Raw genomic sequence first — 443000 nt, forward strand, 5'->3', positions numbered from 1 at the left:
GCATCGAGCGGACGGCCTCGAACTCCCGGACCTCCTGGCGGCAGTCCTGGCACGCGGCGAGGTGCCGCTCCACCCGCGCCGCGTCGGCGTCCTCGAGCAACCCCAGGCTGTACGCCCCGAGGTCGGTCCGGTCGTACCGGGCCATGGATCGCGTCTCCGTTTCCGCGTCCCGCAAGGGAACGCCCGCACTACCGGACGTCTCCAGAGTCCTGGCCCGTACGCGGCACCGGCGACCTTCTCCTGTTTTCCACCCGATCGGCCGACAACTTGCGGCGGCGAACAGCCCATGTGAGTGAAAGCGGGCCGTCACGATACTCACCGGTCCGGACACGGAAAGCTTTTCTGCGACGAATTTCCGGGTTTCCGCGTCATGGCCCCGGGGCGGGCTCGTCGGTTCTGCGTCGGACCGGAATTTTCCGGCTTCGACCTGGGCAAAGGCGATCCGGAACGAGGAGAGCGAGAGCGATGACCGTACGGAGCCACCGGGCGGACGACGTCGTCAACGAGGTCGGGGTGTGGCTGGCCGGGGAGTTCGCGGGGCGGCTTCCCGCCGGGGAGATCGACCGCGTCGTCAAACTGACGCGGCTCGACCTCGAAAGCAGCATCGCGTCGGAGGAGCTGGGGGAGATGCTCCACCGGCTGGGGCGGGCCCGCCTGCAGCGGATCCTGGAGCTGGCTCCGGCCAGCCGGGTGCGGATCCCGCAGGCGCGCTGACCGGCGAACTGCCACGTCAGCGCGACGCGGCCGCCTTGATGGTGCGCAGGACCGGCGCCGTCTCCAGCGTGTGGACCGCGTCCAGGGCACCCAGCCTGCGGGTCAGGTAGTGGTGCAGCCCGGCCGCGTCCGGGCAGAGCGCGTGCGCGACCAGGTTGGCCGGCCCGGTCGTCGCCGCGACGAGCGCCAGTTCCGGGTGCGTGGCCAGCTCCCGGGCGACGGCGTCGAGGTGCGCGGGCGCGACCGACATCCAGAGCAGCGCGTGGGTGGTCGCGCCGAGCGCGGCGGTGTCGACCTCCAGGTCGAAGAACACCGTGCCGCCCGCTTGGAGGTCGGCCAGCCGGCGCGCGACGGTCGCCGCGGACCAGCCGGTGGCCGCCGCCAGCTCGGCCAGGCTCGCCCGGCCGTCGCGCTGCAGGGCTGCCATCAGCACGTCGTCGTCGCCGGTCAGCGGCTTGCCCTCGCCCGACACGACCGGGGTCAACGCGGCGATCTGCGCGGCGTCGAGGGCGTTCGCGCGCCCGAGCCAAGCGGTCGGGCCGCCGAAGTAGCGGTGCAGCAGCTGGTGCGCCGACACCGCCGTGATGCTCGCGGAGCGCGGGACGTCCCGCAGCAGCAGCGAGTGGTCGCTCGCGGCCGGCGTGTGCACGTTCACGCAGATCTCCGTGCCGCCCGAGACGAGCTTGACCCACGCCGTGTCGGCACGCCGCGCCAGCGCCACCGCGACGTCCCGTGCGGTGTTCGGCGTCGCGGTCAGCCGGACCATCCACTCGGCCTGACCGGCGCGTTGCGGGTCCGGCAGTCCGACGACGCGAAGCGACGCTTCGGCGCGTAGCCGGCGATAGCGACGCGCCACAGTCTGCGTCGATACGCCGAGGACTTCGCCGATCTTCGTGAACGGCGCGCGGCCGTCGAGGTGCAACGCGTGGATGAGCGCGCGGTCGACGTCGTCCAGAGCCGTGGTCATATCCCTCATCAAACCGCACTGCGTGGAACAAATCAGCAAGAAGATCGTCAAGAGTGGAAGCTCGGACCGGCGGAAGGAGAAGGTCCACCGCATGACGACCACCACTCGCCACCGCCACCGCTGGGCCGCGCTCACCGTGCTGCTCACGGCCGAAGCCATGAACTTGCTGGACTCGACGATCGTCCAGGTCGCCGGCCCGGTGATCCACGCCGGCCTGCCGGGACCGGCCGCCGACATCCCGTGGTTCAGCGCGGCGTACACGCTGCCGTTCGCGGCCTTCCTGATCACCGGCGGCCGGCTCGGCGACGTCTTCGGCCGGGCGAAGGCGTTCAAAATCGGCGTCACGGCCTTCGTGCTCGCGTCGCTGGCCTGCGCGGTCGCGCCGGACGCGGGCCTGCTGATCGGCGCCCGCGCGGTGCAGGGCGCGGCGGCCGCGCTCGTCATCCCGCAGACCATCGGCCTCATCCGCGCGCTGTTCGACGGCGACGAGCTCGCCAAGGCGCTGGGCAGCATCGGCCCGGTGATGGGCCTGTCCGCGGTCACCGGGCCGCTGCTCGGCGGCCTGCTGACGCAAGCGCTTTCGTGGCGGGCGGTGTTCCTGGTGAACGTTCCGCTCGGTCTCGCGGTCCTGCTCGCCGCGCGGTTCTTGCGCGAGGACCGAGCCGGCACGCGCCCGAAGCTCGACCTCGTCGGCACCGGGCTCGTCGTGGCCGGCGCCGGGCTGCTCGTCTACCCGCTGATCAGCCCGGGCGCGACGGCGTGGCCGCTGCTCGCGGCGGGGGCGGCGCTGCTCGTCGTGTTCGGCTTCCAGCAGCGCCGTACGTCCGCGCCGCTGGTCGAGCCGAGCCTGTTCGCCAACCGGGGGTTCCCGTCGGCGCTCGCCGGGTCGCTGCTGTTCTTCGCGGTGATGACCGGGCTGATGCAGGTCGTCCCGATGCAGCTGCAGCTCGGCGAAGGGGCCGACGTCCGCACCGCCGGCCTGACGCTCTTGCCGCTCTCGGCCGGGCTCGCGGTGGCGTCGTGGTTCGCGGGCAGCCGGCTGGTGCCGAAGTTCGGCGCGCGCGTGATGTTCGCCGGACTGGCCCTGCTGCTCGCCGGGATCCTCGGCGCCGCGGGTGGCGTTCCCGGCGCGCTCGCGGTGTGCGGTCTCGGCATGGGGACGTTCACGGTCCCGTTCTTCACCGCCGCGCTGGACCGCGTCCGGCCGCCCGAGACGGGCTCGGCCGCCGGGCTGCTCAACGCCGTGCAGCAGCTGGGCGGCACCGTCGGCGTGGCCCTCCTCGGCGGGCTCTACCTCGGCAGCGGCACGGCGGCCACGGCGTACGGCGTCGCTGCCGTGCTCACCGTGGCCGCCGCCATCGCGGTCATCCCCCTCAGTAGTCGTCGCGGCCGGTGAACTGCTGCTCCAGCAGCTCCGCAGCGCCCGCCACCAGCTCCAGGGGGTCGATGAACTCGTTGATGTCGAGGTTGATCAGCGGCAGCGAGTGGCGCAGCACGAGGTGGTCGCCCATCACCGCCAGCCCGCCCACGACGGTCGAGTTGCCCACCTCGGTCAGCACGTCGAGGAGGTCGACCTCGTCGTGGCGGGCGAACGGCGTCGCGATCTGGACCCAGTCCTCGCGCTGGTCGAGGATCTCGCGGGCGATCACCATGATCTGGGCGCGCTGCTCGGTGTCGGGCTCGTCGCCGAAGATCAGCCGGATGCGGATCTCGTCCGGGACGTCGCGCACCACCCGATACTCCTGCCTGATGTACGCGACCAGGTCGCCCCACTCGGCCATCAGGCGGCCCCGATCCGGTCGAGGTCGGCCAGGACGTCCGCCGGCAGTTCGAGCGAAGCCGCGGCGAGGTTCTCGCGCAGGTGCTCGAGCGACGACGTCCCGGGGATGAGCAGCATCGACGGCGACCGCTGCAGCAGCCACGCGAGCGCGACCTGCATCGGCGTCGCGTCGAGACGGGCGGCGCAGTCGTCGAGGATCCCGGACTGCAGCGGGCTGAACCCGCCGAGCGGGAAGTACGGCACGAAGGCGATGCCCTCGGCTGCGCACTTGTCGACGAGATCGTCGTTCTCGCGGTGCGCCAGGTTGTACTGGTTCTGCACGCAGACGACGGGCGCGATCGCCTTGGCCTCGTCGAGCTGCGCCGCGGTGACGTGGCTGACGCCGAGGTGCTTGATCAGGCCCTGCTGCCGCAGCTCGGCGAGCACGCCGAACGGCTCGGCGAGCGACATCGGCACGGGGTAGTCGCCGGCCGCGTTGCTCAGCCGCAGGTTCACCACGTCGATCGTGTCGACGCCGAGGTTGCGCAGGTTGTCGTGCACGGCCTGGGTCAGCTCGTCGGCCGACAGCGCGGGCGGCCACGCCTTGTCGGGCGTCCGCCGCGCGCCGACCTTCGTCACGATCGTCAGTGACTCCGGGTACGGGTGGAGAGCCTCTTTGATCACCGCGTTCACGGTGTGCGGCCCGTAGTAGTCGCTGGTGTCGATGTGGGTGACGCCGCTTTCGACGGCTTCGCGCAGCACGGCGACCGCGGTGTCGTGGTCGCGCGGCGGTCCCCAGACACCGGGGCCGGCCAGCTGCATGGCCCCGTACCCCATCCGGGTCACGGGGACTTCCCCGCCGAGGCTGAAAGTGCCGCCCAGGTTTGCCATTCCGCTCCTCAGGTAGGTGGCGTTCCGCCGAGGAGTCTAGGGAGGATCAGCCGCAGGCGCCCTTGCTTCGCAGCGCCCGCGTCACCGACTCCTGCACGCGTGCCGCGGGCAGTTCTCCGGACTGGACGGCCTTGACCAGCCGGTCCAGCACCTCGTTCACGCGGCCGCCGGACGACCACAGCGCCTCGTCCGCGCCGGCCTGCAGCGCCTTCAGCACGGCGTCCGGCAGCGGGTACTGGGCCGTGATCGCCTTCATCGCGCCGAGGTCGTCGGTCAGGACGAGTCCGGTGAAGCCGAATTCGGTGCGCAGCAGCTGGTACGCCGCCGGCGAGATCGACGCCGGGACGCCGCCGGTCAGGTCGGGCACGTCGAGGTGGCCGACCATGACCGCGACCGGCCCGTAGTCCGCGAGACCGCGGTAGGGCACCAGGTCGACGGCCCGCAGCTGCGCGAGCGGCGGGGTCACGACCGTGCCCTTGTGCGAGTCGCCCGAGCCGTGGCCGTGGCCGGGGAAGTGCTTGAGCACCGGCTGGACCCCGCCGTCACGCAGGCCCGCCGCGAACGCCGCCGCGTACGTCTTCACGCGGTTCGGGTCGGGGCTGAAGGAGCGGTCGCCGATGACGTCGTCGTCCGGGGCGTCGGTGACGTCGGTGTCCGGCGCGAAGTCGACCGTCACGCCGCGGGCACGCAGCTGGCGGCCGCGGTCGGCGGCCAGCGCGCGGACTTCGGCCGGCGACTTCGTCGCGGCCAGCTGCCGGGCGGACGGGATGTCGCCGTCGAGGTCGTCGATGCGCTGGACGCGGCCGCCCTCTTCGTCGACCGACACCGCCACCGGGAGCTGGGCCGCGGCCTGCACGGCATCCAGCGAACGATCTTTCAACAACGCTGTTGCGTTACCGCCGATGAAGATCCCGCCGACCTGGTTGTCGCGGACCATCGACACCGCGGCGCCCGGGTTGTCGCCGGACACCCCCACGACGACCAGCTGCGCCACCTGACGGCGCAAGTCCAGGCTCTTCACCAGCGACGCGCAGTCACCGGGCCGGGCCAGGCTCGACGTGGGCGCCGGGGCGGTCCGTGAAGGCGGTGAAGAGGGTGAAGAGGGTGAAGAGGGTGGTGGCGGAACCGGCGACCGCGGGATCGCCAACCCGGCCACGGTCTCCGATCCGCACCCGGTGACCAGGGAAATCAAGGACAACGCCACCCCCACGGCGGCCAAACTCCGGCGGTTCATCGGTCCCTTCAGACGTCTGCGTGCCCCACGACCGTAGTCGACGCCCCGGCTTCACGATGTGAAGAAGGGGGTCAGGAAGGTTAGAGAATTCGTGAAGGCGGCCTCAGCAGACTGGCACCGCAAGGACACGGACAGTGGGGAGGGGTTCGATGGACCAGGTGCGGGTGGCGGCGTGGGCGTCGGATCCGATCGCGCTCACGGGGCTGATCAACCACCTGAAGTCCCGGCCGGAGCTAATGGTCGTGCCGCGCGCCCGCCGGGGTGAGGCGGCCGTGCTGGTGTTCGCCGTCGGGCAGGTCGACCGCGAGGCGATCGCCGCGCTGCGGGCCGCGGCCGCCGAGTCGCCCGCCGCGATCGTGCTGGTCGCCGGCCACGTCGACCCCGGGCACCTGAGCCTGCTGGCCGACTGCCACGTCTCCGCCGTGCTGCCGCGGACCGCGCTCGACCGGCTCACCGCGAGCGTCCTCGCCGCGGCGCGGGGCCGCACGACGCCGTTGCGCGACCAGGTCGAGGCCCTCGCCAACGAAGGTTCCGGGGCGGCGCTGACGCCGCGCGAGGTGGATGTGCTTCGCCTGATGGCCGAAGGCTGGGACACTGCGGAGATCGCGGGCAAGCTCTGCTACTCCGAGCGGACCGTGAAGAACGTCATCTACGCCATGACCAACCGGCTCAACCTGCGCAACCGGCCGCACGCGGTCGCCTACGCCGTGCGGGCCGGTGTGATCTGAGGAAGGCCGTTGCGCACGATCGTCCGCCGGGCCGCCGTCGCGGTCGCCGCGTTGCTGAGCCGATCATTACCAATCCGACCACAGTCACGGCCGAATGACTTCGTAGCAACGGTTACGTGCCGCGTCGGGGTCGGCCTACTTTTGGCCGGATTGGTAATCCCGCTCGCCGCCTGCAGCACGGGTGACACGGGCGGCCCGACCAAGCTCACCATCGCCACCTTCGGCGAATTCGGCTACGCGCCCCTGATCGCCGAGTACCAGAAGCTGCACCCGGACATCACGGTCCAGAACCGCGTCACCGACTTCGACACCCACCACAAGGGCCTCGCGACGCAGCTCGCCACCGGCCGTGGCGCGGCCGACGTCGTCGCGATCGAGGAGCAGTACATCCCGCAGTACCGCAAAGCGAAGGACAAGTTCGTCGACCTCGCCTCCTTCGGCGCGCGGGAGCTGGAAAAGCAGTGGGCGCCGTGGAAGTGGGCGCAGGGCACCGACGGCGCGTTCGTCCTCGGCCTCGGGACCGACATGGGCAGCCTCGCCCTCTGCTACCGGCGGGACCTGTTCCAGGCCGCCGGCCTGCCCACCGACCGCGACGAGGTCGCGAAGCTGATGCCCGACTGGGACGCCTACGCGGCCACCGCCCAGCGGTTCACGGAGAAGACGCCGAACGTGAAGTTCGCCGACTCCGCCGGGACCGTCTACACGGCGATGCTCAACCAGTCGCCGGAAAACTACTTCTCCGCGGCCGACGACTCCTTCATCGGCGACCGCAATCCCAGCGTCCGCACCGCTTTCTACCTCTCCGGCGACATCGCCGCGAAGGGCCAGACGGCGGCCGCGACGACGTTCACGCAGGCCTGGAACGTCGCGATCAAGCAGGGTTCCTTCGCGACCGTCGCCTGCCCGGCGTGGATGCTCAGCCAGATCAAGGAAGCCGGCGGCGACGCGGGCAAGGGCAAGTGGGACGTCACGACCGTGCCGGGCAAGAGCGGCAACCAGGGCGGCTCGTTCCTCACCGTGCCGAAGCAGAGCGCGCACCCGAAGGAGGCGTACGAGCTCGCGAAGTGGCTGACCGCGCCGGAGCAGCAGAAGAAGCTCTTCCTCGCCGAGGGGATCCTGCCGAGCGAGCCGTCGGTGTACACGGACCCGCAGGTCGTCGCGCACACCGACCCGTACTTCGGGGACGCGCCGATCGGGCGCATCTTCGCCGCGTCGGCCGACCAGCTGCGGCCCAACTACCGCGGCCTGCGCGACGCCGACGTCCGGCCGGAGTTCGGCCGCGCGCTCGGGCGGATCGAAGACAAGACCGACGGCGTCGACCAAGCTTGGGCGGAAGCCGTGCAGCAAGCACAAGCCGCCCTGAAGTAGCGCGCGTGCTCGCTCGTTTCGACCGCAAGGCCACGCCGCTGCTGCTCGTCGCGCCCTTCTTCGTCCTGTTCCTGGTCTTCGGCGCGTTCCCGCTGCTCTACACGGCGTGGGTGTCGCTGCACGACTGGAACCTCCTGGAGGGCGACCAGGGCTACCGCGGCCTGGCGAACTACGGCGAGCTGCTCGCGGATCCCAACTTCTACAACGCGCTGGCCAACACCGTCGGCATCTTCCTGCTCGCCGCCGTCCCGGAGTTCCTGCTGGCCCTGGGCATCGCGGCGCTGCTCGACCGCCCGCTGCGCGGCGCGACCTGGTGGCGCACCGGGATCCTGCTGCCGAACGTCGTGTCCGTCGTGGCGATCGGGCTCGTGTTCGGGCAGCTGTTCAGCCGCGACTACGGCGTCGTCAACGAAGTGCTCGGCTGGTTCGGCGTCGCGCCGGTCAACTGGCAGGCGACGCGGTGGACGTCGCACCTAGCGGTGGCGTCGATGGTCCTCTGGCGCTGGACCGGCTACAACGCGCTGATCTACCTGGCCGCGATGCAGGCCGTGCCCGGCGATCTCTACGAAGCCGCGGCGCTGGACGGCGCTTCGCGGTGGCGGACGTTCTGGTCGATCACCGTGCCGGGCATCCGGCCCGCGATCGCCTTCACCGCGATCGCCGGCACGGTCAGCGGCCTGCAGCTGTTCGCCGAGCCGCAGCTGTTCGACGCCGGTGGGTCGGGCGGGACCGGCGGCAACGACCGTCAGTTCCAGACGCTGGCGATGTACCTGTACGAGAAGGGCTTCACGCACTTCGACGCCGGGTACGCGGCCGCGCTGACGTGGGTGCTGTTCGTCGTCTGCGCCGGCTTCGCGCTGGTCAACTACCGGCTGGTGCGCCGGTTCGTGAGGGCGGCGTGAGGCGCCCCGGCGGCTGGGTCTACGCCGTGCTGATCGGGGTGCTCGGCGCGTCGATCTTCCCGCTGTACTGGTCGTTCGTGGTGTCCACGAGGGACAACGCGGCGATCGGCGAGACGTCGCCCTTGCTGTTGCCCGGCGGGCACCTCTTCGAGAACGTGCGGCGCGTCTTCGACACCGTCGACTTCTGGCTGGCGCTGGGCAACTCGCTGATCGTCGCGGGCACGGTGATGGTGTCCAACGTCGTGCTCGCGAGCCTGGCCGGGTTCGCCTTCGCGCGGCTGCGGTTCCCGGGTCGCAACACGCTGTTCCTGCTGGTCGTCGGCTCGGCGATGGTGCCGGCGCAGCTCGGCGTCATCCCGCTGTACCTGGTGGTCGGCGAGCTCGGCTGGTACGGGCGGCTCGAGGCGGTGATCGTGCCGGGGCTGCTCAGCGCGTTCAGCGTGTTTTGGATGCGGCAGGCGTGCGAGAACGCGATCGACCCGGAACTGGTCGACGCGGCGACCGTCGACGGCTGCTCGATCCTGCGCACGTACTGGCACGTGGCCGTCCCGTCGCTGCGCCCGGCGGCCGCGGTGCTCGGGATGCTCACGTTCCTGGCGACGTGGAACGACTACTTCTGGCCGCTGGTCGTCCTCGACCCGAACGAGACACCAACCGTGCAGGTCGCGCTTTCCCAGCTCGCGAGTGGGTACTACACCGACTACGCGCTCATGCTGACGGGTGCGACCGTGGGCGTCCTGCCCGTGATCGCGCTGTTCCTGCTGCTGGGCCGCCACATCGTGCGGGGGATTCTGAGAGGGGCGCCGGTATGACCTTCCCGACGGGCTTCCTGTGGGGCGCGGCGACCGCGTCCTACCAGGTCGAAGGCGCGGTTCTCGAAGGCGGGCGAGGACCGTCCATCTGGGACACGTTCTCGGCTCGCCCGGGCGCGGTCGCCGACGGCGCGTCCGGCGAGGTCGCCTGCGACCACTACCACCGCTTTCCCGAGGACATCGGGCTGCTGGCGGACCTCGGCCTGAACGCGTACCGGTTTTCGGTGGCGTGGCCGCGCGTGATGCCGGACGGCCGGACGCCGTCGAAGGACGGGCTCGCCTTCTACGACCGGCTGGTGGACGAGCTGCTCCGCCGGGACGTCACGCCGGTTCTCACGCTGTACCACTGGGACCTACCACAGGTTTTGGAGGACGCGGGCGGCTGGCCCGTGCGCGATACGGCGTATCGGTTCGCGGACTACGCCTCCGTCGTGCACGACGCGCTCGGCGACCGCGTCAACCAGTGGACGACGATCAACGAGCCGTTCTGCGCGGCGTTCCTGGGGTACGGCAGCGGGGTGCACGCGCCGGGCGTCCAGGACTACGACACGGCGCTGGTGGCGGCGCACCACCTCCTGCTGGCGCACGGGCTGGCGACGCGGGCTTTGACGGCCCAGGCCCGGCCGGGCCACGAGTTCTCGCTGGCGCTGAACTTCGCGCCGGCGCTGGCGGACGGGACGTCGCCGGCGCACGTCGAGGCGGCGCGGAAGTTCGACGGGATCCACAACCGGTTCTTCCTGGACCCGGTGCTGGGCCGCGGATACCCGCCGGACGTGGTGGCCGACGTCGAGTACCACGGTGGCCGGTTCGCGGCGTCGGTGCGCGACGGCGACCCGGACATCATCGCGGCGGCGATCGACTGGCTGGGCGTGAACTACTACGCGCCGGCGCGGGTGACGCCGTTGGCCGATCCGTTGTCGCCGGGCAACTGCCCATTGCCGGGGTTGCGCGGATTGGACGTGTTGCCGGCTCGTCCACCGTTGACGGCGTTCGGCTGGGAGCAGGCACCGGCGGTGCTGACCGACTTGCTGGGCCGGCTGTCGTCGCGGTCCGGGTTGCCGTTGGTGGTGGCGGAGAACGGAGCGTCCTTTGTGGACCAGGTGGTCGGCGGCCGCGTGTTCGACGCGGCGCGGGTGAACTACTTCATGGAGCACTTGGGGGCGGTCCACGCGGCCATGCGGGCCGGCGCGGACGTGCGCGGGTACTTCGCGTGGTCGCTGCTGGACAATTTCGAGTGGGCGATGGGGTATTCGCAGCGGTTCGGCTTGGTGCACGTGGACTTCGAGACGCAGGTCCGGACAGTGAAGGACTCGGGCCGGTTCCTGGGCCGGGTCGCCAAGGCGAACGCGCTCCCGGAGTGACGTAGTGAATGACTCATTCATGTCGCCAGGCGCCATGAATGAGTCATTCACTACGTCGGACCGGCCGCCGTCGACGAACCGCGCGACCTAGGGCCGCTGCTGCCGGAAGGCGTCGGCGACGCCCGAGCGCGACGGGGTCTCCAGCTTTCCCAGCAGCCGGGCCACGTGCGCCTGCACCGTGCGGCGCGGCAACGACAGCTCCGCCGCGATGTCCGGATTGGACTTCCCGTCCGCGACCAGGCTCGCGATCCGGACCTCGATCGGCGTCAACGACTCCCAGCCGTGACCCGGCCGGATCGGGGAGAACAGCGCCCCGCGGCGTACGCCCAACCGGCGCAAGCGCGTCTCCGCCCGGCGCAAGTCCCAGCGGGCGCCCAGCGCCGTGTACAGCTCCGCCGCCTCCTCGAACGCCGCGTGCGCCGCGTCGAGCCGGCCGGCGCGGGCCAGCAGCACCGCCGCGTCCTCCAGCACCGTGGCCAGCTCCGGGCGGCGGCCGACCGCCCGGAAGTGCTCCGCCGTCGCCAGGACCGCCGCCGGGTCCTCCTCGATCAGCCCGCGGCACCACGACGCCGCCGCGTGCGCGCGGGCCGGGCGGCGCTCCTTGGCCGCCTCCTCCTCGCACACCGCCAGCGCCCGGCGCGCCCGGTCGACTTCGTCCTGCTCCATCGCCAGCCGCACGTACGCCGGGAGCCATTGGTGGCGCAGCATCATCTGCGCGTACGTCGGGTTCAGGATCGGCTCGAGGACCGCCATCGCGCGGACCCGGTCGCCGCGCTGTTCCGCCGCCAGTGCGTCCGCCACCAGCAGGAAGTCGAAGCTCTCGCGCTCGGCGCCGGTCGCCGGGGCGTACTCCTCCGCCGCGTCGAGGTGGGCCGCCGCCTGGGCCTGGTCGTCGCGGCGGCCCGCGATCAGCGCCGCGACGCCGTGCAGCAGCAGCGCGGCCGGGCCCGGCTCGCGCAGGCCGTAGAACGTGATCGCCGGGCCGTCCTCGGTGACCGTGTCCAGCTCGACCAGCGCCTCGTCCCACCGGCCCTCCCAGTACCGGTGCACCGCGACCGACACCTGCAGCCCGACCGGCATCGCGTGCCGCGCCGCGACGTCGCCCGCCGCGCGCAGGGCCGCGTCCGCCTCGGCGAGCCGGTCGAGGTTCTGCAATGTGAAGACGCGGTTGTCGAGCAGGTCGAGGTGCAGGTCGGCCAGCTCGTGCTCGTCGCCGACGGCCTCGATCGCCGCGTCGACGTGCGCCAGCGCGGAATCGTGCTCGCGGCGCACGGAATCGACCAGCCACAACGACTGCAGCGCGTGCGCCGTCAGGTACCGGTCGCCGTCGGCGAACGACTTCGTCTCGTACGCCGCCTTTTCCGCGGTGTCCAAATCGGACAGGTCGCCGCGCCGGAAGTTCGCCAGCAGCTGCCGGTGCTTGACCCGCCACAGCTCCGGCACGGCCGGGTCGTCGACCGACGCGGCGAGCGTCGCGACCGCGCCTTCGGTGTCGCCACGGCGGTGCCGCAGTGCTGCCAGGACGTGCCGCATCTCCTCGACCGCGTCGGGCTCGGTGGCGACGTCGAGTGCTTGCTGCGCCAGCGTTTCCGGGTTGCGCTCCAGCCGGAACAGCACCTTGACCAGCGCCACGAGCAGGACTTCGCGACGGTCTCCGGCACCCGCGGCCAGCGCGCGTTCCAGCAGCTCGACGGCGATCAGCGGCGCCCGGTTGGACACGGCCGCGTGGTGCGCGGCGAGCCAGTCCAGCACCCATTCGTCCACTGTGGCCGGTGCGGCGACGAGCTGCTCGGCGACGCGCTTGACCGGCGCGCCGATCCCGGCGAGCGCTTCCGCGGCCTGCCGGTGCAGTGCGGCCCGCGTCCCGGCCAGCAACCGGTCGTAAAGCGCTTGGCGCAACAGGGGATGCCGGAACGCGAGCTGCGTCCCGGTGTCGATCAGGACGTTCGCGGCGACGGCCTCTTCGAGCGGCTCCAGCAGGTCCGACGGCCGCGTGCCGAGCACCGCGGCGATGTCCCCGACGGCGAACTCCATGCCCAGCAACGCGCCCCAGCGCAGGACTTCCTGGGTCCGCGCGGGCAGGAAGTCGAGCCGCCGGTCGACCGCGGCGACCAGCGAACTCGGCGTCTCGAACTCGGCCGGGTCGTCGACGTCGGCCGCGCCGCCGCTCACCTCGACCGCGCCGGCGCGCAGCAGGACGTCGACCATTTCCTTGACGTACAACGGGTTCCCGGCGCCACGAGCGGCCAGCTCGCGCAGCCCGGGCCCGGGCGCCGCCCCGATCTGGTCCTCGATCAGCCGTCCGACGTCGGCGCCGCTCAGCGGGGCGAGGTCGAGCACGACGCCGTCGCGGGCCTGGACGCCGCGTCGCAGCTGGGCGAGCTCGGCGCGGTCCGGCGCCGGCCGGGTCGCGGCCACCAGCAGCAGCGGCAGCTGCCGGGTCGCCGCGCACAGGCGGTGCCAGACCAGCACGGACGCTTCGTCGGCCCACTGCAGGTCGTCGACGACCAGTACCTGCGGCGAGTCCGCGCACAGCTCGTCGACGAGCGCCAGCAGCCGGTCGACGGCGCCGAGCACCGGGTCGGCGGGTCCCCAGCTGCGCCGCACCGGGTCGCCCGAGAGTTCTTTCGCGAGACGCGCGCGCCGCGGGTCGGCCGAATGCGCGTCGATTTCGAGGCACTCCAGCATCACCTGGAGCGGAAAGCGGGTGCTCAGCTCGTCCGCGGCGGCCCAGAGCCGCCGGAAGCCGGGGCCGTCCGGCAGGGTGCTGGTGAGCAGCTCGGACTTGCCGATCCCGGCTTCGCCCTCGATCCACACGGCCCGGCCGCGCCCGGCCCGGACGTCGGCGACGAGCTCGGCGAGCCGCGCCGTCTCGGCTTCCCGGCCGAAGAGCCGGTGCCCGGTGACCTCGACCGGTGCCGCGGGGGCGTCGAGGGCGGGGTCCTGGGCGAGGATCCGCTGGTGGAGCCGTTGCAGCGCGGGTCCGGGTTCGACGCCGAGCTCGTCGACGAGGGTGGCGCGGGCGTCGCGGAAGACGTCGAGGGCGTCGGCGTGGCGGCCGCTGCGGTAGAGGGCGAGCATGAGCGACTCCCGCAGCGACTCCCGCAGCGGGTGCTCACCGGCGAGCACGGCCAGTTCGGGCGCGAGGTCGAGGTGGCCGCCGAGGGCGAGCAGGGCCTGGGCGCGCCGTTCGAGGGTGTCCAGCCGCAGTTCGGCGAGGTATTCGCGGTGCCGCTCGGCGAACCCGCCGGGCACGCCGGAGAGCGCTTCCCCCTGCCAGAGCGCGAGGGCGGCGTCGAGTTCGGTGACGGCGGCTCGCGGATCGCCGTGGTCGAGGTGCTGTTGAGCCTGTTCGCGGTGCCGTTCGAAGACGGCGGCGTCGAGCGCGTCTTGGTCGAGCAGGAGCGAGTACCCGGCGGGGTCCGAGACGAGGACGCTGGCCGCCGACCAGCGCGACCGGTCGGGTTCGAGGGCGCGCCGCAGCCCGGAGACGTAGGTGTGGACGCTGCCTTCGACGCTCGCGGGCGCGGAGTCGCCCCAGACACCGGCGATCAGTTCGGCGCGCGGAACGGGCCGGCCGGCGTTGACCGCGAGCACGGCGAAGATCGCGCGCTGACGAGCGGGGCCGAGGCCGATCTCGGCCGCCCCGCGCCAGGCCCGCAGGGGTCCCAGCATGCCCACTCGCAGACCGGTGTCCGCTTCCCCTCGCATGTCCTGCCGTTCCCTCGGGGGACGAACCCGCCGGGGGCGGGCCCCCAGGACCCCGGCGGACGTTTTCGTGCCGAGCTTACTGACGTGGCAAGCCCCGGACGGGTTGCCTGGTGGCGGGATTCGGTGGGGGTGGGTATCGATCATTTGACCGGTATGCCGGTGGCGCCGGAGGTCTTGAATGACTCATTCAGGGCTTGGGAGGTCTTGAATGACTCATTCAAGACCTTCGGGGGCGCGGGCCGGAGCCGGAGCAGGGGGCCTTACTCGCCGGCGACCGCGCGGCTCCGCACCGCTCCCGCCCGCCGGATCCCGAACGGCTGCATCCGGCTCTCCGCGCGCCGCACGTCCCACACCGCGCCCATCCCCGTGTACGCCGTCAACGCCGTCCGGAACGCCGCCCGCGCGTCGTCCAGCCGGCCCGACTCCGCCAGCAATATCGCCGCGTCCTCGGTCGCCTTCGCCTGCTTCAGCACCCGGCCCGCCGCGCGGTAGTGCGACACCGCCGTCAACACCGGTTCCGGGTCGCCCGTGACCAGTCCGCGGCAATGCGCGGCCGCCGCCGCGTGGGCGGGTGGGATCTCGCCCTCCCCGGACAGCAACCGCACCGCCTCCTGCGCGCGCTCGGGCACGCCCAGCCGGAGCGCCAGCCGGACCACGTCCGGCAACCACTGGTGACGCGCCGCCGGCGGGTAGTTCTCCTCCAGCAGCGGCAGCAACGCCGCCAGCGCCGCTTCGGGGCGATCGTCCTGCTCGGCCAGCAGCGCCCGGGCCGCGAGCAGGAAGTCGCCGCCGTCGGGCTCGAGTCCCGGGGGCCACTGCCGGCGGCCCGCCGCGTCCAGGTGCGTCCTGGCCAGCGCCACCTCGCCGCGGTGGCCGGCGATCAGCGCGCCGACGCCGTGCACCAGCAACGCCGACCCCGGGCTGCGCAGGACGTACGACGCCGTTTCCGCGCCGTCGCGGATCACCGCGTCCAGCTCGCCGAGGGCCTCGGGCCAGCGGCCCAGCCAGTAGTAGTGGACCGCGCCCGCCAGGTGCATCTCGCCCGGCACCGCGCGGGTCGCGGCGATCCGCCGGGCGGCCTGCAACGGCTCCGCGGCCTCGTCGAGGCTGTCGAGCGTCGGCACGGACAGCGCCGCGTCGTCCAGCGGGTGCAGCCCGGCCGGTGCCAGGACCGTCTCGTCGCCGAGCCGCTCCAGCGTCGCCAACAGCGATTCGTGCCGGCCGCGCCACATCTCCGGGACGTCGGCGTCGTCGAGCGTCCGCTTCAGCTCGGCCGTCGCCTCGGCGAAGTCGCCGCGGCGGTAGTAGACGTACGCGAGGATCCAGCGCATCTCGGCCGCGCGCCTGCTGTCGGACGTCCGCGCGACGACGGAGCGCGCCTCGGCTTCGGGCTCCCGGCCGAGCCAGAACAGCAGCCGCGCGAGCGTCGCGGTCAGCGTCTCCCGCGCGTCCGGCGGCAGTGCGCCCTGCGTGACGGCGTGGCGCAGCAGGTCGACGGCGACGCGCGGGGTCTCGGTGGCGACCGCGCCGATGTTGTCCAGCAGCCACGTCGTCACCCACGGGTCGACCTGCGCGGGCGCCGCGGCGAGCTGCTCGGCGACGCGGGCGGCGGGGGCGCGCGCGGCCGCGAACGCCTCGGCCAGCTGCCGGTGCAGCGCCACCCGCATCGCCGCGGGCGTCTTTTCGTAGAGCACGCGCCGCAGCAACGGGTGCCGGAACGCCAGCCGGTCGCCCGACTCGACGAGCACCCCGGACGTGATCGCCTCGTCGACCGCGCCGACCAGCGCCGTCGGCGGCCGCTCGGTGGCGACGGCGATGTCCGCCAGCGAGAACTCGCCGCCCAGCAGCGCGGCCCAGCGCAGCGTGTCCCGGGTGCCGCTGGAGAGGAAGCTCAGGTACAGCGTGATCCGCGACCCCAGCGGCGCCGGGATGGTCTGAGACGAGTTGCCGTCCAGGTGCGCGTGGACGCCGTCGAGCACGATCATCGACTGCGCCAGCAGCGTGTCGACGATTTCCCTGGTGTAGCGCGGGTTTCCGGACCCGTAGGACACCAGCGTCCGCAGCCCGGGCCCGGGTGGCGCGCCGACCAGCCGGGTGGCCAGCTCGAGGGTGTCCGCCTCGGGCAGCGGGGTCAGCGTGAGCACGGATGTGACATCGTTGTCGAATTCGGCTCGCAGCTCGTCGAGCGCGGCGGGCCGCGGTACCGGCCGGCACGCGCCCACCAGCAGCAACGGCAGCTCCCGCGTCTCGCGGCTCAGGTACCGCCAGACGCGCAGGGTGGTGTCGTCGGCCCAGTGCAGGTCGTCGACGACGAGCACCAGCGGCGCGTCCGCGCACAGCTCGCGGACCAGCCCGAGCAGGCTGTCGACGGGGTCCTCGCCGGACCGCTCGCCGAGCCGGGCGGCCAGGTTCGCGCGCCGCTCGTCGGTGGCCCGCGGGTGCACGCCGAGTGCGTCCAGCAGCGGCCGCAGCGCGAACCGCTGGTCGAGCGCGTCCGCCGCGGCGAAGGCGGGCTTGAGGTCCTGGGCCATGGCGAGCAGTTCGGCGAGCAGCGCCGTCCGGCCGCTGCCCGGTTCGCCTTCCAGCCACAGCGAATGCCCGGTGCCCGCGGCGACGTCCGCGACGGCTTCGCGCAGCCGGGCCAGCTCCGCCTCCCGGCCGATGAAACCGTCGGCACGCTCGGGCATCGCCGTGACCGGCGACCGCGGCACGCGCACGGGCGGCGGCGGTTTCGGCGCCGGCTTGTCCCGCAGCTCGTCGTGCAGCCGCCGCAGCGCGGGCCCCGGCTCGGTGCCCGAGGACTCGACGAGCCGGTCGCGGACGTCGGTGTAGACGGCGATCGCCTCGGTCCGCCGGTCGGACCGGGCCAGCGCGCGCATGAGCAGGCCGCGCAACGTCTCGCGGAACGGGTGCTCGCGGGTCAGCGCGGTCAGTTCGGCGATGAGCTCGGCGTGGCCGCCGGACTCGAGGACGATCTCGGCGCGCCGCTCGATCGTCGCGAGCCGCACTTCGGCCAGCCGCGCGCGCTGGGCGGCGGCGAACGGCCCGGGCAGGCCCGAGAGCGGGACGCCGTGCCAGAGGTCGAGGGCCTCGTCGAGGACCTCGCGCGCTCCTCGCAGATCACCGGCCGACTGCTTGCGCTGGGCCAGTTCCCGCAGGGCTTCGAAGCGGTGGACGTCGATCGCGCCGGCGTCCAGGCGCAGCGAGTAGCCGGACCCGATCGACGCGAGCAGCTGCGGGCCTTCGCCCTTGGCGCGGCCGGGTTCGAGGGCGCGCCGCAGCCCGGAGACGTAGGTGTAGATGGAACCCTGGGCGCTCTGCGGCGGCGCCTCGCCCCAGACGGCGTCGATCAGCTCCTCGCGCGAAACCGTGCGGTTCGGGTTCATCGCGAGGACCGCGAGAACCGTCCGACGGTGCGCGGAGCCGAGGTCGAGCTCCGTTTCACCCCGCCACGCCTTGACCGGGCCGAGCATTCGGAGTCTCGGTGCGGAGCCGCCCGCAGCCGACATCGGTCTCCCTTCGTGCGCTGACGAACCGTCACGCGCCGGATGCCTGACGTGAGCATACGCGGCCGCCGTGAACCGGCAGGCAAGGATGGCGGACATTCGGGCAACGGCGCACGGGCGGGGTTCCGCCGGGCCGCGGCGTGCGCGACGCTCGGGGGCGCCGAGACCTCGAGGAGCCCGAAATGGCCACAGCCGAGCCGACGGAGGACATGAAGCGGGCGGCCGCTCGCTTCGCCTGCGCCGTCGACGCAGCCGGCTCCCACCTCCGTGACGTCGCCAGCGAGATGGCGCTGGTGCAGGCGTCCTGGCGCGGCGAGGCGTCCGTGCGGTTCGGCCAGGCGATGAGCGACTGGGAGCAGGAGTTCGACGTGATCCTCTCGCGGCTGGCACAGCTGCTCGAGACGACCGGCGGCCGGGTGCCGCTGCCGCGGCGGCCATGAGCCGGCCCGAACTGGACGTCCGCTTCGCCGATCTGGTGCTCGACCGGATGGGCGCCATCACCGGTGAGCTGGGCGACCTGCTCGCCGAGCTGGAGTCCACTGTGGAGCCGGAACTGGCCGGCTGGACCGGCGAAGCGCGCGAGGAGTACCTGCGCGCGAAGCGCGAGTGGGGGCGGGCGGCCGAGCGGATGCCGGGGTGCCTGGAGCGGGCGCGGGAGGCGTTCGGCGAGCTGGCGGGCTCCGTCTTCACGGGCGTGAAGACGGAATAGGGACGGCGTGAAGACGGGCCGTCCACACTGCGACCATGAAGCCCGTCGAAGTGACCGTCCTCGCCTCGGACCCGATCACGCACGCCGGCGCGGTGAGCCTCCTGGAAAGCCATCCGGACGTCCGGATCACCGATCTGGTGCCCGACGTGCTGCTGGTGATGGAGGAGCACGTCACCGAGGCGGTGCTGGGCGAGATCCGGGCGGCGAAGGCGTCGCACGTCGTGCTGGTCGTCGAGCACTTCCGCGAGAGCGACCTGATGTCGGTGCTGGAGAGCGGCGTCGTGGCGATCCTGCCGCGCCGCGAGACGGGCGGCGCCGAGCTGGTGACGGCGGTGCTCGCCGCGGGCGACGGCACGGCGAACCTGCCGCCGCGGCTGCAGGGGGCGCTGCTTTCGCAGGTCCAGCGGATGCGCAAGGACGTGCTGGAGCCGAACGGGCTCACGTTGTCCGGGCTCGCGGCGCGTGAGTGCGACGTGCTGAGGCTGGTCGCCGAGGGCTTCGGGACCGAGGAGATCGCGGCGAAGCTGTGTTACTCCGAGCGGACGGTGAAGAACGTCCTCTACGGCTTGATGACGCGGTGCGGCCTCAACAACCGCGCCCACGCCGTCGCCTACGCGTTGCGAGCGGGCGCTATCTGAGACGTTTTCTTTGCCACTGTCACTTTTTCGTGGGCTAGGGTCGCGATCATGGTGTCGACCGCCGTGGAGATCGCGGCTTCCGTGCGGGCCGGGCAGCTCGACCCGGTCCAGGTGACCAAGGAGGCCCTCGACCGGATCGCGGCGGCGGACGGCGTGGTCGGCGCCTTCCGCCGGGTGCGCTCGGCCGAGGCGCTCGAGGAAGCCGCGTCGGTGGCCACTCGGCCCGATCTGGCGTCGCTGCCGCTGGCCGGGGTGCCCGTCGCGGTCAAGGACGTCACGGAGATCGCGGGCGAGTACGCGTCGCACGGCTCGCTGGCGGGGCCGTCGTCGCTCTTCGAGGCGGACGGCGTGATCGCGGCCCGGCTGCGGGCGGCGGGCGCGGTGCTCGTCGGGCTGACGCGGGTGCCGGAGCTGTGCGTCTGGCCGATGAGCGACACCCCGGACGGCATCGCGCGCAACCCGTGGGACCCGACGTACGCGTCGGGCGGCTCGTCGGGCGGCAGCGCGGCGGCGGTGGCGGCGGGGCTGGTCCCGCTGGCCCACGGCACGGACGGGATGGGCTCGGTCCGCCTCCCGGCGGCGATGTGCGGGCTGGTCGGCTTGAAGCCGGGCGCGGGCGAGCTGTCGGAGGGCGGCTGGTTCGGCATGTCGGTGCACGGCCCGCTGGCCACGACCGTCGAGGACGCGGCGCTGTTGTACTCGGTGCTGGCCGGGGATCCTTCGCTGGCTTCGGTGCCTTCGCCGGCTGCAGTGCGCATCGGGATGTCGACGACGGTGCCGCTGCTGCACACCCCGGTGCCCCGCGAGCTGGTGGCGGCGGTTTCGCAGGCGGCGGGGCTGCTGGCGTCGGCGGGGCACGCGGTGACGCCGTCGGCGCCCCGCTACCCGGCGACGATGGTCCTGGGCATGACGGCCCGCTGGCTGGCGGGCCCGGCCGTCCAGGCCGAGGACTTCGACTTCGGCCGGCTCCAGCGCCGGACCCGCATGCACGTCCGGACCGGCCGGCTGCTGTCCCGAGCGGGGTTGATCCGCACGCGCACGCGGGACCGGTGGGTCGCGCGGGCGGCGGAGTACTTCGAGTCGCACGACGTCCTGATGACGCCGACGCTGTCGCACTGGCCGGTGAAGGCGGGCCGCTGGCACGAGAAGCGGTGGCTGACGAACGTGCTGCCGTCGACGCGGCTGGCGGGGTTCACGGGGCAGTGGAACTTCGCGGGCTACCCGGCGATCACGGTCCCGGTGGGGCGCTCGGTGCGGTCGGGGCTGCCGACGTCGGTCCAGCTGGTGGGGCGGCCGGGTGCGGAGTCGCTGCTGCTGGGCTTGGCGGCCCAGCTGGAGGCCGCGAACCCCTGGCCTCGCACCGCCCGCTCCTGAAGCGCCCCAATGTGGCCTTCGGTGCGTCAGACGCACCCAAGGCGGCCTTCGGTGCGTCTGACGCAACCAAGGCCACATTGGGGCGCTTGACCCAGCCTGTGGACAACTCGCACCGGAGCGCCGGAACTGTCGGTGCCCGCCGGTAGCGTGGAAAACGGGGGCTGCTCAGCCCGGACACGCTGAAGGCCGCCCCGAGAAGTTCGAGGCGGCCTTCAGCGGGTGAACCTCAGGAACCCGGCTTGCTCGCCGTCGGGGACAGCGGCTTGGCGCCGTTGCCGTTCCCGTTCGCCGGCTTGGTCGCCGGGCCGTTCGAGTTGGCCGGTTTCGGCGCCGGCTTGGGTGCCTGCGCGGCCGGCTTCGAGGCCGCCGGCTTGGGAGCCGAGACCGGGATCGACGGCTGGACCACCGGCACCACCGGGGCCGACGGCGTCGTCACGGAGTCCGAGTCGCCGCCCACCAGCTTCGACGCCTGCGGGATCACCGCCTCCTCCGGCAGCGTCGCCAGCTGCGTCTCGCTGCGGTTGAGGATGTCCTCCGCCATCGCCAGGCTCTTGCGCGCCTGCTCGCGGATCTCCGCCAGGCGCTCGACCTTGCGGTTCGCCACCGTCGTGCGCTGGGCCGCCTGGGTCGTCGCCTCGTCGAGGCGGCGGCGGGCCTCCGCCGTGGCCTCGTCGAGCCGCCGCTTGGCCTCCGCCGTCGCCTCCGCGAGCCGGCGCTCGGCCTGGTTCTTGCTCGCCGTGCGCTGGTCGGCGACGTGCTTCTCCAGCGCCGCCTTCTGGGCCGCCAGCGACGCCTCGAACTCGCGCTCGAGCTTCCGCCGCTTCCGCTCGGCCTCGTTGTCCAGCAGCTCGCGCCGCTGGGCCGCCTCGACGGTCAGCCGCTGCACCTCGGCGCGCGTCTCGGCGAGCGCGTTCTCGTGCTCCGAGTGCAGCAGGTCGGCCTGCTTGTCCAGCTCCGCGACCAGCTTCGAGTACCGCTCACGCAGCTTCGTCGACGCCTCGGTCGAGCCCGCCCACGTCTTCTCCGCGGCGGCCTCGGCGCGCTTGATGATCTCGTCCGCGCGGGCCTGCGCGAGCGTGACCGTCCGCTGCATCCGCTCGTCGAGGTCCTCGAGCCGCTCCGGCGGCTTCTTCAGCTCCTCGATGCGCGCTTCGAGCGCCGCCACCTGCGACCGGACCGTCTCGGCCTCGCGGGTCGCGGCGGCGGCCTGCGCCACGGCGGCGTCGCGGTCGCTGAGCACGCGGCGCAGCTGTGCTTCGACGTGGTCCAGGTACTGCCGGACCTCGTTGCGGTCGAAGCCGTGCCAAGCCTGTGTGTACTCGCGGCGAAGGGGGAGGAGGCCGTTGAGGGCGGTTGCGGCGGGGTCGCGCTCAGGAACCATGGGCCCGACCGTACCCGGGGACCGTCCGCTTCCGCCGTCCGGCTTAACGAATCACCAACACGTGTCGCCGTGTCGCCGGAACGGCCGCACCCGAAAAACGCTGAGTCACCAGTGGAACCCGCGGGAAAGCCGCGCCAGCGCCATCGCCGCGCGCGAGAGGTGTTTCTCGCCACGGCCGATCTTCAGCTCGCCCGAACCGCCCGCCGCGGTCGAATCCGGGAAGATCCGGAAACCCTGGTACGCGACGGCGTCGGTGAGGCCCGGCGTGAGCGTGTAGGCCAGCCCGATCGCCTGCCCGGCCGGGGTGCCGATGTGCTTGGGCCGCTCGACGAGCGCCTTCATCACCATGTCCGCGGCCTGCTCCGGCGACTTCGTCGGGAACGCGTCGTAGATCTTCGTCGGGCGGATCATCGGCGTCCGCACCAGCGGCATGTGGATCGTGGTGAACGTGATCCCGTCGCCGTGCGTCTCGGTCGCCGCGATCCGCGAGAAGTAGTCCAGCGCCGCCTTCGACGCCGCGTACGCCGAGAAGCGCGGCGCGATGCCCTGGACGCCGATCGACGACACGTTCACGATGTGCCCGAACTTCCGCTCCGACATGTGCGGCAGCACCGCGAGGATCAGGCGCACGGCGCCGAAGTAGTTGATCGCCATCGCGCGCTCGTAGTCGTGCATCCGGTCGTACGACAGCTTGATCGACCGGCGGATCGACCGGCCGGCGTTGTTGACCAGCATGTCGATCCGGCCGTGCTCGGCCAGCATCGCGTCGACGGCCTTGTGCACCGAGTCCTCGTCGGTGAGGTCGGCCGGGTAGACCGACGCGGTGCCGCCGGCGGCGACGATCTCGTCGCGGACCTCTTCCAGCTCGTGCTGGCGGCGCGCGACGAGCAGCGGGACCCCGCCCGCGGCGGCGACCTTGAGCGCGGTCGCCCGGCCGATGCCCGAGGACGCGCCGGTGATGATCACGCGGCGGCCGTCCAGCTCGCCGCGCGGGCCGTGCTTGCGCGCGCGGAACGGGTCGAGGTGCTCGCGCCAGTAGCGCCACAGCGTCGGCGCGTACTCCTCCAGCCGCGGCACCTCGACGGTGCCGGCGAGGGCCTTGCGCGTCTCGGCCGAGGAGAACACCGACGGGAACGCCATGGTCTCCAGCAGCACCGGCGGGATGCCGAACCGCTCCATGACGGCGTCGCGGGCGATGGTGACGCCGGGGATGTGCTCGGTCAGCTTGACCAGCCCGACGATCCGCTTCGAGAGGCCTTCGCCGAGCTGCGCGGTGATCGTCGGCGCACCCGCGGCTTTCGCGAAGGCGTTGTAGACCGAGACGACCGGCTGCGGCTCGGGGTTGACCAGGTGGAACGCGTGGCCGTCGAGCCCCGGCTTGACGACCAGCTCCAGCAGCGCCTTGGCGACGTAGTCGACCGGCACGATGTTGGTGTCGCCGAGGTCCGGCCCGACGAGCGGCAGCACGTCCGGCAGCCCGGCGAGCCGGTTGATCGCGGGGAAGAGGTAGTACGGGCCGTCGATCTTGTCCATTTCGCCGGTCTCGGAGTGCCCGACGACGACGGCGGGCCGGTACACGCGCCACGCCACCTTGTCCTGCTCACGGACGATCTTCTCGGCCTCGAACTTGGTCCGGTGGTACGGCGTGACGAGCCGCTGCCCGGCGTCGAACATCTCCTCCGTGAAAACGCCTTCGTGGTCGCCCGCGACGGCCACCGAGGAAACGTGGTGCAGGCAGCCGGCGCGCAGGTCGGCGGCGAGGTCGACGACGGCGCGCGTCCCGTCCACATTGGCCTTGACGCTGGCTTCGTCGTCGGCGGTCAGGTCGTAGAGCGCGGCCAGGTGGACGACGTGGTCGACGGTGCCACGCAGCTCTTCGCGGTCCGCTTCGGACACGCCGAGCAGCGGCTCGCCGAGGTCGCCGGTGACGAGCGTGACGCGGTCGGAGTGCGGCCACTGGTCGACCAGCGCGGCCAGCTTGGCCTTGCTCGACGCGCGGACCAGCAGCGCGACGCGGTCGTCGTCGGGGCGGGAGAGCAGCAGCCGGGTGAACTGGCGCCCGATCAGTCCGGTCGCCCCGGTCACCAAGAACGTCGCCATCGTCTTCACACCTCTCACCGCCGTCGCCTGACCCTGGGCATTCTGCTGCATGGCGACGTCACTGACCACCGTGCCGAAACGTGATGTTACCCACGAGTAACTTATTCGGGGTCCGCGACGACGACGCGGTTCTCCTCGTAGCCGTCCGACCCGCCGACCCAGCGGCCCCCGCACGTCACGAGCACGACGCGGTGCGGGCCGGATTGGCCGAACAGGTCGTCGGCGCGCGCGGGCAGGTCGTCCTTGTGCACGGTGACCAGCTGGGAGATCCGGTAGCGCCAGGTCTTGCCCGCACTGTCCACAATGGTCACTTCGCCGCCGATGCGCGCGGACCACAGCTCGGCGAACGGCCCGGTGGCACCCCGCCAGTTGACGTGCCCGGCGAAGACGCTCGCCCCGCCGGCGGCGTCGAGTTCGGCACCCCACCAGGTCGCTTGGCGCAGGTCGGTGGGCACGGGGAGTTCGCCGCCGGGGCCGAGGTCCTTGCGGACGAGGGAGGCCGTGCCGCCGGCGGGGAGCCGGACGGTGCCGGGTTGCTGCGGGGGTCGTGAAGTGGAGGTTTGCGCGGCCGGGGCCGCGGGAGCGGCACTGGTGGTCGCCGGCGCCGGGGGTGGCGGCGGTGCGGGAGTTGCGGGGCGCGCCGCGGGGGCGGCGGCCCCGGCGGCGGGCAGCGCGGTACCGGCCACGACGACCGCGGGCGCCGAGGTGACGACGGAGCTGCCGAATTGGACGGCGAGGACGGTGGCCGCGCCGAGCGCGAAGCCGAGGAGCAACCGCCCGCGCTTCGGCTTTCGGGGTGCCCATTCGCCGATTGGCTCGGCTTCGCCCCAGCCGGCCCAGGTGTCGTCAGCGGACCAGCCGGGAGCCGCCGCGGGCTGTCCGGCGGCTGTCCGGCTGCCAGTGTGGCCGCTCGCTGCCCGGCCGGGGTCCGCCGCGGCCGGGCCGGTGGTGCCCGCGACGGCCCGGCCGCTGATGTGGTCGCCGCCGGCCCAGGTCGCTGCGGCCTGGCCGCCGGCCGTGGCTGCGAGCGGTTCAGCTCGGCCGTCGCCGGTCGGCCGGGCCGGGCTCGGCTCGAACCATCCGCCCGCCCTGCCCGAGGCCGCGCTCGGCCGGTACAGCGTCCCGTCGTCGTCCGCCGACCAGCCCTCTCCCTTGGTGCGTGCCATCTCGCTTACCTGCGCGAGGCCCGCCGCGCGGCGAAGGCGGCCAGTCCGGCGCCCACCAGCACCAGCAGGCCGAGCCCGGTCAAGCCCAGCGCCGAGTAGCTCGTCTCGACCGCGCCCCGCGCCTGCGCGACCGGGGCGTCACCCGCCGGGATCGCGCGCGGCACCTCGTTCGGCTTGTTCACCACCGTCAGCACCAGCGTCTCGCCCGGCTTGACCGTGCCGCAGGCCGACGGCGGGTTCTTCGGGTCGTACGCGTTCGTGTAACCCGGCGGCGGGCTCGCTTCGACGACGCAGATCTCCTGCGGCGCGCGCAGACCGTCGACCGTCACGCCACCCGTCGCCCCGTCCGTCGTGACCACCACCGGCTTGCCGTCGGCGCCGGTGAGCGGCTTGCCGTCCTGGCCGAGCGCCGCCGTCGCCTTGTCCTTGCCCGTGATCCGCAGGACCGCGCCGCCGACGCCCTTGCCCGTGTTCGCGTCCGTCTTGGCCACCTGGACCTTGCCCGGCTTCGCGACGCTGACCACGCCCTGCGCCGTCAGCTCCTTCTCGCCGCCGGTCGAGACGACGCGCTGCTTCTCCGTGTCGACCGGCACCCGCACGTACGGCCGGTCGGCCGGCGCGGCCAGCGACGCCACCAGCTTCGGCTGCTCGCCGGTCGGGGTCAGCTTCACCTTCACAGTCCCGTCCGCGCCCGTGTCGAGCGTGACGTCCTTCGCGGCGGCCTGCGGGCTCGCGTTCCCCGCGGCCGGTTCCCCGCCCAGGGTCGCGGCGGACGCCACCAGCTTCACCGGGACGCCGGGAACGCCCTTGCCCTTGGCGTTCTTCACCGTGACCGTCCACTCGGCGGGCTCACCGGGGTACTGCGGGTCCTTCGGCGTGGTCACCGACGCCGTCCACGGGCCGCGGTTGGCCGACGCCTCGGCCGTCAGCGCTTCGACGGCCGCCTGGGCGCCGGCCGGCAGCTTCCCCAGGTGGTACGGCGCGTCGTAGCCGAGCTTCGCGGCGGGCAGTGACGGGTCGAGGTCGGCGGGGGTGCGCGGCGCCGACGTCCACGAGTGCAGCAGGTGCGCCAGGGCGGCGGCCTCGTCCGGCTTCTTCGTGTCGCCGTAGCGCAGCAGCAGGTACGAGATGTTCGCCGCCTGGTCGGCCGGGAGCTTCGTGCCCCACTTCGTCAGCAGCTCGTCGCCGGGCTTGTAGACCTCGCCGGTGTCCGGCGCCTTCAGCTGGAAGCTCACGCAGAACACCTGCTGCCCGCCGACGACGTAGGACCCCAGCCAGTTCCGCGGGCCGGTGCCGTCCTGGCCGGGCTGGACCGCGTACCCGATGCCCTCCTGCTTCGCGGCTTGGGCCGCCGGCGCCCCGACCGTCACGGAGAGCGTGCCCAGCAGGGCCGCGGCGACCAGGCCGGTGAGTGCGCGGACGCCCGCGCGGGGACGTGTCGACCACCTCATGGTGTGCAGGCTCCTTCGTCGGACGCGGTGGCGGTGCCGCCGCGTCTCCGCAGGTCACGTGATTGATCAAGTCCCCGACGCGCGCACGGTGAGCAACCGGGCACGCCAGGTGAGGGTCACTCGTCAGGGGTTGGGGTGTCTACCGCTCTTCGGGTGGCTGTCGCCGAACGGTCGTGATCTCCGTCGCATACGGTGTCCATCGAGGCCAGGGGCCCGCCGTCGAGTAAAGTCGTCTTTACTCGACGGGAACCGCTCGCTCCCGGCGGTCGTTGAACCCGATGCAGCGTCGATCCACGAAGCAGCAGATCCAGGAGGATCAGGTGCGTTCCAGTAGCAACCCGGCGTTCCGCAACCTGCCGCACGGCGGAACGCAGACTTACGGCCAGTACGGGCCCCCGGTGGGCTTCAACCAGCCCCAGGGCGGCGTGCCCGGGTACGGCCCGGGGCAGACCCGTTCCGGTGAGGGCGACCGCCCGATGACGGTCGACGACGTCGTCGTCAAGACCGGCATGAGCCTCGGCGTCGCGCTGCTCGCCGGCATCGTCACCGGCATCTGGGCCCAGAACCAGCTCGCCGAGACCGGCAGGCTGTCCGGCGCCCTGATCGGCGCCATGCTCGGCGGCCTCGTCGTCGGGCTCGTCATCTCGCTGGTGATCATCTTCCGGCAGAAGCCGAGCGGCCCGCTGACGCTGGTCTACTCCGCGGCCGAAGGGCTCTTCCTCGGCGCGCTCAGCGGCGTGTTCGAGGTCGTCTACCCGGGCATCGCGCTGCAGGCGATCATCGGCACCGCCGGTGTGTTCATCGGCATGCTGGTCGTCTACAAGACCGGCGCGGTCAAGGTGACGCCGAAGCTGACGAAGTGGATCGTCGGTGCCGTCGTCGGCGTCGCGGTCCTGATGCTGTTCAACCTGATCAGCTCGCTGATCTTCGGCTTCAACCCGCTGCGTGACGGCGGTCCGCTGGCCATCATCTTCAGCATCGTCTGCATCGGCATCGCGGCGTTCAGCTTCCTGCTCGACTTCGACCAGGCCGACCGGATGATCCGCGAGGGCATGCCGTCGAAGTGGGCCTGGTACACCGCGTTCGGCCTGATGACGACGCTGGTGTGGCTGTACCTGGAGATCCTGCGGCTGCTGTCGTACCTCCGCGAGTAATCTGGCTCACCGTTTCGCAGTGAAGGCGCTCCGTAATCGGCGGGGCGCCTTTTCTGTGGGTAATTCGTGCATTTGGGGACCCCGCTGCGGGCCGCGCTCACCCTGCGTGTTGGATGTGCCGGTCGGTTCTTCATTTCACATGTGTGAGGTGCACAGTGAGCGTTCCCCCTCCGGCCCCCGGGGGCCAGCAGCCGGTGGGTCAGCCTGATCCCTACGGGCCGCCTCCGGGCGGTCAGCCGCAGCAGTACGGCCAGCAGGGCCAGTTCGGCGCCGCGCCGGGCACCCCGCCGCAGGGCGGCCAGTACGGCCCGCCGCCGGGGCAGTACCCGCCGCCGCCCGGCCAGTTCCAGGGCGGCCAGTTCCCGCCCGCGCCGCCGGTGCCGAAGAAGTCGAAGACCGGCACGATCATCAAGTTCGGCGTCATCGCCGTCGTCGTGATCGTCGCCGGGATCGTGGCGTTCGTGTCGTTCAAGAGCTCGCCGGCCAGCTCCAACGTCGGTGACTGCCTGTCGATCACCGAGTTCACCCGGGGCGGCGACGACCCGGCGAAGGCCGACTGCGGCGACCCGAAGGCCAACGTCAAGATCGCCGCGAAGCTCGACAGCGCGAGCGACGACTGCCCCGGCGGCTCCGACGCCGGCTACGACACCTACTCGGTCAGCGGCCGCAGCTCCTACAAGCTGTGCCTGATGATCAACGCGAAGCAGGGCGACTGCCTGGCGAACTTCTCGTCGCAGACCAAGGGCTACCAGAAGGTCGCGTGCACCGACCCGACCAAGGACGCCGAGCTCGTGAAGGTCGTCGAAGGCCAGGCGAGCGAGAGCGTCTGCGAGGGCACCGAAGCCACCCGCGTCGCGATCTACCCGCAGCCGGCGACGACGATGTGCGTCAAGACGAACTAGCTGCCAGCTTCGAAGAAGGCCTTCTCGCGTGCTTCGCGAGGAGGTCTTCTTCGCGTTCAGGGGTACCCGGATTGCTCCGTTCGTCCCACAGTGTGCGACGGGCTGCGACGAAGCGATCACCGGACCTAACGTTGATCGTCCTGCTCCCCCACCCGAGCCTGGAGTACTGGTGGCGACGACCGAATCCCCTGCCGGTGAAAAGAAGTTCCTCGAATTCCCCACGTCCTGCGCCGCGCCCGTCCCGCAGCCGGAGGAACCGGTCCGCGTGGTCCCGCTGGCCGTCGCGGGCGTCCTCGCGGCCGGCCTGACCTGGTACGTCTGGGCGAGCCAAGGCGCCAAGTTCGGCGTCCTGCTGCTGCTCGGCCTGGGCCTCGGGCTCGCGCTGTTCCACTCGCGGTTCGGCTTCACGTCGGCGTGGCGCCAGCTGATCGCCGTCGGCAACGGCCAGGGCCTGCGTGCCCACACGCTCCTGCTCGGCACCGCCGCGACGCTGATCGCGCTCATCGCGGGCACCGGCGCCGGCCTGTTCGGCAGCAAGCCGGTGCCGACGGCCAGCCCGCTCGGCCTCGCCCTCTTCGTCGGCGCGACGCTCTTCGCGATCGGCATGCAGCTCGGCGGCGCGTGCGCGTCCGGCACGCTGTTCGCGGTCGGGTCCGGGCAGTCGACGATCGTCCTGACGCTCGGCGGGTTCATCACCGGGTCCGTGCTCTACACGTGGGCGTACCCGCTGCTCAACGGCTGGCCGGCCTTCCCCGGCGTGCTGCTGGCCGACCACGTCGGCTGGTTCGGCTCGTGGGCGATCACGATCGCCGTGCTGGCCGGGATCGTGCTGGTCACCCGCGTGGTGCAACGCCGCCGCACGCCGCCGCCGGTGGACGTCGTGCCGACCGCGCACGGCTTCGCGCGGGTCTTCCGCGGCTCGTGGCCGATCCTCGTCGGCGCGGTCGTGCTGGGCGTGCTGGCCGGCGCGGTGTTCCTGGTGTCCGGCGGGATCTGGGGCGTCACGAGCGCGTTCTCCTTGTGGGGCGCCAAGATCCTGCAGGTGTTCGGGCTGCACCCGGAGTCGTGGGAGTTCTGGCGGCAGAAGGCCAACGCGACGTCGCTGGCCGGCCCGATCTGGCGGGACAAGAACAGCCTCACCGACATCGGGATCATGATCGGCGCGGCGGTGGCCGCCGCGGCCGCGGGCGCGTGGAAGATCCACAGCTCGATCCCGTGGCGCACCGCGGTGGCCGCGATCCTCGGCGGCGTCCTGATGGGGGTCGGCGCGCGGATGGCGGGCGGCTGCAACATCGGCGCGTACCTCGGCGGGATCTCGACCGGCAGCCTGCACGGCTGGCTGTGGGGCGTGTTCGCGCTCGGCGGCACGTGGGTGGGGCTGAAGCTGCGGCCGCTGTTCGGGTTGGCGAACCCGGCGCCGACCGACAGCATCTGCTGAGGCGCGTTTTGTCGGAGGCCCCCGGTATCGTCGCGGACGAATCGACGAAACTGGGGGAATTCTCCTTATGGCTACGCAAAGAACCGGCTCGGCGCCGAACGGTGACGCGCTCGACGCCGGCGTCCTGAAAGTCGCGTCCGTGGTGGTGCTCGGCGCCATCATGGCGATCCTGGACACCACGGTCGTCAACGTCGCGCTGCAGAAGCTGACGATCGAGTTCTCGACGTCGTTCGACGTCATCCAGTGGGTCGCGACCGGCTACCTGCTGGCGCTCGCGACCGTCATCCCGGTCACCGGCTGGGCGTCCGACCGCTTCGGCACCAAGCGGCTGTACATGCTCGCGATCGTGCTGTTCCTGGCGGGCTCGATGCTCGCGGGCGCGGCGTGGAACATCGAAACGCTGATCGTCTTCCGCGTCCTGCAGGGCTTCGGCGGCGGCATGCTGATGCCGTGCGGCATGACGATCCTGACCCGCACGGCGGGCCCGCAGCGGCTCGGCCGGGTGATGGCGGTGCTGGGCGTGCCGATGCTGCTCGGCCCGATCGGCGGCCCGATCCTCGGCGGCTGGCTGGTCGACGCGGTGAGCTGGCGCTGGATCTTCTTCATCAACGTCCCGATCGGCGTCATCACGCTGCTGCTCGCGTGGCGGCTGCTGCCGAAGGACGAGCCCGAGACGGCGTCGCGGTTCGACTTCCTGGGCATGCTGATGGTGTCGCCGGGGCTGGCGGCGCTGATCTTCGGCGTCTCGAAGATCCCGTCGGCGGGCGGGGTCGGCGCGGTCGAGGTGTGGCTGCCTGCGCTGGCCGGGCTGGCGTTGCTGGTGGCGTTCGTGCTGCGCGCGCTGCGCGTGCCGAACCCCCTGGTGGACCTGCGGCTGTTCAAGAACCGGTCGTTCACGGTGGCGATGGTGACGATGTCGCTGTTCTTCGTCGCGTTCCTCGGCGGGATGATGCTGCTGCCGACGTACTTCCTGCTGGTGCGCGGCGAAACGACGTTGAACGCGGGGCTGCTGCTGGCCCCGCAGGGCATCGGCGCGATGATCACGATGCCGATCACGGGCCGGCTCGCGGACAAGGTCGGCGCGCGCAAGATCGTGCTGCCGGGCATGGTGCTGATCGTCGGCGCGATGGCGGTGCTGACCCAGGTCACGGCGACGACGCCGTACTGGGCGCTGCTGTCGGCGCTGTTCGTGATGGGCCTGGGCATGGGCTGCACGATGATGCCGATCACGACGTCGGCGCTGCAGACGCTGCAGCCGAAGGACATGGCCCGAGCCTCGACGGCGACGAACATCGTCCAGCAGACGGCGGGCGCGATCGGCTCGGCGGTGATGGCGACGATCTTGGCGGCCCTGCTGGCGGGCAAGTTCGGCGTCCCGACGGCCCAGGGCCAGCTGGCGGCGACGGCGGCGATCCTGAACCCGGCCACGCACTCGGCGGCGACGGGGCTGGCATCGGAGGCGTTCTCGACGACGTTCGTGTGGTCGCTGGTGCTGGTGGTGCTGTGCGTGATCCCGGCGCTGCTGCTGCCGAAGACCAAGCCGGCAGTAGCGACCCCGGCTTCGCAAGACGGCGACGAGGTGACCCCGCCGGTGATGGTCCACTAGCCGGCCGGTCGTGAGTGAGAAACAGTGTTCCAACCCTGTTTCTCACTCACGACCGGGTGGTCAGGAGAGGCGCTCGATGATCAGCGCCATGCCCTGGCCGCCGCCCACGCACATCGTCTCCAGGCCGAACTGCTTGTCGTGGTGCTGGAGCGAGTTGATCAGCGTCGACGTGATGCGCGCGCCCGTCATGCCGAACGGGTGGCCCACCGCGATCGCGCCGCCGTTGACGTTCAGGCGGTCCAGGTCGATGCCCAGGTCGCGGTACGACGGGATCACCTGCGCGGCGAACGCCTCGTTGATCTCGACCAGGTCGATGTCGCCGATCGACAGGCCCGCCCGGGACAGCGCCTGCTTCGACGCCTCCACCGGCCCGTAGCCCATGATCTCCGGCGACAGCCCCGTCACGCCCGTCGACACGATCCGGGCCAGCGGCGTCAGGCCCAGCTCGCGCGCCTTCGTGTCGGACATGATCACCAGCGCGGCCGCGCCGTCGTTGAGCGCGCAGCAGTTGCCCGCGGTCACGCGGCCGTCCGGGCGGAACACCGGCTTGAGGCCCGAGACGCCCTCGAGGGTCACGCCCGCGCGCGGGCCGTCGTCCTTCGAGACGACCGTGCCGTCCGGGAGCGTCACCGGGGTGATGTCCTTGGCCCAGAAGCCGTCCGCGATGGCCTTCTCGGCCAGGTTCTGCGAGCGGACGCCGAACTCGTCCATGTCCTCGCGCGTGACGCCCTTCAGCCGCGCCAGGTTCTCCGCGGTCTGGCCCATCGCGATGTAGACGTCGGGAACGTCGCCGGAAGTGCGCGGGTCGGTCCAGCTGTCGGTGCCCGACTCGGCGGTCGCGGCGGTGCGCTTCTCGGCGTCGGCGAACAGCGGGTTGTGCGTGTCCGGCCACGAGTCCGAGCTGCCCTTGGCGAACCGCGAGACGGTCTCGACGCCGGCCGAGATGAAGACGTCGCCCTCGCCGGCCTTGATCGCGTGGAACGCCATCCGGGTGGTCTGCAGGCTGGACGAGCAGTAGCGCGTGATGGTGCAGCCGGGCAGGTGGTCGTAGCCGAGCTCGACGGCGACCGCGCGGCCCATGTTGAACCCGGACTCGCCGCCCGGCAGGCCGCAGCCGAGCATCAGGTCGTCGATGTCGGCGGGGTCGAGCTCCGGCACCTTGGCCAGCGCGGCCTGGACCATCTGCACGGTCAGGTCGTCGGGCCGCATGCCGACCAGCGAGCCCTTCCCGGCACGGCCGATCGGCGAACGAGCGGTGGAGACGATGACGGCTTCAGGCATGACGTGACACATCCTCGTATCGCGAGCTAAGCGGTTGCTCACTAGTGTGCCGTGAACCACGCCGCGGGCAAAGCCGAACGCGACCAACGCAACAGCGGGCTGGCAGGATCACCCGGGTGGGGACCGAGACGCGGGTGCTGCGGACGAGGACGATCCTGCTCTGGGGCGCCGGGCTCCTGGTGGTCGCCGCGGGCGCCGCCACGCTGCTGCTCACCCTCCTCGGCGGTGGCCGTCCCGAAGACTCCGCGCGCCTCGACGCCCTCCGGACCGCCGCCAACATCGTCGTCGGCACCGGGGGTGCCGCCGCGCTGCTGCTCGCCGCGCGGAAGCAGCGGTCGGCCGAGCTCGACCTCGCGCAGAAGGACCACGACGCCACCGAACGGCGGATCACCGAGATCTACGGCAAGGCCGCCGACCAGCTCGGCAGCGACAAGGCGCCGGTCCGCCTCGCCGGGCTGTACTCGCTCGAACGGCTCGCCGGCGGGTACCCCGAGCACCGGCAGACGATCGTCAACGTCCTCTGCGCCTACCTCCGGATGCCGGTCGAGGGCACCGACGAGGAGGAAGCGCAGGTCCGCAAGACCGTGCAGCGCATCCTCCTGCTGCACCTGCGCCCCGGGCCGCCCGAACAACCGAGCGAAAGCTTCTGGCCGGACGTCGACCTCGACTTCTCCGGGGCGCGGCTGGTCGGGCTGAACCTCACGCACTGCTCGATCCGTTCGATCACCTGCTACGAAACCACGTTCTCCGAACTGACCTCGTTCCGCGGCACCCGATTCCGCAGCAAAGCGGACTTCAACAAGGCGACCTTCGCGAATCGGGCCGATTTCCGCGGGGTCGAATTCGCCGACGGGTGCGAGACGTTCAACGGCGCCGTTTTCGCAGGTCCGGCCGATTTCGGGACGAAGTCCACCGCCCGGCTCGCCGGGGCCGAGGCCGAACCGGGGTTCCCCCGCACCTGGCCGGCCGGCTGGGAGGAACGCGACGGCACGGGCCGGTCACAATTGACGCGAAAGGACGATCCGGGGCAACCGGCACGCCGCTAGAATCGTCGCACCAATAGCAAGGTCGCCATTTCGGCACGGGAGGTGAACTGGCGATGATGACCGGACGGGCCGCCTACTGGGCGTCCCTGGCTCTTCGGATGGGGTGCCGCACCACGATCGACGCCGGGCGGGACCTCCGGGACGGGATGACGGCTCAGCGTGCAGCGGCCCTCGGGCCGAAACCGGCGTAGACGAGCGGCTTGGTGGCCGCCGACGGTCCTCGCCGCACGGTCCGACCTCGCTGACGCGGACCCGGCGCGCCCGACGCGCACCCGGAGACCGCCGGCGCACGAGTGGACAACGCCACCGGTGCGCCGTTTAGGCTGGCGCTCGTGGAGTACGCAGAGCACATCGCAGACCTCGTGGGCAACACCCCGCTGGTCAAGCTGAACTCGTTGACCAAGGGGCTCAAGCCGCTCGTGCTGGCCAAGGTCGAGTACCTGAACCCGGGTGGCTCGGTCAAGGACCGCATCGCGCTGCGCATGATCGAAGCGGCGGAGCGCTCCGGCGAGCTGCGCCCCGGCGGCACGATCGTGGAACCGACGTCCGGCAACACCGGCGTCGGCCTGGCCATGGTCGCGCAGCGCAAGGGTTACCAGTGCGTGTTCGTCTGCCCGGACAAGGTCAGCGAGGACAAGCGCAACGTGCTCAAGGCGTACGGCGCCCGCGTCGTGGTGTGCCCGACGGCGGTCGCGCCCGAGCACCCGGACTCCTACTACAACGTCTCCGACCGCCTGGTCCGCGAGATCGACGGCGCCTGGAAGCCCAACCAGTACGCCAACCCGCAGAACCCGGAGAGCCACTACCTCTCCACCGGCCCGGAGCTGTGGACGCAGACCGAAGGCAAGATCACGCACTTCGTCGCGGGTGTCGGCACCGGCGGCACGATCTCCGGCACCGGCAAGTACCTCAAGGAGGTCAGCGACGGCCGGGTGCAGGTGGTCGGCGCCGACCCGGAGGGCTCGGTCTACTCCGGCGGCAGCGGGCGGCCGTACCTGGTCGAAGGCGTCGGCGAGGACTTCTGGCCGGACACCTACGACCGGAACATCGCCGACGAGATCATCCCGGTCTCCGACGCCGACTCGTTCCAGGTCACCCGCCGGCTCGCCCTGGAAGAGGGCCTGCTGGTCGGCGGCTCCTGCGGGATGGCCGTCGCCGCCGCGCTGAAGCTCGCCGAGCGGCTGACGGAGGACGACGTCGTCGTCGTGCTGCTGCCCGACGGCGGCCGCGGCTACATGACGAAGGTGTTCAACGACACCTGGATGTCCTCCTACGGCTTCCTGCCGCCCGACTCGTCCGGCGCGACGGTCGCCGACGTGCTCACCAAGAAGAGCGGGCACCTGCCCGCCCTGGTGCACTCGCACCCGAACGAGACCGTCGCCGAGGCCATCGCGATCCTCTCGGAGTTCGACGTCAGCCAGATGCCCGTGGTCAGCGCGGAGCCGCCGGTGATGGCCGCCGAGGTCGTCGGCGCGGTCAACGAGCGCGACCTGCTCGACGCGCTGTTCACCGGCAAGGCCCAGCTGGCCGACCGGCTCGAGCGGCACATGTCGCCGCCGCTGCCGACGATCGGCGGCAGCGAGCAGGTCGGGGCCGCGATGACGGCGCTCGAGGGCGCTGACGGGGCGCTCGTGCTCATCGACGGCAAGCCCGCCGGCGTCGTCACCCGGCACGACCTCCTGGGCTTCCTGGCCGGGCGCTGAACAGCAGCTGAAAAGGGTATTGATCGGTGAACCCGGCAGGGGCGTTACGAGCGCCCCGCCGGGTGATCCGATAGCGTGAGCGCGAGTACAAAACTTTCGCGTCCTCGTCAAGGGGGTTCAAGACCCACATGAGTGCACCGCAGCCACCGAACCAGCCGTGGGGTGGCGGCCAGCCACCTCAAGGCCCGCCGAGTGGCCCCCAGCCGCAGCAGGACCCGTTCGGCAGCCCGGAACCCACCCAGGTCGTCCAGCCCGCCCAGCCCCAGAGCGGTTCCCCGTTCGGGGAGACGCCGGAGCCGACCCAGGTCGTCCAGCCTGCCCAGCCGGGTGACGGCGGGGCAGGCGCGACCCAGGCGATGCCGCCGGTCGACGCGAACGCGACCCAGATGGTGAACCCGGTCGGCGGCGGCGACGCCCCGGTCGCGGACTCCACGCAGCTGGTGCCCCCGGGCTCCCAGCCGCCGGCGATCCCGTACACCCCGCCGCCGAGCGCGGCCGACAACCCGGCCGCGGCGTTCGGCCAGCAGCCGGGCGGCTTCGGGCAGCCCGGTCAGCCGGGCGGGTTCGGGCAGCAGCCGGGCTTCGGCCAGCCGGGGCAGCCCGGTCAGCCAGGTCAGCCGCCGCAGGGCTTCGGCGGTCCCGGGTTCGGTGGCCCCCAGCAGCCCGGCTTCGGCGGTCAGCCGCCGCAGTTCGGCGGGCCGGCGGCCGGCGGCAACGGCCTCTTCGGCTACATCGCCGGTGGCGTCGTCGCCCTGCTGGGCCTGATCGCGCTCATCATCTCGTTCAGCTACATGGGTGACGCGAGCGACTACTCGAAGATCTTCGACCTCGCTCCGGACCAGGCGGCGATCGACAAGGTGCTCGACGCGGCCGGCATCGTCGGCCCGGGCACGGTCTGGTTCTACGTGATCATGATCCTGCTGGGGTCGCTGATCTCCCTCGCCGGCGGGGTCGGGCTGGCGCTCGTGGGCAAGCTCGGCGGGATCAAGAAGTTCGTCCCGATCGCGATCGTCGCGGGTGGCGCGCTGCTCACGCTCTTCGCGCTCCTGCTCAAGATCGGCATGACGCCGAACTCCGAAACGCTCGCGCAGGCGTCCGCGTCGGAGAAGGACACCTTCGGCCTCGGGCTGCCGCCGCTGATCATCGGCATCCTGATCCTCATCGTGGGCGTGCTCGGGCTCATCCCGGCGACGCAGCAGTTCGTCGGCCTCGGTGACGGCGGTGCCGCGCCGGGCGGGCCGCAGGGCTTCGGCGGACCCCAGGGCTTCGGCGGACCGCAGCAGCAGGGTGGGTTCGGCCAGCCGGGTCAGCCGGGCGGGTTCGGGCAGCAGCAGGGCGGCTACGGCCAGCCCGGTCAGCCGCCGCAGGGCTACGGCCAGCCCCCGGGCTACGGCCAGCCGGGCGGGCCCAACCCGTCCAGCGGCGGGTTCCCGCAGCCGTCGAGCGGGGGCTTCCCGCAGCCGGGCCAGCCGCCGCAGCAGGGCGGGTACGGCCAGCCGGGCCAGCCGCCGCACGGCTACCCGCAGCAGCCGGGTCAGCCGCCGCAGGGCTGGGGCCAGCCGCCGGGGCAGCAGGGCCCGCCGAGCGGCGGGTTCGGCCAGCCGGGCCAGCCCGGTCAGCCACCGCAGCAGTGGTGAACTAGTACACCTCATCGTGCCCCGGAGCCGTTTCGGCTCCGGGGCACGCTGCATTTATAGCCGAATTCGCAATTGTCCGAAGAGGACGAATATGCGGTGCGCCAACTGTCGGTGATCACGTGACAGCAATTCTGCTACTACCGCAGGAAAATGATCTTGGGTTCCGCCGTCCGGCCGAATTCCGTTCTCTTTCGGAGTCTTTTCCCCATTTCCCCGTTAGGGTGAACGCCGTAGTCTCGCGCTGAAGCCTGATGGGGGAGTTGTGACCGGTCCGCACGGATACCCGGTGGCACAATCACGTTCGCATTCGTCGACTAGGCCGTCCGGCGTAACGGCGGTTCTCGCCGGCTTGCTCGGATTGGCCGCCGCCGTCGCCGCCGGATACGTGCCGGTCAAGATCTACCTCGACATGCCCGCCGAATTCAGCCTCGGCGCCCTGCCGGTCTGGGTGCTGATCGACCTGGCCGGCTACCTCGGCGCCGGGCTGGTGCTCCTGCTGGGCGCGCTGGTGACGTTCTTCCGCGCGACGGCGGGCGCGGTCCTGCTCGGCGCCGGCGCCCTGCTTGCCATCGGGGCGCTGCTGACCGAGCCGTTCTCGGTGGGCGTCCCGCTGGCCCGCTTCGCCGACGCGATGTTCACCCACGGCGGCTTCGCGATGGTCGACCGGGTGGGCCTGGCCGCGCTGGCCGTGCTGGTGCTGGTCCTGGCGTTCTTGCCGCCGACGTTGCGCTACCTGCGCTATCGCACCCCGACGCTGGGGATGTGGACGGGCCAGGAGGCCTACTCGACCCGGAGCTGGTGACCCCGGCCGGTCACCTTCGGTGATCGGCCGTATCCTCGGCGCCGTGACCGGAACCGAAGGCCGGACGGCGCTCACCGCCGCCGTGCTCGCCCTGCTCGGTGGCGCGGTCTACCTGCTCGGGCTCGTCCTGGACGCCGTCTCGCTGCTCCGCTTCCCCGAGGACGCCGGGCGCGTGGCCATCCACGCCGCCGTGAACGCGGTGCTCGCGTCGGCGCTGCTACCCGGCGGGGTGCTGCTGCTGCGGCGCCAGGACGCCGGGCGGATCGGCTGCATCGCCGGGAGCACGGCCGCGTTGCTCGCGACGCTGACGTCGGCGGGCCTGGCGGCGGCCGGGGTCACCTTCGGTGGCCCCGGCGACCTGGCGATGGGCGGCCTGACCGCGCTGGCCTTGGTGGTGCCGCCCGCGCTGGCCACGCTGCTGCTCGCCGTGTCGGCCCCGGCCGCCCGGTGGTGCACCCCTGAGATCCATCCCACCTGACGGGAATGTCCGGCCCCCGCCGTACGCTCTATCCATGGTGGACGACTACTCCGTACTGGGATTCGAGACTCGTGCGATTCACGCCGGTCAGAAGCCCGACCCCCGCACCGGCGCCGTGATCGTGCCGATCTACCAGACCTCGACCTACGCGCAGGACGGCGTGGGCGGGACCCGCGAGGGCGACTACGAGTACTCGCGCACCGCGAACCCGACCCGGTCGGCGCTGGAAGAGGCGCTGGCCTCGCTGGAAGGCGGCCGGCACGCGCTGGCCTTCGCGTCCGGCATGGCCGCGTCCGACGTGGTGCTGCGCAGTACCCTGCGCCCCGGTGACCACCTCGTGCTCGGCAACGACGCGTACGGCGGCACGTTCCGGCTGATCGACAAGGTGCTCAGCCTGTGGGGCGTCGAGCACACCGTCGCCGACCTGGCGAACCTCGACGAGGTGCGCGCGGCGATCCGGCCCGAGACCAAGCTGATCTGGTGCGAGTCGCCGACCAACCCGATGCTCGGCATCGCCGACATCGCGGCGCTGGCCGGGGTCGCGCACGACGCCGGCGCCCGCCTGGTGGTCGACAACACCTTCGCGACGCCGTACCTGCAGAACCCGCTGTCGCTGGGCGCGGACATCGTCCTGCACTCGACGACGAAGTACCTCGGCGGCCACTCCGACGTGGTCGGCGGCGCGATCATCACGAACGAGGACGAGCTGCGCGAGCAGTTCTTCTACCTGCGCAACGCCGCGGGCGCGGTGCCGGGCCCGTTCGACGCGTGGCTGACGCTGCGCGGCATCAAGACGCTGGCCCTGCGCATGGAGCGGCACAGCGACAACGCCGAGCTGATCGTCCAGGCGCTGGTGAAGCACCCGAAGGTGGCGAAGGTCTACTACCCGGGCCTGCCGGAGCACCCGGGCCACGAGACGGCGGCCAAGCAGATGCGCCGCTTCGGCGGGATGGTGTCGTTCAGCCACACCGGCGGCGAGGCGGCGGCGCTGGAGGTGGCGTCCCGCACGAAGCTGTTCATCCTGGCCGAGTCCCTGGGCGGCATCGAGTCGCTGATCGAGCACCCGGGCAAGATGACCCACGCGAGCACGGCGGGCTCGACGCTCCAGGTCCCGGCGGACCTGCTGCGCCTGTCGGTCGGCATCGAGGACGGCCGCGACCTGGTGGCCGACCTGCTGGCCGCCCTAGGCTGATCAGCCGAGGTCGAGACCGCCGCCGTAGAGGCGCTCCACCCGGAGCGTGATCACGACGCGGCGGTCTTCGACCATGTTCCGCAGGAACACGGCTTCGTCCCCGGGATCGGTGAAGGGCGCCTGCATCGCGAGCAGCGCCCGCCCGGTCTCGTCTCCCGGCACCGCGCTCACGGGCGACACCTCGGCCACGCCTTCCGCGACGGCGAAGGCCAGGTGGTCGTCGCTGCCGACATACAGCGACGCGTGCGGGTCACGGGCCAGCTGGCGAACCTTCGCGCGGCCCGCCGTGGACCCGATCCGCACCACGCGCTCGTCCGGATCCCACGCGTACGCGACGGTAGACAGGTGCGGGAAACCGGCGCGGTTGACCGTGGCCAGTGCGCCGAAACTGTGGTCGCCGAGCAGCTTGCTCAGCGCGTCCTCGGTGGGCTTGGCGGGTCCCGGGCCGCGGCCCGGTTCGTAAACGGTGGTCACCCGATGATCATCGGGGACGCGGGAACCCCGCGGAAGAAGGCACTTTCGTGTTCCCCGGGCACACCGGGGTAACGCAGCAGGTCAGGGGTTGTAGTTCCCGTGCACCACGCCGCCCGACTTGGGGGTGCCCGCGGCCGGGAGGTTGGCGCCGTCAACGCAGCCGCCCACCAGCTCCACGTGGCTGTCGTGGCGGATGTACTGGGCCGGGGACGCGCACGACGCGCTGTCCACCGTGATGTACGCCGCTCCGGTGAGCGCGGCGGCCGACGCCAGGCCGATCACGAGCGGGACCAGTCCGGCGGACCGGGTGGCGCGGGCCCGTCGAGCGTCGTTCCCCCGTGCCATGGTTGCTCCCTGTTTACCGTGCGTTGACACCGCCCAGGGTACCCGGCTCCCCGCCCTGTCAACCTGTGGAGTTCCTGAGTGGCATAGTCCGGGCCATGGAACTCGTCACCATCGAGCGGATCCAGGCCGCCCGGGAACTCCTAAAAGGAGTGACCAGGGTGACGCCGATGGAGCACGCGCGCGACCTGCGCAAGCTCCACGGCGGTCCGGTGCACCTGAAGTGCGAAAACCTGCAGCGCACGGGCTCGTTCAAGATCCGCGGCGCCTACACCCGCATCCACGGCCTCAGCGCCGCCGAGCGCGAACGCGGCGTCGTCGCGGCCAGTGCCGGCAACCACGCGCAGGGCGTCGCCCTCGCGTCGTCGCTGCTCGGGGCCAAGTCCACCGTCTTCATGCCGCTGCGGGCGCCGCTGCCGAAGCTCGCCGCGACCCGCGGCTACGGCGCCGACGTCCACCTCCACGGCGCGCTGCTGGAGGAGACCCTCGCCGCGGCGATCGAGTTCGGCGAGCGGACCGGCGCGGTGTTCATCCACCCCTTCGACCACGCCGACGTCATCGCCGGCCAGGGGACCGTCGGCCTCGAGATCCTCGAGCAGGTGCCGGGCGTGAAGACGATCCTGGTCGCCACCGGCGGCGGCGGGCTGGTCGGCGGGGTCGCGTCGGCGGTGAAGGCGGTGCGGCCGGACGTCCGCGTCGTCGGCGTCCAGGCCGAGGAGGCTGCCGCGTACCCGCCGTCGCTCGCCAAGGGTGTGCCCGTCCGGCTGGGTTCGACTTCGACGATGGCCGACGGTATCGCGGTCGGCGAACCGGGCCCGGTCAGCTTCGCGCACGTCGCGTCGCTGGTGGACGACGTCGTGACGGTGTCCGAGCAGTCCCTTTCCCGGGCCGTGCTGCTCTGCCTGGAACGCCGGAAGCTGGTGGTCGAGCCGGCCGGCGCGGCGACCGTCGCGGCGCTGCTGCAGCACCCCGGGATCTTCGAGCCGCCGGTGGTGGCGGTCCTCTCGGGCGGCAACGTCGACCCGGTGCTGCTCCTGCAGATCATCCAGCACGGCATGACGGCGGGTGGGCGCTACCTGCGTCTCCACCTGCGCGTCCCGGACCGGCCGGGCTCGCTCGTCGGCGTGCTGTCCCGCGTGAGCGAGCTGGGCGCGAACGTCCTCGACGTCGAGCACTCGCGGATCTCGGGCAGCCTCGACCTCGGCGAGGCCGACATCGTGCTGGCGCTGGAAACCCGCGGTCCCGAGCACTGCAAGGACCTCGAGATCGCGCTCACGGACGCCGGTTACACCGTCGTCTGACCGGTCTTTCGGGGGTTCCGGGTGGCGGAGCCCCCGGCCCGGGGCGAAGGCCCGGATGTCACAGCTGTTCGCCGGTGATCGCCGCCAACGCCAAGTCCTTGGCAGGCTCGGGCACGTCCGCCGGCGCGGTGAAGCGGCGGGCCCGGATGTGGGCGACCAGGTCCGGGTCCGGCGGCACGCCGTGCTCACGCAGGTAGTACGCGACCGCGCCGGGCCACGCCCAGGCCCCGTCGGTGCGGAAGTTCATCGGCACGGCGTCCGCGCGGTCGGGCGCGAACGCGTCCGGGCCGTTGCTGCGCGAGGCCAGGATGACCGGCGCCGCGTCGAGGTACGCGAGCACCCGCTCGGCCTCCGCCGGGACCAGCTGCGGACGGCGGATGAGCGGACGGCCCGACGCGTCGACGCCGTCGTAGATCCGCGGCGTGCGCACCTCGCCGTCGGCGGCCGGCGGGGTCAGCCCGGCGCGCTCGCGCAGCCAGCCCGGGATGTGCTCGTCGGCGCGGGGGAAGAACCGCAGCTCGTCCTGGAACCCGATCGGCGGCGGCTGCTGCCGGAACGGCGGTTCGAGGTCGGGCCGCACGAAGTCGACGTCGGGCGGCTGCGCCGGCTCGAACACCAGGATCGCGCCCAGCCAGGTGCCGAAGCCGGGCTGGTACATGCCCGAGCGCAGCACCCCGAGCAGCCGCACCGCTTCCGGGTGCGGCTGTCCGGGCCGGGGCAAGCCGTCCGGCCCGGTCACCAGCAGGTCGGTCTCGACGTGCCGCCCGGCGGCGCGGTACTCCACGCGCAGCTGCCGCCACCCAGGCGGCACCTGCGACGTCAGCACCGCCCCGATCTGGCGGACGATCTCCTGCTGCTGGTCCGGGCGCAGCGGCCCCGGTGGCTGGCTCATGGCGTCTCCGGCTCAGATGGTGATCTCGCCGACGCGGGTTCCCGCGAGCAGGTGGTACGGCAGGTAGTCCGACTCGACGTCGAACGCCATCCCGGCGTCGCGCGCGAGGCAGGCCATGGCGAGCGGCGCCAGCGCGACGATGCTCGTGCTGTCCCGCGGCCGTTCGGGATCGGCCGTCCAGTACCGCTTGTGCAGCTCCAGCGCGGTGACGAGCGAGTCGGCGAACTTGCCGTCCTCCCGCTGGGTGTAGAGGTAGAACAGCTCGATCGGCGGGAAGGACAGCTGCAGCACCGCCTCCGGGACGGACGCCCGCAGCGCCTCCGGCTCGGTGCCGCGCATCGCGGCCAGCACGGCCTCGATCAGGTCGCCGTCCCCGCGGATGTGGATCTGCAGCGCCCGCACCCAGTCGAAGGTGAACTCGTCGTACTGCGGGCCCGACGTGCGCAGCAGGTCGATCGGGACGGCCGCCAGCAGGTCGAGCCGCGCCTGGTCGCGCGCGATGATCGCCAGGTAGGTCGCCTTGAGCCAGTTCAGCGCGTCGCTGTCGCGCGTCGGCCCGGTCGCCGGGCGGCGGATCACGTCCTCACCGAACCGGAACTCGACCTCTTCGCCCTCGGGCCGGTTCGCGGTCACGAACAACGCGTGGCCCGCCTGCAGGGCCCGGGCGAACGCCAGCCACGTTTCGTTTTCCGCGGCTCGCGGGTCGGCGCCGCAACGGTAGGCGAACTCGTTGTACGACCGTTCCAGCGCGAAACTGGGGCCGAGGGTGTCGGTTTCGATGTCCTCGCGCGCCTCGTGCCGGCGCGCGGTGAGCCGTTTCACCGCGCGTTCGGCATTCGGCGCGTCGAAGTCGTGCCTTTCGACGGTGCGCACGCTCGCGTCACTCCCCACGATTCTTCGGTGGCCGGTCCGCCAGATCGAAGTGCTTCAGGTTGTAGCCACCGTACACGGGACGTTTCTTGAACTCGCCCGGGTTCTCGGGGTCCGGAACCTTGGCGCCGGCCGGATCGAGTTCGAACTCGTCGCGCACCCGCGCCTTGGCGACGTAATAGTCGAGATTTCCCTTCTTCATGGCGCGGCGCATGTCTTCGGCGAGGTTCTGTTCCGCTTCCGTCCCGTTCCGCTCCATGTTCTGGATGATGCTTTCCACGTACTTCGGGTGACCCTGTTCGTAGCGCAGCTGGTCGCCGGCCGGACCCTGCCGGGTGCCGAGCCCGGCGTTCGGCCCCTTCGCCTCGACGACGACGATCTTCGGCTTGCCGTCCGGGCCGGTGACCTCGTAGATCTGGTCGAACCGCCCCGATCCCGGCTTGTCGCCGACCCGCGTGTTGTCGCCGTGGATTTCGGGGTCGGGCAGTTCCTTGATCTGGTGCGGCGGCGACGGGAACTGGTCCGCGACGGCGTCCCGCGCGGCGTGCTCGCCGAGGTCTTCGCCGAGGTTGGTCCGGTCCCGGTGCGCCTCGGTGCGCTCGCGCTCGATCTCCTTGTCGACGGTGCCGCTTTCCTCGGCCTTTTTGTAGTCCGCCTCGGCGTCCCGCGCGCGCTCGTTCGCTTTGTGCCGCCGATCGATCAGGTCCTGCGCTTCGTCCTTTTGCTGCTGGGTCGCGGCGTGTTCCCGTTCGTGCTGCTTGTGGTAAGTCGCTTCTTCGAAGTCGTCGGACTTCGGTTCGAACTGCTCCCCGGCGGGCTTGGTCTTGTCTTCCTTGATCTTCGGGATGCGTTCGTCGGTCGCGTCGGTCTGGTCGGCGTTCTTCCGCGAGTACTCGCCGTTCTTGTTCGGGCCGTCGTAGTACTTCTCGCGGTAGGCGTCGTCGTTGATCTTCTCCTTCATCGACGCCTTCGGCTCCCGGTCCGGGCGCTCGATGTCGACCGGCTCGTCGTCGATGTAGCGCTCGCCGCGGTGCTGCGCGCTGTCCGCGTCGACGTCGTGCTGGCTGCCGTGGTGGGTGTCGGGCGCGAAGCCGTCGTCGCCCGCCCGGTGCGTCGAACCGTCCGGGTGGTGGGTGTTCCACTCGCCGTCCGGCGGGATGCGGGGCCGCATGCGGCCGTCCGGGCCGATTTCGTAGTCGGAGGAGAAGACGCGGCCGTGCGAGTCGGTCCAGGCCGGCTTCGTCGGGGCCATGACCTCGGTGTCGAGCTCGCGCGAAAGCCGGTGCGCGAAGTCGTTCGAGCCGGCGTCGCAGCCGATGAGGCGGATCGGGCGGCCGTCGTAGTCGCCGTTGCGGCGCAGGACGTCCGCGAACTCCTCCGGCGTGTAGAGCCGGTCGCCGATGCGGGCGTGGCCGTCCGGGGTGACGTGCACGTCGACGGTGTAGCGGCCGTCCGGGTCGGGCTGCACGCGGTGCGGCAGGTCGCCCATGTCGGGGTCGCCGGCGTGGTACGAGCTGCCCGACGGCGTGCTTTCGGAGTGCCGCGCGTTGACCTCGTCGGGGGACAGCGGCTCGTCGTGGTGCGGGGTGCCGCCGTCCGGGTCGTGGTGGCCGGGGCCGTCGTGGGGACCGTTTTCGTGCGGCCGGGTGCTCGGCGCGTGGGTGTCGGGGGCGTGCGTGCCGGGGCCGTTGGTACCGGGGCCGTTCGTGCCGGGACCGAAGCCGCGGGCCGCGGGTGCGTCCGGGGTGCGCGGACGGCCGCCGCCGGGCAGATCGCCGCCGGTGCGGGGCCGGCCGGGCGCGTCGACGTGCGGGCTGTGCGCGCCCGGGCTGCCGGGAGTGCCGGTCCAGCCGCCACCGCCGGTGCGCGGGGAGCCACCGCCGAGGCCGCCACCACCGGGTCCGCCCCCGGGCGGCATGCCGCCGCCGCCGCCCATCATCGGCGAGCCACCCTGCGGCGGGACGGAGGCGCCGTCGCCACCGCGTGGAGAGGGGACCGTGCCGGGGTCACCGGTGCGCGGAGCGGCGGGAGCGGTCCCGCTGGCGGAGGTGGTGCCATCGGCCCGCGGCGGCGCGGCGCTGCTGGGCGTTTCGGTACCGGGGTGCGAGCCGCTGTCCCCGGTGTGCGAGGGCGTGCTGTCGGTGCCCCGCGCAGGCGAAGGGCTGGTGTCGCCGGTGTGTGACGGGGTGCTGTCGCTGCCTCGCGTGGGTGAGGGGCTGGTGTGTGACGGGGTGCTGTCGGTGCCGCGGGTGGGTGAGGGGCTGGTGTCGCCGGTGTGTGAGGGCGTGCTGTCGGTGCCTCGCGTGGGTGAGGGGCTGGTGTCGCCGGTGTGCGACGGAGTGCTGTCGCTGCCCCGGGTCGGCGAGGGGCTGCTGTCGCCGGCCCGCGACGGTGTGTTGTCTCCGGCGTGCGAAGGAGTGCTGTCCGCGCCACGAGCCGGCGAAGGGCTGGTGTCGCCGGTGTGCGAGGGCGTGCTGTCGCTGCCCCGCGTGGGCGAGGGGCTGCTGTCACCGGTGTGCGACGGAGTGCTGTCGCCGCCTCGAGTCGGCGAAGGACTGCTGTCGCCCGAAGGCGAGCGAGTCGGCGAAGGACTGCTGTCGCCCGAAGGCGAGCGAGTCGGCGAAGGGCTCGAATCGCCCGCGCGCGAAGGAGAACCGTCCCCGGTACGCGAGGGAGAACCGTCCCCGGTGTGGGATGGCGAGCCGTCGTCCGACCGCGCCGCCGACGGCGATCCATCCCCGTCGCCGGTGTGCGAGGGAGAACTGTCTCCGTCCGGCGAACCGGATCCCTCCCGGCTCGAACTCCGGCGGGAACCCGGATCCGTGTTCATCGGGTCGGAACTCGGCGAATCCCCGTCGGCGTGGCTGGGATCGCCCGAGTTTTCCCCGCTGTGCGAGGAATCCCCGTCGCCGGAATGCGAGCCGTCACCGTCGGCGCCGTCCCCACCGTGGGCTCGGGTGTGGACCCCGCCGCCCTCCTTGGGGATCTTGTGGACGAACCCGCCTTCCTTGACCTTCAGCCCGTCCAGCCCGCTGACCTTGCCCAGCACCTTGCCGAAGACCTTCGCGATCTTCTCGAAGACGTCGACCAGCTTCGACAGCAGCGGCGACACCTTGCGGATCGTGTCGGTCAGCTTCTTGAGCAGCTCGCCGATCTTCTTGCCCCACTTGGCGATCGCCGCCGTCGCCTGCGCCACCACCACCGGCGTGCCGAAGCCGAGGGAGAAGACCTCCTCCATCACCCACGCGATCAGCTTGCCGACGAGGTCCGCGATCAGCTGCCGCACGGTCTCGCGCACGAACGACACGACCTGGCCCATGATCATCGTGACCGTGCTGATCGCGCCGGCGACCGTCGCCGCGCCCGACAACGCTTCGCTGTGCTCGGCCGCGAACTTGCGGTAGGCGTCCGCACCCGCGCCGGTCCAGCCCGTCGTGCCGTTCTTGACCGCGTTGTCGAAGTCGGTCTTGCGCTCGCCGAGCGCCTTGGAGACGTTGCCCCACGTGTCGGCGTAGGACTGGATCACCGGCGGGTTGCCCGCGACGGAGTCCAGCATGTCCTTCAGCGGCTGCACGTGCTCCATCAGGAACGACGCCACCGACGACATCAGGTAGCCGAACGGGTCGATCGCCGCCCCGGCGATTTCCCCGGCCAGCGACAGCATGCCGAGGCCGCCGGAAACCCAGTCGCCGTCCTTGATCCCGTTGAACGCGTCCATCGACGACTCGGCGATGCCGATGCCGCCGGCCCAGCCGTAGTCGCCGTTGCCCGCGGTGAACGCGCCCGGCCCGTCCGGGTCCTTCTTGGCGTCGACGACGAGCGGGTTCCCCTCGGGCATCACGCACCGCCCGCGGACTTGTTGAGGTCGTCAGCGACACCGGATTCGTACTTGTGGTACGCCGCAGCGGCTTCGCGGACCTTGCCCGACACCGCCGTCATCGCCTGCACGGCGTCCTTCAACGCGTCGATCCCGTACTGCTCCACCGGGTCGAGCAGCATCCGGAACGGCTGGCAGAGGATGCCGTACGCGTCGGTCGGCATGCTGACCTGGTTCGCCGCGTCGACGGCCTGCTGCAGCCCGTCCCCGATGGCGTCGAGCTGGTGGGCGTGCGCCGTCAGGTCGGTGCTGAGTTCCACATCCGTCATCGGTTCCCCCTCAGGAAAGGATCGGTCCGCCGAAGTCGTCGTCATCGTCGGTGTCGGCCGGACGCCGGCGCCGCGGCGGCTGCGGCGCGGGTGGCTGCGGCGGGGTGCGCGGCGGCTGCTCGTCGTTGTCCTCCGGCAGGAACCGGCGGACGCGGTCCGGCTCCGGGAACGCGGGCTCGGGCTCCGGCGGCGGCTGCGGGAACGTGCTCTGCGCCTCGCGGACGATCTCCGCCGCGGCCTGGTCGCCGGTGCCGGTGGTCTCGCTCATCGCCTGCTGCAGCAGTTCGGGGATCCGGGCCTGCGCGCGCTGCACCAGCTGCATCACCTGGGCCGACACCTCGGCCATCCGCTTGCTCGTGGCGGTCTCGGCGATGACGAGGTTCTTCAGCAGCCCGCGCGAATCCACGGTCACCTGGACCGTGCCGTCCTTCGACCGCTCGGTGACCGACTGGCCCTGCACGCGATCGGCCAGCGCCTGGTACCGGGCGGCGTTCTCCTCGAGCCGCTTGGTCCAGTTGTCGATCATCGCGTCGCTGGCGTCGATGCTGTCCGGCATCACGGCCCCTTCTCTCTGCTTCTCCACACTGACGGTTCCGGAAAGCCATCGGTTCCGAGAAACGTCAAAGGCCACCTTATGGAGAGAGGGCACGTGCTGACCTGGTGGTTTGCCCGGCAAGCTTCTCACCTGGTCTTTTTGAGTGTCAACCGGGTCTCCCGAAGTCGCACCAGGTCGTCCGAAGTCGCTATTTTTCGACCCTCTTCCCACGTTCGTTCCCACGTTGGTGCTACTCTGATGGCCTTCCCCGCGCGAGCAGGGATGGCCCGAAAGGGAAGCGGAGACTCCCCGGAGTCCCGAGGATCGCAACGCGCAAGAGCGCTTGTCCCCCGCCTCAGCGGGGCTGAGAACAACGAAGGCCCCCGGCATCACGCCGGGGGCCTTCCTCGTGCTCGGGGTCACTTCGTCGCGTCCCGCTCCGCCCACGCGGCGAGCTGTGCCGGCGAAGGCGGCTCCAGGATCGTGGTCGTCCAGAACGTGGGGGCTACCGGTCCCTGTGGCCGCCCCAACCGCTTCACCGGGCGCGTCACCGCCTCCGTGAACGTCACGATCTTCTCCGCGAGCACAGCGGTCTCATCGTCCAGCGGCGTGACCTGGATGCGCCACGGGGCGGCCGGACCGCCACGCTCGCGGAACCAGGTCGTCAACAGGTCCTCCAGGTCGACACCGGCCGGCGGACCTCCGATCAGGCAGCCTTGCGGTGACCAGGCGTCGCCGTTCGGCTGGAAGCTGATCGTCCAGTAGTACCGGGGCTGCCCCTCGACGCTCGGCGGGCACCAGCCCGAAGTGGTCCACGTCGCGCTCATGCGAGCAGTCGAACATGTGTTCGGGATCTGCGCAAGAGGGCAACTACTGGACTGGCCGCTGCTTGCCCTCTATCTCCCGTCCACACGCGCTGCACAGGGCGTATGGCCAGTTCATCCACGCTTCGACGGCGTCCTCACCGTCTTCGGTGCGCTGGACGGGTAGGTACGCCCCAGCCGGGTTCTTCGCAACCAGGCTTTTCCTCGGTCGAGCGATCGACCGGAGTGCCTCCTCGCCGCACCCGGGGCAGGCGATCCCGTCGTAGACCCCGGGTGGCCCCCAAAGCGTCGCAACGGGCTCTGAGAACTGCCCCTTGAGCTGCTCCATCAACGCGGAGTGCCCCGCCTTCGCTTCGCCACTCGTGGCCCAGGCGTAGCTCACGGGAGCCATGTCGGCCAAGGTAGGGGCGTCGTGGCTAACCCGGTTCGTGTCGGTCCTGTAGATCCGAGGTGGGACTTCGCCGGGGACCGGCGCCATGCCCCACCAGCCGGTGGTCACGAAGATCGTCCATGTCGGATCTGAGCGGTCGGTGAGCGAGTGTCGCTCGACGATCATCTTCTTGCCCAGCTCGTCCCGCAGGTTGGCCCACTGCTGAGCCGTGATCGGCTTGCCGTCCGGGTCGAAGTACAGCTCCGGCTCGCTCATGTGATCTCCGATAACGTGTAGCGAACAAGGGAGGCCCCGGCGCGGTGTCTGCGTCGGGACCTCCCTTGATCTTGGAACGGGTCAGGCGGCGAACGCTGCGGCGTCGAACTCGCGAGCCTTGACGCCGGTCATGAACTTCTCCACCTCGGTCGCCGTGAAGGCGAGCGCGGCCGGCTCTCCGGCACGCCGGAAGTAGGTCGTGGTGCCCTCGGTGGTGATCTCCAGGCAGGTGCCGTGAGCCGCGCCGGTGGTGCGCAGCGCGGCAAGGGCTTCGTCGAACTCCGCGTCGGTGAAGACGAGCCGGATGTCTTCGGGACTGCCGAACTCGGTCTTGTCGTCGCGCAGCTCGACATACGAGCCCTTTCGGGCCACGCGCACGCAGTCCTTGTCCGGCTGGCTGGCGAAGGCTTTGCGGAAGTCCTGCTCACGGAAGGACGGGCGGATGGCTGCTGTCATTGCGTTTTCTTCTCCTAGTGGGGTGGAACTTCCCGTCAACCCGAGAAATCTCGGGCGACGTCTTTGAGGAAATCTCGTGTTTCCCCAAACTTGAGGGCGGCGTTGGTCAGGCGGCCCCATGCCTCTTCATGCACTCGGATCGGCTTCGGTTCGAACAGGTACCGGATCTCTGATTCGCCTTCGACGTAGGCCATCATCAGCGACCCCGCCATGCCGGTCGTCGGAACCCGCAGGAGCGTGAACGGGGCAGATATGCCCTTCTTGCCCTGCCGCTCCTTGCTGCGCGACTTCGGCGGACGGAACGGCATCACCTGAATTCGCACGTTCGGCCGCTCGGACAGTTCGACCATCCACATGATCTGTTCGTACATGATCTCGTCGTCGTCGGGCTCGCCCCACGTACGGCGCACGCACGATTCCGACATCACGTAGTGGATGAGCGGAGGGTTGGGCTTGTCCATGATCTTCTGCCGGGCCAGGCGCGCCAAGATCCGATCGTCGAGCGTGACCCCTGCGTTGTTCGGCTCGTCCTCGTGCTGGGACCTCATGTACCGCTCGGTCTGGAGCAGGCCGGGGATCGCCTCCACCTCGACGCCACGGATCTCGTCGGCCATCTCGTCGAGGCTGATGCGGAGCCGGATCTCTTCGGAGTAGGCGCGGTTGTGACCGGTCGTCCAGTGCCCTCGCTTGTGGTTCTCGCGGCGCAAGTCGCGCAGGGTCTCCAGATAACCCGGGTCGGTGAACCCGAGCCCCTTGGCGAGCATCTCCAGGTCACCCGGCGAGATGCTGCTGCCGCCGCTGATCAGGCTCGCGATACGCGGCTGACTGGACTCGATGATCCTGGCGGCCTCTGCCTGGGTCGAGCCCGCCGTCTTGATCATGTGTTCGATCTCGCGGCCCAGGAGGAGCTTCTTACCGGTCTTCACCGTGGCGGCCATGCGCGGACCTCTCCGTCGACGGAAGTAGCGGGCGGCGGCCCTTCGGATCGGTCGATGCCTCCCTTCATGCCAGAGGGTATCGCCCGATCCCACTCGAATGGACGGCCGCCACTTGCTTGATTATCAAGCTTCCAGCCATCAGACTGGCTATCACTCAGTTAGCGGTATGGCAGGTAGAAGGTAACAAGGCTAGCGTATGCAGGGTTCGAGTATGGCCAAGGCGGAAGGCAAGCCGCCTACTGCTTTGACCAGGCACTTTGCCCCCTGCGTGCGCCACACAGAGATCCACGGCGACCCTGCGGGGCGACGTGCTGAGGGGTTGATCGGAATGTGGACACAGGCGATGTGGACCACCGTCTGGGTGGTCTTGCTCGCGATCGGCGTCCCCGCTGCGGCGGGCGGCGGGCTATGGGCGCTCAAGCGCCACGACAAGCGGCGGCTTGCGCGCGCGGCCGAGACGGCGACCCGCAACGGGCACGTCACCGTCGCCGAGCTTCAGCGCCGGGAGATCCTTCGGCAAATCGACGCGGCGAATCGCGCCGAGACCGTGCGCCTCTCGCAACGAGACGCCGCACGGCGCGAGCGAGAGGCATACGCCCTAGCGGCGGAGTACACGCAGCCCCTCCCGGGGGTCAGGCCGGCCCCCGGCGCGGAGGTTCCGCATCAGCGTCCCGCCGTCAGGTCTCGTCCCTATATCGAGCAGCGCGCCGCCGTGGGCAGAGGTGGCGAGCGATGAGCACGTTCGTCTTCGGCCCTCGCGAGCACGGGCCGCTATGCCGTCAGCGGGCCGGTAGGCCGCCAGTCCTCTGCGGGTGCCGCACGCACCCCGTCGTGTCGCCCCCCGAAGGCGAGCGCGTCTCCGCAGACATCCCACACACGCGCGTCATCCGCGCCTTCCTCGACCTTCTCCACCCGATCGACAGGAACGCAGCATGAACCCCGAGCCCTGGCCGAAGTGGCTCACGTCGGAGCAGAAGGCGCGCCTGGTGGGCCTCGCCATCCAGTTCACGTGGCTCGTCACGCAGGAGCCGACCGAGATCAGCAGGTCGGTGTGGGGCCTCTGGGCTCCCGCCGAGGGCCCCGAGATCAACGTTGCCCTCCGGGCGGACGAGCCTTCGTTCGTCGGGATCTACCGATGCGGGGAAGGCTTCTGGGCTGCGGGCGTACCCGCCTTCGCCACGGCCCAGGAGTCGTTCACGGGCACGTTCGACGACGTCCTCACCCGGGCGGTCGAGTGGCGCACTGAGCGGACGGCGAAGAGATGACCCGACTGCCTCGCCGGACCCGCCCTGATCGCCGCCTGAGGCTCGTTTCGAGCAACGAGCCAGCCGCAAGCCCGGACCTCGACAGGAACGGCATCTCCATCACGTTCGGCGGCCAGATGGCCGTGGACCTGTTTCGCCACTTCCTTGGCGCGAACGGAGCCCATGCCGACGCGTCGGACGTCGCCAGGGCCGTCGCGTTCACCATCAGCGGCTTGGAGGAGAGCGCGAGTGGCCCCCTGGACGTGCTCTACGCCAGGTCGGGAATCCCGGGCTACCCGGCGATCACGGTCGGCCTGGCGGAGCCGCCGGAGGTGCCGGAGGAGCCGGAACCTCCCCCGCCTCGGTGCGGCTGAGCGCGCGTCCTCCAAACCCCCTCCGCGCTCGCCGGCACCTCCATGCCTGTCCCGGTCCGGCACACCCCAGGCCCCCGGGCCGGGACAGGCCCCAATCCCCGGCTCCGCCCCTCCTCCCTCGGGGCGGGGCCGGGCCGCAGCCACACGACAGGACGGAACCCATGCCCACTCCCATCTACCGAGAGACAGACGCGGTCGAATGCGCGCAAGCCCTCCTCGCCGGCCGGGCCGCCCTGTGCCCATGGGAGTGGCTGGGTGACGACTTCTCGCCGCAGGACTGGGCGAACATGATGACGAACTTCGCCCTGCTGCTGGGCTTCCGCATCGGCATCAAGCACATCAAGCCGTACCGCATGACCCTCGCCATCAACGCGATGAGCCCGCCGCCCGAACCAGAAATCGGCCTGGCTCTTGCGGAGTTCGAGAACTACCGAGACCACGATGACCGGCCGCCGTCGAGGCAGGCGCTGTTGCTCAACGCCCAGCACGTCCCTCGGCTCGTAACCGCGCGGCGAGTCCCCAGGCTGGCGCTCTAAGTCACGCGGACGAGCGCCATAGGCGCGAGCCTCGGGCGAGCGACATCGTCCGAGGCTCGCGCGCAACATCCCGTCCCCCACCGAATCAAGAAGGTAGAGGCATGTCTGTCAGACGTTGGAAAATGTTGTGCTGCATAGCTTCCCTGGCCGCACTCGGCCTCAGTGGATGCTCCGCCCTCGGGGGCTCCAGCGACGAGCCGGCCAAGCCCGGCGCGGGCGGGCTGGAGAAGACCTCCTTGAAGGTCGCTATCCAGCCATCCGTGGATGCCGCGCCGTACTGGCTGGCGCAAGAGGGCGAGTACTTCAAGCGCGAGGGCCTCGAAGTGCAGACCACCCTCGCCGAGAACCCGGCCGCCTCCCTGCAAAAGCTGGTGTCCGGAGAGGCTGATCTGGCGGAGCTGACGTACCCGACGTTCTTCGTTGCCGCGAAGAAAGGGGAGGACATCCGGCTCGTGGCCGATGGCACGGCGGCGACCCCCAAGAGCAACGTGTTGGTCACCGTCCCGACCTCGCCGGTGAAGTCGGTCAACGATCTGCCGGGCAAGCGGATCGCCATCACCTCGAAGAACTCGACGTCCGAACTGCTGACCCGATCCGTGATGAAGGATCACGGGCTCGACCCCAGCACCGTCAAATGGGTCTACCTACCACTGCCCAACATGGCGCAAGCGCTGAAGGACAACCAGGTCGATGCCGCCTACCAGCCGGAGCCGTTCGCCAGCGCGGCGGCTCGGACGGTCGGCGCTACGCCATTCATCGACGTGGCCGGCCCCAGTTCGAGCACCCAGGACTTCCCGATCCTCGGCTACGACGCGAAGCGGGAGTGGACCGAGAAGTACCCCAACACCATGGCCGCGTTCCAGCGCGCCATGCTGAAGGCCACGCGCGACGCCAACGCCGCCCGCTCGAACTGGGAGCCATTGGTGATCAAGAACGCCAAGGCAGAGGACCAGGACGTGAAGCTCATGACCCCGCCGGGCTTCAGGTCGACCCTCGACGCGCGACGCATCAGGCGCGTGGTCGACCTCATGAGCCAGCTCGGCGTCATCACCGGCGACCTCAACGTCGATGGCCTGATCGTGAAGCAGGTCTCCCCCTAGCGGTGGAACCGTCGTCGCTTCGCGACTCGAATTTGTAGCTATATGACATCAGGCCGGGGTCTTTCTCCCCATGAGGCAATGTCCCTGCGTCTAGCGCTCGGCATATCAACCTGGAGCGAGCGAAGAGGAAACATAGTCATATAGCGAAAACTCCGGGGAGCGTGCAAGCCCGGAGCGATGCCCCGTAGTGTAATTGGATCGCACGGCAGGTCCCCGACGCCTGTCAGTCTGGGTTCGAGTCCCGGCGGGGCAGCGAACATTTATCAAGGTCCACTCGCATTTAGGGCTAATGTACGGAAATAAATCGAAGGGGAGGACATGCGACGGCCAAATACGCCGTTCAGGCTTCGTGTTGTGACCGCCAACCTGAAGAGGGCGGGCTACGACTACAAGACCCGACGACACAGTCACGATCTGCTCGCCCAGATGCTGTCCACTTTGGAGGAAGCACCGCACGTGCTGTGCCTCTCCGAGTGCTCGTTCTACGACACGCGCGAGTATCTGTCAGCGCCGCTCTTCGAGGCAATGGACGTCCTGGACTCCCTGTGGGGCACCACCGAGGACGCGGATGGCCGCCAGTTCTCGACCGCTCAGTACACGCCGTTTCTCTCCAAGGTGGCGGGCTCGGTCAACGCGCCGGGCCTGTTCGTCGATCGGCGCTATGTCCGGCCGGTCTCGTGGTACCCGCACGACTGGCGCACGGTGCTCTCCAACTCGCTCGTCGCGAGCGTCAACGGCCACGACCTCCTGTTCAAGTGCGTGCACTGGAGCGGGTCGAAGGGGCCGACCGGCTTCGACGAGCAGGCCGCGTTGGACGCCCAGTTGGCGCCGTACCGGGCGATCCTGGCCGGAGACTTCAACACCACCACCTCAGACCCCCGAGAGCACATCCCCGACGACTGGGGCAAGCTATGCGACGACCAGGGGAACCCGCACAAGAAGTGGCAGAAAGGTTACCTGGGCGAGGACGGCGTCTGGCGCGTCTACACGAAGGCGCTGGACGGATTCTTCGCACACGGCTGGAAGGACGCGGGGGCGCAGGCGGACGACTTCACAACCACCGTCTACCCGGCGATCGACGGCGGGTCGGGCCTGCGGATCGACCGCATCGTCTACAGCAACACTGCACCCATCACCCTCGTCCCGGGAAGCTACAAAGTCCATGCGCACGAGCGCGGCGCCCGGGTGTCCGACCACATGATGGTGGAGGCACACTTCGACGTCGCCCCGGCTGGAGGTGCCGCGTGATCACGCTCGGGTCGGCCAACCTCTGGAACTACGACGGCAACAACGACGAGCTGACTGCCCTGCTGGCCAGGCAGAACGCGCACGTCCTGATGGTGCAGGAACTCGTCTCCTCCCCTCGCGGCGTGGATCTCGACGAGCCGGCGGAGCGGCGACGCGCCGCCGCCCGCGTGCTGCGCAAGCTCGCCGACGACCTGAACATGAACTGCCTGGATACCGTCGAGGCAGTCGGGACAAGCCTCACGCGACACCACACCGGACTGTTGTGGCACAACGACCTCCACGCGATTCCGGGCAGCCTCATGCGCTACGACAGCCACATCTACCGCAACTCCCACGGCATGGTGACCATCGTTCTCGACGTGGGCGGCAAGAAACTCCGCGTCGCCTCAGCGCACCTCAGTCCGACCGACCCGGGCATGTCGGCCGGCTACCTCGACGCCGGGCTGATCCATCGTGCCCTCCATCGGGAGGACGGCATTCCGGGTCTCGTGGGCGGTGACTGGCAGGGCATCGGTTCCGACGTCAAGCACGACCCGCACCCCTACCTTGGGGTGGAGTGGAATCCCGCCATTGCCTACCACTACGACAACAACGGCCGTGTCGACCGAGACGCCGCCTACCGCCTTGAGCAGAACTTCCGCTTCAAGGACTGCCAGATCTTCACCGGTACGCGATGGGCACAGACCACCGGGCACCACCGCACGGATCGGCAGCCGCCGCGCCGGATCGATCGCATCTACGCCACGCATGACTTTCCTGACGATGCCCTCGTGGCGCTCCGGACACTAAGCCCCGCCGAAGTCGGCCAGTGCTCGGACCACTGCCCTGTCCTCGTCGACATCGACGAGACGGAGCTGTGAACGGAATGTCGGCTACGCGGAAGCCATTGCCTCCCAACCCTGGCCCCCTGATCGCCAGACTGTACGCCCAGAAAGGGTTGACATACCGGCAGATCGTGGACAGGTACCGGGTCAGCCACAGAACGATTCATCGGCTGCTACGGGAACAAGGCGTAACGAGCCGAGCGAACTACCCGACCCCGCGCGAGCAGGCTGGAGACGCCGCCAGCGAGCAGACGGGCGCCGCTTCGTCCCGGGAAGAGGTGGTGCGCTGATGGCAGGTGAACGACTGCGGCTGTGCGGTCACGTTTGGTTCTTCGTGGGCCTCGCCGCGCTCGTCTGCGGCCTGGCGTGGCTTGTCGCATCCCTCGTGCGCGAGGTCCGAAACGGAGTCGCGTAAGAGGATGAGCGCGTGGGCCGATATGAAGGCAAACCTCGAAGCTTCGGCTGCCGTCTATGACACGCTCGCCGGCAACCTGGAGACCCTCCACAGCCAGGCGGAGGGCGGGCAACTCCTCTGGTCGAGGATCACTCCAACTGCCAGCAACGTGAAGGAAGTCAGCGAGGCGGCGGGTTGGGTCCTGGAAACGAACGAGGCGATCATGACCGTTGCCAGAGGTTGCAAGCAGACGGCAGCGGCGATCCGAGCCGCGTCGGCGAGCTACCCGTAAACGCGGAAAAGGCCCCCGCCGCTCAACCCGGGTGACGACGACACCGGGGAGCGGCGGGGGCCTCTTGGTGGACCGGCGGAAGGGATGCGCCGGTCCGTCTCAATAGGTAGGCGGCGGAGGGTTGGGCCAGGGTGACGCTCAGCGGGATTGACCCCGTGCTCAGGAGGAGCAGCCAGCAAGTGAAGCGCTGGCTCGCCTATGGACTTCCCTGCGGTGTATGCGGCTACCCCGTGCACTCCTGGGCACTCGGTATGCCGACCAGCCCTTTGGACTGCCGGTGCACACGCCTCACACGCCACTGGGAGACGGTGAAGGAGGTGATCGAGATGACGATCGGGCCGAAGAAGGATGGCGAGATCATCGGCGACCTAGGCGACGACTGGGTCACGACGCAAGGCGGATAGGGCAGCCCGCGCCCGGAGAGGGCCCGCCAGCGCCGCTCAGGCGGCCGCTGGCGGGTTTTCTGCTGTGTTCCGGACCGCGTACACCAGGATGGCCCCCGCGAACGCCGTGAGGAGCTGCCACCAGTTCGTGTCCGAGGTGCCTTCCGCGCCGACGAGGTTCACCACGGCGGTCAGGCCGGTCATGATCACGGCCAGGACGAACTTCGTCACGCGCGCGCCGGGGACGTTCGGCGCGGTGAACACGCTGGCGGCCGTGGCCACGGCGATCAGGATGTTCACCCACTCTAGGACGCTGATGGTCTGGTCGCCGGTGAGCGCGGCGAGCACGGCGGAGGCCGCGGCTGCCAGGACGGCGGCGGCGGCCTTCGCGTACGTCACTTCTTGCTCCCGTAGATCATCAGCGACGAAGACGGGCCCTGGCACAGGTAGTCGAAGGAAATGCTGTCGCACCCCTCGGGGACCTTCCACTGGTAGGGCTGGTCCTTGGTGATCTTGTCCATGTGGATGGGAGCCTGGAACTTGTTGAAGTAGAGGTTGAGGTCGGTGATGTCGTGATAGCCGGCCGACAGCTCGAACCAGGTCCCACCCATGATGACGGCGCTGTCCACCGAGGTCTGGATGGCGCGGTGATGGAACTGCCGGTCGTTGCTCGCCGGGTACTCGTGATCGATGAAGTGGCCGGCCATTTCTTCCTCCTGTGGCGAAGACGACGGGGTGGGCGACGAGGTGGTCAGGGTTGCGAGGACCGCAGCGCACTTGGCTTCCGACGCGACGATCTCGAAGTGCATGGGGTCGGTGCGGCCGGTGTAGTCGCCGCCCCAGCGCACGCATCCCTTGGTGGCGTTGACGATGGCGCGGATCGTGGCGACCTGCGCGACGCTGAACGTCGCCAGCGCGGCGGTTCCGAGCGGGTGCCGCGTGGCGTTCAGGTCGATGGCCGTGCCGCTGGCATGGTTGCTCGTCTGGGTGCCACCCCGGATGGCTCGCTCCGCGTATCCCCAGTCATCGAGCTGGCCGGGGTCGATGTCCTCGACGCGGGCATCGAACTGGCTGGCGACCCACAGGAGCAGGTCGCCGGCGGGACCGTTGCGGACGCGCACCTTTCGGGAAGTTCCGGGGATCTGGCGGCTGCTGGTGAGGTTGATGTTGTTGGCTGTGTAGCCGTTTTGTGAGACTGCCATGGATCACTTCCCGATCTTCGAGCAGTCGCGGTCCGCGTAGGCGGACTGCATGTACGTGCGGAACTCGGCGATCTGCTGCTGTCGTTCTGGCGTCTGGTTTTGCGGGGTCTTCTCGACCGTGTCCAGGACGTAGTTCCAGAGGTTTCGACTGGCCTGCCGGGTCTGGTTGCTGGCGGTGCACGTGTCGATCTGGTTTTGTCGGTTCGCATCCGCCAGCGCGCCGGCGTTGTTTGCCGTGACAGCGGCGATGATCACGCCGATGGTCAGGAGCACGTCGAGGGCGAGCGAGATGGCGAGTCCGATGATGAGGTGGCGGTTGCGACGGCCGTAGGTGCGGAGGCCGCCGATCTCTTGCCTGAGATCCACAACGGACTCTTGGAGGCTGATGGCGGCGGCGATGGCGCGATTCTGTGGGTCAGTCATCCTTGATCCCGTAGGCACTCTTGAGCATCTGACTTAGCTGCTGCACGACCACGTCCAGTTCCTCGACGATCAGGTCCGCCCGCGCGGTCAGCCGGGCTACTTCGGCGTCGTAGGAGGCGGGACGGCTTGGCGCGACGTCTTCCTTGGCCACGCGCTTCCTCCACCTCATTGGGGTTCAACTCCTAGGACGCGGAGGCGGTCAGCCATTTCCTCCATGACCTGGTGTAGTTCGTCGAGCAGTTCGGCCGCCTTCGACGTGAGGGCCTCCACTTCCTCGGCCTGGTACTCACGAGGTCCGCTTGCGGCGTCGCGGTTCCTTGGGGTCACTGGAAACCTCGCTGACTCGGATCAGCTCCTGAAGGATCGGGATCATCTGTTGGAGCGCCTGGATCTGTTGCAACACAGGCATTAGCGCTCGTGTGGTGTTAATGAAGTCGCCGACGACCGGTAGGAGTCGTTCTTGAAGGACTTGCGCCATCGCGTCGCGTTGCGCGTCGGACTTCTCGCGTTCCTTGATGGCTCTGTCACGTTCTTCGACGAGCTTGTCCACGGAGGGCTTCGCCCAGATCCAACCGGTCATGACTCCGAGGAAAACCAGGCCCAGGACGCCGAAGTTGATCCACGTCGTGACGTCGGTGAGGGTGCCGCCTTCGGCGGCGAGCACGGTCATCGCGAGGAGATGAACTGAACCGTCATCTCGGTGGGGATCGCGAAACTGGTCGCCTGGAGCGTTCCACCGGCCGCCGAGCAGTAGTTCGACCAGTACAGCTTGTCCCCGGCGTTCATGAAGACCCGCGCGCGGAACGCTGTCTGCACACAGCCTTCCGACGTGCCGGAGGAGATCACGAGATCCGAGGCGAGCGCGTTGGCCACGTTTGCGGCGTTCAAGGTGACCTTGCTGGCGGCGACGGCGCCGGACGCGAGGCCGGTGGTTGTGCTGTGGTAGCTCAGCATGTAATAGCCCGCGAGGCCGACCGTGATGTAGCTCGGCGCGGCGGAGGTGAACCAGCCGAATTGGTCCTCGCGGACGTTCCAACTTCCGGGCGCGAAGCTGTCGCCAGCGCCGATGCCGATGGCGGCGTTGAGGACCACTCGGCAGGTTGGGAAGGCGGGTCCGCGCCGGCTGAGTTCGGCGACCTGGCGGCGCAGGTCGTTGAGCTGGTCGAGCAGCGATCCTGTTCCTGGCGGCTGGGTCATCAGTTCACCGCCAATGTCTCCTGGAGTTCGAGCGCCACCGTGCTTTCCGTGTCACTGCTGAAGCCGAGAATCCGGCGGCGGTACTGGCCGTCCTTGATCCATGGGTGGCCGCTGACACCGAAGATCGGAGCGTCGCCGAGTGACCAGCCGGAGAGCTTCGGTGACACGAGCACGCCGTTGCTGGCCAGGCCGTCCACACGAACGCTGCACTTCCACGTCTCCGTGGGCGCGCTGAACTTCGCGAGGTCTGCCGTCGCGTAGGCGTCCAACGTGGCCTTGACGACCACTGAGGTGTGGTCGTTGTCTACGTAGTCCGTGGGTGGGTAGCCGGCGGTGATGAGGGCGTCGTTGGAGGCGTAGCCGGCGAGCATGGTCCGCTCCGTGCCGCTGCCCTTGACCCATGCCTTCGTGCACGGCGAGGCGGAGCCGTTGACGTCCACGTCGATCTGGCCGAGCGCCCCGCCGTAGTCCCACACTCCCGTGGAGTTCAGGTTGCCCAGCTTCGGACTACCGACCATCAGTTCCCAGCGGATCTGATTGCCTGCCGACGTGATGTAGGGGCGGAAGTCGATCTCCGGCCCGCTGTCCACCTTCGATAGTTCGTCGAGGCGATCCCAGACGTTGGCGAGGTCGTAGCCGAAGTAGGTCCGGGTGTTGGTGCCCACTTCGGTAAAAGGGACGTCGATGGGCAGCCCGTAGCCGGTCTGTGTGAGGTTCGCGTTCACGATCTCGCGCGCGATGCCGCGAAGCGTGAAGTTGTTCAACGTGAGGTCGTTGTTGACGTGGACGATGTTGCTCGCGGTGCCGGTCGGGTTGCGCAGGACCCGGCGGTCGAACAGGCCCTGAATGCCGGTGCCGGAGACCGCCAAGTTCCGCGTGTTCTCATCGAACTGGTATGTGAAGGTCGGGCCGGCCTGCGTCACGTAGTCGTCGCACAGCACGATCCACGAGTAGCGGCCGGCGGCGACGTACGTGTGGAAGTCCACGGCGGCGTTGGCCGAGTCCTCGGGCATGACGTTGACCGTCCACGTGCCCTTGTCGGTGATCTTGCGCGAGAACGAAGGGGTGTCGCGCGGCGTCGCGTCGGCGAGGATGATGCCGGTGACCGTGTCGGCGATCAGGACGCGCCACGTGGCCATCTACACCGCCGGCGGCTGGTCGGTGGTCGGGAAGACGAGGCAGCTGATGGCGTTGTGGCCGATGTCGTTGCCGCTGTACCCGAACCCGCTGTACTGGGTGTCCGAGATCCGCATCCCGCAGGACAGCACGATGTCCGTGGTTGCCGTGAACGGTCCATAGTGGAATGGCGCGATGTTCGGGACATGGTCGGTGTCCGTCGTGGCTCCGAAGCTGTGGAAGCGCGTCCAGTTGATGTCATTTCCGTTGAGGGAGCCGACGTTGATCCGGAGGTCCGCAGCACTCTTCGCGGAGAGCGTGATCTTCGCCCGCGCGGTGGGGTACACGAAGAACGGCACGCCTGGGTACGGGATGGTGACGCGGCAGATCTCGCGCGCGACGCCGAATCCGGAGACGAACGTGAAGCCGCCCGCCGGTGCGGATGCGTAGTAGCGCAGGCAGTTCATGACACCGCGCCAGCCCTGCTGGACTCCGTAGTAGACCTGGTGCTGGAACCCGGGGGCATGGACCCAGCGCTGGTCCCCGGGGTACGACCCGGCTTCGGTGAAGGCCGCGCTGGTGGTCTTCGCGTCGTCGGCGTAGAGCGCGCGCATTCCACCCCGAGCAACGAGCCCCGGCCCGCGAAGGTCTTGGATGTTCGCCGCTGTCAGGGAATTGGCGGTCTTGTTGACCGTCACGGCGGCCAGTGGGGTCCACCCGTTGGCCGGCGTCGGGGTCGGGACGGTCGGGGTCCCGGAGGAGTAGTCCCCCTGCCACACCTCGACCGTGAACTTCCGCGTCCCGGACGGGCTGGCGATGGAGGTGTTGAGGTCGTCGTACACGCGCGCGACGATTAGATCGATGCGGTTCTGCGTCGAGCTGGCTGCCGCGAGCGTGAGCGTCTTCTGAGAGTCGAGCGCGCACATATACGCGCCCTGGCCCGGCGAGTTGATGACGCAGTTGCCCATCTCGACGGTGACGTTGAGCGTGTTGGCGACTGGGGCGACGCGCATGGCCATGTGCGTCGGGGTGCCGGTCGCGCCGATGTCGCCGGAGGCCATGACGCCCGACCGGTAGTCGATGTAGGACAGGTTGGGTCGCGGCATGAGCACGCTGTCCAGAGCCAGCCGTGCGTCTGCCAGTCCGACGCGGGACTGAACGGCCCAGGGGTCGTACGCGCTCTGGACCACCGCTCCCTGGGAGACCATGAATTACGCTCCTGCCGTGGGAAAGTTGTCGGTTACCGGCCGGAACTGGCTCGCGCGAAGGACTTCGTCGGTCATCGGGTTGACGCCGTTGTAGAGCCAGTCCCCAAAGTTGAGCTGGTAGTAGCCGAACCATCGGATCGTCTGGCCGTCGAGGCGCGCGTCCGTTCCGCCACCGAAGGCGTAGTTGATGCGGTCGATGAACCACTGCGCCTGAGCGACGTCGGTGTACTGGACGCAGTCGTGCGTATCGACGACCTGGTAGTAGGACGGCGGATCGGGTTCGTTGGAGTAGACACCCACGGTGAAGTTCCCTTCTTGGTTGAGTTTTGGACTAGAACCAATAGGCGCGGTACGTCGCGGTGGCGTACCCGCCCGTCGTTGTGGCACCCGAGTGCGCGAGCCCGACGGTCAACGTCCCGGAAGTCGACCCGTTGGCCGGTGGGATGTTGAACGCCTCGAAGTTGGCCGGGTACAACAGCTCTCGCCGCGACGTGGCTCCGTTGAGGACCACCGATGGCGCTGCCGTGTCGATCGCAAGGAAGTCGCTTGCGGTCAGCGTTCCGTTGTAGCGCATGGAATAGCCAGTGCTCGTCGTGAGCACCGGGTTGGTCAGCGGTCCGTAGAGCGTGTAGACCGGCGAGGCCGGAGCGGTTCCGGGGTTCGTGAGCGTCATGAAGCCGGACCCGTTGAAGGTGCCGAACGCCAGCCCTGATGTCGCTGTCGGCAGGCCGAAGTACAAGCCCGGGTTGCTGTCGGGCGCGACGACCTGACTGAAGTCCAGCCCATCTCCGGAGTCCTGGGGCAGGCCCACGGTCTGGGTCTGGAGTTCCGGGGAGTATTTGCGCGGGTCAGGGGCGACGAGCTGAACAGAGAACTCGATGCCCGGTTCGGAGACGATGTCCAGCGGGGTGCAGAGGATGGCGTCGTCGAGGTACACGTCCAGGCACAGCACGCCGATTTCGCTGTAGCACGTGAGTTTGCCGGGCGTGCGCGGGTCCGACAGCAGGCCGAGAACGTAGCTCTCGGCCTGCCGTAGGACTTCGTAGTTGGAGTGGTAGCACCGCCCGGTGAGGGTGACGATGCGCTCCTTTTTCCAGCCGGGCGAGCGGAACATCCCGTGCTTGTTCAGGCGTGGGGACAGCGTTGCGTTCGTTGCCGGGCTGCCCCAGAAGCCTTCCTCCTTGGTGAGAATCCATTGCACGCCAGCGGTGTCGCGGACGTTGTAGGAGTGGTGGAAGGTGATGTTCTCCAGCGTCCACACTTGACCGCCGAGCATTCCGCCTCCTAGAGCCGTGCCCCGATGGACAGGTGTCGATCGATGACGTGGGCGATGTGCTCGGGGCTGGCGTCGGTGCGGGCGTTGACGGTGACGTTGCGTCCGCCGCCGCTGCCGCGCTGGAGGCCGGCCATGGAGGTGAGGGCGTTCCACTGGTCTTGCGTGAGGATGGCTTCCGGCTTGCCGGTGTGGTTGGCGACCGACGTGTAGCCGGGCGGGAGCCATCCGCCGTCGTCGTACCAATGTGGGCTGCGGGAGAGCCACTTGGCGTACGCGGCGGAGGGGCTGCCGTAGTCGGGCCGGTTTTTGATGTACCCGAGCCCCCAGAGGATCTGGGTCGCCGGGTTGGTTCGCCAGTCCGGCCCCTGGGAGGCCATCTTCTCGCCCGGGAGTGCCTGCGGGATGCCGTATGCGCCGCTGGACTTGTTGGCGATGCGGTAGTTCCACCCGGATTCCCCGGTCCACAGGGCGTCCAGGGCGGGGAACTGGTCCTGGCCCCACCCGAACCGCGCGAGCGCCGTGCGCGCGAAGCTCTTGGCCGCCTGGACCTCCGGGCCGCCACCGACGCTGTTGATCGACAGGTTGTCGACGGCGATCTTCTGGAGTGCGTTGCTGGCGTAGCCCGATTCGCCGGCCCCCGTGCTCGCGGCGATGTTGCCCGGGTACTTGTTCCGCAGAGCCGTGATCATCGCCGCCGTGTCGGTGAAGGCCGACGCGACGAGTTGAGCCGGGTCGAAGTTCGCGCCACCGCCGGAGACGAACTTGCCGCCGACGACGGGAAGCGATGACTGGACCCGGAACTGAGGGTCGTCTGCGCCGTGGGCGTCGCCGCCGAAGCGAACGTGATTGCCGGTGCTCTCGGCGTTAACGCCGCCGAGAGTTCCGGCCGTGTGCACCGCGCTGGCGCCGAGCGCCCACGCGGAGCTGAGCCCGCGCACGAAGCCCGGCCACGGCTCGGACGCCGCGACGCCCAGTCGCACGTACGGGTTCTGCCTGCCCATGAGCACGTTCGTGATCGCGCTGGCGAGTCCCGAGCAGTCGTAGCCGGTCGGGCCGACGCCACCCCAGATGTAGGGCTTGCCGCGTTGCGCGGCGGCGAACGCCTGTGCGCGGGCCACGGCTGCGTTGAGCTGAGAGCCGGTGTCGGCCACCAGGCCGCCGCTGGCGTAGCCGGCTGCCTGGAGAGCCTCGGCCTGCCCCGACCGCAGGGCTTCGAGGAACGGGAAGATTCGCTTGGTCAGGGCGGCCGGGATCACATACTCCCCGTTGGACAGCCGCGTCAGGATGGAGTCCGAAGTCCCCGTGCCCGGCCCGCGCACCGGTCCGCCTTCGGCGAAGTTGATCGGCAGCGGGTTGAGGTGGTGGTTGAGGGAGAAACTGCTGTCCAGGTAGTTCCAGGCGTTGACGAGGCCGGCGTTGATCGGGCCCGCGATGGTGTCGGCCACTGGTCCGCGCGTGTAGCCCCGGATCGCCGACCAGGTGGTGTTGACCCACCCGGAGGTGTTCTGGAACGCCTGGCCGGTGACCTGGAGTGCGGTGCGCAGGTTCGCCAGGTAGGTGCTGATCTGGCTAACGGCGTTAGCGGTGGCGCTGGTCATGCCCGCCGTCGAGCTGGCGACGACGGACGCGGTGGCGTTGAATCCCGCCTGGGTCGGCGGGAGCCGGGCCATGAGCGTGTCCAACGCCGGGTTGACCGCGCCGTTGACCTGCGTGACCAGCGGCACGAGGCCGGCCGTGGTGAACGAGCTGGTGGCCGCCTGGAGCGCGGCGAGGGCGGCGGCGAGGGCCTCGGCCGCGTCCGTGCTGCCGCCCATGGCGGCTGTGAGCGCCACGAGCTGGTCCCCGGTGGGCGCTGCCGCCGGCGACGCCGCTCCGCCCGCCTGCGCGGCTCCTGGAGCCCCGGAGGGGGTGGCGACCGCGCCGGCCGCGAACCGCATGACGCCCCCGAGGGCCATCTGAGCGATCGGGGCCAGGAGGAAGCCCATCCGGCGGGCGGTCTCGCGGAGGATGTCCACCGAGCGGGGGCTGTCGTTCACGGGGATGAACGCCTCATCGCCCTGAGCCCGGTCGCCCACGACGCGCCAGGTGTTGGCGGGCACCATGCGCGCGACGTTTGCGGACATCCGGGTGAGCTTCTGTCGGAAGCCGCCGGCGGCGTAGAACTCGAACAGGTTGCCCAGGGCGCTGCCGCTGTCGCCGAGCGGGAGCGGCGGCGAGTCAGCCGGTCGCGTCCTCGGCGTGACGGTGAGGTTGAGGTGCGAGAGGAACTCCTGCGCCCACTTTCCGTACTCCGTCAGCTTGTCCATGGCTGGCTGGGTGTTCGCGTCGAGCGTCGCCCAGCCCTTGGTGTGGTCGGCGGCGTCCTTCCAGACCTTGACCTTGCCGTCCGCCGGGTCGGTGAAGGCGTCCAGGTTCGTGAGGCCGGTCTGTCCGTTGGCGAACGTCTGCCAGATCTGGACCTTGCCCGTGGCCGGGTCGATCTTCGCGTCGAGCTTGGCTTCCCCGATGGTGCCGTCCGCCTCGCGCTGCCAGAACTTCGTCTCGCCGGTCGCGGGGTCGGTGTCTGCGAACAGCGTCACACTGGCCGTCTGGCCGTTGCCGTACGCGACGACTGCATCGATCTTCGTGCGGGCTCGCTTGGGGTCCGCGTCGATGTTGATCTCTGTGCCATCGGGGAGCTTGACGATCGCCTTGCCGAAGTCGTCGATCGTCGTGATGAAGCCGGCGGCCTTCGCCTGGGTGAGGTCCATCCCCTTGATGGAGTCCTTGATGGCGTCGGGCAAAGGGCCCTTGTAGGTCTTGACCAGGTCGGCAAGGGCCTTGTTCCGCGCCTCGGTGGCCTTCGCCTCGCGCTCGGCCGACGGGAGCGAGCTGTTGCGGGCCTCGGCCTCGCGCTGGGCAGCGTCCAAAAGGGACAGGATGGCGTGCTCTTCGGACCGCTTCGCGTCCGCCAGGCGGTCCGCTGCGTCCTCTGCTGCCTTCGCGTCCTTTCCGCCGGCGACCTTGTTGTACTCCTCCTGGGCCGTGACGATGTTCTTCTGCGCCTCGTGAAGATCCGCCTGGGCGTCCCGGAGGGACAAGCTGGCTTCCGCCAACTGCTTGGTGACGTCGCGCTGCTTCTGCTGCGCCTCCCAAAGCTCAATGGTGGTCGTCGTGACCTTGCTCGCGGCGGCTTCCAAGAGCAGGTAGGAATCGTGCGCGTCCCGGTTCTTTTTGATCTGCTCCCCAACGGCACCAACGCCGTTCAAGATCGCGTTGACCTGGTCCGTCTGCTTGTCCGTCAGGCCGGCGATCACGGTGCCGTAGTCGTCGAACGTGGCCGTCGCGCTGAGCACGTCGTTGTGCAGCTCGTCGTAGTTCTTGCCCGTGTTCAGGGCTTCGCGGCCGACGCCGACGAGCGCGTCCGTCTGCTCGCGCGTCAGCCCGGCGCTTTCGCCGATGGAACGCAGGGCCTTGTCCGACGCCTCCGTCACCTGGTTGAGGGCGGTCGCGTTGCCATTGGCGGCAGCCGCATACACCTCGAAGGACGACCCCGCCGCACGCGCGTTCTGTGCGGCGTTCTTGTCGGCGAGGGCCTTGTTGTTGGTGTCGATGATGGAGTTGTCGAGTGCGCCGCCGGACTGCTTGTACGCCTCTGTAAGGGAATCGACGTCCTTCTTGTAGTCCGCGGCCTTCTGCGCGGCCTCCTGCTGCTTGTTGATGAAGTACGTCAGGAGGAGGGTTGCGCCCGTAACCGCGAGCCCCCAGGGGCCACCGAAGACGCCGGCGATGCCGGAAACGGCGCTACCAAGACCCTTGGTGATCGCGTTGGCGGCTCCGCCCGCCGCGCCGGAGATCCGGACGAGCCCGCCTTCGAAGGCGTCGGCCGCCCGCGACACGCCGCCGACGATGGCGTCATGCGTCGTGCTAACGGCGTTAGACAGTCCCGACTTGATCCGCGCGCCAAGCCCATCGGTGGCACTGGCAACGGTCGAAGCCGCTGAGGCGAAGCCGTCCTTGACTCGCGTTCCGAGACCCGTGGCCGTCTCGCCGGCGGTCGTGAGGACTGTGGACAGTCGCGTGCGGACTGTCTCGCCCATCCGCTCTGCTGCCTGGATGCCGGTGGCCATCCCGGTGGCCAAGTGGTCCATGCCACTGCGCAGTACCTCGCTCGGGTTTCGTGCGGCTTCGATCCCGTTGGCGAGCTTGACCCCGAAGGCGTTGCCGGCCCGGACTGCCGCCGCGCCGATGTCGTCCAGCTTTCCAGACAGGGCAATCGAGCCGGAGGCGAAGGACTGGGCGAGCTTGCCGGGGGCTTCCCCGAGCTTCGTCGCGAGCGAGCTGGCGGCCGAAGTCGCGGCGCTGGTGACGTTCGAGGCCATCGTCTGGGCGGCGCTGGAGACCTTCGTGGCGAGAGCCGTGCCGGCGCGGGCCGCCGCCGCGCCGATGTCGTCCACCTTCTCCGCGAGGCCGATCGCGCCTCGGGCGAGCGACTGACCGATTCCCGCTCCGGCTGCGGGGCGCGTGCCCTGTGCCTGAGCCTGGGTGGTCATGTAGTCGCGCGTCGCGCGCGCGCCGTCGCGGTACGCGTCGGCGAGGCTCTTGACCGCGCCACGCAGCCGGCCGACCGGGTGGACGGCTGCGTCGGCGAGACCGCTCCATCGGCCGGTCCCGTCGGCGGCTCCCTCGAAGCGGTCCCTGAGGCCCTTCAGGTTGATGCCGAGCGTCTTGTAGCCCTCGATGCCGGACTTCACGGCGCCGAAGGCTCCGTTGACCGCGCGGCCGAACAGCAGGAGCGCTGTGGCGGCGAGGCCGGCCCCGGCGATGATGTTCGTCAGGAGTGGGTGCGCGTCGGTGAACGAGCTGATCAGCTTCGCGAAGTAGTCGACGATCTTGACCAGTGCGCCACCGAGCGGGGCCAGAGCGGTCGCGAGGTCGAAGACGGCCTTGCCCAGATCCACGGCGAAGCGCAAGACGTCCTTGAGCTTGTCTCCGGCCTCGCGCATGAAGGCGGTCAGCTCGCCGGTGGCGCGCTTGCCCTGGATGAACTGGTCGAAGGTCTCGGCGCCGTGGGCGGCGAGCTGCGCGAAGTCGCGCATGACGGGGCCGACCGCGATGAGCAGTGACCGGAAGGAATCCGAGATCGACAGACCAGCGTCTCCCAGGTCGTACATGACCTGGTTGTTGGTCTTCATGATCTCGGCGAAGTCCCGCCGCCACGGGCCGGACGTCACCATCCGGGAACCCTTGAGCGCGAGTTCGCCGATCACGTTGGCCGTGTCGGTGAGGCCGGCGGTGACCTCCGGCGACAGGTCGAGGAGGTCCCGGAACGCCACGGTCAGCTTCGGCAGAAGAGCGGCCTGGACGGCGTTGCCCATGTCGGAAAGCGCCGGCTTGGCCTCCTTCTGGAGGAACTCCACGAAGGACCGGCCCGCCGGCGTCAGCTTCGACATGGCCAACTGGAACTTGTCCATGGCGGCGGTGCCGTCTGCGCCGGCCTGCTGGGTGGCCGTCGCGAGGTTGCGCTGCGCGTCGGCCACGGCCTTCGTCGCGGCCTCGTTCGCCCAGGATGCGTGTTCCTGCGCCTGAGAGGCGGCTACGGCCGCCTGCGCGGCCTGGGCCTGCGCCTGTGCGACCTGGCGCGCCCCGTCCGTCCTGGCCTGCGTCAGAGCCCGTTCCGCGTCCTGGACGCGGGTGGTGGCGTCGTTGGCGGCCTTGTGGGCGGCGATGACCGCCTTGTCGCCCTCGACGCCGGTCTTCGCGGCGTACGCGGACTGCTGCTGGAGGTCGGAATACCGGTCGCGTACCTCGTCGAGGGTCTGGGCCGCCTGGCGGGCGGCGAGGTCCGCTTCCCGATACTCCAATGTGCTCGGGCCGACGCCCGCGTCCTTGAGGGCTTGAAGCCGCTGCTGCGCCTTCTCCAGGGCGAGGGACGCCGACTCCTCGTCGAGCGCCGCGCCCTTGAGCGACAACTTCAGGTCTTCGATGCGCTCCTTGGCGTCCTCTCGCGCCTGGTTCAACGCCTCCTGGGCCGAACGGGCGTTCGCCTGCGCGGACGCCAACGTGCGTTCCGCGTCCTGGACGCGGCGAAGGGCTGTCTCCTGTGCCTGGGCGAGGGACTCTTGCGCGCGTGCGGCGGCCTGGCGTGCCGACGCGACTTGCTCGGCTCCGGTGATCGCCGTGTGCGTCGCGTTGGTCTCTGCGGACGCGAGCGCGCTTTGCGCAGAGGCCATCGAGTTCGCGGCCGACACGCGGGCCTTTGCGTTGCTGGTGGCCTTGGCGGCGGTTTCGTCGTCGGCGGCCTGGTATGCCTTGAGCGCGGTCCCAATGCCATTGAAGGCAAGGACGATCGCGCTGACGCCCTGGGCGGCGCCGGTGATCGCGGCCGGGATGGCGGAGATCGCGGCGGCGGCGGCCGGGGCGGCGTAGCCGGCGGCGGCGATGCCGGCCGTCAGCAAGGCCATGATGCCGACCGCGCGGGAGGCGGTGGAGGACTCGACGTTGACCTGTGCGGTCCTGCCGTCGAGCCGGTCCATCTCCTCGTCGATGGCTGCTAGCTCGGTGCTGGCCTTGCTCGCCTCGACATCGATTTGCGCCTGGATGCGGATTCGCCGAGCCTCAAGGGCGGCAATCTGCGCTTCGAGTTCGCGCTTCCTGAGGTCGAAGTCGACGCCGATCTTCGGGTCGGAGTTCTCCAGCTCCGCGAGCTTGGCGCGGACGGCCTCGATGTTGAGGTCCACGCGGGCCAGGAGTGCGATGCGCTTGGCTTCAAGCTCGTGCACCTTCGCGTCGAAGAGCTTGGAGTCCAGGTCCGGCACGGCCTTGACGTGGATCTCCGTGCCCTTGATGGCGTCGGAGACTTGCTTGCCCACCTTCGACGTGTCCACGGTCGGCTGACCGAGGTCGATCTTGGTGTTTCGGGCCGCTTCCTGTGCCGCGCGCTTCAGCTCGTTGCCGAAGCCCTTCGGGTCGACCTCGGCCGGGATCTGGATCGGTCGCATCCGCGACACGAAGGAGTTGACCAGCCGCTGGGTGTTGTCGAAGCTCGGGACCACTTCGAGGAACGCCCGGCCGATCTGAAAACCGGTGCCTGGAGCCACGGCGGTCACCTCCCGCCGGTCATCCGATTCACGATGTCGTCAAGTCGTTGGGCACGTTGGCGCGATTCCAGGCGCTGGCTGGCGGTTTGAGGACGGGGTGCGCGGTTGGGCCGTTGGAAGCTGCTCTTGGTGTTGCTGTGTACCGCCACGAGCGTTTCGTTGACCGCGTTCATGGCGTCGAACAGGTTGTCCAGGCGGGCGGCGATCTCGCTGTACCCGGCGAGCGGGACGCGGGGCTCGCGCTGTACGTCGTTGAGCGTGGACAGTGCGGCGGCGATCTCCGCGAACTCGTCGTCGTCGTCGATGGCGGCCTTGTAGTGGGAGTGCCGTGGAAGTCTGGACAGGAGCCGGTCCAGTTGCCCCCACGGCCTCTTCCCCCTGAAGAAATCGAGTAGGTCCCATCCGCGCTCGAACAGGTCGAACTCGATCTCCCCTCCGAAACGGTCGAGGAGGTCTATGCGGCGCTTGAGTTCGCGCGCGGCGTCGAACGCTTCCGCGTGGTGCGCTGAACGGGTGCCGCCCCCTCTTTTCCCGTCGCCGCCTCGGTTTCCTCTTCGGGCAGGAACCCGAACTTGCGCATGACGTCCATGAGGAAGGCGTCAAGGACGTGGTGGGAGTGCCCGCGAGACAGCTCCGCCACGCGGCGGCCGGCCTCTTCGCCGAGCAGGGCGACGCACAGCGCGTCGGCGTCACCGTCCTTCTCGGCGGCCTCGATCGCCTTCCCCTGCTCGCGCGTGGGGTAACGGATGATGTAGACCTCGTCATCCGTCAGCGGGAGTTCGATCGAGCGGTCTTCGTCGGTCGCCTCGGTTTCGGCGACGTAGGCATCCCAGCCCTTGAGCTTCTTCATGTGATTCCTTGGGGTGGTGTCGGGAGTGCGTGGATCAGGCGTCCGGCGTCTCGGCCGGCTTCGCCTTTGGGGTCGCCGCGCGGGAGGTTCCCTCGCTGCGGCGCGTGGTCTTCTGCTCTGGCTCCGGCTCGGCGGTTGGCTCGGGCGTCGGCTCCACGGCGGGCCGGTAGCCCTGGCCGTAACGGAGGTCGTTGTACTCGGCCGGCGAGCGTGCGGTGAACTCGCGGCCGTCCGGAGCGATGAGCTTCTCTGCGTAGTCGTTCATGGTTCTCCTGGGGGGAAGTAGGGCGGTTGGGGTGCCGGGACACCACCCGTGACACCGGCACCCCAACCGGGTTCACTAGGCGACGCCGACCGCCGGCGAGCTGCCTCCGGTCAGACCAGAGCCGTTCGCCGTGATAGTGGGCGCGGCGCCGGCGGTGGTGACCGTCCACGGGCCACCAGCGTTGCCGGTGACGGTGACGTCTCCCGGGTCCACGTTGGACAGGGCTTCGAGGGCCGACTGAACGGCCGCCGCCGTGGCGTCGAACGCGATGCCGGCGGTGGTCTGGCCGTTGTAGGTCAGCGTGAAAGTGCCGCCGGTGGGTGCGCCGGTGACGGTGACCGTGGCGGAGGTGCCGGAGAAGCCCATGTCCGTCAGCAGGTCCGCAATGCCGGGGCCACCCCACATCTCCCGCATGGCGTAGCCCAGGTCATCGTCCACATAGGCGGTGAAGGTGAGCGGGTAGCGCAGCTCGTCACCCTTGGTCCAGGGCTGCTCCGCATAGTCGGTGATGCTGGCGCGCGGGCAGAAGCGAGCGAAGTAGATCGTGTCCGCCCCCTGGCCGTCGCTGGCGACGGCGAGCAGTCGCCAGTACCGAGTGGACGGAGTTCGGGAGCGGTTGAAGGCGATCTCGTTGGTCGTCGCGTCAGGCGTGACGCCGGAAAGGTCGACGTTGTGGAACATCTCCAGCGAGAGCATCTTGGTTTCCTGCGCCAGGACAACAAGCCCGGTGACGTCGGAGCTGATGTCCCGCCGCGTCGGCTCGCTGGAGCCGTGCGACCGGACGTCGTCCGAGTTGACGTCGCGGGTCCAGTTGATGCCGTCGCTTTCGGTGTGGTGGCCAAGGGAACGCCACGCGGCCGGCAGGGCGATGAGGTCCCCCGACGCGCCGTTGGTGATGGCCGAGATGGCGGCAGCCGACTCGTCGGCGGCGAAGATGGCCGCGTCCTGGGCCTTGCGGATGAGCTTCTGCTGACGCGCCGCGATGGTCGCGATGGACATAGAGAGCCCCCTTCGTACTTGGGCTGGAGTGCAGCCCCGTCAGGGGCTGGGAATGGCTTGTGGCGGAACGAAGTCAGCGGGTCCGGCGCAGTGCGAGGCGATAGGTCGCTACGTAGCGCTGGCTCGCCGGATCGCCGTACGGCAGGTACGTGGGTGCCGACTCGGTCCAGGACTGATCGATGCTGACGTGGTCGAAACCCGTTGCGGGGGAGGCGAGAACGAGCTGCCTGCACTGCTCGGCCATGTCCGCCGCCTGGCGGCGGTTGGCTCCGTAGCAGTCGACCTGAATCCGTGGGATGTCGGTGATCATGTCGTCGGACCCGCCGGTGCGGCGGATGACGACCAGCGGGGGCCTGATCACCTCGGGCGTGGCGAGGGCTGTGGGTCCCACGGGTTCCAACAGCCGCAGCCCGAAATCTTCGATGTCGGGGAACGCGCTGAGCAGTTCCATGCCTTACCCCCGGTGCTTCCGGGCCTGCCCGGTGTCGGCGTCCTCGATGCGGTCGAGGAGCTTGGTCAGCGGGCGGGGCGGGACGAGGATGTCCGGCGAGCCGGTTTCCAGGACCGTCGCGTACGGGGTGTTCGCGGCGATGATCACGGCGGCGCGGGGCAGGCCGTTGATCTCAACCACCGTGGCCTCGACGGTGATGGACCTGATGTACTCCCCGGTGTTGCGCTCGAACAGCGTCGGCGCGAGGGCACGTAGTTCGTCGGCCCAGTACTGGCCGACGACGTTCGTCATGTGCCGGGAGACGCGGCGGCTGGTCGCCAGCTTGGTGAAGCCGGCGGAGTCCGGCTCGTAGCGGGCCACGGCCTCACCCCGTCTTCCTCTTGAGGCTCACGACGTCGGGCGGAGCCCAGTTGCTCCAGGGCGACTCCCAGCGCTCTGGCTGGCCGTTGACCTGGTAGGCGGTGCCGTCCTCGAACTCGACTTCGTCCGACGCCTCGATACCTGCGTAGGCGGGGACGTACAGCTCTGCGTCTGCCTCGACGGTCGTGGACCGGTCGTTGTCCTCGGAGGTGCTCCGAGGGGCGAAGATGCAGCCGCCAACCTGGAAGGTCGCCAGGAGCTGGCGATCCCCGAAGCGGTCGAGCTGGTACCGGCGGACGGTGACGACGTGTCGGTTCACAGCCACGGCTTATCGACCGTCCCAATGGGAAACAGCTCGCAGCCGAACTGATCTTCGACGTAGAGGGTGCTGTCCGCGTCTTCCCCGCGCGTGGTGCCCTGGGTCCACAGTCCGGTGGTTTCCCTGCGGTAACGGCGGACGATGGCGAGTTCTGCGGGGGTGAGGTAGACCCCGACGTCGGCCGCCTTCAGCGTCCGGCTGAAGGGGCCGACCGTCTGACTGATCTCGCTATCCGGGTTCCGGTATGTCCGTAGTGACGCCCCAAGAACTACCCGGACGAGAGGAGCAGGCGCGGTGATCTCCGTGGTGACGGGGTCTACCCAGTCCTGGCGGGTTTCCTCGCGGACGAGGGCGGAGGCGTCGTCCAATGCGGCCTGCGCCCGCGCCAGGTCCGGGCCGGCGAGCGCGCCCGCGTCGAGTCCGAGGCGGGCTTCGAGGTCGGCAACGTCGGCGAGCGCGGGAAGCATCGCGGCCTCCTTACGCGGCGGTGATCTTGACCGCGCGGACGAAGTCCGGGTTGGAGTCGGCGTCGGCACCGTCCGGGCCGTCCGCGATGATGTTCGTTCCGGCGTAAGTGTCGACCAGGCAACGGTCCTGGACGTTCCGGAAATCGTAATCGCGGAGCATTCGCATAGCCAGCCCCGAATACGCCTGGCTGCTGCCGTAGCTCGCGCCGTCCGGGATGGCGGGGGCGCGCATGGACAGCACGTACGCGGTCTTGTGGAAGCAGAAGCCGACGTTGGGCGGGAGGGCGTTGCTGACGTAGATGTTGCCGAAGCCGGCCACGCGGCCGATGACCGCGTCGCGCAGCGCGCTGTCCGAGCCGGACTTGTCGGCCATGCTGATGTGGTCGGACTTGAGGAAGTAGCCCTCAAGGTCGGCACCCACGACGCACGCGCGTTCGCTCATCGGAACGTTGCTCTTGTTCATCGCCACCCGAGCGTCCACAAGGGTCTTGTACGGGTCGGCGGTGTCGAGGGTCAGTTCCGTGGCGTAGGTGGCGCCGGTCATCTCGGCGGCGAGCTTGTTCTCCAGGCCCTCCGCGACGGCGCGCACCTGCGGGGCGAGGATCTGCTGCCCGAACGAGGTGATGTCCAGGGTCAGTTCCTCGTCCGTGATCGGGACGGCAGAGTAGATGTCCTCGTCGAGCGTGACGTCAACCTTGGTCTCGGTCAGCTCGTCCATGGTGATGATGCCGTTGCCCTCGGATGCGGTCGGGCGCGCACCGCGCAGGGTGCGGGTTCGCGCTGTGGTGCGGGCCGGGACGCGGATGGAGATGGTGTCCCCGGCGGCCTGGGCGAAGTCGCCGGCCGCGTCGCGCCATACGAGCGCGGGCAACACAATCTCCCGCTGGAGAAGGCCGAGCGCCGCAGCGGCGATCTTGTTGGCCTTCAGAAACGTGTTAGCCACGTTGACCTCCTAAAGGGTCGGTAGACCGCCAGCGGCCTTCGCGGCTTGCCGTGCGGTGGAAGAGATCAGTGGCGGCCGATGGCTTCCGCGAGCTTGCTCGGGTCCATCTCGTCCGGCTCGTCGTCCGGTTCGCCGCCGCCGGAGAGCCGTTCCTTCGGCTTGCCGGGCGGTTCCTTCTTGGTGGTGCTGGTCGTGTTTTCCTTTTGCGGCACGAAGAGCGCGAAAAGCTCGTCACAGTCGGCTTCCAGCTCTTCTTCGCTGTCACCGGAGATGCGCTTGGCCACGGCCTTGATGTGGGCGAGGCTTGCGCCCTCTGGCGCGCGTTCGAGAGCCATCTGGAGCTTCTGGGCGTTGGTCTCGGCCTTTGCGGCGCGAGTCTTCGCTTCCTCGGCGGCCTCCTGGAGGCGCTGCCCCTCGGTCTTGTCCTTGTCCTCGAACGCCTTGACCTTGGCGAGGAGTTCGGCGACCTGCTTCTTGGCCGCGTTCTTCTCGCGCTTCATCGCGTCGAGCGCGCGCTTCCCGGCGTCGCCGAGCTTGCTTTCGTCGCCGTCCTCGTCGGGCTTGGTGTCGTCCTTCGTGGTGTCCGGCTTGTCGTCGGGCTTGTCGTCCGGCTTCTCGTCGGGCTTGTCGGCGTCTTCCTCGGCCATGCGGGGATTTCCTTCCCATTGCGGGATGGCCGCGCGTCGTTGCGACGGGCAGCCGGGTGGATGGGGTGTCAGCGCGTGGTGCGCTGGGCGGGGATCTCGACGGAGCCCCGGGCTTCAAACAGGGTCCGGAATACGTTGATCGTCTTCCGTCCGCTGGCGTCCTTTTTCGCCTCGCTCCACAGGTCGGCGAGGTCGCGGATGTGCTCGGGCCAGTCGTCGCGCTTCAGGTGGCGAAATACCGGCTCGGCCTGACACATGCAGTGGTCGTGGTATTCCTTGCCGGCGCGCTTGCTGCGTTCCGTGGCGCGGAGGGCTACGTCCTCGGAGCGGTAGACCGGTCCGCGCGACGCGAGCATCGCGCACCAGTAGCACGGGCGCGGTCCCAGGACGCGGGCGTATCCTACGGCCCGTCGGTCCGCGTGAACGGCTTCGTCGATCGCATCCCGACCGCCGTTCAGCACGAGGCGTGATGCTGCGCCGGACACCTCAACCATGGCGTTGCGGGCGATCGTGTCCATGTTGTGGTCGCCGGCGATCGTGTCGTGCTTGATCTTCGCCGGGCCCGTGGCGATGAGCACCGCGCGGATCTGGTCGAGATTCGGGACGACAACGTCGCGCAGGTGACTCGTGTGGAACACGGCGGAGTCGGTCTCCGCCTTGCGGAACGCTTCGTAGTACGCCAGGGACACCGTGACCGAGCGGCTCCAGAATCCGGTGATGAGGTCGATCATCAGGTCGAGCCACGCCCTGGCGGTGGCATCGAGTCGAAACGGGTCGAGCAGTGGCCAGGCTTTGTGGAGCTGCTGGAGGAACTCGGCTCGAAGGGCGAGCTGCTGGTTGCGGTAGCGCTGGGTCAGCCGGAGGCCGGCGGTTGTCTCGGCCATCGTCCTACTCCGCCGGGTCTGCCTGCCGGGCGAGGGTGTTCGTCATCCTGGCCACGGGGTCGGCCTTCTCGGCGAGCTGCTCCCACTCGTCCACGTCGGACTTCTCCACGCCGGGCAGGCGCTGCCAGAGGGCCTGTACGGGGACCTGGAGCATGGTGGCGGCCTTGCCCCAGGCATCCACGGCCTGGGAGATGGAGCGGACCTCCATGTCCTGCCACGTGACGCGTCCGAGCACGTCGTTGGCGTCGTCCTCGTGGCCTTCGAGCAGAGCCCCGAGGCGCAGCGTCTGTACGTGGCTGCGCCCGAACGACTTCTGACGCTCGGCAACCTTCTGAGTGAGGCCGGCGCGGGCCGCGGCAAGAGCTTCGGCAGAGAGGTTGATCAGTTGGCCGGTGAGACTGTGGGTCGGTGTCTGCGTGACGGCGGCCAGGGCCTCGACGTCCGAGCGCCACGCCTCGATGAAGCCAGGCAACGGAGTTTCGTCGAGGACGCCGAACTTCGTGTCGGGGTCTTCGGCGACGAGAAGGTCTTCCTGTCGAAGCTGGAGCTTCTTGCGATTGGACTCCTCTTCGGTGTCCGGCTGTGCCATGCCGGAGACGGTGCGGACCTTCCACGAGCTGAAGTGCTGCGTGACCATCCGGTCGAAGGCCGTCTTGTTCACGCGGGCGGCGGCCGGGATGAACGGCTCTACTTCGCCGGGGCTTCGGCCTTCGAGGTCGAGCATGTTGGCGTACCGCACGAAGGGCGTGACGCCGGCCCCGTGCGTCTCCGCAGAGATCCACGTCGGCTTTGAGGTGGAGCTGTCCATGCTGACGTAGTGGACGTCTTCCTCGTCGTAGATCGACAGGAGGTAACCGCCCTTGTCGGCCTTGGCCACCTGCATGACGTACATCGGCCAGTCGTCTTCGGCGGGGTCGGAGTAGAGCGCGTAGCACTTGCGCGGCGACACGCCCCGCATGACCGATCGCTTGCCCTCGTGGTCTTCGCCGGGCAGGACGCGCACGAACGCGTACCCGTAGGCGAGCGCCGCGCGGTGTACGGCGATCTGCCGCTGATCGAAGGCGTTGGCGTGCCAGGTCTTCCACGGCGGTGAGACCTCGCCGTCGAGCCGCGCGGCGTCGAGCGGGGACCGGTATCCGTCCACGTACATGCACTGGCTGACCGACGTCACTACCAGGCCGAGCCAAGGGACCTTGCTCATCTTGGCGAGCGCGCGCAGTTCTGGAGTGGCGCGACGCGGAAGCTTGATGTCGTCCTGCTTCCACCGGTACCACGCGTCGATCTCGTCCAGGCGCTCCCGCTCTTCAAGGTAGGCGGGGAAGAGCGAGTCCTTCACGAGGTCAACGACGGTGTTGCGGCCGAGCATCGCTTCCCCCTTCGTCGCTGTCGTCCTGTTTGGACTCGGTTCGTGCGGCTTGCCAGGCGGACCAGTGCGCGGCGATGTTGGCCCAGATGCTCATCAGGGCGACCCAGAGGACGGAGTCCTTCCACCAGATGAGCGTGGGGACGATCAGGACGACCCACGCGGTGACGGCGGCTGCGTGGAAGTGCCGGAGGACTCGCGGGTCTCGGAAGAGCTTCACTCGTCACCAGACTTTCCCGGTGCGGCGTCGCTTTCGGCTGGGGTTGTTCAGGACGAGGCGGCGAACCATGCGCGCGCCGACCATGCATACGGCGAGGTCGATCTTCTTCTTGGACTCGCGGTGTCCCTTCCACAGGGATACGCCGTACCGATTGGGGTAGCGCTTGGCGTTGCGGGCGTGCGCGCGGAGCCTGCCGTCTCCCTCGTGGAGAAGGGTGTGCTCCTCGATCTCGACCACGCAGCGCTCTGCGGCGGCGGTAAACTGTGCGGTCCTCTGTGGACTGGTCATGTCCCACATCACCGAGTGGCCGTGACGCTGTCCGCCCTCGGCCCAGAGTTCGAGCTGCGACCCGTACCGGCGGTGCCACTCGTCGAAGGTGGCGTCCCAGTAGCGCTCCTGCGTCTCGTCGTCGAGGGTGTGACTCGGGTCCCCGAAGAACGCCACAACCCGGTACGTGTCGAACGCTGTAGCGACGGTCTGATCGACGGCTTCGCGCGGGGCGAGCCATCCTTCACCGCGCGACCCCGGCGGGCGCTGCCACATCCCGACGACGCCGACGAATCCATCGATCAGCCGGCAGGCCACAACTCCGGTCGCGTCGTCCGACTTGGACATGTCGGCGAAGAGCACGACTTCGTCCCCGGGGGCGAGGGGTGGGACGTCGTCGCCGGCCTGGCACTGGTCGAAGTCTTTGAGGTCGATCCAGGCGTCCTCTGCGGCGACGATCTGGTTGAACCAGAATCGCCGTGACCGGCTGGGTGGGTTTCGTCGGTCGGCGATGGCCGCGACGATGCGTTCCGTGGATAGCCAATGGGAATCGCCTCGTACGGCTTCGATCACGGCCGGGGCAGCCTCGATCGTCAGTGGCGCCTCGGGAGGCGCCTCCAACGAGTCGTACATGATTCCGTGAGGGAACCCGAGCGCTTCGGCCTCTTCGTAGGCTTCCCGGGCGCGCTGGGCAACGCTGTCCTCGCTGGGCTCATAGGCGTTGGTGATTGCGATGGGCCGCGTGCTGCCGTCGTTGGACTTCGTGGCGTTGCGATCGATGACGCTGTCCATCTCGTGGCCCTCGTTGCTGAGAAGCCAGTGGTGCGTCTCGTTCTTGACGATGCTTGTCGGCCGGCCACCTTCGAGAGCGCGCGGCGACGAGGTGACCGCCTCGATGCGCGCGCGGCCGTGATCGGCGTAGATGATCTCCTTGCCGAGATCGATCCGGTACCGCTGAAGTGCCCGCTTGGTGAAGATCTGCGGGAACAGCGTCATCGTGTTGCGGGTCTGGTCCTTGCTGACCGCAGCGATCTGCACCCACGCTTCGGGATGGTGCTTCGCGACCGGATCGCCGTCGTCGTCGAAGTGCGAGAATCGGCATGGCCCAACGAACTCCACCGCCGACCACGTTGCCAGCAAAGGGTCTTTGCCCCAGCCCTTCAACCTCTGAACGACGCCATCTCGGTATATAAATCGTCCACTGTGGTCGATGGCGTACCACCAGAGCGTGAGACGGGCCTGCTCGTTGGTGTACCGCCACGGCCGGCCGTCGCCGTGCTGTAGCCAGTCGGCCGTCCACCCCAAGATCTGCCAGCCGAGTGTCAGTTCCGGGAGCACGAATCGGCCATCCGGTCCGGTGCGCCAGCTCGGGCCGATCTTGACCGGCGTGTAGACCGGGACCTCCGTCGTGGTCACCGAGCGTCACCCCGCATCCACTACTTGACGCGCGAGTAGGAAACGGGAAACACCCGAATGACCAGCAGAGATGCTGCTAGGTTCGATTACCCCTACACAGGAGGAGACGAAGTGTCTGATCAGCGAGTTTCGTTCGTCCAGGAGGACCTTCACGCGGCTGCCGCGAAGATCCACGCCGCGTTGATGGCCGCCGGCCGGGGTGAGGAGCCTCGGGTGATCGACGACGAGCGACTTCGGGTGACGACCGATCACCTCTTCTGGGTGAAGTGCGGCCACCGAGTCGAGCGGCACGACCTGCCGGACGGGATGCGCGAGCAGGTGAAGGCGGCCGACGAGATCATCCCGTTCCGGCACGACGCGAAGCCTCTGCTCGTCGATATCGAACGCGAGCTGGCTGCGCGGGTGTACTGGCGCGAGCGACTGGCGGACTAGTCCAGGAACACGGCCTTCGTCGCGCCTCCATGGCCGTGGATCGCAAGGGCGTCGTCGAGGTGCTGCCAGACGGCGATGCTGGAGTGCTCGCCTCGCCAGCACAGGGTCACCATGTCGTTGGGCCAGACGACGCCGTCCGCGACGGTGCCGGTGCCGGAGAGGCCGGAGACATCCTCGGTGCGTTCAAGGACGAATCGGCGGGTGCCGGTCATTCGGCTTCCTCGGTGATGCCGAAGTCGTAGACGGTGCCGATCTCGAACAGGTCGGCGACTTCGCCCTTGACGGTGATGGTCAGTGAGGCGGCAGGGATCTCGGCGTACGTCGGATCCTCGGCGCCCTCGGGGTGGGCGATGGTGAAGACGAGGGCGACGAACCGGCGGTCGTCCTCGCCGCCGTTCTCCAGCTTCTGCGTGCAGGCGAGCTGCGCGGCGATCATCGACGGACCGGCCATGCGAAGCGGCCTTCGCCCTCGCCGACGCTGACCGAGGTCTTCCAGAGGACGTCGTTGCCGTCTAGGAAAACCTGGCCGTTGACGGCGGAGTCCTCCTGTTCGCCCCAGACGCGCACGATGAGCATCGGGAAAGTCTGGCCGGCCTCGGCGATATTGCCCTGAAGGACTGCGTCGCGCGTGTGGGTGCGGATGTGGTTGATCTTATCCGCATCCTGGGCGGTGAGGGTGTACAGCACAAAGCGGTTCAGGGTGGGGATGTTGGTCATCCAGTGATCCTCTTCTTGTACTCGTTGATGGCGGTGACTCCAGCGTTGACCTCTTGCGTGGGCTGAGCGCGCTGGAGTTCCAGCCGCAGTCGGCGGCGTGATCCCTCGGTCGACAGGAGTTCCGAGGCGGCGGACATGACGGCGGCGAACATCTGCGCTCCCATGCTCGCGCCGCGCTGGAGGTGCTGGTGCATGGCTTCGGCGACGTACCGCGCGGTTGCCCAGTCGGACGGCTCGAAGAACTGGCTCTGCCCGGACTGTCCGAGGCTTTCGAACCACTCGTAGGCAATCGGGTGCCATGCCGGGTCCGGGTCGGGCACGGGGACCTGTTCGGCCGCGACGACGACCTGTTCGCGCTCGGCGAGTTCGGCCTTCGTCTTGTGGCCCATGAGTTCCCCGCTGCGCTTGCCGATCGGCCCTCGCTGGCCCATTGCGGTGCCCCTTCCGTTGCCGCGCAACGGTTGCCGTCGCGCTAGATGAATGCATATGTGCCGCTGTCCGTACCGACTGGAGTCGCGGCGGCTGCGGCGATGGCCGTCACGTCAAGGACTTCGTCGTAGATGGCGATGTCGTCGATGACGTTGCTCTCCGTGTAGCCGTAGAGCTGGAGGACGGCATCCGACCGAAGTGGACCAGTGAGGGCGCTCGTGGCCTTGAGGACGCCGTCGAGGTACAGGCGGACGTTCGCGCCGTCATAGGTCCCGGCAATGTGGTGCCACGTCGTGCTGATGTCGGCTGGCCGGGCGGTCGAGGCCCGCGCCAGGGTGGTCGCGTTCCGGGCCTGGATGTGGATGCTTCCGGAGATGTTGAGGATGCCCCAGCACCCGGAATCGATGGTTGAGACGTACCACTGAATGAGCCAGCCGGGCGTGGTGTTTGGCCCCTTGGCCCAGAGCATGACCGTGCGGTTAGCGGTCTGGCCGATGTTCGGTGGATACGCGGGGTTGGCGTTGCCGGTGTTCGACAGGCCGTAGCCCGTGTGCCCAGCCGCGCGCGTGACCCCGCTGTTGGTCAGCGTGAAGTCGTTGCGGTTGCCGGCCCGGTCCACGACGGTCGCATCCGAGACGCCCTCATCGACGTTGTACGCGGCGAGCAGGCTCATGACGTCACCCGGAACGCGAGCGCCGTCCAGCGGGCTCGTGAGGCGCTGTAGATGGCGGCCAGGAAGGCGACCTTGCCGGACGGAATGGCGTTCGCGGCCGACAGGCCGGCGGTCAGCTCGAACGCCCCCGCCGAGCCGGTGGTGAGCGTGATCGTGCGCTGTGCGCCGGACGCGGTCAGCTCCCAGAGCGCGCGCTGTGCGTCGGTGGGGTTCGTGGGCGCGGCTAGGGTGCGGTCGCCGGCGAGCGTCGCGCGGAAGTGCCTGCCGGTCGCGGCGTCCGTGGTGATCGTGGCCGCGTCGGTGAGCGTGACCGGCGTGATCGGGAGGACTGCGTCGTTGAGCGCCTTCCGGCCGGGCATTAGGCGAACTTCCTCATTGCGGCGACGAACTCGCCGTTGGCGAGGGCGATGTCCGGGGTGATGCTGATGGCGTTGACGGTGTCGTGGGTGATGTAGGCGTCGATCTCGTCGTACGGCGAAGTGGCGCGGTAGACGACGATGCCGACGCCGCGCGTGTTGAATCCGTGGTTGATCGTCCACGTGGTGCCGGCGGTGACGGCGGGGCACGTCGCCGTGATGCCGGCGTCACCCACGGCCGCACCGGGGTTGATGAACACGAATGTCGGCGTGGTCACGCCCAGCGTGAACGTGTCGTTGGACAGGATGGCCAACTGGTTGTCGTAGGTACCCTGCTGGACGACCCAGATGCTTCCAGGCACGGCCTCCGCCGTGGTGTCCCAGTTGGCCGGCCGGGTCATCGCGGCTCCTGCGCCGTTCCAGACCCACGCGCCGCCTTCGCTGCCCGTCGTTTGCGCGGTCAGCAGGACAACGTCTCCGTTGGTCGGGGCGACGCCATCCACGGTGGCGGGCGCGGCGGCGACGGAGACGTTCGCGGACGAGGCGACGCGCGCGGCACCCTTGAAGGCGAGGCCGCCGCTAATCGCCCCCAGGGAGCTGTCTACGTACGCCTTCGTGGCCGCATCCTGGGCGGCGGTCGGATTGGTGACGTTGACGAGCTTGTGGTTGGCGATGGAGAGGTCGCCGGTCGGCGCGGCGAGCTGGTCGAGGGCATTCAGCCGGACCGCCGTGGCCAGATCGGAGATCGTGGCGGCGAGCTGCGTGCCAGTGTGGTTGGCGCGGGAGCGGTCGGTGGTCGAGTTCGCGTCAAGCTGCTGCTTGGTCACGGCGTCGGTGGCGGCGGTTCCGTCTCCGAGGTTGACGACCTTCTGGCCGTTCATGTCACGGGCGGAGACGGCCTTCCTGGCGGTCATGGACTCCCCTTACGAGACAAGGGCCTTACCGGCGATGGCGACGTCGGCCGTGATGTACAGGAGGTTGCTGGTGACGTGCTGGACGGCGAACCCGTCCCACTGCGTCGAGAAGTCCGCGCTGAACGCGGAGACGGCGGCCGGGTAACGGCCTAGGTTGTGCTGGACAATCCAAACCGTGGCAGGGGTGTCCTGGACGTGAGTGTGGGACGTGATCGCCCCTCCGCTCGGGACAACGGCCGCCGGGCTTCCGACACTTATCCCCAGGAGTTCGATGGGCGCGCCGGCCGTGATGCTCACCGCGTCACCTCCGGCGAGACGTACACCGCCCCTTCGGCGATGCGGTACACCGTCCCGTCTGGGCTGATGAGTTCGACGTCGTAGACGCCGCGCTTCCAGGTCCAGGCGGTGGAGCTGGCCGGGTTGAGCAAGAGCGTGACGGCGGACCCCTCGGTCGTGGCATTGCCGGCCTCCGTGGACCACTCGTGCAGGACCGTGGGACTCGTTGGAGTGGAACGAATCTGCGCCTTCACTGTCCATGCGTCGATCGCCGCGGCCTCGCCGTTTTCAGTGACGGGCCACGAGATACCCCATGAGGTCCCCTGCGGAATGGTCAGTGGTGTCCTCATCAGATCTCCCCGGGGTCAGCGCCAGGCGAGGCCGACGACGGTGGCGGTGCCGGCGAGAGTTACGGCAACGAGGGCCTTCACCGTGACCGTGCAGCCGGTGGCGGTGACGTTCGAGAACGTGATCTGCACCGAGCCGACCAACGACGGGTCAACCCAGGAGCGCACCTCCGGCACGCCGGCGAACGGGTTGGCCCACGTGATCGTGTAGGCGCGCGTGGCTCCGAGCGCGAGGAGAGGGATGGAGACCTTGGTGCCTTCGAGCCGCATCGTGCGGTTGCCGATGGCGGTCACGGAGGCCGACAGCGTGGTGACGGCCGTACTTGCGGCGGTCGCGGTGTTGTTGGCGGTTGTGGCGGTGGATGCGGCGGCGTTCGCGGTACTAACGGCGTTAGCTGCCGCTGTGGTTGCGGCCTGGGCGGCGGTGTTCGCGGCGTTCGCCGTGGAGACGGCGTTATTGGCCGTCGTGGTCGCCGTGCTCGCCGAGCTGGCGGCGGAGTTGGCCGTGGCGACGGCCCCGTTCGCGGTTGCCGCCGCGTTGCTCGCTGCCGTGGACGCTGAGGCGGCGGTCGTGGCTGCCGCGTCGGCTTGGGCCTTCGCGCCGCCTGCGGTCGTCTGAGCGGCACTGGCTGCGGTCTGGGCAGCGGCGGCCGTGCTCTTCGCTGCGTCGGCGGCAGTGACCGCGCCGGCGGCGGTGGCGTTCGCGGACTGGGCCGTGGCCTTGGCCGCGTCGGCGTAGGTCTTGGCGGTGATGGCGAGGTCGCTGGCCCCCACGGCGTTCACGGCGGCCGTGGCGGCATCAACCTTCGCGGCGTCGGCCACCGACTGAGCGTTGACCGCGTCGGCGCTTGCCGTGGTCGCGGTGTCGTAGGCGTCGGCGGCCTTGGCGGCGACCTCCGCGAGGGCCTGGGCGTGGTCCTCCCGCGTGGCGACGAGCGCCGCGTCCTGCTCGGCCTGCGAGGTCTCCAGGCCGGCGATGCGTCGGGTCAGGTCGTCGAGCTGCTGCTGAAGGTGGTCGTGGACGCCCTTGCTGCCCTGCTGAAGGGCGGTGAACTGCTGGGCGACGGTCTGGAGGGCGGTGATGCGGCCGTCTATCTCGCGGTCCCGCTCATCCTGGGCGGTTTTCTGCGCGGCGAGCTGGTTGGCGACGTCCTCAAGATCGGCGTACGCCGCCTCCGCCATGGTCTTCACCATGTTCTCGGTCCACGGGTCCGGCAGCCGGGGCACGAAGCCGGTTCGCTGGATAGCCATCAGGCCCTCGCCACGCTGATCGTCGGCGTGCCGGGAGAGATCAGGGAGACGCTCGTGGGGTTGGAGGTCGTGGGGTCGTACTGGATGGACGCGATGCTCGCCGGGATCATCCGCGTGTGCTGGCCGGCGACGGTCGCGGCGGCAGCGTTGACGGTGAAGTAGACCGGCGCCGCGCCATCCATGTTGAAGATTTCGATGGTGCCGACATCATCGGCGAAGTTCACGATCTCCTCGGTGTTGGCCACGAGCGTGATCGCGTAGACGCCGACCTGCGACCTGGAAACGGTGTGCGTGGGCACGGGTTCCCTCCGGGGGCGGTAGATGCGTGTTGGATGACCTGCCGCCACCCGAAGGACTTTCGAAGAAACCGATATTCAGTTATGTGCCTGGCAGGCTCAGCAGATCGTGAGCACCAGAGCCAGGTTCAGGAGGACGTGGACCACGGGTTCACCCCCTCACGCCTTATCGCCGGGGGCGTGACCCGGCGGGGCACCGGTCGCCATCCGGTGGAGGACGTTGCACATCCCCTCGGGGTCGGTCACGTACTTGCCCAGGTGATGGACGCATCGTTCAAAGTCGCCGGGTGAGTTCCAGCGGATCTTGGCTGCGCCCTTGCCGTAGGCCCAATACTCCTTGAGGTGCTCGCCGTCGCCGGGGTGATGCTCAACCACGAGGCCCCCTCAAATACAACTCGGCCACACTCGACTTAATGTCGGTAGCGATTTGTCGCGGATCTGTGGACCGGAGTCGCTCTGTGTCGTAATGTCGCAGCGTGCCCCAGAAAATGATCAGCGGGACTGAGACGTCCTATGTCGAGGAATTCCACGCCACGGCAACGCTTTCGGGTTACAGCCCGATCGGCGGTGCCTACGGATCAGTGGACATCGATTTCGTTCCTGACCACGTTTCGGCCCGGTGGAAGAGGGTTGACGCCAAGTGGCGCAGGACCACCTTCGTCATCACCGGCTACCGAGTGCTGAAGTACGGCCTTTCGGAGACTCAGCGCGGTGAGTGGTGCCCACCGGAAGCGTCGATCCCTCCCGAGTTCGCCGCGTGGCTTCGAACGGTTACGCCGGACTGGTAGCCAGCGGAACCCATCGGCCATCCTCGCGGCCCTCGATGCGGAAGTTCTCGGTCTTATCCATCTCGCGGGCAACCTCGGCTTCGGCCCGGCCGATGCCGTAGAGCCGCCGCCGGATGTAGGTCTGGAACGCGTTGGTCTCGACCATGCGCGTGAACGCGGCGCGCTTGTTCTGGAGCTGGGATCGGTGCTCGCGGCTCTCGCCGCGCGCGCCGCTGTCGTGGTGAATCACCCGGACACCGCTGGAGGTCTTGTTCTGGTGCTGGCCACCCTTGCCGCCGGAACGGAAGGTCTGCACTTCGCAATCGGCGAGGGTGACGCTGAACGCCAGCTCGCTATCCGCCATGGCCTACTCCTGGCTCCACTGGTCCCGCAGTGCCGCGCCGGCCTCGGTGAGCACGACGGCGAACAGGTCATCCGGCCCGTTCTGGTCGCCCTGCTGAAGGTCGCCATCGTTGCTGAGGTCGTCGGCCGCGTCGGCGATCGGCGGCTGAGCGGGCTTGACGGAGTCCGCCAGCTCGGAGCCGACGAAGTAGTCCGCCTGGTCGGTGAACAGGCGACCCTCGGCCGCGAGCGTCAGCGCGTCCATGCGGGCCTGGGTCTTGTCGAGAGGCAAGGCGAGTCCTTCGGTTCGGGGGTTGATGGCGGGCCACGGTGTACGACGTCGTGACCGAGCTGGTGGACGAAGAGGGGCGGCCCGGCAGCGCGAGCGCTTGGACCCGCCGGGCCGCCCCGTACCGGCCGCCGGACAGGTGACGGCGGCCGAGCTGGTGTTCGCCGGCGAGAGGGCGAGGCGCTGACCTGCAAAAAGTCACCTTCGCCCACCGGCGGGAGAGTCAACCCAGGTTGACGCCTAGTCGAGGCGTTCCCATGGCGCGCCGCGTTCGTGATCAGCCAGCGCGAGCGGGACAATGAGCGCCAGGACGACGACGAGGAACAGCATGACGAACCCTTCTGACCTGGGCGAACATACGTTCGCGGACCCGCGACGCGGCATTCCTGGTGACGTCGAATACGCGTACCGGGTGGTCGAGGTGCTCGCGGTGGATGACGACGGCCGGGTGACCTCCGGCAAGGTCCGGCGCTTCAGCACGCCTGACGGCGCTGAGCGCTGCCGTTCCCGATTGCTCCGGGCCGGCAAGTCCGTCGTGCTCCAGGTTGGCGTAACCCACTGGTCGACGCCGGACGAAAAGGAATCAGATGACGCCGTTTAGGGATGTCGGCCGGCTCCGTGGCGTGCTCCACGAGCGGGTGACCGAACACAGGTGGGCGACCGACAGCCGGGGCCTCGACGTCGCGCGCGAAGAGCTGGACGTGGCGGTGGACGAGCTGGTGGACACCGACCCCGAGACGGCGAAGCGTCTGCTGTTCGCGGCCCTGGACCTGCTCGCCGAGCTGGACTAGGCCGGCAGGGGCAAGTAAGGGCACCCTCCGTTAATCGGAAACCCGGGAAGAGCCGGAGATGCATTGCCGACCGGTCCGCGTTTCCGCAGGTAGGGGGGGACCCCCCACCCATTTGCGCAGGTCAGAGCGTTGTCTGTTGTGGACTGTCGCGTGTGGACGGAAAGATCTGTGGGTGATTCACCGGGGATCTTTCTGTCGTGTCTGGACAGTGGCGGATGATCACTCGGCCTGGTGGTCAGCGATGCGTGCGGCTAGCTGTGCCTTAGTGCCGTAGGTGGGCAGGCCGAGGGAGTCAGCGTGTGCCCGCAGTTCGGCGAGAGTGGCCGTGTCCGCGCCCGGGGTGTCATCGGGCGTGGTGTCCTCTGCCGGTGGCTCTGTGGCCGTCTCAGAGCGCGTATCGGTGGCCGTTGCGTGTCCGCGCTCGATAAGCCAGCGCGCTTCCGTGTCGGACAGGTCCCGTGTGGTGCCCTTGCGGTTCTGGCCTAGGCGGTGGGTGTAGGTGACGCGCATGGCGCTATCCCTTCCGGTCGAGTGGGTGAGGTTCGGCCGGGCGCGTGCGTGCCTGCCGTAGGGCCGTGCGTGCCTCGACCCCTTCCTGTGCGGACTTGGCCCGGTGGCAGTAAGGCGGGGTGTCCTGGTGGATAGGGGCGAGGTTCTCTAGGCGGTGGTCGTCGCCCGGTCGGATGTGGTCGACCGCATCGGCCCCGGGCCGGTGGCACACGTGGCAGATACGGCCATGGGTGCGCATGACATGGGGGACGATTCGGGATTCCCAGCCGGCGGGGAGTCGGGTGCGCCGGTCCGACGTGTTCCAGGGCATGGCCGTGACCTGGGCTTTCCGTTTTTAAGGTCAACGTTTGATAACGAGCCGTGCTATTTTGTAGCGACGCACGGCAGCGATGCGACATAGTCCGTGTCAGACAAGTTCAGAGCGGGCCGAGCGGCCACCCCGACCGGTTGACGGAAGTCGACCCCGGCAAGGCCAGGACCCCCGCAGAGCGCGTCTCACGCACGTTGAACCTTGAGAACTCAATGGGTAGAGCGGGATCACCCGAACGATCCGCAGTGACCTAGCACTGACATCCGTCACCGACCGATGACGAGTCGACGTCTAGCCCGATTGGTTGCCGACAAACGGTTTCCGGGGTCGAGGCTCATCCTCCCCCGCCGTGAGCACACGGGCGCCCGACACGAGTCGAGGGGTGCGCTAGGGACAACGGAGAGCGCGCAAGTTGTTGTGCGCGTTCGCAATGGTTGACGGTGGGGTACGGGTTAGCCCGTACCCACGCCGTGTCCGTTGTGGACATTTGAAGGGAGCAAGACAGTGGCAGTGGAAAACAACGGGTTCGTGACCATCGCGGGTATCGACCCGGCAGCCAAGGACGGGAGTGACGTCTTCCCGGCCTACATCGTTCCGGACCAGGACTGGAACGGGTTCGCCATCCCCGGATTCGACCGCGAGACGGCCGAGCGCGTGGTGGAGTGGTCCAACCGTGCGAACGAAGACGCAACCTGCGGGGAGCGCGCGACGTGGGACGGTGACACCGTCGTGTTGACCGCGTTCGACGACTACGCGCCCGGTGAAGACCTGGGCACCACGCGGCACGCACCGGACGCGGACGGTCGGTACTGGATCGGCGGTCACGCGTGGTGCTGGGAGTACGCCGAGGACCCGGCGAAGAGTTGAGCCCAACGAACAACGGTGCGGCACGGGCGGACGCCCGTGCGGTGCCGTGTCCGTTGTGGACATACGAAGGGATACGAGAATGGACACGAAGACCTACACGGTTGCCCACAACGTGACGGTGACCATCACTCCGGGCGACACTTTCACCCCGGAAGACATGCTCACCTCACGCCACCCGGGCGCGTGGGACAGGCGTCAGTGGTCCTACACGGTGACCGAAGACGGAAAGACCATCATCTCCGGCGACGACATTACGGGACCTGTGAGCCTCACGGCGGATGCCGCGTTCCACACGCTCGCCGCGTTCATCGGTGCCGAAGCGGAGAAGTACACGGGCAGCGGGCGCATGGGGCAGGCGACGCCGGAAGACGGTTGGTACTTCGGTGGCGGCTACCCGTCGGAATTCTGCTACCTGTACGCGGATGAGTTCGCATGTGCCGCGATGGAATACGAAGACGCGTGAGTGGGGGCTAGCGCTTTCGGTGGCGCGCAAGGGGTTTGCGCGTACGCCGTGACCGCTAGGTCAACCGAGAGACAGGAGAGTTGGACATGCCGGAATACGACACCACAAAGCTTTCCGTGTGCGTGGACTGTATCCAGTTGCTCGCGAACGGGGAGATCAACGACGGCGAGGACACCGCCGAACGCTGCGCAGAGGGACAGGTGCGCGAGTGGGGCGACAACGTCATGCACATGACGTACTCCGGCGAAGAGCTGGGGTTCTCGTGGACGTCGTGCGACGGGTGCGGTAGCTCCCTCGGGGGCGACCGGTACCGCGCATACATGATGATTCCCCTTCCGGCGGCGGGCAAGTGACGCGCCCGGCCGAGCGTGCGGAACGGCTCGCGCTCGCCGTCATCATGGGTGACGTCGACATCGCGGACGCACGCGAGGAACTGGGAATGGCCTTGCGTGAGCGTGATTCGGCCGCAGACGTCGCGGCGCTCACCGACTACCGGAACGGTGCGCCGGTGTGGGCGTGGCCCCGTTCGGCCCCGTGGGCGGGGTTCTAGAGCGTGCGCCATCGGTGGGGAACGTCCCGAGTGGACGTTCCGACGCCGTGACCGCACGGTCAACGAAACGAAGGGAAACAGCATGACCACGAAACCGAGACCCGCGCGCGGCAAGCGGCGGCCGGTGTCCGTCAACCTGGTGGTGTGGGGATCGTTCGCGGTCGGCATCCTCGGGTCGCTCGGGTTCAACATCGCGAGCACGATCCTGACCAACGGGTTCAGCCCGTCCATCGCGGTCGCGATGTTGTGGCCGCTGCTCAACCTGGGCGCGGTGGAGATGATGATCCGCGTTCCGTGGCCGCGTGGTCTGGCGTGGACGGTGGCGCGGTACGGACCGACCGGACTCGTGGCCGTGATCAGCTTCGTGATCAGCTACACCCACATTCACCACGTCATGTCAGCCATGGGTGAGGCCGACATCTCAACGATGTCAGGCCCGTTCGCGATCGATTTTCTGATGTTGCTTGCCGGGGTCGCGCTGGTCGCGCTCCACACTCCCAAACCCCCCGCGCGGCGCCGCAAGCCTGCCGCCCGTAAGCCCCGGCCCCGTGTGGCGGTGCAGAGTGCCTAGCCCGGAGACAGTGACGACGTGGGCGGACGGATACGGCCGGTGGTACGCCCGGGTGAACTTCCCGGGCGGCTACGGGCCGTCCCACCTGAACGGCGAGGTTGACCGCATCCGCGCGAAAGCGCGCCGGGCCATCCGCAGGGAACTCGCGGAACGGGGCGCACTCGGCCCCGGGTGGCAATGCCGCGTGGTGCTTGTCGAAAGCGCGCTCGACCACATGAACGTGACGCACTCGCTCACCTACCGCGAGCGCTGAACGTGCGCCATCCGTGGGGAACGTCTACTCCGGACGTTCCCTCGCGGTCACCGCACGGTCAAACGAAAGGGATCGAAATGGGACGGGACGAACTGTACGCCCGGGTACTGATGACGTCGTTCGACGGCGGCGACCGGGTCATCATCACGCGGGACGGCGTCGACACGCGCGCCACCGTGACCGCGCGCCTGTACGTCGTGTACGCGGACAACCCGCTGAAGCTCACGGGCGACGACGGCCAGGCGATCGAGGTCACCACGGCGGACATCGCGGAGAAGAGAGTTCGGGTGCGGATCGAGCCCGTGCATGTCGACAAGCAGGACCGGCCGATGCCCGGTGACGCCGTGCGGCTCGCGACGCCGTGGGCATGGGGCCGCGAGGTCAAGGTTGGTTCGCTCGCCGTCATCAACGGCATGATCGGCCAGTACCCGGAGGACGGGCACGCGTCCATCACGTTCAACGCCAGCACGCACCGCACGGCAACGGTGGTGTCGTGCTCCGGCGGCCCGGCGACCATCGCGACGGACTTGAGCGCGCTCACGCCCACCGACGACCGGGTGACGCTCACGGTGTGGAAGTTCCGTGGCGGTATCGCGCAGCGGGACAACGGCAAGAACTACACGGTGAGCGTGCCCGTGTGGGAGTGGAGCCCGGAGGACTAAGCGTGCGTGACAGCGGTGAGGCACGGCCCGGCCGGGGCGTGCCTACGCCGTGACCGCACGGTCAGCAGAGAAGGGATAGGACACCCGATATGAGCATCTTCACCCACTACACCGTGACGTACACGCTCGACGACGACCCGACGCGGCGCGAGGAACCGTGCATGACGGTCGAGGGCGAGACCACAACGGACGACTTCGCCAAGATGATCGGCGCGAAGCTGTTCGGTCGCGCCGAGGAAGGCGATCAGCGCATCGCCGTGATCGAGTTCAAGGAGACGGGCAAGGCGTAGCCCGCGCGTCACATCGGTGCGGCACGGTCCATCCCGGACGGTGCCGACGCCGTGGCCGCACGGTCACTCAAGAAAGCCGCGGACCTGCTTGCCCAGGTGGTGGGCGTACGCCGGCGGGATGCACTCCCGTATCCCGTCACGGTTCATCCAGTGCACGCCCAGATCCTCGCGGGCGGCCTGGACACCGGAGAAGTTCCCGACGTACTGCCGAAGTTCCCCATCCTGAAACGGGCGGCCCATCTTCGTCTTGCCCTCCGGGTGGACGGGGTGGGGCGGAGCAGCAAGCGGCATGTTGGACTCAAAGAGCCGGTGACGGTCGGTCCGTAGACCGAAGCTGACGCCGCACAACAGGATGGGGTCGCGTAGCTCGGGCCGGGCCTCTTCCACGTTCTCGATCACGTACGGCTTGCCCGTCGCGGACAGCGCCGCGCGGAACTTGCCGATCAGGTCCGGATGCTCGCGCTTCTGGATTCGCTGGGCCTTCGAGTAACGCTGACAGGGTGGGCCACCCGCGATGAAATCGAACTCGTGGCCGTGACGCTCGACGAACTCGATTGCGTCGCCCTGGTGGAACTCGAACGGGAACCGTGGCTGCGGGTTGATGTCCACGCCCACGATGTCGAAACCGGCTTGGTGGTAACCCATTGCTTCCCCGCCCTGGCAGCAGAAGCAGACCAGGACGCGAGGAGTCATGCGGAGTCACCACCCCGCACGACACAGGCGACCGTGCGGGCATGGCCGCGCGGTCGGATCGATAGATAAAGGAGAAAGTGGTGTCTAGAGCATTTCCGTACAAGATCAACCAGGCCGTCTCCGGCATGCTCCCCGGAGGAAACGGGGGCGTGACGCTCGCGAACGGCACCGTTACCCGCATCGGCGCATCCGACGCGCACGGCTACCGCAAGGTGCACGTGTCGTTCGGGTTCGGAGGCGACGAGCGCGACTATTCGGTCAGCCGGTCCGGCGCGTGTGACTACCTCTCACCGACGCCGTTGCGTCCGACCGTCAACGACGACCGGGTGACGCCGAACACGGCGTACACGGTCGAGCCCGACGCCGGGCGATTCGTCGCCAAGTTCGAGGGCGAGCCGATCGTCACGTGTGACACCGAAGCGGCAGGGTGGGACGCCGCGCTCCGTCACGACGGCGAGGCCCGCGAGGCTGCCCGGCGGGCGAAGCTGGACCCCACGGCCGTCGTGACGGGCTGCCTGTGGCACGAACACCTGTCGGGCGCATGGCGCGCGGCCGAGCGCGGACGTGACGCTCTGGAGGAGTTCGCGCGGAAGACGCTCACCGACCCCCCGCACCACGCCGGGTACGTGACTCAGAGCGCGGCGCGAGACCTGCGGGCCCTCGGTTTCGACGGGGTCGACTGGGCCAAGGTCTACGAACGGTTCGAGCACAAGTCCGTGTGACCGCTCTCGCGCCCGTCTTCGGGGAGACGGGCGCGGGCGTGGCTACACGGCCAACACGAAGGGAGGGCCACCGTGCCCGGAATGTACGTTCGCCGCCTCGCCGACACCGGCGTGTGCACCGACTCGCGCAGCGCCGAGGAAATGGAGCGGATGATCCGCGAGGGGCTGCCGCAACCGTGGTCCGAACAGGTCTACCGAATCGACGACCGGACGATCGGCATCGGGCGGCGCGATGGCGGCAAGGGTGACCCCGCTGACGTGTTCCGATGGGAAGACCCCAGCGAGAGCCCGTCCGCCGTGGTGTTCGGCAAGGCGCGCACCGCGAGCGTGCACATGGCCTACGCCGGAACCGGCAGACTCCTGTGCCGCAGCTCCAACAGCGTCGAGACGGTGATCTGTGGGCCGTGCGGGATGTACCCGGCGCCGGCCGACGACGGGTTGCCCGGCACGATCGCCGCACTTCTTCAGGCGGACGTGTCACCGTCGCGGCTCTGCCGCGCGTGCTTCTACCCCAAGACCGTGGCGATCTACGCCGCCGCCTACCGGGAGCAGGCCGAGAGCGAGGCGTGACTACCGCGTCGCCATGGTGGCGGCCGTCCCGCTGGGGACGGCCGAACGCCACGGCAACACGGCCGACACAGAAGGAGGGACGCAGGATGAACGACACGACCGGCAGCCGCAGCGCCATCGACGACCCGGCGGAGCTGGCACGACTGGCCGCCGCTGGAACGCTGCCGGACGCCGAGCAGGACGGCCGCTACGCGGACTTTGTCGACATGGTGGAAGACCTGTGGGGCGCCGAGGGCACCGTCTCCGTACTCGCCCGCTTTGGGGTGCCGCTGCCGCTGCTGGAGACGCTGACCAGGCGGTACCGTGCAGAGCGCCCCGGCCCGCTGGCGAACCCCTGGGCGGGGTTGGTCACGGACACCTGGAACGCGAACCGCTGAGAGTCGGAGGGAAAGAACGATGGCAAGCCGCAAGACGGGCGAGCAAGACGAGGTGCTGACGACCGCCGAGCAGAACGCCGCGACGAGCGATGTTGCGTTCCGTCGATTCGTGATGGGCGAAATTCGCCGTCACACGCTCCTGCTCACGGAGATTCGGGACCACTTCGCGTCCTGGGCTCCAGAGGAGCCATGAGTGTTCCGGTTCCGGCGCGCACCCCATTGGGGTGCGGGTCCGGTGTCGGCGCAGTCACCGACCGAGTGAGGGAGATTTCTGTTGGCAAGCAAAGGGTTCCGTGTCGCCGAGAACGTACTGACGTTCATCGCCGGCAACGTGCGAGCGGCGGACTCGGAGGAGCCTGCCGGGCCGCCGGAAGAGGAGCCGCGCGCGGCGTTGCTCCGCCACATCCTGGACCTGCCGCGACGGGGCGACGGCTCCGTGTGGGTCGCCGGCCTCACGGCCGATGAACTCGACTTGCTCGCGGACGAAGCGAACCTACTGGTCAAGGCGGTGAACGACACCTCGGCCAAAACGCCGACGTCGCGCGGTCAGTTGCTCGCGGCCCGCGCGGTCATGCGCGCCTGCGGGTCGCTTCGCGACGAGGCGCCCACCGTCTCGATCATCGGAGCGCCGGAGCCCGAACCCGAGCCGATCGAGGTAGATCCGCTGGTCGAACAGATTCAGGAGGCAGAGAAGACCTACGCCGAGACGCTCGCGGATCACAAGGCCGCCGCGCGGAAACGGCGAGACCTTCTCCGCGAGCGCAACGCCAAGATCGTCGCGACCGCCAAGGCGAACCCTCGGTTGACCAATGACCAGCTCGGCGAGCGATTCGGCCTCGACGGAACGCAGGTCAGCCGGATTGTCACGGCGCAGTCCGAACGAAAGGACTGACGGACAGCCGTCAACCTCCGGATGGGGTAGCCCACGCTAGGCCGACGCTCAGGCCAGGGAAAACACAGAACGTGATCTCTGAAGATCACCTCAATGGAGCAGTGTTCTGGGTAGAAATTTCCCTGAACACGTTCTACGGTCGCTTGCATGTTGCAACGTGGTGCGACTGGCTGCGACGGGCGCAGCTTTGGTTTTGCGGGGGCCGAGTCCGGGGGCGTGACTCGAAATTGTTGCGCCACAACGGGAACACGAAGATGAGGGAGTGCACATGACGGCAGCCGCCGTGGATACGCGCAAGGTGACCGACGAGCGAATCCGCTTCATGGGTCAGCACTTGTCCCAGCGAATCAAGGCGTTGGGACTCAAGCTCCAGGACTTGGCCGACGACTGGGAAGTCAGCTACGGGACGGTCCGCAACACGATCTACTGGCCGACGAGCACGCCGCCGAAGCCGGAGCGGATCGCGGCTCTGGAGAAGGCTGCCGAGCTGCCGGCGGGCACGCTGCTGGAGCAGTACTACGCCAAGCGTCCCGATCCGTCGTACTGGGTCCTGCCCGCCGACGACGCGCCGAGCGAGCCGGAGCCGGCCCCCGCGAAGGCCCCCACCAGGCGAACCACGGCCGCGTTGGCGGTCAAGACGCCGAAGGCGGCGGCCGGTCCGCTCGTGGAGGTCGACGACTCACCGGAAAGGGTCGTTGATGGGCCCCTTCGGGCGCGCATCGTGCGCCTCGAACGCGCCGTCGTTGCTCTCGTCCCGCTGGTCGCGGGAAGCGCCAAGGTTGACGCGGACCGCCTCCTGGCGGATCTGCGTCTCGGCTCCTAGGGAGTTGCCGTGAGAGGCTTGCTCGCCTTCCTGGCTCTCGGGGGGCTCGTCGTGGGCATCGTGTGCGCTGTGGTTCAGCCGGACACGGTGACGATGTCCGGGCGCGTGGTCGCGTCGTGCGCGACGCTGGGCCGGTACTCGGGGCCAACCGTGTCCGACGAGGACGGGCGGGCCCTCGGGGGTTCTGCGCAGATGACGACGAGCGCAACGGCTGACGGCGGGTGCCTCGGAAGGTTCGAGGTCTCCGGCCTGCCGGAGCGCGTGCGGTACGTCGCCGCGATGGGGTCCATGTCGACCCCGGTGCCGCGCGGCTCGGTCGCGCTGGTGGTCCTGTCGGACCGGTAGTTCAGTCGGGGTCCTCGCTGGGGAGGTCCACCGACCACGACGGACGCGGCGGGCGGAAGCCCAGCTCGAATTGGCCTCCGCTCGCCGGTCCCGTCTCCTCGTCCACGTCGGACGCCGAGCCGCACAGTTCGATGGAGAACAGCTCGGTTCCCAGGACGACGACGGACAGCCTCATGCGCTGTCGCCTCGCTTTCCCTACGCAGTACGGAGGTCCAGGTTCAATGACGAACGCAGCGCAGGACTCGGACGAGTACCTGCAAGGCTTGTCGGACGAGTGGCTGTTCTGCCGTGGCTGGGGCCACGACATGAATCGGCCGAGCGTCCGGCGGCAGAAGGTGGGGCCGAAGACCTTCGAGGAGATCTTCGACCACGCCGAGGCCAACTTCGGTACGCGGATCTGGTGCCAGAACGGTTGCGGCTACCACACGCTCTATCCGGTGTACGTCAGCCCGACCGGCAAGAAGATCGTGGAGTTCCCCGGGGAAAATCGCTACGAGAACAGCGAGTATTGCGTAACAGGGTTCCGAGTATCCCGGGAGGATGCGCGCGCAGAGTGGACCCGTCGTCAGGTCGCGCGTCGACAGGCCGACAGGCGCGCCGGCGAGAGAGCCGGTGTCCTTGAGGCGGCGATCTAGTGGCGACGTTCGGCGGGTACTCGGACAAGCGGCGTTCGCGCTCGAACAGAATTGCGGCGGCGCTGAGGCTCGCGGGGCTTAGCGCCAAGGTGGATACTCCGGCGCGGTCGGACGCGAGTGTCACGCTGGTGAAGGACTTCGACGCGGAGCGCGCCGGTCAGCTCGCGGAGACGATCCGCGAGCGCCTGGGCGATGGGGCGGCTGAAGTGGAGTTACTGGTCACGGTGACCTGGAAGTAGAGCGAGGGGCGAGCCGGGCGGTTTTGCGCAGGGAGCACCTGGGCGAGAACGTACCATCGTGCACACCGAAACGCACCGCCCGGCCCCCGATTTTCCTGCTACGGAAGCAGTTTCCGTCTTACCTAGTCGCATTTTGTTGCATTCCAATACGTGGGGAGCGCTGTCATGCCCGAACGTCCTGCGGATGATCCGCTGAAGCACACTCAGGCGCGGGTGCGGCTGATGTGCTCGGTCGCCCGCGATGAGGTGCACTGCATGGCGTTGCCGACCGATCGCGGCACGCGATGGTTTCCAGCGGGGAAGCTCCTGGCTGCCAAAGCGGACAACTGGCTGAACCTGGAGGTCGTGCGCGAGCTGTGGACGTCCCGGCAAGCCCTCTTCCGCGCGGACGTCGGCACGGCTTACCTGATGAGGCTGACGGATAAGGGGCTCCAGTGGCTCAGGGACGCCCCGCCGTCGATGCTCGATCGCCCCATCGACCGCCGGGTGTCCTGACGCACCCGGCTTCCGAGGTGACGCCCGGTACCCGCAGGGGGGCACCGGGCGTCACCTCCCTACCTGAACGGAACGATCATGAACTTGGACGACCTGGCTCCGGGCCTCGTCGTGATGGCGGGCGACTGGCACCGACACATGCGGTGGGCTGTCGGAATCGCGAATCGGCTGCCGGATCTCGTACCCGACGAGATGCCGCGCGTGGTGGTCCACGCGGGCGACTTCGGCGTGTCCAGCGGACAGAGCGGGCAGGAGTTCCTCTCCGCGCTATCGCGCGCGCTGCGCGAGGTCGACGGCTACGTGTTCTTCGCGGACGGCAACCACGATGAACATCCGCTCTTGCGGAAGTTTGGCGTTGGCACCCCGGAGGGCGAGCCCGTGGAGATCACGAAACGAATCTGGTGGTTGCCGCGTGGCCTGCGCTGGTCCTGGTGGGGAAACTCGTGGCTTGCCCTTGGGGGCGCGGTGTCCGTGGACAGGGTGTTCCGCAAGGTCGGTGTGGACTGGTGGCCGGAAGAGGAGATCAGCGACGCCGACGCCGCCGCAGCGGCGCACGGAGGCACCGCCGACGTGATGGTGTGCCACGACCGGCCGGCCTGCGCACCGCTTGCGCTGCCCCCTCCGCCGCGCTCCTGGCGGCAAGGAGACCTACTTCGCTCGGACCTGCACCGGCAGCGTCTTCAGGCCGTCGTGGACCACGTAAAGCCGCGTCTACTGATTCACGGGCATTACCACTACGAGGACGACACCGTGGTCCGAGTGCCGTGGGGCGAGCTGCGCGTCACGGGCCTGGATTGCGACGGTGGGCGCGGCGCGAACGTGCGCGTGTTGAACACGCGCACGCTGGCGTGGGTACGCCCCGGGAAGGCGGCGGCATGACCGACGACATGGTCCGGCCGGACATGAAAGGCGTACCGCACCTGATGGAGATCTTGCGGACGTGCTGGGCTTCCTGGGCGGCAGTGCAGGACGCGCATGGGTCGGAGGTGGCCGGCGATCCGTTTCGGGACATGGCCACGGCGGTGGTGTTGGCGGGCTACAAGCGGGTGACGGAGTGACTGGCGAGCTGGTGACGCGCGCGGAGTCGCTCCGCCGGTTGTGCGAGACGCTGGGGCTGCCCGACTGGTTGCCCGCGCGCACAATCCTTCACGGTGAGGACCGGTGGCCGGGCTACTGGGAGGAGCTGGTGGACGCCGAGACGGGCGTCCGGCCGGTCGGGATGCTGAGGTGGGTCGGGCGGAACGAGGACAAGCCGCACCGCTGCCCCGAGTGCCACCGGGTGGTGACCTGGGAGCGCAAGCGGTACGGGCCACGGAGCCGGCTGACGTGCCCGCCGTGTGGTGTCCAGTGGCGGTCTGGGACTCGGGTCTACCCGAGGCGCTTGCGGGCGCGGTGACGGCGCTGGGCGGCCAGGAACTCGTGTAGGTCGGCGACGCGGTAGCGGGGGCCGTCAGGCGTTTCGACGACGGGCAGCCCCTTCTCGCGCCATGCGTAAATGGTCCGCCGGGCAACGCGCATCTCTTCGGCCGCCAGATCCGCGGTGAGCAGGTCCAGGGACTCGTGGGGGCTCACGACCGGAAGGGCCCACGTTTGGCCGACAGCGGCCATCTGGGCATCCAAGCGTGCGCACTCCTCGGGGGCGGCCTTCTCCAGGGCCTGGCGGTATGCCTGGGCGACGCGGCGCGCGCGGTCGAGCGTGGTGTCTGCGGGCCAGGGCCACGCACCCGGCCGGCTGTCGATCATTGTCCCCCCTCGTAGGCCGCGACGAGGACGTGAGCGATCCGGCCAGGCGCGATCTCGATTTCCGTTCCTTTGCCGTCGTGCATGACGATGACCGGGCCGTGGCCGGCGGCGCTGCGGCGAAAGAGCCAGCGCACGAGCCAGCGGGGATACGGGGCGTGGCCGATGATGCGGCGGCCGTCTTCGAGGTCGAGGCACACGCGGACGCGGCTCTTCACGCTGCGCTCCCTTCGGTGAATCGGATCGTGGGGATGCCGGAGTGCTCAGCCATCGCGGCGCACCCGGATGCGCCGGGCGAGGCGTCCCGGATGAACGCGATGCAGAGTTCGGCACCGAGGGCGACCATGTGGGCGTTGCGGACGTGGCCGGCGCGGCGGCCGTGCTTGCGCCAGTTCGCCGGGTGGCGCTCGGTGCGGATGCCGTGGGCGCGCGCGTATCGGTCGGCGATGTCGTCCGCGCCGCGCGGACACGCGCCGTGCACGATCATCAGGTCGGGGTACTTGAGGTCGAGGTAGTCGAGCTTCTCGCCGATCACGCGCCAGTCCGTCCAGGCGCGGGAGCCGGTGAGTAGGACGCGGGTGGTCACTCGCGCTCCTGGCGGGCCTGGCGGCGCCCTTCTCGGCGCTCCCGCCGGTTGCCCTGACGCTTGATCCTCCGCACGGCCCCGGCCTTCTGGGTCCAGCAGAACCGGCGGCGCCAGCGGCTGTGTATGTCGGACTCGCGGGGTCCGAGGGATCGGCGGGTCATCCGTTTACCCCCGCGCCCGCCCATTCACTCGGTGCCAGCGGGGGGCCGTAGACGTCGAGGACGACAGGTGGCGTCACGTAGATCCCGCAGAAGTCCCGGACCGCGTCGGCCGCGCTGGCGGCCGTCATGGCGAAGTAGTGCGGCGTGACGTGCCGCGTCGTCGGCAGATACTTGATCAGGTAAACGGTCACGCGACGTTCAACTTTCGGTCGGTGAGGGCGAGACAGAGGGCTTCGTACTCGGCCCACGTGTAGCGGCGAGCGCAGTCGCGGCACTCGATCAGCTCGGAGCCGTCTTCGCGTTCGAGCGCCATGGCCTCGCATCGAGGGCAGGGAACGGGGAGCTTGTGCACGAGCCGGGTCTGTCCGAGGTAGACACGCGCCTTGTGACGGAGCCGAAGCATCTCCAGTGCGCCATCAAGCCCGTCCCGGCAAACGAGGACACGGCAGCCGTACTCCCACCGGACATGCTTCTCGTCGCGCAGCGCCAAGAACGCGGACGGCGCGGCGGCCAGGAGCTTGCACGCGCGGTCGAGGAACCAGCCGGGCCGGACGCGGCCGACGACGCGCCATTCGGTATTCAGGACGGCCGCGACGCTGCCGGCCCACAAGCCGGTCTCGGTGACCATCTCGCGTTGCAAGGCTTCGACGTGGGGCCTGAGCGGAATCGGCAGCTCCCGCGTCATGCGGACCGGCTCCCCGCCGACCGTGGAACCCTTCCCGAGGATGAGGTTCAGGGCCGTGTAGTCGGCGGGGAGTTCAGCGACAGCACGTTCGACGTGGCGCGCGCAGGTGTCGCACAGTCCGGACGCCGCGTTGATCCGCTTGCCGACGCGGCGGCCATCAGCTTTCTCGTGGTCAGCGCAGTATTCCGCGCGGTAGCACCGATGTTCCATTTCGCCCTTCTCCGGTCGTCGGGTAACGTCGAACCGGACGGACGTCGTATGGCTGCACTTCTGTCGAGAGGCCCCCCGGCTACCACGGGGGGCCTCTTCTATTTTGGGCTATTCTCGGTCGCGATTAGTCGCCTTCGGTCGCGTCCAGAGCAGAATCATGACGATGAAGCCAAGCACGGCCCAGAACACCTCATGGTTGATGGTCCACGCGAACAGTCCGATCATGAATGCGACGAACCCAATCGGCAAGGCGCACCCGAATTCATGCCTAGACATCTGTGTCCAGGATGCCGTATCCGGCCCGCAAGAGCAGCGGGACGAGGTGCTGGAGCTGGAGCCGGACGGGGATGATGACGGCGCTGCGGCGGAGCGGGCTGCCGAGGTCGCGGGTAGCGAGCTGGCCGAGGTCACCGATCGGGAGCCAGGCCCACCAGCGGCCCGGGTCGGCCTTACCGGGCCGGCGCTGAACCAGGACGCCGTAGTCGGCCCCGGCCGCCACGGCCTGGGTCTCGGTGTCCAGAAGTGCGGCCTCGATCTCGGTGTCGCTCATATCTGCGACGGCCTTGCACTGCCACACCAGACCTGGGGTGCCCCGGATGTCGCCTCGGTCCTCGAAGGCGCGCTTGGCAGTCTTCCACCCGGTCACGACCGCGCGTTCCGCGTCGGGCCACCAGACCCGCAGGAAACGGGCGAGATCGCGTTCTGCCTGCGCGCCCTTGTCGCGGCTGTACTTGCCCGCTTCAGCCGCTGTCCTCGTCGACATTCGTCCCCTCCTTCGCGTCTTCCAGAACGTCCACTACGGTCCGCGCCCATTTGTCGCGGGCGCGGTTGCTCTCCTTCAGCATTTCGTAGATGCCGAGGAGGGCGCGGGACGTGGTGTAAAGCTCGCTGCTGATCGCTTTTAGGTGCCGCTCTATTCGCTCTAGTACCTTTTTGGTCTCGTTCATCGCAATGCCCTACGCAGGAGCGCCGACGCGGTCATGTTGAAGGCGCACGCCAGAACGTGGAGGTCGTCCACGTCGATCTTGCGCGTGCCGCGTTCGATGCACCCCACGGTCTGCGTCTTCAGCGGACGTCCGAACCTGGACGTCTGCTCGGAGAGTTCTGCCTGTGACCACCCGTGCGCCACGCGCAAGCTGGAGATCTGTTGTGCCAGCCTGAATCCCACGGGTCCGGGTCGGCTCTGGTTTTGTCCCAACGGGATACTCCGATCAGAACGGCGGCGGCTCGGCTGTCGTGGTCCAGGTGTCGTCTCGCTCGGTCGAGCGCGCGGCCTTCTGCACCTTGGCCGTGGCGTACCGCAACGACGGGCCGACCTCGTCCACCTGGAGTTCGTAGGCGGTCCGCTTCTCGCCGTCCTTGTCGTACGAACGCTGCCGGAGCTTGCCCCGCACGATGACGCGGGCACCCTTCGGCAGACACTCCGCGACGTTCTCCGCCTGGGCGTTCCAGATCGAGCAGCGGAGGAACAGCGGGTCGCCGTCCTTCCACTTGCCGGACTCGCGGTCCATCACGCGCGGCGTGGACGCCACGGTGAAGTTCGCGACGGCGGAGCCTGACGGCGTGAACCGCAGCTCGGGTTCAGCGGTGAGATTGCCGACCACGGTCACTTCCGTCTCCCCAGCCACTTACTTCGCCGCCTTCTTGTTCTTGACCTCCGACAGCGCGTCGTGTTCGGCGGCGAAGGTGTCGAACGTTTCGCGCATGGCGCGCAGCGCACCGATGCCGATCGCGATGCCGAAGAGGATTGCGTTCAACAGCTTGATGATCTCGGTGGCCTTCTTGACGGTCTTCACGACTGTCCTTCCTGGACGGACCGGGTCAGTTCGACCCGGGACGGATGAGGGTTGGTGATCTCGACCCATTGGCCACGGCGGTGCCCGCGCGCGAGCTGGCGCGCACAGCGGCGGCCGATGGCTGCGTGGCAGTAGGGGCAGGAGAACGCCAGCGCGGCGGCCTCCTGCGGCGACGCGCGCCGGGTGGACCAGCCCAGCCGGGACGCGAGGTCACGGATGATCTCGCGAATTCGGTCCGGGCTGGCCGGGTTGGTCGGCGCGGCCGGGAGCGCTGCGCGTGGCGGCGGATGGCTACGCGACTCCCGGATTGCGGTCGTGACGTGGCCGGGCATCAGGTACTCCGTCGAGGTGGCGAAGTGCTGGAGGATCGCCTCGCGCGCCTCGTCGAATGTCCAGCGCCCCCGGCGGGCCGCCTCGACCCACGCCATGACGGTGGAGTCGCCGGGCTTGCGGTGGTCGTAGGCCATGGCGATGGCGAGGAGCTGGCGAATCTCGCCCTCAGTGGGCGCGTGCGGGCTCACGACGCTTCTCCTGGGGGAAGCTCCGCCCGGGGCGGCTGCGGCCGTCCTGGGCCGCCTGAGCCGCGAAGGAACTGGGCTATGCGTTCGTCGTTCTCGGACACGGTGATCTCCCGCCGCCTGCGTTGCGGCTCGTCCTCCCAGCAACCTTGGTTGAGCCAGGTCGCCGGCTGCTTCGTGTACTTCGGGTCCTCGTTCTCGCGCTCGTCGGCGTAACGCTTCGCGCCCGCGATGATCACGGCCGCGTCTGCGCCGTCCTTCATCGCCTTCGTCCAGGCGGCTTCTGCCGCCTTGCGGGCCACTCGCTTCGGGTACGCGCTGTAGAACGCCTCGAAGTCGGGGTTGCCGCGCGGGGAGGGAGATGACGACCGAAGGGAGTTATCTCCCTTCGGGACGGGACGGGACGGGGCAGCGTTAGTGACGGCGTCAGCAACGGCGTTAGTTTTGGTGCCTAACGGCGTTGCTGACGCGTTAGTAACGGCGTTAGGTGTTTCGGGCTTGCGCTGGTCGCGGTCCTTCTTGCGGGCCGCGAACTTCCGTTGCCTCTGCGCGTTCTTCTTGCGGTCTTCCTCGATCCGCGCCTTGCTGGGTTGGTAGTCGAGGTAGTCGTGGATCGTCCATCCGTCGGCGGCTGAGGACCACACACCCCGTCTCACGAGTTCGGGGACGAACCTGTCGGGACGCTTCATCGTTCGCGGGGCTGCCGCCGCGAGATCTGCTTCGGACACGAAACCGTCCGTTGTGTTGCGTGCGCACCAGCAGATCGCCGAGACGTGCAGTCGGAACGCTGGGTCCGAAAGGCTGTCCACCTTCCTGTGGATCGGGAACTGGTCGTCCAGGCGCACCCACGACATGGAGTTGCATCACCTTTCCGCGTCGCGGCCGGGCAGAGAGCGAGGGCGAGGACCGGTCAGTCGTCGGCGGCGACGAGCCGCCAATCCGGAATGCGCTTGGTCTTCCGGCCCTTGTTGACCATGCTCACGATGACCTCCGCCATGGCGTCGCCGACGCGGCACGAGCGCAGCTTGCGGAGCTGGCGAGCGTCGCCGATGACCCCGATCGGGCCGCCTTCGTGCCGGCCGAGTTCGACGGTCAGCTTGCGGAGATCCAGGGTGTCGCCGTACTGGAGGATGACCAGGCCGATGCCCTCGATCAGCTCGGCGCGGACGGCGTCGGCGTTGTGTCCCCACGCACTGGTGAGGACGTCGATCAGGGTTTCGCACGCGGCGGCGTTGCCGCCGTCGAACCGCGTTCCGCCGTTGTAGATCTTCTCCAGCGCACCGACCGCGAGGAAGAACCCCTTGCCGGACGCGCCGGTCACGCGCCAGCCGTGGTCTTCGAGGATGGAGTTCAGCAGGACGGCGGTCTCGTCGCCTTCGATGACGCGGATCACGAACTTGATGACGGGCCGGACTTGTCGCGTGTCGTTGTAGAGGCGGAAGAGCGCGGCTTCCTCCGCGAGGGTGAGGCCGGAGAAGACCTTGCAGTCCATCACCTCGTTGCCGAAGCCGAGTTGCTTCATGGCTTCGGCGCGGTGCTGACCGTCCACGACGTGGTACGTGCCGTCGTCGCGAGCAGACACGATGATCGTGCCGAGGGCATCGAGATTGAGGTTGTCGGCGATCTTGCGGACCCGGCTCGGGTCGACGGTGCGCTGAACCTGCGGGTCGACGCCGAGGTGATCGACGCGGAGTTGCTTGTTCACGGGGGACTTTGACTTGGCGGGCATGGCTGCTTTCCTTTAGCTGTCGAGGTTTGCCTGAATGAGCTTGCGAACTCGGGTGAGGGCGCGGATTCCCTTCGTGAAGGAGCGCACCCAGGCGGCGCACTCGTCGGGCGTGGCGTTGGGGTCGATGGCCGTGACCTGCTTGAGGGCGAGGTCGATCCCGGCCATGTCCATGGCGATCTGGTCCAGCGCGTCAGCGGACATGACGCTGGTGTCCTTGGGGCGGGGCCGGCGCTTGGTCGGCGCGGACGGCGCGGGTGGGTCGACCGGCGGCGTCTTGGTGGGGACGGCCATGGTTGGCGAGATCCCTCGGTCGACGCGCTGGACGAACGTCTCCTGTTCCTCCGCCGGGAGGTCGGCGACGCGCACCGCCGTGTATAGCGGAACCTTTCCCTCCTCGGTCAACCTGTTGAGGTCATCGCTGCCCTTGGCCTGGACGCGGCGGGCGCGCTGGACGGCGACGGAGGAGACCTGAAGCAGGTCCGCCGCGTCCTTGCGCGTCGGGGAGGCGTCGGTAATGGCGTCATATGACGCCTTTTCCGAGGGGCGTCCTGGCAGGCGGGCGGCGAGCCTGCCCGCAACCATGGCGCGCTGCGTGTCGGTGAGGTGTCGGCGGTGCAGGTTCAGGGAGATGACGTAGCGCCAGGGGTCGCCCTTGTACGTCACGTACACCGGTTCGACGCCTGCCTCTGCGCACGCGAGGTACCGGTTGCGGCCGTCGAGCAGAGCGCCGTTCTGGTCGGTCTTGAGCGGTTCCAGAAGGCCGTTCGTCTTGATGTCCTCGACGAGTTCGGCAAAGGCATCCTTGGTCAGCATCGGGAACAGCTCGGCCGCCGGGTGCACCTTCACGTAGTCGGGCAAGGCGTTGGCGAGGACGGAGGTCATGCCGTGGTGCCCCTTTCGTAGATGACTTCTGCCTTCAGTGCTCCGAAGATCAGCTCCGCCATCTCCACTGGGCTCGTCGTGCCGTCGTCGTGGAGCCACACGTAAATCCGGCCGTACTCCGTCATGAGCCATGCGGGCATCTCGGCCGGCGTCCGGGGTTGGCGGACGCTCCAGCCGTTGGCGTAGGCGGCCTCGGGGTTCTGGTGGATGGCGCCGTGACACCCGTCTGTGTTGCCGTGTCCGCAGACGTGGATCAGGTTGGACAGGTCCCAGGTGCCGCCCTGGGATCGGTTCTTGCGGTGTTGCGCCTCGCGGGCCGGGCGAAGGCCGCAGATCTCGCACCGCCCGCCGGAGCGGACGGCGAGGAGCTTGCGCGCGAGGGTGGGCGTCATTCGCAGGCGGCTTCGGCGTCCGCCGTGTCCGGAGTGGACGCGGTGTGCTGGTCGTGGAGCAGTTCCCGCAGGACGTTGTGTGCCCGCCGTGCGGTGCCCACGGCGCGGAACGCGTTAGCCTGTAGCTTGGCGATCTGCCCGCGCGCCTTCTCCAGCTCCGCCTTCAGGTCCCGGTTCTCCTGGAGCAGGTGAACGATCTCGGTTCGGAACTGGTTCTGGCCGTTGTGGTCGACGATGATCTGGTTCGCGATGGTCTTGTTCATGGCGGTGAAGATCGGCTCGTCGTCGCCGGGGCCGGGGTTCTCGGCGTAGCCGTGGATGCCGTAGTGCGTGCCGATACGCCAATGGCGGATGTCGATCATGTGAAGTCCTTGCTGTGTGTCAGATGCTCGCGTCGTCGCTGGCGTGCAAGCGGTCGATCTCGCGCGCGTTGACGACCATGGTTCGGCCGTTGGCGACCTGTTCTCTGAGCTGCCGAAGCTGCTCTTTGTGTGCGTCGGCGAGGGCGGCGGCGACGAGACGATCGGTCAGCAGGCGGCCGATCTCGTTGTCGGCGTCAGCGATGGTCTCGGCCCGGTTGTGGGACAAGTTCTCGCCGTCTGCCTGTGCGCGGAGGATCGCTTTCGCCTTGGCCGACTTGTGGGCGGCTTCGGCTTTCGCTGCCGCCACCGCGATTTCTCGGAACTCGGCGGCCTTGATCGCGTAGGTTCGGGAGACGCTTCCGAGGTGCTCCAACGGGTCCGTCATGACGTCTCCGGACGCTCCAGGATCACCAGCCCGCGTGGCCGGGCGAAGTCGCGTCGGAGGTAGCCGAGGTCTTCCAGCACTTTGAGTTGGTGGTGCACCGAGGACGAGGACCGCAGGCGCACGCCATCGGCTACCTCACGGATGGTGGGCGGGTATCCGATTTCCTTGATGTAGCCCCGGAGAAAGTGCAGGATGTTTCGCTGCGTCGGCGTGAGCGCGTCCGTCATTCCGCCGCCTCTTCCTGGCGGAGGCCGTTGCGCTTGAGGTCGTCGAGGTATGCGCGCAGGAACTCCTCCGGCGCAGCCTGGATCTCCTCGCCGGTTCGGGCCTGGAAGTCGGCCATGACGGCGTACAGATCGAAGCCTTGCTCGGTGGCGTAGTTGCGGATCTGGTCGAGCAGCGTGTCAGGCTTGCCCTGGTCTCCGCGCTCGTAGGTGTCGTGGTCTGGGTCGGGTTCGTTGGTGGGCAGGCAGAGCGCCTGGAGCAGGGCCGTCCGGTAGGCCACGGACATGGCCTTGGGTGTGCCCTTGTCGCCGATGTCCATGGCCTCGCCGGCGACCTGGGTATCGATGTGGTCCCCGGCCGGGCCGTAGATGCGATAGGTGACCAGGACGGTGCACTCGCGCATCGGCGTCTGCTTCGCCGACAGGACGTCGCGGTAGCGCGCTTCGGTGTGCAGTGGTGCGACGATGACGCGGTGTCGGCGAAGGACGGGGCCAACCGCGTTGACCACGGCGTCGATTCCTCGGAAGCTGAAACCCTGCTGCTTGTTGTAGTCGCCTTTGCCCACGGCTCGAACGTCTGCCATGACGTCGTTGAGGGCCTCGTAGACGCTCTTCGTGTCGGTCACCGGCGACCGTCCAGGAGTGACGGTCCGGCGATCTCGTGCCAGCGCTCGGCGATGGTCTCGACGGCTCCGCGCTCGGCGCGATAGGTGATGTAGGGATTCCCGGCGATGAGGCCGACGCCGGGGACTTCCTCGCCCGTGTTCGGGTCGATGGCCTCGTTGTACTTCTTGGTCGCCTCAAGGATCTTGTGCTCGAACGCAGGCCGGACGACGGTCATGACCTCGTCCGGGTAGTTCTGCTTAACCCAGGCGAGAAACTCCGGTTCGCTGTAGACGGCTGCGGTCACTCGTCCGTGGGCCTTGGTGACCTTGCCCAGCCGCGTGCCGTCGTCGAGTGTCGCCGCCTTGGAGTCCCCGGTGTCCAGCGTCGCGAGGAACTCTTCCTGGATCTCCATCTCCAGGTCGCGGATGCGGGACTTCAGCGCCTTGAGGACGCCGTACTTGACCGCCAGCGTTCGGGCTGACTCTTGCTGCTGCGTTACTGATCCCTGCCTGCGGGTTGCGATGGGCCGGCGTGCACCGGCAGTTGGTCGGAGTTGCTTGTGCGCCTAGAACCCAGTACCGGGCCGGGAATCCACATATGCCACAGGGGATTCCGTAGGCGAGCCAACGTCTCATGCGGGTTCCTCGAACGGTAACGCGACCTCTCCGGTCCGGCTTTCGCGTTGCTGCTCAAGGAGTCCGCGCGCCACGTCCCATCCTGGCGTGTCGATCGGGTATGCCTCGATGTCGTCGATGGTCAGTGCGAAAGTGACCTTGCCGCCGGAATGGGTGGTGGTCTTGCTCAGCGACACGGCGGCGATGACCATGTGCCCGGCCTCGTCTCCGCGCAGGAGCGCGCCCGTGAGGTCGCCGATTCCGTTGCGCTTGCCGGCAGGTAGCGCACCGGACAGGGTGATCGTGGTGGACATCGTCGCCTTCTCGCGTTGATACGTTGGTTGGAGGCGGGGCGCGCCGGGCGTCGGGGTTCCACCGCGCCCCGCCTCCGGTCTAGCCGACCTTCATCATGGCGGCGGCGTGTGCGGCCGGGACCTTGATGACGTCGGGCGTCAGGCGCTTCGTCGTGTCGAACTCCACCGGCACATCCCAATCCCGTAGGAGGTTGTACGCCTCGACCGCGTGGAGCTGGGACCACGCCTTCATCGCCTCACCGCACGCCAGGTACACAGTGGACACGCGGACGAACGCGGTGCCTTCCTGGAACTCGACGTTGGTGCCGAACCGCTCGGCAACCTTCACCACGTCGGCAAGGCTGCGATAGTGCAGGCTGATGCCGATCGCGGATTCGGGGCGGATTTCCGCGCAGATCGGGTCCGGCAATCCGGGGAAGTCGATGAACGTCTGCCGGTAGGCGGCGGCACGCTCGGCCTGGTTGGTCATGCGGCCACGGACTCCTTCTCCAGCCGAATGATGCCCGGAGCAGTCGCGCGGACTGCGTTGCGCGTCCACATGTCGATCGCCTCGTGCGCGCGGGCGAGCTTGGTCTTCCGGCTGTCGATCTCAGCGACGAAGTGGGCCCCCGCGATGTGCATGATGTCGCGCGGCGGACGCACGTAGTGCATCTCGGGCAGGTAGTGCGCACCGGGCGTCACTCCGGGCGGGAAGGGCGAGGGCTTGACCTTCATCTTGGCCACGAGCTGCATCATCACGTCGTGGGCTGACGGCGGCATGAAGGTGACCAGCTCCTCACCGAGGCCGGCCGGGACCCACGTTTCGACGGGCCGGACGTGGGCGTTGCGGGGGCGCATCGCGCGTTCGCTGGCGACGATCGACCGCGCGACCTCGGTCATCCCGGCTCCGACAGCCATGCGTGGGGCGGGCGTCGGGCAGTCGGGCGTCTGGCCCGCCGAGCGCGCCTCAGCTACGCGCAGAGCCTGACTGAGGATCTCGACCTGCGCGGGGACGTACGCGTCGCGCAGGTCGGCCTTCAGCATGTCGGCGATCCAGCCCCAACCGCCGGCCTGCGACGGAGACGGGAGATGGACGGTGCGGTGCGCGAGGTTGAGCATCTTCATCGAACAGGACGCGCACAGCACGCTGACCTTGCGTTCGGTGTCCGGGTCGAGTTCCTGCGTGATGTGGCGGCAATAGGTGTCGTTGACCATCTGGACCATGCGAGCCAGTGGCCGGGGGGTGCAGGCCGGGAAGTCGGTGATCTCCCGGTCGCCGTTCTCCCAGGAGATCACGTTCATGGCGCACAGGTACGTGGTGCTTCCGGGGTGGCTGCCCACGGCCAGACGGGGCGGCGCGGTGAAGGTGGACATGGTGGGTGGTGTCCTCTCTATCGCTTTTCCCTCTGTGACAGAGGGTTCGTGTCGTACCAGCACTGGGCGTCGAACATCGCGACGGCATGAGCCGTGGTCTTTCGATGGTGGTTCTGCCGAATGGCAGTGCGGAGATGTTCGGGGAGCCTGTACCAGCACGCTCGGCAGGCGTAGTGATGTCGCGGAACTGGGTTCCCACACCCGCCTGGGCACGTGTGGGTGCTCACGGGCTACTCCTGGTTGCCCGGAGCGGTTTCGGGAGCCGGGTCCGGCGTCGGCGCGTCCTCGGGCTCAGGTGCGTTGTCGGGCGCGGTCTCTGGCGCAGGGTCGTCGGCTGGGGTCTCCGGCTCGACGGTGGTCATGACGGGCCACTTGGTCCGCTTCAGCTTGGTGACCGAGACCGGCCGGTCCTTGATGCGGAGTATCGCGTTGAACACGGGAGTATCCGTGTCGTGGCGGAGGATCTCGGCCAAGGGTCGTTCGGTGACGCCACTGAGGTCAATGGGCGGGAATGCTGTAGCCGTAGGCATTGCGTCCCTCTCAGGTGAAGACGATGACGATTGCGGTGATGATCGCGAGGACGATCACCGTGGCGCAGATGGCGACAACGATCAGGTCGAGGTCGCCGCCGGGGCGGGGTGCCTGCGTCATAGGAGAAGACTCGCCCCCAGCCAGGCCAGGTTGACGACCAGGACGAAGAGCGCCAGGCCGAACATGACGAGCGAGTACTGACCTATCTCGGTGAAGCTGGCTTCGATGAACAGGGTTCGGGCTCGGTCTGCGGCGCGTAGCCGGCGGGCTGCCCACGCCCTGAGCCGATCCGTCTTCCCCGGCGGAACGGCCGTCGCGCGCTGGTCGTCCTGTGTGGTCACAGGTAGACCCGCCTACGTTGAGGGCGCAACGCGTGCCGTGGCGTGTAGTTCCGAAGGCCGAGGTTCTCGATGGACCACGGTTCGACGCCGGGGTGCTCGCGCTGCCAGATGTACTCCACGCACCGGGCCAAGATCTCGCCGGGTAGGCGTCGGTGACGTCGGGGACGCCTGAAACACTGGATCTGGGTCATCACAACGGTTCCTTGTGCTGATCAAGTGCGGCCGGGCGGCGGGGGGTCGTCGTCCGGCCGTGCGGACTTACCGGCGGGGACGGACGGTTCGCTTCTTTTGGATGCGCTCCGCCTCCTGGCGCGCCGCGTCGATCTGCTTGTCGCGGCATTTCACGACCTCGTCCACCGGCACGTAGGTGCGCCGGAGGAACTTCACTCGGGGAAGCTCGCCCTCGTTCATCAGGCGGAAAACCGTGGCCCGGTTGACCTTCAGGACCGTGGTCGCCTGCGGGACGGTCATGAGCTTGTCCCAGATCTCCGCCGACCACTGCTGAAGCTTCTGGGCTTCGTCGTCATCGGTGTGGACGCCGCTGTCGTCGGCTGTCGCCAACACGGGGCCTCCTCTGCAATCGCGTCTGTCGGGGTGGTCGCTCGGAGTCGCAAGTGGACAGTCCGTGGTGACCGCGCGTGCGCTGTGGCGGTGGTTCCGTCGCAACTTGCGCTTCGGGCCGAGCAAGATCGACCTTGCATCGCGACACGCCGAAGAACAAGGCTTAGGGCAAAATTTCCCCAAAGTGCGATAGGGGGCGACCTTGACGCGCCGAGTTGCGACTTCATCGGCACTCTCGTAAGCGCTCGGTGACGAGTCGATACACTCGAACGAGAGGTATCGGAGGGGTTCGATACGGAGCGATGCTTATGGCGTCGGTCGCGCCACGACCTGCAACGTAGATCGACATGTAGTACCTGTTTAGCGGTACCTGTGCGCCCGTGGAGTCGCTAACTTGCTCCGCCGTTCACCCCAGGGAGGGACCTCGATGACGAACATCAGTTCGATGTGGTCGGCGGATGTCGCCGACTGGGTGACGAACACGGGGCCCGGCGCCGGCAACGGCCTCCCGCACGTGCGCGCGCTGTTCAGGATCGTCCATCCGGTCTGGAAGAGGGGCACCCTGGCCCGCCTGGCGACAGTGCACCAGGTCAAGCCGGACATCCTTCGGCATTTGTTCAAGACCAACACGTGGACCTCGATCCCCGCCGACCCCGTCATCGAGAGCCTGGCTACCGTGCTGGACCTGCCGGAGACCGTGGTCCTGTTCGCCTTCCTGGCCGACCTGCACCCGAAGGCGGTCGACGACGACATGTACCGCGTGTTGCACGAAGTGGGACAAATGAACCCAACCGAGCTAGTGCAGATGCGTCACGCTGCCAATCAGATCACTTCGCGTCGCTAACTACGGCGGAGCGTGTCCACTTGTGTGATAGTCGGTTCGATTGTGTCCATTTCGGAGGCTGCCGGTTGCATGTCGCTGCTGCGGGTAGCCACCTCGTGGGGCCCGCTCATCACACGTGGGCGGGTTTGAAGGAGTGACTCATGTGGCGATTTATCTGCGGTTAGGAGCCCCTGACCAGCGAGGTTGGATCAACGCCGGCCACCGGACAGCCGATGGTCGGACTGAGTACCTGATCAAGCCTGGAACGACGCTCACGGCCGAACAGCTCGACGTGCTCAACGAGCTGATGTTCACGGAGAGTGAGACTTCCTCTGGAGAAGGTTCGCCCATCGCTGGGACGGGGTAGGGGCGGCGGGGGGCCGCTTGCCGGAGGCTGCTGGGCAGGTCCGCGTCTGCTCGGCAGGGGGAGGCATGAACGCTCCAAGAACGAAGGGCCGGTGTCCTTGGCTGACACCGGCCCTTCGTCGCGTCTACGCGGCCACCAGGCTCGCGTCCGGGCTGAACTTCTCCATGCCGGGCAACTGCGAGGCCATCTTCATGAACGTCTCGATCACGGCCCACTGCTCCGCCGACACGAGCACGCCGTCTTCGGTTGCGACGGGCTGAGCGGGCTTCGTCGCTTCCGCCAGCTCCTGACGCCGCCGGCGGGCGCGGTCCACCTTGGCCTGGTGCATCTGGTCAACCATGCTCATGGCTTCGTCCTGAGCCTCCAGGGAGGCCGCCTTGATGTACTGAAGCGTGACGTCGAAGGTCTTGTGGCGCATCCGCTGCATGATGATGTCGGCCTTGACGCCCGCGCGTGCGAGGTTCGTGGCGCAGGAGTGGCGAAGGCTGTGGAACGTCGGCCGGTCGCCGGTGAGGCCGCTGGCCTCCCACGCCTTCTTCATGATCCCAGAGGGCCGCTCCGGCGAGAAGAAGCCGCCGCGCGCGTTCGGGAACACCGGGTCATCCGGCTTCGCATCCGGCGTCGCCTCCCGAAGGCGCTTCAGTGCCTCGACCGAGCGCGGCGTGAGGGTGATCCATTCGCCGCCGTTGCTGTTGCCGCCGCCCTTGGTGTGCTCGCGCAGGCGCTTGGACCCGCCCTTGACGGCCTTCTCCACGACGTCCTGAACCAGCACCTTCGGCTGTTCACTGTCGAGGTCGAGACGCTTCCAGCGGAGTCCCGCGACCTCTCCGGCGCGAAGGCCCTCGTCGTAGCCCAGGATCATCGCGGCGACGAACCGCCACGGAACGAAGTTCAGGAGGAAGAGGAAGTCCTGATCATCGAGGACCCGAGGGTCCTTCACCCGATGCACCTTCGGCAGCGGGATGTCCTCGACGGGGCTTTCGTCGATGTACTTCTGCTTGCGGGCGAACACCATGATCTGGCGCATCGTGATCAGCGACATCTCGGCCGTGGCCGGGGCCATGTTCGCGTCCTCGCACTCCCGCATGTACGTCAGGTAGTCCTCTTCCTGGATGACCGCGATGTCCATGTCGCCGAACCGGCGCATCAGTCGGTTGCAGTTGGTCCGGCGCGTCTCCTTGCTGGAGCGGGTGCCGCCCTGGAGGGGAAGAAACTCGGCCACCACGTCGGCGAAGTTGTGGCGGTGCCGCTGGCGGACCAGAGGCGAGCCGGACGCCTTGTACAGCTCCTCAAGCTGACCCGCGAGGGCGCGCTGTGCGGCGCGGCACTCGGAGGAAGTGGCGAAGGTCTTCGTGCCGTCCCGGTTCTCGGCCCAGACCTTCTCCTGAAGGTCGGCGTCCCAGACGTAGCCACGGAACCGGCCGGACTTCAGCTCCTCCGGCTTCGCCATCTCGGCCTTGCCGTCCCGGCGGGCCGGGCGACGGCGAGACTTGCGGGCCGGGCCTGTGGCGGCCTCGCTCTGGGGCGGGCGGCTCGCCGGGGCGTCGGCGGGGGTGGTGGGGGCGGTGTCGAGCGTTGTCGTCATGCGCGGGCTGCCTGTCTCGTGTGCGCACGCGCGGGCTGTCCCGGGGGACGACGCTAGCCGGACGACGCGGGGAGCGGCAAACCCGCGTGGGAAATGTTCCCCGGGCGGGAGCCGCAGGCAGGCGATCGGACCGAAGTTCCAAGCCCCTGACCTGCGGCTATGCTGCTTCCCACGGGGGCCGGTTCACGACCCCTCCATAAGCCACCATAGGGGACCTGGCGGTTCCCGATGGTGGCCTTCGCCGAGATGTGTCAGAGGTTGCCGCGACGCTCCTGCTCACGCTCGATCGCCTCGAACAGGGCCTTGAAGTTGCCCTTGCCGAAGCCGAGCGAACCGTGGCGCTCGATCAGCTCGTAGAAGACAGTCGGGCGGTCGCCGATCGGCTTCGTGAAGATCTGCAGCAGGTAGCCGTCCTCGTCGCGGTCGACCAGGATGCTGTGCTCCTTGAGCGTCTCGATCGGCACGCGGACGTTGCCGATGCGGGCGCGCAGCTCCGGGTCGTCGTAGTAGGAGTCCGGGGTGTCGAGGAACTCGACGCCGGCGGCGCGCATCGCGGTGACCGTCGCGATGATGTCGTTGGTGGCCAGCGCGATGTGCTGGCAGCCCGCGCCGTCGTAGAACTCGAGGTACTCGTCGATCTGCGACTTCTTCTTCGCCACGGCGGGCTCGTTCAGCGGGAACTTGACCCGGTGGTTGCCGTTCGAGACGACCTTGCTCATCAGCGCCGAGTACTCGGTCGCGATGTCGTCGCCGACGAACTCCGCCATGTTCACGAAGCCCATCACGCGGTGGTACCAGTCGACCCAGTAGTCCATCTTGCCGAGCTCGACGTTGCCGACGCAGTGGTCGACGGCCTGGAACAGCCGCTTCGGCGCGCCTTCCGGCCGCTTGATCGTGCTCTCGCGCGGCTCGTAGCCGGGCAGGTAGACACCGTTGTAGCGCGACCGGTCGACCAGCGAGTGGCGGGTCTCGCCGTAGGTGGCGATCGCGGCGACGCGCACGGTGCCGTGCTCGTCGGAGACGTCGTGCGGCTCCTCGAGGATGGTCGCGCCCTGCGCGCGGGCGTGCTCGACGCACTTGTCGACGTCGGTGGTCTCCAGCGCCAGGTCGATGACGCCGTCGCCGTGCTTGCGGTGGTGGTCCAGCAGCGGCGAGTCCGGCTTCACGCCGCCGGTGATGACGAACCGGGCCGAGCCGGACTTCAGCACGTAGGACTTGCGCTCGAAGACGCCGGTCTCCGGGCCGGAGTACGCGACGAGCTGCATCCCGAACGCGATCTGGTAGTACCAGGCGGTCTGGGTGGCGTTGCCGGCGATGAACACCACCGCGTCCATGGCCTTGACCGGGAACGGGTCGGTCGAGGCGTCGTGGTCCACGAGCCCGACGAGCTGACGCAGCTGGTCGTAGCTGACGTCGTCGAGCGCACCCTGGGGTTCGGCAGTCTGGGTCATACCCCGAAGGATCATCCCTTCGAGGCAAGATGCGCAATGGTCTCTATTTTCACTGGACAATCTGACCGGTGACTGCCCGGTATCGGCGGTCATCGTGGACAATCTGTGCATGCCGGAGAACCTGGATGCGCTGGATGCGCGACTGCTGCTGTTGCTCACCGACTCGCCGCGGCTGGGCGTGCTGGAGTGCGCGCGCCGGCTGGGCGTCGCCCGCGGCACGGTCCAGGCGCGCCTCGACCGCCTCACCGAACGCGGCATCCTCGGCGGCTTCCCACCGGAGCTCGACCTGGCGGCGATGGGCTACGGCCTGACGGCGTTCGCGTGGCTGGAGATCGCCCAGGGCCGCCGCGCGGAGGTCACGGAAGCGCTTTCGGCGATCGACGAAGTGTGCGAGGTCCACGCGACGACCGGCCAGGGCGACCTGTTCGTCCGGATGGTGGCGCGGGGCAACGACGACCTGCAGCGCGTGATCGACGAGGTGGTCGGGGTGCCGGACGTGCTGCGGACGTCGACGTCGATCGCGTTGTCGACCCCGGTGCCCCCACGGGTCCGCCCCCTGCTGGAGCGGACCGCGCGGGGCTGAGGCTCAGCCGACCTGGGCCAGGTAGCGCTTGGCCGAGCGCTGGACGACCTCGAAGCCGTCGGTCCGCACGATCGCGTCCCACCAGGCCCCGTAGATGGCCTCGAACCGGTACCCGGCCAGCAGCTCAGCCGCCCGGCGGACCACCTCCGGCCGTTCCGGGATCAGGTTCGGATAGCTGTACATGAACCCCACGTGCGTCCGGTCGGGGATGACCTGCACGATGTCGCCGGACAGCAGCGCGCCCTGGCCGTTCTCGCCGTCCGGCCAGTGCAGAACCGTGCCGCCGGTGAAGTGCACGCCCAGGTTGATCAGGCGCAGGTCGTCGGCGACGTCCAGCGTGGTGCCCGACCACAGCTTGACCGCCGGGTCCGGCCGGCCGATCCACTGCTGGTCGCCTTCGTGCAGGTGGATCGGCACGTCGAACGCGTGCGCCCACTCGACCATCGTCGTGTAGTAGTGCGGGTGGCTGATCGCGATGCCGGTGATGCCGCCCAGGTCGCGGACCTGCTGGACCAGGGTGTCGTCGAGGTAGGCCGCGCAGTCCCAGAGGAAGTTCCCCGACCGCGCCTGGACGAGCAGCGCTCGTTCGCCGATCGCGAACCCCGGGTTCGAGCCGACGCCGATGATGCCCGGGCCCTGCTCTTCGATCCGCGGCGAGTAGGTGCCGCTTTCGCGGAGCGCGGAAAGGTTCGTCCACTGCTGCCCGGACTGCGGGACGTACTGGCGTTCGTCCTCGCAGATCGGGCAGTCGTCGCGGGCCGCGGCGTACTGCATGCCGCACGCCTGGCAGATCGGTTCGGTGCTCACGGCGATGTCCTCCCAGAATGTGGATCCTGGGAGGACACGCTAGCCGTGTCTACTTGGCGTCGGTGTACGGAACCGCCTTGACGAGGGTGACCTTCTGCAGCTTCCCGTTGGGCAGCTCGTACTCGCGGGACTCGCCCTCCTTGGCGCCGAGCAGGGCCTTGCCCAGCGGCGACTCCGGGGAGTACACGTCGAGCTCGCCTTCGGCGCCCTCTTCACGGGTCGCGAGGAGGAACTTCTCGTCCTCGTCGTCGCCCTCGTAGCGGACGGTGAGCACCTTGCCCGGGCCGGCGGTGCCGTCGTTCGCGGGCGCCTCGCCGACCTTGGCCGAGCGCAGCAGCTCCTGCAGGTGCCGGATGCGCGCCTCGGCCTGGCCCTGTTCTTCACGGGCGGCGTGGTAGCCGCCGTTCTCCTTGAGGTCGCCCTCTTCGCGGCTGTCGTTGATGCGCGCGGCGATGACCGGACGATTCTCGATCATTTCGTCGAGCTCGTGCTTGAGCCGGTCGTAGGCATCCTGGGTCAGCCAGGTCACCTTGGTGTCGCTCACGGTCACCATCTCCTCGTCGGGCCTGCCAGGCTTGCGTGTTCAAGCCGGCCCACGCGGGCGTAGGTGCCCGCGTGGCTGAGATAAAGGAAAAACACGGCCCGTCGCGGGCCGTGCTGAAGGGTCAGAGTATCACGGCGCGACAGGCCGACGCCCGTTAAATCCGCACGCCGTGGGCGTTGGGCGCGCGGTTCACCCCGTTGGCCGCTATGGGGTTGACAAATACTGTGGTACCTCGTACGAGCAGCCGTAGACGTCGGCGGTCACCGGTTCCCCGATGCTCTTGATCGTCGTGCTCATCCTGCTGTACTTCGCGCCGGCGGGGATCAAGAGCTCTTTGCGGCCGCTCTCCGCGCCGGTCTTGTCGCGGACGCGCACGATGCACACGCCCGGCCTGCTGTCGTCGTCCCGCGTCACGTTGATGGTGATTTCCATCGCGTTGCCCGGTTTGCCGCTGAAGGCGACGCGCTCGGCGTCGATCGGCGCGGACCCGAGGTTGACGTACGCGACCCACGCGATCACGCCGCTGACCAGCAGGGCGATCGCCAGGAAGAGCCACCGGCGCCAGCGCCGGGGCGCCTTCGCGCGGCTGGTGCCGTACCGGCCCTCGGGCAGCACGGGGGCTGCCGTTTCCGCCGGTCCGCCTGCCAACGCGGGGCCTCCTGCTCGTTCTTGTCGTACCCGTGAGGACAATGGTGGGGCGGGTACGGCTTCGAGTATCCGCCCGCTGGGTGGGCGGCCCGCAGGTGGGTCGCGGAATACGGGTAGAGAAGGAGTCGTTCGCAGCATGGTGGACCAGCTGACGAAGCCGCGCTTGCGCATGATGGCCGTGCACGCGCACCCGGACGACGAATCGAGCAAGGGCGCCGCCACGATGGCGCGTTACGCCGCCGAAGGGCACGAGGTGCTCGTCGTCACCTGCACCGGGGGCGAGGCCGGCAGCATCCTGAACCCGGCGATGGACCGGCCCGAGGTGCTGGCGAACATGTCCGAGATCCGCCGGGAGGAGATGGCCCGCGCGGCCAAGATCCTCGGCGTGAGCCAGCGCTGGCTGGGCTTCGTGGACTCCGGCCTGCCGGAGGGCGACCCGCTGCCGCCGGTGCCCGAGGGCTCGTTCGCCGTCGTGCCGCTCGAGGAGTCGGCCGAGGCGCTGGTGCGCGTCATCCGCGAGTTCCGCCCGCACGTCATCACGACGTACGACGAGAACGGCGGCTACCCGCACCCCGACCACATCCGCACCCACGAGGTGACGATGGCGGCGTGGGACGCGGCGCCGGACCCGGACCGCTTCCCCGACGCCGGCGAGCCGTGGCAGCCGCTGAAGCTGTACTACATGCACGGCTTCTCGAAGGCCCGGATGGTGGCCTTCGACGCCGCGCTGAAGGAGGCCGGGCTCGAGTCGCCGTACACCGAGTGGCTCGAGAAGTGGGACCCCGACCGCGCCGATGTGATGGAGCGGGTGACGACCCGCGTCGAGTGCGGTGAATACTTCGAGGTGCGGGACGAGGCGCTGAAGGCGCACGCGACGCAGATCGACCCGAACAGCCGCTGGTTCTTCGTCCCGTTGGAGATCCAGCGCGAGACTTGGCCGACCGAGGAGTACGAGCTGGTCAAGTCCCAGGTCGACAGCACGTTGCCGGAGGACGACCTGTTCGCCGGCATCGGCATCGAGGAGAAGGTGAACACATGAGTCTGACGCTGCCGGCCGGCGTGGCGCTTCCGGTGACCGCGTCGGCCCTGGTGCTGGCGCAGCAGCCGGGTGACGGCGACAACGGCGGGCAGGGCGAGGACTTCGGCAAGTCCTCGCCGGTCGGCTTCCTGGTGCTGATCCTGTTCCTCATCGCGGTGGCGTTCCTGGTCCGCTCGATGACTAAGCACCTGAAGCGGGTTCCGGCCAGCTTCGACGACCCGCCGGCCGAGGAGCAGGCTGAGGCCACCGTCGAGAAGCCCGCGGAACCGGAGCCGGCCGAGAAGCCTGAGAAGAAGCAGCCGAACGGTGCCTCGTCGGCCAGCGCCGACTGAGATCTTCCCTGGTTGCGGCAACCCCGAAGCCCGATTGTGACTACGGCCGGCGGCACCGCGTCAAGGCGGGAAAGATGCCTTGACCCGGTGCCGCCGGCCGTGTTCTGGCTTCGGATCGGGGTTGCGGGGGGTCTGGGTTCAGAGTCGTGGGTCCACCGGGTCCGACTCCAGGGCGAGCACCGCGAACACGCACTCGTGGACGCGCCACAGCGGCTCGCCCCTCGCGACACGCTCCAAAGCCTCCAGGCCCAGCGCGTACTCGCGCAGCGCCAGCATCCGCTTCCGGTTCAGTCCCCGCTTCCGCAGCCGCTCCAGGTTCTCCGGCAGCGTGTAGTCCGGGCCGTAGATGATCCGCAGGTACTCGCGCCCGCGGACCTTCACCCCCGGCTGGACCAGCCCGCGCGTGCCCCGGGTCAGGTTCGCCGACGGCTTGACGACCATGCCCTCGCCGCCCGCCTCCGTCAGCTCCTCCCACCATGCGACGCCCCGGTTGACCGAGGCGTCGTCCAGCACGTCCACCGTGAGCGTCCGGGTCCGCTGGAACCGCGGGCCGGTGAGCCGGTCCAGCACCGAGAGGTGCCACGAGTGCGGCCGGTCGTGGTACGCCGTCCCCTCCGACGCCAGCAGCTGGAACGGTGCCAGCCGGACGCCCTCCAGGCCCGACGTCGGCCAGCAGTACCGCCGGTACGCCGCCCGGTACGCGTCCACTGTGGACTCGCGGAGGGACGTGCGCCGCAACAGGTCCGAGACGTCGATGCCGCGCGCGGCCGCCGTAGACAGGGCCGAGACCGCCGCCGGCAGCACCGCCTGGGCCGCCGCGCCGACCGACGCGTACTGGTCCGCGATCAGCCCGCCCGCCTTCGCGCTCCACGGCAGCAGCTCGGCGTCGAGCAGCAGCCAGTCCGACTTCAGCTCGTCGAAGAGCCCGCCGGCCGCCGCCCGTACGTCGTCCAGGAGCAGAGCGTTCTGCGCCGCCGAGAAGAACGGCCGCCCGGTGCGCGTGTACACCGCGCCGCCGCCGTCGATGCCGAACCGCCGGACACCGGCTGCGTCGTCCCGGCACACGAGCACCACGGCCCGCGAGCCCATGTGCTTCTCCTCGCACACCACCGACTGCACGCCGGCCGCCCGGTACTCGGCGAACGCCTCCTCCGGGTGCTCCAGGTAGTCGGCGTGCGACGACGTCGAACACGGCGCCATCGTCGGCGGCAGGTAGGCCAGCCAGCGCGGGTCGACCGCGAACCGGCTCATCACCTCCAGCGCCGCCGCCGACTGCTCCGCCGAGACGCCGACGCGGCCGTGGTGCGCGGTCTGCACGATCCGCTTGCCGGTGACGTCGGCCAGCTCGAGCACCGCGGGCTCGCGCCCGCCCAGCGGCCGCGAAGCATCCAGCGGCTTGGCGGGCTCGTACCAGACCTTGTGCGCCTTCACCGAGACGACCTCGCGCTCCGGGTAGCGCAGCGCGGTCAGCTTCCCGCCGAACACGCACCCGGTGTCGAGGCACATCGTGTTGTTGACCCACTCCGGCTCCAGGGTCGGCGTGTGCCCGTAGAGGACCATCGCGGACCCGCGGTAGTCACGCGCCCACGGCAGCCGCACCGGCAGGCCGTACTCGTCGGTCTCGCCGGTCGTGTCGCCGTAGAGCGCCATGCTCCGGACCCGCCCGGACGCGCGCCCGTGGTAGCGCTCGGGCAGCCCCGCGTGCGCGACGACCAGGTTGCCGCCGTCGAGGACGTAGTGTGCGATCAGCCCGTCGCAGAACTCGTGCGCCGCCCGGCGGAACTCCTCGCTCTCCGCGCCGAGCTGCGCCAGCGACTCCGCGAGCCCGTGGGCGGCGTTGACCTTCCGCCCGTGCAGCGCGCGCACCAGCTTCTGCTCGTGGTTCCCGCAGACGACCAGCGCGCTCCCGGCCGCGGCCATCCCCATCACGCGCCGCAGCACACCAGGCGTGTCCGGGCCGCGGTCGACGAGGTCGCCGACGAACACCGCCGTCCGGCCGTCCGGGTGGACGCCGTCGGCGTACCCCAGCTCGGCCAGCAGCTCCTCGAGCTCGGCCGCGCAGCCGTGGACGTCGCCGATCACGTCGAACGGCCCGGTCAGGTCGCGCTTGTCGTTGCGCAGCGGCTCGACGACGATCTCCGCGTCGGCGACCTCGGCCTCGCCGCGCAGCACGTGCACGCGCCGGAAACCCTCGCGCTCCAACGACTTCAGCGAGCGCTGCAGCTCGCCGCGCTGCCGCCGGACCACGTGGTCGCCGAAGTCGCGGTCGGGCCGGCCGGCGTTGCGCGCGACGCACACGGACAGCGGCAGGTCGAGCACGATCGCCGTCGGGAGCACGTCGTGCTCCTTCGCGAGCTTCACCAGGCTCGCCCGCGAAGCGCGCTGGACGTTCGTCGCGTCGATCACGGTCATCCGGCCGGCCGCGAGCCGCTTCCCCGCGACGTAGTGCAGCGCGTCGAAGGCCTCGGCCGACGCGGACTGGTCGTTTTCGTCGTCGGCGACGAGCCCGCGGAAGAAGTCGCTGGATAGCACCTGTGTCGGCGCGAAGTGCGTGCGCGCGAAGGTCGACTTGCCGGAGCCGGAAGCGCCGACGAGCACGACGAGCGCCATGTCGGGGACGGTCAGCTTCACGCGGCCACCTCCTCACTGGTCGAAAAGACCGCCATCTGGGTCGGCGGTCCCGATTCCTGGTCCACCGGTCCGATCGGCACGTACCGGACCTCGTAGCCACGCCGGGTCGCGACGCCGTCCGCCCAGGCGCGGAACTCGGCTCGGGTCCATTCGAACCGGTGGTCGGCGTGCCGGAAATGCCCCATCGGCAGGAACTCGAACAGCCGGTTGTACTCCGCGTTCGGCGTCGTGACGAGCACCGTGCGCGGCGCCGCGACCCCGAACACCGCGTGCTCCAGGGCCGGCAGCCGCTCCGGGTCGACGTGTTCGACGACCTCCATCAGCACCGCGGCGTCGTAGCCGGCCAGCGCCGGGTCGGCGTAGGTGAGCGCGGACTGCCGGAGCGTGACGCGGGAGTGCTCCTTCAGCCGCTTCTCGGCGACGTCGAGGGCGCTCGCGGAGACGTCGACGCCGACGATCTCGGTGAACGACCGGTCCTTCTCGAGGACGCGCAGCAGCGCGCCGCTCCCGCAGCCGAGGTCGAGCACGCGCCGCGCGCCGGCCGCCCGCAACGCGGCGAGCACGCTGCCGTGGCGCTGCGTCGCCAGCGGCTCCGGGCGGTCCGGGACCTCGGTGACGAGCGCCTCGGCGTCGGCCGGGACGTCGTCGGCCTCGGCCAGCCGCGAAAGCGCGTAGCGCACGACCGGCCGCCGCCGGTCGAGGTAGCGGTTGGTGATGAGCGTCCGCTCGGGGTGCTCGGCGAGCCAGCCGTCGCCGGCGCGCAGCAGCTTGTCGGCCTCGTCCTGGCCGACCCAGTAGTGCTTGCCGCCGTCGAGCGCGGGCAGCAGCACGTAGAGGTGCCGGAGCGCGTCGACGACCCGGTGGGTGCCGGCGAGCGACAGGTCGGCATAACGGCTCTCGCCCCACTCCGGGAATTCCGGGTCGAGCGGGATCGGCGCGGTCGAGACGCGCCAGCCGAGCGGCTCGAACAACTTGTGCACGACCTCGGCTCCGCCGCGCGCGGACAGCGACGGCACGCGGATCTCCAAGTCGAAAGGCTCGTCGACGAGTTCCGGACGCGCCGAGCAGCGCCCCGCGAGCGCGGTGGTGAACGCGGCCCGCAGCGCGACCGCGAGGTACGAGCCGCCCGCGTACGGCCGGTCGTTGACGTACTGGGTCAGCGAAGTCCCGCCGCCGCGGACGAGCCCGACCGGGTCGATCTCGACGAACAACGCGGCGGTACAACGGTTTTCGGCCGCTTCCGGGTAGAAGACGTGCGCGGTCCCGGCCGAGAGCGCGACCTGCTGGGCCTTCTCCGGATGCTTGTGGAGGAGAAAACCCAAGTCGGTGGCGGGGTTCCGGGTCGTCGTGATCGTCAGCAGCACCTGCCCAGTGTGGACGACGGCCGGTCCCGGCGCGCCCGGTTTTTGGCAGAAACGGACAGTTGACGATCCTTCGGACGTCGGGCAAGCTGGCGTCAGCACTGGGGGAGCGGCCGGGGGGCCAATGTGACGATTCTCGAAGAAGTCGCTGCGCTGCTTGAGGAATTGGGGCTGGGGAGCTACGAACCGGGCGGCGCGGGCGGCGACATCTTCCTGCTCGCGATGCCGGCCACTCCGGACGCGGCTCTCGCGCTGAGCCGGCTTCCCGGCGTCGAGTCCGACGCGCGGCTCCCCTACGACGAACCCGTGGTCCAGATCCGCGTGCGCGGCACCCCGAAGAACGCCGTCGCGGCCGAGGCGAAGGCCCAGGCCGTCTACGACGCCGTGCACGGGCTGGGAAACCGGCGGCTGCCCGGGAACACGTGGCTCGTCTCCAGCGTCGGCACGCAGGCCGGCCCGGTCTACGTCGGCCGGGACGCGGGCGACCGCGACGAATGGTCCGTCGCGCTGCGGATGGAGCTGCACCGGCCCGTCGGCAACCGCGCCTGAGACACGCTTTTCCGCACCGCACAAGCAGTACCGAGGAGGGGAGCGCCGATGCCCACTGTCAAGATCAACGCCCGCGACATCATCATCCAGGTCGCCGAGACGAACGGCACCACCTGGACGCCGATCGGGGGCCTCAACTCCGCCGTGCCCAACGCCGGCGAGAACGAAGAGGTCGTCGACACCACGACGTTCGACTCGGCGGGCAACTACGAGCAGGAGGTCATCCAGCGCGGCGCGACGCTCGCCCTGGAGGGGTTCCTGCTGAAGGACCCCGCGAACGGCGCGCAGGACCCGGGGCAGGCCCGCGTCGAAGCGCTGGCCACGCAGGTCGGGTTCGCCAGCGTCGGCAAGATCCGCTTCCGGCACCCGGTGGACACGCAGTGGAAGGTCTGGAACGCGACCTTCAGCCTCGGCGAGCACGGCGGCGGCAACAACGACAAGTACGCCTGGGTCGCCACGGTCACCCGGTCCGGCCCGTCGACCACCGTCGCCGTCAGCGCGAGCGTGGCGGAGGACGGCGAATGACCGAGCCGACCGGCATCGCCGACGACCAGCTCACCGTCGACTACGACTTCGACGAAGCCTGGCGCGAGCGCAAGGCGGCCCGCGTGGCGCCGCGCATCCGCATCCTCGGCAAGGTCTACACGCTGCCGCATTCGTTGCCCGCCAAGCTGATCCTGTTCGCGGTGTCCGCGCGCAAGAACGGCCGGTCCGCCACCGACGAGGTCAGCGCCGAAGAGGCGTTCGACATGCTGTCGGCGCTGCTGGGCGAGCAGAACCTGGTCGACATCCTCAACCGCGGCCTGGAGATCGACGACCTGCCCGACGTCCTGGGCACGTGCCAGCAGCTCTACCAGAACCGCCAGCAGGCCCCGGGAAACGGGCAGGCCCCCGCGGCGAGCGTGGCGGGGGCGACGGCGAACACGCCATCCGCCTGATCCTGCGCCACTGGCGGCTGCTCTACGCGGACTGGCGGCGCGAGTACGGCCGCGACCTGATGGCCGACCTCGACGCCGGCCTGTCCTGGTGGGAGTTCGCCGCGCTCGTTTCCGGGCTGTCGCCGGAAAGCGTGTGGCGCCAGGTGACCAAGGACGAGCCGGTCGAGGTCGACGGGGAGACGGCCCGCTCGGTGATCGGCAACCTGTAGGGAGGGGGTGTGCGATGGCGTTGACGGTCGGGGACTTCACCGCGAACCTGAGCATCAACGACGAGCAGTTCAAGGCCGTGCTCGGCGAGATGCAGAAGAAGTTCGACGAAGCCAAGAACAACATGCTCAAGAGCGCCGACGAATGGGGCGCGGGGGTATCGGATCGGCTGAGCAAATCGCACGGACCGGTGGTCGGCACCGCCGCGAGCATCGGGATCCAGGCCGCGACGGCACTGGGCGGCGGCTTGCTGTCCATCCTCAGCGGACCCGTGATCGCGTTGCTGGGCCAGGGAATCCAAGCCGGGCTGAACGCGGCGCTCGGCTTCATCTCCCAGAACTTCCAGCCCGCGCTCGCCGCGGTGTCGGGGTTCATCACGGGCACGGTCGTCCCGGCCTTCCAGAGCCTCGGCAACTGGATAGCCGCGAACAAGACACCGATCATGATCATCGGCGGCACGCTCCTCACGTTCTTCTTGCCCGCGCTGGTCCAAGTCGGGATCCAGGCCGCGATAGCCGCGGCCGGGATGGTCGCTTCGTTCGCCACGATGGCAGCCGGGGCGGTGGCCTCGGGAGCCACCGCCGTCGGGGCGTGGATAGCCATGTCCGCGCAGGCGACGTGGAGCGCCGCGAAGTCCGTGGCCGCGGGGGTCGCCGCGGCCTTCCAGTGGGGCGTGATGGGCTGGGCCGCGCTCGCGTCCGCCGCCCAGACGGTCGCCGCCTGGGTGATGATGACCGTCGCGGGCGAGACGCAGACCGCGCAGTTCCTCACGCAGGTGGCGACGAAGATCGCGGGCTGGGTGTCGATGGGCGTGACCGCGTTGGCCAGCGCGGCGCAGGTCGTCGCCGCCTGGGTGATGACGGGGGTGCAAGCGGTCGTCACGGTCGCGCAGTTCGTCGCGCAGGTCGCGGTGACCGTCGCCCAGTGGGCGCTGATGGGGCTCAGCGCGCTGGCCAGCGCCGCCCAGGTCGTCGCCGCGTGGGTGATGATGGGTGTCGAGTCACTGATCGCCGCCGCCAAGATGGCCGCGGCCTGGCTCCTCGCCATGGGGCCGATCCCGATCATCATCGCCGCCGTCGTCGGGCTCGTCGCGTTGATCATCGCCAACTGGGACACCATCGTCGCCTGGACCAAGGCCGCCTTCCAGGCCATCTGGGACTTCCTCAAGATGGTGTGGAACGCGATCGTCTCGGCGATCCAGGTCGCGATCAACGGCGTAATGGCCGCGATCGGCTGGCTCGGCCAGCTGCCCGGCATGGTCATGGGCTGGTTCGGCTCGATCTTCAATGGCGCCGTCGGCAAGCTCGGCGAGCTGGTGTCCTGGCTCGGTGGCCTGCCCGGGATGATCCTGCGCGCGCTGGGCAACCTCGGCAACCTGCTGCTCGACGTCGGCGCGTCGATCCTCGAAGGGCTCTGGAACGGCCTCAAGAACGCGGCGAACTGGATCAAGGACAAGATCATCGGGCTGATCAAGGACATCATCCCCGGCCCGATCAAGTCGATCCTCGGCATCAACTCGCCGTCGAAGGTGGCGGCCGAGCTCGGCCGCTGGGTGCCGCTCGGGCTCGCGCAGGGCATCGAGCAGACCAGTGGCGCGGTGGCGAGGGCGTCCACCCAGCTGGCCGGCCTGGTGGCGAGCCGGCTCGACGACCTCGCGGCCCCGCGGGTCCCGGCCCTCGCCGGCGCCGGCTTCGCGGCGGACGCGACCCGGCCGGAGCGGGCCGTGGTGCACATCGAGAACTTCCACGCCACGCCCAGCCAGACCCCGGCCGACATCGCGGGCGACCTGGACTGGATGTCCCGAGGGGGTGGCTGAGTGAGCGCGGGGGACCTGATCACCGCCGACGGCCAGCTGGAGTGGCGGGGCACGCTGCTCGGCTCGGGCAGCCCGTTCCGGATGACGAAGCTGGAGGGCTGGCTCGACCTGCCGGAGATGCGCGCCGACAACCCCGACCGGCCCGGCCGCCACGGCGGGTTCCAGGGCAACCAGCTGGCCGGGCAGCGCACGGTCACGTTGTCGTACCTGGTCAAGGGCGTGCCGGTGGCGGACTTCGGCGCGGTCGTCACGACGCTGCGGACGATCACCGCGCCGGCGGAACGGCCGCTGGAGGAGCCGCTCGTCGTCCGGCTCGACGGCGAGAGCTGGCTTTCCAACGCCCGGTGCGTCCGGCGGACGATCAACGTCGAGAAGTACTACGCGCTCGGCTACACGACCGGCGCGATCCAGTGGCAGGCCACGGATCCGCGGCTGTACTCGGTCGCCGAGCAGCGCGACGTCACCGCGCTGCCGTCGCCCCCGGCCGACGGGCTGCCGTTCCCGCTGACCTTCCCGCTGGTGTTCGGGCAGGGCAAGCAGGGCGGCCGGCTGCGCGCGGTCAACTCCGGCGGCGCGGCCAGCTGGCCGGTGTGGGAGATCCGCGGCCCGGTCACCGGCCCGGTGATCGCCAACCGCGACACCGGCGAACGGCTGGTGTTCGACAACACCTTCACCGTCGGGGACGAGCAGGTGCTGACCATCGACACCGACGCGCGGACGGTGCTGCTCAACGGCGTCAACCGGAGCGACAAGCTGCTCACCCGCGGCTGGTTCCCGATCCCCGCGAACGCCGCGGTCCAGGTCGACTTCACCGCCGCGTCCTACGACCCGAAGGCGTCGCTCACCGGGCGCTGGCGGCACGCCATCATCTGACTCGAGGGGGAAAACCATGGCCGAGCGCAACTCGTGGGCCGTGTCCGACTCGCCGAACGGCGTCATCACCACCGAAGACGCGCGGCTGGCGGTGAGCGCGGCCGTGCAGTCCGGCCCGAGCCCGGTGCTGTCCCGCAACGGCATCCGGCCGGCGAACGGCGATCCCGGCAAGGTAGCGGCGGCGTCGCCGACGCCGGACGCGACGGTGACCGTGCAGCCGTTCCAGATGTTCATGCGCGCGAGCCGCGGGGTCGGCAGCTACGTGCAGACGCTGGACGCCGTGAAGACGCTGGACCTGCTCAAGGACAACCCGGCGCACTCGTCCAACGCGCGGATCGACCTGATCGTCGCGCAGCAGACGGACAAGTTCTACGGCGACACGACCAACGGGTTCGTGGTCAAGCAGATCGTCGGCGACCCGACGACGTCGCAGGAGCCGACCCCCACCGGCGACTACATGCTGCTGGCGAGCGTGCGGATCCCGGCCGGCGCCAAGTCGATCGCCCCGGAGCAGATCCAGGACCGCCGGCCCGGCTGGGTGGTCGGGCTCGGCGGGGTCATGCCGAGTAAGGGCGTCGATGACCGCAACGGCACCCACAGCTACAACGGCCTCACCACCTACCGGCAGGACCGCCGCTGGCTGGAGATCAACGACGGCGAGAAGTGGCGGGTGCCGAGCATCCCCGTGTGCACGTCGCTGGCCGACATCCGCGCGATGGTCACCGACCCGCTGCCCGGCCAGCTCGTGTTCAGCACGCAGGACAACCTGGTCTACCGGTGGAACGGCGCGGACTGGATCGGCTCGGTCGCGACGGGCGGCGGCGCGATCGGCACCACTCCGACGGCCACCCGGCACGAGGCCCGTTACGAGGTCCGCGGCAACGTGCAGACCTTCCCGGTGCAGGCGAACACCCGGAGCCGGTTCCCGACCATGGTCTACGGGTCGCCGGACGTCACGACCTCGGCGAGCAACGACGTGTTCACGCTCAACCGGGCCGGGATCTGGACCATCACCGCCAGCTTCCGCACGACCGCCCCGCTGGGCTCCGGCGAGTACCACACCTACATGGCGATCACCGACGGTGCCAACGTCGAGATCCGGTACGCGAACACGATGTCGCGCTGGTTCGCCACCTCGCCGGGCACGATGAGCACCGCCACGACGAACTTCTTCAACGCCGGGGCGACGGTGAGCGTGGTCTTCTGGAGCGACAGCGCGAACCGGACCCACGACACGGGCTGGGCCAACGTCAACCACGTCTCGCTGACCTGGCTGCGGGCCTGAGATGGACCCCGTCCACACCTACCTGATCGCCGACCTCATGACGAACCGGACGCTGGCCGAGGTGCCGCTCACCGGCGTCAAGTACTCGAAGAAGCTCGGCGCGTCCGGGACGCTGTCGGCGACGCTGAGCCTGGGCGACGCGCGGATCAGCGCGATCGACCCGTACGACCTGAGCACGCCGGGCCGCCGCGTGGTCTACGTGCTGCGCGACAGCCGCCCGGTGTGGGGCGGGCTGGTGTGGACGCGGAAGTTCGACTCGGGCTCGCAGCAGATCTCCCTGGGGTGCGGGGACTTCTGGTCGTACTTCGAGCACCGCAAGGTGCTGCCGGTGCTCCCGGCTGCCGCGTTCGACGACCCGCACTTCGTGGCCCGGCAGAAGGTCGAGTGGAAGAACACCGACCAGAACACGATCGCGCGCAACCTGGTCACGCTGGCCCAGTCCCACCCCGGCGGCGACATCGGCGTCACGTTCCCCGACCGCGAGCTCTCCGGCATCCGGCTCGACCGGACGTACTTCGGCTACCAGAACGCGAGCGTCGGCGACGCGCTGCGCAAGCTCTCCCAGCTCTACGACGGCCCGGACATGATGTTCGACGTCGGCCCGCCCGACCGCGACGGCCGGCCGACGCGGCTGCTCCGGCTCGGCACGCCGCGGCTCGGGCAGCAGGGCTCGGCGCACGTCTGGGAGTACGGCGGGAACCTGCTCGGCTACGGCTGGCCGTCGGACGGCACCCGGATGGCCACCCGGACGTTCGCCTCCGGCGACGGGATCGAGAGCGGCATGCTCGTCGCCGTCGCGGAGGACCGCGACCGCTACCGGGACGGCTGGCCGCTGCTGGAGACCGAGTACGGCTACAGCTCGGTCACCGACCCGGACCAGCTGGCCTCGCACGCGCTGTCGGACCAGGCGGTGAGCCGGCTGCCGGTCGTGCTGCCGACGCTGACCGTCCACGGTGGACTCCCGCCGACCGTCGCCGAGATCGGGATGGGCGACGACGCCCGGGTGATCATCAAGGACGACTTCCACGCCGGCGGGATCGACACGCTGATGCGGATCGTCGCGCTCGACGTCACTGTCGGCGACGACGGGCGCGAAGGCGTGGTCCTGACCATGAACCCCCTGTTGGAGGACGTGGCCTGATGGCACAGATCAACCAGCCGTCCAGCATCGTCGACCAGGTCGTCGCGCTGCGCCGGGAGGTCGACGAGCTGCGCAAGCGCGTCGGCATCGGCAACGCGACCATCTCCGGCGGCACGTTCACCGTGCAGGACAACGGCGTGATCCGGATGGTCGACGCCGACGGGCACACCATCCTCTACTTCGGGCCGGGCGGCGACGGCAAGCAGATCATCCGGATCCGCCGCGACGGCGGCTCGGACGTGATGTACACCTACACGACCGACAGCGGGCGGCAGTTCTGGGCGCTGACCGACGGCAACAGCAGCATCGTCGCCTCCGACGACGCCGCGTCCGGGTCCGGCCTCGCCCGGCCGTGGATCCCGGTGTCGTTCGAGCAGGTGCGGTTCGCGAACATGCCGTCGGTGACCAACGCGTCGTTCGAAACGGTCTGGGAGGCGAACTTCCCGAAGACCCACCCGTTCATCCAGCTGTTCACCGTCGAAGGCTGCGACAACGCGACGAACGGAGAGGGCCAGATCGTCATCACCGACTCGCACGGGAACTCGCGGGTCGCCGCTTCGTGGACGCTCGGGCCGGGCCTCGGCCGCAACTACCGCGGGCCGTACGCCCTGCCCGGCCAGCCGTACGACGGCGAGGTGCGGGTCGCGGTGAACTGGCGCCGCAGCAGCGGGTCCGGCAACGTCTACGCGGTCGCGATGGACGCCGTCCAGCGCCAGACCTGAGCCCGGACCTACGCTGGGGGGCATGAACCGTCTCGCGAGCGCGACCAGCCCGTACCTGCTCCAGCACGCGGGCAACCCGGTCGACTGGTGGCAGTGGGGTCCCGACGCGCTGGCCGAGGCGCGCCGGCGGAACGTGCCGATCCTGCTTTCCGTGGGGTACGCGGCGTGCCACTGGTGCCACGTCATGGCGCACGAGTCGTTCGAAGACGCGGAAACCGCCGCCGTGATGAACGAGCACTTCGTCAACATCAAGGTGGACCGCGAGGAGCGGCCGGACATCGACGCCGTGTACATGGCGGCCACGCAGGCGATGACCGGGCAGGGCGGCTGGCCGATGACGTGCTTCCTGACCCCGGACGGCGAGCCGTTCCACTGCGGCACCTACTACCCGCCGTCGCCACGGCCGGGCATGCCGTCGTTCCGGCAGCTCCTGACCGCCGTCGCCGAGGCGTGGGGGGAGCGGCCGGTCGAACTCCTGGACGGCGCGAAGCAGATCGTCGCGCACATCGCCGAGCAGACCGGCCCCCTTCAAGAGTCCATTGTGGACGAAGCTGTGCTCGCCGGCGCGGTCGCGAAGCTGCAGCAGGAGGCGGACCCGGTCAACGGCGGCTTCGGCCGGGCGCCGAAGTTCCCGCCGTCGATGGTGCTGGAGTTCCTGCTGCGCCACCACGAGCGCACGGGTTCTGCGGTCGCGCTGTCCCTTGTGGACCAGACGGCCGAGGCGATGGCCCGCGGCGGGCTGTACGACCAGCTGGCGGGCGGTTTCGCGCGGTACTCCGTGGACGCCGAGTGGATCGTGCCGCACTTCGAGAAGATGTTGTACGACAACGCGTTGCTGCTGCGGTTCTACGCCCACCTGTGGCGGCGGACCGGTTCGGCGACGGCGCTGCGCGTCACATCGGGGACGGCGCAGTTCCTCTTCGACGCCTTGCGCACGCCCGAGGACGGCTTCGCGTCTTCGCTGGACGCGGACACCGACGGCGTCGAAGGCCTGACGTACGTCTGGACGCCGGAACAGCTGCGTGAGGTGGTCGGCGACGACTCCGCGGCTTCGTTGTTCGGTGTCACCGAAGAGGGGACGTTCGAGGAGGGCGCCTCGACGTTGCGCTTGTTCGGCGACCTGCCGGAATCCCTGCGCGTCCAGCTCCTGGAGGCGCGGGCGAAGCGGCCGCAGCCGGGGCGTGACGACAAGGTGATCGCGTCCTGGAACGGCCTGGCGATCACGGCGCTGGCCGAGGCGGGGGTCGCGCTGGATCGTCCACAGTGGATCGACTGGGCGGTCTCGGTGGCCGAGTTGCTGCTGCGGGTGCACGTCGTCGACGGCCGGTTGCGACGCAGTTCGCGCGACGGCGTCGTCGGCGAGTCGGCCGGGGTGCTGGAGGACTACGCCTGCGTCGCCGACGGGTTCCTCGCCCTGCACCAGGCGACCGGGGACGCGAAGTGGCTCACGGAAGCGACCCGGCTGCTGGACCTGGCGCTGGCGCACTTCGCGTCCCCGGACGTCCCGGGCGCGTACTTCGACACCGCCGACGACGCCGAGGCGCTGGTCCAGCGCCCGGCCGACCCGGGCGACAACGCGAGCCCGGCCGGGGCGTCCGCGCTGGCGGGGGCGCTGCTGACGGCGTCGGCGCTGGCCGGCCACGATTCCTCGCGGTACCGCGAGGCCGCCGAGCAGGCGATCCGGCGGGTCGGCGTGCTGGCCGCGCGCGTGCCGCGGTTCGCCGGGCACTGGCTGTCGGTGGCCGAGGCGGCCCATGCCGGCCCGGTGCAGGTGGCGGTGGTCGGCGCGGACCCGGCGTTGCGGCTGGCCGCGGCGCGGGGCGTGCACGGCGGCGGCATCGTGCTGGCCGGCGAGCCGGACGCGCCGGGCGTCCCGCTGCTGGCGGACCGGCCGCTGGTGGCCGGCTCGCCCGCGGCGTACGTCTGCCGCGGGTACGTGTGCGACCGGCCGGTGACCTCCGCCGAGGAGCTGGCGGCTCAGCTCTGAGTGAACGACCTGCTGTTCCACCGGTATTCGGCGTAGCGTCAGTAGCGTTGTAATCATGTAATCGCGGAGGTGGCGACCATGGGACGAGGCTGGCGAGGTAGCCGAGGCTGGCAGCAGGCGGAAGTGCCCCCGGCGGACGACGCGGCGGCCTGGTTCGGCGGGCGCCTGCCCGACGGCTGGTTCACCGGCGCCCCGGAGGTGACGGTCGACCGCGAGGAGATCATCGTGGTCGGCGAGCTCCCGGCGCTGACGGAGGAGTACGCGGACGACGCGGCCCGCGCGGCGGCCGAGGAGGGCCGCATCAGCCGCTACCGCGAGGAGACGCGCGACGAGCGCATCGAGATCGCGAGGCAGGCGGAGCACCGCTACCAGCGCAAGGTGGCGTGGGGCGCGAAGCTGGGCGGCACGAAGGCGTTGTTCACGACGCATTCGGCGCCGGTGATGACCCGGCTTCGCCAGCCGGAGCGCCTGGTGCTGGACACGCTGGTGGACGCGGGCGTGGCCCGTTCGCGCTCGGACGCGCTGGCGTGGGCGGTCCGGCTGGTGGGCGAGCACGCGGACAGCTGGCTGGGCGACCTGCGGGAAGCGATGAGCAAGGTCGACGACCTGCGCTCCAAGGGGCCCGACCTGGCCTGACCCACAGCTGTCGTGAGTGAGAAACAGGGTTCTGACCCTGTTTCTCACTCACGACGGTCTTGGCCTGGACCCGGGTGCACGCCTAGAGTTCGTCGTGCCACGGTCCGTGCCGTGGTTCCGCCGTCGCAGTGGTCTTTCCCGTGAAGGAAGGCGTCCATGGACGGCAGGTTCACCCGGCGGCAGCTGATCAAGGGCACGCTCGCGGTTTCCCTCGTACCGGCGATCCCGCTCGAGCGCCGCTACCGCGTCGACGTTCCCACCCTCCCGTGGCCGGCGGCGAACGACATCGTGGCGGCCACCACCATCCCCACCTTCCCGGACCGGAGCTTCCCGATCACCGGTTACGGCGCGAAGAACGACGGCAAGACCGACAACACCGCGGCGATCGGCAAAGCGATCGCCGCCTGCGCCGCGGCCGGCGGCGGCCACGTGGTCGTGCCCGGCGGCACCTTCCTCACCGGCGCGATCCACCTGAAGAGCGGCGTCGACCTGCACCTGGAGAAGGGCGCGGTGCTCAAGTTCAGCGGCGACGCCTCGAAGTTCCCGAACGTGCTGACGCGCTACGAGGGCATCGAATGCGTCAACCGGTCGCCGATGATCTACGCCCACGGGCAGAAGAACATCGGCCTGACCGGCAGCGGCACGCTCGACGCGGCGGCGACGTCGTCGTGGAACAAGGGCAGCGACCGCGCCTACCTGGAAACGCTGGTGGCCAAGGGAACCCCGCCGGAGAAGCGCGTCGTGCCGGGGTCCGGGCACACCATGCGCTCGGCGTTCGTCGAGCCGTACGCCTGCGAGAACGTGCTGCTCCAAGGCGTCACGCTGAAGAACTCCATGTTCTGGCAGCTGCACCCGACGCTGTGCCGCAACGTCACCGTCGACGGCGTCAGCACCGATTCCAGCACCGCGCACTCCAACACCGACGGCTGCGACCCCGAGTCGTGCGACCACGTCGTCATCGCGAACTGCACCCTCGGCGCGCACGACGACAACATCGCGATCAAGTCCGGCCGCGACGCCGACGGGCGGCGGGTGAACGTCCCGTGCCAGAACCTCGTCGTCGTGAACTGCGTGATGAACGGCAACTGGGGCGCGATCACCTGCGGCAGCGAGCAGACCGGCGGCATCCGGAACGTCTACGCGTACCGGCTCACCGTGAAGGGGGACACGAAGTTCGCGCTGTACGTGAAGTCGAACACGCTGCGTGGCGGGTTCTCGGAGAACATCAACCTCGACAGTGTTTCCGGCACCTTCGCGAGGAACTTCGTGTACGTGACGTCGACCTACAACAGCCAGACTGGGAGCTACGTCCCGTCGTTCGGGCCGTTCACGATCGGCAACTGCTCGAGCACGAAGATCGTGGGCAAGACGTTCGACGTCAGCGGGTTGTCGAACGCCCACGTGCACGGGTTCACCGTGGCGAACTCCACGTTTGAGGGCGTGTCCGACACGTCGAACACGCTGAAGTACGTGGACAACGCCAAGTTCACGAACGTGACGGTCAACGGCAGGCCGATCTGAACCTGCGCGATCGGCGCGGCTGCGGCAGGCTTACTACCAACGAGTAGGAAGCCTGCCGTCAGTCCTTTCCGGAGGTAGCCGTGGACGTTCCCGAAGTGCCCTCGAAGGTGGATCCGGACGCGCTGACCACCGTCCTCGACGGCCGCTGGGCCGAGCTGCGCCGCGGGGTCCGCGCGCAGATGGCCGGCGCGGAGTTCCGGGACCCGGTGGACCTCGGCGTCGAAGCGCACCGCGCCCAGGTGCTCGACCAGCTGCGCGCGCTCGCCGAAACCGACCGCCCCGGCCTGGGTTTCGACCCGGCGTACGGCGGCGGTGGCGACGTCGGCGGCTCGGTGACGTCGTTCGAGCTGCTCGGCTACGGCGACCTGTCGCTGATGGTGAAGGCCGGTGTCCAATGGGGACTGTTCGGTGGCGCCGTCCAGCTGCTCGGCACCGAGCGCCACCACGCGCGGTACCTGCGCGAGATCATGGACCTGCGCCTGCTCGGCTGCTTCGCGATGACCGAGCACGGCCACGGTTCCGACGTCCAGCACCTGCGCACGACGGCGACCTTCACCGGCGGCGGGTTCGTCGTGCACACCCCGGACGCCATGGCGCAGAAGGAATACATCGGCAACGCGGCCCGTGACGGCCGGATGGCGGTCGTGTTCGCGCAGCTGGTCACCGGCGGGGAATCCCGCGGCGTGCACGCGTTCATGGTGCCGATCCGGGACGAGTCCGGCGCGCCGATGCCCGGAGTGTCCATCGAGGACTGTGGTCCGAAGGCGGGCCTGAACGGTGTCGACAACGGACGGTTGAGCTTCGACAACGTCCGGGTGCCCCGCGAGGCGCTGCTGAACCGCTTCGGGGACGTCGCCGAGGACGGGACGTACTCGAGCCCGATCGAGAGCGACAGCCGCCGGTTCTTCACGATGCTGGGCACGCTGATCCGCGGCCGGGTGAGCGTCGGGGGCAGCGCGGGAAGCGCGACGAAGCGCGCGCTGGCGTTGGCGATCCGCTACGGCGAGCAGCGTCGTCAGTTCGCGACACCGGACGGCGACGAGGTCGTCATCCTCGACTACCTCGGGCACCAGCGGAAGCTGCTGCCGGCGCTGGCGAAGACGTACGCGTTGCACTTCGCGCAGGAAGAGCTGGTGTCGAAGCTGCACGACATCGACTCGTCGGCGCCGGAGGAGGAGCAGCGCGAGCTGGAGTCGCGCGCGGCCGGGCTGAAAGCGCTGAACACGTGGCACGCGACGGCGACGATCCAGGCGGCGCGCGAGGCCTGCGGCGGCGCGGGCTACCTCGCGGAGAACATCCTCCCGGGCCTGAAGGCCGACACGGACGTCTTCACGACGTTCGAAGGCGACAACACGGTACTGCTGCAGCTGGTCGCGAAGGGCTTGCTGACCAGCTACAAGCAGGACTTCGAGGACCTCTCGCCGCTGGCGACGGCCCGGTTCGTCACCGACCAGGTGGTCAGCTCGATCCTGGAGCGGACCTCGGTGCGCAAGGCGCTCGAATCGCTCACCGAAGGGTCCGACTCGGACGTCTTCTTCCGCCGCGAGTGGCAGTTGAGGCTGTTCGAAGACCGCGAGGAGCACGTGGTCGAGGGCGTGGCGAAGCGCCTGCGCAAAGCGGCTTCGGACCCGTTCGGGGTGTTCAACGCGGCGCAGGACCACGTGCTGCGCGCGGGCCGCGTCCACGTGGAGCGCCTGGTGCTGGAGGCGTTCGCCGCGGCGGTGGAGCGCTGCGAGGACCCGGACGCCCGAGCACTGCTGGAGCGCGTCTGCGACCTGTACGCCCTGTCGGCGATCGAGGAGGACCTGGCCTGGTTCCTGGGCCACGGCCGCCTGACGGCGTCGCGCGGCAAGGCCGTGACCGCGGCGGTGAACGGCCTGTGCGCCCAGCTGCGCCCCCACGCCCGGGCGCTGGTGGACGCGTTCGCCATCCCGGACCAGTTCCTGGCGGCGCCGATGCTGCGGGCCTGACGACGGGGGTGGCCGGTGTCGGGAACCGGCCACCCCCGCGCGTTCGTCAGGACCGGCGGTGCTTCTTGCCCTCGTCGTCGGTCACTTCGAACTGTTCCTTGCGGACCTTGCCGGAGACGGTCTGCTCGTCGGTGACGGTCTCCTTGCGCAGCCGTGCCCGTTCGACCGGCACGGTTTCCTTGCGCACGACGGGTTTCTCGGCGTGCAGGACGACGTCCTGCTCGGCCTCGCCGATGTCGGTCCCGCCCTGGCCGTCCTTGATCGGCTCGCGCTCGATGCGCACCTCTTCGTGCCGCACGGGGACGGTGACCTGCTGCTCTTCGGTGACGACGTACTTGCGCAGCCGCACGTGCCCGGTCTCGACCTGCTCGGTGCCGACGTTCAGCCGCTCCTCGGACCGGGTCATGGCGTCCTTGTCGGACCTCCCGCGGGTCCCGGCGTCCATGCCGGCGCGGCCGCGGCCACCCATGGCGGGATCCCGGCCCTGGGTCCGGTCCCCCATCCGATCGCCCATCCGCCCGTCCGGCGACGTCCGCGGCACGGGCAGGCCGTAGTGCTGGTAGAGCTGGGTGCTTTCCTCGGGGGAGAGGTGCCCGTCGGCGTCGATGCGCGGCGCGTCCGAGACGGCGTCCTTGTCGACCTGGACGTGCACGCCGTCCTTGTCGGTGTGCGCGCCGGAGAGCGGGACGAAGCTCTCCTTGGTGCCGAAGAGGCCGGTCTTGACGGTGATCCACTCCGGCTGGTGGGTGGCGTCGGCGAGGTAGACGTTGCCGACCTTCCCGAGCTTGTTCCCGGCCGGGTCGACCACGGCACTGTCGATGAGCTCCTGGGGCTGCATGGTCTTGGCCATCGCGGTGCTGCTCCTTTCGCGCGTCGGTGCTGGTAGAAGCCACCGTGGAACGCGGTGGTGATCACGGCAACCGTCGTGGTGTCCCCGTGGGTGACCCCGGAAAGTGGTGGTTTGAGACGCCGTCCGCTGGCGAGTTCCGGCAGATTTCCCCAGGTGGGAAGGGGTGTGTAAGCGGTGATCAAGACGGTGGGTGATGCCGCGAAGGTGTGCATGTGACCGGCGCCACTTCCGGCGCTGTCACAACGTGGTCGCGGACCTCGTCAAGAGGGCAGACACGACGAAGGGAAACGGTCATGGAACCGCGGTTCAACATGTTCGAGAACGAGGTCACGAGCAAGTTCTTCAAGCGCCTGATCGCGGCATCGAAGCCGATCGAGGAGTCATCGCTCCCGAAGGCGACGCAGGAGCTGGTGAAGATCCGGGCGAGCCAGATCAACGGCTGCGGAATGTGCCTCGACATGCACACGAAGGACGCGGCAGCGGCCGGCGAAACGGCGGTCCGCCTGGCAATGGTGGCGGCCTGGCGAGAAGCGGTGGTGTTCACGGAGGCCGAGCGCGCGGCCCTGGCCCTGACGGAGGAAGCAACCCGCCTGGCGGACGCCCACACAGGAGTGAGCGACGAGACGTGGGACCAGGTCCGCAAGCACTACGACGACGAGCAGATCGGCGCCCTGGTCTGCCTGGTGGCGGAGATCAACACGTGGAACAGGCTGAACGTGATCGCCAAGAACCCGGCAGGCGAATACCAGCCAGGCATGTTCGGCTAGAAGAACGGGCAGCCGGCAGCAAAACCCGAGCACCGGCATCCAGCCCCGCCCCTGCATCCCGATCCAAAGCCAGAACACGGCCGGCGACGCCGGGTCAAGGCATCTTTCCCGCCTTGACGCGGTGCCGCCGGCCGTAGTCACAATCGGGCATCGGGATGAAGGGAGTCACCCAGCTCAGGCGTACATGGCCAGCCAGATCGCGATGATCTGCTCCGGGGTACTTCTCGACCTCGGCGTTCCTGCCTCTTAGGTGCGCTGAGCTGCGGTTTTGTCTGTCATCAGTTCTCGCGGGTGCTTGCCTCTTCCTGACCTCTGACGGCCTGGAGACGGCCTGGCGGACCCCGCCACACCCTGCCCTGCATCCCGATACGAAGCCTCCACGCGGCCGGTGGTGCCGGGTCAAGACACGCTCATCGTCTTGACGCGGTGCTACCGGCCGTTGTCACGATCGGGCGTCGGGATGGAGGTCTCTCACGACGGTGCGTAACAGAGATCGAGTCACGAACGACCCGAATGTCACCACCGCTTGTAGCTCGTCGAGGAGGCCGGGGATGGCTCAGGGGACCCGTGTGCTGCTGCCGCGCGGCGCTACGCCAGGTGACCCGCCGGCGGCCGCACCGCCCGGCCGGCGGGCGAAGCGGAGCGGCAGCCCGCCGTGTCGGAAGCGGATGCGGCCGCCTAGGTGAGGGGCTACGTAGGCGACAGGCGCGCCGCCAGCGGCGGCGCGCCCTTGATCCGATAGAGCCAAATTCGGCAACGAGTGCAACATTATGTTGATTAACCCATACGACGGTCACTAGCATGAGTGACGCTGTCGACACGATGACGGGGGTGCGGATGTCGCCGGAAAATGCGAGAATCCAACCCGTCATCGAGCGAACCTTTACTGATTGCATGGAGCAGTTGCAAGAGGGGTATGTGTTAGCTGTGGCTGCAACGGCTGGCTGTACGGTCCAGCCGCAGCGACGCGATCTGTTCGGAGCTGATCTTCTAGTCATGCGGGACGGTGCGACCCCGGGTACTGAAGAAGTGTCGGTCTACTTGCAACTTAAGAACACTACTCAGATTCGTCCTGATCTCAGTAAAGAGACATTTTCTTATCAGCTGAAGAAGCGCGTCTATTTCGATAAATTGGCCATGCGCCGCGAGAAGATTAAGGTTCTTCTGGTGGTCATGGCTACCTCGCCTGTTCAGGCTGACTGGTCTAAGGGTTCTCATGATTCTTTGAGTGTTCAGTATTGCTGCTACTGGCGGAGCCTTGAGGGCGAGACTGCGCCGCATGGGGTAGCGTCGCCGACTGTCAAGATTCCGACAAAGAACGTTTTTGATGCGGATGCTTTGACGGAAATTCTGGACAAGATAGATAGAGGGGAGAGTTCGTTGTGACTAACGACCTCAATCCTCCTCGTGGAGTCGCAGGTATTGATCCTAGTCGACTCGTGGTACTTCTTGAGAACTCCGGGTGGCGAGTTGTCGGGGGGAGGCGTGATGTCTATAACAGGATTGCGCCGCCACCTGGAATTAATTCAGGAATTAGATCTGTTCTAATTCCGCTCGATCGCGGCGCTCCAGAGTTCATTGACTTGATGCAAGCAGCCTTAATTGAGATAAGCGAATCAGAGTTTAGAGACACCTGGGCTACGATCTCTTTGCGTCTCGGTTCAGAGCCCGCCGATACGTTTAGGTTCAGAAAAGAAAACTCAGCGCCGTCTGGCTTGATTTCGTGGAAGCAAGGCGAAGATTTGATAGCTGCGGCAAGGGCTACACTTGTTGCGGGAGCTAAATCGCGTTTGGAACGCGCTCGTAGGTATAGCAACCGTCTTGGGCAGTTTGCCGGCCGATACCTTGATTCGGTACTTATGGGCCAAACTGCTATCGGCAGCTACATTGTGACCGCCTATGCGCCGACGAACTCCGAAATACCTATATCGGGATCTCAGCCGAAAGAAGCCACGCTCCCTGGTATCGATTCGATCTCTTCTCGGGGGGTGACGTCGGCGGTCGCAAAAGCATTAGGGGCTACGTCTGAGGCTATCGACCATTATCGGTCTTCCGGTTCGCTCTCTGGTTTTGAGGCTGGAGTCAAGCAAGGTTTATCTTATGACTTGACGGTTGCCCTGCATGGGGTAACTAAGGATTCTGACGGCGGCGAGATAGTTGTGGAGTGGGATCCTGCGCAACCCGTTGGGTCCGATAATTCGCCAACCATATTCGAGTTCACTGGAAGTGATGCAGCTGTTCTTGAGTCAGCCTCGACTCGGTTGGGTGTTAGCGAAGAGGGGGCAATTCCAACTACAATTATTGGTAGAGTTCACCTGCTGACTAAAAAGCACGCCGGAGGGCCTGGCGTATTTGGCTTGGAGACCTTAACTTCTCCGTCAAGAAAGTATCGCGTCCGCCTTGAAGATGAAAGTCAATATCATCTTGCGACCAGGGCTCATGAAGAAGATCTCGCGCTGCGAGTGTTTGGAAACCTTGAGCGCGACGGTATGATTAGTTGGCTTTACAATGCCAATATTCAAGGTGTAATTGGTCCGATTGATATGCTTCTGGATAGTCCGATACCCGAAATGCAGGTCGGCTTGCCTGATGAGGATCCGGCAAATCAGGGAAGGTTTGACTTCTGACAAGGTTGTCCGTGGTAATTCCTTGTGTCTCCGATTGATGTAGTCTGAAGGCATGCGAGGTGCGGGTGACCAGCTCAGCATCGGGGAGCGGATCGCGTTTTACCGGCGGCGGCGTGGGCTGTCGCAGGCGGTGCTTGCTGACCTGGTGAGCCGTACCGAGGACTGGTTGAGCAAGATCGAGCGCGGTGAGCGGGATATCCGCAGGCTCGACGTCCTGGCCGACCTGGCGCGAGCGCTGAGGGTGACGCTGGGCGACCTGCTCGGCGAGCCTGTGCTGATGGAAGAGCAGGACAAGCACGACGACGTCCCGGCGATCCGGGACGCGCTGATGGCTCCCCGCCGGCTGTCGCGGACGTTGTTCTCCTCCGCCATGTCGCCCGAGTACATCGACCCGCAACCGGTCCGCCAGCTGGTGGAGGGTGCCTGGTCGAGCTACCAGAAGGGTGACCTTGGCCGCGTCGTCACCGCGCTGCCGGGCCTGATCAAGACCACGCAGGCGATGGAGGCGGCTTCGTCGGACGACGTCGGGTACAAGCGGGCCTGTGCGGCTATCTCGGCGCGGGTGCACCACCTGGCCGCGACCACGCTGAGCAAGATTGGCGAAGCTGACCTCGCGTGGATCGCTGCCGAACGTGCCATGCAGGCGGCCGACGACTCCGACGACCCGTTGGTCCTTGCCTCGGCGGCCCGGTCCGGCACACACGCGCTCCTGGCCGTGGGCCGGTTCGATGACGCGCTTGAGTTGGGCGACGTCGCGGCGAAGTGGCTGCTGCCGAGGATGGCAAAAGGCGATCCGGCTGCGCTGAGCCTGTACGGGATGCTCTACCTCCGCACGGCTGTCGCAGCGGCGCGACACCAGGACCGGACCACCGCGAACGACCTCCTCGGGCACGCGGAAACCGCTGCTGACCAGCTGGGCGTGGACGCGAACTACTGGCAGACCGGGTTCGGGCCGGCCAACGTAGAGCTCCACCGGCTGTCGGCTGCCTTGGACCTCGGCGACGTGAGCCAGGTGATCGAGACCGCGCCGCGCGTCAACGTCGATCACCTACCCGTGGAACGCCAGGTCACGCACCTTATCGACTTCGCCCGGGCGCTCAGCCTGCTCGCCAAGGACGACGATGCGCTTCAAGTCCTCCTACGGGCCGAGCAGAAATCGCCGACCATCGTCCGGCACAACACCATGGTCCGCGAGGTCGTGCGGTCCATGTACCGGCGTGCCCCGGCCACGGCTGGCAAGTCCTCGGCGCTGCTCGCGCTGGCCGAGCGCTGCGGCGCGGTGAGGTAGCCACATGTCGCGAGTTCTTGGGCTGGTCGCCTCTGGGGCCGGCGGGGTCGAAAACCTGCTTCCGCGCCTGATCAGCCCTGCCCAGGAAGCGGGCTGGACGGTCTCGGTCACCCTGACGCCCACCGCTGGCCGCTGGCTGGCTGAGACCGGGCAGCTCGACGAGATCAAGCAGGCCACCGGCTATCCGGTGCGGGTCGAGCCCCGCTCGCCGTCGGAGAAGAGTCCGCACCCGCCGCCGAGCTGCTTCCTGGTGGCGCCGGCCTCGGCGAACTTCGTCGCGAAGATGTCTCTCGGCATCGCCGATAACCAGGCGTTGACGCAGGTCAACGAGGCGATCGGGACGCTGAACCTGCCGGTGATCGTGTTCCCGCGCGTCAACGCGGCTCACGCACGTCAGCCGTTTTGGACCATGCACATCGAGAACCTCAAGCGGGTGGGCGTGGACCTGCTCTACGGTGAAGACGTCTGGCCGCTGCACGAACCGCGGTCCGCTCCCGGCCGGGATCTGCCGTGGTCAGCCATGCTGGATGCGATCGAGAAGGCCGTTCCGGCCGACCGCTAGAACCGACCCGGACAGTTTGTCCGGGTGATCTTCCTTACCCGGGTGTCTCCTGGTCTCAGCGCGCCCAATCGGACGCGCTCAAGCCGAGACATCGGGAGAGCACACATGGGCATTCACGTGGTGATTCAGCCCCTCGTCGGATACGGCGCTGCCGTCGTGTCACCTTCCCCGGGAGTCCGCCAACTGGTGGCCGGGGGCGATGAAACCGCGATCATGATCCAGGTACCGGCTCGGATCGGCGGCCTGATGGACACCGCGCGGTTCGCGCGGAGCCTCGCCGTGGCCGCGAACGAGTTCGGCGAGTGGTGCGAGACGCAGAACCGCACGCGCACCTACTCCTCTCCTGTCGGCGACCAGTGGTCGGAAGAGCGCGACTGAGCGCAAGAAACCCATACGAGTAAAGGGAATCAGCATGGCTATCGACAAGGGACACCGGTTCAGCATCGACTTCGACGACGCGTTCACGCAGGGACTCGTCATGGTGGGCGAAGTGTCGCCCGACAACGAATACCAGTCGCGGGAGGACCGGGCCGCCAATCGCCCGGTGCGGCAGCGGGTTGACGAGATCACGGGTAAGCGGCAGTGGAAGGTGATGGTCACCGACCCGGCCGAGACGCGGGCGAAGCGGGCGTCCTTCGAAATCACGCTCCTGGCCGACGTCCAGCCGGTGCCGACGACGTCGGAGGCGCTGCCGGGGATGCGGCCGATCGAGCTGGAGGGGCTGACGGCTGAGCCGAAGGTGGCGGGGCAAGGCGAGTTCAAGTACCAGTCCTACGTGTTCCGCGCGACCGGGTTCAAGCAGGCCGCGAGCAAGTCGTCTCGGTCCGGTGGGTCCGGTGAGACGCCGAAGGCCGCGTGACAGGGATGGGCTTCCGCGAGCGGGTCGAGGCGTGGGAGCAGGCGTATCGGGACTACATGGCCGCGTGGGAGCACGGGCGCTCAGTGCTGTCGCCGGTGAGTGCAACGAACACGGCCAACGCTGCCCGGCGGGTGTCTCGGGCGTGGCACGAGTTGGCACAGACGCGCGGGTTGCCGTGGTGGTGCGTGGCCGCACTGGAGTCGGCGGCCGAAGGGTTCGCCGAGCTGGCAAGGGATTGGGCAAGTGAAGCAGGACACGGCCGTGATGGACGGGCTGGGAGTGCGCTGGGCCGTAGGCCCGGGTATCGAGGTGACGGTGGAGGAGACCGGCCCGGAGCAGTCTTCTCCGCCGGTCCTGGTGCTGGCCGGGATGCCCTTCGTGCTGACGCTGGTCCCTCCGCAGGACCAGGAGACGTGGCCGGCCTGCGTGGCATTCCTTCGCCAGCTCCGCGACCACGCCGACGAACTGGCGGCGCTGCTCGAAGCCCGCGCGGGGAGGCATGACCGTGCGCAAGGGTGATCCGAAGACGCTGCGCGACGCCCACGAGGTCGTGATGGACCGCCGGCCGCCCAACGACGCGAACCCGTCGGTGTGGCTGGCGTTCCGCCTGGGCAACGCTCGGCTCTACAAGGCGGTCGCGGACGTCGACCGGGGGCATCACCACGAGGCGCTGTACTGGGCCGGATACGAGGAACGGAAAGCGGGTGAGATCTCGGCGAACCTTCAAACGGAGGGTAAGCCTGCTGATTAGTCGCATGTAGACGACTGGAAAGTCAACAGTAGTAGCGAAAAACGCACGCGATGACGTGCGGCGATGAAGCACGTCCTGATGTGGGTGCGTGTGATCCGTTAAGGCGCAGAAGCGGAAACCGGCTACCAACCTTGCCGCTCCTGCGCTGTCCACAACCAGCGGAAGTGAACAATGACAACGCTAAACGATGACAACCGGCGGGCGTCAACGGGGGTCACCCGAACGCGCTGCGCCTCCTGCAAACGCTTCGCCAAACTCCTGCCCGGCGAAACCCAATGCGCCCCCTGCTTGGGAATGCTGCCGCTGGACCTCGGCGTGAAGCGGGGTGGTCGGTGATGTCTCCCGGCTTCGCTGTAGTGGCCCTGGCCGGTCTGGGGCTCGGCGTGTGGGTGCTGCACAAGATCGGCCGCGCCGTGGCCTCCGTAGTCGAAGGCTTGGCTGCGGCGGCTGTGGTGTTCGTGGCGCTGTGGTGGCTGTGCAAGGCCGTGGTCTGGATGCTCGCGCAGGTCGTGACGCGGTGGCGTACCAGCCTCGCTGTCGTCGCGGTCTACGCCTGGTGCGAGCTGGCCGGCTGGCTGTCCCTGGCGATCACCCTCGGCGGCCTCGCGGCCGTGCTGCTGACGTGGTGGGCAATCGACGCCGTCTCGTTCGATCAGTGGTGTTGGCGGTTGTTGCGCTCCTGGTGGGCGCGGTGGGCGGTGTACGGCCGGAAGCTTCCGGAGTGGCTGCACGCCTGTGGCCTGTCGGTGCGGGATGAGGCGCTGCCGGTGGTGGTGAACGTGAACCTGGTCGGCCGTCGACGCGCGCTGTCCCGGTCGACGTCGAACCGGGCGAACGCGCGGCTGCCCAAGGTGCTCGGCGTTCGTTCCGGTGCCTCGTGGGATGAGGTGCGGGTGGAGCTGGTGCCGGGGCAGAAGCCCGAGGACTTCGACGACGCCGCCCGTGCCCTGGCCGTCGCGCGGAAGGTCACTCGTTGCCAGGTCCGCGAGCTGGCCCCCAACGTCGTGTCCATCGACTTCCAGCGGCGCGACTTGCTCGGCGGCGGTGTGGCCGGCCCTCAGGTCCCGGAAGGTGTCGACGCGACCGGTGTGGACCTGCGCAACGTCTGGGCCGGGCGGACCGAGTACGGGCGTGACTGGCGCGTTCCGCTGCTGGGCTCGGGTGCTCACTGTCTGACCGCTGGTGCCTCCGGGGCGGGCAAGAACTCGGTGATGTGGTGCCCGCTGGTAGCGGCCGCGTCGGCGATCCGGGCCGGGGTGGTGCGCATGTCCGGCATCGACCCGAAGGGCATGGAACTGGCCTACGGGCGCGGGATCTTCTCCCGCTATGCGGTGGGTGGCAAGGACGCGGTCGAGCTGCTGGACGGCCTGGTGGAGGAGATGGAATCCCGCAAGCGCGCGTTCGCCGGTCGGCTGCGCACGATCCCGGTGTCGACGGAGTATCCGTTGGAGCTGCTGGAGTTCGACGAGATCGGCGCGCTGACGAAGTACACGGATCGCAAGACTCGTGAGGCCATTGTGGAGCGTGTCGCGCTGCTGACGACGCAAGGGCGGGCGCTGGGAATCTCGGTCCGTGGCTACGTGCAGGAGCCCACCAAGGACACCGTCCCGGTGCGCGAGCTGTTCACTCGCCGGGTCTGTCTGCGGGTCACCTCGAAGACGCACGTCGGGATGGTCCTCGGTGACGGGGCGTATGAGCGCGGGGCGTGGGCGAACCGGATCGGCGATTCGGAGGCCGGTGTCGGTTACGTGTGGGGCGAGGGCATCCGTGAACCGTTGCGCGTCCGGGCCGGGTGGGTCTCCGACTCCACAGTGAAGGCGCTGGAGGCGTATGTGACCAACGGGGGTGTCGCGGATTTGCGGCACGGCGGTGAGGGGGTGGCCGCGTGAACCGGCTGCTGATTTTCCTCGATGCCATCCGTGATCACCTCGACTCGTATCAGCTGCCGCCTGCCGCGTCGGTCGACGTCAATGCCTGGTCGAGCCCGATCACGGTCCAACTGGATGTCGACGGCCTGCCGGAGGTGGCTCGGGCGTTGCTGGTGTGGACTCAGACGCTCGAGGATGTCTCGGCCCGGCTGTGGCGGCTGGTCGACGGGCGGTGGGTGCACCTGTCAATCACCGGCCGGACGCCGTGCGGCATTCCGGTCGTGGTGTTCGGGGTGGTTCGGTTCGAGCCGAGCGTGTTCCCGGACCTCCCGGCCGGGGCGAAGCAGGACATGCCGGTGTTCCTGCTGCGTGGCTGGTCGTCGCCGGGGGAGGTGGCGGCCTGATGAGTGAGACACGCGCGGAGCGGATGCGGGCACCGCTGGCAGCTGACGTGATTCGGGCGACGGCGGAGAAGCACGGCGTCTGCGTCCGCCCGTTCACGATGGAGGTCGGCGATACCGAGACCGGCGAACTCCGCTACGTCCCGGTGCCCTGCGGCTCCACCGTCGAGTCGGTGTGCCTGCCCTGCGCCCGGAAGGCCAAGGCGCTTCGGCAAGCCCAGTGCCGCGAGGGCTGGCACATGACCGAAGAACCCGACCTCACCCTGGAACCCCCTTCGGAGGACCACAAAGAGCTGCTGACCTACCGCGCCGATCTGGTGGCGGCCTATCGGGAGGTGGTCGAGCACGACCAGGCCGAAGCCGACGAGCTGCGGGAGGAGATCACCGGGGTCGACGCGGAACTTCGGCAACTCGGCATGCGCGGCCGCCTGCCCGCCCTCGACCTGCCGGCCAAGCGTGCCGTGAAGCGGTCGACCAAGCGGCGCCAGGACGCGCCGAACCTGCCCCGGCAGAAGGTCGCCAAGACCACCGTCGGCAGGGAGTACGCGGGTAAGTTCCGGCCGTCGATGTTCGTGACGCTGACCTGTGACTCCTACGGCCCGGTCCGCGACGGGGCACCGGTCGACCCGAGTCGATATGACTACCGGCGGGCCGCTCGGGACGCGGTGCACTTCTCCGCTTTGGTGGACCGGTGGTGGCAGAACCTCCGCCGCGTCGTCGGCTGGGACGCGCAGTACTTCGCGACAGTCGAGCCGCAGAAGCGCACGGCTCCGCACCTGCACGCCGCGATCCGCGGGGCGATCCCGCACGACGTCATCCGCCAGGTCACCGAGGCCACCTATCACCAGGTCTGGTGGCCCAACCACGACCAGGTCATCTACACGGAGCGGCTGCCGGTCTGGGACGGCGACGCCCGGATGTTCCTCGACCCGGACACCCGGGAACCGCTGACGTCGTGGGATGACGCGGTGGACCAGGTCGAGGACCCGGCGCACGTCGCCACGTTCGGGCGGCAGGTGCACTCGAAGGGCGTCCTCGGCGGGACCGAAGAGGCCGGCCGCCACATCGGCTACCTCACGAAGTACCTGACGAAGTCCACCGGTGAGGTGGTCGAGGCGGACACGGCGCGGCTGCGGGATCACCACGACCGGCTGCACGCCGAACTGTCCGTGACGCCGTGCTCGCCCCGGTGCGCGGTCTGGCTGCTCTACGGGGTCCAGCCCAAGGGCGCGGGCAGCAAGACCACACCGGGCCACTGCAAGGGACGGGCTCATCGCCGGACCACGCTCGGGCTGCCGGGACGGCGGGTGCTGGTGTCGCGGAAGTGGTCGGGCAAGACCCTCGATGACCACAAAGCCGACCGGAAGGCGTTCGTTCAGCAGGCGTTGGCGGCGATCGGGATCGAGAAGCCACAACCGGACCCGACCCGGCTGGTCTGGCGCAAGGTCGAGCCCGGCGACCCGCAGGTTCCGCCCCGGCCACACCTGGTCATGCGGGCGATCGCCGAGCGGATCACGTGGAAGGCCGAGTACGACCGGGCACTACTCGCTGCCGCTGGGCCACCGGGGAGTGATCCAGAAACTTCGGCAACTCAGCTCGCGGCGTGACAAAGGGGGAGCACATGAACAACGTCCACAGCATCGAACGCCTCTGGTCCGTCGAGGACGTCTCGGACTACCTCGGCGTCCCGGTGAAAACGCTCTACCAGTGGAAATGGCGTGGCGAGGGTCCGCCGGTGAAGAAGATCGGCCGGCACCTTCGCTACAACCCGGCCGCCGTGCGGGCCTGGGCCACCGAAGCCGCCTAAACAATTTCGAGAAAGGAGAATCCACATGGGACACATTCAGGACAGGTGGTACCGCCAGGCGCGGCACCCGGAAACCGGACGGCTGCTCTTCAACGACAAGGACAAGCCGGTGATAGAGAGGTCCGAGCTGTACGGCATCGGACTGCGGTACAAGGTGCGGTACCTCGACCCCGACAACAACGAACGTTCGAAGTCGTTCGCGGACAAGCAGAAGAAGCGCGCCGAGAACTTCCTCATCGAGGTCGAGTCGGACAAGCGGGAGGGCAAGTACGTCGACCCGCAGGCCGGCCGCGTGCTCTTCGCCGTCGTCGCGGATCGGTGGGTCGCCGCGCAGACCTTCGACCACACGACCCGGGAGCGGGTGATCAGCCGTCTCGCCAACCACCACAAGCCGTTCTTCAAGGCGAAGACCATCGGCGCGATCAAGCCCAGCGACGTCCAAGCCTGGCTTCGCTGGCTCCAGGATCGCGGGGTGAGCACGCGCTCGCGGGTCCTGTACTTCACCCACCTCGTGTCCATCCTCAGCTTTGCGAAGGAGGACAAGCTCATCGTGAGCAACCCGGCCCAGGCGTCGAGCGTGACTCGGCCCCGGGCGGATCTGCGGCAGGTACAGCCCTGGCGTCCGGAGCGGGCGCAAGCCGTCTTGAACGCGCTGCCCGTCCGGTTCAAGCCGGTCGTCCGGATTCCTGCCGGGATCGGGCTGCGGCAGGGTGAGGTGTTCGGGTTCTCTCTCGACGACGTTGACCGGGAGCGGAACGTCGCCCAGATCGAGCGGCAGGTCCGGATCGTCGACAACGTCCTGTGCTTCGCGCCGCCGAAGCGGGGCAAGACGCGAGAAGTGCCGATCGGCGGCGAGCTGCTGTCCGCCCTGGACGAGTACGCCGAGCGGTTCCCGGCGACTGAGATCACGCTCCCGTGGGTCCACCCCGAGGGCAAGCCGGTCACCGTGAAGCTGCTCATGGTCGACTACGACGGGTTGCCGTTCAGGCGTGGCAGCTTCCGACTGAGCGTCTGGCTACCTGCGCTCAAGAAGGCCGGCATCGAGAAGCCGACCCGGGCGGACGGGATGCACGCGCTCCGTCACCTCTACGCCTCGGTGCTGCTCGACGCGGGCGAGTCCATCAAGGCGCTGTCCAGCTACCTCGGCCACTCGGACCCGGGCTTCACGCTGCGGGTCTACACGCACCTGCTGCCGACCAGCCACGAGCGGACCCGCAACGCCGTCGACGCCCTGTTCAGAGACGGCCTGGCGGCGGCCTGAGGAAGATCCACAAGGGTAAACCCGCAGCTAGGCGTACATGGCCAGCCAGATCGCGATGTAGTGCGAAGCGGCAGCCAAAACAGTACAGGCATGAAAGTACTCGTGATACCCAAAGGTATCCGGGAAGTGATTAGGCCACTTCACAGCGTAAAAAACAGCACCAAGAGTATAAAACAACCCACCAACACAAAGCAAAACCAGCGCGGCAACCCCAGCGTGGGCCAAAAGCTCGGGGAAGACGAAAACGGCCACCCAACCCAAAGCGATGTAGATGGGAACCCCAAGCCACCGCGGAGCATGCGGCCAGAGCATCTTGAGGGCAACCCCGAGAACAGCCCCACCCCAGACAATGGAAAGGATCACGTACCCAGTCGGCTGGGACATGGCCAACAAAGTGAACGGCGTGTACGTCCCCGCGATGAAGAGAAAGATCATCGAGTGGTCAGCACGCTTCATCCACTTGTAAGCCCGCGGACTCCAAAACCGCCGGTGGTACAAGGCGCTGACCCCGAAAAGCCCCAGGATCGTCAACCCGTACACAGACGTGGCCAACGTCGCCAGGGGCGACACGGTGGTCGCGGCCAAACTGACCAGCACCGCCACGGCGGCCAAGGCGCCGAAGAACGTCCAAAAGTGGATGTGGCCTCGCAACCGCGGGCGGAGGTCCACTACGGGCTCGGGTGGTTCCGTCTGCACGCTCACCCGTCCAGGTTACGGGACCGTAGGTTCCCCGGCAGCGGTCGAGTCACGCGCCTCACACCGGGTGCGTAGGCTCCCTCCACGTGAGCGTGCGTTCTTTCTTGTCCGACGTCGTCTACAGCGTCTACGGCCGACGCCTCATCCAGCAGGCCGCCGGCCGGCATCCCCGGCACATCGCGATCATGCTCGACGGCAATCGCCGCTGGGCTCGTGAAGCGGGCTTTTCGGACGTAGCGGACGGCCATCGGGCCGGGGCGAAGAAGATCGCGGACTTCCTGAGCTGGTGCCAGGAGGCCGAGGTCGAGGTCGTCACCATGTGGCTGCTCTCGACCGACAACCTCAACCGCGATCCGGACGAGCTCACGCCGCTGCTGAAGATCATCACCGACGTCACCGACGAGCTGGCCGCGCCGGGCAAGAGCTGGCAGCTGCGGATCGTCGGCGCGCTCGACCTGCTACCCAGCGATGTCGCCAAGCGACTCAGCGAAGCCGCCGCGCGCACCGAGGGGCGGACCGGGATGGAGGTCAACGTCGCGGTCGGTTACGGCGGGCGCCAGGAAATCGCGGACGCCGTGCGCAAGCTGCTGCTCCAGCACGCCGACGAGGGCCGGACCATTCACGAACTCGCGAAGATCCTCGACGTCGACCACATCTCCGAGCACCTCTACACGTCCGGGCAGCCGGATCCGGACCTGATCATCCGGACTTCTGGTGAACAACGGCTTTCCGGATTCCTGCTCTGGCAGTCCGCGCATTCGGAATTCTGGTTCACCGAAGCGTATTGGCCGGCATTCCGCCGCGTCGACTTCCTGCGCGCGATGCGCGACTACGCCTGGCGCCACCGCCGCTTCGGTTCCTGAGATTCCCGAGGTTCCGGAAGACGCCGAAGGGCCCCGGAGCGAGCTCCGGGGCCCTTCGCAAGCCACACTCAGTGGTGGTGGTGCTCCAGCGAGTGGAGGATCAGCGCCGGGGTGGTGGCGATGCCCGTGTAGGCACCCGCGACCAGGGAGGCCGCACCGTAGCCCAGGGCGCCGCCGCCCTCGATGAACGTGGCGTAGGCGTCGCCGAACGTCGGGTCCGGGGTGCCCGTCGTGTCGCCCGTCGCGGCGAACGCGGTGCTGCCGATCATCATGAGGCCCGCAGCGGTGGCCGCGACGAAACCAGCCTTCTTCAGCACTTCGCACACTCCTAGGTAGAACTGTTGGGATTGGGGCACCGGGGGTCCGGTGGTGTGTCCCGCAGTGAGAAAATTACCTGTCGAACTGGCGTCTCGTCCGGGTTGTACGCCCATTGTGTGAGCCTGGAGCAGGCGCTTTCACTCGGACCGGTTCTCTCTTGGTGGCGCGAAATGCGGCACGCAACCGGACGTGGTAAAAGCACGTCAATCGATCTTGTGAATACGACGGGTCAGCAATTTCTCCAAGATCATTCCGATGGGTGTGCATCGATCGAGAGGTCGATGACGCAGCGTCACCGTCACGAGGCGTCGATGTCGGACGACCGACAGTGAGGTGACGATCTGGCGAATCACCGTGTTGGCTCCCTGCGCGATCCGGCATTCGTGGGTACCTTCCGAGGAGAGGGCACGCGTTCCGTGCGGGTCCTCGCGGGAGGCCCTGGTCGTGACGGTGATCGAGGGGGCGGCGCAGCCGCCCACGAGACGCACGAGGGGGCCGGCACCCGGCCCTCGTGGCCGCGCCACCTGACCCACCGGTCAGAGGGAGTGGTCCAGCCAGGGAGGTGCCCGGCCCAGCGAGTGCGGGCGTGAGGTGCACACGCCCTCGAGGGAGATGCCGTCGTGACTGCGCAGCGTTTGCCCCGTAAGGCCTCTGGCCACTCTTCGACCGGTGCCGTTCCTGGCCCGGAGAAAGCCTCGACCTCGCCCGAATCCCAGCAGCACATGTACGTGCTCGACACGTCGGTCCTCCTTTCGGACCCGTGGGCGGTCACCCGCTTCGCCGAGCATGCCGTCGTGCTTCCGCTGGTCGTGATCAGTGAACTGGAGGCCAAGCGCCACCACCCGGAGCTCGGCTGGTTCGCCCGGGAATCCCTGCGCATGCTCGACGACCTGCGCCGGCAGTACGGCAGGCTCGACGCGCCGCTCCCCATCGGGGACCACGGCGGCACGCTGCAGGTGGAGCTGAACCACTCGGACCCGGCGGTGCTCCCGTCCGGGTTCCGGACCGACTCCAACGACCACCGCATCCTCGCCTGCGCGCTCAACCTGGCGGCGGAGAACCAGGCGGTCACGCTGGTCACGAAGGACATCCCGCTGCGGGTCAAGGCCGGGGCCGTCGGTCTCGAGGCGGACGAGTACCGCGCGCAGGAAGTGACGCCGTCCGGCTGGACCGGCATGGCGGACGTCGACGTCGAACAGGACGTGCTCGACACGCTGTTCGGCGGCAGCACCGTCGACCCGGTCGAGTACGGCATGGACGAGCTCGCCGAGCTGCCCTGCCACACCGGGCTGCGGCTGCTGGCGGGCACGTCCAGCGCGCTGGGGCGGATCACGGCGGACAAGCGCATCCGGCTGGTGCGCGGCGACCGCGAGGCGTTCGGCCTGCACGGCCGCAGCGCCGAGCAGCGCGTCGCGCTCGACCTGCTGCTCGACTCCGACGTCGGCATCGTGTCGCTGGGCGGCCGGGCCGGCACCGGCAAGTCCGCGCTGGCCCTCTGCGCCGGCCTCGAGGCGGTGATGGAACGCCGTCAGCACCGCAAGGTCGTGGTGTTCCGGCCGGTCTACGCGGTCGGCGGCCAGGACCTCGGCTACCTGCCCGGGTCCGAGAGCGAGAAGATGCAGCCGTGGGCGCAGGCGGTGTTCGACACCCTCGGCGCGCTGGTCAGCCAGGAGGTCCTCGACGAGGTCTTCGACCGCGGCATGCTCGAGGTGCTTCCGCTGACCCACATCCGCGGCCGCTCGCTGCACGACACGTTCGTCATCGTCGACGAGGCGCAGTCACTGGAACGGAACGTCCTGTTGACGGTGCTTTCGCGGCTCGGCACGGCGTCCCGGGTGGTGCTCACGCACGACGTCGCCCAGCGCGACAACCTGCGCGTCGGCCGGCACGACGGCGTCTCGGCGGTGATCGAGAAGCTGAAGGGCCACCCGCTGTTCGCGCACGTCACGCTGACGCGCTCGGAGCGTTCGCCGATCGCGGCCCTGGTCACCGAGATGCTGGAGGACCACGGCTGAGGCGACTCCGGGGCGGCGCACTCGCGCCGCCCCGGTTCGTCACCAGCCCGAAGGAAGCGGGCGGCCTTCCGCGAAGCCGGCCGCCGACTGGACGCCCAGCAGCGCGCGCTCGTGGAACTCCTCCAGGGTGCGCGCGCCCGCGTACGTGCAGGACGAGCGGACACCCGAGCCGATCGAGTCCAGCAGGTCCTCGACACCCGGGCGCTGCGGGTCGAGCGCCATCCGCGACGACGAGATGCCCTCCTCGAACAGCGCCTTCCGGGCGCGGTCGAAGACGTTGTCCGTCCGCGTCCGCGCGCCGACCGCGCGCTTCGACGCCATCCCGAACGACTCCTTGTACGGCCGGCCCTGCTCGTCGAACCGCAGGTCACCGGGCGATTCGTAGGTGCCGGCGAACCACGAGCCGACCATCGCCGCCGACGCGCCCGCGGCCAGCGCCAGCGCGACGTCGCGAGGGTGGCGGACGCCGCCGTCGGCCCAGACGTGCTTGCCCAGCTCGCGCGCGGCGGCCGCGCAGTCGGCGACTGCGGAGAACTGCGGGCGGCCCACGCCGGTCATCATCCGGGTCGTGCACATCGCGCCCGGCCCGACGCCGACCTTGACGACGTCGGCACCGGCCTGGATCAGGTCACGCGTGCCTTCGGCGGTGACGACGTTCCCGGCGACCACCGGGACCTTCGGCGAAACCGACCGGACGGCCTTCAGCGCGGCGATCATCTTCTCCTGGTGGCCGTGCGCGGTGTCGACGACCAGCACGTCGACGCCGGAGCCGAGGACGGCTTCGGCCTTCGCCGCGACGTCGCCGTTGACGCCGATCGCGGCCGCGACGCGCAGCTTGCCGGCGTCGTCGACGGCCGGGGTGTAGATGTCCGCGCGCAGCGCGCCGACGGCGGTCAGCACGCCCGCGAGGCGGCCTTCGGCGTCGAGACCCAGCGCGAGCGAAGCGCCGTGGCTGTGCAGCTTCTCGAAGACCTCACGCGACGGCGTGGTCAGCGGCACCGCGACGGCCGCGGGCTGCGCGACGTCGGCGAGACGCGCGAAGCGGTCGACGCCCGCGCAGGCCGCTTCGTCGACGATGCCGACCGGGCGGCCTTCGCCGTCGACGACCACGACAGCGCCGTGGGCACGCTTGTGGACCAGGTTGAGCGCGTCGGCGACGGCGTCACCGCCGGTCAGGACGAGCGGGGTGTCCCAGACGGTGTGGCGGCTCTTCACCCAGCCGACGATCTCCGCCACGGCTTCGGTGTCGACGTCCTGGGGGAGAACGACGAGGCCACCACGGCGGGCGACGGTCTCGGCCATCCGCCGGCCGGCGACCGCGGTCATGTTGGCGACGACGATCGGGATGGTGGCGCCGGTGCCGTCCGCGGTGGCGAGGTCGACGTCGAAACGGGACTCCACGTCCGAACGGTTCGGCAGCAGGAACACGTCGTCGTAGGTGAGGTCGTGAGCGGGCCGGTGGCCATCGAGGAAACGCACGAGTCACCAGACTACCCGGCGGCCCCGTGGCAGGATCTGGTGGCATGAGCCGCCGCGACCGGGACACCGAGGGACGGGCACGCAACGCACGGCCGCGCGACGGCCTCGGTCGACCGCTGCCGTACGGCGCCGACGGCGTCGAGCGCCAGCCCGAGGGCATCGAGAGAACGCCGGCGCAAACGCTTGCGGAGGCGCAGCGGCTGCTCGACGACGGCAAGCCGTTCCACGCGCACGAGGTCTTCGAGGACGCGTGGAAGACGACCGACGGCCCCGACCGCGAACTGTGGCGCGGCCTGGCCCAGCTCGCGGTGGGGCTGACGCACGCGGCGCGCGGCAACAACGTCGGCGCGGTGTCGTTGCTGGAGCGCGGGGCGGCGAACATCGAGCCGTTCCGAAGCGAGCCGCCGCACGGCATCGACGTCGCCGGCCTGCAGCAGTGGGCGCTCGCGCTGGCCGAAGAGGCGAAGCAGCGCGTACGGGTGTCGCCGAGCGCGCCGCGGCTGACGTGCTGACGGCGGTAGGGGCCGCGGGCATCGCGGCGGTGGCGTCGCTGGTCGGCGTGACGCTGGGCGCGCTGCTCGAACCACTGAAGCTCAACGCGGCGCGGCGCGCGAAGCTGCGACAGGACCGAGCCGATCGCTGCGCGGGCATGATCGAGGCGGCGACCCGGGCGCGCAAGCACATCATCGACATCAACGTGATCCACCGCCGGCGGAAGCTGGGCGATGAGCTCGAAACCGACGCCCAGCGCGAGATCGAGTTCGAGGACGCGTACTACACGGCCCGCACCGACATCCGCGCGTTCTACGGGCTGCTCGTGATGAGCGGGCCGGACGAGCTGGTCGAGCAGGCGGACGTGCTCCGCAAGAAGGAGATGGAACTCCACCGGACCCGTTGGGAGCTCGATGACGACAAGAAGTTCGACCGGGAGTTCCTGCCCACGCCGGTGCGGGCCGCGAGCGTCGCCTTCGACCGGGCGATCGAGGAGTTCGCCCTCGTCGCCCGGAAGCACACCTCTTAGGCCGCGTCCCAGCCGCTCGACGCCGTCTTCTCCGCGCCCAGCGTCGTGCCTTCGCCGTGGCCCGTGTGGACCTTCGTCGCCTCCGGGAGCGTGAACAGCTTCTCGCGGATGGACTTCACGATGGTCGGGTAGTCCGAATAGGACCGTCCGGTGGCGCCGGGACCGCCGTGGAACAGCGTGTCGCCGGTGAACACCACCCCCAGCTCTTCGGCGTACAGGCACACCGCGCCCGGGGCGTGGCCCGGCGTGTGGACGACCCGCAGTGCCGTGCCCGCGATCGTGATCGTCTGGCCGTCCTCCAGCTCGCCGTCCGGCGCGCGGTCCGGGTGGGTCTGGTCCCAGAGGACGCGGTCGTCGGGGTGCAGCAGGATCGGCGCGCCGGTCGCCGCGGCGAGTTCCGGGGCGGCGTTGACGTGGTCGTTGTGCGCGTGGGTGCAGACGATCGCGGCCAGTTTCCGGTCGCCGATGACGTTTTCGATCGCCTTCGCGTCGTGCGCCGCGTCGATGACGATCACCGTCGTGTCGTCGCCCACGATCCACACGTTGTTGTCGACGTCCCAGCTACCCCCGTCGAGCTGGAAGGTTCCGGACGTCACCAGGTTCTGCACGATCGCCGTCATGGGGGCGACCCTAACGGTCATTCGGCGGGTAGATGACATACCGACGGTATGCTACTCTCGCGTCACCTTACTTCGAGTAAGTTCGAGAGGGGACGCGATGACGCTCCTGGCCGAGCCGCTGAAGCTGCGCTGTGGCGCCGTGCTGCCGAACCGCCTGGCCAAGTCGGCCCTGAGCGAGCAGCTCGGCGACCGGCGCAACGCCCCGACGCGGGAGCTGCACGAGCTGTACCGCACCTGGGCCCGCGGCGGCGCCGGCACGTTGATCACGGGCAACGTCATGGTCGACCCGGCCGCGCTCGGCGAGCCGCGCAACGTCACGGCGACCGCGGACCCGGCCGGCTTCCGCGCGTGGGCCCGAGCGGTCGAAGGCACCGACACGCGGCTGTGGGTGCAGCTCAACCACCCCGGCCGGCAAAGCCCGCGGTACCTCTCGCGCGAGCCGGTGGCGCCGTCCGCCGTGCCCTTCGGCAACCGCGGCATCCGCACCGCGTTCGCCGTTCCGCGCGCGTTGACCGGCGACGAGATCGAAGCGATCATCGAACGCTTCGCCGTCGCGGCGCGGACGTTCGTCGACGCCGGTTTCCACGGTGTCCAGATCCACGGCGCCCACGGCTACCTCGTGTCGCAGTTCCTGTCGCCGCTGACGAACCTGCGCACGGACGCCTGGGGCGGCGACGCGGTGCGCCGGCGCCGGTTCCTGCTGGAGGTCGTGCGGCGGGTGCGGTCGGCCGTGGGCGACGACGTCCCGGTGGCGGTGAAGCTGAACAGCGCGGACTTCCAGCGCGGCGGCTTCACCGAGGAGGAGTCCTTGGAGGTCGTGCGCGAACTCGGCGAAACCGGCGTCGACCTGCTGGAAGTGTCCGGCGGGACGTACGAGAAGGCCGCGATGATGGGCTCCGGCCGGGCGAGCACGCAGGCGCGCGAAGCGTACTTCCTGGACTACGCGGCGAAGGCGCGTTCGGTGTCCGACGTGGCGTTGATGGTCACCGGCGGCTTCGCGACGCGGGACGGGATGGAGGAGGCGCTGCGCTCGGGCGCGCTGGACGTTGTCGGGCTCGGGCGGCCGTTGATCGTCGACCCGGGGTTGCCGGCGCGGCTGCTCGACGGCGAGGACGTCCGCGCGGAGCGGCGTTGCCCGAAGACCGGCGTGCGGCTGGCCGACAGCCTGCTCGAGATCCAGTGGCACACCCGCCAGATGCACCGGATCGCGGCGGGCAAGCCGGTCGACCGGCGCGGCGCGCTGCCGACGCTGGTCCAGGCCGGGCTCAGCGACGGGCTCAACGCGTTCCGTCGGGTGCGGGCGTGAGCCGGCGGTCGTAGAGGAACGCGCCCGCGGCGAGCGCGGTGAAGAACAGCCCGATGAAGACGCAGTTGAGCGCGACCTGGCCGTAGCCGAGCGCGCCGGCGTCGACGAACGGGTACGGGTAGAAGCCGGTGAGCGCGCCGCGCGGCAGGGTGAAGGCGAGCCAGGCCAGCGGGTAGAGCAGCGACCACCCGACGGTGGACCAGGTCAGCGCGCCGCGCGGGGCGGCGAGGAGCCAGCCGAGCACGAACAGGATCGGCGTGACCTTGTGCAGCATGGTGTCGGAGAACAGCGAGAGGCCGTGCAGGTCGTAGAGGCCGGCGAGGGCGACCTGGTAGACGATGCCGGTCACGATGATGCCGACGAGCGCGTCGAGCCAGAGCACGGTGAACAGCCGGCCGCGGGCCAGACCGAGCGCGACCAGTGCGGACGTGATCGCGACCAGCAGGTTCGAGTCGATGGTGAAGAAGCAGAGCAGGTTCGCGACGCGGCCGTCCGCGTCGGTCGCGGTGGCGACGACCTGGCTGACGAGCCCGGTCAGCGCGACCACGGCGGTGACCCCGAACCAGGCGCGGGGGAGCATCTCGCTGCGCATTTCCGGAGCTTAGCTCCACTGTGGACGAACCGGCGGGGATCACTCGATCGAGGCGCGCCGGTCACCCGGTCCGCGTCCTATTGTCGGCGGAGATGGACGTCGAACGCACGCCGGGGCGCCGCGGGAGGGTCGCGCTCGGCCCGGCGGAGGAAAGCGGCCCGGTCGCCGGGTTCGCCCGCCGGCTGTGGGAGCTGAAGCGCGCGGCGGGCGACCCGTCGTACGACCGCATGCGCGACGAGCTGGGAGCGCTGGCCTCGAAGTCGGCGCTCTCGGCGGCGGCGCGGGGCCGGCAGCTGCCCAGCTGGGAGACGACGTGGGAGTTCGTGCGGGTGCTGGCGGTGGGGGTGCTCGGGCAGGACGAGCCCGCGGTGCTGCTGCAGTGGCGCGGGTGGTGGGAGCAGGCGCGGGAGCCGGAAGCCGAGCCGGCGGGGGCCGAGCAGCGGGCGTTGGCGCCGGAGAGTGAGCCGGCGGGGCTCGGACAGGGTGCGTTCGCGCCGGAGAGTGAGCCGGCGGGGCTCGGACAGGGTGCGTTCGCGCCGGAGAGTGAGCCGCCGGGGACCGGGCGGCAAGCGCTCGTGCCGGAGCCGGCCCGCCGGTTCCTCGCGCGCGAATCATCCCCTGGCCGCGAGCCGGATCCCGCCGTGCGCCGTCGGCGCGGCGGGAGCTTCGCCCGCGCCGCTTCCCCTGGCCGCGAGCCCGGTTTCCCGGCTCGGCGCCGGTGGGCCGCTTATGGCCTCGCCGCTGCCGTCGTCGCCGGGCTCGTCGTCGCCCTCTTCCTCGTCTTCGGCCCGACCTCCGCTCAGGAACCCGCCGCTGGGGATGTTTCCGAGTTCGTCGCCGACGTCACCGTTCCCGACGGCACCGCCGTCCCCGCCGGGAGCCGGTTCACCAAGACCTGGGAGCTCCGCAACGCCGGATCCGTCGGCTGGATCGGTCGCTACCTCGTGCGCTCGGGCTCGTTCGGCAGCCCCGACCAGTGCCGCACCCCCGACCGCGTGCCGGTGCCCTACACCGCGCCCGGCGAGCACGTGCGGATCTCCGTCGACGTGCAGGCACCACCCGCCGCCGGGCACTGCCAGGTCTACTGGAAGATGGCCGACTCCGAGGGCCACCTGCTGCTGCCCGAGGCCCGCGCCGTCTTCTTCTCCGTGCGGATCACCGCCTGAATTTGGCTTTCGCCGCCCCCTGGCCATTGCGCTGACCTGCGAAGACGACCTTCCTTTGGCTTTCGCTCCGGTGTGGCCGGTGCAGGGCTTCCGCCGCCACCGCGGGCGTCCATAACGTCGTCGGTGTCCGGATCTCCCGGGCGAATCCACTTCGCGGGGAAGGAAATCCATGCGTCCGTATCTGAAGGTCGCGGCCGTCACGGGAGCCGCGCTCGTCGCGGGCCTGCTGCCGGCGGGGACGGCTTCGGCGTCCGCATCGGCGGCGGGGACCGTCGCGAGTGATCCGATCATCACGTGCGAATCCGGGTACCACGGCTGGATGCGCCGGGCCGGCAAGGACGCCATCTGCCTGTGGCCCGGCGAGCGCACCTGGGACATCCGCGTCTTCGAATGCGCGGGCGACCTGACGCTCTACTTCGAGAACGGCAAGCACGCCTACTGCGGCGGCTCGATGAAGTTCGGCATCGACATCGCCGAAACGTCCGATGTGGTCAAGACGAAGGTGGGGAACCGCTGATGCGCAAGGTGATCGTTCCGGTGGTGGCCCTGGCCGCGACCCTGCTGGCGGCCACGCCGTCGTCCGCCGCGACGAAGGTGTGCGCCGGCGGCCCGCTGATGGGTGGCGCCACGAAGGTCGTCGAGGTCAGCGCGGGCCAGAAGATCGACATCACCGTGCACAACCACGACTACCGCGGCCTGCTCGTCCAGATCGTCGAGGACGTCTTCGACAAGGGCCTGTGGAGCGGCGCGATCGCCCCGGGCAAGGAGCACACGGTGTCGCACGGCGTGCTCGGCGACCCGCCCGTCTACCACAAGATCCGCTTCGAGGTGACGTCCAACCTCTCCAACAACTACACGTACGCGATCAAGTCGGACCGCTGCTACTGACGCCGGTGGTGCCCCGGTGCCGGCCGGCACCGGGGCACGCGGTCGTCAAGCCGAGATGAGGGCGTCCCGGAGGGTGGTGAACGCCTCGTACTCTTCCTTCTGGTCGACCGGCAGCTGGTAGCTTGCGGCGAGCAGCTTCGGCACGGAGGGGATGATGCTGAGCCGGAAGGTCCGGCCGTCCGTCGTCTTGATGACGAACCGGCCCTGCAGGTCGCGCTTCTTGACCGACGCCCGGTTCGCGTCCGTGATCGTCAGCGGGGTGCCCGCGGTGATCGCGCCGTTCTTTTCGTCGAGCGGGACGATGACGAGGTCGGTCTGCCCCGGCCGGAAACCCACCGCGAAATTGCTGACGGTGGTGGTGCGGAAAACGATGAAGTTCTTTTGCTTGATTTCCGCGGCGTACACCTTCGTGTAGCTCGTCCCGTCGGCGACGGCCGCGTCGAAAGCGGCGTGGATGGCCGCCTTCATCTGTTCCTTGCTTGCCACTTGTACTCCTCCATGACCGCTCGGAGAGGTGAGCGGGGCTTCCGAGGAGCAGCATCGTAGCGGCGGCCGGCTTCCCGTTCTGTGGGGAAAAATCTCGACATGATCATGCGTCGAACAAACCGAACTCCGCCGGTTCCGGTGAATTGCCAGCAAAGCGCTTTCAGCGGCAAGTGGCGGCGAGCGTCGTCAGCTCCCTTCCGAACGGTCGCCGTGCAGCAGGCCGCGGACTGTGTCGATCGTGTCGGCCTCCGCCGGGTCCTTGTCCGGGCGGTAGCGGACCACCCGCGCGAACCGCAGCGCCAGGCCACCGGGGTAGCGCGTCGAGACCTGGGCGCTGTCCAGCTCGATCTCGACCACCACCTCCGGCCGGACGTACACCGTCCAGTCGTCGCGGTGGGTCTCGATCTCCTGGAACGTCCTCGTCTGCCACGCGAGGATCTCGTCGGTCATGCCCTTGAACGTCTTGCCCACCATGATCGGCGGGCCGCCGTCCGGGTCGCGCGCGCCCAGGTGCAGGTTCGACAGCGTGCCCGTGCGCCGGCCGTGCCCCCACTCCGCCGCGAGCACCACCAGGTCGATCGTGTGCACCGGCTTGACCTTCAGCCACGCCCGCCCGCGCCGCCCCGCCGCGTACGGCGACGCCAGGTCCTTGACCATCACCCCTTCGTGGCCGGCCTCCATCGCCGCCTCCAGGACCGCGGCCGCGCCCGCCACCCCCACTTCCCCAGGGATGACGTGCGCCCCGGCGACCTTGCGCAGCGCCGCGTTGCGCTCGGACAGCGGCGCGTCCAGCAGGTCGACGCCGTCGAGGTGCAGGCAGTCGAAGAAGTACGGCCGCAGCAGCAACGCCTTGACCTGCTCCTCGCGCGTGCTGCCGAACCGGCTCATCGTGTCCTGGAACGGCCGCGGCCGCCCCGCGTCGGTCAGGGCGAGCGTTTCGCCGTCCAGCACCACCGACTCGCACGGCAGCGCCCGCACGAGCTCGACCAGCTCCTGGACGCTCCCGGTGATCTCGCGCAGCGTCCGCGTCCAGACGTGCACTTCGTCGCCCTGCCGGTGCACCTGGATCCGCGCACCGTCCATCTTGTACTCGACGATGGCCTCGGCGTGCTCGGCGACGGCTTCGTCCAGCGACTCCGCCGGCGACGCCAGCATCGGCTTGATCGGCGTCCCCAGCGTGAGCCGGAACTCCGCCAGCGCCGCCTGCCCGCCGGTCATCGCCGCGACCCCGGTGACGCCCAGCTTCCCGGACAGCATGAACGCCCGCCGCACGTCCTCGGCCGGCACCTCGGCCGCCGCCGCGACCGCGTCGACCATCACGCCTTCCAGCGCGCCCTGCCGCAGTTCGCCGGTGACCAGCCGGAACAGGAACTGCTGCTCGTCCTTCGTGAGCCGCTCGAACAACGCGCGCAGGACCTCCTGCCGCCGCGTCGCGGAGCCCGTGCCCGCCGCGACGCCGGCCGCCGCGGTGAGCGCGGTGTCCACCTCGGCCACCGTGACGACGGGGTCCGGCACCGCACCCGCGCCCAGCCCGGCCAGGGTGCGCCAGCCCGCCCCCAGCCGGTCCTGCGCCGTCTGCCCGGTCAGGTACGCGATCACCACGGGCAGCTCGCCGACCTCGGCGGCGCGCAGCACTTCGGCCAGGAGGGCGATCTTCGCCTTCCTGGACCTCGTCGCCGCCAGCTCGGCGGACGCCCGGACCAACTCGCTCAGCAACACCCGGACATCATGACCCGGACCACCGACAATTTCAGGACGGTCAGATGTCCGGCCTGGTGCAGAGGGGGTCGAGCAGCCCGTCCTTGGCCACGCACGGCGTGTACCCGGCGTCCTGCAGCTCCGCCCGCGCGGTCGGGCTGGCCAGGTAGTCGAGGAACCGCTTCAGCACGCTCCCGTTCGACGGCACGCCCTTCGTGTAGAGGTATTCGACGGTCCAGAACCGGTACCCGGCGTCGACGGTCGTGACGTCGGGGTAGTGGCCGTCGAGCTGCACGACCGTCACCTGCTGGTCGCGGGCCGCGGCCGCCTTCGCCGCCGGGACGTCGGCGTACCCGATCGCCCCCGGGACGGCGGCGACCTCGGTGAGCACCTCGGCGGTCGTGCCGCGCTCGCAGCGCGTGGTCGCCGCGGCCGGGTCGCGCTCCGGCTTGCGGCACGAATCCGACGTCAGCCGGTCCTCCGCGCCGCCGAGCACCTTCTGCTCGAACGTCTTGCGCGTGCCCGACTCCTGTCCGCGCCCGACGATCCCGATCGGCACCGACGGCCCCGGCCGCAGCTGGTCCCAGTTCCGCACGCGGCCGCTGAAGATGTCCTTGATCTGCTGGGTCGTCAGCCGGTCGACGCCCGCGGCGCGGTTGACGACCAGGCTGTACACGACCACCGCGACGGCCTTCGCCTCCAGCTCGGGGCCCGCTTCGCCGGACCGGCCGTCCGACAGCACCGCCAGCTCGTCCTTGCCCGCCGCGTCGACCGGCACGAGCGCACGGACGCCGGTGACGCTGCCGGTCGCGCGGGTCGTGATGGCCGCGCCGTCGCACTGGCCGTGGTACTCGGCGGCGATGCTGCCGATGATCGGCACGAACGCGCTCGACCCCTCGACCGACAGCTTCCCGGTGGCGCACTGCGCGGAGTCGCTCGGCCGCGACCACGAGACGAGCAGCGTCGCCAGCAACGCGCCGGTCAGCAGCACCCCGACGGCCGTCGTGATGACCGGCCAGCCGAACCGCCGCTGCTTGCGGTCGTCCTTGATCCGGCCGGCGGCGAGCCGCGCGTGGTGGTCGATCTCCTTGCTGATCTCGCCGTCGTACCCGTCCGACTCGCGCAGCACGACGACCAGCTTGAACTTCTCCTTGCGCTTCAACGAAAGCCGCGCGAACCGCACGCCGTGCCACTCGGGTGCCTCGGGCGGTGCTTCGGCCGCGGCGAGCCCGGCGAACCGTTTCGGCAGCAGCGCGCGCACGCGAGAGAGCTTCACGCCTTCGACCGGCTTCTGCGGCGTCTCGCGCGTGAAGAACTCGAGGCCGTCGCGGACGTGCTGGCGCAGGCCGTCGTCGGTGGCGTCGGACACCCGCGCGTCCCAGACGATCCGGCTGCCGAAGGTGAACGACAGCGGGATTTCGAAGTCGCCCGGCGCGATGTCGAAGCTGCCGGTGTTGTGCACGCGGATGACGACGATGCTCATCCGGTCGAGCAGCCGCGCGACCTGTTCGAGCTGCGGGGCCGCCTGCGCGGAGCCGTTTTCGCCGTCGTGCAGGTCGATCGGGGAGAGCCCGATCTTGGAGTTGTAGAGGACGCGGAACGTCAGCCGCCGGCGGCGGATGAAGTAGCGGTCGACGAACGGCGCGGCGATCGCGACCAGCGCGGCGAGCCCGAGGACGAGGCTGCCGGAGTCCGAGCTGAGGATCTCGGCGAGGGACTGCATCGTCGCGCCGACGCCCACCGTGCTGCTCCTCTACCCCTGACTCCCCAGGTGAAGCAGCCTAGGCAGCGCTCACCCGGCGTGGGGTTGCGACGACCGAGTGTTCACCGGCCGTTCATCGGCGGCGATCCAGCTGGCCAGCAGGCCGAGCGCGCGTTCGGTCTCCGACCCGGGTTCGGCGTGGTAGACGACCATGCCCTGGTCGGGGTCCTGGGGCAGCCGCAGCGTCTCGTAGCGCAGCCGCAGCTCGCCGACGACGGGGTTGCGCAGCAGTTTCCACCCCTGCGCCTTCTCCTGGACGGCGTGCTCGGCCCACAGCTTCCGGAACTGCTCGCTGGCCAGCGAAAGCTCGCCGATCAGCTGCGCGAACCGCGGGTCGCCGGGGTGCCGTCCGCTTTCCGCGCGCAGGTTCGCGACGAGCTCGCGGCACACGGCGTCGTACTCCGGGTGCAGCTGCTTCGCGCGTTCGTCGGTGAAGACGAGCTTCGGCATGTTGCGCTCTTCGAGGTCGGCGAAGGCGAACGCGACCGCGCCGCCGAGGGCGTTCCAGGCCAGCACGTCCAGGTACCGCCCGAAGACGAAGGCGGGTGCTTGGATCGCGTCGAGCAGCTGCTGCAGCTCGGGCCGGACCCGCTGCGGCGCGCGCTCGTCCCGCCGCTTCGGCGCGGCGAGGTTGCGCAGGTAGGTCTCCTCGCCGGCGTTGAGGCGCAGCGCGCGGGCCAGCGCGTCGAGGACCGCGTCCGAGACGTTCTTCGCGCGGCCCTGCTCCAGCCGCGTGTAGTAGTCGACGCTGATCCCGGACAGCTGCGCCAGCTCCTCGCGGCGCAGGCCCTTGACCCGCCGCTGCGTGATCCCGGGCGGCAGGCCCAGGTCTGCGGGGTCCAGGGCGGCGCGGCGCGCCTTCAGGAAGGCACCCAGCTCGGCTGCGTCACTCATGCCTCCAGTATCCCCGGCTCGCCGGTTCCCGCCTGGTACTGGCAGACCCAGGTCGAGCGTGACCTGGTCCGGTGCTTTTGCCGCCAGCAGGGTGGAGCCCATGGAACGACGAATTCTGGGCGGCACGGGCATCTCGGTCAGCGAGTACGCGTTCGGCGCGATGATGTTGGGCAAGTGGGGAAACCCGGACCACGAAGAGGGCGTCCGGATGCTGCACACGGCGCTCGACGCCGGCGTGAACTTCTGGGACACCGCGGACATGTACTCCGAGGGCGAGAACGAACGGATCGTCGGCAAGGCCTTGAAGGGCCGCCGCGACGAGGTCGTGCTGGCCACCAAGGGGTTCTTCCGGATGGGGTCCGACCCCAACCAGGGCGGGCTTTCCCGGCGTTGGCTGACCCGGGCGCTGGACGACAGCCTGCGCCGCCTCGACACCGACTACATCGACCTCTACCAAGTGCACCGGCCCGACCCCACGACCGACATCGAGGAAACGCTTTCGGCACTCACGGACTTCGTGCGTGCGGGCAAGGTCCGCGCGATCGGGTCGTCGGACTTCCCGGCCGAGCAGATCGTGGAAGCCCAGTGGGTGGCCGAAAAGCGCGGCCTGGCGCGGTTCCGCGCCGAGCAGCCGCCGTACTCGATCTTCAACCGGGCGATCGAGGCGGCGGTGCTGCCGACGGCGCGGAAGTACGGCATGGGCGTGCTCACGTGGAGCCCGCTGGCCAGCGGCTGGCTGTCCGGCAAGTACGGCAAACCGTCCGATGTGGACCTTTCGGAAGGCCGTCGGACGTTGCAGGCGCACAAGTTCGACCCGGCGCTGCCGGAGAACGCCGTCAAGTTCGAGGCGATCGCGCGGCTGAAGAAGATCGCGGACGACCTGGGCCGGCCGATGACCCACCTGGCGACCGCGTTCGTCCGCGCCCACCCGGGCGTGACGTCGGCGATCATCGGCCCGCGGACCCCGGCCCAGCTGGCCGACCTGCTCGCCGGCGCCGACCTGGTGCTGGACGACGACGTGCTGGACCGGATCGACGAGATCGTCCCGCCGGGCACCGACCTCAACTCGGCCGAAAAGGACTACACCCCGCCGGCGCTGGCGGACAAGCGCCTGCGCCGGCGGTAGCGGGTCACTTGCCGCCGCGGGCCATGCGGAGGACGTCGAGCGCTTCGTCGAGCTGCTCTTCCGTGAGCTTTCCGTCGCGGACGTACCCGCGCTCGATGACGACCTCGCGAATCGTCTTCAGCTCCTTGAGCGCCTGCTTCGCGACCGCGGCGGCTTCTTCGTAGCCAATGTATTTGTTCAGCGGCGTCACGATCGACGGCGAGCCCTCGGCGTAGGTGCGCGTGCGCTCGGTGTTGACCGTGATGCCCGCGAACACCTTGTCCGCCAGCAGCCGCGAGACCGCCGCGAGCAGGCGCGCCGACTCGAGGACGTTCCGCGCGATCACCGGCAGGTTGACGTTGAGCTGGAAGTTGCCGGCCGCACCGGCGAAGGCGACGGCCGCGTCGTTGCCGATCACCTGCGCGACGACCTGCAGCGTCGCCTCCGGGATCACCGGGTTCACCTTGCCCGGCATGATCGACGAGCCCGGCTGCAGGTCCGGCAGCGCCAGCTCGGCGAGGCCGGTGCGCGGGCCGGAGCCCAGCCAGCGCAGGTCGTTGGCGATCTTGTTGAGCGACACGGCGACCGTGCGCAGGTGCCCGGACGTCTCGACGACGCTGTCCTGCGTCGCCTGCGCCTCGAAGTGGTCGCGGGCCTCGGTCAGCGGCAGCCCGGTGACGGTGGCGAGTTCGGCGGCCACGCTGGAGCCGAAGCCGTCCGGCGCGTTGAGGCCCGAGCCGACCGCGGTGCCGCCGATCGGCAGCTCGCCGAGGCGCGGCAGGCCGGACTTCAGCCGTTCGATGCCGAACCGGATCTGCGACGCCCACGCGCCGGCCTCCTGGCCGAGCGTGATCGGCACGGCGTCCATCAGGTGCGTGCGGCCGGACTTCACGACGTCGGCCCACTCCGCGGCACGCACCTCGATGGCGCCGGCCAGGTACTCGAGCGCCGGGATGACGTCCTTGGTGACCGCTTCGGTGGCGGCGACGTGGATGGTCGTCGGGAAGGTGTCGTTCGACGACTGCGACGCGTTGACGTGGTCGTTCGGGTGCACGTCCGTGCCGAGCGCGCGGCTCGCGAGGGTCGCGATGACCTCGTTGGCGTTCATGTTCGACGAGGTTCCGGAGCCGGTCTGGAAGACGTCGATGGGGAAGTGCGCGTCGTGGGCGCCCTCGGCGACCTCGTCGGCGGCGGCCGCGATGGCGTTCGCGACGTCGGCGTCGAGCACGCCCAGCTTGAGGTTGACCCGCGCGGCGGCGGCCTTGAGCAGGCCGAGCGCGCGGATCTGCGCGCGCTCCAGGCCCCGGCCGGAGATGGGGAAGTTCTCGACGGCCCGCTGGGTCTGCGCGCGGTAGAGCGCGGCGGCCGGCACGCGGACCTCGCCCATGGTGTCGTGTTCGATCCGGTATTCCTCGTCAGCCATACCCCCGATTCTGGACCTCTTCGGCGGTCCCCGCGTGGTGGCGTTGCGCACCCCGAAGAGCTTTGTATACATTGGATACGTGAGATCGGTTTACGAAGACGTGCGCGGCCTGATCGTGCGCGGCGCCTACCCGGCAGGGCGGGCGGTGACCGAGCAGGAGCTGTGCGACCGGCTCGGCGTCAGCCGCACACCGGTGCGGGAAGCGCTGCGGCGGCTGGAAAGCGACGGCCTGGTCGAGCCGGCCCGCCGCGGGGTGACGGTCGTCGAGTTGGACCCGAAAGCCCTGCGGGACGCCTACCTCGTTCGCGCCGCGCTGGAAGCGCTGACCGCCGAACTGGCGGCGACCCGCCAGCTCTCCGGAGAACTCGCGCCGGCCGGTCTCGCGCGCTTGAAGGACCTCGCGGCCGAAGCCGACCGCGCGACCCGAAGCGGCGATCTCGCCGAAGGTGTCCGGCGCAACCGGGCGTTCCACGGGCACATCGCGCGGCTCGCCGACAACCCTCCCGCGGCCGAGGCCCTGGAGCGGTTGTGGGACCGGATCATCGTCTCCACCCGGGCATCGCTGGCCGCGCCCGCCCGGACCGGCCAAGTCGACGACGAGCACCGGCGCCTCATCGCAGCCATCGCCGACGGGCGGCCCGAAGACGCCGCCGCGCTCGCCCGGAAGCACGTCTTGTCGACGATGTCCGCACTGGAAGGGGCCGGAAAGTGAGCCGGGAGCACCGCTACGAAGTCACGGTCCGCTGGACCGGTGAAACCACGAGCTACCGCGGCTACGCCCGCGACCACGACGTCGAGGCGGCGGGCAAGCCGGCGCTGGCGGCGAGCGCCGACCCCGCGTTCCTGGGCGCGCCCGACCGCTGGAACCCGGAAGACCTGCTGGTCGCGACGCTGTCGCAGTGCCACATGCTCACGTACCTGTCGGTGTGCGCCCGCTCCGGCGTGGTGGTGACCGGCTACGTCGACACCGCGGGTGGCGTCATGCGGGAGGACGGCGCCCACGGCGGCCGCTTCACCGAAGTCGTCCTGCGCCCGGAGGTGACGGTGGCGGAGGAGGGCATGCGCGAGAAGGCGATCGCGCTGCACCAAGACGCCCACGACCAGTGCTTCATCGCGAACTCGGTGAACTTCCCGGTGCGGCACGAGCCCGTCGTGCGGTAGCCCGCCGATCGTGTACGCGGCTGTACACCACACCTACTCGCTGGTAGGTTACGGCGATCCGCGTGATCCACTTCATGATTCAAAGGGGAGTCATGATCCGTAACCACGTCCGTTCTGCCGCGCTCGCCGCCGCGGTCGCGCTCACCCTCGCCGCCGCGCCGGCGAGCCCCGCGGCCGCGTCAGCCGATTCCTTCTACTCCTACGACGGCAGCGCGCCGCTGTCGTCCTACGCACCCGGGACGGTCCTCAAGACCCGGACGCTGAACTACCACGTCGTCGGGCTCGCGACGCCGGTGAAGGCCGTCCAGCTGCTCTACCGGACGACCGACGCGCAGGGCCGTCCGGCCGCCAACGTCACCTCGGTCGTCCGGAGCATCACCGGCGACAGCACGAAAGCCGTGTCCTACCAGTCGGCCTACGACTCGCTCGACCCCGCCGACGCGCCGTCGCGGGCGATCGCCGGGGACGTGACCCTCGGCGGCCTGCTGCCCAACGGCGAGTCGCTGCTGCTCCTGCCGTCCCTCCTGCTGGGCTACAACGTCGTCGTGCCCGACACCGAAGGGCAGACCGCGAACTTCGCCGCCGGGCCGGAGTACGGCACGAACACCCTCGACTCGATCCGCGCCGCGACGAGTTCGGCCGCGACGGGGATGACCAAGAGCACGAAGTTCGGGCTCCTCGGCTACTCGGGCGGCGCGATCGCGACCGGCTGGGCGGCCGCGCTGGCACCGGGCTACGCCCCGGACGTCAACGCGAACCTCGTCGGCTTCACCGAAGGCGGCGTGCTCGTCGACCCCGCGCACAACCTGAAGTACGTCGGCGGCAGCCCGGTCTGGTCCGGCGTCATCCCGATGGCGCTGATCGGCGTCGCGCGCGGCTTCGGCATCGACCTGCGGCCGTACGCCAGCGAGTACGGGCTGAAGGTGCTCGACGAGCTGGAGCACGCGTCGATCATCAACGCCCTCGGCCGGTACCCGGGGCTGACGTGGCAGAAGATCGCGAAGCCCGAGTACGCGAACCCGAACTCGGTGCCGCCGTTCGTCGACGCCGTGAACAAGGTCAACATCGGATCCGCGCCGACGCCCTCGGTCCCCGGGTTCATCGCCCAGGGCAACGCCGGGTTCCTCGAAGGCACCACGAGCAACCTCCCGGGCATCGGCACCGGCGACGGCGTGATGGTGGCCGGCGACGTCCGGGCGCTGGCCCGCCAGTACTGCGCCACCGGCAACGGGTCGATCGAGTACCAGCAGTACGACCTGCTGAGCCACGTCGGCGGCGCGGCGGCGTGGGCGCCGGCGGCGATCGGCTGGCTGGCCGACCGGTTCGCGGGCCGGCCGGCGCCGTCGAGCTGCGGACGCATCCCGGCGGGCAACTCGCTGACCCCGGAGCAGCCGGCCTGACGCACTCCGGCGGACCGGTCGCCGCGACCGGTCCGCCGGGTACGGTGCCGCGGATGAGGACCCAGGACCGTCGGCTCCCCAAGGGACCGCACAGCCTCAGCCGGGAAGAAGTGGCCGCGGCCCAGCGCGCCCGGCTCGTCGAAGCGGTGCTGGTCAACGTCGGCGAACGCGGTTACGCCGCCACGACGGTCGGGCACGTCACGGCGTCCGCTGGTGTTTCCCGCACGTCGTTCTACGAGCAGTTCGCCGGCAAGCAGGCCGCGTTCCTGGCCGCCTACCGAGCGGTGACCGGGCAGTTCCTCGAGCAGGGTGTCGCGGTGGCGGCCGAGGCACCGGCCCCGCTGGACGCGGTCGCGGCGTGCGGCGACTTCGTCGTCGGCTACGTGCGCCGCCGTCCGGTGACCACCCGCGCGGTCCTCCTGGAGATCTACGCCCTCGGCGACGCGGGTCTCGAAGCGCGAGAAGAGGTGCTCCGCGCGAGTGAAGCGGTGTTCGACCGGACGGCCGCGTGGTTGCATACAACGGATCCAATGGTGCCGTTGCCGCCACCGTTCACGGCGCGCACCGTCGTCGCCGCGACGATCGAGCTGCTCACCCAGGCCATCTGGCTCGCCACCGACGAGGCCTACGACCGGGCCCGCGAAGCCATCCGGCACACCTGGCTGCTCGGCCTGCTCGGGCACCGGAACATCCCCGCTTGAGCCGCCCGGCCGGGCTAGGATCGGCTGTGTTCTCGATCACCGCCATCCACCACTGGCTGGAGCGAGCATGACTGAAGTTCCTGGGGACTCCTACGACCTCGTGATCATCGGCGCGGGCCCGACCGGCCTGTTCGCTGCCTACTACGCCGGGTTCCGCGGCCTTTCGATGGCGGTGGTCGATTCGCTGCCCGAGCCCGGCGGCCAGGTCACCGCGATGTACCCCGAGAAGATGATCTACGACGTCGGCGGGTTCGCCGAGGTCCGCGGCCGCGACCTCGTCGACGGGCTGGTGAAGCAGGCCGCGCCGTGGAAGCCGAAGTACCTGCTGGGGCGCAAGGCCGAGAAGCTGGAGACCGTCGGCGAGCAGGTCGAGCTGACCCTCGACGGCGGCGAAACCCTGCGCGCCGGCGCCGTGCTGATCACCGCGGGCATCGGCGAGTTCACCCCGCGCCCGCTGCCCGCCGGCGACGGCTGGCTCGGCCGCGGCATGGTCCACTTCGTCCCCTCGCTGGCCGCGCACGCGGGCCAGCACGTCGTGGTCGTCGGCGGCGGCGACTCGGCGTTCGACTGGATCCTCGCCCTGCACCCGGTCGCGGCGAGCGTGACGCTCGTGCACCGCCGTGCCAAGTTCCGCGCCGCCGAGTCGATCGTGCGGCAGGCGCGGGAGCTCGGCACCCGGATCATCACCGACGCCGAGGTCACGCGGTTCGTCGAGAACGCCGACGGCGAGCTCGAAGCCGTCGACATCGCGGTCAAAGGCGCCGAAGAAGAGCGGCTGCCGGCCAACGCGGTCGTCGCGGCGCTCGGGTTCACCGCCGACCTCGGGCCGATCGAGAGCTGGGGCCTGGAGATCGACCACCGCGCCATCGCCGTCGACTCGACCATGGCGACCGCGCGCGAACGCGTCTACGCCGCCGGCGACGTCGCCGCGTACCCGGGCAAGGTGAAGCTGATCGCGACCGGCTTCGGCGAGGCGGCGACGGCCGTCAACAACATCGCGGTCGCCCTCGACCCGGACGCGCACCTGTTCCCGGGCCACTCGAGCAACGCCGAGTAGGTCAGGCCTTGGTCTTTTCCGCGATCCACGGCGCGTACGCGACGACGGACGTGTAGATCGACGGCGCCGTCGCGCACACCGGGTCGTTGTTGCCCGGCCGGCTCGTGACGCCGGCGAGCAGCCAGTGGTCGCCGGCGCGGACGATCTCGGGGCCGCCGGAGTCGCCGAAGCACGCCCCGGACTTGCCGCCGGGGTTGTCGGTGCACAGCTCGGCGGTGCCGTCGAAGCCCGACGTGCACTTCGCGCCTTCGACGATGTGCGTGTCGAGCTGCTGCAGGTTCGCCGGGATGTCGCCGCAGTCGACCTTCGGGCAGGTCTGGCCCCAGCCGAGGATCCGGGTCGCGGTGCCGGGCGACGCGGCCGTCGCGAGCGCGATCGGAGCCGCCTTGGCCGGCGTCGCCAGCCGCAGCAGCGCGATGTCGCCCGCCGGTTTCTGCGTGTCGAAAGCCGGGTTGACGACGATGTCCGCGACCTGGCCGACCTCACCGCCCTTGGCGACATCGTTGGTCCCCGACCGGACGGAGATCGAGGCCGGGGCCTTGTCGAATGCGCAGTGCGCGGCGGTGACGACCCAGGTGGGGGCGATCAGCGCGCCGGCGCAGAACAGCTTGCCCGCCGAGGTGTGCAGCGAGACCGCGAACGGGTACGGCTGGTCGGCGTCGCCGCCCCCGACGATGGCGGGGCCGGCCGACGCCGTGCCGGGGACCAGGGCGAACACCAGGACCAGCAGGACCAGCAGTCGCCTGGGCACGGAACTCCTTACGGCAGCGGGGGAACGACGTCGTCGGCGGGCGCGTCCAGGTGGCCGTCGAAGTTGACCGAGGAGTACGCCCGCAGCTTGTTGAGCCGGTGGTAGCCGTCGATCATTCTGACGGTCCCGGACTTGGACCGCATCACGATGGACTGCGTCGTCGCGCCGCCCTCGCGGTAGTGGACGCCGCGCAGCAGGTCGCCGTCGGTGACACCGGTCGCGCAGAAGAAGACGTTGTCGCCGCGCACGAGGTCGTCATTCAGCAGGACGCGGTCGAGGTCGTGGCCGGCGGCCAGCGCCTTCTCGCGCTCGGCGTCGTCCTTCGGCCACAGCCGGCCCTGCAGCTCGCCGCCGAGGCACTTCATCGCGCAGGCCGCGATGATGCCTTCGGGCGTGCCGCCGATGCCGATCAGCATGTCGACGCCGGTGGTCGGGCGGGCCGCGGCGATCGCGCCCGCGACGTCGCCGTCGGAGATGAACCGGATCCGCGCGCCGGCGTCGCGGACCTCCTTGATGATCTGCTCGTGGCGCGGGCGGTCGAGGATGCACACGGTGACGTCGCCGACGCTGCTGTTCTTCGCCTTGGCGACCCGGCGGATGTTCTCCGCGATCGGCGCGCCGAGCTCCACCTTGCCCGCCGCCTCCGGCCCGACGGCCAGCTTCTCCATGTAGAACACCGCGGACGGGTCGAACATCGCGCCGCGCTCGGCGACCGCGAGCACCGCGAGGGCGTTCGGCATGCCCTTGGCCATCAGCGTGGTGCCGTCGACCGGGTCGACCGCGACGTCGCAGTCCGGCCCGTCGCCGTTGCCGACCTCTTCGCCGTTGAACAGCATGGGCGCTTCGTCCTTTTCGCCCTCGCCGATCACCACGACCCCGCGCATCGACACCGTCGAGACGAGCTGGCGCATCGCGTCGACGGCCGCGCCGTCGCCGCCGATCTTGTCCCCGCGGCCGACCCAGCGGCCGGCGGCCATCGCGGCGGCTTCGGTGACCCGGACCAGCTCCATCGCGAGGTTGCGGTCGGGCGCTTCACGACGACTCTCTGCGGCGGACATCATTGCCTCCCGGATCGTGGAACTGGCGGGTCAACAGTCTGTCAGATACCCGCTGTGTTTCCCGATGCCGAAGGCATGGCAAACGTCACTGACCGTCGCCGGTTTCGTCCTCCACGGACGCCAGAGCAGCCTCGATGCGCTCGCGCGCGCCTTCGAGATGGCGCTCACAGACCTTCGCGAGCTTCTCGCCCTTCTCCCACAACGCGAGCGACTGCTCAAGGGACAAGCCACCGGCCTCGAGCTCCCGGACGACCTCGACGAGACGGTCGCGGGCCTGCTCGTAGCCGAGTTCCTCGGCGGCTGCTTCACTCACGCTCGGTGTTCTCCGACCTTCCGGGCTTCCACGCTGTTCGCGCACACTACCGCGCTGGCCATCGCGTGGTCGTACCCGACGAACGCCAGGGCGAACTCCTGCCCGTCACCGTCCGCGATCGCCTCTTCGAGGTTCTCCTGCGCCCCGGCGACGCGCTTGCGGTGCCCGGCACCCTCGGCGAACCACCAGCGCGAGCCGACCTGCATCGACGTCGCTTCGGACAGCCGCCGCAGCTGCGGGCCCAGGTCGCGCCGCGCGGCGCTGCCGCAGCCGGCGAGCAGCGCCGTCCAGCACTCGGCGGCCGCCCGGTCGGTGCGCACCGCCTGGTCCAGCAGCGCCCGCGCGCCCAGGCGGCGAGCCGCGTCCACCGTCAGCGGGAGGAACGTCACCCCTGCTCTCCTTCCGCCACCGCGCCGATCGCGCCGTCGCCCACGCGCACGCGCAGCTGGGCACCGGCCTCGACTTCGGAGACGGAGCGGAGTACCTGGAGGTTGCCTTCGGAATCGAGGAACTGCACGACCGCGTACCCGCGGGCCAGCGTCGCGGCCGGGCCGAGCGCGGTCAGCCGGGCCCGTGAGCTCGCGAGTTCGGCCTGGTCCTTGGCGAGCAGCGTCAGCATGGCGCGGCGCGCGCGTTCGCGGTGGACGTCGACGTCGTCCTGGCGCCGCTGGACCGGCCCGAGCGGGTCGGCCAGCGACGGACGGCTGCGGAGCTGCGTCAGCAGCCGCGTCTGGGTGTCGACCCAGCCGTGCAGCGCGCGGCGGCCGCGGTCGCGCATCTGCCGGACGCGTTCGGTCTCCTCGCGCAGGCCCGGGACGATCCGCTTGCCGGCGTCGGTCGGCGTCGAACAGCGCAGGTCGGCGACGTAGTCGAGCAGCGGGGTGTCCGGCTCGTGCCCGATCGCGCTGACGACCGGCGTGCCGGCCGCCGACACCGCGCGGCAGAGCGCTTCGTCGGAGAACGGCAGCAGGTCCTCGACGCTGCCGCCGCCGCGGGCGATGACGATGACGTCGATCTCGGGGTCGGCGTCGAAGATCCGCAGCGCGCGCATGACCTGCGGTACCGCCTGCGAGCCCTGCACGGCCGTGTTGAGCACCTTGATCCGGACGTGCGGCCACCGCCCCTGCGCATTGGCCAGGACGTCCCGCTCGGCCGCCGACGCGCGGCCGGTGATCAGCCCGACGCCCTTCGGCAGGAACGGGATCGGCCGCTTGCGCTGCGCCGAGAACAGGCCCTCGGCGGTCAGGAGCTTCTTGAGGCGCTCGATCCGGGCCAGCAGCTCACCGATGCCGACGGCGCGGATCTGGTCGGCGCGCAGGCTGATCGTGCCGCGGCCGAAGAAGAACGACGGCTTCGCGTGCACGACGACGCTGGCGCCCTCGCGCAGCGGCGGTTCCATCTCGCGGATCAGCCAGTTCGGGCAGGTCACCGACATCGAGACGTCCGCGGACGGGTCACGCAGCGTCAGGAACGCGGTCTGCGTGTTCGGCCGCGAGCTGACCTGGGTGACCTGGCCTTCGACCCAGACGCTGCCGAGCCGGTGGATCCAGTCGCCGATCTTGCGCGCGACCGTGCGGACCGGCCAGGGCTTCTCGGCGGTACTCGATTCGGTCTCGGTCACTGGCCGTTCTCTTGGCCGTCTTCCCCGGCCCGTTCGGCCTTGCGGGCGTTGGCGATCCGGCGCGAGAGCATCCCGGTGAAGGACGAGCGGTCGGCGTTCGCGCGCTCGTACTCGAGGATGGTCTCGAGCTGGGGGATCGACAGCTGGCGCAGCCGGGCGCGCAGCTGCGGGAGGGTGAGCTGGTCGTAGCCGGTGAGGCCGGCGGGACCCTCGTACCCGGCGGCGCTGGTCCGCGGCGTCTCGCTCTTGGTCTTCTTGTCGATCGCGGGCGTGCCGGGCTTGGGCTTGTTGTCTTCGGCCGCGTCGTTCTCGCCGTCGGCGTGGTCCTCGGCGAGCGCGCGCTCCTCTTCGGCCCAGGGGTCGCCCAGTTCCACTTCGAGTTCGGCTGCTGACGGAACGTGACCGTTGATCTCCGACCGCGGCTCGGGCACTTCGGCGACCGTCGCGAGGTTCGGCCGGACGTCCGGTTGGATGTCTTCGTCGAAGGTCGCCCAGCTGGGCGCGTCCTCGACGGGCCGCAGGCTGGAGAGGGCGTTGTCGCCCTTGATCGCCAGCTCGGTGACGTGCTGCTGGACGCGCATGGAGGCCTGCAGCACCTGGCTGACCACGGTCACCGGAAGCCCGGCGAGCTGCCGGGGAAGCTCACGAACCCGCTCGGCGGTGGAGACGGCGAGGCCCGCGGCGACCCGGAGGGGGAGCGGGAATGGCTTCATGCGTCCAGCCTGCCGCATGACCGCCTCTCCTGCCCAACCGGAAGTGCGCAGCGCGTGACCGCCGGCACACTTCGGTAGAGGGACGAAGCTCACCCGAAAGGGACTTCGAGTTCGTCTCGGACCTGCCCGTACCCTGGGTGCCATGAGTTCAGCGAGTCCCGGAATCGAGCCCGCGGGTACCCCGACGATCACCGGAACCGCTTCCGGCAAGCGGGTGCTGCTCGCCAAACCCCGTGGTTACTGCGCCGGTGTCGACCGCGCGGTGATCGCCGTCGAGAAGGCCCTCGAGGTCTACGGCGCCCCGGTGTACGTCCGCAAGGAGATCGTCCACAACAAGCACGTGGTCGAGACGCTGCGCGAGCGCGGCGCGATCTTCGTCGACGAGACGTCCGAGGTGCCCGAGGGCGCGCTGGTGGTGTTCTCCGCCCACGGCGTCTCGCCGATGGTGCACCAGGAGGCGGCCGACCGGAACCTGCGCACGATCGACGCGACCTGCCCCCTGGTGACGAAGGTGCACAAGGAGGTCAACCGCTTCGCGAAGGACGACTACGACATCCTCCTGATCGGCCACGAGGGCCACGAGGAGGTCGAGGGCACCGCCGGCGAGGCGCCGGACAAGGTCCAGCTGGTCGACACGGCCGAGGACGTCGGCAAGGTCGAGGTCCGCGACCCGTCGAAGGTGATCTGGCTGTCCCAGACGACGCTGTCGGTCGACGAGACGATGGAGCGCGTCGACCAGCTCCGCGAGCGCTTCCCGGGTCTGGCGGACCCGCCGAGCGACGACATCTGCTACGCGACGACGAACCGCCAGGTCGCGGTCAAGGCGATGGCCGCGGAGTGCGACCTGGTGCTGGTGGTCGGGTCGACGAACTCGTCCAACTCGAAGCGCCTGGTCGAGGTCGCCCTGAAGGCGGGCGCGCGGGCGTCGTACCTGGTCGACTTCGCGCACGAGGTCGACGAGGCGTGGCTGTCCGGGGTGACGACGGTCGGGGTGACGTCGGGCGCGTCGGTGCCGGACGAGCTGGTGATGGATTTGCTGACCTGGCTGGCCGAGCGCGGCTACGGCGACGTCAACGAGGTGACGACGGCCAACGAGAAGATCACCTTCGCGCCGCCGAAGGAGTTGCGGAAGGTCTGACGGTTTGGTCGGTTCGGCGGCGGGTCGCGGGTGCGGCTCGCCGCCGAACTGCGTTGGGGGGCTGGTGCGGTTCGGCGCCGATCTGCGTTGCGAGGCCGGTTGGGTTCGTCGCCGAACGGCGTTGCGGGGTGGTGCGGCCCGCCGCCGGAGCAGTCGCGTGCCGCAGTGCTGAGCGGCCTGCCGGCGGTGCGGTGTCCAGCCGGTGCGCATCGCGTGCTCCGGCGCGAAGCCGCCAGCCATTGCGGCCCACACTCGCGCATGCGGAAAGGCCGGTCACCTTCCGCAGAAGGTGACCGGCCTTTCGCTGGTCGTCAGCGCTCTTCGTCGTCCCAGGGACGGTTCCGGCGCGGCGGCGCACCCCGACCACCGGAGGGGCGGCGCGGCGGCGGCGTGTCACGGCCGTCTTCCGCGGGCGGGCGCGGGCGTCGGCGGGGAGCGTCGCCGCGCCTGTCCGCCGGGGGCGGTGTGCGGCGGCCGGCCGGTGGTGGCTTGCGCGCGCCACGGTCGCGTTCGGCGGGCGCGCCACCTCGCGACGCCCGGCGTTCGCCGTCGGCCGGGGCGCGGCGTTCGCCGTCCGCGGGCGGGCGGGGCCGCCGCGGCGGTTCGCCGTCTCGGGGACGGCGCGGGGGCACCGGGGTCTGGCCGGTGCGGCTCGACCCGGGCGGCCGTGGCCGGCCCCCGGCCGACGTGGCCGCGGCCCGCGTCGACCGCTTCTCGTCGTCTTCGTCCGCCCGACGGCGGTCGGCCGCCTTGCCCTTGGCCTTCTTCGGGGCGTCCGGGTCGCGTTCGCGGAAGATCCGGACGAACCCGATCAGCAGCGTGATGCCGGTGGTGATCGCCATCGTCGGGAAGCCGTTGATCAGCGGCGTGCCGATGTTCAGGGCCTTGGACAGCATGTCGTCGCCCTGGGAGCCCGAGGTCAGCAGGATCACGCCGGGCACGACCACGGCCAGCACGAGCGGCGGCATCACCATCGGCCCGAACAGCCCGCGCCGCCGCACCGCGCAGACCGCGATGACGGCCCCGGCGATGTAGCAGACGGTGAAGATCAGCGGGATGCTGCCCTGGCTCGGCTTGCCGATGAGGGCGCCCACGATCGCCAGGCCGAAGCCGACGAGTACCGCGGCCCACCACGGCAGCCCGCGCCTCGAACCGACGACAGGACGCTCGTCCCACGGTACGGGGACGTCGTCGGCATCTGGATCGCTCTGGCGATCGCGAATCGCGGTCACGAGACAACACCGTATCTCGTTGTTGTGAAGATCTTGCCAGCACCGCCGCCGACGTGGGCGTATCGCCACCCGGCGGCGTGACTCGAGTGGCCCCGCCGGGTGCTGCCGTGAGGTGGTCCGGTCGTCTTGCTCGCGCTGCCGGTTTGTCTCCTTTCCGTCGCCGTGACATTCGGGTCGTCGCAGGTGAGGGGCCTACGGTCAGGTCGGCCGCCTGGTGCCGGCGGGCCGGCTGACCGACGGGACATACCGGACAACTGCCACCGGCGACGGACGACGCAAGATGTGCGCCAACTCGCGAAGCCGACGTGGTCTACGTCGCCGACGGGCCGGGTACCCGGCCAGCCGAGGTTTAGTCATCTCAAGTCGGCGGCGGAGCCGGCCGACCCACCCAGCACCGTCGAAACCGGTCCATTCAGCTGGCCGCCAGCTCGTCCCCCTTCCGCACCTGGGGGACCGCGGACGGACTCCCCGCCGCGTCCGTCAGCGGTGCCACCGTCGCCCGGAACACCTCCAGCGCCTCCAGCTCCCGCCGGCGCGCCGACAGGAACCGCTGCAGGTGCGTGCTCGACAGGTTCAGCGCCTCCACCGCGCCGCCCGCCGCCCGGTGCGCGGCCGCCGCCCCGGCACGCACTTGCTCGACGTCGGCCTCCAGCGTCCGGTCGCTCGCCGCGAACAACGCCGCCGAGGCCAGCACCCCGAACCCGGTCGGCCCGCATAGGAACACCCGCCGGTCGATGAGCCAGCGCAGCAGCTCCGGATCGGTGTCCAGCGCCGCGACCACGGCGGCGTCGGACGGGACGAACATGATCGTCCCGTAGATCGCGTCGGCCCAGCGCTGGTAGCCCTTGCCCGCCAGCTCGGCCGCCCGGGACCGGATCTGCCGGACGTGCGCGCGCAACGCGTCGACCCGCTCGGCCGGGTCGTCGGTCTCCACCGCCTCCGCCCAGATCGCCATGCTCGCCTTCGCGTCCACCGGCACCGTGCGGTCGCCGCCCACCCGCAGCACCATGTCCGGTTTCGCCGAGCCGCCGCCGCCCACGTCCGTCTGCAGCGTGAAGTGCAGGTTCTCCCGCAGCCCCAGCGCCCGCGCGGTTTCCACCAGCACCTGCTCGCCCAGTTCGCCGCGCCCGCTGATCGAGGCGAACGCGACCTCGTAGCGCCGCAACGCCAGCTGCTGCTGGTCCGACTTCGCCCGCTCGGCCGCCACCTGCCGGGCCGCCGCGTCCGCCCGGCGCATCCCGTCGTTGTACAGCCGCCACAGCACCGCGACGGCGAACAGCAACAGGACCGCGAGCACGATCGCCGCGGTGGTCAGCACCGTCGCCACTTCCGCCTCCTCCCTCCGGGCCGCCTGGTTCGGACCGCGCAGACATCATGGCGGACAGCACCGACAAAAACCGCAGCCGAACCGTCGCTCTGGGTAGCTGACCTGCGAACAAATGAAATTCCGGCAGGGCGTGTCCGGTCCGGGCGCACCGCTCCGACCCCTTCTGCAGTACTCGAAGAAGAGAACGGAGCACGCCATGACGTTCCCCCTCGTCGGCGTCGGCCTACCGATCATCGAACCGCTCGCGGGCCCCGATGCGATCCGGCGCATCGCGCTCGCCGCCGACCGCTTCGGCTTCCACAGCGTCGGCACCTACGACCGCCTCCTCGTGCCCGCGACGCCCGCCTGGCGCAACGACGCCGGCCTGCCCGAGCACGCGGCCTTCGACGCCCTGGAGGCGTTGACCTTCGTCGCGGCGGTCACCGAGCACGTCCGCCTCGTCCCGGGCGTGGTCAACGCGCTGTTCCAGCCGCCCGTCCTGCTCGCGCGGCGGCTGGCGACCCTCGACCGGCTTTCCGGCGGCCGCGTCTGCGCCGGGCTCGGCCAGGGCTGGCTGCCGGAGGAGTTCGCGGTCAGCGGTGTGCCCCCGGCGCGCCGGGGCCGCGGTTTCGAGGAGTACCTCGAAGTCCTCCGCGCCTGCTGGGCGCCGGACCCCGTCGAGCACGACGGCCCGCGCTACCCGGTCGCGCGGGCGCTCATCGGGCCCAAGCCCGAGCGGCCGTTGCCGATCCTGCTCGGCGCCGTCGCGCCCGAAGCCGTCGAACGCGCCGCGCGGCTCGCTGACGGCCTGATCGTCGCCTTCCTCTCCTGGGAGAACACGGAAGAGCAGCTGCGGATCTACCGCGACGCGGGCGGCGACGGCCGGATCGTGCTGCGCGCGGGGCCGCCGGGCGCGGCGTTCCTGGAGCCGACGATCGTCAAGGACCTCGGCCGGGCGGCGGATCTCGGCGTCACGGAGGTGATCTGGGACCTCAACGTCGTGGGCCTGGGCGTGGACGAGCAGCTGGCGGCCTTCGAGGACCTCGCCTTCGAACTGGGCACCTGCTAGTGTTCGTACACACGTTCGAGTGAGTCCGCGGCGAGTCGCCGCGATTTCGTCGGGGCCGGGTCGTACCTTGGCCCTCGTGAGATTCCTGCACACCTCCGACTGGCACATCGGCCGTACCTTTCACGGCGCCGATCTGCTCGCGGAACAAGAAGCGGTGCTCGGGCACCTCGCCGACCTCGTGGCCGGTGAGGCGATCGACGCCGTCCTGGTGGCAGGCGACATCTACGACCGCGCGGTGCCGTCGGCCGAGGCCGTCCGGGTGGCCACCGCGGCGGTCGCGCGGATCCGCGCCGCGGGCGCGCAGTTGATCGTCACGCCCGGGAACCACGACTCCGCGCCGCGGCTCGGCGCCTTCGCGGAGTTCGCCGCGGCGGGCGGGCTGCACCTGCGCACCACCGTCGGCGGGCTGGCCGAGCCGGTGCTGCTGGACGACGCCCACGGCCCGGTCGCCGTCTACGGAATTCCGTACCTGGAACCGGAACCGGCGCGCCACGCGCTGGGCGTGCCGGACGCGCGCGGCCACCCCGGCGTGCTCACCGAGGCCATGCGGCGGATCCGCGCGGACCTCGAAACCCGCCCCGGGGTCCGATCCGTCGTGCTGGCGCACGCGTTCGTGACCGGTGGCGAGCCGACCGACTCCGAGCGCACGATCGCGGTCGGCGGCGTCGAGCAGGTGCCCGGCTCGGTTTTCGACGGCGTCGGCTACGTGGCGCTCGGCCACCTCCACGGCCCGCAGACGCTCGCCGAGCACCTGCGGTATTCCGGCAGCCCGCTGGCGTACTCGTTTTCCGAAGCGCGGCAACGGAAATCGGTCTGGCTGGTCGACTTCGACGCGGGCGGGCTCGCCGACGTCCGCCGCCACGAACTGCCGGTGCCGAGGGCGCTCGCCACTCTGCGCGGCGAGCTCGAAGACCTGCTCGTGGTGCCGGAACACGACCAGTTCCTCGAGCACTTCCTGTCGGTCACGGTCACCGACCGGGTGCGCCCGGTGGACGCGATGCGGCGGCTGCGCGAGCGGTTCCCGTTCGCGGTGCACCTGGAGTGGGAACCCGAAGGCGGGCACAGCGGTGCCCCGCTGCGGTACTCCGACGCCGTCCGCGGCCGGTCGGACATCGAGGTCTCGCGCAGCTTCCTCGACGACTGCCGTGGCGCGCCGCCCACCGAAAGCGAAGAGCAGCTCCTGTTCCGGGCCCTGGAAGCGGCCGACCGGGGGGCACTCGCGAAATGAGGCTGCACAGGCTGGAGGTCGAAGCCTTCGGGCCGTACTGCGCACGCGAAGTGGTCGACTTCGACGTGCTCGGCGCCGACGGTCTCTTCCTCCTGCACGGCGAAACCGGCGCGGGCAAGACCACGTTGCTGGACGCGATCGCGTTCGCCCTGTTCGGCGTGGTTCCCGGCGCCCGCAACGAGGCCAAGCGGCTGCGCTGCGACCTCGCCGAGCCCGACCAGGTCACCGAGGTCGCGCTGGAGCTGACCGTGCAGGGCCACCGGCTGAAGATCCTGCGCAACCCGGAGTACCAGCGGCCGAAGCGGCGCGGCGAGGGCACGACCACCCAGCAGGCGAAGGTGTCGTTGAGCTGGGTCGGCGCCGCGCCCGCCGGGCTGCCACCGGAGGGTCTGATCCGGATCGAGGAGGTCGCGCGCACCGTCGAGCGGCTGCTGGGGATGACGGCGGCCCAGTTCTTCCAGGTGGTGCTGCTGCCGCAGGGCGAGTTCGCGCGCTTCCTGAGGTCCGACACCGCCGAGCGCGAGAAGCTGCTGGAGAGGCTGTTCGGCACCGAACGCTTCGCCGACGTCGAACGCTGGTTCGCGGACCTGCGGGTCGAGCGCGGCCGGGAACTCGAACACCGGCAAGGAAAAGTGCGCGAGCTGCTGGCCCGGTACGCGCAGGAAGCCCAGCAGGATCCGCCCGAGGCCGACGTGGCGGAGTGGGTCGACGTCGTGCTGGCGGCGTCCGCCGAACGCGTCGGGCAGGTCACCGCCGACGAGGAGCGGACGCGGTCGGCGGCGCAGCGCGCCGATGTCTACCTGCAGGAAGAACGCGCGGGCGCGGAGAAGATCCGCCGGGTCCGCACGGCGCACCTGCGGCTCGTCGAGATCACCGAGCAGGCGCCGCAACGCGCCGAGTGGGCCCAGGAGGTGGCGGCCGCGCGGCGGGCGGCCGGGGTCGCGGTGGAGGCCGACCTGCTGGACCGGCGGGCCGCGGAACTGACCGAAGCAGAGCAGGCCGAGAAGGAGCGCGGCGCGCGGCTGCGGGAGTTCGGCACCCGGGCGACCGGCGACCTCAAAGCGCGGGCGGCCGCCGCGCGGGAAGAGGCCGGCGCGGTCGCGGAGCTCGTCGCCGAGGCCGAGCAGCAGCAGCTCGACGTCATGCGGCGGGACGACCGGAAACTGGCCGCCGTCACGGCTCAGCAGCAGGTCGAAGCGCTGACCACCGAGCTGGCCGCCATCCCGGGTCAGCTGGCCAAGCTGCGCGCGGATGCCCTTAAGGCGGCCGAAGCCGAAGCGAAGCTCGACGGCGCGCGCGCCCGGGTGGACGAGCTGCGGGGGTTCGCGCGCGACGCGGCGGAACTCCCCGAAGCACAAGCGAAAGTCGGGCGAGGCGAAGCGAAACTGCGCGAGGTCGTCGACGCGCACCAAGCGGCCCGGCAGCGGCGGCTCGACCTGCGCGAGCGGCGGCTCGACGGGATGGCGGCCGAGCTGGCCGCCGCGTTGCCGGCCGGCGCGCCCTGCCCGGTCTGCGGGTCGGCCGAGCACCCGGCGCCGGCCAACCGGGACGCCGAACTGGTCGACCCGGCCGAGGAACGCGCCGCCGAGGAAGCCGAGCAGGCGGCGGACGCGGTGCGGCAGCGGGTGGTCGTCGCGCTGGAAGAGGCGAAGGCACGGCTGGCCGGGCTGGTCGAACGGCTGGCCGGGCGCACGGCCGAGTCGATCACCGCGGAGCTCGCCGAAGCCCGGTCCACGGTCGCCGGCCTGACCGAGCGGGCGGCCGGGAAGGCGAAGCTCGGCGAGCAGGTCGTCCTCCTGGAACGCGATCTGGAGCTGCGGACCGAACGTCGCCGGCAGGCCGAACAGGCGGCGACCGAGGCCACGACCGACGTCCGGGCCCTCGAGGAACGGCTGGCCGAGCGTGAACGCCGGCTCGTCGCCGGGCGCGGTGAATTCGCGGACGTCACGGCCCGGCGGGAGCACCTGGTCGGGCTGGCCGAGGCCCTCGAAGGGGTCGCCGAGGCCCGGACGGCCGTCGCGGGCGCCCGGGAGCGCGTCGCCCAGCAGCGCGCGCTGGTCGAGGCCGCGGTCAAGGCGAAGGGGTTCACGTCGCTGAAGAAGGCGCGGGCCGCGATGCTGCCGGACGAACAGATCGAGAAGCTGGAACAAGGCATCGCCGAGGCCGAAGCCGCCGCGGCGGGGGCGCGGGCCCTGCTGTCCGAGCCGGACCTGTTCGGGATCTCGCCGGACGACGTCGCGGACGTCGACCGCGCGGCGGATGCGGCCCAGCTGGCGCGGGCGCGCGCCGACTCCGCGTACGCGGCGCTGCGGGTGGCGACGGCCCAGCACGAAGAGCTGACGCGGCTGGCCGACTTGCTGCGCGACGCGCTCGCCGGCCTCGCACCGGCCGAAGCGGCGTACGCGGAGCTACGCGCGCTCGCGGACGTCGTCAACGGGCGCGGGCAGAACAGCCGGAAGATGTCGCTGCGCTCGTACGTGCTGGCGGCGCGGCTCGAAGAGGTGGCGGTCGCGGCCACCCACCGGCTGCGCACGATGAGCCAGGGGCGGTACTCGTTCGTGCACTCGGACGCGGCGGGTGCGCGCGGCACCCGCGGCGGGCTGGGCATCGACGTGCTGGATGACTACTCGGGCACGATCCGCCCGGCGAAGACCCTGTCCGGCGGCGAGTCGTTCCTGGCGTCGCTGGCCCTGGCGCTGGGGCTGGCTGACGTCGTGGCGGGCGAGACGGGCGGCGCGTTGCTGGACACGCTGTTCGTCGACGAGGGGTTCGGCACGCTGGACGCCGAAACCCTGGACGTGGTGATGAACATCCTCGACGAGCTCCGCGCGGGCGGCCGGGTGGTCGGCCTGGTGTCCCACGTCGAGGAACTGCGGCAGCGCATCCCGACGCGGCTGCGGGTCCGGAAGTCCCGCACGGGCTCGACAGTGGAGGTGCGCGCCGGTTGACGGATTCGGACAAGATGAAGCCATGACCGACGTGCCCCCGAACGGCCTGCCCCGCTACCGCCTGCTCACCGGCCCGGACGACGCGAAGTTCTGCCACCGGGTCAGCGAGGCTTTGGAGCTGGGCTACCGGCTGCACGGCTCCCCGGCCGCGACGTTCGACGGCAACCAGGTGATCGTGGCGCAAGCGCTCCTCTGGCGAGGCGAGCAAGGCTGACCCCCGAGCGCGAGGAGCCGCCGGGGCGGGCCTCCTCGCGCAAGGAGCCGGCGGGGCCGGCCAGCTCCAAGCGAGGAGCCGGTCGGGTTGGGCCGGCAGCGAGCGGCGGCCGTTTGGGTGAGCCCATGTGGCGGCCGGTTGGGCGACCCGGGCAGCGGCCGGTTGGGCGAGCCGGGCGGCCCCGGCCGCTGTGCTATCTCAGCCGAGCCTCGCCGCCGCGTGGCGCAAGTACATGCCCGCGTACGAGCACCACGGTGTCCACGCCCGCGCCCGCTCTGCCAGCGAGTCCGGCGGGATGCCCAGCGCCTCGGCACCACGCCGGACCGCGGGGTCGCCGGTCAGCAGGATGTCCGGCGCCCCGAGGACGCGCGTCAGCACGTGGTCCGCCACCGCCTCGTCGATGCCCGGGCACTCCAGCAACTCCGCCCGCAGCTCGGCCGCGTCCCGGCCGACGTGCACCTCCAGCCGTCCCTCGGCCAGCGCCTCGGCCACCGGGTGACCCGTCGAGGCGACCTGGGCCGCCGTCGGGAACAGCCGCGTCACGCCCCACTCGCCCGGGACCTCCTCGCCGGGCGGCAGCGGAACGTCGGGCAACGCCCGGAGCAGCAGCTCCTCGCCGTCCACCGCGCCCGGCACCCGGATGCCCGGCACGGCCGCCACCGCCGGGGCCAGCGCCGGGTCCGCACCCAGGACCCGGGTGACCGCCGCCGGGTCGGCGTCGAGGTCGAGCAGCCGGCGCACGCGGCTGACCGCGCTGCCGAGGTCGCGCAGGTCGGTGAGCGTCAGCTCGCAGCGCACGTGGCCGGACGACGGCGTCAGCCGGACGACGCCGGTGCCGTGCGGGAGGCGCAGCGTCCGCGCGTAAGACGTCGACGTCACTTCCTCGACGCCCGGCAGCGCGTGAGCGGCGAAGAAGCGAAGCAACCCGACAGCGTCGAAGGGCGGCCGGAACGGCAACCGGAGGCTGAGCCGGGTTCCGCTCACGTCGTGTCGACGTCGTGACGCGGCGAAGGCGCGAAGCTGCGACGGCGTCGTCGCGAACACCTCGCGGATCGTCTCGTTGAACTGCCGCACGCTGGAGAAGCCCGCCGCGAAGGCGACGTCCGTCAGCGGCAGCTCCGACATCTCGATCAGCAGCCGGGCCGAGTGCGCGCGGTGCGCCCGGGCCAGGGCGAGCGGGCCCGCGCCCAGCTCGGCGGTGAGCACCCGGCCGAGCTGGCGTTCCGAATAGCCGAGCCGCCGCGCCAGGCCCGGAACGCCTTCGCGCTCCACGGTCCCGTCGGAGATCAGGCGCATCGCCCGCGCGGCGAGGTCGGCGCGCACGTTCCAGTCCGGCGAGCCGGGCACCGCGTCGGGCAGGCAGCGGCGGCAGGCGCGGAAGCCGTTGGCCTGCGCGGCCGCCGACGTCGGGAAGAAGCGGACGTTGCGCTCCTTCGGTGTCGACGCCGGGCACGACGGACGGCAGTAGATGCCGGTGGTGCGGACCGCCATGATGAACTGGCCGTCGAAGCGCGAGTCGCGAGCGGTGACCACGCGGTAGCAGCGCTCGGCGTCGCGCCAGAGCGCCGGTGCCTCCGTCGATGTGACCATGGATCCGAGCATGTCAGCAGGTCGGCGCGCCCGCTGGCGGAAATCCGACGCGGCGTTGGGTGCGTGGGGCTCGGGCGGAACAGCCACGTAGACTGCGGGGTCGTGAGCCTCACCCTCGGTATCGTCGGCCTGCCCAACGTCGGCAAGTCCACCCTGTTCAACGCGCTGACCCGCAACGACGTGCTCGCCGCGAACTACCCGTTCGCGACGATCGAGCCGAACGTCGGCGTCGTGCCGCTGCCGGACCCGCGGCTGGACAAGCTGGCCGAGCTGTACAAGTCGGAGAAGACGGTCCCCGCCGTGGTGTCCTTTGTGGACATCGCGGGCATCGTGAAGGGCGCGTCCGAAGGTGCCGGGCTGGGCAACAAGTTCCTGGCGAACATCCGTGAGGCCAACGCGATCTGCCAGGTCATCCGCGTGTTCGACGACCCCGACGTGGTGCACGTCGACGGCCGGATCGACCCGTCGAGCGACATCGAGACGATCAACACCGAGCTGATCCTCGCCGACCTGCAGACCCTGGACAAGGCGCTGCCGCGGCTGGAGAAGGAAGCGCGGACGAAGAAGGAGAACAAGCCCGCGCTCGACAACGCGCAGAAGGCGAAGGAGATCCTCGACGTCGGGCGCACGCTCTTCCAGGCGCAGAAGGAGGTCGACTTCGAGGCGTTGCGGGAGCTGAGCCTGCTCACCACGAAGCCGTTCCTCTACGTCTTCAACGCCGACGAGTCGGTGCTGACCGACGAAGCCCGCCGCGAGGAGCTGACCAAGCTGGTCGCGCCGGCGGACGCGGTGTTCCTCGACGCCAAGGTCGAGGCGGAGCTGCTGGAGCTGGACGACGAGGAGTCGGTGCGCGAGCTGCTCGAGTCGGTCGGCCAGCCGGAGCCGGGCCTGTACTCGCTGGCCCGCGCGGGCTTCCACACGCTGGGGCTGCAGACGTACCTGACGGCGGGCCCCAAGGAGTCCCGCGCCTGGACGATCCCCCAGGGCGCGACGGCTCCGCAGGCGGCGGGTGTGATCCACACGGACTTCGAGCGCGGCTTCATCAAGGCGGAGATCGTCTCCTACGACGACCTGATGGAGGCGGGCACGATGGCCGCGGCCCGGGCGGCGGGCAAGGTCCGCATGGAGGGCAAGGACTACGTCATGGCCGACGGCGACGTGGTGGAGTTCCGCTTCAACGTCTGATCACTGGTTGTTACTTTCATTGAACGCAGGATATGCTGCGTCCGATGAAAGTGTCGCCGAGCCTGCTGCCGCTGCTGCGGTCGCGCACGCAAGGTGAGCTGCTCGCGCTGGTCCTGCTGCACCCGGACCGCGAGTACAGCATCACCGAGCTCGCCGACGCCTCCGGTGTCACCCCCACGGCCGCGCTGCGCGAGGTCGGGCGGCTGGTGGACGGCGGCATCCTGGAAGACCGGCGGGTGGGCCGGAGCCGGCTCGTCAAGGCCCGCACGGACACGCCGATCTACCGGCCGCTGAGCGACCTCATGGCGGTCACCTTCGGGCCGATGCCGTTGCTGACCGAGGCGTTGTCCGGCCTCGCGGGCGTGACCGAGGCCTACATCTACGGGTCCTGGGCCGCGCGCTACAGCGGCGAACCGGGGCCGCCGCCCGGCGACGTCGACGTCCTCGTCGTCGGCTCGCCCGATCCGGACGAGCTCTTCGACGTGGCCGAGGGCGTGTCGCGACGGCTGGGCCGCGAGGTCAACGTGCACCGGATCTCGCCGCGGTCGTGGGCGGCGGACACGACGGATCCGTTCGTCACCAGCGTTCGTGAACGGCCGCTGGCCCGGCTGAACCTCGACCAGGAGGCTTGATGCCCCAGTGGAACCAAGGGCGCGACCGGATCGACGCGTTCATCGCGCGCGGCGCCATCGAGCACGTCCCGGCCTCGCGGGAGGCGGCCGAGGCCGAGCTGCTCCGGGCCCGTACCCACCTCGCTTCGGCGCGGCAGCTGCAGGACACGGATCCGGAAGGCGCTTACACGCTGGCCTACGACAGCGCGCGCCGGGCGCTGGCGGCCGTGCTGCAGAACCAGGGCCTGCGGGTGACGAGCCGGGGTGGCCACGTGACCGTCTACGAGGCTGTCCTCGGTCAGCTGGACCCGCCGCTGGGGCCGGTTTTGCGGCCGTTCAACCGCATGCGGGCCCGGCGCAACGAAGTCGCCTACCGGTCCTCGGACGCTCCATCGATGACCGCCGAGGACGTGGCGGCCGACGTGCCGAAGGTGCTGGCGATCATCGAGGTGGCCGAGAAGGCCATCCCGAACATGCCGCGTTACTGAAGCCGGCCGGCCTGACCGGGAAGCCAGGCCGGCGGCCGGTTCAGCCGAGCAGGCCCATCAACGCGATCGCGATCAGCACGACCGCGGGGGCGAGGGCGTTGATCCAGGCGCGCTGGGCGGGGGTGAGGGCGGCGGTGCTGTTCATGACGTTTCCTAGGGCCGAGACCGATGCTTCCGCCCTGCTCAGCGCGCTGATCATGCTCTTTGTTAGCGGCTGTGATCGAACTCACCGGCATCCGGGTGACGGCGGCTTCGCGCGGTGAACCAGAGCACCCCGCCGGCCGCTGCCACCATCGTCGCGAATGCCGCCGTGCCCACCACGATCGCCTGCGTCATGCCGTCCCTCCATAGCAAGTGCCGTTTACCGAGAGACGTCGAAACCGCGAAAAAGTGCACCCAGAGTTATCGAGATCACAGCGAGTCGAGGACCGAGTCGATCTGCGCCGCCAGCGCGAAGTCCTTCTCCGTGAGCCCGCCGGCCGAGTGCGTCGAGAGCCGGAACGTCAGCGTGCGCCAGCGGATGTCGATGTCCGGGTGGTGGTCGGCCGCTTCGGCCAGCACCGCGACCCGGTCCACCACCTCGATCGCCTGCGGGAAGCTCGCCAGCTCCGCCTCGCGCGAAATCACCGCGCCGGCCCGCGTCCAGCCGGCGCCCAGCCGTTCGTCGGCCTCGGCGTCGCTCAAGATTTCCGTCATGTCTCCATGGTCGTACGTCCTGGACTACGCTGCACGGTTGCCACGGGAGTCCGGTCAGCCGGGCTGAGAGGCGGGTCACCCCGCGACCGTTCGCACCTGACCGGATCATGCCGGCGAAGGGAGGGCTTTCCCTCCTCGTCCGGAGAAGTGCAGGAGGGTAGATGAAGAGCAGGGCTGTTCGCGCCGCGACGGCCGTCGTCGCCGTCAGCGTCGTCGCCGCGGGGTGCTCGCTGTCGGACGGTGACGGTGGCACGCAGCAGACGCCCACCGTCACCCTCGTGACGCACGACTCCTTCCTGGCGCCGCAGGAGGTGCTCGACGCGTTCCAGAAGCAGTCGGGCATCAAGATCTCCGTGCTCAAGCAGGGCGACGCCGGTTCGCTGACCAACAAGCTCGTGCTGACCAAGGCCAACCCGATCGGCGACGTCGCGTACGGCGTCGACTCGACGTTCGCCTCCCGCGCGCTGCAGGAAGGCGTCTTCGAGCCCTACACCAGCCCGGAGGCCGACCGCGGGCCGCAGCGCTACGCCGTCGACCCCGAGCACCGGCTGTCCGCGGTCGACGTCGGCGACGTCTGCGTCAACGTCGACACGAACTACTTCACGAGCAAGGGGATCCCGGCGCCGGAGTCGTACGACGACCTCGCCGACCCGAAGTACAAGGACCTGCTGGTCGCCGAGGACCCGGCGACGGCGTCGCCCGGGCTGGCGTTCCTGCTCGGCACCATCGCGAAGTACGGCGAAGCCGGCTGGAAGGACTACTGGACGAAGCTGAAGGCCAACGGCCTCAAGGTCGTCAGCGGCTGGGAAGAGGCCTACACCAAGGACTTCTCCGGCTCGTCCGGCAAGGGGCCGCGCCCGATCGTCGTCTCGTACGCGTCTTCGCCGGCCGCCGAGGTGGGCGACGACGGCAAGCCGCGCACCAAGGCGCTGCTCGACACCTGCTACCGGCAGGTCGAGTACGCCGGCGTGCTGGCGAACGGCAAGCAGGCGGAGAGCGCGCGCAAGGTCGTCGACTTCCTGCTGTCGCAGCAGTTCCAGGCGACGGTCGCGGCGAACATGTACGTCTACCCGGCACGCCAGGGCGTCGACCTGCCCGCCGGCTGGGCGCAGGTCGCGCCGCTGCCGCAGAAGCCGCAGTCGCTCACGGCGGACCAGGTGCAGGCCGGGCGCGAGAAGTGGATCGGCGAATGGCGCACGCTCGTGCAGCAGTAGCCCCGCCCAGGACCGGTCGCGGACTCGGCCTGGCGCTGCTCGGACTGGCGCCGATCGGGTTCCTGGTGGTGTTCTTCGCGTGGCCGGTGGTGGCGATCATCGGTCGCGGGTTCGCCGCGGGTGGCCTCGACGTCGTCCTCGGCGACGCGCGGACCTGGCAGCTGGCCGGGTTCACCGTCGCGAGCGCGGCCGCGTCGACGGTCGTCGCGGTGCTGGCCGGGCTGCCGGTGGCGTTCCTGCTCGCGCGGGTGCGGCTGCCCGGCGCCGGCCTCGCGCGGACGCTCGTGCTGGTGCCGTTCGTGCTGCCGACCGTCGTCGTCGGCCTGGCGTTCCGGGCGCTCTGGCCGGACGGCGGCGTGCTGCCGATCGTGCTGGCCAACGCGTTCTTCAACGTCGCCGTCGTCGCGCGGACCGTCGCCGGGCTGTGGGCGCGGCTGGATTCGCGGACGACCGACGCCGCCCGCGCGCTCGGCGCGTCGCCGTGGCGCGCGTTCCGCTCGGTGACGCTGCCCGCGCTGGCGCCGGCGATCGCGTCCGCCGCGGCCGTCGTGTTCCTGTTCTGCGCCACCAGCTTCGGCGTCGTCCTGATCCTGGGCGGGGCGCGCTACCGGACCCTGGAAACCGAGATCTACCTGCGGACGGTCGACCTCCTGGACCTGTCGGGCGCGGCGGCGCTGTCGCTGATCCAGTTCGCCGCCGTCGTCGCCGCGCTGGTGCTCGGCGGCTTGGCGCGCCGGCGCAAGGACGGCGCCCGGATCGGCTCCGGCGGCGCGCGACGGCCGCGGGGCGGCGAGTGGTGGGTCGTCGGCGCGGCGGGGGTCGTCCTCGCGTTGCTCGTGACGCCGATCGTCGCGCTGCTCGCCGAGTCGGTATCCACTCCGGACGGCTGGAGCTTCGCCGGTTATCGAGCGTTGACGAGCACCGGCGAGAAGGGCGCGCTGCAGGTGTCCGGCTGGGACGCGGCGGTGAACTCGCTGAAGGTGGCGATCGACGCGACGCTGCTCGCGATGGTCGTCGGCGTGCTCGCGTCCGTGGTGCTGGTGGCGCTGCGCCGGTCGCCGGCGCGGGCCGCGCGCGGGCTCGGCGAGACCATGGACGCCGTCCTGATGCTGCCGCTCGGGGTGTCCGCGGTGACGGTCGGGTTCGGCTACTTGGTGACGCTCGACGCGCTGCCCGGCGACCTCCGGACGTCGCCCTACCTCGTCCCGCTGGCCCAGGCACTGGTGATCATCCCGCTGGTCGTGCGGATGGTGCTGCCGGTGCTGCGCTCGGTCGACGTCCGGTTGCGGCAGGCCGCGTCGACGCTCGGCGCGAGCCCGCTGCGGGTGTGGCGGGAGATCGACCTGCCGCTGACGCTGCGCCCGCTGGTCGCGGCCGCCGGCTTCGGGTTCGTCGTCGCGCTCGGCGAGTTCGGCGCGACGAGCTTCCTCGCGCGGCCGACGGCGCCGACGCTGCCGGTCGCGATCGCGTCCCTGATGGGCCGCCCGGGGGAGCTGAACAACCAGATGGCGTACGCCGCGTGCGCGCTGCTGATGCTCGTGACGGTGCTGGCGGTCGCCCTGATCGACCGGCTCGGGCGCGGCCGGGTGGGGGAGTTCTGATGGCGCTGTCGGTGCGGGACCTGACTGTCCACTACGGATCGTTCACGGCGGTCCGCGACGTCCGGCTGGACATCGCCGACGGCGAAGTGCTGGCGCTGCTGGGGCCGTCCGGCTCGGGGAAGTCGACGCTGCTGCGCGCGATCACCGGCCTGGAGCAGTCGGCGCGCGGAACGGTGAGCTGGGACGGCGACGACCTCGGCGCGGTCCCGGTCCACCGGCGCGGCTTCGGCCTGGTGTTCCAGGACGGCCAGCTGTTCGGCCACCGGGACGTCGCGGCGAACATCGCGTTCGGACTTCGGATGCACGGTATACCGCGGACACAATGGGCACCGCGCGTCGCGGAGTTGCTGGAGCTGGTGGGGCTCTCGGGCTTCGAACGACGGCGGGTGACGGAGCTGTCCGGCGGGCAGGCCCAGCGAGTGGCTTTGGCGCGCGCGTTGGCGCCGAAGCCGCGGCTGCTGTTGCTGGACGAGCCACTGTCCGGTTTGGACGCCGGGTTGCGCGAGCAGCTGGCGATCGACCTGGCGGACCTGTTGCGGCGCAGCAAGATCACGGCGCTGCTGGTGACCCACGACCAGGAGGAGGCGTTCACGCTGGCCGACCGGGTGGCGGTGCTGGACGCGGGCGAAGTCCGTCAGGAGGGCGCGGTCCGGAGAGTGTGGCGCAACCCGGCGGACGACGACGTGGCCCGCTTCCTCGGCGTGACGACGTTCGTGGAGGGTGTCGTGGCCGGCGGGGTGGCCCACACGGCGCTGGGCGACGTCGGCTTGCCGGAGGTGGAGGACGGCCCGGTCCGGCTGGGGTTGCGGCCGCACGCGCTGCGAGTGTCGGCCGAAGGAGTGCCGGGCGAGGTCGTGGCGGCGGTGCACCGCCGGGAGCACGTGCGGCTCGTCGTGAAACTCGAAGATTCCACTGTGGACGCAGTTGCACCGGCGGCTTCGGACCTTCGGGCCGGTGATGCGGTGAAGCTGGAGTTCGACCCGGACGGCGTCGCGCTGGTCGGCTGACGCCGTCCGGGAAGAACCTCAGCCGTCGCGAGTGGACAGGCGGGCGTAGGCCAGGGAAAGGCCGATCACGATGTAGCACGCCGCCCGCAGGGCGCCCTCGCCCAGCAGCTGGCCGCCCATCGGGTCCTGCAGCACCTCCGCCGGTGCCATCGACCAGTTCTGCGTCAACAGGAACGGGTGCAGCCAATCCAGGGACGTCAAGAACCCGAGGATCGTGAACACGATGTCGGCCGCCAGGACCGACGCCACCACCAGCATCGGGTGTTCCGTCCAGCTGGAGATCGCCAGCGCCACCGCGCCGACCGCCCACAGCTGGAGCACCACCCAGCCCGCCACCAGCAGGATGCGGGCCAGCGCGCCGCCCAGGGACAACGTCGTGCCCGACAAAGTGAACAGCGAATCCGTGCCGTTGATGATCAGGCCGGTCACCACGCCCGTCACGCACATCGCCAGCACCGATACCACCGACACCGTCGCGACGCCGAACGCCTTGACCGCCAGCAGGCGGCCCCGGCCGACCGGGGCGATCAGCCAGCCGCGCAGCGTGCCGTGCGCCGTCTCGCCCGCGATCGCGTCCGCGCCCGCCATCGCCGAGGCCAGCGGCAGCAGCAACGCCAGGGACATCACGATCGCCGCGATCGGCAGCACGAACGCGTTGTTCACCGCGGACGCCAGCAGCGCTCCGCCGCCGTCGTCCGGGCCGCCGCCCTGCGAGCCCGCGTCGTCCACCAGCGTCAGGCCGATGCCGATCACGATCGGGATCAGCGCCAGCAGCCCCAGCACGGCCAGCGTGCGCGGCCGCCGGAAGATCCAGCGCAGCTCCGCGGCCAGCAGCCGCGGCAACGGCACCGTGTCGTGGCCCGTGCGGGCCGCCGGTGCCTCCAGGACCGCCGTCATTCCGCCCCCTCCGTGAGCCGCGCGAACAGGTCTTCCAGCCCGGTGCGGGCCCGCGTCGCCTCGTGGACCGCGACCCCCGCGCCCACCAGGACCTGCAGCACGCGCGGAGCTTCGGTCGCCGTGAGGTCGGCGCGGACACCGTCCGGGGTGAGCCGGACGCCGATCCGGTGCTCGCGCAGCACCTCCACCGCCTTCTCCGCGTCCGGCGTGCGGACCAGCAGCGCCGCGTTGCCGGACTCCAGCAGCTCGGCCAGCTCGCCCTGCGCGACGACGTTGCCGGCCTGCAGCACGGCCACGTGCGTGCACGTCGCCTCCACCTCGGCCAGCAGGTGCGACGACACCAGAACCGTGACGCCGGCCGCGTGCAGCTCGGCGACGATCCTGCGGATCTCCCTGGTACCCGCAGGATCGAGGCCGTTGGTCGGCTCGTCGAGCACGACCATCTTCCGCGGCACGAGCAACGCCGAAGCGAGCCCGAGCCGCTGCTTCATGCCGAGCGAGTAGCCCTTGTAGCGCCGCCGCGCCGCGCCGGTCAGCCCGACGCGCTCCAGCGCGGAATCCACCGCCGCCGGGATCCCGGCCGACGTCAGCCGCGGTTCCGCCGCGGCGAAGCGCAGCAGGTTGTCGCGCCCGGACAGGAACGGGTGGAAGCCCGGCCCCTCGACCAGCGCGCCGACGTCCGGCAGCGCGTGCGCCGCGGCGTCCGGCATCGGCCGGCCGAGCAGCTCGACCTCGCCCTCGGTCGGCCGGACCAGGCCGAGCAGCATCCGGATGGTGGTCGTCTTGCCCGAGCCGTTCGGCCCGAGCATCCCGACGACCGCGCCCTCCGGGATGTCGAGGTCGACGTGGTCGACCGCGACCGTGCTGCCGTAGACCTTGCGCAACCCCCGCGTGCGCGCGGCCAGCGGGACCGCCGGGGCGGACGCCTCCGAAGAGACGTCCGCCCCGGACTCGATGGCCGTGCTGGTCACTTCTGACCCAGCGCTTCGTACAGAACCTGCTCCGGCACCGCGCCGGCGGCGAAGCGGCCGTCGTCGGTCAGCACCGCGCTGCCCACCTTCGTGGTGACGAGGTAGCCGCTGCCCCAGGCGCCGTTGACCTTCTTGGCGAACCGCTCGAGCAGCGCCTTCGGGTCCGCGTTCCGGCCATCGCGACCGTTCTGCTGCTTCGGCGCCGCGTTCAGCGCGTCCGCCGGGACCTTGCCGGTGATGACGGTGTCCCAGCCGTCGCCGACGACCTTGACGTCGTCCTTCGCCTGCTCGGCGAGGGCCTTGTCCTGGTCGTCGATCGTCGGCGTCTTCTCCTGCACCTTCGCGCCCTTCGGCGGGGTGAAGGTGAAGAGGTCGGCCGGCTGCTGCGTGAACTGGATCTCGCTGAACGCGACCTCGAGCGCCGGCGTCGACGTGCCGTTGCTCAGCACCGACACCCGCAGCGGCATCCGCGTCTGCGAGTCGACCGCGACGCGGATCTCGCGCAGCAGCGTCCGCTCGCTCGGCTTCGGCGTCAGGACCAGCTCGTAGGCCGGGCGGTCGGCGACGGTCGCGGTGCCGTCGACCGACACCGTGCTGCTCTCGCGGACCTTCGCCAGCAGCTCGGTCGACGCCGCGACCGGGTCGGCCAGCTTCTCGCTGCCCGCGCCCTTCTGCTTGGCGACGTCGGCCGGGATGGTCACCTTGGTCGCGGTGTTCGTCTTGGAGCTGTAGTCCCAGACGGTCGTGCCGTCGTGGACCACGGTCTCCTGGCTCGCGCCCTGCGTGGCGGCCAGGCGGCTCTTGCCGGCGCCGTCGCTGAAGATGTGCGCCGAGTCGATGTTCAGCGCGGACGCCCCCGGGATCGCGCTCCCCACCGACGGCAGCCCCAGGTCGTTGCTGATCTTGACGGTGCCGTCGAACGCGCCCGGCTTGGCCTTCATGACCGACTGCACCAGGTCTTCGGCGCTCACCTGCGGCAGCGCCGGCTTGTCGTCGGCGCTGGCCGGCATCGCGATGAACGCGAGCCCGCCCGCACCGAGCGCGGTGCCGACGACCGCGGCGGTGATGCCCTTCGTCTTCGGTTTCATGCGTCTCTCCCTGTGGTGTTCCCGGGCTCGAGTGTGCCCGGCTTCCCGGCACCGACGCTTCCCTCTCGAGACTGAGATACCCCTGAAGGTTCTCCCTCTCCGGCTGAGATCGTGCTGAGAGCTGACGCAGGACCTGCGCAAACCGGCCATGATGAACGACGTGAAACCTCGGGTGCTGGTGGTCGACGACGAACCGGGCGTGCGGAAAGCACTGCAACGCGGGCTGCGGGCGGAGGACATGGACGTGGTCACCGCCGCGGACGGCCCCACCGGGCTGCAGCTGGCGAGCACGGGCTCGTTCGACGTCATCCTGCTCGACATCATGCTGCCGGGCCTGTCCGGCTACCGCGTGCTGGAACGCCTGCGCAAGGACGGCGTCATGACGCCGGTGCTGCTCGTCTCGGCCAAGGACGGCGAGATCGACCAGGCCGACGGCCTCGACCTCGGCGCCGACGGCTACCTCGTCAAGCCGTTCTCCTTCGTCGTGCTGGTCGCGCAGGTCCGCGCGACCCTGCGCCGCGCCGGGCCGGAAGCGGGCCGCGGCACGCTGCGGCTGGGCGCGCTGGCGGTCGACCGCGGGCTGCGGCAGGTGCACTGGAACGGCGAAGAGGTCGGGCTGAGCCCGCGGGAGTTCGCGCTGCTCGAGGTGCTCGTCGGGCGGGCCGGCACGGTCGTCACGAAGGACGAGCTGCTGCGCGCGGTCTGGGGCGAGGAGCAGGCGGTCACGCGCAACCTCGTCGAGGTGTACGTCGGATACGTCCGGCGCAAGCTGGACGCCGTCGGCGCCGGCGCGCTGCTGCGGACGGTGCGCGGGCACGGCTACCTGGCCTCCGACGCGCAGCTCGACGAGGTCATCACGCCGTGAGCTCCTGGTGGCGGGGCCGGTCCCTGCAGGTCCGGATCACCCTGCTGGCCGCGACGATCACCCTGGCCTGCCTGCTCGGGCTGGCCGCGCTGGCCGCGTCGAACCTCTCCCCGCTGCTCATCGGCTCGGTCGACCGCGAGCTCTCGGCCGCGCTCGGCCCGGCCGGCGCCGACGTGAGCGCCGGACGCCCGCTGTCCGGCGCGGCGCCGGTGACGCTGCGGGTGCTCGACATCGCGGGGACCCCGGTCGACGGCGGCACCCCCACCGGCCTCGCGCCGTCGGACGTCTCGACGCTCAAGGCCGGGCAGCCGGTCCAGCGCGACGGCGCGCGCTACCTGGGGACGGTCGTCAGCGCGCCCGACGGGTCGCAACGGCTGGTCGTCGCCGGGGCCGGGCTGGTCGGGTTCTCCGCGGCGGTGCACTACGGCGGCGTGTGGCTGGTGGTCGTCGCGTCGGTCGGGGCGCTGGTCGCCGGGTTCGCGACGTGGCTGGTGGTCCGGCTGTCGCTGCGGCCGGTGGCGCGCATGCGGGGTTCGGTGCGCGCGCTGCCGCCGGGGGCGAGGCTGGCACTGCCCGACTCGCACGACGAGCTGCGCGCGCTGGCGGAGGAGTTCAACGCGCTGCTCGAGCGGCAGGAGCAGGCGAGCGACCGGCTCCGGCGCTTCACCGGCGACGCGGCGCACGAGCTGCGGTCGCCGGTCGCGTCGATCCGGGTGCAGGCCGAGGTCGCGGTGACCAACCCGGATCCGGAGCTGTCCCAGGAGACGCTGTCGGACATCCTGACCGAAGCCGAACGGCTGTCGTCGCTGCTGGACGGCCTGCTGTCGCTGGCCCGGTCGGACGCGGGGGAGGTGCCCGCGGCGGAACCGGTCGAGCTGGTCAGCGAAGTGCGCGCGGCGGTCGCGCGGCTGCCGGCGGGGGCGCCGCAGACGCGGGTCAGCAACGCGGTCGCGCAGGCGTGGGCGTCGGCCGCGCACGCCGAGGTCGAGCTGGTGCTCGACAACCTGCTGCGCAACGCGTGCCGCTACGCGCGCGGGGAGATCGTGGTGTCGGTGCTGGCGTCGCGGTCGTCGGTCCGGGTGGTGGTCGACGACGACGGCCCGGGCATCGCACCGGAGCACCGCGAGAAGGTGTTCGACCGGTTCTACCGGATCGCCGACGACCGGGCGCGGTCGTCCGGCGGGACGGGACTGGGGCTGGCGATGGTGGCGGAGACGGTCCGGCGCCGGGGTGGCCGGGTCCAGGTCGGCGAGTCCCCGGACGGCGGGGCGCGGTTCGTGGTCGTCTGGCGCGCGGACGGCAGCGGCGAGACGGCCCGCCGCGGGGCTTCCGGGTAGATTCCGGGGCTGTGAACGGTGTGATCGTGGGTGCCGCCCTGGTGCGGGACGGCAAGCTGCTCGCCCAGCAGCGGGCCTGGCCGCCGAAGCACTCCGGGCAGTGGGAGCTGCCCGGTGGCCGCGTCGAACCCGGGGAGTCCGAGGCCTTCGCGCTCGCCCGCGAGTGCAGCGAGGAGCTCGACGTCGTCATCGAGGTCGGGCGGCGGGTCGGCGAGGACGTCGAACTGCCCGGCGGGAAGGTCCTCCGCATCTACGCCGCGAAGCTCGTTTCGCCCGGTGAGGAACCGCGGGCCGTCGAGCACCTCGCCGTGCGCTGGCTCGGGCCCGACGACCTCGACGACGTCGACTGGCTGCCCGCCGACCGCATCCTGCTCCCGGCCTTCCGGGAGCTGCTCTCCTGAGCCGGGAGCAGGACGCTCTTCAATTCGCGCCGATCATCCGCAGCGCCGCGTCGAGCCGGTGCGAACCGCGCTCGCGAGCCCGCTCCGCGCCGGCCTTGCGGACCCGGTCGAGCTCCGCGACGTCGTCGAGCAGCGTTAACGCTCGTTCACGCAGGGGGTGGAGCTCCTCGATCACCGCGTCCGCGACGGCGTCCTTCACCGCGCCGTACGACGTGAACTCCGAGGCCAGCTCCGCCGGCTCGCCACCCCGGCACGCCGCCAGGACCTCCAGCAGGTTCGCCATCCCCGGCCGGGTGTCCGGCGCGTGCACCGGGACCGTCCCGCCGTCGGTGACCGCGCGGCGGATCTTGCGACGGACCTGGTCGGGCTCGTCGAGCGCGAACACCACGCCCGCCGCGTCCCGCGCCGACTTCGACATCTTGCGCGTCGGGTCCGCGAGGTCCTTCACCCGCGCACCCGCCGGCGGGAGCACCGCCCGCGGGATGGTGAACACGTCGCCGTACGTGCCGTTGAAGCGCTTGGCGAGCGTGCGCGTCAGCTCGACGTGCTGGCGCTGGTCCTCGCCGACCGGCACCTCGTCCGCGCCCTGCAGCAGGATGTCCGCGGCCATCAGCGCCGGGTACGTCAGCAGCGACAACCGCACCCCGGCCTGGCCTTTGGACTTCTCCTTGAACTGGATCATCCGGGCGGCCTCGCCGTAGTTGCAGGTGCACTCCAGGACCCACGTCAGCGCGCCCAGCTCGCGGGCGAGGTCGGACTGGACGAACACCCGCTCTGGGTCGATGCCGGCGGCGATCAGCACCGCCAGCTGTTCGTGCGCCAGTGACCGGAGTTTCGCCGGGTTGTGCGGCGTCGTCATGCCGTGCAGGTCGGCGACGAAGTACAGGTCGTCCGCGCCGCCTTCGCGAGCCCAGCGACGCACGGCGCCGAGGTAGTTGCCGAGGTGGACGTGGCCGGACGGGGTGATGCCGGACAGCTTGCTCATGGGATTCCTTCCGAGGTGGGACCACCCCGGAGAAGGCATGAAAAAGGCCGCCCGTCCGGGGCGGCCGCTGGTGATCAGCGCAGGACTGGATCGGCCGCCGTGGGCGGCCACCAGCTGGACGTCTGCGCGTGCATACACCGAGCTTAGCCGAGACCGTCACCACTTCGCATCGTCCGGACGCGGAAGGCGGCGAGCGGAGTTACGGTCTTAGCCATGTATGTCGTCCTGCTGAACTACACGGCCCCGATCGAGGAAATCGACTACGCGCTCCCGGACCACGCCGAGTGGCTGAACAAGCAGTACGAGCACGGCCACTTCCTGGCGTCCGGGCGGCGGAACCCGCGCACCGGCGGCGTGATCATCACGCGCCCGATGTCCCGCGGGAAGCTCGACGCCATCCTGGCGTCCGACCCGTTCTGCGTGAAGCACCTGGCGCAGTACGAGGTCATCGAGTTCTCGCCGACGAAGACCGCGCCGGAGCTCCGGCTGCTCAACGAGGCCGTGCCCCACTAGAACTCAAGCGGCCAAGTCCAGCTTCGCCTTCTTCAGAGCCAATACCGGGCACTTCTTGCAGCGAGGCTTCGACCGGCAGCACTTCTTCTTGACCTTGCCGGCCTTCATCAGCTTGCGCACGACCTTTCGCGGGTCGTCGTGCTTCTTGCCCACGCGCACGCACCTTCCGGATCGGCGACCTCCACCGGGTTTCCACGTTAGGCCAGCCTAACCGCCAGGGGGGCGTGGGGCCGCTCACAATGGGGTGGCAGGTATCCTGGGTGAGGTCCGCGTGTGACCAGAGCCGGTCACGGGATGCCTGAACGGCTTGCGCGGCCACCCACCCCTTGAAGTTCAGGAGTTCTCGCGTGCCCGCAGCCAGCGCTACCGTCGAAACCGGCCGGCCGACCGGTAAGACCCGGCCCGACCTGCGCAACGTCGCGATCGTCGCCCACGTCGACCACGGCAAGACCACGCTCGTGGACGCGATGCTGCGCCAGTCCGGCGCCTTCGCCGAGCGGGCCGAGCTCGTCGACCGCGTGATGGACTCCGGTGAGCTCGAGCGGGAAAAGGGCATCACCATCCTCGCGAAGAACACCTCGATCCACCGCCAGACGCCCGAGGGCCAGGTGACGATCAACGTCATCGACACCCCCGGCCACGCCGACTTCGGCGGCGAGGTCGAGCGCGGCCTGGCCATGGTCGACGGCGTCGTCCTGCTGGTCGACGCGTCCGAGGGCCCGCTGCCGCAGACCCGGTTCGTGCTCCGCAAGACCCTCGAAGCCGGCCTGCCGGTGATCCTGCTGGTCAACAAGACCGACCGGCCGGACGCCCGGATCGCCGAGGTCGTCGAGGAGACCCACGACCTGCTGCTCGAGCTGGCCAGCGACATCGAGGACGCCGACCACGACGCGATCCTCGACCTCCCGGTCGTCTACGCCTCCGCGCGCGCCGGCAAGGCGAGCCTGGAGCAGCCCGCCGACGGTGAGATCCCCGAGAGCGAGAACCTCGACCCGCTGTTCGACACCCTGCTCCGGCACGTGCCGCCGCCGGCCGCCGACCTCGACGCGCCGCTGCAGGCGCTGGTCACCAACCTCGACGCGTCCAACTTCCTCGGCCGCATCGCGCTGATCCGCATCCACGCCGGCAAGCTGCGCAAGGGCCAGACCGTGGCCTGGATGCGCGAAGACGGCACGACGCAGAACGTCCGCATCTCCGAGCTGCTCGTCACCGAGGCGCTCACCCGCGTCCCGGCGACCGAGGCCAGCGCGGGCGAGCTCGTCGCCATCGCGGGCATCCCGGACATCACGATCGGCGACACCCTCGCCGACTCCGAGAACCCGGTGGCGCTGCCCCGGATCACCGTCGACGAGCCCGCGATCTCGATGACCATCGGCGTCAACACCTCGCCGCTGGCCGGGCGCAACGGCGGCGACAAGGTCACCGCGCGGCTGGTCAAGGCCCGCCTCGACCAGGAGCTGATCGGCAACGTCTCGATCCGCGTCCTGCCGACCGAGCGCCCCGACACCTGGGAGGTCCAGGGCCGTGGCGAGCTGGCGCTGGCCATCCTCGTCGAGCAGATGCGCCGCGAGGGCTTCGAGCTGACCGTCGGCAAGCCGCAGGTGGTCCTGCGCACGATCGACGGCAAGCTGCACGAGCCGTTCGAGCGCCTCTACATCGACTCGCCGGAAGAGCACCTCGGCGCGATCACCCAGCTCCTGGCCGCCCGCAAGGGCCGCATGGAGGACATGAGCGGCAACGGCACCGGCCGGATCAAGCTGGAGTACGTGCTCCCGTCGCGCGGCCTGATCAGCTTCCGCACCGACTTCCTCACCGAGACCCGCGGCACCGGCATCGCGAACCACGTGTTCGAGGGCTACTTCCCGTGGGCGGGCGAGATCCGCACCCGGCACAGCGGCTCGTTGGTCGCCGACCGCACCGGCCCGGTCACCGCGTACGCGATGATCCAGCTGGCCGACCGCGGCACGTTCTTCGTCGAGCCGGGCGCCGAGGTGTACGAGGGCATGGTCGTGGGCGAGAACCCGCGCTTCGAGGACCTCGACATCAACATCACCAAGGAGAAGAAGCTGACCAACATGCGTCAGTCCTCCGCCGACGTGATGGAGACGCTGGCCCGCCCGCGCAAGATGGGCCTTGAAGAGGCGCTGGAGTTCTGCTCGGTCGACGAGTGCGTCGAGGTGGCGCCGGACGTCGTCCGCGTCCGGAAGGTCACTTTGGACGTCAATACCCGCGCGAAGGAGCGTTCGCGCGCGAAGAGCCGCGACAACTCCTGATCGGCGAATAGCGAAAAAACCTCCCGGTGTTCTCCATCGGGAGGTTTTTTCGTTGCTCATCCGTCACCCTGGGTGGATAATAGGCCGACGGGACGTCACGAATTCCGCTGTTCTTCTCCTTATATCTTTATAGGGGTCGATGGCTGGTGTGCACCACCGCGTGAATCCCGCACCGTGTCCCGCGCGTGTTCGTTCCGCCGTTCCGGAACGGTCCGGGAACCCGGACGGTGCTCCGCGCGTCCTTTCCCATAGCGGCACCCCAGGGGTGCCGGACCCGGCCGATCCGGGTGTGGGAATCTCGGTTCCGGCGGCGGACTCGGTCGTGGGAGCATGGCTGACCCGATCGGGGAGAGTCTGGGGAGGAACGGGGCGTGCGGGTGAATCGCAAGGCGGTGCCGGTGCTGGCGCTCGCGACCGTGCTGGTCACCGCCTGCTCGAACACCCCGCCGCCACCGGTGGTGTCGTCGTCCGTGCCGCCCGCCTCGACCACCGGGAAGACGCCGTCGCAGATCGTCGTCGGGGTCGACGACGTGCTCGGCGGGTACAACCCGCACAACCTGGCCGACTCTTCGCAGGTCACCTCGGCGCTGTCGCAGCTGCTGCTGCCCTCTGTGTTCCGCCAGAAGGACGACGGCAGCACCCAGCTCGACAAGAACCTCATGAAGTCCGCCGAGGTGGTCTCGCAGCAGCCGTTCGTGGTCGCCTACGAGATCCGGCCGGACGCGTCCTGGTCCGACGGCGCGCCCATCGCCGCCGAGGACTTCGACTACCTGCGCACCCAGATGCGCGACCAGCCCGGCGTGATCGAGCCCGCCGGCTACCGGCAGATCACCGACCTGCAGTCCCGCGAAGGCGGCAAGCGCGTCGAGGTCACCTTCGCCAAGCCGTACCCCGGCTGGCAGACGCTGTTCTCCGACCTGCTGCCCGCCCACCTGCTCAAGGACGCCCCCGACGGCTGGCGCGGCGCGCTCGCTTCGAACTTCCCGGCCATCGCCGGCCCGTTCTCGATCAAGAGCCTCGACACCGCGCGCGGCGAAGTCATCCTCGAGCGCAACGAGCGCTACTGGGAGAAGCCCGCCGCGATCGACCGGATCGTGCTGCGCCGCTCGGACCCGCAGACGCTGCTGGCCGCGCTGCAGAGCGGCAACGACCAGTTCGCGCTGGCCAGGACCACCGGCGACCAGCTCAAGCGGCTCGGCGACCTCGGCCCGGCCGTCAAGCTGCACACCGTGGCCCGGCCGCTGGTGGCCGACGTGCTGCTGCGCCCGGTCAGCGCCACCCTGCAGGATGCCCAGGTACGGGCCGGGATCGCCGCGCTGATCGACCGGACCAAGCTGATCACCGAGGGCGTCAACGGCGGCCCGTCGTCGCAGCTGCACGCCGACGCGCAGGTGACGGCGCCGTCGGTGAAGGGCTACGCGGCGACCATCCCGCCCGGCCCGCCCACCGCGCCCGACGTCGCGAAGGCCGAGCAGTCGCTGAAGGCGGCGGGCTACGCCAAGACCGCGGGCACCTGGCGCAAGAACGGCAAAGCGCTTTCGCTGGTCATCGCCTCGCCGGGCACCCAGGAGCCGTACGCGACGATCGCCAAGGAGCTCACCGGCCAGCTGGCCGCGCAGGGCGTCGAGGTCAACGCGATCACGCCGCAGCCGCGCGACCTGTTCAGCGGCCTGCTCGCGATGCCCGTCGTCTCCGGGGTCCAGCAGCCGACCGGCGACTCGGCGGGCAACGTCGGCGTCGACATCGCGGTCGTGCCGCAGGCGGTGGGCGGCGACACGGCGTCGGTGCTCGCCTCGACCTTCGGCTGCCGCCCCGAGCAGACCGCCGCCGGCGCCGACCGGACGAAACCCGTCGTTCCGGGCAATTCCGCCGGGTTCTGCGATCCGGCGCTGCAGCCGTCGATCGACGCGGCGCTGTCCGGTTCGACGCCGATCGCCGAGGCGCTGACCACCCTCGAGCCTGAACTTTGGCGCCAGAACGTGGTGATTCCGCTGTTCCAATCGGCTGACACCCTGGCGATCGGTTCGGGCATCTCGGGCGTAACCCCCGGTCCACCGATGGTGGGCCCGTTCGGGTCCGCCGTGAACTGGACTCGCGGCCCGAAGTAATCGCTCGGCTACGCATTCAGTACTACCGGGTGATCTTGACGCACGCCTTCGAGTGGGACCCGATGAATCCGTGAGGTAACCGTCGTATTTCTGGATGTCGGCTGGAAGTCACCCTTTGGTCACGATCGACCCTGAACTGGTGACTGTCGGTGCTTTTCCTTTCTAGCGTGCTCCCGCAGTGCGCCAGTTGAGTGTCGCTTGGCGTGTCGTAGGCTCCGGCACCAAACCGGAGCGGTGTGGGTCCTTGTCACAATTCAAGGACTCAGTGCTAGGAGGGCACACTTCATGAGGAGAACCAAAGCAGTCTCCGCCTTGTCGCTCGTCGCAGGCGCCTCGCTGCTGCTGAGCGCCTGCAGCGGTGGCGACTCGGGCTCGGGCAGCACCGACCAGAACGGGTCGTCGACCGACGTCAAGTCGATGGCGGTCGGCAAGGCCGAGCAGGGTGACACGTTCAAGCTCGCGGACGTCAAGGGCTGGGACGGCACGGTCACGGTCGGGATCGACGACGGGTACTCCGGGTACAACAACAACACCCCGGACACCAACAGCTCGTACAACACCTACATCTTGACCGCCGTCCTCGAAGACTCCTTCGTCCTCGACGGCAACAACAAGATCCTGCTCAACAAGGACATGTTCGACTCGGTCGACGTGACCTCCAAGGACCCGCAGGTCGTCACCTACAAGATCCGGCCGAACCTCAAGTGGTCGGACAACGAGGCCTTCGACTGCAAGGACCTGTACCTGAACTGGCTGTCGCAGAGCGGCCAGGCGAAGGGCACGGACGGCAAGAACCCGTTCAACGCCGCTTCGACCACGGGTTACGACAAGATCAAGACCGCCACCTGCAAGGACAACCTGACCTTCGAGACGGACTACAGCGAGCCGTACCTCGACTACAAGGGCCTGTTCTCCGGCGTCTCGATCCTGCCGGCGCACATCCTCGAGAAGCAGACGAACATCCCGGACATCACCAAGCTGGCGCCGACCGGCGACCCGGCCCTGCTGTCCAAGGCCGGCGACTTCTGGACGAACAAGTGGAAGGGCTTCGACAAGGCCCTCATGCCGGCTTCCGGGCCGTACATGATCGACTCGTTCGACGCCAACCAGAAGTCCGTCACGCTGGTGAAGAACCCGAACTGGGCGGGCGGCAAGGGCGGCCCGGCCAAGATCGTGGTCCGCGCCATGGAAGACACCAAGGCCATGGCGACCGCGCTGCAGAACGGTGAGATCGACGTCGCGGCGTCGACCCAGCCGGACGCCACCGCGGCCAACACGATGAAGGGCCTCTCGGCCCAGGGCGTGACCTACGGTTCGGCCCCGCAGCTGACCTACGAGCACCTTGACCTGCAGTTCAACCGCATGTTCAAGGACGACGCGCTCCGCAAGGCGTTCTTCGAGGTCGTCGACCGCAAGGCGATCACCGACAAGCTGCTCAAGGAAGTCCAGGCCGACGCGGCCCCGCTGAACTCGATCGTGTTCTTCCAGGGTGAAGAGGGCTACACCGACCTGTACGGCAGCAAGGCCGGCCTGGGTGCCGAGGCGGCGGCGAAGACGCTGACCGACGCGGGCTGGGCGAAGGGTGCCGACGGCATCTTCGCCAAGGGTGGCCAGCGGGCTTCGTTCAAGATCACGCACAACCAGAACGCCCGCCGCAGCCAGACCGTCGAGATCATCATCTCGCAGGCCAAGGCGGCCGGTATCGAGGTCAAGGACGAGACCGACGCCAACTTCCTCAAGGGTGGCCGCGTTTCGACCGGTGACTACGACATCGCGCTGTTCGGCTGGTCGTCGGCGCCGTTCAAGTCGCAGTCGCGCTCGATCTACGTCTGCCCGAACAACGGTGGCGACCAGAACTACCAGAACCTGTGCGACCCGAAGATCGACTCGGCCTTCACCGAGGCCGTGAAGGCGACGGACGAGCAGGTCAAGCTCCAGAGCTACCAGGCCGCCGACAAGGCCATCGCGGACAAGTACGCGACGCTCCCGCTGTTCCAGACGCCGAGCATGTGGGCGTTCAAGGGCATCGACCGCGTGTACATGCAGTCCTACAACGGTGTCCTGTGGAACGCCGGCGAGTGGGAGCAGAAGAAGTAGGGCTCGTCCCGACTCTTCTTTCCCCTCGTTCCAGATGACCTGGGAGGTACCGGGGTCCGGCCACGAGCCGGGCCCCGGTACCCACCGGAAGTAGCTGTTGACCGTAGGGTTACCCCCACTACGGTAGACAACCGGGTAGCGGTCCAGCGCACTTCTGACGACCAGGCCCGGATGAGGAGCAGTTCGTTGAACCTGGTGATCTACATCCTTCGCCGTCTGGCGATATCGATTCCCGTCCTGCTGGTCGGGACCTTTTTGTCGTTCGTGATGGTCGCCGCCACCGGTGACCCGCTCGGCGAGCTCCGCAACAACCCGCAGCTGAGCAAGGACGCGATCGACGCGCTCTCCCACAAGCTGGGCCTGGACCAGGGTGTCGTGCCGCGGTACTTCAGCTGGCTCGGGGACTTCCTCCAGGGCGACTGGGGCACGTCCATCGCGCAGGGCAACGCGCTGCAGCCGGTCGCGCCGAAGGTGATGGCGGCGTTCGGCGTCACGTTCAAGCTGGTCGTCGGAGCCGAGATCCTCGCGCTGATCATCGGCATCATCGTCGGCGTCCTCGCCGCGGTGAAGCAGTACTCGATCGTCGACTACCTGGCCACCACGCTGGCCTTCCTGCTGTTCTCGATGCCGATCTTCTGCATCGCGATCGTGCTGAAGAACTACGCGATCGAGATCAACGGCTGGGTCCGCGACCTCGGCCTGCAGGACGTCCTCGGCAATCCGTGGCTACGCACGACCAGCCCCGAGCAGCTGAGGACGGACGGCGTCGGGGACTTCATAACGAGCACCATCGGCGCCTACCTGCTCCCGACGCTGTCGATCATGGCGATCAGCTTCGCCGCGTACAGCCGGTTCCAGCGGGCCTCGATGCTCGAGGTGATGGGCTCGGACTACGTGCGCACCGCGCGCGCCAAGGGTCTCGCGAACGGCCGGGTCATCTTCCGGCACGCGTTCCGCAACGCCCTGATCCCCGTGACCACGCTGTTCTCGGTGAACTTCGGCTCGGTCCTCGCCGGCGCGATCATCACCGAGACGGTGTTCAACTGGCACGGTATGGGCACATTGCTGGTGGAAGCCGTCAACAAGAACGACACTCAGGTGATGATGGGCTGGCTCGTGGTCATCGCCACCAGCGTGATCATCGCCAACCTGATCGCCGACCTGGTGTACGGCATCCTGGACCCGAGGATTCGCGTTGGCTGACTTGAACTCCCTCCTCGCGAGCGAAACCGCGACCAAGGACGGCACGCTCCCGCCGGAGGCACTGCCCGAACCCCGGAGCCAGGGCAAGCTGGTGCTCCGGAAGTTCCTGCACCACAAGCTGGCCATGGCGTCGACCGCGGTGCTGGTGCTGATCGTGCTGCTCAGCATCATCCTGCCGCTGTTCTGGAAGCACAGCTACGAGGACAGCTCCTTCCCGTCCTTCGCCAAGCCGAGCGGCGACTTCCCGCTGGGCACCACGCAGGTCGGCAAGGACATGGTGTCGCAGATCCTGCGCGGCACCCAGTTCTCGCTGCTCATCGCGCTCACGGTGTCGATCCTGTCGACCGTGGTCGGCGTCGTGCTGGGTGCGCTGGCGGGCTACCTGCGGAGCTTCACCGACTCGGCGGTCTCGCGGGTGACGGACCTGTTCCTGATCATCCCGCAGATCGCCGCGGCGGCGATCCTGGCGAAGGTGTTCGGGAGCGGCTCCTGGTACATCGTCGCGCTGGTGCTGGCGGCGTTCGGCTGGATGCAGATCGCCCGGATCACCCGCGCCGAAGCGATGTCGCTGTCCCAGCGCGAGTTCGTCGACGCGGCGCGCGCTTCGGGTGCCGGCACGTTCCGGATCATCTTCAAGCACCTGGTGCCGAACATGGTCGGCAGCATCACGGTCAACGCGACCCTCGCGGTCGCGCAGGCCGTGCTGGCGGAAGCCGCGCTGTCGTTCATCGGCCTCGGTGTCCAGCTGCCCGACACCTCGCTGGGCCGCGTCATCCTGGAGAACTACGCCCAGCTGCAGACGCGGCCGGCGCTGTTCTTCGGGCCGTTCATCGTGCTCGTGCTGATTTCACTGACGATCAACTTCATCGGTGACGGTCTTCGCGACGCCTTCGACCCGCGGCAGCGGAGAATGAAGGCCTGAACGCCGACGCGGGGGTGACCGGTTCCGGTCGCCCCCGCGTCCGTTTTCGCGCGACGATCGCCGGACCTGGGGGTTTCGGATGAATCTCGTGCTCTACGTGCTCCGCAGGCTGGCCATCTCCGTCCCGGTCCTGCTGGTCGGCACCTTCCTCTGCTTCGTCATGGTGGCCAACACCGGCGACCCGCTCGGCGAACTGCGCAGCAAGCCGGGGATCAACCTCCAGGCGATCGCCGACACCGAGCACAAGCTCGGCCTCGACCAGGGCGTCGTCGCGCGGTACTTCACCTGGCTCGGCCACTTCCTCACCGGCGACTGGGGCATCTCCATCGCCCAGGGCAACGCGCTCCAGCCGGTGGCGCCCAAGGTGATGGCGGCCTTCAGGGTGACGCTCGAGCTGGTCCTGGCGGCGTCGATCCTGGCCTTGGTCTTCGGCGTGCTGGTCGGGGTGCTCGCGGCCGTCAAGCAGTACTCGATCTGGGACTACCTGGCGACGACGCTGGCGTTCCTGATGTTCTCGATGCCGATCTTCTGCATCGCCATCGTCCTCAAGGGGTACGCGATCCGCCTGAACGGCTGGGTGCGGGACCTGGGCCTGTCCGACGTCCTGGGTGACCCGTGGCTGCGCACGACGAGCCCGGAGAGCCTCACGGCGACCGGAGTGGGCGACGCGCTCGCGAAGTACGTCGGCGCGTTCCTGCTGCCGACGCTGTCGATCATGGCCATCACGTTCGCCGCGTACAGCCGCTTCCAGCGGGCGTCGATGCTGGAGGTCCTGGGCGCGGACTACGTCCGCACAGCGCGGGCGAAGGGCGTCTCGAACAGCCGCGTGATCTGGCGCCACGCGTTCCGCAACGCGCTGATCCCGGTGATGACGCTGTTCTCGGTCAACTTCGGCGCCACGGTGACGGGCGCGATCATCACGGAGACGTCTTCAACTGGCACGGCATGGGCACGCTCCTGGTGGAGGCGGTCAACAAGAACGACCCACAGGTGCTGATGGGCTGGCTGGTGGTGATCGCGGCGAGCGTGGTGATCGCGAACCTGGTCGCGGACCTGATGTACGGCATCCTGGACCCCCGCATCCGCGTCGGTTGACGCCCGGCCTCCGGAACGCCGAAGGGCCCCACCCGAACAACCGGGTGGGGCCCTTCGGCTTCAGTGCCTCAGTCGGCCACGGGGGCCAGCTTCCCGGCCTCCCAGGCCGCGCGGCGCTCGGCCTGCAGCACCGGGTCCGCCACCGGCGCCGCCGACAGGAGCCGGCGCGTGTAGTCCTGCTGGGGCGAGTGCAGCACCTGGTCGCGCGTGCCGACCTCGACGAGCTTGCCGTGCTGCATCACCGCGACGCGGTCGGCCAGCAGGTCGACCACCGCCAGGTCGTGGCTGATGAACAGGCACGCGAACTGCAGCGACTGCTGCAGGTCCAGGAACAGGTCCAGCACGCGAGCCTGCACCGACACGTCCAGCGCCGACGTCGGCTCGTCCGCGATCAGCAGCGCCGGGTCGAGGGACAGCGCACGCGCGATCGCCACGCGCTGGCGCTGGCCGCCGGACAGCTCGTGCGGGTAGCGGTTCATGTAGTGCCCGCCCAGCTCGACCTTGTCGAGCAGCGAGCGCACGCGGGCCGACAGCTCCTTGCCGGACAGCACCTTGTGCAGCACCATCGGCTCGGCGATCGACTCGCCGATCGTCATCTTCGGGTCCAGCGTCGACGCCGGGTCCTGGAACACGATCGAGAAGTACCGGCGAAGCGGGCGAAGCTCCTTCGCCGACATCTTCGTGATGTCCTTGCCCGCGATCGAGACCGTGCCCGACGTCGGGTCGAGCAGGCGGATGGCGCAGCGGCCGACCGTCGTCTTGCCCGAGCCGGACTCGCCCACCAGGCCGACGATCTCGCCCTTGGCGATGGTCAGCGAGACGTCGTCGACCGCGCGGTTCTTGCCCTGACCGCGGCGGCCCGGGTACTCGAGCACCAGGTTCTTGATCTCGAGGGCCGGTGCGGCCTCCTCGATCACGGCCTCGAGCTCCTCGTCGGCCAGCCGGATCTCCTCGGCGATCTTGGCCGCCTCGGTGCTGTCGGAGGCGATCCCGGCGTCGTCGAGCAGGCGACGGCCTTCGGGACGCTGGCCGAGCACCGGCACCGCGGCGAGCAGCCGCCGGGTGTAGTCCTCCTTCGGCGACGCGAACAGCTCGCGCACCGGCGCCTCTTCGACGATCTCGCCCTGGTACATCACGATGACGCGGTCGGCCATGTCGGCGACGACGCCCATGTCGTGGGTGATCAGCACGATCGCGGTGTCGAGGGTGTCGCGCAGCTTGCGCAGCAGGCCCAGGATCTCGGCCTGGACGGTGACGTCGAGGGCGGTGGTCGGCTCGTCGGCGATGATGACCTTCGGGTCGCACGCGATCGCCATGGCGATGACGACGCGCTGGCGCAGACCGCCGGAGAGCTGGTGCGGGTACTGCTTGAACCGCAGCGGCGGGTTCGGGATGCCGACCATGTCCAGCAGTTCGACGGCGCGCTTGTCCGCGGCGGCCTTCGAGATGTCCAGGTGCGAGCGCAGGGCCTCGCGCAGCTGCCAGCCGACCGTGTAGACCGGGTTCAGCGCGGTCATCGGCTCCTGGAAGATCATCGCGACCTGGTTGCCGCGGATCTTCTGCATGTCCTTCTCTTTGAGATCCGCCAGGTTGCGCTCGCCGAGGCGCAGCTCGCCGGCGATCTTGCTGGTCTTGGGCAGCAGGCCCAGCACCGACATCGACGTGACGGACTTGCCGGATCCCGATTCCCCGACCACGGCGACGATCTCGCCGGGCTTGACGTCGAAGCCGATGCCCTTGACCGCGTCGACGACGCCGTCTTCGGTCCGGAACGACACGCTGAGATCGGAGATCGACAGAACGGATCCGGACACGCCGGCGACGTCCGCCGAAGTTGCTTCAGTGCTCACCAAGATGCCCTTCGTGGGGGTACAGACGATCGCGACGCGGCGGTCGCGACTCGCGCGAGGATAACCGAGGGTGTCCCCGACTAAGGTCGGAGCACGGGAATTACGCTCAACCCGTGATCTCCCCGGTACCGCGCAGGCTGCTGCTCGTCCACGCCCATCCCGACGACGAGAGCATCACCACCGGCGCCACGATCGCACGATACGCCGCCGAAGGCGCCGAGGTGACCGTGGTGACCTGCACGCTCGGTGAGGAAGGTGAGGTCATGGCCGGCCTCGGCGAGCTGGCCGGGCTGGGCGCGTGGGCCGCCGACCAGCTGGGCGGCTACCGCGTCGCCGAGCTGCAGCGCGCGTGCGCCGCGCTGGGGGTGTCACGACATCGTTATCTGGGCGGGATCGGCCGGTGGCGCGATTCGGGCATGGCGGGCACGCCGTCGGCGTCGCACCCGCGGGCCTTCACCGGCGGCAGCGCCGAGGAGCAGGCCGCGCAGCTGACCGAGATCCTCGACGAGGTGCGGCCCCAGGTCGTCGTCACCTACGACGCCTTCGGCGGCTACGGCCACCCCGACCACATCCGCGCCCACGAAATCACGATGGCCGCGGCGCCGCGCGCGGAGTCGGTGGCGCGGGTGTTCCACACGGTGACGTCGCGTGACGCCGTCCGCGCCGGGCTGGCCGCGCTGCGTTCCCTGGGCGACACGGTGTTCGCCGTGCCGCCGGACGACGAGCTGCCCACGACGCCGGACGAGGAGATCACGACGTCGCTCGACGTCGCCGCGTACGTCCCGGCGAAGCTGGCGGCGCTGCGCGCGCACGCGACGCAGCTGGCCGTGGTCGACGGCGCCGTCCCGTACTTCGCGCTGACGAACGAGATCGCCCAGCCGATCCCGGCGCACGACTCCTTCGTCTTGGCGCACGGGCCGGCCGAGGGCGCCGCGGACGACCTGTTCGGCGGGCTGTGACCGTGCCGGAGCCCCTGACCTGGGACCAGCGGCTGCTGCTGGCGCTGCTCGTCCTCGACACGGTGTTGCTGGCCGTGCTGGAGCTGTTCTTCCTGCCGCTGCGGATCGGCGTCGTGCCGCTGCCGGTGACGGTCGTCGTCGGCGCCGTGACCACGCCGTGGCTGGTGTCGACGACGGCGAAGCTGGTGCGGCCCGGGCTTTCGTGGGTACCCCTGGCGGTGTGGGTGGTCGTCGTGTTCGGGCTCGGCCTGCTGGGCCCGGGCGGCGACCTGGTGCTGATCCAGGATTGGCGGGCGTTGGTGCTGCTCGGCGCGAGCGCGCTGCCGGGCGCGCTGGTGCTCGGCGGCGGGCTGGGCCAGGCGGCGGGAAGGAAACCGGGACGTGGCTGAGGCGATCTCCGACAAGCAGGTCGTGGCGGTGCTGCGGCCGTTCGTGCGGGCGTGCGGGCCGATGCTCGACGCGCTGCGCGAGTCCGACCCGTTCGGCCTGCAGGCGCGCGCGGGCGACGACCTGGCCGAGGTCGAGTCCGGCCTGAAGGCGAAGCTGATCCACGGCGTCACGTCGGTGAAGGTGCCGGGCACGGCGGCGTGGGCGCGGATGACGGGCTACGACCGGTCGAGCTGGTGGATGAACCGGGTGGGGCGCTTCACGGCGCTGCTGACGTCGATCCCGGGCCTGGGCGGCGCACTGGCCGACCGGCTCCCGGTGCAGGACACGCTGGGGGCGGCGTCGCAGGGACTGCTGTTGTGCGCGATCGCGGGCGAATACGGCGTGACGGACGTCGGCACGAGGGTCCGGCTCATCGCGTGGGTCCTGTTCGAGCGCGACATCGACGCGGACCTGGCGGCGGGCAAGCACCCGGAGCACGACGAAGCGGCGGAGGCGGACGAAGCAGCGCGCCTGACCGAGGATTTGACGGCATCGGAGAAGAAGCACGGCAAGGCGACGATCAAGGCCGCGGGCCGGACGCTGTGGCGGCTCGGCCGGGGGTTGCTCGGGATCACGGAGGAGCTGGAGAAGCGGCCGCGCGGGAACCTGTTCCACCGGGCGCTGGGCATGCTCCCGGTCGTGGGCGCGGCGGGTGACTACCTCGGCGAGCGGTCGGGGTTGCGGGAGGTCTGGAAGCGGGCGCACGTCTGGCTGACCGAGAACCGCTGATACCGCCTGCATCACCGCGGTCCGGTGTTGCGGCGGGTGCCGTCGAGGGGCGTGCGGCGAGCCGTGAGAACGGCTTGCCCGGTCGGGCCGCGGCCGCGCGGGAATTTCCTGCACCGGGCGATCTGCATGCTCCCGGTCGTGGGCGCGGCGGGCGACTACCTCGGCGAGCGGTCGGGGCTGCGGGAGGTCTGGAAGCGGGCGCACGTCTGGCTGACCGAGCACCGCACGTGATCTTCCCGCGCGGTGCCCGGCCCAAACCTCAGTTCCAGAACTGGAAGACGCTGAACCCGATCTGCGCACCGTCCACATAGCCGCCGAAGGCGCCGAAGATCGAGTACGACGCGTCCCACAACGCCGCGTTCGCGGGGCGGAAGAACCACAGGATCGCGAACAGGATGATCGGGGCCCACGGGCGGACCTTGGCGCCGATCTCGCGCGCCTGCGGGGGCAGGTACGGCTCGATCGCGCCCCAGCCGTCGAGGCCCGGGATCGGGAGGATGTTCAACAGGAACGTCACGATCTGCAGCAGCGCCAGGTACGACATCGCAATCACCAGGCCGCCCGCCATCGGGACCAGCGACACCACCAGCGCCAGCGCCGCGCCGACCGCGAGGTTGCTCAGCGGCCCGGCCAGCGACACCCACGACGACGTCGCGCGGTTGCGCAGCGCGCCCCGGTTGATCCAGACCGCGCCGCCCGGGAGGGGGATGCCGCCGATGATCAGGAAGATCAACGGCAGGATGATCGACAGGACGGGGTCGGTGTACTTCCGCACGTCCAGCGTGAGGTAACCCTTGTGGGCGACGCTGTAGTCACCGCCGCGGTAGGCGACCATCGCGTGGCCGAACTCGTGCAGCGACAGCGACGCCACCCAGCCGGCGGCGACGAAGATCACGACGCCGGCGATGAGCAGCGGGTCGCGGTCGCGGACGAAAACGGTGTTGATGTCACCGAACGCGGCCATCGCGCCGCCGGCAACGGTGAGCGCGAGGATGCCGAGGAAGACCGGGCTGGGGCGCACTGCTGACTTCTGCACGCTTCCAGTCTTCCGTATGCCCGGTGTGAAGTTACCGGCGTGTCCCCTTGCGCGATCGGGCCCGAACGTCCCCCGAACTCGCTACTCCGCTTGACCTGACCGCACTACACGGGTGTAATCACAGTGATGTCATTCGCCGCCTAGAGGGGACGGCGGGTGTCGTTTCACCACCGCCAGCCTGGGGAGTGCTAGGGAGCGAGGAGGCGGACGTGCGGTTGGAAGCCGATGGGAAGGAATGGGGGCACGTCATGAGTTGGGGCGAGATCCCGGAGCAGGCTCTGGGAGATCTCACCGAGCTCATCGATGCCACCGAAGAAGAGCAGGATTGGCAGGAACGCGCTCTGTGCGCGCAGACGGACCCGGAGGCGTTCTTCCCCGAGAAGGGCGGTTCCACCCGCGAAGCCAAGCGGATCTGCCTGGGCTGCGAGGTCAAGGACGAGTGCCTTGAGTACGCGCTGGCCCACGACGAGCGCTTCGGCATCTGGGGCGGTCTGTCCGAGCGGGAGCGTCGCAAGCTCAAGAAACGGGCCATCTAGAGGGGGAGTCACCGGTGATGCGTGGCGTCACCGGTGATTCCACGAGGTGAACACGGCGTGGGTTCACCACCGGGTGACGGACCGGGGCCGTAGGGTGGCCGCACCGACTCCCCGTCTGAACCGGAGTGTTCGTTGCCCCGCACCGCCGCGCCGCCCGTCCTGCGCACCGCGCCCGTTCTGGCCATTGTGGTCTGTCACAACGGCGAAAACTGGCTACCGCTGGCGCTTTCTTCGTTGCGCCGCAGCACTGTCCGGCCGCGGCACGTGCTCGCCGTCGACACCGGATCCACCGACGCCACCCCGCGGCTGCTCGCCGAAGCGGCCGCCGATCCCGGCCCGGATTCTTCGCCCGTGCTCTCCGGGGTCATCACACTTTCGAGCGATTCCGGCTTCGCCGCCGCGGTCGCCGAAGCCGTCGCGCACGCCACCGAGCGCTGGGGCGATCCCGGCTCGTGGCTGTGGCTGCTCCACGACGACTGCGCCCCCGAGCCCGACTGCCTCGACGAACTCCTGCGCGTCGCCACCAAAAACCCGTCGGCGACCGTGCTCGGCTCGCTCGGCCTCGACTGGACCGACCCGCGGCTGATCGTCGAAGCCGGTCTGTCCACCGACGCTTCCGGCCACCGTCAGCAGATCGCCGCCCTCGGCGAGGAACCCGCCGAGGTGCTCGCCGTGCCCAGCGCCGGCTCGCTCGTACGCCGCGACGCCTGGGACGACCTCGGCGGCTTCGACCCCGAATTCCCGTTGCTGCGCGAGGATCTCGACTTCGGCTGGCGCGCGAACGCCGCCGGCGGGCTCGTCCTCTCCGTGCCGACCGCGCGGGTGCGGCACGCGCGCGCCGTCACCACCGGGCAGCGCGCGGCCGACGCCGTCGCCACCCCGCTCGCGGCCGCGAACCGCGCCCACGGGCTGCGCGTGTTCCTCGTGAACTGCTCGCCGTTTTCCTTCTGGCTGGGCATGATCCGGCTCCCGCTGCTGTCGTTGCTGCGCGCGCTCGCCTTCGTCCTGCTGCGCCGCACCGGCGAAGCCCGCGCCGAATTCGCCGCGGCGACGTACCTCCTCAGTGGACGCGGCGGATTGCGCGCCGCCCGGGCCCGGCGACGGCGGAATCCGCGGCCGGGCACGGTTCGCGGGCTCTTCACCGGACGCGGGACGCGCCTGCGCAACGCCGTGCGCGCGGGCGTCGTCGGCCTGGTGCGCCGGGGCGTCGAGGAAGACGTCGCGCTCGGCCGTGTGCCCGAGACCGTCGAAACCGAATCCGCGTGGGTGACGCCGGAGGCGCTCGACGCGCGCGAGACCCGGCCGGTCGGGCCGGACGCGTTGCCGGCGGGTGCGCTGCGCGGGGTCAGCTCGCGCGGGTCCGGGCTGCGCAAGCCCGGCACGCTCGTCGCCGTCGCGCTGCCGGAAACCGTGGCGCCCGAAGCGGTCGCCGAAACCGAGGAGCCCGCGGAAGAACCGGAGCTCGTCTTCGTCGAGGTGAACCGCCGGCGCGTGCTCGCGGCGACGATCTTCGCGCCGCCGGTCGTGCTGCTCGTCGTGATGACCGCGCTCGGGCTGGTCGTCAACCGGGCCCGGCTGGGCCTCGACCTCTTCGGCGGCAAGCTGCTCCCGGTCGGGGGACTGGGCGAACTCTGGTCGTCGTACCTGACGCCGTGGCACGCGATCGCCGGCGGCACCGGCGCACCCGCGTCGGCGACGCTCCCGGTGCTCGGCACGCTCGGCGCGGTGTTCGCGCCGATCGGCGGCCCGGCCGCCCTGGTGGCGATCCTCCTCATCGGCGACATCCCGCTGGCCGCGCTGAGCGCGTACGCGGCGACGCGACGGCTGCGCGTGCGCCGCTGGGTCCGCGCGGTCGTCGCCGCGACTTACGCGTTGCTGCCCGCCGCGACCGCCGGCGTGGCGCAGGGCCGGCTCGACGTCGTCGTGGTGCACCTCGCGCTGCCGCTGGTGGCCGCCGGCATCGCCGGGCTGCTGGTCCGCGCGGACACGCGGTGGCTGCACGTGTCGGCGCTTTCGGCGTTCGGGGTGGCGCTGCTCGGCGCGTTCTCCCCGCTGGCACACGGGCTCGCGCTCGCCGGGCTGCTGATCGGGTTCGTGGTGCTGCCGGCGCCGACCGGGCTCGCGCGGCGCATCGCGTCGGTCGGCATCGTCGTGCTGCTGCCGCTGGCGCTGCTGCTGCCGTGGCCGACGGTCCTGCTGCGGCACCCGGAGCTGCTGGTGCAAGGGCTCGGTGGCGCGGCCGCGACGGTGTCCGGCACCGACCTCGCCGGCCTCGACCCCGGTGGCCCGGGCGCGTGGCCGATCGGCGTCGCGGTGATCGCGGCGGCGCTGATCGCGATCGTCGTCCGCCCGACGAAGCTCGCTGCTGGCGGGCTCGCCCTGGCGGCGCTCGGCGCGGGCGGCCTGGTCCTGGTGCGGCTGGTGACGGCGACGCCGATGCAGGGCGGCGCCGCGGCGCACGGCTACGCGGGCGTGCCGCTGCTGATCGTCGGCGCCGGGCTGCTGTGGGTCGTGCTCGGTTCGTGGCAGCGCGGCGGCTCGGCCGGGGTGCCGTCGCCGTGGCTGCCGAAGGTGTTCGCGGTCGCCGGGGTCGTGGTGTTCCTCGCGCTGGCGGCGGGCGCGGTGGCCGTCGGCGGGCAGGGACCGCTTCGCGCCGGCGATCGGCCTTCGCTCGCGCCGGAGGTTTCGGCCGAGCTCGCGGCTTCCGGCCGGTCGATCCTCGACCTGGAGACCGACGCCACCCGCCAGATCGGCGGCCGCCTGCCCCACTACGGCGACGACGAACTGGCGCCGACCCCCGGCACCCCGGCGCGGCTGGCGACGTGGCGCCGCGACCTCGGCCAGGGCGACGCGGCGGCGGTCCAGCGGACGTTCGCCGCCGCGGCGGCCGCGGGGGTGCAGTTCGTGGTCCTCCCGGCGGGCGTCGACCCGCAGGCGTACCCACCGCTGGCGAAGGACCTGGTCTCGGTGGCCGCGCCGACGTCCGACGGCCGGGGCGTGCTGCGCGTGCTCCCGCCGGCCGGCCAGGTGATCTTGATCTCGCCGGAGCAGGCCAAGGCGGCGGTCACGGGCGGCGGCGCGCCCGGGAACGCGCCAGGCGTGGCGCCGGTCCAGGCGGGGTTGCCGGACGTGCGGGTCCGGGTGTCCGACGGCCCGACCGGGCGGCTGCTGGTGCTCGCGGCGGAGCAGGAGGCGGGCTGGAAGGCTTCGGTGGCGGGTAAGAGCGTGCCGATCGTGCCGGCGTGGGGGCACCAGGTGGCGGTGTCCGTGCCGCCGGCGTCGTCCGAGGTGACGGTCGAGTTCCCGGGTACCGAGCGGAATCTGCTGTTGCTGGCTCAACTCGCGGCGGTGCTGTTCACGCTGCTGACGGCGGTTCCGGCTCGGCGGCGCTCCGAAACTGTCGGTGGTGCCCGGTAACGTGAAAACCGGGGGTCCCTCCACGCGCGCGGGTTGTGGGCTTGTAAGGGTTGTGGGCTTGTAGCCGGAGGAGCGCCCGTGCGGCTGGGCGGGTCCGACCTCCCCCGCCCCTCCGGTGGGATTCTCAGTTGGCGGTCGGCCTGCGTTGCCGGCTGCCGGTTCGCAGCGAGCACTCAGCAGAGCCTGGCGCTACTCGCCTTCGATGACGTCCGGTTCCACGCCCAGGTACCCCGCCACCTGCTCCACCAGCACGTCGTGCACCAGGTCCGCCAGCTCCGACGGGTCCTTCGCGCGCGCCTCGAGCGGGCGCCGGTACAGCACGATCCGGGCTCGCGTCGGCAGCCCCGTCCGGTCGACCCCGGCCGGGACCAGGCGTGACAGCGGTACCGCGCCGTCGTGCAGCACGCCGTCCGATGGCGCACGGCCGTTCTCGCGGACCTCGGGCACGTCGTCGACCGCCACGTCCAGCTTCGTCAGCTCGTGGCGCCAGCGGGCTTCGATCGGTTCCAGCGCGTCGAGCACCAGCGCGTCGAACCGCTCCGCGCGGCTCGCGGCGGCGGGCAGGGTCGCCGGGTACAGCGTCCCGCGCAGGCCCCGGCCGTGCCGGTCCCGTCGCGAACGCCGCCGCTGTCGGTAGTCACGAGCCGTCGCCACCCCGGAAGTCTATGCGGTCGGCGCGTCTCAGCGCGTGTCGCTCCTACTAGCTTGCGGCGACGCGCTATCGTTTCGGATCGTGCGGAACGTACGGAAGTGTTCGCGTACCGGCTGCCTCGAGCCGGCTGTGGCCACGCTGACGTATGCCTACAGCGACTCCACCGCCGTCGTCGGCCCCCTGGCCACCGCTTCCGAGCCGCACTCCTACGACCTCTGCGAAGCCCACGCGCTCCGGCTGACCGTCCCCAAGGGCTGGGAAGTCGTCCGGCACGAAGGCGCCTTCGCGGCACCGGACCCGTCGGCCGACGAGCTGACGGCGCTGGCCGAGGCCGTGCGCGAGGCCGGCCGCCCCGGCAAACCGGCCCCCGCGCCCGAGCCGGAGGGCCCGTCCGGGCGCCGCGGCCACCTGCGGGTCCTCCCCGGTCGCGCCTGAACGCGTAACCCACCCACCCCGCCGGTAGGCTTTCCGCGCGGCGCAGCGGGCGCCGGGACGACTATTCGCGGGGAGACGGCGTGCCAGACCTTTCGGGCATCGTGAAGGCCTACGACATTCGCGGCGTGGTCGGCGAGCAGCTCGACGCGGACCTCGTCCGCGACTTCGGCGCCGCGTTCGCCCTGCTCATCAAGCCGGAAGCGCCGGCGGTGGTGATCGGGCACGACATGCGGGACTCGTCGCCGGGCTTGGCGGCGGCCTTCGCCGAGGGCGTCACCTCGCAGGGCCTCGACGTCGTGAGCATCGGGCTGGCCAGCACCGACCAGCTGTACTTCGCCTCCGGTTCGCTGAACCTGCCGGGCGCGATGTTCACCGCGAGCCACAACCCGGCCAAGTACAACGGCATCAAGATGTGCCGCGCGGGCGCGTCGCCGGTCGGCCAGGACACCGGGCTCGCCGAGATCCGCGACACCGTCGAGCAGGGCGTGCCCGGCTTCGAGGGCCAGCGCGGCACCGTGAGCGAGCGGGACGTCCTCGCCGACTACGCCGCCTACCTGCGCAACCTCGTCGACCTGTCGGGCAGCCGGCCGCTGAAGATCGTCGTCGACGCCGGCAACGGCATGGGCGGGCACACCGTCCCGACCGTCTTCGACGGCCTGCCGATCGAGGTCGTGCCGATGTACTTCGAGCTCGACGGCAGCTTCCCGAACCACGAGGCCAACCCGCTCGACCCGGCGAACATCGTCGACCTGCAGGCGAAGGTGCGCGAGGTCGGCGCGGACGCCGGTGTCGCCTTCGACGGCGACGCGGACCGCTGCTTCATCGTCGACGAGCGCGGCGAGCCGGTTTCGCCGAGCGCGATCACCGCGCTGGTCGCCGTCCGCGAGCTGGCGAAGGACCCGGGCGGCACGATCATCCACAACCTGATCACGTCCAAGGGCGTGCCGGAGATCGTCGCCGAGCACGGCGGCAAGCCGGTCCGCACCCGCGTCGGCCACTCGTTCATCAAGGCCGAGATGGCCCGCACCGGCGCGATCTTCGGCGGCGAGCACTCCGCGCACTACTACTTCCGCGACTTCTGGCGCGCCGACACCGGCATGCTGGCGGCGCTGCACGTCCTCGCCGCGCTCGGCGAGCAGACCGGCCCGCTGTCCGACCTGACCAGCGCGTACTCGCGCTACGCGGCCTCCGGTGAGATCAACTCCACGGTCGACGACCAGGTCGCGAAGATGATGGCCGTCAAGGACACCTTCGGCACCCGCTCCGGCGTCGAGCTCGACGAGCTGGACGGCCTGACCGTGCAGCTGCCGGGCGGCGCCTGGTTCAACCTGCGCCCGTCGAACACCGAACCGCTGCTCCGGCTGAACGTCGAGGCCGCGAACGCCGAGGCCGTGCAGGGGCTGGTGGACGAGGTACTCGCGATCATCCGCAACTGACCGTCCCCGGTGAAGGGCGCAACCGTGTCCGGAAGGTGCCCTTCACCACACCCCTCTGCGTGGTATGGAGGAACCATGGCCATCACGCTCGACGCCCAGCTCCTCGAGATCCTGGCGTGCCCGTCGCCCGATCACGCCCCGCTGCGCCCAGGGGCGCCGGGCGACCCCGAGGCCGACGCGCTGACGTGCACCGAGTGCGGCCGGGTCTACCCGGTCCGCGACGGGATCCCGGTGCTGCTCCTCGACGAAGCGACGGGTCCCGCCGACAACGGAAAATCCGATGCCGACAGTGCTTGACGACACCCTGCTGGACGACCCCGCGCGGCTGGCCGAGGCCGACAGCGCGGGGCTGCTCCGGGCCGCCGCGATGGCGGGCGCCCAGGTGCGCGCGACCGCCGAACTGGCCGCCGAGCTGGAGCTGTCCGAGCGGCTCGACATGGGCCGGCCGCGCGCCGTCGTGCTGATCGACCGGCCGGGCGTGAGCCGGACGCTCACCCGGCTGCTCGCGGCGCTGCTGACGCCGTCGTGCCCGGTGCCGGTCGTCGTCGCCGAGGTGGTGCCGAGCTGGATCGGCGCGCTCGACGTCGTCTTCGCGCACACCGACGACCCCGGCGACCGCGAGCTGGCCGCGTCGCTGGAGCGCGCCGCCCGCTACGGCGCCTCGGTGGTGCTCTCGGCGCCGGCGGAAGGTCCGGTGGCGGCCGCCGTCGCGGGCAAGGGTGTGCTGCTCGCGCCGCGGATCCCGGTGCCGCCGGAGCTGGCGTTCCCGCGCGGCCTGGCCGCCGGGCTGCTCACCGCGAACGCGCTGGGCCTGCTGATCTCCGACGTCCAGGTGCTGGCCGACCAGCTCGACCTGGAAGCCGAGAAGGACTACCTGGCCCGCGAGTCGTTCGCGAACCCGGCCAAAGCGCTCGCGCTGCGGGTCGCCGACCGCGTGCCGCTGCTGTGGGGGCTGGACCCGGTCGCCGTCGCCGTCGGCGAGCACGCTGCGCACGCGTTCGCCGCCCATGCGGCTACGGTGTGCGACGTCGAGGACTATCGTCAGGCTCTTGCGCGTCCCGCATTGCGGCGGGCTGCGCAATCGAGTGGCGCGGAGCGTGACATCTTCGCCGATCCGGACGATCCATCAGGTGACATCCCCACCCGGGTGCTGCTCCTCTCGGTGCGGACCGGTCCGGCCACGGACGCGGCGCGCTACCAAGCCGAGGATCTGCTGCCGGGCGCGGACGTCATCGCCCCGGCCGAGGAGATCGAGGCCGACGAAATCGTGCGGGCCGCGGTGCTGGCGCTGCGGTTCGAACTGGCGGCGGTCTATCTCGGGCTGGCGGCGGGCAGCATCGGCGGCGCGGGCCGCTTCGCCCCCGCGACGGCGTGAGACCCGCCGAGCACCGGCCCCGGCCGGCGCCGAAGGAGTGGAGTTGAGGTGACAGTGGAGCTGCTGCGCAACGCGGTGCGGCCCTACGCCTGGGGATCGCGGACGGCGATCCCCGAGCTGCTGGGCCGTCCGGTACCCGCGCCGCACCCCGAGGCCGAGCTGTGGATGGGTGCCCACCCGGGCGACCCGTCGCATGTCATCGGCCCCGACGGGACCGAGCGGAGCCTGCTCGAGCTGGTCGACGCCGACCCGCTCGGCCAGCTGGGTGAACGCTGCGCGAAGCGGTGGGGCGGGCGGCTGCCGTTCCTGCTGAAGATCCTCGCGGCCGAGGAGCCGCTGTCGATGCAGGCGCACCCGTCGGCGGCCCAGGCCGCGGAGGGGCACGCCCGCGAGGAGAAGCTGGGCATCCCGCGCGACGCGTCGAACCGCAACTACCCGGACCCGACGGCGAAGCCGGAGCTGGTCTGCGCGCTGACGGAGTTCCACGCGCTGGCCGGGTTCCGCGAGCCCAACCGCACGGTGAAGCTGCTGAAGGCGATCGAGACGCCCGGGCTGGCGAAGTACACGGGCCTGCTCGAGGCGCAGCCGGACCCTTCGGGACTGCGGGCGCTGTTCACGACGTGGATCACACTGCCGCAGCCGTCGCTGGACTCGCTGCTGCCGGAGGTGCTCGACGCGTGCGTCCGGCACGTCCAGGAGCACGGTGAGTTCGCGGTCGAGTGCCGGACGATCCTGGAGCTCGGCGAGGCGCACCCGCGCGACGCGGGCGTGCTGGCGGCGTTGCTGCTGAACCGGCTGACGCTGCGCGCGGGCGAGGCGATCTACCTGCCGGCCGGCAACCTGCACCTCTACCTGCACGGCACGGCCGTGGAGATCCTGGCGAACTCGGACAACATCCTGCGGTGCGGGCTGACGCCGAAGCACGTGGACGTGCCGGAGCTGCTGCGCGTGGTCGACTTCGCGTGCGGCGAGATGCCGGTCCAGTGCGGTGACAGCGGCGACCGCCTGTCGGTGTACCGGACGGACGCGCCGGAGTTCGAGCTTTCGCGCGTCGAGTGGACGCCGGGCCAGGACGACGAGATCTCGGTCGACAGCGCGGGCCCGCAGATCCTGCTGTGCACGGCGGGCGACCTGCTGGTGACGGCCGACGACGGCGAGAAGGTCGAGCTGCGGCGGGGTCAGTCGGTGTGGCTGCCGGCGGCGGACCCGCCCGTCCGCGTCCGCCCGCTGGGCGGCGAGCGGGCGCAGCTGTTCCGGGCGACGGCGGGAACCTGCGAGGACTGACTTCCGCGCGGTTCTGTGTGCGTTCCGTGTGGTGCTCTTCTCCACTATCGCTCGTAGGGGTGGTTGTTACGCCCCAACGCGTCGATTTTCGAGGAGAACGAGCTTGTGACTTCCTATCCCGATGCCGCGACCGGGCTTCCCCAGCCCGCCCCGGTCGCGGCACCGACCCGGCCCGGAGCGCTGCTGGCGCTGGTGGGGGTGGCCGTGCTGTCCGCGCTGGCGGCGATCGTCGACGGGGTCCTGTACTTCGTGGGCGGCCGCGACCTGGCGCTGGACGTCTCGGCGCAGACGATCGCGTCGATCACGGGAGCATCGGCGGACTCGGTGAAGGCCGACGGCGGCGCCCTCCTGCAGGCGGCCGCGGACGAGGTGCAGAGCACCCTCCAGGTCCGCGGCGCGCTGGCGATCTTCTTCGGCGTGGTGCTGCTGGTGTGGGGTCTGCTGGCGCTGCGCGGAGCGGCGTGGGTGCGGGTGCTGCTGACGCTGGCGGCACTGGCCAACGCGGGCGTGGCGCTGCGGTTGGCAACGGACATCGAGGGCGGAACGGCGGCAATCCGCGCAGTGGCGTGGCTGGTGCTGGCGACGGGGTTGCTGGCCGTGGTGCTGTCGTGGCTGCCGGCGGTCAACAGGTACGCGAAGGCCCGCAAGGGTCTCTAGCCCCCTGGGGGTGACGCCGGTCGCGGGGCCCGGCGTCCGTGGGCTTGGGGTGGTGCCGCGAGGGGGCGGCACCACCCCGTTTCGGCAGGGGATCGGCGCACGGCCGGGGAGGGCCGGCGCCGATCCGCTCGGGTTCGGGCCGTCGGGAGAGAGGTTCGGTGAGGGTGAGGGGCACTCACCGAGCGCCGCGACCGAGTCCGGTTACCGCGCGGGCCGCGCCGCTGGAGCGCACTGTCCTCAAGCAGGCTCGGTCAACGCCACCAACGCCCGCCTCACCACCGCCGCACTCGCGTCTCGCGGGTCCGCCAGCTCCTCCGCCTCCGCGGTCGCCTCCACCGCCCCGGCCGCGTCACCCACCGCTTCGCACGCCCGGGCCAGGACCAGCCAAGTCAACCCCGTCGCCGATCGGCCGCCCATCGAGCGGAACTCCGCCAGGCACTCCCGCAACACCGGGATCGCCTCCGCCGCGCGCCCGTCGCCGATCCAGCTCGCCGCGATCGCCCGGGTGCACGACAACTCCCTGGGCCGCTCGTCGAGGTCGCGCGCCAGCGCCCGGGCCTCCTCGAACGCCGCCGTCGCTCGGGCGCGGGCTCCCGTTGCCGCCGAGATCGCTCCCAACGTCCGCAACGACTTCGCCAACGCCGACCGCGCCACCGTTGCGCGCAGCAGCTCCACCGACTCCGCGATCGCCGACGCCGCCTCCACGTCCGAGCCCGTCAGCAGCGACGACCACGCGAACCCGTGCAACGCCATGCCGATCCGGCGCGGGTCGTCCGTCGCGCGGGCCGCCGCCAAGGCCAGCTCGTCCACCTCGTGCGCGTCCGCCACCCGGCCCAGCCGCAGCAGCGCCGCCGATTCCGCCGCGCGGACCAGGTGCGCCTCCTGCTGACCGTCCACAGTGAACAGTTCGCGGGCCTCGGCCGCCGCCTGCAACGCCTCTTCGGCGCGGCCCAGCCCGATCAAGCAGTGCGCCAGGTTCGCCGACACCCACGCGTGCGTACGCCGGTCGCCGCTCGCCTCGAGCTCCTTCGCGCACGACCGGTACGCCGACGCCGCCTCCAGGTACTGCCCGCGCGCGTGCCGCAGCAGGGCCAGGTTCGCCTCCGCGAGCACGGCCGTCGCGCGGTCGTCCGCAGCCGACAGCACCGTCTCGTACGCCGCGCGCATGTCCGCGTAGTGCCCGTGCAGGTACAAGTACACGCTCAGCTTGTCCAGCAGCAGCAACGCTTCCCGCGCACCCAGCGAGCCGATCAGCCGCATCAGGTTCGCGCGCTCGGCCGCGAACCAGTCCTCCGGACGCTCCAGCAGCCGCGACACCAACGCGTCCGGCAACGGCTGCGGCAACGGCGAGTGCGCCACCGCCGGCATCGGCACCGTGCGCGGCAGGCGGGCCGCGGCTGCGTCGGCGAGTGCGAGGGTCGCCGCCAGCACCGTCGAAGAGCCGCCTTCGACAGGCGGCCCCTCCGCCGCGTACAGCCGGACGAGGTCGTGCATCCGATACCGGCCCTCGCCGGTCGCGTCCGGTTCGCGCGCCTCCAGCAAGCTCGCTTCGACGAGCTCCTCGACCGCTTCGTCGGCGTCCGGGGTGCCGATGAGCGTCGTGACCGCCCACGCCGGCAGGTCGACCAGCCGGCACCGCCCCAGCAGCCGGAACGCGCGCCGCGCCGGGGGCCGCAGCCCTTCGTGGCTCAGCGCGATGCTGCCCCGGACGGCCAGGTCGCTCACGGTCAGCTCGTCGAGGCGGCGGACCTCGTCCTCCAGCCGGTCGGCCAGCTCGCCCAGCCGCAGGTGCGGGCGGATGGCCAGCCGGCTGCCCGCGATCCGCAGCGCCAGCGGCAGCCGCGCGCACGCCGCGATGATCCGGCCCGCGTCCGCGCGCTCGCGGGTCACGCGCGCGCCGGCGAGGCGGTTCAGCAGCTCGGCCGCTTCGGCGTCGGACAGCGGGCCGAGCGCCAGCCGGTGCGCGCCCGCCAGCCCGCTCAGCCGCTGCCTGCTGGTCACCAGCACCGCGCAGCCCGGCGTGCCCGGCAGCAGGGCGCGGACGTGCTCGGGGTCGCCGGCGTCGTCGAGGACCACCAGCACCCGCCGGTCGGCCAGCCTGCCGCGGAACACCGCCGCCCGGGCGCGGACGTCGTCCGGCACCGCCGGGCCGGGGACGCCGAGCGCGCGCAGCAGGTCGGCCAGCACCTCGCCGATGTCGCGCCCGCTCAGCGGCACGTACAGCTGGCCGTCCGGGAACCGCGCCCGCATGCCGTGCGCGGCGCGGACGGCCAGGGTGCTCTTGCCCGCGCCCGGTTCGCCGCTCAGCACGGCGACCGGGACGCCGGTGCCGCGGCCCAGCACGCCGGTCAGCTCGGCCAGTTCGGCGTCGCGGCCGGTGAAGTCCGCGATGTCCGGCGGCAGCTGGCACACCGGCCAGACCGGCGGCGGCATCCGCGGCACCGGGTCCTCGCCGCGCAGGACGGCGGCGTGCACCCGGCGGGCTTCGGCGCCCGGTTCGACGCCCAGCTCCTCGATCAACGTCGTCCGCAGCCGCCGGTAGATCTCCAGCGAGTCGCCCTGCCGCCCGGCCCGGTGCAGGGCGATCATCAGCTGCGCGGCCAGCCGTTCGCGCAGCGGGTGCTCGGTGATCATGGCCTGCAGCTCGCCGGTCAGCTCGCCGTGGCGCCCCGCGGTGAGCTCGGCGTCGACGCAGTCCTCGAACACGGCGAGCCGTTCGGACTCCAGCCGCGCGACGTCGGCGTCGAGCCGCGGGACGTGCAGCCCGGCCAGCACCGGCCCCCGCCACTGCGCCAGCGCCCGCCGGTAGTGCCGCGACGCGGCGACGGCGTCCCCCGCCCGCTGCCCGTCCGCGACGGCCGCCCGGAAGACGAGCAGGTCGAGCTCGTCCGGTTCGACGCGCAGCCGGTAGCCCGGCGGCCCGTGGTCGACGCGCAGGCCGTCGATCCGCTCGCGCAGCCGCGAGAGGTAGGTGTGCAGGTTCGACGCGTAGGACTTCGGCGGCCGCTCCGGCCACAGTGCTTCGACGAGCACGTCGACGTGGACGTGCTGGTTGGCGTTGAGCAGCAGCACGGCCAGCAGCGTGCGCTGCCGGTCGCCGCGCAGCGTGATCCAGTGCCCCGGCGGCCCCTCGACGGCGAGCGGCCCGAGCACACCGAAGTGAGCCATGTCCACCTTCCCCAGTGCCGGAGCGGCCACCGTAGCGAAGGGGTCCGACAGAAACCGCGGGTTCGCCCGTAACCCCGGGCGGGCACGGCCGCGACGGCGGCGCCCTATTAGGCTCCACCCGGACATACAGGACCTACCAGGGGAGCGGTCGTGTCAGCTGGAGGCGGAACCAAGGCGATCATCGCCGCGCTCGGGGCGAACGCCGGGATCGCGGCCGCGAAGTTCGTCGGCTTCCTCGTCACCGGGTCGTCGTCGATGCTCGCGGAGTCCGTGCACTCGCTGGCCGACACCACGAACCAGGGCCTGCTGCTGCTCGGCCAGAAGACCTCGAAGCGCGCGGCCGACAAGGAACACCCCTTCGGCTACGGCCGCGACCGGTACTTCTACTCCTTCATCGTCGCGCTGATGCTCTTCAGCCTCGGGTCCGCCTTCGCGATCTACGAAGGCGTCCACAAGGTCGGCCACCCGGAGCCGCTCGAGTCGCCGATCGTCGCCGTGATCATCCTCCTCGTCGCCGTCGGCCTCGAGGGCTACAGCTTCTACACCGCCATCGGCGAGTCGAAGAAGATCAAGGGCGACGCCAGCTGGTGGGGCTTCATCCGCCAGGCCAAGGAGCCCGAGCTCCCCGTCGTCCTCCTGGAGGACGCCGGTGCGCTGCTCGGCTTGGTCCTGGCGCTGTTCGGCGTCGGGTTGTCCGTCCTCACCGGCAACCCGGTCTGGGACGGCGTCGGCACCCTCGCCATCGGCGCGCTGCTCGGTGTCATCGCGATCATCCTCATCATCGAGATGAAGAGCCTGCTCATCGGCGAAGGCGCCAACGAGCCGATGCTCGCGACGATCGTCGACGAACTGGCCGCGGGCAAGGTCGAGCGGGTCATCCACATCCGCACCCAGTACCTGGGCCCGGACGAGCTGCTCGTCGCGGCGAAGCTCGCGATGGTGCCCGGCCTCGACACCGCCGAGCTGGCCACGGCCATCGACGACGCCGAAGCGCGCGTCCGCGCCAAGGTGCCCGTCGCGAAGCTGATCTACCTCGAACCGGACCTCGACCGCAGCCTCGCCAAGTAGGTCTCCTCGCTCGGCGAGCCGTCACGCGTCTGACCCGATAGGGTGACCTACCGCGATACATGCAGGCCAGCCGCAGGGAGGTCAACGGTGCCCGGAACGGGATTGTGGCGCACTAAATCCATCGAGCAGTCCATTTCGGACACCGACGAGCCGGATACCAAGCTCCGGCGGAACCTGAGCGCGTGGGACCTCACGGTGTTCGGCGTCGCGGTCGTCATCGGCGCCGGCATCTTCACGCTCACCGCGCGCACGGCCGGTGACTACGCCGGCCCGTCGGTCTCGCTGGCCTTCGTCTTCGCCGCGATCGCCTGCGCGCTGGCGGCGCTGTGCTACGCGGAATTCGCGTCGACCGTGCCCGTCGCGGGCAGCGCGTACACGTTCTCCTACGCCACTTTCGGCGAGTTCATGGCGTGGATCATCGGCTGGGACCTGATCCTCGAGCTCGCCGTCGGCGCGGCCGCGGTGTCGAAGGGCTGGTCGGTCTACCTCGAGACGGTGCTCGGCTACCTCTTCGGCAAGGGCACCAAGACGACGTTCGACATCGGCAGCGTGACCGTCGACTGGGGCGCGCTGCTCGTGGTGGCGGTCCTGACGACGCTGCTGGCCGTCGGCACGAAGCTGTCTTCGCGGGTCTCGATGGTGATCACCGGCATCAAGGTCGCCGTGGTGCTGTTCGTGATCATCCTCGGCATCTTCTACATCAAGGGCGCCAACTACTCGCCGTACATCCCGCCGGGCTCGACCGGCGGTTCGGGCGAGACCGGCGTCGACCAGTCGCTGTTCTCGCTGATCGCGGGCGGGGCGAGCAGCTCGTTCGGCGTCTTCGGCCTGCTGGCCGGCGCGTCGCTGGTGTTCTTCGCCTTCATCGGGTTCGACATCGTCGCGACCACGGCCGAGGAGACGAAGAACCCGCAGAAAGCCGTCCCGCGCGGGATCATGGGCTCGCTGGCGATCGTCACCGTGCTGTACGTCGCGGTGTCGCTGGTGGTCGTCGGCATGACGTCGTACAAGGACCTCGCCACCTCCGCGGGCGACGGCAGCCACAAGACGCTCGCCACGGCGTTCGCCGCGAACGGCGTCGACTGGGCGGCCAACATCATCTCCTTCGGCGCGCTGGCCGGCCTCACGACGGTCGTCATGGTGCTGATGCTCGGCCAGGTCCGGATCATCTACGCGATGTCGCGCGACGGCCTGATGCCGCGCGGCCTGGCCAAGACGGGCGAGCACGGCACGCCGAAGCGCGCGACGCTGATCGTCGGCGGCCTGGTCGCGCTCGCGGCCGGCTTCTTCCCGGCGGACAAGCTCGAAGAAATGGTCAACGTCGGGACGCTGTTCGCCTTCGTGCTGGTGTCGGCGGGCGTGCTGGTCCTGCGCCGGACGCGGCCCGACCTGCCCCGCGCGTTCAAGGTGCCGCTGGTGCCGCTGATCCCGATCCTGGCGATCCTCGCGTGCCTGTGGCTGATGCTGAACCTGACCGTCCTGACCTGGCTGCGGTTCGTCGCCTGGATGGTCGTCGGCGTGCTGATCTACTTCGCCTACAGCCGGCGGCACTCGCTGCTCGGCAAGCGGCAGGCCGAAGGTCTCGAGGAGCCCGTCAAGGCACCCGAGGCGTAGCACTTCACTCGTTCGTGAAGCCCCGCCGATCCGCGTCCGCGCAGGTCGGCGGGGCTTTTTCGCGGGATTTCACATCGGGCGATCTTGCTGTTCGTGCCTATAAGGGGACCCGGTGTAGCGAGGCGAGTGACGTGCGATACCTTTCGATCCTTCGCGCACCACTGACGGGTGAATTACAGCAGCGTGATTCACACGCTCGGTGGCTTCGCGACCCCAGATTTCGCAAGTTCTCTTCCCGCCGGTACAGGAGTTCTGAATGCGCAGACGTACCTTCCGCGGCGCCGTCGCGATCATGGCGCTGACCACCGCTGCCCTCATCGGCACCGCCGGCTCCGCGCTGGCGTGCGTCCCGGGTGACGACCGTGCCGAAGGCACCGTCGGCAACGCCACGAAGTGCTCCGACATCGGTCTGGGCAAGGCCATCGACGTGAGCGACCTGCTCAAGGTCACCGGTGGCACGCAGAAGGACCAGTACCTGACGGTCGACAGCGTCCCCAAGGGTGTCACGGTCGCCGCGATCGTGGTCAAGGGCGGCAACGAGTACAACACCTACCGCCCGGGCAAGAAGGGCCTCTCCGCCACGCCGCCGTGGGAGAAGCTGCACGCGCCGATGGTCGGCAAGAACTTCCAGAACGTCCCGACCATCAGCCACTGGTTCGCCTGCGGCACCAAGACGGAGACCCCGCCGGAGTCGACCGTCACGACGAAGCCGACCAAGCCGACCGAGACCACGAAGCCGAGCGCTCCGGCCTCCTCGGAGACCACGGTCGCGCCGACCAGCACCACGGGTGCGGCCGTCGTGCCGGCGGGCAACGAGTCCGGTACCGGCGGTGGCCTGGCCAACACCGGTTTCGACAACATGTGGCTCGTCTGGATCGCGGCCCTGCTGATCCTCGGCGGCGGCGGCCTGCTCGCGCTGCTGAAGTTCCGTCGCAAGGCTTCCGAGTGACGTTCTGACCGGTGAAGGCCCCTCGCTCCGGCGAGGGGCCTTCACTGTTTCGAGGGGAAGTCCCCGAAGAGCAGGCCCTGCTCACCGCCGGACGGCTTGCCGAGCCCGGCCGCCATCGCGACGGCGTGGTCCCACTCCGCGTCGACCACGTAGTCCTGGTGCTTGAGCACGCCCGGCGCCCAGCGGTGCCGGCCGGTCGGGCCGCGCAGCGGGTCCGGCAGCCAGTGGTCGCCGCCGAGGATGAGGACGCCGTTCCCGTCGGCCCGTGCCTTCAACGGCCCGGAGCCGCCCTCGGGCTGGAACCCGACGCCGAAGAGCTGCCGGTCGGAGACCTCGTGGCGCCACGTCGTCACGCCGCCGCCGAAGATGTCGGTGCCGCGGCAGAGGGCGCGCCACCGGCCGTCGAGGTCGGCGAAGAGCGTTTCGAGCGCTTCCTGGGGGAGCAACGCCGGGAAAGCGCGCTGGTAGCCCCACTGCAGGGGTGAGCCCGCGGTGAGCACGCCGACGCGTTCGAGATCGGCTTCCGGCAGCTCGGCCGCGAGCCGCGCGGCGGCCATGACCGTCAGCAGGCTGCCGAGGTTGTAGCCCGACAGCACCACCCGCGTCCCCGGCTCGGCGAGGTGCTCGCGCGCCCGCGCCGCCAGCTCCGGGACGACCTTCAGCGCGTAGCAGGGCGGCACGGTCGGGTGCGCGGCCCGCGGCCAGAAGCAGACGAGGTCGGCGAGCGCGCCGAGGTGCCGGCTGCGCTGCGGCGTCCGCGCGGCCGTGTAGACGACGCGCAGCAGGCCCGCGGCCAGCGCGCCGAGCGCGACCACACCGATCGCGGACAGCGGCCCGAACCAGCCGGGGACCAGCCCGAACCCGAACCGCAGCACCAGCAGCGCGGCACCGCCCGCGGACATCGCGCTCGCGACCGTCAGCGCCAGGTGGTGCAGGTGCCGCCGTTCCCACGCCGAGCGCGCCCACGCCGCCGCGGCCTGGGCTTCCTGCCGCTCGTCGTGCTCCATCAGCGTGACGATCTCCGGGACGCCCCGCCGCAGCCGCCGCAGCGGGACGGCGACCGCGAAGCCCAGCACGCCGAGCACCGCGGCCAGCGCCAGCCCGGCGCCCCACAGGACCGTGACCAGCAAATAGGTGTCGGGCACGCGCAGGAGTTCCGCCCCGGAAAGCCGCCGGACGGCTTCGGCGAGGCCGGCGCCGAACCCGCCGCCGAGCAGCCCGGCCAGCGCGAGCACCGGCGCGGCCGCCCAGCCGCCGAGCCACGGCCGCAGCCGGCGCGGCTTGTGCTCCCAGCCGGGCCGGGCCAGCAGCGCGGCCGGGAGCAGGAACAGCGCGAACAGGACCGTGACGGCGACCAGGGCCGCGCCGAGCCCTTCGACGACGCCGTTGGTGCCCGGCAGCGGGCCGGCACCGGGCCGCAGCCGGACCGCGGCCAGGACGACGAGCACCACGGCCAGCCCGATCACGCCGGGCCGGGCGAACCGCCCGGTGTCGACGCCGATCGCGGCGGCGACGACCGTCGCGACGACCAGCGCCAGCGTCACGATCCAGACCACCAGGTCGAAGCCGTTCACCGGCGCCCGGAACGGCCCGCCGAGCAGCAGCAGGGCGACCGAGGCCAGCGCCGCGACGGTGTGCAGGCAGCGCAGCGCCGGCGTCTCCGGGTCGGCGCGCATCCGCAGCGGCCCCGCGGTCAGGTCGCCGTCGGCGTGCACCGCCCAGGTCGCGCTGGAGATCCGGTGCAGGACGAAGATCACGAGCAGCAGGGGCAGCACGCCGACCGCGATCCGCGCGGGCACCGAGCGGAGGACGTCCGGGATCGCCGGCAGGCAGCCCGACCCGGGCGCGAGGCACTGCGCGGCGAACAGGTCGAGCGCGATCGTCGCGAGCTGGCCCATCAGCAGCATGGTCAGCAGCAGGGCGCTCACGCGCAGCAGGCCGCGGCACACGGCGCCGAGCACGTGCGCGAGGCGTCGTCCCGGCGGGGCCGGCGGCAGCATCCAGAACGCGACGTTGGCCAGCGAGAAGGGGAACAGCAGCGCCCAGGTCGCCTTCGCGGCGCCCCCGGACGTCATGCCGCTCCAGAGGTAGCCTTCGAGGGTCCGCGGGATCGACCGGCCCAGCGCCGGCAGCACGGGCCCGGGCGCCGGGCGGCGCAGCCGGTCCGCCGGGCGGATCACGCGGCCCAGCCCGTCGCCGGCGACGTCGACGGTGGAAACGGCGTCGAGCAGCGTCTCCCCGCTGGTGCCGACCAGGCCGGCGACGCGGATTTCGACGACGCGGGTGTCCGGGCCGGGCATGGGCACGGTAAAGGCCTCCTACGTGATCCTAGGGAAGGTCGAGCGGACAACGGTAGTGTTCGGACGTCATCGAGTCTTGGAGGAATCGCCACTATGACCCCCGAAAGCGTTGCCAAGCGGCACCAGACCCGCAACGGCATCGAGTTCGCCGTCGCCGACCTCGAGGCCGCCGAGTTCGGCCGCAAGGAGATCCGCCTCGCCGAGCACGAGATGCCCGGACTGATGGCGCTGCGGCGCGAATACGCGGAGGTCTACCCCCTGCGCGGCGCGCGGGTCTCCGGCTCGCTGCACATGACCGTGCAGACGGCGGTCCTGATCGAGACGCTGGTCGCGCTGGGTGCCGAGGTGCGCTGGGCGTCCTGCAACATCTTCTCGACGCAGGACCACGCGGCGGCCGCGGTCGTCGTCGGCCCGCACGGCACCGTCGAGGAGCCCAAGGGCGTCCCGGTGTTCGCGTGGAAGGGCGAGTCGCTCGAGGAGTACTGGTGGTGCACCGAGCGGATGCTCACTTGGGACGGTGAGGGCCCGAACATGATCCTCGACGACGGCGGCGACGCCACCATGCTGGTCCACAAGGGCACCGAGTTCGAGAAGTCGGGCGTCGTGCCGACCCCGGACGAGAACACCTCGGACGAGTTCAAGGTGTTCCTCGAGCTGCTGCGCGACTCGGTGGCGGCCGACACGGGCAAGTGGACGAAGATCGGCGAGGGCATCCGCGGCGTCACCGAGGAGACGACCACCGGCGTCCTGCGGCTGTACCAGCTGGCGGCGGCCGGCGAGCTGCTGTTCCCGGCGATCAACGTCAACGACGCGGTGACGAAGTCGAAGTTCGACAACCGCTACGGCATCCGCCACTCCCTGATCGACGGCATCAACCGCGGCACCGACGTCCTGATCGGCGGCAAGGTAGCGGTGGTCTGCGGTTACGGCGACGTGGGCAAGGGCGCGGCGGAGTCCCTGCGCGGCCAGGGCGCGCGCGTGATCGTGACGGAGATCGACCCGATCTGCGCGCTGCAGGCGGCGATGGACGGCTACCAGGTCCGCACGCTGGAGAACGCGCTGCCGGAGGCCGACATCGTCATCACGACGACCGGCAACAAGGACGTCGTGCTGGTCGAGCACATGGCGAAGATGAAGCACCAGGCGATCCTGGGCAACATCGGCCACTTCGACAACGAGCTCGACATGGCGGGGCTCGCCCGTTACCCGGGCATCCGCCGCATCAACATCAAGCCCCAGGTCGACGAGTGGATCTTCCCGAACGGCAACACGATCATCGTGCTGTCGGAGGGCCGGCTGCTCAACCTGGGCAACGCGACCGGGCACCCGTCGTTCGTGATGTCGAACAGCTTCTCCAACCAGGTGATCGCGCAGATCGAGCTGTTCACCAAGCACGAGGAGTACGACAAGGAGGTCTTCCGGCTGCCCAAGAAGCTGGACGAGAAGGTCGCGAAGATCCACCTCCAGGCCCTCGGCGGTGAGCTGACGAAGCTGACCAAGGAGCAGGCCGAGTACATCGATGTGGATGTCGAAGGGCCGTTCAAGCCGGAGCACTACCGGTACTGAGGTTTTCGCTGGTCAGGGCCGCCCCGAAAGTGTTCGGGGCGGCCCTTTGTTCTGCGCTCTGAACAGTGATAGCACGATCGGGTGACGTGTTATCATGGAGTCGTGAAGCAGTTGATCACGAGGATCGACGACGAGCTGCACGCCCGGCTGAAGGCGCGAGCCGAAGCCGAAGGGCGCAGCATGAACGACCTGGTCACGGAAGCGTTGAGGGGCGTTGTGGCGAAGACCGAAACGCGGGCGGAATGGAAGCGGCGGCTGATCGCCGAAGGCAAGGTCGTGCACGTGGAGCCGCCGGCTCGCGTGCCGACCCTGGACGAGCTCGAAGACCTCTCCCGGGGCTGGGGCACGGCCGTGAGTGAAGCGCTCGACTGGACCCGAGGGGAGTGGTGACCGTGCTGTACGTCGACACCAGTGCGCTGGTCACGGCTTACCTGGCGGACGAGCCGGAGCACGGCAGGTTCCGCAAGCTTCTCCTCGAAGGGGATTCCCCGGTCGTGAGCAGCGACTTCACCCGCATCGAGTTCGCCGGCGCCATGACGGCCGCCAAGCGGACCGGCCGGATCCCCGATCCCGTGGCGATGCTGGCGCACTTCGATTACCTCTCCTCCCCGGACGGGGAGCTGGTGCTCATCCCGTTCGACCCGAGCCGGGTCATTCCCGCTGCGCGCCGGCTCGTCACCGAGAACTACCCCGTGCGCACCCTGGATGCGATCCACATCGCCGTCGCGATGCACTCCACCGCCGAACTCACCGGTGGGGAACCCGTCACCTTCGTCACCAGGGACGAGCGCCAGGCCGATGCCGCCAAGGCCAACGGATTCGAGGTGTTGTGACCGAACTCTTCGCCGGCATCGCGGTCCGGGACTACGCCGGGGCTCTCGCCTGGTACGAGCGCCTCTTCGGCTCGCCGCCCACCTACGTCGTCAGCGACACCGAAGCCCTCTGGCAAGTCGCCGACCACGGCTCGGTCTACGTCGTCCTCCGGCCCGAGCGGGCCGGCCTCGCCATGCACACCCTCTTCGTCGACGACCTCGACGAGCGCATCGCCGCCATCTCCGCGCGCGGCATCGAACCCGCCGATCGCGAAACCTACGACAACGGTGTGCGCAAGATCATCTACCGCGACCCCGAGGGAAACGAACTCGGCATCGGCGGCGGACCCGCGTAACCTCGAGCACGTTCTTGGCTTCACGAACCTCACGGCCCGGTAGGTAGTCCGGGCGGCCCTCTTGCAAGGGCTCGTTGTCCCGGCAAGGGAAACCGGTGGCGCCAGGCTGATCCGTCATGCCTGGAGGTTTCCGATGCACGGGGTGTTCACGCTCTACCACGACGGCCGGTTCTGGGTCGGCGTCTACGAAATCCACGAAGACGGCCTGGTCCGGGCCGCGCGGCACATCTTCGGCGCCGAGCCGAACAACGCCGAGCTCGCCGCCTTCGCCGCCGGTCGCGACTTCGTGCGTCTTGCCGACGAAGCTCGCGAAGCCCCGCCAGTCAAGGTGACCGAGCGGCTCAAGCGGATCGACGAGGGCATCGGCACCGCTGCCCAGCGCGCGCTCAAGCACGCCGTCGCCGAGCGGGCGACCGAAAACAAGGCCGCCCGCAAACGCCGTGCCGCCGCCGAAGCGACCCGCCGCCGTGCCCTCGCGCGAGCCAAGGCCAAAAGCAAGCACCGCGGGCGTTAGCTCAGTTCCACTCGACGGCGACGCCGGCCAGCCCCGGCCCGGCGTCGCTGAAGAACGCGCTGCTCACGCCGCCCATGTCGCACGCCAGCTCCTCCGCCACCACCGGCAGGGCGTCGTCGCGGGCCCGGACCTGCCGAGTGCACCGGGCGGGCAGCGCGTTGCGGTCGAACCGCAGCTGGACCAGGTAACTCGCGCACCGATCGCGCAGCATCCGGTAGTACCCCGGCGATGCCGACCCCGAATCGTCGCGGACCTCGAAGCAGAACACGTGGATGTCGCCCTCGGCGAGCTTGCGGTCGAACAGCAGCTCGGTCGCCATCGTGTCCGCGTCCGGGTTGCGGCGCATCCGCCCGACGCGGCAGCCCTCGTCCGTGATCAGCTCGACGTCGTCGATCCGGCACCCCGGATCGCCGTTGTACACCGTCAGGTAACGGTCCGGGCCGTGGCGGCGGGCCCGCGTGACCAGCCGCGTGCGCAGGCTGACCTGGCGGTGCTCCGCGTCGAACGTGATCGTGTCGTGGACCGACAGCAGCTCGAGGTCGGCGTTGTAGTGGTTCGACGACGGGTACGCGCCGAGCTCGGCCAGCAGGTCCTCGACGATCGACCCCATGTCACCGGAACGCAGGTCGTGGAACGACGCCGCCGGCTGGTGGCCGCGGCGGACCAGTCGCGGCCCGATCAGCACCACGAGTGCGTCCGCGGGCAGCTGGAGGACCGATTCCAGGGCCCGGACCGCCGGCAGCGCCTTCGGCACCTCGGGCTGGCGCAGCCCGCGTTGCCAGTAACTCAGCGTGGACTGTCCGATTTGGACCCCGCGCAGCGCGAGGTGCGCGCGCAGCCGCGCGAGCGACAGGCCGCGGTAGGCGATCGCCAGTCTCAGGGCGTGGTGGAACTCGCCGGTGCGGAGTGCCTCGGTCAGCTCTTTCGGCAGCTCGGCGACCGATGCCCGGGTCGTGCGGGCGCCATCGATGATCAGTGGGAGGTTCCCGTCTTGTGCCACCGCTCGTCCCTTCACCCGACCAGTGTGTGCGCTGGGCGTGAACACCGCGGAACGTTCACGTTAGCAGCGTAGAGTGCCCACGCCGACCCCCGTTCAGGGTGGTTGGCCTCGTTATGGTGACTGTTCCGCGTTCCGGCTGTGCCCCGGAACGGTCCGTTCCGCCGGATGGCGTTCTTGCTCCTTGTGACCGCGTTGTTCACCGTTGTGACCACCGCTGGTTCGCCCACGTTCGAGCAGGAGGCCGTCCGTGCTGGTGAAGTCGAGTCGGGTCCACGCCGTATTGGCCGTGAGCCTGATGTTGTGCCTGGTCGCGCCGGTCACCGCCGGAGCCGCGCCCGGAGTGCCGTCGACCTACCGGACCCAGATCACCATCCAGGCCCAGCAGCGGACCCAGTGGTGCTGGGCCGCCGCCGGCGCCGCCATCGCGGCCGCCCACGGCGTCGCCGTCGACCAGACGCGGTTCTGTCAGCTTGCTCACGGTGAGACCGGGCAAGCCTGCGCGAACCTGCCCGGCACCCTCGCCGGCCCGCAGCGCGCCTTCGCCGAACTCGGGTTCGCTTCGCCCGGCCGCTACCTCGACCGCCGCATCTCCTACGCCGACGTCCGGACGCAGACCGCGGCGAACCGGCCGGTCGAGACCCGCGTCGGCTACCGCTCGGGCGGTGGCCACGCGCACGTCCTCTACGGCTACGACACCCGCGGGAACTGGGTGTTCTGGGGCGACCCGGGGCCGGCCAAGCGCTACAACTGGTCGACCTACGGCTACTACACCCACAATTCGTCGTTCACCTGGACGCACACGCTCACCGGGATCGCCCGATGAGCAGGCGGGTGCTGGCACTCGCCGTGCTGACCGGCGCGGCGCTGCTGATGACGGCTCCGGTGTCAGGCGCGGCCCAGGCCGCCGGCATCAGCAGCGCCGACGCCGTGGCCGCGCACACCGCGGCCACCGGCTTGCAGGACACGCTCGTGCGGTTCTTCGCACAGGCCCCGGACGCGAAGGGCCCGGTGACGGTCGAGATCACGCCGGACGCGTACCCCGTCTACGAGCTCTCGCCGGACTTCGTCGCGGGCAAGCCCGGCGCGGCGCCGGGTGACTTCGCCTACTTCGCCGTTCCCGTCCGTGCGTCCGACGGCCGGACCGCGACACTCTGGTCGGTCCGCGGCGACGACGGCGTCTGGCAGGTCGGCAACATCGCCTCGGGCGATGTCGAAGGCGGCTACGCCCGCACGCTGCCCGCGGGCGCGCAGCTCCTGCACGAACCGCAGGTCGACGCGTGGTACGCCGTAAAGGACGGCCGGCTCACGTCGCTGGCGGAGCGAACGGTCGTCAACGTCGCGGACTACCAGCGCACGGTCTCGCAGCGGTACGCCGACAAGCTCCCCGGCTCGGACTACGCCCGCGAAGGCGAGGCGGGCGGCTACGACTCGACGTCGCAGGTGATGCCCCGCGGCGACGGCGGCCCGGCGCCGTCCGCGAACGACACCGGCTGGGTGCCGCTGCTGATCCTGGTCGGCGTCCTGGCGGTCAGCGGCCTCGGTTACGTGCTCCACCTGCGGCGGATCTCCGCCTGAAGACGAACCGGCGGGCTCGGCGTCGATCCCCTTCCACCGAGCCCGCCGGTCCACCACCGTTACTGTGACGTCCGTGGGTCGACTGGTGGTCATCGAAGGGCTCGACGGCGCGGGCAAGCGCACGCTCGCCGACGGGCTGACGGCGCAGCTGCGCGCGAAGGGCGCGAGCGTCGCGTCGCTGGCGTTTCCCCGCTACGGCAAGAGCGTGCACGCGGACCTCGTCAAGGAGGCGCTGCACCGCGGGCACGGTGACCTCGCCGACTCGGTGTACGGCATGGCCGTGCTCTACGCGCTGGACCGCAGCGGTGCGGCGGACGACATCCGCGCGCTGCGGGACGCGCACGACGTCGTCCTGCTCGACCGCTATGTCGCGTCCAACGCCGCGTACGCGGCCGCGCGGCTGCGGCAGGACGCGACAGGCGAAGTCGTGAAGTGGGTGTGGGAGCTGGAGGTCGACCGCTTCGGCCTGCCGCGCCCCGACGCGCACCTGCTGCTGCGGGTCGCGCCCGCGGTGGCGGCCGAACGCGCCGAGCGCCGCGCGGAGGCGGAGACCGACCGCGAGCGCGACGCCTTCGAGACCGACGACGGCCTGCAGCGGCGCTGCGCGGCGGTGTACGACGAGCTGGCGGCGTCGGGCTGGCTGGCGCCGTGGCACGTCCTGGACGGCGTCGCGGGTGTCGACCTCGAAGCTCTCGCGACGACGCTGCTGGGGCAGTAGCGGGCCGGCGTCATCCGGCCCTCCCGGGCACGCGCGTGCCGAAGTGCTCGACCTCCACCGGCGTCCCAGGGCGGCTGTGCTCCACGGGCAGCCAGGCGAACGCCAGGGCTTGGCCCGTGGTGTGGCCGTAGCCGGCGCTGGTGACGTACCCGGCCGGGCGGCCGTCGACGTAGACCGGTTCCTTGCCGTGCACGACCGAATCGGTCGTCAGCCGGGTCAGCCGCCGGCTCACGGTCGCCGCGGACCGGCCCGCCAGCGCGTCGCGGCCGACGAAGTAGCCCTTGTCCATCCGGACGGCGGCCCCGAGCCCGGCCTCGTACGGGTCGTGTTCGGTGGTGAAGTCGACGCCGGCGACCGGGGTGCCGGCCTCCAGCCGCAGGCTCGTCAACGCCCGCTGACCCGCGACGGCGATGTCCCGTTCGCGCAGGGTGTCCCACAGGCGCCGGCCCAGGTCCGCCGTCGTGTGCAGCTCCCAGCCCGGTTCGCCCACAGTGGACAGTCGCAACGCGACGACCGGGACGTCGCCCACCCAGGTCTCCTCGGCCGAAAAGTCCGTTGTGGACAGTTCCGGCAAGGTCGCCGCGCTGCCGGGTCCCCACACGCCGACGCAGCACGTGCCGGGCGTGGTTTCGTGGAGCTGCACGGCGCCGTCGCCGGGCAGGTGCCGTCGCAGCCAGGCGAAGTCGAGGCGGCCGCCCGCGCCGACGTGGAACCGCTCGGGACCCAGCCGGGCCACGGTCAGCTGTCCGCGCGCTCCGCCGTCCTCGCCGAGCAGCAAAGTGGACACCACCGTGCCCGGTTCCGCCGGATCCCCGGTCGTCATCGCCCGCAGGAACGGCAACGCGCCGGGACCGGTGACGGCCAGCCGCGGCACCGACGTCAGGTCGAACATCGCGACGCGTTCCCGAGCCGCGTGCGCCTCCGCGCCGGCGTCGGAGCGGTACCGCTCCGGCCGCGCCCAGCCGTCCGCCGGACCGAAGTGCGCGCCCAGCGCGATCTGCCGTTCGTGGAAGGGACTCGTCCGCACCGGTTCCGCGGTGAACCGGGCCGACGGCGCGAACCGGGCGAGGTCGCAGCCGTGCAGGGCGAGCGACGGCTGCCCGTCGACGAGCCAGCGCGCCAGCTCGCGCGCGACACCCGCGGAGTGTTCGGGCCGGACCTCTTCGGCCACCCAGAAGCCGTCGAGGTCCGGGTGCTCGCCGAGCAGCGGCCGCCCGTCCGGGGTGCCGGGGAGCACCACCGTCGTGGTGGTTTCGAAGCGGGCGCCGCGGAGGGCGGGGAGCAGTTCGGCCGCCGTGGTCACGCCCACGCCGAGCCGGTCGACGTGCTCGCGGACGTACATCCCGGAGTCGAGGTGGCGGAGCACGGGCTTGCCCGCCTGCACGTGTTCGTCGTTGTCGCCGGCCAGGTCCGGCAGCGGTGCCGTGATCGCGTACTCGTGCGTCCGCGGCACCCGCGGCACGCTCAAGCCGGCGAGGCCGCCCGCGCACGACACGACGACGTCGGCGCGGTACCGCCCGGCCGCGGTGACGACGCCGGTCACCCGCCCGCCCGACCGGTCGACCGCCACGACGTCCTCGGCGGCGAACCGCGCGCCCCGGGCCTTCGCCCGCCGGGCCTGCGCTTCGGCCGCGCGCCGCGCGTGCAGCAGGCCGTCGCCGGGGACGTGCAATCCGCCCAGTACCCGGGTTTCGTCGAGGAGCGGGTGCAGGTCGGCGCACTCGCGGGGCGTGCGCGGATAAGCGCGCACGCCCCACGACGTCGCCCAGCCGCGGCGCTGCTTCAGCTCTTCGAGCCGCTCGGGCGTGGTCGCCACTTCGAGGCTGCCCACCGGGTTGAAGCACCACTGGCCGTCGAGGCCGGCGTACTTCTCGACGGTGTACTTCGCGAACTCCGTCAACGTGCGGTCGGCGTCGGTCCGGAACACCAGCCCCGGGTGGTCGTCCGCCTCGCCGCCGCCCAGCACGGTGACGTCGGTCCAGCCGCGCTCGGTCAGCTCGTCGGCCAGCGCGCAGCCGAGCAGGCCGGCGCCGACGACGACCACCCGGGGCCGTCCTGCCATGCGTTCCCTCCGGGCGACGAAGTTGCGTCTTCGGCAACAACGTGCGTGATGCGAGACGCGGTGTCAAGCGCCCGAAAAGGTGCCCGCTCAGGCGCGGGCGAACTCCATGACCCAGTTGGCTTCCCAGGTCTTGCCGCCGTCGGCGGAGAACTCCTGCTCCCAGCGCGGGGTGGCGGTCTCGATGCCGGTCCACGCGTAGTGCACCTTGATCGGCGCGCCTTCGTGGGTGTCGTCGCCGTAGAAGTCCCCGCGGCCGCCGGCGAAGGCGCCGACGACCGGCGGCTGGAGCACGCCGGTCCGGCTGTTGGCCCAGTACAGCGACCACTCCTCGCGCTCGACGTCGAAGAGGCGGAAGGTGCAGCCGCGGCTGCCGAGGGTCGGGAAGACGATCTCGTCCACGTTGCCGCCGCCTTCGAAGAGCGACCAGCAGGTCGACGTGCCGGGGAAGACGTCCCAGTCGTCGCTGCCGGTGAGCGGCTTGGCGAGCCGCCGGTTGGTCACGGTCCAGGAGCCGATGAAGAAGTCGAAGTCGTTCATGCCGGTGATCTTGGGCCGCGGCCACTGACATCTTCTGTCAGTGGTGGCTGGCAGACTTCCCGGCGTGCGCGCGAGCCGGCTGGTGTCCCTGCTCCTGCTGCTGCAGAACCGCGGCCGGATGAGCGCGGCGAAGCTGGCGGCCGAGCTCGGCGTGACCGCGCGGACGGTGTACCGGGACGTCGAGGCCCTCGCCGCGGCGGGCGTGCCGATCTACGCCGAAACCGGTCCGGACGGCGGGTACCAGCTGATGGCGGGTTACCGGACTCGGCTGACCGGGCTGACCGCGGGGGAGGCCGGGTCGCTGTTCCTGACCGGGCTGCCGCAGCCGGCCGCCGAACTGGGCCTCGGCGCGCAGGTGGCCGCGGCCGAGCTGAAGCTGATGGCGGCGCTGCCGACGCCGTACCGCGACGCGTCGGTGCGCATCCGCCAGCGCTTCCACCTCGACGCGCCCGGCTGGTACCGCGAAGCCGACCCGGTGCCGCAGCTGCTCGCAGCGGCCGAAGCGCTGTGGCAGGACCAGGTCGTCGAAATCTCCTACCGCCGCTGGTCGCCGACGCCGGGTGTGGTGACGCGCCGGCTGCACCCGCTCGGCCTGGTCCTCAAGGCCGGCGTCTGGTACCTCGTCGCCGGGCCGCGCGTGCGCACCTACCGCGTCGCGAACATCGAAGAACTGCGGACCCTCGAGGAGCACTTCACCCGGCCGTCCGGGTTCGACCTGGCCGGATTCTGGCGCGAGAACGTCGAAAGCTACGAAGAGAGCGACGCCGGCGAGACTGCTCTCGTGCGGCTGTCCCCGGCGGGAATCGAGGCCCTGCCGGACATCCTGGGCCCGCGGGCCGCCCGGCTCGTCGCGCGCACGCTCGAACCGGCGGACGCCGACGGCTGGCAGCGTGCTCGCGTGCCGTTGGAAAGCGTGCCCCACGCGGCCGCCGGGTTGCTGCGGCTCGGCGCGGACGCGCAGGTGCTCGAACCGGCGGAATTGCTGGCGCACATGGGAAACACGATCCGCGCGATGCTGCGGCTGTACCCCTAGGCGTGCGGTTCCGCCTGGCACCGCCGCACTTCGCCGACGACGTCGTCGAGAGCGTCGAGGGCATCGGCCGGGACGTCGAGCCGGTAGACCCGCTGCGCGCCCACCCGGCTGACCGCCAGCAGGCGCGCGTCCAGGAGGATCCGCAGGTGGCGTGACACTGTGGACTGCGGCAGCTCCAGTGCCGACTGGATTTCGCCGACCGTCGCGGAGCCGCCGCGTTCGAGGAACACGCCGATGATCCGCACCCGCGTCTCTTCGCCGATCGCCCGCAGGACCGGCAACGCGGTGGTGAGCGCGTCGTGGATCATTCGGCCACCGCCGAGGGGAGCAGCGCTTCGAGTTCGTCGACCGGAAGGCCGTGGCGCCGGCCCAGCTCGATCCAGTCGCGCAGCATGCGGGCCGTCTGCGCGCTGTGCCCGCCGAAGTGGTTTCGCAGGTACTCCGGCACGTCGAACGGCGCGAGGCGCGGCAACACCGTCAGCGCGGCACGGATTGCGGCCGGGCGCACAGCTTTCGGCCGACGGCCCCCGAACTCCGCCGCGACGGCGTTGCGGGCTTGGGTGGCGGCGAGAGCCAGCGGCCGGGCACTCCGGCGAGCCGCGGCGAGGTCGAAGCCCGCGGCCTGCAGCCCGGCCACCACCGGCATCATGCCCGCGGCGGAGACCAGCGGTGCGGCCGGAGACGCGCCGCGCGACCGGGCGAACAAGGCGCGGAGTGCGGCGGGACCGGTGGTCGTGAACCGGAACGGTCCCGGCTGCCACCACCAGTCCGCCGCCGCGAAGAACTCCGGGACCACCAGGCCCCACGGCCGCTCGCCCGCCAGCTCACGCAGCCGCGTCACCTCCGACGGCACCTGCGTGACCGCGGCGACGATCGCGGAAGACCCGCCGAGCAGCCGGGCCACCGCGGGCTCGGCCGGCGACGCCGTGCTGATCACCACGTCCCAGTCCCGGACCGGGCCGTCGACCGGCGTCACGTCGGCCCGGCGCTCGACGCGTCGGGCTCCACGCCGCCGGTTCGTGGCGACGACCAGGGAATCGGCGGCCGGCTCGCGCACCGCGAGCGTCACCTGGTGGGCCGGCGCCATCGACGTCACCAGCACCCGGGCCACCGGGCCGCGCCCGATCACGAGAACACGCATGCCGGCAATATATCCGGATATCCGGATGAACGGCTACTCCCGGAAGTAGCCCAGCTGCGCGGAAAGCTCGTCCGCTGCCTCGGTCATCGGGCGCACGATCTGCTTCACCCGCTGCTTCGAAAGCCGGTACGACGGACCGGACGCGCTCATCGCCGCGACGACGTCACCGCCGGGGCCGTGGATCGGCACCGCGACGGCGTGCATGCCGAGCTCGAGTTCTTCGTAGCAGGCGGCCCACCCGTCTTCGAGGACCCGGTCCAGCTCGGTCATCAGCTCGTCCGGCTCGACCGTCGTGCGCGGCGTGTACTGCTCGAGCTTCCGCTTGAGCACCCGCTTGCGCTCGGTTTCGCCCATGTACGCCAACAAGATCTTGCCGCTGGAGGTCGCGTGCAGCGGGGTGCGCTGGCCGGTCCAGTTCTGCGTCGTGATCGCCGCCGAACCGCGGGCCTGGCTGATGTTGATCGCGACGCCGTCGTCGGCGATGGCGATGTTCACCGTCTCGCCCAGCTCCTCGGCGAGTGACTGGCAGCTGGCGCGCCCCAGCTTGGCCAGGTCCATGCGGCCGGTCGCGGCACCGGCCAGCCGCACGATGCCGAACCCGATCGCGTACTTCCCGCGCTCGCCGAGCTGCTCGACCAGGCCTCTCGCCTCCAGGACGCTGAGCAGCCGCGACGCCGTCGACTTGTGGACGCCCAGCTCGCCCGCGATCTCGGTGATGCCGGTTTCGCCGTTGCGGGCGAGCAGCTCCAGCACGCTGATCGCCCGGTCGACCGACTGCACCTGGCTTTGAGTTGCGTTGCCCGAGTCCTGGTTCCGCATAGCGCAACAGTATCCGTTTCGTGCCGTTCCTATCGGCTGAGTGGGCGAATCTCTTGACGTGGGCGCCGGTGAAGCCGGATTGTTGCGCAAGAAGCGCAGAGTCGCGCCATGCGCAACATTCACGAACCGTCCCGGCATCCCGCCAGTCCTTTCCGGAGGCCTCGATGATCCGAGCGTGCGCCGTCGCCGACCTGCCCGTGGGGGAGGCCGTCCGCGTCGACGGCCCGGTCCCGGTCGCGGTGTTCCACACCGAGGACAGCTTCTTCGCCGTCGACGACACCTGCACCCACCAGGACGCCTCGCTCGCCGACGGCTGGCTCGAAGGCTGCTTCGTCGAGTGCCCGCTGCACGCCGCCCGGTTCGACCTGCGCACCGGCGCGCCGACGTGCCTGCCGGCGAAGGAGCCGGTCCGCACGTACGCCGTGGTCGTCGACGGTGGCGACGTCCACGTCGACGTGCCCGTCCCGGCGGTTCCCTGACCTTCTCCCGCAGGTCCGTGAAGGCCGCGTGCCGGCCTTCACGGACCGTCCAGGGGCACCCGGATGGAGCAGGCACCCGTGGCGATCTTGATCTTTCTGGTGGTCAAACACGCGGGTCGTGCGTGCGGGCGCCGGAACTAGTGCGAATATGTGGACATGAAGGCACGTGTTCTCGTGGTCGACGACGACCCCGCACTCGCGGAGATGCTCACCATCGTGCTCCGCGGGGAGGGGTTCGACACGGCCGTGGTCGCCGACGGTTCCCGCGCGCTGCCCGCGCTGCGCGAGCTGAAGCCCGACCTCGTCCTGCTCGACCTGATGCTGCCCGGGATGAACGGGATCGACGTCTGCAAGGCGATCCGCGCCGAGTCCGGGGTGCCGATCGTCATGCTGACCGCCAAGAGCGACACCGTCGACATCGTGCTCGGCCTGGAGTCCGGCGCGGACGACTACGTCGTGAAGCCGTTCAAGCCGAAGGAGCTGGTCGCCCGGGTCCGCGCCCGGATGCGCCGCACCGAGGCCGAGCCCGCGGAGTCGCTCACCATCGGCGACCTGGCGATCGACGTGCCGGGCCACGAAGTCACGCGCGAGGGCAAGGCCATCCCGCTGACCCCGCTGGAGTTCGACCTGCTGGTGGCGCTGGCCCGCAAGCCGCGTCAGGTGTTCACCCGCGAGGTGCTGCTCGAGCAGGTGTGGGGCTACCGGCACGCGGCCGACACCCGGCTGGTGAACGTGCACGTCCAGCGCCTGCGTTCGAAGGTGGAGAAGGACCCGGAGCACCCCGAGGTGGTGTTGACCGTTCGCGGTGTCGGGTACAAGGCCGGCCCGCCGTGATGAGTCGATGACCTCGGAGACTCCCAGAGGGCTCCCCGCGTTCGCGCGTTCGACGGCACGCCTGGTGCGGCGTGTCGTCGTTTTCGCGCGCCGTCGCGCGGTCGCGTTCAACGAGCTGTGGAAGCACTCGCTGCAGTTCCGCGTCACCGTGTCGACGCTCGCGCTGTCCTCGGCGGTCGTGTTCGTGCTGGGCATGGTCCTGCAGAACCAGATCACCGAGCGCCTGCTGGACACCAAGCGCGAAGCCGCGATCGCGCAGACCCGCGCGGCCGCAGACACCGCCGCAGGTGAGCTGGTCGGCCTCGGCGGCGAGACACCGGAAGCGCTGAGCAACCGGCTCCAGAACGCGCTGAAGAAGATCGCGATCACCCCGACCAGCCAGGACGCCGCGGGTTCGGCGGCCGGCACGTTCGTCCCGGTGCTCGCCAGCGGGGGCCGCGACCAGTCCGGTGAGGACCCCGCGTCCGCCGGGCCGTTCGACAGCGTGCCGCCGCGGCTGCGCCAGTTCGTCGAAGCCAACGAGATGAGCTGGCTCGAGCACACGGTCACCGACCCCGACGGCGGCCGCACGACGTACCTGATCGTCGGTACGCCGCTCAACACCGTCGCGAGCCCGCTGCAGCTCTACTTGCTGTTCCCGCTGACGACCGAGCAGAACACCGTCGCGACCGTGCAGAACACGCTGCTCGTCGGCGGGCTCGTGCTGCTGCTGTTGCTGGCCGGCATCACGAACCTGGTGACGCGGCAGGTGGTCCGCCCGGTCCGGCAGGCCGCCGCGGCGGCCGAGCAGTTCGCCGGCGGCGACCTCGACCAGCGCCTCACCGTGCTCGGCGAAGACGACTTGGCGAAGCTCGCGGTGTCCTACAACGGGATGGCCGCCAGCATCCAGCGCCAGATCCGCCAGCTCGAGGACTTCGGCGGGCTGCAGCGGCGGTTCACCTCCGACGTCTCGCACGAGCTGCGCACGCCGCTGACCACCGTCCGGATGGCCGCGGACGTGCTGCACGCGTCCCGCGAGCAGTTCCCGGCCGGGCTCGCCCGGTCGACCGAGCTGCTGGTGGACGAGCTCGACCGGTTCGAAGCGCTGCTCGGCGACCTGCTGGAGATCAGCAGGCTCGACGCCGGTGTCGAAGACCTGTCCGCGGAGTTCATCGACGTCCGCCCGATCGCCACCCGCGCGGTCGAGCAGGTGCGGGTGATCGCCGGCAACGCGGGCAGCTCGGTGGAGCTCGTGCTGCCCGACGAGGAGGTCATCGCCGAGGTCGACGCCCGGCGCGTCGAGCGGATCCTCCGCAACCTCCTCGGCAACGCCGTCGACCACAGCGAGGGCAAGCCGGTGGTGCTCACCGTCGCCGCCAACGAGACCGCGGTCGCGGTGACCGTTCGGGACCACGGCGTCGGCCTGCGGCCGGGCGAGGCCGACCTGGTGTTCAACCGGTTCTGGCGCGCCGACCCGTCGCGCAACCGGCGCACCGGCGGCACCGGGCTCGGCCTGGCGATCAGCCAGGAGGACGCGCGCCTGCACGGCGGCGAGCTCGACGCGTGGGGCGAGCTCGGCCAGGGCGCCTGCTTCCGGCTCGTGCTGCCGCGCCGCCAGGACGTGCCGGCCGGCGACCCGCCGCTCGTGCTGCCGCCGCCCGACCGCGTCGCCGCCGAGGTGCCGCTGGGGCTGATCGAGATCACGCCGGCGCCGGAGGCGATCTTCGCGGAACGTGAGGAAATCGGGCAGTGAAACGGCTTTTGCTCGCGGTGGTGTGCCTGGCTCTCGTGGCCGGTTGCGCGAACGTCCCCCTGGAATCCCAGCCCGTCGTAGTCTCCGGGGAACGTCAAGGCCAGGGCTCGGGTGACGTCGTTCCGGAGCCGGACAAGGACATCGACCCGCTGACGCTGGTCCGCGGCTTCATCGGCGCGACGCTCAAGCCGGGCCAGAACAACGCGGCCGCCCGCGCCTACCTGGACGACCAGAGCCGCGCGGCCTGGCGGCCGAGCCGCAGCCTGACGATCATCCAGAACACCTTCGGCACGGTCTACGACCCGGCGCCGCAGCCCGACCCGAACACGCTGGTCGTCAACGTGCGCGGGTTCGACGTCGGCACGCTCGACCAGAGCAGCGCGTTCGTCCCGGACTACAGCGCGGCGGCGCTGCGGATCAAGGTGCGCAAGCAGGCGAACGGCCAGTGGCGGATCACCGACCCGCCGCCCGACCTGTACGCGACCGAGTCCGACTTCAGCGAGAACTACACCGCGGTGCCGGTGAACTTCTACTCGGAGCAGTCGGCCACCTTCGTCCCGGACCGGCGCTACGTCGTCGCGAAGCCGCAGTCCGGGCTGCCGAGCCGCGTGGTGAACCTGCTGGTCAGCGGGCCGTCGACGAGCCTGGCCGGGTCGGTGAAGAACCTGCTCGCCGAGCCGGTCGAAGTCGACACGAACGTCAAGAGCCTCGACGACGGGACGCTGGTGGTGCCGCTGACCGGGCTGTCCGGGGCGGCCGACGACATCCGGAACCTGATCGCCGCGCAGATCGTCCTGACGCTGCAGTACGTGACGTCGGCGCGGATCCGGATCCTCGCCGACGGCGCCCCGCTGGTCGCCAACCACCCGGACTGGCGGGCGAACGAGCTGCCCGCGTACGACGCGACGCTGTCGCCGCGCCGGGAACTGCCGGGCCTGATGACGGTCGGCGGCCGCGTCCGGTCCCTCGACGACGGCGCGCCGGTCGGCGGCCCGGCGGGCAACGGCGGCTACGACGTCGTGAGCGCGGCCCAGTCGATCGACGGCAAGCGCCTGGCGGTGGTGGAGCGCGACGCCGACAAGGTCCGCCTGCGGATCGGCGACCTGGGCCACGACCTGGCGCTGGTCAACCTGGGCGGGACGACGCTGAGCCGCCCGACGTGGCGGCCGGGCACCGGCGAGGTCTGGACGGTGGTCGACCAGACGTCGATCGGCCGCATGGTGGTCAACCAGAACAACCAGTGGACGGCGCTGTCGGTCAACGCGACGGACCTGATCCAGCAGGGCGCCGTCACGGAGCTGCGGTTTTCCCGCGACGGCGCCCGCGTGGCGGCGGTGGTGAACGGCCAGCTGTGGGTGGCGTCGGTGACCGGCAGCGGCGACTCGGTGGCGCTGCGCGAGCCGAGGCTGCTGCAGCCGCACGACCTCAAGGACGTCGTCGACGTGGACTGGCTGGCCCAGGACCTGCTGGTGGCGGCGACGAAGTCGACGTCCCAGCCGGTGGTCCGCGTGACGGTGGACGGCCAGCGGATGGACGCGTTCAACAGCTCCAACCTGACGCCCCAGGTCCACGGCGTGACGGCGGCGCCGAGCCGCCCGATCGTGGTGGCGGACGCGAGCGGCCTGTGGACGGCGTCGGTGCTGGGCGAGGTGTGGCGGCCGCAGAGCCACTCGATGAAGGACGCGGATCCCTTCTACCCGGGCTGATTCGCCGAAACTGTCGGTGGTGCCGGGGACACTGTCCGTGTGGTGTTGCTCGATCTGCTGATCCCCGCCCGGTGCGCCGGCTGCGGGGCCCGTGGGATGCCGTGTTGCGACCGGTGCGCGGCGGTGTGGGGTTCGGTGTCCGAAGTCGTGCGGGTGCCGGTGGCGGGGCTGGCGCGGGTGTTCGCGCTGTCCCGGTACCGCGGCGTGGGGCGCCGGTTGCTGATCGCGTTCAAGGAACGCGGGCGGCGGGATCTGGCTGTTCCGCTGGGGTTGGCGTTGGCTCGGGCGTTGGTGGTGCTGCCGTTGCCGGGTTCTGCGCTGTGCCTGGTGCCTGCGCCGAGCCGTCGGTCGGCCGCGCGGGTGCGTGGCGGGCCGCACGTCGAGCGGCTGGCTTCGGCGGCCGCGCGGGTGCTGGCCGGGTGGGGGTTCGAGGTCGCGGTGGCTCCGGCTTTGGAGCTGTCGGGTGGCGCACGGGACGCGGTCGGGTTGGACCGCGCGGCGCGGGTGGCGAACCTGGCCGGGCGGTTGCGGTTCCGCGAGGCGGGGCGGCCGCCGCCGGGGATGCCGGTGGTGGTGCTGGACGACGTGGTCACGACGGGCGCCACCGCCGCGGCTTGCGTACGGGCTTTGGCGGGGGAGGGGATCGAGGTGGCGGCGGTTTTGACCCTGCTCGCGGCCGGGTGAATTCCGGGTGAGTGCCCGGGATGCTGTGGGTCGGCGTGGCTTCGGGCGGTGGCGGCCCGGCCTGTGCCTTCGCGGTGTTCGCGCGGCCGCGGTCGGGTTCTGCCTGCGGGGCTGTGGTCGGGACGTGCGCTCGGGCCTGCCGATCGCGGCCTCGGCCGGCGTGCGGTGGTCGGTGCGCCGGCGCTTGTCGCGGTGTTCGATTCGGCTCGCGCGGCCGCGGCCGGGTCCTGCTCGCGGGGCTGTGTTCGGAACCTGCCCTCGCGGCCTCGGTGGCTCGCGGGCCCAGCTTGCGGCGCTGTCGGCCGGCCCCGCCCACGCAGGTCCACCGGTCCCCGTGCTTGCCGGCGCCGGCAAAGTGCGCCCACGCCAACCGAAATTGCCCACTGCGAACCCGGCGGCCCACGCCACCCGACCCCGGCAACCGCAACCAAAGCCATCCGCACCTCCGCGACCGGCCATGATCACCGCATACCCGGCCAACCCTCACTTCACCCGCCCCCGGGTGAACCGGCAGGTCACCTACACGAGTGAATCCGCCGGGAACGCAGCCGGCGTCCCGGCCGTTGTCCGGGCATGAGGGTGTCGATCAAGACCACCTGGCCGCCACACCACTCCACCGGAGTGGCGGCTGCCGGGAACCTGGCCGTCACCCTCGGCGTCCACCAGCGGGCGGTGCTGCGCCGTCCGTGTGATGTCACGCTCCGAAGCGAGCGTCCGACCAGCGGGTGTTTTCCGGTGTTCACCCTCCGCTCACTGCGCGGGGTGACGGAGTCTCATTCCTCGACATCCCCCGGCTCGGGGGCTGTTGCTCCGGGCGTGAGGAAGCTAACGTGCTCCGCAATCAGCAATCCCCGCAGGCAGGGAGGTGACGAGCCCATGTCCCTGGCGCCGGAGGTGCGCTGAGTCCGCGCTCGGGCTCCCGGCACGAGACGTCGTGAACCGCTCCCGAGTTCCTTCTCAGCCCGCGATCCGGGCTTACGTCCCCGCAATACCGGCGCCGTGTGTGAACTCAACAGCTCGCAGTCATCGAAGCGAGGGAGGTCGTGTATGGATATCGTCGTCAAGGGCCGCAACGTGGAGGTGCCCGACCACTACCGGGCGCTTGTCAGCGAAAAGCTGGCCCGGCTCGAGCGCTACGACAGGAAAGTCATCCGGTACGACGTGGAGCTGTTCCACGAACCCAACCGGCGCCAGGCCAAGAGCTGCCAGCGCGTCGAAATCACCGGAAAGGGGCGGGGCCCGGCCGTACGCGCTGAAGCGTGTGCCGCCGACTTCTACGCAGCGCTCGATTCCGCAGTCACCAAGCTGGAAAACCGGCTGCGGAGGACACACGACCGGCGGCGCGTGCACTACGGCCGCAGCCGTCCCGAATCGGTCGCCGAAGCGACCTCGGCACTGCCGGGTGGCGCAGCCCCGGCCGCGGCCGGTCCCGTCGCGGGAACCGCGGTGCTCGAAGCACCGGAACCGCAGGCGAACGGCTTCGCGAGTGCCGGCGAGATACACCTGCCCCAGCAGCAGAGCTGGGCCGACGACGACCTGGGTCACCAGCCCGGTCGCGTCGTTCGCGAGAAGCAGCACACCGCGGAGCCCATGACGGTGGACCAGGCTCTCTACGAGATGGAGCTGGTCGGCCACGACTTCTACCTCTTCAACGACTCCGAAGCGGGCCGGCCCAGCGTGGTCTACCGGCGGAAAGGCTTCGACTACGGCGTTATCCGGCTCGGCTGAGCCGGTCCAAGGAGGCCCGCCGGATGGCCCGCACGCGGCTCGCGTGCGGGCCATCCGCATGTCAGGACGTACGGCGTGTGCACACGACGGCCACCGTTCCCTACGATGGGGGTGGGAAGGTGGCGCCGAACACGGCCGCCACCGCGGGAGAACCTGCCCGGGACCGGCCTGGGCGTGCTCATATTCAGCTAGTGAGGTCGACCGGATGGTGCTGAACCGCCTGCTCCGCGCGGGTGAGGGCAAGATGGTGAAGCGGCTGCGCAACATCGCCGATCACATCAACACCCTCGAAGACGACGTCAAGGACCTGACCGACGCCGAGCTGCGGGCCAAGACAGACGAGTTCCGCAAGCGGAACGGCGACGGCGAATCCCTCGACGAGCTGCTGCCGGAGGCCTTCGCGGTCGTCCGGGAAGCGGCCAAGCGGGTGCTCGGCCAGCGCCACTTCGACGTCCAGCTGATGGGCGGCGCGGCGCTGCACCTCGGCCAGGTGGCGGAGATGAAGACCGGTGAGGGCAAGACGCTCACCTGCGTCCTCCCCGCCTACCTCAACGCCATCCCCGGCAAGGGCGTCCACGTCGTCACGACGAACGACTACCTCGCCAAGCGCGACTCGGAGTGGATGGGCCGCATCCACCGCTTCCTCGGCCTCGAGGTCGGCGTCATCCTGTCGGAGCAGCAGCCGGACGTGCGGCGCTCCCAGTACAACGCCGACATCACCTACGGCACGAACAACGAGTTCGGCTTCGACTACCTGCGCGACAACATGGCGTGGAGCCTCGACGACTGCGTGCAGCGCGGGCACAACTTCGCCATCGTCGACGAGGTCGACTCGATCCTCATCGACGAGGCCCGGACGCCGCTGATCATCTCGGGCCCGGCGGACCAGTCGTCGCGCTGGTACGTCGAGTTCGCCCGCCTCGCCCCGTTGATGCAGGGCATCGACACCACCACGATGGGGTCGCGGGAGCGCACCGAGAAGGCGAACCTGATCAACTCGAAGTACCACTACGAGGTCGACCAGCGGAAGCGCACCGTCGCCGTCACCGAGAAGGGCGTCCGGTTCGTCGAGGACCAGCTCGGCATCGAGAACCTGTACGAGGCCGCGAACACGCCGCTGGTCGGGTACCTGAACAACGCGCTGAAGGTGCAGGAGCTCTTCCACCGCGACAAGGACTACATCGTCCGCAACGGCGAAGTCATGATCGTCGACGAGTTCACCGGCCGCATCCTGGTCGGCCGCCGCTACAACGAGGGCATGCACCAGGCGATCGAGGCCAAGGAAAAGGTCGAGATCAAGGCCGAGAACCAGACCCTCGCGACAATCACGCTGCAGAACTACTTCCGCCTCTACGAGAAGCTGTCCGGGATGACCGGTACGGCCGAGACCGAGGCCGCGGAGTTCCACCAGACCTACAAGCTGGGTGTGGTGCCGATCCCGACGAACCGGCCGATGATCCGCGTCGACCAGGCGGACCTGATCTACAAGACCGAGCAGGCCAAGTTCGAGGCCGTCGCCGAGGACATCGCCGAGCGGCACGACAGGGGCCAGCCGGTCCTCGTCGGCACCACGAGCGTCGAGAAGTCCGAGCACCTGTCGAAGCTGCTGGTCAAGCTGAGCGTCCCGCACGAGGTGCTGAACGCGAAGCACCACGACCGCGAGGCGCTGATCGTCGCGCGCGCCGGCCAGAAGGGCGCCGTCACGGTCGCCACGAACATGGCCGGCCGCGGTACCGACATCGTGCTCGGCGGCAACCCCGACCTGATCGCCGACCAGGTCCTGCGCGAGCGCGGCCTGGACCCGGTCGAGCACTCCGAGGAGTACGAGGCCGCGTGGCCCGAGGTCCTCGAGCAGGTCAAGGCGGAGTCGAAGGCCGAAGGCGAAGAGGTCCGCGAGGCGGGCGGCCTGTACGTGCTGGGCACCGAGCGGCACGAATCGCGCCGCATCGACAACCAGCTCCGCGGCCGCTCCGGCCGGCAGGGCGACCCGGGCGAGTCCCGCTTCTACCTCTCGCTCGGTGACGAGCTCATGCGCCGCTTCAACGCGACCATGGTCGAGCGCGTCATGACGACCATGCGGCTGCCCGACGACGTGCCGATCGAGCACAAGATGGTCTCCAAGGCCATCAAGAGCGCGCAGACCCAGGTCGAGCAGATCAACATGGAGCAGCGCAAGGACGTCCTCAAGTACGACGAGGTCATGAACGAGCAGCGCAAGGTGATCTACGCCGAGCGCCACCGCGTCCTCGCCGGCGAGAACCTGCGTGAGCAGATCGAGGGCATGCTCGTGGACGTCGTCAACGCCTACGTGGACGGTGCGACCGCCAACGGGTACGCCGAGGACTGGGACCACGAGAAGCTGTGGTCGGCGCTGAAGCAGCTCTACCCGGTCAGCATCGAGTGGGACGACCTGATGGAGGACGGCGACCTCGACGAGCACACGCTCCGCGAGGCGCTCGTCCAGGACGCGCGCGACGCCTACGACAAGCGCGAGGCCGAGATCAACGCGCTCGTCGGCCCGGACGGCATGCGGACCCTGGAGCACCAGGTGATGCTGACGGTCCTCGACCGCAAGTGGCGCGAGCACCTCTACGAGATGGACTACCTCAAGCAGGGCATCGGCATGCGGGCGCTGGCGCAGCGCGACCCGCTGATCGAGTACCAGCGCGAGGGCTTCGACATGTTCCGCGCGATGCTCGACTCGCTGAAGGAGGAGGCCGTCGGCTTCCTGTTCAACCTGCAGGTCGAGCGGGCGGAGGCGCCCCCGGCGGAGGCCGCGGCCGCGGTGCCGACGGGCGTCGCTTCGGGCAACGGCCAGGCGGCCGAGGGCCGGCACGCGCGGCCGGCGCCGCCGCAGCCGCCGACGACCGACACCGAGTCCGTCCCGGCCGCGCTGCGCGGCAAGGGCCTCGGCGGCGGTGGCCGGCAGTCGGGCATGACGCTGTCCGGCCCGGGCGAGGACGGCGAGGTCGAGTCCCACGCCGAAGGCGGGGCGCAGGCCGCGGGCGGTGGCGCCGGCGGGACCCGCCGGGACCGTCGCGCCGCCCAGCGTGACGCCCAGAAGAAGGGCAAGAAGGGCCCGCGTCGCTGACGTGGTTTTCCGGGGCCGGGGTGCGTGCACCCCGGCCCCTTTTGCATGAGGGGGAGCGAGTTGGCGGATCCGCAGGAGTTCTTCGCGCTGTTCGCCGCCGAGCGGCGGCCGGACCCGTACCCGGAGTACCGGCGGTGGCGCGAGCGCTTTCCGGTCGCGGAACTGGCCGAGCGGATGTTCGCGGTCAGCGGCTTCGCCGAGGCGACGCAGGTGCTGCGCGACCCGGCGTTCGGCCACCCCGAACCGGAGTACCTGGATCCCGCGGACCGGCTTCCGGACCAGCCGGTCGACGAGTCGGGACGCGTGGTCCGGGCGTTCCTGTCGCTGAACCCGCCCGACCACACGCGACTGCGGCGGCTGGTGGCGAAGGCGTTCACGCCGCGGATGGTCGAGCGGCTGACCCCGCGGATCGAGGAGATCACCGCGTCGCTCATCGACGGCGTGGGCGGGTCCTTCGACGTGATGACGTCGCTGGCGAAGCCGCTGCCGGTGGAGGTGATCGCGGAGCTGCTGGGCGTGCCCTTGGCCGACCGCGAGCGGTTCGCGGCGTGGTCGCACGCGATGGCGCGGGCGCTGGACCCGCCGTTCCTGCAGCACCCGGACACGATCGAACCGGCGGTGAAGGCGCGGCAGTCGTTCGTCGCGTACTTCCGTTCACTGGCCGACGAGCGGCGGCGCGAGCCCGGGGAGGACCTGCTGTCGGCGCTGGTGGCGGTGTCGGACGCGGGGGACGTGCTCAGCGAGGGCGAGCTGCTGGTGACGTTGACGCTGCTGCTGATCGCCGGCCACGAGACGACGACGAACCTGATCGGCAACGGAGTGCTGGCGCTGCTGCGCAACGGGGGTGTCGGCGCGGCGGACCCCTCGCGGGTGGTGGAGGAAGTGCTGCGCTACGACTGCCCGGTCCAGCTGACGGCCCGGACCGCGTTGCGGGACACCGGATTGGGGTCCGTCGCGGTGCCGGCGGGCAGCCAGGTGATCGTCCTGATCGGAGCGGCCAACCGCGACCCGGCGACGGGCCCGGCCCCGGAGTCGTTCGACCCGGCGCGGGCCCCGGGGCGGCATCTGGCGTTCGGCCAGGGAATCCACTTCTGCTTGGGCGCACCCCTGGCGCGCCTGGAGGGCCGCATCGCGTTCCGCGAGCTGTCACGCCGGTTGCCGGAGTTGCGGTTGTCGGGCGCCCCGAGCTGGAACGCGACAACGACCCTGCGCGGCTTGGCAACGCTGCCGGTCGTGAGCGGCGAGTAGGTCCGAACGGTCCCGGACTCAAGCGCCCCAAGGTGGCCTTCGGTGCGTCAGACGCACCGAAGGCCACCTTGGGTGCGTGGAATCAGCACCGCGGCGCGAAGCGCCTCCGTTGAGGGTGGCGGTGGGGGCATGGGTGGAGCAACCAAGGCCACCTTGGGGCGCTCGGGTCCGGCGGTGCGCGAGCTGAGCGGGCGGGTCTCACGCCGCCGCCTGCCGGTGGGGGTGCTGGGCCGGATGGCTCGGCTTCAGCAGCGCGAACCGCACGCACTGCCACCCCGCCGGGGTGCGCGTGAAGCGGGCCGCCAGTGCGAACGACCGGCCGGCCGCCTCCACGCGGGTGCACGCCTCGATCACCCCCGGCGCCGGCGTGCACGTGTGGACCCGGCACAACCGGTGCCGCGGCCGCGTCCCCCGTGGCCCGCTCAGGCCCGCGTACACCTCCGGGGCCACCAGCCCGCGGATCTGCGGCACCGGGCGGCGCCCGTCGTACGCCTCCAGCAGCATGGCCAGCAGCCGGCCCACCTCGCTCGCTTCGAGCTGCCGAGGCGTCGGCCACCGGGCGTCACCCCCGCGGTTCCCGTGCGGGGGCACCGCCGGCGGCCGCTCGGCGCGGCGCGGTACTTCGGCGTGGATCAGCGTTCTCACGCGGTGTTCCTCGGACATTTCCTCCCCTCCCGGGCGCGGCATTTCGCCGTCGCCAGCGCTTAGAGGCCGGAACCGGCCGGAAAGGCGACGGGAATCGCCCGATTCGGCAAAGAACCGCCGAAGCTGTGGATTCGCCCGAGTACGTGCGGTAAGCGCCGTGTCGCGTTGTTGCGCTATGCGAGACAACGCGTCGCCGCCCCGGCTATGGTGTGCCGGGTGCTGAAGGGGTTATTGGTCGATTTCGCCGGAGTTCTCACGGATCCCGACGCCGGCCGCTTCTACGACTACCTGGCGGCCGCGCGCGAGCGAGGCGTCCGCACCGCGCTGCTGTCGAACGCCCCCGGGGCGTCGGACGAGGTCAAGAACACGATGTTCGACTATTTCGACGCTCTCGTGTTTTCCGGCGAGGTCGGGGTGGCCAAACCGGATCCGGCGGTCTACCTCATCGCGGCCGAGCGGCTCGGCCTGCCCGCCGTGCGCTGCGCGTTCGTCGACGACTCCGCCGCGAACATCCGCGGCGCCGTCCAGGCGGGCATGGTCGGCGTGCACCACCGGTCGGTCGGGGAAACGCTCACCGAGCTCGACGTGCTTTTCCCGGATCGGTGAGCGTCAGCGGGCGCGGCGGACCAGTTCGAACGACAGGACCGCCGCCGCGGCTGAGACATTCAGCGACTCGACGTCACCCGGCATCGGAATCGACACCCATTCCGTGACGAGCTCGCCGACTTCGGTGCCGACCCCGGCCGTCTCGCCGCCGAGCACGAACGCGGCGCGCTGCGGCAGGTCGACGTCGAACACGGTCGTGCGCGCCGACGCGCCCAGCGCGTAAAGGCCGTATCCGGCTTCGCTGAGCATTTCGGCGGCCTCGCGCGCGGAACCGCACCGCAGCACCGGCGCGCGGAAGGCGACGCCGGCCGAAGCCTTGACCACCAGCGGGTCCAGCGCCGCGACCCCGCGCCGCGGCACGATCACGCCGTCGAGCCCGGCGGCGGTCGCCGTCCGCAGGATCATGCCGACGTTCGCGGGCGTGGTGATGCCGTCGAGCAGCAGCACCCGCGACGGCGGCCGCCGGTCGGCCAGCGCCGCCGAAAGCGCGCGCATCCGCGGCGCGACGACGTCGGCGAGCACGCCCTGGTCCTGCTTGCCGTTGCCGGCGAGCACCTTGACCCGGTGCGCGCTGGCGCGCTGCACCGGCACGCCGGCGTCCTTCGCGGCGCGCTGGATCTCCGCGGCGCCGGGGCCGCGGGCGGTGTCGGCGAGGATCACCTTGTCCACGCGCAGGCCGGCGTCGGCCAGCGCTTCGAGCACCGGCTTCCGGCCGTACACCGTAAGAAAGCGATCCTTCGGCGAGATCGTCGACTCATCACCCACACCGGGCAGTCTCGCATTGTGCGACGATTCGCTCATGCCCGACCGCCTTTCCGCACTGGACGCCTCGTTCCTCTACGTCGAGGACCACGCGACGCCGATGCACGTCGGCGGGGTGGCGATCTTCGAGCGCCCGCGGTCCGGGTTCAGCTACGCGCAGCTGCTCGACCTCGTCGGCGCGCGGCTGGCGTACCTGCCGCGCTACCGCCAGCGCGTGGCGGAGGTGCCGGGTCACCTCGCGCGGCCGGTCTGGGTGGACGACGTCGACTTCGACCTGAACTACCACGTCCGGCGCTCGGCGCTGCCCCAGCCGGGCAGCGACGAGCAGCTGTTCGACCTGGTCGCGCGCCTGATGTCCCGGCGGCTGGCGCCGGAACGGCCGCTGTGGGAGGCGTACTTCATCGAGGGCCTGGCCGGCGACCGCGTCGCGCTGGTGACGAAAACGCACCAGTCCGTTGTGGACGGTGTCGGCACGATCGAGCTCGGCCAGCTCATCCTCGACCCGACACCGGCCGAGCCGGAACCGTTCGAGGACATCTGGACGCCGCGGCGCGAGCCGAGCCGGACGCAGCTGGTGCTGGACGCGGTCAGCGAGGGCGTCCAGCGGCCGGGCGAGGTCGTGGAGAACGTCCGCTCGGCGGCGAACGACGCGTTCGCGGCGGCGGGCAAGTTCGCCGAGACCGTCGGCGGGGTGGCGACGACGCTGCGCACGCTGGTGAAGCCGGCGCCGACCGGGCCGCTGAACGTCCGGGTGTCCGGCGGGCGCGTGTTCTCGGTGGTCCGCACGCGGCTGGAGGACTTCCGCAAGATCCGCGCGGCGCACGGCGGCACGGTCAACGACGTCGTCCTCGCGGCGATCACGGGCGCGCTGCGCGAGTGGCTGCTGTCGCGCGAGGAGCAGCTGACGCCGACGACGACGATCCGCGCGCTGGTGCCGCTGGCGGTCCGCGACGCGGAGACGGCGGAGTACTCGACCCCGGCGCTGGTCGGCAACCAGGTGGCGGCGTACCTGGTGGACCTGCCGGTCGGCGAGCCGAACCCGGTGCTGCGGCTGCAGCACATCGGCCACGCGATGGCCGAGCACCTCGACTCCGGGCGCCCGGTGACGGCGCGCGGGCTGCTCAAGGTGGGCGGTTTCGCCCCGGCGACGCTCCACTCGCTCGGCGCGCGGGCGGCGGGGTCGCTGTCCGGGCGCATCTTCAACGTCATGGTGACGAATTCACCGGGCCCGCAGGTGCCGATGTACGCGGGAGAGGCCAGACTGGTCGAGATGTTCCCGGTCATGCCGCTGATGCGCACCCAGGCGCTGGCGGTCGGGGTGACGTCCTACCACGGTGGCGTCTACTTCGGACTGAACGGCGACCGCAAGGCCGCCTTCGACGTGGACATCGTGGCCGGGATGATCGAAGAGTCCCTGGAAGAGCTGAAGGGTGCGCACTGGTGAGGGTCTATCTGCCTGCGACCATCGCGATGCTTCGCGACCTCGAATCATCGGGGGAGTTCCGCGCCCGCAGCGGAACGGCGTTCGCGTTGACGCCGGCGTTGCGCGAGGCGTACGTGAGCGGTTCGGACGAGGAGCTGGAGTACGCGGCACTGCTGGACGCGGCCCGGGCTTCGTTGCGCTTGATCGCGGCGGAGGAGAAGGGCGAGCCGCGGCGGGTGGTGATTTCGGCGGACGTTTCCGGAGTGACTTTGCGACCGGACCTGGACGCACCGGTGGTCCGCATCGGCGGCCCGATCCCGCTGTCGGCGGTGGCGGCGATCCACGTGGACGCGGCCGAGGCAGCCGACGCGGTCTCGGCGGCCGCGGCGGTGATCGACGCGGCGGACCTGGGAGATCCGGACGCGGAGTTCACGCTGGGGGACGCCGAGGACCACGAATTGGCTTGGTACGCGCCGCAGGAATTGCCGTTCTTGCTGGAGTTGCTCTGAGTTGTCCACAGGTGGGTTGACCTGTGGACAACTCGGCTCGGGTGGGGGTTTGCGTCAGGGGTGGCCGATAGACTGGAACAGGGACGCCCCCCGGGATGGGTGGGGGTCTCGGCAAAGTCGGATCGGTGTGGTCGGTCTGGCGGCCGGTGACGTCATGAACGAGTCGTTTACCTCGGCGGATGCGATGAACGAGTCGTTGATGACCGTCGAAGCTCGGCATTCTGTCGAAGTGCCTCTTCGGTCCGGCGTTCCGTGGGCGGTGGGGTCGGGCGGAGCGTCGCCTCGCCCGACTGTCGTAGCCCTGGCGTCAGGTGACATGAATGGGTCATTCATGTCGTTTGGGGCGGGGCGAGTGGGGCGGGGCGGGGGCAGCTGCCCTGCCAAAGCTCTTCCGGCACCCCGAAGCTGTCATTGTGACTACGGCCGGCAACACCGCGTCAAGGCGGGAAAGATGCCTTGACCCGGCATTGCCGGCCGTGTTCTGGCTTCGGATCGGGGTGCGGGGGAGTCTGGGTCCTCGTCGGTGTCGGTTCTCGGGGCCTCTCGCCTTTGGTGTCGGCCTTCGTGGCGAGGTTGTGGGCAGTCGTTCAGGCGGGGTTGGCGGTTGGCATGAACGAGTCGTTCACCTCGCCAGATGCGATGAACGAGTCGTTCATGACCACCGACGCTCGGCATCCCGCCGAAGCGCCTCTTCGGCCCGGCGTTCCGCGGGCGGTGGTGCCGGGCGGAGCATCGCCTCACCCGACTTTGCCGGAGCCCTGCCGGGATGGGTGGGGCTGTCCGCTGGGTCCTGAGGGGCCCGTGCGTTAGTCCTGGGTGAACCAGTCCGGGCCCGGCACCGGCCGTTCGCACTTCCACCCCGTCACCGCCATCAGCTTCCCCGAAACCACCCGCTGTGACCGCCCCATCGGCTCCGCCAGCGGGATCCGCGAAACCAGCCACTTCGGCAGCGCCCGGGCCCGCCGCACCCCGGCCACCGACGCCATCACCTCGCCCAGCTCCCCCTTGAGCACCGGTGGCGCCCCCACGTTGTAAACCCCCGATGGCGCGTCCAAAGCCGCCACCGCCGCCGCGGCCGCGTCGGACGGGTGGATCGCCGTCGTCCAGTCCGAACGCGCACCCATGATCAACGGTGCTCCGCGGCGAGCCGCCGCCAGCAGGGCCGATGTCATCGCGTCCGTCCCCAGCAGCGTCCCGATCCGCAGCCGCACCACCGTGCGGTCCGCCAAAGCCGCCACGTTCGCGTGCGCCGTCACCGAGGACGCCGTGACTCCGCGAGGCCGCAGCGGTGCGTCCTCCGCCAAAAGAGCCGCGCCGCCGTCCGCGTACACGAACGAGATCCCCTCCTGGACCACGACCCGCACCTCGTCGACCTGCCGGACCGCCGCCGCCAGCGCCGCGCTCCCCGCCACCCGGACCCGGTCGTTCTCCGCCCACGCGGACGCGCGGGTCATCTTCCGCGGAATCCGCGTCGCCAGGTTCAGCACCGCGTCATGCCCCCGCAACGCCGTGACCAGCGAAGACGCTGAAAACAGATCGCCGACGACGGGCTGCGCGCCCGTCGCGCGCACTGTCTCCACCCGCGAAGCGGACCGCGCCAGGCCGCTCACCGAATACCCCTCCGCCAGCAACCGGGCCACCGCCGGCTGCCCCAGTACGCCCGTCGCGCCGATCACCATCACTCGCTTGCTCATACCGCCTGGACGAGGCCGCGGGAGAAAACGTGACTACCCCACCTCACCCGGGGGCGGCGGCTGGACGTCGACCGGGACGCCCCAGTCCGAATACCTCGTCGTGATGCGGGCCTCGGAGCCCTGCAGGATCGGGGACAGGTCCAGCACGATCTGCAACGGCCGGTGCGCGTCGTCGAGCCACAGCTCCACCGGGAACTTGCCCAGCGAGCCCGCGGGCAGCCCCGCGGGCAGGTCCGCGCCCAACCGCGCCAGGTCCAGCTCGACGCGGTAGTGCTCCGCCGTCACCCCGTCCAGCTTCCCGCGCTCGGCCGAGACGATCGAGCCCGCCGTGCGGATCTCGCCCAGCGTGTGCGCCGGGTCGTTCTGGGCCGCCAGCTGGGCCAGGCTGCCGCCGAGCACCTGGGACACCGGGTCGGTGCCGTCCGCCGCGACCGCCACCCACGGCTTGCCCGCGCCGACCTCGTCGCGAGATCCCTCCGGCACCTTCGCGTACAGCTTCCCCGCCACCTGCCGCAGCTCCATCGGCTCGCCGATGAAGTCGGTCGTCAGCACCTGCGCCGTCCCGCCCGCGCCGAACCGCGCCTGCCCCTGGCTCTTGGACCGGACCTGGCCGACCGCGACGTCCGTGCCGAACTTCGCCGAGCCGCCGCTCGTGGTCGCCGCCGTGGCGGCGTCGGCCAGCGCCCGCGCGTCGGTGAACGCGGGTGGCGGTGACGGCGGGCCGGAGCAGCCGGTCAGCAGGACGAGCAGCAGCACGACGGCGGCTTTGCGCATGGCGCAACAAAAACACAGCGGCTCCCCCGAACCCGTTCGGGGGAGCCGCTTTTACTCAGAGTCTCAGCGACCGGCCTTCTTCATCAGCTCGCCGAGGTCGACGACCTGGTCGGCCGGCGGGGCCGTCACGTCGACCGTGGTGCCCCAGTCGGTGTACTTCATCGTGAACTTCGCGTCCCCGGCCGGCGCGCCCAGCGCCTGCATCATCGGGCCCTGGTCCATGGTGACCTGCACCGGCAGGTTGTCCTTGTTCAGCCACAGCTCGGCCGGGATCTTGACGTCCTTGCCCTTGAGCATCTCGGTCAGCTTGTCGCGCGAGGCCGCCGGCAGCGAACCGGTGAACTGGTCGACCGCCTTGGCGACGTCCAGCTCGACCTTGTAGTGGTTGACCTTCTCGCCGTTCAGCTCGGTCTGGTCGGACGAGATGATCCGGCCGGTCTTCGAGATCTGGTCGAGCATCTTGCTCGGGTCGCTCTGCTCGGCCGACTGCGACAGCGAGCTGCCGAGCGCCTGCGAGATCGGGTCGTCGCCGTCGGCCGAGATCTTGGCCCACGACTTGTCGGTGCCCATCTGCTTCTGCTGGTCGGCGGGCAGCTTGATGTACATGACCTTGTCGACCATGCGCATCTCGGTGGTCTCGCCGGCCGCGGTGCTGGTCATCGAGAACTTGGTGTTCGCACCGTCCATGGCCATCGCGCCGGTCGCGCTGATGGTCTGGCCGGCGGCGGAGCCCTCCATGGTGAACTTCGCCGACTTGGACTTCTCGGTGCCCTGCTTGGACGCCGAGGCCAGCTGGATCGCGTCGGTGAACGGCGAGGCGAGGAAGCTGCCGCCCTCGGCCTGGGTCTGGGTGCCGGCCGCCGGCTGGGCGGTGCCGGAGTTGCCACTGCACGCCGTCAGCGTCAGCGCCAGCGCGGCGGCGCTCGCGACGACCAGGGTGGTCTTGCGCATCAAAGTCCCCTCAGAGTCGGATGGTCCACTCGGGATATCGCCCGAACGGGCGAATAATTACATCTCTGACGGTGACGATCCGCAGTCGGTTCCCGGTTGTCTCACGACTCTGTGGCGCGGGTCACTTCGTGGCCGCCGCGAGAGGCCAGCAGGCGCCGCAGCGACGTCAGCCGTTCGGCGCTCGCCCGGCCCTCGGTGACGACGTCGTCGAGCGCGCAGTCCGGGTCCTCGGGCGGCCCGAGGTGCCCGCAGCCCGACGGGCACTCTTCGGCCGCCGCGGCGAACTCCTCGAAGGCGTCGACGATGTCGTCCGCGGTGACGTGGGCCAGGCCGAACGACCGGACGCCGGGCGTGTCGATCACCCAGCCGCCGTCCGGCAGCGGCAGTGCGACCGCCGCGACGGACGTGTGGCGCCCCTTGCCGACCGCGCTCACGACGCCGACGGCCAGCTCGGCGTCCGGTACCAGGCGGTTGACCAATGTCGACTTGCCGACACCGGAGTGGCCGACCAGGGCCGTCACCCGGTCTTTCAGCAGCTCGGCGAGGCCTTCGGGCTCTTCGTCGTAGCGGCTGACGATCACCGGGATGTCGAGGCCCGCGTACCCCGCCAGGAGCTCGTCCGGGCTGGCCAGGTCGGCCTTCGTCAAGCACAGCACCGGTTCGACGCCGCCCGCGTAGCAGGCGACGACGCAGCGGTCGATGAAGCCGGTGCGCGGCGGCGGGTCGGCGAGCGCGGTGACGATCAGCAGGCGTTCGGCGTTGGCGACGACCAGCCGCTCGTACGGGTCGGTGTCGTCGGCCGTGCGCAGCAGCGAGCTGGTCCGGTCGTCCACGCGGATGATGCGCGCGAGGGTGTCCGGCTTGCCCGAGACGTCACCGACGATCCCGACCCGGTCGCCGACGACCACCGGGGTCCGGCCCAGTTCCCGGGCCCGCATCGCGGTGACGACCTGCTGGGGATCGGCGTCGACCGCGCAGGTCCAGCGGCCGCGGTCCTTGCCGATGACCATGGCGGTGACGGCGTCGGCGTGCTCGGGACGGCGCTTGCTGCGGGGGCGGGTGCCCTTGCCCGGACGCACGCGGACGTCGGACTCGTCCAGCTTGCTCCAGTCGTTGCGCGCCAAACCCTCGTCCTCTCGTGCGCCGGTGCCACCCGAATGATCCCACGTCGCTCGCCAGCGCCCTGGCCTGCGTGTAACGATGGCGGTCCCGGCACCAGGAGGTTGACGATGTGCGGCCGTTACGCCGCGACGAAGGACCCGGCGAAGCTGATCGAAGAGTTCGAGGCCATCGACCTCACCGAAGGGCACGCGCGGGCCGACCACAACGTCGCGCCGACGAAGAACGTGGTCACCGTCGTGCAGCGGCACCCGCGTGACGAAGACGGCCAGGTCCTCGAGGACGAGCCCGCCGAGCGTTCGCTGCGGATGATGAAGTGGGGCCTGGTGCCGTTCTGGGCGAAGGACCCGTCCGTCGGCTCGAGGATGATCAACACGCGCGCCGAAACGGCGGCCGAGAAGCCCGCCTTCCGCCGCGCGCTGGTGTCCCGCCGCTGCCTGGTGCCCGCCGACGGCTGGTTCGAGTGGCGCCGCACCGGCAAGGAGAAGGAGCCGTTCTACATGACGGAGCCGGACGGCTCCTCGATCGCGTTCGGCGGGATCTGGGAGACCTGGCACCCGAAGGACGACAAGGACGCGGCGCCGCTGATCACGTTCTCGATCATCACGACCGACGCGGCGGGCCAGCTCACCGACATCCACCACCGGATGCCGCTGATCGTGCCGCGCGCGCACTGGGACGGCTGGCTGGACCCGGACCGCGAAGACGTCAAGGACCTGCTGGTCCCGACTCCGGACGACATCGTCGAGTCGCTGGAGCTGCGGCCGATCTCGACGTTGGTCAACAACGTCCGCAACAACGGGCCGGAGCTGCTGGAGCGCGTCGAGCCGGCGCACGAGGGCGCCCTGTTCGACGTGCCGAAGTCATGACGGCCGTCTCGGTCGACACAGCGTATGGCCCCGCGCGGGTGTACCTGCACTGCGCGGAGGAGGGCGACGCGGTGCTGATGCTGGGCCACGGCGCGGGCGGCGGCCTCGGCGCGAAGGACCTGGTGGCGGTGACGCGCGCCGCCCAGGCGGCCGGGGTGCACGTGGCCCTGGTCGAGCAGCCGTACCGGGTGGCGGGCCGCCGCGCGCCGGCCCCGGCGAACCAGCTGGACACGGCGTGGCTGACGGTGGCGGACGAGCTGTCGGAGCGCTTCGACGCACTGCCGCTGGTGTTCGGCGGGCGGTCGTCGGGCGCGCGGGTGGCCTGCCGGACGGCGTCGGCCGGGCAGGCGGTGGCGGTGTTGTGCCTGGCGTTCCCGGAGCACCCACCGGGCAAGCCGGAGAAGACGAGGCAGCCGGAGCTGGACGCGGTCGAGGTGCCGGTTTTGGTGGTACAGGGGGAGCGTGACCCGTTCGGGCGGCCGAAGGCGGGGCCGCACCACGAAGTCGTGATGGTGGACGGGGACCACAGCCTGTCGAAGGATCTGGAGACCGTTTCGCGGGCGGCTACCGAGTGGTTGTCCCGGGTGCTGCGGCCGCTGGCCTGACTCAGGCGGCCGCGATCGGCGCCACCACGGCGCCGGTCAGCCGGATCAGCTCGGCCGGGTCCAGCTCCACCTCCAGTCCCCGGCGGCCGGCCGAGCAGTACACCGTCTCGAACGCCGACGCCGTCTCGTCGATCACCACCGGCAGCCTGCTCCGGTGGCCCAACGGCGAGATCCCGCCCAGCACGTACCCGGTCGCCCGCTGGGCCGCCGCCGGGTCGGCCATCTTCGCCTTCTTGCCGCCCGCCGCGGCCGCCAGTGCCTTCAGGTCCAGCTGGCCGGTGACCGGGACCACGCCCACCACCAACCGGCCGTCCACCTCCGCGACCAGCGTCTTGAACACCCGGGCGCGGTCCAGGCCCAGCGCCTCCACCGCCTCCAGCCCGTACGACTCCGCGCGCGGGTCGTGGTCGTACGCGTGCAGCGTGTGCGCCACCTTCTGCTTCCCCAGCAACGCCGTCGCCGGGGTGCCCTTGCCTGCCATGCGGCGGAGTCTAGGGAATGCCCGCGTGACCCGATCGGTTGTACGGGACGTGACCACAACGCTCGCTACCACACGCTCTCGCAGCCGCCGCCCTGAGGCACCGGCGAACCGCGGTGTGCCCGGCCCCCGCGTAAACTCGGGTCCGCCGTATGCGCGTACGCGCATCGACGCCGAGCGGGAAGGGAACGGTTTGCCGAGCACGCAGAACTCCGCGCCGGAAGAAGCGACCGAAGCCGAGCGCGCCGAGCGCTTCGAGCGGGACGCCATGCCGCTGCTCGACCAGCTGTACTCGGCCGCGATGCGGATGACCCGCAACCCCGCCGATGCCGAGGACCTGGTCCAGGAGACCTACCTGAAGGCGTACGCGGCTTTCGCCTCCTTCAAGGCGGGCACGAACCTCAAGGCGTGGATGTACCGCATCCTCACCAACACCTACATCAACGGCTACCGCAAGCGGCAGCGGCAGCCGGTGCAGCAGCCCACCGAGGAGATCACCGACTGGCAGATCGCCAAGGCGGAGAGCCACACCTCCAGCGGGCTGCGCTCGGCCGAGGTCGAGGCGATGGACAACCTGCCCGACACCGACGTCAAGGCCGCCCTGCAGAAGCTGCCCGAGGAGTTCCGGCTGGCCGTCTACCTGGCCGACGTCGAGGGCTTCGCGTACAAGGAGATCGCCGAGATCATGGACACGCCCATCGGCACCGTGATGTCCCGCCTGCACCGCGGCCGCGCGCAGCTGCGCGACCTGCTCGCCGACGTCGCCCGGGAGCGCGGCTTCATCCGGGGTGCCAAGGAAGAGGTGGCGGGGCGATGAACGACATGTGCGAGGGCGCGTCCGACAAGGTCCGCTGCGAAGAGGCGCTCGCCGACATCTACCTGCTCCTCGACCGCGAGTGCAGTCCCGAGCGCGACGCCGCGCTGCGCGCCCACATCGACGACTGCCCGCCGTGCCTCGAGGAGTACGGCATCGACGAGCACATCAAGCAGCTGCTGGCCCGCAAGTGCGGCGGCGACCACGCCCCCGCAGAGCTGAAGAGCCGCCTGCGCGCGTCGATCCGCCAGACCGTCGCCACGCGCGGTGGCGTCACCGTCGAGCGCACCGAGATCACCCTCGAGCAGCGTTCCGAGTAAGCGCCCGAGCACGACGAAGGCCCCCACACCGCGGTGTGGGGGCCTTCGTCATGCCGACGCCGGGAATCAGGCGTTGGGCTTCTTGCCGTGGTTCGCGCCGTTCTTCTTCCGGTCGCGACGCTTGCGGGCGCGCTTCGACATGTTCACTCCTCGTCGTCAAAGCTGGTCAACCTCTCAAGTGTGTCATGACGTCCCGTTCTGGTTGGATGGGGTGGTCGGGCGAGCGCGAGGAGGGTGTCGATGGCGGAGATCAGGGCCGAGATGGTCGGCACCGTGCTCGAGGTCGTCGCCGAGCCGGGCGCCGCGCTGAACGCCGGGGACACCGTGCTGATCCTGGAGTCGATGAAGATGGAGCTGCCCGCCGTGAGCGAGCGGGCCGGCACGCTGACCAGCCTCGCCGTGGCGAAGGGTGACCGGGTCCAGCAGGGTGACGTCCTCGGGACGGTCGAGTAACCCGTGTCCACGCTCGCCGAACTGCTCGCCGACAACACCGGCCTCCCCGGGGAGGCGGCGGACCACCTGCAGACCGTCGTCGCCGAGTGGCAGCTGCTGGCCGACCTGTCCTTCGCCGACTTCCTGCTCTGGGTCCCGGTGACCGAGGAACTGCAGCCGGACGGCGGCGACTTCGTCTGCGTCGCGCACGCGCGCCCGACGACGGCGCCCACCGCGCACCCCGAGGACGTCGTCGGCACCCGGTTCACGGTCGAGGAGCACCCGCAGCTGGCGAAGGCCATGCGCGAGGTGCGGATCTGCCGCGAAGAGGACCCGCACTGGTACCGCGACCTGCCGATGCGCCGCGAGGCGATCCCGGTGCGCTTCCACGACCAGGTCATCGCCGTGATGAGCCGCGAGACGAACCTGGCCGCGCCGCGCGTGCCGTCGCCGCTGGAGATCGCGTACCTAGGCAGCGCCGGCGACCTGTGCCAGATGATCGTCGACGGCACGTTCCCGCCGAACGGCAGCAACGCGACCGACACGCACACGTCGCCGCGGGTGGGTGACGGGCTGATCCGCCTCGACTCGAGCGGCACGGTGGTGTTCGCCAGCCCGAACGGGTTGTCCGCCTACCACCGGATGGGGCACGAGTCCGACCTGGTCGGGACGCGCTTGGCGCCGCTGACGCGGTCGCTGATCCGCGACCCGTTCGACGCGACCGAGGTGTCCCACCGGATCATCGAGGCCCTCGACGGGAAGCCGTCGAGCCGCACCGAGGCCGACTCGCGCCGCGGCGCGGTGGTGCTGTTCCGCGCGCTGCCGCTGCGGCCGGCCGGGCAGGCGGCGGGGGCGCTGGTGCTGGTCCGCGACGTCACCGAGGTCAAGCGCCGCGACCGCGCGCTGCTGTCGAAGGACGCGACGATCCGCGAGATCCACCACCGGGTGAAGAACAACCTGCAGACGGTGGCGGCGCTGCTGCGCCTGCAGTCCCGCCGGACGTCGTCGGAGGAGGCGCGGCTCGCGCTGGCGGAGTCGGTGCGCCGGGTGACGTCGATCGCGCTGGTGCACGAGGCGCTGTCCATCTCGGTGGACGAGCGCGTCGACCTCGACAAGCTGCTCGACAACGTGCTGCCGATGGTCGGCGAGGTCGCCACGGCGGAGTCGCAGGTCGGGCTGACCCGGAAGGGTTCGTTCGGGGTGGTGGTCGCGGAGATCGCGACGCCGCTGGTGATGGTGCTGGCCGAGCTGGTGCAGAACGCCATCGAGCACGCGTTCCCGGCGGGCCGGTCGGGCAAGGTCGAGCTGGTCGTGGAGCGTTCGGCGCGGTGGCTGGACGTGGTGATCCGCGACAACGGACGCGGCCTGCCGGCGGGGTTCTCGCTGGAGCGGTCGGACGGGCTGGGCCTGCAGATCGTGCGGACGCTGGTGGAGTCCGAGCTGCGTGGGTCGCTTTCGCTGCGGAAGGTGCGGACGGAGGCGTCGTCGACCCGGGTGACGGGGACGGAAGCCGCGCTGCGCATCCCGCTTTCGCGGCGGCTCTGAGAGCGTCGCAGTCGACTCGAGCGCAAACACGCTGAAGGCCCGGCACCTGGTGACCAGGTGCCGGGCCGTTCAACGTTTTGCGAGGACTTGAAGTCCTGGTGAGGTTTCAGCACACCCGTTGTCAGGTGGTTTCGCCTCGGTTGTTAAGCTCGAACCGGGTAGGTATCACCCCAGACGACGTGGGCGCAAGAGTGCCCCGCCGGGAGAATTCCTCCGCGGTTCCGGTACTACAGGGAACTGTGTTGATCTAAAAAGCGTCAGGCGTTGGTACGCGTGCCAATGTGCGTACGGCGGCGCTTGAGCGCGCGTCGCTCGTCCTCGCTCATGCCGCCCCACACGCCGGCGTCCTGGCCGCTGGCCAGAGCCCAGGCCAAGCAGTCGGAAGCGACGGTGCAGCGGTGGCACACGGCCTTCGCCTGAGCTACCTGCGACAGAGCGGGCCCGCTGGTTCCCACCGGGAAGAACAGCTCGGGGTCCTCGTCTCGGCAGGCCGCGTCGTGGCGCCAGTCCATGTTCGTGAGCTCCTTCACATGGCGCGGGAGGGCCGCGCCACAGTCGTCAATGGCGGTCGTGTTCTTGGGTGCTTGTGAATGCTTTCACGAAGCACCGCTTTCGACAAGGGTTTCCGGAAGATCGGTGAGTCAGCTCACCCGGCCGAGCGACACGTCTGACCTGCGGTTTCTCTCCGAAACAGCCACCCGAAGGGAAGGCTGATGCGGTGAGTGGAGCTTCTGCGTCGACGAACGGCAGATTGCACTTTGCCGCAGGCGATCAGCGGTCCCGTCGTCACACGATTACCGTGAGTGCGTTCGGGACGCTGAAGAATTCCACCCTGGTCCGCTGGCCGACGAGGTCGCCGTCCACCTGGAAGTTTACCGGTTCAGCTGCGTCGATGCGGATCATCGGCACGTCGTCGTGACGCACGAGACGTTTCCCTTTTTGGTTGCTCTTCGTAGCCAAAGCGCGGCGTACATGCTTGAACACCGTCGGCAACCCGAGACCGTTCAACGCGAACAGGCCCAATCCCGTCTCGAACGAGCAACCCGGGTTGAGGTGGACCGGACGCTCGCCCAGGTAGCTCCACGGATCGGTGTTCGACACGAAAGCGGTCAGCGCTTCGGCGGGTTCCTCACCCGGGACGCGGATGGTGAGGGCGGGCCGGCCCAGCGGCGGCCGGAAGTAGGAGCGGACGGCGGCGCGCATGTAGAGGCCGGCGGTCGTCTGCTTGCCGCGGCGCTTGGCGACCCGGCCGACGACGTCGGCGTCCCAGCCGAGCCCGGAGTTGAAGGTGAACCAGTGCCCGTCAGCCAGGCCGAGCCCGACCCGGCGCGAGCGGTCGTTCTCCAGCGCGTGCAGCAGCTGGTGGGTCGCCTCGACCGGGTCCGAGGAGATGCCGAGGGCGCGCGCGAACACGTTGGCCGAGCCGCCGGGCACGACGCCCAGTGCGGGGATACGCCCGATCTGCGTCGGGTCGCCATCGGAATCGGCCAGGAGGCCGTTGACGACCTCGTTGACCGTGCCGTCGCCGCCGTGCGCCACGACCAGGTCGATGCCGTCCCGCGCGGCCGAGCGCGCGACCGCCATGGCGTGCCCGCGGTAGTCCGTTTCGACCACGTCGAGCTTCACCTGGCTGGCGAGCGCGTGCGCCAGGACGTCCCGGCCACCGGCGGTGGTCGAGGTGGCCTGGGGGTTCACGACGAGGATTGCGCGCACCACCGCAGGGTAGGTGACTTCCGGCGGCCCGAGAACCTTCCGGACCCGCATGGTGACGGGCGCAACCCTGACGAACAGCACCTTCGAGACCCTGTGCCGGGCGGCCCTCCTTCACGTGCGAGTGTCCGCTCGTCGTGACAAGTGCACCCGGGCCGACCGCCCGCTCATCGACGACTCCTGAATTCTCAGCGCCCGGGCGGTCCCGCGAAAACGGCCGACCGGGTGGCATACGATCGAATCAGCTCACGCACGGTGACTCGCCCTGGTCGAGTCCACTGTGCTCTCGCAAAGGACCCCCGGAAGGCCCCGCCGTGAAGCTTTCGCCCGCTCCCCGTGAGGTCCGCTGGGCCGGCGCGGTCACCGCGGTGCCGTCGCTCGCCCTGCTGGTGTTCGGGGTGGTCGTGCTGGTGAACGGGCTGGGCTCGCCCGCGCAGCCGGGCAACAACGTCTACGTCGAGTCGGGCACGTTCATCGTGGTGGCCCTGGCGTTCCTGGCCGCGTCGGCGGGGCTGGTCCTCGGGCAGACGTGGGCGCGCTCGCCGGGCGTCGTGATCGCGCTGATCGTGATCGGCCTCGGCTGGTACCTGCTCGGCCCGTCGGGCGAGCCGGCGTGGGGCGTGCCGGTCGCGCTGTTCGGCATCGTGGCGCTGGTGCTCCTGTTCCGGCGGCCGTCCCGGGCCTGGGCGCTGGGCCTGCGCGAAGGCGAGACGGAGACGGAAGCCGCCGAACGCGGCGGTCTCGCCGGCCGCCGCGCCGAGCGCGAAGGCCACGAAGACGACTAAGCCCGCTGAGCCGCAAGGTCTTGAATGAGTCATTCAGGACCTCCGAAGACCTGAATGACTCATTCAAGACGTCAGGCCTGGGCGGCCAGTGCCTTCAGGGGTTCGTCCGTGAGCCGGTTGACCGTCCACTCGTCCATCGGGACCGCGCCGAGCGCCTTGTAGAACTCCGTCGCCGGGTTCCAGTCCAGCACCGACCACTCGAGCCGCGCGTAGCCCTTCTCGACGCACTCCGCCGCCAGCGCGGCCAGCAGGGCCTTGCCCAGGCCGGACCCGCGGTGGGACGGCAGGACGAACAGGTCCTCCAGGTAGATCCCGTGCACCCCGCGCCAGGTCGAGTAGTTGAGGAACCACACGGCGAAGCCGACGACCTCGCCGTCCACTTCGGCCACGTGCCCGAACAGCTTCGGCGCCTCGCCGAACAGCGCCTCGTGCAGCTGCGGGGCCGTCAGGTGGCACTCGTCCGGGGCGCGCTCGTAGTCGGCCAGCGCGTACGCCAGGCCGACGGCGGCCTCGACGTCGTCGGGGCGGATCCGGCGGATGCGGTCGTCGGGCACGTCAGTCCTCCAGGGCGGGCGGCAGGTTGAGGTGTTCGATCTGGGGTTCGCCGCGCTCGTCGCCGAGCACTGCGATGCCGGCCGCGTCGAGTCCGAAGTGGACGCCGGACGTCGCGGGCAGGCCGAGCCAGCGGGCCACCAGCACGCGGCTGAAGTGGCCGTGCCCGACCAGGATCACGTCGCCGGCTTCGATGTCTTTCCGGGCGCGCGCCAGCACGCGGTCCGCGCGGTCGGACACCTGCGAAGCGCTTTCGCCGCCGGGGATCGGGTGGGTCCAGACCGTCCAGCCCGGCACGGTTTCGCGGATCTCCGGTGTGGTGACGCCTTCGTATTCGCCGTAGTCCCATTCGGACAGGTCTTCGGTGACCTCGTCGACGCGCAGGCCGGCCAGCGCGGCCGTCCGCAGCGCGCGGGTCCGTGGGCTCGACAGCACCAGCGACGGCCCGCCGACCAGGCTCCGCAGCGTCCCGCCGGCGGCCAGGGCCTGTCCCTCGCCGGCCGGCGTCAGCGGGATGTCGGTGCGGCCGGTGTGCCGCCCGTTCACCGACCATTCGGTCTGGCCGTGCCGGAGGAGGAAGAGACGGTTCGCCACACGGGCGAATATATCCGGCGGTTTGCCCGGCGGCCGGTCGTCTGCTTAGCTACTGAACAGTAGCTTAGTTCGAGGAGACGCCGATGTCCGAGACGCCGACGTTCGCGCTGTGGCACAAGCTGGCCGCGAAGCCGGGTGGAAAACAGCTGTTCAGTGCCGCGATGTGCGTGCGCGTGCCGTACTTCCGCACGGTGCTGCCGTCGGTGCGCGAGCTGCGTCCCGGCCACTGCGAGGTCACCGCGCCGAAGTGGTGGGGTGTCTACAACCACATCCGCACGTTCCATGCGATCGCCGCGTGCAACCTCGCCGAGATCGCGATGGGCATGCTCGCCGAGGCGACGGTCCCCGGCACGCACCGCTGGCTGCCGAAGGGCATGGAAGTCCAGTACGTCGCGAAGGCCGAGACGGGCCTGCGTGCGGTCGCCTCGCTGCCCGAGCTGCCGGAGTTCGGCGACGAGGGCTTCGAGCTGCCCGTCCCGGTGACCATTTCGGACGCGAACGGCAAGCCCGTGGTCACCGGGACGATCACGATCTGGGTGACGCCCAAGAAGCGCTAGAGCGGCTTGTACTGCACGTACGTCGTCTGGTGGAACGTGTTCTCGCCGGCCGCCGAAGGCAGGCCCAGCCGGCGGTCGACGAGCTCGCCGAGCGGGCCGCACCCGGTGGTCGCGGGGATGGCCAGATCCGGGTCCACGACGCCGAAGTGCATGGTCGGCGGGGTTTTCGAGATGACGGTCGGCGGCACGGCCGGGTCGTCGTGGACGACCGTGTGCAGGACGCCGAGCCGGCAGTCCTTGCGCAGCAACGGGTGCCGCAGCACCGCGTAGACGTCCAGTTCGCCGCGCCGCTCGTCGTTGCCCTGGAAGTCCGAGTACCCGCCGTAGCGCAGCTGGATGGTGGTGCCCGCCAGTCCCGGGACGCGCACCGGCTCGTGCCGCAGCGCGCCGAAGACCTGCGCGTACTGGCCGTTCACCCTGCCTTCGCTGAAGGTCAGCCGCATTTCGCCGAGTGGGACCTCCCGGTCGCGGATGGTCAGGTTTCCTTGCGAGACAAAGGCTTCGCAGCGCCACGTGCCCGGGTCGGCGTTCGCGGGCGGGGCCGGGCAGTCGGTGAAGTCGAATGCCGGCAGCTCGTCCGCGGACGCCGTCCCGGGCACGACCCCCAGTGCGGCCACGGCGGCCGCGGCCGCCCCCAGTGCGAGAAGTTTCATGGCGGTGAGCTTGCTCGCGCTGCCGGGCGCGGACATCCGGGATCGCCCCCAGGGGAAGTCCGGAATTTCCCTCGACTGGGTGAAACACGTTCTGAATAGTTAACACCGTTTACCGAGTTCGGGCATGCTCGGGCCCATGTCTGCCTTCTCCCGCCGCCGGTTCCTCGGCCTCGCCGCCCTGAACTCCGCCGCCGCCCTCGGGCTGACCACGGTCTCGACGCGGCCCGCGGCCGCGTCCCCGCTCCCGGAGTACGCGCCGGCGGTAGTCATCGGCACCGGCTACGGCGCCGCCGTCACGGCGTTGCGGCTCGGCGAGGCCGGGATCCCGACGCTGATGCTCGAGATGGGCAAGCTGTGGACCACGCCCGGCGCCGACGGCAAGGTGTTCTGCTCGATGCTCGCGCCGGACGAGCGGGCGATGTGGTTCAAGGACCGCACCGAGGCGCCGCTGGCGTCGTTCCTCTGGCTCGACCTGGCCAACCGCGACATCAAGCGGCACGCCGGCGTGCTCGACCGCGTGAACTACGGCGACATGGCGGTGTACCTCGGCCGCGGCGTCGGCGGCGGGTCGCTGGTCAACGGCGCGATGGCGGTGACGCCGAAGCGGTCGTACTTCGAGGAGATCCTGCCGCGCGTCGACGCCGGCGAGATGTACGGCAAGTACTTCCCGCGGGCGCACGCGGAGCTCGGCGTGAACGTCGTCGACCCGGACTGGTTCGAGACGTGCCGGTCGTACCAGTACGCGCGCGTCTCGCGGAAGGCCGCGCGCAAGGCGGGCTTCGACACGACTTTCGTATCCACGGTATACAACGTCGACTACCTGCGGCGCGAAGAAGCGGGCGAGGTCCCGCGCTCGGCCGACGCGTCCGAGGTCATCTACGGCAACAACCACGGGAAGCGCTCGCTCGACCAGTCGTACCTCGCCGCCGCGCTCGGCACCGGGAACGTCACCATCGAGACGCTGCGGGAGGTCCGCGAGATCCTCCGCCGGCCCGACGGGACGTACACGCTGGTCGTCCGCGAGATCGACGAGCACGGCACTGTCCTGGGCGCGCGGCACGTGAACACGAAGTACCTGTTCCTCGGCGCCGGGAGCGTCGGCTCGACGGAGCTGCTGGTGCGTGCCCGCGAGACCGGACGGCTCCCGGAGCTGAACGACGCGATCGGACGGGGCTGGGGGACGAACGGGAACGTCATGTGCGGCCGCGCGAACCACGTCTGGGACACCACCGGCAGCCTGCAGTCGGGCATGCCCGCGCTCGGCATCGACAACTGGGCCGACCCGGTGCACCCCGCGTTCGCGGAGATCGCGCCGGTGCCCGCCGGCCTCGAGACGTGGGTCAGCCTGTACCTGGCGATCACGAAGAACCCCGAACGCGGGCACTTCACCTACGACGCGGCGAGCGACTCGGCGAAGCTGCACTGGACGGCGTCGCAGGGGCAGCCGTCCGTAGACGCCGCGAAGGCGCTGTTCGACAAGATCAACCGGGCGAACAAGACGATCTACCGCTACGACCTGTTCGGCGACACGCGCGCGTTCGAGAACCGCTTCACCTACCACCCGCTGGGCGGCCTGGTGCTCGGCGAGGCGACCGACGACTACGGCCGGGTGAAGGGCTACCGCAACCTGTACGTCACGGACGGCTCGCTCATCCCGGGCAGCACCGGCGTCAACCCGTTCGTGACGATCACGGCGCTGGCCGAGCGCAACATCGAGCGCGTCCTCGCCGAGGACCTCAGGGGCTGAGCTTCGCGAGTGAGTCGGTGAAGTCGTCGCCGACGCCTTCGAAGAAGGACGCGTCGGCGGCTTCGACGTCCTTCAGCGCCTTCGCGACCAGTTCGAGGCCGTCCGCGGTGATTTGGAGCCGCTTCGCGCGGGCGTCCGCCGGGTCGTCGGCGCGGGCCAGCAGGCCCCGGTCGGCCAGCTTGCGGACGACCTGGCTGGTCATCATCGTGTCCGTGCCGGCCCGTTCGGCCAGCTGCCGCTGGGTCGGGAGCTCGCCCGAGCGGGTGAGCCACCACGTGGTCGTGAGCAGCACGAACTGGACGTGCGTGAGGTCGTGCGGGGCCAGTGCGGCCCGCATCGCCCGCTGCCAGGCCAGCGTCACGCGCCACAGCAGGAAGCCGGGGCTGCGCTCGGGGCCGGGCAGGCGGGACTTCGGGGCGGTCATACGCGCAAGCTTGCCTCGGCCAGACGGGCCAGCGCGCGCATGGCGTCCGGGGTGTCCTCCGTGACCTGCGGGCCGAACCCCTCCGGGCCGTCGACGGTGACGCGGTAGGTGATCCGCGTTCCGCCGTCGACGTCGGTCAGGACGTGCTCGAACCGCAGGAACGCGTCCGGCAGCCGGGTCTCGTCGGTGAAGCTCCGGCCCTCGGTGACCTCGGTCAGGGTGAACGGGATCGGCGGCATCCCGTCCATCGTCATCGTCCCGCTCGTCCCGACGCTGAACGTCCCGTCCAGGACCACCGACCGGACGCCCGCGTCCCACTCGGGCCAGCGGCCGGTGTCGGCCCAGAGCGGCCAGATCGCGGCGGCGGGCGCGGTGGAGGTCTCGCTGTGCTCGTACTCGTAAATTGACATGCGCGCATACTATATGCGCACTGGCTATCGGCGCCAGAGGCGTTGCCGGTGATCAGTGCGCGGAGCGCAGCTTGTCGTAGTACGCGACGCAGTCCTGGTACGACGGCAGCAGGCCCTGCTCGAGCGCCTCGGCCAGCGTGGGGGCGGTGCGGTCCTTCTCGGACAGGATCGGCTCGATGTCCGCGGGCCAGGGCAGGCCGAGTTCCGGGTCGAGCGGGGTGATGCCGTGCTCGCCGGCCGGGTTGTAGCCCTCGGAGCACAGGTAGGCCATCACCGTGTCGTCCTCGAGGGCGATGAAGCCGTGCCCGAGCCCCTCGGCGAGGTACGCGGCGTTGTACCGGGCCGAGTCGAGCTGGACGGCGTCCCAGGTGCCGAAGGTCGGCGAACCGACACGGATGTCGACGACGACGTCGAGCAGCGAGCCGCGCGCGCAGTAGATGTACTTCGCCTGCCCGGGAGGCGTGTCGGCGAAGTGGATGCCGCGGATCGCGCCCCGCCGGGACACGCTGTGGTTGGCCTGGGCGAGCCGCAGGGGGTGACCGGTCGCCTCGCGCAGGACCTCCTCCTGGAAGGGGGCGACGAACAGGCCTCGCTCGTCGGGGAACGCCCGGGGGGAGAACTCGAAGGCGTCCGGGACGCTCAGCCGGCGGAATTCCATGGCGTCACCTTATCGGGCGGCTAAAAAACCGAACGGACGTCTTGGCAATTGCCGGAATAGGGGTCCGGTGTGACATCAGCCGCACCGAGGGGTCCCCTTCCGGACCGGACCTGTCACAATGAGTGGACCGCCGCGTCCGCGGCCATCGCCAGACCCACGGCACCGATGGCCGACGTGACGCCTCGCCGACAGGCCGGCGCTACCGCGCTGGGCTGCCGTGCCGGAGGAATTCACCACGGTTCCCCGCTAGCCGTGGTCCCCCGCTCGCATGCCCAGGAGAAATTCCAGTGACCCAAGTCCGATCCGCGAGTTCCGTCATTCCCACTGGGGGAATGACGGAAACGACGACAGGAATCCCCATGAGCGACCCCACCGGTGCCGGAGCACCGGTCACCGACGAAGAGATCTTCACCGGGCACGAGGGCGGCAAGCTCTCGGTGGCGGCCACCCGCCCGATTTCCAGCCCGCGTGACCTTTCGATCGCGTACACCCCGGGGGTGGCGAAGGTGAGCCGCGCGATCGCCGAGGACGCCGCCAAGGCCAAGCGGTACACGTGGGCGGACCGGCTCGTCGTCGTGGTGAGCGACGGGACGGCGGTGCTCGGCCTCGGCGACATCGGCGCGAGCGCGTCGCTGCCGGTCATGGAGGGCAAGTCGGTCCTGTTCAAGACCTTCGGCGGCCTCGACTCGATCCCGCTGGTGCTGGACACCACCGACGTCGACGAGATCGTCGAGACGCTGGTGCGGCTGCGGCCGTCCTACGGGGCCGTCAACCTGGAGGACGTCTCCGCGCCGCGGTGCTTCGAGCTGGAGGACAAGCTCAAGGAGGCGCTCGACTGCCCGGTCATGCACGACGACCAGCACGGCACGGCGATCGTCACACTGGCCGCCCTTCGCGGCGCCAACCTGGTCCTCGACCGGGCGATCGCCGACCAGCGCGTCGTCGTCTCCGGCGCCGGCGCGGCGGGGGTCGCGTGCGCCCGGATCCTGCAGGAAGCGGGCATCGGGGACGTCACCGTCCTCGACTCGCGCGGCATCATCCACGCCGGCCGCGACGGCCTGAACCCGGTCAAGGAACGCCTGGCCGCGACGACGAACAAGGCCGGCCTGAAGGGCGGCCTGGCGGAGGCGCTCGAGGGCGCGGACGTCTTCCTCGGCCTGTCCGGCGCGACGATCGACGAGTCCCTGCTCGGCCGGATGGCGGGCGGCGGCATCGTGTTCGCACTGTCCAACCCGGACCCGGAAGTTCACCCGGACGTGGCCGCGCGGTACGCGTCGATCGTGGCCACCGGGCGCAGCGACTTCCCGAACCAGATCAACAACGTGCTGGCGTTCCCCGGCGTGTTCCGCGGCGCGCTGGACTCCGGCGCGCGGGCGATCACCGAGGGCATGAAGCTCGCGGCCGCCGAGGCGATCGTGTCGGTGGCGATGGACGACCTGGGCCCGGACCGGATCGTGCCCTCGCCGCTCGACCCGCGCGTGGCCCCCGAGGTTGCGGCGGCGGTGGCGAAGGCCGCGGAAGCCGACGGCGTCACGGCCTGACGTCGGTCCGAAAGCGGCACTTTCCCGGGAAAGTGCCGCTTTCGGCGTCTCAGAGCAGCTCGGCCAGGCGGTGCCGGGGGACGTCGACCAGGCGCAGGTTCACCAGGTCTTCCGGGACGTCGAGCGAGACGTTCGCCAACCGGGCGTGGGCGCGGCTCAGGACCTCGTCCTGGTGCTCCACCGCGTCCGCGACCACCACCGCGTGCCGGTTGTCCGGCGTGCTCCGCAGGTACCGCAGCGCGTACTTGCCCCGGATGAGGGCCGCCAGCGCCTCCTGCGACGCCTGGTCCGCCAGGTCCGGGTGCGCGTTCGGGACGAGCAGCGCGAGCCGGCGCGCGTTCGTGCCCAGCAAGGTGCGCAGCAGCCACGGGCCCGGGTCGGCCGAGAGGTCCATCGCGACCGCGTCGCCCTCGGGCCCGGAGATCGACCAGTCCACCGGCCGCGACTCCAGCGCGAGCCCGCCGGCCCCCGCGATCTCCTTCAGCTTCTCCAGCAGCGCCGGCTTCGTTCCGGCCGCCTCCACCGACTGCGGCCCGTGCGTGTAGATCGCCTTGCCGGCGCGGACCTTCTTGGCCTTCGCCGTCGGCTGGCAGACGTACAGGTCCGCCGCGCTGCCGATCGCCTGCGCGCCGAAGTAGCGGTTGAAGTCCGGCAGGATCGCCTCGAACGTCAGCCCGAGCGTGGCCAGCGACCGCTGCACCTGCGCGCCCAGCGCCGGGTGGCGGGGGCTGTAGCCGTACGCGAACAGCAGCCGTCCCTCGGTCGGGTTCCGCAGCGCCTGCACCCCGCGCGCCGCGAACAGGCCCATGCCTTCCGGCGTGTACGGCGGATCGCTGAACACCAGGTCGAAGCCGCCGGTGACGGCCGGCGGCAGGCCGACGCGCAGGTCCGCGTGCGCGGTGGCGATCTCGCGCCCGCCGCGGTCGTCGAGGTGGGCGAGCACGCGTTCGTCGAGGTCGACGACCGTCAGCGCCGCCGCCGGGCAGACCGCCCGCACGGCCAGCGACGTCAGGTCGTGGTCGCCGAGGAACAGCAGCCGCGCCGACGCGAGGTCGTAGCGCGCGTCCAGCCACAGCGCGCGGCGCAGCACCGTCTCCGGCGTCGCCTGCACGTGGTCGAGGGCGGCGAGCGGCGGCGGCACCTCGGCCACCCATTCGGCGACCTCGGGCAGCAATTCGTGGTTCGCGACGGCTTCGTCGAGCGGATCCGCGTACCGGGGTGCGCTGTACTGCAGGTAGGACGCCGCGACGCCGGGGGAGATCCGCAGCCGGTCGCCGCTGCGGTCGAGGTCGTCGCCGAGCGCGGCGAGGACGTCTTCGACGCTGCGACGCGGCGCCGTGGACAGCCGCACCAGCTCACCGAGGTCGTGGTCGCCGGTGCGCAGCAGGTCGATGACGCGGTACAGCGGGCGGACGCCGACGCCGTGCGCGGCGAGGACGTCGTCGAGTGCCTTCACGGGCCTTGAGCCTAGTCACCACCCTGCGGAACACCGTGCCAACCGCCGCCGACTCGGCTACGGTCGGTTGCACCGGACATGGGGAGTGGGCAGTGACCATCGAATTCCGCGACGTGACCAAGCAGTATCCGGATGGGACGGTCGCCGTCGACAAGCTGAACCTGACGGTCGAGGACGGCACGATCACCGTGTTCGTCGGCCCGTCCGGCTGCGGGAAGACGACGTCGCTGCGGATGATCAACCGGATGGTCGAGCCGACCGGCGGGCAGGTGCTGCTGGACGGCAAGGACGTCGCCGAGGGCGACCCCGCGCTGCTGCGCCGCGGCATCGGCTACGTCATCCAGCACGCCGGTCTCTTTCCACATAGGACGGTGCTGGACAACATCGCCACCGTGCCCCTGCTGTCGGGCTGGGACAAGGCGAAGGCGCGCAAGCGGGCGGCCGAGCTGCTCGAGACCATCGGCCTGCCGGTCGAGCTCGGCAAGCGGTACCCGGCCCAGCTTTCCGGCGGCCAGCAGCAGCGCGTCGGCGTCGCCCGCGCGCTCGCCGCGGACTCGCCGGTGCTGCTGATGGACGAGCCGTTCTCCGCCGTCGACCCGATCGTGCGCGAAGACCTGCAGAACGAGCTGCTGCGGCTGCAGTCGCAGCTGGGCAAGACGATCGTGTTCGTCACGCACGACATCGACGAGGCCGTCCGGCTCGGCGACAAGGTCGCGGTGATGCGCGTCGGCGGCAAGCTCGCCCAGTACGGCACGCCCGCCGACGTGCTGCGCCACCCGGTGGACGACTTCGTGGCGTCGTTCGTCGGCCGCGACCGCGGCTACCGCGGCCTGTCGTTCCTCTCCGCCGACGGCGTCGAGGTCAAGGAGATCGAGCTGGTCGAGATCGGCTCTCCGGTGCCCGCGAGCGACGGCTGGCGGCTCGCGGTCAACGCGGACAAGCAGCCGCGCGGCTGGCTGCCGCCGAACTCCACTGTGGACGGTTCACTGTCCGAAGACGACTTGGTGGCCGGCGGCTCGCTGTGGGTCCGGGGCACGCCGATCCGGGGCGCGCTGGACGCGGCGCTGTCGTCGCCGGCCAGCCTCGGCGTGGTCGTCGACGAAGACCACCGCGTGCTCGGCGGGGTGGTCGCGAGGCAAGTGCTGGACGTGATCGAGGCGACGCCCCAGGCGTCATGAGCTTCTTCGACGAGCTCGGGCGCTACCTGGGCAGCGGGAACACGCGCGTCGAAATCCTCGGTGACCTGGGCGACCACGTCTACCTCGCGCTGCTCCCGCTGGTCGTCGGCATCGTGCTTGCGATCGCCGCGGGCTGGCTCGGCCACCGCTGGCGCCCGGCCCGGCAGGTGCTGGTGGTGCTGGCCAACCTGCTCTACACGATCCCGTCGCTGGCCCTGTTCGTCGTCATCCCCGGCCTGATCGGGTCGAAGATCCTGGACAGCGTCAACGTCGTCGTCGCGCTGACGATCTACACCACGGCGCTGCTGGTGCGCCCGGTGCTCGACGCGCTGGACGCCGTGCCGCCGCCGGTGACCGCCGCCGCGACCGCCGTCGGGTACAAGCCGGTGCGCCGGTTCTTCGCCGTCGAGCTGCCGCTGTCCGTGCCGGTCCTGGCGGCCGGCGTGCGGGTGGCGTCGGTCAGCAACATCAGCCTGGTCAGCGTCGGCGCGCTGATCGGCACCGGCGGTCTCGGTGTGCTGTTCACCGACGGCTTCCAGCGCGAGTACTTCTCGCCGATCGTCGTCGGCATCGTGCTGACGCTGCTGCTCGCGCTGGTCGTCGACCTGGTGCTGGTCTTGCTGCGCAACCTCTTGACGCCGTGGGAACGGGTGGCCACCGCATGATCAGCGACCTCGTCCACTGGTTCGGCGACCCGGCGCACTGGTCGGGCCCGGACGGCGTCCCGCAGCGGCTGCTGGAGCACCTCGGGTACACGTTCCTGTCGCTGGTGATCGCGCTGGTCATCGCCGTCCCGTTGGGACTGTTCGTCGGCCACACCGGACGCGGCGGCGTCGCGTTGGTCAGTGCCGGCAACGCGATCCGCGCGCTGCCGACCCTGGGGCTCGTGACGTTCCTGTTCCTGCTCTTCACCGAAAGCGTCACCTCGACGATCATCGGGCTCGTCGTGCTGGCCGTGCCGCCGATCCTGGCCGGCACGTACGCCGGCCTGCAGGCGACCGACCACGGTGTGGTCGACGCCGCCGAGGGCATCGGGATGACCGGCTGGCAGCGGCTGTGGCAGGTCGAGGTGCCGATCTCGCTGCCGCTCGTGCTCGGCGGCATCCGCAACGCCGTGCTGCAGCTGGTCGCGACCGCCGCGGTGGCCGCGTACGTCGGACTCGGTGGCCTGGGCCGGTTCCTGCTCGACGGACTGGCCATTTTGGACTATTCCGAGGTCATCGCGGGCGCGGTGCTGACGACGTTGCTCGCGATCGTCCTGGATCTGCTCTTTTCGTTGCTGAACCGCGCTTTGGTGCCGCGGGGCGTCCGGCTCGCGGCGGCTGTGAAGAAGGTGGCGGCGTGAAACGGCTGGCTTCTTTCCTCGTCGTGGTGCTGTTGGCCGCCGGGTGCGGCAACCCGCTGGCGGGCGGCGGCGAGGGTGGGTCGTCCGGCGACATCATCATCGGCGCGTCCGACGTCGGGGAAAGCCTGCTGCTGGCCCAGATCTACGCCGGGGCGCTGCGCAATGCCGGCGCCACGAACGTGACGGTGCGGCCGCCGGTGGGCAGCCGAGAGGTCGTCGTCAAGGCGCTGCAGGACAAATCGCTGTCGGTGGTGCCGGACTACAGCGGGAACCTGTTGCGGTACTTCGACAAGGACACGACCGCGACGACGTCCCAGGACGTCTACGCGCAGCTGCGGCAGAAGATCCCGGCGGGGTTCGAGGTGCTCGACCAGGCGCCGGCCGAGGACAAGGACCTGCTGGTGGTCGGGCCGCAGCTGGCTTCCTCGGGCATCAGGACGTTTTCGGACCTGGGGCGGCGCTGTGGCGAGCTGGTGTTCGGCGGACCGGGTCAGTGGAGCAGCCGCTGGAAGGACAAGATCAAGACGCTCTACGGCTGCGAGTTCAAGGAGATCCGCACGACGGACACGGGCGGCCCGGTGACGGTGGCGGCCCTGAAGTCGGGCGACGTCCAGGTCGCGGACCTGTTCAGCACGTCGTCGACGATCGCGGCGAACGGGTTCGTGCCGCTGGTCGACGACAAGAACATGTTCCCGGCGCAGAACATCGTGCCGCTGGTGGCGCGCGGGACGTTGTCGCCGGCCGAAGTGGCTGCGCTGAACCGGGTTTCGGCCGCGTTGACCACCGAGCAGCTGACGCGGTTGAACGTCGAGTTCACCGAGGAGAAGCGCAACCCGCTGGACATCGCCGAGGACTTCCTGGCGCGCAACAACCTGAAGTCCTAGTCGAGGGCGAGCTTCACGCCGAGGCCGATGAAGATGCCGCCCGTGGCGACCTCGATGCGGCGCTGGTTCTTCTTCCGCCGGACCCACCCGCCGACGCGGCCGGCGAGGACGCCGACCGCGCCGTCGACCAGGAACTCGAACACGATCATGATCGCGCCGAGGACCGCGAACTGCAGCCAGACGTGGCCGCGCGCGGGGTCGATGAACTGGGGGAGGAACGCGATGGTGAAGGTGACCATCTTCGGGTTGAGCAGGTTGGTGAGCAGGCCGCTGAGGTAGGCGCGGTCACTCTTCCGCTCGACGAGCGGTTTGCGGTTCCGGATGGCCTGGATCCCGAGGTGGATGAGGTAGGCGGCACCGGCGATGCGGACGACGGTGAAGGCGACGGGAACGGCGGCGAAGAGGGCAGCCAGCCCGGCCGCGGCCACGGCGACGTGGATGGCCTCGCTGGTGGCGACCCCGGCGGTGGCGAGCAGCCCGGCTTTCGGGCCGCCTCGCATGCCGCAGCCGAGGATGAAGAGCATGTCCGGACCGGGGGTGATCATCGCGATCACGGTGGTGACGACGAACGCGACGAGGAGGTGCGGGTCGACCGGCATGGGCCGATCCTGACACGCTGCCCGGCCGGGGCGAACTGCTTTTCGGCCGGGGGCGGCCGGCGCCGCCAACACGCCGGAACTTTCGCGCGCCCCGAGCAGCGCCCGCCCCCGGGCAGCGGCCGCCCCCGAGCAGCGCGCGCCCCGAGCAGCGCCCGCCCTCCCAAGGGGGCCGTCCCGGTTCCAGCGTATCGAGTGCGTCCGACAATGCGGCCCGGGATGATCGCCGCGCGGCTGAGTTGTCCACATCTCCGCCGGGCTGTGCACAACTCTAGCTCGGCTGGAAGAACTCCAGCAGCCGCTGCGCCGCGTCCGGTGACCGCAGCAGCTCCTGCATGCCCGCGGACATCCGGGCCGCCGCGCCGGTGCGTTCGAACATCTCGCGTTCGTACTCCGCGACCGCCGTGGGGTGGTCGTCCGGGTGCGCCGCCAGCGCCAGGCCGAGCGACGCGCCGTCGAGCAGGGCCTGGTTCGCGCCTTCCCCGACCGCCGGCATCAGGTGCGCGGCGTCGCCGAGCAGCGTCACGTCCGGCCTCGACGGCCACCTCAACCCGACCGGCAGCGTCGTCATCGCCCGCCGGGCGACCGTGTCGTCGCAGGCCTTGATCAGCGCGGTGAACCGGGCGTCCCAGCCGGGGAGCAGCTCGATCAGGCGCGCCCGGGCGGCGGCCGGGTCGTCGAACGGGATCCCGCTCGACGCGAACCAGTCCTCGCCGGTGTCGTAGAAGCTGATGCCGATGCGGACGCGTCCGTCGCCGTTGCGCTGCGCCGCCAGGGACCGGCCGCCGCCGATCACCCAGTACGTGCCGCGGCCGACCATCGCCGCGAGGTCCGGGTGCGTGCGGTCGATGTCCGGGATGCCGACCTCGACGACGTTCTGGCCGGAGTGCGCCGGGCGGGCGTCGGTGACCAGCGGGCGGACGCGGGACTGCGCGCCGTCCGCGCCGACCAGCAGGTCGTACGTCGTGCTGCGGCCGTCGGCGAACCGTACGACGCCGTCGCCGGCGGACTCGAACGCGTGTCCCCACCGGACCGTGCCGGCGGGCAGCGAGTCCAGCAGCAGGTCGCGCAGGTCGGCGCGGTCCACCTCGGGACGCAGGAGCGGGGCGTCGTCCGGCGTGTCCTCCTGGAGCAGCAGGGTGCCGTCCGGCTCGAGGAGCCGCATGTCCTGGCCCTCGCCGCGCGCGATCGCGAAGAACTCGTCGAGCAGGCCGGCCTCGCGCAGCGCGCGCTGTCCGGAGTGGATGTCGAGCATGCCGCCCTGGCCGCGCGCGTCACGCGAGGACTCGCGTTCGTATACAACGGATTCAATGCCGTGGACGTGCAGCACCCGCGCCAGGGCCAGGCCGCCTGGCCCAGCTCCGATGATTGCGATGGTCATGAGGTCCCCCTTCGATACGCTGTATCTCTCGATACACTGTATCGCACTATGCGCTGTATGGTCTCCGGCGTGACGGTGTGGGAGCGGCCGGAGCCGCCGGAGAGGCCGACACCGGCTCCGCTGAGCCGGGAGCTGATCGTCCGCGCGGCGATCCGGCTGGCGGACGCGGACGGCTTGGCGGCGGTGTCGCTGCGGAAGGTCGCCGGCGTGCTCGACGTCGGGCCGATGCGGCTGTACGGCTACATCGACACCAAGGAAGAGCTGCTCGACCTGATGGTGGACGACGTCTACGCCGGCATCCGGCCGACCGGCGACAGCTGGCGGGAGGTGCTGGTTTCCCTGGCCGAAACGACCCGGCGGGCCGCGCACCGGCACGAGTGGTTCGCCGACCTGCTCGGCGGCCGGCCTCAGCTCGGGCCGCACGCCTTGGCTCGGGGAGAGGCGGTGCTGGCCGGGCTGAAGGGCGTCGACGTGGACGCCGTGATGCCGGTGGTCAAGGCCGTCAACGCGTACGTGGCCGGCGCGGTGCGCCGCGAGATCACCGAGCGGCGTGCCGAACGGTCCACCGGGCTGAACGAGGCCGAGTGGCAGCGCACGTACGGGCCGTACCTGGAGCGCACCTTCGCCACCGGCCGGTACCCGGCGCTGGAGAAGGTCGTCCGCGACGCCGTCCACTGGGACGTCGACGAAACCTTCCGGATCGGCCTCGGCTACCTCCTCGACGGCATCGAAGCGAGCCTCTCGCGCTGACGGTCAGGCGCGCAGGGCCGCCGCGACCTTGCCCGCGTCCTCGATGCCCCGCTCCGGCGGCTCCTCCGGCAGCGGGAGCAGCACGACCGAACCGCTCCCGGCCGCGTGCAGCGCGCGCACCGACGCCACGCACTGGTCGAGGTCGCCGCAGATCGCCAGCCGGTCGAGCCACTCCGGCCGCAGGCCCGCGGCCAGTTCGTCCACTGTGGACGCGGAGTCCACCAGTGCCAGCAGCTCGCCGGCGAACGGCAAGTCCTCGACCTGCACCCGCGCCCCGGGCGTCAGGGACTCGGCCACGGTGAGCCGCGCGCGTTCGCGGTCGCCGAGGGCCAGCCAGTTGTACGTCACCACCGCGTGCTCGGCAGGCCCGCCGGCGGCGATCCCGGCCAGTGCCGTCCGCACGAACTCCGGCGGGGACGGCTCGGCCAGGATCGTGCCGTCCGCCGAGGAACCGGCCACCGCCAGCGACTTCGGCCGCCGCACCCCGGCCAGCACCGGCGGCACCGAAGCGGGCGGGAACACCAGCTCGACCTCGTCCAGGTTCACGTGCCGGCCGTGCAGCGACACCCGCTCGCCCGCCAGCAGACGGCGGACCGCCACCAGCGTCTCGTCGAGCGCCGCCAGCGGCGACGCCGGGTACGCGCCGATCTGGCGCATCCACGACGCGACCCCGTGACCCAGCCCGCCGATCAGCCGTCCGGGGTGCAGCTCCGCCAGCGCGGCCAGCTCCATCGCCGCGATCGCCGGGTTGCGGGCCACCGCCGGCAGCACGCCGATGCCCACCTTGATCGTCGACGTCACCGCCAGCGCCGTCGCGACCGTGGCGATCCCGGCCGCCCAGAAGTAGTCTTCGACCAGCCAGACTTCGTCGAGGCCCGCGTCTTCCGCCTGCCGCGCCAGGTCGACCAGCTTCGAGGGGTGCTGTTCGCGGTTGATGCGGACGCCGACGGACGAGCTCGGTGCGTACATGCGAGGCTCCTCAGATCCGGGAGAACGCCGGCGCGTACTCGAACGCGCCCGCTTGCGTGGGTTTGTAGCCGGTGAGCGTGCGCGCCTGGAAGTGCTTGCCCCAGGCGGGATCCGGCGACGCGACCGAAAGCGTCGACGCGGTGACGAAGCCGAACCGCGAGTAGTACTCGGGGCTGCCGAGCAGGACGACCAGGCCGTAGCCGAGTGCGTCCGCGGCGCCGAGCACGGCGTGCACCAGCGCCGAGCCGACGCCGCTCGCCTGGTACGCGGGCAGCACGCCGAGCGGTCCCAGCCCGGCCGCGGACGTCGTGTCCCCGCCGACGCGGGCCCGGCTGCAGCACACGTGCCCGACGACCTCGCCGTCGCGCACGGCCACCAGCGAGAGCGCGTCGACCAGGTCGCCGTCCGCGCGCAGCTCGTCCACCAGCGGTGCCTCGACCGGGGTGACGCCGGGTTCGCGCCGGAACGCTTCGCTGTGGATCGCGTGCACGGCGGTCCGGTCGGCGGGCGTCTCGCGGCGGATCAGCATGGCCGTCACCTTGCCGCGAACCGGCGCCGAGCGGAAATCGTTTTCGCGGGCCGACTTTGGTAGGGGACCGTTCGAGTGGTAGCTGAACAGGGCAAACCGGACGATCTACCGATCTCGAAGGCCCCGACCTACAGTTCCGCTCACGTTCCACGTGAACGCGCTTCACGTCTCACCCCTGGCGATCCGGCGGCCGCGCGCCGCCCGGTCGACCCTGCCCAGAAAGGGACGAACCATGCGCCTGTTGACCAAATCGGTGGTCGTCGCCGCCGTCTCGGCGTTGACCGCGTTGGGCGGCAACGCCGTCGCGACAGCGAGCGAAGGAAGCATCGTCGGGGCCGGTGGCGCCGACGCGGTGAAGGACAGCTACATCGTGGTGTTCAAGGACGGCACCGCGGTGGAGAGCGCGGCGAAGACCGTCACCGGCCGCCACGGCGGCACGATCGCGAGGACGTTCTCGGCGGCCCTGCGCGGCTTCGCCGGCTCGATGTCCGAGACGCAGGCGAAACGCATCGCAGCCGACCCGGCGGTGTCCTACGTGGAGCAGAACAAGGTCGTGCGGGCGAGCGCCGACCAGCTGAACCCGCCGTCGTGGGGGCTGGACCGGGTCGACCAGCGGAACCTGCCGCTCGACCAGAAGTACAGCTACAGCACGACGGCGTCGAACGTGCACGCGTACGTGATCGACACCGGCATCAACCTCACGCACAGCACCTTCGGCGGCCGGGCGACGTCGGGCTACGACTTCGTCGACAACGACAGCAACGCCACCGACTGCCAGGGCCACGGCACGCACGTCGCCGGCACCATCGGCGGCTCGCAGTACGGCCTGGCCAAGGAGGTCAAGCTGGTCGCCGTGCGCGTGCTCAACTGCAGCGGCTCCGGCACGACGGCCGGCGTCATCTCCGGCGTCGACTGGGTGACGGCGAACGCGATCAAGCCGGCGGTGGCGAACATGAGCCTCGGCGGCGGCGCGTCGAGCACCCTCGACTCCGCGGTGCAGCGCTCGATCAACGCGGGTATCACCTACGGCCTCGCCGCGGGCAACGACAACGGTGCCAACGCGTGCAACGGTTCCCCGGGCCGCGTCGCCGCCGGCATCACGGTCGGCGCGACGACGTCCACCGACGCCCGCGCCAGCTACTCCAACATCGGCTCCTGCCTCGACATCTTCGCGCCGGGCAGCGGCATCACCTCGTCGTGGATCGGCAGCAGCACCGCCACCAACACGATCAGCGGCACGTCGATGGCGACCCCGCACGTCGTCGGCGCGGCGGCGCTGTACCTGGCCGCCAACCCCGGCGCGACGCCGCAGCAGGTCCGGGACGCCCTCGTCGCGAACGGCACCACCGGCAAGGTGACGAGCCCGGGTACGGGCTCGCCGAACGTCCTGCTCTACACCGGCACCGGCACCACCCCGCCGCCGCCGACCTGCGGCACCGTCACCAACGGCACCGATGTCGCCATCCCCGACAACGGCGCCGCCGTGACCAGCGCCGTGAGCGTGTCGGGCTGCAACCGGAACGCGTCCGCGACGACGGCCGTGGAGGTCCACATCGTCCACACCTACGTCGGCGACCTGGTGATCGACCTGGTCGCGCCGGATGGGTCGGCCTACCGGCTGAAGAACTCCAGCAACGACTCGAGCAACGACATCAACACGACCTACAGCGCGAACGTCTCGGGTGAAGCCGCCAACGGCACCTGGACGTTGCGGGTCCAGGACGTCGCCGCGATCGACACCGGGCGCATCGACACCTGGTCGCTGACCGTCTGAGCGCTCTGCCCCGCTGAGTGATTCGCCCGAAAAGGCCCGCCCCGGTCGCACGAATGGCCTAGTGTCCGGTTCGTGCAGCAAGGACCCCAGTACCCGTACCCGCAGCAGCCCTACCCCCAGCAGCAGTACCCCGGCTACCCGCCGCCGAAGTCCGGCGGGAAGACGGCGCTGGTGGTCGTGCTGGTCGTGGTCGGCGTGCTCGTCCTGGCCGGGGCGGGCGTCGGCGCGTTCTTCCTCCTCACGGCGGACGACAAGCGGTCCGGTGCCGCGCCGCCCACCACGTCCGCGGCGGGCGAGCCGGACAAGTACACGTCGCTGCCGCGCTGCAGCGAGGTCGGCAGCCGGATGAACAACCTGCCGCCCCTGTCGAGCGACGCCCCGGCCGAGCCCGCCAGCACGTCCGACGACAAGATCCAGCTGTCCCAGCTGAGCTGCTCGTGGTCGAAGGCGGGTTCGTCGTCCGGGACGGTGTCGATGATGCTGGCGAAGTCGAACCAGCCGGGCTCGGGCAACGGTCCCGGCTACGCGAAGGCCGGCTACGACATCGAGGTCGAGCGCGGCGCGAAGCCGATCACCGAGAAGATCGGGAAGGCGACGAAGGCAGCCGACGTCGACTACGACAGCAGCGGCACCATGCAGTGCGGCGTGCGGTTCTACCAGGGGAACGTCGACGCGACCGTGATCGTGACGGCCGCGGACACCACGGACAAGAATGTCGAACGCTGCCGCCGCAACGCCCACAGCCTGGCGAAGGCCGCTTCCGAATCCCTCGGCTGAACGGAGAAGGCCCCCGCACCGGACGTGCGGGGGCCTTCTCCGTGGCTCAAGCGATCAGTCGAACGCCTTCGAGATCAGCGCCTTCTGCTCGACCTCGTGCACCTTCGACGAGCCGGCCGACGGCGCCGCCATCGGGCGCCGGGACACGACTTCCAGCTTCGAGAACAGCTCCGGGAACTTCCGCGGCAGGTTGAGCCCGAAGAACGGCCACGCGCCCTGGTTCTCCGGCTCCTCCTGGACCCACGCCACCTGCGAAGCGTTGGTGTAGCGCTCGAGCGCCGCCACCAGCTTCTTCTTCGGCAGCGGGTAGTACTGCTCGATCCGCACGATCGCGACGTCGTCCGCCTCGCGCTTCGTCCGCTCGGCCAGCAGCTCCCAGTACAGCTTCCCGGAGGTCAGCAGCACCTTGCGGATCTTCGCCGGGTCCGGCGTCGTGTCGTCGATGACGGACATGAAGCGGCTTTCGCCGGTGAAGTCCGTGGTCGCCGACGTCGCGGCCTTGTTGCGCAGCATCGACTTCGGCGTGAAGACGATCAGCGGGCGCTGGATGCCGTCGAGCGCGTGGCGGCGCAGCAGGTGGAAGTAGTTCGCCGGGGTGGACGGCACCGCCACCGTCATCGAGCCCTCCGCGCACAGCGAGAGGAACCGCTCGATGCGGCCGGAGGTGTGGTCCGGGCCCTGGCCCTCGTGGCCGTGCGGCAGCAGCAGCACGACGTCCGAGCGCTGGCCCCACTTGGCTTCGCCGGAGGAGATGTACTCGTCGATGACGGTCTGCGCACCGTTGACGAAGTCACCGAACTGCGCTTCCCACATGACCAGCGACTCGGGGTTGGCTACCGAGTAGCCGTACTCGAAGCCGACGGCCGCGTACTCCGACAGCGCCGAGTCGTAGATCATCACGCGGCCCTGGCCGTCGGCCAGGTTCTGCAGCGGCGCGTACTCCTGGCCGGTCTTGCGGTCGATGAACACCGAGTGCCGCTGGGTGAACGTGCCGCGCCGGGAGTCCTGGCCGGACAGCCGGACCAGCCGGCCCTCCATCGCCAGCGACCCGAACGCGAGCAGCTCGCCGAAGGCCCAGTCGATGTCGCCTTCGCGCGACATCTTGTGGCGGCGCTCCATGACCGGCTTGACGCGCGGGTGCGGCGTGAAGCCCTCGGGGACGTTCACGAACGCGTCGCCGATGTGCTCGAGCGTCTCGGTGGTGATTGCCGTCGGCACCTTGGCCGGCATCGGCTGCTCTTCCTCGACCGAGGGGCTGGCCTTCGCCGGGTGCTTCTCCAGCTCGCGGACCTCGTTGAAGACGTGTTCCAGCTGGCTCGAGAAGTCGCGCAGCGCGGCCTCGGCCTCCTCGACGGAGATGTCGCCGCGGCCGATCAGCGACTCGGTGTAGGTCTTCCGCACCGAGCGCTTCGTGTCGATAATGTCGTACATCGCCGGCTGGGTCATCGACGGGTCGTCGCCCTCGTTGTGCCCGCGGCGGCGGTAGCAGATGAGGTCGATGACGACGTCCTTGTGGAACGCCTGCCGGTATTCGACGGCCAGCTTGGCCACCCAGTGCGCGGCCTCCGGGTCGTCGCCGTTCACGTGGAAGATCGGCGAACCGATCATCTTGGCGACGTCGGTGGCGTACTGCGACGAGCGCGAGTGCTCCGGCGCGGTCGTGAAGCCGACCTGGTTGTTGACGATGACGTGCACGGTGCCGCCGGTGCGGTACCCGCGCAGCAGCGCCAGGTTCAGCGTCTCGGCGACGACGCCCTGGCCCGCGAAGGCCGCGTCGCCGTGCATCAGGACCGGCAGCACGGTGTAGCCCTCGCCGCCCTTGTCCAGGAGGTCCTGCTTAGCGCGGACGATGCCCTCGAGCACCGGGTCCACGGTCTCCAGGTGCGACGGGTTCGCCGTCAGCGACACCTTCGTCTCGCCGTCGCCGAACATCCGGAAGTATTTGCCCTCGGCGCCGAGGTGGTACTTCACGTCACCGGAGCCGTGCGCCTGGCCCGGGTCGAGGTTGCCCTCGAACTCCTGGAAGATCTGGCTGATCGGCTTGCCGACGATGTTGGCCAGCACGTTCAGCCGGCCGCGGTGCGGCATGCCGATGACGACCTCGTCGAGCTCGTGCTCGGCGGCCTTGTCCAGCAGCGTGTCGAGCAGCGGGATCGCCGTCTCGCCGCCTTCCAGCGAGAACCGCTTCTGGCCGACGTACTTGGTCTGCAGGAACGTCTCGAACGCCTCGGCGGCGTTCAGCTTCGAGAGCACGTACTTCTGGACCGCGGGGTCCGGCTTCTCGTGCGGGATCTCGACGCGCTCCTGGATCCAGCGGCGCTCCTCGGGGTCGAGGATGTGGGTGTATTCGATGCCGACCGTGCGGCAGTAGGAGTTGCGCAGCACGCCCAGGATGTCGCGCAGCTTCATCCGCTCCTGGCCGGCGAAGCCGCCGACCGGGAACTCGCGGTCGAGGTCCCAGAGCGTCAGGCCGTGGGACAGGACGTCCAGGTCGGCGTGGCTGCGCTGGCGGTAGTTCAGCGGGTCGGTGTCGGCCATCAGGTGGCCGCGCATCCGGAACGCGTCGATCAGCTCGATCACGCGGGCGGTCTTGTCGACCGGGCCCTCGGGGATGTCGGCGACCCAGCGGATCGGCTCGTACGGCAGGCGCAGGCTGGTGAAGACGTCGTCGTAGAAGCCGTCTTCGCCGAGCAGCAGCTGGTGGATGCGCTTGAGGAACTCGCCGGACTCCGCACCCTGGATGATGCGGTGGTCGTAGGTCGAGGTCAGCGTCATGATCTTGCTGATGCCGAGGTCGACCAGCGTCTTCTCGCTGGTGCCCTCGAACGCCGCCGGGTACTGCATGGCGCCGACGCCGATGATGGCGCCCTGGCCGGCCTGCAGGCGCGGCACCGAGTGGTTGGTGCCGATGCCGCCCGGGTTGGTCAGCGAGATCGTGGTGCCGGAGAAGTCGTCGGCCGTCAGCTTGTTGTTGCGGGCCTTCTTGACGATCTCCTCGTACGCCTGCCAGAACTGCAGGAACGACATGTCCTCGACGGACTTGACCGAGGCCACGACGAGGTTGCGGGACCCGTCCTTGCCCTTCATGTCGATCGCGAGCCCGAAGTTGACGTGTTCCGGCGTGATCGCGAACGGCTTGCCGTCGATCTGCTGGTAGTGCCGGTTCATGTTCGGGTAGTTCTTCAGCGCCCGCACCATGGCGTACCCGATGAGGTGCGTGAAGGAGATCTTGCCGCCGCGCGTGCGCTTGAGGTGGTTGTTGATGACGATGCGGTTGTCGGCCATCAGCTTCGCCGGGACCGCGCGCACGCTGGTCGCGGTCGGGACGCTCAGCGAGGCGTCCATGTTCTTGGCGATGGCGGCCGCGGCGCCGCGCAGCTGCTTCGACTCCGGCTCTTCCTTCTTGGCGTCGGCCTTCGGCTCCGCCTTGACGGCCGGCTTGGGTGCCGCCTTCGGCTCCGGCTTCGGCGCCGCCTTCTGCTCCGCCTTCGCGGGGGCGGCCTGCTTGGCCGCCGACTCCGCGTTCCGCCTGGCCGTGGCCGACGGCTGCGCCGCCTGGCCGTTGGTGGCCGGCTTGGCGTCGGCCTGCTGCCGGGCGTTGTCCGCCTTGGCCTGCGCGTTCTGCGTCGGCTTGAAGTCCGCGAAGAAGTCGTGCCAGGCGGCATCGACTGAGGAAGGGTCTGCGAGGAACTGGTCGTACATCTCTTCGACCAGCCACTCGTTGGGGCCGAACTGTGACGCAGGGCTGCTGCTGGACACGGCTTGGGCTCGCCTCTATCCGTCTCGATCTCGATCATGAATCCGCTGATGCGCCTACCAGGCTAACCCCCTCGGTGACCGCGATGTGATGGAACCGGCCTGTGTGAGGCGTGGCGCACTAGGGGATCGGTCACTGACTCGATCAAGATGTGCTAAGGGAACCTTAAGCGCTGGACCGGGTACAGGGTTCGCGGTCTCTTTCGTCCGGCTTCTCCCGGTGGCCGTCGGTCGTTCACCGCGGCGGGTTCCACTGATGGGATGTGGCTGGTCGAATGTCCTTCGTTCTGGGACCAGGGCCTGGTGCGGCCGCTGGTGACGGAGTCCGGCGCGGTCGTCCTGACGTGCGATTCGTGCGCGGCGGTGTGGCCGACGCTGGCGGACTTCGAAGAGATGGAGTGGGTCGAGCCCGACGAGCCGGATTGGCTGGTGGGGGCCGGGGTCCACGTCCGCCCGGGGACGGTCAGGTGGGCCTCGCGCCCGGACGTCGAGGCGGCGGGGATGGGCTCGCTGAAGTGGCGGGCACTGCCTTAGCCGGTGGCGTCGATGGCCCGGGCGAGGTCTTCGGGCAGCTCGTACGGCGGCTCGTGGGGAACGAGTTTCACCGCTTTGTGGAGCTGGTCGGTGGCCAGTAGACCGGAGATGTCGCGCATCACCGGCGTGACATCGGTGATGGCGGTGATCCATTCGTCGAGGTAGCGGTCGACGGCCTCGCCGCTGAGCCCGACCTGGATGGCCCGGAAGTTCTGCGCGGTGTGGTGGAGGTCTCGTTCGGGATCCCACTGGATGCGCACCGGGCTCATCTTGAGCTCCTGCTGCCAGGCGTCCTTGGCCTGGTCCCGCCGCGGGTGGCTCAGGGCGGCGTGCGCCAAGGCCCACTCGAAGCCGGCGCGGGTGATGTCGATCGCCAGGATCCGCTCTTGGCCCGGCTTCTTGCCATAGCCGCAGCGGTAGGCCATCCACCGGAACGACGGTTTGATCCAGGTCATCCGGTCGCGCTTGAAGGGCTCGACGAAGGTCTGCTTCTCGAGAGCGGCGTCGGCGATCGCGGGCGAGTACGCCTGGTAGACGCGCAGCGTCGTGTCGGTCTGCGCCGCGCGGATCTGCCGGTCGGGGACCCGCTTCTCTTCGAACATGCCTGCCATGGTTCCAGTGCGGGGCCGGCGCGGCCACGGACTTTCGGTGGTCGGCTTGGCGGCGGGGGTGGCGAGCGCGGGTTGGCCGCGGCGCGGCGTGGGTGGGGTCGGAGCGCTGGGTGGCTGCGGTTCTGGCGGGCGCGGTTCGGCTGGGCGGCGAGCGCTGGTGGGGACCTGTCGCCGCGCTGCTAGGTCCAGCGCGCGATGAGGCGGGGCCGCCGCAGTGGTGGCTTCCGGTCCTTCCTCAGCCCAGCGCCCACAGGCGGGCGTACAAACCCTCCGCCGCCAGCAACTCCTCGTGCGTTCCCGTCTCCGCGATGCGGCCGTGGTCGAGGACCACGATGCGGTCCGCCTTCGCCGCCGTTGCCAGGCGGTGGGCCACCACGAACGTCGTGCGGCGGCGGGCGACCGTCTCCGTTGCCCGCAGGACCGCCGCCTCCGTCGAGGGGTCCAACGCCGCCGTGGCCTCGTCCAGCAGCAGCACGTCCGGGTCCACCAGCTCCGCCCGGGCCAGCGCCACCAGCTGGCGCTGGCCCGCCGACAGCGAGCGGCCGCGCTCGCCCACCGGCTGCAGGAAGCCCGCCGGCAGGGCCGCCACCCCGTCGAACGCCCCCACCGCGCGGACCGCCGCCTCGACCTCCGCGTCCGAGGCCGCCGGGCGGCCGTAGCGGACGTTGTCCGCCACCGTGCCCGAGAACAGGTGCGCCTCCTGGGGCACCACGCCCATCCGGCGCCGCAGGCCGGCGAGCTCGTACTCGCGGACGTCCGTGCCGTCGATCCGGACCTCGCCGCCCGTGACGTCGTAGTAGCGCGCCACCAGCTTCACCGCCGTCGACTTCCCGGCTCCTGTCGCGCCGACCAGCGCGATCGTCTCGCCCGCCGCGACGTCCAGCGAGAACTCCGCCAGCGCCGGCGCGTCCGTGCCCGCGTACGCGAACTCGACCTCCTTGAACGACACCTCGCCCCGCAACCGCGGAGGCACCGCGACCGCTTTCTCCGCCGCCGGCACCGACGTCGGCGTCCGCAGCAGGTCGCCGATCCGGTTCAGGCCGACGCGCGCCTGCTGGTACCCGTCGAACACCGACGACAGCTGCTGGATCGGCGAGAAGAACTGCTGCAGGTACAGCAGGAACGCGAGCAGCACGCCGGCCGACAGCGTCCCCGCCGAGACGCGGTTCGCGCCCGCGACCAGCACCGTCGTCATCGCCAGGTCGGACAGCAGCGCCACCAGCGGGAAGTACGTCGCGACGTACCGCTGCGCCCGCAGCCGCGAGCGCCGGTAGTCGTCGCTGCGCGAAGCGAACGCCTCCGCGGAACGGTCTTCGCGCGTGTACGCCTGGGCGACGCGCAGCCCGCTGACGTTCTCCTGCATGTCCGCGTTGACGACGCTGACCCGCTCGCGTGCCTCGTTGTACGCCTTTGACGCCGCGCGCCGGAAGATCACCGTGGCCACCGCCAGCACCGGCACCATGGCCAGCGCGAACAGCGCCAGCCCGGCGTCGGTGACCAGCAGCGCCGCCGTGATGCCGGCCAGGGTCAGCGCGCTGACCACCGCGGTGGCCAGGCCGGTCTGCAGGAACGTCGAGAGCGCGTCGACGTCCGTCGTCATCCGGGTCATGATCTTCCCGGACAGCTCCCGCTCGTAGTAGTCGAGCCCGAGCCGCTGCAGGTGCGCGTAGCTGCGGACGCGCAGCGCGTACAGCACCGTTTCGCCGACCCGCGAGGTCAGCCGCGTCTGCGCGAACACGACCAGCCAGTCGGCCGCGATCACCAGCGCGCCGATCCCGGCGGCGAGCCACACCATCCACTCGACGCCCGGCCGCACGCCGTGGTCGACGCCGAACTGGTACAGCCCCGGCAGCGCGATCGAGGCCAGCGCGTCCGCCGCCACCAGCCCGATGACCAGCGTGAGCGGCCAGCGGACCGGCCGCAGCAGCCGGGCCAGCCGGAAGCCGGGGTCGGGCGCGGTGACGTCCACACCGGACATCCGCGGCTCGTCGACCGCGGCCGGCAGCTTGCGCACGCCTTCGACCAGCTCGGGCGTCGGCGGCACGTCCAGCCCGCCACTGCCGCCGCCCCCGCCGACGAACCCGCTGCTGCTCGGGTCGCCGCTGCGTTGCCGCGCCGCGTCGGCCAGTTCGTCGACCTCGTCGCGGTTCTCGTCCCGCGGCCACAGGGCCGGCGTGACGCCGTCCTGGCCGCAGTCCAGGCCCTCGCAGCGATGCTTCTCCTCGACGTCGTCGCCCGGCCCCGCGACCAGTTCGCGGAACAGCGGGCAACGCGCCATCAGCTCGGCTTCGGTGCCGACGTCGACGACGCGGCCCTCGTCCAGCACCGCGATCCGGTCGGCCAGGGCCAGCGTCGAGCGCCGGTGCGCGATCAGCAGCGTCGTCCGGCTCGCCGTGACCGAGCGCAGGGTGTCGTGGATCGCCGCCTCGGTGACGGTGTCGATGGCCGACGTCGCGTCGTCCAGGATCAGGATCCGCGGGTCGGTGATCAGCGCGCGGGCCAGCCCGAGCCGTTGCCGCTGGCCGCCCGACAGCGTCAGGCCGCGCTCGCCGACCAGTGTGTCGTAGCCGTCCGGCAGGGCGCGGATGAACTCGTCGGCTTCGGCCGCGCGGGCCGCCGCGACGATCTCTTCTTCGCTCGCGTCCGGCCGGCCGTAGGCGATGTTTTCCCGGATCGACGAGGAGAACAGGAACGCCTCCTCGAACACGACGCCGATCGCCTGCCGCAGCTGCCGCAGCGGCACGTCGCGGACGTCGAGGCCGCCGACCCGCACCGAACCGGCGTGCACGTCGTAGAACCGGGGCAGCAGCAGGGAAATCGTCGACTTCCCGGACCCGGCGGTGCCGACCAGCGCGAGGGTCTCGCCCGGGTTCGCGGTGACCGAGAGGCCGGCCAGCACCGGCTCGGTGCGCGTGTAGCCGAAGCGGACGTCGTCGAGTTCGACCCCGAGCGGGCCCGACGGCAGCGGCCGCGCGCCGGGGGAGTCGACGACCTCCGGTTGCGCGTCGATCAGCTCGTAGACGCGCTCGGCGCCCGCGCGGGTCAGCTGGGCCTGCACGACCAGGCCGGACAGCATCCGGGCCGGGCCGATCAGCGTCGCGAGGTAGGTCGCGAAGGCGAGGAACGTGCCGAGCGTGATCGAGCCGTTCAGCGCGAGGACGCCGCCGATGCCGAGCACGGCGACCTGGCCGGCGGCGGGCAGGGCCGCGGTCGTCGCCGTCGGTACCGCCGACAGCTTCGCCGCGCGAAGCCGCTCCGCGAACAGCTTGCGCGCGGTCCCTTCGAGCTTCGAGACCTCCCGCGCCTCCTGGCCGAAGCCCTTGACCACCCGGACGCCGGTGACGGTCTCTTCGACCTGCTGCGCGACGTCCGCCGCGCGCTGCTGCGCCGACCACGTCGCCGGGAACAGGCGCTTGCGGCTGCGGGCGATGATGACGCCGACCGCGGGCGTGACGACCAGCGCGATCAGCGTCAGCACCGGCGACATCCACAGCATCGCCGCGAACGACAGCAGCGCGAAGATCACCGAGCCGAACGAGAGCGGGACCTGCATCAGGATCCCGGTGACCAGCTGCAGGTCCGAGATCGCGCGCGAGACGACCTGGCCGGTGCGCAGCGCGTCCTGCTTGCCGCCGTCCAGCCGCGAGACCGCGTTGAAGACGCGCTGGCGCAGGTCGTGCTGGACGTCGAGGGCGAGCTTCCCGCCGAAGTACCGGCGCAGGAAGGCGGTGGCGAACGCGAGCAGCTGCAGCGCCACCAGGAAGACGGCGATCCCCGGCAGGGCGCCCGTCTGCCCCGCCACGGCGTCGTCGACCGCCGTGCGCACCAGCAGCGGGCTCGCGGCCTGCACGCCGACGCTGAACACGGCGGCGAGCAGCGACAGCACGACGATGGCGCGGTGCTCCCAGGCCGCGGCGGACAGCCGGCGGACCCAGCCGACGGTCTCAGCCGGTGGGAGCTCTTGACGGGAGCGGGGCGGAGCGATGGTCACGTTGCAACACTAAGCGCCGCCACCGACAAAATATTTCCCGGAAAGCCGTGAAGGCCGTCTCGAAGACTTCGAGACGGCCTTCACGAACGGGTGAAACCTAGGTGATGTCGCGCTTCTGGTTGCCCGCCCAGCCCAGGCCGAAGAAGACCATCGTCCAGGCGAAGAAGATCAACGCCGAAGCCCACCACGAGAGCACGCCGGGCGCCGCGGCCGTGTACTGCAGCAGCAGCTGCGCACCCGCGTTGACGTCGTCGGGCAGGTTGAGCGAGTTGAACCCGAACGCGTCCGCCGCGATCCCGCCGACGATCCCGTTGGCGGTGCCGTTCGGCAGGATCCCGCCCAGCAGGGTCGTCTGGCCCCACAGCAGGATCACCAGCACGTTTTCCACGATCAGGAACCACACCAGGAACAGCACCACCGCCAGCGGCACGCTGCGCAGCACCGCACCGAACCCGATGCCGAACAACGTCACCAGCACCGACGCCAGGATCGTCCCGCCGAGCGCGGCCAGCCACTGGCCCGCCGACGGCCACCGGCCCGAATCGACCGACGACATGACGGCGATCGCCGAGACGCCGAAGCTGACCAGCCCGTAGATCGCGCCCCACCCGACGTAGGTGAGCATCTTCGCCGTCAGCGCCGAGATCCGGTTCGGTGCGGTCAGGAACGTCGTCGTGATCGTCTTGCTGCGGTATTCGCCGGCGAGCGCGAAGATCCCGAACAGCCCAGGAACCAGTTGCGCGATGTTGACGCCGTGCGCGAGCGCCAGCAGCCCCACCGGCACCTGGTTCGGGTCCAGGCCGATCAGCCGGGTGACCTGCCGGGCGTCGCTGTCGCTGCTCAGGAAGTCGGCGAAGTCGTTGGTGATCTTGCCCCACGCGAACGTCAGCCAGAAGGCCACGAGCGCCAGCGGGATCAGCAGCACCCACCACGTCTTGAGCGAGAGCGTCTTGCGGAACTCCGCCTTGATCAGGTTGCCCATCACCGCTGCGGTCCTCCCCAGTACTGCTGCTGTTGCGGGCCCGACGGCGGATAACCGGGCGGCGGCGGACCCTGGTACTGGGGCTGCGGCTGGTAACCCGGCCCGCCGGTGTACTGACCCTGCGTCAGCTGGAAGAACATCCGCTCCAGGTCGGCGTGGTCCTCCTGCATGCCGTAGACGGCGATGCCGGCCTTCGCGGCGATGTCCCCGATCTGCTGCACGCTCGACCCGGCGACCGCGACCCGGCCGTCCGGCGTCGGGGAAACGGCGGTGATGCCGTTCTCCTGCAACGCCTTCACGAGCGCCGACGGGTCCGCCGGCTGCACCAGCACGCGCGACTGCTGGCTCTTGCGCAGCTGGTCGAGCGAGCCGTAGTAGCGCGTGACGCCCTGGCTGATGATGACGACCTGGTCGATCAGCTGCTCGACCTCGTTGAGCAGGTGGCTCGAGACCAGGACCGTCCGGCGCTGCTCCCGCGCGTAGGAGCGCAGGAAGGTGCGCAGCCACAGGATGCCTTCGGGGTCGAGGCCGTTCGTCGGCTCGTCCAGCACCAGCACCTGCGGGTCGCCCAGCAGCGCCGTCGCCAGCGCCAGCCGCTGCCGCATGCCGAGCGAGAACCCGCCCGCCTTCCGGTCCGCGGCGCTGCCCAGGCCCACCAGGCCGAGCACCTCGTCCGCGCGCCGGTCCGGCACGCCGATCGCCGCCGCGTACACCCGCAGGTGGTTGCGCGCCGTGCGGCTCGGGTGGAACCCCTCGTTCTCCAGCACCGAGCCCACCACCCGAGCCGGGTTCCCCAGCTGCGAGTGCGGGCGCCCGTTGATGGTCGCCTGCCCCGCCGTCGGTGTGACCAGCCCGAGCAGCATCCGCAACGTCGTCGTCTTGCCGGCGCCGTTCGGGCCGAGGAAGCCCGTCACCGAACCCGGCTCGACCGTGAAACTGAGGTTCTGCACGGCGTTCACCGCGCCGAACTGCTTGCTCAGGTTCTGCACCACAATCCGGCCACTGCCGTCGTGCATACCGTCCCCTAACGTTCCCGCTTGATGCGGCGTCATCCTGCCCTACCGGCGCGGCCCGCGCGCACGGAACGCCGGAACCCGTGCTGAGCGACCTTCGTCACGTTCAGCAACCGGATTCGCTGGCTGCGCGTGCACGGGGAAGGCGCTGACCTGAGGTTTCGCCGCGGGTGCCATCCGCGGGTCAGATCAACTTGGTAAAGAATTCGTGTGACTTGCCGACCCGGTGCAGCGCGCCGCGCAGAACACCTCTAAGCTAGGTATCGGCGGCCCGCTCCCAGTGACCCCCAGGCTGGTTGAGCGGGTCGCCCCTTCATGTCCCGGGTTCTCCGTGTGACATCGTTGCCCCGTGCGGATCTTGCTCGTGGAAGACGAACGGCGGCTCGCCGAGGCGCTGCGGGCCGGGCTCGGTGCCGAGGGCTATGCCGTCGATGTCGCGCACAACGGGCGGGATGCGCTCTGGCTCGCCGGGGAACACCCCTACTCCGCCATCGTTCTCGACATCATGCTGCCCGGCCTGAACGGCTACCGCGTCTGCCGCCGGCTGCGGGAGCAGGGGGACGCCACCCCCATCCTCATGCTCACCGCCAAGGACGGCGAGGACGACGAGATCGAGGCCCTCGACACCGGCGCCGACGACTTCCTGCCCAAGCCCTTTTCCTACGGTGTCCTGCTTTCGCGGCTGCGCGCGCTCATCCGGCGCGGGGGCGCCACCCGGGCGGGGGTCCTCAAACTGGGTGACCTCGAACTCGACCAGGCCGGGCGGACCTGCCGGCGCGGCTCCGCCGAGATCACCCTCACCGGCAAGGAGTTCGCCCTCCTCGCCTACCTCATGCAACGGCCCGGGCAGGTCGTCACCAAGGCCGAACTGCTCGACAACCTCTGGGACTTCGCCGCCTCCGCGACCGCCAACCTGGTCGAGGTCCACGTCAGTGCCTTACGGCGTAAGATCGACGTCCCGTACGGCGCCGAGACCATCCGGACCGTCCGCGGGGCCGGCTACCACGTGACGGGCGCCTGAACGAAGAAGAGTGGGCCCCTGCCGGTGGACGACAGGGACCCGCTCGTGGGAAAAGGGTCAGGCGAGCACCGTCTCCAGCGCCGTGTGGGGCAGGTCGTGGGCGACCGCGACCGGGCCGTTCGTCAGGTCGCCCGCGTGGGTGTTGAGGCCCTTCGCCAGCGCCGCGTCCGCCTGCAACGCGGCCTTCCAGCCGTGCTCGGCCAGCTGCACGGCGTACGGCAGCGTCACGTTCGTCAGGCCGTAGGTCGACGTCCGCGGCACCGCGCCCGGCATGTTCGCGACGCAGTAGAAGACCGACTCGTGCACGGTGTAGGTCGGGTCGTCGTGCGTGGTCGGGCGCGAGTCGGCGAAGCAGCCGCCCTGGTCGATCGCGATGTCGACGAGCACGCTGCCCGGCTTCATGCGCGCGACGAGCTCGTTCGAGACCAGCTTCGGCGCCTTCGCGCCGGGGACCAGCACAGCGCCGATGACCAAGTCGGCCTGCAGCACGGACTCCTCGACCGACAGCCGGTTCGACGTCACCGTGCGGATGCGGCCGCCGAAGTCGTTGTCGATCTGGCGCAGGCGGTCGACGTTGGTGTCCAGGATCTCGACGTCCGAGCCGAGGCCCAGCGCGACGCGGGCGGCGTTCAGGCCGGCGACCCCGCCGCCGATGACGACGACGCGCGCGGGGTGCACGCCGGGGATGCCGCCGGGCAGGACACCGCGGCCGCCGCTCGGCTTCATCAGCGAGAACGCGCCGACCTGCGGGGCCAGCCGGCCCGCGACCTCGGACATCGGGGCGAGCAGCGGCAGCGCGCCGCTCGCGGTCTGCACCGTCTCGTACGCGATCGCGGTGGTGCCGGCGGCCAGCAGCGCGTCGGTCAGCGGGCGGTCGGCGGCGATGTGCAGGTAGGTGAAGAGGACCTGGTCGGCGCGCAGCCGGGGGTACTCCTCGGCGATGGGCTCCTTGACCTTGAGGACGAGCTCGCCCTCGGCCCACGTCTCGTCGGCGGTCGCGAGGATCTTCGCGCCGGCCGCGACGTACTCCTCGTCGGTGATGGACGAACCGACGCCGGCGCCGGTCTCGACGAAGACGTCGTGCCCGCGGCCGACCAGCTCGTGGACCCCGGCCGGGGTCAGCGCGACCCGGTATTCGTGCTTCTTGATTTCACGGGGAACGGCGATACGCACGGTCGGCCTCCTGGGTCGGTCTGCGTCCGGGTGCAAGGCGGTGTCGCCACTCACGGTGAACCACCCGGACGGCGGTGTCATCGTGCTGAGCGGACATTTCTGCGCCGATTTCGTGGTGCTCGGCGGACAAGTGTGTTGACTTCGACCTCACTGGAGGTTGCAGCGTGGCCGCATGAGAGCTGTGTGGTTGCGGGAGTTCGGCGGGCCGGAAGTGCTGGTCCCGGGGGACGCGCCCGACCCGGTCCCCGGGCCCGGTCAGGTGCTGGTCGAAGTGGCGTTCGCGAACACCACGTTCGTCGAGACGCAGTTCCGGGCGGGCGCTCCCGGGCCGTTCCGCGCGGAGCCGCCGCTGATCCCGGGCAACGGCGTCGGCGGCGTGATCAGCGCGGTCGGCGACGGCGTCGATCCGGGCCTGGCCTGGCAGCGGGTGGTGACGTCGACCGGCGGCTCCGGCGGGTACGCCCAGCGCGTGGCAGTCGACGCCTCGGCGGTGTTCCCGGTCCCGGCCGCCCTGGACCTCGACGCGGCGGTGGCGCTGCTCGCGGACGGCCGCACCGCGACCGGCTTGGTGCATGCCACCAGCGTGCGCCCGGGCGATCGAGTCCTGGTCGAGGCGGCGGCGGGCGGCGTCGGCGGCCTGCTGGTGCAGCTGGCGAAGGCGGCGGGCGCGTTCGTGATCGGCGCGGCGGGCGGGCCGGCGAAGGTGGCCCGCATCGAGGGCGCGGACGCCGTCGTCGACTACCTGGCACCGGACTGGGCGGCGCGCGCCGGTGAGCTGGACGTCGTGTTCGACGGCGTGGGCGGCGAGATCGGCACGGCGGCGTTCGGGCAGCTGCGACCGGGCGGCCGGATGGCGGTGTACGGCCTGGCGGGCGGCTCGTGGGCGGCAGTGTCCGAAGAGGACGCTGCCGCGCGCGGGATCACGCTGGTGCGCTCGATCGGAAACCCGGCGGACCTGCGGGCGTTCACGGAGTCGGCGCTGTCCGAGGCGGCGGCCGGACGGCTGGTCCCGGTGATCGGCCAGCGCTTCCCCCTGGAGAAGGCCGCGGACGCCCACGCGGCGATCGAGTCCCGCACGACCATCGGCAAGACCCTGCTGGTCGCCTGAAATGCCGTGAAGGGCACCCCCCCCGACAGGGGAGTGCCCTTCACGGAACGAACGTCAGGCGCGGTAGGCCGACCACGAGCTGTTCATCCGCGTGCCCTGGCCCGCGGTGAACTCGTACATGCAGCCGTCGTAGCTGTAGTCCATGAAGTTGTGCACCGGGTCCTTGCCCGTCGACGTGCAGGTGTCCTTGTTCGCCGGGCAGCCGGACGTCGCCGTCGCTTCGGCCGGGGTGTCCGACACGTAGTCGCCCGAACCGGAGCAGCCGCCCTGGAACGTGTGGTAGAGCCCCATCCAGTGGCCGACCTCGTGGGTGGCCGTGTCGCCCTCGTTGTAGTTCGTCGCCGAGCGGCCCGGGAGGGACTCGTCGAGGATGACGACGCCGTCCAGCTTGGGCTGCGAGTTGTAGTTCCACGGGAACGTCGCCCAGCCGAGCAGGTCGTCGCCGAGGTTGGCGGTGTAGATGTTCAGTGCGTTCTTGCCGCCCTTGCGCAGCGCGTTCTTCATGTTGCGCTCGGCGGACGTGCCGTCGGTGATGCCGTTGTACCAGGTGGAGTTGTTCGTGTAGTCGGTGCTGACCAGCGAGAAGCTGAAGCCGCTGGAGGAGTAGGCGCTGTTGAGCACCGAGATCTGCTTGGTGATCGTCGACGCCGGCAGGTTGCCCGTCGAGCCGCTCGTGATCACGTGGAAGTACACCGGGATCGAGACGGCGGCGGCGGCCTTGAACGCCGTCCGCTTGCCGGCGAGCTTGCTCTGCATGTCCGCCTCGACGCGGGCCGCTTCGGCCGGGGACAGGCTGTCGGCGTGCCCGTCCTTGCTGCGGTCGGCCGACTGGGCCGGGGTGAAGCAGTCGCCCGACGGCGCCGCGACGGCGCTGCCGGTCGTGGTGCCCGGGACGACCAGGGCGACCAGGGAGAGCGCGGACACCGCGCCCAGCTTGACGGCCCGGCGGAACCGCTCCGAACTGCTCATGGAGACTCCTCTGCGACGACCCGGCTACCCCGGGTGCTGCGAAGAAGGTGCGTCAGCCGATCACCGGAATCCACCACCTTTCGGCTGGAAAAGACAATCGGAACGTTCGGCGCGATCCATGCGGAGTAACGCATACGACGCGCGTTGCGCCGAACGGCCTAACTCCAGCGCAGCGCCACCAGCTGGGTGATCAGGGCCAGCCGGACGTCCGGGTCGTCGAGGTCCAGCGGGACCAGTTCGAGGAGCTTGCGCATCCGGTACCGCAGGGTGTTCGGGTGGATCCGCAGCTCCCGCGCCGCCGCGCGCGGGTCGCCGGGGTGACGCAGCCACTCGTAGAGCGTCTCGACGTAGCCGGCTTTGCCCGGCTCGTCGTGCGCGCGCAACGCGCCCAGCGGGCCGAGCTCCGCGACCTTCGCCCCGGCCGCCGCCGTCGCGCCGCGGTGCAGCGTCAACGCCGTCCAGGCCTCGTCGAACGTGATGACGCGCTCGCCGAGCAGCTCCGCGCGTAGCAGGCCCAGTGCTTCGTCGGCCTGGAGCCGCGACGTCGAAAGATCACCGATTTCGCCGGGCGCGCCGGCCGCGGCTCGCGGGGCGCCGCCGCGCCGGGACGACGTCGTCGTCAGCGCCTCGCGCAGCTCCGCCCACCCGCCGGGACCCGGCCGGTCGGGGACCACGGCGTAGAGCAGGCCGCCCAGCTCGGTCGCCACCGGGCGGTGGCCGATGCCCTGGGAGATCCGTTCGAGCAGGGCGAGCCGCAGGCCCTCGGCGTCGCGCCCGTCCCCGCCGGTGACCTCGATGACGACCACGCGGTGCGGCTCGTCGGACAGGTCCAGCTCGGCCATCGCCTTACGCGGGTTCGCCCGGCCTTCGAGCACGCCGCGCAGCAGCTCGGCCGACGCGCGTCGCTGCGCGTCCGTGTGCGCGCGCCGCCGCAGCAGGTGCAGCGCGACGACCGGGGCGGCATCGGCGAAGGCGGCCGCGCGCTCGTCGGACACCGGCCCGGCGACCACCGCCCACATCGATCCGAGCAGCTCGCCGCCCATCCGGATCGGCACGATCAGCCGCGGCAGCGTGCCGTCGCGCTGGGCCGGGACGAAGATCGTCTGCCGGCCGCGGGACAGTTCGCGGAACACGCCACGCGACCGGAACCGCGCGAGCACGTCGTCGGGGATGCGCCGGCCCATGATCGTCGCGACGCGCGCGGGGTCGGTGAGGTCCTGGCGCGCGGAGTAGGCGAGCACGCGGGAGTTGGTGTCCTCGATCGTCACCGGCGCGTCCACAACGGACGCGACGGCGTCGGCCAGCCGGAACAGGTCGCCGGAACCGGGGTCGAGGTCTTCGGACTCGTCGGCGAGCGCGTCGAGGACGGTCCGCAGCAGCCACACCAGCTGCGCCCACGACGTCGCGGCGTGCACCTGGACGAGCGCGATCCCGCTGGCCTTCGCAGCGCGCTTGACGGCCGGCTTCCCGGCGAGCGGCGGCTTCAGCAACACGGCGGCGGCACCCTGCTCGGCACTCTGCTTCACCAGCTGGGCGGCGTCTTCGGGGCCGGTGGTGGCGACGCCGAGCACGAGGTCGCCGGCGGCGACGGCGCCACCGGGCTCGGCGATCACGACGTCGGCGACGGCGGGGGAGCCGTCGGGCACCTGGAGCGCGTGGAGCAGCGTCGGCCCCACCCGGTCGACCACGCTGCGCACCGAGACCACGGGATCATTCTGGCCGAGAAACCCCTGGACGGCTCGGTAGGGTCGAAACGGTGAGCGACGCGCGGAAGATCGTCGAAGCCGGCTACGACAGCTCGGCGGAGCGCTATCTCGAGTGGAGCGCGCGGATCGCCGACGACCCCCGCTTGCGCTTCCTGGCCGAGCTGACCGACCGGCTCGACGACGGCTCCGACGTGCTCGACCTCGGCTGCGGTGCGGGCGTCCCGTGCACGAAGCTGCTCGCCGAACGCCACGACGTCCTCGGCGTCGACGTGTCCGCGGCGCAGCTCGACCTCGCGCGGCGCAACGTCCCGGCCGCGCGGTTCGAGAAGGCGGACATGGCCGCGGTGTCCTTTCCGGATGGCAGCTTCGACGCCGTCACGGCCTTCTACTCGGTGCTGCACGTCCCGCGCGAGGAGCAGGGCGCGCTCTTCACGCGGATCGCGCGCTGGCTGCGGCCCGGTGGCTGGTTCCTCGCCGCGCTCGGGTGCAGCGAGGCGAACGGCGTCGAGGAGAACTGGCTGGGCACGCCGATGTTCTTCAGCAGCCATTCCACGGCGGTGAACCGGCGCCTGCTCGAGGCGGCCGGGTTCAGCCTGGTGGTGGACGAGCCCGTGACGATGCACGAGCCCGACCCGGCCACCTTCCACTGGGTGCTGGGCCGTCGCTAACGCGACAGGACCGCGTCCAGGACCCGCCGCAGCTCGCCCGCCGGGTCGGCGACCGGCTCCTTCGCGCGCCACGCGACGATGCCGTCCGGGCGCACCAGTGACGCGCCACCCGCCGAAAGGCCGTAGCGCGAGGCGAACTGGTCGTCGTCGACGACATGGCAGTCGACGCCCGCCTCGGCCGCGGCCGAGGCCCAGCCGTCGTCCGCGCAGAGCAGCACCCACGACCGGCCCAGCAGGTCCACAGTGGACGCGAGCCCGGGCGCCCGGAAGCCGGGCCGCCCGGTCGGCGCGTGGACGTCCTCGACGCGCGACCCGTCGTCCGGCTCCTCGGGCAGCACCGCCGTCGAGCGGTAGCGGAACCCGAGGACGGCGTTCAGCATGTCCTCCGGCTCGCCGATCCCGGAGACGTCGAGGTCCGGGTGCATGCGCTGCTTCATGTTGTGCAGCGAGGTGTCGATGATCATCCGCGCGATCGGCTTCCGCTCGGCTTCGTAGGTGTCGAGCAGCGCCGGACCCGCTTCGCCGCGCAGCACCGCGGCGAGCTTCCACGCGATGTCCGCGCCGTCGCCGACCGCCGTGTTGCCGCCCTGGCCGCCGGTCGGCGGCGTCACCTTCGCCGCGTCGCCGACCAGGAACACCCGGCCGGCGCGGAACCGGTCGGCCAGCCGTGCGGCGACCTCCCACGAGCCCGTCCAGACGATCTCCGGCTCCAGGTCCGGCAGGTCGGTGGCCGCGCGGATCATCGAGACCAGCCGGTCGTGGCTGAAGTCCGCCGGGCTCTCGCCCTTCTCGGGGAAGTAGTCCGGCGCGAAGACGTACCGGTTGGGCACGTCGGTGTTGACCAGCCCGGCGGTGAAGTCGCCGTGCTGCAGGTAGAACAGGTCCGTCACGCCGGCCTGGACGCGGTCGCCGAGGTCGGCGTCGAACACGACGCCGAGGCAGTGGCTCAGCGCGTCGAGGCCGGTGGTCCCGATGCCGAGGCGGGCCCGGACGCCGCTGCGGCCGCCGTCGGCGGCGACGACGTAGTCCGCGCGCACCACCGTCTCCTCGCCCGAGTCACGGTGCCGCAGGGTCGCGGTGACGCCGTCGTCGTCCTGGACCAGGTCGACGAGCTCGGTGCGGAACCGCACCCGCGCGCCCGCCTTCTCCGCGTGCGCCAGCAGGATCGGCTCGACGACGTCCTGCCCGGCCATGCCGGCCGGCATCGTCGTCGACGCCGAGACGTCGAACTCGCTGCCGTCCTCCATCAGCCGGTGCAGGACGCGGCCCGCGAGGCTGGTCGCGACGGTGATCCGCAGCCCCTGCGACGCCCGCGGGCTCACTTCCAGGACTTCGCGGTCGATTCCTGCCCAGTGGAACAGCTCCATCGTGCGCCAGTTCTGCCCGGCGGCCCGCGAGTGGACCGACGTTCCGGCGTACCGTTCGACCGTCAGCACGTCCACTCCCTCCCGCGCCAGGAACAGCGACGCCGACAACCCGCCCAGCCCGGCCCCCACGACCAGCACCTGCACCCGCTCCGCCATGACTTCCTCCCAGTCCGTGAATCTCCCTGCGTGAATATCTTAGACACAAAGAGATTCGATTGACAAGAAGACTTGGCTCCCAGGACGTGGGAACGGTTGGGTACTCCGTTCGGCCGAAGTAGCTTCGAACCACCAGACCCCTTGAGCCGCAAGGAGAAACCGATGAGCGCGGACGACACCTCGGCGTGGTCCTTCGAGACCAGGCAGATCCACGCGGGAGCCGCGCCGGATCCGGCCACGGGCGCGCGGGCGACGCCGATCTACCAGACGACGTCGTACGTCTTCCGCGACAGCCAGCACGGCGCCGACCTGTTCAGCCTCGCCGAGCCCGGCAACATCTACACGCGGATCATGAACCCGACGCAGGACGTGCTGGAGCAGCGCGTCGCCTCGCTCGAAGGCGGGGTCGCGGCGCTGGCGTTCGCGTCCGGCTCGGCGGCGACCACCGCGGCGATCCTCAACCTCGCGGGCGCGGGCGACCACTTCGTCTCGAGCCAGTCGCTCTACGGCGGCACCTACAACCTCTTCCACTACACGCTGCCGAAGCTCGGCATCGAGGTCACGTTCATCGACGACCAGGACGACCTCGAGCAGTGGCGCGCCGCCGTCCGGCCGAACACGAAGTTCTTCTTCGCCGAGACGCTGGCCAACCCGGGCAGCAACGTCCTCGACATCCGCGGTGTCGCCGACACCGCGCACGAGGCCGGCGTCCCGCTGCTGGTCGACAACACCATCCCGACGCCTTACCTCGTGAGGCCGATCGAGCACGGCGCCGACGTCGTCATCCACTCGGCCACCAAGTACCTCGGTGGCCACGGCACGACGATCGCCGGCGTCCTGGTCGACGGCGGGAAGTTCGACTTCGGCAAGGACCCGGCGAAGTTCCCGGGCTTCAACGAGGCGGACCCGAGCTACCACGGCCTCAAGTACTGGGAGGCGCTCGGCCCGGGCGCGTTCGCGGCGAAGGCGCGCGTGCAGCTCCTGCGCGACACCGGCGCGGCGATCGCCCCGCTGAACAGCTTCCTGATCCTGCAGGGCATCGAGACGTTGTCGCTGCGCATCGAGCGGCACGTGCAGAACGCGCAAGCGCTCGCGGAGTGGCTCGAGCAGCGCGACGAGGTCGAGAAGGTGTACTACGCGGGCCTGCCGTCCAGCCCGTACTACGAGGCGGGGCAGAAGTATCTGCCGCGCGGCGCGGGTGCGGTCCTGTCGTTCGACCTGCGCGGCGGCGTCGAAGCGGGACGCAAGTTCGTCGACGGCACCGAGCTGCACAGCCAGCTGGTGAACCTCGGCGACGTCCGCAGCCTGATCGTGCACCCGGCGTCGACCACGCACAGCCAGCTCGCGCCGCAGGAACAGCTCGCCAGCGGCGTCACGCCGGGCCTGGTCCGGATCGCCGTGGGGCTGGAAGGCATCGAGGACCTCAAGGCCGACCTGGAGGCCGGATTCCGGGCGGCCAAGGCGGAACTGTGACCGTTACCGGTGCCTGGCGGGTCGGGGACCCGCCGGGCCGCCGGCGGTTCGTCACCGGCCCCGGCGCGCTCGCGCTGGAGGCCGGTGGCGTGCTGCCGTCCTTCACCATCGCGTACGAGACGTGGGGGACGCTGAACTCCGACGCGTCCAACGCGGTCCTCGTCGAACACGCGCTGACCGGCGACAGCCACGCGGCCGGGCCGCGGGTGCCGGGTCATCCCAGCGCGGGCTGGTGGGACGGGCTGATCGGGCCCGGGAAGGCGTTGGACACCGGCGAGTTCTTCGTCGTGGTCCCGAACGTGCTCGGCGGCTGCCAGGGCTCGACCGGGCCCTCGTCGGAGTTCGACGGCCGGCCGTGGGGCAGCCGGTTCCCGGTCGTGACGGTCCGGGACCAGGTGGCCGCGGAGGCCGTTCTGGCGGACGCGCTGGGCATCGACCGCTGGGCGGCCGTCGTCGGCGGGTCGATGGGCGGGATGCGCGCGCTCGAGTGGGCGGTTTCGCTGCCTTCTCGAGTCGCGTCGGTGCTGGTGCTGGCCTCGACGGCGCGGGCGTCGGCCGAGCAGATCGCGTGGGCGGCACCGCAGCTGCACGCGATCCGGTCGGACCCGCACTTCCACGGCGGTGACTACTACTCGGCGTCCGAGGGACCTTTTCGGGGTCTCGGCATCGCGCGCCGGATCGCGCACGTCACCTACCGGAGCGAGTCCGAGCTGGCCCAGCGGTTCGGCCGGACGTACCAAGGTGACGAGGACCCGTTGCGGGGCGGGCGGTTCGCCGTCGAGTCCTATTTGGACCACCACGCCGACAAGCTGGTGGGGCGGTTCGACGCGAACAGCTACCTGGTGCTGACGGAGTCGATGAACACCCACGACGTCGGCCGCGACCGCGGCGGCGTGGCGGCGGCGCTGGGCCGGGTGACGGCTCGATCGGTGATCGGCGGCGTCGACAGCGACCGGCTCTACCCGCTGTACCAGTCGGCGGAGATCGCCGCGGGCATCCCGGACGCCCCGGAGCCGGCGGTGGTGACGTCGCCGTACGGCCACGACTCGTTCCTGATCGAGACGGATCAGATCGCGGCTTTGGTGAAGCAGCTCATCGGCTAGAAACGCGCTCCGCCAAGCGAACCAGGGTGGTCGCGACCCGCCGGGACGCGCCCGCCGCGTAGTCGCCGACGCGTTCGGCCGCGCGGTCGGACAGCTTCGCGACCCGCCACGCGACGTCGTCCGCGCGGTCGCCCGCTTCGTCGCCGGCCGTGGTGATCCGGTCGGCGAGCCGTCCCGTGCTCGCGGCGAGCAGGTCCTTGAGTGCCATGGCTTTCCCCTCCGCTAGAGCATTCCGGCGCGGCGCCACAGCACCGCGCTCGGGCCGCCGATCAGGTCGTTCTCCCGCAGGAACCGGACGAGCTTCCGGGCCCCGAAAGCGAGGGTCTCGCGCCGGTGCGGGCTGGTCCGCGCGGCGGTCACCGCGACGTCCGGGTCGATCCCCGCGCGCAGGTACTGCCGCGGCCGCGAAAGCAGGCGGGACATCAGCAACGCGCCGACGGCGACGACCACCCGCGCGAACTCCTTGCGCCACCAGGGCGCGTCTGCCAGTTCGCGGACGAGGTCGTCGCGCGCGTACCGGACGTGCCGCGCCTCTTCGGTGGCGTGGATGCGCATCACCGCGCGGACCACCGGCTGCACGGACTCGTCGTCGAGGTGTTCGCGTTGCAGCGCGTCGAAAATCTCTTCGCCGATCAGCGTCGCCACCCACATCGCCGGACCGTGCAGGATCGCCGGGAGTGCCTGCGCGGTCAGCTGCAGCCAGCGGTTGTTGCGGTACGGCCGGCCGCCGACGCGCTCGATCAGCGTCGCGAACATCGTGGAGTGCCGGCACTCGTCGGCGACCTCGGTCAGCGCGTAGTGCACGTGCCGGGTCGTCGGGTCCTGGCGGTAGGACGCGCGCAGCAGCATCTGCATGAGGATCAGCTCGAACCAGATCCCGACGCTGACGGTGTTCACCAGCTCCTGGCGCGACAGCTCGATCCGCTGCGCCCGGCTCAGCGTGTCCCACACCGGCGTGCCGTACAGGGAGACGAGCTTTTCGGGGATGAAGAACTGGTCGTCGTTCAGCGGCGCGGCCCAGTGGACGTCGACGTCCGGGTCGTAGGAGAGCCGGGCGCTCGAGCGGAGCAGCCGTTCGGCGGTGGCTTCGCGATCACCCATCCGTGCCTCCCTGTGTCGTTTAACACTAGAACGCATGAAACAATCTCCGTCAAGATGTAAAGTCAGTCCATGCGCGATCTCCTGAAACACGCACTCGAAGCCGAACTGCCCGGCGACGAGACCGCGGAACGGATCATGGGCGCGGCGCTCACCCAGGCCGAGGACTTCGGGCTGCGCCGGTTCACCGTGGACGACGTCGCGCGCCGCGTCGGCCTCTCGCGGGTGACGATCTACCGCTACTTCCCGAAGAAGGACCAGCTGCTGGGCGCGCTGATCCAGCGGGAGATGAAGCGGTTCCTGACGAAGGTCGACGCCGTCGTCGAGGCGCAGGCGACCCCTGAGGAGAAGCTCATCGAGGGGTTGAGCTTCTCCCTCGGGTACCTGCGGGGGCACCGGCTGCTCAACCGGCTGCTGCGCACCGAACCCGAGCTGATCCTCCCGCACCTGACGGTCCAGGCGGGCGGCCTCTTCGCGGCGGCCCGCGCGCGGATCGCGGCGCACTTCCACGCCGAGATCGCGGCGGGCCGGCTCAGCCTGCCCGCCGGGGACGTCGACGGCATGGCCGAGCTGCTGATCCGGATCGTCGTTTCCTTGGTGCTGACCCAGGAGACGGTCCTGCCGGTGGACGACGACGCCCAGCGCCGCCGGCTGGCGGAGCTGTACCTGGCGCCGATCGTCCGTTCGCTGCGTCCCTGACTCAGCCTTGGCGGGTGGGCCGGATGGTGAGGTCGCCGATCTCGACGTCGTCCGGCTGCTCGATGGCGAAGGCGATGGCCCGCGCGACGGCGTCGGGGCTGATGCCGAGCGTCGCCATCGCCTGCTGGGCCTGCTCGCGCTGCGCGGGGTCCTCGACGTGGTCGACGAGTTCGGTGCGCACGTACCCCGGTGAGATGGACGTCGTGCGCAGGACACCGTCGGTGGACTCCTGGCGCAGCGCTTCCATCAGCGTCCGCACGGCGTTCTTGGTCCCCGCGTAGACGGCTTGGGTCGGGACGATCTTCAGCCCCGACGTCGAGACGGTCGTGACGAAGTGGCCGCGGCCCTGCGCGCGGAACACCGGGAGCGCGGCGGCGATGCCGTGCAGGACACCGCGGAGGTTGACGTCGATCATCGCGTCCCAGTCGTCGACGTCGAGGTCCGAGATCGGCGCGATCCGGGCGACGCCGGCGTTGCCGACCAGGACGTCGAGGCGGCCGAAGCGGTCGACGGCTCGCGTGACGAGCCGCTCGAGGTCGGCGCGCCGGGTGACGTCGACGTCCAGCACTTCCGCCCGGCCGCCGTCGTCGCGGATCTTCCGCGCGAGCGTTTCCAGCCGGTCGGTGCGCCGGGCGCCGAGCACCACCGCCGCGCCGCGGCCGGCGAGTTCCCGCGCGGTCGCTTCGCCGATCCCGCTGCTCGCGCCGGTGATCGCGACGACCTTGTCCAGTCCGTTCGTCATGGGGTCCTCCGTTAAACTGACAACTGTCCGGTTAACTGTACCGGACACTTGTCCACTTATGCGAGGAGAGTGCCGTGGCCGGTCGCGAGCGCCGTTCGGACGCCGTCGCCAACCGCGACCGGATCGTCGAGGCCGCGCGGGCGGAACTCAGCGAGTCCAACGGCGCGGCCGACGACCTGAAGCTGCACCGGGTCGCCAAGGCCGCGGGCGTCGGGCAGGGCACGCTCTACCGGCACTTCCCGACGCGTGAGCACCTGCTGGCGGAGGTCTACCGGGCCGAGCTGACCCAGCTCGTCGACACGGTGGCACCCCTGTTGGCGGAGCATTCCCCGCTCGACGCGCTGGCCCGCTGGCTGGAGCGGCTGGTCGAGTACGCGCGCGTCAAACGCGGCGTGATGGCGGCGATCGAAGTGCCGGCGTGGCAGGACCTCTACTCCGGCCAGCACCACCGGCTCGACGAAGCGCTCGAAACACTGCTGGACCGGGGAAAAGCCGCGGGGGAGATCCGCGCCGGGGTCGACGCGGCCGACGTCATCCTGCTCCTCGGCGCGCTGTCCCGAATCCCGGAAGCCGAGTGGGACGAGCGGGCGCCGCGGATCGTGGCGGTGATCGTCGACGGCCTCCGGGCCTAGTCGGAGACCGCTTCCGAGATCCAGGGGGCCACCGGCAGGTCGCGGTCGAGGCATTCGACCGACAGCCGGATCGTCCAGCGCAGGGCCTGCAGCACCAGGCTGTCCACCTCGTCGGGCGCCGCGTTGGCGAGGGCGATTTCGACCTGTTCCTGCGCGGCCTCGGTGTTGCCGTGGACCTCCGCCAGCAGCGTCCGGACCGCCGTGCGCACCGGTGGGTCGGCCTGGTCGATCGAGACCTCTTCGCCGTCCTCGTCGAAGACCTGGACCTTCACCGGGGCGCTGCCGCCGTCGCCGAGGGTGGAGACCATCGCGCTGCACTCGCCGAACAGCAGCAGCATCAACGCCTTCGTCTCGTCGGCGCGGGCCTGCGGTTCGACGGCCGTCGGCGCGACCTCGACGAGGGCTTCGGCGTCGTCTCCGAGGCTCAACGCCGTCAGCGCGCGCTGAGCCTTCTCGACGAGCTCCTGCTCGTTCCAGTCCGCATCCACGTGCCCCATCAAACACCAGCGACGGCGGTCGTGGGGATACCTTGATCCGGGTCGGTCATCCGACCGCGCGGAGCGCACCCAGCGCGAGCCGGGCGAGCAGTTCGGCGAGTTCCGAGTCACCGAGATGGCGGTTGTACGGCGTCGAGTTGATCAGTCCGAACACGGCGTGTGCCGCCGATCGCGCCTGCCGTTCTCCCAGCCCCGGCATGGCTTCCCGGATCGCGCTGACCCACACCTCGACGTACTGGCGCTGCAGCGCGCGGACCTGCTTGCGGTCGGCGTCGGTGAGGTTCGCGAGGTTGCGCTCCTGAACGGTGATCAAGGCCGGGTGGTTGAGCGCGAAGCCGACGTGGAACGCCACGAGCCCGGTCAGCGCGTCGTCCGCCGAGCCGGGCCGGTTCGCCCACGTGGTGCCGCCGTCGAGCAGGTAGCGGCTGATCGAGTTCAGCATCTCGCCGAGGATCGCGTCCTTGCTGCGGAAGTGCCGGTAGAGCGCGGGCCCGGAGATCCCGACGGCGGCACCGATGTCGTCGATGCCCACGCCGTGGAACCCGTGGTGGGCGAACAGCTCGGCGGCCGCGGCCAGGATCTGCTCGCGCCTGCTCGCCTTCTCGCCGTTCACGAGCGGAGTGGAGTTGGCCGCCATCCGGTCATAGTAGAGCGGCAGGTTAGCGAGCGCTAACACCCAGTGGCGCTCGCCTCGCTTCGGGACGTCCGGGAGGTGCGGGTCACCGTCCCGGGTGAACCTCTTCGCGTGTCGCCGATGTCCGGCCTGTCCGTCCCACCGCCGCGGTGAAACTTCCCGTTAGCGAGCGCTAACCGTGTTCCCGTCTTCCGGCGTGGGCCGAGTGGGTTACTTACAGGTAACTAGGGGTTCCTTGTGGAGCTTCCACCTGCTGTGATTTTCAGGTCGGTTCTGTCACAAAGGAGTGGCCCATGGGGGTTCCGATCCGTCTTTCGCGACGGTTTGTCCAGAGGTTGAGCACGGCTCTCGGGGCCGTCGTCCTGTCCACTCTCGGCGTCACGGGCCTCGCCCACGCCGCCGGGACCGTCTACGCCGCGCTCGGCGACTCCTACTCCTCGGGAGTCGGGGCCGGCAGCTACGGCAGTTCCGGGAGTTGCTACCGCAGCTCCAACGCCTACGGTCAGCTGTGGGCCAACGCCCACAGCGGCACGTCGTTCACCTTCCTCGCCTGCTCGGGCGCGAAGACCGGCGACGTCATCAACCAAGCCAACTCCATCCCCTCCAACGCGACCCTGGTCACGGTCACCGTGGGCGGCAACGACGCCGGCTTCAGCGACGTGATCCAGACCTGCACCCTCGGCAGCGACTCGGACTGCACCAACCGCGTCAACACTGCGAAGACCTACGTCAACAACACCCTGCCCCCGTTGCTGACGAACACCTACAACGCGATCAAGGCCAAGGCGCCCGGCGCCCGCCTCGTCGTCCTGTCCTACCCGCGCTTCTACACCGTGCCCGGCTCCTGCTGGGTCGGGCTCAGCGACACCAAGCGGACCGCGATCAACTCCGGTGCGGACACCCTCGCCTCGGTGATCCAGTCCCGCGCGGCGTCGGCGGGTGCGACGTTCGTCGACGTCCGGCCGTCGTTCGTCGGGCACAACATCTGCTCGTCGTCCGACGACTACCTGCACAGCCTCACCTGGCCGGTGATCGAGTCCTACCACCCGACGGTGGCCGGGCAGTCGGGCGGCTACTACGCCCCGCTGCGGAGTGCCATCGGCTGACGTTCCTCCCGCGGAGCGGAGGCCACCCCGGTTCGCCGGGGTGGCCTTTCTGCATTCCGGCGCTGCCGCGTTCCGGCGACTGGACACCCACGTTAGCGGTCGCTAACATCGGAGCGGAGGTTAACGCCCGCTAACTTCGAGGGAGCCCATGGACACGCCTGCACTGGGGACTTCGGCTGCCCCGGACAGCGAGGCCTACGCCCGCAACGCCACATCCCACGCGGAGCTCGTCGAGGACCTGCGCAAACGCTTGTCCGCCGCACGGCTCGGCGGACCGGAGAAGTCCCGCACGCGGCACGTCGAACGCGGCAAGCTGCTGCCGCGCGACCGCGTCGACACCCTGCTGGACCCGGGGTCGCCGTTCCTCGAACTCTCGCCACTGGCGGCGAACGGGCTGTACGACGACGAGGCGCCGTCCGCGGGCATCATCACCGGGATCGGGCGCGTGTCCGGCCGCGAATGCGTGGTCGTCGCCAACGACGCCACCGTCAAGGGCGGCACGTACTACCCGATGACGGTCAAGAAGCACCTGCGCGCCCAGGAGGTCGCGCTGCACAACAACCTGCCGTGCGTCTACCTGGTGGACTCCGGCGGCGCGTTCCTGCCCAGGCAGGACGAGGTCTTCCCGGATCGTGAACACTTCGGCCGGATCTTCTACAACCAGGCGACGATGTCCGCGCGCGGCATCCCGCAGATCGCCGCGGTGCTCGGCTCGTGCACCGCCGGCGGCGCGTACGTCCCGGCGATGAGCGACGAAGCCGTGATCGTCCGGAACCAGGGCACGATCTTCCTGGGCGGCCCGCCGCTGGTGAAAGCCGCGACCGGCGAGGTCGTCACGGCCGAAGAGCTCGGCGGCGGCGACGTCCACTCGCGCCAGTCCGGCGTCACCGACCACCTGGCCGACGACGACGCGCACGCACTGCGGATCGTCCGGCAGATCGTCTCGACGCTCGGTCCGCGCACCCCGCGGCCGTGGGACGTCCTGCCGACCGAGGAGCCGGCGGTCGACCCGGCCGAGCTGTACGGCGTCGTCCCGACCGACCCGCGCACCCCTTACGACGTGCGGGAGGTGATCGCGCGCATCGTCGACGGCAGCCGGTTCGGCGAGTTCAAGAAGGAGTACGGGTCCACCCTGGTCACCGGCTTCGCCCGGATCCACGGCCACCCGGTGGGGATCGTCGCGAACAACGGCGTGCTGTTCGCCGAGTCCGCGATGAAGGGCGCGCACTTCATCGAGCTGTGCGACAAGCGCTCGATCCCGCTGCTGTTCCTGCAGAACATCACCGGGTTCATGGTCGGGCGCGCGTACGAAGCGGGCGGTATCGCCAAGCACGGCGCGAAGATGGTCACCGCGGTGGCCTGCGCGCGCGTGCCGAAGTTAACGGTCGTTATCGGTGGTTCGTTCGGCGCCGGCAACTACTCGATGTGCGGCCGGGCGTACTCGCCGCGGTTCCTGTGGATGTGGCCGAACGCGCGGATCTCGGTGATGGGCGGCGAGCAGGCGGCGTCGGTGCTCTCGACCGTCCGCCGCGACTCGATCGAGGCGCGCGGTGGCGAGTGGTCCGCCGAGGACGAAGAGGCGTTCAAGGACCCGATCCGCGAACAGTACGAGGCGCAGGGCAGCCCGTACTACTCGACGGCGCGGCTGTGGGACGACGGCGTGATCGACCCGGCGGACACCCGCACGGTGCTCGGCCTCGCGCTCTCGACCGCGGCCAACGCGCCCTTGGCCGATGTCAACTACGGCGTCTTCCGGATGTGAGGCAGATGTTCGACTCAGTGCTGGTCGCGAACCGCGGCGAGATCGCCGTCCGGGTCATCCGCACGCTGCGGGCGCTCGGCATCCGCGCGGTCGCGGTGTACAGCGACGCGGACGCCGACGCCCGGCACGTCCGGGAAGCGGACACGGCGATGCGCATCGGCCCGGCCGAAGCCGCGCGCAGCTACCTTTCGATCCCGGCCATCGTGGACGCCGCGGTGTCCTCGGGCGCGCAGGCCGTGCACCCGGGGTACGGCTTCCTGGCGGAGAACGCGGAGTTTGCGCGCGCCTGCGAGGCCGCCGGGCTGGTGTTCATCGGTCCGCCGGTCGGGGCGATCGACGCGATGGGCGACAAGATCCGGGCCAAGGCGACGGTGTCCAAGGCCGGTGTCCCGGTCGTGCCCGGCGCGTCCGATGTGGACATTCCCGAAGGCGGCTTCGCGGAAGCCGCCGCTCGCGTGGGGTACCCGCTGCTGCTCAAGCCGTCGGCCGGCGGTGGCGGCAAGGGTATGCGGCTCGTGCACGCACCCGAAGAACTCGACGCCGCGATCGAGTCCGCGCGGCGTGAGGCCAAGGGCTCGTTCGGCGACGACACGCTGCTGATGGAGCGGTTCGTCACCACCCCGCGGCACATCGAGATCCAGGTCATGGCCGACAAGCATGGCAACGTCATCCACCTCGGCGAGCGCGAGTGCAGCCTGCAGCGGCGGCACCAGAAGATCATCGAGGAAGCGCCGTCGGTGCTGCTGGACGACGCCACCCGCGAGAAGATGGGCTCGGCGGCCGCCGAAGCCGCGCGCTCAGTCGGGTACGTCGGCGCCGGCACCGTCGAGTTCATCATGTCCGCGAAGAACCCCGACGAGTTCTTCTTCATGGAGATGAACACCCGGCTGCAGGTCGAGCACCCGGTCACCGAGCTGGTCACCGGCCTCGACCTCGTCGAGTGGCAGGTCCGCGTCGCGGCGGGGGAACACCTTTCCGTCCGGCAGGAAGACGTCGTCCTCAACGGACACGCGGTCGAAGCGCGCGTGTACGCCGAAGACCCGGCGCGCGGGTTCATCCCGACCGGCGGGACGGTGCTGGCGGTGCACGAACCGTCCGGCGACGGCGTCCGCGTCGACTCGTGGATGACGCGCGGCGCGGTGATCGGCTCGAACTACGACCCGATGCTGGCCAAGGTCATCGCCTGGGGTCCGGACCGCGCGGCCGCGCTGCACCGGCTCGACCGCGCACTGGCCGACACGGCGCTGCTGGGCGTCGGCACCAACACGGCGTTCCTGCGCGGGCTGCTGGCCGACGACGACGTCCGCGCCGGCCGGCTCGACACCGAGCTGGTCGACCGGCGGCTGTCCGAACTGGTCTCGCCGGACGTGCCCGCGGAGTTCTTCGTCGCGGCCGCGCTGGACCGGTTCCTCGAACTGCAGCCGTCGGGGTCCATTGTGGACCCGTGGGACGTACCGGACGGCTGGCGGATGGGCGGCTCCGGCGGCGTGGTGTTCCGGCTGAAGTCCGGCACCGCGCGCGCCGTGGTCCGGGTGCAGGGCACGCCGTCCGCGGCGACGGTGTTCGTCGATGACGCCGCGCCGGTCGAGGTCTCGGCCCGTCGTGACGGCGACGTCCTGGAGATCCGCCACGCCGGCGGGTTCCACCGCTACCGCCAGGCCTGCGGGCCGGATCGGACGGTCTGGCTCGCGCGCGACGGCCTGAGCTTCCCCTTCGGGGAGCAGGAGTTCGTGCTCTCGGCCCGCGGCGAGGCCGCCGGCGCCGGGCCGGTCACCAGCCCGATGCCGGGCACGGTGCTCGTCGTGAAGGTCGCGGCCGGTGACGTCGTGAAGGCCGGCACGCCGCTGCTGGTCGTCGAAGCGATGAAGATGGAGCACACGGTCACCGCGCCGATCGACGGCGTCGTCAGCGAACTCCCCGTCCGGGCCGGCCAACAGGTCGCGCTCGACGAAACCCTTGCCGTAGTGACGCCCCAAGAGGAGCAGCAGTGATCGACTTCCGCCTGGACGAGGAGTACGAGGCCCTCCGCAAGACCGTCGAGGACTTCGCGCACGCCGAGGTCGCGCCGGTCATCGGCGAGCTGTACGAGAAGGAGGAGTTCCCGTACGCCATCGTCGCGAAGATGGGGGAGATGGGCCTGTTCGGGCTGCCGTTCCCCGAGGAGTTCGGCGGCATGGGCGGCGACTACTTCGCGCTGTGCCTGGCGCTGGAGGAACTCGCGCGGGTCGACTCGTCGGTCGCGATCACCCTGGAGGCCGGCGTTTCGCTCGGCGCGATGCCGATCTTCCGCTTCGGCTCCCAGGAGCAGAAGGAAAAGTGGCTGCCGTCGCTGTGCGAGGGCACGGCGCTGGGCGGGTTCGGCCTGACCGAGCCGGGCGGCGGCTCGGACGCGGGCGCGACCCGCACGCGCGCCACTTTGGACGGTGACGAGTGGGTGATCAACGGCAGCAAGGCGTTCATCACGAACTCGGGCACGGACATCACGCGCCTGGTCACGGTCACGGCGGTGACGGACGTGATGGAGAACGGCCGCAAGGAGATCTCGGCGATCATCGTCCCGTCGGGCACGCCGGGCTTCGAGGTCGCACCGAAGTACTCGAAGGTCGGCTGGAACTGTTCGGACACGCACGAGCTGTCCTTTTCGGACGTTCGGGTCCCGGCGGAGAACCTGGTCGGCGTCCGGGGCCGCGGGTACGCCCAGTTCCTGTCCATTCTGGACGAAGGCCGCGTCGCGATCGCCGCGCTGTCAGTGGGTCTGGCGCAGGGCTGCGTGGACGAAAGCCTGAAGTACGTGAAGGACCGCGTCGCGTTCGGCAAGCGGATCGGTGAGTACCAGGCGATCCAGTTCAAGATCGCGGACATGGAGGTCCGCACGCACACCGCGCGTCTGGCGTACTACCAGGCGGCGTCGAAGATGCTGCGCGGCGAGCCGTTCAAGAAGGAGGCGTCGATCGCGAAGCTGGTGGCGTCCAACGCGGCGATGGACAACGCCCGCGACGCGACGCAGATCTTCGGCGGGTACGGCTTCATGAACGAGTTCCCGGTGAGCCGCTTCTACCGCGACGCGAAGATCCTGGAGATCGGCGAGGGCACGAGCGAGGTCCAGAAGATGCTCATCTCGCGCCACCTCGGGGTCGCCTGAGAACGACGACGGGGCTCCTCACCGGCCGGTGAGGAGCCCCGTCACGTCTTACTTCGGTTGCTGCTGCTGTTCCTTCTTGTCTTCCTCGGCCCAGGCCGCTTCCGCCTGCATCTGGATGTCGGTCAGGCCGCGGTCGACCTGCACGATGTCCTTGCCCGCCCAGCCCACGAAGTTCTTCGAGCTCTTGGCGTCGGAAAGCGCCTTCAGCATCGGGTAGTAGTCCGGGGCCTTGGCCTTCAGCCAGTCGTCGACGAACTTCATCTTCTTGTAGCTGTCGCCGAACTTCGTCTTCAGCCAGTCCTCGTGCTTCTTGATGGTCGAGATGTCGTGGTCGCTCAGGTGCGACTTCGGCGGCGTCGGCTTCGGCGGCTCCGGGGGCTTCGGCAGCGGCCGCGAGAAGTTCGGCGTGGTGCCGTCGCCGGGAGGCCGCGTGCTCGGGGTGGCGCCACCACCAGGACCGTCGTGCGTGACCGCCGTGCCCGGCGGGGGCAGCGGCCGCGAGAAGTTCGGGGTCGTGCCGTCGCCCGGGGGCCGGGTGCTCGGGGTGGCGCCGCCACCGGGACGGTCGTGGGTGATCGCGGTGCCCGGCGGCGGCATCGGCGTCATCTCGTGCCCGGCGCTGGAGGAGGAGCCCGGCTTCCGCTTGACCAGCTTCGACAGTCCGGTGAGCCGGGCCAGCGTGCGGCCGGCGTAGGCGACGACCTTGGCGAGCTTCGCCATCATCGCGGCGACCTGCACCGAGACGGTCGCGACGCACTTGGTCACGCCCACGGCGATCGACGCGCCGAAGGTGGGGATGGCGAGCGCGAGCGCGATCAGCATCGTGGAGATGATGTCGCCGAGGATCGTCGTGATGATGTCGCGCAGCAGCGAGCGGACCGCGCCGATCAGCGCCCCGGTGGTTTCGACCATGTAGCCGGCGACGTCGGCCGCCTTGGCGTTGGCGTCGATCCAGCCCTTCCGGTCGTTGATCGACTTGAGGAAGCTGTCGTACCCCTTGCCCTGCCACTGGGTGATCGTCGACTTGAGCGTCTCGTCGAGCTCGGTGCCGGTGTTGCGCAGCGACTCGCCGATCTTGTGCAGCTCGTTGGCGACCTTCGTGACCTCGGACGGGTTGCCCGCGACCTGGTCGAGCGGCCACTTCAGGAACGAGACGTGCTCGATCAGCCAGCCCAGCCCGGCCGCGATCAGCTTGGCCAGCGGGTCCATCGCGAAGGCGACGGTGTCGAGCACGGCGCTGATGACGTTGATGCCCAGTTCGACGCTGACGGCCGCGAGGTCGCCGCCGTGCTCGGTCTGGACCTTGCCGATCGAGTCGCCGACCTGTTTCCAGCTGTCGAAGACGCCGGCGCCCGTGGTGGAGTTCGCGGACGTGATGGGGACGGTCACTTGCCCAGCTCCGTTTCGAAGGTGCTCAAACCCTGAGCCGTGTTCGAGTCGTGGGTCGCGTACGTCTCGGCGGCCTTCTTGACGTCGGCCGCGGACTTGCCGATGTCGCCGACGAGGTTGTTGATCTCCCCGGTGATCACGGCCATCGTGACCCGCGAAGGCACGGCGAGGACCTGGGCGAGCAGGATGCCGAACGCGGCGTTGTCGAACCCGTTCGCGGCCTGCATCCGGTTCGCGGCGTCCTGCACCGCCGGTTGCGTGGTGCCGGACAGGAACTGGCTGAACTTCTGCAGCTCGGCCGGGTCGACCGAGAAGCCTTCTCCGGAAACCACTGGTTTCTCCTCCTGCTACCAGGGATTGCTGTCGCCGTCGTCCTCGTCCGGCGCGGGCCGGGGGCGACGACGCGGCGGGCCTTGTTGAGGTGGCGGTGGCGGGCGGTGCGGCGGCCGCGGCGGGCGGTCGTCGGCCTCCTGCTCCGGCATGAACACGTCGCTCTTGTCCGGCGGTGGTCCCGCGTCCGCCTCGGGTGCCGGCAGGAACTCGTCCAGCAGTTCGCGGGCGGCCGAGCTCTCGCCGACCATGCCCTCGAACGCACTGGCGACCTGGGCCGAAACCTTCTGCTGCGCCTTGCCGATCAGCTGCAGCACCAGGCCCGACAAGGCTTGCGGGGGACGTTCGTACGCGCGGGGGCCGAACCGGAGGTCCTGCAGCACGCCGCTGGGGCCGACGGTCACCGAGACCGCCCCGTCCGGCGACTGCACGCTGGCGGTGGCCGACCGGAGCGTTTCCTGTGCTGTCGCGGCTTTTGCCCGGATTTCTTCGAGTTCGACGGTGAACGCGGCCAACGGATCGCCCGGGGGCACTGACTGAGTCAATTCGTCCTCGTCGCGAGAGAGGTGGGGAACGGCGAAAGTCAATCAGCGCTCCTTGAAGCTCGGATGACGCGAACCGAGCCGACGGCTTAACGCGACGTGGATCGCCGAAGTCGGCCCGCGCGTACGCGGGGTGCGGTAAACAAGGGCATGGACAACACCGTCATCCGATCGGGTGACTCTGGGGACGCCGAAACACTGCTGCGCTTCTTCGACGAAGCCGTCGAATGGCTCGTCGCGCGCGGCAGCTCGAAGCAGTGGGGAACCGAGCCGTGGAGCCGCGTGCCGAAGCGCGTCGAACGCGTCACGGGCATGGCCGCGGATCCGGGTCTGCGCATCGCGGTGGTCGACGGCGAGCCGGCCGGCGCGCTGATCGTCTCGGAGGAGCACGACCCGCACGTGCCGCCGGTTAACGAGCGTGAACTTTACGTCCGGCTGCTGATCACGTCGCGGCGCTTCGCCGGGCGGCACGTCGGCGGGCGCCTCATCGAGTACGCGCTCGACGAGGCGCGCCGGCGCGGCATCGACCTCGTGCGCGTCGACTGCTGGGCCGGCGGCGACGGCGCCTTGCAGCGCTACTACGAGAGCCAGGGCTTCAAGCCGACCGTGCGGTTCCACGTCGACGAGTGGGTCGGGCAGGTCCTCGAGCAACGCGTGGGGTAGCGCGATCGCGGGCCAGGGGTGACACTGTTGACGCGTTGCCAACAGACGAAGGAGTCGCCATGGCCGAGGAGCTCGCGGGCAAGGTCGTCGTCATCACCGGCGGCGGGCAGGGGATCGGCGCGGCGACCGCGTCGGCGCTGTCCCGGCTGGGCGCGAAGGTGGTGATCGGCGACCTCGACCAGGTCCGGGCCGAGAAAACCGCGGGCGAGCTGGACGCCGAGGCTCTCCCGCTGGACGTCACCGACATCGCCGGCTTCACCGAGTTCCTCGACGAGGTCGAACGCCGCCACGGCCGCATCGATGTGCTGATCAACAACGCCGGGATCATGCCGCTCAGCGAATTGGAGGCGGAGAGCGACGCGACGACCCGGCGGCAGCTGGAGATCAACCTGCACGCCGTCATCCACGGGACGCGCGAGGCGATGAAGCGGATGCGGCCGCGGCGGTCCGGGCACATCGTCAACGTCGCTTCCTTCGCGGGCAAAGCGGGTTTCCCGGGCGCGGCGACGTACTGCGCGACCAAGCACGCGGTCGTCGGGCTGTCCGAAGCGGTGTACCTGGAGCTGCACGGCAGCGGCGTGCACGTCTCGTGCGTGATGCCCGCGATCGTCCGGACGGAGCTGGCGAGCGGCCTCGGCGAAGCGAAGCTGTTCAAGTCCTCGCGGCCGGAAGATGTGGCCGACGCCATCGTATCCACGCTGCGCAAGCCTCGTTTCGAGGTCTTCGTGCCCCGCTCGGTGGGCACTATGGGCAAGCTCACCCGGCTGCTGCCGCGGCGGGCCGGCGAAGCGCTGGCGCGGGCTCTCAAGGCGGACCAGCTTTTGGCTTCAGCGGCCCATTCCCCGGCCCGCGCGGAATACGAAGCGCGCGCCGCCGAGAGCGCTCCTGGCGCGTCCCAGGAGTAACTCGGACGGCCTAGCGACTGTCCGATTTGGACGTGGACGGTGTTGAGTCCACCGGCCTGACCGGGCAAGATTGACCGGAAGTGCCCGGGGACGTCGCAGGAGGCTTTCGAAATGGTTTCACCGCCCGCACGATTGGCCGCGGCGGCGTCGAACGTGGTCGGCAAGGTGCTGCACGGCGGGGTCGCCGACCTGCGCCCGATGCCGCGGGTGCTGATCGACCAGGGCCCCAACCGCTCGGTGTACCGGATGACGCACAGCAGCCGCCCGGTGTCCGGGCCGCCGGTCCTGCTGGTGCCGCCGCTGGCCGCGCCGGCGATCTGCTTCGACCTGCGCCGCGGCTGCAGCCTCATCGAGCACCTGGTCGAGCGCGGCCGCAACGCCTACCTCGTCGACTACGGCATGGTGGCGTTCTCGGACCGGCGTCTCGGCATCGAGCACTGGATCGACGAGGTGCTGCCGCGCGCGATCCGGCGCGTGAGTGCGGACGCCGGCGGCCAGCCGGTGCACCTGGTGTCGTGGTCGCTGGGCGGGATCTTCTCGCTGCTGGTGAACGCCGACCAGCCGGACCTCCCGATCGCGTCGATCACGGCGATCGGTTCCCCGGTGGACTTCACGGCGATCCCGATCGTGGCGCCGTTCCGCCCGCTGGTCGACCTGACGAACGGCCACCTGTTGACGCCGATCTACCGCGCGTTCGGCGGCGCACCGTCCTATTTGGTCAGCCGAGTGTTCCGCGCGACGGGCATCAGCAAGGAGATCACGAAGCCGATCGCGATCCTCTCGCACCTCGACGACCGCGACTACCTCGCGCAGATCGAGGCGGTCGACCACTTCATGAGCAACATGTACGCCTACCCCGGGCGGACGTTCGGCCAGCTGTACCACCGGTTGTTCCGCACGAACGACCTGGCTGAGGGCAAAGTGGATCTCAACGGGCGGATCATTTCCCTGTCGTCGGTGCGGGTCCCGACGCTGGTGGTGGCGGGCGAGAACGACACGATCGCGCCGCGGCCGTCGGTGGAGCGGGTGGTGGAGCTGCTGGACAAGGCCCCGGAGGTCCGCTTCAAGACGGCACCGGGCGGCCACCTGGGCGTCCTGACCGGCCGCAAGGCCCGCGGGACGACGTGGCGCTACCTCGACGAGTTCCTGGACGACCAGCTCTCAGCCGACTAGGTCGATTTCGAACGGCTCGGCCGCGCTGTAGCGGACGTCGGCCCACACCGCGCCGGGCACGTCGTACCGCCGGTGCGACGTCAGCCGCGGGTCGTAACCCGGGAGCTGCGCGGGGTTGTGGCCGACGCCGGCGTGGTCGGAACCCCAGGCGAGGATGCCGCCCACCCACATCGGCTTCGAGGAGCCGTCCCCACCCAGCCGGGGCCGGACGACGATCGCCGAGCCCGCGCTGCCGGACAGGAAGACGCGCACGGTGTGCTCGCCGCCGTCCGGCGGAGTTACGGTGATCCGCTCGAGGATCTCGACGCCCGCCGTCTGGAGTGCGGCGCCGGGGTTGGCGGCGCGCTCGCGCAGCCAGCCGGTGTCGATGCCGACGGGGTCGATCTTGCGGCCGACGGGCAGGCACACGTCCTTGTGCCCGGCGTACCGGTCGAGTCCGCGCGACATGTAGCGCAGCAGCGCGGCGACGAGCCGGGGGTAGGCGTCCCGCTGGGCGTCCGTCCAGTCGCCGGCGCCCGCGGATTCGGCTTCGATACCGAGGAATTCGTCGTTGACGTCGAGGAACCCGAGCCACCGCGAGGCCCCGGCGTGATAAGCGCATCCAGCGGCGACAACGTATACAGTGCCGCTGCGCCCGAGCCCGAGGTTGCACAGCGGCCCCGCGAGATCGGCGCGACCGTTGGTGACGATGTCGAGCGAGGGGTAGTCCCCGGGAGCGGAGTCGGCGGTGGCGGTGTGGTGCCCGACAACCCCTTCGACAACGCGCATGCCGCCGTGGCCGCGGGTCTGCCACCCGGGCACTTCGACAACGGGATAGCCGGTGCTACGGGCGGCATCGACGAGCCAGGGAACGTACACCGATCAGCCCTCCAGCCCGTCGTAGGCGCCGGACTCGGCTTCGGTGTCGGGAGCATGCGGATCCGCGATGCGGGCGTCGAGAGCGGACCGGGCTTCGTCGAGGTCTTTCGGACCTCGCCGGTCGGAGTCCCAGCCTTCGGCGTCCCATTCCTCTGGTGTCTTGATGGGCATGGAGTCATCGGGCTGGTGAACGATGAAGTCGGTCACGATCGGCCTCCCTGAACCCGAGGGTACCGGAGGCCGACCGCGCACGACGTCACTTCAATTCGGCGGACGTCTTCCCGAGGATGCGGCGAGCGACGATCAACTGCTGAATCTGTTGCGTCCCCTCGAAGATGTCCAGGATTTTGGCGTCCCGAGCCCATTTTTCGAGCAAAGACTCCTCGCCGTAGGCCCCGGTGAGCTCCACGCACTTCAGCGCGATCTCCACCACCGATCGCCCAGCTTTGGCCTTGGCCATCGATGCCTGCAGCGAATTCGGCTTGCGGTTGTCCGCCATCCACGCGGATTCCAGCGTCAGCAGGTACGCCGACTCGTAATCCGCTTCCAGGCGGAGGAATTCCGCCGCAGCCGCGTGCTGGGAGTTCGCCGGGCGGTCGTAGTCGATCTCCACGCCCGCCTCGGTGAGGATCCGGCGGGTCTCCTCCAGGGCCGCGCGGGCGACGCCGATCGCCATTGCCGCCACCAGGGGGCGCGTGTTGTCGAACGTCTGCATGACGCCCGCGAAACCCTTGGCCGTGTCGATTTCCGGCGTGCCGAGGAGGTTCTCCTTGGGAACGCGGCAGTTTTCGAAGCGCAGCACCGCCGTGTCCGAAGCGCGGATGCCGAGCTTGTGCTCGACGCGCACCACCTCGAAGCCCGGCGTGCCCTTCTCCACCACGAACGACTTGATCGCCGCGCGGCCCTTGGACTTGTCCAGCGTCGCCCACACGACCACCGCGTCCGCGCGCTCGCCCGACGTCACGAAGATCTTCTCGCCGTTCAACACGTAGTGGTCGCCGTCGAGACGAGCCGTCGTGCTGACCGCCGCCGAGTCCGAGCCGAACGACGGCTCGGTGATCGCCATCGCCGCCCACATGCCGGAGAAGCGCTCGAGCTGCTCGTCCGTCGCGACCGAGCCGATCGCCGCGTTGCCGAGGCCCTGGCGGGGCATCGACAGCAGCAGGCCGACGTCGCCCCAGCACATCTCGATCGTGCCGAGGACGACGTTCAGGTTGGCGCCGTTGCGGTTGCCCTTTTCGTTCTCGTCCTTGGAGCGGCGCACGCCCGCCGCGCCCGCGCCGCCCTCGCCGGAGGAGTTGAGCCCGTCCAGCAGCGCCGCGAACATGTCCAGCTCGCTGGGGTAGGTGTGCTCCGCGCGGTCGTACTTGCGCGAAATCGGCCGGAACACCTCGGCCGCGGCCTGGTACGCCTGGTTGATCAGGGCGCCGGCCTTCTTGGGAGCTTCCAGGTTGATCATGATTCAAAGCCCTTTCTAAAGAAGGACGGCGCCTTCCATGACGCCGATGGCGCGCAGGTCGCGGTACCAGCGCTCGACCGGGTGCTCCTTGACGAAGCCGTGCCCGCCGAGCAGCTGCACGCCCGCGCTGCCGATCTGCATGCCCTTGTCCGTGGCCAGCTTCCGGGCCAGCGCGACCTCCCGCGCGTAGGGTTTGCCCTGCTCGGCCCGCGCCGCCGCGCGCAGCGTCACCAGGCGCAGGCCCTCCAGCTCGATCGCGATGTCCGCGACGGAGAACGCCACCGCCTGCCGGTGGCTGATCGGCTCGCCGAACGCCACCCGCTCGTTGACGTAGGGGACGACGTAGTCGAGGACGGCCTTCGCGGTGCCGGCGGCCAGCGCCGCCCAGCCCAGCCGCGAAAGCCGGACGAGGTCGGTGAAGACGTCGAGCTTGCCGCCGCCGAGCAGCGCGCCCGCGGGCAGGTTGACGTGCTCGAGGTGCAGCTTGCCGGTCGCGGCGCCGCGCAGGCCCATGGCCGGCTCGGCCTCGATGGTCACGCCCGCGGTCGACGACTCGACGAGGAACAGCGCGGGTCCGCGGCCTTCGAGGTCGGCCGACACGATGAACAGCTCCGCCTGCGCCGCGCGCGGGACCAGCGACTTCACGCCGTCGAGCTGGTAGCCCTTCGGCGTGCGACGCGCCTTCGTCGCGGGCTTGAACGGGTCGTAGAGCGCTTTCTGCTCCTGCAGCGCCAGCGCGGCGGCGGGCACGTTCTCGCCGACGAACGCGGGCAGGTAGTCGGCCTGCTGCTGCTCGTCGCCCCAGCTGACCAGCGCGGTGCTGACCGCGGACGGCGCGAGGACGGCCACGGCCAGGCCGAGGTCGCCGTGCGCGAGCGCTTCCGCGACGAGCGCGTTGGTGACGACCGAGCGTTCGGTGCCGACGCCCCCGAGTTCCTCGGGGATGCCGACGAGGCTGATGCCCAGCTCGGCGGCCCTGGTCAGCAGTCCTTCGGGCGCCTCGAGCTTGGCGTCGGCGTCCGCGGCGGCCGGGCGCAGCTGCTCGGCGGCGAACTCGGTGACCGTCTCGACGATGAGCTGCTGGTCCTCGCTCGGGGTGAGGTCGAACAACCCGGTGTCGGACGACGGCGCGAGCCGGGCGGGCTTGCCCAGCTTCTGCACCGACTTGAACGACCGGGTCGCCGCGCCGGCGACGCGGAAGCCGTTGCGCGTTCCCGCGGTGACCAGGCCTTCGATGGGCTTGCGCAGCCCCGCCCGATCGACGACCTTGCTCCCGGCCAGCCGGGTCAGCGCGGAAAGGCCCCAGCCCATCGCGTCCCGTTTCCTTGGCGCAGCCATGTGGCCCTCCATCCGTTACCTACTCGCCAGTAGGTTAACCGCTGGGCTGGGATCGCGCCAGTGTGGGCTCACTTACGAGTGCGCGGTCTGCACCTTTCTGCGCCACTCGGCGAACCGGAGTCGTTCGAAAGTGATGAGCCCGAGCACGACCGCGGCGACGACCAGCAGCAGCGCGGCGGCGGGCACGTGCTCCAGCAACGGCGTCGCCGCGACCAGCAGCACGCCGACGACCAGCCGCTGGACGTTCCAGCTGCCGAGGTTGCGCTTGCGCAGCGCGCTCAGCGCGATCAGGTACACCGCGAGCCCGCCGGTCAGCGCCCAGATCGGGACGCCGTGCAGCGCTTCGCCCGGCGAGTGGTGTTCAGTGTCGGCAATGTATACAAACGCCTTCTTCAGGCCGAGCGCGACGAGCACGATGCCGGCGATCAGCGGCAGGTGCAGGAAGGTGTAGGAGTCGGTGGCGAGCTTCGTGCGTTCGGTGCCGGTGGCCTGGGTCAGCCGGTGCTCGGAGACGCGCGCGACGACGTCGAAGTAGGTCCACCACATCCCGGCGGCCAGCGCGAGCCCGCAGACGGCCGCGCCGGTGACCAGCCACGACATCGGCAGCGGCCCGATCCCGATGCCGATCGCGACGATCGACTCGCCCAGCGCGATGATCACGATGAGCCCGAACCGCTCGGCGAAGTGCGCGGGCGAGTTCAGCCGCCAGCCGTCCGGCCCGGCGAGGTAGACGTTGAGGTAGTCGGCCAGCAGCGCGACGACCCACAGCCCCAGCTGCCACGGCCCGCTCAGCGCGGTGCTCACGGCGAGCAGCACGACGGACGGCAGCAGCCCGACGAACATCCGCAGCAGCACTTTGCGCAACCCGGGGTCGTGCTTCGCGGCGCCGAGGTAGGCAACGAGGTGCAGCAGCCGCACGAGCGCGTAGCAGGCAACGAAGAGAACGGGCGCGAAGAGCCCACCCGGCCGGTCGACGAAGGCCTCGGGAATGGTCAGCGACACGAGGAACATCACGGTCATGGCCCCGAACATGGCCAGCCGGGCGACCCCGTGGTCGACGTGGATGGTGGTCCCGAGCCAGGCGTAGGAGCACCAGCACCACCACAGGACGGCGAGCATGACGAGCCCCTGCCCGACGCCCATCGGGCTCAGGTGGTCGGCCATCAGCTGGGTGGTCTGGGTGATGGCGTAGACGAAGACCAGGTCGAAGAAGAGCTCGATGGTCGAGACGCGGTGGTCCTCATCCGCGCTCACCAGGTGCAGTCGTCTCGTGGGCACGCCGAATTATGGACGAAACAAGGACAAGGAGGACCGGTTTCCCGGTAACGCCCTGCGCGAACATGGCCGGGCGTGCATGGGTCTGGGACAATGAACGACGGGACGGGGAGGTGTCGCGTGGATTCGCTTTCGGCTGCGCACCACAGGACGATCATGGCCGTCGACATCGCCGGTTACAACAACCCGAACCGGACTCTGGCCCACCTGCGCGAGGTTCACGAGGGGCTTTGGTCGGTTCTCAAAGGCAGCTTCGCCGAGACGGGCGTCCCGTGGGACGTCTGCTTCGTGGAGAACACCGGCGACGGCGCGATGATCCTGCTGCCGCCGGAAATCGCGAAGGCGGATCTCGTCGCGCAGCTGCCCGAGCGCCTGCACGCCGAACTGCGCCGCTACAACGCCGTGCATTCCGAGGCGGCGCAGATCCAGCTGCGGGTGGCCTTGAACGCCGGCGAAGTGCAGTGGGGTGGCCAGGGTGCGGTCGGCAAGGCCATCAGCGCCACGTTCCGCATCCTCGACGCCCCGGCGGCGAAAGCCGCGCAGAAGGCCACCGGCGCGGACCTGGCACTGCTGGCGGCCGCCATGTTCTACGACGACGTCGTGGCCCAGGATCCGGCCGCCGCGCCCGGCGAGTACGCGCGGATCCCGGTGTCGGTCAAGGAAACCAGCACGATCGCGTGGCTGCGCCTCATGGGTGCCTCGGAAGCCCGCCGCGCGGTGGCCCCCGAAGCGGCGCCCGACTTCACCGCGTTGATCGAAGCGCTGATGGACGTGCCGTGGGTGCGCAACAGCGACAGCCGGCGGCTGCTGCTGGAAATGTTCCCCCGCAAGGAAATCGCGTCGCAGGTCTCCTACCACCCGCAGGACCGGCTGCACGTGATCGCGCTGGCGAAGACGTGCCTGCGCTTCGAAGCCGGCCTCCAGTGCCTGCTCGACGTGGTGCTGACGATCGATCCGCATTCTCCGGAGGTCACGCGGCTGGCCCAGCTGATCGCACGGTGGCCGGAGGACCGCTGACCGGGTTCAGGCGAGACCGAGCACGGTGTGCAGCAACGTCGTCAGTTCGGCTTCGAAGTTCGGCCGTGTCGCCAGGCGGCGGGTCCGGGCCAGGTCGTTAGCGATCGTCAGCGCCGCGTGGACCGTGATCTTCGCTTCCCTCGCCGGCAACTCCGGACGCACCGCTGACAACAGCGTCACCCACTGGGCCACGTAGTCCCGCTGCACCCGCAGCAGGTCCGCCTTGTCGCGGTCCGGCATCGTCACGCGGTCCGCCGAGAACGACACCAGCAGCTCCGGCGTATGCAAGATCGTGTGCACGTACGACGCCGCCAGCCGACGCAGGGCGGACACTTCGTCCGGTGCCTGCAGCGCGCGCTCCGCCGCCAACGCCAGCCTGTCCGCCGCGCGGTGTCCGATTGCGACCATCAGGGCCGCCTTGCTCGGGAAGTGGCGGTAGACACTCGGGCCCGCTATGCCCGCCGCCGCTCCGATGTCCTCCATGCTCACGTCGTGGAAGCCTCGCTGGGCGAACAGCGCCGTCGCCTCCGCCAGGACCTGCTCGCGGCGAGACGGCGTACCGAGGCTCAGCGTCGGAGAAGGTGGCTCGGACGACGGCGCCGGGAGTGTGGCGTTCAGCACATCCAGTGCCAGCTCGACCAGCAGTGCGGCGAACCGGCGGCGTGCTACCGACGTGTGGTGGACGGACACGCTCCCGAACACCGACAGGGCGGCCCAGCAGAGCAGCTCCGCGTCCTCGACCGGCAGGTCCGGGCGCTGGACCAGCAGCGCTTTCGACCACGTCGCCAGCGCCAGCGTCGAGCGGCGGGCGATCTCGCGCTGGTCCTCCTTCGGGAGGTGGCGCCCCTCCCAACGCCACAGCGCCGCGATCTCGCGTCGCTCCACCGCCTGGGTCGCCAGCCGGCTCAACAAGCCTTCGAGCTGGTCAGGCGTGGGAACGGAGTCCGACAGCGCCTCCGTCGTCGCCGCCTCGAGGTCTTCGAAGCCGCTCAGCACGACGTAAGCCAGGATCGCCTGCTTGTCCGCGAAGTGCCGGTACAGCGCCGGGCCGGTGACGCCCGCCGCGTCCGCTATGTCCTTGATGCCGACTCCGGGGAAGCCGCGGGCGCGGAACAGCTCCGCCGCCACCGCGGCCAGCTGGGCCTTGCGGTCGCGCGGGCGCGCACTACGCACAGAGTCGGTCATGGTGAGTGAACCATAGCGGCTAACGGCACACCCGCAACCCATTGACACCATGGGGTTATCCGACGATATGTTAATGGCCATTAGCACTACTGGCCGGTATCATCGGCCACGGTACGAAGACGTCCCACACGCTCGCGAGGAGTTGTTCTGTGAGTAGCGAGGCCTACATCTACGAGGCGATCCGCACGCCTCGCGGCAAGAACAAGGGCGGTGCCCTGCACGGCACCAAGCCGGTCGACCTGGTGGTCGGCCTGATCGAAGAGCTCAAGGTCCGCCACCCGAACCTCGACCCGAAGGCGATCGACGACATCGTGCTCGGCGTCGTCTCGCCGGTCGGCGAGCAGGGCGCCGTCATCGCGCGCACCGCCGCGCTGAACGCCGGCCTGCCCGAGACCGTCGCGGGCGTGCAGCTCAACCGCTTCTGCGCCTCCGGCCTGGAAGCCACCAACACCGCCGCGCAGAAGGTCCGCTCCGGCTGGGACAACCTGATCATCGCCGGCGGCGTCGAGTCGATGTCGCGCGTGCCGATGGGCTCCGACGGCGGCGCGCTGTTCATGGACCCGACCACGGCGTACGACAACTACATCGTCCCGCAGGGCACCGGCGCCGACCTGATCGCGACCATCGAGGGCTTCTCCCGCGAGGACGTCGACCGCTGGGCCGTCCGCTCGCAGGACCGTGCCGAGGCAGCCTGGTCCGGCGGCTACTTCGCCAAGTCCGTCGTCCCGGTCAAGGACATCAACGGCGTCACGGTCCTCGACCACGACGAGCACCGCCGTCCCGGCTCCACAGTCGAGGGCCTCGGCAAGCTCAAGCCGGCCTTCGCGGGCATCGGCGAGCTGGGCGGCTTCGACGCCGTGGCGCTGCAGAAGTACCACTCGGTCGAGAAGATCAACCACGTCCACACCGGCGGCAACTCGTCCGGCATCGTCGACGGCGCCGCGCTGGTGCTGGTCGGCTCCGAGCAGGTCGGCAAGACCTTCGGGCTGACCCCGCGCGCCCGGATCGTGGCGACCGCGTCGATCGGTTCCGAGCCGACGATCATGCTGACCGGCCCCACGCCGGCCACCGAGAAGGTCCTCAAGATCGCGGGCCTCAAGCCCGAGGACATCGACCTGTGGGAGCTCAACGAGGCGTTCGCGTCCGTCGTGCTCAAGTGGATCAAGGACCTGCACCTCGACGAGGACAAGGTCAACGTCAACGGCGGCGCGATCGCCATGGGCCACCCGCTCGGCGCCACCGGCGCGATGCTGGTCGGCACCGTGGTCGACGAGCTGGAACGCCGCCAGGCGCGCCGCGCCCTGGTGACCCTGTGCATCGGCGGCGGCATGGGCGTCGCGACCATCATCGAGCGGGTGTGAGGACCACAATGGCCGAGAGCAAGACCATCCGCTGGGAGCAGGACTCCGACGGCATCGTCACCCTGACCCTGGACGACCCGAACCAGTCGGCGAACACGATGAACGCCGCGTTCCGCGAGTCGCTCGGCGTCACCGTCGACCGCCTCGAAGCGGAGAAGGACAGCATCACCGGCGTCGTGATCACGTCCGCCAAGAAGACGTTCTTCGCCGGCGGCGATCTGAACGACCTCATCCAGGCGAAGCCGGAGAACGCGGCCGAGCTGACCGAGGGCAGCGTCGCGATGAAGGGGCAGATGCGCCGCATCGAGCAACTCGGCAAGCCGGTCGTCGCGGCGATCAACGGCGCCGCGCTCGGCGGCGGCCTCGAGATCGCGCTGGCGACGCACCACCGCATCGCCGCCGACGTCAAGGGCAGCCAAATCGGCCTGCCCGAGGTGACGCTGGGCCTGCTGCCCGGCGGCGGTGGCGTCGTACGCACCGTGCGCCTGCTCGGCATCCAGAGCGCACTGCTGAACGTCCTGCTGCAGGGCCAGCGCCACCGCCCGGCCAAGGCGCTCGAGCTCGGCCTCGTGCACGAGCTCGTCGGCACGGTCGAGGAGCTCGTCCCCGCCGCGAAGGCGTGGATCAAGGCGAACCCCGAAGGCGGCGTCCAGCCGTGGGACGTCAAGGGCTACAAGATCCCGGGCGGCACGCCGTCCAACCCGAGCTTCGCGGCCAACCTCCCGGCGTTCCCGGCGAACCTGCGCAAGCAGATCAAGGGCGCGAACATGCCGGCGCCGCGGGCGATCCTGGCCGCCGCGATCGAGGGCGCGCAGGTCGACTTCGACACCGCGATCCAGATCGAGACGCGCTACTTCATCCACCTTGCCACCGGCCAGGTCTCGAAGAACATGACGAAGGCGTTCTTCTTCGACCTGCAGACCATCAACTCGGGCGGCTCGCGTCCGGACGGCTTCGAGAAGTACACGGCCAAGAAGGTCGGCGTGCTCGGCGCGGGCATGATGGGCGCCGCGATCGCGTACGTGTCGGCGAAGGCCGGCATCGACGTCGTCCTCAAGGACGTCTCGCAGGAGGCAGCCGAGAAGGGCAAGGGCTACGCGGAGAAGCTGGAGCAGAAGGCCCTCTCGCGCGGCAAGACCACGCAGGAGAAGTCGGACGCGCTGCTGGCGAAGATCAAGCCGACCGCCGACCCGGCCGACTTCGCGGGCGTCGACTTCGTCATCGAGGCCGTCTTCGAGAGCGTCGAGCTGAAGCACAAGGTGTTCGGCGAGATCGAGAGCGTCGTCAACGCCGACGCGGTGCTGGGTTCCAACACCTCGACGCTGCCGATCACCACCCTCGCCGAGGGCGTGCAGCGGACCGAGGACTTCATCGGGATCCACTTCTTCTCGCCGGTGGACAAGATGCCGCTGGTCGAGATCATCTGCGGCGAGAAGACGTCGCCGGCGACGCTGGCCAAGGTCTTCGACTACACGCTGCAGATCAAGAAGACCCCGATCGTCGTCAACGACAGCCGCGGCTTCTTCACCTCGCGCGTGATCGGCACGTTCATCAACGAGGCCGTCGCCGCGCTGGGCGAGGGCGTCGAGCCGGCGTCGATCGAGCAGGCGGGTTCGCAGGCCGGCTACCCGGCGCCGCCGCTGCAGCTGATGGACGAGCTGACGCTGACCCTGCCGCGCAAGATCCGCAAGGAGACCCGCGAGGCGATCGAGGCCGCGGGCGGCACGTGGAAGGCGCACGCGTCCGAGGCCGTGATCGACCGGATGCTGGACGAGTACGACCGCAAGGGCCGCTCGACGGGCGCGGGCTTCTACGAGTACGACTCGGAGGGCAAGCGCGTCGGCCTTTGGCCGGGCCTGCGCGACGCGTTCAAGTCCGGCTCGACCGAGGTGCCGTTCGAGGACCTCAAGGAGCGGATGCTGTTCGCCGAGGCGCTCGAGACGGTGAAGTGCTTCGACGAAGGCGTGCTGACGTCGGTGGCCGACGCCAACATCGGCTCGATCTTCGGCATCGGCTTCCCGGCGTGGACCGGTGGTGTCATCCAGTACATCAACCAGTACGAGGGTGGCCTGCAGGGCTTCGTCGACCGGTCGCGTGAGCTCGCGGCGCGGTACGGCGACCACTTCGAGCCGCCTGCTTCGCTCGTGGAGAAGGCCGCCAAGGGCGAGATCTACGAATAAGCAGTGACTCCGTGAAGGCCACCTCGAGTTCATCGAGGTGGCCTTCACGGTTTTCAGAGGGCGACCGCCACCTCGGCGTGGTTGACGTGCTCGTCCCAGCGGCTCAGCGCCCGCCGCGCGTCCTCCTCGAGGACGGCGTCTTCGTAGCTGTCGCCGGCGAAGCCGCGTACGGCGTCGAGGTCGGTGAAGAACGTGATCGAGGTGAACTCGACCTCGTCGCCGTCCAGGCGGCGCAGCAATCGGGCGCCCCGGAAGCCGGGCACGTCACGCAGGTGCTCCGCCACGTCGGTTTCGTAGTGCCGCTGGTAGTCGTCGGCCTTCGTGGCGGGCGCCCAGCCACGCCAAGTGCGTGCGATCATCCTCGGTTCCCCAATCCGTCGAGGGGCTCGAAGGTACCCGCGGTTTGCGACCTCCGGGTGTGCCGGAGTGTCCGGCAGTTTGTCCGCTTGCGTTCGCCCAAAAGCCGCTGAACGCGCGTTAACCTCCGGCCATGCGCCGTCCTGTCACGGTGGCTCTTGCCGCCACCCTGCTCGCCTCGACGTTGACAACGATGTCGGCAGCCGCCGACCTGAGTCCTGCCGACTTCGTCGATCCGCTGATCGGTTCCGCCGGCGACGGCAACACCTACCCCGGCGCGACCGCGCCCTTCGGGATGCTCGCCTGGAGCCCCACCAGCACCCGCGGCGACCAGACGTCGACCGGCGCCGCCAACGGCTACCAGTACGACGCCACGCGCCTGCGCGGCTTCGCGTTAACGCACGTTAACGGCGCTGGCTGCAACCCCGGCGCCGCCGGCGACGTGCCGATCCTGCCGTTCGCCGGCGACGTCACCTCGTCGCCGACCGCCGACACCACCGACGCCGTCTACGCGAGCAACTTCAGCCACGCCGACGAAGCCGCGACGCCCGGCCGCTACCGGCTCGGCCTGCAGAACGGCGTCACGACCGACGTCGCCGCGACCGAACGGACCGCGATCGGCACGCTGTCGTACCCGCAGGACAAGCCGGCCAGCCTGCTCTTTCGGACGTCGAACTCCCTCAACGGCAGCGAGGACGCCGAGACGCACATCGACGCGGCGAACCGGCGCGTGACCGGGTCCGTGCTCACCGGCGCCTTCTGCGGCCGCCGCGCGAACGGCGGCGTCAACAACCGCAAGTCCTACTACCGCCTGTACTTCACCGCGCAGTTCGACCAGCCCGTCACCGGCACGGGGACGTGGAAGGACGCGACGCTCCAGCCCGGCGGCACCGACCAGACCGGCGGCGAGGGCTACGCGACCGGCAAGGACCGCGCCGGCCGCGGTTCCGGCGGCTACGTCACCTTCGCGCCCGGCAGCAAGGTCACCATGCGGATCGCGATCTCCTACGTCTCGCTCGAAGGCGCGGAACGCAACCTGCAGGCCGAACAGCCGAAGAAGTCTACTGTGGACAGCATCGTCGGCAGGACGAAGAAGGCTTGGAACAGCGAACTCGAGCGGGTGAACGTCACCGGTGGCACCGCCAGCCAGCGGATCACCTTCACCACCGCGCTCTACCACGGCCTGCAGCAGCCCAACCTCGTCAGCGACGTCGACGGCCAGTACCTCGGCATGGACCGGCAGCCGCACCGCGTCGAACGCGGGCAGGACGCGCAGTACTCCAACTTCTCCGGCTGGGACCAGTACCGTGCGCAGGTGCAGCTTCTGGCACTGATCGAGCCGCGCGTCGCCGGGAACTTCGCGCAATCGCTGTACAACTACGCGAAGCAGAACGACGGCGTCTGGGACCGCTGGGTGCACGTCAACGGCGCGACGCACGTGATGACCGGCGACCCGTCGGCGGCGACGATCGCGACCTTCTACGCGATGGGCGTCCGCAACTTCGACTACCGCGGCGCGTTCGGCTCGCTGTACAAGCAGGCGACGGTCCCGCGGGCCGAGGGCCTGCAGGACGGCGGCTGCCCCGGACAGTGCGTCGGCCAGCGGCCCAACCTCGCGCAGTACGTCACCTCGCACTACGCGCCGAACGACGTCTGCCACTGCTGGGGCGGTGCCGCGGAGACGCTGGAAGACTCCGTAGCCGACTCCGCAATCGGACATTTCGCGGAGTTGCTGGGCCGCCCGCGCGAAGCCGCGGAGATGCGCGCGCGGGGCGCGTACTGGCGCAACGTATACAACCCGGAGACCGGATACCTGCAGGCCCGCAACGTCGACGGCAGCTGGGTGACGCCGTTCGACCCGGCGAGCGACCGCGGCTTCGCGCAGGGCAGCGCGGCGGCCTACACCTGGATGGTCCCGCAGGACGTCTCCGGTCTCGCCGACGCGATGGGCGGCAAGGCCACCGCAGTCACCCGGCTCGACGGGTTCTTCCACGACGCCAGCGGCAACTGGCAGTTGAAGGGTGGCGGCCCGCTCAAGTACGACCCGACGAACGAGCCCGACATCCATGCGCCCTGGCTGTACAACGAGCTCGGGCAGCCGTGGAAGACCCAGGAGACCGTCCGGCAGCTGGTGTACTCCGTATACGGCACCGGTCCGTCCGGGCTCCCCGGCAACGACGACCTCGGCACGATGTCCGCCTGGTACGTCTTCGCCGCGCTCGGCGTCTACCCGCGCACGCCGGGCTTCGGCGAGCTGCTGCTGTCGAGCCCGCTGTTCCCGGCCGCCGTGATCCGGCCGGCGGGTGGCGCGCCGATCCGGATCACGACGTCGGGCAGCGGGAAGTACGTCCAGGACGTCCGCCGCGACGGCCGGCCGCAGCGCGACTGGAAGGTCGACGCGTCCTTCCTGCGCGGCGGAACCCTGGACTTCCGCCTGTCCGAGACGCCGACGCCCTGGGGGAGTTACCAATCCGACCAAAAGTAGGCCGCCCCCCGAGCGGCACGTAACCGTAGCTACGAAGTCATTCGGCCGTGACTGTGGTCGGATTGGTAACTATCGGCGCAGTAGGGCTCCAGCGCGACGTGCGGCAGGCGGCGGTCCAGCCACCGGGGCAGCCACCACGCCCGGGCGCCGAGCAGGCGCATGACCGCCGGGACGACCAGGCAGCGGATCACCAGCGCGTCCAGCAGGACCGCGGTCGCCAGGCCGAGGCCGAACTGCGCCAGCATCCGCGACGGGTCGAGCAGGAACGCGCCGAACACCAGCACCATGATCGCGCCCGCCGCGGTGATCACCGCGCCGGTCGACGCGAGGCCTTCGCGCACCGCGAGCCGCGCGTCACCGGTGTGGCGCCACTCCTCGTGCATGCGCGACACGAGGAACACCTCGTAGTCCATCGACAGCCCGAACACGATCGCGAAGATCATCACCGGTACGAACGCCTCGATCGGTCCCGGCTGCGCGCCGAACCAGCCGTCGCCGAACACCAGCGTCATGACGCCGAGCGAGGCGCCGATGCTCAGCAGGTTCAGCAACGCCGCCTTCAGCGGGATGAGGATCGACCGGAACACGACCATCAGCAGCAGTGCGGACAGCCCGACGACGACCAGCACGAACAGCGGCAGCCGGTCGGCGACGGCGTCCGCGAAGTCCGTCGCGGCCGCCACCGAGCCGCCGACCAGGTAGTGGCCCGGCAGCGTCGGGAGGACGTCGGTCCGCAGGCGCGTCACGAGTTCGGCGGTCGCCGCGTCCTGCGGTGACGTCGTCGGGAACGCCAGAACGGTCCGGCCCATCGGCGGCAGCACGCGCGCGATGCCCGGGGTTGCCGCGAGCTTCTGCTGCAGTGCGACGGTGTCGCCATCTTCGTTAACGATCGCTAACGGGCCGCTGAAACCAGGTCCGAAGCCCTCGGCCAGCAGGTCGTACGCCCGCCGCGTCGTCGATCCGGCGGGGTCGGTGCCGGCGTCGGCGAACCCGAGCCGCATGCCCGCAGCCGGGATCGACAGCCCGACGAGGACGATCAGGCCGATCGCGAGCGGGGCCACCGGGCGCTTCTGGACGCCGTCGGCGAGCCGTCGCCACGTCTTGCCGTGCTCCCGCCGGGCGGCGTGCTTGCGGATGCCGCGTTCGAGCCGCTTGCCGAACAGCGACAGCAGCGCGGGCAGGAGCGTCACCGACGCGAGCATGGTCATCAGGACGGTGAGCGCGACGGCCAGCGCCACCCCGCGCAGCCCGCCGAGGCCGAGCGCGAGCAGGCCGAGCAGCGCGATGATCACCGTCGTCCCGGCGAACAGCACCGAGCGCCCGGCGGTGTCGAGTGCCCGGCGCGCGGCGGTGTCCCGGTCGTGGCCGGCGAGGAGTTCGCCGCGGTAGCGGGAGAAGATCAGCAACGCGTAGTCGACGCCGACGCCGAACCCGACCAGCATCATCAACGGCGAGGTGTAGCTCGCGATGTCGACGAAGTGCGAGACGACCGTGATCACGCCCAGAGTGCTGCCGACGGCGAACACCGCGGTGAGCACCGGCAGCCCGGCGGCGAGCAGCGAGCGGAACAGGAACACGAGGATGACCAGCGCGGCCAGCAGTCCGACGCCTTCCGCCGGACCGCCACCGCCCGAGATGCGCTCGATCGGGTCGCCGGCCAGCGCCACTTCGACCGGTCCGGCCTGCTTCGCGACGTCGGCGAACTCGACGATGTCGTCGTACGGGAGGTCGGTCGAGGCGACGTCGAAGGTGACTGTCGCGTAGCCGATCCGGCCGTCGCGCGAGAGCGTCTCGAACGGCCCGGTCACCGACCGCACGTGCGGCTGCAATCGGACATTTCCCAGACTGTTTTCGATCGCGGCGCGTTGCGTGCCGAGCCCGTTGTCCACCTTGTACACGATCTGCGCGGACGCGCCGGACTGCGCGGTGTTCCGCAGCATGTCGACGGCCTGCTGCGATTCGGTGCCGGGCAGCGAGTTGTCGTCGTGGAACGCGCTGCCGGTGAGGCGGGAGGTGAACGTGACGCCGATGAGGACCAGCGCCCAGAGTGCGACGGCGAGCCACCGGTGGCGCTGCGCCCAGCCGGCCAGGCGGGCCAGGCTTCCCCCGGTGGGGCGAGTGATGGTGTCCATGGTGGACAAGGATTCGCCGCGAAGGCGCTACTCCGCGTCGCGCAGCGGAGGACACTTGCCGTGCTCCCGAAGGTGTCCCTTAAGGCGTTTCCCGTACCCCCGCGGGAGTACGGCTAGGGGGTGAGCCACCTCGGCGTCACCGCGCCGGATTCGTAGGCGAGGACGACGAGCTGCGCGCGGTCGCGCATGCCGGTCTTGGTCATGATCCGGCTGACGTGCGTCTTCGCCGTCGCGGGGCTGAGTGTCAGTTCGCGCGCGATCTCGTCGTTCGACAGGCCCGCCGCGACCAGGGAGAGCACCTCGCGTTCGCGGTCGGTGAGCCGGTCGAGCGCCGGGGGCGGGGTCGGGCGTGTGACGCGTGCGGCGAACTCCGAGATCAGCCGCCGGGTGATCGACGGCGCCAGCAGCGCGTCGCCGCGCGCGACCACGCGCACGGCGTGGATCAGCTCTTCGGGCTCGGTGTCCTTGACCAGGAACCCGCTCGCGCCCGCGCGCAGGGCGCCGTAGACGTCCTCGTCGAGGTCGAATGTCGTGAGGATGACGACCTTGCTGTGCACGGCGGGGTCCTCGAGCAGGTGCCGTGTCGCGGCGAGGCCGTCGAGCACCGGCATGCGGATGTCCATCAGCACGACGTCCGGACGGTGGTCGTGCGCGGCCTGCAGGGCTTCGCGGCCGTCGGCGGCTTCGGCGACGACGTCGATGTCGTCCTCTCCGTCCAAAATGGACCGGAAACCGGCGCGGACCAGCCGCTGGTCGTCGACGAGCAGGACCCGGATCATCGGCCCATCATCGCACCGGCAACCGGGCGCGCACCCGGTAACCGCCGCCTTCGCGAGGCGCCGCGGTCAGCTCGCCGTCGAGCGCCCGCGCGCGTTCGGCCATGCCGCGGATCCCGGTGCCCGGCGGGGCGTCGCCGCCGCAGCCGTCGTCGTCGACCTGCACGGACAGCGCGTCGGCGCCATACCCGAGCCGGACGACGACGGTCTTCGCGCCGGCGTGCTTCGCAACGTTCGTCAGCGCTTCCTGCACAACGCGGAACGCGGCGTGCTCGACGTCCGGCGGCAGGTCGCGGGCGACGCCGTCGATCTCGGTCCGGACGGTCAGCCCGGACGCGCCGACCGACTCGGCCAGCTCCGCGACGCGGGACAGGCTCGGCTCGGCCTGGCGGAGCATGCCGAGCGTCGCGCGCAACTCCTGGAGTGCGGTCTTGCTGGCGTCCTTGATGGTGCCGAGGGCCTCTTCGGCCTGCGCGGGATCACGCCGGTGCAGCGCGGCCCCCGCCTGGACGTTGATCAGTGACAGGTGGTGGCCGAGCGCGTCGTGCAGTTCGCGGGCGATGCGCAGCCGCTCCTCCGTGGCGCGGGCCCGGGCTTCGGCCTCTTTGGTGCGCTCGGCCTCGGCGCGGTAGTGCGCAACGGCGCCACCGGCGACGAGCGCGACGAACCAGCCGGTCATCAGGAAGAACGCGAAGTTGTCGACGTGCCGCCCGGTCCGCGAGCTGACCTCGCCGACGGCGACCCCGGCCATCGCGGCGACGACGAGCAGCGCGGCCGCGCGGATCCGCCCCGCCGCGGCGGCGTTGTAGAGGGCATAGGCGAAGGCGAGCAGGACGAGGCCGTCGGGATCGGTGAGCGGGTAGTAGAGAGCGCAGCAAACGAGCGTTAACCCGGCGACGGTCAACGGGTACTTGCGCCGGAAGAAGACGGCGGCGCACGCCAAGACGGTGAGCACCCAGCCGACGGCGGCGTGGTGGGCGGGCTTGGCCCCGTCGTTCAGGACGGCGAACATCGAGCCGACGAGCACCGCGACGGTGACCGCGAGTTCGGGAGCCCACCGCCGCAACCAGGCCATGCGGCGAGTCTAGGCGCCGTAACAAACGCGTCGGGGTGAGCGACTCTGCGGCATTGATTCGTGTTGCTAAGGAGTCGTCGTCGAAGGATTCGGGCGGCGTGGGTGTTCTGGATGCGCCGCCGACTTCGTATACAACGCCTACGTTCTCCGTTCCGAGCGCGACGGATACGCCCAGGCCAAGCCCAAAGCTGCGCCGAAGACCACCACGCAGGCCGCGTCGAAGCCGGCCGAGTGCGGCGCCGACTACTACCGGAACTCGGACGGCAACTGCGTCCACCGCCCCAGCGACAACCCGGCCGGCGCCACGGCCCTTTGCAAGGACGGCACCTACAGCTACAGCCAGCACCGCTCCGGCACCTGCTCGGGCCACGGGGGTGTCCGCACCTGGCTGTGACGAATCACCAATCGGACCGAAACCGGCCACCCGGTAGGTAGAGTGCATCAAGTTGCATGATGCGTACTAACTACACACCGGGGGTGTGCTGGTGTCCCGACCCGGACGGTCCGCTCGCGCGATCGTCGTGGTGCTCGCCTCGTGCGGGCTCGTTGCGTCGTTCATGCAGACGCTGGTCGTCCCGCTCATCCCGGTGTTCCCGCGGCTGCTGAACGCCTCGGCGGCCGACGCGTCGTGGGTCGTCACCGTGACGCTGCTGGCCGCGGCCGTCATCACGCCGGTCAGCGGACGGCTCGGCGACCTCTACGGCAAGCGGCGGATGATTCTCGTCAGCCTCGCGCTGCTCGTTGCCGGCTCGGTGGTGTCCGCGACGACGAGCGCGCTCGCGTTTCACATCATCGGACGCGGGTTGCAGGGCTGTGCGATGGGCGTGATCCCGCTCGGCATCAGCATCATGCGCGACGAGCTCCCGCCCGAACGCGTCGGGGGCGCGATCTCGCTGATGAGCGCGACGCTCGGAGTGGGCGGCGCGATCGGGTTGCCGGTCGCGGCGATCGTCGCCGAGAACGCCGACTGGCACGTGCTGTTCTGGATGGCCGCCGGTCTCGGGCTGTTCTTCGCGCTGCTGATCGTCAAGTTCGTGCCGGAGTCGCCGCTGCGCACGCCCGCGCCGTTCGACTACTTCGGCGCGTTCGGGCTCGCCGCCGGCCTGGTCTGCCTGCTGCTGCCGGTGGTCAAGGGCGCCACGTGGGGCTGGACCAGCACCCCGACGCTCGGGTTCGCCGCGGCGGCCGTCGTCGTCCTGCTCAGCTGGGGCACCTACCAGCTGCGCCGGCGCGACCCGCTCGTCGACCTGCGCGTGTCCGCCCGACGGCCGGTGCTGTTCACGAACCTGGCGTCGATCATGGTCGGGTTCTCGATGTACGCCATGGCGTTGTCCTTCCCGCAGCTGCTGCAGGCGTCCGCCTCGACCGGCTACGGCCTGGGCCAGACGATGGTCGAATCCGGCCTCACCCTCGCCCCGAACGGCCTGGTGATGATGCTGCTCTCGCCGGTGTCGGCCCGGCTCATCGCCCGCTTCGGCCCGCGCCCGACGCTGATGACCGGCGCGCTGGTGATCGCCGTCGGGTACGTGTTCGCGATCGTGCTGATGGACAACGCGGCCGAGCTGATCACGGCGTCGGTGATCATCGGCGCCGGTGTCGGCATCGCCTACGCCGCGATGCCCGCGCTGATCATGGGCTCGGTGCCGGTCACCGAAACGGCGTCCGCGAACGGCCTGAACTCCCTGATGCGCTCGGTCGGCACGGCGGTGTCGAGCGCGGTGATGGCGGCGATGCTGGCCCAGCTGACGATCACCGTCGGCGGGCTGACGGTGCCGTCGTTGTTCGGCTTCCGGGCAACGTTCGCGGTGGCTGCGTGCGCCGCGCTCGCGGGCGTGCTGCTGGCGGGGTTGGTGCCGAAGACGAAGGTGGCGCCGGAACTCGTCGGCGCCGTCTAGTCCGGTGCCGGCTAGTTCTTGCGCGCCACCAGCGCGAGCCCGCCGCACTCGGCCGGGTTCTCCGGCACGTCCGCCGGGTCGTCCGGCCGCCACTGCGGGATGAAGACGACGCCCGGGTCGAGGATCTCGAAGCCGTCCACGAGCGCGCGCAGCTCGTCGGCCGTGCGGGGCGTAACCGGGTTGGCGCTCTTCTGGTACATCGCGACCGCGCGGGCGGTGCCGTCGCTCTGCTGCTCGGGGGTGGCCGACGACATGGCCAGGTAGCTGCCGGGCGCGAGCGCGTCGCGGTAGGCGGCGATCAGCCGGCCCGGGTCGCGCTCGTCCGGGATGAAGTGCACGAACAGCGCCATCACGACCATCACCGGCTGGTCCAGGTCCAGCATCATCTCGGTGGTCTCGTGCTCGAGGACGTCGTCCGGGAACTCGGCGTCGGCGTGCACCATGACCGCGTTCTCGTTGCCCTCGAGCACGATCTCGCTGTGCGCGACGGCGACCGGTTCGTTGTCGACGTAGACAACGCGTGCAGTGGGGTCGACGGCGTGGGCGATCTCGTGGACGTGCCCGACCGTCGGCATGCCCGAGCCGATGTCGAGGAACTGCCGGATCCCGTTGTCCAGCCCGAACCGGATGGCCCGGCGCAGCCACTGCCGGTTCAGCCGCGCGCGCTCCCGCGCGTTCGGCTGGGCGGTGAGCACCTGGTCGGCGAACATCCGGTCGACGGCGTAGTTGAGCTGGCCGCCGAGGATGTAGTCGTACACGCGCGCGGGGTTCGGCTTGTCGAGGTCGATGCCACGCCGCGCGTACTCGTCTTCACTCATTCGCCGCTCCACGGTCCGGTGTGACGGCGAGAATAGCCGACGTGAGCCGTTCTCAGTTCTTGCGCGCCACCAGGGCGAGCTGGCTCGCCAGCTCGGGGTGCTCGCCGACCTCGCCGGGGTCGTCCGGTCGCCACTCCGGCATGAAGACGATCCCCGGCGGCAGGATCTCGAACCCGCCCAGCAGCGCGCGCAGCTCGTCCTTCGAGCGGGCCACCACGTTCGTGCCGCTCTTCTGGTACATCTCCGCGGCGCGCCGGACCTCCTCGCCCTGACCCTCGAACGTGCCGGACGACAACGCGAGGTAGCTGCCCGGCGCGAGTGCGTCGCGGTAGGCCGCGATCAGTCCCGCCGGGTCGCGCTCGTCCGGGATGAAGTGCACGAACGCGGCCATGATCAGCATCACCGGCTGGTCGAAGTCCAGCAGCATCTCGGTGGTCTCGTGCTCGAGGACGTCCGCGGGGAACTCGGCGTCCGCCTGCACCATCTCCGCGTTCTCGTTGTCCTTCAGCACGATCTCGCTGTGCGCGACGGCGACCGGTTCGTTGTCGACGTAGACAACGCGTGCAGTGGGGTCGATCGCCTGGACGACCTCGTGCACGTGCCCGACCGTCGGCATGCCCGAGCCGATGTCGAGGAACTGCCGGATGCCCTGCTCGGCGCCGAACCGCACCGCCCGGCGGAGCCAGCGCCGGTTAAGCAGGGCCAGCTCCCTGGCCTCCGGGCGCACCTTGAGGATCTGCTCGGCGAACATCCGGTCGATCGCGTAGTTGAGCTTGCCGCCGATCAGGTAGTCGTACACGCGCGCCGCGTTCGGCTTGTCGAAGTCGATCTCGCGCGTCGCGTGGTCGTCGGTCATCGCCGTCCCCTCACCGTCGGTGCGACAGCGAGGATAGCGCCGGTTACTCCTTGCGAGCGACCAGCGCCAGCCCGCCCGACTGCTCCGGCGGGTCTTCGAGCGGCCCGTCCGGGCGCCACTCGGGCGTGAACACCACGCCCGGCGGCAGGATCTCGAAGCCCTTCACCAGCGCGCGCAGCTCGTCGGGCGAACGCAGCGTCAGCGGCGTGCCGCTCTTCTCGTACAGCGCCACCGAGCGCCGGGACTCCTCGCCCTGCCCCTCCCACGTACCCGAAGACAACGCGAGGTAGCTGCCCGGCGCGAGCACGTCGCGGTAGGTCGCGATCAGCCCGGCCGGGTCCCGGGAGTCCGGGATGAAGTGCACGAACGCCGCCATGATCACCATGACCGGCTCGCTGAAGTCCAGCAGCGCCTCGGTGGTCGGGTGCTCCAGCACCTCGTCCGGGTACTCGGCGTCGGCCTGGACCATTGCCGCGTTGTCGTTGCCCTCGAGCACGATCTCGCTGTGCGCGACCGCGATCGGCTCGTTGTCGACGTAGACAACGCGTGCAGTGGGGTCGATGGCCTGGACGACCTCGTGCACGTGCCCGACCGTCGGCATCCCCGAACCGATGTCCAGGAACTGCCGGACGCCCTGTTCCGCCGCGAACCGCGCCGCGCGGCGCAGCCACGCCCGGTTCGTCAGCGCCATGTGCCGCGCGTTCGGCAGCACGTTCTGGATCTGGTCGGCGAACATCCGGTCGACGGCGTAGTTCAGCTGGCCGCCGATCATGTAGTCGTACACGCGCGCCGCGTTCGGCCGTTCGAGGTCGATGCCCCGCTTCGCGTGTTCGTCTTCGCTCATCCGCCGCTCCCGGGCTCGAGGTGTGACGGGAGAATAGTCCGAATCAGAGCAGCGGCGGCACCGCGGCGTCGATGAGGTGCGGACCCGGTTCGGCGAAGGCCCGCTGCAGCTGCTCGGCCAGCTCCTCGGCCGTGGTCGCCCGCGTCGCCGGGACGCCCATGCCCTCCGCGATCTTGACGAAGTCCATGTCCGGCCGCGAGAGGTCGAGCAGGTCGTTCGCCTTCGGGCCGCCCGAGGCCGCACCGACGCGCTGCAGCTCCATCCGCAAGATCGCGTACGCGCGGTTGTTGAGCAGAACCGTCGTGACGTTCAGGTTCTCCCGCGCCTGCGTCCACAGCGCCGAGATCGTGTACAGCGCGCTGCCGTCGGACTGCAGGTTCAGCACCGGCCGGTCCGGCGCGGCGACGGCCGCCCCGGTCGCCACCGGCATGCCGTAGCCGATCGCGCCGCCGGTCAGCGTGAGGACGTCGTGCCGCGGCGCGCCGGCCGTCGCCGTCGGGAGCAGCAGGCCGGACGTGTTGGCCTCGTCGGCGATGATCGCGTTGTCCGGCAGCAGCGCGCCGATGACGTCGACCCAGTTCTGCGGGGTGAGCGGACCGCTCGGCAGCGCGGGCCGCGACGCCGGGGACAGCACCGGTTCGGTGTCCGCGGCGACGAGGTCGGCGACCTCGTTGAGCGCGCGCGTGACGTCCTGGCCGACGGACGCAAGCGTGTGCACCTGCGCGCCATCGGGCACCAGGTCGCTGGGCTTGCCCGGGTAGGCGAAGAACGACACGGGCGCCTTCGTGCCCGCGACGACGACGTGCTTGATCCCGTCGAGCTGGTAGGTGACCTGCTCGGCGAGGTAGCCGAGCCGCTCGATCGCCGGCAGCCCCGCGCCGCGCTCCAGCCGGGCGGGGAACGTCTCGACGAACACCTTCGCGCCAGTCGCGGTGGCGATCCGGCTGGCCGCGCGCAGCCCTTCCTCGCGGCACGCGGCGCCACCGATGAGCAGCGCCACCGGCTCGCCGGCGCCGAACACCGCGGCGACGTCCTTGACGGTGGTGGCGTCGACGGCCTGCGGCACGCGCGGCGGGATGGGCGCGCACGTCTCGCCGCCCTCACCCCACGAAGCGTCCGCGGGCAGGATCAGCGTGGCGACGCGGCCGGGAGCGTCCTGCGACGCGGCGACCGCGGCGGCAGCGTCCGCTCCGACGTCCTTCGTGTGCTCGGAGCGGCGCACCCAGCCCTCGAGCGACCCCGCGATGGCCTCGATGTCCGACTCCAGCGGCGCGTCGTACTGCTTGTGGTAGGTCGCGTGGTCGCCGATGACGTTCACGATCGGCGTGTGCGCGCGACGCGCGTTGTGCAGGTTCGCCAGACCGTTGCCCAGGCCGGGGCCGAGGTGCAGCAGCGTCGCGGCGGGCTTGTCCGCGATGCGCGCGTACCCGTCGGCGGCACCGGTGACGACGCCTTCGAACAGCGCGAGCACGCCCCGCATCTCCGGGACGGTGTCGAGCGCGGCGACGAAGTGCATCTCAGACGTGCCGGGGTTCGCGAAGCACACTTCGACGCCGGCGTCGACCAGCGTGCGGATCAGGGACTGGGCGCCGTTCTGCTCACTCATGCGGTTCCTTCGGGGAAGAGAACGCCGGGGTTGAGGATCCCGGCGGGGTCGAAGCTCTGCTTGATCCGGCGCATCAGCTCGATCTTCGCCGGGTCTTCGAGTTCCTGGTGGTACTTCGCCTTGGTGCGGCCGAGGCCGTGCTCGCCGGAGATCGCGCCGCCCAGTTCCATGGCGTACGCGAAGATGTCGGTTAACAGCTGTTTACGCTTGTCGGCGTCCTTGCAGAAGATCCCGAAGTGGACGTTGCCGTCGCCGGCGTGCCCGCAGCCGAGCGCGCCGCCGCCCGCAGCCATCGCGAGCTCGCGCGACTTGGCGATGAACTCCGGCATCGCGGTGCGCGGCACGACGACGTCGATGATGTCGTCGGCGCCGGCTGCTTTCGCGGTCCAGAAGGCCTTCTCGCGCGCTTCGATCAGCTTGCGCGCGGCGGGGCCTTCGAGGACGTAGACGTCGGTCGCGCCGAGTTCGCCGAGCAGTTCGCCGACCGTCTCGACGTCTTCGTGCAGCCGCTCGTCGTCCCGGTTCTCCAGCGCGACCACGAGGTAGGCCTCGCTGGTCTCGCGGATCTTGTCCGGGACGCCGAGCTCGAGCTTCTCGTTGTAGACGATCGCGGCCATCGTCAGGTTGTCGATGTACTCCAGGATGTGCGGCCCGAGCCCGCTGGAGAGGATCGCCGGCACGGCGGCCATCACCTGGGCGAGGTTGCCGAACGGGGCGAGCACGGTGGCGCCGTGCGTCAGCCGCGGGTGCAGCTTGACGGTGATCTCGGTGGCCAGCGCGAGGGTGCCTTCGGAGCCGATGATCAGCTGCGTGAGGTCGTAGCCGGTGGAGATCTTCGACGTCTTGCCGCCGGTGCGGAGGATCTCGCCGGTCGGCAGCACGGCCTGCAGGCCGAGCACGTTGTTGCGGGTGACGCCGTACTTGACGGCGCGCATGCCACCGGCGTTGGTGCCGACGTTCCCGCCGACGCTCGCGCTCAGCTCGCCGGGGTAGACGGTGTAGCTGAGCCCGGCTTCGGCGGTCTTCGCGTCGAGTTCGGCGAGGGTGACGCCGGGCTGCACGACGGCGACGTGGTTCCCGGTGTCGACTTCGAGGACGGCGTTCATCCGCTCGAAGGAGATCAGCAGCCCGTCTTCGCGCGGCCGCGCGGCGCCGGAAAGCCCGCTTCCGGAGCCTCGTGCGGTGACAGGCACGTTGTGTTCCGAAGCGGCCTTCAGTAGCTCCGCGACTTCTTCCGCGGTTGCCGGCTTCGCGACGTACGCAGGCTTCTGCGGCTCCGCGGTCAACGCTTCGTCGTGCGCGTAGTCCTCGGAGATCGCCTCGCCGGTCAGCAGGTTCTTGTCCCCGACTATCTCGGCCAGCCGTGCCGCCACGTCGCCCATCGACAGCTTCTCCTCCGCGCCGTTGCTGTGGTTACCGCAGCGTAGTACGTACCGCCGGTACGCCGCCATGAAGGTTTTTCACATTCGGCTCAGACGGTCTCGAAGTTGGCCATCATGCCCATGTCTTCGTGCTCCGCGTTGTGGCAGTGGAACATGTAGCGCCCGCGATAGCCGTCGAAACGCACGATCACTTCCACAGCTTCACCCGGCCGCAGATCGACCGTGTCCTTGAGGCCGCCGTCGAACGGCCCGGGCTCGTGGCCGCCGCGGGAGAGCACCCGGAAGGGTGCGAGGTGCAAGTGGATCGGGTGGTGCACGTCCGCCACGAACCGCCAGACCTCGACGTCGCCGAGCCGCGGCCGCGCGTCGATCCGGGACGGCGAGTACGGCTCCCCGCCGATCAGCCAGCCGTGCCGTCCACCCGACGGCGCACCCCGGAACGAGAACTCCCTGATCACTCTCGCCTGTGTCCGATTGAGCGGTTCGACCGTGCTCAACCGGTCCGGCACGTGACTGTCCTCGGTACCGCGGCGGACCACGCGGAACCGCAGTACGTACGCGGTGCTGCCGGTGCCGGCGCGGTTAACGAGCGTTATCTCGGTGCCCACCGGGTAGCGGCCGAAGTCGACGACGACGTCGTACCGCTCGGCCGGCGCGATCGGCAGGTGGTCGTGCCCGCGCGGCGCGTCGAGCAGGCCCTGGTCCGAACCGATCTGCGTGAAGGCCGGGCCGTCGGGCGGCGGTGGGTCGAGGGTGAGGTCGTAGCGGCGGGCGTTGGACGCGTTGAGCAGGCGCAGCCGATGTCGCGTCGCGGAAACCTCCGCCACCGGCCAAGGCGCACCGTTCACCAGGATGACGTCGCCGAGCACGCCCGCGGCGTAGGGCTCCTCGACGCCGGGCACGGTGCTCAGCGTCGAGTCGAGGGAGGGGTAGCGCATCGAACCGTCCGCGGCGAACGCGCGATCGGCGATCATCAGCGGCAGTTCGCGCTCACCACGCGGCAGCGGCAACGCGTCCTCTTCGGCGTCGCGGACGAAGTGGAACCCGGCGAGCCCGCGGTGCACGGCCGGGCCGGTGAAGTCCATCCGGTGGTCGTGGTACCAGAGCGTCGACGCCCGCTGCTGCAACGGATAGACGTAATCGCGCACGCCCTGGGTGATCTTCGCGTCCGGGTCGAGCATGCCCTGGTGCGTCGCGTGCCACCCGCTCGCCGGCAGTACGAGGTCGGTGGCGTAACCGTCGGACTCCGGGGGTGTGCGCCCGCCGTGCAGGTGGACGACGGTCGGCACCGGGAGTTCGTTGCGGTGCCGGACGACCGCCGTCCGGCCGCTCCGGGATTCGATCGTCGGCCCGGGGAAGGTGCCCTGGTAGCCCCAGATCGGCGTGCGCAACCCGGGCAAGATCTCTGCGGCGGCCGCGCGCTGGACGATCTCGTACCGGTCGGCGTCCGCTTCGCGGGCGAGCGGCGGCAGTACGGCCGGGATCGGCAGCGGGACCTGGAACGGCGGGGGCAGCGGCACCTCACTGGTGAGCAGTTCCCCGGTGGCCGCGGCGCGGCCGAGCAGCCGCGGCCCGACGGCTCCGGCGGCCACGACGAGACCCGCGCCGCCGGCCAGCCCGAGGAACCGGCGCCGGGACAGCCCGCTCATCGCCAGATCGCGATCAGCACGACCACGGCCAGCGCGACCAGCGCGACGCCCAGCGGGACGTGCAGGTCGAGGGCGCCGGCCAGCCCGGCGAAGTACTGCGCGGTCTCGCCGGCGACCAGCAGCAGGCTTGCCCAGAACGGCCACCGCGGGCCGCCGTGCCGCCAGAGCAGCGCCGTCGGCACCAGTTGCGCCAGCCCGATCGCGAAGACCAGGTCCGCGCCGAACCGGTGCACCGCCAGCATGGCGTAGTCGCCGGTCAGGTAGCGGCCCGCGAAGACCGGCTGGCCGAAGATCACGATGGCGTGCACGGTCACGAACCCGCGCGTCGCACTCCTTGCTTTGCTCACCCGGTCGACGCTAGGGACGCCGATCTATGCTGTCCAAGACCGGAATCGACATGGAATCATGACTTTGAGGCTATGAGATGGACTTGCTGCAGCTGCGCTACTTCCAAGCGGTGGCCCGCCGCGAGCACCTCAGCCAAGCGGCCGCCGAACTCCGCGTCGCGCAGCCGTCGCTGAGCCGCGCGATCGCCCGGCTCGAGGCCGACCTCGGCGTGCCGCTCTTCGACCGCGTGGGCCGCGGGCTGCGGCTCAACCGGTTCGGTGCCGGTTACCTCCGCCGCGTCGACCGGGCGCTAGCCGAGCTGGACGACGCCCGCCGCGAGCTGGCCGACTCGGCGGGGCTCGACCACGGCAGCGTCTCCGTCGCCGCGGAAACCCTGCTCACGCTCACCGGCGTGGTCACCGAGTTCCGCGCGGCGCACGCCGGCGTCGACATCCGGCTGTACCAGTCGTCGGCCACCGAGATGGCGAACCAGCTGCGCGCCGGCGAGGTCGACCTCTGCTTTGCCTCCCAGCCGCTGCCCGGCGCGGACCTGCGGACGCGGGAACTGCTGCGCGAGGAGGTGCTGCTCGCCGTGCCGGTCGGGCACCGGCTCGCCGGCCGGGACCGCGTGCGGATCGCCGACCTCGCGGGCGAACCGTTCGTCACCACCCGCCCCGGCTACTGGCCGCGCGAGCTGGCCGACCGGCTGTTCGCGGCAGCCGGCTTGCATCCCGAGTACACCTGCGAGAGCGACGAGCCCGGCGCCACCGGCGACCTCATCGGCGCGGGCCTCGGGGTCGGGCTGGTGCCCGCGTACTCGCGCGGCGCCACTCACATCCCGGGCGTCTGGCTGCACGTCGACGCGCCGGACTGCCACCGCACGCTGAACCTCGTCTGGCGCGCCGACGCGTACTTTTCCGTCGCGGCGCAGCGGCTGTCCGACTTCGCGGCCGAGTACTTCGCGCGCCGGTAGGGGCGGACGCCGGAGCGCCCGCCCCGGCGGATCAGCCGATCGGCCACGGCGGACGGCAGTCCTGCCGCGGCAGCTCGATCGACGAGTTCGTGTACACGCCGTCGGCCAGGGTGTCGGCCATGATCGGGCGCTCGACGTAGCACCAGTGCTGGGCGAAGTAGCCGCCCGGCGCTTCGAGGGTGTCGAAGTGGCACACGCCGTCGGTCTGGATGCAGTAGCGGATGTACGGGATGCCGGCGAAGTCCGTCCGTCCCGGGCCGAACGAGACGTACCCGCCGAACGGCGACGGCGCGCCCGCACCCGCCGGGAGCACCGCGCTGATCCCGCGTCCCGGCGGCCCGACCGGCTGCATCGGGTCCGCGTACAGCTTCGCGTTGAAGTGACTCCGGTCCACGTCGACGACGCCGTCCGCGATGTCGTTCAACAGGAAGTTCGCGACGATCGCGCCCTGCGAGTACCCGACGACGGTGAACTCGCCGCCCGGATCTTCGTTGAACGCGTCCTGCGCGATGCGCTTCGCCTCTTCGCGGCCGATGGCGACGCTCTGGTCCATCGGCGTCTGGCCGCAGGGGCCCGGCAGCCCGGACGCGCCGGCCGGGTAGTTCACCACCTTCCGGATCCCGCCGCGCAGCCACGCTTCCTGGTACTGGTCGGCGTTCCCGTTGCAGGTGCCGCCGATGAGGATGTAGTAGTGCGCGCCTTCGGCGTGCGCGGCCGGCGTGGTGACGAACCCCGTGACGAGTGCGGCCACCGCGGCCCCGATCAGCGACAGGCGTTTCAGATTTTTCACTTCGCAGTCCCCTCCGTCAGTTGATCACTGCGCCGGCGACGTTAGGGAGAGGTGATGAAATCCGGATGAAATGCGTGACCACCCGGTTACTGGGCAGGATTTAGCTCAGGCTAAATTTCTGGTGGGTGACGTCGGCCGCGGGCGAAGCTTCGCGTATGACATCGACGTACACCTTCGAAGACGGCGTTTCCGTGCGGCGGCTGGGTTTCGGCGCGATGCGGCTCACCGAGTGGGACCACGTCCGGGACGGCGCCGCCGCGGTGGCCCGCCGCGCGGCCGAGCTCGGCGTGACGTTCTTCGACACCGCCGACGCCTATGACCTGGGCCTGAACGAGGAACTGCTGGCCGACGCGCTGCACCCGTACGAGGGACTGTTCATCGCGACGAAGTGCGGCCACGCGCGGCCGAGCCGAGGCGAGTGGGTACCGCTCGGCCGGCCCGAATACCTGCGACAGCAGGCGGAACTCTCACTGCGGCGCCTGCGCGTCGACCGGCTCGATCTCCTGCAGCTGCACCGGCTCGACCCGCAGGTCCCCATCGCCGACCAGGTCGGCGCGCTCGCCCGGCTGCGGGACGAGGGCAAGATCGCCCGGATCGGGTTGTCGGAGGTCAGCGTCGCGCAGCTGGCCGAAGCGCGGGCGATCGCGCCCATCGCGAGCGTGCAGAACCGCTACAACCTGACCGACCGCGCGTCCGAGGACATTCTCGACTACTGCGAGCGCGAGGGGATCGCGTTCGTCCCGTGGCTGCCGATCGCGCGCGGTGACCACGCGACGGCGGGCGGGGTGCTCGGAAAGGTCGCGGCCGGCCTCGGCGCGACCCCCGCTCAGGTGTCCCTCGCCTGGTTGCTGCGACGCTCGCCGGTCGTGATCCCCATTCCCGGCACGTCGTCGCTCGCACACCTCGAAGAAAACTGCGGCGCGGCCGAAGTAACGCTTTCCGACGACGATTTCGCGCGATTGTCCGAGCTGGCGTGAAAGCGGCCCGGCCGCGGTTTCCCGCGGCCGGGCGTCGAGCTCCGGTCAGGCTCAGACGAGCCAGCCGAGAACGTGCGCCAGGTGCGCCAGCGCGCCGGTGATGATGTCGTGGCAGTAGTGGGCGTGCTGGGCGAACGTCTGCATGGAATGGCTCCTTGATGACTCGAAAACGGTTTCCCTGGAGATGCTTTCGCGAAAGCGGAGTCAGGTTTTCACCGTGCTGGCGAGCTGTCAAAGAGCCGTTTTCGGAAGACTGCGCCGCGGCGGAATCTTCCCATGCTAAACACGTAATCCCTTCGTGTTTGACGCCGGGGTGCCCGTTTCGGCGGTCAGCCACTCTGGGTAGTAAGCGGGCCGATCATCACTGTCGGTGATGCTGACCTTGATCCGGCATCCCGGGTACGCGCGTAGCTCGATCCGGTGATCACCGGCCACGAAAGGTGAGTTCTCGATGATCACCCTTTCGAGTGGCCGCAGGCGGCGAAAAGGGGACGCCGGGTGTGTCGGCACGCCCGGCGTCCCCTTGGGAGGAAAGGGAATCAGGCTCGCGCGAACGAGAGCGTCTCGCCCTCGACACCGCGCAGCCAGAGGTCCTGCGCGGCCGCCGCCATCTCGGCGAGGCCCTCCTCGATCGTGGCGAACACGTTGCCGGGCACCCAGCCCGCGTCGCCGTTGATCAGCAGGTTGTTGCGCCCGTAGAAGATCGCGAGGTCGGTCGCGCCCTGGTCGCTGTGCGCCTCGCTCTCGTCGTCGTAGCCGTACGCGGGGTTGCCGATCTCCCAGGCTTCGAAGCCGAAGTACACGACGTCGCCGGGGATCGGCGTGATCGTCGGGTTCTCGCGTCCGGGCTTCGGCTCCGCGAAGGGCGGCACGAGCGTGTAGACCTCGTTGCGCGCGTACTTCGCGTGGTAGGCCGAGCCGCTCTGCGGCAGCGCGTCCCACACCGCCTTGCACGTCCGCGGGGCTTCGTCGTCGAGCAGCCGGGCGCGGCAGGAGACGCCGCGCTTGTCGAGGGTGATCGTGATGTACCGGGCCATGCTCAGCTCCCCGTGACGGACGCGACGACGTCGCCCCAGATGCGCAGCGCGTCGTCGACCTGCTCGGCGTTGACGATCAGCGGCGGCACCATCCGGACGACGTTCATGTACGGCCCGCAGGTGAGCAGCAGCAGGCCGTTCTTCGCCGCCGTCTGCTGCGCGGCCGCGGCCGTCGCGGCGTCCGGCTCGCCGTCGGCCGTGGTGAATTCCGAGCCGACCAGCAGCCCGAGCCCGCGCACCTCGCCGATCGCCGGCGTCTTGTCCGCGATCACCCGCGCGCCTTCGAGCAGCTGGCGGCCGCGCTCGGCGGCGTTCTCGACGAGGTTCTCCTGCTGGATGACCTCGAGCGTCGCGATCGCCGCCGCGCACGAGACGGCGTTGCCGCCGTACGTGCCGCCCTGCGAGCCCGGGAGCGCCTTCGCCATCAGCTCCTGCGAAGCGGCGATGCCGGACAGCGGGAAGCCGCTGGCCAGGCCCTTCGCGATGAGCACGATGTCGGGGGAGACGTCGAAGTGGTCGTGGCCCCAGAACTTGCCGGTGCGGCCGAAGCCGGTCTGGATCTCGTCGAGGACGAGCAGGATGCCGTGCCGGTCCGCGCGTTCGCGCAGCCCCGCCATGAACTCGGTGTTGGCCGGGACGTACCCGCCCTCGCCGAGCACGGGCTCGACGAAGATCGCGGCGGTCTCGTTCGGGGCGCTGACCGTCTGGAACAGGTAGTCCAGCTCGCGCAGCGCGAACTTCGTCGCGGTCTGCTCGTCCCAGCCGTAGTGGTAGGCGTACGGGAACGGCGTGACGTGCACGCCCGCCATCAGCGGGCCGATGCCGGCGCTGAACCGCGTCCCGGACGTCGTCATGGTCGCCGCCGCGACGGTCCGGCCGTGGAAGCCGCCCTGCATGACGACGACGTTCGGGCGCTTCGTCGCCTGCCGCGCGAGCCGCAACGCCGCTTCGACGGCTTCGCTGCCCGAGTTCGCGTAGAAGAGCGAGTCGAGCCCGCTCGGCAGGACGTCGCCGAGGCGCTTCGTCAGCTCCAGCAGTGGCTGGTGCATCACCGTCGTGTACTGCCCGTGGACGAGCTTGCCGATCTGCTCCTGCGCCGCGCGCACGACGTGCGGATGGCAGTGCCCGGTGCTCGTGACGCCGATGCCGGCGGTGAAGTCGAGGTGGCGTTTGCCGTCGACGTCGTAGAGGTAAACCCCTTCACCGTGGTCGACCACGACGGGCGTTGCCTGCTTGAGCAGCGGAGATAGCTGGGCCATGGCAGCGTGCTCCTAGGTCGGTTGAGCGGGTTGTCGATTGTTGACAATATCCATAGCATGGCCCTCGGGACAACACGTGAGGAGCAGTCGGGATGAGCGCGAGCACCGAGTCCGGCGTCGTCGACGCGGTCGGCAAGGAACTGTTCATCGGCGGCAAGTGGGTCGCTGCGGAGTCCGGGAAGACGTTCCCGGTGGTGGACCCGGCCACGGGCAAGGAGCTGTGCCAGGTCGCCGACGCCTCTCCGGCGGACGGCCTCGCGGCACTGGACGCCGCCGTCGCCGCGCAGGCCGATTTCGCGAAGATGGCGCCGCGCGAACGCGGCGAGATCCTGCGCCGGGCGTACGAGCTGCTGATGAAGCGCCAGGAAGAGCTGGCCCTGCTCATGACGCTGGAGATGGGCAAGCCACTCGCCGAGTCGAAGGGCGAGATCGCCTACGCCGCCGAGTTCTTCCGCTGGTTCGCCGAAGAGGCCGTCCGCATCGACGGCGGCTACGCGACCGCCCCGAACGGCGTGGGCCGGTTCCTCATCACCAAGCAGCCGGTCGGCCCGACGCTGCTGATCACGCCGTGGAACTTCCCGATGGCGATGGGCACCCGCAAGATCGGCCCGGCGATCGCCGCGGGCTGCACGTCGGTGATCAAGCCGGCCGCGCAGACGCCGTTGTCGATGCTCGCGCTGGCCGGCATCCTCGCCGAGGCCGGGCTGCCCGAAGGCGTGCTCAACGTCATCACGACCAGCGACTCCGGCGGCGTGATGGAACCGCTGATCCGCGACGGCCGCGCCCGCAAGCTCTCCTTCACCGGCTCCACCGGCGTCGGCCGGAAGCTCCTCGAACAGTGCGCGGACAAGATCCTGCGGACGTCGATGGAGCTGGGCGGCAACGCGCCGTTCCTGGTCTTCGACGACGCCGACATGGACGCGGCCATCGACGGCGCGATGCAGGCGAAGATGCGCAACATCGGCGAAGCGTGCACCGCGGCCAACCGGTTCTACGTGCAGCGCGGCGTCGTCGAGGAGTTCTCGCGGCGGCTGACCGAGCGCATGGAAGCGCTGCCGATGGGCCGAGGCACGGAGAAGGACGTCGTCGTCGGCCCGCTGATCGACGACAAGGCCGTCGACAAGGTGACGGAGCTGGTCAAGGACGCCACCGACCGCGGCGCGAAGGTGCTCACCGGCGGCTCCGGTGTCGACGGGCCGGGCCACTTCTACCAGGCCACCGTGCTCACCGACGTCCCGCAGGAAGCGCGGCTGACGCACGAAGAGATCTTCGGGCCGGTCGCCCCGATCACGCCGTTCGACACCGAGGAAGAAGCGGTCGCGAAGGCCAACGACACGGAGTTCGGCCTCGTTTCCTACGTCTTCACCAGCGATCTCAAGCGCGCGCTGCGGGTCTCCGAAGCCCTGGAAGCCGGGATGATCGGGCTCAACCAGGGCATCGTGTCGAACCCGGCGGCGCCGTTCGGCGGGATCAAGCAGTCCGGGCTCGGCCGCGAGGGCGGCTCGGTCGGCATCGACGAGTTCCTGGAGACCAAGTACATCGCGGTGGCCCTGTGACGGCGTACCGCATCGCGAGCATCCCCGGTGACGGCATCGGCGTGGACGTCACGGTCGAGGCCCGCAAGGTCCTCGACCGGGCGTCGGCACTGTTCGGCTTCTCCTTGGAGTGGACGGAGTTCGACTGGAGCTGCGAAAGGTACGCGAAGGCCGGCGCGATGATGCCGGACGACGGCGTCGAGCAGCTGTCGGCGTTCGACGGGATCCTGCTCGGCGCGGTCGGCTTCCCCGGCGTCCCGGACCACGTTTCCCTGTGGGGCCTGCTGATCCCGCTGCGGCGCGCGTTCCAGCAGTACGTCAACCTGCGCCCGGTGCGGCTGCTGCCGGGCACGACGTCCGTGCTGGCCGGGCGGAAGGCCGAGGAGCTGGAGCTGGTCATCGTCCGCGAGAACTCCGAAGGGGAATACTCCGCGATCGGCGGCCGGCACAACGCCGGCCGGCCGGACGAGTTCGTGCTGCAGGAGTCGGTTTTCACGCGCGTCGGCGTCGAACGGATCATCCGCTACGCCTTCGAACTGGCGCGGACGCGGACTTCCCGCGTCTGCTCCGCGACGAAGTCCAACGGGCTCATCCACTCGATGCCGTTCTGGGACGAGATCTTCGCCGAGGTCGCGGCGGAGTACCCCGACGTCCACAGTGAACAGATGCATGTGGATGCGTTGGCGGCGCGCATGGTTCAGGCGCCGGACCGGCTCGACGTCATCGTCGGGTCGAACCTCTTCGGCGACATCCTGAGCGACCTCGCGGCCGCGATCACCGGCGGGCTCGGCATGGCACCGTCCGGCAACATCAACCCATCGGGTGAACATCCGTCGATGTTCGAGGCGGTCCACGGGAGCGCTCCGGACATCGCGGGACAGGGGATCGCGAACCCCGTGGCCCAGATCCTGGCGGCCGCGATGCTGGTCGAGCACCTCGGTGAAACCGTTGCCGCGCAAGCGATCCGGACTGCGGTGGACCGGGTGCTCGACGAGGGCCGGGTGCGCACCCCCGACCTCGGCGGCACGGATACCACAGAACGCCTCGGCACGGCAGTGGCCGAAGCGCTGGGCTGAGTTTTTGTCGGTGCCCTCCGGCACGGTGGTCGCACACCCACCGAGGGGGAGGAGCCACCGATGTGCTTTGCCTGCCAGAACCCGGACAGATCCGGTTACCTGCAACAGCTTCGCGACGGCGTCGCGAAGCGCGGCTGGATGGTGCAAGGAGTCGAGAGCGACGGGTCGTACCCGCCATGGGCCTACACGATCGGCCTGAGCGGGTACGACCTGCCCGAACTGGTCGTGACGGGCCTGCCGGTCGAGGCGGCCGCCAGGCTGCTCAACGACTCCGCCGCACGCGTCCTGGACAGCTCACCGCCCGCCGCGGGCGAACGCGTCTCGCTGCCGGGCGGCACGCTGCTCGAGGTGGTCGCACTGGCGGAGCCGTCGGCGCACCTGGTGTTCGCGGCCGACCTGTACGGCACGGGAATCCGCGCGCTGCAACTGGTCTACCCGGACGCGTGCGGCCGCTGGCCGTGGTCGCCGGACTACCGCGACGGCCTCGGCGGCCAGCCGGTTCTGGGGGTGCGTCATGGCGCTTAGCTGCGGGTGCTCTCCGCCGTCCAACTGCTTCCCGCCGCCGCCCGGGCGGGCCGTCCACGTGCGCCTGCCGGCCGACTACTGGGAACGGGAACGAATGCCTGAGCCCGAGCTGCCGCCCGAACCGGAACCCGAGCCCGAGCCCGAGCCCGAGCCGACCGTCCAGGCGCCCGTGCCGCCCCGGCGGCGGCTGCACGCGCCCGTTTACCGAGCACGTGCGTGGGCCCTCAGGTCACGGCTGCCGGAGCTTCGCTCACGCGCTGCCCGGTACCGGCGGGGCGTGCCCGTCCCGGAGGCTGGTCCCGGGAGCGAGCCGCTGGACAGCGTCTTCCATGTGCGCCTCGAGAAGGCACAGCGCCGTTTCTTCGTCCCCGTCGCGAAGCGCCTGGATGAGCTTCGTGTGTTCCTCCACGCGTTCCTCGACCCGCTGGTAGGTGCTCTGCAGCGCGGTGAGGCACATCCGCGTCTCGATGAGGAGGGTCCGGGCCATCCGGACGAGCCGCTTGCTGCCGGAAGCGTTGATGAGGGCCTCGTGGAACCTGAGGTCCGCGGTGGAGAGCGCGTTCGGGTCGTCTTCGCTTGCTGCGGTGGCCATCGCCGCGACGGTGTGCTCGAGGACGTCGGCGATCCGGTCGCGGTCTCCACCGCGCAGGGCGCGGAGCATGGCGGCGCGTTCGATGGCCGAACGAGCGGCGTAGATGTCGTAGACGTCGCCGGGCTCGAGGTCGATGACGAACAGCCCGCGGTGCCGCTCACTGCGGAGGAGGCCTTCGGAAACCAGATGCTGCATCGCTTCCCGGAGCGGCCCCCGCGACACCTGGAACCGGGACGCCAGCTCGGTCTCGCCGAGCTGGGTCCCGGGCGGGAGGGCACCGGTCATGATGGCGTCGCGCAGCTGACGTGCGATCACTGCGGCCGTCGACTCGCGGCTGACCGGCTCGATCTCGGGCAGCATGCCCGGCGGGAGAGCCATGTCAGGCGCTCCCGTCCGGCAGGTGCCGGAAGAGCGCGCCGAGCGAGCGGACAAGCCGGTGCTGCCCGGTCAGGCGCAAGCCCTCCCACACCGTGACCTGGTTGGCGGTCAGCACGGGCTTCTTCAGCGCGGCTTCGATGGCGTTGATCTCGCCGAGGGTGCGCATGGCGGTGTCCGGCACGAGGACGGCGTCGGCGTCCGGGTGGTCGTGGCGCACGGCGAGTTCGACGACGGCCTCCGGCGGCATGGCGCCGACTTCGGCGGCGGTGATGATGTCGGCGCTGGCCATCGCGACGACCTCGATGCCGCCGGCCTTGAGGAAGTCCACGAACAGCCGGGCGATGTCGTCCGGGTAGCTGGCGGCGACGGCGACCCGCTTGACGTCCAAGGCGCGCGCGGCGTGCACGAACGCGAAGGAGGTGCTGGAGGCCGGGACCCCGGCGACGGCGGCGAGGCGGTCGGCCTGGTCGCGCGCGCCGTCCCAGCCGTAGACGAAGCTGCCGCTGGTGCAGGCCCAGACGACCGCGTCCGGCTCGTGCTTCTTGAGCAGGGCGGCGCCGTCGGCGAGACGGCTCTCGCTGCCGAGGTCGAGCAGCTCGGCGACCGCGTGCTTGTCGGTGCCGTAGATGTGCTCGACCGCGAGCCGGATGTCGCCCTCGTCGGCGGCCGCGCCGCCGAGCAGCTGCTCGGCCAGCGGGTAGTCGTCTTCGGCCGCGTGGTCGGGGTAGATGAAACCGATGGTGGTCACGGATCCTCCGGAGGGACGCAAATTGTCGACAATCCTAGAGGGCTGCGTCAAGGAAATCCTTCACGACACGTCACGGAGCCACTTCCCGGGTCCGACGATGGGGAGGTTCATGCGGCGCAGGCACGCCCACATGGTCAGCTGGTTGGCCGTCAGCACCGGCTTGCCGAGCGCGGACTCCAGTGGCTCGATCAGGTCGTACGTGGGGAGGTTGGTGCAGCTGACGAAGATCGCTTCGGCTTCGCCGTGGTCGGCGGCGAGGATGCGCTCGGCGATGGTGCGGTAGCTGACCTTCCAGATGCCGCCGCCCAGGCCGAGGTGGTCGCTGGCGACGGTCTCGACGTTCAGCTCGGCAAGGAAGTCGTGCAGGGCGCGGGTCAGGTCGGCGTCGTACGGCGTCAGCACCGAGACGCGGTGGAGGTCGAGCTGGTGCAGCACCTCGGCCAGCGCGCCCGAGGTGGTGACGGCGTCCGGCGCGCCGGCGTCGCAGATCGCCTTGGTCAGCGAGCGCTCGTAGTCGACGCCGTTGACGAAGCTGCCCGACGTGCAGAGGTAGGCGACCACCTCGGGCTCGACGTGCAGCACGTCGCGGGTCGCGCTGGCCAGGTGGTGGCTGTCGCTGACGAGGCGGGCCATCTCCATGCTGACCGGGACGGGCTCGTACGGCGTGCGGGCGAGGTGGAGGGACACCTCCATCGGCACCCAGCGCCAGAGCTCGCGCTCCAGCGCGAGGTCGAAGGGCGCGATCACCCCGATGCCGCGTTGCGCCAGCGGGCCGTCGAACGCCAGGAAGTCGAAATCCAAGGCTCAGCCTCCGGAATACGTCTGCACTTGATGACACGTCCGGTGCTCCGGGGGTCGTTCCTCGGATTGTTGACAATCATACGAGCCGCTTTTACCGTGTCAACGTGATCGCCTCGGAAAACCAGGAAGCTCCGGTCCTGGCAGTGCTCTGTGGCGAGCACCGCCCACCGGACATGCGTGCTGTCGAATCCGGGGCGGTCGTGCGTTACACGGACGCGGCGGGCCTGCCCGAAGCGCTGTCCGGAGCCGACGCGCTCTTCGTCTACGACTTCCTCTCCACGGCCGTGCCCGCCGCCTGGCACGCGGCCGACCGCCTGCGCTGGCTGCACATCGCGAGCGCGGGCGTCGACCCCGTGCTGTTCCCCGGACTGGTGGAGAGCGACGTCGTCCTGACCAACTCGCGGGGTGTCTTCGACGACGCCATCGCGGAGTACGTGCTGGGCGTCGTCCTGGCGTTCGCGAAGGACTTCGCGCGGTCGCACGACCTGCAGCGCGAGGGCCGCTGGCTGCACCGCGAGAGCGAGCGGATCGCCGGGCGCGAGGTGGTGGTCGTCGGCACCGGGCCGATCGGCCGGGCCATCGCGCGGCTGCTGCGCGCGGCCGGGATGCGGGTGCGCGGCGCCGGGCGTCGCGAGCGCACGGGCGATCCCGACTTCGGCGTCGTGCACGAGTCCTCGCGGCTCGCGGAGTTCCTGCCGCACGCCGACTACGTCGTCGCCGTCGCGCCGCTGACCGAGCACACCAAGGGCATGTTCGACGCGCGCGCGTTCGCCGCGATGAAACCGTCGGCGCGGTTCGTGAACGTCGGCCGCGGCGAGCTGGTCGTCACGTCCGACCTGGTCGCGGCGCTCGAAAGCGGGACCATCGCCGGCGCCGCGCTCGACGTGTTCGACACCGAGCCGCTGCCGCCGGACAGTCCGCTGTGGACCATGCCGGACGTGCTGGTCTCGCCGCACATGTCCGGGGACTTCGTCGGCTGGCGGAACACGCTCGTCGAGGTGTTCACCGAGAACTTCCGCCGCTGGCAGGCTGGGGAGCCGCTGCGCAACGTCGTCGACAAGTCGCTCGGCTACGTGCCGTCGGGGAACCAGGGAGCCGGATGAACGACAGGATGCTGACCGCCAGCGAGACCGTCGCCGCCTACGCGACCGGTGAGCTGTCACCGGTGGAGGCGACGCAGAACGCGCTGCAGGCCATCGAAGCCCGCGACGGCGACTGCAACGCGTACTGCCTGGTCGACGCCGACCGCGCGCTGGAGCAGGCCAAGGCGTCGGAGGTCCGCTGGCGGGACGGAAACCCGATCGGCTGGCTCGACGGCGTGCCGTCCTCGATCAAGGACATGTTCCTGACCCAGGGGTGGCCGACCGTCCGGGGCTCGAAGAGCATCAGCCCGGACCAGCCGTGGGACGTCGACAGTCCCGTCGCCGCGCGGATGCGCGAGGCCGGGCTGGTCCTGCTCGGCAAGACGACCACGCCCGAGATCGCGTGGAAGGGCGTCACCGACAGCCCGCTGTGCGGCATCACGCGCAACCCCGCCGACCCGTCGAAGACGGCGGGCGGGTCGAGCGGCGGCAGCGCCGCGGCCGTCGCGGCGGGGATGGGCGAGCTGTCCGTCGGCACCGACGGCGGCGGCTCGGTGCGGATCCCGGCGTCGTTCTGCGGGATCGTCGGGATGAAGCCGACGCACGGCCGCATCCCGCTCTTCCCGGCGAGCCCGTTCGGCCCGCTCTCGCACGCCGGCCCGATGGCGCGGTCGGTGGACGACACCGCGCTGCTGCTCGACGTCCTGTCGCTGCCCGACCACCGGGACCCGGCGGCGCTGGCGCCGCCGGTGGGGTCGTTCCGCGAGGCCGTCCGGCGGGACGTGCGCGGCCTGATCGCGGCGTTCTCGCCGACGCTCGGGTACGTCGACGTCGACCCGGAGGTGGCCGAGATCGTCGCGGCGGCGGTGCGCGCGCTGGGCGACGCGGGCCTGCACATCGAGGAGACCGACCCCGGGTTCGCCGACCCGAAGCCGGCGTTCGACATCCTGTGGTCCTCGGGCGCGGCCAAGCTGCTCGACACGTTCCCGCCGGGGTCCGAGGAGCGGACGGACCCCGGCCTGCGCAAGGTCTGGGAGCTCGGCGAGAAGTGGAGCGCGAGCGACTACCTCGACGCGACCGCCGAGCGCGCCGCGCTGGGCATCCTGATGGGCGAGTTCCACACGCGCTACGACGTGCTGATCACGCCGACCGTCCCGATCCCGGCGTTCGAAGCGGGACACGACGTGCCGCCGGGCAGCGGGCTGAGCGAGTGGCCGGAGTGGACGCCGTTCACGTACCCGTTCAACATGACCCAGCAGCCGGCGATCAGCGTCCCGGCCGGCCACACGTCGGCGGGCCTGCCGGTCGGTCTGCAGATCGTCGGGCCGCGGCATTCGGACGACCTCGTGCTCGCGGTCGCGAAGCTCCTGGAGGAAGTCCGGCCCTGGGCGCCGGCCTAAACCACACGTGAGGGTGAAACCCGTGCCGGTGCGGCGAAGGCTGTGCCACTGTCGGCCGGGTGAACGCTGAAGGCTGGCGGTACGAAAGCGTCATCCCGACCGTCGACCCGGCGGGCGAGCCGACCCGGGTGGTGGTGGGCCTGATCGAGCAGGGCGACCGGCTGACGGCGGCCCTCCGGGTGGACGACGGCAAAGCGGCGCTGGTCCCCCTGGAGACGGGCGGCGAGCTGCTGAAAGTGCTGCGGGAGACGCTGGAGAGCTGGTGGCGCCTGGAGGGCCACCGCGACCTGACCCCGGAACGCCTCACGCCGGGGTGACCGGCGCGCGGCGGACCAGTCCACGGATCTGCGGGTTGACCAGGACGACCGCCGTCGCGGTGACGACCAGCGCCGCGGCGCCGAGGAGCGTCGCCGAGCGGCCGGCGTGCTCGGCCAGCGGGCCCGCGGCGATCTGGCCGAGCGGCATCGCGATGAACGAGCCGAGCATGTCGTAGGAGTAGACGCGGGCGAGCTTCTCCGGCGGCACGTTCTCCTGCAGCGAGACGTCCCACGCCACCGCGAACTGCTCGATCGCGACGCCCGAGAGGAACATCGCGAACAGCAGCGGCAGCAGGTACGGCGTCTGGCCGAGGGCGAGCATCGGCAGGGCGTCGACCATCACGAGCGCGACGCCGATCAGCAGCATCCGCCGGGGTTGCCAGCGGGCGGCGAGGACGCCGCCGAGCAATGACCCGGCGGTTTGGACCGCCAGCGCGAGGCCCCAGCCGGTGCGGCCGAACGTGTCGTCGGCGACCAGCGGCCCGATCACCAGCAGCGCGCCCGCGTTGACCGCGTTGACGATCATGAACTGCAGGACGACCATCCACACCCACGACCGCGCGCGGAACTCGCGCCAGCCCTCGGCGAGCTCGGCGAGCGGGCGGCTGCCGGGGATCCGTTCGCCGCGCGGCAGGTGGATGCGCCGGTAGGAGACGGCGGCGGCGAGGAACAGGACGGCGTTCCCGGCGAGCGCCCACCCGGAGCCGGCGAAGGCGACGAGGACCCCGGCGAGGCCCGCACCGGCGATGCGGCCGGCGTTGGAGAGCAGCCGGACGAGCGCGTTCGCCTGGGCGAGCAGCGACGCGGGCACGGTCAACGGCGTGAGCGACGCGGCGGCGGGCAGCGAGATGGCCGAGACGGCGCCGTTGACCAGGCTGAGCCCGACCAGCAGCGGGACGGAGGCGAATCCACAGAGGACGCTGGCGGCGATGGCGGCCTGCGTGAGCGCGGCGGCGGTCTCGGTGCCCTGCAGGATGACGGACCGCGGCAACCGGTCGGCGAGCATCCCGCCGAAGAGCACGAGCAGCACGTTGGCGATCGACCGCGCCCCGACGACGATCCCGAGGTCCACGGCCGAACCGGTCAGATCGACAACGGCGAAGGCCAGCGCGAAGGGCGCGACGGCGTTGGCGAAGTCGGCGAAGGTCCGCCCGGTGACGAGCGCGCGGAACCGAGGTTCGCGAAGCGGGGCGAGGAGTGGGGCACTCATGGAAGCAGCTCCAGGTGGACGGCGGCCGAGCCGGCGCGGTGGCGGGTGCGGGTGGTCGGGGTGAGATGGCGGCTCGGTCGGGCCGGTGCCTCGCCGGCGCCTGGACGAGTGCGAGTGCCCGGCGTAAGCCGGCATCCCGGCAGGGCGGGGGCTGCGGCCGCCGCGCTCACCGGCGCTCGTCCTCCGGCTGGGCGTCTGCTGGCGAAGCCGCACTCGCCGCGGCTTCCTCCAATTCGAACAGCGCCACACTCGCGCTGACTCGGACCGTCCCGGGGGTGCGCGGTGGCTGGGCCGCGGCGTGCAACTCCCCGCTCAGCTCCGATGCCTGCTTCAGCACCCGCGCCCACACTGCCGGGTCCACCCACAGCTCCGCGTCCGTCAACGATGCCCGGCGGCCGTGGGCTCGCTGCGATGCCCGCCGGAGCAGTTCGCCCGCTATCGCCTTGGTCAGCAACTGCTCCTCGACTGGTGAACGGCTGGTCAAGCGGCGGCCCGAGTCCGGGTCGTGGCGGTAGCGCTTCGCTCGGCCGCCGCGGATCGTCACCTCCTCCGCCACCTCCAGCAGGCCCGCTTCGTGCAGGCGGCGCACGTGGTAGCTGATGTTCGCCTGCGTGCCGTCCAGCTCGCGCGCCGCTTCGGCTGCGCTCAGGGCCGTTCCCGTCAGCAACGAGAGGATCCGCATGCGGAGCGGGTGCGCCAGCACTCGCAGGTTGTCGTGGGGCATGGCGTCAGTCTGACATGACCGTCAAAGAGTTATTTGGGGGTCTCGTTGGCCGGGAAGATCGCCCCAATGGTCCGACGTCTGTGTTGTGCTGGACGCATGCGTATGACGATCTTGGGTCGCAGCGGCCTGGAAGTGTCGAAGATCGCCTTCGGCACCTGGCAGCTCGGCGGCGACTGGGGCACGTTCGACGAAGACACCGCGATCGCGGCGATCCACCACGCCCGCGACCTCGGCGTGAACTTCTTCGACACCGCGCAGGCCTACGGCCGCGGCCGATCCGAGGTGCTGCTGGGGCGGGCCCTCCGCAAGGAAAAGGACGTCGTCATCGCCACCAAGGGCGGCATCAACCCGCGCGCCGAACGGCCGCGCGACTCCCGCCGCGCCTGGCTCACCCAGGGGCTCGACCAGAGCCTGCGCAACCTGGCCGTCGACCACATCGACCTCTACCAGGTGCACTGGCCCGACCCGGACACGCCGGCGGCGGACGTCGCCGGGGTGCTGCGGGAGTTCGTCGACGCCGGGAAGGTCCGCCACGTCGGCGTCTCGAACTACACCGCGGAACAGCTCGAAGACCTCGGCGTGGCCGAGACGCTCCAGCCGCCGTACCACCTGTTCCGCCGCGGTATCGAGACCGATCCGCTGCCCTACGCACACGCCGAGAACATCGGCGTCTTCGTATACAGCCCGCTCGGCAGCGGCCTGCTCACCGGCGCGCTCACCCCGGATACGACCTTCGAACCCACCGACTGGCGCTCGAAGTCCAGCGCGTTCCAGGGCGACAACCTGCGCCGCAACCTCAAGATCGTCGACGACCTCACGGCGTACGGCGCGCGCCGGGGTCTCGAAGTCGGCCAGCTCGCCATCGCCTGGACGCTCGCCCGGCCCGGCGTGCACGCCGCCATCGTCGGCGCGCGGCGGCCGAAGCACATCGAAGCGAGCATCGCCGCCGCCGACGTCGAGCTGACGTCGGATGACTTGGCCGAGATCGACCGGATCACCGCCGACGCCGTCCAGGTCGCCGGCGCCGCTCCCGAGGGCATCGCCTAGAGCACGTACGTGGCGCCGTCCGGTGGCAGCAGCGCGCCGGCGGCCAGGACGGCCGCGTGCTCGGGCGATGCCGGGTCCAGCACCGGGTTCGTGTTGTTGAGGTGCGTGAACGCCCAGCGCCGCCCGGCGATCCGCGGCAGGCTCGCCGTGATCGGCAGGTGCCCCATCGCGAGCTGGTCCGGTCCGCCGACTCCAGCCATTTCGTCCGGCGCGTAGAAGGTTCCGTCGAGCAGGACCAGCGAGGCACCGTCCACAAAGGAATCGAATCCGGGAGGCCAGCTCTTGAGGCACGGCGCGTAGACCAGGACGCCGCCGGTCGCGAGGTCCGAGATCCGGTAGGCGACCACCCACGGACCTTCCCCAGTGGCCGCGTACTTGGGCTTCTTGTCGCTCACCGGCAGCACGTCGACGCGCAGCCCGGGAAGATCCGTGAGTGACGTCCAGCCGCCGTAGCCGTCGACTATCGAGCGGAACGGAGACAGCGCGCGCAGCACAGCGTCCGGTGCCCGCACCGGCAGCCCGCCGGCCTCGCGCAGCATCAGCAACCCCAGCGTGTGGTCGAGTTCGGCGTCGGTGAGCAGCACCCCGAGCAGCGGGATCTCCCGCGGCCCCGGCCCGGCCCGCAGCTCGGGCGTCCCGAGGATCTGGGCGCGGATGTCCGGCGAGCAGTTGAGCAGGTACCAGCCGGCGCCGTCCGCGCTGATCGCGACGCAGTCCTGCGAGCGCGGCGGCAGCCCGGACGCGCACAGCCGGCACGCGCAGTTCCACTGTGGACACCCGCCGCCCGCCGCGGTGCCGAGCAGGATCACCTTCACCGGCGCATGACCAGGTCGGCGGCCGGTGGCCGGGACAGCGCGAGGTCGACCAGTGAACGCTGCGGAGACCGCGAGCACACCGGGTCGGTCGCCGCCGCGTCGCCGGTGAGCAGGAACGCCTGGCAGCGGCAGCCGCCGAAGTCGAGCCCGCGGCGGTCGCACGTGCGGCACGGTTCGGACATCCAGTCCTCGCCTCGGTAGGCGTTGAACGACTCGGACCGGTACCAGATGTCGGCCAACGGCGTGTCCCGCACGGACGAAAGCCGCAGCGTCGAGATCGCCGACGCCGCCGGGCACGGCAGGACCGTCCCGTCCGGCGCGATGGTCAGCTGCCGCGCGCCCCACCCGTACATGCACGGCTTCGGGTACGGCTCGTAGTAGTCGGCGACGACGTAGACGATCTCCATCGTGCCCCGCAAGCGCGAAACCGCCGCCCGCACCACCGGTTCCGCCGCGGCGAGCTGCTCGGGAGTCGGCATCAGCGCCGACCGGTTCCGCAACGCCCAGCCGTAGTACTGCGTGTTCGCCAGCTCGAGCCGGTCCGCGCCCATCCGCTCGGCCAGTTCGATGATCCCGGCCAGCTGGTCGTGGTTGCGCCGGTGCAGCACGACGTTCAGCGACAGCGGAAGTCCGGCCGACTTCACCAAGGCGGCCGCGGCGAGCTTGTGGTCGAACGCCTTGGCGCCGGCCAGCAGGTCGGACCGCTCCCGCGTCGCACCCTGCGCCGACAGCTGGACGTGCGCCAGTCCCCGCGAGACGAGGTCGTCGAGCCGGGCCGCGGTGAGCCCGAGCCCGGAGGTGACGAGGTTGACGTAGCACCCGAGCGAACTCGCGTGCGCCACCAGTTCCGGCAGGTCCGGGCGGGCCAGCGGCTCGCCGCCGGACAGGTGCACCTGCAGCACGCCCAGTTCACGCGCTTGCGAGAGCACCGAAATCCAGTCCGCGGTGGACAGTTCGGCGGCGCGCGAAACCAGCTCCACCGGGTTCGAGCAATACGGACAGTGCAGCGGGCAGCGGTGGGTCAGCTCGGCCAGCAGCCCGAGCGGCGGTTTCACGTCCACGCGACGACCCGCCGTTCGCCCAGCCGGGCCAGCACGTCGAGGACGTCCTGCTCCCGGACGCCGGTGAAGCGGCTGCCCAGCGCCGAGGCGATGTCGGTGACGGTCCGGACGCCGTCGCACAGTTCGAGCACCGCCGCCGCGGTGGTGTTCGGCACCAGCACGCCCTCCGGGAACAGCAGCACGTGCGTCTCGCGGACGTGGTCGAAGGACAATCGGACACCGCGCCGGAGCTGCGGGACCGAACCCACGGTGATCACCGCGCCGCCCGCTCGATCGCGTCCAGCATCGACCACAGGACGTCGCACTTGAACGACAGCGCGGCGATCGCGCGGTCCTGCTGCTCGCGCGTGACGCAGTGGCGGACCACGATGTCGAGCGTGTCCTTGCCCTCGCCGGAGACCTTGTCGATGCGGTTGGTGAAGTACGCGAGGTCCTCGGGCGCGATCCATGAGTAGTGCGCGAGCATGTCCGCGACGCGCTGCTGCATCAGGTGGCCGGCGAACATCTCGGTGAGCCCGGACGCGACGGCCTCCCACCACGGCTTCGTCCGCGCGAACGTCACGTAGGCGTCGACGGCGAACCGGACCCCGGGAGCGACGTGCCGCTCGTCGAGCACCTCGTCGCGGTCCAGGCCGACGGCCTCGCACAGCCGCAGCCAGCGCTCGATCCCGCCGGTGCCGGCGTGCGGGCCGTCGTGGTAGACGATCCGGTCGAGCCACTGGCGCCGGATCTCCGGCAGCGGGCAGTTGCTGATGATCGCCGCGTCCTTCTGCGGCAGCATGCACTGGTAGTACCAGCGGTTGGCCGCCCAGGTCCGCAGCCCGTGCGCGTCGAGCTCGCCCGCGTGCAGCCGGTGGTGGAACGGGTGCGTGCCCCAGTAACGGGTGGAAAGTCCGCGCAGGGCCGCGATGAATGCGCTTTCCGCGAGCGGCTCGACGGGCACCGGTCAGTCCGCCATGCGGGCCGCGTAGGCGGTGACCTCCATGGGGGTTTCGTACTCGACGAAGTCGGGAGTCGTCCACACCTCAACGGATTCGGTCATTTCCTGCTCCTCTCCGGGACTGATCGCCGCCACCCTAAGAGCGGGCGGACGCGACTGACCAGCCAGTTCGGAAAGATTCCTTCCGACGGGGGAGCGGGCGTGTCGGTGAGCGGGTTACTTTACCGCAGCTTCGAGTTCCACCAAGGCCGTGTCGAGGTGTGTCAGGATCCGCTGCAGGTGCGGCACGCTGCGGCGGCACCCGGTGACGCCGAAGTCGAGGTGGTCGCCGTTGCTGGTCAGCGTGATGTTGACGGCCTGGCCGTCGAGCAGCACCGACGCCGGGTAGATGCCGTCGAGCTGCGCGCCGTTCCAGTACATCTGCTTGCGCGGCCCCGGCACGTTCGAGATCACCAGGTTGAACGGCGGCCGCGTGTTGTTGACGACGCCCGGGATCGGCGAGACACCCAGCTGAGCGACGTTAACGGCCGATAACAGCAGCGTCTGCAACGGTGTCAGCTCCGAGAACAGCCGCTTGCCGTTGCGCATCGACTGGTGGATCGTCACGAGCCGCTTGCCCGCGTCCGGCAGGTCGGTGGCCAGGTTGCACAGCAGCGCGCCGATGTTGTTGCCGGCCGCTTCGCCCGGGTCGTTCTGCCGCCGCAGCGACACCGGCACCATCGCGATCAGCGGCGCGTCCGGCAGCGCGCGCTGCTCGATGAGGTAGTCCCGCAGCGCGCCCGAGCACATCGCGAGCACGACGTCGTTGCGCGACACCCCGGCCGCCGTCGCCACCTGCCGGACGCGGTCCAGTGACCACGACTGCGCCGCGAACCGCCGCGCGCCGCCGATCGGCACGTTGAACATCGTGCGCGGCGCCTGTCCGGGCAGGGTTAACGTGTGTTCACCGAAGGCTTCGCGCGCGACCTTCATCGCGGCCGGCGCCAGGCTCGCGAGCTGGTTGGCGGTCTTGCTCGCGGTCTGCAGGAACGACCGGGGCCGCTTGACGCGCCCTTCGCCCGGCTTCCGCCGGCTGCCCCACCACGGCGGGCAGTCCAGGTCCGCGGGGTCGTCCGACAGCGTGCCCTGCAGCTGGCGCAGCGCCGAGACGCCGTCCATCAGCGCGTGGTGGACCTTGGTGTAGACGGCGAACCGGCCGTCGGCGAGCCCCTCGATGAGGTGCGTCTCCCAGAGCGGCCGGTGCCGGTCGAGCAGGGTGCTGTGCCAGCGGGACGTGAGTTCCAGCAGCTCGCGGATGCGGCCCGGCTGCGGCAGCGCCGAGTGCCGGAAGTGGTAGTCGAGCTCGAGGTCGGTCTCCGCGCGCCAGGCCACGTGCCCCATCGTGTTGACGGGCCGAGCCGGGCGCCGCCGGAACACCGAGCGCATGTTGTCCGATTCGAGCAGGTTCTTGCGGATGTCCCGCAGGTACTCCGGCCCGGCGCCGTCCGGTTTCTTGAACAGCTGCAGGCCGCCCACGTGCATCGGATGCTCGCGCGTTTCGACGAGGAGGAACATCGAGTCGGTCACGGGCATCATCGCCATGGGACATCACCTTCCGCACTCGGCACGCCGACTCTACGCGCCCGGCGGCCGCTGGTGGATCACGTTCTACATTGGCGAGTATGACCGTCGCCGGCGCCCGGGAAACGTCGTTGCCACCGATGGCCGAGTGCGTGGTGATCGGGGGCGGGGTGATCGGCGTGAGCTGCGCGTTCCGCTTGGCGGAAGCCGGCGTCGACGTCCTGCTCCTGGAACGCGACGGGCTGGGCGGAGGCTCGACGGCGAAGGCCGCGGGCGGCATCCGGTCGTCGTTCACCAGCCGCGTGAACGTCGAGCTGGGACTGCGCGGGCTCGCCGCATACAGTGCTTTCCCGGAGCGGTTCGGCACGGAGATCGACTTCCGCCGCGATGGCTACCTGTACCTGCTCATCGACCCGGCGGACGTGAGCGCAATCGGACATTGCGCGGAGCTGCAGCGCGAGTACGGCGTCCGCAGTCACCTGCTGGAGCCCGCGGAAGCGCGCGCGGTGCTGCCGATGCTCGAGACGGACGGGATCGTTGCGGCGCTCTGGTCCCCGGACGACGCGAAGGCGACACCGGACGCCGTCGTGCAGGGCTACGCGCGAGCCGCGCGGGTGTGCGGGGCGACGCTGCGCACCGGCGTCGAGGTCACCGGTGTCGAGCGCGACGGCGACACGTTAACCGGCGTTAACACCACGGCGGGGTTCGTCCGGACCGGTGCGGTCGTGTGCGCGGCGGGCGCGTGGTCCGGCCGGATCGGGGAGCTGGCCGGGTTGGACCTCCCCGTGCGGCCGTTCCGGCGGCAGGTCGTCTTCACCGGGCCGGTGCCCGGGCTGCCGGAGCGGGTCCCGCTGACCATCGAGCTGCCGTCGGCGTTCTACTTCCACCGCGAAGGCGCGGGGCTGGCGATGTCGTTCAGCGAGGACGACGGCTTCCCGGGGTTCGACACCCGCTACGAACCGGGCGAGTGGCTGCCGCGGCTGGCCGAGCTCGCGGGCCGCCGGATCCCGGCCGTGCTCGACGCCGGCGTCCGGACGGCCTGGGCCGGCTTGTACGAAATGACGCCGGACCGCAACCAGATCATCGGGGAAAGCGTCCTGTTGTCACGGTTCTTCTACGCGACCGGCTTCTCCGGCCACGGCTTCCAGATGGGCCCGGCGGCCGGCGAGCTGATCCGGGACCTCTACCTGGGCAGACCGACGGCGGTGGACATCACCGAGCTGGACGTCCGGCGCTTCGGCTGCGCCGATACCGCACCGGTGGAGCGGCACATCGTCTAGGGGCTGATTGCCAGATCGTTCAACGATCTGGCAGTATCCGCGCCGTGGCTGTGAGTGGTGCTCGGGAGCTGGTGGACGCGCTCGAAGGGCTGGGGACGGAGATCGTTTTCGGCCTCCCGGGGGTGCACAACCTGCCGTTGTGGGAGGCGCTCGCCGAGACCCGCATCAAGCTCGTCGGGGTCCGCCACGAACAGACAGCGGGCTACGCGGCCGACGGCTACGCGCGCGCGACCGGCAAGCTCGGCGTCGCCCTCGTCACCACCGGTCCGGGCGCGGCGAACACGCTCGGCGCGGTCGGCGAAGCCATGGCGTCCGCGGCGCCGGTGCTGGTCATCGCCACCGACATCCCCTCGACGCTGCGGCGGCCCGGCGTCGTCCGCGGCGTGCTGCACGAGACTTCCGACCAGCAGGCGATGTTCGCGCCGGTGACCAAGGGCGGCTTCACCGTGCGGGCCGCCGACCAGATCGGCACCACCGTGCACCGCGCCGCCCGGCTCGCGCTGCAGCCGCAGAGCGGTCCCGTCTACCTCGGCGTGCCGACCGACTACCTGCGCGAGACGGTGCCGCACCGGCGTCCGCCCGCGCCGCACCGCAAGCCCGACGGCGACGTCCCCGACCTCGCGCGCGCCGAGGCCCTGCTGTCCGACGCGGAGCACCCGCTGATCTGGGCGGGCGGCGGCGCGCTGCGGTCCGGGGCGGGGGACGCCATCGGCGCGCTCGCCGAGAAGATCGCCGCGCCGGTCATCACGACCTTCGGTGCCCGCGGCCTGCTCCCGCTCGACCACCCGTGCCTCGCGCCGAACCCGGTGCACACGCCGGAGGTCGGCGAGCTGTGGGACGAGGCCGACGTCGTGCTCGCCATCGGCACCGACTTCGACGGCCTGATGACGCAGAACTGGCGGATGCCGAAGCCGCGCAAGCTGATCGCGGTCAACGTCGACGCCGACGACGCCGCGAAGAACTACCAGCCCGACCTGACGCTCGTCGGCGACGCGCGCGGGATCGTCGAGCGGCTGCTGCCGAAGGAACGGCCGGGCCTGGACGACATCACCCTGCGGCTGGCCGGCATCGGCCGCCGGGTGCGCCAGCGGATCCGCGAGGAGGAACCGCAGGCCTACGACTTCCTGTCCACTTTGGACGAGGTGCTGCCGACGGACGCCGTGCTGGTGTCCGACATGTGCGTCGCCGGGTACTGGGTCGGCGGTTTCCACCGGGTCCGGGCGCCGCGCAAGCTCGCCTACCCGATGGGCTGGGGCACCCTGGGCTACGGCTTCCCGGCGTCGCTCGGCGCCGCCGCGGCCGGCGTCGGCCGCGCCATCTGCATCACCGGCGACGGCGGTTTCCTCTACGGCTGCGGCGATCTGGCGACGCTCGCGCAGGAGCAGCTGCCGGTCACGGTCGTCCTCGTCGACGACGGCGGGTACGGCATGCTGCGCTACGACCAGGACCGCTCGGGTCTCGCGCGGCGCGGAGTCGACTGGGACAGCCCGGACTTCGTCGGCCTCGCGCGGTCCTTCGGCGTGCACGCGGACCGCGTGTCCGGGTTCGGCCGGGCGTTCCGGCGGCTGCTCGGCGAGTTCGTCGAGTCGGACGAGCCGAACGTCCTGGTCGTGAAAGCCAGGCTGAAGCCGCCGCTCAACACGTCGCCGCGGTGGTACCGGACATGAGGATCGGCGTCGACATCGGCGGCACGTTCACCGACGTCTGCGCGGTGGACGACACCGGGATCGTCGCGGTCGGCAAGGTCCTGACCACGCACGACGAGCCGGCCCGGGCGGTCGAAGAGGGCCTGGCCGCGCTGGTCACCGACTTCGGCGCCGTCGAGCAGGTCGTGCACGGGACGACGCTGGTGACGAACGCGCTGATCGAGCGCAAGGGGTCGCGGACCGCGCTGCTCGCGACGGCCGGCTTCCGCGACGTCCTGGAGATGCGCCGCGAGCACCGGTACGAGCTGTACGACCTGCACCTCGAACTGCCCGCGTCGCTGGTTCCGCGGCACCTGCGGTTCGACGTCCCGGAGCGGGTCCTCGCCGACGGATCCGTCCACACCGGACTCGACGAGGACTTCGTCGCGAAGCTGGGCCGGGAGCTGGCCGCACGGGGGGTCGAGGCGGTCGCCGTCTGCTTCCTGCACGCGTTCACGAACCCGGCGCACGAGCGGCGGGTGGCGGAGATCCTCGCCGAGGTGGCGCCGTCGCTTCGGGTGGCGCTGTCGTCGGAGGTCGTGCCGGAAATCCGCGAGTTCGAACGCGCGTCGACCACCGTCGCCAACGTGTACGTCCAGGACCTCACCGAGCGCTACCTGCGCGACCTGGAACACCGGCTGCGACGGCTCGGGATCACCGGGGCGTCGCACATCATGCTGTCCAGCGGTGGTCTGGCCACTGTGGACACCGCGGCCCGGCACCCGATCCGCATCCTCGAGTCCGGCCCGGCGGGCGGGGCCCTCGCGGCCGCGGCGGTCGGTCCGGCCGACCTGCTCGCGTTCGACATGGGCGGCACGACGGCGAAGCTGTGCCTGATCGCGGGCGGCGCGCCGCTGGTCACGCACCAGTTCGAAGTGGACCGCAAGTACCGGCTGCTGCCCGGCTCCGGGCTCCCGGTGCAGGTGCCGGTCACCGACATGATCGAGATCGGCGTCGGCGGCGGGTCGATCGCCCGGATCGACGCGCTGGGCCTGCTGACCGTCGGTCCCGACTCGGCCGGGTCCGAGCCCGGCCCGGTCTGCTACGGCCGCGGTGGCACCGAGCCGACGGTGACCGACGCCGACCTCGTGCTCGGCTACCTCGACCCGGGCTACTTTCTCGGCGGCGGCATGCGCCTGGACGCTGAAGCCTCCCGATCGGTGCTGGAGAGCAAGATCGCCGTCCCGCTCGGGGTGAGCGTCGAAGAGGCCGCCTGGGGCATCCACACCAGCGTCAACGAGGACATGGCCAACGCCGCCCGGGTGCACGCCGTCGAGCGCGGCCACGATCCGGCGAAGCTGCCGATGTACACGTTCGGCGGCGCCGGCCCGGTGCACGGCGTCGGGGTCGCGCGCGCTCTCGGGGCGCCGTCGGTCGTCGCGCCACCGGCCGCGGGCGTGCTCAGCGCGGCCGGGTTCCTCACCGCGCCGCTGGCGTTCGACTTCGTCCGGTCGGCCCGCGCGGCCGTGCACGACCTGGCGTGGGAGCAGGTCGACGCGCTGTTCGCCGAGATGGAAGCCGAGGGGACGGCGCTGCTCGCGAAGTCCGGTGCGGCCGAGGTCACCCACCGGCGGATCGCCGAGATGCGCTACGCCGGGCAGGGCTACGAGATCCGCGTTCCGGTGCACGACGGTCCCTGGCCCGCAACGCTGATCGACGAGTTCACCCGGACCTACCGCGCGCTCTACCGGCGATCGGGACCGGAGGTCGGCGTCGAAGTGCTGAACTGGCGGGTGGTTTCGAGCGGCCCCGCGCCGGACGTCACGCTGCGGTTGACGGCACCAGCGCACGGCGGCGACGCGCGCAAGGGCACCCGCAAGGCGTACTTCCCGGCGGCCGGTGGATTTGTCGACACGGCGATCTTCGACCGCTACCTCCTGAAGCCGGGCGAGCGCGTCGACGGACCGGCCATCGTCGAGGAGCGCGAGTCCACTGTGGTCGTCCCGCCGGGCGCGCACTGCGTCGTCCGGGACGACGCCGCGCTGGAGGTGACGGTGTGAACGTCGATCCGATCCTGGTCGGGTTGTTCGGCAACCGCCTGCACTCGATCCTCGCCGAACAGCAGAACGCGCTGGTCAACACGGCCTTCTCCGCTGTTGTCCGCGAATCGCTCGACCTCGCCTGCGCGGTGTTCGACTCGCGCGGCGAGATGATCGGCCAGTCCGTCGGCGGCACGCCCGGCCACATCAACGCGATGGCCACCGGCATGCACCACTTCGTCGCCGCGTACCCGCCGGAGACCCTGGAGCCCGGCGACGTCCTGCTCACCAACGACCCGTGGCAGACGGCCGGGCAGATCAACGACATCACCGTCGCGACGCCGGTGTTCCGGCGCGGCCGGCCGGTCGCGTGGTTCGCGTCCTGCTGCCACGCCCCCGACATCGGCGGCCGGCTCGTGTCCGCCGAGGCCCACGAGGTCTTCGAAGAGGGCCTGCGGCTGCCGATCCTGAAGTTCCTGCGCGCGGGCGAGGTCAACACCGACCTGGAACGGCTGATCCGGGCCAACGTGCGGACGCCGGAGGAGACCATCGGCGACCTCTACGCGCAGGTCACCGGCAACGAAGTCGGGGCGGCGAGCCTGCTGCGGCTGCTGGGCGAGTTCGGCCTCGACACCCTCGACGACGTCGCCGCCGAACTCATGAACCGGTCCGAGACCGCGCTGCGCGACGCCCTGCGGAAGCTGCCGGACGGCGTCTACACCAACGAAATCGTCACCGACGGCTTCGACGACGAAGAGATCGTCCTGCGCGTCACGGCCACTGTGGACGGTGACGCGATCGACCTCGACTTCGCGGGTTCGTCGCCGCAGAGCCGGCGCGGGATCAACGTCGTGCTGAACTACACGCGGGCGTACGCGTCGTTCGCGGTCAAGGCCGCGATCGCGCCGGAGGTGCCGCACAACGCCGGGTCGTTCCGGCCGGTGCGCGTCACCGCGCCCGAAGGCTCGGTGCTGAACTGCCTGCCGCCCGCGCCGGTCGCGTCCCGGCACCTCATCGGGCACTTCCTGCCCTCGCTGCTGATCGGCGCGCTGCCCGGCGCCGCGATCGCGCCGAGCGCGGACGCGCTGTGGATGACCATCTGGCGAGGCCAGGGGTTCATGCTGAACGTCTTCCAGACCGGCGGGATGGGCGCGCGTGCCGGCAAGGACGGGCTGAACACCACCGGGTTCCCGAGTGGACTGCGCTCGACGCCGACCGAGGTCATCGAGACGATGGCGCCGCTGGTCCAGCACACGCGCGAGCTGCGCGTGGACTCCGGCGGCGCCGGGCGGTGGCGGGGCGGGCTCGGCCAGGTGACGAAGATGGCGCTGCGCGACGGCGAAGCGTGGAGCGTCAACGGGAACGTCGATCGCGTGCGCGCGGCGGCCTCCGGGGTGGAGGGTGGAGCGCCCGGTGCGGCCGGCCGGTTCGGCCTGCACGACGGGCCCGACCTGCCCGCGAAGAGCCGCGTCACCCTGACGCCGGAGTCGCTCGTGGACGTCACGCTGCCGGGCGGCGGCGGGTACGGGCCGCCGTTCGAGCGGCCGGTGGCGGCGGTGCTCGCCGACGTCGTCGACGGTTACGTCTCGGTCGACGCCGCACGCAATGTATACGGAGTATCCATCAGGTACCACGGATACCCGGACGCGCTCGTCCGGTTGCCGGAGGACTACGCGGTCGACGAAGAGCAGACAGCACGACTGAGAGCGGGGAAGTAACATGGGTCGGTTGGCCGGCAAGGTGGCGGTCGTCTTCGGCGGCGCGCGGGGCATCGGCCTCGCCACGGTGAAGGAGTTCGTCGCCGAAGGTGCGACGGTGTTCGCTTCCGACATCCGCGAGCCCGCGGAGCCCGTCGAGGGCTACCGGCACTCCATAGTGGACGCCACGGACGAGGACGCCGTGGCGGCGTTCGTCGACGGCGTGCTCGCCGAGGCCGGCCGCGTCGACGTGCTGTTCAACAACGTCGGCATCCACCTCGGCAAGCCGCTCGCCGACACGACGCTGGCCGAGTTCGACAACATCTTCGCGCTCAACGTCCGCGCCGCCTTCCTCGGCACGCGCGCCGTGCTGCCGCACATGATCGAGCGCAAGGCCGGCAGCATCATCACGACGTCGTCGAACGGCGGCGTGATGGGCCGCCCCGGCGACCCGGTCTACAACGCGACGAAGCACGCGCTGGTCGGGCTGACGAAGTCGATCGCCGTCGCGCACGCGCACCAGGGCATCCGCGCCAACACGGTGAACCCCGGCGCGATCGACACCGACATGCTGCGCAGCACCCTGAACTCCCCGGAGGAGTTCGAAACCAAGCAGCACCAGCTGGTCGCGAGCACGCCCGCCGCGCGCGTCGGCGAAGCCTGGGAGGTCGCGAAAGCCGTGGTGTTCCTGGCCGGCGACGAGTCGCGGTTCATCAACGGCGTCGTGCTGCCGATCGACGGCGCGAAGGCCGCGGGCGCGCTGCCGGGCAACCGCTACAGCCTCGACTTCGACCTCGGCGTCAGGTAGCGCCGTGTCCGTGGACGCTTCGAGGCTGGAGAGCGAGCGGCACCTGCTCGAGCGCAGCGGCACGGCCGAACGGGTCGCCGCGATCCTGCGCCAGTACATCACCGACGGCGTCTTCGCTCCCGGTGAACGGCTTTCGGAGCCGGTGATCAGCTCGGCGCTCGGCGTCTCGCGCAACACCCTGCGCGAGTCGTTCCAGCTGCTGGCCCACGAGCGGCTGGCGGTGCACGAGCTGAACCGCGGGGTGTTCGTCCGCGAACTGACCACAGAGGACATCGAGGACCTGTACGTCGTCCGCCGGGCCACCGAATGCGGGGCGCTCCGGCGGGCAGCCGAGCTGTCCACTGTGGACTTGATGCCGGCCGAGCAGGCGCTGCGGGACGGCCGGACGGCGGCGGGGGCCCAGGACTGGCCCGCGGTCGGCACCGCCAGCATCCACTTCCACCAGGCGCTCGCCGACCTCGCGGGCAGCGAGCGGATCTCCGCGACCATGCGGCAGGTGCTCGCCGAGACGCGGCTGTTCTTCGTCCTCAACGAGAACACGCGCGAGTTCTACGAGCCGTTCCTCGACTGCCACGAGCAGATCCTGCGCGACCTGCGGCGCGGCCGGTTCGCGGCGGCGGAAGCCGCGCTGGACCGCTACCTCCGGGACGCCGAGGCCCGGCTGCTGGCGCTCAGCACACCCACGACGTAAGGGACATGGACCACGTAAAGCTTGCGGTAGGTGGTCGCGCGGTAAGTCCCGTCGGGACCGGCCGACCAGCTGCGCCAGGCGATGGTGCGCACGACGGTGGACACGGCGCAACCGGGGGAGCCGGCCGCAGCGGGCGGCGCCGAAGCGAGGAACACCGCGGCGACGGCGGCCAGGGTCCACGCGCGTCCTCGGAACACGCCACCAGTCAACCTCGCGGCGGCCACCGGCCGGAAAGGATTCGAGCCGGTTCAAATCCACCGCCGCGGCTGTTACCGTCGGTCGGTGTTCACGCTGCGCGTCGACGCGGAGACGGTGGCCAGGACCCGGTTCTCGCCGTCGCTCGCGGCGGAGTCCCTGGCCTGGCTGAAGCTCGCCGCCGACTCGGCGCGCCACCCCGTCTTCGGGGATCCCGGCCCGCTCGCCCGCGCCGCGCTCGCCCACCCCGACGTCGCCCTGCTGCTGGACCTGCTGCCGCGCGCCGGCGAGGTCTACACGCCCGACCTGCTGACCCCGCAGCCCGGCACGGCCGCCCGGCACCGCGACCTGCTCGACGAGCAGCTCGCGCAGATCGAAGCGACGCCGCAGGACGACCTCGAGGAGCAGGTGCTCTCCCACACGAGCGCGCACTGGGGCCGGCCGCTGTCGCTCACCGCCCGCCGGGTCGCGGAGTCGGGGACGATGCCGCGGCGCCTGGCCAACGGGCTCGCCCGGTTCTGGCGCGACGCGCTCGCCGAGGGCTGGGCCGGCCTGCAGTCCGTCCTCGACCGGGACATCACCCACCGCGCGAAGACCATCGCCGGCCACGGCGTCGGCGCGGCGCTCGGCACGTTGCACCCGAGCATCGGCTGGGCGGGCGACGCGATCACCCTCGCCAAGCCGTTCGACGGCGAAGTCGACGTCGCCGGCCGGGAGCTGGTCCTCGCGCCCGGCGTGCTCAGCTGGCCGGGCACCAGCATCCAGGTCGACGTGCCGGGACAGGTCGTGCTCTGCTACCCCGCGCACGGGATCGGGACGGGCGGGGCGCCCCCGCCGGACCGGCTCGCCCCGGTGGTCGGCGCCGCCCGCGCGGCGCTCCTGGCGGACCTCGAAACCGCGCGGTCGACGGCCGAGCTCGCCACGCGGACGGGGTACGCGCCGGGCACCGTCTCCTACCACCTCGGCGCGCTGCACCGGGCGGGTCTCGTCAGCCGGAGCCGGGACGGCCGGTTCGTGCTCTACCAGCGGACCCCGCAGGCCGTCGTCCTCCTCGACGGCGGCCGGTGACAGGGAAGGAACATGATGCCTGCCGATCCCACCGGATTCCGCCCGCTCGACGGGATCAAGGTCGTCGACCTGTCCCGCATCCTCGCCGGGCCGTACTGCACGCAGTACCTCGGCGAGATGGGCGCGGACGTGGTGAAGGTCGAGCCGCCCGGGCACGGCGACGACACCCGCGGCTGGGGACCGCCGTTCGTCGGCGAGAGCGACGAAGCCGTGTACTACCTCGCGGCGAACCGGAACAAGCGCGGGATCGTGCTCGACCTCAAGAGCGACCGCGGCCGCGAGGCGCTGCGACGGCTGGTGGCCGGTGCGGACGTGCTCGTCGAGAACTTCCGGCCGGGGACGCTGGAGAAGTGGGGCCTCGGGTACTCGGTACTGGCGGAGCTGAACCCGCGGCTGATCCACGTGTCGATCACCGGGTTCGGGCAGACGGGCCCGTACCGCGACCGCGCGGGCTACGACCTGGTGGCGCAGGCCCTCGGCGGCGTGATGTCGCTGACCGGCGAGCCCGACGGCGCGCCGGCCAAGGTCGGGCTGCCGGTGGCGGACCTGAACGCGGGGACGTGGGCGATCATCGCGGTGCTGATGGCCCTGCAGGCCCGCCACACGACCGGCCGCGGCCAGTACCTCGACGTGTCCCTTTTGGACAGTCAGCTGGCCTGGCACGTGTACGCCGCGGGCGCGTCCTTCTACGACACCCCGCGACCGCGCCGGATGGGCTCGGCGCACCCGAGCATCGTCCCGTACCAGGCGTACCACGTCTCGGACGGCTGGCTGATCATCGCGGTGGGCAGCGAAAAGCTGTGGCACGCGCTCTGCGGGGTGCTGGACCTGGACATCGCGGCGGACCCGCGGTTCGCGTCGAACGCCCTTCGGGCCGCTCACCGCGAGGAGCTGAACGCGATCCTGGAGCCGGTCCTGCTGACGCGCACGGCGGCGGACTGGCTGAAGTCCTTCGACGCGGCGGGCATCCCGGCGGCCCCGATCAACGAGATCGACGACGTGTACGCGGACCCGTGGACGGCCGCGCGCGACCAGGTCGTCCGGCTGCCGCACCCGACGGTGGGGACGTACGTGGGGACGGGGTTCCCGGTGAAGGCGTCGGAGACTCCGGCGCGGCCGACGTCCGCGCCGCCGACGTTGGGTCAGCACACTTCGGAGGTGCTCGCGGAGCTGGGGTACTCGGCGGAGGAGATCGCGGAGTTCCTGGACTGAGGCTCAGCTTCCCGGCGGTCGCCAGTGGAGGTAGTCGGCGACCGTCCGCCGTTTCGCGGCGAGCCAGATCAGCCGCAGGCTGAGGACGGTCAGCAGGACGCCGATCGCCCACGCGGCGAGGCCGGGCACCAGCGCGGGGTCGGACCACGTGTGGCCGGAGAGCGGGAACCACCAGGCGACGGTGCCGAGGGCGAGGACCGCGAGCGCGGGGAAGGCGAGGATCGTCGGGCTGGTCTGCGCTTGCCGGAGCACGCGGCGGACGCCGGGTGGCTCGACGCTCGCCCGGCGCAGCCACTTCTCGTACCCGATGCCGCCGGGCACGTGCGGGTCGAGCTCGGTCCGGATGTACAGCGAAACCCGCTCGACGAGCCGCTGGCACAGCACCCACCGCGCGGCGAGGATGTTGCTGCTGAACGGGATGATCAGCAGCAGCGGCATCCGGGCCGTCGAGGTGAACGCGAAGCCGAACACGGCGCCGCTGGTGGTGATCAGGAAGGCGGTCACCTTCCACTGCTGGTCCATCAGGTGGATGATCTCCGCGCGCAGCGCCGAGTACTCCGCGAGCGGGCCGAGGTGGTGGTCGTCGGTTCGCCACCGTCGTGGGATGCGCACGCCCACGAGGTCGGCCCGGCGGCGTCGCCGTTACAGGTTGCGCTGCCGTTCCGGCCAGTCCGGCGGCGCGAACTGTGCACGATGGAGTGTTCGCGCTCCCCGCTTCGCCCTGGTAGGGATGGGGGAAGGACTTATGGAGGACCGATGTCAGCACAGCACGCCCTTTGGCACCCGTTCGCCGACATGGGCGCGGTCGCGAACGACCGGATGGTCATCACCCGCGGCGAAGGGTCCTACGTCTGGGACGACGCCGGACGCCGGTACTTCGATGCCACCGCGTCGCTCTGGTACGCGAACTTCGGCCACGGCCGGCCCGAGATCACCGACGCCGTCGCCAAGCAGCTGCAGACTCTCGACTCGTACAACCTGTTCGGCTACAACGCCAACGAGCCGGCGATCGAGCTGGCCGACCGCGTCGCCGAGCTGGCGCCGACGCCGGGTTCGAAGGTCTTCTTCGGCTCGGGCGGCGGGGACGTCATCGACACCGCCGTGAAGCTCGCGCGGGCGTACTTCGCGCAGACCGGACGGCCGGAAAAGGTGCACGTCATCGGCCGGGCGCAGGGCTACCACGGCACGCACGGCTTCGGCACGGCCGTCGGCGGCATCCCGGCCAACGCGGCAGGCGTCGGGCCGCAGCCGCCGGAGTTCTCGCACGTTCCGTTCGACAGCGCCCCCGCGTTGGAGGCCGAAATCGAGCGGGTGGGCGCGGCACGCGTGGCGGCCTTCTTCTGCGAACCGGTGATCGGCGCGGGCGGCGTGCTGCTGCCGCCGGACGGGTACCTCGAGGAGGTGGCGGCGATCTGCCGACGGCACGACGTGCTGTTCGTCGCGGACTGCGTGATCGCGGCGTGGGGCCGGCTCGGGACGTGGTTCGGCATCGACCGCTGGGCGGTCGAGCCGGACATGATCACGACGGCGAAGGGCATCACCGGCGGCACGATCCCGCTGGGCGCGCTGGTGGTGGCGCCGCGGGTGGCGGAGCCGTTCTTCACGGGAGCGCCGGGGGCACCGATCTTCCGCCACGGCGCGACGTACGCGGGCCACCCGGTGGCGTGCGCGGCGGGCCTGGCGACGTTGGACATCTACGAACGCGACGGCCTGATCCCCCGCGGCCGCGAGCTGGAGAAGCCCTTGGCCGACGCGGTATCGGCCGCGAACGGGCACCCGCTGGTCACGGAGGTCCGGGCCGGGCTGGGCTTCCTGGCAGCGGTCGAGCTGACGGCGGAGGTCATGGACGCGGACCCGGGAGCCCCGGTGAAGCTGCAGCGGGCGTGCCGCGACGAGGGTGTGATCGTGCGCAACCTCGGGCGGGGCATCGCGGTGTCGCCGCCGCTCGTGGCGGGGGAGACGGAGCTGGACCTGCTCGCTTCCGCGCTGCCCAAGGCCCTGGACCGCCTGGCGGCACAGAGCTGAAGCCGTGACCGGCTCTTTCCAGTCCTGGAGACGGCAGGAAAGAGCCGGTCACGACGTCACGAGATGCAGAACTCGTTCCCCTCCGGATCGGCCAACGTCACCCAGCTGTGCGGCCCCTGCCGCCCCCGGTGCAGGAACTTCGCCCCGCGCGCCGTCAGCTTCTCCAGCGCCGACTCGACGTTGTCCGCCCCCACCCACACGTCCACGTGGAGCCGGTTCTTCACCGTCTTCGGCTCCGGGACCTCCTGGAACAGCATCCGCCGTGGCGGGCCGTCCGGTGGCGAGTCCGGATGGCGGATCGCCGCCCCCGTCCGCCACACCAGGGATCCGTGGTACGTCCGGGTTTCCTCCTCCTTCGCGTACCCCTTCGCGATCATCTCGCGGATGAAGTCCTCGTCCGTCGGTTCGACGGGCCAGCCGAGCGTCTCGGCCCACCAGTCGGCGAGCACGTGCGGGTCGGCCGTATCCACCACTACCTGGAAGTCATGCGCCATACGGGCACGTTAACGACCGAGTCCGACATTTTCCGGAGCATCGGGTCCTCGGGCACGACCGTGAAGCGCCACTTGTCGACGCCGCCGCCCATGATCTCGGCGTAGCGGCGGGCGCCGTCGGCGTTGGCGAACCGCACCTGCTGGCCGTTCGTCAGGTGGGTGATCTTGACCGCCATGACAACCTCCCGAAGTGTGTGGGCCGGCCCAGGAGCTTCCCCCTCCGAGGCCGGCGAGCACAGTAGAACACATGTTCGACTGACCGCGCCACTGGATCCCCCGCGCAGGTGAGAACCACTCAGAGTGGCCGGATCATCGCCACGCGCGGCCAGGCGTCGAGCCCGCGGGCCGCCTCCGCGCGGCGGATCGCCCGCAGCCCGTCGCCGATTTCGACGTCGGCCAGCACCCGGAACCGCAGCCGCTCGTAGTAGGGCGCGTTCCACGGCACGGTCTCGTACGTCGTAAGAGTCAGCGCCGGCAACCCGCGAGAAGCCGCCCACTCGGCGAGCGTCTCGATCAGCGCGCGGCCGAGCCCGCGCCGCGCGTGCGACGGCCGCACCGAGACCTGCTCGATGTGCGCGTGCCCGTCGACGACTTCCGCGACGAGGTACGCCACCGGCCGGTCGCCGTCGTCCACGGCCACCCAGGCGCGGCCGGCGGACTGGTACCCCGCCAGCTCCGCCACCGAACCCGGGTCGTCGTCGGCGATCGCCGCCATGTCGACGGCGCGGAACAGGCTGCCCGCTTCGCGTTCGACGTCGATCAACGCGGGCAGGTCGTCGGGGCGCGCGAGCCGGATCACGAAGGCATTCGTACGCGCCCCGCCGGGATTTTCACAGCGAATAAGACGAAATCGTGCGTTCGATGCGGGTCGCGTACCCCTTCAGCGCGCTGATGGCGTTGTGCCGGGCTTCTTCGGTGATGCGGGCGGCCGGGCCGGCCATGGTCAGCACCGTCGGCCGCCGTCCGTAGGCGGTCACCGGCACCGAGCACGCCCAGACGCCCTCGTCGATTTCCCCGGAGCTGACCGCGTACCGGTTCTCCAACGCGTGCTTGAGCTCATCGCGCACGAAGGTGCCGCGCTGCTCGACGACCGGCGCGAGCCGCCGGTCGCGTTCGATCTCCGGTAGCAGGGCGAGCAGCATCTTGCCGGACGCGCCGAGGCCGAGCGGCAGCGAATGCCCCGGCTCGAAGGTGAACCGCATGGCGCGGTCGCACTCGACGCGGTCCGCGCACACGGCGGCGTCGCCGAACTGCTGGAAGAGCATCACCGTCTCGCCGAGCTCCCGCGCGGCTTCCTCCATCGACGGCTTCGCCAGCCGCACGAGGTCGTTCGCCAGCTGCGCGGCCCGCGCGAGCGGCATCACCTGGCTCGTGAGGTGGTAGTGCCCGGCCCGGCCCTCCTCGAGCAGCTGCAGCTCCTTGAGCAGTGCGACGTAGCGGTAGGTCGTCGCGACCGGGGTGCCGATGATCGCGGCGAGCTCGGCGACGCTGGCTTCCCAGCGCCGTTCGGAAAAGGCGAGGAGCAGCTGGAGGACTTTGCGGGAACTGCTGGCGCCGGGGGTCCGGCGCGGGGCGGTGGTGGTGGCGGAACCGTCGACGGCACTGACGGCAGGCGTCATCATGACCTCTCGGTGAGACAAAAACGACCTTCGCTATCACACGCGGTGAATAAATTAGCACGTTGTGTTAATCGGAGGCCAGCATTGCGCCGACGGACCGCCATTCGGGAAAACCGGGGTCAGAGCGTGAGGAACTCGCCCGGTTTCGTCACCACCGGTGACTCGACGTAGAGCCCGCGGTACTCGTCCTGGATCCCGGAGTTGTGCACCTGCAGCGCCAGCGGGCCGACACGCCCGGCGGTCTTGTCGGTGAACCGCAGGACCTCGACGCCCTTGCAGGTCACCGCGGTCCCGGTGAGCGGGCAGCACGCCATCCGGGCCACGCCGGTCGTCATGTCCCCGATCAGCTCGCACTGCGCCCACTTCTTGATGTCGATCGACGTGTGCGGCAGCTGCTGGAAGAGCTTGCCGCCGCCGTTGTTGTGGCCCGGCCGGTAGTCCCAGTGCCCGCCGTTCGGCGGCTGGAACTGGATGGCGCTCAACGCGTCGCGGATCGGGTCGGTGGTGCCCCAGATCAGCACGGTCGGTTTGTGGTTCCCCTTGACCTGACGGACATTGAATATCCACCGAAACGTGCCGACCTGCTGTTTGTTGTAGTACAACCAGCCGCGGGCCGTGCCATTGCCGTGGATCACGCCGTTCTTCACCGACCAAAGGCCGGTTTTCGACGACGTCCAGGCGCTCAGGCTCGTGCCGTCGAACATCGGAACGAGGTTCGGGTCGCCGTAGGGGTTGTCGGCCGCGGCGGCCGGCACCGGGACCGAAGCCACGACGATCGCCGCGGCCACCACACCAAGGAGCTTCCGGAACATCCCTGCCGTCCTCTCTCCAGCGCTGATAGCGGGTTCGGACGGCGGATTTCACGTTAGGAGCCGCGCGGGTGGAGCGTCAACCGCGGTCCCGCTGATCGGTCAAGAACGGCGTCAGCAAGCCCGGAACGGCCCGATCGGCGAGGGCGAGCCCGTCGGACTCCCCGATGTCGAGCACGCGGTAGTGGCCCTTGCCGGCGGCGACCGGCGCGATGATCGTGACCAGCCCGGCGCGCCGCTGGAAGTACGAGCGTTCGACGACGACGCCGGTCATCCCGTCGCAGCGGACCGCCGCGGTGCCGCGGTCCAGCGACCCCGAGCGCGTCACGAGGTAGCGGCCGGTGAACGCGTGCCCGAGCCCGCGGTAGCGGTCCCAGCCGACGAGCGCGGCGAACGGCAGCAGCACCAGTGCCGCCTGCCACGGCCAGTCCGGCAGGGCGCCGAGCCACGCCAGCCCGTAGAGCGCCGCCGCGAGCAGCAGCACGCCGACGACGGCCCGGGTGAGCCGCCGGTACAGCGCCCGGCGCGGGTGGCGCACCAGCGGCGTCGCGGCGGGGTCCTCGCCGAGCACTTCCGCGACGACTTCGTGCGCTTTCGCCAGCGGTGCGGGCGGGAGCAGCAGGCCGCCGCTCTTGTCCGCGCCCTTGCCCTCGCGCAGGCCACCGGCGATGGCGACGCAACGCGCGCCGCCGGCCAGCCGCAGCGGCAACGGCTCGCGGATCTCCGCGCCGCGCAGGCGGTCTTCCTCGATCGACACCGAGCGCGTCGTGATCAACCCACGCCGGATGTGCAGCGTGCCGGCGGGTTCGCGGGTGAGCCGGAAGTTCCAGAACGAGAGGATGTACCCGCCGATCGACAGCAGCGAGACGAGCACCAGCAGCCCGGCCGCGGCGAGCACCAGGCTGACCCATGTCGGAGTGTCGGCGAAGTGCCCGACGACCGTCTGGACCAGCGAAAACTGGATCGGGTCGAAGTGCAGCTCGTGCGCGAAGTGGTAGACGGTGCCGACGGCGGCGCCGACCACGGCCAGCCCGGACAGCGTGAACGGCGCGTACCGCAGCCACTTCTTGTCGACGGCGGCCACCAGCTGCTCCGGCGGCGCGGGGGCCTCCTCTTCGGTGGTAGCCACGGCCTTGCGGTGCAGGAGCAGGGTCCGCAGCCGCTGCGCTTCGGCGATCGTGACGGCGTCGAGGACGAGCTCGTCCTTGCCCGGTCCCTTGCCGTGGGAGTGGCGCCCGGTGCCGATCCGCGCGGCGGCCAGCGAGAACAGCCGGTGCTTCGGCTCGGACGTGACGTCGACGGTGCGGACCCGGTCGCGCGGGATGGCGCGCTGCTTGCGCAGCAGCAGCCCGGTGTGCCACTCGACCTGCGTCTCGGTGATCCGGTAGCGCGAGGTCAGCACGTGCGAGACGCCGGTGCACACGGCGATCACGGTGAAGACGAGGCCGATCCACTGCCACGGTTCGCCGTGGCCGAACAGGAGCGCGCCCAGCAGCACCGGCAGCGACCGCACCAGGTCCAGCACCGGCCGGATGAGCAGCATGCGCCGGTCGAGGCGGTGCCACGGCGCTTCCGGCGTCCCCTCGGCGGGCAGGGTCGCCACGGCGGCCGCCTCGGCGCCGCTGCTCACGTCGCGTCCCCGCGGACGGCCTGGGTCGTCTTGGTCAGCTCGTCGGCCAGTTCGAGCGCGCGGTCGTGCGCCAGGCCCGAGATGCGCAGCGGGCCCGCCGCGGACGCCGTCGTCACGGTGATCTTCGCCAGCCGGAAGAGCTGCTCGCCGGGGTCGCGCTCGATGTCGACGGTCTGGATCCGGGAGATCGGCGCGATCCGCCACTCCTGCTTCAGCCAGCCGGACTGCGTGTAGACGGCCTCGCCGGTGACCTCCCAGCGGTGCACGCGGTACCGCCACTGCGGCATCACGATGAGGTGCAGCGGACCCACCACGCAGGCGGCCACGAGCGCGACCGTGAGGAACGCCGGCGGATCGTCGCTGGTCACCACGATGGCCGTCAGGATCCCGATGACGACGATCCAGGAGATCGACGCCATCGCCGTCCAGTAGCCGATGGCCCGGCGGCTGACCCGGTGCGCGGGCGGTCGCAGCCGCAGGCCCGCCGTGTTCGTGGTGTGTTCGCTCACGCCCTCAAGCGTGCCCGATCGGCGCCTTGCGCGCCCACGACAAGTGTCATGATGCCGATCCGGTCCGGGTTCGATCGCGTCCCGTTACGATCGGCCACACCGTCGGAGGAATGGATTCGCCGTCGGGGTGTGTTGTGCTTGAAGGATTGATGTGTAGGCGAGCAGGAGGCACCGGTGGGACTCGATCCCGACGACCTGTACGAGGTGGACTCGGACGTCCCCGACCTGACCGGGGCGGTGCTGCTGCACCACTTCGACGGGTTCATGGACGCCGGCTCGGCGGGCCGTCTCCTGGCCGAGCACCTGCTCGGCGGTGAGCACCGGGTGGTCGCGCGCTTCGACGTCGACCGGCTCATCGACTACCGCTCCCGCCGGCCGACGATGACCTACGCCGTGGACCACTGGGAGGACTACGACGCGCCGGAACTGGTCGTCCACCTGCTGCACGACGGGGACGGCACACCCTTCCTGATGCTCTCGGGCCCGGAGCCCGACCACGACTGGGAGCGGTTCTGCCTCGCGGTGCGCAACCTGGTCGAACGCTGGGGCGTCCGGCTCACCGCCGGCTTCCACGGCATCCCGATGGGCGCGCCGCACACGCGCCCGCTCGGCGTCACCGCGCACGCGACCCGCAAGGACCTGGTCGGCGACCACCAGCCGCTGCCGAATCGGCTGCAGGTGCCGGGCAGCCTGGCCGCGCTGCTGGAGTTCCGGCTCGGCGAGTGGGGACACGACGCCATCGGGTTCGCCGCGCACGTGCCGCACTACCTCGCGCAGTCGACCTACCCTTCCGCGTCGCTGATCGTGCTCGACGCGCTGAGCCGCTCGACCGGGCTGAGCCTGGCCGAAGGCGAGCTGCGCGCGGCCGCCGAGCTCGCCGACGCCGAGATCAACCGCCAGGTCGCGGAGTCCGACGAGATCGCCGACGTCGTCCGCGCGCTGGAGCGGCAGTACGACACGTTCATCGAGGCTTCGGAGCGCGGTTCGCTGCTGGCGGAGTCGGTCGAGCACATGCCGACCGCGGAGGAGCTGGGCTCGCAGTTCGAGCGGTTCCTCGCCGAGCAGAACGGCGGCGACGGCCCGGAGCGCTGATGCGCTACGACGAGATCGGCGTCGGCTACGCGGTGGGGCGGCGGACCGACCCGCGCTGGCTCGCGCCGGTGCTCGACGCCCTGGGCGACGCGGCTTCGGTGCTCGACGTCGGGTCCGGGACGGGCTCGTACGAACCGCCCGGCCGGCGGGTCGTCGCGGTCGAGCCGTCGGCGGAGATGATCCGGCAGCGGCCGCCCGGCTCCGCACCGGTCGTGCGCGCGCTCGCGGAGGCGCTGCCGTTCTCCTCGCCGGTGTTCGAAGCCGGGCTGGCGGTGCTGACCGTGCACCACTGGCGTGACTGGCGCCGCGGTCTCGACGAGCTGCGCCGCGTCTCGCGCCGTCAGGTCGTGCTGGCCTACGACACCGCGCTGCACAACGACTTCTGGCTCGTGCGGGAGTACGTGCCGGAAGTCGCCGCGCTGGAGCTTTCGCGTCCGTCGGCGCCGGAGATCGCGGAGTACCTCGGCGCGTCTTCGGTGCGCGAGCTGCCGGTGCCGTGGGACTTCACGGACGGCGTGTTCCCGGCGCACTGGCGGCGGCCGGAGGCGTACCTCGACCCGGCGGTGCGGCGCGCGTGTTCGGCGCTGGCGCAGACCTCTCCGGCGGCCGTCGAGCGCGGGATCGCCCGGCTGCGCACGGATCTGGCGTCCGGGCGCTGGCACGAGGAACACGCCGACCTGCTGGACCTGACCGAGTGGGACGCGGGGTTCCGGCTGATCGTCCGGTGAGCTGAGGTACCGTCCCGAGATGAACGAAACGAAAAACCGTTCACCCGTAACGGAAACCGTGAGGCGCACGCTCGGTAGGCTGCTGAACCAGGCCGCCGCGAAAGTGCACGACCCGTACACCGATCAGCTGAACCGGATGGCCGCCGAGCTCCGCGAGGAGATCATCCGCCAGGGTGACCGAGTCCTCGATCGGGTGGTGGAGTTCGAGATCCGCAGCCGCCGGGACATCGTCTACGCCGGCGACCAGGACGCCGCTCTCGAGAGCAACGTCTTCGCCCGCGAGAACCTCGTCGGCGCCCAGCACTTCGGCCGTCCCAAGGAGACACTCGAGTACGCGCTTTCCCTGGCGCCGCAAGGCGGGCTGGCACTGGAGTTCGGCGTCGCGTCCGGCAACACGCTGCGGACCATCGCCGGCGCGCGCGGGGGCCGCGAGGTCTACGGCTTCGACTCCTTCGACGGGCTGCCCGAGGCGTGGCTCAACGGCATGCCCGCCGGTGCCTTCGCCCGCGACGACCTGCCGGACGTCCCCGGCGCCGAGCTCGTCGTCGGCCTGTTCGCCGACACGCTCCCCGGCTTCCTCGAGAACCACCAGGGCCACATCGACTTCCTGCACGTCGACGGCGATCTCTACAGCTCCGCCAAGACCGTGCTCGACCTGTGCGGGCCGCGGCTGCGCGCCGGCAGCATCGTGCACTTCGACGAGTTCTTCAACTTCCCCGGCTGGAAGCGGCACGAGTACCGCGCCTGGACGGAGTACGTCGAACGCACCGGCGTCGAGTTCGAGTACGTCGCCTACACCTACAGTGACAACCAGGTCACGGTGAAGATCACGAAGCCGTAGGCGGCCCGTCGAGGATTTCGCGCAGCTCCAGCGTGCCGACCTCGGCCCACGGGTGCCGCGACGCCACCTCGACAGCGGTCGCGCGGTCCGCGCACTCGAGGATGTTGTAGCCGCCGACCTGCTCCTTCGTCTCGGCGAACGGGCCGTCGGTCAGCAGCACGTCGCCGTCGCGCACGCGGATCGTCTTCGCTTCGGCAGGCGGGCGCAGTCCCGTGCCGGCCTGTCGGACGCCCTGACGTTCGGCTTCGGCGGCCCATTCGTGGCAGCGCCGTGCCATCTCCGGACCGGCCGACGCGGCCGCGGACTCGTCGCCGCACAGCAGGAGCAGGTATCGCACGGCGCCAGCATGCCACGCGGGCTCAGCCGTGGCAGCCCTCCTCGTTGAGCGGCCCCATCGACGGCAGGATCAGCCCGCACAGGTAGCCGTCGATAAACCGGCCGTTGCCGGAGAGGTTGGTGCCGAGCCGGACCAGCGGCGCGAAACCGCGGATGCCGGCGGCGAGCGCGTCCTGGTTGCGCTGCAGCATCGACGTCAGCTGGTCGAGCTGGGTGAGCAGCGGATCCAGGCTGCTGTCGTTGTCCTCGATCAGCCCGGACAGCTCGGTCGCGAGCCGCCGCGAGCCGTCGAGCAGGGAGCTGATCGCTTGTTCCCGGTCGCTCACTTCGGACAGCAGCTGGTTGCCGTCGTTCAGAAGCCGCTGTACGGCGGCGTCGCGGTCGACGAGCGTCTGCGAGACAACCCGCGTGTTGCCCAGCAGGTTGGCGAGCTGGGAGTCGCGCGTGGCGAGCGTTTCCGACAACCGGGACAGGCCGGTGAGCGCGGCGCGGACGCTCTGCGGCGTGTCCGCCAGTGTCGTCGAGAGCGTGTCGAAGCTCTTCGCCAGCTGAGTGGTGTCGATGCGGTCCACAGTGGACGAGAGCTCGCCGAAGGCCGCGAGGATGTCGTAGGGCACAGTCGTGCGCGAGCGCGGGATGGGCTTGCCGGGATCGAGGGTTCCCTCGCCCTGCGGGTCCAGCGCGAGGTACTTCTGGCCGAGGACGGTCTTCAGCCGGATCGCCGCGCCCGTCGCGTCGCCGAGCCACGCGCCCTTGACCCGGAACGAGATCAGCACGCGGTCGCCGCGCAGCTTGACGTCGGAGACGCGGCCGACCTCGACGCCGGCGATGCGGACGTCGTTGCCCTGGAACAGTCCCGCCGCTTCGCTGAACTCGGCGGAGTAGGTCGTGCCGTCCCCGATCACCGGCAGGGAACGCGCGTTGAGCGCCGTCAGCACACCCAGGGCCAGCACGGTCAGGCCGGCGACCGCCGTCCTGACCGGGACCTCGGCGGCCCGGCGTATTGACATGGCGTAAAGAGTGACGCACACCACGCCGGGCCGCCAGCCGAGTCCCCCGATGAGACGAAGATCGCCGGCTCACGCGGACGTCAGCGCGGGGTACTCACGATATTCCAGCGCGTTGGCCGCGCGATCGGTCATCCAGGTGAACACCTTGCCGAACAGCCGCGTGCTCAGCATCCGGTAGGCGCGGTTGCGGCCGCGGATCTTCGCGGCGGTGCGCGGCGCGAGGAAGTTGCCGGAGCCCTTGCCGTTCTTCTGCCCCACCGTCGCCGGCTTGCGCAGGCGCTCTTCGTACTTCGCGAACGCCGTCACGTGGTCGCCGCCGGCCGCCGCGAGCTCGCCGGCCAGCACCTGCGCGCCCATCATGGCGAGCCCGGTGCCGGACCCGCCGGGGCCCGCGCACCAAGCGGCGTCGCCGAGCAGCACGACGCGGCCCCTCGACCAGTGGTCGAGGTGGATCTGGCTGATCGAGTCGACGTACAGGTCGTCCGCCGCGGGCAGGGCCTGGAGCAGCTTCGGCGTCTCCCAGCCCGTGTTCGCGAAGAGCTGCGAGACGAGGGCGCGCTGCTCGCCGGGGGTGCGGCGGCGGAACTCGACGCCGTCGGCGGCGAAGACCAGGCCGACGTGCAGCTTGTCCGGCAGCCGGTGGCTGCCCACGGTCAGGCCGCGGCCCGGCTCGTTGTACATCACGCTGGTGTGGTCGAGGCCGAGGTGGTTGGGCGCGGTGAACCCGGCGATGCCGAACCCGAGGTCGCGCCGGAAGTCCGCTTCCGGCCCGAACGCGGCGGCCCGCACCCCGGAGTGCACGCCGTCGGCCCCGACGACGAGGTCGAACCGGCGCGGTGCGCCCCGGCGAAAGGTGACGTCGACGCCGCCGGCGGTCTCGGTGAGGCTCGTGACGCGGTCGCCGAAGACGTATTCCGTGTATCCCTTCGTGTGTTCGTAGAGGACGCGCGCGAGGTCGCCGCGCAGGATCTCGACCTCGCCGCTCCACGCGGCGCCGGGCACGGTGAACAGGGGACGGGCGTCGGGCCCGAGCAGCGTCTGGTCGCCCATCGCGGTCTCGAACCGCCGGACGTCGTCGAGGACGCCCATGGCCCGCAGCAGCTTCACCTGCTCACCGCGGAAGTCCACGGCCTGGCCGCCGGGCCGCAGCGCGGGCGCGGTCTCGACGACGGTCACGCGATAGCCGTAGCGGTGCAGCCAGTAGGCCGCGGACGGGCCCGCGATGCTGGCCCCGGACACGAGCACTGTCTTCATCGGGTTTCCTCTCGGTCGTGGTGACCCGAGACTGCGCGGGCGCGCTGACGGTCCGCGCACGATCCGCTGACCGTTCGGCCGGTGGTGTCCGGTTCGAGTGGCTAGCATGACGCGCGTGGACCGCTCCGACGAAGGCCGGATTCCGCAGGACGGCGAGGATGCCGCCGTCGAGGCACGCATCCTGAACGCCGCCGCGCACCTCGTCGCCGACGAGGGTTTCGGCAGGCTGAAGCTCGGAGCCGTCTGCGCCCGGTCCGGCTACGCGCGGTCCGTCATCTTCCAGCACTTCGGCGACAAGGACGGGCTCGGGCGGCGGCTGGTCGAGTACGCCGTCGAGGAGTTCACCAACGCCTACAGCGAGGCCGTCGCGGCGCGGACCGGCTCGGCCACCGCGACGCCGATGGACATGCTGCGCGCGCTGCTGGACATCATCTTCGAGCTGATCCGCACGATGCCGACGCTCAACCAGGCCTTCCTGGTGCTCTGGGGCGACGCGGCGGCGGAGTACTCGGCGCTGCGCGGCGCGCTGACCGAGGCCGACCGCCGGTTCCGGTTCGCCATCGCCCAGACGCTCGCCAGCGGCGTCGCGGACGGTTCGATCACCGGCGTCCGCGACGCCGACGCGTACGCCTCGGCCATGCTGGCCCAGCTGCGCGGCATTTCGATGCAGGCGCTGATCGACCCGGACGGTATCGACCTGCGCGGCGTCCGCACCGAGCTGGAGCGCGGCATCGATCGCCTGGCGGCGGGCTTCCGCGGCAGTCTTTAAAGCGCGAAGACGATCCCCCGCAGCACGACGACGCCGATGAAGACGAGCGTGAAGGCGAGATCCAGGGAAATCCCGCCGATCCGGACAGGCCGCACGACCCGCCGGACGGGCCCGATGACCGGCTCGGTCGCCGAGTAGGCGAGACTCCGCGCGCGCCGCGCCCACGGCGGGCTGTCGGCGACCATCCCGACCCAGTCGAGCACCATCCGCGCGATCAGCACGAGCAGGTAGACGGTCAGCGCGAAGCCGAGCAGCGTCCCGAGTGCACCCATGGTTCCTCCTCCGTCCCCCTGAGAACGCGCGGGCGGGGCGGGGAGTGCCAGTTCTGTCCGATTCACAGCGTTTCAACAGGATCGAGCGCGGCCCAGAGCTCTTCTTCGCGGTCGACGTCGTAGGAATCCGGCGCGGACGGTGTGACCACGCGCCGGTCGATGTACGCGCCGGATTCGCCGGGCCGCGGCCCGAAAGCGGCGCCGGCCAGCAACCCGCCCGCCGCGGCGGCGGTCATGGCGAGCGGCGTCGCGGCGAGCGAACGCATCAGCGTGCGCGAGAGGAACCGGACCGCCGGGCTCGCTTCGCGGACGAGGCCGGTCCCGGGCACTAAGCCGGGGTTGAAGGTGTAGACGTCGACGCCGTCGGGCAGCCGCCGGGCGAGGGCGTGCACGAGGTAGACGACGGCGAGCTTGCTGGTCGAGTAGGCCCGGCGGCCGTCGGTGAAGGTCCGGCGGTCCGGCCGCGGACGGGCGAGTTCGGCGACGGGTTCCCAGCGCGGGGCGGGCACCATGCCCAGGTTGTGCCGGAAGTCGCCGAAGTGGGTGTCGCTGCCGACGAGCACGATCCGGGCGGGCGCGGTGAACCGGTCCCAGAGCAGGCGGATGAAGAGGTGGTTGGCCAGGACGTTCACCGCGAAGGTCGGTTCGAGGCCGTCTTCGGTCGCGTGGGCGCGGCTGGTCAGCTGCAGGCCGGCGTTGCCGATGAAGCCGTGCACCGGTCGATCGGCCAGCTGCCCGGCGGCCGCCCGGATCGCCGCGCTCGACGTGAGATCGCAGGTCAGGGCCGTCACGTTCGGGTTGCCGGTGCTGCGGGCCAGGTCGTCGGCGAGGTCACCGCCGCGCGCGGTCACCACGAGGTGGACGTCCGGCTGCTCGCGCAGGATCTTCTCGGCGGCGGCGCGCCCCAGCCCACGGCTCGCCCCGGTCATCAGCACGGTTTTCACGGCGTCTCCCCGAACTCGATGCCAACTGGTACTCAGTACCGTACGGGATCTGGTCCGACGTCGCTAGGATGCGCTGATGACCGACCCGCTGCCGTTGCGTGAGCGCAAGAGACGCCGTGCCCAGGAGGCGATCGTCGACGCGGCGTACGCGCTGTTCGCCGAGCGCGGCTTCGCGGACGTGACGGTGACGGAAATCGCCGAGCGCGCGGAAGTGGGCCGCACGACGTTCTTCCGCTACTTCGGCGACAAGCGCGAAGTGCTGTTCGTCGAGGAACAGAGCCTTTTGGACGCCCTGCGCGCCGACGCGACCCCGCCGGCGAAGGCACCGACGGTCCGCGAGGCACTGGAACTGGGCCGGCTGGCGGTCGGCGCGATGTGCGCGGCGGTGACGGCGGACCGGGAACGCTACCGGCTGCACGAAAAGCTGGTGGCGGAGAACGAAGAGCTGCACGACCGCAGCGAGCGGAAGCTGCTGAACCTGACCGAAACGATGGCGGACCGCTTGCGGGGACAGGGAATGCCGCCGGCGGAAGCCTCGTTGGCGGCGCACGTGGGGCTGGCGTGCTTCCGGGCGGGCCGCACTGTCGCGGGCGACGACCCCGAGTCGTTGGGTCCTGCCGTGGACGCCGCTTTCGAGGCGCTGCTGCGGGACTGGTGAGTCACCCGAGCTGACGGCGGACGGCGAACTTCGTGCCGTCGCGCCGGACTTCGACGGCGCCGGGCCCGGCGAAGTGCGCGGGGACGACGAGTTCGCCGCGGTCCGCGGCGCGTTCGAGGACGCCCATCCGGGTGGCGGCGGCCTGCACCGGGTCTTCGCAGAAGCAGCTGCTGTGCTCCGGTTCGAGGATCTGGACCGGGCTGTGCAGCAGGTCGCCGACGAACACGGCGCGGTCGTTCCCCGAGGCCACCCGCAGCACCGACGAGCCGGGGGTGTGGCCGGGCGCGGGTTCGAGGGTGAGGTTGCGGTCGATGCGGTGACTTCCCTCCCACAGCACGGCTTTGCCGAGCACGGGGGCGATGCTGTCGGCGTAGACGAGCAGGCTGCCTTCGCGGCGGAGCTGGTCGTGTCCGGTGCGCGGAGCATGACGCCGGTGGGCGTTGCGCGGGTCGAAGTACGTCTGGTCCGCGTGGGGGATCAGGTAGGTGGCGTTGGGGAAGGTGGGGACCCAATCGCCGTTGCGCAGCAGGGTGTTCCAGCCGACGTGGTCGTAGTGGATGTGGGTGTTGACGACGACGTCGACGTCTTCGGGCCGGACGCCGGCGTCGGCGAGCCGGTCGAGGAAGGGCGTCGCGAGGTGGTCGAAGAGCGGGATCTGCGGGCGGTGCCGGTCGTTGCCGACGCCGGTGTCGACGAGGACGACCCGGCCTTCGCTGCGCAGCACCCAGGTCTGCACCGCGCCGCGGTAGCCGCCGGTCTCCGCGTTCAAGTGGTCGGGCGCGAGCCAGCCGGCGTTGTCCTGCCAGAGCGCGGCCGGGCTGGGCACGATGGTCCGGGCGGGAGCGATCTCGCCCTGCCATTCGACCACTTTCACGACTTCGACGTCACCGATGTGCATGTATCCACGATGTCGTGGCCTTCTGAGCTTTTCAATGCTTCATTTGCTCAAACTGATGCGCGATCGGCTCACGGTATGGTCGTAGGGTGGACCTGTTGAGCGACGCGATCGCGGCGGTGCGCATCGGCCGGCCGACGTCGAACCGCCTGCGCGCGGGTGACGAGTGGTGCTACCGCTTCGCACCCTATGAGGGCGCGGGCTTCCACGTGCTGCTGCGCGGAAGCGGCTGGCTGATCACCCCGGACGGCTCGCCGGTCGCGTTGAGCGCGGGCGACGCGGTCCTGGTGCCGCACGGAAGCGAGCACATCCTGTCTTCCCGCCCGGACGGGTCAGGTGCGGTGCCGTTCGAAACCGCGACCGCCGAGCCCGGCGGACGCACGGAGTTCCTGTGCGGCAAGTACCGCCTGTCCCGGGGGCGCCGTCACCCGGTGCTGGCGGCGTTGCCGGAGGTGGTCCACATCCCGTCCCGGATCGGCAGCCACCCGGAACTCCGGGCGGCGATGGACCTGCTGGGCGGCGAAGTGGCCACGAACCGCCCGGGCTCGGCGACGGTGCTGACGGGCCTGCTGGACTTGTTGCTGGTCTACCTGTTGCGAGCGTGGCTGGAGCAGGACCCGGCACCGGGCTGGCCCGAGGCCCTGACCGACCCCCCGATCGCGGCGGTGCTCGAGGCCCTGCACGCGAATCCCGAGGCACCGTGGCGAATCGAGGATCTGGCAAACCGGGTAGGGCTGTCCCGGGCGACGCTGACCCGCCGTTTCACAACACTGACGGGGTACCCACCGATGGGCTACCTGACCTGGTGGCGCTTGACAACCGCGGCGCGGTTGCTGCGGGAGACAGAGCTGCCACTGCCATCGATAGCGACGAAGGTGGGGTACGGCTCACCTTTCGCGTTTTCCCACGCGTTCAAGCGCGAGTTCGGCGTCGCACCGGGCACCTACCGCGCAGCTGCCGAAGGCTAGAATCAGTCAGCGCTGAGCCGGAACCGGGAAACCAGCGACTTCCAGGTACCAGCCCCCGCGAGGTCGAGGCCAGCGCGCTGGGGATCCTCCGTGAGCCAGGCTTCGACGGCGTCGATGGCATCCAGCAGCCTCCTCGGCGTGGCAGCCGAACGTTCCGGCAGCGCGGATTTCAACGGCCAAGTTCCGTCGCCCGACTCGGGCGGTTCGGGAATCAAGGCGTCCAGGAGACACGGATGCGAAGTTGCCAGCGCGAGCAACACCGCCAGCTGCCCGTCCGCCGGGACCTCCCACCCCCTCGCCAGCCCCATGGACTTTGCGAGTAGATAGGTGTTGACGAATCGCTTCACGGCCCGCGGAGTGGCGCCGATGAGCGCGACGGTGTCCTCGACTTGAGTGATTTCGACCGGACTGACCGAAAGTCCGACGGCGCCGGGCCAAACGGGGTCCACACGGCTCGAATGCGCGAACGACTCGACCAGGTGCCGGAACTCATCCTCGTCGACTTCCGGCACCTCGACGCGTGCGCGCGTGGCGGGAGCGTCCGCGGTGGTGGCCTCGCGACGGAAGAGGTTCGGCTCCATCAAAGTGCGCAACATCCGCCGACGCGAAGATCCGCCGAGCGGCAGCACTCGGAAGGGAACCTGGAAGATCTTCTCGAGGTAGTCCTCAGGACCGGCGTCCTTGCCGGTCAGCTGTTCGTAGTGGGAGCGCAGCGAACTGGCCAGCCAATGTTCGTCGACGGCGACCACCACCACGAACAGCGGGAACGCCAGGAGCAGGTGGACCGCTTCGAGCACCTGGATCACGAGCTCGGTGGGGCAGCGGTCCAGGTCGTCGACGTACAGCACGATCCGGTCGATCGCATGCGTCTCTTGGACGGCTTCCGACCCCGGATCGTGGTGCTGCCTCGCCACGAGCTGGGAGAGCCGTTCCAGATCACGCCGCACCAGCGCCGGGATGCCGAGGTGGCGGCGGTAGTCCTCGGTGGCCAGCCGGTCGGCGAGGAACTCGCTCAGTACCCGGCGCGGGGTGGCGGCGGCGAGTTCCGCGTTGAGCTCCGCGACCTTCTCGGCCAGTTCGGCCTCTTGGGCGACCGCGGTGGCGAGCCGTATCTCGATGGCCTCCAGATCGTCGGCGGCGGTCGCCACCTTCCGATCTAGCTCGCTCCGGCGCCGGTCTGCCTCGGCGTCCAACCTTTCTTTCGCCGCGGCCACGGCTTTCGTCGCTTTCGCCACGAGGTTGACCCCGAACTTCAGGTACATCGTCGCGGTGGCCATGAGGCCGCCGATCGCGCTGATCAGCGGAGAGACGTCGAACTTCTGCAGCAGGAAGACCAGAAGCGGTGTGAACAGCACCATCCCGAGGAGAGCGAGGTTGTAGCGCCAGCCTTTTGCCCGGAGCGGGGCGAGGATCGTCCTGCCTTCGCTGAGGCTTTGCTTGGCCCGGTCGAGTTCTTCGGCGAGAGCCGATCCTTCGTCGTCGATCGCGGTGAGCCCGGCTTTTGCCAGCGCTGCCTTGATCGGTTTGAGCAGTTCACGCGACAGACGAGTGCCGGTGAGCGGATTCCGCCTTTGTTCCTCCTCGAGCCGTTGCAGGGCTGCGTCCCGCTCCGACTTCTCCTGCGTAACCGTCTCGGCCGCGGCTTCGCGGTCGCGCTCGAGTTCCCGGCGGCGGTTGTCGGCGGCGTGCCGCTCCGCTGCGGCGGTCTCGACGCGCTCGCTCCAGTACCGTTGCCGTTCGGCGAGGAGGTCGTCCGGTTCGTCGCTGGTCCGGCGAAGGTTGCGGAACAGGTGCTCGAGCAGGCTCGCCCAGAGGTTGCCGCCCACGTACTGCCAGGCGTTGAATTCGATCTGGACGACGTGCTGGTGGAACTCCGTGGTCGAGCCGAGGCGTTGCTGGGCACGGGTTTCGCGGGCCACGCGCTCGATGCGGTGCTGCAGGCCGCGCAGGAAGTAGCTCTTCCCGGAACCCCACGCGCCGAACAACCCGACCGCGAGCGGCGGCACCAGCTGCTTGGACGCGATGAGGTAGGCGAAGGCGTCGATCTCGCTCTGCACGCCGACGAGGTCCGTCTGGTGCTCGGCGAGTGGTGCCCGGTTGGCGTTCTGGTCGGGCAGGTAGGCCGGCAGCTGGATCCGCGGTTCTTGGCTCCGGAAGTTGGCCTGCAAGAAGTCGGCGAAAGAGGTGCGGCCGGCCAGGTACCGCGGGTAGGCGCGCGCGAGCGCGCCGACGTCGACTCCCTGCGCGGTGAGCTGGACTGCCACGTCGGAGTCACCGTGGAGGGTGATGCCGAAGAGATCCCGGAGCGAGATCAGTTCGCTCGCGCCGCGTTGCAGGTGGTTCAGGCCGGCCGCGACGGTGTCGTCCAGCGGGGGTAGCCCGGCGTCCGTGACGTTCTCCAGCGCGCTCGCCAGCTTTTCGGGCGTAAGGCGTGACATGCCGACCTGGGCGAGGACGGCTCCCGGCGCGATGCGGAAGTGGTCCAGCAGGATCCGGGCGGGGTTGCCGCGCAGATCGGCGAGCAGGATGCCGGCGACAAGCTCCCGGGTTCCGACGCGGGGGAGCTGAGCGGTGCCCCCGAGACGCACCTGCGCGACGGCCAGCGCCCACCGCATGGCGAGCTTGGCGGGCGCGTCCAGGTGTTCCCAACGGACGTCCTCCGAATGCGCGGCGCTCACGACAGCCTCCGGAGCTGGGGGACGTAGGCAGCGATCTCGTCGATCTCGTCGGCCTCGAACCGGCAGAGCCCGGCGGTCCACCAGATGTCCGAAGGAGTGCCTTCCAGCCGGAAGCTCCCGTCGGCCATGGTGGCGGCCCAGCCACCGGAGTCGGCGGTGAGGACTGACTGGAGCTGGCCGGTGGGGATGTTCCACACCTCGATGGCTCTGCGGCGGCCGGCCGCGGCCAGCAGCCTTCCGTCCGGGGAAGCCGCCAGCTTGGTCGCGTACCCGGTGCGGAGTTCGAGCGAACGCAGAACTTGCCCGGAGAGGGGGTCGAAGACCTCGATGACGCGGTTCCGCCCGGCGACCGCCAGCCAGCTGCCGTCGGGCGGGGTGGCGAGAGCTGTGGCCCAGCCGGTGTTTGACGCAAAGGTGATGAGATCGGCTCCGGTCAGCGGATCCCACAGGGTGACGGTCTGTGTCTGGCCGGCGGAGGCAGCCCACCGCCGATCAGCGGGCGCCGCCCAGTGCAGGACTCTGTCCGGAGAGACGGACCACGTACACAGCACATCTCCCGTTTCGGTGTCGACACGAACTATTTCGCCTGCTTCGTTGATGAGTAACAGCCACTCGGAAGTCGGGCCGAAGTTGTACGTCACGAGGCGGTCGCTGGATGTGTACAAGGGCTTCACGTCTTTGCCGAGGGTGTCGTCGAGCTTCCACAGACAAATCGAACGCCCCTCCTCGACAACGGCCAGCATTCGTCCATTGGGCGAGAGTGCAGCACTGGTGGCGTCCTTGAACCGAGGAGTCGGGATGCGATTGCCGCCGGCGGTGATGTCCCAGATGTGGATGTCGCTGGTCTTGGGACCGCTCAGGTCGACAGCGGCCATGTGATCCCCACGGTGATCCGTGGTGATCGATGCCCATCCACCCCTTGTTTTACTTACCTCGCGGACCATGACCTGACGAACCAGATCCCAATTGCGTAGTCTTGAGTATCGTTCACCTACGGTCAACAGTGACCTGTGGGGGTGAGCGCGCATGGTGCTGACCGGGATTCGGGCACCGAGGTGTACTCGTTGCGTGCTCTCGTCCGCCAGGTCGAAGAAGTGCAGGGCGATTCCCCACGCACTGGTTGTCGCCAGCCATTCTCCGCCGGGGGACGCCACCATGTCCCTCGAGCTTTCGTCACCCTGCCAGCTCGACCGGGTAATTACGGTGCCATTGACATCCAAGATTGTCACGTACTCGTCGGTTCGGACCGCGAACCAAGCGGCGTCCGGGGCTGACGTCACCGCTCTGATCTTTTCGTTGGGAATGTCGTATTCCCAATGTGGTTCTCCCGATCGTACGTCCCAGTTGGTCAGCTTTCCGTCCGGCGTCGTGATGGCAAGCCACTCTTTGCAGGCAGTAGCAAGGAAAACCGGTGGATGGCCTGGTTTTCCTTTGCTGAAGCGAAATGAACGAATCGGATGCCCGGTGGCGGGGTCCCAAATTTCTGCGGTTCCGTCGGAGCGGGTGGCGGCGATCCAGCTGCCGTCACTGGACGTTGTCAGAGTGGTTGCCGGTGCGGAAGTGCCGGGAAGCGTGCGGATTACCCTCCCGGTTGTCGGATCCCAGAGCTGGATGTCCGCGTTCGCGGCGAAACCGGCAAGCCATTGCCCCTTGGGGTCGGCGACCAGGCTCACGGACCCGCGTCCGCCTGCGATCGTCGTCTGGACGCTTCCCGTCTGGAGGTCCCAGACGGTGATGCGGCCTCCTCGCGTGGCTGTTGCAAACCACGTGCCGTCGCGGGGCCCGACGAGCGCGGCGATGCGGGCCGGGTGGCCCGCCAGAGTTCGGATGGTCCGTCTGGAACTGACGTCGAGGATCCGTAGTGTGCCGTCGGCCCCGCCAAGCGCGATCAAGGTGCCATTCGCCAGAGTGGCAAACCCGGTCGCCAGGAATCGGTCCTCGAACTCCGGGGTGGGCACGGTGCCGGGGAGTGCGGCCCCGAGAGTGCTCGCCGCCGCCAGCTGGGCAGGGTCCACCTTGGCGCCGAGAAGAACCGCGCGGTCGAACACCGCGCCGTCCAGCTTGGCTCGGCGAAGGTCCGCGCCGAGCAAGCGCGCGCCGCGCAGGTTCGCGCCGCGTAGATCGGCTCCGAAAAGATCGACTCCGTCGAGTCGAGCCGCCGGCAGCTGCGCCCCGCTCAGGTCTGCGCCGGACAGGGCGGCTGGGAGTACTGCGCCGTCGAGCAATGCTCCGCTTAGCTGCGCGCCGGTCAGGTCCTGTCCGGTGAGGTCCTGGCCGCGGAGGTCCTGGCCCTCGTAGTTGGCGATGCCGCCGAGGTGGGTTTTTGTGCGCTGGAGGATCAAAGAGGCGTTGGCCTTCGCCCACGAGCCCGGTTCGGTCCCGTCGAGGGCGACCCGCAGCGCCCAGCGGGCCAATGGTTCGACGCCGGCGAGGTCGCGAAGAAAGTCCGCCGTTGGCACCGTCAGCGGGTTCTCGGCGAGCAGCTGATGTGCGCCCTCGGGGTCGCTCTCCAGCTTCTCCCGTAGCTCGTCGGCGACGAACCATTCGAGCACCGACTGGTGGATGAACTCGAATTCGTCGTCGTCGCGGACCAGGACTGTGCCAGAGCCGATCACGTGCGTTGCTTCGCCGGGTTGGGTCTGCCACGCCGCGAGATCGGTGATGCCTTCGGCGAACTCGCCGAGTTCGGTCAGTGGCACGCTTGCCCGGCCGGTGCGCCAGAGGAACACCGCGAGCTTGCGCAGCGCGTCGCGGCGCCGGATCGCACTCAACGGCTCGGCGCCCCCCGGTGCGGACTGGCGGTGCTCTTCGTGCTCCAGCCAGTCGGTCAGGAGAGTCTCGTACAACCGGCCGGCGGTCATCGGTTCCGTCTCGGAACCGGTCGAAATCAGGCGCGCGAGGCCATCGCGGCGGCTCATGAGGAACGTCAGCATCCGCGGGTTCGACGTGAGCTCCGGCAGATTGGGGACCGTCTCCAGATCGCGCAGGAACGTTCCGGCGTCTGCGTCGAGTGTCTTCGTTACCAGGTCGCGGCGTTGGCCGTTGTCCAGAGGGAACAGCCGGAGGATGCGGGCGCCGGGCAGCTGCCGCGCGTCGCGGCCGAGTTCGTTGAGGACGTCCCGGTCGGTGGCGAAATGCTGCGAGCGGCTGGTGACGACCACCTTCGCGACGCCTTCGGCCGCCTGCCGCAGAGTCTCGAAGTGCTGTTTCACCCGGTCGTAGGTGGGTCGCTGGGCTAGTTCGTCGAACCCGTCGAACAACAGCACGATCCGGCCCTCGCGCAAGAGGTAGCGGAAGGAGGGCGCGTGGAACGACTCGCGGGGGTTGTGCCGCGCCATGTGCTGGGCGATCAGCTCGTCAAGCCGGCGGCCCTTCTCGAGGTCGCGCATCGTCACCAGGACCGGGATCCGGTCCGGCTGGGTGGCCAGTTCCCGGGTCAGGAATCGGATGAGGAACGTCTTCCCGGTGCCGAAGTCCCCCAGGACCAGCACGAACCGGGGCTCTTCGGTGTCGAGCCAATCGAGAACCTGCGCGGCCGCATTGGCTTCGCCGGGTTCCTTGCCGAGCAGCGCCCACCTTTTGTCGACGTGCCGGTCCAGGGGGTACGCGGCGTCCTTGAGGAGGCGTTCGGCCTGTTCCCGGAGGTAGGACGAGTAGTTCCACAGAGTGTCCTGGTACCCGGTGAAGGAACGTACCCTGATGCGGTGGTCGCGCGCGGCTTCGATGATCGCGTGGCCGGGTTGTTCCCCTCGGAAGACGAGTTCCCGGGGCGAGCGTACTTCGTCGTGCTCGTCGAAGAACCGGGCGAATCGTGCCACCGTGTCTGCGTCGACGGGGCCGTCGTGTGTGCCGACGATGGCGTGCTCGGTGAAGTAGTTGTCCCCGTAGGAAACGCGGACGTAATTGATCCGGCACCCATCGCGCTCGGTTTCTTCTTCACGAGCGTCCGCGCCCGGATGATCTTGTTTCGCCCAGTACAGCCGACAGACCTCGGCGACACGCGTCAAAAGATCATCTATGCGGTCCTCGGCGTCCAAGATTTCCCCTCAACATCCGCAGATGCGGCGGAATGCTAGCAGCCCTCAGATGCGCACCGCCGAAAACAAGTAACTGGCGGGTAGCGATTCCCGGAGCTGCGAATACGCAATCCGGCGACCCTGACATCGGAGACCGGCCCAGGTGAGGGAGGCAGAGACATGTCCACGCGTTCCGCGGACACCTCGGGTATCTCGGGTGTCTCGGCAGGCACGATGCAGATGGTCCCGCCGCTGACCGGAAGTTTTCAGCGGCGTGGAGGACCGCAGGCGACCCGACCGCGTGACAGGTCATGGTTTCCGCGCTGCCGACGGAACCGGGGCGGCATCGCACGCGCGCGATACCGCCCCGGCGTCGTTCCGCGAACTCAGGCCGTGGGGCGGGTCGCTCCGGCGTACTGGCTCTGCAGCGGCGAGATCTTCACGACGTCGCCGCTGGTCGGGGCGTGGACCATCTTGCCGTCGCCGATGTACATGCCGATGTGGGACACCGGCGAGTAGTAGGCCACGAGGTCACCGGGCTGCAGCTGGTCGCGCGGCACCGGGGTGCCGAACTGGGCCTGCGACGCGGAGTTGCGGGGCAGCGTGATGCCGGCCTTCGCGTACGCCCAGAGCATCAGGCCCGAGCAGTCGAACGAGCCCGGCCCGGTCGCGCCCCAGACGTAGGGGCTGCCGAGCTTGCTCAACGCCGCGTTGACCGCGGTCTGGGTCGCCGCCGTCGGGGCCTTGACGTTCGGTGCCTTCCCGCCGGTATCCCGCTGTGCGGCCTTGTCGGCGGCGCTCAACGTCTTGTCGGCGGCCTTGACCTGCTCGATCTGGTCGTTGAGCGTCTTCTGCTTGGCCTTGATGTCTTCGGTCAGCTTGGCCGCGGCGTCGCGGGCGTCCTGGGCCCGTTTGGCGGCGTCCGCGGCCTTGTTGGTGGCGTCGGTGGCCTGCTGGACGGCCGCGGTGAAGTTGCTCATCGCGGCGTTCTTGTCCGTGGCCAGCACCTCGAGCGCCGAGGACCGGTCGAGGAAGTCCTGAGTGGACGTGCCGGAAAGCAGTGCCGACAGCTTGTTCAGCTGGACGCCGCTGGTGAACGAGGCCCCGGCGAACCGGCTGACTTCGGCCTGGAACTTCTTCTGGTCTTCGGTGGCCTTGGTGCCTTGCTCCTTCGCCGCGTTGACGTCGTTGGTGGCCTTGTCGAGCTCGCCTTGCTTGGCCGTCAGGTCGTCCTGCGCCTTGAGCAGGTCTTCGTTGAGCTTTTCGGCCTGTGCCGCGAGGTCGCGGTACTTGGCCAGCGCGTCCGACCCGGAGGGCGGAGCTTGCAGGAAGGGGACTGGGGCGGCGGTGGCCGTGGGCTGGGCGGCGGTGATCACGAGGATCACCGAGGTCGCCGCGAGGATGCCCGAGACCACCCGCCTGATGGGCTGCGACTGCACGGTCGCGCGGGTCTCCTTTGCTCGTTGTCCGCCGGCCGGAACCAGGCCGCGTTCTTCCGCAACAGGATGAGGCTCGCGGTGTGGGTTCCGGTCTCCGGCTCCCGACAAAGCCGGGCCGGCGTGATCCCGCGTCGCCGTCCGGTCGACGGCAGCTGCCGCGAGATCTCGGCCAGGCTACGAAAAGACTTCGGCCGCGTCTACCTTCCGGGGCGAGAAACCCGTCACGTTCTGCTATCGCGCATAGTACTGTCCGCTATCCACGGTAGTAGGTCGCCGATTCGTTGTCCTTCTTGACATCAAGGTCGGCGACCATCCTTAGTGGACGCAGGTGAGGAGACTCCCGCCCACGACGAGGATCAGCGCGACCGCCGCCGGGGCGAGGAAGGCCGCGATGCCGCCGGCGACCGCGGACGTCAGCCGTCGCCGTGGCGATTCGCTGTCGAGCCGGCTCAGGCGGATGGCGGTGTCGCCACCCGCCATGGCGAGGGCACGCGGTGGCCCGTCCCCCGCGCGGATCGCCAGGATCGCCGAGCGGAGCGGCTCGCGCCCGTGGTGGGTGGCCGCCACCTGATCGGCAGCGAGTTCGACGAGCAGGCGCACGGCAGCGGGCAGCCGCCGCATCAGCGGCACGAAGGGCAGTGTCCGGCCCAGCACCTCCGACCAGCCGGTGAGCAGGTGGTGGTGGCCGTGGACGTGCGCTCGCTCGTGCGCGAGGACCGCCCCGAGCTCGCGGCTCGTCAGCCGGGCCGCGAGGCCGTCGCTGGCGACGACCAGGGCCTGCCGGCCGCCGAGGCTGTAGGCGATCGGCTGGTCCTCCGGGAGCCACAGCGTGGGGATCGGCCGGGCGTCGCGGGTGCCGGTGAGCCGCAGTGCTGTCAGGTGGCGTTCGTGCAGGACGTTCCGCCGTCGACGGCGCCCGAGCCAGGTCAGTGCCAGCCGGCTCGTCGCGGCAGTCAGCACGAGGCCCGCGAGGGTGCCGGTGACGGGGTCGAGTGCGGGCAGGTCGTCGTGGTTGACGGTCGTCCAGCAGTCGTGGAGCGCCCGGATGATCGCGTCCGCGGGCCCGTGCCCGGGCAGGACGAGCAACAGCACCCCGGCGACCGCCGCGGAGACCACGCCGCCGGCGGTCAGCAGCCACCACGCGAGCACCGCGCGGGGATCGGCCTTCGTCGCGGGCGACCGGCCGAGCAGCCACGGTGCTCCCCAGCCGATCGCGACGCTGCCGAGCAGCAGGGCCGCGGCGAGGATCATCGTTTCTTCGGCTTCCGGCGCAGCGCCTTCCGGAGGACGTCCGACTCTTCCTCGGTGACCGTGCTGACGAAGTGCAGCAGAACCGACTCGCGGTCGTCGACGGAATCGAGGACTTCGCGCAGGCTCCGTGCGGTGGCTTCCGCGCGGGTGGTGACGGCGCTGTAGCGGTAGGCGCGGTTCTCCAGCTCGCGGACGACCCAGCCCTTGCGGTGCAGGTTGTCCAAGACCGTCATGACCGTGGTGTAGGCGAGGTCGCGGTGCCGGTTGAGCACGTCGAGCACCTGACGGACCCGCATCGGTTCCGTCGCATCCCAGAGCACGTCCATCACCGACGCCTCAAGCTCGCCCAAGCCCAGCATGGCACCTCCGCGGGCCAGGATACGTTCCGCGGCGTGGCCGGGGCGGCACCCGGCCGCCCCGGCCACCCGGGCTCAGCTCTGCGTGAGCAAGCCCTGCATCTCGGTGATCTCGGCCTGCTGGGCATCGATGATCTTCTGCGCCAGCGCCTTGACGGCGGCGTCGCCGCCCTTGGCGAGTTCGGTCTTGGCCATGTCGATCGCGCCCTGGTGGTGCTTGATCATCATGTCCAGCCACATCTTGTCGAACTCCGCGCCCTTGGCGGCCTCGAGCTGCTTCAGGTCGGTGTCGGACATCATGCCGGGCATCGACCCGCTCATGCCCGGCATCGGCTCGTGGGACATCCCCGGCATGCTGGGCATGCCGGCGCCCCAGGTGGTCAGCCAGCCGCGCATCTGCTGGATCTCGGGGTCCTGGGCCTTTTCGATCCGGCTCGCGAGGTCGAGCACCTTCGGGTTGGTGCTGCGCGAGGGGACGAGCTTCGCCATGTCGAGCGCCTGGCTGTGGTGCGGGATCATCTGCTGGGCGAACGTGACGTCGTCGGCGTTGTGGCCGGCGTCCGCTTGCGCCGACGGGCCGGAGTTCATCCCGGGCATGGAGTCATTGCCGCTACAGGCGCCGAGCAGGACGGCGGAGGCCAGCACGAGGCCCGAGATGATGAAGTTTTTGCGCATGACAGATCTTTCTCTGTGGATGTGCCTGATTCGACGGTCGGGTGAAACCGCTTGATCAGGTCCGCAGAACGCACAGAGAAGTCAGGATGGCGCGGCCGTTTCCGTCCGGCGGACGTCCTCGGCTCGGTGAGCCGCGGGAGTTCGTCGCCCGGGAGAACGTCGTGGTGAACCACGAGGTACCCAGCAGGAGAAAGACGGTCAGCAGAAAGGCACCCGCCGCGCACAAGACGGCGAGGCAGAGGTGGAGGATGTCGTGCAGGCCGCCCGGCATGCCCGGATCGTGTTCGCCGGAGCCGGTTTCCGGCGGAGCGGTGGCTGCCTGCGGGGCAGGGGCCGACATGGCGTGCATCGCCGTGCCGCCGGCGGCGTTCGCCATGCCGACGTGGTGCATGGCGACGACGCCCAGAGCGAGCGCGCACAGGAGGAGAACCTGCTGCACCTTCCCGAGCCGGGTCGCCGTCACGATTTCACCGTATCAACCACGGGCGGTCTTCTACTACCTGGTGTAGTAGCTGCTCGCGGCAGATATGACACGGCGTGGTGCTGGGGGAGAGTGCGGCGCGCGAACGCGACTCATCGATGACAGCCTGGCCAGACAGTGGCGATTTTGGCCGCAGCATCTCGCGGGACCGTTTGTGAAGTGCCCTCGGCAGGATTCGAACCTGCGACACCTGCCTCCGGAGGGCAGTGCTCTATCCCCTGAGCTACGAGGGCCCATCGCTGGGCGACTCGGAAAGCTTAGCGCATCGCGACGCCCCCTCGCGCGCAGGTGGTCCGACTGGGGAAACCGCTGGTCAACGGCCTGAAGTTGATCGGCTTGCCGGACCGTCGCTAGCGTGGGAAGCCCACCTGAAGGAGCCGAGATGGTCAAGCCGTTCCAGGTGTCTCTCGATGAGGCCGATGTTGCCGATCTGCGGGAGCGGCTTCGGCGGACTCGGTGGCCCGAGGCCGAGACCGTCGGGGACTGGTCTCAGGGCGTTCCCCTCGACTACGTGCGTGAACTCTGCCGGGATTGGGCCGAAGAGTACGACTTCGGGTTCGCCGGCCGGCTCAACGCCTTCCCGCAGTTCCGGGCCGATGTCGACGGCGTCGGCCTGCACTTCGTGCACCTGCGGTCGCCTGAGGCTGATGCCTTGCCGCTCGTGCTCACCCATGGCTGGCCTGGTTCCGTCACCGAGTTCCTCGACGTCTTCGGGCCGCTCAGCGACCCCGCCAAGTACGGCGGTGACCCCCGCGACGCCTTCCACGTCGTCGCTCCGTCGCTGCCCGGGTTCGGGTGGAGTGACAAGCCCGCTTTGAAGATCGCGCGGGTCGCCGAGCTCTTCGACCTGCTCATGCAGGAACTCGGCTATGACCGCTACGGCGCCCAGGGCGGCGACTGGGGCGCTGCCATCACCAACGCCCTCGCGCGGTCCGGGCGGGTGGCCGGGGTGCACGTCAACTTCGCGCCCGTGCGCATGACCCTGGACGATCCGACGCCCGAAGAGCGCCGGGCGCTCGCCGACCTCGAGGAGTTCCGGCGGAGCGGGAGCGGCTACTCCGCGCAGCAGGGCACGCGGCCGCAGACGCTCGGCTACGGACTCACCGACTCGCCCGCCGGGCAGGCCGCCTGGATCGCCGAGAAGTTCTGGGCCTGGACCGACAACAAGGGGCACCCGGAGGACGCCGTCGACCGGCAGAAGATCCTCGACGACATCTCCGTCTACTGGTTCACCGCGACGGCGGCTTCGTCGGCGCGGATGTACTGGGAGAACAACGACCGGGACCTGTCCACTGTGGACGTGCCGGCCGGGGTTTCGGTGTTCCCGCGCGAGATCGTGCGGCCGTCGCGGCGGCAGGCCGAGCAGCGCTACACCGACCTGCGGTGGTTCGAGGAACTGCCCGTCGGCGGGCACTTCGCCGCGCTGGAGCAGCCCGAGCTGTTCGTCGAGCAGGTCCGCGGCTTCTTCCGGCTGGTGCGCTAGGCGAGCCAGCCGGTCGTCAGGCGCTGGACGGCCGAGCCGTCGCGGTCGGCGAACTTGAGCCCGGTGAACTCCTCGGCCTGCTTCGACGTCTGGATGCGGAACGCGGGCGACTCGGCCGTCATCGCGCCCAGGATGACCTCGGCGACCTCGTCGGCCGTCTGGGCGCCCTCGAACGAGTTCGTGACGTTCGCGATGTACTTCCGCAGCGACTCCGCGTAGGGGCCGGCGTCGGCGAACAGCCGCTCGTCGACGCCGATGTTGTTCACGAACTCCGTCGCGACCGCGCCCGGCTCGACGACGCACACCGTGACGCCCTGGGCCGCCGCGACCGGCGCGAGGGACTCCATCAAGCCCTCGACGGCGAACTTCGCCGCGCAGTAGGCCTCGTTGAACGGCTGGCCGACCGCGCCGCCGATGCTGGTCACCGTGATCACGCGGCCGCCGCTCGCGCGCAACGCCGGCAGCGCGGCCTTCGTCGTCTCGACGACTCCGAAGAAGTTGACCTCCATGGTCTCGCGCACCGCGGAGACCGGTTCCTGCTCGAGCGTGCCGATGTGGCCCGCGCCGGCGTTGTTGACCAGCACGTCGAGCCGGCCGTAATCGGCGAGGACGCCCTCGACCGCCGCGCGGACCGAAGCGGGATCGGTCACGTCCAGGGGGCGGATGTCCAGGTCGACGCCGGCTTCGCGCAGGCGGTCCGCGCGGGCGGGATCGCGCAGGGTGGCGACGGTCCGGAAGCCCGCGCGGGCGGCCCGGACGGCGGTGGCGAGGCCGATGCCGGTGGACGTGCCGGTGATCAGGGCGACGCGGTCGGTGCTCATCTGGGAACCTCGATGTGCTTCAGGTGGATGATGGTTAATGGAGTGAACTAAATGACTATAGGCATTGATGGTTCATGCAGTCAACTACTACGCTCGGACGATGAGCTCTGACCCGATCACCGACGACGTCGTGGCCCTGCTCGCGCGGATCGTCGACCGGTTCGTCGGCTCGTACGAGTCCGCGGCCGCCGCGCAGGGGCTGACGACCGTGCAGGCCAAGGTGCTCGCGGCGTTGAAGGAGCCGCTGCCGATGCACCGGATCGCCGAGCAGCTGAAGTCGGAGCGCTCGAACGTGACGGGGATCATCGACCGGCTCGAAGCGCGCGGCCTGGTCGAGCGGCGGCCCGGCGAGCGCGACCGGCGGGTCAAGAACATCGTGGCCACGCCCGCGGGAGCCCTGCTGGCGCGCGACTTCCGGCGCTCGCTGGGCTTCGCGGCCGAACCACTCGCGGCGCTGGGTCCGGACGACCGCGTGCGGCTGCGCGACCTGCTGCGGCGGATCGTCGACGTCGAAGCGTGACGGGTCCGGTCGCTGGGAAACCCCGGCTGGTGGATAGGTGAGCGCTGTTCCGGGTAGTAGCTTTCGGGTGGGTGAACTTAGGGTGCCCTCTATTGCACATATGCGCATCCGACTATATGTTTGGCCTCGACGGTGAAGATCGGAGGCGGAATGGGACACGGCCACGGACACGGGCACACGAGCGCGCCGGCGAGCGCCTCGGGCCGGTACGTGCGGAGCCTGGCCATCGCCCTCTGCGTCGGCGCCGGCTTCATGGTGCTGGAGTTCGTCGTCGGCTTCACGACCGGCTCGCTGGCCCTGATCTCCGACGCCGCGCACATGTTCACCGACGTCCTCGGGGTCGGCATGGCGCTGACCGCGATCGTCCTCGCGCGGCGCACCGGCCCCACGGTCAGCCGCACCTTCGGGCTCTACCGCGCGGAGGTCCTGGCCGCGCTGGCCAACGCGGTCCTGCTGTTCGGCGTCGCGGGGTACGTCCTGGTCGAGGCCGTCGGCCGGATCGGCGACCCGCCCGCGGTGCCCGGCCTGCCCGTGCTGTTGGCCGCGACGGCCGGCCTCGCCGCCAACATCGTCTCCTTCGCCGTCCTGCGGTCGGGGGCCAAGGAGAGTCTCAACGTCCGCGGCGCGTACCTCGAGGTGCTGGCCGACCTGATCGGCTCGGTCGGCGTGCTGGTCAGCGGCGCGCTGACGCTGCTGACGGGCTGGCGCTACGCCGACCCGATCATCGGCGTCGCGATCGGGCTGTTCGTGCTGCCGCGCACGTGGACGCTGGCCCGGCGAGCGCTGCGCATCCTCTTCCAGCACGCGCCCCAGGGCGTCGACGTCGGCGCGATCAACGCCGAGCTGGCCGCGCTGCCGGGCGTCGCGGACGTGCACGACCTGCACGTCTGGACGCTGACTTCGGGCATGGAGGTGGCTTCGGCGCACCTGACGCTGGCGCCGCCCGCGAAGCAGTCCGACGTGCTGACGGAGGCGCAGAACCTGCTGTCTTCGCGCTACGCGATCGAGCACGCGACGCTGCAGGTGGAGGCGCCGCAGTGCGCGCGCCGGTGCCAGGAGCTGTCCTGGTAGCTACGCCGGGAGCGGCTGGGCGCCCCGGCCCGAAAGCATCAGCTTGATCTGGTCCATCTCGGCGCCCTGCGAAGCCAGGATGCTGTTCACCAGCGCCTTCAACGCCGGCAACGTCGAGTGCGCCGCCGCGTACTGGGCCATCGACGTTCCGCCCTCGTGGTGGCGGAGCATCAGCTGCAGGAAGTAGACGTCGAACTCGCGGCCCGACAGTGAGCGCAGCTTCTTCAGGTCCGTGTCCGTCGCCATGCCCGGCATCAGCGCGCCGCCCGACGGGTTGACCGAGGACGTGCCCATCGACATGCCGTCGTGGCCCGTCATCGGTTCCGTCATCCACTTCATCGGCGCGCCGATCGCCTGCTCGGGCTGGTCCCACAGCATGAGCCAGCCCTTCATGCGGCCGACCTGCTCGAGCTGCGTGCGCTCGATGTCGAACGACAGCTGCTTGATCTCCGGGTCGGTCGTGCGGTCGCGGGCGATGCCCGCCATCGTCACCGCCTGGAGGTGGTGCGTCGACATGTCCTGGGCGAAGCCGACCTCGACCGAACCGGCGGCCGGGGTGGCCGCCGTTCCGGAGTCGTCGACGGTGCGGGTCAGGAACATTCCCGCCGTCGCACCGATCAGCAGGACCGCCAGCAGCGTCCCGCCGATGATCACCCAGCGCGACCACGTCGGCTGCTCGGTGACCTCTTCCGTGTCGAAGTCGGTGTCGAGGTCGGCTTCGGCCATCACTTGGTCGGGGTCGCCGAAGCCGGGGCGGACGACGCGGGCGCGGACGCCGGCGCGGAGGAAGCGGGCATGCCGCCCTCACCCTGCGCGGCCGTGCTGCCCTTGTAGTCCATCGGCTTGGCGTCCGGGCCCGGCTTCGACGCGTCGAACGGCGGCGGGTTGTCCGGGTCGAACTGGCCGGGGACGGCGTCGCAGGACGCGCCGACCTCGGGGTAGACGCCGTTCGGGTTGCTCCGCAGCGCGGCGATGAACTCGTCGATGCGCGCGTCGTTGGCGTCGTCCAGCTTCAGCTGGTGGCCCCACGACTGCAGCGAGATCGGCTTGTCCAGGCCCGGGTACGGCGACATCATCGTGAACGGCTTGTCCTTGGCGCGGACGCTCAGCAGGTTGAGCGCCTCGCCGGTGACCTGCTGCGGGTTGTAGGCGATCCAGACGGCGCCGTGCTCGAGCGCGTGCACCATGTTCTCGGTGCGGACGGCGGTCGGGTAGACGATGCCGGTGCAGGTGGCCCACGTCTGGTCGTGCGGGCCGCCGAACGGCGGGGTCTTGTCGTAGGCCACGCGCTCGGTCGGGAGGACGTGCACGCTGCCGGTGTAGGTCGCGGTCACGACGCCCGGGATGCGCTTCGACGGGTCCGGGTCCTGCGCGCTCGGCGCGAACGACGCGGCGGCGGCCTCGCGGTCGGCCTGCTCACGCTTCGGCGCGGACTTCACCATGTAGTAGGTGATCACGGCGCCGAGCAGGGCCACGATGGCCACGACGGCGATGATCGTGCCCCACGGCGTGCCCTTCTTGCTCACGACGGAACCGCGGGCCGCCTTCACGGCCGACCCCTTTTTCTTAGTTGTCCGGTTCGCCATGGCTCCCGCGTTCTCCCTCTGGTGGCTGCGGACGGATTCCCGCCCGGGCCAGTGTAGAGACCGTGCGTCTGATCACCGTTAACGCCTCACACACCCACCCGCCGTGACGTCGCCGAGACCGATGCGAGCGCCCCACCTGGGCACACCTAGAATTCGACGAGTGACTCCCGCCGCTCTCGCCGACCTGGTCCGCAGCTCCGCCGTGCAGGTACTGACTGCACGCGGCATCGACGACACCGTGCTGCCGGAGCAGGTGACCATCGAACGCCCGCGCAACCCCGAACACGGCGATTACGCGACGAACATCGCCCTCCAGGTGGCCAAGAAGGCCGGGCTGAAGCCGCGCGACTTCGCCGAGGCGCTGGCCGAGGCGGTCTCGGCGGACGACGGCGTCGCCTCGGCCGAGGTGGCGGGCCCCGGCTTCCTCAACTTCCGGCTCGCCGCGGCCGCGCAGGGCGACATCGTGCGCCAGGTGCTCGACGCCGGCGCCGCGTTCGGCCGCGGGGACGCGCTGGCCGGCACCAAGATCAACCTCGAGTTCGTCTCGGCGAACCCGACCGGCCCGATCCACCTCGGCGGCACCCGCTGGGCCGCGGTCGGCGACGCGCTCGGCCGCGTGCTGGCCGCGCAGGGCGGCGACGTCACGCGCGAGTACTACTTCAACGACGCCGGCGCCCAGATCGACCGGTTCGTCCGGTCCCTGATCGCCGCCGCGAAGGGCGAGCCGGCGCCGGAGGACGGCTACGCGGGCGGCTACATCAACGACATCGCCGCCAACGTCCTCAAGCAGGAGCCGAGCGCGCTGTCGCTGCCGGAGGAGCAGCGCCACGAGACGTTCCGCCGGATCGGCATCAACCTCATGTTCGGCGAGATCAAGCAGAGCCTGCACGAGTTCGGCACCGACTTCGACGTCTACTTCCACGAGAACTCGCTGCACGAGTCGGGCGCGGTCGACGCCGCCGTCCAGGAGCTCAAGGACTCCGGGAACCTCTACTTCGAAGACGGCGCCTGGTGGCTGAAGTCCAAGGAGTACGGCGACGACAAGGACCGCGTCGTCATCAAGCAGGACGGCAACCCGGCCTACATCGCCGGCGACCTGGCCTACTTCAAGGACAAGCGCAACCGCGGCTTCGACCTCTGCATCTACATGCTCGGCGCGGACCACCACGGCTACATCGCGCGCCTCAAGGCCGCGGCCGCCGCGTTCGGCGACGACCCGGCGACGGTCGAGGTGCTGATCGGCCAGATGGTCAACCTGGTCAGCGACGGCAAGCCGGTGCGGATGTCCAAGCGCGCGGGCACCGTGATCACCATGGAGGACCTCGTCGAGGCGGTCGGCGTCGACCCGGCCCGCTACGAGCTGATCCGCTACTCCGTGGACTCCACTTTGGACGTCGATCTGGACCTGCTGCGCAAGCACTCCAACGACAACCCCGTCTACTACGTCCAGTACGCGCACGCGCGGCTGGCGTCCCTGCAGCGCAACGCGGCCGATTTGGGACTCAAGTCCACTTCGGACGTCGACTTCGGACTGCTCACGCTGCCCGCCGAGGGCGACCTGATCCGCACCATCGGCGAGTTCCCGGAAACCGTGCGCCGCGCCGCCGAAATGCGGGAGCCGCACCGGATCGCGCGCTACCTCGAAGAACTCGCGGGCGCCTACCACAAGTTCTACACCGTGGGCCGCGTGCTGCCCATGGGCGACGAAGAGGCGACCCCTCTGACGCACGCCCGGCTCGCGCTCTGCGAAGCCGCCCGCCAGGTGCTGGCGAACGGCCTCGCGCTCCTCGGTGTCTCCGCTCCGGAACGGATGTAAGAAATGGCGCACCCCGCGGGCCCCAGGCACGCCGACGTCTACCCCCACGCCGACACCTCCGGGCTCCAGCCGTCGGGGGCCGAGGAACTCGACAAGCTCCCCGCGAAGGTGTGGCCCCGCAACACCTTCCGTGCCGGCGACGGCGTCGTCCGGATCGCCGGGGTCGACGTCCGCGAGCTCGCCGAGCAGCACGGCACGCCGCTGTTCGTCGTCGACGAAGCCGACTTCAAGTCCCGCTGCGCGGACTACGCCGAGGCCTTCGACGACCCGTCGCTCGTGCACTACGCGTCCAAGGCCTTCCTCTCCATCGAGATCGCCCGCTGGGTGGCCGAGCAGGGGCTGAGCCTCGACGTCTGCAGCGGCGGCGAGCTCGCCGTGGCGCAGCGCGCGAACTTCCCGGCGGAGCGGATCACCTTCCACGGCAACAACAAGTCGCCCGCGGAGCTCGAGGCCGCGGTCGTCGCCGGCGTGGGCACGATCGTGCTCGACTCGTACTTCGAGATCGCCCGGCTGGGCGACATCGCCGCGCGCCACGACGTCGTGCAGCCGGTGCTCATCCGGGTCACCGTCGGCGTCGAGGCGCACACCCACGAGTTCATCGCGACCGCCCACGAGGACCAGAAGTTCGGGTTCTCCCTGGCCAGCGGGGACGCCGCCGAGGCGGTCCGCCGGGTGCTCAACGCGCGGTCGCTCAAGCTCGTCGGCCTGCACAGCCACATCGGTTCGCAGATCTTCGACGCCGACGGCTTCGAGGTCGCCGCCCGCCGCGTCGTCGGGCTGCTCGCCGACCTGGCCAAGGAGCACGGCCCCGAGCTGCTCGACCAGCTGAGCCTGGTCGACCTCGGCGGTGGCTTCGGCATCGCCTACACCGAGAAGGACAACCCGCCGCCACCCGCGCAGATGATCACGCAGATCCGCGAGATCGTCCGCAAGGAGTGCGCGTACGCGGGCCTGCCGGTGCCGCGGATCGCCGGCGAGCCGGGCCGCGCCATCGCCGGTCCCGGCACGATCACGCTCTACGAGGTCGGCACCATCAAGGACGTCTCGCTCGGCGACGAGTCGGCGCGGCGGTACGTCAGCGTCGACGGCGGGATGAGCGACAACATCCGGACCGCGCTCTACGACGCCGTGTACGACGTCCGGCTGGTTTCCCGCTCCGCGGAAGACGCCGGCCGGCCCGTGCGGGCCGTACTGTCCCGGGTGGTGGGAAAACACTGTGAGTCCGGCGACATCGTCGTACGAGACTGCTGGCTGCCCGACACGCTGGCTCCCGGCGACCTGCTGGCGGTCGCGGCGACCGGTGCCTACTGCTACTCGATGGCGAGCACGTACAACCGGCAGCCCCGCCCGGCCGTGGTCGCCGTGCGCAACGGCGGCTCCCGGCTGCTGCTGCGGCGCGAGACGACCGACGACATGCTGCGCCTGGAGGTCTGAACACAGTGGCTGCCCCAGAGGAACGCCGGGCCGTGCGCGTTGCCCTGCTCGGCTGCGGGACCGTCGGCGGTCAAGTCGCCCGGCTGCTCACCGAGCAGGCCGACGAGCTCGCCGCGCGGGCGGGCACGCCGGTCGAGCTGGCCGGCATCGCCGTCCGCCGCCCGGACAAGCACCCCGAGCTGCCGCCGGAGCTGCTGACCGCCGACGCGGAGAAGCTGGTGACCAGCGACGACGTCGACGTCGTCGTCGAGCTGGTCGGCGGCATCGAGCCGGTGCGCGGCTGGCTGCTCGCCGCGCTGAAGGCCGGGAAGTCCGTCGTCACGGCGAACAAGGCCCTGCTGGCCGAGCACTCCGCCGACCTGTTCGAGGCGGCCGACGCCGCCGGCGCCGACCTCTACTTCGAGGCCGCCGTCGCCGGCGCCATCCCGCTGCTGCGCCCGCTGCGCGAATCCCTCGCGGGCGACCGGATCACGCGCGTGATGGGCATCGTCAACGGCACCACGAACTACATCCTGTCCGCGATGGACTCGACCGGCGCCGGCTACGCCGAGACGCTCGACGAAGCCAGCCGCCTCGGGTACGCCGAGGCGGACCCGACCGCCGACGTCGACGGCTACGACGCCGCGTCGAAGGCCGCGATCCTCGCGTCGCTGGCGTTCCACACCCGCGTGACCGCTTCGGACGTCCACCGCGAAGGCATCGCCGACGTCACCGCCGCCGATCTCGGCGCGGCCCGGATGCTCGGTCGCACGGTCAAGCTGCTGGCGATCTGCGAGCGCGTGACCGACGACGACGGCGTCGAGTCGGTCTCCGCCCGCGTGCACCCGGTGATGATCCCGCGCAGCCACCAGCTGGCCGGGGTCGGCGGCGCGTTCAACGCCGTCTACGTCGAGGCCGACGCCGCCGGCGAGCTGATGTTCTACGGCCAGGGTGCGGGTGGCGCGCCGACCGCGAGCGCGGTGCTCGGCGACCTCGTCGCGGTGGCCCGCAACCTCGTGGCCGGCGGCCGCGGCCCGCGCGAGTCCGCGCACGCGGCGCTGCCGGTGCGGCCGATGGGCCAGACGCCGACCCGGTACCACGTAAGCCTTTCCGTGGCCGACCGCGCCGGCGTGCTCGCCCAGGTGGCGCAGGCGTTCGCCGGGCACGGGGTGAGCATCGCGGCCGTGCGGCAGAGCGACGTCGGCGACCGCGCGAGCCTGGTCGTCGTGACCCACCAGGCACCGGACGCCGCGCTGCAGTCCACTGTGGACGAAATCGCGAAGCTCGACGTCGTCCACGAAGTTGTCAGCGTGATGCGGGTGGAAGGCGAAGACCAGTGATCAAGCACCCCTGGCCCGGTCTCATCGAGGCCTACCGCGACCGCGTTCCGGTTCCCGACGGCGCGCAGGTCGTCACGCTCGGCGAAGGCAACACGCCGCTGCTGCCCGCGCGGCACCTGTCCGAGCTGACCGGCTGCGAGGTGCACCTCAAGGTCGAGGGCGCCAACCCGACCGGCTCGTTCAAGGACCGCGGGATGACCGTGGCCATCACGCACGCGCTCGCCAGCGGGCTCAAGGCGGTGATCTGCGCGTCGACCGGCAACACGTCCGCCTCGGCCGCCGCCTACGCCGCGCGCGCCGGCCTCACCTGCGCGGTGCTGGTGCCCCAGGGCAAGATCGCGATGGGCAAGCTCGCCCAGGCCGTCCTGCACGGCGCGCGGATCCTGCAGGTCGACGGCAACTTCGACGACTGCCTCGAACTGGCCCGCAAGACCGCGGCCGACTACCCGGTCACGCTGGTCAACTCGGTCAACCCGGTGCGCATCGCCGGCCAGAAGACCGCCGCGTTCGAGATCTGCGACGTGCTCGGCACGGCGCCGGACATCCACTGCCTGCCGGTCGGCAACGCGGGCAACATCACCGCCTACTGGGCGGGGTATTCGGAGTACGCGGCCGACGGTGTGGTGAAGAACACGCCGCGGATGTTCGGCTTCCAGGCGGCCGGCGCGGCCCCGCTGGTGCACGGCGAGCCGGTGGCGGACCCGGAGACGGTCGCGACCGCGATCCGGATCGGCAGCCCGGCCTCGTGGACGGCCGCGGTGAAGGCCAAGGACGCGTCGAACGGCCTCTTCGAAGCCGTGACGGACGAAAAGATCCTCGAGGCGTACCGGCTGCTGGCGGGGCGCGAGGGCGTGTTCGTGGAGCCGGCGTCGGCCACCAGCGTGGCCGGCCTGCTGGCCACCGCCGCCGACGGCCGGCTGCCGAAGGGCTCCCGCGTGGTCTGCACGGTCACCGGGCACGGCCTGAAGGACCCGCAGACGGCGCTGGCGGGCAACGTCGAGGTCGAACCCCTCGCGGTGGACCCCTCGGCGGTCGCGGCGGCGCTGGACCTGCGGTGACCGGCGCGTTCACGGTCACGGTCCCGGCCTCGACCGCGAACCTCGGGCCGGGCTTCGACGCGTTCGGCATGGCACTGGGCCTCTACGACGTCGTCGAGGTGCAGGCCACCGACGCCGGCCTCAAGGTCGAGGTGGTCGACGCCGGCGCGGGCGGGGTCGAGGACGTCCCGACCGACGAGACCCACCTGGTCGTGCGCGCGATCCGCGAGACCTGCGCGCACCTCGGCGTCGAGCCGCCGGGCCTGCACCTGCGCTGCCACAACGCGATCCCGCACGCGCGCGGCCTCGGCTCGTCGGCCGCCGCGGTGGTGTCCGGCGTCGCCGCCGGGTACGCGCTCGCGGGCCGCGAGCTCGACGCCTTCGGCGCGTTGCAGCTGGCCGCCGGCTTCGAGGGCCACGCCGACAACGCCGCGGCGAGCCTGTTCGGCGGGTTCGTCCTGGCCTGGTGCGAAGCCGGCGAATTCCACGCCGAGCGCCTCGCGCCGCACGCATCGATCCGGCCGGTCGTGGCCGTCCCGGCCGTCCGCTCGGCCACCGCGACCACGCGCGGCCTGCTGCCGGCGACCGTCCCGCACGCCGACGCCGCGCACAACGCGGGCCGCGCCGCGCTCGCCGTGCACGCGTTGACGGCGAAGCCGGAGCTGCTGCTCGCGGCCACCGAAGACCGCCTGCACCAGCACTACCGCGCCCCGGCGTACCCGGCGAGCGGCGAGCTGGTGGCGACGCTGCGTGCACGCGGAGTGGCCGCCGCGGTGTCCGGCGCGGGTCCGACGGTGCTGGCGCTGACCACCACGGGAATACTGCCGCCGGGGGTCGACGTTGAGGGGTTCGACGTCTCCGAGCTGCCCGTGGATCTCACGGGTGTGCAGGTTGCGGCTCGGTGAAGGCCGGGTCACACGCCCGCCACGCGGGGGGTGGTTGTTGCACCCGGAACCGCCGCGGTCTACCCTCGGGGGCGTTCGATCACCGTGCGTTTCCGCACCCGATGCCGGTCCTCTGGGATCGCATCCTTCGTTGATCCGCCGAATCCGCACCGCCTGGCGAGCGGGGTAACGCGGATGAACGCAGGCGGGTTTCCGGTTTCGGCGGTGCCGAATTCCGTGTCCTCCGTTTGGAGGACGCAAACCCCTGTGGTGGAGGCGCTCCAGCTGTGTTCCGCACGGCCGAAGAGCTCATCTCGCGTATCGGGGGGCAGATACGCCGGTTCGCGATCAGAAGCGAGCGGCAGTCCGCTGATCCACCTGGAGGCGTGGATCGGTCAGGAAGGACATGTGTGAGCAACACCGATCTTTTGAGCGACGTGAGCGGCACGGCCGAGACGAACGGCACCGCCCCCGCTCCCAAGCGGACGGTCGGCGGGCTGACCGGTAAGACCGTCGCCGAACTGCGTTCGCTGGCTGGGGAGCTCGGCGTCGGCGAGACGACGGGCATGCGCAAGGGCGACTTGATCGCCGCGATCCGCGAGCGCCAGGGCAAGTCCCGCAAGCGCGCGACCGCCGAGACCCTGCCCCTCGAGGGCGTCGGCGAGCCGGTCAAGGCCTCGGCCCCGAAGGCCGAGCCCAAGGCCGAGGCGCCCGCCGCCCCGGTCGAGAGCAAGCCGGAGCCGAAGGCCGAGGCCGCCGCGTCCGCCCCGGCCGACGCCCCGCCGCAGGCCGAGCGCCCGCAGCAGGACAGGCAGGACGGCCAGGACGGCCAGCCCGAGGAGGGCGGCCGCAGCCGCCGTCGCCGCGGCTCGAACCGCGCCGCCGGCTCGCCCGACGGCGACCGCCAGCAGGGCGGCGACCGTCAGCAGGGTGACCGCCAGGGCGGCGGCGACCGCCAGCAGGGCGGCAACCGCGACCAGCAGCGCCAGGGCGGCGGCCGGGACGGCAACCGCCAGGACGGCAACCGCGGTGACCGCCAGCGCAACCAGCAGCAGGACGGCGGCAACCGCGGCGGCCAGGACAACCGCAACCAGCAGCCGGACGACGACGAGGAAGGCGGCCGTCGCGGCCGTCGCTTCCGCGACCGTCGCCGCCGGGGCAGCGGTGGCGGCCAGCGCGACGGCGGTTCGCCGGACACCGAGATCCGCGAGGACGACGTCCTGCTGCCCGTCGCGGGCATCCTGGACGTGCTCGACAACTACGCGTTCGTGCGGACTTCCGGCTACCTCGCCGGCCCGAACGACGTGTACGTCTCGCTGTCGCTGGTCCGCAAGTACGGCCTGCGCCGCGGTGACGCCATCACCGGCGTCGTGCGCCAGCCGCGCGAGGGCGAGCAGCAGCGGCAGAAGTTCAACCCGCTGGTGCGCGTCGACTCGATCAACGGCCTGGAGCCGGACGAGGCCAAGCGCCGTCCCGACTTCACCAAGCTGACCCCGCTGTACCCGAACGAGCGGCTGCGCCTGGAGACCGAGTCGCACAAGCTCACCACCCGCGTGATCGACCTGATCATGCCGGTCGGCAAGGGGCAGCGCGCCCTGATCGTGTCGCCGCCGAAGGCCGGTAAGACCACGATCATGCAGGACATCGCGAACGCGATCTCCACGAACAACCCCGAGTGCCACCTGATGGTCGTCCTGGTCGACGAGCGTCCGGAAGAGGTCACCGACATGCAGCGTTCGGTGAAGGGCGAGGTCATCGCCTCGACCTTCGACCGGCCGCCGTCCGACCACACGTCGGTCGCGGAGCTGTCGATCGAGCGGGCCAAGCGCCTGGTCGAGATGGGCCACGACGTCGTCGTGCTGCTCGACTCGATCACCCGGCTCGGCCGCGCGTACAACCTGGCGGCCCCGGCGTCCGGCCGGATCCTGTCCGGTGGTGTCGACTCGACCGCGCTGTACCCGCCGAAGCGGTTCCTCGGCGCGGCGCGCAACATCGAGAACGGCGGCTCGCTGACCATCTTCGCCACGGCGATGGTCGAGACCGGCTCGACGATGGACACGGTCATCTTCGAGGAGTTCAAGGGCACCGGCAACGCCGAGCTCAAGCTCGACCGGAAGATCGCCGAGCGCCGCGTGTTCCCGGCGGTCGACGTCAACCCGTCCGGTACCCGCAAGGACGAGCTGCTGCTCTCGCCGGACGAGCTCGCGGTCACGGTGAAGCTGAGCCGGGTGCTGCACGCGCTCGACTCGCAGCAGGCCATCGACCTGCTGATCTCGCGCCTGCGGAAGACGAAGACCAACGTCGAGTTCCTGATGCAGGTCTCGAAGACCGCCCTCGGCGGCGGCGAGGACGACTGAACGTGCTCCTCGGAGGCCTCCCCGCTTCGCCGCGGGGAGGCCTCCGGCACGTTCGGAATACCAGGTCAGCGGGGTGCGTTCCAGTGAGCGTCAGCCCGTCTGGCAGAATCACCCGCTGAAGTCCGGCGCCGGTTCACCCCGCGGAACGACTGGGGACCCGGAGCCAACGAGAGAGGACACCATGAAGAGCGGCATTCACCCCGAGTACGTGGTCACGAACGTGAACTGCGACTGCGGCAACAGCTTCACCACGCGCAGCACCAAGACCAGCGGCAACATCCACGTCGAGATCTGCTCGAACTGCCACCCGTTCTACACGGGCAAGCAGAAGATCATGGACACCGGTGGCCGGGTCGCGCGCTTCGAGGCTCGCTACGGCAAGCGCCAGAAGAAGGCCGACGCCAAGTAGCTTTTCCGACGACGCCCATCCGCCTGCGCGGGTGGGCGTCGTTTTTTGTCTTGTTCTTCCTGGGCTGAGAGGTGGCAGAGGTGGATTCGAGCTCGCTCAAGGGGCTGCTCGCCGAGCACGCGGAGCTGGAGACCCAGCTGGCGGACCCGGCGGTGCACGCCGACCAGGCGCGCGCCCGCAAGCTCGGCCGCCGCTACGCCGAGCTGACGCCGGTCGTCCGCGCGGTCCACGAACTCGACACCGCCCGTGACGACCTCTCGGCCGCCCGGGAGATGGCCGCGGAGGACGCGGAGTTCGCCGCGGAGGCCGAGGAGCTGGCCGCGAAGATCCCCGAGCTGGAGTCGAAGCTCACCGAGCTGCTGCTGCCACGCGACCCGTACGACGGCTCCGACGTCGTGATGGAGATCAAGTCCGGCGAGGGCGGCGAGGAGTCGGCCCTGTTCGCCGGTGACCTGCTGCGGATGTACCTGCGCTACGCCGAGCGCCACGGCTGGAAGGCCGAAGTCCTCGACTCGGTCGACTCCGACCTGGGCGGCTTCAAGGACGTCACGCTGTCGATCAAGACGAAGTCGGCGGTCGTCGACGGCGTCTGGTCGCGGCTGAAGTTCGAGGGCGGCGTGCACCGCGTCCAGCGCGTGCCGGCGACGGAGTCCCAGGGCCGGATCCACACGTCGGCGTCCGGGGTGCTCATCTACCCGGAGCCGGAGGAGGTCGAGGTCGAGATCGACCCGAACGACCTGCGCATCGACGTGTTCCGCTCGTCGGGCCCGGGCGGCCAGAGCGTCAACACGACCGACTCGGCGGTCCGGATCACGCACCTGCCGACGGGCATCGTGGTGTCGTGCCAGAACGAGAAGTCCCAGATCCAGAACCGCGCGCGGGCGCTGCAGGTGCTCCAGGCCCGGCTCCAGGCGATCGCCGAGGAAGAAGCGGCGGCGAAGGCGTCGGACGCGCGCAAGTCCCAGGTCCGCACGGTCGACCGGTCGGAGCGGATCCGGACGTACAACTTCCCGGAGAACCGCATCTCGGACCACCGGGTGAACTACAAGGCGTACAACCTGGACCAGGTCCTGGACGGCGACCTGGACGGCGTGCTGGACGCCCTGGCGACGGCGGACCGCGAAGAGCGGCTGGCCGCCTCCGCCGGCTGACGAGGCCGGGCCCGCCGCCTCAGCGGACGGCGGGCTTCTCCGGCTCGCGGAAGGCGTCGAAGATCTCGGTCGGCTGATCCACGTCCGGGACCTCTTCGGGTTCAGGGTCGGGCCGCGCCGGCTTCGGGAACAGGCTGAGGACCGCGAACACGAACGCCAGGAACGTCGGGAACAGCGTCAGCAGCTGGTGCTTCACGCCCTCGACGCCCTCGCCGAGCGCGGACAGCCCGAACTGCCCCACCGCGAACAGCAGCAGGAAGAACACCACGATCCCGTACTCGCGCCGGTGCCGGCGGAACGCGCGCACGCCCGCCCAGCCGATCAGCAGCCAGAACGGGACCAGCACGAACAGCCCCAGCGGCGCCGCGAGCTTCGACAGCCCGGAGAACACCGGCACCCGGTACTCCTGCGCCATCTTCGGCAGCCCGGACGACTCCGCGAAGCTTCCCAGCCGGGACGGGCGCGCCGTCAGCGTGTCGACCGCTCCCTGCTGGAGGATCTGCAGCGTGCGCTGCGGGTGGCCCGCGTAGTAGCTCAGCACGTTGCGGCGGCTGATCTTGTCGCGGAAGCCGTTGTAGTCCGCGTCCGTCCACGGGTGCGCCGCCCACCAGCCCGTGCCGATGAACTTCTTCGCGCTCGGCGGCAGGCCCAGTGCGGCCAGGTCGGCGTCCGTGTCGTGCTTGCCGTCGACGATGCTGTCGAACACCACGTGGTACATGTTCGCTTCGCGGTATTCGGCGTTGGCCGGATCGCCGTGGGACTGCACCGCCGCCGTTCCCGCGCCGACGACCACCAGCACGCCCAGCGGCAGCAGCCACCGCGACCAGCCGCGCTTGCCGAGCGGCTTCAGCAGCGCCAGCGCGAGCACGAACAGCGGGATCAGCAGCAGCGTCTGCGACTTCGCGTTGATGCCGATCAGCGCGCCCACCACGGTCAGCGCCGCGCCCCAGTACCGGGCCGCGCCCGTGCGGCTCATCAGCAGCAGGCCGCCGGCCATCAGCAGCATCCCGACGAACCCGGCGCCTTCGCTCAGCACCGACGCGAAGTAGCCGAAGAACGCCGAGTCGGCCATCACGAGCAGCAGGAGCACCGCCGCGATGACGCGGTTGCGGCGGCTCAGGTCGAGGGCGAGCACCGTCGCCGCGACGCCCACCGCGACCAGCACGCACGTGATCGCGCCCAGCACCAGCAGGTTGAGCTCCGCCGACGAGCCGAGCACCTTGCCGAGCTTGCTCGCGAACCAGTCGAGCCACGCCTGGCTCGAGATGTAGTCGCTCTTGCAGGCCGAACCCGGCCCGTAGCTGAAGTGCACGTAGAACTCGGAGCTCAGCTCCGGGTGCCGGCCGCCGAGGTCGCACAGCAGGCGCCAGCCGTCGCCGTTGTCGGCCATCCCGACCGGCCGCGGCACCAGGAACCGGACCAGCAGGACGCCCAGGGAAAGGACGAAGACGCCCAAGCCGAAGCGCAGTTCACGGAATCGCACTCCGAAGAGGGTACGAGATCACGCAGAGTCGGCGGGTGCTGCACCGGGAACGGGCGAAACGGGCCGGTGCCGGAACACCACGTAGTGGTAGAGCAGGTAGTTCCAGAAGAGGCCGACGACGATCGCCGCGCCCTTCGGAATCAGCAGGTTGATGCCCGGGAACAGGCGGCTGACCAGCGTGATGACGCCGAACTGCACCACCCAGAGCCCGAACGCCGTCACGCCGAAGAACAGCAGCGCCTGTTTCCGGATGTCGCCGTCCTTCGCGCGGAACGTGAAGTTCCGGTTCAGCGTGAACGACAGCAGCATCCCGGCCGTCGTCGAAATGAAGTTGGCGACGAACGTCGGCACGCCGAGCGTCGCCAGCAGCGCGTAGCCGAGTGCGTCGACGAGGGTGTTGCCGATGCCGACGATCCCGAAGCGCACCTGCGTGGCCGTGACGAGCCTCATCGGGCGGCGCTCCGGTCGCCGGCGCCGGTGCGCACTGTCGCCACTGTATACAACGGCCGGTTCTGGACCTGTGAATACGTGCGGCCGATGTAGCTGCCGAGCACGCCGAGCATGATGATCTGGATGCCGCCGAGGAAGAACATCGCGATGGTGATGAACGCCCAGCCGGGCACCGCGGTCTCCGGCGCGAACAGCTTCACCCCGACGACGTAGAGCACGCCGAGGAAGCTCAGCAGCGAGATCAGGTACCCCATCCGTGTGATCATCCGCAGCGGCGTCGTCGAGAAGCCGAGGATGCCGTCGGCGGCGAAGCGGAGCATCTTCGTCAGCGGGTAGCCGGTGACGCCTGCGTTGCGCTGGTCGCGGTCGAACAGCACCGCCGTCTGCCGGAACCCGACGTAGCTGACCAGGCCGCGCAGGAACCGGTCGCGTTCGCGGTACTTGCGCAGCTCGTCGACGACCTTGCGGTCGACCAGCCGGAAGTCGCCGGTGTTCTTCGGGATCTCGACCGCGGCCATCTTCTGCAGGAACCAGTAGAACGCGCTCGCGGTGAACCGCTTGAACGGCGAATCGCGGCGCGACCGGCGCTGCGCGTAGACGACCTCGTAGCCCTCTTCCCACTTCTCGAGCAGCTCGAGGGCCACCCGCGGCGGGTCCTGCAGGTCGCTGTCCATGATGATCGTGGCGTCGGCGTCCACCAGGTCGAGCCCGGCGGTGACGGCCATCTGGTGGCCGAAGTTGCGCGACAGCTCGACCACCGTGACGCGGGGGTCGCGCGCGCCCAGCTCGGTGAGCCGGTCCAGGGACGCGTCGCGGCTGCCGTCGTCGACGTAGATGAAGCTGAAGTCGTACCGCCCGGCCAGCGGCGCGGTCACTTCGTCGACCGTGCGGTGCAGCAGGTCGATGTTCGCTTCCTCGTTGTAGATGGGGAAGATGAACGCGACCCGGCGGCGCGTGGTCGGCTCGGTCGGCACTGGCGCTCCCGGGGGTCGGCGTCTCGGGCATCCTAAAGATCGGCGACGCCCTCGGCGAACACGGTCATCCGCTGTCCGTAGTCCTCGGCCGGGCCGAAGTGGACGGCCACCGCGTCCGCCCCGGCCAGGATATACGCCCGGAATCGCGCGACGGCGGCCCCGAGATCGTCCCCGTTCCATTCCATTCTGGCGGTCAGCCGTGTTTCGCGGCCGTTTGTCATGCCCGTGAGCTTTTCGGCGCGCTCGCCGAATTCGGCGGGGGACAGCCCGGCGCTCATCCAGCCCGAGCCGATCCGCGCGACCCGGCGCAGCGCGACGGCCGAGTTGCCGCCGACGGTGATCGGCACCGGCCCGGCCGGCCGCGGCTCGAAGTACCCGCCGCCGGGTCCGCGGCCGGTGCGGAACAGCTCGGCGAGCAGGTCGAGGGTCGTGTCGGTCCGCTTGCCGCGGGCGCCGAAGTCCGCGCCGACCTCGGCGAACTCGGGCTCGTTCCAGCCGGTGCCGATCCCGAGGTCGAACCGGTGCCCGGACAGCCGGTCGAGCGTCGCGACCTGCTTGGCCAGGGCGAACGGCTCCCGCAGCGGCACAATCAGCACCGACGTCCCGAGCCGGATGTGGTCCGTGCGGGCGGCGACGTGCGCGAGGGTGACGAGCGGCTCGTAGACGCCGCCGAACACCTCGCCGTACGCGCCGGGCGGGATGAGGTGGTCGGGCAGCCAGGCGGCGTGGTAGCCGAGGTCCTCGGCCAGGCGGGCCAGCTCGGCGGGGCGTGCGGGGTCGAGGTCCGGCTGCTCGTTGGGCAGGACGACCTCGAGGAAATGTCCGGTCATGCCGGCGACGTTAGGTCTTCACATCGGTGTGAAGGTCAAGCTTCAGGGGGTTACGTGCGGATCGGAGAGCTCGCGTCGCGCACCGGCGTCAGCACGCGACTGCTGCGCTACTACGAGGAGCAGGGCCTGCTGACGCCCTCGCGCGACGGCAACGGGTACCGGACCTACGACGAGGACGCCGTCGTCCGCGTGCGGCAGATCCGCCGGCTGCTGGCGGCGGGGCTGAACACCGGGGTCATCGCCTCGGCGCTGCAGTGCGCGCGGGGCGAGGAGGCACACCTGGACCTGTGCCCGGAACTGGCCGGACTGCTGCACCGCGAGCTGACTGCGATGGACGACCGGATCGGCGCGCTGCAGCGGCGGCGGACGACGCTGGCGGGGTACCTGACCGGAGACGGGGCCTCGATACGCTGAGGGGCGCGGGACCGGCGCGTGTCCTGACGGGGGAGTTCCGCCTGGTGTGCCAGGCTTGACGAGGTGAAGGACGACGAGTGAATCGGCAGCCGCTGCGCCTGGCCATCATCGAGGCCACCCGGATTCTCGAACGGGCGGGCGTCGAGTCCCCGCGGTTCGACGCCGAGGTGATCGCGGCGCACGTGCTGGGTGTCGACCGCGGGCGGCTGCCGATGGTGCCGCTGGTCGATCCGCCGGTCATCGAGGCCATCGGCCAGCTCGTCCAGCAGCGCGCGAAGCGGATCCCGCTGCAGTACCTGACGGGCTGGGCGGCGCTGGGGGAGATCACGGTCGCGGTCGGCGCGGGGGTGTTCGTGCCGCGCCCGGAGACGGAACTGCTGCTCGAGTGGGGCGTGAAGTTCCTGCAGGGGCGCGAGTTCCCGGTGGTGGTGGACCTGTGCACGGGCTCGGGCGCGCTGGCGCTGGCGGTGGCGCACGCCCGGCCGGACGCGGTGGTGTACGCGGTGGACGTCGACCCGCAGGCGCTGGCGTGGGCGCGGCACAACGCGGACGTCCACGCGGACGCGGGCAACACCCCGATCCGGCTGTATTCGGGTGACATCGGCGACCCGACGATGTTCGCCGAGCTGGACGGCCTGGTCGACCTGGTGCTGTGCAACCCGCCGTACGTCCCGGAAGGCACACCGGTGCCGCCGGAGGTCGCGGAGCACGACCCGCCGCGCGCGGTGTTCGCGGAGGAGAGCGGGCTGGCGGTGATCCGCCACGCGATCGCGGCGGGCGCCAGGCTGCTGCGGCCCGGCGGCGGGCTGGCGATCGAGCACGACGACACGCACGGATCGGCGGTCCCGGCGTTGGTCCGGGCCCGGCGGGTGCTGACGGGGGTCGAGGACCACGCGGACCTGACGGGCCGGGCCCGGTTCGTCACGGCCCGCCGGCTGGGCTGAGCGGCCGCCCGCGGGGGCGCCCCCCGTCTTCCACGCTACCGGGGAGCACCGACAGTTTCGGGCGCTCTTGCGCGAGGGCGGCCGGAGTTGTCCACAACACGGGTTGAGCACGCCGGGCGGCCTTCGATGTCTTGAATGACTCATTCAGGTCGTCGGAGGACCTGAATGAGTCATTCAAGACGTGCGCGGAGCCGCGGCGGGGGGCCAAGCCCGCTCGGCGTGGACCCATCGGTGACCGTGCTCCCGGGGCCGGCTCCGGTCGGGCTCGTCGGAGGGGCCGTCCGGACCGGCGCGGGCCCTTCGACGGAAAGCCGGAAACGACCGCGATCGCGACGGCTTGTCCACATCTCGGCCGGGCTGTGGACCGCGGGGCCGTCGGAGGGGCCCACGCCGGGCGGGCCCCTCCGAGCCGATCGCTAGAAGCCGAACGCCGTGCAGCTCGCCGTCGCCGTCTTGGACGGGTCGCTCACCGAGGTCGCCATCAGCTTCACCCTGGCCGCCAGGTCTCCGCCGGACGACCGCTTCGCGTACGCCGGCACCTTCACGTGCCCGCCGAACTTCGCCGTCGCCAGCTCGTTCGGCAAGCGGACCTCCCAGCCGCGCGCGTCCGTCGACGCGCTCAGCCGGTACGTGTCCGTGTCGTACGGTGCCTGCGCGCCGCGCGCCGAGCCCGTGTTGAGCAGGCCGAAGTCGCACGTCGCCAGGCCGCCGCGGGCGAACGCCGGCAGTGCCGGGGTGACCGCCGCCCCTCGGGCCTGGCTGCCCGAGCCGTCCAGGGACGCCACCGTCACCGTGTACGACAACACGCCGTGGCGGTCGCGGGCCAGGTCCGTGATCAGGAACCGCAGGCGGTTCGCCGCGTCCGTGTACTCGTACGGGCTCGCCGCCTCCGTGCCCGCCTTGAACAGCGCGTCGTTGAGCTGGCGGTAGTCACCGATGGTGATCTTGACCGGCGTGCCGTCGGCCTTCGTGTAGTCCGTGATGCCGATGTCCTGCGGGTTCGCGTCGATCACCCACTCGAACGGCGCGTTGTCCTTGTTCTTCGTCTTCGCGATCAGCACCCCGGAGTCCGGGGCGAAGGAGTCGGCACCCATCCGGTCGACGACCTCGACCGTGTAGTTGTCGTAGCCGCCGCCGTCGCAGAACGGGTCCGTCGCCTTGTCGCACTTCGGGCTCTTGTCGCCGCCGGTCAGCTTGATGTTCAGCCCGGTGAACGCGCCGGGCTGCGCCTCCGCCTCCCGGGCGGTGACACGGGCCGACACCGGGCCGGAGGCGGCCAGCTGGTTCCGGTCGAGCTGCAGGACGTCGGCGGGGTCGACGATGCCGAGCTTCATCTTGTTGCGCAGCATGTGCTGGGCACCCATCGAGCTGCCCTGCGTCGCCGGGATCTGCCAGCGGGTGTGCGGGCCGCCCGGGCCGTTGAACGTGCCGCGCGACAGCATTTCCCAGGCCCCGGAGTAGTCGCGCCACGGCGGGATGCCGAACGGGTTGTTGTAGTTGTCGCCGATGCCCAGGATGTGGCTGAACTCGTGGGCGTAGGTCGACTGGCCCGAGCTCTCGGCCTGCACCGAGCTGCCGTTCTGGGCGTTGGGCCAGATGCTGGCGGCCGACGCCCACGACGTCCACGGCACGTACCGCGTCGCCGCGTAGTTGGGCAGGTCGTGGTTCGGCGGGCCGAACGCGTCCGGCACGTTCTCCTTGGCGCCGAACTTCATCTCGCCGAACTCCTGCCAGGTCGAGCTCTCGTCCTGGCCGGCGGAGAGGTAGAAGACGAAGTCGAACTGGCTCGCGGTGTCGCCGACGTCGGCGCGCCATGCGTCACCGGCGTCCTTGCGGATGTCGCGGCTGCAGTTCGCGCCGGGCGGGCACGCGCTCGGCTGGAACTCCATGCCGTACTCGTAGGACTTCCCGGGCATCCGGTACGGCCCGAACGCGGTCAGCTGCACGCCGAAGCGGCCGCCGGAGTCCTCCATCCAGTACTCGTTGATCGTGTGCCCGTTGTTGAGCGCTTCGGGCTTGTTGAGGAAGTCCTGGTAGTACTGCGCGACGCCGGCCCGCGGGATGTTCGCGGCGGCGGGGCCGGGGTTGCCGAAGATCGTCGAGTTCGCCGGCTTCGTGACGACGAAGTCCTGGTCCGGGTAGTCGGCGAGGACGACGGCGCCCTTGAACGTGCGCTGGGTCGGCTTCAGGGACGGATCGGCCCAGTTCGTGCCGGGCACCTTGCGGTAGTCGGACCAGGTCATGTGGTCCTGGTTCTCCCAGTGCGCGGCGTCGATCGGGGCGGGCCAGCCACGGGTGAGCGGCTCGGCGGCGGCGGTGCCGGCGCCGAGCCCGGTGAGGACGGTGACCGCGGCGAGCAGGGCGAGCGCTTTCGGGGTTCTGGGGCGCATCTGCGGCTCCTTCACTGGGAACCCACGGGGGTGGTGGTTCCCGAAGATCGACCGTATTGAGCCCCGCTGTCGTGGTTCTGCCTCGCGGCGAGGTTTACCCGCTTGCCCCACGACGAAAGTCTGGCCGGTGGTCAGCCCGGCGCGCAGCCGGGGCCTGCCGCGCGCCGGCGAGCGGCCCAGCCGGGACGACGTGTGAATGACTCATTCACCTCCTCCGATGACGGGGTCCCGGCAAAGTCGGGTGGGGCGATGCTCCGCCGGCACCACCGCCCGCGGAACGCCGGGCCGAAGAGGCGCTTCGGCGGGACGCCGAGCTTCGGTGGTCGTGAACGACTCGTTCATCGCATCCGGCGAGGTGAACGACTCGTTCATGCCATCCGCCGCCTGAACGACTGCCCAGCGCCTCGCCTCGCCACGAAGGCCGACGCCAAAGGCGAGAGGCCCCCGAGAACAGGCACCGACGAGGACCCAGACTCCCCCGCACCCCGATCCGAAGCCAGAACACGGCCGGCAGCGCCGGGTCAAGGCATCTTTCCCGCCTTGACGCGGTGTTGCCGGGCGTAGTCACCATGACAGCTTCGGGGTGCCGGAAGGGCTTTGACAGGACAGCTGCCCCCGCCCCACCTCACGCGACCCGAATGCACGTCCCCAAGCCCCACCCCAAACGCCATGACCCATTCCAGTCACCTGACGCCAGGGCTCCAGCAAAGTCGGCCGGGGCGATGCTCCGTCCAGCACCACCGCCCGCGAAACGCCAGGCAGAAGAGCCGCTTCGACAGAATGCCGAGCTTCGACGGTCATCAACGACTCATTCATCGCATCCGGCGAGATGAACGACCCGTTCATGACGTCACCGGCCGCCGGACCGGCCGCGCCGATCCGACTTTGCCGGAACCCTGTCGCCTGGTGACGTGAATGACTCATTCACGTCGTTGGGCCGGGCGTTGTGGACAACTCCGGCCACGCGGCCCGGGAGCGCCGGAAACTGTCGGTGCTCGCCGGTAGCGTGGAAGACGAGGGGCGCCCCCAAGGCGGCCGGGCCGGGCGGGGCCGCCGGGTGTGACGCGGCGAACGCCCCCTCCGGCC

Annotated in this window: 463 protein-coding genes, 2 tRNA genes, 2 pseudogenes and 1 riboswitch (1 of these 468 cut by a window edge); of the genes and pseudogenes, 232 read left to right on the forward strand and 235 right to left on the reverse strand. The window is 70.4% G+C overall.

The window, feature by feature from the left end:
* On the reverse strand, positions 1 to 145 hold the 5' portion of the coding sequence (locus ACERZO_RS06910; RefSeq protein WP_372663413.1) for a zf-HC2 domain-containing protein. Its footprint begins 32 nt before the window's first position; the window shows 145 of its 177 coding nt (coding positions 1-145); its start codon is at positions 143 to 145; its stop codon lies off the left edge, out of view.
* Positions 146 to 465: 320 nt separating this feature from the next.
* Between ACERZO_RS06910 and ACERZO_RS06915 the strand changes: the two genes are divergently transcribed.
* Positions 466 to 714 carry a hypothetical protein gene (locus ACERZO_RS06915; protein WP_372663415.1) on the forward strand — a complete coding sequence of 83 codons (249 nt, stop codon included), beginning with the start codon at positions 466 to 468 and terminating at the stop codon, positions 712 to 714.
* 16 nt (positions 715 to 730) lie between these two features.
* Here ACERZO_RS06915 and ACERZO_RS06920 read toward each other — a convergent pair whose 3' ends face one another.
* The gene (locus ACERZO_RS06920) at positions 731 to 1681 is read right to left on the reverse strand and encodes an Lrp/AsnC family transcriptional regulator (protein ID WP_372663417.1); all 951 of its coding nucleotides are present in this window, start codon (positions 1679 to 1681) and stop codon (positions 731 to 733) included.
* A 91-nt stretch (positions 1682 to 1772) separates the two neighbouring features.
* Here ACERZO_RS06920 and ACERZO_RS06925 point away from each other — a divergent pair, with 91 nt between their 5' ends.
* A complete protein-coding gene (locus ACERZO_RS06925; RefSeq protein ID WP_372663419.1) occupies positions 1773 to 3077 on the forward strand; it encodes an MFS transporter in 1305 nt (434 codons plus the stop codon).
* Here ACERZO_RS06925 and ACERZO_RS06930 read toward each other — a convergent pair.
* Genes ACERZO_RS06930 through ACERZO_RS06940 form a run of 3 tightly spaced genes read right to left on the reverse strand, consistent with a single transcriptional unit; the run spans position 3055 to position 5565 of the window.
* On the reverse strand, positions 3055 to 3462 hold the full coding sequence (locus ACERZO_RS06930; RefSeq protein WP_372663421.1) for a hypothetical protein: 408 nt from the start codon (positions 3460 to 3462) through the stop codon (positions 3055 to 3057). The two genes, ACERZO_RS06925 and ACERZO_RS06930, sit on opposite strands and share 23 nt — an antisense overlap.
* Positions 3462 to 4331, reverse strand: coding sequence for an oxidoreductase (locus tag ACERZO_RS06935; RefSeq protein WP_372663423.1), 870 nt, complete (start codon positions 4329 to 4331; stop codon positions 3462 to 3464). Before ACERZO_RS06935 ends, ACERZO_RS06930 begins: the two co-directional genes overlap by 1 nt.
* A gap of 46 nt (positions 4332 to 4377) precedes the next feature.
* Entirely contained in the window at positions 4378 to 5565 is a 1188-nt protein-coding gene (locus ACERZO_RS06940; protein WP_372663425.1) for a glycoside hydrolase family 3 N-terminal domain-containing protein, read from the reverse strand.
* A gap of 149 nt (positions 5566 to 5714) precedes the next feature.
* Here ACERZO_RS06940 and ACERZO_RS06945 point away from each other — a divergent pair, with 149 nt between their 5' ends.
* From ACERZO_RS06945 to ACERZO_RS06965, 5 genes are all read left to right on the forward strand, one after another.
* Entirely contained in the window at positions 5715 to 6293 is a 579-nt protein-coding gene (locus ACERZO_RS06945) for a helix-turn-helix transcriptional regulator (RefSeq protein ID WP_372663427.1), read from the forward strand.
* A 141-nt stretch (positions 6294 to 6434) separates the two neighbouring features.
* The gene (locus ACERZO_RS06950) at positions 6435 to 7661 is read left to right on the forward strand and encodes an ABC transporter substrate-binding protein (protein ID WP_372663429.1); all 1227 of its coding nucleotides are present in this window, start codon (positions 6435 to 6437) and stop codon (positions 7659 to 7661) included.
* Between the two features lie 5 nt (positions 7662 to 7666).
* On the forward strand, positions 7667 to 8563 hold the full coding sequence (locus ACERZO_RS06955) for a carbohydrate ABC transporter permease (protein ID WP_372663431.1): 897 nt from the start codon (positions 7667 to 7669) through the stop codon (positions 8561 to 8563).
* Positions 8560 to 9375 carry a carbohydrate ABC transporter permease gene (locus ACERZO_RS06960; RefSeq protein ID WP_372663433.1) on the forward strand — a complete coding sequence of 272 codons (816 nt, stop codon included), beginning with the start codon at positions 8560 to 8562 and terminating at the stop codon, positions 9373 to 9375. Before ACERZO_RS06955 ends, ACERZO_RS06960 begins: the two co-directional genes overlap by 4 nt.
* Positions 9372 to 10736 (forward strand): GH1 family beta-glucosidase, encoded by a 1365-nt coding sequence (locus tag ACERZO_RS06965; protein ID WP_372663435.1) that lies wholly within the window; start codon positions 9372 to 9374, stop codon positions 10734 to 10736. Before ACERZO_RS06960 ends, ACERZO_RS06965 begins: the two co-directional genes overlap by 4 nt.
* An 87-nt stretch (positions 10737 to 10823) precedes the next feature.
* Here the strand turns inward: ACERZO_RS06965 and ACERZO_RS06970 are convergent, their stop codons facing one another.
* Both ACERZO_RS06970 and ACERZO_RS06975 read right to left on the reverse strand, forming a co-directional pair.
* Complete coding sequence (locus ACERZO_RS06970) at positions 10824 to 14417, reverse strand: BTAD domain-containing putative transcriptional regulator (protein ID WP_372664584.1); 3594 nt, start codon at positions 14415 to 14417, stop codon at positions 10824 to 10826.
* Between the two features lie 290 nt (positions 14418 to 14707).
* Positions 14708 to 17920, reverse strand: a complete 3213-nt coding sequence (locus ACERZO_RS06975; RefSeq protein WP_444843215.1) for a BTAD domain-containing putative transcriptional regulator — start codon at positions 17918 to 17920, stop codon at positions 14708 to 14710.
* Positions 17921 to 18135: 215 nt separating this feature from the next.
* Here ACERZO_RS06975 and ACERZO_RS06980 point away from each other — a divergent pair, with 215 nt between their 5' ends.
* From ACERZO_RS06980 to ACERZO_RS06995, 4 genes are read left to right on the forward strand one after another with little or no spacing between them, the layout of a single operon-like run.
* On the forward strand, positions 18136 to 18393 hold the full coding sequence (locus ACERZO_RS06980; RefSeq protein ID WP_372663439.1) for a WXG100 family type VII secretion target: 258 nt from the start codon (positions 18136 to 18138) through the stop codon (positions 18391 to 18393).
* Positions 18390 to 18662, forward strand: a complete 273-nt coding sequence (locus tag ACERZO_RS06985; protein ID WP_372663441.1) for a WXG100 family type VII secretion target — start codon at positions 18390 to 18392, stop codon at positions 18660 to 18662. Before ACERZO_RS06980 ends, ACERZO_RS06985 begins: the two co-directional genes overlap by 4 nt.
* 35 nt (positions 18663 to 18697) lie before the next feature.
* Positions 18698 to 19300, forward strand: coding sequence for a helix-turn-helix transcriptional regulator (locus ACERZO_RS06990; RefSeq protein WP_372663443.1), 603 nt, complete (start codon positions 18698 to 18700; stop codon positions 19298 to 19300).
* A 48-nt stretch (positions 19301 to 19348) separates the two neighbouring features.
* Positions 19349 to 20674 carry an amidase gene (locus ACERZO_RS06995; RefSeq protein WP_372663445.1) on the forward strand — a complete coding sequence of 442 codons (1326 nt, stop codon included), beginning with the start codon at positions 19349 to 19351 and terminating at the stop codon, positions 20672 to 20674.
* Between the two features lie 226 nt (positions 20675 to 20900).
* On the opposite strand, the gene ACERZO_RS07000 is transcribed toward ACERZO_RS06995, so the two are convergent.
* The 4 genes from ACERZO_RS07000 to ACERZO_RS07015 all read right to left on the reverse strand — a co-directional run bounded on the left by ACERZO_RS07000 (position 20901) and on the right by ACERZO_RS07015 (position 26772).
* Positions 20901 to 22055: a cell division protein DivIVA gene (locus ACERZO_RS07000; RefSeq protein WP_372663447.1), complete on the reverse strand. Its 1155-nt coding sequence runs from the start codon at positions 22053 to 22055 to the stop codon at positions 20901 to 20903.
* A 105-nt stretch (positions 22056 to 22160) separates the two neighbouring features.
* On the reverse strand, positions 22161 to 24155 hold the full coding sequence (locus ACERZO_RS07005) for an SDR family oxidoreductase (RefSeq protein ID WP_372663449.1): 1995 nt from the start codon (positions 24153 to 24155) through the stop codon (positions 22161 to 22163).
* 101 nt (positions 24156 to 24256) lie between these two features.
* Positions 24257 to 24967: a class F sortase gene (locus ACERZO_RS07010; RefSeq protein ID WP_372664585.1), complete on the reverse strand. Its 711-nt coding sequence runs from the start codon at positions 24965 to 24967 to the stop codon at positions 24257 to 24259.
* A gap of 359 nt (positions 24968 to 25326) precedes the next feature.
* Positions 25327 to 26772, reverse strand: coding sequence for a hypothetical protein (locus ACERZO_RS07015; RefSeq protein WP_372663451.1), 1446 nt, complete (start codon positions 26770 to 26772; stop codon positions 25327 to 25329).
* Between the two features lie 320 nt (positions 26773 to 27092).
* On the opposite strand from ACERZO_RS07015, the gene ACERZO_RS07020 reads away from it, so the two are divergent.
* The 4 genes from ACERZO_RS07020 (at position 27093) to ACERZO_RS07035 (ending at position 31872) form a co-directional block, all read left to right on the forward strand.
* The gene (locus tag ACERZO_RS07020; protein ID WP_372663453.1) at positions 27093 to 27926 is read left to right on the forward strand and encodes a Bax inhibitor-1/YccA family protein; all 834 of its coding nucleotides are present in this window, start codon (positions 27093 to 27095) and stop codon (positions 27924 to 27926) included.
* 155 nt (positions 27927 to 28081) lie between these two features.
* Positions 28082 to 28828 carry an LppU/SCO3897 family protein gene (locus ACERZO_RS07025; RefSeq protein WP_372663456.1) on the forward strand — a complete coding sequence of 249 codons (747 nt, stop codon included), beginning with the start codon at positions 28082 to 28084 and terminating at the stop codon, positions 28826 to 28828.
* Between the two features lie 169 nt (positions 28829 to 28997).
* Positions 28998 to 30266: a YeeE/YedE family protein gene (locus ACERZO_RS07030; RefSeq protein ID WP_372663458.1), complete on the forward strand. Its 1269-nt coding sequence runs from the start codon at positions 28998 to 29000 to the stop codon at positions 30264 to 30266.
* A gap of 67 nt (positions 30267 to 30333) precedes the next feature.
* Positions 30334 to 31872, forward strand: coding sequence for a DHA2 family efflux MFS transporter permease subunit (locus ACERZO_RS07035; protein ID WP_372663460.1), 1539 nt, complete (start codon positions 30334 to 30336; stop codon positions 31870 to 31872).
* Positions 31873 to 31932: 60 nt separating this feature from the next.
* Here the strand turns inward: ACERZO_RS07035 and ACERZO_RS07040 are convergent, their stop codons facing one another.
* Complete coding sequence (locus tag ACERZO_RS07040; RefSeq protein WP_372663462.1) at positions 31933 to 33153, reverse strand: acetyl-CoA C-acetyltransferase; 1221 nt, start codon at positions 33151 to 33153, stop codon at positions 31933 to 31935.
* Positions 33154 to 33269: 116 nt separating this feature from the next.
* Here ACERZO_RS07040 and ACERZO_RS07045 point away from each other — a divergent pair, with 116 nt between their 5' ends.
* The 6 genes from ACERZO_RS07045 to ACERZO_RS07070 all read left to right on the forward strand — a co-directional run bounded on the left by ACERZO_RS07045 (position 33270) and on the right by ACERZO_RS07070 (position 40011).
* Positions 33270 to 34199, forward strand: a complete 930-nt coding sequence (locus ACERZO_RS07045) for a pentapeptide repeat-containing protein (protein ID WP_372663464.1) — start codon at positions 33270 to 33272, stop codon at positions 34197 to 34199.
* A gap of 332 nt (positions 34200 to 34531) precedes the next feature.
* Entirely contained in the window at positions 34532 to 35902 is a 1371-nt protein-coding gene (locus ACERZO_RS07050; protein WP_372663466.1) for a cystathionine beta-synthase, read from the forward strand.
* 128 nt (positions 35903 to 36030) lie between these two features.
* On the forward strand, positions 36031 to 37539 hold the full coding sequence (locus tag ACERZO_RS07055) for a hypothetical protein (protein ID WP_372663468.1): 1509 nt from the start codon (positions 36031 to 36033) through the stop codon (positions 37537 to 37539).
* Positions 37540 to 37888: 349 nt separating this feature from the next.
* Positions 37889 to 38341: a hypothetical protein gene (locus tag ACERZO_RS07060; RefSeq protein WP_372663470.1), complete on the forward strand. Its 453-nt coding sequence runs from the start codon at positions 37889 to 37891 to the stop codon at positions 38339 to 38341.
* A 43-nt stretch (positions 38342 to 38384) separates the two neighbouring features.
* A complete protein-coding gene (locus ACERZO_RS07065; RefSeq protein ID WP_372663472.1) occupies positions 38385 to 38819 on the forward strand; it encodes a hypothetical protein in 435 nt (144 codons plus the stop codon).
* 34 nt (positions 38820 to 38853) lie between these two features.
* Positions 38854 to 40011, forward strand: a complete 1158-nt coding sequence (locus tag ACERZO_RS07070) for a cystathionine gamma-synthase (RefSeq protein ID WP_372663475.1) — start codon at positions 38854 to 38856, stop codon at positions 40009 to 40011.
* Here the strand turns inward: ACERZO_RS07070 and ACERZO_RS07075 are convergent, their stop codons facing one another.
* The gene (locus ACERZO_RS07075) at positions 40012 to 40485 is read right to left on the reverse strand and encodes a pyridoxamine 5'-phosphate oxidase family protein (protein WP_372663477.1); all 474 of its coding nucleotides are present in this window, start codon (positions 40483 to 40485) and stop codon (positions 40012 to 40014) included.
* 81 nt (positions 40486 to 40566) lie between these two features.
* Complete coding sequence (locus tag ACERZO_RS07080; RefSeq protein ID WP_364453480.1) at positions 40567 to 40830, reverse strand: hypothetical protein; 264 nt, start codon at positions 40828 to 40830, stop codon at positions 40567 to 40569.
* 95 nt (positions 40831 to 40925) lie between these two features.
* Here ACERZO_RS07080 and ilvA point away from each other — a divergent pair, with 95 nt between their 5' ends.
* Positions 40926 to 42128, forward strand: a complete 1203-nt coding sequence (gene ilvA, locus ACERZO_RS07085; RefSeq protein WP_372663479.1) for a threonine ammonia-lyase — start codon at positions 40926 to 40928, stop codon at positions 42126 to 42128.
* Between the two features lie 58 nt (positions 42129 to 42186).
* Here the strand turns inward: ilvA and ACERZO_RS07090 are convergent, their stop codons facing one another.
* The 9 genes from ACERZO_RS07090 to ACERZO_RS07130 form a co-directional block, all read right to left on the reverse strand.
* A complete protein-coding gene (locus tag ACERZO_RS07090) occupies positions 42187 to 43020 on the reverse strand; it encodes a ferredoxin (protein ID WP_372663481.1) in 834 nt (277 codons plus the stop codon).
* A 12-nt stretch (positions 43021 to 43032) separates the two neighbouring features.
* The gene (locus ACERZO_RS07095) at positions 43033 to 43893 is read right to left on the reverse strand and encodes an immunity 49 family protein (RefSeq protein WP_372663483.1); all 861 of its coding nucleotides are present in this window, start codon (positions 43891 to 43893) and stop codon (positions 43033 to 43035) included.
* 7 nt (positions 43894 to 43900) lie between these two features.
* Positions 43901 to 47728 carry a hypothetical protein gene (locus ACERZO_RS07100; protein ID WP_372663485.1) on the reverse strand — a complete coding sequence of 1276 codons (3828 nt, stop codon included), beginning with the start codon at positions 47726 to 47728 and terminating at the stop codon, positions 43901 to 43903.
* Positions 47728 to 48036 carry a type VII secretion target gene (locus ACERZO_RS07105; protein WP_372663487.1) on the reverse strand — a complete coding sequence of 103 codons (309 nt, stop codon included), beginning with the start codon at positions 48034 to 48036 and terminating at the stop codon, positions 47728 to 47730. Before ACERZO_RS07105 ends, ACERZO_RS07100 begins: the two co-directional genes overlap by 1 nt.
* A gap of 10 nt (positions 48037 to 48046) precedes the next feature.
* Entirely contained in the window at positions 48047 to 48592 is a 546-nt protein-coding gene (locus ACERZO_RS07110; protein WP_372663489.1) for a YbaB/EbfC family nucleoid-associated protein, read from the reverse strand.
* A 398-nt stretch (positions 48593 to 48990) separates the two neighbouring features.
* A complete protein-coding gene (locus ACERZO_RS07115; RefSeq protein WP_372663491.1) occupies positions 48991 to 49398 on the reverse strand; it encodes a hypothetical protein in 408 nt (135 codons plus the stop codon).
* Positions 49399 to 49441: 43 nt separating this feature from the next.
* A complete protein-coding gene (locus ACERZO_RS07120; protein ID WP_372663493.1) occupies positions 49442 to 50041 on the reverse strand; it encodes a hypothetical protein in 600 nt (199 codons plus the stop codon).
* Between the two features lie 81 nt (positions 50042 to 50122).
* A complete protein-coding gene (locus tag ACERZO_RS07125; RefSeq protein WP_372663495.1) occupies positions 50123 to 50497 on the reverse strand; it encodes a DUF397 domain-containing protein in 375 nt (124 codons plus the stop codon).
* 35 nt (positions 50498 to 50532) lie between these two features.
* The gene (locus tag ACERZO_RS07130; protein WP_372663497.1) at positions 50533 to 51435 is read right to left on the reverse strand and encodes a DUF5753 domain-containing protein; all 903 of its coding nucleotides are present in this window, start codon (positions 51433 to 51435) and stop codon (positions 50533 to 50535) included.
* 343 nt (positions 51436 to 51778) lie between these two features.
* Here ACERZO_RS07130 and ACERZO_RS07135 point away from each other — a divergent pair, with 343 nt between their 5' ends.
* The 10 genes from ACERZO_RS07135 to ACERZO_RS07180 all read left to right on the forward strand — a co-directional run bounded on the left by ACERZO_RS07135 (position 51779) and on the right by ACERZO_RS07180 (position 57447).
* On the forward strand, positions 51779 to 52171 hold the full coding sequence (locus tag ACERZO_RS07135) for a hypothetical protein (RefSeq protein WP_372663499.1): 393 nt from the start codon (positions 51779 to 51781) through the stop codon (positions 52169 to 52171).
* Positions 52172 to 52367: 196 nt separating this feature from the next.
* The gene (locus ACERZO_RS07140) at positions 52368 to 52700 is read left to right on the forward strand and encodes a hypothetical protein (protein ID WP_372663501.1); all 333 of its coding nucleotides are present in this window, start codon (positions 52368 to 52370) and stop codon (positions 52698 to 52700) included.
* Positions 52697 to 53053, forward strand: a complete 357-nt coding sequence (locus tag ACERZO_RS07145; RefSeq protein WP_372663503.1) for a hypothetical protein — start codon at positions 52697 to 52699, stop codon at positions 53051 to 53053. The genes ACERZO_RS07140 and ACERZO_RS07145 overlap by 4 nt, the downstream gene beginning before the upstream one ends.
* 161 nt (positions 53054 to 53214) lie before the next feature.
* On the forward strand, positions 53215 to 53589 hold the full coding sequence (locus ACERZO_RS07150) for a hypothetical protein (RefSeq protein WP_372663505.1): 375 nt from the start codon (positions 53215 to 53217) through the stop codon (positions 53587 to 53589).
* 101 nt (positions 53590 to 53690) lie between these two features.
* Complete coding sequence (locus ACERZO_RS07155) at positions 53691 to 54689, forward strand: ABC transporter substrate-binding protein (RefSeq protein WP_372663507.1); 999 nt, start codon at positions 53691 to 53693, stop codon at positions 54687 to 54689.
* 178 nt (positions 54690 to 54867) lie between these two features.
* Positions 54868 to 54942, forward strand: a tRNA-Gly gene (locus ACERZO_RS07160).
* A gap of 101 nt (positions 54943 to 55043) precedes the next feature.
* Complete coding sequence (locus ACERZO_RS07165) at positions 55044 to 55937, forward strand: endonuclease/exonuclease/phosphatase family protein (protein WP_372663509.1); 894 nt, start codon at positions 55044 to 55046, stop codon at positions 55935 to 55937.
* On the forward strand, positions 55934 to 56797 hold the full coding sequence (locus tag ACERZO_RS07170; RefSeq protein ID WP_372663511.1) for a hypothetical protein: 864 nt from the start codon (positions 55934 to 55936) through the stop codon (positions 56795 to 56797). Before ACERZO_RS07165 ends, ACERZO_RS07170 begins: the two co-directional genes overlap by 4 nt.
* A gap of 5 nt (positions 56798 to 56802) precedes the next feature.
* Complete coding sequence (locus ACERZO_RS07175) at positions 56803 to 57051, forward strand: helix-turn-helix domain-containing protein (RefSeq protein WP_372664586.1); 249 nt, start codon at positions 56803 to 56805, stop codon at positions 57049 to 57051.
* Between the two features lie 129 nt (positions 57052 to 57180).
* Entirely contained in the window at positions 57181 to 57447 is a 267-nt protein-coding gene (locus ACERZO_RS07180; RefSeq protein ID WP_372663513.1) for a hypothetical protein, read from the forward strand.
* A 440-nt stretch (positions 57448 to 57887) separates the two neighbouring features.
* Here the strand turns inward: ACERZO_RS07180 and ACERZO_RS07185 are convergent, their stop codons facing one another.
* The 11 genes from ACERZO_RS07185 to ACERZO_RS07235 all read right to left on the reverse strand — a co-directional run bounded on the left by ACERZO_RS07185 (position 57888) and on the right by ACERZO_RS07235 (position 71340).
* Positions 57888 to 58229: a hypothetical protein gene (locus tag ACERZO_RS07185; protein WP_372663515.1), complete on the reverse strand. Its 342-nt coding sequence runs from the start codon at positions 58227 to 58229 to the stop codon at positions 57888 to 57890.
* Positions 58226 to 59032, reverse strand: coding sequence for a M15 family metallopeptidase (locus ACERZO_RS07190; RefSeq protein ID WP_372663517.1), 807 nt, complete (start codon positions 59030 to 59032; stop codon positions 58226 to 58228). The genes ACERZO_RS07185 and ACERZO_RS07190 overlap by 4 nt, the downstream gene beginning before the upstream one ends.
* 3 nt (positions 59033 to 59035) lie before the next feature.
* Positions 59036 to 59455, reverse strand: coding sequence for a hypothetical protein (locus ACERZO_RS07195; RefSeq protein WP_372663519.1), 420 nt, complete (start codon positions 59453 to 59455; stop codon positions 59036 to 59038).
* Positions 59448 to 59606 carry a hypothetical protein gene (locus ACERZO_RS07200; protein ID WP_372663521.1) on the reverse strand — a complete coding sequence of 53 codons (159 nt, stop codon included), beginning with the start codon at positions 59604 to 59606 and terminating at the stop codon, positions 59448 to 59450. Before ACERZO_RS07200 ends, ACERZO_RS07195 begins: the two co-directional genes overlap by 8 nt.
* A 135-nt stretch (positions 59607 to 59741) precedes the next feature.
* Positions 59742 to 60125 (reverse strand): hypothetical protein, encoded by a 384-nt coding sequence (locus ACERZO_RS07205; protein WP_372663523.1) that lies wholly within the window; start codon positions 60123 to 60125, stop codon positions 59742 to 59744.
* The gene (locus ACERZO_RS07210; RefSeq protein ID WP_372663525.1) at positions 60122 to 60652 is read right to left on the reverse strand and encodes a hypothetical protein; all 531 of its coding nucleotides are present in this window, start codon (positions 60650 to 60652) and stop codon (positions 60122 to 60124) included. Before ACERZO_RS07210 ends, ACERZO_RS07205 begins: the two co-directional genes overlap by 4 nt.
* Positions 60652 to 61791, reverse strand: coding sequence for a hypothetical protein (locus ACERZO_RS07215; RefSeq protein ID WP_372663527.1), 1140 nt, complete (start codon positions 61789 to 61791; stop codon positions 60652 to 60654). Before ACERZO_RS07215 ends, ACERZO_RS07210 begins: the two co-directional genes overlap by 1 nt.
* Complete coding sequence (locus tag ACERZO_RS07220) at positions 61792 to 62976, reverse strand: hypothetical protein (RefSeq protein WP_372663529.1); 1185 nt, start codon at positions 62974 to 62976, stop codon at positions 61792 to 61794.
* Between the two features lie 3 nt (positions 62977 to 62979).
* On the reverse strand, positions 62980 to 63276 hold the full coding sequence (locus tag ACERZO_RS07225) for a hypothetical protein (protein ID WP_372663531.1): 297 nt from the start codon (positions 63274 to 63276) through the stop codon (positions 62980 to 62982).
* Between the two features lie 31 nt (positions 63277 to 63307).
* A complete protein-coding gene (locus tag ACERZO_RS07230) occupies positions 63308 to 64252 on the reverse strand; it encodes a hypothetical protein (protein WP_372663533.1) in 945 nt (314 codons plus the stop codon).
* A gap of 8 nt (positions 64253 to 64260) precedes the next feature.
* The gene (locus tag ACERZO_RS07235; protein WP_372663535.1) at positions 64261 to 71340 is read right to left on the reverse strand and encodes a hypothetical protein; all 7080 of its coding nucleotides are present in this window, start codon (positions 71338 to 71340) and stop codon (positions 64261 to 64263) included.
* A 128-nt stretch (positions 71341 to 71468) separates the two neighbouring features.
* On the opposite strand from ACERZO_RS07235, the gene ACERZO_RS07240 reads away from it, so the two are divergent.
* Complete coding sequence (locus tag ACERZO_RS07240) at positions 71469 to 71726, forward strand: hypothetical protein (protein WP_372663537.1); 258 nt, start codon at positions 71469 to 71471, stop codon at positions 71724 to 71726.
* A 59-nt stretch (positions 71727 to 71785) separates the two neighbouring features.
* Here the strand turns inward: ACERZO_RS07240 and ACERZO_RS07245 are convergent, their stop codons facing one another.
* From ACERZO_RS07245 to ACERZO_RS07300, 12 genes are all read right to left on the reverse strand, one after another.
* Entirely contained in the window at positions 71786 to 72181 is a 396-nt protein-coding gene (locus ACERZO_RS07245) for a hypothetical protein (RefSeq protein WP_372663539.1), read from the reverse strand.
* A 34-nt stretch (positions 72182 to 72215) separates the two neighbouring features.
* Positions 72216 to 72446: a hypothetical protein gene (locus ACERZO_RS07250; RefSeq protein ID WP_372663541.1), complete on the reverse strand. Its 231-nt coding sequence runs from the start codon at positions 72444 to 72446 to the stop codon at positions 72216 to 72218.
* 75 nt (positions 72447 to 72521) lie between these two features.
* Positions 72522 to 73445 (reverse strand): phage tail tube protein, encoded by a 924-nt coding sequence (locus ACERZO_RS07255; RefSeq protein ID WP_372663543.1) that lies wholly within the window; start codon positions 73443 to 73445, stop codon positions 72522 to 72524.
* Between the two features lie 73 nt (positions 73446 to 73518).
* Positions 73519 to 73896 carry a hypothetical protein gene (locus tag ACERZO_RS07260; protein ID WP_372663545.1) on the reverse strand — a complete coding sequence of 126 codons (378 nt, stop codon included), beginning with the start codon at positions 73894 to 73896 and terminating at the stop codon, positions 73519 to 73521.
* Positions 73897 to 73899: 3 nt separating this feature from the next.
* A complete protein-coding gene (locus ACERZO_RS07265; RefSeq protein ID WP_372663547.1) occupies positions 73900 to 74256 on the reverse strand; it encodes a hypothetical protein in 357 nt (118 codons plus the stop codon).
* A 4-nt stretch (positions 74257 to 74260) separates the two neighbouring features.
* Positions 74261 to 74581 carry a hypothetical protein gene (locus tag ACERZO_RS07270; protein ID WP_372663549.1) on the reverse strand — a complete coding sequence of 107 codons (321 nt, stop codon included), beginning with the start codon at positions 74579 to 74581 and terminating at the stop codon, positions 74261 to 74263.
* Positions 74572 to 75042 (reverse strand): hypothetical protein, encoded by a 471-nt coding sequence (locus ACERZO_RS07275; protein ID WP_372663551.1) that lies wholly within the window; start codon positions 75040 to 75042, stop codon positions 74572 to 74574. Before ACERZO_RS07275 ends, ACERZO_RS07270 begins: the two co-directional genes overlap by 10 nt.
* Before the next feature lie 10 nt (positions 75043 to 75052).
* Entirely contained in the window at positions 75053 to 75985 is a 933-nt protein-coding gene (locus tag ACERZO_RS07280; RefSeq protein ID WP_372663553.1) for a P22 phage major capsid protein family protein, read from the reverse strand.
* A gap of 65 nt (positions 75986 to 76050) precedes the next feature.
* Positions 76051 to 76632: a hypothetical protein gene (locus ACERZO_RS07285; RefSeq protein ID WP_372663555.1), complete on the reverse strand. Its 582-nt coding sequence runs from the start codon at positions 76630 to 76632 to the stop codon at positions 76051 to 76053.
* 68 nt (positions 76633 to 76700) lie between these two features.
* Positions 76701 to 77516 (reverse strand): VG15 protein, encoded by an 816-nt coding sequence (locus tag ACERZO_RS07290; RefSeq protein WP_372663557.1) that lies wholly within the window; start codon positions 77514 to 77516, stop codon positions 76701 to 76703.
* A gap of 4 nt (positions 77517 to 77520) precedes the next feature.
* On the reverse strand, positions 77521 to 78882 hold the full coding sequence (locus ACERZO_RS07295) for a phage portal protein (protein ID WP_372663559.1): 1362 nt from the start codon (positions 78880 to 78882) through the stop codon (positions 77521 to 77523).
* Positions 78883 to 79102: 220 nt separating this feature from the next.
* Complete coding sequence (locus ACERZO_RS07300; protein WP_372663561.1) at positions 79103 to 80782, reverse strand: hypothetical protein; 1680 nt, start codon at positions 80780 to 80782, stop codon at positions 79103 to 79105.
* 213 nt (positions 80783 to 80995) lie between these two features.
* Between ACERZO_RS07300 and ACERZO_RS07305 the strand changes: the two genes are divergently transcribed.
* Complete coding sequence (locus ACERZO_RS07305) at positions 80996 to 81214, forward strand: hypothetical protein (RefSeq protein WP_372663563.1); 219 nt, start codon at positions 80996 to 80998, stop codon at positions 81212 to 81214.
* On the opposite strand, the gene ACERZO_RS07310 is transcribed toward ACERZO_RS07305, so the two are convergent.
* The 12 genes from ACERZO_RS07310 to ACERZO_RS07365 all read right to left on the reverse strand — a co-directional run bounded on the left by ACERZO_RS07310 (position 81211) and on the right by ACERZO_RS07365 (position 86848).
* Complete coding sequence (locus ACERZO_RS07310; RefSeq protein ID WP_372663565.1) at positions 81211 to 81426, reverse strand: hypothetical protein; 216 nt, start codon at positions 81424 to 81426, stop codon at positions 81211 to 81213. The two genes, ACERZO_RS07305 and ACERZO_RS07310, sit on opposite strands and share 4 nt — an antisense overlap.
* Entirely contained in the window at positions 81423 to 81665 is a 243-nt protein-coding gene (locus ACERZO_RS07315) for a hypothetical protein (RefSeq protein WP_372663567.1), read from the reverse strand. The genes ACERZO_RS07310 and ACERZO_RS07315 overlap by 4 nt, the downstream gene beginning before the upstream one ends.
* On the reverse strand, positions 81647 to 81931 hold the full coding sequence (locus tag ACERZO_RS07320) for a hypothetical protein (RefSeq protein ID WP_372663569.1): 285 nt from the start codon (positions 81929 to 81931) through the stop codon (positions 81647 to 81649). The genes ACERZO_RS07315 and ACERZO_RS07320 overlap by 19 nt, the downstream gene beginning before the upstream one ends.
* Positions 81928 to 82362 carry a phage terminase small subunit gene (locus ACERZO_RS07325; RefSeq protein ID WP_372663571.1) on the reverse strand — a complete coding sequence of 145 codons (435 nt, stop codon included), beginning with the start codon at positions 82360 to 82362 and terminating at the stop codon, positions 81928 to 81930. Before ACERZO_RS07325 ends, ACERZO_RS07320 begins: the two co-directional genes overlap by 4 nt.
* A gap of 41 nt (positions 82363 to 82403) precedes the next feature.
* The gene (locus tag ACERZO_RS07330; RefSeq protein WP_372663573.1) at positions 82404 to 83033 is read right to left on the reverse strand and encodes a LamG-like jellyroll fold domain-containing protein; all 630 of its coding nucleotides are present in this window, start codon (positions 83031 to 83033) and stop codon (positions 82404 to 82406) included.
* Positions 83030 to 83392 carry a hypothetical protein gene (locus ACERZO_RS07335; protein ID WP_372663575.1) on the reverse strand — a complete coding sequence of 121 codons (363 nt, stop codon included), beginning with the start codon at positions 83390 to 83392 and terminating at the stop codon, positions 83030 to 83032. Before ACERZO_RS07335 ends, ACERZO_RS07330 begins: the two co-directional genes overlap by 4 nt.
* The gene (locus ACERZO_RS07340) at positions 83392 to 84303 is read right to left on the reverse strand and encodes a hypothetical protein (RefSeq protein ID WP_372663577.1); all 912 of its coding nucleotides are present in this window, start codon (positions 84301 to 84303) and stop codon (positions 83392 to 83394) included. Before ACERZO_RS07340 ends, ACERZO_RS07335 begins: the two co-directional genes overlap by 1 nt.
* Before the next feature lie 9 nt (positions 84304 to 84312).
* Positions 84313 to 84600, reverse strand: coding sequence for a hypothetical protein (locus ACERZO_RS07345; protein ID WP_372663579.1), 288 nt, complete (start codon positions 84598 to 84600; stop codon positions 84313 to 84315).
* Complete coding sequence (locus ACERZO_RS07350) at positions 84597 to 84929, reverse strand: hypothetical protein (RefSeq protein WP_372663581.1); 333 nt, start codon at positions 84927 to 84929, stop codon at positions 84597 to 84599. Before ACERZO_RS07350 ends, ACERZO_RS07345 begins: the two co-directional genes overlap by 4 nt.
* Positions 84930 to 84944: 15 nt before the next feature.
* The gene (locus tag ACERZO_RS07355) at positions 84945 to 86177 is read right to left on the reverse strand and encodes a hypothetical protein (RefSeq protein WP_372663583.1); all 1233 of its coding nucleotides are present in this window, start codon (positions 86175 to 86177) and stop codon (positions 84945 to 84947) included.
* Positions 86177 to 86476, reverse strand: coding sequence for a hypothetical protein (locus ACERZO_RS07360; RefSeq protein ID WP_372663585.1), 300 nt, complete (start codon positions 86474 to 86476; stop codon positions 86177 to 86179). Before ACERZO_RS07360 ends, ACERZO_RS07355 begins: the two co-directional genes overlap by 1 nt.
* 156 nt (positions 86477 to 86632) lie before the next feature.
* Positions 86633 to 86848 carry a hypothetical protein gene (locus ACERZO_RS07365; protein WP_372663587.1) on the reverse strand — a complete coding sequence of 72 codons (216 nt, stop codon included), beginning with the start codon at positions 86846 to 86848 and terminating at the stop codon, positions 86633 to 86635.
* 101 nt (positions 86849 to 86949) lie between these two features.
* Between ACERZO_RS07365 and ACERZO_RS07370 the strand changes: the two genes are divergently transcribed.
* Positions 86950 to 87261, forward strand: coding sequence for a hypothetical protein (locus ACERZO_RS07370; RefSeq protein ID WP_372663589.1), 312 nt, complete (start codon positions 86950 to 86952; stop codon positions 87259 to 87261).
* Here ACERZO_RS07370 and ACERZO_RS07375 read toward each other — a convergent pair.
* On the reverse strand, positions 87245 to 87604 hold the full coding sequence (locus ACERZO_RS07375; RefSeq protein ID WP_372663591.1) for a peptide chain release factor family protein: 360 nt from the start codon (positions 87602 to 87604) through the stop codon (positions 87245 to 87247). The genes ACERZO_RS07370 and ACERZO_RS07375 overlap by 17 nt on opposite strands.
* Positions 87605 to 87607: 3 nt before the next feature.
* Positions 87608 to 87874, reverse strand: a complete 267-nt coding sequence (locus ACERZO_RS07380; RefSeq protein WP_372663593.1) for a hypothetical protein — start codon at positions 87872 to 87874, stop codon at positions 87608 to 87610.
* A 325-nt stretch (positions 87875 to 88199) separates the two neighbouring features.
* On the opposite strand from ACERZO_RS07380, the gene ACERZO_RS07385 reads away from it, so the two are divergent.
* Positions 88200 to 88472 (forward strand): hypothetical protein, encoded by a 273-nt coding sequence (locus ACERZO_RS07385; RefSeq protein WP_372663595.1) that lies wholly within the window; start codon positions 88200 to 88202, stop codon positions 88470 to 88472.
* 37 nt (positions 88473 to 88509) lie between these two features.
* Entirely contained in the window at positions 88510 to 88662 is a 153-nt protein-coding gene (locus ACERZO_RS07390; RefSeq protein WP_372663597.1) for a hypothetical protein, read from the forward strand.
* A 219-nt stretch (positions 88663 to 88881) separates the two neighbouring features.
* On the opposite strand, the gene ACERZO_RS07395 is transcribed toward ACERZO_RS07390, so the two are convergent.
* Both ACERZO_RS07395 and ACERZO_RS07400 read right to left on the reverse strand, forming a co-directional pair.
* On the reverse strand, positions 88882 to 89172 hold the full coding sequence (locus ACERZO_RS07395; protein WP_372663599.1) for an SAP domain-containing protein: 291 nt from the start codon (positions 89170 to 89172) through the stop codon (positions 88882 to 88884).
* Between the two features lie 4 nt (positions 89173 to 89176).
* A complete protein-coding gene (locus ACERZO_RS07400) occupies positions 89177 to 89482 on the reverse strand; it encodes an HNH endonuclease (protein ID WP_372663601.1) in 306 nt (101 codons plus the stop codon).
* Between the two features lie 504 nt (positions 89483 to 89986).
* Here ACERZO_RS07400 and ACERZO_RS07405 point away from each other — a divergent pair.
* The 8 genes from ACERZO_RS07405 to ACERZO_RS07440 all read left to right on the forward strand — a co-directional run bounded on the left by ACERZO_RS07405 (position 89987) and on the right by ACERZO_RS07440 (position 93138).
* Entirely contained in the window at positions 89987 to 90349 is a 363-nt protein-coding gene (locus ACERZO_RS07405) for a hypothetical protein (RefSeq protein WP_372663603.1), read from the forward strand.
* Between the two features lie 79 nt (positions 90350 to 90428).
* Positions 90429 to 90812 carry a hypothetical protein gene (locus ACERZO_RS07410; RefSeq protein WP_372663605.1) on the forward strand — a complete coding sequence of 128 codons (384 nt, stop codon included), beginning with the start codon at positions 90429 to 90431 and terminating at the stop codon, positions 90810 to 90812.
* Between the two features lie 86 nt (positions 90813 to 90898).
* On the forward strand, positions 90899 to 91165 hold the full coding sequence (locus ACERZO_RS07415; protein ID WP_372663607.1) for a hypothetical protein: 267 nt from the start codon (positions 90899 to 90901) through the stop codon (positions 91163 to 91165).
* Positions 91162 to 91362 (forward strand): hypothetical protein, encoded by a 201-nt coding sequence (locus tag ACERZO_RS07420; protein WP_372663608.1) that lies wholly within the window; start codon positions 91162 to 91164, stop codon positions 91360 to 91362. Before ACERZO_RS07415 ends, ACERZO_RS07420 begins: the two co-directional genes overlap by 4 nt.
* An 82-nt stretch (positions 91363 to 91444) precedes the next feature.
* Entirely contained in the window at positions 91445 to 91933 is a 489-nt protein-coding gene (locus ACERZO_RS07425; RefSeq protein WP_372663610.1) for a hypothetical protein, read from the forward strand.
* 10 nt (positions 91934 to 91943) lie between these two features.
* Positions 91944 to 92186, forward strand: a complete 243-nt coding sequence (locus ACERZO_RS07430) for a hypothetical protein (RefSeq protein ID WP_372663612.1) — start codon at positions 91944 to 91946, stop codon at positions 92184 to 92186.
* Positions 92187 to 92263: 77 nt separating this feature from the next.
* Positions 92264 to 92848 (forward strand): hypothetical protein, encoded by a 585-nt coding sequence (locus ACERZO_RS07435; RefSeq protein WP_372663614.1) that lies wholly within the window; start codon positions 92264 to 92266, stop codon positions 92846 to 92848.
* Positions 92849 to 92937: 89 nt separating this feature from the next.
* Entirely contained in the window at positions 92938 to 93138 is a 201-nt protein-coding gene (locus ACERZO_RS07440; protein ID WP_372663616.1) for a hypothetical protein, read from the forward strand.
* A gap of 63 nt (positions 93139 to 93201) precedes the next feature.
* Here the strand turns inward: ACERZO_RS07440 and ACERZO_RS07445 are convergent, their stop codons facing one another.
* A complete protein-coding gene (locus ACERZO_RS07445) occupies positions 93202 to 93831 on the reverse strand; it encodes a DNA cytosine methyltransferase (RefSeq protein WP_372663618.1) in 630 nt (209 codons plus the stop codon).
* Between the two features lie 80 nt (positions 93832 to 93911).
* Here ACERZO_RS07445 and ACERZO_RS07450 point away from each other — a divergent pair, with 80 nt between their 5' ends.
* The 7 genes from ACERZO_RS07450 to ACERZO_RS07480 all read left to right on the forward strand — a co-directional run bounded on the left by ACERZO_RS07450 (position 93912) and on the right by ACERZO_RS07480 (position 97560).
* The gene (locus tag ACERZO_RS07450) at positions 93912 to 94553 is read left to right on the forward strand and encodes a hypothetical protein (RefSeq protein WP_372663620.1); all 642 of its coding nucleotides are present in this window, start codon (positions 93912 to 93914) and stop codon (positions 94551 to 94553) included.
* Positions 94554 to 94634: 81 nt separating this feature from the next.
* Entirely contained in the window at positions 94635 to 95123 is a 489-nt protein-coding gene (locus tag ACERZO_RS07455) for a hypothetical protein (RefSeq protein ID WP_372663622.1), read from the forward strand.
* 86 nt (positions 95124 to 95209) lie between these two features.
* Positions 95210 to 95500 (forward strand): hypothetical protein, encoded by a 291-nt coding sequence (locus ACERZO_RS07460; protein ID WP_372663624.1) that lies wholly within the window; start codon positions 95210 to 95212, stop codon positions 95498 to 95500.
* A gap of 19 nt (positions 95501 to 95519) precedes the next feature.
* Positions 95520 to 95693 (forward strand): hypothetical protein, encoded by a 174-nt coding sequence (locus ACERZO_RS07465; RefSeq protein WP_372663626.1) that lies wholly within the window; start codon positions 95520 to 95522, stop codon positions 95691 to 95693.
* Positions 95694 to 95774: 81 nt separating this feature from the next.
* On the forward strand, positions 95775 to 96392 hold the full coding sequence (locus ACERZO_RS07470) for a hypothetical protein (protein ID WP_372663628.1): 618 nt from the start codon (positions 95775 to 95777) through the stop codon (positions 96390 to 96392).
* 268 nt (positions 96393 to 96660) lie between these two features.
* Positions 96661 to 97215 carry a hypothetical protein gene (locus ACERZO_RS07475; RefSeq protein ID WP_372663630.1) on the forward strand — a complete coding sequence of 185 codons (555 nt, stop codon included), beginning with the start codon at positions 96661 to 96663 and terminating at the stop codon, positions 97213 to 97215.
* Between the two features lie 9 nt (positions 97216 to 97224).
* On the forward strand, positions 97225 to 97560 hold the full coding sequence (locus ACERZO_RS07480) for a hypothetical protein (RefSeq protein ID WP_372663632.1): 336 nt from the start codon (positions 97225 to 97227) through the stop codon (positions 97558 to 97560).
* 1 nt (position 97561) lies between these two features.
* Here ACERZO_RS07480 and ACERZO_RS07485 read toward each other — a convergent pair whose 3' ends face one another.
* On the reverse strand, positions 97562 to 97735 hold the full coding sequence (locus tag ACERZO_RS07485) for a hypothetical protein (protein WP_372663634.1): 174 nt from the start codon (positions 97733 to 97735) through the stop codon (positions 97562 to 97564).
* Positions 97736 to 97781: 46 nt separating this feature from the next.
* Here ACERZO_RS07485 and ACERZO_RS07490 point away from each other — a divergent pair, with 46 nt between their 5' ends.
* The 5 genes from ACERZO_RS07490 to ACERZO_RS07510 all read left to right on the forward strand — a co-directional run bounded on the left by ACERZO_RS07490 (position 97782) and on the right by ACERZO_RS07510 (position 99987).
* Positions 97782 to 98195 (forward strand): hypothetical protein, encoded by a 414-nt coding sequence (locus ACERZO_RS07490; RefSeq protein WP_372663636.1) that lies wholly within the window; start codon positions 97782 to 97784, stop codon positions 98193 to 98195.
* Complete coding sequence (locus ACERZO_RS07495; protein WP_372663638.1) at positions 98195 to 98434, forward strand: hypothetical protein; 240 nt, start codon at positions 98195 to 98197, stop codon at positions 98432 to 98434. Before ACERZO_RS07490 ends, ACERZO_RS07495 begins: the two co-directional genes overlap by 1 nt.
* 165 nt (positions 98435 to 98599) lie before the next feature.
* Positions 98600 to 98929 carry a hypothetical protein gene (locus ACERZO_RS07500; protein WP_372663640.1) on the forward strand — a complete coding sequence of 110 codons (330 nt, stop codon included), beginning with the start codon at positions 98600 to 98602 and terminating at the stop codon, positions 98927 to 98929.
* Positions 98930 to 99007: 78 nt separating this feature from the next.
* Entirely contained in the window at positions 99008 to 99808 is an 801-nt protein-coding gene (locus ACERZO_RS07505; protein ID WP_372663642.1) for a metallophosphoesterase, read from the forward strand.
* Positions 99805 to 99987, forward strand: coding sequence for a hypothetical protein (locus ACERZO_RS07510; RefSeq protein ID WP_372663644.1), 183 nt, complete (start codon positions 99805 to 99807; stop codon positions 99985 to 99987). The genes ACERZO_RS07505 and ACERZO_RS07510 overlap by 4 nt, the downstream gene beginning before the upstream one ends.
* A gap of 310 nt (positions 99988 to 100297) precedes the next feature.
* Here the strand turns inward: ACERZO_RS07510 and ACERZO_RS07515 are convergent, their stop codons facing one another.
* From ACERZO_RS07515 to ACERZO_RS07635, 25 genes are all read right to left on the reverse strand, one after another.
* A complete protein-coding gene (locus ACERZO_RS07515; protein WP_372663646.1) occupies positions 100298 to 100672 on the reverse strand; it encodes a helix-turn-helix transcriptional regulator in 375 nt (124 codons plus the stop codon).
* Positions 100669 to 100887 (reverse strand): hypothetical protein, encoded by a 219-nt coding sequence (locus ACERZO_RS07520; protein WP_372663648.1) that lies wholly within the window; start codon positions 100885 to 100887, stop codon positions 100669 to 100671. Before ACERZO_RS07520 ends, ACERZO_RS07515 begins: the two co-directional genes overlap by 4 nt.
* Positions 100884 to 101255, reverse strand: coding sequence for a DUF2493 domain-containing protein (locus ACERZO_RS07525; RefSeq protein WP_372663650.1), 372 nt, complete (start codon positions 101253 to 101255; stop codon positions 100884 to 100886). The genes ACERZO_RS07520 and ACERZO_RS07525 overlap by 4 nt, the downstream gene beginning before the upstream one ends.
* Before the next feature lie 157 nt (positions 101256 to 101412).
* Complete coding sequence (locus ACERZO_RS07530; RefSeq protein WP_372663652.1) at positions 101413 to 101607, reverse strand: hypothetical protein; 195 nt, start codon at positions 101605 to 101607, stop codon at positions 101413 to 101415.
* On the reverse strand, positions 101604 to 102311 hold the full coding sequence (locus ACERZO_RS07535) for a hypothetical protein (RefSeq protein WP_372663654.1): 708 nt from the start codon (positions 102309 to 102311) through the stop codon (positions 101604 to 101606). Before ACERZO_RS07535 ends, ACERZO_RS07530 begins: the two co-directional genes overlap by 4 nt.
* A 268-nt stretch (positions 102312 to 102579) precedes the next feature.
* Positions 102580 to 103074, reverse strand: coding sequence for a hypothetical protein (locus ACERZO_RS07540; RefSeq protein WP_372663656.1), 495 nt, complete (start codon positions 103072 to 103074; stop codon positions 102580 to 102582).
* Positions 103052 to 103258, reverse strand: coding sequence for a hypothetical protein (locus ACERZO_RS07545; RefSeq protein WP_372663658.1), 207 nt, complete (start codon positions 103256 to 103258; stop codon positions 103052 to 103054). Before ACERZO_RS07545 ends, ACERZO_RS07540 begins: the two co-directional genes overlap by 23 nt.
* Before the next feature lie 264 nt (positions 103259 to 103522).
* On the reverse strand, positions 103523 to 103939 hold the full coding sequence (locus ACERZO_RS07550) for a single-stranded DNA-binding protein (protein ID WP_372663660.1): 417 nt from the start codon (positions 103937 to 103939) through the stop codon (positions 103523 to 103525).
* Entirely contained in the window at positions 103940 to 104107 is a 168-nt protein-coding gene (locus ACERZO_RS07555) for a hypothetical protein (protein ID WP_372663662.1), read from the reverse strand. It abuts the gene before it with no gap.
* Entirely contained in the window at positions 104104 to 104628 is a 525-nt protein-coding gene (locus ACERZO_RS07560; protein ID WP_372663664.1) for a zinc finger domain-containing protein, read from the reverse strand. The genes ACERZO_RS07555 and ACERZO_RS07560 overlap by 4 nt, the downstream gene beginning before the upstream one ends.
* The gene (locus ACERZO_RS07565; protein WP_372663666.1) at positions 104625 to 105479 is read right to left on the reverse strand and encodes a hypothetical protein; all 855 of its coding nucleotides are present in this window, start codon (positions 105477 to 105479) and stop codon (positions 104625 to 104627) included. The genes ACERZO_RS07560 and ACERZO_RS07565 overlap by 4 nt, the downstream gene beginning before the upstream one ends.
* A 56-nt stretch (positions 105480 to 105535) precedes the next feature.
* Positions 105536 to 106354, reverse strand: a complete 819-nt coding sequence (locus ACERZO_RS07570; protein ID WP_372663668.1) for a DUF6551 family protein — start codon at positions 106352 to 106354, stop codon at positions 105536 to 105538.
* 12 nt (positions 106355 to 106366) lie between these two features.
* On the reverse strand, positions 106367 to 107236 hold the full coding sequence (locus ACERZO_RS07575) for a ParB/RepB/Spo0J family partition protein (protein ID WP_372663670.1): 870 nt from the start codon (positions 107234 to 107236) through the stop codon (positions 106367 to 106369).
* Positions 107233 to 107628, reverse strand: coding sequence for an HNH endonuclease (locus tag ACERZO_RS07580; RefSeq protein WP_372663672.1), 396 nt, complete (start codon positions 107626 to 107628; stop codon positions 107233 to 107235). Before ACERZO_RS07580 ends, ACERZO_RS07575 begins: the two co-directional genes overlap by 4 nt.
* Positions 107625 to 107990, reverse strand: a complete 366-nt coding sequence (locus ACERZO_RS07585; RefSeq protein WP_372663674.1) for a hypothetical protein — start codon at positions 107988 to 107990, stop codon at positions 107625 to 107627. Before ACERZO_RS07585 ends, ACERZO_RS07580 begins: the two co-directional genes overlap by 4 nt.
* Positions 107991 to 108009: 19 nt before the next feature.
* The gene (locus ACERZO_RS07590) at positions 108010 to 108375 is read right to left on the reverse strand and encodes a hypothetical protein (RefSeq protein WP_372663676.1); all 366 of its coding nucleotides are present in this window, start codon (positions 108373 to 108375) and stop codon (positions 108010 to 108012) included.
* Positions 108372 to 108602: a hypothetical protein gene (locus ACERZO_RS07595; RefSeq protein WP_372663678.1), complete on the reverse strand. Its 231-nt coding sequence runs from the start codon at positions 108600 to 108602 to the stop codon at positions 108372 to 108374. The genes ACERZO_RS07590 and ACERZO_RS07595 overlap by 4 nt, the downstream gene beginning before the upstream one ends.
* Positions 108599 to 109225: an ERF family protein gene (locus ACERZO_RS07600; protein ID WP_372663680.1), complete on the reverse strand. Its 627-nt coding sequence runs from the start codon at positions 109223 to 109225 to the stop codon at positions 108599 to 108601. Before ACERZO_RS07600 ends, ACERZO_RS07595 begins: the two co-directional genes overlap by 4 nt.
* Complete coding sequence (locus ACERZO_RS07605; RefSeq protein ID WP_372663682.1) at positions 109222 to 109617, reverse strand: hypothetical protein; 396 nt, start codon at positions 109615 to 109617, stop codon at positions 109222 to 109224. Before ACERZO_RS07605 ends, ACERZO_RS07600 begins: the two co-directional genes overlap by 4 nt.
* Before the next feature lie 219 nt (positions 109618 to 109836).
* On the reverse strand, positions 109837 to 110133 hold the full coding sequence (locus tag ACERZO_RS07610) for a hypothetical protein (RefSeq protein WP_372663684.1): 297 nt from the start codon (positions 110131 to 110133) through the stop codon (positions 109837 to 109839).
* A gap of 79 nt (positions 110134 to 110212) precedes the next feature.
* Positions 110213 to 110602 carry a hypothetical protein gene (locus ACERZO_RS07615; protein WP_372663686.1) on the reverse strand — a complete coding sequence of 130 codons (390 nt, stop codon included), beginning with the start codon at positions 110600 to 110602 and terminating at the stop codon, positions 110213 to 110215.
* A complete protein-coding gene (locus tag ACERZO_RS07620; protein ID WP_372663688.1) occupies positions 110599 to 111486 on the reverse strand; it encodes a hypothetical protein in 888 nt (295 codons plus the stop codon). Before ACERZO_RS07620 ends, ACERZO_RS07615 begins: the two co-directional genes overlap by 4 nt.
* A gap of 230 nt (positions 111487 to 111716) precedes the next feature.
* Positions 111717 to 111959: a hypothetical protein gene (locus ACERZO_RS07625; RefSeq protein ID WP_372663690.1), complete on the reverse strand. Its 243-nt coding sequence runs from the start codon at positions 111957 to 111959 to the stop codon at positions 111717 to 111719.
* A 174-nt stretch (positions 111960 to 112133) separates the two neighbouring features.
* Positions 112134 to 112358 (reverse strand): hypothetical protein, encoded by a 225-nt coding sequence (locus ACERZO_RS07630; RefSeq protein ID WP_372663692.1) that lies wholly within the window; start codon positions 112356 to 112358, stop codon positions 112134 to 112136.
* A gap of 258 nt (positions 112359 to 112616) precedes the next feature.
* Entirely contained in the window at positions 112617 to 112919 is a 303-nt protein-coding gene (locus ACERZO_RS07635; protein WP_372663694.1) for a helix-turn-helix domain-containing protein, read from the reverse strand.
* A 427-nt stretch (positions 112920 to 113346) separates the two neighbouring features.
* Here ACERZO_RS07635 and ACERZO_RS07640 point away from each other — a divergent pair, with 427 nt between their 5' ends.
* Complete coding sequence (locus ACERZO_RS07640) at positions 113347 to 113763, forward strand: hypothetical protein (RefSeq protein WP_372663696.1); 417 nt, start codon at positions 113347 to 113349, stop codon at positions 113761 to 113763.
* A gap of 470 nt (positions 113764 to 114233) precedes the next feature.
* Here ACERZO_RS07640 and ACERZO_RS07645 read toward each other — a convergent pair whose 3' ends face one another.
* Both ACERZO_RS07645 and hppD read right to left on the reverse strand, forming a co-directional pair.
* A complete protein-coding gene (locus ACERZO_RS07645; protein WP_372663698.1) occupies positions 114234 to 115694 on the reverse strand; it encodes a tyrosine-type recombinase/integrase in 1461 nt (486 codons plus the stop codon).
* Between the two features lie 251 nt (positions 115695 to 115945).
* Positions 115946 to 117145 (reverse strand): 4-hydroxyphenylpyruvate dioxygenase, encoded by a 1200-nt coding sequence (gene hppD / locus ACERZO_RS07650; RefSeq protein WP_372663700.1) that lies wholly within the window; start codon positions 117143 to 117145, stop codon positions 115946 to 115948.
* A gap of 109 nt (positions 117146 to 117254) precedes the next feature.
* On the opposite strand from hppD, the gene ACERZO_RS07655 reads away from it, so the two are divergent.
* Positions 117255 to 117728, forward strand: coding sequence for an Lrp/AsnC family transcriptional regulator (locus ACERZO_RS07655; RefSeq protein ID WP_160696256.1), 474 nt, complete (start codon positions 117255 to 117257; stop codon positions 117726 to 117728).
* Between the two features lie 3 nt (positions 117729 to 117731).
* On the opposite strand, the gene ACERZO_RS07660 is transcribed toward ACERZO_RS07655, so the two are convergent.
* From ACERZO_RS07660 to ACERZO_RS07670, 3 genes are all read right to left on the reverse strand, one after another.
* Positions 117732 to 118535 (reverse strand): MBL fold metallo-hydrolase, encoded by an 804-nt coding sequence (locus ACERZO_RS07660; RefSeq protein WP_372663702.1) that lies wholly within the window; start codon positions 118533 to 118535, stop codon positions 117732 to 117734.
* A gap of 49 nt (positions 118536 to 118584) precedes the next feature.
* Positions 118585 to 119088 (reverse strand): transcription elongation factor GreA, encoded by a 504-nt coding sequence (greA, locus tag ACERZO_RS07665; protein ID WP_086857442.1) that lies wholly within the window; start codon positions 119086 to 119088, stop codon positions 118585 to 118587.
* A 195-nt stretch (positions 119089 to 119283) separates the two neighbouring features.
* Positions 119284 to 119727, reverse strand: a complete 444-nt coding sequence (locus tag ACERZO_RS07670) for a DUF4307 domain-containing protein (protein ID WP_372663705.1) — start codon at positions 119725 to 119727, stop codon at positions 119284 to 119286.
* A gap of 136 nt (positions 119728 to 119863) precedes the next feature.
* Between ACERZO_RS07670 and mca the strand changes: the two genes are divergently transcribed.
* Together mca and ACERZO_RS07680 are read left to right on the forward strand one after the other, a co-directional pair.
* On the forward strand, positions 119864 to 120766 hold the full coding sequence (mca, locus tag ACERZO_RS07675) for a mycothiol conjugate amidase Mca (protein WP_372663707.1): 903 nt from the start codon (positions 119864 to 119866) through the stop codon (positions 120764 to 120766).
* A complete protein-coding gene (locus ACERZO_RS07680; RefSeq protein WP_372663709.1) occupies positions 120763 to 121098 on the forward strand; it encodes a hypothetical protein in 336 nt (111 codons plus the stop codon). Before mca ends, ACERZO_RS07680 begins: the two co-directional genes overlap by 4 nt.
* A gap of 138 nt (positions 121099 to 121236) precedes the next feature.
* Here ACERZO_RS07680 and ACERZO_RS07685 read toward each other — a convergent pair whose 3' ends face one another.
* Entirely contained in the window at positions 121237 to 123729 is a 2493-nt protein-coding gene (locus ACERZO_RS07685) for a polynucleotide kinase-phosphatase (RefSeq protein ID WP_372663711.1), read from the reverse strand.
* Complete coding sequence (locus tag ACERZO_RS07690) at positions 123726 to 125093, reverse strand: 3' terminal RNA ribose 2'-O-methyltransferase Hen1 (protein ID WP_372663713.1); 1368 nt, start codon at positions 125091 to 125093, stop codon at positions 123726 to 123728. The genes ACERZO_RS07685 and ACERZO_RS07690 overlap by 4 nt, the downstream gene beginning before the upstream one ends.
* 123 nt (positions 125094 to 125216) lie before the next feature.
* Here ACERZO_RS07690 and ACERZO_RS07695 point away from each other — a divergent pair, with 123 nt between their 5' ends.
* The 13 genes from ACERZO_RS07695 (at position 125217) to ACERZO_RS07755 (ending at position 138735) form a co-directional block, all read left to right on the forward strand.
* Positions 125217 to 125639, forward strand: coding sequence for a minor capsid protein (locus ACERZO_RS07695; protein ID WP_372663715.1), 423 nt, complete (start codon positions 125217 to 125219; stop codon positions 125637 to 125639).
* A gap of 48 nt (positions 125640 to 125687) precedes the next feature.
* A complete protein-coding gene (locus ACERZO_RS07700; RefSeq protein WP_372663717.1) occupies positions 125688 to 126164 on the forward strand; it encodes a phage tail tube protein in 477 nt (158 codons plus the stop codon).
* Positions 126161 to 126577 (forward strand): hypothetical protein, encoded by a 417-nt coding sequence (locus ACERZO_RS07705; RefSeq protein ID WP_372663719.1) that lies wholly within the window; start codon positions 126161 to 126163, stop codon positions 126575 to 126577. The genes ACERZO_RS07700 and ACERZO_RS07705 overlap by 4 nt, the downstream gene beginning before the upstream one ends.
* Positions 126578 to 126636: 59 nt before the next feature.
* Positions 126637 to 126786, forward strand: coding sequence for a hypothetical protein (locus tag ACERZO_RS07710; RefSeq protein ID WP_372663721.1), 150 nt, complete (start codon positions 126637 to 126639; stop codon positions 126784 to 126786).
* Positions 126787 to 126800: 14 nt separating this feature from the next.
* Positions 126801 to 128600 carry a phage tail protein gene (locus ACERZO_RS07715; RefSeq protein ID WP_372663723.1) on the forward strand — a complete coding sequence of 600 codons (1800 nt, stop codon included), beginning with the start codon at positions 126801 to 126803 and terminating at the stop codon, positions 128598 to 128600.
* Positions 128601 to 129473, forward strand: a complete 873-nt coding sequence (locus tag ACERZO_RS07720) for a phage distal tail protein (protein ID WP_372663725.1) — start codon at positions 128601 to 128603, stop codon at positions 129471 to 129473.
* Between the two features lie 16 nt (positions 129474 to 129489).
* On the forward strand, positions 129490 to 130758 hold the full coding sequence (locus tag ACERZO_RS07725; protein ID WP_372663727.1) for a hypothetical protein: 1269 nt from the start codon (positions 129490 to 129492) through the stop codon (positions 130756 to 130758).
* Position 130759: 1 nt separating this feature from the next.
* On the forward strand, positions 130760 to 131899 hold the full coding sequence (locus ACERZO_RS07730; RefSeq protein WP_372663729.1) for a hypothetical protein: 1140 nt from the start codon (positions 130760 to 130762) through the stop codon (positions 131897 to 131899).
* Positions 131899 to 132621, forward strand: a complete 723-nt coding sequence (locus tag ACERZO_RS07735; protein WP_372663731.1) for a hypothetical protein — start codon at positions 131899 to 131901, stop codon at positions 132619 to 132621. The genes ACERZO_RS07730 and ACERZO_RS07735 overlap by 1 nt, the downstream gene beginning before the upstream one ends.
* Before the next feature lie 22 nt (positions 132622 to 132643).
* Entirely contained in the window at positions 132644 to 134608 is a 1965-nt protein-coding gene (locus ACERZO_RS07740; protein ID WP_372663733.1) for a thioredoxin domain-containing protein, read from the forward strand.
* A gap of 78 nt (positions 134609 to 134686) precedes the next feature.
* Positions 134687 to 135244: a hypothetical protein gene (locus ACERZO_RS07745; protein ID WP_372663735.1), complete on the forward strand. Its 558-nt coding sequence runs from the start codon at positions 134687 to 134689 to the stop codon at positions 135242 to 135244.
* Positions 135245 to 135400: 156 nt separating this feature from the next.
* Positions 135401 to 136765, forward strand: a complete 1365-nt coding sequence (locus tag ACERZO_RS07750; protein WP_372663737.1) for a glycoside hydrolase family 28 protein — start codon at positions 135401 to 135403, stop codon at positions 136763 to 136765.
* A gap of 80 nt (positions 136766 to 136845) precedes the next feature.
* Positions 136846 to 138735, forward strand: coding sequence for an acyl-CoA dehydrogenase family protein (locus ACERZO_RS07755; protein WP_372663739.1), 1890 nt, complete (start codon positions 136846 to 136848; stop codon positions 138733 to 138735).
* A gap of 46 nt (positions 138736 to 138781) precedes the next feature.
* Here ACERZO_RS07755 and ACERZO_RS07760 read toward each other — a convergent pair whose 3' ends face one another.
* Entirely contained in the window at positions 138782 to 139585 is an 804-nt protein-coding gene (locus tag ACERZO_RS07760; protein ID WP_372663742.1) for a DUF2382 domain-containing protein, read from the reverse strand.
* A gap of 293 nt (positions 139586 to 139878) precedes the next feature.
* Between ACERZO_RS07760 and ACERZO_RS07765 the strand changes: the two genes are divergently transcribed.
* From ACERZO_RS07765 to ACERZO_RS07830, 14 genes are all read left to right on the forward strand, one after another.
* A complete protein-coding gene (locus tag ACERZO_RS07765) occupies positions 139879 to 140352 on the forward strand; it encodes a carboxymuconolactone decarboxylase family protein (RefSeq protein ID WP_372663744.1) in 474 nt (157 codons plus the stop codon).
* Between the two features lie 801 nt (positions 140353 to 141153).
* Positions 141154 to 141738, forward strand: coding sequence for a DUF4365 domain-containing protein (locus ACERZO_RS07770; RefSeq protein ID WP_372663746.1), 585 nt, complete (start codon positions 141154 to 141156; stop codon positions 141736 to 141738).
* The gene (locus ACERZO_RS07775; RefSeq protein WP_372663748.1) at positions 141735 to 142979 is read left to right on the forward strand and encodes a hypothetical protein; all 1245 of its coding nucleotides are present in this window, start codon (positions 141735 to 141737) and stop codon (positions 142977 to 142979) included. Before ACERZO_RS07770 ends, ACERZO_RS07775 begins: the two co-directional genes overlap by 4 nt.
* Before the next feature lie 52 nt (positions 142980 to 143031).
* Entirely contained in the window at positions 143032 to 144267 is a 1236-nt protein-coding gene (locus ACERZO_RS07780; RefSeq protein WP_372663750.1) for a helix-turn-helix domain-containing protein, read from the forward strand.
* 4 nt (positions 144268 to 144271) lie between these two features.
* Positions 144272 to 144829, forward strand: a complete 558-nt coding sequence (locus ACERZO_RS07785) for a flavoprotein (RefSeq protein ID WP_372663752.1) — start codon at positions 144272 to 144274, stop codon at positions 144827 to 144829.
* 105 nt (positions 144830 to 144934) lie between these two features.
* Positions 144935 to 145207 carry a hypothetical protein gene (locus ACERZO_RS07790; RefSeq protein ID WP_372663754.1) on the forward strand — a complete coding sequence of 91 codons (273 nt, stop codon included), beginning with the start codon at positions 144935 to 144937 and terminating at the stop codon, positions 145205 to 145207.
* Between the two features lie 34 nt (positions 145208 to 145241).
* A complete protein-coding gene (locus ACERZO_RS07795; protein WP_372663756.1) occupies positions 145242 to 145688 on the forward strand; it encodes a hypothetical protein in 447 nt (148 codons plus the stop codon).
* 243 nt (positions 145689 to 145931) lie between these two features.
* On the forward strand, positions 145932 to 146207 hold the full coding sequence (locus tag ACERZO_RS07800) for a hypothetical protein (protein ID WP_372663758.1): 276 nt from the start codon (positions 145932 to 145934) through the stop codon (positions 146205 to 146207).
* A complete protein-coding gene (locus ACERZO_RS07805; protein WP_372663760.1) occupies positions 146188 to 146439 on the forward strand; it encodes an AMED_5909 family protein in 252 nt (83 codons plus the stop codon). Before ACERZO_RS07800 ends, ACERZO_RS07805 begins: the two co-directional genes overlap by 20 nt.
* 335 nt (positions 146440 to 146774) lie before the next feature.
* The gene (locus ACERZO_RS07810) at positions 146775 to 148328 is read left to right on the forward strand and encodes an FtsK/SpoIIIE domain-containing protein (protein WP_372663762.1); all 1554 of its coding nucleotides are present in this window, start codon (positions 146775 to 146777) and stop codon (positions 148326 to 148328) included.
* Positions 148325 to 148711, forward strand: a complete 387-nt coding sequence (locus ACERZO_RS07815) for a hypothetical protein (protein ID WP_372663764.1) — start codon at positions 148325 to 148327, stop codon at positions 148709 to 148711. Before ACERZO_RS07810 ends, ACERZO_RS07815 begins: the two co-directional genes overlap by 4 nt.
* The gene (locus ACERZO_RS07820) at positions 148711 to 150315 is read left to right on the forward strand and encodes a replication initiator (protein WP_372663766.1); all 1605 of its coding nucleotides are present in this window, start codon (positions 148711 to 148713) and stop codon (positions 150313 to 150315) included. Before ACERZO_RS07815 ends, ACERZO_RS07820 begins: the two co-directional genes overlap by 1 nt.
* 14 nt (positions 150316 to 150329) lie before the next feature.
* The gene (locus ACERZO_RS07825; protein WP_247018703.1) at positions 150330 to 150515 is read left to right on the forward strand and encodes a helix-turn-helix domain-containing protein; all 186 of its coding nucleotides are present in this window, start codon (positions 150330 to 150332) and stop codon (positions 150513 to 150515) included.
* 25 nt (positions 150516 to 150540) lie between these two features.
* Complete coding sequence (locus tag ACERZO_RS07830; protein WP_372663769.1) at positions 150541 to 151776, forward strand: tyrosine-type recombinase/integrase; 1236 nt, start codon at positions 150541 to 150543, stop codon at positions 151774 to 151776.
* Positions 151777 to 151803: 27 nt separating this feature from the next.
* Here ACERZO_RS07830 and trhA read toward each other — a convergent pair whose 3' ends face one another.
* On the reverse strand, positions 151804 to 152445 hold the full coding sequence (gene trhA / locus ACERZO_RS07835) for a PAQR family membrane homeostasis protein TrhA (RefSeq protein WP_372664587.1): 642 nt from the start codon (positions 152443 to 152445) through the stop codon (positions 151804 to 151806).
* 113 nt (positions 152446 to 152558) lie between these two features.
* On the opposite strand from trhA, the gene ACERZO_RS07840 reads away from it, so the two are divergent.
* Entirely contained in the window at positions 152559 to 153335 is a 777-nt protein-coding gene (locus ACERZO_RS07840; RefSeq protein WP_167379616.1) for an isoprenyl transferase, read from the forward strand.
* Between the two features lie 68 nt (positions 153336 to 153403).
* Here the strand turns inward: ACERZO_RS07840 and ACERZO_RS07845 are convergent, their stop codons facing one another.
* The gene (locus ACERZO_RS07845; RefSeq protein ID WP_086683841.1) at positions 153404 to 153652 is read right to left on the reverse strand and encodes a hypothetical protein; all 249 of its coding nucleotides are present in this window, start codon (positions 153650 to 153652) and stop codon (positions 153404 to 153406) included.
* Between the two features lie 204 nt (positions 153653 to 153856).
* Positions 153857 to 154141, reverse strand: a complete 285-nt coding sequence (locus ACERZO_RS07850) for a hypothetical protein (protein WP_372663772.1) — start codon at positions 154139 to 154141, stop codon at positions 153857 to 153859.
* Between the two features lie 234 nt (positions 154142 to 154375).
* Between ACERZO_RS07850 and ACERZO_RS07855 the strand changes: the two genes are divergently transcribed.
* Complete coding sequence (locus ACERZO_RS07855; protein WP_372663774.1) at positions 154376 to 155668, forward strand: PhoH family protein; 1293 nt, start codon at positions 154376 to 154378, stop codon at positions 155666 to 155668.
* Between the two features lie 39 nt (positions 155669 to 155707).
* On the opposite strand, the gene ACERZO_RS07860 is transcribed toward ACERZO_RS07855, so the two are convergent.
* Positions 155708 to 157147 carry a GuaB1 family IMP dehydrogenase-related protein gene (locus ACERZO_RS07860; RefSeq protein WP_372663776.1) on the reverse strand — a complete coding sequence of 480 codons (1440 nt, stop codon included), beginning with the start codon at positions 157145 to 157147 and terminating at the stop codon, positions 155708 to 155710.
* Between the two features lie 44 nt (positions 157148 to 157191).
* Here ACERZO_RS07860 and ACERZO_RS07865 point away from each other — a divergent pair, with 44 nt between their 5' ends.
* Entirely contained in the window at positions 157192 to 157659 is a 468-nt protein-coding gene (locus ACERZO_RS07865) for a DUF309 domain-containing protein (RefSeq protein WP_372663778.1), read from the forward strand.
* Positions 157653 to 158168 (forward strand): hypothetical protein, encoded by a 516-nt coding sequence (locus ACERZO_RS07870; protein WP_372663780.1) that lies wholly within the window; start codon positions 157653 to 157655, stop codon positions 158166 to 158168. Before ACERZO_RS07865 ends, ACERZO_RS07870 begins: the two co-directional genes overlap by 7 nt.
* Here the strand turns inward: ACERZO_RS07870 and ACERZO_RS07875 are convergent.
* A complete protein-coding gene (locus tag ACERZO_RS07875; RefSeq protein WP_372663782.1) occupies positions 158165 to 158788 on the reverse strand; it encodes an MBL fold metallo-hydrolase in 624 nt (207 codons plus the stop codon). The genes ACERZO_RS07870 and ACERZO_RS07875 overlap by 4 nt on opposite strands.
* Before the next feature lie 97 nt (positions 158789 to 158885).
* Between ACERZO_RS07875 and ACERZO_RS07880 the strand changes: the two genes are divergently transcribed.
* Positions 158886 to 160094, forward strand: a complete 1209-nt coding sequence (locus tag ACERZO_RS07880; protein WP_372663784.1) for an NADH:flavin oxidoreductase/NADH oxidase family protein — start codon at positions 158886 to 158888, stop codon at positions 160092 to 160094.
* Here the strand turns inward: ACERZO_RS07880 and ACERZO_RS07885 are convergent.
* Positions 160066 to 160686 (reverse strand): Pr6Pr family membrane protein, encoded by a 621-nt coding sequence (locus ACERZO_RS07885; RefSeq protein ID WP_372663786.1) that lies wholly within the window; start codon positions 160684 to 160686, stop codon positions 160066 to 160068. The two genes, ACERZO_RS07880 and ACERZO_RS07885, sit on opposite strands and share 29 nt — an antisense overlap.
* A 92-nt stretch (positions 160687 to 160778) precedes the next feature.
* On the opposite strand from ACERZO_RS07885, the gene ACERZO_RS07890 reads away from it, so the two are divergent.
* The 3 genes from ACERZO_RS07890 to ACERZO_RS07900 all read left to right on the forward strand — a co-directional run bounded on the left by ACERZO_RS07890 (position 160779) and on the right by ACERZO_RS07900 (position 162740).
* Positions 160779 to 161852 carry an NBR1-Ig-like domain-containing protein gene (locus ACERZO_RS07890; protein WP_372663788.1) on the forward strand — a complete coding sequence of 358 codons (1074 nt, stop codon included), beginning with the start codon at positions 160779 to 160781 and terminating at the stop codon, positions 161850 to 161852.
* A 169-nt stretch (positions 161853 to 162021) separates the two neighbouring features.
* Positions 162022 to 162369 carry a hypothetical protein gene (locus ACERZO_RS07895; protein ID WP_372663790.1) on the forward strand — a complete coding sequence of 116 codons (348 nt, stop codon included), beginning with the start codon at positions 162022 to 162024 and terminating at the stop codon, positions 162367 to 162369.
* Positions 162369 to 162740: a hypothetical protein gene (locus ACERZO_RS07900; protein WP_372663792.1), complete on the forward strand. Its 372-nt coding sequence runs from the start codon at positions 162369 to 162371 to the stop codon at positions 162738 to 162740. The genes ACERZO_RS07895 and ACERZO_RS07900 overlap by 1 nt, the downstream gene beginning before the upstream one ends.
* Positions 162741 to 162785: 45 nt before the next feature.
* On the opposite strand, the gene ACERZO_RS07905 is transcribed toward ACERZO_RS07900, so the two are convergent.
* The 4 genes from ACERZO_RS07905 to ACERZO_RS07920 form a co-directional block, all read right to left on the reverse strand.
* A complete protein-coding gene (locus tag ACERZO_RS07905) occupies positions 162786 to 163226 on the reverse strand; it encodes a hypothetical protein (RefSeq protein WP_372663794.1) in 441 nt (146 codons plus the stop codon).
* A 186-nt stretch (positions 163227 to 163412) separates the two neighbouring features.
* On the reverse strand, positions 163413 to 164945 hold the full coding sequence (locus tag ACERZO_RS07910; protein ID WP_372663796.1) for an ATP-dependent DNA ligase: 1533 nt from the start codon (positions 164943 to 164945) through the stop codon (positions 163413 to 163415).
* Positions 164946 to 164985: 40 nt separating this feature from the next.
* Entirely contained in the window at positions 164986 to 166665 is a 1680-nt protein-coding gene (locus tag ACERZO_RS07915) for a PstS family phosphate ABC transporter substrate-binding protein (protein ID WP_372663798.1), read from the reverse strand.
* A 51-nt stretch (positions 166666 to 166716) separates the two neighbouring features.
* On the reverse strand, positions 166717 to 167580 hold the full coding sequence (locus ACERZO_RS07920) for a helix-turn-helix domain-containing protein (RefSeq protein ID WP_372663800.1): 864 nt from the start codon (positions 167578 to 167580) through the stop codon (positions 166717 to 166719).
* 100 nt (positions 167581 to 167680) lie between these two features.
* Between ACERZO_RS07920 and ACERZO_RS07925 the strand changes: the two genes are divergently transcribed.
* Positions 167681 to 168706 carry an aldo/keto reductase gene (locus ACERZO_RS07925; protein WP_372663802.1) on the forward strand — a complete coding sequence of 342 codons (1026 nt, stop codon included), beginning with the start codon at positions 167681 to 167683 and terminating at the stop codon, positions 168704 to 168706.
* Positions 168707 to 168710: 4 nt separating this feature from the next.
* On the opposite strand, the gene ACERZO_RS07930 is transcribed toward ACERZO_RS07925, so the two are convergent.
* Positions 168711 to 170108 carry a class II fumarate hydratase gene (locus ACERZO_RS07930; RefSeq protein ID WP_372663804.1) on the reverse strand — a complete coding sequence of 466 codons (1398 nt, stop codon included), beginning with the start codon at positions 170106 to 170108 and terminating at the stop codon, positions 168711 to 168713.
* A gap of 79 nt (positions 170109 to 170187) precedes the next feature.
* Between ACERZO_RS07930 and ACERZO_RS07935 the strand changes: the two genes are divergently transcribed.
* From ACERZO_RS07935 to ACERZO_RS07955, 5 genes are all read left to right on the forward strand, one after another.
* A complete protein-coding gene (locus ACERZO_RS07935) occupies positions 170188 to 170820 on the forward strand; it encodes a GntR family transcriptional regulator (protein ID WP_372663806.1) in 633 nt (210 codons plus the stop codon).
* On the forward strand, positions 170817 to 171269 hold the full coding sequence (locus tag ACERZO_RS07940; protein ID WP_372663808.1) for an OsmC family protein: 453 nt from the start codon (positions 170817 to 170819) through the stop codon (positions 171267 to 171269). Before ACERZO_RS07935 ends, ACERZO_RS07940 begins: the two co-directional genes overlap by 4 nt.
* 92 nt (positions 171270 to 171361) lie before the next feature.
* Entirely contained in the window at positions 171362 to 172669 is a 1308-nt protein-coding gene (locus ACERZO_RS07945) for a lipase family protein (RefSeq protein WP_372663810.1), read from the forward strand.
* 53 nt (positions 172670 to 172722) lie between these two features.
* A complete protein-coding gene (locus tag ACERZO_RS07950) occupies positions 172723 to 173370 on the forward strand; it encodes a TetR/AcrR family transcriptional regulator (protein ID WP_372663812.1) in 648 nt (215 codons plus the stop codon).
* 67 nt (positions 173371 to 173437) lie between these two features.
* Positions 173438 to 174427 (forward strand): NAD(P)/FAD-dependent oxidoreductase, encoded by a 990-nt coding sequence (locus tag ACERZO_RS07955; RefSeq protein ID WP_372663814.1) that lies wholly within the window; start codon positions 173438 to 173440, stop codon positions 174425 to 174427.
* 1 nt (position 174428) lies between these two features.
* Here the strand turns inward: ACERZO_RS07955 and ACERZO_RS07960 are convergent, their stop codons facing one another.
* From ACERZO_RS07960 to ACERZO_RS07985, 6 genes are all read right to left on the reverse strand, one after another.
* On the reverse strand, positions 174429 to 175178 hold the full coding sequence (locus tag ACERZO_RS07960; protein ID WP_372663816.1) for a S1 family peptidase: 750 nt from the start codon (positions 175176 to 175178) through the stop codon (positions 174429 to 174431).
* 8 nt (positions 175179 to 175186) lie between these two features.
* Complete coding sequence (gene glpX / locus ACERZO_RS07965) at positions 175187 to 176239, reverse strand: class II fructose-bisphosphatase (protein ID WP_364453371.1); 1053 nt, start codon at positions 176237 to 176239, stop codon at positions 175187 to 175189.
* Between the two features lie 82 nt (positions 176240 to 176321).
* A complete protein-coding gene (locus ACERZO_RS07970) occupies positions 176322 to 176549 on the reverse strand; it encodes an exodeoxyribonuclease VII small subunit (protein ID WP_372663819.1) in 228 nt (75 codons plus the stop codon).
* Positions 176546 to 176938 (reverse strand): hypothetical protein, encoded by a 393-nt coding sequence (locus tag ACERZO_RS07975; RefSeq protein ID WP_372663821.1) that lies wholly within the window; start codon positions 176936 to 176938, stop codon positions 176546 to 176548. Before ACERZO_RS07975 ends, ACERZO_RS07970 begins: the two co-directional genes overlap by 4 nt.
* Positions 176935 to 178170: an exodeoxyribonuclease VII large subunit gene (gene xseA, locus ACERZO_RS07980; RefSeq protein ID WP_372663823.1), complete on the reverse strand. Its 1236-nt coding sequence runs from the start codon at positions 178168 to 178170 to the stop codon at positions 176935 to 176937. The genes ACERZO_RS07975 and xseA overlap by 4 nt, the downstream gene beginning before the upstream one ends.
* Positions 178167 to 178883 carry a lipid droplet-associated protein gene (locus tag ACERZO_RS07985; protein WP_372663825.1) on the reverse strand — a complete coding sequence of 239 codons (717 nt, stop codon included), beginning with the start codon at positions 178881 to 178883 and terminating at the stop codon, positions 178167 to 178169. Before ACERZO_RS07985 ends, xseA begins: the two co-directional genes overlap by 4 nt.
* 142 nt (positions 178884 to 179025) lie before the next feature.
* Here ACERZO_RS07985 and ACERZO_RS07990 point away from each other — a divergent pair, with 142 nt between their 5' ends.
* Positions 179026 to 180021 carry a 4-hydroxy-3-methylbut-2-enyl diphosphate reductase gene (locus tag ACERZO_RS07990; protein ID WP_372663827.1) on the forward strand — a complete coding sequence of 332 codons (996 nt, stop codon included), beginning with the start codon at positions 179026 to 179028 and terminating at the stop codon, positions 180019 to 180021.
* A gap of 311 nt (positions 180022 to 180332) precedes the next feature.
* Here ACERZO_RS07990 and ACERZO_RS07995 read toward each other — a convergent pair whose 3' ends face one another.
* Both ACERZO_RS07995 and rmuC read right to left on the reverse strand, forming a co-directional pair.
* Entirely contained in the window at positions 180333 to 181253 is a 921-nt protein-coding gene (locus tag ACERZO_RS07995; protein ID WP_372663829.1) for a DUF6542 domain-containing protein, read from the reverse strand.
* Positions 181254 to 181665: 412 nt separating this feature from the next.
* Positions 181666 to 182580 (reverse strand): DNA recombination protein RmuC, encoded by a 915-nt coding sequence (rmuC, locus tag ACERZO_RS08000; RefSeq protein ID WP_372663831.1) that lies wholly within the window; start codon positions 182578 to 182580, stop codon positions 181666 to 181668.
* A gap of 196 nt (positions 182581 to 182776) precedes the next feature.
* Here rmuC and ACERZO_RS08005 point away from each other — a divergent pair, with 196 nt between their 5' ends.
* The 4 genes from ACERZO_RS08005 (at position 182777) to ACERZO_RS08020 (ending at position 188018) form a co-directional block, all read left to right on the forward strand.
* Entirely contained in the window at positions 182777 to 183628 is an 852-nt protein-coding gene (locus ACERZO_RS08005; RefSeq protein ID WP_372663833.1) for a TIGR03619 family F420-dependent LLM class oxidoreductase, read from the forward strand.
* A 76-nt stretch (positions 183629 to 183704) separates the two neighbouring features.
* Positions 183705 to 184856 carry an exonuclease SbcCD subunit D gene (locus ACERZO_RS08010; protein ID WP_372663835.1) on the forward strand — a complete coding sequence of 384 codons (1152 nt, stop codon included), beginning with the start codon at positions 183705 to 183707 and terminating at the stop codon, positions 184854 to 184856.
* On the forward strand, positions 184853 to 187804 hold the full coding sequence (locus tag ACERZO_RS08015) for an AAA family ATPase (RefSeq protein WP_372663837.1): 2952 nt from the start codon (positions 184853 to 184855) through the stop codon (positions 187802 to 187804). Before ACERZO_RS08010 ends, ACERZO_RS08015 begins: the two co-directional genes overlap by 4 nt.
* Before the next feature lie 22 nt (positions 187805 to 187826).
* Positions 187827 to 188018 (forward strand): DUF1737 domain-containing protein, encoded by a 192-nt coding sequence (locus tag ACERZO_RS08020; protein WP_372663839.1) that lies wholly within the window; start codon positions 187827 to 187829, stop codon positions 188016 to 188018.
* A gap of 198 nt (positions 188019 to 188216) precedes the next feature.
* On the opposite strand, the gene ACERZO_RS08025 is transcribed toward ACERZO_RS08020, so the two are convergent.
* Positions 188217 to 189608: a DNA-3-methyladenine glycosylase 2 family protein gene (locus ACERZO_RS08025; protein ID WP_372663841.1), complete on the reverse strand. Its 1392-nt coding sequence runs from the start codon at positions 189606 to 189608 to the stop codon at positions 188217 to 188219.
* 102 nt (positions 189609 to 189710) lie between these two features.
* On the opposite strand from ACERZO_RS08025, the gene ychF reads away from it, so the two are divergent.
* Genes ychF through ACERZO_RS08040 form a run of 3 tightly spaced genes read left to right on the forward strand, consistent with a single transcriptional unit; the run spans position 189711 to position 191892 of the window.
* Positions 189711 to 190793, forward strand: coding sequence for a redox-regulated ATPase YchF (ychF, locus tag ACERZO_RS08030; protein WP_372663843.1), 1083 nt, complete (start codon positions 189711 to 189713; stop codon positions 190791 to 190793).
* Between the two features lie 44 nt (positions 190794 to 190837).
* Positions 190838 to 191425, forward strand: coding sequence for an ArsR family transcriptional regulator (locus tag ACERZO_RS08035; protein ID WP_372663845.1), 588 nt, complete (start codon positions 190838 to 190840; stop codon positions 191423 to 191425).
* The gene (locus tag ACERZO_RS08040) at positions 191425 to 191892 is read left to right on the forward strand and encodes a hypothetical protein (protein ID WP_372663847.1); all 468 of its coding nucleotides are present in this window, start codon (positions 191425 to 191427) and stop codon (positions 191890 to 191892) included. Before ACERZO_RS08035 ends, ACERZO_RS08040 begins: the two co-directional genes overlap by 1 nt.
* A 207-nt stretch (positions 191893 to 192099) precedes the next feature.
* On the opposite strand, the gene ACERZO_RS08045 is transcribed toward ACERZO_RS08040, so the two are convergent.
* Positions 192100 to 192228 (reverse strand): hypothetical protein, encoded by a 129-nt coding sequence (locus tag ACERZO_RS08045; RefSeq protein ID WP_372663849.1) that lies wholly within the window; start codon positions 192226 to 192228, stop codon positions 192100 to 192102.
* Positions 192229 to 192303: 75 nt separating this feature from the next.
* On the reverse strand, positions 192304 to 192588 hold the full coding sequence (locus ACERZO_RS08050; protein WP_372663851.1) for a 4a-hydroxytetrahydrobiopterin dehydratase: 285 nt from the start codon (positions 192586 to 192588) through the stop codon (positions 192304 to 192306).
* Between the two features lie 32 nt (positions 192589 to 192620).
* Positions 192621 to 192728, forward strand: a riboswitch (TPP riboswitch).
* Between the two features lie 21 nt (positions 192729 to 192749).
* Here ACERZO_RS08050 and ACERZO_RS08055 point away from each other — a divergent pair.
* The 3 genes from ACERZO_RS08055 to ACERZO_RS08065 are packed head-to-tail and all read left to right on the forward strand — an operon-like array spanning position 192750 to position 196410.
* Positions 192750 to 193802: a thiamine ABC transporter substrate-binding protein gene (locus tag ACERZO_RS08055; protein WP_372663853.1), complete on the forward strand. Its 1053-nt coding sequence runs from the start codon at positions 192750 to 192752 to the stop codon at positions 193800 to 193802.
* Complete coding sequence (locus ACERZO_RS08060; RefSeq protein WP_372663856.1) at positions 193778 to 195403, forward strand: ABC transporter permease; 1626 nt, start codon at positions 193778 to 193780, stop codon at positions 195401 to 195403. Before ACERZO_RS08055 ends, ACERZO_RS08060 begins: the two co-directional genes overlap by 25 nt.
* Positions 195403 to 196410, forward strand: a complete 1008-nt coding sequence (locus ACERZO_RS08065; protein WP_372663858.1) for an ABC transporter ATP-binding protein — start codon at positions 195403 to 195405, stop codon at positions 196408 to 196410. The genes ACERZO_RS08060 and ACERZO_RS08065 overlap by 1 nt, the downstream gene beginning before the upstream one ends.
* Positions 196411 to 196428: 18 nt before the next feature.
* On the opposite strand, the gene ACERZO_RS08070 is transcribed toward ACERZO_RS08065, so the two are convergent.
* The 3 genes from ACERZO_RS08070 to ACERZO_RS08080 are packed head-to-tail and all read right to left on the reverse strand — an operon-like array spanning position 196429 to position 199366.
* On the reverse strand, positions 196429 to 197307 hold the full coding sequence (locus ACERZO_RS08070; RefSeq protein ID WP_372663860.1) for an ABC transporter permease: 879 nt from the start codon (positions 197305 to 197307) through the stop codon (positions 196429 to 196431).
* Positions 197304 to 198278, reverse strand: a complete 975-nt coding sequence (locus ACERZO_RS08075) for an ABC transporter ATP-binding protein (protein ID WP_372663862.1) — start codon at positions 198276 to 198278, stop codon at positions 197304 to 197306. Before ACERZO_RS08075 ends, ACERZO_RS08070 begins: the two co-directional genes overlap by 4 nt.
* Entirely contained in the window at positions 198275 to 199366 is a 1092-nt protein-coding gene (locus tag ACERZO_RS08080) for a LolA family protein (RefSeq protein WP_372663864.1), read from the reverse strand. The genes ACERZO_RS08075 and ACERZO_RS08080 overlap by 4 nt, the downstream gene beginning before the upstream one ends.
* A 148-nt stretch (positions 199367 to 199514) precedes the next feature.
* Between ACERZO_RS08080 and ACERZO_RS08085 the strand changes: the two genes are divergently transcribed.
* From ACERZO_RS08085 to ACERZO_RS08095, 3 genes are read left to right on the forward strand one after another with little or no spacing between them, the layout of a single operon-like run.
* Positions 199515 to 200231 carry a response regulator transcription factor gene (locus ACERZO_RS08085; RefSeq protein ID WP_372663866.1) on the forward strand — a complete coding sequence of 239 codons (717 nt, stop codon included), beginning with the start codon at positions 199515 to 199517 and terminating at the stop codon, positions 200229 to 200231.
* Positions 200228 to 201568: a sensor histidine kinase gene (locus ACERZO_RS08090; RefSeq protein WP_372663868.1), complete on the forward strand. Its 1341-nt coding sequence runs from the start codon at positions 200228 to 200230 to the stop codon at positions 201566 to 201568. Before ACERZO_RS08085 ends, ACERZO_RS08090 begins: the two co-directional genes overlap by 4 nt.
* Positions 201569 to 201579: 11 nt before the next feature.
* Positions 201580 to 201969 carry a (deoxy)nucleoside triphosphate pyrophosphohydrolase gene (locus ACERZO_RS08095; protein ID WP_372663870.1) on the forward strand — a complete coding sequence of 130 codons (390 nt, stop codon included), beginning with the start codon at positions 201580 to 201582 and terminating at the stop codon, positions 201967 to 201969.
* A gap of 19 nt (positions 201970 to 201988) precedes the next feature.
* Here ACERZO_RS08095 and trpS read toward each other — a convergent pair whose 3' ends face one another.
* Positions 201989 to 202954 carry a tryptophan--tRNA ligase gene (gene trpS, locus ACERZO_RS08100; RefSeq protein ID WP_372663872.1) on the reverse strand — a complete coding sequence of 322 codons (966 nt, stop codon included), beginning with the start codon at positions 202952 to 202954 and terminating at the stop codon, positions 201989 to 201991.
* A gap of 213 nt (positions 202955 to 203167) precedes the next feature.
* On the opposite strand from trpS, the gene ACERZO_RS08105 reads away from it, so the two are divergent.
* Entirely contained in the window at positions 203168 to 203467 is a 300-nt protein-coding gene (locus ACERZO_RS08105; RefSeq protein ID WP_086677642.1) for a YciI family protein, read from the forward strand.
* 3 nt (positions 203468 to 203470) lie between these two features.
* Here ACERZO_RS08105 and ACERZO_RS08110 read toward each other — a convergent pair whose 3' ends face one another.
* Positions 203471 to 203620 (reverse strand): hypothetical protein, encoded by a 150-nt coding sequence (locus ACERZO_RS08110; RefSeq protein ID WP_166641800.1) that lies wholly within the window; start codon positions 203618 to 203620, stop codon positions 203471 to 203473.
* A gap of 194 nt (positions 203621 to 203814) precedes the next feature.
* Here ACERZO_RS08110 and typA point away from each other — a divergent pair, with 194 nt between their 5' ends.
* The 6 genes and pseudogenes from typA to ACERZO_RS08140 all read left to right on the forward strand — a co-directional run bounded on the left by typA (position 203815) and on the right by ACERZO_RS08140 (position 213165).
* Positions 203815 to 205740 carry a translational GTPase TypA gene (gene typA, locus ACERZO_RS08115; RefSeq protein WP_372663875.1) on the forward strand — a complete coding sequence of 642 codons (1926 nt, stop codon included), beginning with the start codon at positions 203815 to 203817 and terminating at the stop codon, positions 205738 to 205740.
* A gap of 371 nt (positions 205741 to 206111) precedes the next feature.
* On the forward strand, positions 206112 to 207848 hold the full coding sequence (locus ACERZO_RS08120) for an ABC transporter family substrate-binding protein (protein ID WP_372663877.1): 1737 nt from the start codon (positions 206112 to 206114) through the stop codon (positions 207846 to 207848).
* Positions 207849 to 208133: 285 nt separating this feature from the next.
* Entirely contained in the window at positions 208134 to 209945 is a 1812-nt protein-coding gene (locus tag ACERZO_RS08125; RefSeq protein ID WP_372663879.1) for an ABC transporter family substrate-binding protein, read from the forward strand.
* Positions 209946 to 210131: 186 nt separating this feature from the next.
* A complete protein-coding gene (locus ACERZO_RS08130) occupies positions 210132 to 211148 on the forward strand; it encodes an ABC transporter permease (protein ID WP_372663881.1) in 1017 nt (338 codons plus the stop codon).
* On the forward strand, positions 211141 to 212070 hold the full coding sequence (locus ACERZO_RS08135; protein ID WP_372663883.1) for an ABC transporter permease: 930 nt from the start codon (positions 211141 to 211143) through the stop codon (positions 212068 to 212070). The genes ACERZO_RS08130 and ACERZO_RS08135 overlap by 8 nt, the downstream gene beginning before the upstream one ends.
* A 79-nt stretch (positions 212071 to 212149) precedes the next feature.
* A pseudogene (locus ACERZO_RS08140) lies at positions 212150 to 213165 on the forward strand (ABC transporter permease).
* Between the two features lie 68 nt (positions 213166 to 213233).
* On the opposite strand, the gene ACERZO_RS08145 reads toward ACERZO_RS08140, so the two are convergent.
* A complete protein-coding gene (locus ACERZO_RS08145) occupies positions 213234 to 215015 on the reverse strand; it encodes an ABC transporter ATP-binding protein (protein ID WP_372663885.1) in 1782 nt (593 codons plus the stop codon).
* Between the two features lie 113 nt (positions 215016 to 215128).
* Between ACERZO_RS08145 and mshB the strand changes: the two genes are divergently transcribed.
* Genes mshB through ACERZO_RS08160 form a run of 3 tightly spaced genes read left to right on the forward strand, consistent with a single transcriptional unit; the run spans position 215129 to position 217132 of the window.
* Positions 215129 to 215974 (forward strand): N-acetyl-1-D-myo-inositol-2-amino-2-deoxy-alpha-D-glucopyranoside deacetylase, encoded by an 846-nt coding sequence (gene mshB, locus ACERZO_RS08150; RefSeq protein WP_372663887.1) that lies wholly within the window; start codon positions 215129 to 215131, stop codon positions 215972 to 215974.
* On the forward strand, positions 215971 to 216363 hold the full coding sequence (locus ACERZO_RS08155; protein ID WP_372663889.1) for a hypothetical protein: 393 nt from the start codon (positions 215971 to 215973) through the stop codon (positions 216361 to 216363). Before mshB ends, ACERZO_RS08155 begins: the two co-directional genes overlap by 4 nt.
* Entirely contained in the window at positions 216356 to 217132 is a 777-nt protein-coding gene (locus ACERZO_RS08160; protein WP_372663891.1) for a hypothetical protein, read from the forward strand. Before ACERZO_RS08155 ends, ACERZO_RS08160 begins: the two co-directional genes overlap by 8 nt.
* 259 nt (positions 217133 to 217391) lie before the next feature.
* Here ACERZO_RS08160 and ACERZO_RS08165 read toward each other — a convergent pair whose 3' ends face one another.
* Positions 217392 to 218153 carry a site-2 protease family protein gene (locus ACERZO_RS08165; RefSeq protein ID WP_372664588.1) on the reverse strand — a complete coding sequence of 254 codons (762 nt, stop codon included), beginning with the start codon at positions 218151 to 218153 and terminating at the stop codon, positions 217392 to 217394.
* Positions 218154 to 218416: 263 nt separating this feature from the next.
* Between ACERZO_RS08165 and ACERZO_RS08170 the strand changes: the two genes are divergently transcribed.
* Both ACERZO_RS08170 and ACERZO_RS08175 read left to right on the forward strand, forming a co-directional pair.
* Positions 218417 to 218704 (forward strand): WhiB family transcriptional regulator, encoded by a 288-nt coding sequence (locus ACERZO_RS08170; protein ID WP_167379630.1) that lies wholly within the window; start codon positions 218417 to 218419, stop codon positions 218702 to 218704.
* Between the two features lie 132 nt (positions 218705 to 218836).
* Positions 218837 to 222121: a glycosyltransferase gene (locus ACERZO_RS08175; protein ID WP_372663893.1), complete on the forward strand. Its 3285-nt coding sequence runs from the start codon at positions 218837 to 218839 to the stop codon at positions 222119 to 222121.
* 189 nt (positions 222122 to 222310) lie between these two features.
* Here the strand turns inward: ACERZO_RS08175 and ACERZO_RS08180 are convergent, their stop codons facing one another.
* Complete coding sequence (locus tag ACERZO_RS08180) at positions 222311 to 222775, reverse strand: metallopeptidase family protein (RefSeq protein ID WP_364384953.1); 465 nt, start codon at positions 222773 to 222775, stop codon at positions 222311 to 222313.
* 79 nt (positions 222776 to 222854) lie between these two features.
* Between ACERZO_RS08180 and ACERZO_RS08185 the strand changes: the two genes are divergently transcribed.
* The 6 genes from ACERZO_RS08185 to ACERZO_RS08210 all read left to right on the forward strand — a co-directional run bounded on the left by ACERZO_RS08185 (position 222855) and on the right by ACERZO_RS08210 (position 227960).
* On the forward strand, positions 222855 to 223208 hold the full coding sequence (locus tag ACERZO_RS08185) for a DUF3499 domain-containing protein (RefSeq protein WP_086677666.1): 354 nt from the start codon (positions 222855 to 222857) through the stop codon (positions 223206 to 223208).
* An 80-nt stretch (positions 223209 to 223288) separates the two neighbouring features.
* Complete coding sequence (locus tag ACERZO_RS08190) at positions 223289 to 224644, forward strand: phosphomannomutase/phosphoglucomutase (RefSeq protein WP_372663896.1); 1356 nt, start codon at positions 223289 to 223291, stop codon at positions 224642 to 224644.
* A gap of 75 nt (positions 224645 to 224719) precedes the next feature.
* Positions 224720 to 224941 carry a Trm112 family protein gene (locus ACERZO_RS08195; RefSeq protein ID WP_372663898.1) on the forward strand — a complete coding sequence of 74 codons (222 nt, stop codon included), beginning with the start codon at positions 224720 to 224722 and terminating at the stop codon, positions 224939 to 224941.
* Positions 224925 to 226019: a hypothetical protein gene (locus tag ACERZO_RS08200; RefSeq protein ID WP_372663900.1), complete on the forward strand. Its 1095-nt coding sequence runs from the start codon at positions 224925 to 224927 to the stop codon at positions 226017 to 226019. Before ACERZO_RS08195 ends, ACERZO_RS08200 begins: the two co-directional genes overlap by 17 nt.
* 54 nt (positions 226020 to 226073) lie before the next feature.
* Positions 226074 to 227303 carry a mannose-6-phosphate isomerase, class I gene (gene manA / locus ACERZO_RS08205; RefSeq protein ID WP_372664589.1) on the forward strand — a complete coding sequence of 410 codons (1230 nt, stop codon included), beginning with the start codon at positions 226074 to 226076 and terminating at the stop codon, positions 227301 to 227303.
* 105 nt (positions 227304 to 227408) lie between these two features.
* Positions 227409 to 227960, forward strand: a complete 552-nt coding sequence (locus ACERZO_RS08210; protein WP_372663902.1) for a hypothetical protein — start codon at positions 227409 to 227411, stop codon at positions 227958 to 227960.
* 237 nt (positions 227961 to 228197) lie between these two features.
* Here the strand turns inward: ACERZO_RS08210 and ACERZO_RS08215 are convergent, their stop codons facing one another.
* Entirely contained in the window at positions 228198 to 231128 is a 2931-nt protein-coding gene (locus ACERZO_RS08215) for an AfsR/SARP family transcriptional regulator (protein WP_372663904.1), read from the reverse strand.
* 150 nt (positions 231129 to 231278) lie between these two features.
* Between ACERZO_RS08215 and ACERZO_RS08220 the strand changes: the two genes are divergently transcribed.
* From ACERZO_RS08220 to ACERZO_RS08230, 3 genes are all read left to right on the forward strand, one after another.
* Entirely contained in the window at positions 231279 to 232196 is a 918-nt protein-coding gene (locus ACERZO_RS08220) for a cation diffusion facilitator family transporter (RefSeq protein ID WP_372663906.1), read from the forward strand.
* Between the two features lie 87 nt (positions 232197 to 232283).
* On the forward strand, positions 232284 to 233810 hold the full coding sequence (locus ACERZO_RS08225) for an amino acid permease (protein ID WP_372663908.1): 1527 nt from the start codon (positions 232284 to 232286) through the stop codon (positions 233808 to 233810).
* A gap of 256 nt (positions 233811 to 234066) precedes the next feature.
* Positions 234067 to 234759 carry an LPXTG cell wall anchor domain-containing protein gene (locus tag ACERZO_RS08230; protein WP_372663910.1) on the forward strand — a complete coding sequence of 231 codons (693 nt, stop codon included), beginning with the start codon at positions 234067 to 234069 and terminating at the stop codon, positions 234757 to 234759.
* A 41-nt stretch (positions 234760 to 234800) separates the two neighbouring features.
* Here the strand turns inward: ACERZO_RS08230 and ACERZO_RS08235 are convergent, their stop codons facing one another.
* Complete coding sequence (locus ACERZO_RS08235) at positions 234801 to 237059, reverse strand: hypothetical protein (RefSeq protein ID WP_372663912.1); 2259 nt, start codon at positions 237057 to 237059, stop codon at positions 234801 to 234803.
* 93 nt (positions 237060 to 237152) lie between these two features.
* Here ACERZO_RS08235 and ahcY point away from each other — a divergent pair, with 93 nt between their 5' ends.
* The 5 genes from ahcY to ACERZO_RS08260 all read left to right on the forward strand — a co-directional run bounded on the left by ahcY (position 237153) and on the right by ACERZO_RS08260 (position 240307).
* Positions 237153 to 238625, forward strand: coding sequence for an adenosylhomocysteinase (ahcY, locus tag ACERZO_RS08240; protein WP_372663914.1), 1473 nt, complete (start codon positions 237153 to 237155; stop codon positions 238623 to 238625).
* Between the two features lie 102 nt (positions 238626 to 238727).
* A complete protein-coding gene (locus ACERZO_RS08245) occupies positions 238728 to 239015 on the forward strand; it encodes a FitA-like ribbon-helix-helix domain-containing protein (protein ID WP_372663916.1) in 288 nt (95 codons plus the stop codon).
* Entirely contained in the window at positions 239009 to 239458 is a 450-nt protein-coding gene (locus ACERZO_RS08250) for a type II toxin-antitoxin system VapC family toxin (RefSeq protein ID WP_372663918.1), read from the forward strand. The genes ACERZO_RS08245 and ACERZO_RS08250 overlap by 7 nt, the downstream gene beginning before the upstream one ends.
* On the forward strand, positions 239455 to 239793 hold the full coding sequence (locus ACERZO_RS08255; RefSeq protein ID WP_372663920.1) for a VOC family protein: 339 nt from the start codon (positions 239455 to 239457) through the stop codon (positions 239791 to 239793). The genes ACERZO_RS08250 and ACERZO_RS08255 overlap by 4 nt, the downstream gene beginning before the upstream one ends.
* A 133-nt stretch (positions 239794 to 239926) precedes the next feature.
* On the forward strand, positions 239927 to 240307 hold the full coding sequence (locus ACERZO_RS08260) for a YjdF family protein (protein WP_372663922.1): 381 nt from the start codon (positions 239927 to 239929) through the stop codon (positions 240305 to 240307).
* Between the two features lies 1 nt (position 240308).
* Here ACERZO_RS08260 and ACERZO_RS08265 read toward each other — a convergent pair whose 3' ends face one another.
* Complete coding sequence (locus ACERZO_RS08265) at positions 240309 to 241307, reverse strand: hypothetical protein (protein WP_003085563.1); 999 nt, start codon at positions 241305 to 241307, stop codon at positions 240309 to 240311.
* 247 nt (positions 241308 to 241554) lie between these two features.
* Between ACERZO_RS08265 and ACERZO_RS08270 the strand changes: the two genes are divergently transcribed.
* The 3 genes from ACERZO_RS08270 (at position 241555) to ACERZO_RS08280 (ending at position 243600) form a co-directional block, all read left to right on the forward strand.
* A complete protein-coding gene (locus ACERZO_RS08270; RefSeq protein ID WP_372663925.1) occupies positions 241555 to 242130 on the forward strand; it encodes a papain-like cysteine protease family protein in 576 nt (191 codons plus the stop codon).
* A complete protein-coding gene (locus tag ACERZO_RS08275) occupies positions 242127 to 242882 on the forward strand; it encodes a hypothetical protein (protein WP_372663927.1) in 756 nt (251 codons plus the stop codon). The genes ACERZO_RS08270 and ACERZO_RS08275 overlap by 4 nt, the downstream gene beginning before the upstream one ends.
* A gap of 64 nt (positions 242883 to 242946) precedes the next feature.
* Positions 242947 to 243600 carry a dTMP kinase gene (locus tag ACERZO_RS08280; protein WP_372663929.1) on the forward strand — a complete coding sequence of 218 codons (654 nt, stop codon included), beginning with the start codon at positions 242947 to 242949 and terminating at the stop codon, positions 243598 to 243600.
* A gap of 10 nt (positions 243601 to 243610) precedes the next feature.
* On the opposite strand, the gene ACERZO_RS08285 is transcribed toward ACERZO_RS08280, so the two are convergent.
* Positions 243611 to 245662: an FAD-dependent oxidoreductase gene (locus ACERZO_RS08285; RefSeq protein WP_372663931.1), complete on the reverse strand. Its 2052-nt coding sequence runs from the start codon at positions 245660 to 245662 to the stop codon at positions 243611 to 243613.
* A gap of 87 nt (positions 245663 to 245749) precedes the next feature.
* The gene (locus ACERZO_RS08290) at positions 245750 to 246199 is read right to left on the reverse strand and encodes a hypothetical protein (RefSeq protein WP_372663933.1); all 450 of its coding nucleotides are present in this window, start codon (positions 246197 to 246199) and stop codon (positions 245750 to 245752) included.
* A gap of 64 nt (positions 246200 to 246263) precedes the next feature.
* Between ACERZO_RS08290 and ACERZO_RS08295 the strand changes: the two genes are divergently transcribed.
* On the forward strand, positions 246264 to 247232 hold the full coding sequence (locus tag ACERZO_RS08295) for a helix-turn-helix transcriptional regulator (protein ID WP_372663935.1): 969 nt from the start codon (positions 246264 to 246266) through the stop codon (positions 247230 to 247232).
* On the opposite strand, the gene ACERZO_RS08300 is transcribed toward ACERZO_RS08295, so the two are convergent.
* The 3 genes from ACERZO_RS08300 to ACERZO_RS08310 are packed head-to-tail and all read right to left on the reverse strand — an operon-like array spanning position 247229 to position 249192.
* A complete protein-coding gene (locus ACERZO_RS08300) occupies positions 247229 to 247540 on the reverse strand; it encodes an ArsR/SmtB family transcription factor (RefSeq protein WP_372663937.1) in 312 nt (103 codons plus the stop codon). The genes ACERZO_RS08295 and ACERZO_RS08300 overlap by 4 nt on opposite strands.
* On the reverse strand, positions 247537 to 248373 hold the full coding sequence (locus ACERZO_RS08305; protein WP_372663939.1) for a hypothetical protein: 837 nt from the start codon (positions 248371 to 248373) through the stop codon (positions 247537 to 247539). Before ACERZO_RS08305 ends, ACERZO_RS08300 begins: the two co-directional genes overlap by 4 nt.
* Before the next feature lie 33 nt (positions 248374 to 248406).
* Positions 248407 to 249192 (reverse strand): IclR family transcriptional regulator, encoded by a 786-nt coding sequence (locus ACERZO_RS08310; RefSeq protein WP_372663941.1) that lies wholly within the window; start codon positions 249190 to 249192, stop codon positions 248407 to 248409.
* Positions 249193 to 249356: 164 nt separating this feature from the next.
* Here ACERZO_RS08310 and ACERZO_RS08315 point away from each other — a divergent pair, with 164 nt between their 5' ends.
* The 8 genes from ACERZO_RS08315 to ACERZO_RS08350 all read left to right on the forward strand — a co-directional run bounded on the left by ACERZO_RS08315 (position 249357) and on the right by ACERZO_RS08350 (position 260694).
* On the forward strand, positions 249357 to 249671 hold the full coding sequence (locus ACERZO_RS08315) for a bifunctional 3-phenylpropionate/cinnamic acid dioxygenase ferredoxin subunit (RefSeq protein ID WP_372663943.1): 315 nt from the start codon (positions 249357 to 249359) through the stop codon (positions 249669 to 249671).
* Between the two features lie 156 nt (positions 249672 to 249827).
* The gene (gene mtrA, locus ACERZO_RS08320) at positions 249828 to 250505 is read left to right on the forward strand and encodes an MtrAB system response regulator MtrA (RefSeq protein WP_005150760.1); all 678 of its coding nucleotides are present in this window, start codon (positions 249828 to 249830) and stop codon (positions 250503 to 250505) included.
* Between the two features lie 7 nt (positions 250506 to 250512).
* Complete coding sequence (gene mtrB, locus ACERZO_RS08325; protein ID WP_372663946.1) at positions 250513 to 252237, forward strand: MtrAB system histidine kinase MtrB; 1725 nt, start codon at positions 250513 to 250515, stop codon at positions 252235 to 252237.
* Positions 252234 to 253943, forward strand: coding sequence for an LpqB family beta-propeller domain-containing protein (locus ACERZO_RS08330; RefSeq protein ID WP_372663948.1), 1710 nt, complete (start codon positions 252234 to 252236; stop codon positions 253941 to 253943). The genes mtrB and ACERZO_RS08330 overlap by 4 nt, the downstream gene beginning before the upstream one ends.
* 96 nt (positions 253944 to 254039) lie before the next feature.
* On the forward strand, positions 254040 to 254627 hold the full coding sequence (locus ACERZO_RS08335; protein ID WP_372664590.1) for a ComF family protein: 588 nt from the start codon (positions 254040 to 254042) through the stop codon (positions 254625 to 254627).
* Positions 254628 to 255674: 1047 nt separating this feature from the next.
* A complete protein-coding gene (hpf, locus tag ACERZO_RS08340; protein ID WP_372663950.1) occupies positions 255675 to 256355 on the forward strand; it encodes a ribosome hibernation-promoting factor, HPF/YfiA family in 681 nt (226 codons plus the stop codon).
* A 205-nt stretch (positions 256356 to 256560) separates the two neighbouring features.
* Complete coding sequence (gene secA, locus ACERZO_RS08345) at positions 256561 to 259446, forward strand: preprotein translocase subunit SecA (protein ID WP_372663952.1); 2886 nt, start codon at positions 256561 to 256563, stop codon at positions 259444 to 259446.
* Between the two features lie 45 nt (positions 259447 to 259491).
* On the forward strand, positions 259492 to 260694 hold the full coding sequence (locus ACERZO_RS08350) for a cytochrome P450 (RefSeq protein WP_372663953.1): 1203 nt from the start codon (positions 259492 to 259494) through the stop codon (positions 260692 to 260694).
* A gap of 198 nt (positions 260695 to 260892) precedes the next feature.
* On the opposite strand, the gene ACERZO_RS08355 is transcribed toward ACERZO_RS08350, so the two are convergent.
* The gene (locus ACERZO_RS08355; protein ID WP_372663954.1) at positions 260893 to 261339 is read right to left on the reverse strand and encodes an Rv3235 family protein; all 447 of its coding nucleotides are present in this window, start codon (positions 261337 to 261339) and stop codon (positions 260893 to 260895) included.
* Positions 261340 to 261570: 231 nt separating this feature from the next.
* Between ACERZO_RS08355 and ACERZO_RS08360 the strand changes: the two genes are divergently transcribed.
* Complete coding sequence (locus ACERZO_RS08360) at positions 261571 to 261945, forward strand: HAD-IA family hydrolase (RefSeq protein ID WP_372664591.1); 375 nt, start codon at positions 261571 to 261573, stop codon at positions 261943 to 261945.
* Between the two features lie 3 nt (positions 261946 to 261948).
* Here ACERZO_RS08360 and ACERZO_RS08365 read toward each other — a convergent pair whose 3' ends face one another.
* Positions 261949 to 262710, reverse strand: a complete 762-nt coding sequence (locus ACERZO_RS08365; RefSeq protein WP_372663955.1) for a TrmH family RNA methyltransferase — start codon at positions 262708 to 262710, stop codon at positions 261949 to 261951.
* A 34-nt stretch (positions 262711 to 262744) separates the two neighbouring features.
* On the opposite strand from ACERZO_RS08365, the gene ACERZO_RS08370 reads away from it, so the two are divergent.
* Positions 262745 to 264151 (forward strand): WS/DGAT/MGAT family O-acyltransferase, encoded by a 1407-nt coding sequence (locus ACERZO_RS08370; protein WP_372663956.1) that lies wholly within the window; start codon positions 262745 to 262747, stop codon positions 264149 to 264151.
* Complete coding sequence (locus ACERZO_RS08375) at positions 264148 to 264639, forward strand: DUF6912 family protein (protein WP_372663957.1); 492 nt, start codon at positions 264148 to 264150, stop codon at positions 264637 to 264639. Before ACERZO_RS08370 ends, ACERZO_RS08375 begins: the two co-directional genes overlap by 4 nt.
* An 806-nt stretch (positions 264640 to 265445) precedes the next feature.
* Here the strand turns inward: ACERZO_RS08375 and ACERZO_RS08380 are convergent.
* The 4 genes from ACERZO_RS08380 to rsgA all read right to left on the reverse strand — a co-directional run bounded on the left by ACERZO_RS08380 (position 265446) and on the right by rsgA (position 269182).
* Positions 265446 to 266333, reverse strand: coding sequence for an NAD-dependent epimerase/dehydratase family protein (locus ACERZO_RS08380; RefSeq protein WP_372663958.1), 888 nt, complete (start codon positions 266331 to 266333; stop codon positions 265446 to 265448).
* A 33-nt stretch (positions 266334 to 266366) separates the two neighbouring features.
* Positions 266367 to 267107 carry a hypothetical protein gene (locus tag ACERZO_RS08385; protein ID WP_372663959.1) on the reverse strand — a complete coding sequence of 247 codons (741 nt, stop codon included), beginning with the start codon at positions 267105 to 267107 and terminating at the stop codon, positions 266367 to 266369.
* A 63-nt stretch (positions 267108 to 267170) separates the two neighbouring features.
* Positions 267171 to 268058, reverse strand: coding sequence for a hypothetical protein (locus tag ACERZO_RS08390; RefSeq protein WP_372663960.1), 888 nt, complete (start codon positions 268056 to 268058; stop codon positions 267171 to 267173).
* A gap of 101 nt (positions 268059 to 268159) precedes the next feature.
* Positions 268160 to 269182, reverse strand: a complete 1023-nt coding sequence (gene rsgA, locus ACERZO_RS08395; RefSeq protein ID WP_372663961.1) for a ribosome small subunit-dependent GTPase A — start codon at positions 269180 to 269182, stop codon at positions 268160 to 268162.
* A 105-nt stretch (positions 269183 to 269287) separates the two neighbouring features.
* On the opposite strand from rsgA, the gene ACERZO_RS08400 reads away from it, so the two are divergent.
* Complete coding sequence (locus tag ACERZO_RS08400; RefSeq protein WP_372663962.1) at positions 269288 to 270046, forward strand: SOS response-associated peptidase; 759 nt, start codon at positions 269288 to 269290, stop codon at positions 270044 to 270046.
* Positions 270043 to 270651 (forward strand): alpha/beta hydrolase family protein, encoded by a 609-nt coding sequence (locus ACERZO_RS08405; RefSeq protein ID WP_372663963.1) that lies wholly within the window; start codon positions 270043 to 270045, stop codon positions 270649 to 270651. Before ACERZO_RS08400 ends, ACERZO_RS08405 begins: the two co-directional genes overlap by 4 nt.
* Position 270652: 1 nt before the next feature.
* Here ACERZO_RS08405 and ybaK read toward each other — a convergent pair whose 3' ends face one another.
* Positions 270653 to 271132, reverse strand: a complete 480-nt coding sequence (gene ybaK, locus ACERZO_RS08410) for a Cys-tRNA(Pro) deacylase (protein ID WP_372663964.1) — start codon at positions 271130 to 271132, stop codon at positions 270653 to 270655.
* A gap of 190 nt (positions 271133 to 271322) precedes the next feature.
* On the opposite strand from ybaK, the gene ACERZO_RS08415 reads away from it, so the two are divergent.
* Both ACERZO_RS08415 and rsrA read left to right on the forward strand, forming a co-directional pair.
* Positions 271323 to 271946, forward strand: coding sequence for a sigma-70 family RNA polymerase sigma factor (locus ACERZO_RS08415; protein WP_125312718.1), 624 nt, complete (start codon positions 271323 to 271325; stop codon positions 271944 to 271946).
* A complete protein-coding gene (gene rsrA, locus ACERZO_RS08420) occupies positions 271943 to 272263 on the forward strand; it encodes a mycothiol system anti-sigma-R factor (RefSeq protein WP_257918242.1) in 321 nt (106 codons plus the stop codon). The genes ACERZO_RS08415 and rsrA overlap by 4 nt, the downstream gene beginning before the upstream one ends.
* 66 nt (positions 272264 to 272329) lie before the next feature.
* Here the strand turns inward: rsrA and ACERZO_RS08425 are convergent, their stop codons facing one another.
* The gene (locus tag ACERZO_RS08425) at positions 272330 to 272404 is read right to left on the reverse strand and encodes a 50S ribosomal protein bL37 (RefSeq protein ID WP_098515123.1); all 75 of its coding nucleotides are present in this window, start codon (positions 272402 to 272404) and stop codon (positions 272330 to 272332) included.
* A gap of 99 nt (positions 272405 to 272503) precedes the next feature.
* Here ACERZO_RS08425 and ACERZO_RS08430 point away from each other — a divergent pair, with 99 nt between their 5' ends.
* Entirely contained in the window at positions 272504 to 272716 is a 213-nt protein-coding gene (locus ACERZO_RS08430; RefSeq protein ID WP_372663965.1) for a biotin/lipoyl-binding carrier protein, read from the forward strand.
* Positions 272717 to 272719: 3 nt separating this feature from the next.
* Positions 272720 to 274240 carry a sensor histidine kinase gene (locus tag ACERZO_RS08435; protein WP_372663966.1) on the forward strand — a complete coding sequence of 507 codons (1521 nt, stop codon included), beginning with the start codon at positions 272720 to 272722 and terminating at the stop codon, positions 274238 to 274240.
* 257 nt (positions 274241 to 274497) lie between these two features.
* On the opposite strand, the gene ACERZO_RS08440 is transcribed toward ACERZO_RS08435, so the two are convergent.
* Positions 274498 to 274752, reverse strand: coding sequence for a WhiB family transcriptional regulator (locus tag ACERZO_RS08440; protein WP_072481920.1), 255 nt, complete (start codon positions 274750 to 274752; stop codon positions 274498 to 274500).
* Between the two features lie 274 nt (positions 274753 to 275026).
* Positions 275027 to 275953, reverse strand: coding sequence for a diacylglycerol/lipid kinase family protein (locus ACERZO_RS08445; protein ID WP_372663967.1), 927 nt, complete (start codon positions 275951 to 275953; stop codon positions 275027 to 275029).
* 311 nt (positions 275954 to 276264) lie between these two features.
* Here ACERZO_RS08445 and ACERZO_RS08450 point away from each other — a divergent pair, with 311 nt between their 5' ends.
* Entirely contained in the window at positions 276265 to 276735 is a 471-nt protein-coding gene (locus ACERZO_RS08450; protein ID WP_372663968.1) for a hypothetical protein, read from the forward strand.
* Positions 276736 to 276806: 71 nt separating this feature from the next.
* Here ACERZO_RS08450 and ACERZO_RS08455 read toward each other — a convergent pair whose 3' ends face one another.
* Together ACERZO_RS08455 and ACERZO_RS08460 are read right to left on the reverse strand one after the other, a co-directional pair.
* Positions 276807 to 277289 carry a GNAT family N-acetyltransferase gene (locus ACERZO_RS08455; RefSeq protein WP_372663969.1) on the reverse strand — a complete coding sequence of 161 codons (483 nt, stop codon included), beginning with the start codon at positions 277287 to 277289 and terminating at the stop codon, positions 276807 to 276809.
* A gap of 1 nt (position 277290) precedes the next feature.
* Entirely contained in the window at positions 277291 to 277881 is a 591-nt protein-coding gene (locus ACERZO_RS08460) for an acid phosphatase (RefSeq protein WP_372663970.1), read from the reverse strand.
* An 83-nt stretch (positions 277882 to 277964) separates the two neighbouring features.
* On the opposite strand from ACERZO_RS08460, the gene ACERZO_RS08465 reads away from it, so the two are divergent.
* On the forward strand, positions 277965 to 278438 hold the full coding sequence (locus ACERZO_RS08465; protein ID WP_372663971.1) for a hotdog fold domain-containing protein: 474 nt from the start codon (positions 277965 to 277967) through the stop codon (positions 278436 to 278438).
* Here the strand turns inward: ACERZO_RS08465 and ACERZO_RS08470 are convergent.
* Positions 278435 to 279091, reverse strand: a complete 657-nt coding sequence (locus ACERZO_RS08470; RefSeq protein ID WP_372663972.1) for a hypothetical protein — start codon at positions 279089 to 279091, stop codon at positions 278435 to 278437. The genes ACERZO_RS08465 and ACERZO_RS08470 overlap by 4 nt on opposite strands.
* A 136-nt stretch (positions 279092 to 279227) precedes the next feature.
* Here ACERZO_RS08470 and ACERZO_RS08475 point away from each other — a divergent pair, with 136 nt between their 5' ends.
* The gene (locus tag ACERZO_RS08475; protein WP_372663973.1) at positions 279228 to 280838 is read left to right on the forward strand and encodes a GMC oxidoreductase; all 1611 of its coding nucleotides are present in this window, start codon (positions 279228 to 279230) and stop codon (positions 280836 to 280838) included.
* On the opposite strand, the gene ACERZO_RS08480 is transcribed toward ACERZO_RS08475, so the two are convergent.
* From ACERZO_RS08480 to ACERZO_RS08490, 3 genes are read right to left on the reverse strand one after another with little or no spacing between them, the layout of a single operon-like run.
* A complete protein-coding gene (locus tag ACERZO_RS08480; protein ID WP_372663974.1) occupies positions 280828 to 281262 on the reverse strand; it encodes a MarR family winged helix-turn-helix transcriptional regulator in 435 nt (144 codons plus the stop codon). The two genes, ACERZO_RS08475 and ACERZO_RS08480, sit on opposite strands and share 11 nt — an antisense overlap.
* Entirely contained in the window at positions 281259 to 281672 is a 414-nt protein-coding gene (locus ACERZO_RS08485) for an SRPBCC family protein (RefSeq protein ID WP_372663975.1), read from the reverse strand. Before ACERZO_RS08485 ends, ACERZO_RS08480 begins: the two co-directional genes overlap by 4 nt.
* 52 nt (positions 281673 to 281724) lie before the next feature.
* Complete coding sequence (locus ACERZO_RS08490) at positions 281725 to 282330, reverse strand: dTDP-4-dehydrorhamnose 3,5-epimerase family protein (protein WP_372663976.1); 606 nt, start codon at positions 282328 to 282330, stop codon at positions 281725 to 281727.
* Positions 282331 to 282689: 359 nt separating this feature from the next.
* Here ACERZO_RS08490 and ACERZO_RS08495 point away from each other — a divergent pair, with 359 nt between their 5' ends.
* Positions 282690 to 283871, forward strand: coding sequence for an NAD(P)-dependent malic enzyme (locus tag ACERZO_RS08495; RefSeq protein ID WP_372663977.1), 1182 nt, complete (start codon positions 282690 to 282692; stop codon positions 283869 to 283871).
* A gap of 49 nt (positions 283872 to 283920) precedes the next feature.
* Here the strand turns inward: ACERZO_RS08495 and ACERZO_RS08500 are convergent, their stop codons facing one another.
* A complete protein-coding gene (locus tag ACERZO_RS08500) occupies positions 283921 to 285327 on the reverse strand; it encodes a bis-aminopropyl spermidine synthase family protein (RefSeq protein ID WP_372663978.1) in 1407 nt (468 codons plus the stop codon).
* A 92-nt stretch (positions 285328 to 285419) separates the two neighbouring features.
* On the opposite strand from ACERZO_RS08500, the gene ACERZO_RS08505 reads away from it, so the two are divergent.
* Genes ACERZO_RS08505 through ACERZO_RS08520 form a run of 4 tightly spaced genes read left to right on the forward strand, consistent with a single transcriptional unit; the run spans position 285420 to position 288734 of the window.
* Positions 285420 to 286505: an ABC transporter ATP-binding protein gene (locus ACERZO_RS08505; RefSeq protein WP_372663979.1), complete on the forward strand. Its 1086-nt coding sequence runs from the start codon at positions 285420 to 285422 to the stop codon at positions 286503 to 286505.
* Positions 286502 to 287170: an ABC transporter permease gene (locus ACERZO_RS08510; protein ID WP_372663980.1), complete on the forward strand. Its 669-nt coding sequence runs from the start codon at positions 286502 to 286504 to the stop codon at positions 287168 to 287170. The genes ACERZO_RS08505 and ACERZO_RS08510 overlap by 4 nt, the downstream gene beginning before the upstream one ends.
* Positions 287167 to 287850 (forward strand): ABC transporter permease, encoded by a 684-nt coding sequence (locus ACERZO_RS08515; RefSeq protein ID WP_372663981.1) that lies wholly within the window; start codon positions 287167 to 287169, stop codon positions 287848 to 287850. The genes ACERZO_RS08510 and ACERZO_RS08515 overlap by 4 nt, the downstream gene beginning before the upstream one ends.
* A complete protein-coding gene (locus ACERZO_RS08520; RefSeq protein ID WP_372663982.1) occupies positions 287847 to 288734 on the forward strand; it encodes an ABC transporter substrate-binding protein in 888 nt (295 codons plus the stop codon). Before ACERZO_RS08515 ends, ACERZO_RS08520 begins: the two co-directional genes overlap by 4 nt.
* Here the strand turns inward: ACERZO_RS08520 and ACERZO_RS08525 are convergent.
* A complete protein-coding gene (locus tag ACERZO_RS08525; protein ID WP_372663983.1) occupies positions 288731 to 289333 on the reverse strand; it encodes a LysE family translocator in 603 nt (200 codons plus the stop codon). The two genes, ACERZO_RS08520 and ACERZO_RS08525, sit on opposite strands and share 4 nt — an antisense overlap.
* Before the next feature lie 268 nt (positions 289334 to 289601).
* Positions 289602 to 290711 (reverse strand): FAD-dependent oxidoreductase, encoded by a 1110-nt coding sequence (locus ACERZO_RS08530; protein ID WP_372663984.1) that lies wholly within the window; start codon positions 290709 to 290711, stop codon positions 289602 to 289604.
* A 69-nt stretch (positions 290712 to 290780) separates the two neighbouring features.
* Here ACERZO_RS08530 and ACERZO_RS08535 point away from each other — a divergent pair, with 69 nt between their 5' ends.
* Entirely contained in the window at positions 290781 to 291461 is a 681-nt protein-coding gene (locus ACERZO_RS08535) for a TetR/AcrR family transcriptional regulator (protein WP_372663985.1), read from the forward strand.
* 3 nt (positions 291462 to 291464) lie between these two features.
* Here the strand turns inward: ACERZO_RS08535 and ACERZO_RS08540 are convergent, their stop codons facing one another.
* Positions 291465 to 292430 carry an LLM class flavin-dependent oxidoreductase gene (locus ACERZO_RS08540; protein ID WP_372663986.1) on the reverse strand — a complete coding sequence of 322 codons (966 nt, stop codon included), beginning with the start codon at positions 292428 to 292430 and terminating at the stop codon, positions 291465 to 291467.
* 10 nt (positions 292431 to 292440) lie between these two features.
* Entirely contained in the window at positions 292441 to 292959 is a 519-nt protein-coding gene (locus ACERZO_RS08545) for a GNAT family N-acetyltransferase (RefSeq protein WP_372663987.1), read from the reverse strand.
* Between the two features lie 232 nt (positions 292960 to 293191).
* On the opposite strand from ACERZO_RS08545, the gene ACERZO_RS08550 reads away from it, so the two are divergent.
* Positions 293192 to 294733 (forward strand): S8 family peptidase, encoded by a 1542-nt coding sequence (locus ACERZO_RS08550; protein WP_372663988.1) that lies wholly within the window; start codon positions 293192 to 293194, stop codon positions 294731 to 294733.
* 72 nt (positions 294734 to 294805) lie between these two features.
* A complete protein-coding gene (locus tag ACERZO_RS08555; RefSeq protein WP_372663989.1) occupies positions 294806 to 295510 on the forward strand; it encodes a hypothetical protein in 705 nt (234 codons plus the stop codon).
* Positions 295511 to 295564: 54 nt separating this feature from the next.
* Here the strand turns inward: ACERZO_RS08555 and ACERZO_RS08560 are convergent, their stop codons facing one another.
* Positions 295565 to 299269, reverse strand: a complete 3705-nt coding sequence (locus ACERZO_RS08560; protein WP_372663990.1) for a multifunctional oxoglutarate decarboxylase/oxoglutarate dehydrogenase thiamine pyrophosphate-binding subunit/dihydrolipoyllysine-residue succinyltransferase subunit — start codon at positions 299267 to 299269, stop codon at positions 295565 to 295567.
* A 258-nt stretch (positions 299270 to 299527) separates the two neighbouring features.
* On the opposite strand from ACERZO_RS08560, the gene ACERZO_RS08565 reads away from it, so the two are divergent.
* Positions 299528 to 299800 carry a hypothetical protein gene (locus tag ACERZO_RS08565; RefSeq protein WP_372663991.1) on the forward strand — a complete coding sequence of 91 codons (273 nt, stop codon included), beginning with the start codon at positions 299528 to 299530 and terminating at the stop codon, positions 299798 to 299800.
* On the opposite strand, the gene ACERZO_RS08570 is transcribed toward ACERZO_RS08565, so the two are convergent.
* The 4 genes from ACERZO_RS08570 to ACERZO_RS08585 all read right to left on the reverse strand — a co-directional run bounded on the left by ACERZO_RS08570 (position 299797) and on the right by ACERZO_RS08585 (position 306400).
* Positions 299797 to 300402, reverse strand: a complete 606-nt coding sequence (locus ACERZO_RS08570; protein ID WP_372663992.1) for a DUF4291 domain-containing protein — start codon at positions 300400 to 300402, stop codon at positions 299797 to 299799. The genes ACERZO_RS08565 and ACERZO_RS08570 overlap by 4 nt on opposite strands.
* Positions 300403 to 300646: 244 nt before the next feature.
* Positions 300647 to 304402: an ABC transporter ATP-binding protein gene (locus ACERZO_RS08575; RefSeq protein WP_372663993.1), complete on the reverse strand. Its 3756-nt coding sequence runs from the start codon at positions 304400 to 304402 to the stop codon at positions 300647 to 300649.
* 97 nt (positions 304403 to 304499) lie between these two features.
* Entirely contained in the window at positions 304500 to 305384 is an 885-nt protein-coding gene (locus tag ACERZO_RS08580; RefSeq protein ID WP_372663994.1) for an ABC transporter permease, read from the reverse strand.
* Positions 305384 to 306400: an ABC transporter ATP-binding protein gene (locus ACERZO_RS08585; RefSeq protein WP_372663995.1), complete on the reverse strand. Its 1017-nt coding sequence runs from the start codon at positions 306398 to 306400 to the stop codon at positions 305384 to 305386. Before ACERZO_RS08585 ends, ACERZO_RS08580 begins: the two co-directional genes overlap by 1 nt.
* A 346-nt stretch (positions 306401 to 306746) precedes the next feature.
* On the opposite strand from ACERZO_RS08585, the gene ACERZO_RS08590 reads away from it, so the two are divergent.
* Positions 306747 to 307418 carry a response regulator transcription factor gene (locus ACERZO_RS08590; RefSeq protein ID WP_372663996.1) on the forward strand — a complete coding sequence of 224 codons (672 nt, stop codon included), beginning with the start codon at positions 306747 to 306749 and terminating at the stop codon, positions 307416 to 307418.
* A gap of 57 nt (positions 307419 to 307475) precedes the next feature.
* Here ACERZO_RS08590 and ald read toward each other — a convergent pair whose 3' ends face one another.
* Positions 307476 to 308591 (reverse strand): alanine dehydrogenase, encoded by a 1116-nt coding sequence (gene ald, locus ACERZO_RS08595; RefSeq protein ID WP_372663997.1) that lies wholly within the window; start codon positions 308589 to 308591, stop codon positions 307476 to 307478.
* 172 nt (positions 308592 to 308763) lie between these two features.
* On the opposite strand from ald, the gene ACERZO_RS08600 reads away from it, so the two are divergent.
* The gene (locus ACERZO_RS08600; protein WP_372663998.1) at positions 308764 to 309699 is read left to right on the forward strand and encodes a zinc-binding dehydrogenase; all 936 of its coding nucleotides are present in this window, start codon (positions 308764 to 308766) and stop codon (positions 309697 to 309699) included.
* A gap of 54 nt (positions 309700 to 309753) precedes the next feature.
* On the opposite strand, the gene ACERZO_RS08605 is transcribed toward ACERZO_RS08600, so the two are convergent.
* Both ACERZO_RS08605 and ACERZO_RS08610 read right to left on the reverse strand, forming a co-directional pair.
* Positions 309754 to 310668 (reverse strand): zinc metalloprotease, encoded by a 915-nt coding sequence (locus tag ACERZO_RS08605; protein ID WP_372663999.1) that lies wholly within the window; start codon positions 310666 to 310668, stop codon positions 309754 to 309756.
* A 158-nt stretch (positions 310669 to 310826) separates the two neighbouring features.
* The gene (locus ACERZO_RS08610) at positions 310827 to 312374 is read right to left on the reverse strand and encodes a PucR family transcriptional regulator (protein ID WP_372664000.1); all 1548 of its coding nucleotides are present in this window, start codon (positions 312372 to 312374) and stop codon (positions 310827 to 310829) included.
* A 50-nt stretch (positions 312375 to 312424) separates the two neighbouring features.
* Here ACERZO_RS08610 and ACERZO_RS08615 point away from each other — a divergent pair, with 50 nt between their 5' ends.
* Positions 312425 to 313042, forward strand: a complete 618-nt coding sequence (locus tag ACERZO_RS08615) for a class I SAM-dependent methyltransferase (RefSeq protein WP_372664001.1) — start codon at positions 312425 to 312427, stop codon at positions 313040 to 313042.
* Here ACERZO_RS08615 and rdmE read toward each other — a convergent pair.
* Complete coding sequence (rdmE, locus tag ACERZO_RS08620) at positions 313039 to 314565, reverse strand: aklavinone 12-hydroxylase RdmE (protein WP_372664002.1); 1527 nt, start codon at positions 314563 to 314565, stop codon at positions 313039 to 313041. The two genes, ACERZO_RS08615 and rdmE, sit on opposite strands and share 4 nt — an antisense overlap.
* Positions 314566 to 314727: 162 nt before the next feature.
* On the opposite strand from rdmE, the gene ACERZO_RS08625 reads away from it, so the two are divergent.
* Entirely contained in the window at positions 314728 to 316038 is a 1311-nt protein-coding gene (locus ACERZO_RS08625) for a bifunctional o-acetylhomoserine/o-acetylserine sulfhydrylase (RefSeq protein WP_372664003.1), read from the forward strand.
* A complete protein-coding gene (metX, locus tag ACERZO_RS08630) occupies positions 316035 to 317141 on the forward strand; it encodes a homoserine O-acetyltransferase MetX (protein ID WP_372664004.1) in 1107 nt (368 codons plus the stop codon). Before ACERZO_RS08625 ends, metX begins: the two co-directional genes overlap by 4 nt.
* Here the strand turns inward: metX and ACERZO_RS08635 are convergent.
* On the reverse strand, positions 317131 to 317349 hold the full coding sequence (locus ACERZO_RS08635; RefSeq protein WP_372664005.1) for a hypothetical protein: 219 nt from the start codon (positions 317347 to 317349) through the stop codon (positions 317131 to 317133). The two genes, metX and ACERZO_RS08635, sit on opposite strands and share 11 nt — an antisense overlap.
* A gap of 14 nt (positions 317350 to 317363) precedes the next feature.
* Positions 317364 to 318242 (reverse strand): AurF N-oxygenase family protein, encoded by an 879-nt coding sequence (locus ACERZO_RS08640; RefSeq protein WP_372664006.1) that lies wholly within the window; start codon positions 318240 to 318242, stop codon positions 317364 to 317366.
* Between the two features lie 69 nt (positions 318243 to 318311).
* Here ACERZO_RS08640 and ACERZO_RS08645 point away from each other — a divergent pair, with 69 nt between their 5' ends.
* Positions 318312 to 318938, forward strand: a complete 627-nt coding sequence (locus ACERZO_RS08645) for a TetR/AcrR family transcriptional regulator (protein ID WP_372664007.1) — start codon at positions 318312 to 318314, stop codon at positions 318936 to 318938.
* A gap of 1 nt (position 318939) precedes the next feature.
* Here the strand turns inward: ACERZO_RS08645 and ACERZO_RS08650 are convergent, their stop codons facing one another.
* The gene (locus ACERZO_RS08650) at positions 318940 to 319680 is read right to left on the reverse strand and encodes an SDR family oxidoreductase (protein WP_372664008.1); all 741 of its coding nucleotides are present in this window, start codon (positions 319678 to 319680) and stop codon (positions 318940 to 318942) included.
* Positions 319681 to 319754: 74 nt separating this feature from the next.
* Here ACERZO_RS08650 and ACERZO_RS08655 point away from each other — a divergent pair, with 74 nt between their 5' ends.
* On the forward strand, positions 319755 to 320312 hold the full coding sequence (locus tag ACERZO_RS08655) for a TetR/AcrR family transcriptional regulator (protein WP_372664009.1): 558 nt from the start codon (positions 319755 to 319757) through the stop codon (positions 320310 to 320312).
* Here the strand turns inward: ACERZO_RS08655 and ACERZO_RS08660 are convergent.
* Positions 320309 to 320809 carry a hypothetical protein gene (locus ACERZO_RS08660; protein ID WP_086670478.1) on the reverse strand — a complete coding sequence of 167 codons (501 nt, stop codon included), beginning with the start codon at positions 320807 to 320809 and terminating at the stop codon, positions 320309 to 320311. The two genes, ACERZO_RS08655 and ACERZO_RS08660, sit on opposite strands and share 4 nt — an antisense overlap.
* Positions 320810 to 320855: 46 nt before the next feature.
* Positions 320856 to 321446 carry an SACE_7040 family transcriptional regulator gene (locus ACERZO_RS08665; protein WP_372664010.1) on the reverse strand — a complete coding sequence of 197 codons (591 nt, stop codon included), beginning with the start codon at positions 321444 to 321446 and terminating at the stop codon, positions 320856 to 320858.
* Between the two features lie 332 nt (positions 321447 to 321778).
* Here ACERZO_RS08665 and ACERZO_RS08670 point away from each other — a divergent pair, with 332 nt between their 5' ends.
* From ACERZO_RS08670 to ACERZO_RS08685, 4 genes are all read left to right on the forward strand, one after another.
* Positions 321779 to 322549, forward strand: coding sequence for an SGNH/GDSL hydrolase family protein (locus ACERZO_RS08670; protein WP_372664011.1), 771 nt, complete (start codon positions 321779 to 321781; stop codon positions 322547 to 322549).
* Positions 322550 to 322697: 148 nt separating this feature from the next.
* The gene (locus ACERZO_RS08675) at positions 322698 to 324311 is read left to right on the forward strand and encodes a carboxyl transferase domain-containing protein (protein ID WP_372664012.1); all 1614 of its coding nucleotides are present in this window, start codon (positions 322698 to 322700) and stop codon (positions 324309 to 324311) included.
* A gap of 5 nt (positions 324312 to 324316) precedes the next feature.
* Positions 324317 to 326302, forward strand: coding sequence for an acetyl-CoA carboxylase biotin carboxylase subunit (locus ACERZO_RS08680; RefSeq protein WP_372664013.1), 1986 nt, complete (start codon positions 324317 to 324319; stop codon positions 326300 to 326302).
* Positions 326299 to 327453, forward strand: coding sequence for an acyl-CoA dehydrogenase family protein (locus ACERZO_RS08685; protein WP_372664014.1), 1155 nt, complete (start codon positions 326299 to 326301; stop codon positions 327451 to 327453). The genes ACERZO_RS08680 and ACERZO_RS08685 overlap by 4 nt, the downstream gene beginning before the upstream one ends.
* 48 nt (positions 327454 to 327501) lie before the next feature.
* Here the strand turns inward: ACERZO_RS08685 and ACERZO_RS08690 are convergent, their stop codons facing one another.
* The 3 genes from ACERZO_RS08690 to ACERZO_RS08700 are packed head-to-tail and all read right to left on the reverse strand — an operon-like array spanning position 327502 to position 329717.
* Positions 327502 to 328842 carry a hypothetical protein gene (locus ACERZO_RS08690; RefSeq protein ID WP_372664015.1) on the reverse strand — a complete coding sequence of 447 codons (1341 nt, stop codon included), beginning with the start codon at positions 328840 to 328842 and terminating at the stop codon, positions 327502 to 327504.
* Positions 328839 to 329174 (reverse strand): hypothetical protein, encoded by a 336-nt coding sequence (locus ACERZO_RS08695; RefSeq protein WP_372664016.1) that lies wholly within the window; start codon positions 329172 to 329174, stop codon positions 328839 to 328841. The genes ACERZO_RS08690 and ACERZO_RS08695 overlap by 4 nt, the downstream gene beginning before the upstream one ends.
* A gap of 15 nt (positions 329175 to 329189) precedes the next feature.
* Positions 329190 to 329717 (reverse strand): YbaB/EbfC family nucleoid-associated protein, encoded by a 528-nt coding sequence (locus ACERZO_RS08700; protein ID WP_372664017.1) that lies wholly within the window; start codon positions 329715 to 329717, stop codon positions 329190 to 329192.
* Between the two features lie 147 nt (positions 329718 to 329864).
* Here ACERZO_RS08700 and ACERZO_RS08705 point away from each other — a divergent pair, with 147 nt between their 5' ends.
* From ACERZO_RS08705 to ACERZO_RS08715, 3 genes are all read left to right on the forward strand, one after another.
* The gene (locus ACERZO_RS08705; protein ID WP_372664018.1) at positions 329865 to 330377 is read left to right on the forward strand and encodes a GNAT family N-acetyltransferase; all 513 of its coding nucleotides are present in this window, start codon (positions 329865 to 329867) and stop codon (positions 330375 to 330377) included.
* 59 nt (positions 330378 to 330436) lie between these two features.
* Positions 330437 to 331282, forward strand: a complete 846-nt coding sequence (locus ACERZO_RS08710) for an SDR family oxidoreductase (protein ID WP_372664019.1) — start codon at positions 330437 to 330439, stop codon at positions 331280 to 331282.
* 111 nt (positions 331283 to 331393) lie between these two features.
* A complete protein-coding gene (locus ACERZO_RS08715; protein WP_372664020.1) occupies positions 331394 to 332455 on the forward strand; it encodes an alpha/beta fold hydrolase in 1062 nt (353 codons plus the stop codon).
* Here ACERZO_RS08715 and ACERZO_RS08720 read toward each other — a convergent pair.
* From ACERZO_RS08720 to ACERZO_RS08740, 5 genes are all read right to left on the reverse strand, one after another.
* Entirely contained in the window at positions 332444 to 333256 is an 813-nt protein-coding gene (locus ACERZO_RS08720) for a peptidoglycan recognition protein family protein (protein ID WP_372664021.1), read from the reverse strand. The genes ACERZO_RS08715 and ACERZO_RS08720 overlap by 12 nt on opposite strands.
* A 60-nt stretch (positions 333257 to 333316) precedes the next feature.
* Positions 333317 to 333520 (reverse strand): hypothetical protein, encoded by a 204-nt coding sequence (locus tag ACERZO_RS08725; RefSeq protein WP_372664022.1) that lies wholly within the window; start codon positions 333518 to 333520, stop codon positions 333317 to 333319.
* Between the two features lie 49 nt (positions 333521 to 333569).
* Positions 333570 to 334772 (reverse strand): acyl-CoA dehydrogenase family protein, encoded by a 1203-nt coding sequence (locus ACERZO_RS08730; RefSeq protein WP_372664023.1) that lies wholly within the window; start codon positions 334770 to 334772, stop codon positions 333570 to 333572.
* A 15-nt stretch (positions 334773 to 334787) separates the two neighbouring features.
* On the reverse strand, positions 334788 to 336083 hold the full coding sequence (locus ACERZO_RS08735; protein ID WP_372664592.1) for an acyl-CoA dehydrogenase family protein: 1296 nt from the start codon (positions 336081 to 336083) through the stop codon (positions 334788 to 334790).
* 99 nt (positions 336084 to 336182) lie between these two features.
* Positions 336183 to 337388, reverse strand: coding sequence for a low temperature requirement protein A (locus ACERZO_RS08740; protein ID WP_372664024.1), 1206 nt, complete (start codon positions 337386 to 337388; stop codon positions 336183 to 336185).
* 153 nt (positions 337389 to 337541) lie between these two features.
* Here ACERZO_RS08740 and ACERZO_RS08745 point away from each other — a divergent pair, with 153 nt between their 5' ends.
* On the forward strand, positions 337542 to 338402 hold the full coding sequence (locus ACERZO_RS08745; protein WP_372664025.1) for an effector-associated domain 2-containing protein: 861 nt from the start codon (positions 337542 to 337544) through the stop codon (positions 338400 to 338402).
* Positions 338403 to 338408: 6 nt separating this feature from the next.
* Here the strand turns inward: ACERZO_RS08745 and ACERZO_RS08750 are convergent, their stop codons facing one another.
* Positions 338409 to 339587: a TetR/AcrR family transcriptional regulator gene (locus ACERZO_RS08750; protein ID WP_372664026.1), complete on the reverse strand. Its 1179-nt coding sequence runs from the start codon at positions 339585 to 339587 to the stop codon at positions 338409 to 338411.
* Positions 339588 to 339736: 149 nt separating this feature from the next.
* On the opposite strand from ACERZO_RS08750, the gene ACERZO_RS08755 reads away from it, so the two are divergent.
* A complete protein-coding gene (locus ACERZO_RS08755) occupies positions 339737 to 340948 on the forward strand; it encodes an acetyl-CoA C-acetyltransferase (protein ID WP_372664027.1) in 1212 nt (403 codons plus the stop codon).
* An 8-nt stretch (positions 340949 to 340956) separates the two neighbouring features.
* Positions 340957 to 343128, forward strand: a complete 2172-nt coding sequence (locus tag ACERZO_RS08760) for a 3-hydroxyacyl-CoA dehydrogenase NAD-binding domain-containing protein (RefSeq protein WP_372664028.1) — start codon at positions 340957 to 340959, stop codon at positions 343126 to 343128.
* A 53-nt stretch (positions 343129 to 343181) separates the two neighbouring features.
* On the opposite strand, the gene ACERZO_RS08765 is transcribed toward ACERZO_RS08760, so the two are convergent.
* Positions 343182 to 343487 carry an antibiotic biosynthesis monooxygenase family protein gene (locus tag ACERZO_RS08765; RefSeq protein WP_372664029.1) on the reverse strand — a complete coding sequence of 102 codons (306 nt, stop codon included), beginning with the start codon at positions 343485 to 343487 and terminating at the stop codon, positions 343182 to 343184.
* A 131-nt stretch (positions 343488 to 343618) separates the two neighbouring features.
* Here ACERZO_RS08765 and ACERZO_RS08770 point away from each other — a divergent pair, with 131 nt between their 5' ends.
* The gene (locus ACERZO_RS08770) at positions 343619 to 345970 is read left to right on the forward strand and encodes a GH92 family glycosyl hydrolase (protein ID WP_372664030.1); all 2352 of its coding nucleotides are present in this window, start codon (positions 343619 to 343621) and stop codon (positions 345968 to 345970) included.
* A 29-nt stretch (positions 345971 to 345999) separates the two neighbouring features.
* On the opposite strand, the gene ACERZO_RS08775 is transcribed toward ACERZO_RS08770, so the two are convergent.
* The 3 genes from ACERZO_RS08775 to ACERZO_RS08785 form a co-directional block, all read right to left on the reverse strand.
* Positions 346000 to 348102, reverse strand: a complete 2103-nt coding sequence (locus ACERZO_RS08775) for an MMPL family transporter (protein WP_372664031.1) — start codon at positions 348100 to 348102, stop codon at positions 346000 to 346002.
* A 113-nt stretch (positions 348103 to 348215) separates the two neighbouring features.
* Complete coding sequence (locus ACERZO_RS08780) at positions 348216 to 348881, reverse strand: response regulator (protein ID WP_372664032.1); 666 nt, start codon at positions 348879 to 348881, stop codon at positions 348216 to 348218.
* 7 nt (positions 348882 to 348888) lie between these two features.
* Positions 348889 to 349953: a sensor histidine kinase gene (locus ACERZO_RS08785; RefSeq protein ID WP_372664033.1), complete on the reverse strand. Its 1065-nt coding sequence runs from the start codon at positions 349951 to 349953 to the stop codon at positions 348889 to 348891.
* A 274-nt stretch (positions 349954 to 350227) separates the two neighbouring features.
* Here ACERZO_RS08785 and ACERZO_RS08790 point away from each other — a divergent pair.
* Positions 350228 to 350347, forward strand: a pseudogene (locus tag ACERZO_RS08790) (DUF3761 domain-containing protein); the annotation flags it as partial.
* Between the two features lie 85 nt (positions 350348 to 350432).
* A complete protein-coding gene (locus tag ACERZO_RS08795; protein WP_372664034.1) occupies positions 350433 to 351848 on the forward strand; it encodes an MFS transporter in 1416 nt (471 codons plus the stop codon).
* Between the two features lie 11 nt (positions 351849 to 351859).
* Here the strand turns inward: ACERZO_RS08795 and ACERZO_RS08800 are convergent, their stop codons facing one another.
* From ACERZO_RS08800 to ACERZO_RS08830, 7 genes are all read right to left on the reverse strand, one after another.
* The gene (locus ACERZO_RS08800; protein ID WP_372664035.1) at positions 351860 to 352666 is read right to left on the reverse strand and encodes an SAM-dependent methyltransferase; all 807 of its coding nucleotides are present in this window, start codon (positions 352664 to 352666) and stop codon (positions 351860 to 351862) included.
* A 52-nt stretch (positions 352667 to 352718) separates the two neighbouring features.
* Complete coding sequence (locus ACERZO_RS08805; protein WP_372664036.1) at positions 352719 to 353522, reverse strand: SAM-dependent methyltransferase; 804 nt, start codon at positions 353520 to 353522, stop codon at positions 352719 to 352721.
* Between the two features lie 43 nt (positions 353523 to 353565).
* On the reverse strand, positions 353566 to 354366 hold the full coding sequence (locus ACERZO_RS08810; RefSeq protein ID WP_372664037.1) for an SAM-dependent methyltransferase: 801 nt from the start codon (positions 354364 to 354366) through the stop codon (positions 353566 to 353568).
* Between the two features lie 43 nt (positions 354367 to 354409).
* The gene (locus ACERZO_RS08815) at positions 354410 to 355972 is read right to left on the reverse strand and encodes an acetolactate synthase large subunit (RefSeq protein WP_372664038.1); all 1563 of its coding nucleotides are present in this window, start codon (positions 355970 to 355972) and stop codon (positions 354410 to 354412) included.
* Complete coding sequence (locus ACERZO_RS08820; RefSeq protein WP_372664593.1) at positions 355969 to 357354, reverse strand: FAD-binding oxidoreductase; 1386 nt, start codon at positions 357352 to 357354, stop codon at positions 355969 to 355971. The genes ACERZO_RS08815 and ACERZO_RS08820 overlap by 4 nt, the downstream gene beginning before the upstream one ends.
* An 89-nt stretch (positions 357355 to 357443) precedes the next feature.
* Positions 357444 to 359003, reverse strand: a complete 1560-nt coding sequence (locus ACERZO_RS08825; protein ID WP_372664039.1) for a multicopper oxidase family protein — start codon at positions 359001 to 359003, stop codon at positions 357444 to 357446.
* The gene (locus ACERZO_RS08830) at positions 359000 to 359350 is read right to left on the reverse strand and encodes a hypothetical protein (RefSeq protein ID WP_372664040.1); all 351 of its coding nucleotides are present in this window, start codon (positions 359348 to 359350) and stop codon (positions 359000 to 359002) included. Before ACERZO_RS08830 ends, ACERZO_RS08825 begins: the two co-directional genes overlap by 4 nt.
* Positions 359351 to 359427: 77 nt before the next feature.
* Between ACERZO_RS08830 and ACERZO_RS08835 the strand changes: the two genes are divergently transcribed.
* Positions 359428 to 360303 carry a LysR family transcriptional regulator gene (locus ACERZO_RS08835; RefSeq protein ID WP_372664041.1) on the forward strand — a complete coding sequence of 292 codons (876 nt, stop codon included), beginning with the start codon at positions 359428 to 359430 and terminating at the stop codon, positions 360301 to 360303.
* 31 nt (positions 360304 to 360334) lie between these two features.
* On the opposite strand, the gene ACERZO_RS08840 is transcribed toward ACERZO_RS08835, so the two are convergent.
* Complete coding sequence (locus ACERZO_RS08840; protein WP_372664042.1) at positions 360335 to 361093, reverse strand: PE-PPE domain-containing protein; 759 nt, start codon at positions 361091 to 361093, stop codon at positions 360335 to 360337.
* 155 nt (positions 361094 to 361248) lie between these two features.
* Between ACERZO_RS08840 and ACERZO_RS08845 the strand changes: the two genes are divergently transcribed.
* The gene (locus ACERZO_RS08845; protein ID WP_372664043.1) at positions 361249 to 362070 is read left to right on the forward strand and encodes an aldo/keto reductase; all 822 of its coding nucleotides are present in this window, start codon (positions 361249 to 361251) and stop codon (positions 362068 to 362070) included.
* A gap of 279 nt (positions 362071 to 362349) precedes the next feature.
* Here the strand turns inward: ACERZO_RS08845 and ACERZO_RS08850 are convergent, their stop codons facing one another.
* The 3 genes from ACERZO_RS08850 to ACERZO_RS08860 all read right to left on the reverse strand — a co-directional run bounded on the left by ACERZO_RS08850 (position 362350) and on the right by ACERZO_RS08860 (position 364366).
* Positions 362350 to 362529 carry a hypothetical protein gene (locus ACERZO_RS08850; protein WP_372664044.1) on the reverse strand — a complete coding sequence of 60 codons (180 nt, stop codon included), beginning with the start codon at positions 362527 to 362529 and terminating at the stop codon, positions 362350 to 362352.
* Between the two features lie 80 nt (positions 362530 to 362609).
* Positions 362610 to 363107, reverse strand: a complete 498-nt coding sequence (locus tag ACERZO_RS08855; protein ID WP_372664045.1) for a DUF3830 family protein — start codon at positions 363105 to 363107, stop codon at positions 362610 to 362612.
* A 2-nt stretch (positions 363108 to 363109) separates the two neighbouring features.
* Positions 363110 to 364366, reverse strand: coding sequence for an aspartate aminotransferase family protein (locus tag ACERZO_RS08860; RefSeq protein WP_372664046.1), 1257 nt, complete (start codon positions 364364 to 364366; stop codon positions 363110 to 363112).
* Positions 364367 to 364458: 92 nt separating this feature from the next.
* Here ACERZO_RS08860 and ACERZO_RS08865 point away from each other — a divergent pair, with 92 nt between their 5' ends.
* From ACERZO_RS08865 to ACERZO_RS08875, 3 genes are read left to right on the forward strand one after another with little or no spacing between them, the layout of a single operon-like run.
* The gene (locus tag ACERZO_RS08865; protein ID WP_372664047.1) at positions 364459 to 365922 is read left to right on the forward strand and encodes an NAD-dependent succinate-semialdehyde dehydrogenase; all 1464 of its coding nucleotides are present in this window, start codon (positions 364459 to 364461) and stop codon (positions 365920 to 365922) included.
* Entirely contained in the window at positions 365919 to 366977 is a 1059-nt protein-coding gene (locus ACERZO_RS08870) for a tartrate dehydrogenase (RefSeq protein WP_372664048.1), read from the forward strand. Before ACERZO_RS08865 ends, ACERZO_RS08870 begins: the two co-directional genes overlap by 4 nt.
* Positions 366978 to 367037: 60 nt before the next feature.
* Complete coding sequence (locus tag ACERZO_RS08875) at positions 367038 to 367502, forward strand: DUF4262 domain-containing protein (RefSeq protein ID WP_372664049.1); 465 nt, start codon at positions 367038 to 367040, stop codon at positions 367500 to 367502.
* A 250-nt stretch (positions 367503 to 367752) separates the two neighbouring features.
* Here ACERZO_RS08875 and ACERZO_RS08880 read toward each other — a convergent pair whose 3' ends face one another.
* From ACERZO_RS08880 to ACERZO_RS08890, 3 genes are read right to left on the reverse strand one after another with little or no spacing between them, the layout of a single operon-like run.
* Complete coding sequence (locus ACERZO_RS08880) at positions 367753 to 368472, reverse strand: GntR family transcriptional regulator (RefSeq protein WP_372664050.1); 720 nt, start codon at positions 368470 to 368472, stop codon at positions 367753 to 367755.
* A gap of 1 nt (position 368473) precedes the next feature.
* On the reverse strand, positions 368474 to 369220 hold the full coding sequence (locus ACERZO_RS08885) for a maleate cis-trans isomerase family protein (RefSeq protein WP_372664051.1): 747 nt from the start codon (positions 369218 to 369220) through the stop codon (positions 368474 to 368476).
* Positions 369221 to 369280: 60 nt separating this feature from the next.
* Positions 369281 to 370021: a maleate cis-trans isomerase family protein gene (locus ACERZO_RS08890; protein ID WP_372664052.1), complete on the reverse strand. Its 741-nt coding sequence runs from the start codon at positions 370019 to 370021 to the stop codon at positions 369281 to 369283.
* 104 nt (positions 370022 to 370125) lie between these two features.
* On the opposite strand from ACERZO_RS08890, the gene ACERZO_RS08895 reads away from it, so the two are divergent.
* Genes ACERZO_RS08895 through ACERZO_RS08905 form a run of 3 tightly spaced genes read left to right on the forward strand, consistent with a single transcriptional unit; the run spans position 370126 to position 372820 of the window.
* Positions 370126 to 371124, forward strand: coding sequence for a D-2-hydroxyacid dehydrogenase (locus ACERZO_RS08895; RefSeq protein WP_372664053.1), 999 nt, complete (start codon positions 370126 to 370128; stop codon positions 371122 to 371124).
* Complete coding sequence (locus ACERZO_RS08900; protein WP_372664054.1) at positions 371121 to 372503, forward strand: amidase; 1383 nt, start codon at positions 371121 to 371123, stop codon at positions 372501 to 372503. The genes ACERZO_RS08895 and ACERZO_RS08900 overlap by 4 nt, the downstream gene beginning before the upstream one ends.
* Positions 372504 to 372562: 59 nt before the next feature.
* Positions 372563 to 372820: a hypothetical protein gene (locus ACERZO_RS08905; protein ID WP_372664055.1), complete on the forward strand. Its 258-nt coding sequence runs from the start codon at positions 372563 to 372565 to the stop codon at positions 372818 to 372820.
* On the opposite strand, the gene ACERZO_RS08910 is transcribed toward ACERZO_RS08905, so the two are convergent.
* Positions 372807 to 374030, reverse strand: coding sequence for an MFS transporter (locus ACERZO_RS08910; protein WP_372664056.1), 1224 nt, complete (start codon positions 374028 to 374030; stop codon positions 372807 to 372809). The two genes, ACERZO_RS08905 and ACERZO_RS08910, sit on opposite strands and share 14 nt — an antisense overlap.
* Positions 374031 to 374196: 166 nt before the next feature.
* Positions 374197 to 374754 (reverse strand): ArsR/SmtB family transcription factor, encoded by a 558-nt coding sequence (locus tag ACERZO_RS08915; protein ID WP_372664057.1) that lies wholly within the window; start codon positions 374752 to 374754, stop codon positions 374197 to 374199.
* A gap of 102 nt (positions 374755 to 374856) precedes the next feature.
* Between ACERZO_RS08915 and ACERZO_RS08920 the strand changes: the two genes are divergently transcribed.
* Positions 374857 to 375801, forward strand: coding sequence for an aldo/keto reductase (locus tag ACERZO_RS08920; RefSeq protein ID WP_372664058.1), 945 nt, complete (start codon positions 374857 to 374859; stop codon positions 375799 to 375801).
* Here ACERZO_RS08920 and pqqB read toward each other — a convergent pair.
* The 6 genes from pqqB to ACERZO_RS08950 all read right to left on the reverse strand — a co-directional run bounded on the left by pqqB (position 375798) and on the right by ACERZO_RS08950 (position 380198).
* Complete coding sequence (gene pqqB / locus ACERZO_RS08925; RefSeq protein WP_372664059.1) at positions 375798 to 376616, reverse strand: pyrroloquinoline quinone biosynthesis protein PqqB; 819 nt, start codon at positions 376614 to 376616, stop codon at positions 375798 to 375800. The two genes, ACERZO_RS08920 and pqqB, sit on opposite strands and share 4 nt — an antisense overlap.
* Positions 376613 to 377677, reverse strand: coding sequence for a pyrroloquinoline quinone biosynthesis protein PqqE (gene pqqE / locus ACERZO_RS08930; RefSeq protein WP_372664060.1), 1065 nt, complete (start codon positions 377675 to 377677; stop codon positions 376613 to 376615). Before pqqE ends, pqqB begins: the two co-directional genes overlap by 4 nt.
* A complete protein-coding gene (gene pqqD, locus ACERZO_RS08935; protein WP_372664061.1) occupies positions 377668 to 377934 on the reverse strand; it encodes a pyrroloquinoline quinone biosynthesis peptide chaperone PqqD in 267 nt (88 codons plus the stop codon). Before pqqD ends, pqqE begins: the two co-directional genes overlap by 10 nt.
* The gene (gene pqqC, locus ACERZO_RS08940; RefSeq protein ID WP_372664062.1) at positions 377931 to 378620 is read right to left on the reverse strand and encodes a pyrroloquinoline-quinone synthase PqqC; all 690 of its coding nucleotides are present in this window, start codon (positions 378618 to 378620) and stop codon (positions 377931 to 377933) included. Before pqqC ends, pqqD begins: the two co-directional genes overlap by 4 nt.
* A gap of 3 nt (positions 378621 to 378623) precedes the next feature.
* Positions 378624 to 378719 carry a pyrroloquinoline quinone precursor peptide PqqA gene (gene pqqA / locus ACERZO_RS08945; RefSeq protein ID WP_086670354.1) on the reverse strand — a complete coding sequence of 32 codons (96 nt, stop codon included), beginning with the start codon at positions 378717 to 378719 and terminating at the stop codon, positions 378624 to 378626.
* Positions 378720 to 378833: 114 nt separating this feature from the next.
* The gene (locus ACERZO_RS08950; RefSeq protein WP_372664063.1) at positions 378834 to 380198 is read right to left on the reverse strand and encodes a WS/DGAT/MGAT family O-acyltransferase; all 1365 of its coding nucleotides are present in this window, start codon (positions 380196 to 380198) and stop codon (positions 378834 to 378836) included.
* Positions 380199 to 380278: 80 nt separating this feature from the next.
* Here ACERZO_RS08950 and ACERZO_RS08955 point away from each other — a divergent pair, with 80 nt between their 5' ends.
* From ACERZO_RS08955 to ACERZO_RS08990, 8 genes are all read left to right on the forward strand, one after another.
* Positions 380279 to 381457, forward strand: a complete 1179-nt coding sequence (locus ACERZO_RS08955) for an NAD(P)/FAD-dependent oxidoreductase (RefSeq protein WP_372664064.1) — start codon at positions 380279 to 380281, stop codon at positions 381455 to 381457.
* A gap of 71 nt (positions 381458 to 381528) precedes the next feature.
* Positions 381529 to 383124: a thiamine pyrophosphate-binding protein gene (locus ACERZO_RS08960; RefSeq protein WP_444843218.1), complete on the forward strand. Its 1596-nt coding sequence runs from the start codon at positions 381529 to 381531 to the stop codon at positions 383122 to 383124.
* On the forward strand, positions 383121 to 385142 hold the full coding sequence (locus tag ACERZO_RS08965; RefSeq protein WP_372664066.1) for a hydantoinase/oxoprolinase family protein: 2022 nt from the start codon (positions 383121 to 383123) through the stop codon (positions 385140 to 385142). Before ACERZO_RS08960 ends, ACERZO_RS08965 begins: the two co-directional genes overlap by 4 nt.
* Positions 385139 to 386839, forward strand: coding sequence for a hydantoinase B/oxoprolinase family protein (locus tag ACERZO_RS08970; protein ID WP_372664067.1), 1701 nt, complete (start codon positions 385139 to 385141; stop codon positions 386837 to 386839). Before ACERZO_RS08965 ends, ACERZO_RS08970 begins: the two co-directional genes overlap by 4 nt.
* Position 386840: 1 nt before the next feature.
* Entirely contained in the window at positions 386841 to 387626 is a 786-nt protein-coding gene (locus tag ACERZO_RS08975) for an SDR family NAD(P)-dependent oxidoreductase (protein WP_372664068.1), read from the forward strand.
* Between the two features lie 4 nt (positions 387627 to 387630).
* Positions 387631 to 388317: a GntR family transcriptional regulator gene (locus ACERZO_RS08980; protein WP_372664069.1), complete on the forward strand. Its 687-nt coding sequence runs from the start codon at positions 387631 to 387633 to the stop codon at positions 388315 to 388317.
* A gap of 282 nt (positions 388318 to 388599) precedes the next feature.
* On the forward strand, positions 388600 to 389580 hold the full coding sequence (locus ACERZO_RS08985; protein WP_372664070.1) for an ArsR/SmtB family transcription factor: 981 nt from the start codon (positions 388600 to 388602) through the stop codon (positions 389578 to 389580).
* 12 nt (positions 389581 to 389592) lie between these two features.
* Complete coding sequence (locus ACERZO_RS08990) at positions 389593 to 390792, forward strand: CaiB/BaiF CoA transferase family protein (RefSeq protein WP_372664071.1); 1200 nt, start codon at positions 389593 to 389595, stop codon at positions 390790 to 390792.
* A gap of 3 nt (positions 390793 to 390795) precedes the next feature.
* On the opposite strand, the gene ACERZO_RS08995 is transcribed toward ACERZO_RS08990, so the two are convergent.
* Complete coding sequence (locus ACERZO_RS08995; RefSeq protein ID WP_372664072.1) at positions 390796 to 391404, reverse strand: hypothetical protein; 609 nt, start codon at positions 391402 to 391404, stop codon at positions 390796 to 390798.
* Between the two features lie 144 nt (positions 391405 to 391548).
* Between ACERZO_RS08995 and ACERZO_RS09000 the strand changes: the two genes are divergently transcribed.
* Positions 391549 to 392817 (forward strand): aminotransferase family protein, encoded by a 1269-nt coding sequence (locus tag ACERZO_RS09000; RefSeq protein WP_372664073.1) that lies wholly within the window; start codon positions 391549 to 391551, stop codon positions 392815 to 392817.
* A gap of 56 nt (positions 392818 to 392873) precedes the next feature.
* On the opposite strand, the gene ACERZO_RS09005 is transcribed toward ACERZO_RS09000, so the two are convergent.
* From ACERZO_RS09005 to ACERZO_RS09035, 7 genes are all read right to left on the reverse strand, one after another.
* Entirely contained in the window at positions 392874 to 393311 is a 438-nt protein-coding gene (locus ACERZO_RS09005; protein WP_372664074.1) for a VOC family protein, read from the reverse strand.
* Entirely contained in the window at positions 393290 to 393487 is a 198-nt protein-coding gene (locus tag ACERZO_RS09010; protein ID WP_004561810.1) for a hypothetical protein, read from the reverse strand. Before ACERZO_RS09010 ends, ACERZO_RS09005 begins: the two co-directional genes overlap by 22 nt.
* 119 nt (positions 393488 to 393606) lie before the next feature.
* Positions 393607 to 394110 carry a GNAT family N-acetyltransferase gene (locus ACERZO_RS09015; RefSeq protein WP_372664075.1) on the reverse strand — a complete coding sequence of 168 codons (504 nt, stop codon included), beginning with the start codon at positions 394108 to 394110 and terminating at the stop codon, positions 393607 to 393609.
* Between the two features lie 31 nt (positions 394111 to 394141).
* Positions 394142 to 394930 carry an IclR family transcriptional regulator gene (locus ACERZO_RS09020; RefSeq protein WP_372664594.1) on the reverse strand — a complete coding sequence of 263 codons (789 nt, stop codon included), beginning with the start codon at positions 394928 to 394930 and terminating at the stop codon, positions 394142 to 394144.
* 119 nt (positions 394931 to 395049) lie between these two features.
* Positions 395050 to 395742: a family 16 glycoside hydrolase gene (locus ACERZO_RS09025; protein ID WP_372664076.1), complete on the reverse strand. Its 693-nt coding sequence runs from the start codon at positions 395740 to 395742 to the stop codon at positions 395050 to 395052.
* 76 nt (positions 395743 to 395818) lie between these two features.
* Entirely contained in the window at positions 395819 to 397282 is a 1464-nt protein-coding gene (locus ACERZO_RS09030) for a PH domain-containing protein (RefSeq protein ID WP_372664595.1), read from the reverse strand.
* Between the two features lie 83 nt (positions 397283 to 397365).
* Positions 397366 to 397878: a PH domain-containing protein gene (locus tag ACERZO_RS09035; RefSeq protein ID WP_372664077.1), complete on the reverse strand. Its 513-nt coding sequence runs from the start codon at positions 397876 to 397878 to the stop codon at positions 397366 to 397368.
* Positions 397879 to 398052: 174 nt separating this feature from the next.
* Between ACERZO_RS09035 and ACERZO_RS09040 the strand changes: the two genes are divergently transcribed.
* From ACERZO_RS09040 to ACERZO_RS09050, 3 genes are read left to right on the forward strand one after another with little or no spacing between them, the layout of a single operon-like run.
* Positions 398053 to 398970, forward strand: coding sequence for a proteasome assembly chaperone family protein (locus tag ACERZO_RS09040; protein WP_372664078.1), 918 nt, complete (start codon positions 398053 to 398055; stop codon positions 398968 to 398970).
* On the forward strand, positions 398967 to 399698 hold the full coding sequence (locus tag ACERZO_RS09045) for a class I SAM-dependent methyltransferase (protein ID WP_372664596.1): 732 nt from the start codon (positions 398967 to 398969) through the stop codon (positions 399696 to 399698). Before ACERZO_RS09040 ends, ACERZO_RS09045 begins: the two co-directional genes overlap by 4 nt.
* A 58-nt stretch (positions 399699 to 399756) precedes the next feature.
* Positions 399757 to 400539 carry a class I SAM-dependent methyltransferase gene (locus tag ACERZO_RS09050; RefSeq protein ID WP_444843216.1) on the forward strand — a complete coding sequence of 261 codons (783 nt, stop codon included), beginning with the start codon at positions 399757 to 399759 and terminating at the stop codon, positions 400537 to 400539.
* Here ACERZO_RS09050 and ACERZO_RS09055 read toward each other — a convergent pair.
* The 3 genes from ACERZO_RS09055 to ACERZO_RS09065 form a co-directional block, all read right to left on the reverse strand.
* Complete coding sequence (locus ACERZO_RS09055) at positions 400526 to 400876, reverse strand: YciI family protein (RefSeq protein ID WP_372664080.1); 351 nt, start codon at positions 400874 to 400876, stop codon at positions 400526 to 400528. The two genes, ACERZO_RS09050 and ACERZO_RS09055, sit on opposite strands and share 14 nt — an antisense overlap.
* Before the next feature lie 22 nt (positions 400877 to 400898).
* Positions 400899 to 401885: an MCE family protein gene (locus tag ACERZO_RS09060; protein WP_372664081.1), complete on the reverse strand. Its 987-nt coding sequence runs from the start codon at positions 401883 to 401885 to the stop codon at positions 400899 to 400901.
* 69 nt (positions 401886 to 401954) lie between these two features.
* Positions 401955 to 403139, reverse strand: a complete 1185-nt coding sequence (locus tag ACERZO_RS09065) for an FAD-dependent monooxygenase (protein ID WP_372664082.1) — start codon at positions 403137 to 403139, stop codon at positions 401955 to 401957.
* 106 nt (positions 403140 to 403245) lie between these two features.
* On the opposite strand from ACERZO_RS09065, the gene ACERZO_RS09070 reads away from it, so the two are divergent.
* Positions 403246 to 403908 (forward strand): TetR/AcrR family transcriptional regulator, encoded by a 663-nt coding sequence (locus ACERZO_RS09070; RefSeq protein ID WP_372664083.1) that lies wholly within the window; start codon positions 403246 to 403248, stop codon positions 403906 to 403908.
* Here ACERZO_RS09070 and ACERZO_RS09075 read toward each other — a convergent pair.
* Entirely contained in the window at positions 403905 to 404180 is a 276-nt protein-coding gene (locus ACERZO_RS09075) for a YggT family protein (RefSeq protein ID WP_372664084.1), read from the reverse strand. The genes ACERZO_RS09070 and ACERZO_RS09075 overlap by 4 nt on opposite strands.
* A 62-nt stretch (positions 404181 to 404242) precedes the next feature.
* A complete protein-coding gene (locus ACERZO_RS09080; protein WP_372664085.1) occupies positions 404243 to 405124 on the reverse strand; it encodes an SDR family NAD(P)-dependent oxidoreductase in 882 nt (293 codons plus the stop codon).
* A 76-nt stretch (positions 405125 to 405200) separates the two neighbouring features.
* Between ACERZO_RS09080 and ACERZO_RS09085 the strand changes: the two genes are divergently transcribed.
* The gene (locus tag ACERZO_RS09085) at positions 405201 to 405782 is read left to right on the forward strand and encodes a TetR/AcrR family transcriptional regulator (protein ID WP_372664086.1); all 582 of its coding nucleotides are present in this window, start codon (positions 405201 to 405203) and stop codon (positions 405780 to 405782) included.
* 1 nt (position 405783) lies between these two features.
* Here the strand turns inward: ACERZO_RS09085 and ACERZO_RS09090 are convergent, their stop codons facing one another.
* Positions 405784 to 406680 carry an MBL fold metallo-hydrolase gene (locus ACERZO_RS09090; RefSeq protein ID WP_372664087.1) on the reverse strand — a complete coding sequence of 299 codons (897 nt, stop codon included), beginning with the start codon at positions 406678 to 406680 and terminating at the stop codon, positions 405784 to 405786.
* 86 nt (positions 406681 to 406766) lie between these two features.
* Here ACERZO_RS09090 and ACERZO_RS09095 point away from each other — a divergent pair, with 86 nt between their 5' ends.
* Positions 406767 to 407645: an AraC family transcriptional regulator gene (locus ACERZO_RS09095; RefSeq protein ID WP_372664088.1), complete on the forward strand. Its 879-nt coding sequence runs from the start codon at positions 406767 to 406769 to the stop codon at positions 407643 to 407645.
* Between the two features lie 2 nt (positions 407646 to 407647).
* Here ACERZO_RS09095 and ACERZO_RS09100 read toward each other — a convergent pair whose 3' ends face one another.
* The 8 genes from ACERZO_RS09100 to ACERZO_RS09135 all read right to left on the reverse strand — a co-directional run bounded on the left by ACERZO_RS09100 (position 407648) and on the right by ACERZO_RS09135 (position 418774).
* Complete coding sequence (locus tag ACERZO_RS09100; protein ID WP_372664597.1) at positions 407648 to 410260, reverse strand: P-loop NTPase fold protein; 2613 nt, start codon at positions 410258 to 410260, stop codon at positions 407648 to 407650.
* A gap of 59 nt (positions 410261 to 410319) precedes the next feature.
* Positions 410320 to 414360, reverse strand: a complete 4041-nt coding sequence (locus ACERZO_RS09105) for an NACHT and WD40 repeat domain-containing protein (RefSeq protein ID WP_372664089.1) — start codon at positions 414358 to 414360, stop codon at positions 410320 to 410322.
* A 365-nt stretch (positions 414361 to 414725) separates the two neighbouring features.
* Positions 414726 to 415778: a C40 family peptidase gene (locus ACERZO_RS09110; protein ID WP_372664090.1), complete on the reverse strand. Its 1053-nt coding sequence runs from the start codon at positions 415776 to 415778 to the stop codon at positions 414726 to 414728.
* A 315-nt stretch (positions 415779 to 416093) separates the two neighbouring features.
* On the reverse strand, positions 416094 to 417029 hold the full coding sequence (locus ACERZO_RS09115) for a M56 family metallopeptidase (RefSeq protein ID WP_372664091.1): 936 nt from the start codon (positions 417027 to 417029) through the stop codon (positions 416094 to 416096).
* Positions 417026 to 417388 (reverse strand): BlaI/MecI/CopY family transcriptional regulator, encoded by a 363-nt coding sequence (locus ACERZO_RS09120; protein WP_372664092.1) that lies wholly within the window; start codon positions 417386 to 417388, stop codon positions 417026 to 417028. Before ACERZO_RS09120 ends, ACERZO_RS09115 begins: the two co-directional genes overlap by 4 nt.
* Positions 417389 to 417460: 72 nt before the next feature.
* A complete protein-coding gene (locus tag ACERZO_RS09125) occupies positions 417461 to 418060 on the reverse strand; it encodes a DUF305 domain-containing protein (RefSeq protein WP_372664093.1) in 600 nt (199 codons plus the stop codon).
* Positions 418061 to 418115: 55 nt separating this feature from the next.
* Complete coding sequence (locus ACERZO_RS09130) at positions 418116 to 418523, reverse strand: DUF6153 family protein (protein ID WP_372664094.1); 408 nt, start codon at positions 418521 to 418523, stop codon at positions 418116 to 418118.
* Positions 418524 to 418701: 178 nt separating this feature from the next.
* Positions 418702 to 418774 (reverse strand) — tRNA-Arg (locus tag ACERZO_RS09135).
* Between the two features lie 149 nt (positions 418775 to 418923).
* Here ACERZO_RS09135 and ACERZO_RS09140 point away from each other — a divergent pair.
* Positions 418924 to 420024, forward strand: a complete 1101-nt coding sequence (locus tag ACERZO_RS09140; protein WP_372664095.1) for an epoxide hydrolase family protein — start codon at positions 418924 to 418926, stop codon at positions 420022 to 420024.
* Here ACERZO_RS09140 and ACERZO_RS09145 read toward each other — a convergent pair.
* Positions 420021 to 420845, reverse strand: a complete 825-nt coding sequence (locus ACERZO_RS09145; RefSeq protein WP_372664096.1) for an SDR family oxidoreductase — start codon at positions 420843 to 420845, stop codon at positions 420021 to 420023. The genes ACERZO_RS09140 and ACERZO_RS09145 overlap by 4 nt on opposite strands.
* 100 nt (positions 420846 to 420945) lie before the next feature.
* On the opposite strand from ACERZO_RS09145, the gene ACERZO_RS09150 reads away from it, so the two are divergent.
* Together ACERZO_RS09150 and ACERZO_RS09155 are read left to right on the forward strand one after the other, a co-directional pair.
* Entirely contained in the window at positions 420946 to 421365 is a 420-nt protein-coding gene (locus tag ACERZO_RS09150) for a MarR family winged helix-turn-helix transcriptional regulator (protein WP_372664097.1), read from the forward strand.
* Positions 421366 to 421515: 150 nt separating this feature from the next.
* Positions 421516 to 422436 (forward strand): cation diffusion facilitator family transporter, encoded by a 921-nt coding sequence (locus ACERZO_RS09155; RefSeq protein ID WP_372664098.1) that lies wholly within the window; start codon positions 421516 to 421518, stop codon positions 422434 to 422436.
* On the opposite strand, the gene ACERZO_RS09160 is transcribed toward ACERZO_RS09155, so the two are convergent.
* Positions 422437 to 423162 carry a DUF305 domain-containing protein gene (locus tag ACERZO_RS09160; protein ID WP_372664099.1) on the reverse strand — a complete coding sequence of 242 codons (726 nt, stop codon included), beginning with the start codon at positions 423160 to 423162 and terminating at the stop codon, positions 422437 to 422439. It lies immediately after the preceding gene.
* Positions 423162 to 423986 carry a DUF3105 domain-containing protein gene (locus ACERZO_RS09165; RefSeq protein ID WP_372664100.1) on the reverse strand — a complete coding sequence of 275 codons (825 nt, stop codon included), beginning with the start codon at positions 423984 to 423986 and terminating at the stop codon, positions 423162 to 423164. Before ACERZO_RS09165 ends, ACERZO_RS09160 begins: the two co-directional genes overlap by 1 nt.
* A gap of 196 nt (positions 423987 to 424182) precedes the next feature.
* Between ACERZO_RS09165 and argS the strand changes: the two genes are divergently transcribed.
* The 8 genes from argS to prfA all read left to right on the forward strand — a co-directional run bounded on the left by argS (position 424183) and on the right by prfA (position 434429).
* Positions 424183 to 425838, forward strand: coding sequence for an arginine--tRNA ligase (argS, locus tag ACERZO_RS09170; protein ID WP_372664101.1), 1656 nt, complete (start codon positions 424183 to 424185; stop codon positions 425836 to 425838).
* 3 nt (positions 425839 to 425841) lie between these two features.
* The gene (gene lysA / locus ACERZO_RS09175) at positions 425842 to 427272 is read left to right on the forward strand and encodes a diaminopimelate decarboxylase (protein ID WP_372664102.1); all 1431 of its coding nucleotides are present in this window, start codon (positions 425842 to 425844) and stop codon (positions 427270 to 427272) included.
* Between the two features lie 5 nt (positions 427273 to 427277).
* Positions 427278 to 428591, forward strand: coding sequence for a homoserine dehydrogenase (locus ACERZO_RS09180; protein ID WP_372664103.1), 1314 nt, complete (start codon positions 427278 to 427280; stop codon positions 428589 to 428591).
* Positions 428588 to 429649 (forward strand): threonine synthase, encoded by a 1062-nt coding sequence (gene thrC, locus ACERZO_RS09185; RefSeq protein WP_372664104.1) that lies wholly within the window; start codon positions 428588 to 428590, stop codon positions 429647 to 429649. The genes ACERZO_RS09180 and thrC overlap by 4 nt, the downstream gene beginning before the upstream one ends.
* Positions 429646 to 430533 carry a homoserine kinase gene (thrB, locus tag ACERZO_RS09190; RefSeq protein WP_372664105.1) on the forward strand — a complete coding sequence of 296 codons (888 nt, stop codon included), beginning with the start codon at positions 429646 to 429648 and terminating at the stop codon, positions 430531 to 430533. Before thrC ends, thrB begins: the two co-directional genes overlap by 4 nt.
* 389 nt (positions 430534 to 430922) lie before the next feature.
* Positions 430923 to 432869 (forward strand): transcription termination factor Rho, encoded by a 1947-nt coding sequence (rho, locus tag ACERZO_RS09195; protein WP_372664106.1) that lies wholly within the window; start codon positions 430923 to 430925, stop codon positions 432867 to 432869.
* A gap of 181 nt (positions 432870 to 433050) precedes the next feature.
* Positions 433051 to 433278, forward strand: coding sequence for a 50S ribosomal protein L31 (rpmE, locus tag ACERZO_RS09200; RefSeq protein ID WP_003102730.1), 228 nt, complete (start codon positions 433051 to 433053; stop codon positions 433276 to 433278).
* A gap of 80 nt (positions 433279 to 433358) precedes the next feature.
* Positions 433359 to 434429 carry a peptide chain release factor 1 gene (gene prfA / locus ACERZO_RS09205; protein ID WP_372664107.1) on the forward strand — a complete coding sequence of 357 codons (1071 nt, stop codon included), beginning with the start codon at positions 433359 to 433361 and terminating at the stop codon, positions 434427 to 434429.
* Between the two features lie 19 nt (positions 434430 to 434448).
* On the opposite strand, the gene wsfD is transcribed toward prfA, so the two are convergent.
* Genes wsfD through ACERZO_RS09225 form a run of 4 tightly spaced genes read right to left on the reverse strand, consistent with a single transcriptional unit; the run spans position 434449 to position 438166 of the window.
* Positions 434449 to 435912: a glycan biosynthesis hexose transferase WsfD gene (gene wsfD / locus ACERZO_RS09210; protein WP_372664108.1), complete on the reverse strand. Its 1464-nt coding sequence runs from the start codon at positions 435910 to 435912 to the stop codon at positions 434449 to 434451.
* Positions 435913 to 435930: 18 nt separating this feature from the next.
* A complete protein-coding gene (locus ACERZO_RS09215) occupies positions 435931 to 436362 on the reverse strand; it encodes a GtrA family protein (RefSeq protein ID WP_372664109.1) in 432 nt (143 codons plus the stop codon).
* Complete coding sequence (locus ACERZO_RS09220) at positions 436359 to 437336, reverse strand: glycosyltransferase family 2 protein (protein WP_372664110.1); 978 nt, start codon at positions 437334 to 437336, stop codon at positions 436359 to 436361. The genes ACERZO_RS09215 and ACERZO_RS09220 overlap by 4 nt, the downstream gene beginning before the upstream one ends.
* Positions 437337 to 437368: 32 nt before the next feature.
* Positions 437369 to 438166: a TIGR03619 family F420-dependent LLM class oxidoreductase gene (locus ACERZO_RS09225; protein WP_372664111.1), complete on the reverse strand. Its 798-nt coding sequence runs from the start codon at positions 438164 to 438166 to the stop codon at positions 437369 to 437371.
* Between the two features lie 54 nt (positions 438167 to 438220).
* Between ACERZO_RS09225 and ACERZO_RS09230 the strand changes: the two genes are divergently transcribed.
* Positions 438221 to 438580 carry a MerR family transcriptional regulator gene (locus ACERZO_RS09230; RefSeq protein WP_372664112.1) on the forward strand — a complete coding sequence of 120 codons (360 nt, stop codon included), beginning with the start codon at positions 438221 to 438223 and terminating at the stop codon, positions 438578 to 438580.
* A 77-nt stretch (positions 438581 to 438657) separates the two neighbouring features.
* The gene (gene prmC / locus ACERZO_RS09235; RefSeq protein WP_372664113.1) at positions 438658 to 439524 is read left to right on the forward strand and encodes a peptide chain release factor N(5)-glutamine methyltransferase; all 867 of its coding nucleotides are present in this window, start codon (positions 438658 to 438660) and stop codon (positions 439522 to 439524) included.
* Between the two features lie 416 nt (positions 439525 to 439940).
* Here prmC and ACERZO_RS09240 read toward each other — a convergent pair whose 3' ends face one another.
* Positions 439941 to 441914, reverse strand: a complete 1974-nt coding sequence (locus tag ACERZO_RS09240) for a M6 family metalloprotease domain-containing protein (RefSeq protein ID WP_372664114.1) — start codon at positions 441912 to 441914, stop codon at positions 439941 to 439943.
* Positions 441915 to 443000: the final 1086 nt, after the last annotated feature.

It is taken from the genome of Amycolatopsis kentuckyensis, from assembly GCF_041679295.1.
Taxonomy (GTDB): Bacteria; Actinomycetota; Actinomycetes; order Mycobacteriales; family Pseudonocardiaceae; genus Amycolatopsis; species Amycolatopsis kentuckyensis_A.

What these genes read in the sequence shown, in the direction of transcription:
- ACERZO_RS06915 (WP_372663415.1), top strand. Translation starts at nt 466, where the DNA reads ATGACCGTACGGAGCCACCGGGCGGACGACGTCGTCAACGAGGTCGGG.
- ACERZO_RS06920 (WP_372663417.1), bottom strand. Translation starts at nt 1,681, where the DNA reads ATGACCACGGCTCTGGACGACGTCGACCGCGCGCTCATCCACGCGTTG.
- ACERZO_RS06925 (WP_372663419.1), top strand. Translation starts at nt 1,773, where the DNA reads ATGACGACCACCACTCGCCACCGCCACCGCTGGGCCGCGCTCACCGTG.
- ACERZO_RS06930 (WP_372663421.1), bottom strand. Translation starts at nt 3,462, where the DNA reads ATGGCCGAGTGGGGCGACCTGGTCGCGTACATCAGGCAGGAGTATCGG.
- ACERZO_RS06935 (WP_372663423.1), bottom strand. Translation starts at nt 4,331, where the DNA reads ATGGCAAACCTGGGCGGCACTTTCAGCCTCGGCGGGGAAGTCCCCGTG.
- ACERZO_RS06940 (WP_372663425.1), bottom strand. Translation starts at nt 5,565, where the DNA reads ATGAACCGCCGGAGTTTGGCCGCCGTGGGGGTGGCGTTGTCCTTGATT.
- ACERZO_RS06945 (WP_372663427.1), top strand. Translation starts at nt 5,715, where the DNA reads ATGGACCAGGTGCGGGTGGCGGCGTGGGCGTCGGATCCGATCGCGCTC.
- ACERZO_RS06965 (WP_372663435.1), top strand. Translation starts at nt 9,372, where the DNA reads ATGACCTTCCCGACGGGCTTCCTGTGGGGCGCGGCGACCGCGTCCTAC.
- ACERZO_RS06975 (WP_444843215.1), bottom strand. Translation starts at nt 17,920, where the DNA reads ATGCTCGGCCCGGTCAAGGCGTGGCGGGGTGAAACGGAGCTCGACCTC.
- ACERZO_RS06980 (WP_372663439.1), top strand. Translation starts at nt 18,136, where the DNA reads ATGGCCACAGCCGAGCCGACGGAGGACATGAAGCGGGCGGCCGCTCGC.
- ACERZO_RS06985 (WP_372663441.1), top strand. Translation starts at nt 18,390, where the DNA reads ATGAGCCGGCCCGAACTGGACGTCCGCTTCGCCGATCTGGTGCTCGAC.
- ACERZO_RS06990 (WP_372663443.1), top strand. Translation starts at nt 18,698, where the DNA reads ATGAAGCCCGTCGAAGTGACCGTCCTCGCCTCGGACCCGATCACGCAC.
- ACERZO_RS06995 (WP_372663445.1), top strand. Translation starts at nt 19,349, where the DNA reads ATGGTGTCGACCGCCGTGGAGATCGCGGCTTCCGTGCGGGCCGGGCAG.
- ACERZO_RS07000 (WP_372663447.1), bottom strand. Translation starts at nt 22,055, where the DNA reads ATGGTTCCTGAGCGCGACCCCGCCGCAACCGCCCTCAACGGCCTCCTC.
- ACERZO_RS07005 (WP_372663449.1), bottom strand. Translation starts at nt 24,155, where the DNA reads ATGGCGACGTTCTTGGTGACCGGGGCGACCGGACTGATCGGGCGCCAG.
- ACERZO_RS07015 (WP_372663451.1), bottom strand. Translation starts at nt 26,772, where the DNA reads ATGAGGTGGTCGACACGTCCCCGCGCGGGCGTCCGCGCACTCACCGGC.
- ACERZO_RS07035 (WP_372663460.1), top strand. Translation starts at nt 30,334, where the DNA reads ATGGCTACGCAAAGAACCGGCTCGGCGCCGAACGGTGACGCGCTCGAC.
- ACERZO_RS07040 (WP_372663462.1), bottom strand. Translation starts at nt 33,153, where the DNA reads ATGCCTGAAGCCGTCATCGTCTCCACCGCTCGTTCGCCGATCGGCCGT.
- ACERZO_RS07055 (WP_372663468.1), top strand. Translation starts at nt 36,031, where the DNA reads ATGAGTGCACCGCAGCCACCGAACCAGCCGTGGGGTGGCGGCCAGCCA.
- ACERZO_RS07070 (WP_372663475.1), top strand. Translation starts at nt 38,854, where the DNA reads ATGGTGGACGACTACTCCGTACTGGGATTCGAGACTCGTGCGATTCAC.
- ACERZO_RS07080 (WP_364453480.1), bottom strand. Translation starts at nt 40,830, where the DNA reads ATGGCACGGGGGAACGACGCTCGACGGGCCCGCGCCACCCGGTCCGCC.
- ilvA (WP_372663479.1), top strand. Translation starts at nt 40,926, where the DNA reads ATGGAACTCGTCACCATCGAGCGGATCCAGGCCGCCCGGGAACTCCTA.
- ACERZO_RS07090 (WP_372663481.1), bottom strand. Translation starts at nt 43,020, where the DNA reads ATGAGCCAGCCACCGGGGCCGCTGCGCCCGGACCAGCAGCAGGAGATC.
- ACERZO_RS07100 (WP_372663485.1), bottom strand. Translation starts at nt 47,728, where the DNA reads ATGCCCGAGGGGAACCCGCTCGTCGTCGACGCCAAGAAGGACCCGGAC.
- ACERZO_RS07105 (WP_372663487.1), bottom strand. Translation starts at nt 48,036, where the DNA reads ATGACGGATGTGGAACTCAGCACCGACCTGACGGCGCACGCCCACCAG.
- ACERZO_RS07110 (WP_372663489.1), bottom strand. Translation starts at nt 48,592, where the DNA reads ATGCCGGACAGCATCGACGCCAGCGACGCGATGATCGACAACTGGACC.
- ACERZO_RS07115 (WP_372663491.1), bottom strand. Translation starts at nt 49,398, where the DNA reads ATGAGCGCGACGTGGACCACTTCGGGCTGGTGCCCGCCGAGCGTCGAG.
- ACERZO_RS07120 (WP_372663493.1), bottom strand. Translation starts at nt 50,041, where the DNA reads ATGAGCGAGCCGGAGCTGTACTTCGACCCGGACGGCAAGCCGATCACG.
- ACERZO_RS07125 (WP_372663495.1), bottom strand. Translation starts at nt 50,497, where the DNA reads ATGACAGCAGCCATCCGCCCGTCCTTCCGTGAGCAGGACTTCCGCAAA.
- ACERZO_RS07130 (WP_372663497.1), bottom strand. Translation starts at nt 51,435, where the DNA reads ATGGCCGCCACGGTGAAGACCGGTAAGAAGCTCCTCCTGGGCCGCGAG.
- ACERZO_RS07135 (WP_372663499.1), top strand. Translation starts at nt 51,779, where the DNA reads ATGTGGACCACCGTCTGGGTGGTCTTGCTCGCGATCGGCGTCCCCGCT.
- ACERZO_RS07140 (WP_372663501.1), top strand. Translation starts at nt 52,368, where the DNA reads ATGAACCCCGAGCCCTGGCCGAAGTGGCTCACGTCGGAGCAGAAGGCG.
- ACERZO_RS07145 (WP_372663503.1), top strand. Translation starts at nt 52,697, where the DNA reads ATGACCCGACTGCCTCGCCGGACCCGCCCTGATCGCCGCCTGAGGCTC.
- ACERZO_RS07150 (WP_372663505.1), top strand. Translation starts at nt 53,215, where the DNA reads ATGCCCACTCCCATCTACCGAGAGACAGACGCGGTCGAATGCGCGCAA.
- ACERZO_RS07155 (WP_372663507.1), top strand. Translation starts at nt 53,691, where the DNA reads ATGTCTGTCAGACGTTGGAAAATGTTGTGCTGCATAGCTTCCCTGGCC.
- ACERZO_RS07175 (WP_372664586.1), top strand. Translation starts at nt 56,803, where the DNA reads ATGTCGGCTACGCGGAAGCCATTGCCTCCCAACCCTGGCCCCCTGATC.
- ACERZO_RS07180 (WP_372663513.1), top strand. Translation starts at nt 57,181, where the DNA reads ATGAGCGCGTGGGCCGATATGAAGGCAAACCTCGAAGCTTCGGCTGCC.
- ACERZO_RS07190 (WP_372663517.1), bottom strand. Translation starts at nt 59,032, where the DNA reads ATGGCAGTCTCACAAAACGGCTACACAGCCAACAACATCAACCTCACC.
- ACERZO_RS07195 (WP_372663519.1), bottom strand. Translation starts at nt 59,455, where the DNA reads ATGACTGACCCACAGAATCGCGCCATCGCCGCCGCCATCAGCCTCCAA.
- ACERZO_RS07205 (WP_372663523.1), bottom strand. Translation starts at nt 60,125, where the DNA reads ATGACCGTGCTCGCCGCCGAAGGCGGCACCCTCACCGACGTCACGACG.
- ACERZO_RS07210 (WP_372663525.1), bottom strand. Translation starts at nt 60,652, where the DNA reads ATGACCCAGCCGCCAGGAACAGGATCGCTGCTCGACCAGCTCAACGAC.
- ACERZO_RS07215 (WP_372663527.1), bottom strand. Translation starts at nt 61,791, where the DNA reads ATGGCCACGTGGCGCGTCCTGATCGCCGACACGGTCACCGGCATCATC.
- ACERZO_RS07220 (WP_372663529.1), bottom strand. Translation starts at nt 62,976, where the DNA reads ATGGTCTCCCAGGGAGCGGTGGTCCAGAGCGCGTACGACCCCTGGGCC.
- ACERZO_RS07230 (WP_372663533.1), bottom strand. Translation starts at nt 64,252, where the DNA reads ATGCTCGGCGGTCAAGTGTGGACGCTGGAGAACATCACCTTCCACCAC.
- ACERZO_RS07245 (WP_372663539.1), bottom strand. Translation starts at nt 72,181, where the DNA reads ATGAAGAAGCTCAAGGGCTGGGATGCCTACGTCGCCGAAACCGAGGCG.
- ACERZO_RS07250 (WP_372663541.1), bottom strand. Translation starts at nt 72,446, where the DNA reads ATGAACGACTACGCAGAGAAGCTCATCGCTCCGGACGGCCGCGAGTTC.
- ACERZO_RS07255 (WP_372663543.1), bottom strand. Translation starts at nt 73,445, where the DNA reads ATGTCCATCGCGACCATCGCGGCGCGTCAGCAGAAGCTCATCCGCAAG.
- ACERZO_RS07260 (WP_372663545.1), bottom strand. Translation starts at nt 73,896, where the DNA reads ATGGAACTGCTCAGCGCGTTCCCCGACATCGAAGATTTCGGGCTGCGG.
- ACERZO_RS07275 (WP_372663551.1), bottom strand. Translation starts at nt 75,042, where the DNA reads ATGCTTCCCGCGCTCGCCGACGTTGCCGACCTCGAAGCCCGCCTCGGA.
- ACERZO_RS07285 (WP_372663555.1), bottom strand. Translation starts at nt 76,632, where the DNA reads ATGGCCGAGGAAGACGCCGACAAGCCCGACGAGAAGCCGGACGACAAG.
- ACERZO_RS07290 (WP_372663557.1), bottom strand. Translation starts at nt 77,516, where the DNA reads ATGGCCGAGACAACCGCCGGCCTCCGGCTGACCCAGCGCTACCGCAAC.
- ACERZO_RS07295 (WP_372663559.1), bottom strand. Translation starts at nt 78,882, where the DNA reads ATGCTCGGCCGCAACACCGTCGTTGACCTCGTGAAGGACTCGCTCTTC.
- ACERZO_RS07310 (WP_372663565.1), bottom strand. Translation starts at nt 81,426, where the DNA reads ATGACCGGCACCCGCCGATTCGTCCTTGAACGCACCGAGGATGTCTCC.
- ACERZO_RS07315 (WP_372663567.1), bottom strand. Translation starts at nt 81,665, where the DNA reads ATGGCCGGTCCGTCGATGATCGCCGCGCAGCTCGCCTGCACGCAGAAG.
- ACERZO_RS07320 (WP_372663569.1), bottom strand. Translation starts at nt 81,931, where the DNA reads ATGACCAACATCCCCACCCTGAACCGCTTTGTGCTGTACACCCTCACC.
- ACERZO_RS07325 (WP_372663571.1), bottom strand. Translation starts at nt 82,362, where the DNA reads ATGGGCCAGCGAGGGCCGATCGGCAAGCGCAGCGGGGAACTCATGGGC.
- ACERZO_RS07330 (WP_372663573.1), bottom strand. Translation starts at nt 83,033, where the DNA reads ATGAGCCTGCTCGCCGCGTACAACGTCGATGAGGGCGTCTCGGATGCG.
- ACERZO_RS07335 (WP_372663575.1), bottom strand. Translation starts at nt 83,392, where the DNA reads ATGCCCGGCCGGAAGGCGCTCAACGACGCAGTCCTCCCGATCACGCCG.
- ACERZO_RS07340 (WP_372663577.1), bottom strand. Translation starts at nt 84,303, where the DNA reads ATGACCGCCAGGAAGGCCGTCTCCGCCCGTGACATGAACGGCCAGAAG.
- ACERZO_RS07350 (WP_372663581.1), bottom strand. Translation starts at nt 84,929, where the DNA reads ATGAGGACACCACTGACCATTCCGCAGGGGACCTCATGGGGTATCTCG.
- ACERZO_RS07355 (WP_372663583.1), bottom strand. Translation starts at nt 86,177, where the DNA reads ATGGCTATCCAGCGAACCGGCTTCGTGCCCCGGCTGCCGGACCCGTGG.
- ACERZO_RS07375 (WP_372663591.1), bottom strand. Translation starts at nt 87,604, where the DNA reads ATGGCGGATAGCGAGCTGGCGTTCAGCGTCACCCTCGCCGATTGCGAA.
- ACERZO_RS07385 (WP_372663595.1), top strand. Translation starts at nt 88,200, where the DNA reads ATGACGAACCCTTCTGACCTGGGCGAACATACGTTCGCGGACCCGCGA.
- ACERZO_RS07395 (WP_372663599.1), bottom strand. Translation starts at nt 89,172, where the DNA reads ATGCGCGTCACCTACACCCACCGCCTAGGCCAGAACCGCAAGGGCACC.
- ACERZO_RS07400 (WP_372663601.1), bottom strand. Translation starts at nt 89,482, where the DNA reads ATGCCCTGGAACACGTCGGACCGGCGCACCCGACTCCCCGCCGGCTGG.
- ACERZO_RS07410 (WP_372663605.1), top strand. Translation starts at nt 90,429, where the DNA reads ATGGACACGAAGACCTACACGGTTGCCCACAACGTGACGGTGACCATC.
- ACERZO_RS07415 (WP_372663607.1), top strand. Translation starts at nt 90,899, where the DNA reads ATGCCGGAATACGACACCACAAAGCTTTCCGTGTGCGTGGACTGTATC.
- ACERZO_RS07425 (WP_372663610.1), top strand. Translation starts at nt 91,445, where the DNA reads ATGACCACGAAACCGAGACCCGCGCGCGGCAAGCGGCGGCCGGTGTCC.
- ACERZO_RS07435 (WP_372663614.1), top strand. Translation starts at nt 92,264, where the DNA reads ATGGGACGGGACGAACTGTACGCCCGGGTACTGATGACGTCGTTCGAC.
- ACERZO_RS07440 (WP_372663616.1), top strand. Translation starts at nt 92,938, where the DNA reads ATGAGCATCTTCACCCACTACACCGTGACGTACACGCTCGACGACGAC.
- ACERZO_RS07445 (WP_372663618.1), bottom strand. Translation starts at nt 93,831, where the DNA reads ATGACTCCTCGCGTCCTGGTCTGCTTCTGCTGCCAGGGCGGGGAAGCA.
- ACERZO_RS07455 (WP_372663622.1), top strand. Translation starts at nt 94,635, where the DNA reads ATGTACGTTCGCCGCCTCGCCGACACCGGCGTGTGCACCGACTCGCGC.
- ACERZO_RS07460 (WP_372663624.1), top strand. Translation starts at nt 95,210, where the DNA reads ATGAACGACACGACCGGCAGCCGCAGCGCCATCGACGACCCGGCGGAG.
- ACERZO_RS07465 (WP_372663626.1), top strand. Translation starts at nt 95,520, where the DNA reads ATGGCAAGCCGCAAGACGGGCGAGCAAGACGAGGTGCTGACGACCGCC.
- ACERZO_RS07475 (WP_372663630.1), top strand. Translation starts at nt 96,661, where the DNA reads ATGACGGCAGCCGCCGTGGATACGCGCAAGGTGACCGACGAGCGAATC.
- ACERZO_RS07485 (WP_372663634.1), bottom strand. Translation starts at nt 97,735, where the DNA reads ATGAGGCTGTCCGTCGTCGTCCTGGGAACCGAGCTGTTCTCCATCGAA.
- ACERZO_RS07490 (WP_372663636.1), top strand. Translation starts at nt 97,782, where the DNA reads ATGACGAACGCAGCGCAGGACTCGGACGAGTACCTGCAAGGCTTGTCG.
- ACERZO_RS07500 (WP_372663640.1), top strand. Translation starts at nt 98,600, where the DNA reads ATGCCCGAACGTCCTGCGGATGATCCGCTGAAGCACACTCAGGCGCGG.
- ACERZO_RS07505 (WP_372663642.1), top strand. Translation starts at nt 99,008, where the DNA reads ATGAACTTGGACGACCTGGCTCCGGGCCTCGTCGTGATGGCGGGCGAC.
- ACERZO_RS07510 (WP_372663644.1), top strand. Translation starts at nt 99,805, where the DNA reads ATGACCGACGACATGGTCCGGCCGGACATGAAAGGCGTACCGCACCTG.
- ACERZO_RS07515 (WP_372663646.1), bottom strand. Translation starts at nt 100,672, where the DNA reads ATGATCGACAGCCGGCCGGGTGCGTGGCCCTGGCCCGCAGACACCACG.
- ACERZO_RS07535 (WP_372663654.1), bottom strand. Translation starts at nt 102,311, where the DNA reads ATGGAACATCGGTGCTACCGCGCGGAATACTGCGCTGACCACGAGAAA.
- ACERZO_RS07540 (WP_372663656.1), bottom strand. Translation starts at nt 103,074, where the DNA reads ATGTCGACGAGGACAGCGGCTGAAGCGGGCAAGTACAGCCGCGACAAG.
- ACERZO_RS07545 (WP_372663658.1), bottom strand. Translation starts at nt 103,258, where the DNA reads ATGAACGAGACCAAAAAGGTACTAGAGCGAATAGAGCGGCACCTAAAA.
- ACERZO_RS07565 (WP_372663666.1), bottom strand. Translation starts at nt 105,479, where the DNA reads ATGTCGTGGGTGCGCCTGGACGACCAGTTCCCGATCCACAGGAAGGTG.
- ACERZO_RS07570 (WP_372663668.1), bottom strand. Translation starts at nt 106,354, where the DNA reads ATGCCCGCCAAGTCAAAGTCCCCCGTGAACAAGCAACTCCGCGTCGAT.
- ACERZO_RS07575 (WP_372663670.1), bottom strand. Translation starts at nt 107,236, where the DNA reads ATGACCTCCGTCCTCGCCAACGCCTTGCCCGACTACGTGAAGGTGCAC.
- ACERZO_RS07580 (WP_372663672.1), bottom strand. Translation starts at nt 107,628, where the DNA reads ATGACGCCCACCCTCGCGCGCAAGCTCCTCGCCGTCCGCTCCGGCGGG.
- ACERZO_RS07585 (WP_372663674.1), bottom strand. Translation starts at nt 107,990, where the DNA reads ATGATCGACATCCGCCATTGGCGTATCGGCACGCACTACGGCATCCAC.
- ACERZO_RS07590 (WP_372663676.1), bottom strand. Translation starts at nt 108,375, where the DNA reads ATGACGGACCCGTTGGAGCACCTCGGAAGCGTCTCCCGAACCTACGCG.
- ACERZO_RS07595 (WP_372663678.1), bottom strand. Translation starts at nt 108,602, where the DNA reads ATGACGGACGCGCTCACGCCGACGCAGCGAAACATCCTGCACTTTCTC.
- ACERZO_RS07605 (WP_372663682.1), bottom strand. Translation starts at nt 109,617, where the DNA reads ATGGAGATCCAGGAAGAGTTCCTCGCGACGCTGGACACCGGGGACTCC.
- ACERZO_RS07610 (WP_372663684.1), bottom strand. Translation starts at nt 110,133, where the DNA reads ATGTCCACCACGATCACCCTGTCCGGTGCGCTACCTGCCGGCAAGCGC.
- ACERZO_RS07615 (WP_372663686.1), bottom strand. Translation starts at nt 110,602, where the DNA reads ATGACCAACCAGGCCGAGCGTGCCGCCGCCTACCGGCAGACGTTCATC.
- ACERZO_RS07620 (WP_372663688.1), bottom strand. Translation starts at nt 111,486, where the DNA reads ATGTCCACCTTCACCGCGCCGCCCCGTCTGGCCGTGGGCAGCCACCCC.
- ACERZO_RS07640 (WP_372663696.1), top strand. Translation starts at nt 113,347, where the DNA reads ATGACGAACATCAGTTCGATGTGGTCGGCGGATGTCGCCGACTGGGTG.
- ACERZO_RS07645 (WP_372663698.1), bottom strand. Translation starts at nt 115,694, where the DNA reads ATGACGACAACGCTCGACACCGCCCCCACCACCCCCGCCGACGCCCCG.
- hppD (WP_372663700.1), bottom strand. Translation starts at nt 117,145, where the DNA reads ATGACCCAGACTGCCGAACCCCAGGGTGCGCTCGACGACGTCAGCTAC.
- ACERZO_RS07655 (WP_160696256.1), top strand. Translation starts at nt 117,255, where the DNA reads ATGCCGGAGAACCTGGATGCGCTGGATGCGCGACTGCTGCTGTTGCTC.
- greA (WP_086857442.1), bottom strand. Translation starts at nt 119,088, where the DNA reads ATGGTGACCGTGAGCGACACCAAGGTGACCTGGCTGACCCAGGATGCC.
- mca (WP_372663707.1), top strand. Translation starts at nt 119,864, where the DNA reads ATGGTGGACCAGCTGACGAAGCCGCGCTTGCGCATGATGGCCGTGCAC.
- ACERZO_RS07680 (WP_372663709.1), top strand. Translation starts at nt 120,763, where the DNA reads ATGAGTCTGACGCTGCCGGCCGGCGTGGCGCTTCCGGTGACCGCGTCG.
- ACERZO_RS07700 (WP_372663717.1), top strand. Translation starts at nt 125,688, where the DNA reads ATGCCCACTGTCAAGATCAACGCCCGCGACATCATCATCCAGGTCGCC.
- ACERZO_RS07705 (WP_372663719.1), top strand. Translation starts at nt 126,161, where the DNA reads ATGACCGAGCCGACCGGCATCGCCGACGACCAGCTCACCGTCGACTAC.
- ACERZO_RS07710 (WP_372663721.1), top strand. Translation starts at nt 126,637, where the DNA reads ATGGCCGACCTCGACGCCGGCCTGTCCTGGTGGGAGTTCGCCGCGCTC.
- ACERZO_RS07715 (WP_372663723.1), top strand. Translation starts at nt 126,801, where the DNA reads ATGGCGTTGACGGTCGGGGACTTCACCGCGAACCTGAGCATCAACGAC.
- ACERZO_RS07725 (WP_372663727.1), top strand. Translation starts at nt 129,490, where the DNA reads ATGGCCGAGCGCAACTCGTGGGCCGTGTCCGACTCGCCGAACGGCGTC.
- ACERZO_RS07730 (WP_372663729.1), top strand. Translation starts at nt 130,760, where the DNA reads ATGGACCCCGTCCACACCTACCTGATCGCCGACCTCATGACGAACCGG.
- ACERZO_RS07735 (WP_372663731.1), top strand. Translation starts at nt 131,899, where the DNA reads ATGGCACAGATCAACCAGCCGTCCAGCATCGTCGACCAGGTCGTCGCG.
- ACERZO_RS07740 (WP_372663733.1), top strand. Translation starts at nt 132,644, where the DNA reads ATGAACCGTCTCGCGAGCGCGACCAGCCCGTACCTGCTCCAGCACGCG.
- ACERZO_RS07745 (WP_372663735.1), top strand. Translation starts at nt 134,687, where the DNA reads ATGGGACGAGGCTGGCGAGGTAGCCGAGGCTGGCAGCAGGCGGAAGTG.
- ACERZO_RS07750 (WP_372663737.1), top strand. Translation starts at nt 135,401, where the DNA reads ATGGACGGCAGGTTCACCCGGCGGCAGCTGATCAAGGGCACGCTCGCG.
- ACERZO_RS07760 (WP_372663742.1), bottom strand. Translation starts at nt 139,585, where the DNA reads ATGGCCAAGACCATGCAGCCCCAGGAGCTCATCGACAGTGCCGTGGTC.
- ACERZO_RS07765 (WP_372663744.1), top strand. Translation starts at nt 139,879, where the DNA reads ATGGAACCGCGGTTCAACATGTTCGAGAACGAGGTCACGAGCAAGTTC.
- ACERZO_RS07770 (WP_372663746.1), top strand. Translation starts at nt 141,154, where the DNA reads ATGAGTGACGCTGTCGACACGATGACGGGGGTGCGGATGTCGCCGGAA.
- ACERZO_RS07780 (WP_372663750.1), top strand. Translation starts at nt 143,032, where the DNA reads ATGCGAGGTGCGGGTGACCAGCTCAGCATCGGGGAGCGGATCGCGTTT.
- ACERZO_RS07785 (WP_372663752.1), top strand. Translation starts at nt 144,272, where the DNA reads ATGTCGCGAGTTCTTGGGCTGGTCGCCTCTGGGGCCGGCGGGGTCGAA.
- ACERZO_RS07790 (WP_372663754.1), top strand. Translation starts at nt 144,935, where the DNA reads ATGGGCATTCACGTGGTGATTCAGCCCCTCGTCGGATACGGCGCTGCC.
- ACERZO_RS07795 (WP_372663756.1), top strand. Translation starts at nt 145,242, where the DNA reads ATGGCTATCGACAAGGGACACCGGTTCAGCATCGACTTCGACGACGCG.
- ACERZO_RS07805 (WP_372663760.1), top strand. Translation starts at nt 146,188, where the DNA reads ATGACCGTGCGCAAGGGTGATCCGAAGACGCTGCGCGACGCCCACGAG.
- ACERZO_RS07810 (WP_372663762.1), top strand. Translation starts at nt 146,775, where the DNA reads ATGTCTCCCGGCTTCGCTGTAGTGGCCCTGGCCGGTCTGGGGCTCGGC.
- ACERZO_RS07820 (WP_372663766.1), top strand. Translation starts at nt 148,711, where the DNA reads ATGAGTGAGACACGCGCGGAGCGGATGCGGGCACCGCTGGCAGCTGAC.
- ACERZO_RS07825 (WP_247018703.1), top strand. Translation starts at nt 150,330, where the DNA reads ATGAACAACGTCCACAGCATCGAACGCCTCTGGTCCGTCGAGGACGTC.
- ACERZO_RS07830 (WP_372663769.1), top strand. Translation starts at nt 150,541, where the DNA reads ATGGGACACATTCAGGACAGGTGGTACCGCCAGGCGCGGCACCCGGAA.
- ACERZO_RS07855 (WP_372663774.1), top strand. Translation starts at nt 154,376, where the DNA reads ATGTACGTGCTCGACACGTCGGTCCTCCTTTCGGACCCGTGGGCGGTC.
- ACERZO_RS07865 (WP_372663778.1), top strand. Translation starts at nt 157,192, where the DNA reads ATGAGCCGCCGCGACCGGGACACCGAGGGACGGGCACGCAACGCACGG.
- ACERZO_RS07875 (WP_372663782.1), bottom strand. Translation starts at nt 158,788, where the DNA reads ATGACGGCGATCGTGCAGAACCTGGTGACGTCCGGAACCTTCCAGCTC.
- ACERZO_RS07880 (WP_372663784.1), top strand. Translation starts at nt 158,886, where the DNA reads ATGACGCTCCTGGCCGAGCCGCTGAAGCTGCGCTGTGGCGCCGTGCTG.
- ACERZO_RS07885 (WP_372663786.1), bottom strand. Translation starts at nt 160,686, where the DNA reads ATGCGCAGCGAGATGCTCCCCCGCGCCTGGTTCGGGGTCACCGCCGTG.
- ACERZO_RS07890 (WP_372663788.1), top strand. Translation starts at nt 160,779, where the DNA reads ATGGACGTCGAACGCACGCCGGGGCGCCGCGGGAGGGTCGCGCTCGGC.
- ACERZO_RS07895 (WP_372663790.1), top strand. Translation starts at nt 162,022, where the DNA reads ATGCGTCCGTATCTGAAGGTCGCGGCCGTCACGGGAGCCGCGCTCGTC.
- ACERZO_RS07900 (WP_372663792.1), top strand. Translation starts at nt 162,369, where the DNA reads ATGCGCAAGGTGATCGTTCCGGTGGTGGCCCTGGCCGCGACCCTGCTG.
- ACERZO_RS07920 (WP_372663800.1), bottom strand. Translation starts at nt 167,580, where the DNA reads ATGAGTGACGCAGCCGAGCTGGGTGCCTTCCTGAAGGCGCGCCGCGCC.
- ACERZO_RS07925 (WP_372663802.1), top strand. Translation starts at nt 167,681, where the DNA reads ATGGAACGACGAATTCTGGGCGGCACGGGCATCTCGGTCAGCGAGTAC.
- ACERZO_RS07930 (WP_372663804.1), bottom strand. Translation starts at nt 170,108, where the DNA reads ATGGCTGACGAGGAATACCGGATCGAACACGACACCATGGGCGAGGTC.
- ACERZO_RS07945 (WP_372663810.1), top strand. Translation starts at nt 171,362, where the DNA reads ATGATCCGTAACCACGTCCGTTCTGCCGCGCTCGCCGCCGCGGTCGCG.
- ACERZO_RS07950 (WP_372663812.1), top strand. Translation starts at nt 172,723, where the DNA reads ATGAGGACCCAGGACCGTCGGCTCCCCAAGGGACCGCACAGCCTCAGC.
- ACERZO_RS07955 (WP_372663814.1), top strand. Translation starts at nt 173,438, where the DNA reads ATGACTGAAGTTCCTGGGGACTCCTACGACCTCGTGATCATCGGCGCG.
- glpX (WP_364453371.1), bottom strand. Translation starts at nt 176,239, where the DNA reads ATGATGTCCGCCGCAGAGAGTCGTCGTGAAGCGCCCGACCGCAACCTC.
- ACERZO_RS07985 (WP_372663825.1), bottom strand. Translation starts at nt 178,883, where the DNA reads ATGAAGCCATTCCCGCTCCCCCTCCGGGTCGCCGCGGGCCTCGCCGTC.
- ACERZO_RS07990 (WP_372663827.1), top strand. Translation starts at nt 179,026, where the DNA reads ATGAGTTCAGCGAGTCCCGGAATCGAGCCCGCGGGTACCCCGACGATC.
- ACERZO_RS08005 (WP_372663833.1), top strand. Translation starts at nt 182,777, where the DNA reads ATGACGTTCCCCCTCGTCGGCGTCGGCCTACCGATCATCGAACCGCTC.
- ACERZO_RS08015 (WP_372663837.1), top strand. Translation starts at nt 184,853, where the DNA reads ATGAGGCTGCACAGGCTGGAGGTCGAAGCCTTCGGGCCGTACTGCGCA.
- ACERZO_RS08020 (WP_372663839.1), top strand. Translation starts at nt 187,827, where the DNA reads ATGACCGACGTGCCCCCGAACGGCCTGCCCCGCTACCGCCTGCTCACC.
- ACERZO_RS08025 (WP_372663841.1), bottom strand. Translation starts at nt 189,608, where the DNA reads ATGGTCACATCGACGGAGGCACCGGCGCTCTGGCGCGACGCCGAGCGC.
- ACERZO_RS08035 (WP_372663845.1), top strand. Translation starts at nt 190,838, where the DNA reads ATGAAAGTGTCGCCGAGCCTGCTGCCGCTGCTGCGGTCGCGCACGCAA.
- ACERZO_RS08040 (WP_372663847.1), top strand. Translation starts at nt 191,425, where the DNA reads ATGCCCCAGTGGAACCAAGGGCGCGACCGGATCGACGCGTTCATCGCG.
- ACERZO_RS08045 (WP_372663849.1), bottom strand. Translation starts at nt 192,228, where the DNA reads ATGACGCAGGCGATCGTGGTGGGCACGGCGGCATTCGCGACGATGGTG.
- ACERZO_RS08050 (WP_372663851.1), bottom strand. Translation starts at nt 192,588, where the DNA reads ATGACGGAAATCTTGAGCGACGCCGAGGCCGACGAACGGCTGGGCGCC.
- ACERZO_RS08055 (WP_372663853.1), top strand. Translation starts at nt 192,750, where the DNA reads ATGAAGAGCAGGGCTGTTCGCGCCGCGACGGCCGTCGTCGCCGTCAGC.
- ACERZO_RS08060 (WP_372663856.1), top strand. Translation starts at nt 193,778, where the DNA reads ATGGCGCACGCTCGTGCAGCAGTAGCCCCGCCCAGGACCGGTCGCGGA.
- ACERZO_RS08065 (WP_372663858.1), top strand. Translation starts at nt 195,403, where the DNA reads ATGGCGCTGTCGGTGCGGGACCTGACTGTCCACTACGGATCGTTCACG.
- ACERZO_RS08070 (WP_372663860.1), bottom strand. Translation starts at nt 197,307, where the DNA reads ATGACGGCGGTCCTGGAGGCACCGGCGGCCCGCACGGGCCACGACACG.
- ACERZO_RS08080 (WP_372663864.1), bottom strand. Translation starts at nt 199,366, where the DNA reads ATGAAACCGAAGACGAAGGGCATCACCGCCGCGGTCGTCGGCACCGCG.
- ACERZO_RS08085 (WP_372663866.1), top strand. Translation starts at nt 199,515, where the DNA reads ATGATGAACGACGTGAAACCTCGGGTGCTGGTGGTCGACGACGAACCG.
- trpS (WP_372663872.1), bottom strand. Translation starts at nt 202,954, where the DNA reads ATGAGCAAGCTGTCCGGCATCACCCCGTCCGGCCACGTCCACCTCGGC.
- ACERZO_RS08105 (WP_086677642.1), top strand. Translation starts at nt 203,168, where the DNA reads ATGTATGTCGTCCTGCTGAACTACACGGCCCCGATCGAGGAAATCGAC.
- ACERZO_RS08125 (WP_372663879.1), top strand. Translation starts at nt 208,134, where the DNA reads ATGAGGAGAACCAAAGCAGTCTCCGCCTTGTCGCTCGTCGCAGGCGCC.
- ACERZO_RS08170 (WP_167379630.1), top strand. Translation starts at nt 218,417, where the DNA reads ATGAGTTGGGGCGAGATCCCGGAGCAGGCTCTGGGAGATCTCACCGAG.
- ACERZO_RS08195 (WP_372663898.1), top strand. Translation starts at nt 224,720, where the DNA reads ATGGCCATCACGCTCGACGCCCAGCTCCTCGAGATCCTGGCGTGCCCG.
- ACERZO_RS08200 (WP_372663900.1), top strand. Translation starts at nt 224,925, where the DNA reads ATGCCGACAGTGCTTGACGACACCCTGCTGGACGACCCCGCGCGGCTG.
- ACERZO_RS08215 (WP_372663904.1), bottom strand. Translation starts at nt 231,128, where the DNA reads ATGGCTCACTTCGGTGTGCTCGGGCCGCTCGCCGTCGAGGGGCCGCCG.
- ACERZO_RS08230 (WP_372663910.1), top strand. Translation starts at nt 234,067, where the DNA reads ATGCGCAGACGTACCTTCCGCGGCGCCGTCGCGATCATGGCGCTGACC.
- ACERZO_RS08235 (WP_372663912.1), bottom strand. Translation starts at nt 237,059, where the DNA reads ATGCCCGGCCCGGACACCCGCGTCGTCGAAATCCGCGTCGCCGGCCTG.
- ahcY (WP_372663914.1), top strand. Translation starts at nt 237,153, where the DNA reads ATGACCCCCGAAAGCGTTGCCAAGCGGCACCAGACCCGCAACGGCATC.
- ACERZO_RS08260 (WP_372663922.1), top strand. Translation starts at nt 239,927, where the DNA reads ATGCACGGGGTGTTCACGCTCTACCACGACGGCCGGTTCTGGGTCGGC.
- ACERZO_RS08275 (WP_372663927.1), top strand. Translation starts at nt 242,127, where the DNA reads ATGAGCAGGCGGGTGCTGGCACTCGCCGTGCTGACCGGCGCGGCGCTG.
- ACERZO_RS08285 (WP_372663931.1), bottom strand. Translation starts at nt 245,662, where the DNA reads ATGGCAGGACGGCCCCGGGTGGTCGTCGTCGGCGCCGGCCTGCTCGGC.
- ACERZO_RS08290 (WP_372663933.1), bottom strand. Translation starts at nt 246,199, where the DNA reads ATGAACGACTTCGACTTCTTCATCGGCTCCTGGACCGTGACCAACCGG.
- ACERZO_RS08300 (WP_372663937.1), bottom strand. Translation starts at nt 247,540, where the DNA reads ATGATCCACGACGCGCTCACCACCGCGTTGCCGGTCCTGCGGGCGATC.
- ACERZO_RS08305 (WP_372663939.1), bottom strand. Translation starts at nt 248,373, where the DNA reads ATGCGTGTTCTCGTGATCGGGCGCGGCCCGGTGGCCCGGGTGCTGGTG.
- ACERZO_RS08310 (WP_372663941.1), bottom strand. Translation starts at nt 249,192, where the DNA reads ATGCGGAACCAGGACTCGGGCAACGCAACTCAAAGCCAGGTGCAGTCG.
- ACERZO_RS08315 (WP_372663943.1), top strand. Translation starts at nt 249,357, where the DNA reads ATGATCCGAGCGTGCGCCGTCGCCGACCTGCCCGTGGGGGAGGCCGTC.
- mtrA (WP_005150760.1), top strand. Translation starts at nt 249,828, where the DNA reads ATGAAGGCACGTGTTCTCGTGGTCGACGACGACCCCGCACTCGCGGAG.
- mtrB (WP_372663946.1), top strand. Translation starts at nt 250,513, where the DNA reads ATGACCTCGGAGACTCCCAGAGGGCTCCCCGCGTTCGCGCGTTCGACG.
- ACERZO_RS08335 (WP_372664590.1), top strand. Translation starts at nt 254,040, where the DNA reads ATGCCGTGTTGCGACCGGTGCGCGGCGGTGTGGGGTTCGGTGTCCGAA.
- hpf (WP_372663950.1), top strand. Translation starts at nt 255,675, where the DNA reads ATGGATATCGTCGTCAAGGGCCGCAACGTGGAGGTGCCCGACCACTAC.
- secA (WP_372663952.1), top strand. Translation starts at nt 256,561, where the DNA reads ATGGTGCTGAACCGCCTGCTCCGCGCGGGTGAGGGCAAGATGGTGAAG.
- ACERZO_RS08350 (WP_372663953.1), top strand. Translation starts at nt 259,492, where the DNA reads ATGAGGGGGAGCGAGTTGGCGGATCCGCAGGAGTTCTTCGCGCTGTTC.
- ACERZO_RS08370 (WP_372663956.1), top strand. Translation starts at nt 262,745, where the DNA reads ATGCCCGACCGCCTTTCCGCACTGGACGCCTCGTTCCTCTACGTCGAG.
- ACERZO_RS08380 (WP_372663958.1), bottom strand. Translation starts at nt 266,333, where the DNA reads ATGAGCAAGCGAGTGATGGTGATCGGCGCGACGGGCGTACTGGGGCAG.
- ACERZO_RS08385 (WP_372663959.1), bottom strand. Translation starts at nt 267,107, where the DNA reads ATGCGCAAAGCCGCCGTCGTGCTGCTGCTCGTCCTGCTGACCGGCTGC.
- ACERZO_RS08390 (WP_372663960.1), bottom strand. Translation starts at nt 268,058, where the DNA reads ATGCGCAAGACCACCCTGGTCGTCGCGAGCGCCGCCGCGCTGGCGCTG.
- ACERZO_RS08400 (WP_372663962.1), top strand. Translation starts at nt 269,288, where the DNA reads ATGTGCGGCCGTTACGCCGCGACGAAGGACCCGGCGAAGCTGATCGAA.
- ACERZO_RS08405 (WP_372663963.1), top strand. Translation starts at nt 270,043, where the DNA reads ATGACGGCCGTCTCGGTCGACACAGCGTATGGCCCCGCGCGGGTGTAC.
- ybaK (WP_372663964.1), bottom strand. Translation starts at nt 271,132, where the DNA reads ATGGCAGGCAAGGGCACCCCGGCGACGGCGTTGCTGGGGAAGCAGAAG.
- rsrA (WP_257918242.1), top strand. Translation starts at nt 271,943, where the DNA reads ATGAACGACATGTGCGAGGGCGCGTCCGACAAGGTCCGCTGCGAAGAG.
- ACERZO_RS08430 (WP_372663965.1), top strand. Translation starts at nt 272,504, where the DNA reads ATGGCGGAGATCAGGGCCGAGATGGTCGGCACCGTGCTCGAGGTCGTC.
- ACERZO_RS08440 (WP_072481920.1), bottom strand. Translation starts at nt 274,752, where the DNA reads ATGGACTGGCGCCACGACGCGGCCTGCCGAGACGAGGACCCCGAGCTG.
- ACERZO_RS08465 (WP_372663971.1), top strand. Translation starts at nt 277,965, where the DNA reads ATGTCCGAGACGCCGACGTTCGCGCTGTGGCACAAGCTGGCCGCGAAG.
- ACERZO_RS08470 (WP_372663972.1), bottom strand. Translation starts at nt 279,091, where the DNA reads ATGAAACTTCTCGCACTGGGGGCGGCCGCGGCCGCCGTGGCCGCACTG.
- ACERZO_RS08475 (WP_372663973.1), top strand. Translation starts at nt 279,228, where the DNA reads ATGTCTGCCTTCTCCCGCCGCCGGTTCCTCGGCCTCGCCGCCCTGAAC.
- ACERZO_RS08480 (WP_372663974.1), bottom strand. Translation starts at nt 281,262, where the DNA reads ATGACCGCCCCGAAGTCCCGCCTGCCCGGCCCCGAGCGCAGCCCCGGC.
- ACERZO_RS08485 (WP_372663975.1), bottom strand. Translation starts at nt 281,672, where the DNA reads ATGTCAATTTACGAGTACGAGCACAGCGAGACCTCCACCGCGCCCGCC.
- ACERZO_RS08490 (WP_372663976.1), bottom strand. Translation starts at nt 282,330, where the DNA reads ATGGAATTCCGCCGGCTGAGCGTCCCGGACGCCTTCGAGTTCTCCCCC.
- ACERZO_RS08495 (WP_372663977.1), top strand. Translation starts at nt 282,690, where the DNA reads ATGAGCGACCCCACCGGTGCCGGAGCACCGGTCACCGACGAAGAGATC.
- ACERZO_RS08510 (WP_372663980.1), top strand. Translation starts at nt 286,502, where the DNA reads ATGAGCTTCTTCGACGAGCTCGGGCGCTACCTGGGCAGCGGGAACACG.
- ACERZO_RS08515 (WP_372663981.1), top strand. Translation starts at nt 287,167, where the DNA reads ATGATCAGCGACCTCGTCCACTGGTTCGGCGACCCGGCGCACTGGTCG.
- ACERZO_RS08525 (WP_372663983.1), bottom strand. Translation starts at nt 289,333, where the DNA reads ATGCCGGTCGACCCGCACCTCCTCGTCGCGTTCGTCGTCACCACCGTG.
- ACERZO_RS08530 (WP_372663984.1), bottom strand. Translation starts at nt 290,711, where the DNA reads ATGACCATCGCAATCATCGGAGCTGGGCCAGGCGGCCTGGCCCTGGCG.
- ACERZO_RS08540 (WP_372663986.1), bottom strand. Translation starts at nt 292,430, where the DNA reads ATGTACGCACCGAGCTCGTCCGTCGGCGTCCGCATCAACCGCGAACAG.
- ACERZO_RS08545 (WP_372663987.1), bottom strand. Translation starts at nt 292,959, where the DNA reads ATGCTGATCCGCCGCGAGACGCCCGCCGACCGGACCGCCGTGCACGCG.
- ACERZO_RS08550 (WP_372663988.1), top strand. Translation starts at nt 293,192, where the DNA reads ATGCGCCTGTTGACCAAATCGGTGGTCGTCGCCGCCGTCTCGGCGTTG.
- ACERZO_RS08565 (WP_372663991.1), top strand. Translation starts at nt 299,528, where the DNA reads ATGTGGCTGGTCGAATGTCCTTCGTTCTGGGACCAGGGCCTGGTGCGG.
- ACERZO_RS08570 (WP_372663992.1), bottom strand. Translation starts at nt 300,402, where the DNA reads ATGTTCGAAGAGAAGCGGGTCCCCGACCGGCAGATCCGCGCGGCGCAG.
- ACERZO_RS08580 (WP_372663994.1), bottom strand. Translation starts at nt 305,384, where the DNA reads ATGGGCAACCTGATCAAGGCGGAGTTCCGCAAGACGCTCTCGCTCAAG.
- ACERZO_RS08585 (WP_372663995.1), bottom strand. Translation starts at nt 306,400, where the DNA reads ATGCACGACGGCAGTGGCCGGATTGTGGTGCAGAACCTGAGCAAGCAG.
- ACERZO_RS08600 (WP_372663998.1), top strand. Translation starts at nt 308,764, where the DNA reads ATGAGAGCTGTGTGGTTGCGGGAGTTCGGCGGGCCGGAAGTGCTGGTC.
- ACERZO_RS08605 (WP_372663999.1), bottom strand. Translation starts at nt 310,668, where the DNA reads ATGAGCAGTTCGGAGCGGTTCCGCCGGGCCGTCAAGCTGGGCGCGGTG.
- rdmE (WP_372664002.1), bottom strand. Translation starts at nt 314,565, where the DNA reads ATGGCGGAGCGGGTGCAGGTGCTGGTCGTGGGGGCCGGGCTGGGCGGG.
- ACERZO_RS08625 (WP_372664003.1), top strand. Translation starts at nt 314,728, where the DNA reads ATGAGCGCGGACGACACCTCGGCGTGGTCCTTCGAGACCAGGCAGATC.
- ACERZO_RS08635 (WP_372664005.1), bottom strand. Translation starts at nt 317,349, where the DNA reads ATGGCACTCAAGGACCTGCTCGCCGCGAGCACGGGACGGCTCGCCGAC.
- ACERZO_RS08640 (WP_372664006.1), bottom strand. Translation starts at nt 318,242, where the DNA reads ATGGGTGATCGCGAAGCCACCGCCGAACGGCTGCTCCGCTCGAGCGCC.
- ACERZO_RS08645 (WP_372664007.1), top strand. Translation starts at nt 318,312, where the DNA reads ATGCGCGATCTCCTGAAACACGCACTCGAAGCCGAACTGCCCGGCGAC.
- ACERZO_RS08650 (WP_372664008.1), bottom strand. Translation starts at nt 319,680, where the DNA reads ATGACGAACGGACTGGACAAGGTCGTCGCGATCACCGGCGCGAGCAGC.
- ACERZO_RS08660 (WP_086670478.1), bottom strand. Translation starts at nt 320,809, where the DNA reads ATGGGGCACGTGGATGCGGACTGGAACGAGCAGGAGCTCGTCGAGAAG.
- ACERZO_RS08665 (WP_372664010.1), bottom strand. Translation starts at nt 321,446, where the DNA reads ATGGCGGCCAACTCCACTCCGCTCGTGAACGGCGAGAAGGCGAGCAGG.
- ACERZO_RS08675 (WP_372664012.1), top strand. Translation starts at nt 322,698, where the DNA reads ATGGACACGCCTGCACTGGGGACTTCGGCTGCCCCGGACAGCGAGGCC.
- ACERZO_RS08680 (WP_372664013.1), top strand. Translation starts at nt 324,317, where the DNA reads ATGTTCGACTCAGTGCTGGTCGCGAACCGCGGCGAGATCGCCGTCCGG.
- ACERZO_RS08705 (WP_372664018.1), top strand. Translation starts at nt 329,865, where the DNA reads ATGGACAACACCGTCATCCGATCGGGTGACTCTGGGGACGCCGAAACA.
- ACERZO_RS08710 (WP_372664019.1), top strand. Translation starts at nt 330,437, where the DNA reads ATGGCCGAGGAGCTCGCGGGCAAGGTCGTCGTCATCACCGGCGGCGGG.
- ACERZO_RS08715 (WP_372664020.1), top strand. Translation starts at nt 331,394, where the DNA reads ATGGTTTCACCGCCCGCACGATTGGCCGCGGCGGCGTCGAACGTGGTC.
- ACERZO_RS08730 (WP_372664023.1), bottom strand. Translation starts at nt 334,772, where the DNA reads ATGATCAACCTGGAAGCTCCCAAGAAGGCCGGCGCCCTGATCAACCAG.
- ACERZO_RS08735 (WP_372664592.1), bottom strand. Translation starts at nt 336,083, where the DNA reads ATGGGCTGGGGCCTTTCCGCGCTGACCCGGCTGGCCGGGAGCAAGGTC.
- ACERZO_RS08745 (WP_372664025.1), top strand. Translation starts at nt 337,542, where the DNA reads ATGGCCGTCGACATCGCCGGTTACAACAACCCGAACCGGACTCTGGCC.
- ACERZO_RS08750 (WP_372664026.1), bottom strand. Translation starts at nt 339,587, where the DNA reads ATGACCGACTCTGTGCGTAGTGCGCGCCCGCGCGACCGCAAGGCCCAG.
- ACERZO_RS08760 (WP_372664028.1), top strand. Translation starts at nt 340,957, where the DNA reads ATGGCCGAGAGCAAGACCATCCGCTGGGAGCAGGACTCCGACGGCATC.
- ACERZO_RS08765 (WP_372664029.1), bottom strand. Translation starts at nt 343,487, where the DNA reads ATGATCGCACGCACTTGGCGTGGCTGGGCGCCCGCCACGAAGGCCGAC.
- ACERZO_RS08770 (WP_372664030.1), top strand. Translation starts at nt 343,619, where the DNA reads ATGCGCCGTCCTGTCACGGTGGCTCTTGCCGCCACCCTGCTCGCCTCG.
- ACERZO_RS08775 (WP_372664031.1), bottom strand. Translation starts at nt 348,102, where the DNA reads ATGGACACCATCACTCGCCCCACCGGGGGAAGCCTGGCCCGCCTGGCC.
- ACERZO_RS08780 (WP_372664032.1), bottom strand. Translation starts at nt 348,881, where the DNA reads ATGATCCGGGTCCTGCTCGTCGACGACCAGCGGCTGGTCCGCGCCGGT.
- ACERZO_RS08785 (WP_372664033.1), bottom strand. Translation starts at nt 349,953, where the DNA reads ATGGCCTGGTTGCGGCGGTGGGCTCCCGAACTCGCGGTCACCGTCGCG.
- ACERZO_RS08800 (WP_372664035.1), bottom strand. Translation starts at nt 352,666, where the DNA reads ATGAGTGAAGACGAGTACGCGCGGCGTGGCATCGACCTCGACAAGCCG.
- ACERZO_RS08805 (WP_372664036.1), bottom strand. Translation starts at nt 353,522, where the DNA reads ATGACCGACGACCACGCGACGCGCGAGATCGACTTCGACAAGCCGAAC.
- ACERZO_RS08810 (WP_372664037.1), bottom strand. Translation starts at nt 354,366, where the DNA reads ATGAGCGAAGACGAACACGCGAAGCGGGGCATCGACCTCGAACGGCCG.
- ACERZO_RS08815 (WP_372664038.1), bottom strand. Translation starts at nt 355,972, where the DNA reads ATGAGTGAGCAGAACGGCGCCCAGTCCCTGATCCGCACGCTGGTCGAC.
- ACERZO_RS08820 (WP_372664593.1), bottom strand. Translation starts at nt 357,354, where the DNA reads ATGGGCGACGTGGCGGCACGGCTGGCCGAGATAGTCGGGGACAAGAAC.
- ACERZO_RS08825 (WP_372664039.1), bottom strand. Translation starts at nt 359,003, where the DNA reads ATGAGCGGGCTGTCCCGGCGCCGGTTCCTCGGGCTGGCCGGCGGCGCG.
- ACERZO_RS08835 (WP_372664041.1), top strand. Translation starts at nt 359,428, where the DNA reads ATGGACTTGCTGCAGCTGCGCTACTTCCAAGCGGTGGCCCGCCGCGAG.
- ACERZO_RS08845 (WP_372664043.1), top strand. Translation starts at nt 361,249, where the DNA reads ATGACATCGACGTACACCTTCGAAGACGGCGTTTCCGTGCGGCGGCTG.
- ACERZO_RS08855 (WP_372664045.1), bottom strand. Translation starts at nt 363,107, where the DNA reads ATGGCCCGGTACATCACGATCACCCTCGACAAGCGCGGCGTCTCCTGC.
- ACERZO_RS08860 (WP_372664046.1), bottom strand. Translation starts at nt 364,366, where the DNA reads ATGGCCCAGCTATCTCCGCTGCTCAAGCAGGCAACGCCCGTCGTGGTC.
- ACERZO_RS08865 (WP_372664047.1), top strand. Translation starts at nt 364,459, where the DNA reads ATGAGCGCGAGCACCGAGTCCGGCGTCGTCGACGCGGTCGGCAAGGAA.
- ACERZO_RS08875 (WP_372664049.1), top strand. Translation starts at nt 367,038, where the DNA reads ATGTGCTTTGCCTGCCAGAACCCGGACAGATCCGGTTACCTGCAACAG.
- ACERZO_RS08880 (WP_372664050.1), bottom strand. Translation starts at nt 368,472, where the DNA reads ATGGCTCTCCCGCCGGGCATGCTGCCCGAGATCGAGCCGGTCAGCCGC.
- ACERZO_RS08900 (WP_372664054.1), top strand. Translation starts at nt 371,121, where the DNA reads ATGAACGACAGGATGCTGACCGCCAGCGAGACCGTCGCCGCCTACGCG.
- ACERZO_RS08910 (WP_372664056.1), bottom strand. Translation starts at nt 374,030, where the DNA reads ATGAGTGCCCCACTCCTCGCCCCGCTTCGCGAACCTCGGTTCCGCGCG.
- ACERZO_RS08915 (WP_372664057.1), bottom strand. Translation starts at nt 374,754, where the DNA reads ATGCCCCACGACAACCTGCGAGTGCTGGCGCACCCGCTCCGCATGCGG.
- ACERZO_RS08920 (WP_372664058.1), top strand. Translation starts at nt 374,857, where the DNA reads ATGACGATCTTGGGTCGCAGCGGCCTGGAAGTGTCGAAGATCGCCTTC.
- pqqA (WP_086670354.1), bottom strand. Translation starts at nt 378,719, where the DNA reads ATGACCGAATCCGTTGAGGTGTGGACGACTCCCGACTTCGTCGAGTAC.
- ACERZO_RS08950 (WP_372664063.1), bottom strand. Translation starts at nt 380,198, where the DNA reads ATGGCGATGATGCCCGTGACCGACTCGATGTTCCTCCTCGTCGAAACG.
- ACERZO_RS08955 (WP_372664064.1), top strand. Translation starts at nt 380,279, where the DNA reads ATGACCGTCGCCGGCGCCCGGGAAACGTCGTTGCCACCGATGGCCGAG.
- ACERZO_RS08965 (WP_372664066.1), top strand. Translation starts at nt 383,121, where the DNA reads ATGAGGATCGGCGTCGACATCGGCGGCACGTTCACCGACGTCTGCGCG.
- ACERZO_RS08975 (WP_372664068.1), top strand. Translation starts at nt 386,841, where the DNA reads ATGGGTCGGTTGGCCGGCAAGGTGGCGGTCGTCTTCGGCGGCGCGCGG.
- ACERZO_RS08990 (WP_372664071.1), top strand. Translation starts at nt 389,593, where the DNA reads ATGATGCCTGCCGATCCCACCGGATTCCGCCCGCTCGACGGGATCAAG.
- ACERZO_RS09000 (WP_372664073.1), top strand. Translation starts at nt 391,549, where the DNA reads ATGTCAGCACAGCACGCCCTTTGGCACCCGTTCGCCGACATGGGCGCG.
- ACERZO_RS09005 (WP_372664074.1), bottom strand. Translation starts at nt 393,311, where the DNA reads ATGGCGCATGACTTCCAGGTAGTGGTGGATACGGCCGACCCGCACGTG.
- ACERZO_RS09010 (WP_004561810.1), bottom strand. Translation starts at nt 393,487, where the DNA reads ATGGCGGTCAAGATCACCCACCTGACGAACGGCCAGCAGGTGCGGTTC.
- ACERZO_RS09020 (WP_372664594.1), bottom strand. Translation starts at nt 394,930, where the DNA reads ATGACGCCTGCCGTCAGTGCCGTCGACGGTTCCGCCACCACCACCGCC.
- ACERZO_RS09025 (WP_372664076.1), bottom strand. Translation starts at nt 395,742, where the DNA reads ATGTTCCGGAAGCTCCTTGGTGTGGTGGCCGCGGCGATCGTCGTGGCT.
- ACERZO_RS09030 (WP_372664595.1), bottom strand. Translation starts at nt 397,282, where the DNA reads ATGCTGCTCATCCGGCCGGTGCTGGACCTGGTGCGGTCGCTGCCGGTG.
- ACERZO_RS09060 (WP_372664081.1), bottom strand. Translation starts at nt 401,885, where the DNA reads ATGTCAATACGCCGGGCCGCCGAGGTCCCGGTCAGGACGGCGGTCGCC.
- ACERZO_RS09065 (WP_372664082.1), bottom strand. Translation starts at nt 403,139, where the DNA reads ATGAAGACAGTGCTCGTGTCCGGGGCCAGCATCGCGGGCCCGTCCGCG.
- ACERZO_RS09070 (WP_372664083.1), top strand. Translation starts at nt 403,246, where the DNA reads ATGACGCGCGTGGACCGCTCCGACGAAGGCCGGATTCCGCAGGACGGC.
- ACERZO_RS09075 (WP_372664084.1), bottom strand. Translation starts at nt 404,180, where the DNA reads ATGGGTGCACTCGGGACGCTGCTCGGCTTCGCGCTGACCGTCTACCTG.
- ACERZO_RS09085 (WP_372664086.1), top strand. Translation starts at nt 405,201, where the DNA reads ATGACCGACCCGCTGCCGTTGCGTGAGCGCAAGAGACGCCGTGCCCAG.
- ACERZO_RS09090 (WP_372664087.1), bottom strand. Translation starts at nt 406,680, where the DNA reads ATGCACATCGGTGACGTCGAAGTCGTGAAAGTGGTCGAATGGCAGGGC.
- ACERZO_RS09100 (WP_372664597.1), bottom strand. Translation starts at nt 410,260, where the DNA reads ATGCGGTGGGCGCTGGCCGTCGCGCAGGTGCGTCTCGGGGGCACCGCT.
- ACERZO_RS09115 (WP_372664091.1), bottom strand. Translation starts at nt 417,029, where the DNA reads ATGATCCTCGCCGCGGCCCTGCTGCTCGGCAGCGTCGCGATCGGCTGG.
- ACERZO_RS09120 (WP_372664092.1), bottom strand. Translation starts at nt 417,388, where the DNA reads ATGCTGGGCTTGGGCGAGCTTGAGGCGTCGGTGATGGACGTGCTCTGG.
- ACERZO_RS09125 (WP_372664093.1), bottom strand. Translation starts at nt 418,060, where the DNA reads ATGCGCAAAAACTTCATCATCTCGGGCCTCGTGCTGGCCTCCGCCGTC.
- ACERZO_RS09140 (WP_372664095.1), top strand. Translation starts at nt 418,924, where the DNA reads ATGGTCAAGCCGTTCCAGGTGTCTCTCGATGAGGCCGATGTTGCCGAT.
- ACERZO_RS09145 (WP_372664096.1), bottom strand. Translation starts at nt 420,845, where the DNA reads ATGAGCACCGACCGCGTCGCCCTGATCACCGGCACGTCCACCGGCATC.
- ACERZO_RS09150 (WP_372664097.1), top strand. Translation starts at nt 420,946, where the DNA reads ATGAGCTCTGACCCGATCACCGACGACGTCGTGGCCCTGCTCGCGCGG.
- ACERZO_RS09155 (WP_372664098.1), top strand. Translation starts at nt 421,516, where the DNA reads ATGGGACACGGCCACGGACACGGGCACACGAGCGCGCCGGCGAGCGCC.
- ACERZO_RS09160 (WP_372664099.1), bottom strand. Translation starts at nt 423,162, where the DNA reads ATGGCCGAAGCCGACCTCGACACCGACTTCGACACGGAAGAGGTCACC.
- lysA (WP_372664102.1), top strand. Translation starts at nt 425,842, where the DNA reads ATGGCGCACCCCGCGGGCCCCAGGCACGCCGACGTCTACCCCCACGCC.
- rpmE (WP_003102730.1), top strand. Translation starts at nt 433,051, where the DNA reads ATGAAGAGCGGCATTCACCCCGAGTACGTGGTCACGAACGTGAACTGC.
- ACERZO_RS09215 (WP_372664109.1), bottom strand. Translation starts at nt 436,362, where the DNA reads ATGAGGCTCGTCACGGCCACGCAGGTGCGCTTCGGGATCGTCGGCATC.
- ACERZO_RS09225 (WP_372664111.1), bottom strand. Translation starts at nt 438,166, where the DNA reads ATGACCGGACATTTCCTCGAGGTCGTCCTGCCCAACGAGCAGCCGGAC.
- ACERZO_RS09240 (WP_372664114.1), bottom strand. Translation starts at nt 441,914, where the DNA reads ATGCGCCCCAGAACCCCGAAAGCGCTCGCCCTGCTCGCCGCGGTCACC.